Source organism: Prescottella sp. R16 (assembly GCF_030656875.1).
Classification (GTDB): domain Bacteria; phylum Actinomycetota; class Actinomycetes; order Mycobacteriales; family Mycobacteriaceae; genus Prescottella.
Window position 1 is genome coordinate 1 of the sequence record NZ_CP130943.1, and the last position, 461,373, is coordinate 461,373.

The following is a 461,373-nucleotide window of genomic DNA, read 5'->3' on the forward strand; positions in this document are numbered from 1 at the left end:
GGCGGCATATTCGTGGCCCGGACACGGGTCCCGGACACACCCGGAACCCATACCGATATACACGTAGACACGGGCCGGACCGGCCCGGGGAGGACAGACCGTGAGCGACGATCCGAACGCCTTGGCGAATGTCTGGCGCGACGTCGTTGCAGAACTGATCTCCGACACCACCGAGACCCGGCTGACCAAGGCGCAGCGCGCATGGTTGGCGCTGGTCCGGCCCCTGACGTACGCACAGGGTTTCGCGCTGCTGTCGGTGCCGTCACCGCTCGCCCAGGAAGCGATCGAGCGTGATCTGCGCGAGCCGATCCTGCGGGCCCTCAACCGTCACCTCGGGCAGCCCGTCGAAGGGATCGGGGTCCGCATCGCGGCCCCCGAGGACGTCGCCGAGCCGGAACTGCAGCTGACGTTGGGGGAACGCACCAAGGCACCCGTCGAGGCACCCGAACCGAGCACGAACTTCGCGCCGTCACAGGGCGACAGCTTCGAGGGGGACGGCACTCTGCGCCGACGCCAGCGGGTGCGCGCCGCCGCCGAGACCACCACCGACACCGACGTCGAAGAGGTCGACGACGATCGCGACGCCCTGGCCAGCGTGCACGAGTCGTGGCCGTCGTACTTCACGAAGCCGCCGGCCGGACAGTCCGCAGGTGCGGTGAACGGCAACAGCCTCAACGCGAAGTACACGTTCGACACGTTCGTCATCGGCGCGTCCAACCGGTTCGCGCACGCCGCTGCCGTCGCGATCGCCGAGGCACCCGCCCGGGCCTACAACCCACTGTTCATCTGGGGGGCGTCGGGGCTGGGCAAGACGCATCTGCTGCATGCGGCCGGCCACTACGCGCAGCGTCTGTTCCCCGGGCTCCGGGTGAAGTACGTTTCCACCGAGGAGTTCACGAACGACTTCATCAACAGTCTGCGGGACGACCGGAAGGTGGCGTTCAAGCGCCGGTACCGCGACATCGACATCCTGCTCGTCGACGACATCCAGTTCATCGAAGGCAAGGAAGGCATCCAGGAAGAGTTCTTCCACACCTTCAACACACTGCACAACGCGAACAAGCAGATCGTGGTGTCGTCGGATCGGCCGCCGAAACAGCTGGCGACACTCGAGGAGCGGCTGCGCACCCGCTTCGAGTGGGGACTGATCACCGACGTCCAGCCCCCCGAACTCGAGACCCGGATCGCGATCCTGTCGAAGAAGGCACGGATGGACCGGCTGGACGTCCCGTACGACGTCCTCGAGTTGATCGCCAGCCGGATCGAACGCAACATCCGTGAACTCGAGGGGGCGCTGATCCGGGTGACCGCGTTCGCCTCGCTCAACAGGCAGGCGCTCGACCTCAAGCTCGCCGAGGTGGTGCTGCGCGACCTGATGCCCGATTCCGCGGCACTCGAGATCAACGCGTCCACGATCATGGCGGTGACCGCCGAGTACTTCAACACCTCCATCGACGACCTGTGCGGCCCCGGCAAGGCCCGCCCCCTCGCGCAGGCCCGCCAGATCGCGATGTACCTGTGCCGCGAGCTCACCGACCTGTCCCTGCCCAAGATCGGCCAGACGTTCGGCAGGGACCACACCACCGTCATGTACGCGGACAAGAAGATCCGCAAGGAGATGACCGAACGACGCAAGGTGTACGACCAGGTCCAGGAACTCACCGCACGGATCAAGCAACGCTCCAAGAACTGATCGTCCGACCTCGAACGCACACAGATGCCCGCACGGAAGACCGTGCGGGCATCGCCCGTTCCGGGGTGACTCGAGACACGATTCCCAGGCAATTCACACCTGTGGATAGGTGTGTGTATAAGGTGTACAAGCTGTGGAAGAACGGTGGACAACTTCGGGACTACTCGAGGTATCCACAACCCTCCTCGAGTAGTCCTCGAGTTCATCCTCGAGAAGTCCCCAGGCCTCGAGGGGCTCCGGCCAGGGGTTTGGGTGGTTTATCCACAGTTTCCACAGGACCTATTACTATGATTGTTTTTCTCTCGAGAGAAGATCTTTAAAAGCAGGGACTGTGCACAACTCGAGAAGGGGGCCGGCTCACCGCCCCTCTCGAGAGCCCTCGAGGTGCCGGCTCCGCTTTCCAAGACGCAGACGGGCGCATACGGTGGACCTCCTGGCCGCTGTGTCAGACTGCTCATGCAGTCGTGTGACCTTCGCGTGTGACTGCCGACGATCGATGCCGACGAGAGGATTCCCCGAGCGATGGAGCTTGGAAGTATGAAGTTTCGCGTTGCTCGGGAGGACTTCTCGGACTCCGTCGCATGGGTCGCGCGCAGCCTGCCGTCCCGGCCCCCGGTTCCCGTCCTCGGCGGTGTACTGCTCGGAGCCGACGAACAGGGCCTGACCGTTTCCGGGTTCGACTACGAGGTCTCCGCTCAGGTCCGGGTCTCCGCCGAGGTCACCACGACCGGTCAGGTCCTCGTCTCCGGCAAGCTGCTCGCCGACATCACCCGGGCACTGCCCAACAAGCCGGTGGACGTCACCGTCGACGGCACCCGTGTGCTGATCACGTGCGGCAGCGCCAAGTTCTCCCTGCCGACGATGCCGGTCGAGGACTACCCGCAGCTGCCGGCGCTGCCCGAACAGACCGGCTCGGTGCCCGTGGACGTGTTCGCCGAGGCCGTCGGCCAGGTCGCCGTCGCCGCCGGCAAGGACGACACCCTGCCGATGCTCACCGGTATCCGCGTCGAGATCGAGGGCACCGACGTCGTGCTCGCCGCCACCGACCGGTTCCGGCTGGCCGTCCGCAAGCTCGAATGGATGCCGACGGCCGGGGAGACCTCCGCCGCCGTCCTGGTGCCCGCCAAGACCCTGTCCGAGTCGGCAAAGACGTTGGGCGGCAGCCCTCTTGCCCCCGTCGGGCTGGCTCTCGGTTCCGGCTCGTCGGTGGGCACCGACGGCATGCTGGGCATCGTCGCCGACGGCCGACGGACCACCACCCGGCTGCTCGACGCCGAGTTCCCGAAGTTCCGTCAGCTCCTGCCCGCCGAGCACACCGCGATGGCGACGGTCGAGGTGGCGCCGCTGGTCGACGCCATCAAGCGTGTCGCGCTGGTCGCCGAGCGGGGCGCCCAGGTCCGTCTCGAGTTCGGTTCGGAGGGGCTGCTGCTGTCCGCCGGCGGCGACGACGCCGGCCGTGCCGAGGAATTCCTCGACGCCGACTTCCAGGGCGAGCCGCTGATCATCGCGTTCAACCCCGGCTACCTCATCGACGGACTGTCGTCGCTGCACTCGGATCGGGTGTCCTTCGGATTCACCACCCCCAGCCGTCCCGCAGTGCTGCGTCCGGCCGGTGAGGACATCCCCGACCGGGGCGAGTCCGGCACCTTCGCGGCACCCGACAGCGACTACACCTACCTGCTGATGCCGGTCCGCCTGCCCGGCTGATCGACACCGGCTCGCAGCCGGCGGAGGATGGAGCCCAGCGCGAATCGGTACTAGTGGAGGGACATCTCACGATGCAGCTCGGACTGGTCGGACTCGGCAAGATGGGTTTCCCCATGCGTGACCGGCTGCGGGAACGCGGCCACGAGGTCGTCGGCTACGACCCGCGGCCGGAGGTCACCGACGTCGACTCACTCGAGGAACTGGTGTCGGCACTCGAGACGCCGCGGACAGTGTGGGTGATGGTGCCCGCCGGGGAGATCACCCGGGACACGATCGCTGCGCTGGCGTCGGTTCTCGAGTCCGGGGATCTGGTGATCGACGGCGGCAACTCCCGGTACACCGACGATCGCGGGCACGCGGAGCTGCTCGCGGCCTCCGGGATCGGATACCTCGACTGCGGTGTCTCCGGCGGTGTCTGGGGACGCGACGAGGGCTACGGCCTGATGGTCGGCGGATCGGCTGCCGACGTGGCGCGGGCCGAACCGATCTTCGAGGCGCTGCGTCCGGATGGGGAGCGAGCCGGTGGCTTCGTCCACGCCGGCCCGGTCGGTGCGGGTCACTACGCCAAGATGGTGCACAACGGCGTCGAATACGGGCTCATGCAGGCGTACGCCGAGGGCTACGAACTGCTCGCGGCCGAGGAGCTGATCACCGACGTGCCCGGCGTGCTGAGGGCCTGGACGCACGGCACCGTCGTGCGGTCGTGGTTGCTCGAGCTGCTGGTGAAGGCGCTCGACGAGGATCCCGGGTTCGCCGGTATCGGCGGATACGTCGAGGATTCGGGGGAGGGCCGCTGGACGGTCCGGGAGGCTCTCGATCATGCGGTGCCCACCCCCGTCATCTCCGCGGCCCTGTTCGCTCGGTTCTCCTCTCGGCAGTCCGATTCCCCTGCCATGCAGGCAGTTTCGGCGTTGAGGAACCAGTTCGGCGGGCACGCAGTGCACGGTGCAGGACAGACGGGGCCGTAGTGTTCGTTCGCAAGTTCTCGGTCCACGACTTCCGGTCGTGGGACGCCGTCACGGTGGATCTGACGCCCGGTACCACGGTGTTCGTCGGCCGCAATGGGCACGGCAAGACCAATCTGCTCGAAGCGCTCGGCTACCTGTCGACGCTGTCGTCGCACCGGGTGTCGTCGGACGCGCCCCTGATCCGGGCGGGGGCGTCGCAGGCGTTCGCGGGGGCTCTGGTGGTCAACCACGGCCGCGAACTGGGGATCGACATCACGATCAACGACGGAAAAGCCAACCGCGCCAAGATCAATCAGTCCCCGACCCGGCGTCCCCGGGAAATCGTCGGAATTCTGCAGACGGTGCTGTTCGCGCCCGAGGATCTGTCGCTGGTGCGCGGTGACCCGGGGGACCGGCGCCGGTTCCTCGACGAACTCCTCACCACCCGGCGTCCGCGCATGGCTGCGGTGCGGGCCGACTACGACAAGGTCCTGCGTCAGCGGTCGGCGCTGCTCAAGACCGCGGGCGGTGCGCTGCGTCGTGGATCTCGGTCGTCCGACGGAGCGAATGCTCTTGCAACACTTGATGTCTGGGACGGTCATCTGGCGGCGCACGGCGCGCAGCTGCTGGCCGCCCGGCTGCGTCTCGTGCACGACCTGGCGCCGCATCTGGTGTCGTCGTACCGATCGCTGGCGCCGGAGTCGCGACCCGCGTCCGTCCGGTACCGGAGCAGTCTGGGATCATCGCTTCCTGTCGAATTGCTCGATCCGGCAAGGGAATCCGAACCCGACGACGTCGAGTTACTGGAGGCGAGTTTCCTGCACGAGCTGTCGGTGATGCGGCAACGGGAGATCGAACGCGGCGTGTGTCTGGTGGGTCCGCACCGCGACGACCTCGAACTGTTCCTCGGCGATCAGCCGGCGAAAGGCTTTGCCAGCCACGGTGAATCGTGGTCCTATGCGCTGTCGATGCGACTCGGCGCCTTCTTCCTGCTGCGCGACGACGGCAGCGACCCGGTGCTCATGCTCGACGACGTGTTCGCCGAACTCGACCGCAAGCGTCGCACCGCGCTCGCCGGAGTCGCCGCCTCGGCGGAGCAGGTACTCGTCACCGCCGCGGTGCCCGAGGACGTGCCCGACGAGCTGAGGGCCACCCGGTTGGCGGTGACGGCCCACGACGTCGACCGGGGGCGGGTCTCCCGGATCGCGCCGGCCGATGTGGACGTGACGGTGGGAGGCGACCGATGACCGGATCCGAACCGGAACAGCCGGAACAGCCGGAACTGAAGGGCGTCGACCTCGCCCGCCGGGCGCTCGAGGAGGCGCGGGCCGCGGCCAAGGCGAAGGGCAAATCGGTGGGGCAGGGCCGTTCGTCTCCGCGCGGCGGCATCCGGGCGCTGCGGCCCCGGCGCCGGTCGTGGTCGGGGGCAGGACCCGACGAGCGTGATCCGCAGCCGTTCGGTTCGCTGATCGGTGCGGTCGCCGCACAGCGCGGCTGGTCGGCGCAGGTGTCCGAGGGGGCCGTGCTGGGTCGGTGGGCGGACATCGTGGGCCCGGACATCGCCTCGCACGCGGCACCGACCGGGCTGCGGGACGGCGTGCTGAGCGTCTCGGCGGAGTCGACGGCGTGGGCGACGCAGCTGCGGATGATGCAGTCACAGCTTCTCGCGCGGATCGCGGCCGCGGTCGGGGACCGGGTGGTGACGTCGTTGCGGATCACCGGTCCCACCGCGCCGAGCTGGCGAAAGGGCGATCGGCACATCTCGGGGCGGGGCCCGCGGGACACCTACGGCTGAGCCGGGCGACGACCCTGGATATACCTATTACTGCGTGTTACATTTACGGCTCCCCTGTCGAGTGAACCAGGTCACGGCAGCCGTCGCGGTGTGACGGCCGGTGATCCGGGCGAAATAGCCGGGAGCAGTCATGGCAGCCCTCCCCGAGTCCTCGGTGTCCTCCGTCGCACGCACGGACGAACCGGACCACATCCTGTTGCAGGCGCGGAACGTCGAGTTCGACTGGTCGGACCTGCCGATGCACTGGATACCCGGCGATCCGTTCAGCACTCACGTCCTCAACGTCCTGCACATGTTGCTGCCGGCCGGGGAAGAGTGGTTCGTCGCCACGTACAAGGAGGCATTGCCGCTGATCGACGACGACAAGCTACGGGAGGACGTCGTCGGATTCATCGGTCAGGAGGCCGTGCACGCCGGCGCGCACACCGGAGTGCTCGAGCACCTGAAGGCCCGCGGCCTCGATCCGGCGCCGTACACCGACCAGATGCACTGGGCGTTCGAGAAACTGCTCGGGCCCAAGCCGCTCACCGGGCGCCGCGCCCAGAACCACCTGATCGAGCGTCTCGCGATCATCGCCGCCGTCGAGCACATCACGGCCTTCCTCGGTGACTGGGTGCTCAACGCGGACGGCCTCGACCGCGCCGGTATGCATCCGACGATGCTCGATCTGCTGCGCTGGCACGGCGCCGAGGAGGTCGAGCACCGGTGCGTGGCCTACGACGTCATGCGCTACTTCGACAAGCGGGAGTCGCGGCGCATCCGCACCCAGCTGATCGTCACCCCGATGATCGTGTGGCTGTGGGTGCGCGGCACCCGGTTCCTCATGAGCAACGACCCGGAACTGGCGAACTGGTCCGCATCCCGCCGTCGCCCCCACCTGTCCGACTTCGTGGCGGCAGGAAAGCGTGGAACCCTGCCCACCGCAACAGAATTGGGTAAACGCATGGCGACCTACTTCCGTCGGGACTACCACCCCGGCAAGGAAGGGTCGACGGCGCAGGCGGTCGCCTACCTGGCGTCCTCCCCGGCCGCGCAGGCGGCGACGCGGTGAAGCTGCCCCGCGTGCGCGACCTGCTCTCCGGATCCGAGGAACTGACCCGGCCCGCGCCGCCCCCGGATCTGCAGGGCCGGGGCCGGCCCGACCGGGCCATGACGATCGTCGAGGCGGTCGCCGACAAGTACCTGCGGGTACTCACGGCGTACGACTACGACCCCGCCAGCGCCGGTCACAACCCGGACAGTGCGCTGACGCTCGTCGTCACCGACCGCACGATCGTCGCCGAGGACGAGAATGTCGCCGCCCTGACGTTCGCGGCCGTCGACGGCGCCGACCTGCCCGCGTGGCAGCCCGGCTGCCACCTCGACTTCCATCTGCCGTCGGGTCGACGACGGCAGTACTCGCTGTGCGGCGATCCCGCCGACCGCCGGCACTACCGGATCGCGGTGCGTTCGATCCCCGACGGTGGTGGCGGTTCGACCGAGATGCACGGTCTCGCGCCGGGCACGACGGTCACGGTTCGCGGGCCGCGCAACGGCTTCCCGTTCGTGTCCGACGGCAGCGCCCTGTTCGTCGCCGGCGGCATCGGGATCACCCCGATCCTCCCGATGGTCCGTGCCGCTCGCCGCGCCGGAATGGACTGGCGGTTCGTGTACTCCGGACGTTCCCGCGAGTCGATGCCGTTCCTCGACGAGATCGGCACGTGGGAGCCGGACCGCGTGTTCGTCCGCCCCGACGACGAATTCGGTCTGCCCACCGCCACGGACCTCCTGGCCGGCGCGCCGGCCAGGGGAGCGGTGTACTGCTGCGGCCCCACCCCGATGCTCGACGCGGTCCGCGGCGGCTTCGCCGACTCGGGGGCCACCGCGCTGCACTTCGAACGGTTCGGTCCACCGCCGGTTCTCGGAGGTGTCCCGTTCGAGGTGCAGCTGGTGAGCACCGGTGAGGTGCTCGAGGTGCCCGCCGACGACTCGGCACTCGAGGTGATCCGGGAGAGACTGCCCGACGTCGGCTACTCGTGCCGGCAGGGGTTCTGCGGAACCTGCAAGGTGCGGGTGCTGTCCGGCACCCCGGAACACCGGGAGCGCCGACTGTCCCCGCAGGAGCGGCAGGACCACATGCTGATCTGCGTCTCCCGTGCCGACGGCGGCCGGTTGATCCTCGATCTCTGACCCTGTTCGAGAGGAATCGTCATGACCACGTTTCACGTGAAACCACGCTTCGTCACCCGCGGCGACGTCCGGCTCGCCGTGTTCGAGCAGGGCAACCCGGACGGTGAGACCCTGCTGCTGGTGCACGGCTGGCCCGACACCCACGACCTGTGGCAGCACGTGATCCCGCACCTGGCCGAGACGTTCCGGATCGTCTCCTACGACACCCGCGGTGCCGGTGCCAGCTCGACACCGGCCGCGGTGTCGGCGTACGCGCTGCCCGAACTCGCCCGCGACCTCTTTGCAGTGATCGACGCCGTCAGCCCCGACGCCCCGGTACACGTGCTCGCCCACGACTGGGGCTCGGTCGAAACCTGGGAGGCGGTGTGCGAGCCCGGCGCCGAGAAGCGGATCGCGTCGTACACGTCGATCTCCGGACCCAACCTCGACCACCTCGGCACCTGGGTGCGGGAGCGGCTCGCACAGCGGCGCTTCACCGGGCCGCTCGCGCAGGCGGTGGCGTCGTCGTACACGGTGCTGTTCCAGATCCCGGTCGTCGGCACCCTGCCGTTCCGGTTGGGGATGTCCCGGATCTGGCCGACGTTCCTGCGGTTCTTCGACGGAATGGACGCATCGCTCGTCCGTCCCGCACCGACGCTGCGGACGGACATGATCACCGGACTGAAGCGGTACCGGGCCAACATCCGGCCGCGGCTGCGGCACCCGCGGGAGCGGCGCACCGACGTTCCGGTGCAGCTGATCCTGAACCGGCGCGACAGGGCGGTGCGTCCCGTCGGCTACGAGGACACCGGACGGTGGGTGCCGAACCTGCGCCGCCGCGAACTCGACGCCGGGCACTGGTCGCCGATCTCGCACGCCGGGGACGTCGCACGACTCACGGCCGACTTCGTCGGCGACCTCCGCCTCGACACGACGACGGACAGTCGTGGAGGTGGCACTGCGTAGCGTTTCACCCTGCCGGGGCCGTGAAACCGCGCCTGCGGGCTGTTCAGGGGTGTGTTAGGCACCTTTATGTCGGTGCCGACCCGTAAGATGGTCGAGTAACCAGCGGCGAATTCGACACACCGCTCCCGGTGCCTCGTTGTGCGTGGCGGTCACCCGACGGGACCGCCCTCGTGCGAAGCACAGCGCAGCGCCGTGTCGGCACACTACGGAGAAGGAGAGCTACCCACCCGTGGCTGCCCAGAAGTCAGACAAGAGCAACACTTACGGCGCTTCCTCCATCACCGTCCTGGAGGGACTCGAAGCCGTCCGCAAGCGACCCGGCATGTACATCGGTTCCACCGGTGAACGCGGCCTGCACCACCTGATCTGGGAGGTCGTCGACAACTCGGTCGACGAGGCGATGGCCGGCTACGCGAGCAAGGTCGAGGTGACCATCCTCGAGGACGGTGGCATCCAGGTCGTCGACGACGGCCGCGGTATCCCCGTCGCGATGCACGCCTCCGGTGCCCCCACCGTCGAGGTCGTCATGACCCAGCTGCACGCCGGCGGCAAGTTCGATTCCGACGCCTACGCGGTGTCCGGTGGTCTGCACGGTGTCGGTATCTCGGTCGTCAACGCACTCTCGACCAAGGTCGAGGTCGAGATCGCGGTCGACGGTCACCACTGGACACAGACCTACGACCACGCCAAGCCGGGCCCGCTCGTGCAGGGCGCGCCGACGTCGGAGACCGGCACCACCGTCCGGTTCTGGGCCGACCCCGAGATCTTCGAGACCACCACCTACAACTTCGAGACGGTCGCCCGCCGCCTGCAGGAGATGGCGTTCCTCAACAAGGGTCTCACCATCACCTTCACCGACGAGCGCGTCGCGGAGGAAGAGGTCACCGACGACGTCGTCAGCGCCACTGCCGACGCCCCGAAGACCGAGGAAGAAGCCGCCGCGCAGAAGGCCCCCAAGGTCAAGTCGCGGATCTACCACTACCCGGGCGGCCTCGAGGACTACGTGCGGTTCATCAACCGCACCAAGCAGCCGATCCACAACTCGGTCGTCGGATTCACCGCGAAGGGCACCGGCCACGAGCTCGAGATCGCGATGCAGTGGAACTCCGGCTACTCGGAGTCGGTGCACACGTTCGCCAACACCATCAACACCCACGAGGGCGGCACCCACGAGGAAGGCTTCCGTGCGGCGCTCACCAACGTGGTGAAGCGGTACGCCAAGGACAAGAAGCTCGTCAAGGACAAGGATCCGGAGCTGTCCGGCGACGACATCCGCGAGGGCCTGGCCGCGATCATCTCGGTGAAGGTGTCCGAGCCGCAGTTCGAGGGCCAGACCAAGACCAAGCTCGGCAACACCGAGGTCAAGTCGTTCGTGCAGAAGGCGTGCAACGAGCACATCGCGCACTGGTTCGAATCGAACCCGGCCGATGCCAAGACCATCGTCACCAAGGCGGTGTCGTCGGCGCAGGCCCGCAACGCGGCCCGCAAGGCCCGGGAACTGGTGCGCCGCAAGAGCGCCACCGACATCGGCGGCCTGCCCGGCAAGCTCGCCGACTGCCGCTCCAACGATCCGAGCAAGTGCGAGATCTACATCGTGGAGGGCGACTCCGCCGGCGGCTCGGCCAAGTCCGGTCGCGACTCGATGTACCAGGCGATCCTGCCGCTGCGCGGCAAGATCATCAACGTCGAGAAGGCCCGCATCGACCGTGTCCTCAAGAACGCCGAGGTGCAGTCGATCATCACCGCGTTCGGCACCGGCATCCACGACGAGTTCGACATCTCCAAGCTGCGCTACCACAAGATCGTGCTCATGGCCGACGCCGACGTCGACGGCCAGCACATCGCGACGCTGCTGCTGACGCTGCTGTTCCGGTTCATGCGCCCGCTCGTCGAGCAGGGCCACGTCTACCTGGCGCAGCCGCCGCTGTACAAGCTCAAGTGGCAGAAGGGTGCCGCGCCGGAGTTCGCGTACTCCGACCGCGAGCGCGACGGCCTGCTCCAGGCCGGTCTGGCGTCGGGCAAGAAGATCAACACCGACGACGGCATCCAGCGTTACAAGGGCCTCGGCGAGATGAACGCCAAGGAACTGTGGGAGACCACGATGGATCCGAGCGTCCGCGTCCTGCGTCAGGTCACCCTCGACGATGCCGCGGCCGCCGACGAACTGTTCAGCGTGCTCATGGGCGAGGACGTCGAGGCACGTCGCAGCTTCATCACCCGCAACGCCAAGGACGTCCGCTTCCTGGACGTGTAACCGATCGGAGGACGCCCGCGGCCCGGGGCACACCGGGTCGCGGGTGGCCCCGGCGATACCGGTGGCGGGTGTGGGCCGACCGTGGAATTGCCGCATTCGTGCTCCGCTGCCCCCGGGGCGGCCTCTACACTCCGGTATCGCCCGATAGTCGGATTTTTGTGTCCTTGCGCACACCGCGATGGTGGGGGAGGACGGTGCGGTCGGGTAACCGCACCAGCCCGGGTGGAAAGTGAGCGTTGGATAGATGACCGAAACAACACCGCCTGCCCGCAGGCCGTGGAACCTCGAAGGCTGGGGAGTGCGGTGGAAGATCACCGCGGCCGTCGCGATCCCCCTGACCGTCGCGATGGTGCTCGGCGGGCTGCGCGTGCAGAGCGAACTCGCCAACGCCGTGCACTACGGACGGGCCGCCGACCAGGTCGCGGACGTGCCCGCCATCGTCAAGATGGGCACCGATTTCGGTCTTGCGTCCGCCGGCTACTCGGTGAACACCCTGATGCCCGAGGACCTCGAAGGGCTCGCCGGCTCGATCGACGCAGTCCGGGACGTCGTGGCCGACTCCGCGTTGCCGTCCGACGTCGTCGACCGGTTGCGCACCTCGCTCACCACCATCGAAGGCGTACAGCAGGAAATGGTGACCGGGGCCCCGCCGCGCGCCGACCTGGCCGACCAGACCACGGCGATCCGACAGGACCTGACCGAACTCCTCGACGACATCGTCGGCCCGATCGAGGATCCGGCCGTCATCGCCGCGCACACCCACCTGATCGACGCCTGGTCGGCGCAGCGCCGCCTCGCGGACCAGGTCACCGGCGCGATGGCACTCCTCGCGAACCCGAATGCATCGATGACCGACGTGCTCACCGCGTCCGGCGCGGAACTCGCGGTGATCGACTCGCTGATCCGATCGTTCCCGGCCGCGGCCGGGCAGCTCGACACCCTGCGCCAGGCGGTGCACGCCCGGCTCGACATGTTCGACGCCGCCCGCGGCGGCCCCCTGCCGCTGCTCGGACTGCGGGCGTCGCTGGTCGAGAGCGTCGAAACCTACAGCGCGCTCGTCGCGGAGGCGTCGGACGCCATCTCCGCCACCGTCACCGCCCGCGCCGAGGAAACCCGGTCCGCCGCGATCCGCGACGCGCTACTCGTCCTCGTCACCCTGCTCGCGGCACTCGTCCTCGCGCTGCTCGTCTCCCGGTCGCTGATCGGACCGATCCGCCGGCTCCGGCTGGGGGCGCTGCGGGTGGCGCGTGAGGATCTGCCCGACGCGATCGACCGGGTCATGGACGGCGATCTGGACGCGGTCACCCGGTTCGAGCCGGTACCCGTGTACACCACCGAGGAGATCGGGCAGCTGGCCCGCGCCGTCGACGACATCCACGGTCAGGCCCTCCGCCTCGCCGGTGAGCAGGCCGACCTGCGTCTGCAGATCGGGGACATGTTCGAGACCCTCGCCCGCCGCTCGAAGTCGCTCGTCGACCAGCAGCTCGGGCTGATCGAGAACCTGGAGTTCGAGGAGAAGGACCCGAAACGGCTCGAGAGCCTGTTCAAACTCGACCACCTCGCCGCCCGCATGCGCCGCAACGGCGACAACCTGCTGATCCTGTCCGGGCACCGCGTCCACCGCGCCCACTCCGCGCCGGTCCAGCTCGGCGACACCGTGCGCGCCGCGATGTCCGAGGTGGAGGACTATCGGCGGGTGCAGGTCGGCTCCACCCCGAACGGGGCCCTGAGCGGCACCGTCGCCGCCGACGTCGTGCATCTGGTCGCCGAACTGCTCGACAACGCACTGCAGGCGTCCCCGCCGGACAGCAAGGTGCGCATCGCGTTCGCCCGGGCCGTCGACGGTGGTGTGCTGATCGAGATCTCCGACAGCGGAATCGGTGTTCCCCCGGATCGTCTCGCGGCGATCAACGAACGGCTCGGCGCAGGTGGCGAGGTGAGCCCGGAGACCGCCCGCCACATGGGTCTGTTCGTCGTCAGCCGGCTCGCCGCCCGGCACGGGCTCACCGTCCGGCTCCGGCGGACCCACGACACCCGGTCGAATCCGGGGATCACCGCGAGCGTCCACCTTCCCGACACCCTGCTGGTCTCGCCGCTCGAGATGGTGCACACCGGCCCGTTGCCGCGGATGGACACCGACGGGATGCCGGTGGTGACGGTCGTCCCGTCCGGTGCGATGCCGCAGCTGGTCACGACCCCGGCACCGGCCGCCCCGGAATCCGCCCCGTCGCCGGCCGGCACCCTGCCGCAGCGGACACTCGGCGGGACGGCGGGGCTACCGCAGCGGACACCCGGCGCGACGAGCCTCGCCCGCATGCAGGACGCCCCCGCCCCGGGCCCCGTGCCCTCGGCGCCGCCGACCCCACAGCCACAGCAGCCGGTCGCACCGTCGTTGCCGGCGCTGTCGACAGCGGCCTCTCCGGCCCCCGCGGCCGATGCCGTCGACCCGGGCGACGACTCGCCGCCGGCCCGCCGACACCGGTACCGCAGCAACGCCGCGAAGACCGCATCGTTCTTCGGTGCCCGCCCGAATACGAGCACCGTCAGGGACGACACGGACGCCGTGCCCGGCGGCACCCCGATCTTCTCCGACATGGTCACGGACTGGCTCACCGATCCGACCGAGGCGGAGGACATCGGCAGATTCGAGTGGGTGTCGGCCGGCGACGAGGGCTGGGCCGCCGCGCACCGGGTGAGCGAGACCCCGGTCGAGGACCGGACCGAGTCGGGGCTGCCGCAGCGCCGGCCGGGGCATCGGCTGGTGCCCGGCGGCGTCGACACGGGCTCCGGCGGCCACGGGCCGACGACACGTCCACGGCTCCGGGACCCCGAAGCCGTCCGTGAGAACCTGAGCCGCCACCAAAAGGGAACGCGGTTGGGTCGTGCAGCGAGCGCGGCCGAACGCACCAGTATCGGAGGAGACAGATGAGCACCGACCGGGGAATCGTGCCGGACACCGATCAGGGCTCCCGTGACGGGCACCCGCTGGACTGGCTGGTGTCGAACTTCGCCAGGGAGGTCGCGGGCGTCTCGCACGCCGTCCTGGTGTCCGCGGACGGCCTGCTCATGGCGAGCAGTGCGCACCTCCCGATCGATCGCGCGGAGCAGCTCGCCGCGGTCACGTCCGGGCTCGCCAGCCTGTCCGCCGGCGTCTCGAGCATCTTCGACGGGGGCGGTGTCCTGCAGTCGGTTGTCGAGATGCAGCGCGGCTATCTGCTGTTGATGAGCGTCGGCGACGGATCGCACCTGGCCACGCTGACGTCGTCGTCGTGCGACATCGGGCAGGTCGGCTACGAGATGGCGTTGCTCGTCGAGCGGGTCGGCAGTTCGGTGCAGGCCACGCCGCGCGCGACCCTCGGGTCCTGATCCGGGCGGGGCGATGAACGACGAGTACGACAACGTGAGCGGTCGCGGACCGAGCCTGGTCCGCCCGTACTCCTTCACCTCGGGCCGGACGAAACCGGCGGTGGAACTGGCCTTGGAGGCCCTGATCCAGGCGTTGCCGCTCTCGGACCGTCAGCTGCCGGAGCTCGGTGACGTCGAGGCGACGATCGTCGCACTGTGTGCGCAGTCGCCGTCGGTGGCCGAGATCGCCGCCCGGGTGGGGGTACCGATCGGCGTGGCCCGGGTGCTCGTCGCCGACCTCGTCGAATCCGGTCATCTGCGGATTCTGGCAACCCTGCAGGACGACGCGAGCGACAGTGAACGTCGCGAACTTATCGAAAGGGTCCTCGGTGGACTACGCAACCTCTAGTGGCCGGCACCCCCGGGTGACCTCGACCAAGATCGTCATCGCGGGTGGGTTCGGGGTCGGCAAGACCACGCTGGTCGGGGCGGTGTCCGAGATCGTGCCGTTGCGGACCGAGGCGCTGGTCACCAACGCGTCCGACGGTGTGGACAGTCTCACTGCCACCCCGCAGAAGGCCACCACGACGGTCGCGATGGATTTCGGCCGGATCAGCCTGGCCCCGGATCTGGTGCTGTACCTGTTCGGTACGCCGGGGCAGCAACGGTTCTGGTTCATGTGGGACGACCTGATCCGCGGCGCCATCGGTGCGATCGTGCTGATCGACACCCGCAGGCTGGACGAGTCGTTCGCCGCCGTCGACTACTTCGAGGCGCAGGGCCTGCCGTTCGTGGTCGCGGTCAACGAGTTCGACGATGCGCCGCGCTATCCGCTCGAGGAGATCCGGCAGGCGCTGGCGGTACCCGCGCACGTGCCGATCCTGTCGATCGACGCCCGCGTGCAGGAGTCCGCGAAGACGGCACTGGTCGCGATCACCGAGTACGCACTCACCCGGCTCGATCAGCCGGTGGGATAGCACCTACTGCCCGGCCCGCCCGGAGAGCGGGTCCGCGGCGAGTGCTGCGGGATCTGGCTGACCTGCACCTATAGACTTGACGGGTTGTGTGTGCCCGGCATCGGCGCCGCCGAACTCCGATGCTCCGCACGCCCGGGGTCCGCAGGCTCTACCAGGACCGTTTGTCGAGAAGAAGAGGAGCCGATGACCGACACCACGTTGCCCCCCGAGGAACCCACGCACGACCGGATCGAACCGGTCGACATCCAGCAGGAGATGCAGTCCAGCTACATCGATTACGCGATGAGTGTGATCGTGGGCCGTGCGCTACCGGATGTGCGCGACGGCCTCAAGCCCGTCCACCGGCGCGTGCTGTACGCGATGTACGACAACGGTTACCGCCCGGACCGCGGCTACGTGAAGTCCGCGCGCCCGGTCGCCGACACGATGGGTAACTACCACCCGCACGGTGACAGTTCCATCTACGACACCCTCGTGCGCATGGCGCAGCCGTGGTCGCTGCGTTACCCGCTGGTCGACGGCCAGGGCAACTTCGGTTCCCGCGGCAACGACGGCGCCGCCGCGATGCGGTACACCGAGTGCCGGATGACGCCGCTCGCGATGGAGATGGTGCGCGAGATCGACCACGACACAGTCGATTTCGTTCCCAACTACGACGGCAAGACGCAGGAGCCGACGGTGCTGCCGTCGCGTATCCCGAACCTGCTCGTCAACGGCTCCGGCGGTATCGCCGTCGGTATGGCCACCAACATTCCGCCGCACAACCTGCGGGAGGTCGCCGAGGCCGTCTACTGGGCGCTCGACAACCACGAGGCCGACGAGGAAGCCACCCTCGAGGCCGTCATGGACCGGGTCAAGGGTCCGGATTTCCCGACCGCCGGCCTGATCGTCGGTGGCCAGGGCATCCAGGACGCCTACCGCACCGGCCGCGGCTCGGTCCGCATGCGCGGCGTCGTCGAGATCGAGGAATCCGATCGCGGTGCCACCCAGATCGTCATCACCGAGCTGCCTTACCAGGTCAACCCGGACAACCTGATCACCTCGATCGCCGAGCAGGTGCGCGACGGCAAGATCGCCGGCATCTCCAAGATCGAGGACCAGTCGTCCGACCGTGTGGGCATGCGCATCGTCGTCGTCGTCAAGCGGGACGCCGTCGCGAAGGTGGTGCTCAACAACCTCTACAAGCACTCGCAGCTGCAGACGTCGTTCGGTGCGAACATGCTGTCCATCGTCGACGGTGTGCCGCGCACGCTGCGCCTGGACCAGATGATCCGCCTGTACACGGCGCACCAGCTCGAGGTCATCGTCCGGCGCACGAAGTACCTGCTGCGCAAGGCGGAGGAACGGGCCCACATCCTGCGCGGCCTGGTCAAGGCGCTCGACGCGCTCGACGAGGTCATCGCCCTCATCCGGGCGTCGCAGACCGTCGACGTCGCCCGCACCGGGCTGATGCAGCTCCTCGAGGTCGACGAGATCCAGGCGCAGGCCATCCTCGACATGCAGCTGCGGCGGCTCGCCGCCCTCGAACGGCAGAAGATCGTCGACCAGCTCGCCGAGATCGAACGCGAAATCGCTGATTACAAGGACATTCTCGCGAAGCCCGAGCGGCAGCGCGCGATCGTCAAGGACGAGCTCGCCGAGATCGTCGAGAAGTACGGAGACGACCGTCGCACCCGCATCGTCGCGGCCGACGGCGACGTCACCGACGAGGACCTCATCGCCCGCGAGGACGTGGTCGTCACGATCACCGAGACCGGCTACGCCAAGCGCACCCGCACCGACCTGTACCGGTCGCAGAAGCGGGGCGGCAAGGGTGTCAAGGGCGCCGAGCTCAAGCAGGAAGACATCGTCAAGAACTTCTTCGTCTGCTCGACGCACGACTGGCTGCTGTTCTTCACCACCAAGGGCCGCGTCTACCGGGCCAAGGCGTACGAGCTGCCCGAGGCCAACCGGGCCGCCCGCGGCCAGCACGTGGCGAACCTGCTGGCGTTCCAGCCGGAGGAGAAGATCCAGAGCATCATCCACATCAAGTCGTACGAGGACGCGCCGTACCTGGTGCTCGCGACCCGCAACGGCCTGGTGAAGAAGTCGCGGCTCGCCGACTTCGACTCCAACCGCAGCGGCGGCATCGTCGCCATCAACCTGCGCGGCGAGGACGAACTGGTCGGTGCGGTGCTGTGCTCCGCCGACGACGACCTGCTGCTGGTCTCCGCGAAGGGGCAGTCGATCCGATTCGCTGCCACCGACGAGGCGCTGCGCCCCATGGGCCGCGCGACGTCCGGCGTCCAGGGCATGCGGTTCAACCAGGACGACGAACTGCTGTCCCTCAACGTCGTTCGCGACGACACCTACCTGCTCGTCGCCACGTCCGGGGGCTACGCCAAGCGCACCCCCATCGAGGACTACGTGGCGCAGGGACGAGGCGGCAAGGGCGTTCTCACCATCCAGTACGACCCGAAACGTGGCACCCTGGTCGGTGCGGTCATCGTCGACGTCGAGGACGAGCTGTACGCGATCACGTCGAGCGGCGGCGTCATCCGCACCGCGGCCAAGCAGGTCCGCAAGGCCGGCCGGCAGACGAAGGGCGTGCGCTTGATGAACCTCGGGGACGGCGACACGCTGCTCGCGATCGCACGCAATGCCGACGAGCCCGAGGACACTGCAGATGCCGAGGATACGTCCGATGGAGCGAAGGAGTCGTAGTTGAGCACTCCCCGAAAGCCCGGCGAGCAGGGGGACGGCGCCACCCGCGTCGAGCCCGCCGAATCGGCGCCCGAGGCAGCCACCTCGAAGAAACCGGCTCCGAAGGCGGACGAGCCGAAGAAACCGGCTCCGAAGGCCGACGAGCCGAAGAAACCGGCTCCGAAGGCCGACGAGCCGAAGCAGACGACCCCGGAGACCGGCAAGCCCGCAGCGGGGACACCGGTCGACGGCGAGCCGGCTCCGGACACGTCACCGCAGCAGCGGCCGGTCCAGACGCCGCCGTGGCAGCGGGGACAGCAGCAGCGATCCGCCCAGAACTCGGCGACTCCGCAGGTCCGGAAGCCGGTGGCTCCGCCGGCCCCGGCGAAGACGGGCCCGGAGAAGGCGGACCCGAAGCCGCCCGGGCGTGAATCGGCGTCCACCCCGCCGTCCCGTCCGGTCGTCACCGGTACCGCGGCGCCCAAGCAGGGCAAGCCGGTCGTCACCGGGACAGCGGCACCGAAACCGGCCGGTACCGGGACGGCGGCCCCCCAGCAGGGCAAGCCCGTCGTCACCGGGGCGGCCGCACCCGAGCATGGCGGCAGGCCCGTCGTGACGGGCACGGCGGCCCCGGGGGCACGGTCGAAGGCCGCGGCCATCGACGGCCCGACCCGCAGCATCGCCCGCCCCGATCTGGCGAAGGACATGCCGGATCTGTCGGAGGTCAAGCATCCGAGCACCGCCCCGGCTCCGGGCGGTGCCCGGAAAGCGGCCGCGTCGGCGCTCGCCGTGCCGGCCCCGGTCGCGGGTGAGGGGCTGCGGGCGACGGTGCAGTTGCGTCGCATCGACCCGTGGTCGGCGCTCAAGGTGTCGCTGGTGATCTCGGTGGCGCTGTTCTTCGTGTGGATGGTTGCGGTCGGTCTCCTGTACGTCGTGCTCGACGGCATGGGCGTGTGGGATCGGCTCAACAATGCGTTCACCGAGATCATCACCGATTCGAGTACCGGTGGACTGGTGTCGTCCGGTCAGGTGTTCGGCTACTCGGCGCTGATCGGATTGATGAACGTGGTGCTCTTCACCGCGCTCGCCACCATCGGGTCGTTCATCTACAACCTGTGTTCCGATCTGGTCGGCGGCGTGCAGGTCACGCTGGCAGACCCGGACTGACCAGCAGAAACAGTGCCTCGCCGGGGTCGTTTTGGTATCCGGCACTCCGGTGAGGTACTGTTCTGCCTGGTTCGAGGGCCTATAGCTCAGGCGGTTAGAGCGCTTCGCTGATAACGAAGAGGTCGGAGGTTCAAGTCCTCCTAGGCCCACTCCACGTGCCGACGAAGGAGTCGCCACCATGAAGGTTGTCCTGATTGCAGGTGCCGGAGTGCTGGTTGCTCTCGGAATCACCACGCTGCTACGTAATCGTCGTGGCCGGGAAGTCTGGCACGAGGTCACAAATCACTGACACCCTCACGGGCGCAGTGCAGACGGGGCCTTAGCTCAGTTGGTAGAGCGCTGCCTTTGCAAGGCAGATGTCAGGAGTTCGAATCTCCTAGGCTCCACACAAGAAAGACGCCATCCCGGTCGGGACGGCGTCTTTTTCGTATGTCGGCGACCGGAGACCGGCGACGCCGACGGCTCAGAGCTGGACCATGTCCTCGGGCCCCCACACGGCGCGCATGCTGACGATCTTGCCGGTGTCGTCGAACTCCATGACGTCGATGGGGGTGATCTCGCTGATGTTGCCGTCGAACTTCGTGCTGATCCGGAAGTGGAAGGCCGCCGTGTTTCCGGCGATACGCAGCGTCAGGAGCTCGGCTTCCTGCTCGAGCGGTTCGATGATCGCGTAGAACTCGCGGATCGACTCGCGGGTGGTGCGCACCGGGGTGCCGACGGGGTCTTCGACGGTGGCGCCGTCGGCGTACAGCGCGAGCACGTCGTCGGCGGTGCCGGAGGCGACGGCCTTGATGTAGCTCTCGACGGTGCTGCGGATGCTTTCGGGGGACGCGGCCATGATGCTCCTCGGGGACGGGCTCGGGTAGAACGTGTTTCGGTCGCGAGCGTAGCGGAGGGGCCTTCCGAAGCGGCTGAATTCGGACACGAGTGTCGTCGCCTCGGCTTTTGTACTGGAGTTCAATCCGGAGAAACCGGTACACGAACGTCCGTTTGACGGTCCAATGGTGCTGTGAATGTAGGCGAATTGGTGCATCGGCCGTTCCGGGCTGCGTCCCGTGGGCTCGTGTCGGCATGGCAGCGGGCCGGTGCCGCCGTGTACGACCCGATGCTGGCCGACACCGAACGGCGCGGCATGGCGCAGCGCCGACTGCGTCTGCTCGCGGACGCGCACGGCGTCGTCGTCGAGATCGGTGCGGGCACCGGACTGAATCTGCCGCACTACCCGTCCGGTGCGGTGTCCTCGCTGGTGCTGACGGAACCGGTGCCGGCGATGGCGTCGCACCTGCGGGCCAAGGTTCGGGCGTCGAGACCGGACGCCGAGGTCGTCGAGACCACGGGTGACCGGTTGCCCGCGGCGACGGGCACCGTCGACACCGTCGTCGGCACCCTCGTGCTGTGCACGGTCCCCGATCCGGATGCGGTGCTCGCCGAGATCGCCCGGGTGCTGCGGCCCGGGGGACAGTTCCTGTTCTGTGAGCACGTTCGTTCCGACGATCCGGCGGCGGCCCGGTGGCAGGACCGGCTCGCCGGACCGTGGGCGGTGTTCGGTCAGGGCTGCCGATGCAATCGCCGTACGCTGTCGGCGATCGAGCGGACGTTCGGACACGTCGAAGCCGATCGGGGTACATGGCAGGGGATGCCCACCGTGGTCCGCCCACTCGTGACGGGGCGGGCCACACACGCACACGAGGCCCGATAACGGGCCGTGGAACAGGGGGAACACGAGTGACACGCACAGCAGGCACCGACAGGGGTCGTCGAACGAAGCCCGACAAGCGGGCCGAGATCCTGGAGGTGTCGTCGACGTTGTTCGCGGAGAAGGGGTACACGGGCACGTCGATGCGTGACATCGCCGCCGACACGGGAATGTTGGCCGGCAGCCTCTACTACCACTTCGATTCGAAGGATGCGCTGGCCGCGGATCTGGTCCGCGCCCTTCGCGACGACATGACCGAGGCGGCCCAGCGGCCCGGGGTGGCCGGGGACACTCCGGTCGAGGCGATCCGCCGGTTCGCGCGGGCCGTCGCGGACGCGTCCGCCCGCCATCCGGGTGCGCTGCAGGTGTGCCTGGGGGTCCCGGGGACCCGGGACGACGACCTGCAGGAACTGTTGGCGTCGGAGGCGCGCTGGTCGGACCGGAAGTGGCAGACACTGATCCGTGCCGCCGACGACGCCGGGCAGGTGCGGCCCGAGGTGGACGCCCGGGTGCTGCGGGAGGTGCTGCGGGTGGCGGTGTCGTACAGCGCGACGCTGGCGCCGACCGGGTTCTCCGCGCGCAAGGTCGCGGACTGTACGGTCACGATGCTGTTCGACGGCCTCGCCACCAAACCCGCCGACGACGACCTGTCCGATTCACCGGCCGCGCTCGCGGCCCGGGACGTGATCGCGTCGTGGGACAGCGGGGCCGAGACGATCGGGATGTCCGACAAGCAGGAGCGCATCCTCGACGCCGCCCGCTACGCGTTCGCCGAACGCGGTTTCGACGCGACCACCACCCGGGACATCGCCTCCGCGGTCGGGTTCACCCAGGGGAGCCTCTACCACCACTTCGAATCACGGGAAGCGATCCTCGTCGCGATCGTCCGGAACTTCTCGGCGCGGATGCGGGACGCGCACGAGGTGATCGGGGCCGCCGGCGGCACCCCACTCGAAACCCTGGACGCGCTGATCCGGATGCGCACGGCCGCCGGGAAACGGTTCGAACCGGAGGTGACGATTCTCAAGTCGTGGGCGATGCTCGTCGACAGCGGCAACTTCGATTTCCTGTTGCTCGACGGCCGCAAGCTGCTGAAGGTGTGGGAACGTGCCTTCACTGCAGGGGTGCGCGACGGCAGCATCACGATGCCCGGGTCGGCGCGGCTGGTGTTCCAGTGCCTCGGATCGATCCTGTGGTCCACCCACGGTCTGCCACGCGTGTCCGTCGAACGGCTGACCCGCTACAACCTCGAGACGGTGCTGTGGGGGGCGTCGCCGAAATAAGAGGGGACGGGCCGTCAGCTCGGTCGCGGATCCGACAGCGACGGCGGCCGCGGCGCGACCGGCGGCATCTCGGGGCGGCGGGTGGCCGCGATCGCGGCGGCGCCCGCCGCGGCCACCGCGGCACCGATCCCGATCAGAACTCGGCGGGAAGCAGATTTCCTCGTGCGCGTCATATGTCCACTCTCGCACAGGACGTGCACGCCCGGTCGGACGCAATGGCACGATAGGGGGGTGACTTCACAGACTGCTACTGCCACGCTGCACACCAACCGCGGCGACATCGAGATCGCGCTGTTCGGTAACCATGCGCCGAAGACCGTCGAGAACTTCGTCGGGCTCGCGAACGGCACCAAGGAGTACTCCACGCAGAACGCACAGGGCACCGCCACCGGCCCGTTCTACGACGGCGCGGTCTTCCACCGCGTCATCGACGGCTTCATGATCCAGGGCGGCGACCCGACCGGCACCGGTCGTGGTGGCCCGGGCTACAAGTTCGGCGACGAGTTCCACCCCGAGCTGCAGTTCGACCGCGGCTACCTGCTGGCCATGGCGAACGCCGGCCCGGGCACCAACGGCTCGCAGTTCTTCATCACCGTCGGTCCGACGCCGCACCTGAACCGCCGCCACACCATCTTCGGTGAGGTGCTCGACGAGGCGTCGAAGAAGGTCGTCGACGCCATCGCCACCACCGCGACGGACCGTGCCGACCGCCCGGTCGACGACGTCGTGATCAACAGCATCACCATCGCGTAAGGACTCTCGAATGACGAACCCCGGCTGGGGTGGTGCGGCGAGCGAGGGCACCCCGCCACCTCAGCCGAGGTGCGTGCGACACCCCGACCGCCCCACTGCCCTCTCCTGTACCCGCTGTGGCCGCCCGGCCTGCCCGGACTGTCTGCGTTCCGCGTCCGTCGGGCACCAGTGCGTCGATTGTGTCGCCGCCGGACGCCGCGATACGCCGCAGGCTCGCACCGTCGCAGGGGCGCCGTTGCGCTCCGAACTGCCCACTCCGATCGTCACGTATGCGCTGATCGCACTCAATGTGGTGATCTTCGCGGTCACCGCGTTGCAGGCCGGATCCCTCATGGACAACGGTGCCGGCCGGATCAACCTGCGCACCGGGGTCGCCACGTTCGACTCGCCGCTGTTCGGGTGGCTGGTCCTCGACGCGCAGGCCGTCGCGCAGGGCGAATGGTTCCGGGTCCTCGGTAGCGGTTTCCTGCACTTCGGCCTGATCCATCTGGCCGTGAACATGTTCGCGCTGTGGGTCCTCGGCCGCGACACCGAGATCGTGCTCGGTCGCAGCCGCTACCTCGCCGTCTACCTGATCTCCCTGCTCGGCGGGTCCGCGTCGGCCCTGATGTTCGAATCCCCGCACGCCTTCACCGCCGGCGCGTCCGGGGCCATCTTCGGCATCATGGGTGCGCAGGCCGTGCTGTTGTTGCGGATGCGGCGCAGTCCCGGTCCGATCCTCGCCGTCATCGCCCTCAACGTCGTCATCAGCGTCACGGTCCCCGGCATCTCGCTGTGGGGGCATCTCGGTGGTCTCGTCGCCGGTGCGGCGGCCACCGCCGCCCTCGTGTACGCGCCGGTCGGTGACCGCACCCCGGCCTCCGTCGCGCGGGCCCGGCAACTCGGCTGGGCCGGTCTCGGTGCCGTCGCCGTCCTCGTCGTCGGGATCATCGCGCTGCGGGTCGTGGGCCTGCGGGATCAGCTCGGCGTGGTCTGAGCACTCCTCGAGTACTCACCGAGCACTCACTGCGGGGCGAGTCCCCGCACCGCCAGCGCGTCGAACACGATCGTCGGATCGACGCCCAGGTCCCACCGCCCGAAGATCAGCAGCCGTTCGGTGCCGTCGGGGTCCAGGGCGTCGATCTCGAGCATCGGTACCCGCCGGCCCAGCCGCGGATACGCCACGATCCGGACCCGCGTCAGATCTTCACGCCGGTAGACCCGGCGCCCCCGTAACCGGGTCGCCGAGAGCGCCGGGACGCCGTCGACGTCGGTGACCGCGAGCCGCGGCCGCTGCACCGCTCCGAGACCGGCGAGCACCAGCATGGCGACCGCCGCCAGCGCGGCCAGGAACAGGCCGGGGGCGTCGAGCCGCAGCAGCAGCGCGGCCGTGATCATGGCGAGCCCGCCGACGGCCAGCGCGACGACGGCACCCGTCGGTGTCGACCAGTCCGGTGCCTGTTCATCCGCGGGCATGTGCACAACCCGCCGAGTTGTCCACAGGGGTTATCCACACTGGGGATGAATAACATCTGTGTAATTGGACGCGCGGGGCGATACGCACGGAGCGACCGCGGATCATCGACGCGCCGGTCAGCGCCATTTCATGGTCATGACGAGACCGACGACCATGAATCCGAAGCCGATCAGGAAGTTGTACGCACCCAGATCGTTCATCCAGGTGATGTTCTCGGCGGCCAAGTAGTACACGATCAGCCATGCCAGGCCGACGAGCATGAATCCGAGCATCACCGACACGTACAGCGCACTCGACGGACCGGCCTTCACCTTCACCGGGGTGCGGTTCGCGGGATTGATCGTGTAATCGGTCTTCTTCCGGACCTTCGACTTCGGCATGACGTCCTTGTTTCGTGTGGATGTGTCGTACGGGTGGAGCCTGCGCTCGCATACCCGGATCCAACCGGGCGAACAGGGTAGATTCGCTCTACCTGTTGTGCAGTACACGCTAGCCGAAACGAGCGCGACCAGGGACCGGTCGCGCACAGATCGTCCGTGGTGGGAGTGGGGATCGAGGGTGCCGGACGTGGAGCAACGACCACCGGGTGCACGACGACCGCGGTTCGGGTTCTGGTCCGTCGCCGTGCTGGTGGTGTGTCTCGTCGCCGGACTGCTGCTGGCGACCACCCGGGAGGTGTCGCACGGCAACGAGATCCGGGCCGCCGACTCGACCCGCCTGTCCGATCTGGTGCGGCGCGCGCAGGTCGACGTCGACCGGGCCGCGGACGCCCGCGACGATCTCGCCGACCGGGTGCAGCGCCTGCAGGAGGACGCGGCGGGCACCGACAGCCGGGTCGCGGAAGTACTCGCCGAATCCGGTGACCTCGCTGCCGCCGCCGGACTGACCCCGCTCACCGGACCCGGCATCGTCGTCACCCTCACCGACGCGCCCCGCGACGCCGACGGCAAATATCCGTCGGGGGCATCCCCCGACGATCTCGTCGTCCACCAGCAGGACGTGCAGAGCGTCCTCAACGCACTGTGGGCCGGTGGCGCCGAGGCGATCGCGATGCAGGACCAACGGATCGTGAACACGTCCGCCCCCCGGTGCATCGGGAACACGCTGCTGCTGCACGGGCGCACCTACAGCCCGCCGTACGTGGTCACCGCGATCGGGGACCCGGCCCGGCTCGCGGCGACCCTCGCGAACGAGCCCGGCATCAAGATGTTCAAGCAGTACGCGGTCCGGTACGGGCTGGGCTACACGCAGCAGGAATCGGACCGGCTCACCGTGCCCGCCTACACCGGGCAACTGCACACCGAGTACGCACAGCCGGTGGCCTGACGGGCAGGCGCTACCCTGCTCCCATGCGCATCCTCGTCGTCGACAACTACGACAGCTTCGTGTTCAACCTGGTCCAGTACCTGGGTCAGCTCGGAACGCAGGCCGAAGTGTGGCGCAACGACGACCCCCGGCTGACCGGGGCCGACGCGATCGCGTCCGCCGCCGCCGACTTCGACGGCATCCTGCTCAGCCCCGGACCGGGCACCCCGCAGCGGGCCGGGGCGACGATGCCGCTGGTCGACGCGTGCGCGGCCGCCCGGACCCCGCTGCTCGGCGTGTGCCTGGGGCATCAGGCGATCGGCGCCGCGTTCGGTGCCACCGTCGACCGGGCCCCGGAACTGTTGCACGGCAAGACCAGCCTGGTCCACCACAACGACCAGGGTGTCCTGGCCGGGCTGCCCGACCCCTTCACCGCCACCCGCTACCACTCGCTGACCGTCCTCGAGAACACCATCCCCGCGGAACTGGAGGTCACCGCCCACACCGACAGCGGCATCGTCATGGCGATGCGGCACCGGGAACTGCCCATCCACGGCGTGCAGTTCCATCCCGAATCGGTGCTCACGCAGGGCGGCCACCGGATGCTCGCGAACTGGCTCGGGATGTGCGGGCAGGCGCCCGCCGAGACGCTCGTCGCGACCCTCGAGGACGAGGTCGCCCGCTCGCTCGGCGACGCCCTCGCCCGCTAGGCCCTACCGGGGGATACCGAGTTCGCCGACGAGGACCGTCAGCGTCTCGTTCTTCGCGACGTCACTGCCCGGTGACTGCTGCTGCCCGACGATCTTGCCGACCAGGTCGGTGTCCAACGTCGGCTGCTTCTTCTGCGACAGCTGATTCGACGACCCGGTCCAACCGGCCCGACGCAGCGCGTCCACCGCCTGCGCCGGCGTCATCTGCGTCAGATCCGGCATCGTGAACAGCTTGCCGTTCGACACCTGGAGCCGGATCGTGTCGCCCTTCGCGGCGGACGAGCCACCGGTCGGCGTCATCGCGACGACCTGCCCCTCCGGCTTCCCGGAATCGACCTTCTCGACCTCCACCTTGAAGCCGGCGCCCTCGATGTTCGGCTGCGCCACGTCGACGGTCTGACCGACGACGTTCGGGACCCGTACCTGTTCGGGGCCGGAACCGAGGGTGATCGCCACCGTCGAATCCAGATTCACCTTCGCACCGGTCGACGGTTCCTGACCGGTCACCTTGTCGAGCTGGTCCGGATCCGACGGTGCCCGGCCGATCTCGGAGTCGAGCCGCAGACCGACCGCGGCGAGCGCCTGGACGGCGTCGTCCTGGCTCATCCCCGTCAACTTCGGTACCTGCACCTGCTCGGGACCCGACGACACCTGCAGGGTGACCTTGCTGTTCTCGTCGACCGACGTGCCCGCCGACGGATTGGTGCCGATGGCGTTGCCGACCGCGACGACCGCGTCCGGCCGGGACTGGATCGTCGAATCGAGTTTGGCGTCACGCAGCATTGCGACCGCCTCCGCCTGGCTGCGGCCCGCGACGTTCGGCACCGTCACCTTCGCCGGCGTCGACAGCACCGAGAACGCGAACGCGCCGATGATGCCGACCACGATCAGCGCCGCCAGCGAGAGCAGCACGGTGCGGGTGGTGTTCGACTTCTTCGCCGGCTTCGACGGGGTGATCACCTGTGGGGTGGCCGTCACGGTCGCCGTGCGTGCCGACTCCGGGGTGTATCCGGAGCTGGTGTCGTCGTCTGCGGCGGGCCCGAACATCGTGGTTCGTTCCTCGTTGGAGAGCACCATCGGGGCGCTCGGACGCTGCCCGCCGAGTATCCGCACCAGATCGCTGCGCATCTCCGCGGCACTCTGATACCGGTTGGCGGGATTTTTGCTCATCGCCTTGAGGATCACCGAATCCAGCACCGGCGGGATCGCCGGATTCACCAGTGACGGCGTCCTCGGATCCTCCCGCACGTGCTGGTAGGCCACCGCCACCGGCGAATCCCCCGTGAACGGCGGCTCCCCGGTGAGGATCTCGAACAGCACACAGCCGAGCGAGTAGACGTCCGAGCGGGCGTCGACCTGCTCGCCACGAGCCTGCTCCGGCGACAGATACTGTGCGGTGCCGATCACCGCGGCCGTCTGCGTCATCGTGCTCGTGCCGTCGGCGATGGCGCGGGCGATACCGAAATCCATCACCTTCACCGCACCGGCACGGTTGATCATGATGTTGGCGGGCTTGATGTCCCGGTGCACGATGCCGTTGCGGTGACTGAAGTCGAGCGCCGCACACACGTCGGCGACGACCTCCATCGCCCGCCGCGGCGCCATCGGCCCCTCGGCGCGGACGATGTCGCGCAGCGTGTCACCGTCGACGTACTCCATCACGATGTACGGCAGCGGACCGCTGTCCGTCTCCGCCTCACCGGTGTCGTAGACCGCGACGATCGCCGGATGGTTCAGCGCCGCCGCGTTCTGTGCCTCGCGGCGGAACCGCAGGTAGAACGTGGGATCGCGGGCGAGGTCGGCGCGCAGCACCTTCACGGCGACATCCCGGCTCAACCGCAGATCCCGCGCGCGATGCACCTCCGACATGCCACCGAAGCCGAGGGTCTCGCCCAGTTCGTACCGGGAGGAGAGATTACGCGGCGTCGTCATTGCTGTCCTTGCATGGCCGTGGTGGTCTCGGCCGTCGTCGTGGTCTCGGTGGTGGTCCGGGCGATGGTGGTCGTGGTAGTCGTGGTCGTCGGCGGTGGTGTCGTGGTGGTGGTCGTCGGTTCCACCGTGGTGGTCGTGGTCGTCGGCGGTGGTGTCGTGGTGGTCGTCGGCTCCACCGTCGTGGTCGTGGTCGTCGCCCGCGGTGTGGTGGTCGTGGTCCGCGGTGTCGTGGTGGTGGTCGTCGGTTTCGGTGTGGTCGTCGTCGACGTCACCGGTGGCGGTGTCGACGGGCGATCGGAACCGCCCCCGAAGAACAGCAGCCCCAGCGCCACCAGCGCGGCCAGCGACAGCAGCCCGCCACCCGCCCATGCGAGCGCTTTCTGCCCGGGTGTCCACCCGGCCCCGGTGGCGTCGTCGTCCGGTTCCGGAGTCCGACTCTGCTGCTGCGTCGACATCATCGCGGTCGGTGCCGTCGTCGGAACCGGTGGCACGACACGCGTAGCGGCCGTCGGCACCCGGCCGGGAGGCGGCGGCCGGTGCCCGGCGCGGACCGCGGCGACCGCGTCGGCGAACTCGCCGCCGTTCGCGTACCGGTGCGCCGGATCCTTCGTCAGCGTGATGTCGATCAGTTCCCGGATCGGGGCCGGCAGATCGGCCGGCATCGGCTCCGGCGGCTCCTGCACGTGCTTCATCGCGACCGTCAGCGTGCCGCCACCCCCGAACGGGCGCCGCCCCGACAGGGCCTCGTAGCCGACGACGCCGAGCGAGTACACGTCGCTCGCCGCGGTCGCCTCCTGCCCGAGCGCCTGCTCCGGCGCGATGTACTGCGCGGTTCCCATCACCATGCCGGTGCGGGTCACCGGGGATGCGTCCACCGCCTTCGCGATACCGAAATCGGTGATCTTCACCTGCCCCGACGGGGTGATGAGAATGTTCCCGGGCTTGACGTCCCGGTGCACCACACCCGCGGAATGCGCGACCTGCAGCGCCCGCCCGGTCTGCTCGAGCATGTCCAGGGCGTGCGGAATCGACAGGCGGCCCACCCGGGCGAGTACCGCGTTGAGCGGTTCCCCCGACACCAGTTCCATCACCAGGTAGGCGAGGTTGGCGCCGGCCTCGTCGTGGGTCTCGCCGTAGTCGTAGACACCGGCGATACCCGGATGGTTGAGCTGCGCGGTGGTGCGGGCCTCGATGCGGAACCGCTCGACGAACTCCGGATCCGACGAGAACTCGGCTTTGAGGACCTTCACGGCGACCCGGCGGTCGAGTCGGCTGTCGGTGGCCTCCCACACCTGGCCCATACCGCCGGTCGCGATCAGCCGCTGCAGGCGATAGCGGCCGCCGATCACCGATCCGTTGGTCAACGACACTGCCTCATCCCCTCTGCAATCCGGCCGCGATGACGGCACGTCCGATCGGTGCGGCCACCGAGCCGCCGGTCGCGGCGAGCGCGCGGTCGCCACCGTCCTCGACGATGACGGCGATAGCGACGGTCGGATTCTGGGCCGGGGCGAACGCGATGTACCACGCGTGCGGGGGTGTGTTGCGCGGATCGGTACCGTGCTCGGCGGTGCCCGTCTTGGACGCGATCTGCACGCCCGGGATCTTCCCGCCGCCGGCAGTGTTGTTCTCCGACCCGATCATCAGCTGCGTCAGCGTCTCCGCGACCTGCGGTGACACCGCCCGGCCCACCGACTTCGGGTCCGTGGTCGCCAGATCCGACAGGTCGGGTGCCTGCAACTGCGACACCAGATGCGGTTCCATCCGCATGCCGCCGTTGGCGATGGTCGCGGCGATCTCCGCGTTCTGCAGCGGGGTCAGCGCGACGTCCCGCTGCCCGATGCTGGACTGGCCGAGGGCGGCGTCGTCGGGGATGGAGCCGATCGTGCTGTCCGCGACCGGGATCGGGACACCGGGAGTGTTCGGGCCGATCCCGAACGCCTTCGACTGCTCGGCCAGCGCGTCGGCACCCGTCTTGATACCCAGTTCCACGAACGCGGTGTTGCAGGAGCGGGCGAACGCCTCCCGCAGCGACGCCGTCGGCCCGCCGCCGCACGTCGTCCCGTTGTAGTTCTCGAGCGTCGTCGACGTGCCCGGCAGTGTGATGTTCGGTGCCGCCGTGAGCTGCTCGTCCGGGTTCGCGCCGTTCTCCAGGGCCGCCGCCGTGACGACCACCTTGAACGTCGACCCCGGCGGATACGTTGCGGACACCGCCCGGTTGAGCATCGGCTTGTCCGGGTCCGCGTTCAGCTCGTCCCAGGCCTCGGACGTCTGGGCGCCGTCGTGCCCGGACAGCCGGTTGGGGTCGTAGCTGGGGGTGCTGGCCATCGCCAGAATGTTGCCCGTGCTCGGTTCGATCGCGACGACCGAACCGGTGTATCCCTTCGCTGTCAGTTCGTCGTACGCGACCTGCTGCATCACCGGGTCGATGGTGCTGACGACGTTGCCGCCACGCGGATCCCGACCCGACACCAGATCGAAGAACCGCTTGCCGAACAGACGGTTGTCGGAGCCGTTGAGGACCTGATCGGTGGCCTTCTCCAGCCCGGTGCTGCCGTACTGCATCGAGTAGAAGCCGGTGACCGGTGCGTTCGCGAGCGGACTCGACGGCGAAGCCTGGTTCGGCGGATACACGCGCAGATACTTGTAGCGGTCGTCGGTGGGCACCGACGCGGCCAGCACCTGACCGCCGGCCGAGATCTGGCCGCGCTGCCGGGAGTACTCGTCGAGCAGCACCCGCGAGTTCCGCGGATCGTTACGGAGATCGTCGGCCTTGATGACCTGCACGTACGTGGCGTTCGCGAGCAGTGCCACGACCATCACCATGACGGCCAGAGCGACGCGGCGCAGTGGTGTGTTCATCGGCGGTCCAGCATTTCGGTGGGGGCGTCCGCGATGGGGGCGGGCCCCTTCTTCTTCGGTGCCGCGGGGGTGCGGGCGGCGTCGGAAATCTTCATGAGCAGCGCCAACAGCAGATAGTTCGCGAGCAGGGACGATCCACCGTACGACATGAACGGTGTCGTCAGGCCGGTGAGCGGAATGAGTTTCGTGACGCCGCCGACGACGACGAACAACTGGATCGCGATCGTGAACGACAGGCCCGCGGCCAGCAGTTTGCCGAAGCTGTCGCGCACCGCGAGCGCCGTCCGCAGTCCCCGGACCACCAGGATCAGGAACAGCATCAGGATCGCGGCCAGGCCGATCAGGCCCAGTTCCTCACCGATCGCGGCGATGATGAAGTCGGTTTTGGCGAACGGCACCTGTGACGGCCGTCCACTGCCCAGCCCGGTGCCGGCGACACCGCCGGTGGCCAGGCCGAACAGTGACTGTGAGATCTGGTAGCCGGTGTTCTGGTAGTCGCCGAGCGGGTCGATCCACGTGTCCACTCGCACCCGGACGTGCCCGAACATCTGGTACGCGAAGAAGAATCCGACGAGCAGCAGCGCACCGCCGATGAGCAGCCAGCCGACCCGCTCGGTGGCGATGTACAGCATCACCAGCACGGTTCCGAAGATCAGCAGCGACGTGCCCAGGTCCTTCTCGAACACCATGATGCCGACCGAGACGATCCACGCCACCAGGATCGGGCCCAGATCGCGGGCCCGCGGCAGATCCATGCCGAGGAAGTGCCGTCCCGCGGTGGTGAACAGGTCCCGCTTGGCGACCAGGACGGCCGCGAAGAAGATGATCAGCAGGATCTTCGCGAACTCGCCCGGCTGAATGCTGAACCCGGGCAGCTTGATCCAGATCTTGGCGCCGTTGACCTCCGAGAACCGTGACGGCAGCAGCGCCGGGATCGCGAGCAGCACCAGACCGGCCAGACCGACCGTGTACCCGTAGCGGGCCAGGAGCCGATAGTCGCGCAGCAGCACGAGGACGGCGATGAATCCGCCCAGCGCCAGCGCGGTCCACAGCACCTGCTGGTTCGCGTCCGGTGACGGGATCGGCAGGCCCTGGTACACCGCGGAATCGGCGTCGGCGAGATCCAGCCGGTGGATGATCACCAGCCCGAGCCCGTTGAGCAGGGCCACGATGGGCAGCAGCAGCGGATCCGCGTACGGCGCGAACCGGCGCACCGCGAGGTGCGCGACGAGGAACATCACCGCGTACGCGAGACCGTACTTGGCGAGATCCCAGGTGAGTGCCTGCTCCTGGCTGGCCTCGACCAGGATCAGTGACACCGTGGTCACCACGATCGAACAGCACAGCAGGATCAGCTCGGTGTTCCGCCGATTGGAGCGGGCGGGGGCGGCCGCGAAACCGCCGGCGGGGGTCGGGAAGGGTGCGTCGGACATCAGCTACCGATCCTGCAGTTCTGGCCGGGAACCTGCTCGACAGGAGCCGGGGCCGGCACCGTCTCGGCCGGTGCCGGTGCCGGTTCGGCGGGAGCCGGCGGCGCCGGTTCTCCGGGCGGCGGTGGGGGTGCCGGAGTCGGTGGGGGTGCCGGGGTCGGTTCGGGTTCCGGCGGGGTGCACACCGGCAGCAGATCGTTCTCGGCGAGCCGGCGCATCTGATCGGTGGCGTCGGTTTCCGTGCCCGACGGCAGACCGGTCCGCACCTGTTCCCGCGCGGACGGCTGCAGATCGTCGACCATCAGGACTCGGCATCCGTTCGGGAGGACCGCCGGGTCCACGATGGTGAGCGAGCCGTCGTCGGACACGCATCCGACCAGCGCGCTCTTCTGCAGAGAGAAGCCGAGCACGGAGCCGGGGATACCGCGCAGCACCGTCACCCGGTCCTCGGACGCACCGACGTAGTAGTAGCTGCGGATCATGGCCCGTCCCACCACGAGACCGGCGGCGACCAGTGCGATCAGGGTGACGGCGAGCAGTGTCCACCGCAGCTTGTGCGACTTCTTCGGGGTCTCCTCGACCGGGGGAGTCACCCGCTTCGGGGCGGCGCGTGGCGGCCGCATCGCGGCGGCCCGGCCCGCGGCCGTGTTCGGTGGGGGAGCGTCGTCCTCGTCGTCGTCGGAGGCGGCACCCCCGACGATCGGGTGCCGCTGCCCGTACCCGTAGTCGATGACGTCGGCGACGATCACCGTGACGTTGTCGGGGCCACCACTGCGCAGGGCCAGTTCGATGAGCCGGTCGGCGCACTCGTCGTGCGTGCCCTCCCGCAGCGTGGCGGCGATCGTCTCGTCGCTGACCGGGTCGGACAGGCCGTCCGAGCACAGCAGATAGCGGTCACCGGCGCGGGCCTCGCGCATCGTCAGCGTCGGCTCCACCTCGTTGCCGGTGAGCGCTCGCATGATCAGTGACCGCTGCGGATGGGTGTGCGCCTGCTCGGCGGTGATCCGGCCCTCGTCGACGAGGGACTGCACGAACGTGTCGTCGCGGGTGATCTGGGTGAGCTGATCGTCGCGCAGCAGGTAGGCGCGCGAATCACCGATGTGGACCAGGCCCAGCTTGCTGCCCGCGAACAGCATCGCGGTCAGCGTCGTGCCCATGCCCTCGAGCTCGGGATCCTCCTCGACCTGGTCGGCGATCGTCGCGTTGCCCTCCCGGGTCGCGGCGTCGAGTTTGCCGAGCAGATCCTCGCCGGGCTCGTCGTCGTCGAGGGGAGCCAGTGCCGCGATCATCAGCTGCGACGCGACCTCGCCGGCCGCGTGACCACCCATGCCGTCGGCGAGAGCCAGCAGGCGCGCACCCGCGTACACGGAATCTTCGTTGTTGGCCCGGACCAGGCCGCGGTCGCTGCGGGCCGCGTAACGCAGAACCAGGGTCACGGGCGCAGCTCGATCACGGTCTTACCGACGCGCACCGGGGTGCCGAGCGGCACCCGGACGGCCGTCGTGACCTTGGCACGGTCCAGGTAGGTGCCGTTGGTGGAGCCGAGATCCTCGACGTACCAGTCGGTTCCGCGCTGCGACAGGCGGGCGTGGCGGGTGGACGCGTAGTCGTCGGTGAGGACGAGGGTCGAGTCGTCGGCCCGGCCGATCAGCACCGGCTGGCTGCCCAGCGTGATGCGGGTACCGGCCAGCGCGCCCTGCGTGACCACCAGATACTTCGCGACCTTCGGTTTCCCGAGCGACGGCAGGACCGCCGGGCGTCGCGCCGGCCGGGTCGTGACCCGGCCGCCGCCGGAGCCGGCGTAGATGTCGCTGCGGAGGGTGCGGATCACTGCCCACACGAAGAGCCAGAGCAACAGCAGGAAGCCGGCTCGGGTCAGTTGGAGTATCAGTCCCTGCACTGCTCGACACCTCCTTCGGGGGCACGGCCGCGCGGATGCGTGGCCGGGGCATTCTCGGCTGGCTGCATCATATGTGGAACCCACCGACAGTGATCATGATCTTGCGTCGCGCCCGGTGTCCCGGGGCTCGGCGATGTCGGCGGGTGTGCAGCGTCTGCGGTGGTCAGAGGATGCGCACCAGGATCTCGGAGTGGCCTGCGCGGATCACGTCACCGTCCGCGAGCTGCCAGTCCTGAACCTGCGCACCGTTGACACTGGTGCCGTTGGTGGAACCGAGATCCGACAGCATCGCGACCTGGCCGTCCCAACGGATGTCGAGGTGCCGGCGGGAAACACCGGTGTCGGGCAGACGGAACTGCGCGTCCTGACCGCGTCCGACGATGTTGTTGCCCTCGCGCAGCTGGTAGAAGCGTCCGCTGCCGTCCTCGAGCTGCAGGGTCACGGTGAACGTGCGGCCCGCCTCGGGGGCGTACCCGGCCTGGTAACCCTGGTCGTATCCCTGCTGGTAGCCGCCCTGCTGGTCGTATCCCTGCTGGTAATCACCCTGCGGGTACGCCTGGTTGTAGCCGGCCTGCTCGTACTCCTGCTGGTAGCCGCCCTGCTGGTCGTACCCCTGCTGGTCGTACCCCTGCTGGTAGCTGTAGTCGGCGTAGCCCTGCTGGTCGTAGCCGCCCTGATAGTTCGGGTCGTACCCCTGGTCCTGGTACGCCTGTCCCTGGTAACCCTGGTCGTATCCCTGCTGGTAGCCGCCCTGCTGGTAGCCGGGGTACTGGCCCGGATACGGCTGCTGGGCGTCGTAGCCCTGCTGCTGGTAGTCGGCCTGGTAGCCGCCCTGCTGCGGCGCCCCGTAGGCCTGGTCGTAGTGGGCCTGCTGGGGGTCCTGCGGATAGTCCTGGCGGTAGCCCTGTCCCTGATCGGCGCGGGACTGTTCCCGATCCTTCGGGTCGCGTCCGGGCTCGTGTCCGGAGTTCTGCGTCATGGGGCCTGCTCCTGGGGTCGGGGAAACGGGGGATTGTCCCGCTCGGGGATCGGGTCCGGGTGCACCACCGGCGCGGCGCGCGTCCGGATCGACCGACCCCGCCGCGCGGAACTGACCGGTGTGCAGCGTCGAGGACGGCTCGAAACGGACATCGATGTCACCGTACGTCTGCCAGCCCTGTTCGCGGATGTATCCCTCGAGATGTTTGGCGAAAGATTGCACTGTCAGTTCGTGGTCCGACGCCAACTTCTGGTGATCGGACTCGTTGATCGTGATCACGTAGCGGTTGGGGGCCAGGTAGTGGCCGCCGTCGAGTTGCTGGACGTGGTCGGTGGCCTCGCGCTGCAGTGCGGCTTCCACTTCCTGGGGAACGACGCCGCCACCGAAGACGCGTGCGAAGGCGTCGCCGACGGCCCCCTGAAGCTTGCGCTCGAAACGTTGGACGATCCCCACGGCATGAACCTTGCTGTTGTCTGTTCGCGGTCAGTCTGCGTGTCGCGGCAGCAGAAGTCCGTGCCGCTGCCCCTGCATGATATCCGGCCACTCCTTCCCGGTGGTTCCGGTCACGCTCATAAGCGTGATTTTACTGCCCTCACCTGCACGAATCGTGTTTTTCCAAAGAGGCGTGCTACTGTTTTCAGCGTCGCTCGGGCGAGTGGCGGAATGGCAGACGCGCTGGCTTCAGGTGCCAGTGTCCTTCGGGACGTGGGGGTTCAAGTCCCCCTTCGCCCACAACATGCAGTTCCACGAACTGCGACGGACGAGGTCACGAACTCTTAAGAGTTCGTGACCTCGTCCTGTTTCTCGGCTGGGAAGATGATGGCTGTGCCTCGCCGAACCATCCTGAGTACCAACAGGCTGACGATCACTGAATGGCTACCGGGCGACTTCGACGACCTGGTTGCTCTGCACGCCGACCCGCTCACAATGCGATTCATCGGTTATGGACGGCCCGACACCCTCGCAGGGGCTCGGTCGCGACTCGACGGCTACCTCCACGAGCAGTGCACCAGGGGCTGGACCAAATGGCGTGTGGAGAACTTCGACGGCGACATGATCGGCCGCGCTGGGTTCGGTGAGGTCGACTCTTGTCGTGAGTTGGCATATGCCCTGAGCCGGGACGTCTGGGGTCAGGGCCTAGCGACGGAAATCGCCGACGCTCTGGTCAGCTGGCATCTCGAGCATCCGGCGCGTGAACTGTCGTCGAGCGGGCTGTGCGCGCATGTCGAGGTGGGGAATCAGGCAAGCGTGCGCGTGCTCGAAAAGGTTCGCTTCGAGTACGTGGACAGGCGTATGTACGCGGGTGTCGACTGCGACTTCTTTCGGCTTCCTGCCGGGGATGGCGGGTCTGCTTCCGTGGGCTGATCCGCCGAGTGCGGCGTCCACGTTCACGGGCCGTGTCCGCAACCACTCTGGAAAACGCTCCGGAATCCTCTGGATCAACGAAACAGAAACTACCCGTGACCAGGCTTCGCGAACTGCACACAACATGCAGTTCCACGAACTGCAACGGACGAGGCCACAAACTCGAAAGAGGTCGTGGCCTCGTTTTTGGGTCGATCACGCCATGTGAGCTCTGTTCCTGTCTGCGCAGGGACGGGTGTGTACCGTCCCCTGTCCTCGACGTCGTCCGCCTTCGGTGGTCTGCTCGGGCGCCGGATTTCCGGAAGGGCAGATCGGGGATCGCGTCGGTCACGAGGACGGGGAGGGGCTTGTCGGCCCCGGAACCGGCCACGTAGGAGTCGAGGTTCTTCCGGAGCGGTGTCGTCGCGGTAGCGGACGGTTCGGACCTCGTACCCCGATCCCCTAGTCTTGGGCTATGGAGCATCTGCCTACAGTCTGCGCCGCGTTGCTGCGATGAGTGAGCCTCTTCGCGATCGTCCGGGGGCGTTGGCCTCCGCCGGCACGCAGTCGAGACTTACCGGGGACGAACGTCGCCTGCAGATCATCGAATCGGCACGTCAGGTCTTCCAGCGCAGCGGTCTCGCGGGCGCCCGGACGCGTGATATAGCTGCTGCTGCCGGTGTGAACGAGTCGCTGTTGTACCGCCATTTCAGGTCGAAGGAACAGCTGTTCGAGGCCGCAGTTGCTGCGCCGCTGGAAGAGGCGGTGGGCAGGCTGGTCGAGATTTCAGGAAGTCCGCCAGCCGAATTCGACAGTACCGGCGACCTCATGTACGAGAGAACGTACCGGTTCGTGCTCGACCTGATGTCTGCCATGGACGAGATCGGTCCGCTCCTGGGGATCATCCTGTTCGGGCAGGCGGATCAGGCTGCCGAGTACTTCCGGAAGCGTATCGAGCCATCGCTGGATCGGATCCGAAACGTGACCAACGCCAACATGATTGCGTGGACGCATCGAGAGTTCGATTCCGATCTGACGGTGCGCCTCGTACTGGGGATGACCTGGTTTCTCTCGGTTTCGGACAGGCTCGGTGACCGGCAACGTGACCAGTCCGAGACGGCGCACAGCATCACGAAGATGATCCTGAGTGGCTTGGGGCCGCCCCCCGGCCACCCCGCAAGTCGTGAATGATGCGCGATGAGCTTCGATTTCGCGGTAGTGGGGCTGCCCCGGCGCGGTCACCGTCCGGAACGCTGCCGTCGTAGGCCGACTCACGGTTCAGTGTGCCGGACACACGCACGTTCGAGCCGGCGCAGTGTCTCGGGGTCGAGATGGGGGTCGGCCTGTCCTGTTGCGATGATTTCGAGTACGCGTCGGTAGAACGCTGCGGGTGGGACACCGAAGGTGGGATAGACGTATTCGTTACCCGCGTCCCCATAGGTCGCCCACATCAGGGCGAAGATCAGGTGCGTGCGGATGTCGGCAGGCGAGAACTGTCGGCTGCCGGTGCGTCGAGTACGAATGTTGTTCTTACGCATCGGTACGCTGTCAGATGGTTCGCCTGCGGCGCAGGTTCGACACGGCCTCGGGGACCGAGGACGATATCTCGGCCGCCGCTCGATGCTCTCGCCGTGTTGTTCGGTCCTGTGACCACGATCCGGTTGTCTCGGAGATGACCACGGCATCCACCTTTCGGGAAAGTAACGGAGTAGGTACGTCTGGCTGTTGTGCTGGAGACAACGGTGCCGGATCCACGACGCCGAACCCTCCGAGTGCGTTCCGGCGACCGACGCCGGTCGGGGTCACAGTGCGAGATCGCGTCCGATGATTTCCTTCATGATTTCGTTGGATCCGGCCCAGATCTTGGTGACGCGGGCATCCATCCAGGCGCGGGCGACGCGGTATTCCCGCATGTAGCCGTACCCGCCGTGTAGTTGCACGCAGTGGTCGAGCACCTCGTTCTGTACCTGGGCCGACCACCACTTCGCCTTGGCTGCGTCGACCGCGCTCAGGCCGGATGCGGCGTGCTCGGCGACGGCGGCGTCGAGGTACGCCTCCGCGACCTCGATCTTGGTGACCAGTTCGGCGAGCAGGAACTTGTTGTGCTGGAACGATCCGATCGAGTTCCCGAACGCTTTGCGTTCCTTGCAGTACTCGATGGTTTCGAGGAGGATCTGCTTGGCGTGTGCGACGTTGGTGACCGCCGTCCCGATCCGTTCCTGCGGGAGGCGTTCCATCATCGCCACGAATCCCGTACCGGGTTCACCGAGTAGCGTGTCGGCCGGGAGTCGGACGTCGTCGAAGAACAATTCGGCGGTGTCGGCCTCGGGCTGACCGACCTTGTCTAGCTTGCGGCCCCGCTCGAAGCCGGGCAGTGATGCGTCGACGAGGAAGAGACTGATGCCCTTCGAACGTTTCGTCGGGTCGGTGCGGGCAGCTACGACCACGACGTCGGCGGTGTAGCCGTTCGTGATGAATGTCTTGGCGCCATTGAGGATCCAGTCGGATCCGTCTCGAACGGCGGAGGTCTCGAGGCTCGCCAGGTCCGAACCGCCGGACGGTTCGGTCATGCCGATGGCGGCGGTGGCTTCACCGGTGGCCATCCGGGGCAGCCACTGCTGTTTCTGGGTTTCGGAGGCGAGGTCGACGACGTACGGCGCCACGATGTCGAAGTGGATACCGAAGCTCGACGCCAGCGCCATGTTGACCGCGGCCAACTCTTCGGTGGCAACGGCGTTGAACCGGTAGTCGCCCGCTTCGCCTCCGCCGTAGGTCTCGGGGATCTCGAGTCCGAGGATTCCCTGCTCGCCGGCCTTGTGCCACACCTCGCGCGGGATCATCCGATCTTCGGCGTAGGACTCGACGTTCGGCATCACGTCACGCGCCAGGAAGTCCCGGATCGACGCGCGGAACTGTTCGTGATCGTCGGTGAAAATCGCTCGCTTCACTTCATGCCTCTTCTCGGTGCCGACACCTTTACTAAGCGCTTGCTTAGTTTGAGGGTGGGGAGTGTGAATGTCAACGGGTAGGTGCCGGAGCGGCAGAATCGAACCCGGTGTCGTCGATCTTCCGTGCGTCCGACGTGGTCGACGTACACGCCTTGTGCGAGAGCATCATTCGTTGCAGATCGACCCTCCGTGAAGAGCGTCGGGAACTGCTGGGCCCCTGCCGTCGCGGGCTCCGTGAGGGGTGCGATCAGGTGCGGGATCTACATCAGCTCGTTGCTCGAACAACCAGTTCCACTGGAAGGCAAAGCGATTCAACTTCCCTGCCTTGGATCAGGTCGAGTAGTTTCCCGACTGCCGCCGCACCGATCTCGCCGGCGGGAGACCGAACCGTGGTGAGGGGAACGGGCAGCTGGGCCACGATCGGGATGTCGTTGTATCCGACGAGAGCGAGGTCGTCCGGAAGGACCAGCCCGAGATCGCGGGCAACTCCCAGTGCGCCGATGGCGATGGTGTCGGTCACCGCGAATATTGCGCGAGGGCGGTCGGGACGATCGAGCAGTGCCCGGCCCGCGGTGACTCCTCCGTCGACGTCGAAGGTCGATCGCAGTATTCGATCCGGTCGTACGGTGACCGAGGCTTCTGCCATGGCGGCGAGGAATCCGTCGACACGATCGCGGGCTGTGCTGGCGTGGCCGGGGCCGGCGATCACCGCAATGTCGCCGTACCCGCGATCGAGGAGGTGGCGTCCGGCCAGGTACCCGCCGCGCCGGTCGTCACCGCCGACGAACGGCAGGCCGGCATCGGCGTGACGAGTAACCGTCAGAATCGGCATCCGGTCGACCGGCAGCGAATCCACGAAAGAGTGCCCGGGAATGTGCAGGCCGCCGAGGAGTAGACCGTCGACCTGTCTGCCGATGAGGAGCTCGGCGGCCCGATGTTGTGCTTCGAGGTCGTCGGGTGGGCTCGACAGGAGCACCGAGTATCCGGCGTCGGTCGCAGCTTTCTCCATGCCCTGGTACGTAGTGGCGACGACGCCGTCGGTCAGACGTGTCATGATCACGCCGAGGGTGGTCGTCTTGCGGGTGCGTAGGCTCGCCGCCCACAGGTTGGGTTGATAGCCCAGTTCCGCCGCTGCCTCACGCACGCGGAGGGCGGAGGTGGACCATCCGTCGGCGGGTTCCTGCTGGCGGAGCACGCGGGACGCCGTCGAGACGTGTACCCCGGCGCGTGCTGCGATGTCCGTCAGCGTCGGTGCGCGTGGTGGGCGGGGCATGCTTCCGAGTCCTCTTCTGCGGCTGTGCCCGTCCTGGTTGACGGGCCTGTCGGCGTCTCATAGCGTAGACGATGCAATCGTTCTCGCAATCGTTCTCGCGCCCTCCTGCTGCTGTCGGAGCGGTAGCGATTCACTTCTCGCCGGAGGACCTCATGCCCCAGACCCTGAGCCAGTTGTTCGCCCTCGACTCCCTACTGGAGCCGGATGAAATCGAAATCCGCGACACGGTACGGAGATTCGCGGACGATCGGCTTCGCCCACACGTGGCGCAGTGGTTCGACGAGGCGCGGATTCCGGTGCGTGAACTTGCCCGGGAACTGGGGTCTCTCGGGGTCCTCGGCATGCATCTCGACGGTTACGGCTGCGCCGGTATGAGTGCCACCGCTTACGGATTGGCCTGTCTCGAACTGGAAGCGGTCGATTCCGGTATCCGAAGCTTGGTGTCGGTGCAGGGATCGCTGGCCATGTTCTCCATCCACCATTGGGGCAGCGAGGAACAGAAGCAGGAGTGGCTTCCCGGCATGGCCGCGGGCGAAAAGATCGGCTGTTTCGGGCTGACCGAGCCGGATTTCGGATCCAATCCTGCGGGAATGCGTACGCACGCCAGACGCGACGGTGACGACTGGATCCTCGACGGTACGAAGATGTGGATCACCAACGGATCGGTCGCCGATGTGGCGGTGGTGTGGGCTCGGACCGAGGACGGCATCCGCGGTTTTGTCGTTCCGACCGATACGCCCGGGTTCTCCACACTCGAGATCAAGAAGAAGATGTCACTACGTGCTTCGGTGACAGCGGAACTGGTGCTCGACGGGGTTCGGTTGCCGGCCTCGGCGATGCTACCGCTGGCGAAGGGGCTGCGTGGTCCGCTCACCAGTCTCGGTGAGGCCCGATTCGGGATCGTGTTCGGCGCGATCGGCGCCGCCCGGGACTGCCTCGAAACAGCGATCGAGTATGCGCGGGTCCGCGAGGTGTTCGACAAGCCGCTCGCGGCTTACCAACTGACCCAGGCCAAGATTGCGGACATGGCACTCGAGGTGGGCAAGGGTCATCTCCTTGCGTATCAGCTGGGTCGGATCAAGGACCGTGGCGAAGTCACCCCGGAGCAGATCAGCACCGGAAAGCTGAACAATGTGCGCGAGGCCATTGCCGTTGCGCGGGAGTGCCGCACGATTCTCGGCGCCAACGGCATCACCCTCGAGTACCCCGTCATCCGGCACGCCAACAACCTGGAGTCCGTCCTCACCTACGAGGGCACCTCCGAGGTGCACCAGCTGACGATCGGCAACGCCTTGACCGGTGAAGCAGCGTTCCGCTGACCGGTGCCCGACGCACTCTCACATCGTTCCCGAAACGGCGGGGCGCGACCGACTGCATACATAGCTTGCGGATTCGGCCCCGCCGGACGGTGTCCCGATGCGATCAGGCCGAGGACGCGCGCAGCTCGTCGCGGTCGATGGCACGCTTGAGGATCTTTCCTGTCGTGCCCTTCGGAAGTGCATCGACGAACTGAACGATACGCGGAATTTTGTAGGCGGACAGTCGGTTCCGGCTCCATTCGGTCAGTTGTTCGCCGGTGAGGGTGGATCCCGCACGGACCGAGACGACGGCCGCGACCTCTTCGCCGTAGTGGTCGTCGGGAACTCCGACGACCGCCGCCTCGACGATGTCGGGGTGCCGGTAGAGCGTCTCTTCGATCTCGCTGGGATAGACGTTGTAGCCGCCGCGGATGATCAGGTCCTTCAGTCGGTCCACGATCCGCAGATCCTTGTCTTCGTCGAACGTGCCGAGGTCGCCGGTGCGGAACCAGCCGTCACGGCCGAGGACTGCAGCGGTGGCGTCGGGACGATTCCAGTACCCCTTCATGACGGTGGCGCCCCGTACGTACACTTCCCCGACGGTGCCGGTGGCACAGGGGCGACCGTCGGGGTCGCGGATCTCGACCCCGAGTCGAGGCACGACCGAACCGACGGAGCCGACCTTGCCGGCCCGGTCGGTGTCGTTGAAGGTTGCCATGGCGGTGGTCTCGGTGAGGCCGTAGCCCTCCAAGATGGTGCAGCCGAATCTCGCCTCGAACTGGCGGCCGATCTCACCGGGCAGTGACGCGCCACCGGAGACCGCGACACGCAGGTGGGCGAAGTCCGTGGGGCCGGTGTCGCCGGCGGTGTGCAACATGGCATTCCACATCGTCGGCACGCCGCAGACGACTGTCAGGCCGTCGCGCCGCAGCATCTCGACCATGCCCGCCGGCGTGAACCGTTCCAGCAGCGACAGTGAGCCGCCGCCGGCGAAGGCGGCCATCATGACCGATGCTTGTCCGAACACATGGAACAGGGGGAGCCCGGTACCGGTGCGGTCCGCGGCGGTGGAACGACTCACCGCCGTGCCGATCTCGCCCGCAGCCAGTAGGTTTCCCACGGTGAGTTGGGCGCCCTTCGGCTTCCCGGTGGTGCCGGAGGTGTACAGGATCGCGGCGGTGTCGTCGCCGGCCCGGTCGACCGGTTCGGCGATCGGTGCGCAGTCGGTGGGAGCACCCGGGGCGAGGGTCCAGGACGGTATGCCCGCCGCGCCGGCGGCCTCGGCCACCGTGGGTCCGAGTCGGTGCCAGCCGATCGCGAGCTGCGCGCCGGAGTCGGTGAGGAAATAGGTCAACTCCGTGGCGGTGGACATGGTGTTCACCGGCACCACCACGGCACCGATCGCTTGAATTCCCATGTAAGCCACAACGAACTCGGGAACGGACGGGGCAACGAGAAGGACCCGGTCGCCAACTCCGACGCCGGCCTCACGGAGTGCGCTCGCGTATCGCAGGCTGGCGTCGTGCAACTCCGGGTACGTCCGGGGGCCGGTGTCGGTACGCAATGCGACGGCGGTGGGCGAGGCGGCGGCGTGACGGGTGATCGGATCGAGCAGGTTCGGCATCAGCGGCCTTTCCGAATCGGTGGTGAGGTGTGCAACTCGTCCCACCTCTGGTGATGGTGTCTGTCGAGAAGATCTGGGTGGCGATCGTGTGTCAGGCGACGACGTGTGCCGACGGCTCGGCAACCATGACCGGCTCGTCGGGGCCTTCGAGCTCGATCATCCGGTGCGTGGTGATCCGAGTGCTCGGGTGGATTCCTGTGGTCGTGTTCATGGTTCTCCATGGGGAGTGCCGGTCGATGGGGTGTGGTGTTCCAGGCCGGACCATCGAGTTTGGTTTGAATATGACGCCGATTTCAATTATACATGGATCGAGACGTAGATCACGTTCTGACGGCTCACCCCCTCACACCCGATCGACATGAAAGCGGGGCGCTTCAGTGAAGGTTGCAGACAAGGTGGCCATCGTCACCGGCGCCGGAGGCGGCATCGGCGGCGCGATCGCACACGCCCTTGCCCGGGAGGGTGCCCACGTGGTGGTCGCGGACCTCGACGGGGCCGCGGCGAAGGCCACCGCTGACAGGATCGATGCCGAGCATCCTGCCTGCGCGGTGGCCGCCTGTGCGGACACCTCGGGTACGAGCGCGATCCGCGATCTGATTGCTCTGGCCGAGAAGGTATTCGGTCCGGTCGACATGTACTTCGCGAACGCCGGCATCACCGGTGCGCCGGGGCTCGACGCCGACGAGGCCGCCTGGGATCGGTCGCTCGACGTGAACCTCCGATCGCATATCCGCGCCGCCCGGTTGCTGGTACCGGGATGGGTGGAACGCGGCGACGGCTACTTCGTCAGCACGGCGTCCGCCGCAGGCCTGCTCACCCAGATCGGTTCGGCCACCTACTCGGTCACGAAACACGCAGCCGTCGGCTTCGCGGAATGGCTCAGCGTCACCTACGGGGAACAGGGTGTGAAGGTCAGCTGCCTGTGCCCCCAGGGTGTGAAGACCAAGCTGCTGTTCCCGGAGGAGGACGTGGTCGACGAACTGAGCGCCGCGGCCGCGAAAGCGGTCGTCTCCGCGGGTGACGTCCTCGAACCGGCGCAGGTCGCGGCCGACACCCTCGCCGCGATCGAGGAGGAACGGTTCCTGATCCTGCCGCACCCGCAAGTACTGGACATGTACCGGCACAAGGGATCCGACTACGACCGCTGGCTCCGGGGTATGCGTCGGTATCAGAAGTCGCTACTGGAGAACGTGTGATGACGCAGTCTGCTGCATTGGTGCTCTCGGAGGACCGAGGTGCCGTCCGAGTGCTGGTCTTCAACCGACCGGAGCGACTCGACGCCTGGAACGATCAACTCGAGGATCAATACTTCGATCAGCTCGAGGCTGCCGACGATCACCCGTCCGTGCGAGCGATCGTGGTCACGAGCGTCGAGCCCCGAATTTTCCCCCTACCTGTCAGGAGTTCTCATGTCCCTGTTCGACATCTCGGAACGTGCACAGCAGTTACAGAAGGAACTGCTGGACTTCATGGACATGCACGTGTACCCGGCCGAGGCCGTGTACGAGGAACAGATGCGCGCCTCCGGTGACCCGCACTTCCAGCCGCCGATCCTGGAAGAGCTCAAGACCGAGGCAAAGCGGCGGGGTCTGTGGAACCTCTTCCACCCGCACCCCGGAACCGGTGCCGGCCTGACGAACCTCGAGTACGCGCCGCTCGCCGAGATCATGGGCCGCAGCCACATCGCCTCCGAGGCCTGCAACTGTAACGCCCCGGACACCGGCAACATGGAGGTCTTCGAACTCTTCGGCACCGAGGAGCACAAGGAGAAGTACCTGAAGCCGCTGCTGGACGGCACCATGGCTTCCGCGTTCGCGATGACCGAGCCGCGCGTTGCCAGCTCCGACGCCACCAATGTCGAACTGTCCATGGTCAAGGAAGGCGACGAGTACATCCTCAACGGCCGCAAGTGGTTCGCGTCCAACGCTCTGCATCGGAACTGCAAGGTCATGATCGTGATGGGCAAGACCGATCCGACCGCGGCCACACACCGTCAGCAGTCGATGATGGTCGTCCCGATCGATGCTCCCGGTGTAACCGTGATGCGTGGCCTTCCGGTCTTCGGCTACCAGGACCGTGAGGGGCACGCCGAGATCGACTTCACGGATGTGCGGGTTCCGGCCAAGGACATCCTCAAGGGGGAGGGGGAGGGCTTCGCGATCAGCCAGGCCCGTCTCGGACCGGGCCGGATCCATCACTGTATGCGGGCCATCGGTATGGCGGAACGGGCTCTCGAATTGATGTGCCGGCGCGCCCAGTCGCGGATCACCTTCGGTAAGCCGGTCGCCGACAACGCGAACATCCAGGACTGGATCGCGGAGGCGCGCATCGACATCGAGATGATTCGGTTGCTCACCCTCAAGGCCGCCCATCTGATGGACACGGTCGGCAACAAGGAAGCCCAGACCGAGATCGCGGCGATCAAGGTCGCCGCACCCACAATTGCGCTGAAGATCGTCGACCGCGCGATCCAGGTGCACGGCGGTGCCGGTGTCACCGACGACTTCCCGCTTGCGATGGCGTATGCGCACCTGCGCACCCTGCGTCTGGCGGACGGCCCGGACGAGGTGCACAAGCGGGCCCTCGCCCGTCGTGAACTGCGCCGGTACCGAGACCTGCGACCGGAAGGTGTTCCCGCATGAAGACTCTCGATTTGAGCGGCAAGACTGCGATCGTGACGGGTGCCTCGCGAGGCATCGGACTGGCGGCCGCGCAGGCTCTCGCGACCGCGGGCGCAAATGTGGTGCTGACCTCCCGGAAGCAGGAGGCCGCCGACGCGGCCGCGGCCCAGATCTCCGGCAGCGCGATCGGTGTCGGTGCGCACGCTGTGGAAGAGGATCAGGCCCGTCGCTGCATCGACCTGACGCTCGAAAGATTCGGCAGCGTAGACATTCTCGTCAACAATGCCGGTACCAATCCGGCGTTCGGTCCCATGATCGACCAGGATCACGGCCGGTTCGCCAAAACCATGGACGTCAACCTGTGGGCTCCGCTTCTGTGGACCGGCATCGCCACCGAGGCGTGGATGGGCGAGCACGGCGGCTCGGTGATCAACACCGCCTCCATCGGCGGCCTCGGTCACGAAGCCGACATCGGCCTGTACAACGTGTCCAAGGCGGCGCTCATCTATCTCACCAAGCAGTTGGCCCTCGAGTTGTCGCCGAAAGTCCGGGTCAACTCGGTCGCGCCCGGCGTGGTGCGTACCAAGCTCGCCGAGGCGTTGTGGAAGGAGCACGAGGAGCAGGTCGCCGCGGCCACGGCCCTGGCCCGCATCGGTGAGCCGGACGACATCGCTGCTGCCATCGCGTTCCTCGCGTCCGATGCGGCGTCCTGGATCACCGGTGAGACCATGGTGATCGACGGCGGCCAGCGCCTCGGTGACGCGGCGCCGTACCGGAGGGGAGCGTCCATCGGTGTCTGACGCAGTGTCCGAAAGCCGTGTGGTGCAGGACATAGTGGGGATCGACTCGGCTGCGGTCACCCGATGGTTCGATGCTCTCGGCATCGCGGTCGCCGGCCGGTTGACGTTCGACAGGATCGGACTCGGACAGTCGAATCTCACCTACCTCGTACAAGACGAGGACGGTCGTCGATGGGTGCTCCGACGACCCCCTCTCGGCCATCTGCTGGCGTCCGCGCACGATGTCGCGAGGGAGGCACGGATCATGTCCGCGCTCGGCGGCACCGACGTGCCCGTGCCGCGGATCTTCGGTGTCACGCAGGACCACATGATCTCCGACGTGCCACTGGTACTGATGGAGTTCATCGACGGACAGGTCGTCGACACGATGGAGATCGCGGAGTCGCTCTCCCCGCAACGGCGCCGAGAGATGGCGGTGTCGCTGCCGCGCACCCTCGCCAAGATCCACGCAGTGGACTTGGAGGAGGTCGGTCTTTCGGACCTGGCCGGCCACAAGCCGTACGCGGCACGCCAGCTCAAACGGTGGTCCGGGCAGTGGGAGCAGTCGAAGACGCGAGAACTGCCCGAGCTCGACGACCTGACCCGACGCCTGGTGGCCGCAGCACCCGAGCAAACCGAACTCTCGCTCGTGCACGGCGACTTCCACCTGCGCAACGTGATCGTGTCCCGGGACAATGGTGAGGTCGTGGGGGCGTTGGACTGGGAGCTGTCCACTCTCGGAGATCCGTTGGCGGACATGGGGTCCATGCTCGCCTACTGGCCGGAAAAAGGGGAGGACACGGGGGGCGAGTTCGCGCCGTCCACCCTCGACGGATTCCCGAACCGATCCGAGATCTCCCAGATCTACTTGGACGAGACGGGCCGGGACTCCCAGGCGTTGAAGTTCTGGCACACGCTGGGGCTGTGGAAAGTGGCGATCATCGCGGAGGGGGTCATGCGCCGCGCGATGGACACTCCCGCCAACAAGGCGGCAGCGGGCACCCCGACGGTCCCGCGGATCGACGCGCTCGTCCACAAGGCCTGCGAGATCGCGGACGCCGCAGGGATCTGATCTACCGGCCTTGCCGCCGAACACAAGTGCATTTCCGTACAGATATCGAAGACGAACAGTGAGGAAGAGAAACATGATTCAGGAACGTAGGACTGCGATCGTCACCGGTGGGGCGCGGGGTATCGGTGCTGCGGTGGCGGTGCGGCTCGCGTCGGACGGGTGTGCGGTGGCGGTGGTCGATCTCGACGAGTCTGCGTGTGCGGCGACGGTGTCCGCGATCGAGGCTGTCGGTGGTTCGGCGTTGGCGGTGGGTGCGGATGTCGGGGACGAGGTGTCGGTGGGTGTTGCGGTCGAGCGGGTCGCGACGGAGCTCGGTGCGCCGACGGTGTTGGTCAACAATGCGGGTGTCACTCGGGACAATCTGTTGTTCAAGATGACGGTCGAGGATTGGGATGCGGTGATGGACGTGCATCTTCGGGGGTCGTTCCTGATGACCCGGGCGGCCCAGAAGTACATGGTGGAGGCCAGGTTCGGTCGTATCGTGAATCTGTCGAGTGTGTCGGCGTTGGGGAATCGCGGTCAGGTCAATTATTCGGCGGCGAAGGCGGGGGTGCAGGGGTTCACGAAGACCCTTGCGCTCGAGTTGGGTCGGTACGGGGTCACTGCGAACGCGATTGCGCCGGGTTTCATCGAGACCGAGATGACTGCTGCTACTGCTGCCCGGATGGGGGTGGACTTCGAGGAGTTCAAGAAGAGGGCGGCGTCGGAGATTCCGGTCGCGCGTGTGGGTCGGCCGGAGGACATCGCGAACATGGCGTCGTTCTTCGTCGGTGAGGGTGCGGGCTTCGTGTCCGGTCAGGTCGTCTACGTCGCCGGCGGGCCCAGAGGCTGATCGGCGCCGCCTGATTGCGGAGACGCCGCACAACCCGATTTCCACGCTGATCGATTCTCAGCGCTACCGACGAACACCGTCAGGAGAAACCACGATGAAAGCATGGCGTGTCAACGAACTAGGCGAGGGTCGTGACGTCCTGCGGCTCGAAGACGTCGCCGAACCCACGGCCGGTGACGGTCAGGTGCTGGTAAAGGTGCTGGCCGCCCCGGCCAACTTCCCGGACGTTCTGCTCTGCCGCGGCGAGTACCAGATCAAGCCACCGCTGCCGTTCACCCCGGGCGTCGAGCTGTGCGGCGAAGTCGTCGCAGCCGGGGCCGGCGTCACCCGGGCGACGGTCGGTGACCGGGTGGTCGGCACCCCGGTATTGCCCGGGGGCGCGTTCGCCGAGTACGTGGTGATGGATCAGGCCAACGTCTTTCCCGCCCCGAAGGCACTCGACGACGCCGAGGCTGCCGCGCTGTGCATCGGTTACCAGACGGCGTGGTTCGCGTTGCACCGCAGAGTCGAGATCAACGAGGGTGACTACCTGCTCGTGCACGCCGCGGCCGGTGGTGTCGGCAGCGCGGCCGTTCAGCTCGGTAAGGCCGCGGGCGCGACGGTGATCGGTGTGGTCGGTGGCCCCGAGAAGGCCCGGTATGCCGAGGAACTCGGTGCCGACATGGTCGTCGATCGACGCACCGACGACTTCGTGCAGGCGGTGAAGGACTTCACCGGCGGTCACGGTGCCGATATCGTGTTCGACCCGGTCGGCGGCGATGCCTACAACGGTTCCACCAAATGCATTGCGTTCGAAGGCAGGATCGTCGTCATCGGTTTTGCCGGCGGCACGATTCCACAGCCTGCACTGAACCATGCGCTGATCAAGAACTACTCCATCGTCGGGCTGCACTGGGGCCTGTACCAGACGAAGAATCCGGCGATCATCGACGAGTGTCACACCGAACTGACCCGTCTCGCCGACGAAGGCCTGCTCAGACCACTGATCGGGGAGCGGCTCGAGCTCACCGACGTCGCGGACGGTATCGGCCGGCTCGGCGACGGAACCACCGTGGGCCGTCTCGTCTTCCAGCCCTGACACTTGCGTCGCACTACAAGAAACGGAGTTCCCATGAGGGAAGCAGTCATCGTCTCGACCGCCAGGACGCCGATCGGCAAAGCGTACCGCGGCGCGTTCAACGACACCCAGGCCCAAGAGCTGGCCGGGCACGCGATCACGCATGCCGTGCGGCGGGCCGGCCTCGACGGGGGAGAGGTCGAGGACGTTGTTCTCGGGGCCTCACTGCAACAGGGGTCGACCGGCGGCAACGTCGCGCGGCAGGCGCTGCTGCGTGCCGGTCTTCCCGATACGGTCTCCGGTATGAGCATGGACCGGCAGTGTGCGTCCGGTCTGATGGCCATCGCGACCGCCGCCAAACAGATCGTCCACGACGGCATGCAGATTACCGTCGGGGGTGGCGTCGAATCGATCTCGCTGGTGCAGAACGATCACATGAACAGGCACCGCGTCGCCGATCCGTGGCTGGTGGAGAAGATTCCGGCGATCTACATGCCGATGCTGCACACCGCCGAGATCGTTGCCGAACGCTACGGCGTCAGCCGCGAGCGTCAGGATGCACTGGCACTGCTCTCTCAGCAACGGACTGCTGCCGCGCAGGCCGCCGGTAGGTTCGACGACGAGATCGTGCCGTTCACGTCCGTCATGAAGGTGGTCGACAAAGCCACCGGCGAGGTGTCCGAGAAGGAGGTCACTCTCACGCAGGACGAGGGGAACCGTCCCTCCACCACGCTCGAGTCTCTGGCGAGCCTGAATACTGTGCTGCCCGACGGACAGGTCACCGCACATTCGACGGTCACGGCGGGTAACGCGTCACAACTCTCCGACGGCGCCTCGGTATCGGTGCTGATGGAGGCCGGGGAGGCGTCGCGCCGCGGCCTGACCCCGCTGGGTGTCTACCGCGGGATCGCCGTCGCCGGGTGCGCTCCCGAGGAGATGGGTATCGGCCCGGTCTTCGCGATCCCGAAGCTGCTCGAGCAGCACGCCCTGACCGTCGACGACATCGGGTTGTGGGAGTTGAACGAAGCATTCGCGTCGCAGGCGGTGTACTGCCGCGACGAACTGGGAATCGACCCGGAGCGCTACAACGTCGATGGCGGTGGCATCTCCGTGGGGCACCCGTACGGCATGACCGGCGGCCGCCTCGTCGGGCACGCGCTGATCGAAGGCAAGCGTCGCGGTGTTCGCTACGTGGTCGTCACCATGTGCATCGGTGGCGGTATGGGCGCAGCCGGCCTCTTCGAGGTCGCGGCATGAGCGACCTGTTCGACGTCGCGGGCAAGACCGTCGTCGTCACCGGAGGCACACGCGGCATCGGCCTGATGATCGCGAAGGGGATGGCGGAAGCCGGTGCACGGGTGATCATCTCGTCCCGCAAGGCCGATGCCTGCGAGTCGGCCGCGGCGGAACTCTCCACGGTCGGGGACGTCGTCGCGTATCCGGCCGACCTGAGTACCGAGGAGGGTGTGGTCGAGCTCGCGGCGTTCGTGGCCCGCACCTTCGATCGGGTGGACGTGCTCGTCAACAACGCCGGCGCCACCTGGGGGGCGCCGATCGACGAGTTTCCGGCATCGGGCTTCGACAAGGTGCTCGGGCTCAACGTCACATCGGTGTTCGCGTTGACCCAGGCGCTGCTGCCCCAGTTGCGTGCCGCGGCGAGTCCGGACGACCCGGCCCGGGTGATCAACGTCGGGTCGATCGACGGTCTGGTGGTGTCGAAGAGCGAGAACTTCTCGTACGGGGCATCGAAAGCGGCGGTACACATGCTGACCCGGAAGCTGGCCGGATCGTTGGCCGACGAGCACATCACTGTCAATGCTGTTGCGCCGGGGCCGTTCCCGACGAAGATGATGGCGTTCGTGTTGGACGATCCGGAATTGCGGAGCGCGGTCGAGGCCGATGTGCCACTCGGCCGAGTGGGGACGCCGGAGGATATCGCCGGTGCCGCGATCTTCCTGTCGTCCCGGGCGGGCGCGTATCTGACCGGGACCGTGATTCCGGTGGACGGCGGCATCAGCGGCACCCGCTGACCCCTTGTACGCAGTCCGGTGGTGTGTTGCCCTCGGGCGGGTGTGGTTCGATCGCCGGAACCACACCTGCCGCCGGCCCACTCACCCCGGACACGGCTGCCGTCGAGATCCATGTGCTCCCACTCGGATTCGCCCCGGTGGGCGAGAGCGTCGTGTAGGTCAGGGGGACGTCGTCCGAACCGAGAGTGGGGGCGGGCGTAGGAGTTTCCTGTCGAGCCGAGTTTCGAGGTCGGCCCGGCCGACTCGATAGTTGACAAGCGCCTCAACTCTTGTGAGACTTGCCCCGTCCGGTCATCGGTATGACCCAGCTCACGTAATCGTCAGCGATGTGCCGGCTGCATCTTCTCCTCTGCGCATAAGTAGTTGCCGTCCGAAACGGCCGCGAAGGTCGCCTTCCCACATGGGTCGATAGGCCTCGGTGATCCGGAGCGAACCTGTTCTGGCAGTAGCAGTTCGGGCCGCAACCTGGCCGTCCGTGGTGCTACTTGACAGCGTATGACGCAGGTCACACACTAATGAAGTAGCCACTTACTCACTTTGGAGCGAGCAATGCTGATCAAGTCTGGCGACATACAACTCAACGTCGAGATCCGCGGCGAGAACAACGGCGGAACACCGGTGGTGTTCCTGCATTGTGTCGGCGGTGACCTGACGAACTGGAACCCACAGGTCGAGGCGCTTGCCGACCGATACCGAGTGGTGTCCATCGACACCCGTGGACACGGGAAGTCGGAGTTCGCCGGTGAAGGACTCACGCTGGAGGACTACGCCGAAGACGTCCGACAAGTGTTGGACGCGTTGGAGATCGACCGGGCGCACGTCGTCGGCCTCTCCATGGGCGGGATGATCGCCCAGGCGTTCGCGCTCAACGCGCCGGAGCGAGTGGCCGGCCTGGTCCTGGCCGACACCAGCTCCCGTATCGATGAGGCGACGGCCGCTAACCTTGCGCAGGCGGGTGATGCCGCGCTCGGATACGGGATGGGAGCGGTCTCCGACCAGTTCGTCCCGATCTGCTTCGACGCCACCGCGATTCATGAGGATCGGGAATACGTCCAACGGTTCCGGGAGGGATTTTCCAGCCGGGATCCGCGTGCGTTCCACGCCGGCCTGCAAGCCATCGGCGGCCTCGACTTCCTCGACCGCTTGCATCAGGTGGCCGTACCCACCCTGGTGCTCGTGGGGGCTGCGGACCAACTCACGCCGGTCGCGCACTCCGAAGCCATCGCCGGGAAAGTTTCCGGCGCCAGCCTGGTGATCTTCGACGGCGCCGGACACCTTTCGAACCTCGACAGCAAGGACGAGTTCACACGGGAACTCACCCGATTCCTGGAGGAGACAGCATGACGATCCACACCGGCACCGAGCCCGAATCGGTCACACTGGACCCCGCGATCGACAAGGACGCGATCCGTGCGCGTTACGCCGAGGAACGTGACAAGCGCATCCGTCCCGAGGGGATCAATCAGTACCACCGCCTCGAAGGCAAGTTCGCCGAACTCGCCGACGATCCCTGGACGCCTGTGCAAGAACGCGAACCTGTCACCGACCACGTCACCTTCACCTTCATCGGCGGCGGTTTCTCGGGTCTCTGTGCCGGTGCGCAGCTGAAGAAGCGTGGAGTCGACGACGTCCGAATCATCGATACCGCAGGAGGTTTCGGTGGTGTCTGGTACTGGAACCGGTACCCTGGCGCGATGTGCGACACCAAGTCGGTGGTCTACATGCCGCTGTTGGAAGAAACCGGCTATGTGCCGACCGAGTTGTGGGCGCACGGTCCGGAGATCCTCGAGCATGCAGGCCGGATCGGAAAACACTTCGGGCTCTACGACAACGCCCTGTTCCATACCAAGGTCACCAACGCGACGTGGGACGAGACGTCATCGCGCTGGACGGTGGAAACCAACCGTGGCGACCGTTTCACCACGCAGTTCCTGGGCATCGGCCTGGGCCCACTCAGCACTGCGAAGCTGCCCGGCGTCCCGGGGATCGAGGACTTCGCGGGGCAGACGATGCACACCTCGCGGTGGAACTACTCCTACACCGGGGGAGACGCGCTCGGTGCGCCGATGACCGGGCTCGCCGACAAGCGCGTCGGGGTGATCGGCACCGGGGCAACTGCCATCCAGCTGATTCCGGAGCTCGCCAAGTACGCCGAGGAACTGTTCGTCTTCCAGCGCACACCCTCGTCGGTCGCCGAGCGTGGAAACGGCCCCTTGGACGAGGCGACCCTGCAGATACTCAAAGAGCCAGGCGGCCAGGAGAAGCTGCTGGACAGCTTCACCCGCAACTGGGACGGGTTCTTCGGTAAGCCGGAGCCCGGGGTCGTGGTCGAGGATCTGGTCGATGACGCCTGGACCAGCCTCGGACGGCGTATGCGGGCGCAGATGCATTCGGTGCCGCTGGAGCAGATGTCGCCGGAGACGGTGATGGCAGCGGTCGGCGACCTCGACCTGACTCTGATGGAGGAGCGTCGTGCCCGCATCGACAGCATCGTCGAGGACCCGACGACGGCCGAAAACCTCAAGCCCTGGTACGACCTGTTCTGCAAGCGGCCGGGATTCCACGACGACTACCTGCCGGCATTCAACCGGCCGAACGTGCACCTGGTCGATACCGCAGGACAGGGGGTCGAACGAATCACGCCGACCGGTGTCGTCGTCGACGGACAGGAATACCCCGTCGACTGCCTGATCTACGCCTCCGGCTTCGAGTACGGCACCGGTGGCAGTGAGATCGTCAATCGCGCTGGATTCGAGGTTGTCGGTCGAGGTGGTATCGAATTGTCCGAGGCCTGGGCGGACGGTATGGAAACCCTGCACGGAATGCATGTGCACGGATACCCCAACATGTTCATCATTCAGCTGTGGCAGGGCTCGTTCCTCGGTGCCAACGTGACACAGTCGAACAACTATGCGGCCGAGAACATCGCCGCCATCGTCGAGAAGGTCCTCGCCGAAGGCAACGACGAGGTCGAGGTGACCAAGGAAGCCCAAGACGAATGGGTCGAGATGCTGTTGCGCGACGGCGTGCCGTTCGGACGTCCGGACTGCACGCCCGGCTACTACAACGATGACGGCCACACCGAGGGACGTACGTTCAAACTGAACGTCGGTGATCCGCGTGGGTCGTATTCCTTCGTCACGATGATCCAAGAGTGGTGTCGCCGAGGCGAGTTCCCCGAGTTGGCCCGTCGCCGAACCAATTCGATCTGACGCGTGCAGCGGCTCCCGCCGGAATCGAGGTTTCATGTCGAATCGAGAGGATTTCAGGGATGGGTACCGACTGTCGCGATGATCTCGGCGGTCGGCTGACTTTGGTGGATTCGAACGAGGCGAGCCCGGAGCAACTAGACACCGTTGAGTACATAAAGCAACGGCTCCTTCCGGCGCAGCAGGACCCCGGTATCCAGATCGTCGATTCCGAGGGGCATCCGATCGGCCCGTTCAACGCCTTTGTGGTCAGCCCGACGATCGGGAGGCAAGCCATGCAGTACTTCGGCTCCGTATCGGCGAATTCGACACTTCCCGCAGCGGTCCGAGAGGTCGTGATCCTGTCGGTGGGCGGACTGTGGGGAGCCGACTACGAAATCTACGCGCACAAGATTGCGGCGCGCGCGGTAGACGTTCCCGAGAGCGCAATACAGTCGTTGGCCAAAGGGGAAGAACCGGTCGGGCTGACCGGAAACCAGTTGATTGCTGCGCGATTCACGCAGGAGATTGTCCGGACACGTCATGTCGACGATGCGCTCTACCAGGACGCTGTGGGGGCGTTCGGGCAGCGGGGTGTCGTCGACATGGCCCAACTGGCCGGCGCGTATCTCAGCGTGTCGGCGTTGCTGAACGTGTTCGAGGTGCCGGCTCCTCCGTCGACCTGAACGGTAGCCTTCACAGGCGATCCTGGCCTAGTGATCCGGGTTCGGGATGTCTTGGTCCGCAGGAACTTTCAGGCCGTTCATGAGGAGATTCATGACCTGCTCGGCCACCTCTTCACGATTGCGTTTCCGGCCGCTCAGTTTTTCCGAGACGGCCAGGAACCAAGTCAAACCGAACAGTGACTCGACGACCAACTCGGGATCGAAGTCGCGGTGCGGCCACGAAGCATAGTTGGTTTCGATCACCGTCTGAATCTTCGCGAGCGAGGGCTGGATGCGGTCCTTGTAGTAGACCTGTGCCTCTGTTGCGTCGCCGAACAGCACAACCCCGAGCAGCGGCGCGATCTCCTCCATGGCTGCGCAGAGATCGTAGATGAATTGCCGTGTTTGCTGCTGCTGTAGTTCGGCAGTCGCATCGAACTGCGCGGGAGCTACGCCGGCGAACTCGACGCACGCTGCAACCGCGTCTTCGAGAGGTTGCGCCACCGCAGCTTCGAAGAGCTCTTCCTTCGAAGGAAAGTGCCGGTACAACATCGCCTCGTTGATACCTGCCTCTGCGGCGAGGTCGCGGGTGCGAGTACCGGCGAGGCCCGACCTCGAGAACACGACGCGAGCAGCTTCGATGATCTGCTCACGCCGTGCGTCCGCGGTCAGCCTCGTTCGTTTGCCGGCGCCGCGTGGGTCACTCGCCTTGGCGGTCATACGGCCGGTGCCCAGGTAAGTGAATACTTCACACGTTCGATGCTACCGCAGGAGGCTGATCCGACTTGCGTAGAGCGGAGGGGATTTCCGGGGTCGACGTGATGTCCGCGCCAGTAGAGGAGTTGCGGTTTCGGCGGGTCGGTCGTGGTCAGCCTTCTCGATGGAGACGGAGTGCGTTTGCCCAGATCCGGGTGACGGTGTGGACGAGATCGTCGAAGGGGACGGGCTTGCTCGCGCCGTATGTTTCCTCCAGCACGTACACGCTGTACGCGAGACTGCTCACCATTCCGGAAAGGGCCCGGGACGTTGTCAGCGGATCGAGTTCGGGATCGGCGATTCCGCGTTCCTGGAGGTTGGCGATCCCTCGCGCGTTCCGTAGGACGAACGTCTCGGACCGACGGTTGCGGTACTCCCGGAACCAGGGGTCGGCGTGTGCGGCCTGTTCGAGCAGGCCCATCAACTTGGCGTTGCGGGCGTATGCCGCGAGATAAGCGCGGTTGCTCGCCTCGAGCACGAGGTAGGGGTCGTCGGACTCGGGTTCCCGGCCCATGCCGGGATGCAGCATGTCCTCCTTCGCCTCTTCGAGGACCGCCGCACAGATCTCTTCCTTGCTGGCGAAGTAGGTGTAGAACGTTCCCGACGCGCAGTTGCATTCCTTGGTGATGTCGGTAAGCCTCGTGTCGAGGTAGCCGTCACGCTCGAAAACTACTCGCGCGGCTTGTATGAGAGCGGTCCGAGTACGCAGTCCCCGCGGGGTCGATGGCAGGTCGCGCAGCACGAACGGGTCCGGCGCCCCGTCGGAACGGGTGGTCGGGTTGGTTCCCGCTGTGGTCTTCGACATCCCCCAGGTATACCTGAATCTGGCCTCATTTTCGACTTCGGTCCGCGTAACACGGCACCGTGTGCCCACGGCGATCAGGTCGAACGCATCTTAACCGGCCCCCTTCGGCACTTCCGGGACGTGGGCGACCGCATCATGGTGATCGTCTGTGCCGGCGATCGTCCATGACGCGGTCGCCCCACGTCTCTACCTCGTGCATGCCTTCGTTCTGCTCAGAGCTCCGCGCGATCGTGATCGGCGACGGTGGCGGCGAGCAGCCGCACATGGTCGTCGCCACTGCCGAGAGTGTGCTCGATCGCGGTGAGCCGGCTGACGTAGTGGCCGACCGGGTACTCCGCGGTCATGCCGATGCCGCCGTGCATCTGGATGGCCTCCTGGCCGATCTTCCGCGCGGATCGGGAGATCTGCAGCTTGGCGCGTGAGGCGATGACGGGATCGACCACTCCATCGGCCAGCGACATCGTGGCGTACAGGCTCATGCTGTTCGCCAGTTCCAGGAGCACATACATGTCCGCTGCGCGCTGGGTCAGTGTCTGGAACTTCGCCAGCGGCACACCGAACTGCTTGCGGGTCTTGAGGTATTCGGTGGTCAGCCGCAGAGTCTCCTGCATCGCGCCGACTGCCTCGGCGCACAGCAACGCCTGCGTCCGCACGATGGCCGCGCTGATCGCGGCCGACGCGTCACCGCCGTTGCCGAGCGGCTCGGCCTCGACGTTCAGCAGTTCCAGTTGGGCGCCGCGCAGCCCGTCGTGGGTGGTGTATCCGCGCCGGGTCAGCCCCGCGGCGTCGGCGCGGACCAGGAACAGCCCGGTGCCCTCGTCGTGCGGCAGCTGTGCGGTCACGATCATCACGTCCGCACAGTCGCCGTGCGGTACCGGGTTCTTCGAACCGGTCAGGGACCACAGTTCGCCCTCGCGTGCGGCGACCGTGTCCACGTGCCGGTCGGGCCAGCGTCGGCCGGGTTCGGCGTGCGCGAAGGCGAGCAGTGTGGTGCCCTCGGCGACCCCGGGCAGGATCTTGGCCCGCTGGTCCGCGGTACCGACCTCCGCCACCAGCCCGCCGGGGGTGAGGACCGCGTCGAGGAGAGGTTCGGGGGCCAGGCGCCGGCCGACCTCGGTCATCACTGCCATGGTCTCGACCGGGCCTGCGTCCATTCCGCCGTCTTCTTCGGCGAAACCGAGTCCGAGGATCCCGAGTTCGGCCAACTTCTGCCACACCTCGGGACTCCAGCCCCGCTCTGTGGCCGTGACGGCGTTGCGCTTCTCCGCGTCGTAGCTGCGCGCGAGGAGGTCCTTGGTGGTGTCGGCCAGCATCTGCTGTTCGTCGGTGAGCTCGAAGTTCATTGCAGTTCCTCACAATCTCCGGATGCGGGGTCGATCACAGGCCGAGAATCGAGGACGCGATGATGGTGCGTTGCACCTCGCTCGATCCGCTGTAGATGGACACCTTGCGGTAGTTCAGATAGGTGGGCGTGCTGTGCTGGGCCCACAGTGGTGACATTGCGTCGGTGCCCGCGTCGAACGGGAGCGAATCGGGGCCGGCAACGTCCATCAGCAGTTCGCTCGCCGCCTGCTGCAGCTCGGATCCGCGTAGCTTCAACAGCGACGACGCCGGGTTCGGTGCGCCGTTCGCGGAGTCGGCGACCACGCGAAGCTGGGTCAGCTCCAGCGCCAGCAGGTCGTTCTCCAGTTCGGCCACGCGCGCGGCGAACAGCGGATCGTCGAGCAGCGACTTCTCACCGATCTTCGTTTGCGCCGCATAGGTCTTGGCTTGAGCGATGTGCCGCTTCGAGGCGCCGACCCGGGTCACGCCGGTACGTTCGTTGCCCAGCAGGAATTTTGCGTAGCTCCAGCCGGCGTTCTCCTCGCCGACGAGGTTCTCCGCGGGGACGCGCACGTCCTCGAAGAACACCTCGTTGACTTCGTGGCCGCCGTCGATCAGCTTGATCGGCCGCACGGTCACGCCCGGGGTCTTCATGTCGATGAGCAGGAACGAGATACCGGCCTGCCGTTTCGGCGCGTTCGGGTCGGTCCGCACCAGGCAGAAGATCCAGTCGGCGTGCTGCGCGAGCGTCGTCCAGATCTTCTGGCCGTTGACGATGTAGCTGTCGCCGTCGCGTACGGCCCGGGTCTTGAGCGAGGCCAGGTCGGATCCTGCATCGGGCTCGGAAAACCCTTGGCACCACCAGATGTCGAGGTTCGCGGTAGCCGGGAGGAAGCGCTTCTTGAGCTCCTCCGATCCGAACGCCGCGATCACCGGGCCGACCATGGAGGTGTTGAATGCCAGCGGCTCGGGCACCGCCGCGAGTTGCATCTCGTTGAGCCAGATGTCGTGCTGCAGCGGGGTCCAGTCCTTGCCGCCCCACTCGACCGGCCAGCGCGGCACCGCGAGCCCGTGTGCGTTCAGCGTCCGCTGCGTCTCGATCAGGTCCTCGGGCCGGAATTCACCACGGGCGGTGCGCTCACGGATCTCGGCGGGGATCTGGGTGGTGAAGAAGGTTCGCAGCTCGTCTCGGAAGGCGAGTTCCTCGTCGGTCATTCTCAGGTTCATGGTGTGCTTCCGTGTCGGATCGGACAGGCGTCCGGGTCAACCCACCCGGCGCCTCTTCGGATTACGTTCGGACCTAAATCTAAGCGCTTGCTTATATCTACCATCCTGGTCGCTATTGTCAAGGAATCGGCGATGTGGAGGACGAAGATGAGCGACAGGGCGGTCAGTGACCTGCCGACCAAGGAGTCGAAGGCCGCGCGGCGGATTCGGGACGCGGCCGCCGAGGCCTTCGCGGAGAACGGCTACGGCGGCACCACGACCCGCGACATCGCGGCACGGCTGGGACTCAGCCCGGCCGCGATGTATCCGCACTATCGGTCCAAGGAAGAACTGCTCTACGCGATCAGCTACGAGGGGCACCGGAAGTGCGTGGAGCTGTTGACCGACAGCGATCCGGTCACCGCCCCACCGGCGACCAGGCTCAGAACGGTGGTCGGCGCATTCGCGGCCTGGCACGCGGCCAACCACGTGCGCGGACGGGTGATCCAGTACGAGCTGACCGCGTTGTCTCCCGAGCACTACCGCACGATCGTCGAGTTGCGTCGGCAGACCACCCGGATCGTGCGCAGCATCGTCGATGCCGGTATCTCCGCCGGTGTGTTCGAGGTACCCGATGCCGAGGGAGTGACACTCTCGATCATCTCGTTGTGTGTCGACATCTGTCGATGGTTCCCCAGCGGCCGGTACACCGATCCCGACCGGCTTGCCGGGCTCTACAGCGAACTGGCGCTGCGGCTTGCCGGTGCGAACTCGGCCGACGGTGACGACTGAAAATCGTGAATCATTCCTGTTCCCAACAGCTTCGACCATCGTGATTCGCTCGCGACAGGAACGCTCCGAGCGCTGTCATGTCTGGGGCGGCCGTGGTGACGGGATGCAAGATCCACAGATGCATTCGTGTCGCCGTGTTTCGCGGCGGAGGCCTTCTTCGGGCCGTGAGGTTCACGGACGGACGAGACCGGCCACCGCGGAACGTATCTCGTCGGGAACCGGAACCGGCCGCCGGGTCACGACGTCGACGTAGACGTGGACGAAGCATCCGGTCGCAGCAAGCTCGAGGTGGTCACCGCAATCGCGGAAGATGGCGAGCGCGTAGGTGATGGAGCTGGATCCCAGGCGCTCGACGGAGAGCCCGACACGGAGATCGTCCGGGAAGCTCAACTCGCGATGGTAGGTACACGCCGTCTCGGCGACCACACCGATCGCGTGCAGGTCCCGGATGTCGACGCCGGATTCTGCCATCAGGAAGGCATTCACCGCGGTGTCGAAGTACGCGTAGTACGTGACGTTGTTGACGTGACCGTAGTGGTCGTTGTCCGCCCATCGTGTCGGGACCGGCCAGAGCACCGGGAAACTGTCCGCGGTCGGCGCGGGAGTCGTGCAGGCTTCGGTCATGGGTGCACACTCTGCTGCGACTCGTGGTCGAACAGGACGACCTGGCGTATTGCCACACCCGAAGCGAGTTCGTCCATGGCCTTGTTCAGATCGCCCAATCCGATGTAGGACGAGATGAGACTCTCGACGGGCAGCCGGCCGGAACGCCACATTTCCACGAACCGCGGAATGTCACGAGACGGTACCGAGGTACCCAGATAACTACCGACGATCGTCCGGGCTTCCGCTGCGAGTGTCAGTGGCGTGATGTCGACTGTGGCGGTAGGTGCGGGCAGCCCCACCGTCACGGTGGTTCCACCCACCTCGGTGGCTGCGAACGCCGACGTGAACGCGCGTGTGTTACCGGCGCACTCCACGACGTAGCGAGCCTTGATCGCCTTCTCGCTCAATTGCTTCGGTGTGTATGTCTCGTGTGCTCCCAGGCCGCGAGCGATCTCGAGCTTGGGGGCATGGGGGTCGACGGCAATGACCCGTCCGGCTCCTTCGGCCACCGCGGTGATCAGTGCCGCCATACCTACCCCGCCCAGGCCTACGATCATGACGCTGTCGCCCGGTGTGGGCCGGACGGTGTTGATGATCGCGCCGCCGCCCGTCAGTACGGCACATCCCAGAACCGCGGCAACAGCAGGAGGCACGTCGAATCCCACCGGCACCGCGGACGAGGCATCGACGACCGCGTGAGTCGCGAAGCCCGACACACCGAGATGGTGGCGGATCGCCCTGTTCCCCTGACGTATCCGGCTTCCGCCGAGAAGGAGTTCCCCGCGGCCGTTGGCGGCCGTGCCGGCGCTGCAGGGAACGCGGCCCTCGGAGGCGCAGGCATCGCAACGTTCGCAGCGTGGCTGAAACGTCATCACCACTCGCTGTCCCAGCAGGACCGGGTCGACGTCCGCCCCGATCTCCTCGACTGTTCCGGCGGCTTCGTGCCCCAGCAGTAGCGGCATCGTGCGAGGCCGGCTGCCGTCGATCACGCTGAGGTCGGAGTGACAGACACCGGCCGCCTCCATCCGGACCAGGAGCTCGGTCGGCCCGGGTGGGGCGAGATCGAGTTCCGTCATTCGAAGAGGTTGTGTCTTATCGAAAGGTCTACTGTGTCCGGAGCTTTCGAGAACGGCACCGATGATTCTCATGGGTACTCCTACTGGCCGTCATGTGAATCAGGCCCTCACACAGGGACCCTTCGGTTCCGGAAGGTCCTGAACGGCAGATGATAAGTGGGTGAGGCTTCCGTCGGCACATCCGGAAGCCTCACCCACCGTGGACGGGGAGTCGGTGATGCTCGCCTCGAGTGACCCGAGCTCTCACATGGTCGACATGTCGGCGACGAAGCGATAGCGGATGTCGGATGCCAGGACTCGCTCGTAGGCGGCGTTGATCTGATCCATGGATATCACCTCGACCTCCGCGCCGATGCCGTGATTCGCGCAGAAGTCGAGCATCTCCTCGGTGACGGGGATGCCGCCCACCATCGAACCGGCGAGGCTTCGCCGATTGTGTGTCAGGGAGAATGCCCTGACGGCCAGTGGATGCTCGGGGAGACCGAGCTCGACCAGTGTTCCGCCCCTGGTCAACAACGACATGTAGTGATCCAGATCGAGGTTCGCGGAAACCGTGTTGAGGATCAGGTCGAACTTTCCGCGAAGATCTGCAAGTGATGTGGAATCGCGTGTGGATCGGTAATCGGTTGCGCCGAAGCGTAGTCCGTCCTCCATCTTCGACAGGGAGTGGCTCAGCACGGTGACCTCTGCTCCGAGCGCCGCTGCGATCTGAACGCCGACGTGGCCGAGCCCGCCCATACCGATGATCGCTACGCGTGAGTCGGCCCCCACATTCCACTCTCGGAGCGGTGAGTACATCGTCACTCCCGCGCAGAGCAGCGGCGCAGCACGCTCCGACGGCAGCGTGTCCGGGATCCGGACAACGAAGTGCTCGGTGACCACGATGTGGGTCGAATAGCCGCCCTGGGTCATTCCGCCGTAACGGTCGGCAGAGCCGTACGTGTTGGTGACTCCGCGGGGGCCGGTGCAGTACTGCTCGTCGCCGTCGAGACACGAAGCGCATTCGAGGCAGGAATCGACGAAGCATCCAACCCCGACCCGATCGCCGACGCTGTGCTTGGTCACAGCATCGCCGACTGCCACCACCGAACCGACGATCTCGTGTCCGGGAACCACCGGGTATCGGGTCACACCCCAGTCGTTGCGGGCGGTGTGGATGTCGGAATGACAGATACCGACGTGGCTGATCTCGATGAGAACGTCGAACGGACCGGGTTCTCGTCGCTCGATGGTCCGGCGGGTCAGTGGCAGGTCCGGTGCGGTCGCTGCGTAGGCGTCGACCGTGGTCATGCCGGTCCCACCGCACCGAGGGCATCGTAGGTCGCGCGCAGGTATTCATTGCTTCGCGGTGACCCGATGATCCCGGACCCCATCTTGTTCATCATGTAGGTGAACGTCATTCGGCGGTCGAGGTCCATGACGGTCATCGAACCGCCCCAGCCGCCCCAGAAGGCGGTCCGCCCCTCCGGGATCGACGGCATGGTGTCGAGGCGGGGGAGAGCGAATCCGATGCCGCGTCGGAACGGTACGCCGAGCACCAGGTCGGTGTCGTTGTTCTGCTCTGTGAAGATCAGATCGATGGTCTTGTCGGTGAGCAGACGGACGTCGTTGCTCGTGCCGCCGAGCGTGATTGCGGAGAGGATCCGTGCGAGGGATCGGGCGTTGCCGTGGCCGTTGTGTGCACCCATGTCGGCGTGCCGCCATCCGGCGGTGTTGGCTGCCGCCGCGTCGGCGATGGGACCGGTCAGCGTCTTGACGGCCGCGCTGTCGGGATCGAGTGCGGCGAGATCGATGTCCAGCGGTGGGGGAGGGACGATCTCGGCGATCCGGTCCCAGTCGGCTTCGCGGGCACCGATCTGGAAATCCGCGCCGAGAGGTTCGGCGATCTCCTTGGCGACGAACTCCTCGAGATGCAGGCCCGTGATCCGGCGAACGACCTCGCCGATGAGGTGGCCGTAGTTCTGTGCGTGGTAGCCGGCCGCGGTTCCCGGTGTCCACCACGGCGCCTGCGCCGCGAGTCGGGTGACCGCGCCTTCCCAGTCGTACATGTCCTCGAGACGGAACGGCTGCTCCCAGCCGGATACGCCGGAGGTGTGCGAAAGGATGTGCCGGACTTCGATATCCGACTTTCCATTGGCGGCGAAATCGGGCCAGTACCGCGCCACCGGTGCGAAGACGTCGAGTTCGCCGGCATCGACGAGCAGCAGCGCGGCGAGTGCCGTCACCGACTTCGTACTGGACCAGACATTGACGAGGGTGTCCTCGGTCCACGGTGTGGTGCGGGATACGTCCCGGTGTCCTCCCCAGATGTCGACGAGGGTTTCGCCCTCGATGTCGATCACCAGTGAGGCTCCGAGTTCCTCTCCCGATGTCAGGTTCTCCTCGAAAGCGCGGCGCACGCCCTCGAACCGTTCACTGCAGAATCCGTCGACTGGTGACTGTCCCATGGGTTTTCCTCGAGTTCGTCTGTGGATCGGCATGTTTCGACCCCAATGCTGATCCGGAATGGATGTGGAAGCGATCGGTGGTGTGGGGTGGTCAGTCGAAGGTGAGGCCGTCCATCGTTCCGGCGGCACGCCAGTCGTTCATCATCCGGAAGAAGGCCGCTGAACCCTGGGGGTAGCCGACGTTGAGCCGGTCCTTACGTTCGGCGGGCTTGCCCTCGTTGTTGTAGTAGCCGGGTGTGCACTCGGGGTTGCCCAGCGGTCGGCCGTGGTCGAGGAGGAGCTGAACCCAGGCATCCTCGGCCTCCGCGGTCGGCTCCACGGTGTGGAAACCGTTCCGCAGTGTGTGGTCGACCGCCATCTTCACCGTCTTGGCGCCTTCGACGAAGTTGTGCGGGATGTTAGACCCGAGGTTGGAGCCCTGGAGCAGTTGCTGGATGAACAGATTGGGGAAGCCACGCACGAACATGCCCTGCAGGGAGCGCATGCCGTCGGCCCAGTACTGCGACAGCGTCACGCCGTCCCGTCCCGTCACGTCGAATCCGGCACGGTCGGTGAAGTCGGTGCCTAGGAATTCGAAACCCGAGGCGTAGACGATGCAGTCGACCTCGTACTCGACGCCGTCGACGACGACGCCCCCGGCGGTGATACGTTCGACACCCTTGCCGTTCGTGTCGACGAGATGCGTGTTGGGCCGGTTGAACGCGGGCAGGTAGTCGTCGTGGAAGCACGGCCGTTTGCACATCTGACGGAACCAGGCCTTGAGAGACTCTGCCGTATCCGTATCCGTGACGATCTCGTCGACCCGATCCCGGATCCTGCTCGTCGTCACGTCGTCGGCATCTTCGAGGGCACGCTGAACAGCCTCCAGCGAGAAATCTTCGGCAGGAACCGTTTTGACCGCAGCGCGCATTCGCTTCCCGAGGGCCGTCCAGCCGTCCTGGACGAGATCCTCGTGCTCGTTCTCCAACTCGCTCGGGTCACTCAGCACGCCGTCCCAGATCGCGGTGAAACTGTCCAGCCAGCGTTGCTGCCATCCGGGGGTGGCGATCCCGTCGAACCACTGCGGGTCGATCGGGTGGTTGCCACGAACATCCACGGCAGACGGTGTCCGCTGGAACACGAAGAGTTCCTTGCTGTACTTGGCGAGTTCGGGCACACACTGGACGGCTGTGGCGCCGGTGCCGATGACGGCGACTCGTTTGTCGGCGAGCAGGTCCATCGGCGCACCCGTGGGATCGCCGCCGGTGTAGTTGTAGTCCCAACGACTGGTGTGGAACGCCTTGCCCCGGAAGTTCTCGATACCGGGGATACCGGGCAGCTGGGCGACGTGGAGCGGTCCGGTGCCCATACCGACGAACTGGGCTGTGAAGCGGTCTCCCCGGTCGGTGGTGATCAGCCACCTCTTCTCCTGCTCCTGCCAGGCGAGATCGGTGACCTGGGTGTGGAACAGGGCGTCGTCGTAGAGGCCGTAGTGCTTGCCGATGCGCTGGCAGTGTTCGTAGATCTCGGGCCCGTGTGCGTACTTTTCCGTAGGCATGTGGCCGGTCTCCTCGAGGAGGGGCATGTAGACCATCGCCGCGGTATCGCACATTGCGCCCGGGTAGCGGTTCCAATACCAGACACCGCCGAAATCGCCGGCCTTGTCGATGACCCGGACGCTGTCGATCCCGGACTCCCGCAGGCGGGCAGCGGTGAGCAGCCCGGAGAAGCCTCCGCCGATGAAGGCGAAGGTGACATGATCCGTCTTGGGTTCGCGCTCGACGACGGGTGTGTACGGGTCGCGCACGCCGTGATCCACCCGGTCCAACCGGATGTACTGCTTGCTGCCCTCCGGTCGTATCCGCTTGGCACGTTCCTCTGCATACCGTGTTCGAAGTGCTTCTCGGTCAATGCTTGTCGTCATCGGTTCGGGCCTTTCGTGAGTGTCAGTCCGTCGCGATCGCGGTTGCTGACATGTGGGTCGCCTGTCCTCGAAGAGAAGGATGATCCGCTCCGGAGTGATGTACCGGGGATACGGCCGTCGATCGGACAATCGAACGAAATGTGTAGCACAGTTTCCACTCGCATTTCTGACATGTCAATGGCCACAGCAGAATTCGTTGAAAAAGGCGAGAAGAGTCAGTTTCCGTCGAATGAGGAGCAGGCGCGCGGTCCTTCGGTGAGGAAGCGTTGCACCGCACGCTCGAGGTCGGAGGTGGCGAAAAGGGATCCGGAGGTCGCCGGGGTAATCGAGTCGGCGTGCGCAACGCCCCCCGACCGCCACGCAGCGATGATCTGTTTGGTCGCGGCGTGTGCGCGGGTCGGCCCGTTCCCGAGTCGGACGGCCAGGGAATGTGCGGCCTCGGCGACGTCGTCGTGGAGGCTGTTGACCACCCCCCAATCGGCCAGTGTCTGTGCGGAGTAGAGGTCGCCGGTCATCACGAGTTCACGGGCCCGTCCCGAACCGGCACGCTCGGCGAGGCGCTGCGGGCCACCCATCGAGGGCGTCAGCCCCACCACACGCTCCACGAGCCCGAACTTCGCCTCGGGCGCAGCGAGGATGATGTCGCAGGCCAGTGCGATCTCGAACGCTGCGGTCAAGGTCAGGGCGTGAGCAGCGAAAACGGTGGGGCACGGAAGGTTCTCGACGGGGTGGATGATGTCGTCGAACAGGCGCGCCCACATCGCTTCTCCGTCCTCGACGGAGAGCGCGTCGAACACCTGGACATCGACTCCGGCCGACACCGTCTTTCCTTCGGCACGGATGAGCAGGGTCCGAGGCGGATGTGCAACGAGAGTGGACACCGCGTCGGCGACGGTGTCGAGCATGGTGGTGCCGAACAGGTTGAGGTTTCCATCGGCGAAGGTCAGCACCGCGATGTCTGCCCCCTCGTCGGTGTGGCCGCGTGTCAGGGTGGCGGGGGGTGTACTCATGTGGTTCTCCAAAGTTCAGGCGGGGGCCGGAATGTCGAGCAGGGAGGTGAGGCGGTCGCGAATGATCGCGTCCGCGTCCGCGACGATCGTCGACACGAGTTCGGACACGGTCGGGATGTCGTGGATCAGGCCTTGCGAAGTGCCGGCCCACCAGATGCCGGCTTCGGGGTCTCCCGTTTCGTAGACGGTGCGGCCTCGCACGCCAGCTACCAGGTCGCGGACGTCGTCGAATGTCCCACCGTCGTCGAGGATCTCGACGACACGTCGGCTGATCGAGTTGCGCGCGACGCGGGCGGTGTTACGGAGCGGGCGGAAGATCAGGTCTGTTTCCGTCTCGTCCGCGGCGACGATCGCCTCCTTGATCGCGGAATGGATCGGGGCTTCGGCCGTGCACATGAACCGGGTTCCCATGTTGATACCCGCAGCACCGAGGGCGAGGGCCGAGACGAGACCCCGGCCGTCGGCGAAGCCTCCGGAGGCCAGGATCGGAATGGTCAGTGCATCGACGGCAGCGGGGATCAGCACGAGACCGGCGACATCGTCCTCGCCGGGATGGCCGGCGCATTCGAACCCGTCGATGCTCACCGCGTCCACTCCGAGACTCTGAGCCTTCACGGCATGGCGCACCGACGTGCACTTGTGGATGACCCGGATTCCGGCGGCATGCAGGGCCGGCAGGTGAGGTGCGGGGTTCGAACCGGCGGTTTCCACGATGGTGACGCCCGAGTCGATGACGACCTGCCGGTACTCCTCGTACGGGGGCGGGTCGATCGACGGCAGCATCGTGAGGTTCACACCGAACGGTTGATCGGTGAACTCGCGGCATCGCGCGATCTCGGCCGCCAGAGCATCGGGGGTGGGTTGCGTCAGCGCGGACAGGAATCCGAGTGCACCGGCGTTCGCGACGGCGGCGACCAGGTCCGCCGTCGCGACCCACTGCATGCCGCCCTGGACGATGGGGTGCCGGACACCGAAGGTTTCGGTGAAAGCTGTTCTCATGGAGGGGGTTCCTTGTTCGTGTGGTTCCGGTTCGCATCAGCCGGGCGTGGGCGTCCGGAGGTCTGGTTACGACGAGTGATTCGCCGGCTCACGTCCGAGGATCTTGCCGGGGCATCCATCGGCAGGGTGTCCGCGAACTCGATGATCCGCAGATGCTCGTCTGCGGTCACAGGGCTGTCGTTCGGGGCGACGTTCCCGGGTCGATGCCACGGTCCCGCAGGGGGTTTGCGATGTGGATCGTCGAGACATCGAGCTCGTCGCAGTTCGATTGCAGTGTTCCTGCGGCCATTGCGAGCCGATCCGGGAATGCTGCACTGGTGTCCTCGGGAATCCGAGCCGAGTCGGCCAAGATCATTTCCTTACGTGAGGGGCCCGTACCGCGTGGAGTCTGGAGCCGATGCCGCTGGTCGGTTACGCCGAGCCAGCGTCCGAAGGTGCATGTAAGTAAGTGTTCACTTATGAAGATATTGTGTCGACGGTCACACTGTCAACCCCTGTGGGGCGGGCGGCGTGGTACCGCTCGCGAATCGGGGTCGAAGGTTCACGGGCGCCGACCGTCGTCGGCCCGTGGCCGCTCGGATGCTTGTCATATGTCCGAGGGGAACGGTTGATCGTCCGATCCGGAAAGCGTAAAGGTGGAACGACTTTCACTCGAGGCGTCTCCGGACGGGCTCGCCGTCGCCGCCGTCCGGCCGTGGATGAACGTGCTCCGCGTCGCTTCGTGCGCCCGATCTGTCCGTTCCATCTCTGTCGACCCTTTCGCCCCAGTCAAGTCAATGTTGACGTCGGATTCAACTGCGAGTCTAATGGATGAACAGCGGCGTTGTACGGTTTGAGGGAGGGATTCTTGGAATGTACTCGGCAGCAGCAGATTCGGCAGTAGTGGATTCGACACGAACTGCGGTGCTGGTCGACTTCGGTGGCGTGATGACCTCGAGTGTGATCAGGGCATTCGAGGATTTCGGTGCCGAGATCGGGGGTGATCCATCGCTGCCACTGAAGCTGCTTGCCTCCGATCCTGTCTCGCGGAGGCTGCTCTCGGATCACGAGTCCGGTCGGATCGACGTCGACGTATTCGAGCGCGGGTTCGCCGAGCGGCTGAGCACATACGGGCCGAAGGTGAGTGCCGAGGGGCTGAGTGCGCGCATGCAGTCCGGACTGACCAGGGACGAGGACACGATCGCGCTGGTGGCAGGGCTTCGTGATTCCGGGTATCCAGTCGCATTGGTGTCCAATGCATTCGGTCGAGATTGTTATGCCGGATTCGATCTCGACGGTCTGGCGGATCAGGTCGTGATCTCCTCGGAGGTGGGGATCCGCAAGCCGTCCCGTCGGATATACACGATCGCGTGCGAGCGGCTCGGGGTGCTGCCGGAGCAGGCCGTCATGATCGACGATCTACAGCAGAACATCGACGGGGCCGCCCGGCTCGGGATCGCCGGCGTTCTACATACCGAAGCCGGTGACACCCGGCGCCAGCTTGCCGAACGGTTCGGCATCGCGGTCAGATAGTAGCCTCGGCCCGAAAGTGGGCCCCGACTCGCGAGTCGGGGCCCACTTTCGGGGACTCAGCCTTCGTTCATCCGCAGCACGAGTTTTCCGGTGTTCGCTCCGTCGAAGAGCATGGTGAGGGTGCGCCCGAACGCCTCGATCCCACCCGTCTCTACTTGCTCACGAGTCACGATGAGACCGCGTCGGATCCACTCGGACATCGCGGCCATGGCTTCGGGAAAGCGCTCGAGATAATCGAAGACGATGAACCCGGACATGGAAGCTCTGTTGACGAGCAGAGACAGGTAGCGGGACGGCCCGGGCTGGGGGTCCGTTGCGTTGTAGCCGGAGATTGCCCCACACAACACAACCCGAGAACCCCGCCGAAGGCACGCGAGCGCCGAGTTCAGGATCTCGCCACCGACATTGTCGAAGTAGATGTCGATGCCTTCTGGAGCAGCTGCGTGCAGGGCCCGTCCAACGGACTCCGACTTGTAGTCGATTGCGATATCGAATCCGAGTTCGTCGGTGAGCCAGGAGCACTTCTCCGGTCCACCGGCGATGCCGATGACCCGGCATCCGTTCAGCTTGGCGATCTGGCCGACCAAGCTGCCGACGGCTCCGGCTGCACCGGAGACGAGGACGGTCTCGCCCGCCTTCATCCGACCGACATCGAGGAGCCCGAAATAGGCGGTCATTCCGGGGAACCCGAGCGCGCCGAGCCACGCGGGCGCGGGCGCGAGTTCTTCGTCGACGACGAGCACATCGGTGCCATCGGAGACGGCGTAGTCGCATACTCCGAAGTGGCCGGAAACCAACTGCCCCACCGCGTACTTCTCGTTCTTCGACGCGTGAACCCGTCCGACGGCGTGCGCGCGCATCACCTCTCCGATCCCGACCGGAGGTACGTAGGACCGCACGTCGTTGAGCCAGCCACGCATCGCGGGGTCGAGTGATACGTAGTGCACCCGCACAGTGAACTGTCCATCGCCGGGTACGGGGACGGGTTCGGTGGTGATCTCCCACGTGGAGTCGTCGGGCCTGCCCACCGGCCGCTTCGCCAGTCGGACCTGTCGGTTCACGCTCGTCATGTATGCGCCTCTCGGAGTTGGGCGCGGTCGATGGACCGCTTGTGGATCTTTCGAGTCGACCTCTCCGGCTCTCGGCGCGGCCCCGCCGGCCACGATGCGGGAGGCCGGGGCCTTCGAGCTAGGACTGCTCGACGACCCTGGCAACCGACTCGGCGACGACAACCGGCTTGTCCGAGCCTTCGCGTTCGACGACCTGACTCATCGTGATCTGAATACCGCCGGCTAGTTGCTCGGCGGAGGTGATGGTGGCGCGCATACGAATTCGCGACCCGGACGGTACAGGGGCGGGGAACCGCACCTTGTTGTAGCCGTAGTTGAGACTGTGCGCGAATCCGTCGAGCCGTATCAGTTCCGCGGACAGCGCGGGCCCGAGCGAGAGGCTGTACAGGCCGTGCGCGATGGTGCCGCCGAGCGGGCTGGCCGCGGCACGTTCGGTGTCGATATGGATCCACTGGTGGTCGTCGGTGGCGTCGGCGAACGCGTTGACCCGCTCTTGCGTGACGTCGTACCACTCGGTCGGGCCGAGCTCGACGCCGATCAAGTTCGTGAGCTCGGCCAGGCTCGCCGGGCGGACGGGCAGAGTGGTGGTATCGATCATCGATTTCCCTCGATTCGCTGGTCAGTGAGCGTGTACATCCGGATTCGGGGCACGGGAAGAGGCGCAAGTTGAATCCGAATCCGGATTCAACTGTACATGCCGAGACGGCGCGGGGCATGTCGGTCGAGCCGTGTTTCGGGGCGCTCCGCCGGATCGAGTGCTGCGGCCGGGTTCGGTCGGTCCGGTAGTTGACAACCGCCTCAACTCTTGTGAGACTCCTCTCACTCAGCCTCCGTCGTGACTCAGGTCACGTGCATGTCAGTGATGTGCTGGGCTGCCTCCCCATCTCTGCGCAGCGACTCCGGCGCTCACATTCCTTTGGAGGAAGACGATGGTCGACTTATCCCGTGCAACGTCGAGCGCTTTGGCCGAGGTCGTCGCATTCTCTGCCGCGTGGACCGACAGATTTTCGAAAATGGTTGCCCCGCCGACACTTCAGCAGCAGCGGCAGGAGTTCGACGAGGAGCACGGCGCTGTTCCGGTGCCGGACGGCTGCGCTGTCGAGGAAATTGTCGACCCGGACGTTCGTGGCGAGCGGTTGACGCCCCGGGGTGCAAGTCGCTCGCACGCGCTGATCTATCACCACGGGGGCGGCCACACCTTCGGAAGCGTTCGGAGTCACCGTCATCTGGTCGGACGTTTGGCAGAATCGGCCGGTGTCGTCGGGTTCGATATGAGCTACCGACTGGCGCCCGAGAACCCTTATCCGGCAGGGCTGGACGACGCGGTACGTAACTATCGCTACGTGTTGGATCAAGGATTCCTGCCGGAGAACATCGTGGTGGCAGGAGAGTCGGCGGGTGGCAACCTGACTGCCGCCCTCCTGCTCAGGCTTCAGCAGGAAAAACTACCGTTGCCGGCTGGTGGCTACCTGCTCAGCCCCTGGCTCGACATGACACAGAGCGGTGAATCACATACAGCGCGTGCACCGTTCGACCCGATGATCACCGCTGAGGGCTTGGAGCGCTGTGCGCTCGCATACTGCGGCAACGGTACCTCGCGCACCGACCCGTTGGTCTCACCCATCGAGGGAGACTTCGGAAACTTGCCACCGTTGTTGATTCACGTGAGTTCGGACGAAGTACTGCTCAGCGATTCACTGGATTTCACTCGCCGCGCAGCGCTCGTGGGATGTGACGTCACACTGCAGGTATGGCCGGCGACAGTTCACGCGTGGCTGTTGTTCCATCCGGAGCTTCCCACCGTCGCTCACAACACGTTCACACAGGCCGGCCAGTGGATTTCCGCACGGCTACAGGCCAAGGACCGGTCACACGAGCTTCTCGACATGCGCAGTTGATTCGGTCAGGACCACCCCGTCGTGTTCGTACAAACATTGGAGGGTCGAGTGACACACTCGGATGTCTACATCGATGTAGAACAGGTACAACGCTCGTTCATCACAGGTAGTGTCAGCCTCACGGCACTCGGCCCCGTCGACCTGAAGGTCGGTCGCGGCGAATTCGTTGCCATCGTCGGTCCGTCGGGCTGCGGTAAATCCACCCTGCTGCGCATCATCGCCGGCCTCGTCCCGCCGTCCGAAGGCCGCGTCACCATCGAACGTCGACACGTCGACGCACCCCTGGCGGCCATGGTCTTCCAGGAATACGGCATCTTCCCCTGGAAGACGGTCCTCGCGAACGTCCGCTTCCCGCTCGACGTACGCGGAACCCCGCGCCGCGAGGCGAACCAGATCGCTCGGGACTGGATCAAACGCACCGGCGTCGACGGATTCGAGCGCGCCTACCCGGCAGCCTTGTCCGGAGGGATGCGCCAACGCGTCGCTCTCGCCCGTGCTTTCGCTGCCGACCCGGAAATGCTGTTGATGGACGAACCGTTCGCAGCCCTGGACGCGCAGTTACGTCTCGTCCTTCAACAAGAATTGCTCTCGGTCTGGGAAGCGAACCAACGCACTGTGCTGTTCGTGACCCACAGCATCGACGAGGCACTTCTCCTCGCCGACCGCATCATCGTCATGTCCGCGCGGCCCGGCAACATCATCGCGGACATCCGTGTCCCGTTCGAACGGCCCCGTCGATCGGTGCGTTCTCAGGTGGAGTTCGGCCGACTCGAGGAACAAATCTGGAACCTGCTACGTAAGGAGGTGGATGATCGTGGCACCAACAATGACGCGGCCTAGTCCCAACCCGGTACACGTCGTCCAACGCGTTCCCGGCCGCTCCGAGAAGGACCCCGTCGGGCACGCTCGCCGCCGCCGGATCCTTCAACTCACGCTCGCCGTCGGCACCCCGGTTCTGATCTTCACCGTGTGGGAAGTCTTCGCCCGAACCGGCCTCCTCGACACCCGATTCTTCCCCGCACCCAGTACCATCTGGTCGGCCGGCGTCGAGTCTCTCCGCGATGGAGTGATGGTCCAGGCCGTCATCGACACCACCGAGAAAATGGTCCTCGGCTACGTCATCGGCGTCATCGGCGGTGTCCTGGTCGGGCTTCTGCTCGGTATGTCCTGGATCGCCCGCTCAGCTCTGGACACCACCATGGTGGCGCTGTACACATTGCCGAAATTGGCACTGTACCCCGTATTCCTGCTGATCTTCGGCCTCGGTAGCCTGCCTCAGATCGTGCTCGTCGCGGTATCGGTCTTCTTCATCGTGGCGATGTCCACCACTGCCGCCGTCGTCGGTATCGAGCAGGGCTATCTCGACGCCGCCGACGTCTTCGGTGCGAGCAGACTGCAACGAACCCGCCACGTCGTCATCCCCGGCTCGATGCCTGCGATTGGCACTGCGTTGCGCCTCTGCGCCGGGATTGCGATCCTCGTCGTTGTCGGTATCGAAATGATCGGCGGTGGAACAGGATTGGGATATCTCATCTTCCAGCGTTCTCAGGTTTTCGACCCGGCCACCATGTACGCCGGCGTCATCATCGCCGGACTGCTCGGAGTCCTGTTCACCACCATCGTCACCGGCCTGACCCGTCTTGCGCTGCCGCACCTCCGCGCACGGCGGAGGTGAACGACACGTGTACCGAGCATCACTTGTCGGGGACGACCAGAGGAAATCCATGAATCGCGCGTTTCGCCGTCACGTGGTGACCGTGGCGCTGGCTGCTGCGGCACTCGTCACGATCACGGCCTGCAGTGCACCTGCCGAGTCCACGTCGTCGCATGAAGCGGTATCCCAGTTGCCCGACGGGCTGAGCCTTGCAGGTCCTGTCGGAACGCCTGAGGCGAAGCCGCTTTCGTCGCCGACGACGATCAAGGTCGGTCTCCCGGCCAAAAGCGAAACCATTGCGCCACTGCTACTCGCGCATGCTGCCGGTGAGTTCGAGAAGGAGAACCTGACGGTCGAGTACGTTTCCGACACCGCACCGAATCTTCTGACCTTGCTGGGGCAGAAGAAGGTCGACGTCGTGTACAGCGCTCCGACTGCCCTGGTGCTGAACGTAAGCAATCAAGGGGTGGACCTGACATGGGCGGGTGGGCTCGCCTCGTCCTGGACAGACAGTGGCCTGTTCCTCGGTGCGAAGTTCGGCAGCAACGCGGCCGAGTTCGATCCGAAGAAGCTCGAGGGCGCGACGATCGGAGTGTTTCCCGGCGGGCTCACCGCCCCCGTCTCGTATCCGATCTATCAGGCGCTGACGGACGGTGGGTTGACGGGCGACGACGTCACATTGACCACGATCAGCGACCCGACAACCATGCTGCAGGCGTTGAACACCGGTACGATCGACGGCGCTGTCTTCGCCCCTCCGAACTCGGCCGGCGCGATGAGAAACGGCGCCTTCCTTGCGTATCCCTATCGATCTGATATCAGTACCGGCGGGTACTTCGTCGGTAGTCGGCTCATGGTGGAGGACCGAGTTGCCGGGGTCGCATTCTTCCGTGCGATGCTGAGGACCATAAACACGCATCTGACCGGTGATTACCATGCCGACGCCGATGTTGTGGCGAATCTATCGGCAGAAATGGGCCTCGAGCCGGCGGCGATCACAGCTTCGCCCAGCCTCGAGTTCAGTCTCGATGTCCTGCCGAATTCCGTTGAGGCAATACAAGAGATGTACTCGGAGATGGCCCCCGACGCGCTGTCCTACGAGGGAGTCACCTCTCAAGGCGAGATCGTCGACCTCTCACTGGTGATCGACGCTGCCGAGGGTAGGTAGGCGCCAACATTTTTGAAAGACGTTTCTGCGCAATATGATTGGAGTAACGGAATGGACATTCTCGAATACGCCGACAAGGTATGGCGACAGGAGGCCTCGGTTGCCTCCTATTGGTCCGGCGAACTGCGAAAAGATGAGTTGTACAAGGTTGCGGATGGCGTCCACATGTGGCCGGCGGCCGGTAACGTCTATGTTTTCGAGACCGACAACGGTCTCCTGATGTTCGATGCCGGTGGAGCCGACACCGCCATGGATCTGTTCCACGCCACCCGTAGGTTGTCGGCTGCGCCTCTACGACATGCGATCTACTCCCATGGGCATGTCGATCACATCTGGGGTACCACGGGATTCGACGAGGAGGCCGACAAGCTCGGCTGGAACCGGCCGACCGTGATCGCCCACTCCGCGGTCAAGGCCCGGTTCGACCGGTATGTATACACGAACGGCTACAACACCGCCATCAACCGTCGGCAGTTCCAGAATCCGGACCTGGAGTGGCCCAAGGACTACCGCTATCCGGATGTCACCTTCGACGATCGGATGGCCCTCTCGCAAGGTGGTCTGTCCGTTGAACTTTCCCACGGATACGGCGAAACCGATGACGCGGTCGTCGGCTGGTTCCCCGAGAAGAAGATCGTGTGTGTGGGCGACTTCTTCATCTGGATGAGTCCGAACGCGGGCAACCCGCAGAAGGTGCAGCGGTATGCCCGACTATGGGCAGCAAAGCTTCGGGAGATCGCCGGCCTGGGCGCCGAGATTCTGTTGCCGGGTCACGGGCTGCCCATCGTCGGACGTGACCGGATCGTGGAAGCAATGGTAACCACTGCCGAGTATCTGGAGTTCCTGCACGACACCACCCTCGAGTATCTCAACAGTGGCGCACCGCTCGACAGTGCCATCCACGGATTCTCCATGCCGGCACGGTTTCTCGACAAACCCTACCTGCAGCCCAAGTACGACGAACCGGAGTTCGTCGTGCGTAATGCCTGGCGACTCTACGGTGGCTGGTACGACGGTGACCCGTCCAACCTCAAGCCGGCCAAGAGGTCGGCACTCGGCAAAGCGATCACTGAACTTGCCGGCGGTACCGACAAGCTGGCGGCCAAAGCCAAGGAAGAGCTGCAGCGCGGAAACGACCGGGTTGCCGCGAAGTTGATTCAGCATGCAGTCGACGGCAATCCCGACGACCGCAGTCTGCATGCGGTTCGTGCCGAGATCTTCGGAGCCCTGCAGGAACAAGCGACCTCCACGATGTCGCAGGGGGTGTACGCCTGGACCGTATCGGAATCGATAGCACGTATCGAGGGCAAAGACACCCTCGACTTGCTGCGGCAGAGGGCGCGTCCCATGGGCCACCAGCACCTGGAATCGCCGGTCCCGTAGAGCAGGGGATCGCGCGAGCGGCGTCTCCTCGTAGACGGAAGCAATCGATACGTCGACCCGGACGGGCAGTCCGACTACCTCACCGAGGAGACCTGCGTTGTCATCGTCGGACTGCTCGGAGTCCTGGTCACCACCGTCGTCACCGGCCCGACCTGTCCTGCACTGCCGCACCTTCGCGCGCGACGGCGGTGAGCAACGCCATTACCACTCCTTACTCGTCCGGAACCCTCTTGGAGAATCCATGCGTCACTCATGTCACCGCCGCACGGCGACTGCAGTTCTGGCTGCTGCGGCATTGTTCGTGCTCACCGCGTGCAGTACACCCGCCGGGTCCGTGTCCTCATCCGAGGGGGTTTCCCAGCTGCCAGCCGGGCTGAGCCTCACCGGAGCAGCGGGTACCCCGGAGGCGAAACCGGTTCCGTCGCCGACGACGGTCAAGGTCGGACTCCCGGCCAAGACGGAACCCATTGCGCCACTGCTGCTTGCACACGCAGAGGGCGAGTTCGAGAAGGAGAACCTGACGGTCGAGTACGTTTCCGACACCGCCCCGAACCTCCTGACCCTGCTGGGGCAGAACAAAATCGATGTGGTGTTCGGTGCCCCGACCGCCCTGGTACTGAACGCCGGCAAACAAGGAGTGGACTTGAAGTGGGCCGCCGGGCTTGCTTCGACCTGGCCGGACACGGGACTGTACGTCAACTCGAAATTCGGCAGCAACGCAGCCGAGTTCGATCCGAAGAAGATGAAGGGGGCGACGATCGCGGTATATCCGGGCGGGCTCACCGCCCCCGTCTCGTATCCGATCTACCAGACACTGAATGAAGGCGGTTTGACGGTCGATGACGTCACGATCACCACGATCGGCGACCCGGCAACCATGCTGCAGGCTCTGAAAGACGGCACGGTCGATGGCGCAATCCTCACCCCACCGCAGTCGGCTGCCGCAGCGAACAACAATCCCTTCCTCGTGACGCCCTACCCCACGGATATCAGTGTCGGCGGCTACCTCGTCGGCAGCCGGCTCCTCGCCGAGGACAGGGCGGCCGGGACCGCGTTCTTCCGGGCGCTGCTGCGGACCACGAACACATACCTGACCGGCGATTACCATGCCGACACCGATGTCGTGGCGAAGCTTTCCGAAGAAATGGGCGTCAGGCCGGAAATGCTCACTGCGTCCCCCAGCTACGAGTTCAGTCTCGACGTCCTGCCGAACTCCGTCGAGGCGGTGCAGGAGATGTACAGGGAGATGGCCCCCGACGCACTGTCCTACGAGGGGGTCACCCCTCAAAGTGAGATCGTCGATCTCTCGCTGGTGATCGACGCTGCCGAGGGCAGGTAGGTCCCGATTCGGCCGAACAGCCGCGGAACCGGATCCCCGAAACATACCCGTGTCCTGACGGGCTGACCGACACACCGACAACGACGAAAGGTTTGTACCCATGGCACGTCTGGACGGTAAGACAACCCTCATCTCGGGAGGCGCCCGTGGAATAGGGGCGGCACATGCCCGCAGGTTCATCGCCGAAGGCGCCTCGGTGGTGATCGGCGACGTTCTCGACGCCGAAGGCAAGGCATTGGCGAACGAGCTCGGCGACAGGGCGCAGTACGTCCACCTCGACGTGACCCGGCCGGAGGAGTGGACTGCTGCGGTGCAGTTGGCGAGTGCGTCCGGAAAGCTCGACGTCCTGGTCAACAACGCCGGTATCGCCAATGGGGGCATGCTGGCGGATTACTCTCTGCAGGATTGGAACTCGATCATCGCGATCAATCTCACCGGTTCCTTCCTGGGCATGCAGATCGCGGTCCCGGCGATGGGCCGAGGGTCGTCGATCATCAACACCTCATCGGTCCTGGGTCTACGTGGACAGGCTGGACTGCACGGCTACGTCGCGTCGAAGTTCGGCGTTCGCGGTCTGACGAAGTCTGTTGCCATGGAAGTGGCCGGCCTGGGAATTCGGGTCAACTCCGTACATCCCGGTTTCGTCACCACCGCGATGACCGACGGGTCGGATCCTGAGGACTCGAACATCCCCCTCGGGATCCCCGCTTCTCCCGAACAGATCACGAGCATGGTCCTGTACCTGGCGAGTGACGAGTCTGTTCATTCGACCGGGGCCGAGTTCGTGGTGGATGGCGGGATGACGGCGTCTTTGCCTTAGTTGTACAGGTCTGCAATCTGATTCGCTGAACGGCCAGTTGACGAACTGAGAGGTGTCTCCAGTGTCGAGTTTCGATCGAACTGTTCTGCCCGTCCCGGACGAGGTGTTGGGTGGCCGTGCGGGTGCGCCTGCCGGCGCCGGTGTCAATCTGTCCCGACTGCGGGCGCCGGCGGGTGCGCCGAATGTGGTGGTGGTATTGATCGACGATATGGGTTTCGCGGCATCGTCGACTTTCGGTGGACCGTGTCATATGCCGACGGCGGATCGGTTGGCGTCGGGTGGCTTGCGCTACTCCAAGTTTCATACGACGGCGTTGTGTAGTCCTACTCGTCAGGCGTTGATGACCGGGCGTAACCATCACGCGGTCAACATGGGGACGATCACCAACCTTGCCACGCCTGTGCCCGGTTACACCTCGGTGCGGCCGCAGAGTGCGGTGACGTTGGCGGAAGTATTGCGGCTCAACGGTTACAACACCGGTGCTTTCGGGAAGATGCATCAGACCCCGCCGTGGGAAGTCAGTCCTGTCGGGCCTTTCGATCGCTGGCCCACCGGGGAGGGTTTCGAGAAGTTCTACGGGATCGTGTCCGGTGAGACCAATCAGTGGGATCCGTTGCTCTTCGAGGGGACGACTCCGGTCGACTACCCGGGCGAGGGATATCACTTCAGTGAGGACATCGTGTCCAGGTCGATCGAGTGGGTGCAGAGCCAGAAGTCGCTTGCTCCCGAGGATCCGTTCTTCCTCTACCTTTCCTTCGGCGCAACTCATGCCCCGCACCATGTTCCGCAGTCGTGGATCGACAAGTACAAGGGTCGTTTCGACCACGGTTGGGACGCCGAGAGGGAACGTATCGTCGAAGTTCAGCGTCGGCTCGGGCTGGTTTCCGACGACTGCGAGCTCACGGCTCGACACGCGGAGATCCCGGCGTGGGCGGATCTGACCGACGACGAGCGCACCGTTGCGGCCCGTCTGATGGAGGCGTTCGCCGGGTTCGCCGAGCACACCGATGCACAGGTGGGGCGTTTGGTGGATGCGCTCGAAACCATGGACGCCATGGACAATACGATCTTCTTCTACATTCTCGGTGACAACGGCGCCTCGGCCGAGGGCGGGGTGTCGGGTGCGATCAACGAGATAGCAAGTCTCAACGGTGTTCACGATGAGACCGCGAACATTCTGTCGAACATCGATCTCATCGGCGGCCCGCATGCCTACAACCATTATCCGGCGGGCTGGGCGCATGCCACCAACACGCCGTACCAGTGGACCAAGCAGGTGGCCTCGCATTGGGGTGGTACTCGTGTCGGCATGATCACGCACTGGCCGGCCGGTATCGAGAGCCGGGGCGGGATCCGGCATCAGTGGCATCACGTCATCGACATCATGCCGACCGTTCTCGAGGCGGCGTCCCTGCCTCTGCCGGCGGTCGTCAACGGTGTCGAGCAGCAGCGCACCGACGGGCTCAGCATGATGTACACCTTCGACGACGCCGACGCCGAGGACCGTCATCGCACGCAGTACTTCGAGATGTTCGGTAACCGCGGCATCTACCACGAGGGGTGGATGGCGTGCACGAAACATGTTACGCCCTGGGATAATTCACCTAATCAGAGGGCTTTCGCGGAAGATGTCTGGGAGCTGTATGCCCCCGATGACTGGAGTCAGGCACGTAATCTGGCCCACGAGAATCCGGAGAAATTGCGGGAGTTGCAGGAGCGCTTCGAGATCGAGGCCGAGAAGAACAATGTGTTGCCGCTGGACGATCGACGAGTGGAACGATTCAACCCTGACCTCGCGGGTCGTCCCGACCTGCTGAACGGTCGCACGAGTACGACACTGCGTCCCGGAATGAAGCGGCTACCGGAGGCGGCCGTCCCGAACGTCAAGAACAAGTCGCATGCGATCACCGCGCAGGTGGTCCTGCCCGACGAACCCACCGAGGGCGTCATCCTTTCTCAGGGAGGACGTTTCGGGGGATGGGTGCTGTACTTCGTCGACGGCGTCCTGCACTACAGCCACAACTGGCTGGGCCTGGACCGCTACGACGTGGTTGCCGGCGATCGGGTTTCCCCGGGACGCCACGAGATCCGCTACGAGTTCCTGGTCGACGAGATCGAGGGCTACGGACGCGGTGGCGAGGGCCGACTCTATGTCGATTCCGAACTCGTCGGAGTCGGCCGGATCGACCGGACGGTGCCCTTCCACTCCGGATCCTCGGGCAGCACCGACGTCGGCTGCGACACGGCCGCACCCGTCGTCGACGACTACCGGACCCGACGGGGCGAGTTCACCGGCGACATCGCCTCGGTCACGGTCGCCATCGGTGACGAGGTCTCCGACATCCCCGCCCGGGTCAGCTTCGACATCGAAATGAGCATCCAGTGAACACCTTTCGCTCATACCCCGAATCACAGCCGCATCCCGGACCCATCGGCCGGACGACCGCGGACTCGGAACCGGCATGGCCTGTTGCCGCCAAAGCTCCCGCACATGCCAAGAACGTTATCGTCGTGCTGCTCGATGACGTCGGCTTCGCTCAGTTCGGGTGCTTCGGGGGCCTCGGTGGGCGACTCGAAACCCCGAACATCGACCGGCTGGCCGGCAGCGGTACGCGCTTCAACAATTTTCATACGACCCCTCTGTGCTCGCCGACCCGGGCCGCTCTGATGACAGGGAGGAACGCGCACTCGGTCGGAGTCGGAGTCATCATGGAGTACTCCACCGGGTACCCCGGCTATCACTCGAGGATCCCCAAGTCGGCGGCGATGCTGCCCGCGGTGCTCAAGGAGAACGGCTACTCCACCATGGCTCTCGGCAAGTGGCACCTGACCCCGGACTGGGAAAGCGGGCCGTGGGGACCGTTCGACCGCTGGCCGCTGGGGCAGGGCTTCGAGCGCTACTACGGATTCCTGCCGGGGGAGACGTCGCAGTGGGCTCCTGAGCTCGTCGAGGACAATCGATACCTCGAGGGTCGCCCGCTCGACAAGGAGAACTACCACCTCTCAGAGGATCTCGTCGATCACGCGATCGAATGGATTGCCTCGCAGAAGACGATCTCCCCGACGAAACCCTTCTTCACCTACCTCGCGTTCGGTGCAGCACACGCGCCGCACCACGCACCGGCCGAGTGGATCGAGAAGTACCGGGGCTGCTTCGACGAGGGCTGGGACGTCGTCCGCAAGGAAACCCTGGCCCGCCAGATCGAACTCGGCGTCGTTCCCACGGGAACACCGCTGCCCGAACACAATCCAGGCGTACGGAACTGGGACGACATCGACGCCGCAGAGCAGCAACTGCTCGTGCGGCAGATGGAAGTCTTCGCCGGCTTCCTGGGCCACACCGATCACCAGATCGGACGCCTTGTGACGTACCTGGAAGAACACGGTCTTCTCGACGACACCGTGATCCTCGTGCACACCGACAACGGCGCCAGTGCCGAGGGCGGAATGCACGGCATGTTCAATGAGATGAGCTTCTTCAACCGGGTCCCGGAAACCGTCGAAGACATGCGGGAACGTATGGACGAATGGGGCTCGCCGACGAGCCATCCGCATTATGCGACCGGCTGGGCCGAGGTCGGGAACACGCCACAGCGGTGGTACAAGGTCAACACCCACGAGGGCGGAACCCGGGTGCCGATGGTGATGCACTGGCCCGGCCGCGCAGAACCCGGAAGCGTCGCATCGCCGTACGTGCACGTCGTCGATGTCGTGCCGACGCTCCTCGAAGGCTTGGGCATCGAGATGCCCGCGGTCGTGAACGGGTACGAGCAGATGCCCCTGGAGGGCCACAGTTTCCTCGGTGCCATCGACGATCCGTCGCTCGGATCGACGAACCGGTCGCAGCATTTCGAATGTTTCGGGCACCGGGCGGTCTACCGGGACGGCTGGAAGGCCGTGACGACGCACTGGACGACAGCGCAGGCATTCCGGGTCGGAACTCATGATCGGCCCACCCATGACGGTGACTGGAACGCCGACGAGTGGGAGCTCTACCACCTCGACGAGGACTTCAACGAGGTCGACAACCTTGCCGATACACACCCGGAACTGCTCGGTGAACTGGTCGACGAATGGTGGAGCCTGGCCGAGAAGCACAATGTGCTTCCGCTGGACGACACCGGCTCACCGCGGTCACTGCAGCCTCGTCCGAGCGGGTCGGAACAGTCGCCCGTCTACACCTATGACACCCCGATCATCCTGACTCGATCGACGTCCCCGGCCATGTTCCGTCAGCCGTTCGTTCTCACCGCAGACGTCACGACGGGTGTGGACACGCGCGGCGTGATCTTCTCCTTCGGCAATGCCAACGGCGGTGTGTCCTTGTTCCTGGACGAGGGACGTGTCTCCTTCGTCTCGAACTTCTTGGGACGGGAGCACTATCACGGCTCGGCGCAGGAGCCACTGCCGGCGGGACGCCACACGATCCTGGTCGATTTCAAGCAGTCGGACGACGGATCGGCGAGCGCGGCGTGTTCCGTCGACGGGACCACCGAATTCGAGATCCGGATCGATCGGACCAACCCGATCCTGTGGGCGGTGGCCCAGGGGCTCGAGGTCGGCACCGACACGGTGTCGCCCGTCTGGCCCGGGTATGTGAGCCCGGCTCGCTTCACCGGCCGCGTCCATCTGGTCACGGTGCAACTACCGGCAGGCGAGGATGCTCCCGACCTGGAGGCGGAGGATCGAGTTGCCCGCGTACGGCAATGATGCAGGCACCGCCGCGATCCGTCGCTCGGGAGGGATACTCGACCTCGACGCCCATTCCCGGGCGTTCGGTGCGGGATCCCGTCGATCCGGGCGGAGAGTGGGTGCTCAGGCCGACGGTCGCGGCCAGGGACGGCCGTCGAGGCGTTCGATGTCGATGTTGAACCGCTCGAGGTAACCGGCGAATGCGGCGACGTCGTCGACGGTCCAGTCGGCGAGGACCCTGTCGAGGCCGTCGATGGTGCCGGCGCGTTCGGCATCGAGGCGTTCCTGTCCCTCGTCGGTGACGCGGTATTTGCGGGCCATGCCACCGTCGGGATCGGGGATGCGTTCGACGAGTCCGGCGTCGAGGATCGCGGTGGTCTGCCGGTGCAGGGTCGAGGTGTCGAGGCCGAGGGCGTCGCTGAGTTGGCCGATGGACATCGGTCCTTCCATGCTCAGGCGGCTGAGCAGGATGTAGGCGCTGGTGTCGAGGTGTCCGGTGCGGCGTCGGGGTCGGGGGCTGTTGAGGCGCAGGTGGCGGCCGAGCACCATCGTCTCGAATTCGATCAGGTGCGTGGGCTTGTCCATACCGGTCCTCTCGTGGGTGTCCTCCATTCTGCCCGGCGGATTCCGGCAAATCGTACCCGGTTATTGCACGATGCAAAGAAGTTGTACTCTGCAACGAGTTTGCATCATGCAATACCAATGATCGAGAAGGGATCCGCACGTGGAACACCCCGAGCCCGAGGTCCGCTCGGGCGGCATCGTCGCCGTACTGGCGGTGGCCGGCATCGTCGCCGCACTCATGCAGACGCTGGTGGTGCCGCTGATCGGCGATCTGCCCCGCATCCTCGACACGAACGCCTCGAACGCGTCGTGGGTCATCACCGTGACCCTGCTCGTGGGCGCCGTGGCCACGCCGGTCACCGGACGCCTCGGTGACCTGCTCGGCAAGCGCCGGATGCTGCTGTTCTGTGCGTTCCCGCTCGTCGCCGGCTCGGTGCTGTGCGCGCTCGCGTCGTCCCTCGTGCCGATGATCGTCGGTCGCGGCCTGCAGGGTCTCGGCATGGGCATGGTGCCACTGGGTATCAGTGCCCTGCGTGAGCTGGTGCCCCCGCGGAAACTCGGCTCGTCGATCGCGCTCATGAGCGCGACGATGGGTATCGGCGGCGCCCTCGGTCTGCCCATCGCCGCGGCCGTCATCGAGAACACCAGCTGGCGGGCGCTGTTCTGGGGATGCGCGGTGCTCAGTGTGCTCATCGGCCTGCTGATCTGGCGGCTGATCCCGGCCACCCCGGCGATGGCCCCCGAGGGACGATTCGACTTCGTGGGCGCGGCCGGTCTCGGTGTCGGTCTCGTGTGCCTGCTGCTCGCGGTGTCCAAGGGCGGCACCTGGGGCTGGGGCAGCAGCACCACCCTCGGGCTCTTCGCCGCCGCGGTCGTCGTGCTCGTGGCGTGGGGCTGGTGGGAGCTGCGTACTCGGGATCCGCTGGTGAACCTGCGTCTGGCGGCGGGCCGGCAGGTGCTGTTCACGAATGCGGCGTCGGTCGTCGTCGGTTTCTCGATGTACGCGCAGTCGCTGATCGTCCCGCAGTTGATGCAGTTGCCCGAGTCCACGGGTTACGGGCTGGGGCAGTCGATGCTCGCGATGGGTCTGTGGATGGCGCCCGGTGGTTTCGTGATGATGGCCGTCTCGCCGATCGGGGCGAAGCTGTCGGCGGTGCGGGGTCCCAAGGTCACACTGTTCGTCGGTGCACTGATCATCGCGCTCGGTTACGGCTCGTCGATGTTCCTGATGGGCTCGACGTGGGGTCTGATGCTGGTGGTGTGCATCTGCAGCACCGGCACCGGGTTCGCGTACGGCACCATGCCGGCCCTGATCATGAGCGCCGTGCCGCCGTCGGAGACCGGTTCGGCCAACAGCTTCAACACGCTGATGCGGTCGGTCGGTACCTCGGTCGCCGCGGCCGTCGTGGGTGTGGTGCTGGCGCAGATGAGTTTCGACGCCGGTGGCGGTCACACGCTGCCCACCGAGGCCGGTTTCCGTACGGGGCTGCTGATCGGGTGCGGTGTCGCCCTCGTCGCCGCCCTGATCGCGCTGGCGATCCCGGGTCGCTCGCCCGCGACGATCCGGGTCGAGGAGGACGACATCGAAACCGCGCCGGCACGGGTGTGACCAGGGGATTCATGTTCCGGATCGGCAGCTGTGACGAGGTTTCCGGATCCGTGTGAGTCAAACGTTCAACTGATGCTAATCTTCGTCGTGCACTGGCCGCAGCTGTCCACTCGCTGCGGCCAGTAGCTATATTCGCACCCGGTTGTGCCCGGGTTGCTGTTTCACGGGAAACCGTCCGACACCGTCGTGTCACCTCCCCGCTGCCGGACCGTCGACGGATCGTGTCGAGGTCGCAATCGCAGGCTCTCCCGTCGGAGGAATATGCCTCCTAGGCTGTGACGTGGATTGCAGTCGCTCGATCGACGTCTGTAAATCCGCAGGTCATCGGGTGGAAAGGGGAACCTTGCTTGCATTTCCGCCGGGTACGTGAATTAACCTTTTCTCAACACGGTGGACTCATCGACGTATGAAACCCCCTGAGCAACGTCGCCAGGGTGGACGTCAGTCCCGTGCCGAGGCTCAACGAGGAGCCCTTCTCGGTCGGTGCCGCACAGTGTCGTGCAGGTACATGCTCTGCAGTTGTATGACCATCAGCGCTGCTGGTCGTCGGTGCATTTACGCATACGAAGGCAGTAGGTATGAAGCATCTTCCCGGGCCCCAAGGGCTCTACCACCCGGCGAACGAGCACGATGCGTGTGGCGTCGCGTTCGTCGTCGACATGCACGGTCGTCGCAGTCGGGACATCGTCGAAAAGGCGATCACCGCGCTCGTGAACCTCGAGCACCGCGGCGCTGCGGGCTCCGAGCCCAACACGGGTGACGGCGCCGGCATCCTGCTCCAGGTCCCGGATCGCTTCCTGCGTGCTGTCGTCGACTTCGAGCTGCCCGCGGAGGGCGCGTACGCCACGGGTATGGCGTTCCTCCCGCAGGGCGAGGCCGCCGCCGACGAGGCCGCCGCGGGTGTCGAGAAGATCGTCGCCGAGGAGGGCCTGACGGTTCTCGGCTGGCGCGCGGTCCCCACCGACGACTCGTCGCTCGGTTCGCTGGCCCGCGCCGCGATGCCGACGTTCCGTCAGGTGTTCATCGGAAGCACCGGTGCCGCCGCGGACGCGGTCACGGGCATGGACCTGGAGCGCCGCGCGTACGTCATCCGCAAGCGCGTCGAGCACGAACTCGGTACCGCCGGTGCCGGCGAGGACGGTCCGGGCCGCGAGTCGGTGTACTTCCCGAGTCTGTCCGGGCAGACGTTCGTCTACAAGGGCATGCTCACCACGCCGCAGCTCAAGGGCTTCTACCTGGACCTGCAGGACGACCGTGTCGAGAGCGCGCTGGGCCTGGTGCACTCGCGCTTCTCCACCAACACGTTCCCGTCGTGGCCGCTGGCGCACCCGTTCCGCCGCGTCGCCCACAACGGCGAGATCAACACCGTCAGCGGCAACGAGAACTGGATGAGGGCCCGCGAGGCGCTCATCCGCTCCGACGTGTTCGGGGAGGGGGCGCTCGAGAAGATCTTCCCGATCTGCACCCCCGGCGCCTCGGACACCGCCCGGTTCGACGAGGTGCTCGAGTTGCTGCACCTCGGTGGCCGCAGCCTGCCGCACGCCGTGCTGATGATGATCCCGGAGGCCTGGGAGCGGCACGAGAGCATGGACCCGGCCCGCAAGGCGTTCTACGAGTACCACTCGACGCTCATGGAGCCGTGGGACGGCCCGGCGTCGGTGTGCTTCACCGACGGCACCGTCGTCGGCGCAGTCCTCGACCGCAACGGGCTGCGTCCGTCGCGGGTGTGGGTCACCGACGACGGCCTGGTCGTGATGGCGTCCGAGGTCGGTGTCCTCGACATCGCACCGGAGAAGATCGTGCGCCGCATGCGGATGCAGCCGGGACGGATGTTCCTGGTCGACACCGCGCAGGGCCGCATCATCTCCGACGACGAGATCAAGTCGGAACTCGCTGCCGCGCAGCCGTACCAGCAGTGGATCGACGACAGTCTCGTCCACATCGACGACCTGCCCGCGCACGAGTACACGTACATGACGCACGACCGGGTCGTGTTGCGCCAGCAGATCTTCGGGTACACCAACGAAGAGGTGAACCTGCTCGTCAAGCCGATGGCGGCGACCGGTGGCGAGGCGCTCGGTTCGATGGGCACCGACACCCCGATCGCGGTGCTGTCGGCGCGTCCGCGGATGCTGTTCGACTACTTCCAGCAGCTGTTCGCGCAGGTGACGAATCCGCCGCTCGACGCGATCCGCGAGGAGATCGTCACCAGCCTCGGCGGCACTCTCGGCCCCGAGTCCGACGTGCTGAGCCCGTCGGCGCTGTCGTGCCGGCAGATCGCGCTGCCACAGCCGATCCTGCACAACGACGACCTGTCGAAGCTGATCCATCTCAACGACAACGGTGAGTTCCCGCGGTTCCGCAGTGTCGTCGTCCGCGGCGTGTACCCGGTCGCCGAGGGCGGCGAGGGATTGCGTCAGGCGCTGGACACGGTGCGGGACAAGGTGTCCGAGGCCGTCGCCGGTGGTGCGCGCCTGGTGGTGCTGTCCGACCGCGAGTCCAACGAGAAGTACGCGCCGATCCCGTCGCTGCTGCTCACCGCGGCCGTGCACCACCATCTGGTGCGGGAGAAGACCCGCACCAAGGTGGGGCTGATCGTCGAGTCCGGTGACGCCCGCGAGGTGCACCACATGGCGGCGCTGCTCGGTTTCGGTGCGGCCGCGGTCAACCCGTACATGGCGTTCGAGACCATCGACGAGCTGATGCAGTCGGAGCAGCTGCCCGGTCTGACGCTCGACAAGGCGATCACCAACTACATCAAGGCCGCCGGCAAGGGTGTGCTGAAGGTGATGTCGAAGATGGGGATCTCGACGCTCGCGTCGTACACCGGTGCCCAGCTGTTCCAGGTGATCGGCCTGTCGCAGGAGCTCGTCGACGAGTACTTCACCGGTCTGCACTCGAATCTGGGCGGTATCGGTCTGGACGAGATCGCGTCGGATGTTGCGGCACGCCATGCGAATGCGTACCTGGACCGTCCGGAGCTGCGGGCGCACCGCGAACTCGAGGTGGGCGGCGAGTACCAGTGGCGCCGGGAGGGCGAGTACCACCTGTTCAACCCGGACACGGTGTTCAAGCTGCAGCACGCGACCCGCACCGGTCAGTACTCGATCTTCAAGGAGTACACGACGCTGGTCGACGACCAGTCGGAGCGGTTGGCGTCGCTGCGTGGCCTGCTGAAGTTCAAATCCGGTGTGCGTCAGCCTATCTCGATCGACGAGGTCGAGCCCGCCAGCGAGATCGTCAAGCGGTTCTCGACCGGCGCGATGAGCTACGGCTCGATCTCCGCGGAGGCGCACGAGACGCTCGCGATCGCGATGAACCGCCTCGGTGCCCGCTCCAATTCCGGTGAGGGCGGAGAGGATCCGCGTCGTTTCGACGTCGAGGAGAACGGTGACTGGCGCCGGTCGGCGATCAAGCAGGTGGCGTCGGGCCGCTTCGGTGTCACCTCGCACTATCTGACCAACTGCACCGACATCCAGATCAAGATGGCGCAGGGCGCCAAGCCCGGTGAGGGCGGCCAGCTGCCGCCGCACAAGGTGTACCCGTGGGTCGCGGAGGTGCGTGGCTCGACGCCAGGCGTGGGCCTGATCTCGCCGCCGCCGCACCACGACATCTACTCGATCGAGGATCTGGCGCAGCTGATCCACGACCTGAAGAACGCGAATCCGCAGGCGCGGATCCACGTCAAGCTGGTCTCCGAGATCGGTGTGGGTACGGTCGCCGCGGGTGTGTCGAAGGCGCACGCCGACGTCGTCCTCATCTCGGGTCACGACGGTGGCACGGGTGCGTCGCCGCTGACGTCGCTCAAGCACGCCGGCGCCCCGTGGGAGCTCGGCCTGGCCGAGACCCAGCAGACGCTGCTGCTCAACGGTCTGCGTGACCGTATCGTGGTCCAGGTCGACGGCCAGATGAAGACGGGCCGCGACGTGATGGTCGCGACGCTGCTCGGTGGTGAGGAGTTCGGTTTCGCGACCGCGCCGCTGGTCGTGTCGGGCTGCATCATGATGCGCGTGTGCCACCTCGACACCTGTCCGGTGGGGGTGGCGACGCAGAATCCGGTGCTGCGCAAGCGTTTCACCGGCAAGCCCGAGTTCGTGGAGAACTTCTTCCTGTTCATCGCCGAGGAGGTGCGCGAACTGCTCGCCGAGCTGGGCTTCCGCACCCTGCAGGAGGCGGTCGGCCAGGTCGACGTCCTCGACACCACCGCGGCCGTCGAGCACTGGAAGGCGTCGAAGCTGGATCTGTCCCCGATCCTGCACAAGGTCGAGTCCGCGTTCGCGGACCAGGACCTGTACTGCTCGGGCACGCAGGAGCACGGCCTGGAGAAGGCGCTCGACCAGCAGCTGATCGAGCTGGCGCGTCCGGCCCTCGACAAGGGGGAGCCGGTCGCGTTCGCGTCGGAGATCACCAACGTCAACCGCACGGTCGGCACCATGCTCGGTCATGAGGTGACCAAGGTGTACGGCGCGAAGGGGTTGCCGGACAACACGATCGACATCACCTTCACGGGCTCCGCCGGTAACAGCTTCGGCGCGTTCGTGCCCCAGGGCATGACGCTGCGGCTGCACGGCGACGCCAACGACTTCGTCGGTAAGGGCCTGTCGGGTGGACGCATCGTCGTCCGGCCGCCGCTGCGCACCGCCGACGGTTTCACCGCCGAGGAGAACATCATCGGCGGCAACGTGATCCTGTTCGGTGCCACCGCGGGTGAGGTTCTCGTCCGCGGCATCGTCGGTGAGCGTTTCGCAGTCCGCAACTCCGGCGCCACCGCTGTCGTCGAGGGAGTGGGCGATCACGGTTGCGAGTACATGACCGGCGGCAAGGTGGTCGTGCTCGGCAGGACCGGACGCAACTTCGGTGCCGGCATGTCCGGTGGTGTCGCGTTCGTCTACAACCCGGACCGTGATTTCCGGACCAATCTCAACACCGAGTTGGTCGATCTCGAGGACCTCAGTGTCGCGGACTTCGAGTGGCTGAAGGGCGCGATCGAGCGCCACCGTGACGAGACCGGATCCGAGGTTGCGGCCCGGATCCTCGCCGGCTGGTCGCACCAGAAGGCGCATTTCGCGAAGGTCATGCCGCGCGACTACAAGAAGGTCCTCGTCGCGATCGAGACCGCGAAGAAGAACGGAACGAACGTGGACGACGCAATCATGGAGGCAGCTCGTGGGTGATCCGAACGGCTTTCTGAAGCACACGTCGCGGGAACTGCCGCTCCGTCGTCCGGTGCCGCTGCGCCTGATGGACTGGAAAGAGGTCTACGAGGATTTCTCGACGGACACCCTGCGGAAGCAGGCGAGCCGGTGCATGGACTGCGGTGTCCCGTTCTGCCACAACGGTTGCCCGTTGGGGAACCTCATCCCCGAGTGGAACGACCTGATCCACAAGGATCGGTGGCGCGACGGCATCGACCGGCTGCACGCGACCAACAACTTCCCGGAGTTCACCGGCCGGCTGTGCCCGGCACCGTGTGAGGCGTCGTGTGTCCTGGGCATCAACCAGGACCCGGTCACCATCAAGCAGGTCGAGGTCGAGATCATCGACCGCGCCTTCGACGAGGGCTGGGTGCAGGCGGTGCGCGCATCGCACATCACCGGCAAGAAGGTGGCGGTCGTCGGCTCCGGTCCGGCGGGTCTTGCTGCGGCACAGCAGCTCACACGGGCCGGCCACTCGGTGACGGTGTTCGAGCGGGCCGACCGCATCGGTGGCCTGCTGCGGTACGGCATCCCCGAGTTCAAGATGGAGAAGCGGCACATCGACCGCCGGCTGGCGCAGATGGAGGCCGAGGGCACGGTGTTCCGCACCGGCGTGAACGTCGGTGTCGACATCACCGCCGAGCAGCTGCGCGAGCAGTTCGACGCGGTCGTCCTCGCCGGCGGTGCCACCGAGGCGCGTGACCTGCCGATCCCGGGCCGCGAACTCGACGGTATCCACCAGGCGATGGAGTTCCTGCCGATCGCCAACCGCGTCCAGTTGGGCGATCTCGCGGAGCCGACGATCACGGCGCAGGGCAAGAAGGTCGTCATCATCGGCGGCGGCGACACCGGCGCCGACTGCCTCGGCACCAGCCACCGGCAGGGCGCCGAGAGCGTGCACCAGTTCGAGATCATGCCGCGCCCGCCGGAACAGCGGGCCGAGCACACCCCGTGGCCGACGTACCCGCTCATGTACCGCGTGTCGTCCGCCCACGAGGAGGGCGGCGAGCGGGTGTTCTCGGTCAACACCGAGAAATTCGTCGGACGCGACGGTCGCGTGACTGCGCTGAAGGCGCACGAGGTCACGATGGTCGACGGCCGTTTCGAGAAGGTCGAGGGCTCGGACTTCGAGATCGAGGCCGACCTCGTGTTCCTCGCGATGGGCTTCGTCGGACCCGAGAAGCCGGGACTACTCACCGACCTGGGTGTCGATCTCGATGCGCGCGGCAACGTCGCCCGCTCGTCGGACTGGGAGACCAGCGTGCCCGGTGTCTTCGTTGCCGGTGACATGGGTCGCGGACAGTCCCTCATCGTGTGGGCCATCGCCGAGGGCCGCTCGTGCGCGGCCGCCGTCGACACCTTCCTCGAGGGGGCGACGTCGCTGCCGTCGCCGATCCGCACCACCAGCGCACCGCAGCGTTGATCCCCGGCGGGGACCGACGACGTTCCCCGCCACCCGGGCTCGAAGGCCCCGTTCCGTGCATCGCCTCGCACGGGACGGGGCCTTCGTCTGTCCCCGGCCGGTATCCGGTAGTTGCCGCAACTAGTGGATATGCCCAGGACAGGCGGTTTTTCCGAAATCGGCCCGGAAACGCGCGCTGTGGCCCATAGTGGTTCGGATCACACCTGTACGACTGTCCAACAGCAACGGTGTCGGGGGTTGCAGAGGACATCCTTCAAGGAGCATCCATGGCAACTCGCGCGTCCAAGCGACTCGCAGCGCCGTTCGTGGTCCTGATCAGTGCCCTCGCACTGATCTGGGGTATGGCCGGTGCGGCGAGCGCAGATTCACCCCCGCCCTCGTCGTCGGGGGACAAGACGGCCGACAACCTCGGTTGGAACACCGAGGTCTACGCCGTCAACGGTACTGTCGGCGCCGGCAACGTCCTCAACCCGGGAGATACGGTCACGTATCGCTCGAACATCTGGGAGAACTCCAAGGCCGGTGGCTTCCTGAACCTCGGCCGCTACATGACTGCACTGCGTCACAACGCGCCCACTGGGTTCCAATACCTCAATTCGGAGGTATCGATGGGTGCTTCTGTCACCGACGAGGGTGACGACGGCGTCAAAGCAGTCTGCAGTGGAAACGGATGCAGCTCGGTGCCGGTCATCGGCGGAGGTGGATTCTTCGTCAAGGGCAGCACCGTTCTACGGTTCAGCGTCACATACAAGGTGCCGGACAACTTCGTTCCGGGCGATTACAACAGTGGTTTCGTGTTCGATGTCTACTCGTTCACGAATCAGCAGGGCAGCAATTCGGCCGGCGCCTGGGTCCGTGTCGTCGACAACCGCGAGACCACCACGACCACGGTGACCGCTCCCGCGACCGCGGGCCGGGGCAGCGAAGTGCCTCTGACCGCCACGATCTCACCGGCCGGTGCCACGGGCACGGTGCAGTTCTTCGAGGGCGCGAACCCGATCGGTGACCCGGTTGCAGTCAACGGCGGAACTGCCACGCTGGCGCACACTTTCACCGAGATGGGCACGTACGACATCTCCGCGAAGTTCACGGCCACGGGCCTGTTCCACGACTCCGAGGGTGCCGCAACGCAGATCGAGGTCGGCAATGTTGTCACCCAGACGGCTCTGAGTGTCCCGGCCTCCGCCGAGGCGGGTGCGAACGTGACCTTCGAAGCGAACGTCAGCCCGGCCGACGCGCAGGGCACCGTGCAGTTCGTCGTCAACGGCACCAACGTCGGCAACCCGGTGCAGGTCGATGCCGGTAAGGCCACGCTGAACCACCGTTTCGACGATCCGGGTAACTTCGCGGTCACCGCGAACTTCGCCGGCGGCTACGGCTACGCCGACTCCGCTGCCACCGCGCAGCAGGTCGCTGTCGACTACGGCGCCTGGCAGACCACCACGGTCGTCGTCGAGCCGGTGACCGCGGAGGCCGGCAGCCCCACCAACCTGATGGCCACGGTCCGCCCGATCCCGACCGGCGGTGACGTCGTCTTCCGCGTCGACGGCACCGAGGTCGGGCGCGTCGCGGTCGGTACCGCCGACGGTGTCGCGGTTCTCGAGCACACGTTCGCCGACGCCGGCAGCTACCCGGTCGTCGCGGCTTTCGAAGGCACCGAGGGCTTCTCGGCATCGACGTCCGCGGAGTTCACCGCCACGGTCGCCCCGACCGCGCCGGTGCTCACCGCTGTCGACGCGAACCTGAACGTTCAGGGCCTCTCGGTAGTCGGGCAGACGGTCACCCTGACCGCCACCGTGAACCCGGCCGACGCGCAGGGCACCGTCCAGTTCTACCGCGGCACCGAGGCGATCGGCGCGCCGATCGCGGTCGTCGACGGCAAGGCCACCGCCACCACCACCCTCGACTTCGAGGGCACTCAGCTGCTCAGCGCCAAGTTCGTCGGCGGTGACGGCTACCGCGACACCGTCTCGAACACGGTGGTGCTCAACGTGTCCGCGGCTCCCGAGGCCCCCGAGGGTGGCGCCGGCAGCCTCGGATCGCTGCTGGAAGGCCCGCTGGCCGGGCTGTTCGCCGGATCGCTGGGGGGCTGACCCATGAGTGCAGGAGGATCGATGAGTTCCAAGCTGTACCGCACCATCGCGCCGCTCGCGGTGGGGGCGATGGTCGCCTCGGGTGCGGCACTGTTCGTGGCCGCTCCCGCCTCGGCGGAGCCGACCACGACGACGTTCAAGAACGCGTGTCGCGCGTCGCCGTCGTCGAGTCTCGCCGGTGGTCCGCAGGACCAGGTGCAGGAGGCGTCGGTGACGGTCGATGCCCCGACGAGTGTGGCACCGGGGGAGGAGTTCGACGTGTTCATCACGCCGTCCCCGATCTCGGTTCCGAACGATCCGGGATCCGGGGCCAGCATGACCAACGTGTCGCGTCTCAAGATCGACGTCGCGATGCCGGAGAATGCGCAGTTCCTCGGCGGTGAGGTGGTGCCGAACACCAGTTCCGGGCTGTCCGGTGTGGCACCCAACGTGCTCGTCGTCAACGAGCAGGGCAACGTGGATCCGAACGGCACGATCATCCGGTTGTCGGGCGACAACCAGACCATCGGCAACGGCCCGAGTTCGTCGAAGAACTCCGAGGGCGGCATCAAGGTGAACAAGAATGGAGGGGCGAACACGATCTTCCAGCTGCCGCAGGTCAAGGCCCGGCTCAAGGCCGGGGCAACGGGTGAGATCCACATGAAGCTGCGGACGGCGGGGACCGCGGGCAACTTCGCCAACGACGCCAACTTCATGACTTTCCTGCCCCGGGTGAGCGCGCCCCTCGTCGGAACCGTCTGGGCGCCGACGCAGTGCACCCCGCGGGACAGCATCGGCGGTCCGCTCAACGCCGGTGCCGGCCCGCTCGCCACGGTGCAGATCCAGCGCGCCGTCGTCGACACCGTCACCCATCTGGACGGCCCGAGTGCGGTGACCAACGGCGGCGAGTTCACCCTCAACGCGACGGTGGTGCCGACGCCGGACGACGGGCAGGTGCAGTTCACCCGTGACGGGCAGGACGTCGGTGCACCGGTCGATCTGGTGAACGGCAAGGCCTCGCTGACCGAGACGCTCGACGCCGACGGCGACTACGTCTACGAGGCGAAGTTCCTGGGCTCGGAGTTCTCGAACGCGTCGGCGGGTTCGAAGACGGTCAACGTGACGTCGCAGGACATCGCGACCACGACGTCGGTGACGGGTCCGGCACAGGATGCCTACCGGGGTGAGCCGGTGAACCTGACCGCGAAGGTCGAGCCGGGTGTCTCGGGTGGCACGGTGACGTTCGAGGTGGACGGCACGGCGGTCGGTACGGCCGAGGTGAAGGACGACGGCGCCGCGGTGCTGCCGTACACGTTCGACGCGAACGGCACGCATCGGGTGATCGCCCGCTACTCGGGTACCGACGGTGTCTCCCCGTCGGTGTCGGCGCAGTACCCGGTGAGTGTGACCGAGGCACCGGCCGCGGACGTGGCCACCACGGTCACGGTCGATCCGGTTGCGGCGACGGCGAAGGGGCAGCAGGTGACGCTCACGGCGCGGGTGGCCCCGGGTTCGGCCCACGGCACGGTGCAGTTCAAGCTCGGTGACGCGCTGCTCGGCGGACCGGTGCGGGTGGATCAGAACGGGGTCGCGACGGTGACGACGTTCTTCCAGAACCCGGGCGAGTTCGTGGTGTCGGCACAGTTCACGGCCGACGCCGGGTTCATCGACTCGGCCGCCGATCCGGTGGACGTCACCGTGACCGGTGATCCGGACACGATCCCGACTCCCGGTGGCGGGGGCGGGCTGGGCAGTCTCGGGGACCTGTTCGGGGGCTTCGGTTCCTGACGGGCGGTAGCTGCCGAACGCAGTGATGAACACGGGCGGGGCGTCGTCGCGCATGCGGCGACGCCCCGCCCGCGTCGTCCCCGAACGAAGGACCCCACGGCTGCGCATCGCTCCGGTAGCGTGCGTTTACCGGCCGTGCATCGAGTCGCAACGTGGACCTGTCAAGATCTATCCGGCGCGTTCACCGGACACGAATGCGCGCTCGGGGGCGTCAGGACAGGTGGTCACGGGAGTGTGGCCATGCGGAAGTGGATGAGTGGGGTGCGGTGCCGATGGGCGTGAAGAAGTCGCTGGCGGTTCTGGGCGCAAGTGCTGCAACGGTTTTCGGGTCGATTGTCGGTATGGGTACGGGAGTTGCGCAGGCCGCACCCGAATGTCCGAATCTGCAGGTCGTCGCGATCCCCGGTACGTGGGAGACCACCACCGATCCCGGCGAGACCCGTGGTCCGGGCATGCTCGCGGCGGTCACGAACCGCCTGCCGGCGTCGGTCGGTGTCGAGTACGTGCCGTATGCGGCCACCGCGTTCCCGTGGGAGACCGAGGTGTACGGGGCGTCCAAGCGTCAGGCCGTCGACAACGCCCGCGGCGTCATCGCCGACGTGGCACAGCGTTGCGGCAACACCCGGTTCGCGCTCGTCGGCTACAGCCAGGGCGCCGACGCCGCCGGCGATCTCGCCGCCGAGATCGGTACCGGGACCAGTGTGGTGCCGCCGACCCGGCTCGCCGCGGTCGGTCTGCTGTCCGATCCGCGCCGGTCCGAGACCGACATTCTGGTCGGCCCGCCGGTCGTCGGCAACGGTGCCGGGGGTCCCCGCGTCGGCGGTTTCGGATGGGTGACGCCGCAGACGCGCACGTTCTGTGTCGTCGGCGATCTGTACTGCTCCACACCCAAGGACGATTTCGTCACCCGGCTCGCCGGGTTCCTGGCGCAGAACTCGTCGCCGCAGGCCCAGCAGTCCGGACGCTACGTGCAGGAAGCCGTCTCGATCGTGCAGGACCTCATGGCCGCCGGCGGTATGCCGACGTTGCAGGCCGAGTCGTCCGACACGGCCACCGAGGATCGGGCGAAGAAGCTCGACGCGTTCTATCGTTCGCAGGCGCACCAGGACTACGCGAACTACGTCGTCGACCCCTACGGCAACACGGCCACGTCGTGGCTGTCGAACTGGTTGCGGTCGATGGCCTGATACGGGCAGAGTTCCGCCCCGGGTGCCGATGCGGCACCCGGGGCGGTCTCATCTCAGCCCGTGGAAGCGGGCCGTCATCTTCTCGGTGACGGCGCGCGGTACGAGCCTGCGGACGGTGAACACCAGCGGCGCCATGTTGCCGCGCGCGTACAGCGGTTTCGGTTTGTCCGCCTCGATCGCGGTCACCACCAGTTCGGCCACCTTCTCTGCACTGATACCACGGCCCTCGTTGCGCGACATCGCCTTCGACACCGTCTCGTAGTCGCCCGAGTAGGGGGAGCCGGCGTCGATGTACCGGCTGCGGCGGTCGCCGATGCCGGTGGCGATGGTGCCGGGTTCGACGGTGGTGAGCCACACCCCGAACGGGCTCAGTTCCCGGCGGGCGGCGGTGGCGAACCCTTTCAGCGCACATTTGGTGGCGACGTACGACGAGCGGAATGCGAGCGGGAAACTCGCGAGCATCGACCCCACCATCACGACGCGGCCGTAGCCGCGGCTCCGCATCCCGGGCAGCAGCAGCTGCGTCAGCTGGATCGCGCCCAGGACGTTCACCTGGAACAGTCGGTCGATCGCGTCCTGCGGTAGTTCCTCGAGCGGCCCCATCTGGCTCTCCCCGGCATTGTTGACGAGTACGTCCACGTCTCCGACGGTCCGGGCACACGCCTCGATACTCGCCCGGTCCTCGAGATCGAGGGGCACGTATTCGACACCCGGAACGCGGGAATCCTCCTGCAGCGCAGACGGGGTGCGGGATGTCCCGATCACCCGGTAGCCGCGTGCGACGAGCGCCCGGGCCACCTCGCGGCCGATACCGGACGATGCGCCGGTCACGAGTGCGGTGCGGGTCATCGGAGGCTCCGTCCCAGTGCCCGGCCGGCGGCGCGGCCGGAGAAGATGCAGCCGCCGAGGAACGTGCCCTCGAGCGCGTTGTACCCGTGGACGCCGCCGCCACCGAATCCGGCGACCTCACCGGCGGCGTACAGGCCGTCGAAGACGCTGCCGTCGGGGCGGATCACCTGCGAGTCCAGGTCGGTCTCGAGGCCGCCGAGGGTCTTGCGGGTGAGCAGGTTCAACCGGACCGCGATGAGCGGCCCGTGGTCGGGGTCGAGCAGGCGATGCGGTTTGGCGACACGGATCGCCTTGTCGGGTAGGTAGGTTCGGGCGTTGCGGATCGCCATCACCTGCATGTCCTTGGAGAAGGTGTTGTCCATTTCGCGGTCGCGGGCGATCACCTCACGCTCGACCTGCTCGTATGCGAGCGGCGCATCCGGGGTCAGGGCGTTCATATCGTCCACCAGGTCGCGCAGGTTGTCGCGGACCACGAAGTCCACGCCCTTGCGCTTGAACGCCTCGACCGGTCCGGGTGCCCCCTTCTTCACTCGTCCGAGAAGGAGTTTCATGTCCTTGCCGGTGAGGTCGGGGTTCTGTTCGGAGCCCGACAGCGCGAACTCCTTCTCGATGATGGACTGGGTGAGGACGAACCACGTGTGGTCGTGTCCGGTACCGAGGATGTGTTTCAGCGTGGCGAGGGTGTCGAAGCCGGGGAACAGCGGGACCGGCAGGCGCTTGCCGGTGGCGTCGAGCCACAGCGACGACGGGCCGGGGATGATCCGGATGGCGTGGTCGGGCCAGATCGGATCCCAGTTGACGACGCCCTCGGTGTAGTGCCACATGCGGTCCCGGTTGACGATGTTGCCGCCCGCGGACTCGGTGATCTCGAGCATCCGGCCGTCGACGTGCGCGGGCACCCCGGTGATCATTCGTTCGGGGACGCGGCCGAGCCGGTCGACGGGCCAGTTCTTCTTCACCAGGTCGGGATTGCCGCCGATGCCGCCGGAGGTGACGATCACGGCCTGGGCGCGCAGCTCGAATTCGCCTGCGGGCGTGCGGGACGACTTCACGCCGCGGGGTTCGGTGGACGGCTCGAGCACGGTGCCGCGTACACCGACGGCGGCGCCGCCCTCGACGATCAGCTCGTCCACCCGGTGCCGGTGGCGGAAGGTGACCTGCCCGCGCGCTGCGGCGTCGAGCACGGGTTCCCGGAACACCCGCACCACCTCGGGGCCGGTGCCCCACGTGATGTGGAAGCGGGGCACCGAGTTGCCGTGCCCGGTGGCCAGTCCGCCGCCGCGTTCGGCCCAGCCGACGTTCGGCATCACCCGCAGACCCAGGTCGTGCAGGTAGGCGCGTTTCTCGCCGGCCGCGAAGTCGACGTAGGCCTCGGCCCACTGCCGGGGCCAGTGGTCCTCGCGATCACGGTCGAAGCCGGCGCTGCCCAGCCAGTCCTGCAGTGCGAGGTCCCGGGAATCCTTGATGCCCATGCGCCGCTGCTCGGGACTGTCGACGAGGAACAGGCCGCCGAGCGACCAGAAGGCTTGTCCGCCCAGGTTTTCCGCATTCTCCTGGTCGACGACGAGGACGCGTCGTCCGGCCTTCACGAGTTCGTGGGTCGCGACCAGACCCGCCAGTCCTGCTCCGACGACGATGACGTCGGCTTGTTCCGTCACAACTTATCTCCTGTCCGTTGCGGCGCTGTAGTTGTCGATCACGGTGACGAACAGGCGTCGACGTGCCTGCCGGACCGTCTCGTTTCCGGGTTCGAGGAGGATCTGGACGGTGGTGCCGTCGTGGATCGCGACGAGTGCGTGGCCGAGAGCCGTGCGGTCGGTGACGCGGCGTCCGGTGGCGGCGAGGGCGTCCTCGACGATCGGCAGGATCGTGTGGAGGATCGCCTCCTCGCGTGCCGCCACGACCCGTTTGAGTGCGGGGTTGCGCAGCGCGTGCGCGGTGAATTCGGCGGTGATCCGGTACCAGGCGTCGTCGACGGGGATTGCGGCGAGGACCCGGTCGACGGCGTCCTCGACACTGGCGGGGGCCGGACCGGACGGATCGGTGAGGGCGGTGCGGATGGCGTCGAGCATGGCGGCCGACCGCTGCTCCCACAGGGCGAGGAAGAGTTCGTCGAGCGAGGTGAAGTTCGAGTAGAACGCGCCGCGGGTGAATCCGGCACGTTCACACACCTGCTCGACGCTGGAGCGTCCGAAGCCTTCCTCGGCGAACGCCGTGCCGGCGGCGTCGAGGAGACGACGGCGGGTCTCGGCGCGACGCGGGCTGACGGTGGGCATCGCTGCTGGTCATCCCCTTCGTTCGGCACGCCGGTCGATTCGATACAGGACTGTATCCGACAGGGTGGTGTCGTCGGCCCGGAACGGAGCAGATCCGGCTGCACTGCAATTACGGCATGCGGGACCGGGTCCGAGGTACCGTCGGGGTCGCCGTGCACTGTGGCGGCACTCACAGAAGAGGAAGTCGATGTCGAACCTGCATGTCGTAGCCACCCTGCCGGCCAAGTCCGGTTCCGAGAACACGGTGCGCACCGCTCTCGCCGCCCTCGCCGAGGCCAGCCGCAAGGAGGACGGGTGCGTCTCCTACGACCTGTACGAATCTGCTTCGGCCCCAGGGACGTTCGTCGTCGTCGAGGTGTGGCAGGACCAGCACGCGCTCGACGCCCACATGAAATCGGATCACATGCGCGAGGCCGCCGGTGCGTTCGGATCCCACCTCGCCGCGGCCCCGGGAATCCATCCACTGCGCCCTGTGTCCTGATCGTCGCCCCGACACGAGAGGGGCGGTTTGTGCCGTCCCTCTCCGTTCGTCCCCTCGTCTCGTCGTCGGCCCTCGACGTCGTGGTCGAAGTGCGAGCCGGAACGCGTCGGCCGCGGGTAGCCTACGGTCATGGCCGTCCAGGTGAACTTCCGTCGGATGAACGCAGCCGTCCCAGAGACGTCGGCGACCCCAGACGAGCCGGATCGGCTGTGGCGCGACGTCGTCGGCGAGCAGATCAGACGGATTCGTACCGATCGAGGTGAACGACTGTCCGACGTCGCCGAGCGTGCCGGGGTGTCGCCCCAGTACTTGTCGGAAATCGAACGTGGCGTGAAGGATCCGTCGTCCGAGTTGCTGGCCGCTGTCGCCGGAGCGTTGGAGACGACCGTCGGAGGTTTGGCGCGACGCGCCTACCGGATCGCGCCGGTCCGTCCGATCGCCCCGCGTCCCGTCGATGCTCGCCGGACACCGTCGGGACCTGTCTGCCTGGCTGCGTGACCGAACCTCACACCGGAGACCGGTTCTCGACGACCGTGTCGACGATGCCGTAGTCGATCGCGGCGGCGGGTGTGAGAACCAGCTGTCGTTCCAGATCGAGGCGTACCTGTTCGGGGGCACGGCCGGTGCGGTCGGCGAGGATCTGCTCCTGCAGTCCGCGGATGCGTTCGGTCTCCTCCGCCTCGAGAACGAGGTCGGGGATGGCGGCGCGGCCGCCCTCGGTGATCGGCGGGTGGAGCACGACGCGCCCGTGGCGCAGAATCGACCGTCGGCCCGCGGTGCCGCCGGCGAGCAGCAGGGCTGCGCTGCCGACGGCCTCGCCGACACAGGTGGTCTCGATCGGGGACTGCACGAACTGCATCGCGTCGTACACGGCGAGGACGGCCGGGACGGCACCACCCGGCGAGTTGATGTACAGCGAGATCGACCGGTCGGGGCTGTCGCTCTCCAGGTGGAGCAGTTGCGCGATGATCGCGTTCGCGACACCCTCGTCGACCGCGGTGCCGAGGTAGACGATCCGTTCGGCGAGCAGTCGGCTGTAGATGTCGACGGTGCGTTCGCCCGACGACGTCGACAGCGTCACATAGGGAATCGTGTAGGTGCTCACCGGGCCACCCCCAGCCCGAACGAACGGGGCAGCGGACGTGGAACGACGTCGTCGAGAGAGGTCACGACGCGATCGACGAACCCGTAGTCGAGGGCCTCGCCCGCGGTGAACCAGCGGTCCCGTACCGAGTCCCGCGTGATCTGCTCGACGGTCCGCCCGGTGTCCTCGGCGATGCAGGCGAGAACGGTGTCCCGGGTGTGCCGGATCTGGTCCGCCTGGATCGCGACGTCCGGCGCCGAACCACTGACGCCGCCGGACCCCTGGTGCAGCAGTACTTTCGCGTGGGGAAGCGCCACCCGTTTACCTGGGGTGCCGGCGGACAGCAGGAACTGGCCTGCGCTGTACGCCATGCCGAGGTTGACGGTCGCGACGTCGTTGGGCACGGCACGCATGCAGTCGCGGATCGCCAGCATCCCGGGTACGGAACCGCCCGGCGAGTTGATCACCAGGGCGATGTCCGAGTCCGGGTCCTCGGTGGCCAGGACGAGCAGGGCCGTGCAGATGCGGTTGGTGTTGGCCTGCTCGAGGGCATCGCCCAGCAGGATCATGCGCTGCGCGAACAGGCGCTGGTTGAGGTCACGGTCCAGGACCGCGGTGGGGTCGATCGTGTTCTCGGACATGACCTCACCCTGTGCCGCCCGGCGTCTCCGGACAACGGCGCGCTGCTGTGAGCAGATCCGCCGACAGCGAAACGGTCCGGGTCCGGTTCAGGTGGAACCGGGTGCCCCGTGCACGTCCCGCCACGCCCGGCCGTCGAGGAGGGTGGCGGCGACGAGCACCATCCATCCGCTCATCGACAGCAGTTCGACGCGCTGCGCGAACCCGAGCCACGCGTGGCCGCCGGAGGTGTCGTCGACGCCGACCAGCATCCACAGGGTGCCGATCAGGAACAGCACGACGACGGCCAGGCCGCACCACCACATCGCCCGCGGTGCGCGGTGGACGACGATCGCGACGATGAACGCGACCGCCGACACCACCGCGGCCGTCACCGACACGGTGCTCGTCAGCGCGTGCCACTGATGCGTGAGCGGAACCTGCGTCGCCTCACATGCTGCCGTCGAACACCGCAGCGGTAGACGGGAATCGGCGATCGTGCCGGCGCCGAACACGCCGAGCGAGAGCCAGCCGACGGTGGTGAGCAGCCGCCGTGGCGTGAACGCCAGTCCCAGCCCGGCCGCCGCGACCAGCACGATGCCGGTGAGCAGGTCGCCGGTGCGGTAGACGATCCCGTACTGCTGGTCGGTCGCGGCGAGCTGGCTCGCGAACCCCTCGAACGGGTTCGCGTGCGGGGTCAGCACGAACGCCAGCAGCCACGACGAGTACAGCAGTGCGCCCGCGATCAGCAGGGCGGCGACGGTGTACCGGCGTACCGGCATGTCAGTTGCGCGGTTTCGCGAACGGGAACGCCAGCGATTCGCGGATGCTGCCGCCGGTGACGAGCATGACGACACGGTCCACGCCCATACCGAGACCACCGGTGGGTGGCATGGCGTGCTCGAGGGCCTGCAGGAAGTCCTCGTCGAGTTCCATCGCCTCGGCGTCGCCGCCGGCCGCGAGCAGCGACTGCTCGGTGAGCCGCCGACGCTGGTCGATCGGATCGGTCAGTTCGCTGTACGCGGTGCCCAGTTCCATGCCCCACGCCACCAGATCCCACTTCGCGGCCACCCCGGGGATGGTGGGGTGCGGCCGGGTCAGCGGCGACATCGACGTCGGAAAGTTGGTGTAGAACGTCGGGAACTCGGTCTGCCCTTCCACGAGATGCTCGTACAGCTCCTGTGCGACCGCGCCGGCATCCCAGTTCTTCTGGTACTCGATCCCGTTGTCGTCGCACAGTTTCCGTAGTTCGCCGAGCGGTGTTTCGGGGGTCACCTCCACGTCGAGGGCCTCGGCGACCGCGCCGTGCATCGTCTTGACGGGCCACTCGCCGGAGATGTCGACGGCCACGAGTTCGCCGGCCGGACCTGGCCGCATGATCGTCGCGGTGCCGTGCGCGGCGATCGCCGCGTTCTGGATCAGCTCCCGACACAGCACCATCATCTGCCCGTAGTCACTGTGCGCCTCGTACGCCTCGAGGATCGTGAACTCGGGGTTGTGCTTGAAGTCGACACCCTCGTTGCGGAACACCCGTCCGATCTCGAACACCTTCTCCATGCCGGCCACGCACAGCCGTTTGAGGAACAACTCCGGGGCGATCCGCAGGTACAGGTCCAGGTCGTAGGTGTTGATGTGGGTGACGAACGGGGCCGCGTTCGCACCACCGTGGACGCGCTGCAGGATCGGCGTCTCCACCTCGAGGTAGTCGCGGCCGGACAGGGTGTCGCGCAACGACTTCACGATCGCGGTGCGGGCCGCGAGGAGGCGCCGGGCCTCCGGGTCGATCGCGAGATCGACGTACCGCTGCCGCACCTTCGTCTCGGCGTCGGTGAGGCCCTTCCACTTGTCGGGCAGCGGGTGCAGGCACTTGCCGGTCATCCGCCATTCGGCCGCCAGCAGCGACAACTCGCCCTTTCGGCTGCGGCCCACCGTGCCGGTGACCTCGATCAGGTCGCCGAGGTCGAAGTCGGCGGCGAACTCGTCGAGCCGGTCCCCGACGGCGGCGCGGTCGATGAGGATCTGGATGTCGCCCGACCAGTCCCGCAGCACCGCGAACGCGACACCGCCGTACGTGCGGATCCGCAGCAGCCGTCCGGCCACCCGGACCTGTGCGCCCTCCGACGCCGACGCCGCGGCCACCGTGTGCGTCGGCGGTACCGCCACCGGATAGGCGTCGACGCCCGCGTCGGTGAGCCGGGCCAGCTTGTCCATCCGTACCCGTACCTGCTCGGGCCGCCGCGGACCACCGGACTCGACCGCCGCGGACGGAGCCGAACCGGCGGTGGGGGAGACGCCGCGGGGGGCGCTGCCGTCGTCGTGCAGGAGTCCGGTGCCGGCCACCGCGTCGGGGACGGCGGTGTGCCGTCCGGTGTGGGTGGGGGCGTTCGCGGGACGCCGGAACGACGGCAGTGTCAGGAAGCCCTCGGCGACGGCCGACGCGATACCGACGCGGGGCAGATGCCGGTTGTCGTCGAAGCACAGGTAGCGCGGCGCCCACTCCGGCTGATACTTCACGTTGGACCGGTACAGCGCCTCGAGCTGCCACCAGCGGGAGAAGAACAGCAGCAGGCCCCGCCACATCCGCAGCACCGGTCCGGCACCGATACGGGCACCCTCCTCGAACGTGGACCGGAACACCGCGAAGTTCAACGAGATCCGGACGACACCGACCTCGTCGGCGCGCATCGCCAGCTCGGCGACCATCAGTTCGACGATGCCGTTGGGGGCGTGCGGGTTGCGGCGCATCAGGTCGAGGGACACGCCGTTCCGGCCCCACGGCACGAACGACAGCATGCCCAGCACGTCGCCGTCCGGCCCGACCGCTTCGACGAGCAGACAGTCGCCGTCGAGTCCGTCGCCGAGCCGGCCGAGGGCCATCGAGAATCCGCGTTCGGTCTCGGTGTCGCGCCAGCTGTCGGCGCGGGTGATCGCGTCGGCCATCTCCTGGTCGGTGAGGTCGCGGTGCCGTCGCATCCGGACCGTCACCCCCTGCTTGCGGACCCGGTTGACGGCCTGCCGGACCTGCCGCATCTCGCGGCCGCCGAGCGTGAAGTCGTGGGTGTCGAGGATCGCCTCGTCACCGAGTTGCAGCACCGACAGTCCGGCCCGGGCGTAGGCGGTGGCACCGGTTTCGCTCGCCCCCATCACGGCGGGCGCCCACCCGTACTTCGAGCACAGCGCCAGCCAGGCGTCGATCGCGTGCGGCCACGCCTCCGGGTTGCCGATCGGGTCACCGCTGGCCAGGCACACCCCGACCTCGACGCGGTACGTCACGGCGGCCTTGCCGCTCGGCGCGAACACGACCGCCTTGTCGCGGCGGGTCGCGAAGTAGCCGAGGGAGTCGCCGGCCCCGAAGTCGTCGAGCAGGCCGCGCAGAGCGGACTCGTCGCTGCCCGTCAACGCGTTCGACGCCCGCTGCGACCGGAACAGGGTGATCACCGAGGCCAGCAGTGCGAGGGCACCGAACAGGCCCAGGAGCGTGTTGACGAACGCGTGCGGATGCCCGTCGAACTGTTCGTTCTCGATGACGACGAGGGCCGTGACCCGGTTGAGGGCCCAGAAGAAACGCTGCCCGGACGGCAACGATCCCGGGAACAGCTCCACCAGGCCCCAACCGAGCAGCGTGCCGACCGCCAGGCCTGCGACGAGCACCCCGAGCGCCTTCCACCCGGCACCGCGCCGTACCCGGGTGTAGAACTCGCCGCGGGACGCCACCAGAATTCCCACCACCACGATGTGGACGACGAAAGCAACTGCGGCACTGGCATTTCTGTCCACGATCGCCTCGACCGCATTGTCGACCGCGAAGAGGACCAGGTACAGGGTCAGCAGCCACCACGCGATCCGTTTCCGGCTCGCGAGCGCCGCCGCAACCAGCGCGAGCACCAACGCCCACGACAGGCTCGTATCCGGTGCGTCGAAATAGTAGTGCGCGACATAGATGCGTGGAGTGTGGACGAGATACCGCAGCGTCGGAGACAGGCTCCACAACAACACCAGCACCGAGAACACACCGAGAATCAGTCCCGCAATGTGCGGAACCTCCGACAGTCGCCCGCGTTTCGCCCGTGCCGGTACCTCGTGGGGACTGGGCTCGCCGACCGCTCCCGCCGATCTCCCGGTACTCGTGACCATCGCCGTCCCTTCCCCGCATCCTGTGTCACCCCAGTGTGCGGCGTCCGGGCCGGATTCGGATGGAGGAAGATGACGTCATGTCTGAATTCGTGGACGAAGTCCCCATCCGTGACGAGTCGATCCGACTGGGTCAGTTCCTCAAGCTCGCCAACCTCATCGAATCCGGTGCCGAGGCGAAAGAAGTCATCGCCGACGGACTGGTGACCGTCAACGGCGAAACGGACACCCGCCGAGGACGCCAACTACGGGCCGGCGACATCGTCGAAATCGGCGGCGCGAAGGCCCGGGTGGTACAGGAATAGGCGGCTTCGTCGCCCGCGCGCCTTTTCGGTGGCAACTACCACCGAAAAGGCGCACAAGCGCGAAACGTCTAACGCACCACGACGCCGTCGTCGTCGCTGTAGACGGTTTCGCCGGGGTTGAACGTGACACCACCGAAGGAGACGGGCACGTTCTTCTCCCCGGACCCGGTCTGCGTGCTCTTGCGGGGGTTGGTGCCGAGCGCCTTGATACCGATGTCGAGGGTGCGCAGGATCGCGGAGTCGCGGACGGCACCGTTGACGATGACGCCGGCCCAGCCGTTGGAGACACCGCGGCCGGCGATGATGTCGCCGACGAGGGCGGTGTGCACGCTCGCGTCGCCGTCGACGACGAGGACGCCACCGTTGCCGGGCTCGCTGAGGGTCTGCTTGACCAGCAGATTGTCCTGGAAGCACTTGACGGTGGTGATCGGGCCGGAGAATGCGGGCCGGGCGCCGAACTGGATGAACTGGGTGTCGCAGCTGCGGATGTCCGGGCCGATCTCGTCGGCCAGATCGGCGGTCGCCACGGGGTCGCTCATGATTGCCTCCTGTCGTCGGTTAGCCCGACCACGATAGTTGACCGACGGGTAACTTAGGCGCGCCCGTGGCGGCGTTCGTAGTCGTCGCGGACCCGGTCGGCCCGACGCTGCGCCTTCTCCGCGACCAGATCCGGATCGAGACCGTGACTGTGCAGTCGATGCCGGCGATACACCTGCATCAAGGCCACTGCGAAGTACACCAACGGCAGGAACAGCAGTGCCATCATCGCCAACGGCACCCACACCGGACCGGGAATCAGCAGGAACAACAGCAACAACGGGACGACCGGGACCGTGAACCGGATCAGATACCGCACCGACGCGCCCGGCCCCACCAGGTCCCGGCGGACCCAGTCCTGCAGCGAGTCCGGCAACGTCCGGCCGAACTGGTAGCCGACGTACTGCCCGAAGGTGGGTTTGGGGAGTTCCGACATGCCGTTCAGCGTAGGCGCTCCGCACCGGTGCGCCTTTCCGGTAGCTGTCGTTACCGGAAAGGCGCACGGTGGCGCAACCGTCTAGCGCGTCGGCACGGCCGGTGTCTCGGGGGTGTCGAATTTCTGGCCGGATGCGAGTCCGCCGGTGGCGGGGGTGCGGCCGTGTTTCATGGCGAGGGTGACGGCGATGGCGACGACGATTGCTGCGGCGCAGATGAAGTACGAGTAGTGGTAGCCCTGCATCGACGGAATCGGTTGTCCGGTGGTCGGGTTGATCATGAGTACGTAGTTGCCGATGATGACGCCGAGGAAGGCGCTCGAGAGTGCTCCGGCGACCTGTTCGGACGTGAACTTCATCGATCCCGTGACGGCCTGGGTGTCGGCGGGGACCGCTTCGATGAGCAGGTTCTGGCTCGACGCGTAGAAGAAGCCGTTCGCGACACCCATGAAGAAGCCCAGGAGGATCGTGGCTCCGGTCGTGTCGACGAGTCCGAATGCGACGAGCAGTGATCCGATGAATGCGCCGCTCATGCCGATGAGCATCGCCAGTCGCGGTGAGTGCTGTCGTGCGACCCATCCGGCGAGCAGGCCGCAGGCGGCGGCCGCGAGTCCCTGGGGCAGTCCGAACTGCACGGCGTATCCCAGTGCGGACAGTCCCAGCCCGGATTGGTCGTTGCCGGGGATCGACGGTGCCCGCAGCATCTGGGGCAGGAGGGCGCCGTTCGCTCCGTTGAGGACGCCGTAAGCGGCGGCGATCGCGAGGGTCATCCACACTCCCGGCCGGGCGAGCAGCGACATGGAGATCAGTGGTTGGGCGATGCGTCGTTCGGCGAGGACGAAGATCACGATCAGTGCGATGCCGGTGACGAAGGAGACGGTCCGGAGATCCTCGTTGTTCGCGCCGAGGATGAGGGCGCTGGCACCGAGGCCGAGTAGGAGCGCACCGAGGTAGTCGACGCGGTGGGCGATGCGGACGGTCGTTTCGGGGACGAGGAGGGCGATCGCGATGATGACGGCGGCCGAGTAGGCGAACAGGAACCAGAAGGCGCTGCGGAATCCGAACGTGTCGATGAGCCATCCGCCGAGGATGGGGCCGATGAGTGCGGACGCGCCGATGCCGACACCGATACCGCCGACGCCGAGCGGCACCCAGCGTGACGGGATGAGGTCCCGGATCAGTCCGTAGCACACCACCGAAGACGCGAGACCGCACGCCTGCAGGCCGCGGCCGACGAGGAACAGCGGATACGAGGCGACGGTGGCACACAACACCGTGCCGACGAGGAAGGTGGCGCCTGCCGACAGCAGGACCTTCTTCTTGCCGTAGACGTCGGCGAGTTTGCCGACGATGGGGACGACGACACCTCCGACGAGGAGCGGAATCGTCATCACCAGGGTGATGCGCGTGGTCTGGAAGTCGACGGCCATGTCGGTGAGGCCGGGGCTGACGAGGGTGAATTCGAAGGCGACGATCTCGGTCATCAGCGCGACCAGCACGATGATGAGGATCGATTGTTTCTTGGACCGGTTCTCGGTATCCGAGGATTTCTGACCGGGTGTCGATGGAATGAAACCAGCCATGTCGGAAAGGTTCCCATCTGTGCGGAGGTGTTTGCGCTGCCTGAGTGGGGGAGTCGGGTGCGGTCGTGTCGCCGCGTTCATGCATGCGACCGTGATGATGATGTCGACGAAAGATGTTGATAGACAGATGTATTGATTACCCGTGCGTCAACGTCGTGTTGGAGAAGTGGGTGTCGGGCCGATCGATGCGAGGGAGCGTATCAATCGTTTGCTGGGTCCGGAAGGAATCTGTGGCCACGACCCACTCAGCGGGACGTCTACCTCTGACCGCTCGTGTCGCCGAAGGTCATTTCCGGGCGTGACCAGGCGATTCGAGTAGATCGGCAATGGCGTCGACGAGTGCGGTGACGGTCAGGTCGGCGGCGGCAGCATCGGCCTGGCCGGTTTCCAGGCGGTATTCGAGGTCGGCGAGGGTGCGGATGGTGAGTACCTGGACCATCCGTAGTCGTTCCTCGCGGGTGCCGGCATCCACATCCGTGAGCAGCTCCGACATCTGCCGCACCACTTCCCGCGACCCGCTCCCGTGTCGGTCGTCGAACGGTTCGAAATCGCGGCCCCGCCCGAGGTAGCGATCGAGGAAGCGGGCGTAGCACGACGAGCCGCCGCCGGCGACGACGGCGGCAGCCAGCGGCCGGACGTAGGCGTGTGCGAGTTCCAGGGGGCCGGGCGCGTCGAGTTCCTCGAGTATGCGGTGCCGTTCGGCATTGAGGGGCAGTAGCCGTAGGTCGTAGAGCGCCTGGATGAGTCCGCTCTTGTTTCCGAAGTGGTACTGGACTGCCGAGTTGTTCCGCTGACCGGCACGTTCGCCGATCTGGCGCATGGACACATGCTCGACGCCACGCTCGGCGAACAGTTGTTCGGCGGCGAGCAGAATCTTCGTGCGAGCATCCTCGGACATGTGACCCATTGTGCCCGACCATGTCTCAATGCTTGACGAGGGCGGGGCCCGCCCCTAATCTCCGTTAAGACATTCTGCCTTAGAAGGGGGTTCGCGATGTCGACATCCGAACTGCACGTGCAACGGCTGGCCCACGCGCTCGGCGCCGAAGTGGCCGGCATCGATCTGTCACGGCCGCTGGATGCCGACGTGGTGAAAGAGATCCGAGACCTCTTCCACGAGCACCAGGTGCTCTTCTTTCGAGATCAGCACATCGACGATGTGGCGCACCGTGATTTCGCCGTACACTTCGGCCCGTTGCAACGATTCGCGTTTCTGTCGCCGGTATCCGAGTCGGTGCCGGAAGTGCATGCGATCGACATCGATCCGACCAAGCCCAAGACGGCGAACTCGGACATCTGGCATTCCGACGCCACCTTCCTCGCCCGACCACCCCTCGGATCGATGCTGCGCGCGGTGATCCTGCCCGATGTCGGCGGTGACACGTTGTGGGCGTCGATGTACGCGGCCTACGACGCGCTCTCGTCCCGTATGCAGCGACTTCTCGACGGGATGACTGCTGTGCACGACTCGTCGAACTCGGTCTCGCACGCACGAAATGCCGTGAACGCGGACTTCCAGCCGACTTCTCACCCCGTCGTCCGGACCCATCCGGTGACCGGTCGCAAGGCCCTGTTCGTCAACAAGATCTTCACCACCAGGATCGAGGGCCTCACCGACCGCGAGAACGATGCGCTGCTCCCGATGCTGACCGACCACGTCCGGTCGCCGGACTTCCAGGTTCGTTTCCGGTGGGAGCCCGGTTCCATCGCCCTGTGGGACAACAGGTGTACGCAGCACTATGCGGTGGCCGACTATGCCAGTCGACGCCGGATGCACCGGGTCGTGATCGACGGTGACGAACCGGTGTAAACCGTCCCGGTGAGAGCGTCGCAGACCGCACCTATCGAGGGGATCGACAGTGCACACAGTGAGACGGGCGCCGAGACTCGGTGTCGCGGCGGGACTTTTCGGGGTCGGGCTGCTGCTCGCAGCCTGCGGTGGGGGCGGCGGTGCCTCGACCGTTCCGACTGCGTCGGGGGACATCGACCGCACCGCCGTCCTCCGGGTCACCTCGCCGGTTCCGACAGGAAGTCTCGATCCACATCTGCAGCGAACGTTCGGCGAGACAAGCTATCTGACGCCGATATTCGACCGGCTGACCGTGATCGACGGACAGGGCCAGCTGGCCCCCGGCCTGGCGGAGTCGTGGGAGTTCGCACCGGACGGTTCGTACCTGGAGTTGCGTCTCCGAGAGGGCGTGACGTTCCACGACGGTGCCCGGTTCGACGCCGCGGCGGTGGCCGCGAACATCCGGCGTGGACAGACACTCGACGGCAGCACGGTCGCCGGCGCGCTACAGGGCATCACTGCAGTGGATGTCGTGGACGATAATCTCGTGCGTCTGCAACTGGCCCCCGGCACCGGAGTGGAGTTGCCCGGCCTGTTCAGCGCCAACGCGGGGATGATGATATCGCCGCAGGCGATCGAGGCCGGGGCCGATCTGCGAAACGATCCGGGACGCAGTGGCTCGGGTGCCTACCTCGTGACGAAGTACGTTCCCCAGGAATCGGTCTCACTGGTACGTGCGGAGGAAACCAACTGGGATCCGGAAGCCGGCAAACTCGCCGGCATCGAATTCACGTGGATCCCCGATGCCACCACCCGGCTGAACGGGGTGAAGACCGGAGCAACGGATCTGAGCTGGGTGAGCTCCGCCAACGAAGTCGTCGAGGCCGAGGCCCTGTCGAGGAACGGTGCTTTCGCCGTCACCGAAGTGCCGTTCCGGAACGTGCTCGGTCTGTACATGCGACCGCAGGGTGACCTCGCGGTGCCCCAGGTCCGGCAGGCGGTGGCATCGGCGATCGACCCCGACGCGATCAGCGCGCTGTTCTCGGGAACGTGCACCCCGACCCGGCAGTTGCATCCGGTCGGCGACTGGGCATCGGACGAGTCGTACCGGTATCCGTACCCGTTCGACCCGGAGAAGGCGAAGAGCCTGGTGCAGGCTGTCGGCGGCGCGAAGGTCACATTGACGTTCGCGGCCGGTACCAACGCGGAGAAGCCCGCGAACGTTATCCAGTCGGCACTCTCGGAAGTGGGTATCGAGGCCGAACTCGATCCGGTTCCGAACACACAGACCGAGCCCCGCTACATCGCCGGCGACTTCCAGACGAACGTTGCGAATACGTTCGGTGCCAAAGTCGACCCGGCCGAGACCGTGAGCACCTTCGTCACCGGAGCCTACGACCTCGCGAACGGCAGCCCCCAGATCGGGGAACTGGCCGCGAAGGCCGCGAATCCGACCCTGTCACAGGCGGAGCGGGCCCCGCTCTACACCCGGATCTGGGATCTGACGTTGCAGGAAGCGATGTTCGTTCCGATCTGCAACCAGACCAACGCGACCGTCGCGACCGTGAAGGTGATCGGTGCCGACGACATGCCGTGGACGAATCGGGGAGTCTTCGACGTGCGTCATCTAGGAATGCTCGAGTAACGAAATTCGCGAGAGGACTTCATATATGACAATCAACCGTCACTCGATTCCCATCGTCTCCGAGGTTCCGCAGCCGTCGCCTGCGGTCTACATCGAAGATCAGTCGGAGAAGTTCCGTCAGGTGCCCCCGGTCCGGCCGCCGGCAGGAGCACCGAACGTTCTCCTGGTGATGCTCGACGACGTGGGCTTCGGTGCGGCATCCACATTCGGTGGACCGTGCCGGACCTCGACGGCAGACCGGCTGGCGTCGAACGGGTTGAAGTACAGCAGGTTCCATACCACTGCACTGTGCTCGCCGACGCGTGCCGCTACGTTGACCGGCCGCAATCACCACAGCGTCGGGATGGGAAACATCGCCGAGATCTCGACATCTTCGCCGGGCTACAACGGCATGCGCCCTGCGAGCGCGGCCACCGTCGCGCGGGTGCTACAGGGCAACGGCTATGCAACCGCTGCCTTTGGGAAGATGCACCAGACACCGCCGTGGGAGAGCACGGCGGCCGGCCCGTTCGATCACTGGCCGCTGCGTGAGGGCTTCGACAAGTTCTACGGATTTCTGGGGGCAGAGGCGGACCAGTTTGCGCCGGTGCTCCACGACGGCTTCACCATGGTCGATCCGCCCCGGACGGCGGCCGAGGGCTACCACCTCTCCGAGGACCTGGTGGACCAGGCGATCCAGTGGATCGAGGGCGTCGACGCCATGGACCCGGACAAGCCCTGGTTCTGCTACCTGCCGTTCGGTGCGGTCCATGCACCGCTGCAGATCCCGGATTCGTACCAGGGCAAGTACCGGGGCGAGTTCGATCAGGGTTGGGACGCGCTGCGCGAGACCACGCTGGCGCGACAGAAGGAACTCGGCGTGGTCGGAGCCGACACGGTGTTGGCGCCGTGGACTCCCGGGATTCCGCACTGGGACGAACTGACCGACGTGCAACGAGTCGTCGCGGCGCGGTTGATGGAGACTTACGCGGCGTTCCTGGAGCACACCGACGACCAGGTCGGACGTATGATCGGCTATCTCGAGGACCGGGGCGTGCTCGACGACACACTGGTCGTCTACATGATCGGTGACAACGGTGCCTCGACGGAGGGCGGTCTCGACGGGTCGTTCAACTACCTCGCGACGCTCAGCGGATTTCCGCAGTCTCCCGAGGAGATCTTCGAGCGCCTCGACGAGATCGGTACCGAGCACAGCTACGCCCACTATCCGGCAGGCTGGGCGGTCGCTCTCGATACGCCGTACCAGTGGGCCAAGCAGGTCGCGTCGCACTACGGTGGCACGAGGAACGGACTGGTAATCCACTGGCCCAACGGGATCCAAGCCCAAGGTGAGGTTCGGAACCAGTGGCACCACTGTGTCGACATAGCCCCGACCATCCTCGAGGCGGCGGGTATCCCCAGCCCGACGACGGTCGACGGTGTAACGCAACAACCGGTCGAGGGGGTTGCGATGAACTACTCGTTCGACGAGGCCACGGCATCGGATCGGCACGTTACCCAGTACTTCGAGATCTTCGGTAACCGTGGCATCTACGACCACGGCTGGACCGCGGTGGCGATGCATCGGCGGCCGTGGGAGCTGATGGCGCCACCGCCGGACTACGCGGACGACGTGTGGGAACTGTACGACACCTCCGTCGATTGGTCTCAGTCGCAGGACCTTTCGGCACAGTATCCGCAGAAACTGGCCGAGTTGCAGGAGAAGTTCCTGCTCGAGTGCAGTCGCTACCAGGTGTTCCCTCTGGACGATCGTACGAGAACCCGCAATCTCGACCCGCAGACGAGGGCACCCCACGTGCTGCGTGGCCGCACCGGACTCACGCTGTATCCCCACATGGACGGGATCATCGAGAAGGCGGCCCCGCGGGTGTTCAGTAGTTCGTACACGATTACGGCGAAAGTCGAGATCGGCGACTACCTTGCGAACGGTGTACTGATGAGCATCGGTGGCCGATTCGGCGGATTCGCGCTCTACGTTGTCGATTCGGTACCGGTGTTCTGCTACAACTGCTCCGGGCGATCCTCGACGTACGTCCGGTCGCCCCGGACACTCTCCAGCGGAGTGCAGGACGTCACCGTCGACTTCGCGTACGACGGGGGCCGGCCGGGTAGTGGCGGCGTTTTCACTCTGTCGATCGACGGTATTCCGGTTGCGAAGCAGCGGATGTCGGCGACCACGCCGTTCCAATTCAGCCTCAACGAGTGCCTCGACATCGGAGTCAGCCGGGGCACGCCTGTCACCGACGAGATCCCGGTCGGCGGATTCGCTTTCGACGGCAAGCTCCACCACGTTCGGCTGGACGTCGAGGCGACCCGGCCGAGGGAAGAGGCGGGCGAGCTCGAGAGGATCGCGCGAGCGACTCAGTAGAGCATTTTCGTTGCCGACCGCATCGATTATACCGTGCACCACAGCGGTTTTCGGCGAAATTACCATGCAGCGATTTATCCTTCTTCGTGTGGCGATAGGGCGTGCCTACGTAGGGAAACTGATCCCGATGCTTGAGGGGATTAAATACATTGCTGCACATCGACTTTCGATTCACAAACCCGTGAAAAGTGCTTACGGGGAGGGTCGGCAGACGGTATTATTGTGATCTATCTGTACGTGTACAGATAGTGGTGCCCCGCTTCATTGTGTCGGCGGAACTTCTTTCGAAACATCAAGGTAGGCAATATGAAATTGAACAGACGACGGCGGTCCCTGCCGCTGGTTGCGGTCGGGTTGGCCGGTCTGATGACGATCGCCGGATGTGCGTCTGCGGCCTCGGAAGATGTGGGGAACACCCGAGCCGCCGATCGGGAGGTAGGTTTCCTCGGGCTCGAGGAGGCCGGCGAGCCGGTGGACGGGGGTACGCTGACCTTCGGTTCCTACGTGTTACCGAACGCGCTGGATCCGACCAAGACCAGGGCGAACGGTGCGGTGGGCGGAACGGAACTTGCCGCCATCTACGACACCCTCGTCCGGTCCGACTACGAGAGCGGTGGTTTCGAGCCTCAGCTCGCGGAACGGCTGACGAACAACGACGATTACACCCAGTTCACCGTCGAACTGCGGGGCGGCGCCACGTTCAGCGACGGGACGGCGGTCGACTCGGCAGCTGTGAAGTGGAGCATGGAACGGTACCTGGCCGCGAATTTCGACCAGGCAACTACCTTCTCGAGCGTGTTGAGCAGCATCGACACCCCGGACCCTCACACGGTCGTGTTCAACCTCGATCGGTCATGGAGCCGATTCCCTGTGCTGCTGGCGATGGGCCCGGGATACATTGTGGCGCCGAGCTCCGAATCCGGCGGCACGTTCACCCCCATCGGCGCGGGCCCGTTCACCCTGACCAAGTTCGCACCCAACGAGGAAATCGCCCTGACCGCACGGGCGGACTACTACGGGGGGAAGCCGCATCTGGACGGGCTTCGCTTCGTGCCGACCTCCGGCGCACAGCCCCAGCTCGACTCGCTCGAGAGCGGGCAACTCGACATGGCTCACATCGTCCTCGACGAGGTCGTCATCAAGAACACTCTCGATCGCGGGTATCCAGGATTCCTGGATGTTCAAGGCCTCGGCCAGATCTTGCTCATCAATCAGCGTGAGGGGCGCCCCGGGGCCGATCTACGGGTGCGCAAGGCGGTCGCGTACGGCGTCGATCCGGTTATCTTCAATGATCGTGCGCACAATGGTCTGGGCATCGTGGATTCGAACCTGCTGACGGCCAACTCCCGGTGGACCAGCACTGTCGACGGGATCGTGTACGACCCGAAGAAGGCCAAGGAATTCCTCGACGAGGCCAAAGCCGACGGTTACGACGGCAAGCTCCGTCTGCTCACGTCCACCGAGCAGTTCGCGATGCAGGCGGCGTTGGCTGTGCAGGCGTCGCTGAATGCGATCGGATTCGACGTGAGCCTGGACACCGTTGGTGCCGCGGCCGAGAACAATCGACGAGTGTTCGCCGAGCGCGACTTCGACATAGTTCGTAGCGGCTCCGCGTTCCTCGACGACGCCCCGCTGCTCCGACTCCAGGGCAGCATGATGAGTAACTCGAGCAACAACCCGCAGGGATATGCGGACGAGCAGATGGACGAGTTGATACGCGAAGTGCAGACTGCGTCCACCGATGAGGACAAGAACGCCGTCCTGAGCAAGGTACAGCAGCGAATGAACGAGACCATTCCCTACGTTGTGCTCGGCCCGATGTCGACGCTCACCGCCTGGGACGACAACGTCCACGGGGTCGAGCGGACGGCGGACAACATCTGGTTCTTCGACACCGCGTGGTTGTCGAAGAACTGATCTGCGTTTTGTCCGAGAAACAGCGTGAGGTGGACGTCCAGGGCCGTCGCTGTGGACGTCCACCTCTTCGTAGACGCCTGGCCGCTCACGACCGCTGCGCGTACCGCCGGGCCTGTGCGGCAACTCATGCGGCACCGGCGCCGAGTGGACGCCGGTGCCGAGGAGGCTGCTCGTCGGAAGCCCGGCGGATCAGGGGTGCGCTCGAATGCCTTCCAGGAACACCGACACCACCGAGTCGGCGAGCTGGTCGATACCGAAGTCTCGGGTGGGGGTGAACCAGCGCAGCGACAGCCACACGGCGTCGCGGATGAGGCCGTACAGCACCTCGGCGGGCAGGTCTGAGCGGAACTCGCCCGAGGCGATGCCGGATTCGATCACCGTCATCCAGGCATCCTTCGTGGTTCGCGCAGCGTCGCGAATCTTGCGGTGCGACTTCAGCTTGCGCAGATAGGTGCCGTTGTTCTGGTAGATCTCCGACGCGTGCGGGTGCGCCTGGCTGACCCGGAACGATGCCTTCACGAGGTCGTCGAGGCGTTCTCGTGGATCGTTCGACGATACGAGGATCGCCCTGTACTCGTCGACGAGGGCGTCGAGATACCGGGTGACGATCAGTTCGGCTATCGCGTCCTTGGACGGAAAGTAGTGGTACAGACTGCCGGAGAGGATGCCCACACCGTCGGCGATGTCACGCACCTTGGTGCCGGCGATACCCTTCGTAGCGAACAGGGCTGCGGCCTGCTCCATGATCAAGGTGTGGCGCTCCGACCACTCCATACCTACCTCCGAAATCGAGACGGCCCGGTGACCCGGGCGATCGTGTTGTCCGGGTCGACTCTATCGGCAGCAAACATTTGCTACCGATGTGTGGGTCCGCTCCGGGGTTGCCGGACGGAACGGAGGGCTGATCAGAGCCGGCTCGCGTACCGCCAGGCCTGCGCCGCCAGCCGCTCGGCCTGAGCGCCGAAGGATTCCGGTGAGCGGTCGCTCGCGCCCATCGCGCCACGCAGCATGCGCGTGTAGACACCCTCGACGATGCACGCGATCTTCCACCAGTTGTAGGCGATGTAGAAGTCGATGTCGGGCACCGTGTCCGGCCGTACCGCGGCGAGGTACTGCTCCACCAGGTCGTCGCGCGTGGGAAATCCCGGCACGCGGGTGGGTGGGTTCTCGAGGGCGCACACCTCGTCGTCGAGCTGCGCCCAGTACGCGAGCAGTTGGCCGAGATCGGCCAGCGGGTCACCGACGGTCGTGAGCTCCCAGTCGAGGATCCCGCCGATCGTGCCGTCGGGTGCGAAGAGGCAGTTGTCGAGCCGGAAGTCGCCGTGGACGATCCGCGCGGAGCCCTGCCGGGGCAGGCGTTCGAGCAGGCGATCGTGGGCGCGTCCGATGTCGTCGAGGACACGGACGCGGTCCTGGGCCCAGTTCGTCGACCAGCGCCGCAGCTGACGGGCGAGGTAGTCGTCGCGGTCGGCGAGGCCGCCCCAGCCGACGTCGCGCGGGTCCACGGCGTGCAGGGTGGCCAGGGCCCGGACCAGTTCGGCCGCGACGGCGGGGCGTCGATCGACGGGCACCGTGGCCGTCACCGTGTCGGGATCGCGGAGCACGACGCCGTCGAGGTGGTTCATGACGAAGAACGGCGCGCCGGTGACGGCGTCGTCGTCGCAGGTACCGACGATCAGCGGGGTCGGCACCGGAGTGTTCCGCAGACGGTCGAGTACCTCGGCTTCACGGAGCACGTCGTGGGCGCGCGAATGTGCCATGCCCAGGGGTGGTCGTCGCAGGACCCACCGGGCGCTGGGGCCCTGTACCAGGTAGGTCAGGTTGGACCGGCCGCCGGCGATGCGCTCGAAGCGGAACGGCCCCGTCGCGTCGTCGACGTGCTCGGTGAACCACCGGGAGACCGCGTCGTCGCGGATCCCGGTGTCGGTGGTGCTGGCCATCGGCTGCCTTTCCGGTAGGGGCAGAGCCGGCGTTCGGCGTGTGCGAATCGCCGGTACGAGAGGGAGACTATACGGCGCATCAAACATTTGCTACATTGCGTTCGCACCACGATCTCGGCATTGTCACCTGCTCTGCGACAGGAGGATTCGTGCACCACTCTCCCTCGATCACGGATGTGGACCACCGGTCCGCCCTCAGTGTCTGTATTGCGGCGACGGCCGACCGCCCACTCGGGGAATCGCTGGCGATGCTGCGCCGCATCGGCGTGGACCGCTTCGGGCTGTTGGCGGCGACTATGGCCGGTCAGGGCTGGAACGAGTCGATCGAGACGATCCGGGTGTCCGGCCTACAGCCCGAGTTCATCGCCGGTGGGTGCCGTGCCATGCACGACGGCGACGGATGGGAACGCGTGCTGTCCACGCTCGAGCGGGCGATCGACGCCGCGGCGGAGATCGGTGCCCCCACAGTGTGTTTCACCTCGGGTGGATCCGGCCGGCTCTCCTGGGAGGAGGCCGCCGACGCCGCGGCCGAGCGGTTCGCTCCGCTCGTCGCGTACGCGGAGGAGCGGGGGATCGGTCTCGCGCTGGAGAACACCATGTCGATCCGGTCGGCGATGAGCTTCACACACAGTGTCGCGGACATCGCGGAACTGGCCCGCCGGCTCGGTGTCGGACTCATGGTGGATCTGTGTTCGGCGTGGCAGGAGAGGGATTTGATGCAGACGATCGGCGACAATCTGGACTCGATCCGGATCGTGCAGATCGGGGATCGTCACGTCGACGCGACGTCGGTGCCGAACCGTCGGGTCCCGGGGGAGGGGAGCATTCCCCTCGACCGGATGGTGTCCGAGGTGGGCGCACTCGGATACACCGGGCTGATCGATCTCGAGCTGCTCGGTCCGGCGATCGACGAGGAGGGCGCCGAGAGCGCGATGGGACGTGGGCTGGAGTGGATGCGGAAGTACGTGCCGTGATCCCGCGAGAGTATGTAGCAAATGTTTGATACGCGCGGACCCGAAGGGACGAAGACGCGCGGTCGGGACGTAGACGAAGGATGGATCGAATTGTCGGACAAGACGATGTCGGAGAAGGAAGTGGTCAGCCGGCTGAAATCCGGTATGACCATCGGTATCGGTGGGTGGGGTTCGCGGCGCAAGCCCATGTCGCTCGTGCGGGAGATCCTGCGGTCGGACATCGACGATCTCACGGTCGTGTCGTACGGCGGGCCGGACGTGGGCCTGCTGTGCGCGGCGGGCAAGGTGCGCAAGGTCGTCTTCGGGTTCGTGTCGCTGGACTCGATCCCGCTCGACCCGCACTTCCGCGCCGCCCGGCAGGGCGGGCGCGTCGAGGTCGCCGAGTACGACGAGGGAATGCTCCAATGGGGCCTGTACGCCGCCGGTATCCGGCTGCCCTACCTGCCGACTCGTGCGGGTCTCGGCTCGGACGTCATGCGTGTCAACCCCGAGTTGCGCACGGTCACCGACCCGTACGGTGACGAGACCCTCGTCGCGATGCCTGCGATCCCGCTCGATGCGGCGCTGGTCCACATGAACCGTGCCGACGTGCACGGCAATGCCCAGTACCTGGGTCCGGACCTGTACTTCGACGATCTGTTCTGCATGGCCGCCGAACAGGTGTTCGTCTCGTGTGAGCGCATCGTTCCGACCGCGGAACTCACCGCCGCCGCTCATCCGTCGACGATTCGGATCCCGCGTCTACTGGTGTCCGGCGTGGTGCAGGCTCCGGGTGGCGCGCACTTCACGTCGTGCGTGCCGGACTACGACCGCGACGAGGCATTCCAGCGCGAATACGTCTCGGCGGCAAAGGATCCAGAGCAATGGCAGGCGTTCGTCGACCGCTACCTGGCGGTCCCGGAGGCGGAATATCAGCGCGCGGTGCACGGCGAGCGTGAGGAGGCTTCGGCATGAGTGCAGCGACACGGGCGGAAGTATGTGTGGTGGCGTGCGCCGAGGCGTATCGCGGTAACGGTGAGGTGATCGCGAGCGCGTTCGGGACGATCCCTGCGATCGGGGTTCGCCTGGCCCGGCACACGTTCGAACCGGACCTGGTGATCTCGGACGGAGAGGCCAGCGCGGTCCGGGGAACGTGGGCGGTCGGTGGCCCCGCGGAGGGTGACGTCGAGGCGTGGCTGCCGTTCAACCAGATCTTCAGTCTGGTGTGGAACGGCAAGCGCCACATCACGATGATCCCGACCCAGCTCGACACGTACGGCAACTGCAACATATCCGCGATCGGAGACCACGCGCAGCCGAAGGTGCAGTTGCTCGGTGTCCGCGGTGCGCCGAGCAACACCGTCTACCATCCCACCAGCTACTGGGTGCCCAAGCACAGCACGCGGGTGTTCGTGCCCAAGGTCGACATGGTGTCCGGTGTCGGCTACGACAACGCACGCAAGGCCGGGCCGGCGGCGTCCCGCTACCACGAGCTACGCCGGGTCGTCACCGATCTCGCGGTCTTCGACTTCACGCCCGACACCGGCCGGCTCCGCCTCGTGTCGGTGCATCCCGGTGTCACCGTCGACGACGTCGTCGCGGCCACCGGATGCGAGTTGGTGGTCCCGGAGTCGGTGTCGGAGACCCGGATGCCGACCGCCGAGGAACTCGAACTGATCCGCACCGTGATCGACCCGAAGAACCTGCGGGACAAGGAGGTCCAAGCATGACGGCCGTGACCGACGGGAATGCGATCCATCCGGCGCTGCACACCAGGCTGTGCGATCTGTTCGGCGTGCGCTACCCGATCGTGCAGACCGGCATGGGCTACGTCTCCGACGCCCGCCTCACCGCGGCCACCGCCGCGGCGGGTGGGCTCGGGATCATCGCCGGCGGCATGCTCACCTACGACGAACTCGAGCAGGCGATCAACCACGTCAAGGACCACACCGACGCCCCGTTCGGGGTGAACGTGCGCGCCAACCAGGAGGACGTCGACCGGCGCCTCGACCTCATGATCCGGTCCGGGGTGAAGGTGGCGTCGTTCGCGCTGGCCCCCAAACGGGACCTGATCGCGAAACTCAAGGACGCCGGACTGGTGGTGGTGCCGTCGATCGGTGCCCGCCGGCACGCCGAGAAGGTCGCCGAGTGGGGCGTCGACGCCGTCGTCGTGCAGGGCGGGGAGGGTGGCGGCCATACCGGCGCCGTCCCGACCAGCCTGCTGCTGCCGCAGGTCGTCGACGCCGTCGACATCCCGGTGATCGCCGCCGGCGGCTACTTCGACGGCCGTGGGCTGGTGTCCGCGCTCGCGTACGGTGCCGACGGCATCGCGATGGGCACCCGCTTCATGCTCACCAGTGATTCGCCGGTGGCGCAGTCGGTCAAGGACGTCTACCTGTCGAAGTCGGTGAACGACACCGTCGTGACGCTCGAAATCGACGGGGTGCCGCAGCGGGTGCTGCGCGCCGGGACGATCGATCAGCTCGAGTCCACGCGGGGGCCGCAGCGCATGCTGCGCGCCGTCCGTAACGCCGTTGCCTTCCAGAAGCTCTCGGGTGCCTCGTGGAAGGACATGATCCGCGAGGGACTCGAGATGAAGAAGAGTCACGAACTCGGATGGCGTCAGGTCGTCATGGCCGCGAACGCCCCGATGCTGTATCGCTCCGCACTCGTCGACGGCAACGCCGACGTCGGGGTGATGGCCACCGGCCAGGTGGTGGGGCTCATCGACGACGTCCCGAGCTGCGCCGAGCTGATCGACCGGATGGTACGGGAGGCGGAGTCCGTCCTGGGCCGGCTCACTGGCACCGACGAGCGTGTCTAGTGCACAACCGAACTCATACTTCTACGAGGAGACATCAGATGAACCAGCTGAAGGATCGAGTGATCGTGGTGACCGGCGCCGGTCGCGGTATCGGTCGCGAGCACGCGCTGCTGGCCGCCGCCGAGGGGGCCCGGGTGGTCGTCAACGACACCGGCGCCGGTCCGGACGGCAAGGGATCGGATCCGTCACTGGCGGCGCAGGTCGCGGACGAGATCACCGCGGCCGGAGGCATTGCGGTGGTGAACACGGCGGACGTCACGACGATCGAGGGTGCCCAGAGCCTGCTCGACACCGCACTGGGCAGCTTCGGTGAGGTGCACGGGCTCGTGAACAACGCCGGCATCCTGCGAGATCGCATGTTCGTCAACATGAGCGAGGACGAGTGGGACGACGTCATCACCGGGCAACTGCGCGGCACATTCGCGCCGTGCCGGGTGTTCGGCGCGCACTGGCGGGACCGCTCGAAGGCGGGGGATGCGGTGAAGGCGTCGATCGTGAACGTCTCGAGCACGTCCGGGCTGCTCGGCGCCGTCGGGCAGAGCAACTACGGTGCCGCCAAGGCCGGTATCGCGTCGCTCACCGTCATTCTCGCGCAGGAGTTGGAGCGTTACGGGATTCGGGCCAACGCCATCACCCCGGTGGCCCGCACCCGCATGACCGAGAACGTGCCCGGGATCAAGGACATGGTGGCCGAGCCCGCCGACCCGAACGAGTTCGATGTCTACCACCCGGGCAACGTCTCGCCCGTCGTCGCCTACCTCCTCACCGAAGCGTGCCCGGCAAACGGGTCGGTGTTCTACGCCAAGGGTGGCGAGATCCGGCAGTTCCTCGGCTGGCAGTACGGGAAGGTCCTCGACAAGGGCGCCCGCTGGACCGTCGACGAGCTCGTCCAGGAGATGAGCGGACTCGTCTGAGCACGTCCCGAACCACGAGCGCAGGAGAAAACATGGCCAACGCAGCCGCCGTCGGTGTCGAGGGTGTTCCCTTCGATCTCGTCGTCGAACGAGGCAAGATCCGGGAGTTCGCGAAGGCGACCGGATCGTCCGATCCCGACTATCTCGAGCGGGAGGACGCGGTGTCCCCGCCGACGTTCCTCACCACGACCTTGCACTGGCAGCCCCCGGAGGGAAACCCCTGGAAGTCGGTGGAACTCGACCAGAAGCGCGGTTTGCACGCCGAGCAGCAGTACGAGTTCTTCGGGCCGCCGCCCAAGGCCGGCACCCGGCTGCGGTGCACGTCGCGCATCGCCGACGTCTACACCAAGCAGGGCCGTCGTGGTGGCGAGATGACGTTCGCGGTCATGGTCACCGATTTCGTCGACGAGACCGGCACGCTCGTGGCCCGCGCCACCATGACCGGTGTCGAAACCGCCCGCCCCGCAACGGAGGACGCATGACCGTGACACTGCAGGTACCCGCACCCCGGACGGTCGGGCCGGTCACCCGCACCGACTTCGTCCGCTACCAGGGCGCGTCGGGGGACATGAATCCGATCCACCACGACCAGACGTTCGCCGAGGCCGCCGGCTACAAGAGTCCCTTCTCGGTGGGCATGTACCAGGCGGGGCTGCTCGCGAGCTATGCCACCGACTGGCTGGGCGCCGAGAACATCCGGTCGTTCCGGGTCCGGTTCCTCGAGCAGGTGTGGCCCGACGACGTGCTCACCTGCTCGGCGACGGTCCTACGCGAGTACGAGGACGACGGTGTCGCCAAGATCGACCTCGAACTCGACTGCGCCCGCCAGACCGGTGGACTCGCCGTCAAGGCGTGGGCCACCTTCGTGACGGGAGACGCCGCGTGAAGGTCCAGTTGTGCGAGGTGCTCGGCGCACCGGACGTGTTGCGGTGGACCGACATCGACGATCCCGTCGTCGGGCCCGGTGACGTTCTCGTCGAGGTGCATGCGGCCGGGGTGAACTTCCCCGACGGGCTCATCGTGTCCGGCAACTACCAGACCGCACCGGAACTGCCGTTCGTTCCCGGCTCCGAAGCGGCCGGTGTGGTGCGGGCCGTCGGCGTCGACGTCACCGGAATCACGGTGGGGGATCGGGTTCTCGCATTCTGCGGCATGGGCGGCTACGCCGAACTCGTGTCGGTCCCGGAGAGCATGGTGTTCCCCGTCCCGGAGTCCATGTCGTTCGTCGACGCCGCCGGATTCGCGGTCACCTACGGGACGTCGTACCACGGTCTCGTCGACCGGGGCGCCCTGGCGGCGGGGGAGACCCTGCTGGTCCTCGGCGCGTCCGGTGGCGTCGGACTGACGGCCGTCGAGATCGGGAAGGTACTGGGCGCCCGCGTGATCGCCGCCGCCTCCAGCCCGGACAAGTTGGCGCTGTGCCGCGAGCACGGCGCGGACGAGGTGATCGACTACACCGCCGACGACCTGCGCGCCCGGTTGAAGGCCGTGGCCCCGGACGGTGTGAACGTCGTGTACGACCCGGTCGGTGGTGAGCATGCTCAGACAGCTGTTCGCGCATTGAGTTGGGGTGGAAGATATCTCACCGTCGGATATGCGTCCGGTGACATTCCGAAGGTGGGCCTGAACCGGCTGCTCGTCACCGAAGGTTCGGTACACGGCGTGCTGTGGGGTGCGTGGGCTCGGCGGAACCCGGACCGTAACGCCGACAACATGCGCAACCTCTTCGACTGGTACGACCGTGGTGCGCTGCGCCCGCACGTCGACGGCACCTATCCGCTGGCCGACGCGCCGACGGCCCTGGGTGTGGTGATGGGTAGGCGGGCCCGCGGCAAGGTCGTCCTCACGAGCGGAAGGAACTGACGGTGGACCTGTCACCGAGCCCGGAAGCCCGGGACATCATCAAGCGGCTCGAGGCGTTCATGGACGAGTACGTGTACCCGGCCGAGCCGGTGTACGCGGAGCAGCTCGAGGCGTCCGGCCCGCGCAGTCACGTGCTGCCGGCGGTCGTCGAGGATCTCAAGGCCGAGGCCCGCCGGCAGGGCATGTGGAACCTCTTCCTGCCCGCCCTGTCCGGGCTCACCCACCTCGACTACGCGCACATCGCCGAGGTCACCGGCCGCTCGCCGTACATCGCACCGGAGGCGCTCAACTGTTCGGCCCCGTCGACCGGCAACATGGAGATCCTGCACATGTTCGGCACGCCCGAACAGAAGGAGCGGTGGCTCGAACCGCTGCTCGACGGCCGGATCCGGTCCGGCTTCTCCATGACCGAACCGGACGTCGCGTCGTCGGACGCCCGGAACATCTCGACGTCCATCGTGCGCGACGGCGACGAGTACGTGATCAACGGTCGGAAGTGGTGGACCACCGGTGCTGCGGACCCGCGCTGCGAGATCCTCGTGCTGATGGGCAAGACCGATCCCGACGCCGCCCCGCACCGGCAGCAGTCGATGATCCTCGTCCCCGTCGACACCCCGGGCGTCGAGATCATCCGGTCGCTGCCGATCTTCGGCTACCACGACCAGCAGGGGCACGCCGAGATCCAGTTCACCGACGTCCGGGTGCCGGTCACCAACATGCTCGCCGGAGAGGGCGAAGGATTCGCGATCGCCCAGGCACGCCTCGGGCCGGGCCGTATCCATCACGCGATGCGGTGCATCGGCATGGCCGAGCGCGGGCTGGAACTGATGGTGCGGCGCACGATGGCACGCAACGCCTTCGGCGGTCCGATCTCGGATCAGGGTGTGGTTCGCACCTGGATCGCGGAGTCGCGCATGGAGATCGAGCAGGCGCGCCTGCTGGTGCTCAAGACCGCCTGGATGATCGACCGGGTCGGCGCCAAGGGCGCGCAGATCGAGATCGCCGCGGTGAAGGTGATCGGTCCGCGTGTCGCCCGGTCCGTCCTGAACCGGGCCATCCAGTGCCACGGCGGCGGCGGCGTCACCGACGACTATCCGATCGCCCGCATGTGGGCCAGCGCCCGCATCCTCGGCATCGCCGACGGACCCGACGAGGTGCACATCCGCAGTGTGGCGCGGCAGGAGTTGAGGAAGTACCGGTAACGCATCCATGAACTGCCTGTCGGAAGGTGGAGTATGCGGAAGAAGTACGTTGTACGGATCGGAACAATCGCTGCGGCAACGCTTCTCGTAGGAGGATGCTCGGCAGTATCGGAACCTGCCCCCGATACGATCGTCATCGGACTGGACGAGGATTCCACCGGACCGGGTGCCTCGTACAGCGTCATCGTGGGAGACACGGTCCGGGCCGCGGTCGCCGACATCAATGCGAACGGCGGTGTGAACGGCCGGCGCATCGTCCTCGAGGTCGGGAACGACGAGAGCGACCCCACCAAGACGCCGTCGGTGATCCGTCGCATGATCGACAAGGGCGCCAGCGCCGTCGTCCTCGCAACCGGAAGCGGTTCGGTGATGCAGGCGAAGTCGGTGCTGCAGCGCTCCGGAATACCCGGCATCTCACCGAACGTGCTGGTGGACAGCTTCGCCAAGCCCCCGGACGAACAGTACTCGTTCATGGTCGCAAATTCGTTGTCGCAGTACGCCGAGGTCTACTGCGGTGCGTTCACCGCCGAGAAGTACCGCACGATCGCAGTTCTGGCCGATTCCAGCGCCGCGATCGACGGGGTCATGGCGACACTCGCGCCGCCACTGCGCGACTGCGTCGACATCACCACCACCGAGAAGGTCGACGTCGACGCCGCCGACCTGACCGCGCAGGTCTCGCGACTGCTCGAGACGAAGCCGGACGCCGTGCTGGTGGCCAGCGTCGGCGGGCACGTCGAGATCCTCGCCCACGACACCCTGCACAGGCTCTCCCCGGAACTGCCACGGTTCTCGTTGGCGTCCATCGGAAATCAGCCCAAGTCGTGGGCGCTCGCCGACAGCGGGTCACTCGACGGAATGGTGTTCATGGGTAGCCTGACATACGAGAATCCGCGCACCCGTGAGCTCGCGAGCCTGGTGCAGTCGGTGAAAGGACCGGACTACGAGCCCACCGCCTACGACGCCCAGGCCCTCGACACCGTGCGCCTGCTGCAAGCGGCGCTCGAGACGGTGGACGACCCCCACGATCGTGGGGCGGTCCGCGACGCACTCGAGAACGTCCGGGGACTGCCGTCCTCGTTCGGGCAGCCGGCGCTGACCCTGTCGTACGGGCCGGACGACCATCTCGCCGCGGACAGCCTGTGCGGGCTCGTCCTCATGGAGTTCGGGCCGGAGAACACGCCGGCGGGTCCGTGGAGTTCGTACCAGCCGCCGTGTACCGGGGAGGTTCAGTGAGCAACGCACAACTGTGGGTAGCGGCCGTCGAGATCGGCTCCTTCTTCGCGCTCATCGCGCTGGCCATGTATCTCGTCGTCATCGGAACCGACTTCTTCAACTTCGCGATGGGGCCGTACGCGATGGCGGCGGCGATCGCGACCAGCTGGCTCGTCGTCGAGCACGGAACGACGGTGTGGATCGCGGTGGCGGCCGGCGTGGCCCTGGCCGTCGTCCTGTCCCTCGCCACCGAGCTGCTGGTCGTCCGTCCGGTGCAGCATCGGTCCGGACGTGGTGAGCTGCCCGCCCTCGTCGCCGTCACCGCCGTGCTCTTCGCGGTGCAGCAGCTCGCCGGCACCGTGTTCGGACGGACACCGCTCCCCGGTGTCAGCGTGTTCGACATCGGCCCGTTCGAACTGTTCGGGGTGACCGTGAGCGGCACCACCGTCACGCTGGTGGTCGGTGCCGTGATCGTGTTCGTCGCGACGGCCTGGTGGTTACGGGCGTCCTCGACCGGGCGGCTGCTGCGCGCGGTCGGCGACAACCCGGAGGCGGCCCGCATCCTCGGGCTGCCGGTCGCCCGGATCCGGGTGGTGGCGTTCGTCGTCGCCGGTCTGATCGCCGCGGTCGCGGGAATCCTGTTCGCGCCCAAGTCCGGTGTGCAGTTCACCAGTGGCCTGTCGTGGACGCTCACCGCATTCCTGGCACTCGTGATCGGTGGAACCGGCCGAGCCTGGGCACCGCTGGTGGGTGGGCTGCTCCTCGGATTCGCCCAGGTCTTCGCCCCCTACTACTTCGGTGCGAGCGCCGCGCAGACTGCGATTCTCGTCATCGCGCTCGTGTTCTTCGCCTTCCGTCCGGAAGGCCTGATCACCCGAAAGGTGCGTGTGTGATGGCTGTTTCGACGCCCGAGGCCGCGCTCGCGGTCCCGTCCCGGACCCGCCGACCGGTCCGGGGCGCGCGCGGTGTGCAGGAGTTCGGCATCACTGTCGTCGTGGTCGCGGCGGCCCTGCTCTGGGTGGGACCGAGCCTGTACCGTCAGGACCTCGTGTTCCTCGCCGCCATGTACGGGCTGGTGGCGCTAGGCATGTACGTGCCGTTCGTTCTCGCCGGGTCGATGTCCATGGCATACAGCGCCTATGCGGCGATCGGTGCGTACGCGGTGGCCCTCGTCGCCAAGCACACCGGCTGGTCGATGTGGTGGGGGTGGCTCGCCGGCGCGGTCGTCGCGGCACTGGTGGCGCTGCTGCTGGGCCTGGTCACCCAGCGGTTGTCCGGGTTCTATCTCGCGGCCGTCACCCTTCTGTTCAGCCTCGCCTTCAAGTACTGGGTCGTCGACGCCCGATCGATCACCGGCGGTGCCGGCGGCATCACCCGAATTCCACCGGTCTCGGTGTTCGGCTGGGAGCCACCCGGGCTGGTCCTCGTCGCAGCCGCCGTCGTATTCGTGTGCGTCGTAGCGGTTCTCGTCGATCGGTTGCGGAAGTCCGTCTGGGGCATCACGTTGCAGGTGTCACGCGAGAGCGAGGACGCGGTGCGGGTAGCCGGGGTGAAACCGGCACATCTGCGGATGGTCGCGCTCGCGATCGGGGCCGCGATCGCCGCGTTCGGCGGGTCGCTGTTCGTGGGATCGGTACAGGCCGTCACGCCCGAGACACTCACCCTGAACCTCGTGTTCCTGGCGATCTTCATGCCGATCATCGGCGGCCGGGGAACGGCGTGGGGTGCCCCGCTCGGCGCCGTCGTCGTCGTTGCGGTGACCCTGAACATGCCCGGCTACCGGGGCAGCGGCGAGCTGCTCCTGGCGCTGGCGGTCCTGCTCATCATCATCGTCGCTCCCGGCGGCCTGATCGGGTATGCGCAGTGGTGCGGAACCCGGATCCGTTCCCTGTGGTCCGCACGCCGCACGCCGTCCTCCGCGAAAGGAGCCGACCGATGACCGCGCCCACGGCGACAGAGCCGTTGCTCGAGGTCCGGGGACTGTCGAAGTCCTACGGTGGGGTCCGAGCCGTGCGGGACGTCTCGTTCGGTGTCGGCGCCGGTGAGGTCGTGGCCCTCGTCGGACCGAACGGTGCCGGCAAGACGACCCTGATCGACATCGTCTTCGGCACCCAGCGGGCCGATGCCGGCGAGATCCGACTCCTCGGACGCACCGTGACCGGGGCGGCCGAGCACCGGGCGCGGCAGGGACTCGCCAGAACGTTCCAGCACCCGCAGGTCGCACTGGAGTTGACGGCTCTCGAGAACATCGTCCCGGGACTGCACGGACGCGCGATCGGATCGTTCCCGGCGGCGTGGAGGTGGGCGTGGCGAGGACTGTTCCGACACCCCGGTGCCACGATCGATCGGGCGGCCGCGATCGCAGCCCGATACGGCATCGCCGACACGACGGTGCCGTGCGGTGATCTGAGCCTGGGTACGCGGAGACTCGTGGAGGTGGCTCGCGCGATGGCGAGCGAACCGGCGGTCCTGCTCCTCGACGAACCGTTCGCCAGCGGCGATCCGGAGAGCATCGAGGCCGTCGTCGGTGCGGTCCGCACCATCCAGGAGGCCGGCAACGGGGTGGTCCTCGTCGACCACAACGTCGACCTGGTCCGGGAACTCGCGACGCACGTCGTGCTGCTGAATTTCGGCGAGGTCGCCTTCACCGGGCCGCCGGACGCGTGCATGAGCAGCCCGGCGATGCGCGAAGTGTACTTCGGGGAAGGGGCGTGACGGCATGCTGCACGTACAGGACATGACCGTGCGGTACGGCTCGGCCGTCGCGGTGTCCTCGGTGTCGCTCGACACCGAATCGGGCTGTGTGACAGCGGTAGTCGGCCCGAACGGGGCCGGGAAGAGCAGCTTCTTCTCCGGTGTGTACGGGGCGATCCGGTCCACGGGAACCGTCCACCTCGACGGTACGGACATCAGCCGGGAATCCGCGATGGCGCGGGGCCGACGCGGATTCGCCTATGTCCCACAGGGGCGTCAACTGTTCATGAAGATGTCCGTCGTCGAGAACCTCATGGTCGGCGCCGACCTCCTCGGGCTCCCCAAGACCGCGGTCGACGCCTCGCTGGACAGGTTCCCCGTCCTCCGCGAGCGCGCCGGCCGGTTTGCGGGCGTCCTCAGCGGCGGTGAACAACAGATGCTCGTCCTGGCCCGCGCCCTGCTCACCGAACCGAAGGTGCTGCTGCTCGACGAGATGACCACCGGACTCGCCCCGAAGATCGTCGCGGGTCTGCGGGACACGGTGCGCGACCTGGCGGCGTCCGGTGTCGCCGTCCTGATCGCCGAACCGTCGCTCACCGCCCTGAAATCGATCGTGGACCGCGGATACGTGATGCAGCGCGGCCGCATCGTCGCCGAGTGCGCCGATGCCGACGAACTCGACCGGGAGTACCGCCGATCGATGGGTATCACCGAGGCGATCATCGACGCGGCAGCACAGGAATGAGGCGACCATGACAATCGACAGCGACGTGCTCTCCGGCGGACCCGGCTCCGCCGCCCTCGCTCCCGGTGCCTTCGCGACGACGCCGGAACACTACGCGGACGTGTCCGTGAACGATGTCGTGCGCGCGTGGGCGCGGCAGATCCCGGACCGGCCGGCGTTCGTGGACCGGGCCGGCACGACGACGTGGCGTGACTACGACGAACTCGCGGACGTCATAGCGGCCGAAGTGCTCTCGTGTGCAGGAGAATCCGGTGACCGGGTGGCGGTGCTGCTCCCCGACACGGCCGCGATACACGCCACCCTGTGCGGATGCTTCCGTGCCGGGCGGATCGCCGCCGCGATCGGGGCCCGGTCCGGGGTACGGGAGATCGCGCACATCATGCGGCGCACGAACACCGAGGTCCTCGTCACCGCGGACACCGTCCGAGGACGGTCCTGGCGGGACCTCGTCGACGACCTGCACGGGCACGGGGTGCGACCGTCGGATGTCGTGGTCGTCGACGCGCCGCGCGGAACCGCCGTCCGGTATCCCCTGCACGACACGGACCGGAGCGGCGACATCGGCACCTTCACGAGCGCGGACGTCACGCTACTCAACTCGACGTCCGGCACGACGGGGCTACCGAAAGTGGTGGCGCACACCGAACGCAAATGGGTGGAGTTCGCGCGGGAAGCCATGCGCGGTGCGGACATCGGCCCAGGCGACGTCGTGTGCTCGGTAGTGCCGGCACCGTTCGGGTTCGGCCTGTGGTCGGCGCACTTCCTGCCCGCCCTGCTCGGTATCCCGACCGTGGTGACTGCACGCTTCGATGTCGACGAGACGGCGATGCTGATCGAACGGGAACGGGTGACCGTCCTGTGCTGTGTCAGTACCCAGTTCAAGATGCTGCTGCGCTCCGATGCCGCCCGCCGGTACGACCTGTCGAGCCTGCGGGTGCTGTACACCGGCGGCGAACCCGTACCGTACGACGCGGCCCGCGAATTCGAGGACCGCACCGGCGCGAAAGTGCTGCAGTTCTACGGCTCCAACGAGGCGGGCGGCGTGAGCCGGACGACACTGGCCGACGACACCGACACCCGGCTGCGCACGTGCGGGCACCTGCTCGAGTCGATGCGGGTGCGGCTGCTCGACGACACCGGGTCGACGTGTGCGGACGGGCGACGGGGTCGACCCGCGGTGTCCGGGCCGCTGGTGTCCGCCGGTTACTGGGACGATCCGGCCGCGAACGCCGAGCTGTACACCGACGACGGGGCAATGCTGCTCGGTGACGTCGTGGAGATCGACGACCTCGGCCGGCTGCGGGTGGTGGGCCGCACAGCCGACTTCGTCATCCGCGGCGGCAAGAACATCTCGATCGTGGAGATCGAGGACCTCGTCCGCGGGCATCCGCAGGTGTCGGACGTCGCCGCCGTCGGGATCCCCGACGACATCTACGGCGAACGTGTCTGTGCCGTCGTCGTTCTCACGGACGACGGTCACCTCGACACCGGTACGCTCGCCGACTGGCTGCGGTCACGGGGCACCACCGTCGAGTACCTGCCGGAATACGTGGTGACCGTCGACCGGCTCGAACTCGGTCCGGGTGGCAAGACGGACCGCCGGGCCGCGCGGGAGACCGCGATCGGTGCGCTCGGCCGAACGGGACGCGGCGGCACGGATCCGAGGTGAAAGCGTGCCGCCGTGTCCCGTTCGCGGTCTAGCGGAGGTCGCGTCGGTGCAGAGCGGCCAGGCCGGTGGCGATCAGGCCCGCGGCGATCAGCAGCAGCCACACGATCGGGGCCCACCGGAACTCGCCGCCCGGCAGCCGCGGCAGATGCAGGAACGGCACCAGATCGAGCAGCGGTGCCGGCAGATCGGCGACCATCCCGAACACGTACAGCGCCAGCATCGTCCCGAACACCGCCCACACGGCCGCCGCCAGCCGCGGCAACAGCCCGAACACGGTGACCGTGATCCCCGTCAGCAGCCACACCGCCGGCACCTGCACCAGCGCCGCGGCCAGCATGCGCGGCACCTGGCCGCCGACATCGCCGACGGCCGCGCCGTACACGACACCGGTGACCAGCCCGGCCGACGCCAACGCGACCGCCGGACCGGCCAGCGCGAACCCGAGATGGCTCACCGCCCACCGCACCCGCCCGACTGCCGTGGCCAGCATGTTCTCGGCCCGTCCGCTGTCCTCCTCGTCGTGCAGGTGCAGTGTCGCGGAAATCGTGTAGGCGCCGGCTGCGAGCCCGAACAGGGTGAACGCCATCGCGACGAACGAGTCCTCGATCGCGCGGCTGCCACCGAGCCGCTCCAGCGCCTGCGTCACCAGCTCGTTGCCGCCGAGCTGGTCTCCGACGCCGTGTGCGGCACCGCCGATCACGAGCGCGAACAGCACCATGCCGATCGTCCACGCGACCAGCTGTCCCCGCTGCTGCCGCCACGCGAGCCCCACCGGGCCCGACAGCGACGCCGGGGACCGGGCCGGTCCGAGACGTTCCGCGACCAGCCCCGCACCCAGATCACGATGGGCCAGAAGGGCACCCGCGACGGAGACGAGCACGACGGTGGTGACCGCGGGCAGGAGCAGGACCCACCAGCGTTCGTCGGCGAACGGCCGCACCTGCTGCGCCCAGCCGATCGGAGACAGCCACGACAGCACCCCCGACCCGGCATCCCCGACCGTACGTAAAGCGAAAGCCGCTGCCAGGAACGCGAATCCGATACCACGGGCTGCCCGTGCCCCGATGGTCACCTGGGCTGCGACGGCGGCGACACCGATGAACACGGCACCCGCCCCGAACGCGGCCGCCCCGTACGCGACCGAACCGGTGACCCCCGCCCCGAGCGAGATCAGGCCCACAGCACCGAGAATCGATGCACCGGCCACCCCGATCCCCGCGACGAGCAGCGCCGCGACCGGGCCGGCATATCGACCCACGGCCGTCGACCCGAGCAGCTCGGTCCGCCCCGCCTCCTCCTCGGCCCGGGAGTGCCGGACGACGGTGAGGATCGCGGCGACCGCCAGGAACGTGAACAGGTACCCAGCACGCCACGTCGTCAACGCTCCGGTACTGGACCCGAAGATCGGTCCCACCAAAGCGATCTCGGATTTGATCGCCGACGTCGATGTCACGAACGCCGCCCGCTGCGCCTCGGTGGTGTACAGGCCGGCGATGGCTTTGCCGTAGACGAGCGGCAGCAACCCGAGCACGATCGACCACACCGGCAGGATCACCCGGTCGCGGCGCAGATACAACCGCAACAGCAGGCCGGTCCCGGTGAACGGCGACGGGGACACGGTCGCGGTAGGTCGAGCAGACCGTGTCGTCGTGACGGCAGTCATGACCGCACCTCCTCGGTCAACTGGTAGTGCTGCAGGAACAGTTCCTCGAGTGTCGGCGGGGTGCTCACCAGGTTCCGCACCCCGGTGTCACCGAGCGTGCGGATCAATGCACCCAGTGCGTCGGCGTCGACCTGGCAGTGCAGCGTCCGGCCGTCGAAACGCACGTCCTCCACCCCGTCGATCCGGTCGAGGTCCCCCGGATCGGCGGTGAGTTCGGCGGTGATCGACGTCCGGCTCAGATGCCGCATCGACTCGAGCGACCCGCTCTCGACGGCCCGACCCGAACGAATGATGGTGACGTTCTGGCACAACGACTCCACCTCCGACAGGATGTGACTCGACAACAACACCGTCACCCCACGATCGTGTGCCTCCGCAACACAATCCCGGAACACCTTCTCCATCAACGGATCCAGACCCGACGTCGGCTCGTCGAGCAACAGCAGCCGGGCATGTGACGAGAACGCCGACACCACCGCCACCTTCTGCCGATTCCCCTTCGAATACGAACGCGCCTTCTTCCGCGGATCCAGATCGAACCGCTCGACCAGATCCGCGCGGCGCCCCTCGTCCGCCCCGCCCCGCATCCGCGCCAGCAGATCGATGATCTCCCCACCCGTCAACGTCGGCCACAACGTCACATCACCCGGCACATAGGCGATCTCACGATGCAGATCCACCGCGTCCCGCCACACGTCCCGGCCGAACACCGATGCCCGGCCCCCATCCGCACGCAACAGACCCAGCAACACCCGCAACGTCGTCGACTTCCCGGCCCCGTTCGGGCCCAGGAATCCGTGCACCTCGCCCTCCCGGACCGTCAGATCCAAGCCGTCCAACGCCCGCGTCGGACCGAACGACTTCTCCAACTGTGCAACTTCGATGATCGTGGTCATGGTGCCTCCTTGATGGTTGCCCGGTTCGGTCGACGGTCACCCGTTCCAGCTGAAGGGACCCCTTGTCCGCCCACGGGAGCCGAAGGGTCCCTTCAGCTGGAACGGGGGCGGGGACGGGCGTAGGCGTCGAGCAGGGTCGAATCGGTGAACAGACCTTCGGTGAAGAGCTCGAGGGCCGGGAACATGATGTCGTCGGTCATGGTGCGGAGCGTGTGGGCGATGTCGACGGTGCCGTCGGGTTCGCTGTGCATCTGCAGGTAGAGGAGGGTGGAGCCGAGACTGTTCATGGCGAGGTAGCGGGCGCGGGCGGCGGGGTCGCGGCTGGGCCGGATGCGGCCTTCGGAGACGGCGGCGTCGAGGTAGTCCCGGACTCCGGCGACCATGTGTTCGAACAGGGTGGTCGAGAGTTCGCCGCCGGCGCGGAACGATCGGACGAGGTAGGCGACGAGGGGCGCGTAGTGGTCGATCGCGGCGAGGGAGGCGAGCATGGGCCCGGGGCCGGGCGCGGTGAGGACGTTGCGTTTCTCGGTGGTGATGATGCCGAGGACGTGGTCGTCGCAGACGGCGCGCAGTCCTTGTTTGGAGCCGAAGTGGTGGTTGACGAGTCCGATGGAGACTCCGGCGTCGGCGGCGACGGCGCGCACTCCGGCGTCGAAGCCTTGTTGCCCGAAGACGTGGATGGCGGCGTCGCGGATCCGGGCCCGGGTGGTGAGGTCCGAGTCGTGCCGATCCGCCCTCGTTGAACGCATGTTCAAAGCATTGCTCGGTCGTTCAACCCGGGGCAAGGGGTGCGGGCCGGTCCTGACGGAATCTTGACGCACGACGCGGGGACGCCTGTGACGACGGCCACGGACCGGGTAGGTTGGGGACAATTCGAAATCTACTCACCAGTAGGGGTCCGATCATGCCTGCTCCGTCCGCGGCGACCTTCGCCCGCCTCGCTGCCCTCATCGCCGTCCCGGACGCCGCGGACCGGCCCACCCGGCCGGTCGTCGAAGCGTTCACGGGGCGGGAACTCGCCACCGTCCCCGTCTGCACCGAGGCGGACGCGCTCGGCGCGATCGAGCGGGCTCGCGCGGCGCAGCAGGCCTGGGCGCAGCGCACCCCCGCGGAGCGGGCCGAGGTCTTCCTCCGATACCGCGACCTCGTCCTCGAGCACAAGGATGCGCTCATGGACATGGCGCAGGCCGAGACCGGCAAGTCGAGGGCGTCCGCGCAGGAGGAGGTCCTCGACATCGCGATGACGTCCCGCTACTACGCGCGACTGGCCCCGAAGCTGCTGCGGCCCAGTCGGGTCCAGGGCATGTTGCCGGGCCTGACGAAGACCGTCGTCCGGCACCACCCCAAGGGTGTCGTCGGGGTGATCTCGCCGTGGAACTACCCGATGACCCTCGCGGTGTCCGACGCGATCGCCGCCCTGCTCGCCGGCAACGCCGTCGTCATCAAACCGGACAGCCAGACCCCGTACTGTGCGCTCGCGTGCGCGGAACTGCTGTACCAGGCGGGGCTGCCGCGGGCCCTGTTCGCGGTCGTCCCCGGCCCCGGCTCGGTGGTGGGCACCGCGCTGGTCGAGAACACCGACTACCTGATGTTCACCGGCTCCACCGCCACCGGCCGGCTGCTGGCCGAGCAGGCCGGCCGCCGCCTCATCGGCTTCTCCGCCGAACTGGGCGGCAAGAACCCGATGATCGTCACGAAGGGCGCGGACCTGCGGAAGGTCACCGACGCCGCGGTGCGTGCGTGCTTCTCGAACTCCGGACAGCTGTGCATCTCCGTCGAACGCATCTACGTCGAGGAGGAGATCGCCCCCGAGTTCATCCGACTGTTCGGGGAACGGGTGCGGAACATGACCGTCGCACCCGGCTACGAGTTCGGGATCGAGATGGGATCGCTGGTCTCCGAGGCGCAGGTCAAGACCGTGTCCGGGCACATCGACGACGCTGTCGGCAAGGGTGCCACCGTCGTCGCCGGCGGCAAGGCCCGCCCCGACCTCGGTCCGCTGTTCTTCGAGCCGACGGTGCTGACGGGCGTCACCGCGGACATGGAGTGCTACGCCGACGAGACGTTCGGTCCGCTCGTGTCGATCTACCCGGTCGCCGACGTCGAGGAAGCGATCGCCCGCGCCAACGACACCGAGTACGGACTCAACGCGAGCGTGTGGGCCGGTAGCCACGCCGAGGGCGAGGCCATCGCCGCCCGTGTCCTGGCCGGCACCGTCAACGTCGACGAGGGCTACGGCCCGACCTGGGGCAGCACCGCCGCACCGATGGGCGGCATGGGCGTCTCGGGTGTCGGCCGCCGGCACGGGGCCGAGGGTCTGCTCAAGTACACCGAGGCGCAGACTGTCGCGACGACGCGCATCGTGAATCTCGGTGGGCCACGGTGGCTTCCGGCCAAGGTGTGGGCCAAGCTGATGCCCCCGTTCATCAAGGCGATGAAGTACCTGCCCGGGCGTTGACCCGCCCGCCGTCGGGCGAACCGCACGTCGACCGGTCCCACCGGCCGAGTTCAGGCCAGGCCGTGGGCCACGGTTTCGACAGCGTCGATGTTCCCGAGGGTTCCCGGGAACATGTTCGATGCCGGTACTGCGATGAGCCGGTTGGTGTGTACCGCGGTCATCGTCGGGAATGTCGTGCGTAGGTAGTCGATCGTCGCGTCGCGGTGGGCGGCGTCGGACACCGCGAAGACGAGGGCATCCGGGTTTCGTCGGGCCAGTTCCTCCGGGCTGATGGTGGCGGTGAAGAACGAGCCGAACATCTTCTCGTCCGGAGAGAAGACGTTGCGCCCGCCTGCCCGCGCGATGATGTCCGATTCGACACCGGCGCCGATCACCGACAGGCTCGATCCTTCGACGTAGACCTGGGCCACGGATCGGACCGGGCCCGAACCGATGCCCGCGTCGACGGCGTCGAGGCGACGTTGTCCCTGGGTGACGAGTTCGGTGGCGCGGTCGGCGCGGTCGAAGACGGCGCCGAGGGCGGTCAGATCGGTGAAGAGGTCGTCGACCGTCGCCGTGGTGCGCCGGTCGCTGCACCCCCCGGTCGCGATGAACGCGGTGGCCCCGGCCTGCCGCAACTGGTCGATGCTCGCGAACCCCTGCTGGGCGGTGAACTCGTACTCGGTGGGTGCGAAGACGAAGTCCGGTGCAGCGTCGAGCAGCACCTCACGAACGGGGGGCGCGTCGGTACTCAGAACCGGGACATCGCCGAGTCGGGTGACGACGTCGTCGGGCAGGTCCGACAGCCCGGTTTGTGCCTGACCCACCAGTCGATCTGCCACCCCGAGTTCGACGAGCAGCTCGGTCTGCGAGGGACTCAGCCCGATCGCACGTATCGGGACCGTGTCGAACTCGAGGGTGCGACCGCAGTTCTCGATACTGATGACGTTCGGTGATGCCGCGGTGTCGTCGTGTACAGGGGTGCCGCACCCGGTTGTGGCGAGGGTGAGGGCGACGATGCCGGCTGCGGTGAGCGTGGTCTTCACTGGAGTGCGGGTTCCTTTCGATGAATACCGGCGACGAGGAGATGCGTGCGGCCGGTGGTGGGGTGCACCGCGAATGCGGCGTCGATGCCGAAGACGTCCCGTAGGAGAGGTTCGGTGAGTACGTCGGTCGGTTTCCCGTGCGCGCGGAGCGTTCCGTGCGCGAGTACCGCGACCCGGTCGCAGTACTGCACGGCGAGGTCGAGGTCGTGAGTGGCGACTACCGTCGTGACGTCGAGCGAGTCGACAGCCTCCATCACCGCGATCCGTTGCGCAACGTCGAGGTGGTTGGTGGGTTCGTCCAGCACCAGTACCGGGGCCTGCTGGGCGAGTGCCCGCGCAAGCAGCACCCGCTGCTTCTGTCCACCGGACAGCGTGGTGAACGTGCGGGTCACCCAGTCCGAGGCGCCGACGCGGTCGATCGCCGCCGCTGCGATGTCGATGTCACGGCGGGTGTCCGCGCCGGATCCGCCCGTATGGGGTGTGCGCCCGAGCAGCACCATGTCGAGCACCGTCAGGTCGAACTCGCCAGGATTGTCCTGCGTCATCGCCGCTACCGATCTGGCGGCTTCGCGCGCCGGAAGTCGGTGAAGGTCTCTCTCTCCCACCATGATTCGACCTCGTTCCGGTGTGGCGGCGCGGTAGACCGTGCGAAGCAGGGACGATTTCCCACTCCCGTTCGGGCCGACGAGACCGAGCACTGTTCCGGGCTCGACAACGAGATTGACGTCCTGTATCACGGTGTGGTCGCCCCGGCGGATCGTGACGTGGTCGAATGCCAGCCTCATCGCGCGCCTGCCGCTCCGCCGGTGTCGCCCCGATGCAAGAGCCACAGGAAGAACGGGGCGCCGACGGCGGCGGTCACGATGCCGATCGGTACCTCCGTCGGTGCCGAGACGGTCCGGGCGAGCAGATCGGCGGTGGCGAGGAACACCGCGCCGCCGGCCACGCATGCGGGCACCATACGTCGGTGATCGGATCCGGTGACCGTCCGTGCGATGTGTGGCACGACCAGGCCGACGAAACCGATTCCCCCACAGACGGCGACGACGGAGCCGGTGAGCAGGGCCGAGGAGACGAGGGCTTCGACCCGTAGTCGTCGGATGTCGACGCCCATCGAAATGGCCTGATCGTCGCCGGCGAGCAGGGCGTTGAGGGCGCGGACGCGACACCGGGCCCAGAGGGCGACCACGGCCACGGCGAGGGCGGGCAGAACCAGATGTGCGGGTGTCGCCGCCGACACCGAGCCCAGCAGGAAGAACATGACGCCGAACACGTTCTGCGCATCGGTGGAGATCGTGAGGTAGCTGGTCACGGCGCTGAACAGCGAACCCAGTGCCACCCCCGACAGGATCAACCGAGTGGGGACGATCCGGCCGTGCCGGCGTGCGAACAGGTAGACCGCGACCGTCGCGACCACGGCACCGAGGAAGGCTGCGGTACCGATGGTCGGTGCCGCGGCGCCGGCACCGAGCACGATCACCCCCACGGCGCCGAGACCCGCGCCGGCCGAGACCCCCAGGATGTACGGTTCGGCGAGCGGGTTGTGCACGATCGCCTGAACGATGGTGCCGGCGAGCGCGAGCCCGGCCCCCGCCAGTGCGGCCAGGAGCGTGCGGGGCAGCCGGAACTGCCACACGACCTGGTCCTGGAGCGGGGTGTAGCTGCCGTCACTCATCCACGGCATCCCCGGAACCAGATGGCCGACGACGATTTTCAGCGCGTCGACAGGGCCGACGTGGACGGTGCCGGTGGACAGCGAGACGAGCACGACCAGCACGAGCGTGGCGGTGAGCACAGCCGTGAGCCAGGAGGCTCGACGCCGCGCGTGCCGAGCGGCCTTCACGGCCGTCGCCGTTGTGTGAACTGTCGTGGTCATCGCTGGTCTCCTGGTTCGTCGTGCACGGGTGGAACCTGCCCTCGCCGGTGTGATGTCCGGTCGGGGAAAATCCCTGAAGAAGCTGCAGGGGAGGATCTTCGGTCCACATCAGGTTCGAGGTATCCGAGGTGGGGTTCCCGCTCACGCGGACGGCATCGCCCCGGAACTCCTCGGGATACGGCTCCGGTGCAGGGAGAGTCCTTCCGGCAGTGTCTTCCGTCGCCGCAGATCGAGACGGCAGCTCTCCGTGTGGCAGCCCCCGTGGTCGCCGCCGTCCACTTCGGGAACGACGGCGATCCACGGTGCCGGCCGAAGTCGCTACCGGCCCGTCTCCTCAGCGACCGGTGGGGTCGAACACCGCGAGTTGCACGGCGCGAACCAGGCGCCTCGGAACCCGATGGGTCACGCCGTCGACGGTCACCGAAACCAGTTCCGGGGCAGTCGCTTTCCACTGGGAACGGCGGCTGCGGGTGTTCGAGCGGGATGTCCTGCGCTTGGGTACTGCCATTGTTCTTCTGCTCCTCGAGTTCTGGTGGTCCGGGGTGTCGGCGGTCCTGGGTCAGCGCTGTCGTTTACCGAAGCGGCGTTCGAACTTCTCCACTCGGCCCGCGGTGTCCACCACTCGGGCCGCGCCGGTCCAGAACGGGTGCGATTCGCAGGTCACGTCGACCACGACCAGGGGGTAGTTGTTTCCGTCCTCCCAGTCGATGGTCTGGGTGCTGGTCATGGTGGATCGGGTGAGGAAGGTGGATCCGGTGCTCAGGTCCTGGAACACGACCGGGTGGTAGTCGGGGTGGATTCCGGGTTTCATGCGGTGTCCTCTCGATTGATCTCGCTGAACTGTGATGCGGTGTCTTCGTTGTCGCACGGGTCCTCGTGCCACTGACCGAACGGGTCCGACCACGACGGCCACTCGTCCTCGCGGTCGAGTTCCTCGTCGGTGACCAGCGCCCATTGCAGGGCACGTTCGATGTCGGTGGGATCGGCGGCGTGGGCGAGCACCACCAGTGAGGTGTCGCGGTCGCCGAATCGGTCGTCCCAGCGCAACGCGGCCATGGCTCGACGCTCGACCGGAACGGTTTCCTGCTGCTCGGGGCTCATCGCCGCGAGCCAGCGGCCGGCTTCGGCCACCCGCAGCCCGCCACCTGCCGACTCGAGCCACAGCACGTGTTCCGGCGAGGTGGCCGACCACACCCGTCCGCGGGCGGTGACGACGCCGTCGAGGAGCACATCGATCGCCTCGTGCAGTCGCTGCGGGTGGAAGGGGCGGTTTGCCGTGAACTCGACGAGGGTGACACCGCAGTCCGCGGGCAGTGGCGGTTGCCCGCGCAGCAACGGGGAGTGCGCGTCGGTGATCGCGCCGCGCCGGGCTGTTGCCGGCACTCTCGCCAGCAACCGCTCGGCGTCGACCCCGGCGGCGTCGGCCACCCAGTCGATCGGGACACCGGGTGCGAGCCGGACCAGCGCGGCATGCAGCTTGGCTTGCTGCCAACCGTCTTCGGCGCGTCCCGAGACCAGCAGTGCGTCCGCGTAGTCGACCTGCCCGACGACGACCTGCGCGACGGTCCGTTCGTCGTCGTCGGCGATGACAGCTCGATCCGTCAGGGTGTCGTCGCCGGTCGCGTCGTCCAGCCAGGTGTCGGCGTCGATGCACGTGATCACGGCCTCGATTCGTACGTCCCGGGCCGCCGGCCCGTCGATCTGCCCGATCACCCCGGTGACCTCGACATGCTGGACGGCCCAGCACAGCGCCTCGGGTTCGAGGGCGCGGTCCAGGTGCAGCACGATGCGCCGCACCCAGCTGTGTGTGTGCAGTCGGCGCAGCAGCGGCAGGAGGTCCTCGCGCAACGTGCACGAGACGCAGCCGTGCGCGAGCTCGAGGATGCTCACCCGCGGTATGCCGTCGGCGCCGGTGACCGTTCGGTGCACCACGCCCTCGCTCAGACGGCTCGAGTCGTGATGCACCAGCACCGTGCCCTCGCCCAGCAGGGACCGCGCGGCGGCGTCGGTGGCACTCGACCACCCCGCGACCAGTACGAGCGGCGTCCGTTGATCACTCACGACCAGACCCTTTCGACAACGATTGTCATTAAGCCTCGGTGACGCTACAGTCCGAACCGGCCTTTGTCGAAAATGATTGTCATTCCAATATGGGTGACGCAGGAGGGACGCCATGTCTGCGCACTGCCAGGTGACCGGGCGCAAGCCGGGGTTCGGTAAGTCCGTGTCGCACTCACACAGACGCACCAGCCGGCGATGGGACCCGAACATCCAGAAGAAGTCCTACTACCTGCCCAGCGAAGGGCGGCGCATCACGCTGACCGTCTCCGCGAAGGGCATCAAGACCATCGACCGGGACGGCATCGAGGCCGTGGTCGCGAAGATTCGCGCGGCAGGAGGAAAAGTCTGATGGCACGCAACGAGATCCGTCCGATCGTCAAGCTCGCGTCCACCGCGGGCACCGGGTACACCTACGTGACCCGCAAGAATCGCCGCAACGACCCCGACCGCCTGGTGCTCCGCAAGTACGACCCGGTCGTCCGCAAGCACGTCGATTTCCGGGAAGAGCGCTAGAGATGGCCAAGAAGTCCAAGATCGCCAAGAACGAGCAGCGGAAAGCCGTCGTCGCTCGATACGCCTCCCGGAGAGCCGAACTGAAGGAGGCCATCCGCTCGCCCGCGACCTCCCCCGAGGATCGTGCAACTGCCCGAGCAGAACTGCAGCGTCAGCCACGCGACGCCAGTCCGGTACGGATCCGAAACCGTGATGCCGCGGACGGACGCCCGCGTGGGCACCTACGGAAGTTCGGACTGTCCCGCGTGCGCGTTCGAGAGATGGCCCACCGCGGGGAACTGCCCGGTGTCCGCAAGTCCAGCTGGTAAACCGAGCCCGAAAGGCACCCATGGCAGACAAGAGAGCCCCGTCGAAAAAGCCTCGCCGCGTTGAAGAAACGGGACGCAAGCCCAAGAAGAACCCGCTCCTCGCGGCGGAGGTCACCGACGTCGACTACAAGGACGTCAACCTGCTCCGCACCTTCATCTCCGACCGCGGCAAGATCCGCAGCCGCCGTGTCACCGGCCTGACCCCACAGCAGCAACGTCGGGTCGCGATCGCAGTGAGGAACGCCCGCGAGATGGCGCTGCTGCCGTTCACCGGCACGAGTCGGTAGACAGCAGAACCCGAGAAGGCCGCGCACCTCCCGAGAGCTGCGCGGTCTTCCGCCGCTCCGGGCGGATTGCACACCCACACCCCAACGAAAGTCGTACTCACGATGACCTCGACGAAGCTGCCCGTCACCGTTCTGTCCGGATTCCTCGGCGCCGGCAAGACCACCCTGCTCAACCACGTACTGGCCAACCGAGACGGCCTCCGAGTCGCGGTGATCGTCAACGACATGAGCGAGGTGAACATCGACGCAGCCCTCGTCGAAGGCCGAGGCCACCTCGACCGCACCGAGGAAAAGCTCGTCGAGCTCACCAACGGATGCATCTGCTGCACGCTGCGCGAAGACCTGATCGAGGCGGTCGCCGACCTCGCCCGTGCCGGGCGTTTCGACCACCTCGTCATCGAATCCACCGGAATCTCCGAACCGATGCCGGTGGCCGCCACGTTCGACTGGGAGTTCGAGGACGGATTCAGCCTCGGCAGTGTCGCCGTTCTGGACACCATGGTGACCGTGGTCGACGCGTCGACCTTCCTCGGTGAACTGGCCGAGGGACAGCGACTCCACGACCGCGACCTCGAGGCCGGAGAGGGCGACGAACGTTACATCTCCGACCTACTGGTCGATCAGGTCGAATTCGCAGATGTCCTCCTGCTCAACAAGATCGACCTGGTCAGCCGACAGACGGTCGGCGCCGTCGAGGCCACGCTGCGGCGACTCAACCCCACGGCCGAGCTGATCCGGACCAGTCGGGGCATCGTCGAATTGTCCGAGGTGCTCGGCACCGGGCTGTACGACCCCCAGGTAGCTGCGAATGCACCCGGCTGGGCGGAGGAACTCGCGGGCGGGCACACCCCGGAGACAGAGGAGTACGGCATCCGCAGCGTCACCTACCGGTCGGACCGGCCCTTTCACCCTGCCCGGCTCGAATCGGCACTGACCGAACTGAAGGGACTGCTGCGCAGCAAAGGCTTCTGCTGGATCGCCAGCCGGCCCGAGACAGTCGCCATCTGGTCACAGGCTGGGCCGAACCTGGTGATCGAACCAGCACAGCTGTGGATCTCGACGGAGGAAACGCCCGGACAAGAGATCGTGTTCATCGGAGTCGATATCGATGCCGACAGGCTCGAGCACACCCTCGACCGTGCGCTGCTCACCGACGCAGAACTGGCGGCAGGAACGCGCGCCTGGAGGCTCTACGAAGACCCGCTTCCTGCCTGGGCACCCGTGCATCAGCACTGACCACGGCCCCCGGCGAGGAACTCGCTGTACGTGTTCCGGTCGACCGTTCGCCGGCGCGGTCTCGGAGAATCGTCCGAAAGTTGGACATGTCCGGGTCTCCGGGAGATTCACGCGACGAAGTGCCTCGGCTCTGGTGGAATCAGGGTCACGTCGGTACGTGACGCACCACCCGAAGAAAGGTGCACCAATGACTGTGGAATCGTCCGAGAACGAACTGCGGGTGAGTCGCCGGGAATGGTTCGGGCTCGGCGTCCTCGCCGCCGGTCTGTCGCTCATCGTCATCGACGGCACCATCGTCAACGTCTCGCTGCCGGTGATCATCGACGAGCTGGGACTGGATCTCACCGATGCTCAGTGGATCAACAGCATCTACGCGGTGGTGTTCGCCGCGCTGCTGCTCACGGCGGGCCGACTGGGCGACCGATTGGGCCGGCGGGCGCTGTTCATTGCCGGTGTCGGGGTCTTCCTCGTCGGCAGCATCATGGCGGCCGCGTCGGAGAGTTCGACGGCATTGATCGTGGCCCGCGTCGTCCAGGGCGTCGGCGGTGCGCTGGTGCTGCCGTGCACGCTCTCGACCGTCAATGCGACCTTCCGGGGCCGGGACCGGGCGATCGCGTTCGGCGTGTGGGGCGCAGTGATCTCCGGCATGGCCGCGGTCGGGCCGCTGCTCGGTGGCTGGCTCACGACATCGTTCACGTGGCCGTGGATCTTCCTCGTCAACGTTCCGATCGGCATCATCGTCATCATCGGTGCAGTCCTCACCGTCCCCGAGACGCGAGCGAAGATCACGGTGCCCGGACTCGACGTGGTGGGTCTACTGCTGAGCGCAATCGGCTTCGGCGCGTTGATCTTCGGGCTCATCGAGGGCCAGAGCCTGGGCTGGTGGAAGCCGATCGCCGACCTGAACGTGTTCGGCTTGACCTGGCCGGCGACCGCCCCGATCTCGGCGACACCTGTCGTCGCCGCAGTCGGAGTCGTCGCGCTGGCCGGGTTCGTGGTGTGGGAGCGGCACCGGGCCAGGATCGGGTACTCGGCCATCCTCGACCTCGAGCTGTTCCGGTTCCGCACCTTCAGTTGGGGCAACTGCACCGCGATGGCCGTCGCGATCGGCGAGTTCGGTCTGCTCCTGGTGCTGCCGCTGTTCCTCGTCAACGCGTACGGGCTGAGCACCCTCGGCGCCGGGTCCGTGCTCGCTGTGATGGCGCTCGGTGCCTTCGCTTCCGGTGCTGCCGCCCGCCACGTCACCGCCCGCTTCGGCGCCCCGCGCACCGTGATGATCGGTCTGGCACTCGAGGTGATCGGCGTCCTCGCGTTCGCGCTGTACCTGCGGCCGTCGTCCGACACCTGGCTGATGGCGCTGCTCCTGGCGATCTACGGCCTCGGCCTGGGACTGGCGTCGGCGCAGCTCACCGGGACGGTTCTGGTCGACATCCCGACGTCCGAGTCGGGCCAGGGGTCGGCGACGCAGAGCACCGTCCGCCAGCTCGGGTCGGCTCTCGGCACGGCGATCCTCGGCACCGTGCTCTCGCTCGGGCTCGCGCACAGTCTCACCGACCGGCTCGAGCCGGTCGCGCTGCCGCCGCAGGTGGAGACCCGACTCGTCGACAGCACCCGAGACTCGGCGGGCGGCACCATCCCGGCGATCCGCGAGCAGGGCGATCACGGGCGCCTCGGACCGACCGGCCCGGCCACCGCCGACGCCTTGTCGGACGGATTCGCCGACGCGACCCGCTGGTCCCTGTTCGTCGCCGCAGGCTTCCTGGCCGTGGGCTTGCTCGGGGCGACGCAACTGCAACCGCGGCGCCGGGCGGAGGCGTCCTAACGCGTCGGACGGCGGTGCCGGTTCTCCTCCCAGCGGGCCATACCGAGGCTCATCGTGCCGGCGCCGAGCACGAGCGCGACGATGCCGACCGCGATGTTGGACCAGAGCACGCGTGCGGTGGTGTCGACGCCGGAGACCAGCCACGGCGATGCGATCAGCCAGATACCCAGCAGCGGGGCGACGAACGCGATGCCGTGGGTGCGGCCGTACGTGGTGGCATGGCCGACGGCGAGCAGGCTGATCGCGAGTCCGGCGAACACGTTGCACATCGTCAGTGCGGTCTGCCCGCTGAATCCGACGATCCACGGTGACGCTGCCGCGTACAGGCCGGCGAGCACCATCAAGCCTTCGGCGAGCTGCGGGACCGGGCCTTCCCCGAACTCGTCGTAGCGGGCGCGTAGTTCGGCGATGTCGGGGTGGGTTTCCAGGGATCGGTCCGGAGTAACGGACATACCTGATGAAGTCGACATGACGGATCATCTCCTCGGCCAAGTGCGACATCTGTGTACTTCGAGGTTAGGCCCGCGAACGGTCTCCGTACAGAGTCGACCGGGCGGCACCGCTGTCGGTGCCGCCCGGTCGAGTGTTCGTTCGGCGGAACGTCAGTTGGGACGGAACCCGAAATCGGTTCCGGAGACACTGTCCCACCGCGACGTGACGTACTTGGGTCGCGTGTAGAAGCTCCAGGACGCGTTGTTCAGGCCGGTGTCACCGAACGCAGAGTCCTTCCAGCCCTGCACCGCGTACGCGGCCACCGGAACCGGGATCGCGACGTTGACGCCGATCATGCCGGCCGACGCGCGGCGCTCGAACTCGTTGGCGGCGGCCCCGTCCCGCGTGAAGATCGACGCGCCGTTGCCGTAGCGGTGGCGGCGGATCAACTCGATGCCGTCGTCGAGGGTGTCGACGCGCAGCACCACGAGGATCGGACCGAACAGTTCCTCCCGGTAGGCGGGGGAGGACGTGTCGACGTCGGCGAGGATCGTCGGACCGACGAAGTAGCCGCTCTCGAAACCGGGCACGTCCTCGGTGCTGCGGTCGACGACGGCACGGGCGCCGGCCGCGATCGCATCCTTGACGGTGGACCGGATGCGTTCCTGCGACTGCCGGTTGACCACCGGCCCCACCTCGGTGCCCGGCGTGACGCCGGCGCCGAGCTGCACCTGTTCGGCGCGCACCTTCAGCTTCTCGAGCAGCGGCTCGGCGTCGTCACCGACGACGACCGCGACCGAGATCGCCATGCAGCGCTGACCGGCCGCACCGAAGCACGACGACGTGATCTGGTCGGCGACGACGTCCGGGTCGGCGTCCGGCATGACGATCATGTGGTTCTTGGCGCCCCCGAACGCCTGGACCCGCTTGCCGGCCGCAGCGGCCCGCGAGTACACGGCGTGCGCGACGGTGCTGGAGCCGACGAACGCGACGGCCTCGGTGTCCGGGGAGTCGATCAACCGTTCGGCGCAGTCCTGACGGCCGTGGATCACGTTGAGGACACCGTCCGGCAGCCCGGCCTCCCGGAACAGCTCCGCGATCCGCACGCACACGCCGGGGTCCTGCTCGCTGGGCTTCCACACGAACGTGTTGCCCGACGCCAACGCGACGGACACCATCATCATGCCCATCATCGCGGGGAAGTTGAACGGGGTGATGCCGACGCACACGCCGAGCGGGTGCAGCACCGACTTGGTGTCGATGTTGGGTCCGGTCTGCAGCGAGGTACTACCGTGTGCGAGAGCCGGTCCACCACAGGCGAGTTCGACGGAGTCGGCGGCCCTGGAGATCTCACCGGCGGCATCGTCGAGGGTCTTGCCGTGCTCCTCGGTGATGAGGGCGGCGAGTTCGGACCGGTTGGCCAGCAGCAGCTCCCGGAAGCGGTAGAGCACCTGGGCGCGCTTGGACATCGGCGTCGCCGACCAGCCGTCGAACGCGGCGACGGCCGCGGCGATCGCGGCGTCCACGGTGGCGGCGTCGGCCATCGGAACGGTGGCGACCGGACGGTCGGTGGCGGGGTCGAGCACGTCGATCGTGTCGCTGCCGGTGACCGCGGCTCCGTCGATCCAATGGGAAATCGTACGCATGAGTGAACCTTTCAGTATCGGAAGGGAAGTCGGGTCCCCGATGTCACAGGGAGGTGCCGAAGCGGGTGCGGTGTTCGTCGTCGAGGGTCGCCAGCGCCAGGCCCTTCGTCTCCCGCATGAACAGGACGGCGACGATCGAGATCAGGCCGGCGACTGCGACATAGATCGCGATCGGCACCCAGGAGTCGAAGGTGCGCAGCAGCAGCGTGGCGATCACCGGTGCCAGTGACCCGGCGAAGATCGCCGTGACCTGCGCGCCGAGCGAGACGCCGATATAGCGCATGTGCGTGGGGAACATCTCGGACAGCAGCGCCGGCTGCGGCGCATACATGATCGCGTGGATGATCAGGCCGATCGTGATGGCGCACAGGATCAGGGCGTCGGATCGGCTGTCCATCAACGGGAACGCGACGAAGCAGTAGACCGTGCCGAGTGCGGCACCGACGAGGTAGACGGGGCGACGGCCGACCTTGTCGGACATCCACCCGAACACCAGGATCATGCCGGCGTGCACGACGTGCGAGATCAGCATGAGCAGCAGGATCGTCGACGTGTCGATACCCAACTGCACCTTCAGGTACGTCAGCGAGAACGTGACCACCATGTAGTAGAGGATGTTCTCGATGACGCGGGCGCCCATCGCGGTCAGCACCTCGCGGGGTCGGGCCCGGAACACACGCAGGATGGCCTGCCACGTGTTCTCCGCTTGCGGCTGTTCCTGTTTCGCCTCCGCGAAGATCGGGGAGTCCTCGACCTTGGTGCGGATGAACCAGCCGATCAGCACGATGAAGGCGGAGAAGAAGAACGCAAGTCGCCAGCCCCACGACAGGAACGCGGCCTCGGGCAGCGCAAACGACAGCACCAGCAGCACGATCGTGGCCAGGACGTTGCCGAGGGGTGCACCCACCTGCGGGAAGCTCGCCCAGAAGCCGCGTTTGTCGTCGGGGCTCTGCTCGGCGACCAGCAGCACCGCGCCGCCCCATTCGCCGCCGATCGCGATGCCCTGCAGGAACCGCAGCAGCACCAGGATGATCGGGGCCGCATACCCGATCGTCGCGAAGCTCGGGATGGTGCCGATGAGGAACGTCGACACCCCGATCATCAGCAGCGAGACCTGCAGCAGCTTCTTGCGGCCGAACTTGTCGCCGAAGTGCCCGAAGACGATGCCGCCGATCGGACGGGCCACGAAACCGATCGCATACGTGAGCAGGGCGGCGATCACGCCGTCGAGGGGGTTACCGGTCGAGTGGAAGAACACGTCACCGAAAACGAGCGCGGCCGCCATGCCGTACAGGAAGAACTCGTACCATTCGGCGACCGTACCGGCCATCGAGGCGGCGACGATGCGACGGAAACCGGCCGGTGTTCCGCTCTGCCGCTCCGGGCGGGGTGCGGACGGTACCGGGTCGGTGAGCTGCGCGGTCACCGGAGCTCCTCGGATTCCGTCCCGGTCACCGTGCCGTCGACGAGACGGACCAGTGCGGAGAAGTCGAGAAGTCCGAAACCGTTGTCGGCCAGTACATCCAGTCGCCTGGCCACCTCGGTGGTGGCGGCGGCGTCGACGCCGTGTGCGGCGGCCGCGTCGAGGGCGAGCCCGAGATCCTTGCGCATCAGCGTGACGGCGAAACCGCCCGCGAAGTCCCGGCTCGACGGCGCCGACTCGACCGCGCCGCCGATCGGGTAGTACCGGCGCAGCGCCCAGCTGTCACCGGTGGACACGCCGGCGATGTCGATGACGGTCTTCGCCGAGACGCCCAGCCGCTCCGCGAGGACCGCCGCCTCGCACGTGCTCTGCATGTTCATCGCGAGCATCATGTTGTTGAGCATCTTGGCGCTCTGGCCGGCCCCGGTCTCCCCGGCGTGGAAGATGCGTTCCCCCATCGCGTCGAGCAGTGGACGGACCGCGTCGAGATCGACGTCCGTGCCGCCCACCATGAACGTCAGCGTCCCGTTCTGCGCACCAGCGGTGCCGCCGGAGACCGGGGCGTCGAGGAAGCGTCGGCCGGACCCGGTGACGACCGTCGACAGTGCGACGGCGTCGGCGGTACCGATCGTGGAGCAGTCGACCACCACCGCGCCCGGTGCGGTGGCGGCGAGCGCACCCGACTCGAGCAGTGCGGTGCGGACGTGTTCGCCCTTGGGCAGCATCGTGATCAGCACGTCGGCGCCGGTCGCGGCCTCCACCGTGGACTCGGCGGTCGGAACACCCTGTGCCGCTGCGGCTCGCCGGGTGTCGGGGGAGAGGTCGAATGCGGTGACCTCGAAATCTGCACCGCGGCCTGCGCTGTGCAGATTTGCGGCCATCGGCAACCCCATGTTGCCCAGGCCGATCCAACCGATCTTCATGCTGGTGCCCTTCCGTCCGGTGCCGAGCTGTGGATCTGCCGCGGCCATGACGACAAGAGTGACCTGGATTACAGTCTGGGGAAAGCCCTGTTTCGACACATGAGCTGTGCAGAACCGCACAGAGAGAGGGGGTGGCGGTGCGCGCCGACGATCTGGTGGTGCTGCTGGAGATCGCCCGCTGCGGGTCGCTGGTCGGTGCCGCGTCCGCACTCGGCCTCAACCATGCGACGGTGTCCCGGCGGATGTCGGCGCTCGAGGCGGAACTACGCGCCCCCGTCCTGGTGCGCGGCGTGCAGGGGTGTGAGCTGACCGACCTGGGGCACCGGCTGCTGGCGTCGTGCGAGCAGATCGAGTCCGCGCTCACCGACGTCCGGGACCTGGTGAGCACCACTCCACGGGAGCGGCAGCTGTCCGGGCTGGTGCGGATCGCGACCACCGAGGCGTTCGGATCCTGTTTCGTCGCACCGCTGCTCGCAGATCTGCACCGCATCAACTCGGATCTGACGGTGGAGATCGTGACACAGACCCGGCTCAGCGCGTTCGGTGCCGGAGCGGACATCGAGATCGGGGTGGGTGAACCGGTGTCGGGGCGTCCCGGCGCGGAGAAGCTGACCGACTACCGGATGGGCCTGTACGCGTCCGACGACTACCGGGCCGAGCGCGGCCTGCCCACCACGATCGACGAACTGGCCGAGCACTCCCTCGTCTACTACATCGAAAGCCTGCTGCGGGTCGAGGACCTCGACGTTCTCACCGAACTCACCGGCAACCATCGGGTGACGTTCGGGTCGACGAGTGTGCAGGCGCAGACCGCGGCGACCCTCGCCGGCGCCGGAATCGGTCTGCTGCCCGCGTTCGTCGCCGAGCGGGAGCCGACACTCCGGCGGGTGCTGCCGTCGGCTGTGAACGTCACCCTCGAATTCAGTGCCTGCCTCGGCCCCAGACGCCTGCGCCGGCCCGCCGCCGCGACCGTCCTGCAGGCGATCCGGGAAATGGTCGCCGAACGGCAGAACGAACTCATGCCGCAGTGGTGAGAGGCGCCGTGGCGATCGGCGTCAGATGCCGGACGCGAACAGACGGTGTCGGCGGATGTCGGCGCGCTCGACGTCGACGGCGTCGAGGAGCCGGGTGAGCCGGCCGGCGAGTGGCCCGACCCGGCGTGGGCGGCGGGCGATCGCGTCGCACAGCACGTGCCCGCCCTGCTCGGCGGTGAGGGCGGCGACGGTGCGGTACTTCTCGTTGGGGGTGATCATCGCGGTCCGTACCAGCGGCATGTACACGGACGTGAATGTGACGTTCTCGTCGAGGGTTTCGGCCTGGAACGACGTGCACACCTCGTCGAGTGCGGCTTTCGACGCCACGTAGGCGGCGTAGCCGGGGCCGCCGAACAGATTGGCCGCGGACAGCACGTTGACCACGTGGCCGTCGCGACGCTCCCGCATCCCCGGCAGCACCGCGAGCATGAGTCGCACGGCCGCAACATAGTTGAGGGTCATGGTGCGTTCGAAGTCGTGGGTGCGGTCGTACGACCGGTCGAGGGTGCGGCGGATGGACCGGCCCGCATTGTTGACGAGCACGTCGACGCCGGCGTGCTCGTCGAGGACCCGTCGGATCATCGTCTCCGACGCGTCCGCGTCGTTCAGGTCGCACGGGTACGCGAACGCCCGCCCACCACGGGCGGTGATCTCCTCGGCGACCGCACCCAGCTCGGGCTCGCGGCGGGCGACGAGCAGCACCGTCGCCCCGGCCGCACCCAGCTCGATCGCCGCGGCCCGCCCGATCCCCGACGACGCCCCCGTGATCAGCACCCGCCTACCCGACACCACCTCACGCAACGGGCGTCCGCGACGCGGAAACGGGCCGCGCGAATCGAGAGCATGCCTGACCTGGAACCACCAGCTCGTCGAGTCCATGAGGGTCGAGGATAGGGGGATCGGACGGTGGGGCACAGGGTTTCGGTCGTACCGCCGCCCCTCACCCCGTCGTCGCGAGTCCTGCCGCGAGTCCGAATGCGAGTGCCATGGCGGCGGTTTCACCGACGGCGCGGCGCAGGGAGGCGTCGGCGCTCATCCGGTGGGTGGATGCGGGGGTGACCCAGGTGCGGCGCAGCCACCACGCGGCCGCGAGCAGCGCCGCGAGTGCCACGATCTTCGCGAGCACGACCCGCCCGTAACCGGTGGTGACGAGGGGCGCGATGCTGCCGAGCCGGATCGCCGCGTTGGCGACGCCGGTCGCGGCGAGAACCACGACGCACCGCCACGCGATCGTCGAATAGCGGGGCAGCAGATTCGCCCATGTGCCCCGCCCCCGGGCGGTCAGGGCGAGTGCGATCAGCATCCCGAACCAGGTGGCCGCCGCCAGCACGTGCGCGGCGTCGAACAGCGATCCGAGGATCTGCTGCGACATGTGCCCGCTGACCGGGCGGGCGATCAACGCCAGCCCCGACACCGCCAGCACCGGCGCGGCCGGCCACGACAGTGCGCGTCGAAACGCCACCGCCGCAAGCACTGCCACGAGCGTCGTGCATCCGATCGTGGCCGCACCGATCCGTCCGGTGTCCACGATCGTCACGAAATCGACGACCGTGCCCGGCGGCACCGCCCACGGGGAGCGTCCGACCATGTCGGCGGCCTCGAACACCACCAGCGCGATCTCGGCCACCGTCCACGCGCCCGCGACGGCCGCTGTGGTCCGCCATACCGGGCCGGCGTCGAGGGCGGGCCGGCGTTCGTCGCGCAGCAGCCACAACCAGCCGGCCAGACCGAACACCGTCGCCCCGCAGCCCAGCGCGAGGGCCCGCACGGCGGCCGACGGGGAAGGATCGGCCAGCAGCCACGCCACGCCGACCCCGAGAAACGCCGTGAGGACGGCGGACACCAGCCCTGTACGACCGATGCCCACCGTCCTCACGAGTGACGCCCGATCCGTCAGCTGCGCGGCTTGCGTAGCGCGAACCACAGGCCGCCCGCGAACACCACGACACCGACGCCGACGAACACCCAGATCAGCATGCTGCTGTCGGACTCGTCGTCGGAGCTGCTGTCCGACGACTGGCCGCCCGCCTTCGCGCCCGGTGTGCCGGTGCCCTCCTGCGTGAGCGTGAACGTGCGGGTGCCGCTGACGGGGTGGCCGTCGGCGGAGGTGACACGGAACGCGATCGTGTACTCGCCGACCGGGCCGAGACCCTCGAGCGGCACGCTGATCGAATCGCCCGCGACCGTCGGATCACCCTTCGACCACAGGTTGCCGTCCGGGCCGACGACGGTCAGCGACGCGAACTTGTCCTGCAGTGTCTCGTTGAACTGCAGACTCACCCGGTCGGGGGCGGTCGCGATCTCGGTACCGTTCTCGGGGCTGCTGCCGATCACCGCGGAATGCGCGGCTGCCGTTCCGACGCCGAGCATCGTGGCGAGCATCGCCACGAAACCGATCACGACGACGCGCAGGCCGGTGAGAGTGTGTCTGGTCATGAGCGTCGGCTCCTCATCGTTGCGCCCAGGCCCAGTGCGGCGCCCAGTGCACCGAGCACCAGGCCGATGCCGCCGAGCCAGCGGGCAGTGGTGTCGGTGGACTCGGAAGTTGCGGTGGCTGCGTCCGTACTGGCGGCAAGCGTCAGCGACGGGGCCGGCTTGTCCGGTTCGGCGCCGTCCGGTCCGGGCTGCTGATTCCACTGCACGACGGTGCCGTCGCTGTAGGTCTGGGTGGCGGGGAACTCCACCTGCTCCTGCTCGGGCAGCGGCCCGGCGGACAGCACGAACTGCTGGAACTGGCCGGGGCCGACGCTCACGCCGGGATCGGCGGTCCACGTCACCGCCGTCGCGGTCTTCGACGCCTCGTCCTCGACGACGGTCGACGTCCAGCCCGGGATCGGTTCGGTGCGGGCCGACGCCAGATTCGGCAACTGCACCGTCACCGCCGTCGTGCCGGCGGTGTCGGATTCGGTGGGGACCCGGAACGTGAGGACGGAGTAGCCGCCCTGCTCGGCGCCGGGAGCGGCGACCGATACGTGCGCCGAGGCCACACCGGCGGCCAGCAGCATCACGCCACCGGCCGCGCCGGCGGTGGCCAGGACGCGGGAAATCGTTGTCTTCATATGTCTTCCTGTACGGAGATACGGAACGCGAGGTCAGACGACCTGCGGCGGTCCGCGCCGCGACCAGCCGGCCGCGAGGACGGGAAGACGGATCGGATGTGGATCCCAGGGGATCAGGACCTGCGACGGCGTCGGTGGAGCGGGTGTCGGCGGCGCGAACACCGCCCGCAGGACCCGGGTGATCGGCCCGTGCAGGCGTTCCGCGGTGGAGATCAGGAGCGCACAGGCCAGTGCGGCCACGGCGTGCGCGGCGACCATGAGGTACGCGGGCACACCGTCGTGGACGTGGGCGCCGGATGCGACCGTCAACGCGAGGTGCCCGGCCGCCTGCCCGCTCGCGAGCGCCGCGAGCAACGCCCACCGGCTCCGGGTGAACACCGGTGCTCCACCGGTCAGAGCCCCGACCGCGACCGCGACGGCCAGCAGCAGTGTCAGTCCCGTCTCGTCGGGCCACCCGCCGCCACCGGCGCCGTGCGCGGCGACGGCCAGAGTCGCGACCGTCGCCCCGGCCGCGCCACCGCGGAGCGCGGCGGTCGGGGCGGGACGACGGGCAGGCACGGCAGGGGCGGCGTCAGCGGACGCCGAGACGGGCCAGGATGTCGGCTTCGACGCCGTCGAGCTCCGACGAGATCGCGTGATGCGCCTGCTTGCGGCGGGTCGGCGGCATCTGCTCGGCGGCCCGGACCGCAGTGTCCAGATCGGTCAGGCGGGCCCGGACGGCGGACGCGAACTGCTGCGTCTCGGCATCGTTCGGGTGCTTGGTGACGATCTCGGTGATCGACTTGTCGGCACCGGCGATCCGGGCACTGAGCTTGGCTCCGTGCCCGGTGTACTCGCCGAGCTGATCGACGGCGATACCCATGCGCTGCGCCCGCTGGGCGTCGAGCTGGGCACGCAACGCCGTCGCACCGCGGTACGCGATCGGCACCACGACCGGCGCCAACATGCGGGCCACACCGAGGTAACGGCGCAGCTGCGCCACCGACAGACCCTTCTGTGCAGCCTTGTCGGCGGCCTTCTTCTGAGCCTCGAAGGTCGCGATCTGTGCCTTGTCGACCTTCTTCTGGGCCTTCGCGTCGGCCCGATGCTTCTTGCGGTCGTTCTTGGCACCGAGCTTCGCCTCGAGCTTGGCCTTGTGCTTGAGCGCCTTCGCTTCGGCCTTGCGCGTGGCGCGCCGCTTACGTTTCTTGAACAACCCCACGGAAAGGCCCTTCCATCTGGTGCTTCGATCGCCGCTTTCGGCTCAACCCTAGGCGAGCACCTAATCTTGCACATCGTGTGTTCCCCGAACGATCCGCGAGACCCCGCCCCCGTGCTGCTCGAGCCGGGTGCTCTGACGCGGTGTCGGCATCGGGTCCACCTCGATGCAACTTTCCCCGAGCAACTGGCCGGTGTGCCGGAGAACACCGGCGTCACCCAGCGGCAGGAGGCGGCCGCCGCGCAGCGCGAGTCGGTGCGGGCCCGGCTCATGGACGCCGACCCCGACGGCTGGGTGCGGATCGCCCCGGACGGTCCGCTCGGGCAGCGTGCCCGGGACACTCTCGACGCGTGCCGGGCCGGGGCCACGAAGATCTGGGGGGCGGTGCTGCCACACGAACGCGACACCGGACGACGCGGGCGCGTCGAGATCCTGCTGCGCGACGCCGACCGCGGCGGCTACCTCCCCGTCATCGTCGTCAACCACAAGGTCACCGACCCCGGCAGCGGCGCCACCACGTCCGGGCTGCTTCGGTGGGAACCGAGGCTCGACGAGCGTCGCAAGGTGCGCGCCCAACTGCGCGACCAGATCCGCCTCGCCCACGTGTACCGGATGCTCGAACGGCACGGACTGGACAGTCCCTCCCGGCTGGGCGGCGCGATCGGCTACGGCGCCGACTGCATCCTCGTACACGACCTGTCGACCGTCCTCGAGGAATACGACACCCGCTTCGCCGACCGGATCGCCGTCGCCCGCGGCGAGCTCGAGACGGTGCCGTCGCAGATCGGTGAATGCCGTGCCTGCCCGTGGTGGCCGCGCTGCCGCGGCGAACTCGAGCAGACACACGACGTGTCCCTCGTGGCGTCCGGTACCCGCGCCGCCGTGCTGCGCGACCACGGGGTGACCACCGTCGACCAACTCGCGGCGTGGGACGGCGACGCCCCCGCCGACTGGCCGCAGGGCTCCTTCCCCGACACCGTCGTCACCGCGCAGGCCTGGCTCGCCGGGGCGCCGCTGGTCCGACGCCACGACACCGTCACCGTCGCCCGCGCCGACGTCGAGGTGGACGTCGACATGGAGAGCTACCAGGAGCACGGCGCCTACCTGTGGGGGACGCTGCTCAACGTCGCCGGCACGTCGGTGTACCGGCCGTTCGTGACGTGGGATCCGGTGCCCACGGCCGACGAGGGCCGGTCGTTCGCCGAATTCTGGACCTGGCTCATGGCCGAACGTGCCGCCGCCGCAGCTGCCGGGAAAACCTTTGCCGCCTATTGTTATTCGCGCTCCGCGGAGGACAAATGGCTTCTGGCGTCGGCCCGTCGGTTCGCCGGAGCCGACGGCATCCCCACTGTCGCCGAGGTGCGCGAATTCATCGACAGCCCACAGTGGGTCGACATCTACCAGGCTGTCGGCGAGAACTTCGTCTGTCCGAACGGCAAGGGGCTCAAGAAGATTGCGCCCATCGCCGGATTCCACTGGCGTGACGAGGAGGCCGGTGGCGAAGCGTCGATGAGCTGGTATCGCGAGGCCGTCGGCTACGACGGCGCCCCCGACGAGTCCCAGCGACAGCGGCTGCTGGAGTACAACGAGGACGACGTCGTCGCGACGAAAGTGTTGCGCGAGTGGATGTCCGGGCGTGCGCTCGACGAGGTCCCGCATGCTCGGGACCTTCGCCCTTAGTCGGACATAGCGTGCAATTTGGTTAAAAACCAACCGGAAGTTACGGTATTTGGGTCATTGCACGTGACGATCTGAGTTCGGAGGTGAATACGCATGCTTCTCGGTTCTCTCGGAGTTACCCTGGGCGGCCTGGTTACCGGTCTGCTCGGCGGCCTCGGCAGCCTCCTCGGCATCTGAGCCCGTCGGCTCGATCGAGTCGACCCTGAATACGTGAACGCACCCCGGACCCGACGCCCGGGGTGCGTTTCGCGTACTTGTCGCGCACACTTCATGGTGCCGACCGTGTTTCGTGCACCTATCGCGATGGAACGGTCGCGAAATGCGAGGGAAGGACCTACCGCGGCGCCATGCGCAGGGCGCCGTCCATGCGGATCGTCTCGCCGTTGAGGTAGTCGTGTTCGACGAGGAACTGTGCAAGCTGCGCGTACTCGTCGGGTTTGCCGAGGCGTGAGGGGAACGGAATCCCGGCCTCGAGGTTCTTGCGGTATTCGTCGGTGACGCCTGCGAGCATCGGGGTGTCGATGGTGCCGGGGGCGATCGTGTTGACGCGGATGCCGACCTGTGCGAGGTCGCGTGCGGCGGTGATCGTCATGGCGTGCACGCCGCCCTTGGACGCGGTGTACGCGATCTGCCCGACCTGTCCCTCGAAGGCCGCCACCGACGCCGTGTTGACGATGATGCCGCGCTGACCCGCGTCGTCCACCGTCGGGAGATGCTGCATCGCGTTCGCGGCCAGGCGCATCACGTTGAACGTGCCCAGCAGGTTGACGGTGATGACGGTGCGGAACAGTTCCAGATCGTGTGGGCCGTTCTTCGACAGGATCCGGCCCGCCCAGCCGACACCCGCACAGTTGACGACGGTGCGCAGCGGCACCCCCGATTCGCCGATCGTGTCGATCGCGGCCTGGACCTCGGTTTCGCTCGTGACGTCGGTGGGCAGGAACGTCACGCCGGCGGGTGCCTTGTCGCCGGCCCGCTCGATGGACTGCGCCAGATCCAACCCGAACACGGTGGCGCCGGCGTCGGCGAAACGCTTCGCGGTCGCGGCGCCGAGACCGGATGCCGCACCGGTGACCAGTGCCGCGGTTCCCTGGATTTCCACTGCTGTTCCCTTCGCTCCGGGTCGGCTCCTTCGGCCGGCCGTGGTGCTCTGCACCCTAACGCGGGGCCGGGCCGGACGAGGGGCATCCGTGCGCGCCGTCCGGAGCAGTTCTCTCGGCATCGCGGTCCTCTCCGGCCCCGACACCTGCTCGCTCACCGTCACGCGCTCGGTGTGTCGCCCAGCCCGCTGCGCTGCACCCACGCGCCGACGTCGCCGCGTTCGAGAGCGACGGCGAGCAGGTCCGGGAACCGGTCCGGGGTACAGGCGAACGCCGGAACCCCCAGCGCCGCAAGCGCGGCCGCATTGTCGCGGTCGTAGGCCGGGGCGCCGTCGTCGGACAGCGCCAACAGCACCACCACCTGGACGCCCGCGGCCTGCATCGCGGCCACCCGGGACAGCATTTCGGCGCGGATCCCGCCCTCGTACAGGTCGGAGATCAGCACGAACAGCGATTCGGTGGGGCGGGTGATCAGCGACTGGCTGTACGCGATGGCCCGGTTGATGTCGGTCCCGCCCCCGAGCTGGGTGCCGAACAGTACGTCCACCGGGTCGGCCAGCTTGTCGGTCAGATCCACCACCGCGGTGTCGAACACCACCAGCGATGTCCGCAGCGCCCGCATCGACGCGAGGACGGCCCCGAACACGGATGCGTACACCACACTCGACGCCATCGACCCGGACTGGTCGATCGCGAGAACCACGTCCCGCTGCACCGCCTGCGAGCGGCGGCCGTAGCCGATCAGCTTCTCCGGCACCACCGTTCGGTACTCGGGCAGATAGTGCTGCAGGTTGGCGCGGATGGTGCGGTGGAAGTCGAGGTCCCGCAGTTTCGGGTTGGTGGTGCGGGCCGCCCGGTTCAACGCCCCGGTCACCGCGGATCGGGTGGCGCGGGCCAGGCGTTCCTCGAGCTGCCGGACGACGGCCTCCACCACCGTCCGCGCGGTCGCCTTGGTGGCCTCGGGCATCACCCGGTTCAGGCTCAGCAGCGTCCCCACCAGGTGTACGTCCGGTTCGACGGCCTCGAGCAGCTCCGGTTCCAGGAGCAGCTGGGTGAGCCCCAGCCGGTCCATCGCGTCGCGCTGCATCACCTGCACCACCGAGACGGGGAAGTAGGTGCGGATGTCGCCGAGCCAGCGCGCCACCCGCGGCGCCGACCCGCCGAGACCGGCGGAGCGGCCGCTCTTCCCGTCGGCGGTCCCGCGGTCGTCGTACAGTGCGGACAGGGCCGCATCCATCGCGGCGTCCGACGGCGACTCCAGCGTGCCCGTCGATTCCTCGGCGGCGTCCCCGAGCAGCAGCCGCCAGCGGCGCAGCCGCTCGTCGTCGACCGGTGCGCTCATGCGGGGACCCCCAGGATCAGGGCGGTGGCCGCCAGGGCCCGGCCGCCGCGGTCGGTGTCGAGAACAGTGCTGATGTCGACGGATCGGGTTCCACCGCACACGATTTCGCCGAGTGTGCGGCGTTCCACAGGCCCGAACCCGCCGAACGTGCGCCGCAGCGCGGGCAGGGCGTCGACGAACTCGTCGGCGTGCAGACCCGACAGCCACGCGTCGACGAGACCGAGCAGGTCCCGGTCGTGGACGAACAGCAGACCGCTGCCACCGGCGAACCCGTCGATCCAGCGGGCCTTCGCGGCGGCCGCGACACCCGCGGACAGTGCCCGCCCCACCCTTGCCGTGGTGGCGGCGGTGTCGAGACGGCCCACGTCGTGCAGCAACCGCACGGTGCGTCCCGTCAGCGTGCCGTCGACGTCGTCGCGTCCGGACAGGGTGGTGAGCGTGTCGAGCCACCGCTGTGTGGATGCCGGATCGTCGCGCAGGGTGACGGCCGTGTGCACGTCGTCGAGGGCGGTGCGCACCGCGTCCGCGGCGTCGGCGTCGAGGCCCGTGACGGCGGCGGGCAGGCCCGCGCAGATCCGCACCAGCAGGGCATCGACGACGCGGTCGAGCGCGGACAGGTCGGTGCCGCGCACGTCGCCGTAACGCAGGGTGCGCACCAACGGCGGCAGCGCCGCCATCAGATGTGCGACGTCGTGGTCGAGGGCCGCGGCGGCGTCCACGGCACCGAGCAGGTCCGCGACGGTGCCGGACAGGTCCGCGAGCAGGGCCTGCTCGAGCAGGGCGGTGACGTCGCCGAGGGTGACGTCGGGGTGTGCGATCCGTTCCCGGACCACCGTCTCGGCGGCCGTCTCCACGGTGGTGCCCCAGCGGGCCGCCTCGACGACGGCGACCGCGAGTTCCGGCTGCCATTGCAGCGTCCACGTCTCCCGGAACGTGCCGGTCGAACGGACCTCCGATCGCGCCGGCTGCGCCCAACTCACATCGATCAGCCGCAGCCGGTGCAGCAGCTGGGAGCGCTGCCGGTCGAGGTCGGTGCGCAGATCCAGATTCAGTTCCTTCGCCGCAGCGGACCGCTTGAGCCGCAACGACTTCGACCGGGCCTGCAGATCGGTCTCGAGGGGGACGGTCGGCGCGGAGGCGGGGACGTCGCCGAGGGCCTCGCCGACGACGAGCCGACGGGTCACCAGATCGAGCAGCAGGTCGTCGCCGTCGCACAGCACCGCCCGGGTGGCCTCGGTGATCTCCTCGAGACCCGGCAGGGGCCGGTCCCGCAGGGCGGCGAGCGTGTCCGCGAGACGGGTGGCCTCGATGACGTGGGCACTCGAGACCGGCAGATCCTCGTCGCGCAGCACCCGCGCCACCTGCGTGAACCAGCGGGCGGTCGGGTGGTCGCCGGCGGTGAACAGGTGCTCGTACCAGCCGGGGGAGACGATGCCCGCCCCGTAACCGGACGCCACCGACAGCCGGGAATGCGTCCACGGCACCCAGGTGAGCGACGCTTTCACCTTCGGCAGCCCGCGCAGCAGTCGCGCGTCCGGGGCTGCCGGGCCCAGCTTGCCGGTGAGCGCGGGCGCGTGCATCGCCCCGCACACCACCGCGACCTTCAACGCGCCCGCCTTGATCGTCGCCCGCAGCACCTGCCGCATGTGTGCTTCGCGACGCGCGGTGTGCTCGTCGAGGTCGATGCCCTCCCGCAGCGCGGCCATCGCATCGGTGATCGCGTCGAACGCGGCGATCGGATCGGACTCCTCACCCGGGCAACGGGATTCGACGACGGCATCCCACCACTGCTCGAAGTCGTCGTAGCCGGCGGCCGCGGCGAGCCCGGTCAACGGGTCGGGACGGTCGGCGTCGACGGGGCGGTCGGCGGCCAGGGCGAGCGTGGCCGGCAGATCGCAGAAGCGGACGTCGGCGTCGTGGAACACCGCCCACCGCAGGGCCTGCCACTCCGGGGAGAAGGAGGCCAGCGGCCAGAATGCCGCCCGCGCAGGATCGTTCGCGGCATACCCGAGCAGCGCCACCGGAGGGCGCAGGTCGTCGTCCAGGGCGAGCGGGGCGAGGGTGTCGGCGTCGGCCGGGCCTTCGACGAGAACGGTGTCCGGCTCGAACGCGTCGAGCGCCCGCAGCACCGCCCGCGCCGACCCGGGTCCGTGGTGCCGGACACCGAACACCCGGACCTCGGCGCTTCCGGTCACCCGGCCACCTCGCGGCACGCCCGGTAGAAGTCGTCCCAGTCGGGGCGATACCGCACGACGGCCTCGAGGTACTCGGTCCACACCACCTTGTCGGCGACCGGATCCTTGAGCACCGACCCGAGGATGCCGGCGGCGACGTCCCCGGCCCGCAGGGTGCCGTCCCCGAAGTGCGCGGCCAGCGCGAGCCCGTTCGTCACCACCGAGATGGCCTCCGCCGTCGACAGCGTCCCGGACGGCGACTTCACCTTGGTGCGGCCGTCGACGGTCACCCCGTCGCGCAGTTCCCGGAACACGGTGACGACGCGCCGGATCTCCTCTGCGGCTGCCGGCACCGGAGGCAGCTCCAGGGCGGTACCGAGCTGTTCGACGCGGCGCACCACGATCGCGACCTCGTCGTCCGCGGACGCGGGCAGCGGCAGCACGACGGTGTTGAAGCGGCGGCGCAGCGCCGACGACAGCTCGTTGACACCGCGATCCCGGTCGTTGGCGGTGGCGATGACGTTGAACCCCTTCGCCGCCTGCACCTCGGTGCCGAGTTCCGGCACCGGCAGCGTCTTCTCCGACAGGATCGTGATGAGCGCGTCCTGCACGTCGGCCGGCATGCGGGTCAGTTCCTCGATGCGGGCGATCGCACCGTCACGCATCGCGGTCAGCACCGGCGACGGCACCACCGCCGCCTCCGACGGGCCCTCGGCGAGCAGCCGCGCATAGTTCCAGCCGTACCGGACGGACTCCTCCGCAGTGCCGGCCGTGCCCTGCACGAGCCGCGTCGACTCCCCGGAGACCGCCGCCGCCAGGTGCTCGGACACCCACGTCTTCGCGGTGCCCGGCACCCCGAGCAGCAGCAGCGCCCGGTCGGTGGCGAGGGTGGCGACCGCGACCTCCATCAACCGGCGCGGGCCGATGTACTTCGGCGAGATCACGGTGCCGTCGGGCAGCGCCCCACCCAGCAGATACGTCACCACCGCCTGCGGCGACAGCTGCCACGACGGCGGGCGCGGCCGGTCGTCGGCCGCGGCGAGTGCCGCGAGTTCGTGCGCGTACTGCTGCTCGGCGTGCGGGCGCAGCAGGGCGGGCTCGGCGGTGATCGTGTCGGTCACGTCAGCTCCTGGTGAAGGTGTCGGCGGTGGGTGAGGACGTCGGCGGCGGCCGCGAACAGGGCCAGCCGGTCGAGGTTGCCGGCGCGGGTCGCAGCCTCGGACAGGACGGGCTGGAACTCGAACGGGGCCCGATGCCCCAGCAGGTCGATCGGGTGCCGCAGCTCGCCGAGCGGGGCCCGTGCCGCATACACCGCACCGAGGACCGCGGCGGCCACGTCGTGCGGCCACGGCGCCGGCAGCACCTCGAGCAGATTGCCGTCGGGCACCGCCCCGTCCGGGGTGGCGAGCAGTCGGGCGACGACAACATCACGGGGCAGATGCCGGGCGACGGGTGTACTGACGGTGCCGTGGCGGCGCAGCAACGCGAGCGCCCAGTCGGCGTCGCCCTGCAGTGCGACGGCCGACGACCACGCGAATTCGGTTGCGTCGGTGAAGGGTTCCGAGATCGTCACGTACGGCAGTGACTCCGGGGTGACACCGAACTCGGACCACACCGTCAGCGGCGCCGCCTGCACGGCGGCGGTGAGCAGGACGTCCGGTCGGCGGGCGGTCCGGGGGTCGAGACCGTCCCGGCGGGCGGTGTCGTCGAACTCGTCCGGCAGGTCCACGGTCACGACGGTGCCGGAGACGGACACCCAGTCCCGCAGGCGCTGCGCCATGCGCTGCCCGAACGCGGACCCCGGCAGCCGCGTCAACAGTCCGACGGCGGCCTGCCGAACGCGCCCGCCGCGGTCGTCGAGGGCGCGCTCGAGCAGGGGTTCGTCGCCGGGACCGAGTCCGTTCGCGAGCGCCGACACCAGTGCCGCGCGCACGTCCGCCTTCTCGGACGTCCAGGCCGCGGTGAGCAGCGCGGTGGCCGCCTCCGGATCGGTGTCGCGCAGCGCCGCGAACCAGCGCAACCGGATCGCGGGGGAACCGTGCCGCCAGTCCTCGTCGTCCGACGGGTCCGGCAGCCGCAGCGGTGCCCAATCCGGGTTGCGGGCCGCGAGCCACTGCCCGCGGGGTCCGGCGAACTCGACGAGACGGTCACGGTGCGCGGTGCGACGCAGGGCGGCGTCGAGAACCTCCGCCAGCAGCGGCGGTGGGGCACGGAAACCCGTTGCTACGTCGAACCATTCGGGGAGCAGTGAGGAATCGACGACGAGCATCGACCGCAGCCGTTCGACCGCAGCATCGGGCAGGGCCGGACGGGGATCGTCGTCGGCGGGTGCCGGGAGCGCGGTCGTGGTGGGAGTGGCGGCGCCGGCGAGGAACGCCGACTCGAGGGCCGCCGCTGCGAGCAGTGTGGTCGCCGGATCGGCGTCCAGGGTCGTCGCCGTCGCTGCGGTGTGCAGGTCGGACAGCGGCAGCGTTGACCGTGCTGTACCGAGAAGCGCAGCAGCGGTGAGGGATTCGGGGAAGGGGCGGTTCATGTGGAGACCACCGCTGCGGCGTCGAACACGGAAACCGGAATCAGGGCCGTGCCGTCCCAGGTTCCGCACACGGTGACCGGCTGCCCACCGGAGACGGCCAGTAGTCGCCAGCGGGCCGCGTCGTCGCCGCCGACCGGGAGTGCCCGGCCGGCACGATCGACGACGTGCCAGACGCCTCCGGTGACGGTGGGGGTGACGTCGGCGAGCAGCATCGGCCACGACCGCAGCCACGGATCGGCGGCCAGGGCACCCGCATAGCCGTCGAGCGCCGTGTCGAGATCGGTGGCGGGTGGTGTGGGACACGGCTGTGGGGCACCGTGTTGCGTGCCCAGGAGCGCACGCAACGGTGCCGCACCCGGATGGAAGTGCAGGTCGGCGTCGACGATCGTGCCGGGAATCGGTGCCGCCGTGGCGAACTGGGCGCTACCGTGCGCGAAGTCGAGGAGCAGCGCCCAACGGCCGCTGTCGCGTCCGAGGAGCCACGCCCGGCGGGCGAGCAGTCGCCCCTCCTCGGCGGTGCGGACGGCCAGCACCTGCCAGTGATCGCGCACCGAGGGGCGGGCGCGAACGTCGTCGGCACGCACCGGAACACCGAGATGTGTTGCGACGGTGACATTCAGGTCGTCGGGAAGGCGGTCGCGGTCCCGGAACGCACGGATCAGCAGGTGCAGTCGCGCGTACGCGGCCAGCAGCGGAGCCGGCCAGTCCGGGTCGGACGCGACCAGAGCGGGCAGCGATCGCAGGGTGGCGGCGACGCCGGGGGCCTGCGCGTCGACCATGCGGGCGGCGATCGCGTCGTACGTTGCGGTGTCGTGGGTGACCGAGCCGAGCCCGGCGGTGATCCGGTCGGTCAGCCAGCGTTCGAGTTCGCCGAGGCCCGCCGCGATCCGGTCGGTGCGACGCTCCACCGTCGCCGGGTCCGGTGTGGCGTCGACGGCGGGTTTCGCGGTAGCGCGCGCGGCCCGCCCGGCGATCCACTCGGTGACGAACTCGGGGGCCGCACCGGTCGGGATCCGGCCCTCCGACCAGCACAGCAGCAGACCCACCGCGTGCTTGCACGGGAACTTGCGGCTCGGGCACGAACAACGGTAGGCGGGGCCCGTCAGATCGACCGCCGCAAGATACGGCGCCTTCCCGCTGCCCCGGCACGACCCCCACAGGGCGCTGCCGTCACAGCCCAGGTCCGACCACTTCGAGGACAACGACCGCGCCGCCGACAGCGATGCTGCATCGGGTGCTGCGGCCGCGACCTGCGCGGGAGTCCAGGGATCGATCACTCGGCAGAACGTACGGCAGGGGGCCGACAAGTTGCCAAGCGCGCAGGTCGATCGTGGGGATCGTCACGGACGGACGCTACGGTGGACGACGCATGTCCTGGGGAGGAGACGAAATGCGTGGGGGAATTCTGTATCTGCCGATCACCGGCCGGCCCGGTGCGATGGCGCAACTGGAACTGCGGCGGCTGCCGGACGGGCGGCTGGCCCTACCGGCCTACACGACGCTCGATCAGCTCGTGACCTGCTGCGGGCCGCACCAGCCGTGGGCGAGCGTCGACGACACCGGATTGCGTGACGTGGCGCAGACGACCGGATACGACACGGTGCTGCTCGACGCGGAACTACCGGCCGAGGCGCGGCACCGCGAGATGCCGCCGGAGCCGGACGAGTATCGGCCCACGTCGTGGCTGAGCGACGGCTGGGGTGACCGGTGAGCGGCATCGAGGTCGGGAACCTGAACGAGATCGCGCGGGTACTGGCCGACGCAGCACGCGGGTTCGACGAGGCCGGCGCCGACGCCCCCGACGTCCCCGATGCGGGCGCCTCGACGGGCACGATCGCGGAACTGCTGGCCTCGATCGCCGACGCCATGGGCACCGTCACGGCGTCCGCGGCAATGGCAGCCGACGTCGTGCAGGCGAACCTCGGCGACTACCGCGCGGCCGACGAATCCAGCGGACAGCAATACCTGGACGTGTCCGGGCTGATTCCCCGGCCGGAGGGCGAGTAGATGCCGATCGAGGTGTTCGTTCCGGGGGATCCGCGCGCGTGCCGGGACTGCGCCGATCGGCTGGAGGGCCTGGCCGCTGCGGTGGCACGGCAGTCCACGGCGTTCGTCAAGGCCCGCTGGACGTCGGAATCCGAGTGGCAGGGCTCGGCCGGCGACGGGTTCCGGGAGCGGATTTCCGGAATGAACGTCGGTGCGAGTGGGATCGCCGAGTCGGCACGGACAGCAGCAGAACATCTGCGGGTGTTCGCGGACGGACTCGAGACCGCCCGGGCGAGGATGGGGCAGGCCGTGGAAATCGCGGACCGTGCGGGACTGCGCGTGGAATCGGACGGTAGCGGTCCCGTCGTCATCGCGGACCCGGACGAGGCGGTCGGCGACACCATCGATGCCGGGGTGCGGGCCGCGCAGCAGCGCGCCGCATACGACGAGGCCGCCGAGATCGCCGGAGACGGACGTGACGCGGAATCCGCCGCGCACACGGCGCTACAAGGTGTCCTCGGAGAGATCGACACCGCAGTCCAGGACATGCGGGCACAGTGGTACTGGATGGCCGCTGCCGGAGTCACCGGCTACATCGGCACCGCCGCCGGAGAAGTCGTGAAATGGGCCGAAGTCTCCGACATACGACGCGGACAACTCGACAAGTTCCGGACCCTCGCCACCGACGCCGCCCGCAGCGGCGACCCCTACTGGGAGACCACCGCCGCCCGAGCCGTCACCACCTTCGAATCCGCGGCAGACGATGCGGCCAGAGTGGTGTCGCAGAACAATCGGTTGATCGGTGGCCTGGCGGACAACCCCGTGGCGAAGGCACTGTCGACACCGGTCATGAAAGACGGTGCATCCGCGATATCGAAAGTGGGATCGAAGGTTCCCGTTGTCGGTGTCGTCCTTACCGGAACACAGACCTACTTCGATGTCAGAGCGGCCGAAGACGGTGGTGACGCGGCCCTGGCGATCGCGAAGAACACCAGTGGATTCGTGGCGGGCACAGGGGCGACCGCGTTGATTCTGGCCAGCGTGGCGGGAGGACCGGCCACTGTGGTCGCTGTTGGTGTCGGAGCGCTCGTCACCTGGGGTACCGGCTATGCGATTCAAAAGGTGTGGGGGGATTGACCGTGCGAGGTTCGGACGAATACCGACTGCTACCACCGATGCCCGATTCTGTGACGGGCGAACCGCGGCCACCTGTCGCTCCACGGAGCGAGTCCCGAGCGATGGAGACGACACCGGAGGGGCCGGTTCCCGGCTCCCGTCCGCCCGGCCCCGAACACCTGGGGCCGGTCCTGGAGTGGTCGCTTCCAACGAGGAAGCTCCGATGGCAGGCCGGGCTGCTGTTGATCGCTGTCACCGTCGTGTTCCTCACCGTCGCCAACGGCTTCAGCTGGATGACCTACTGGGATGTCTGGCTGTTCGTTCTGGCTGGCGGCTTGTTCATGTACTGGCGCCTCGGCGGGGAGTGGTTCGCTGCCGGTGCCCGATGGGTTCAGGTCAACAGTTCGTGGGTCGACACGTACGAGTTGGTGGAGATCAAGTTTTCGGCCGATGGCGTGAATCGTGTTCTGCGGTTGAAGGATTCGTCGGGTCGGCAGATCTATTCGTTCCGGTTGCGGAATGTGCAGTCGAATCCGCGGATGTGGGATCTGGTGTACAACGGGATTCTGCATTCGGTGGCGTCGGGGGAGTGTCGGGTGACGCCGCGGGCGCGGCAGATCTTGAAGCTGCCGGTGGGGTCGGGGGAGTAGGCCCGCTCGTCGCGTCGGTTTCGTTCAGCGAGCCGACCTCGGGCTATGGTCGGACGAACTCGTTGCTGCCGAACCGTCCGAGGGAGTACTCGATGTCGATGACCGAGGTGTCCGCCGACCACCCGTACAGTCCGGCTTTCGTCGCCGGCGGATTCGTGTTCGTGTCCGGGGCGCTGTCCGTCACCGCCGACGGCATCGCAGTGCCCGGCCGGACAGAGGCACTGGACGCCGCGATCGAGCGGATGGTGGATCGGCTCGCCACGGTCGGCGGTGACCTGAAAGATGTTGTGAAACTCACCTATTTCGTCACCGACCTATCCCTGCGTGAAGAAGCGAACCGGCAGTTCGAGCGGATCTTCGACGTACCTCGCCCCGCTCGCACCTTCGTCGGCGTCAGCGGACTCCCCTACGGCGCGACAGTCGAAATCGACGCCGTCGCCGTCCATCGCTGAACGCCGGTTACCGGCACCGACAAGAGCGCCGATCTCGGGCCGGGGCAAGTTGTCGGTCACCGGGTCTTCCTCGCGCGTGCAGCAGCACCCATGAGAACAGACGCAGCGGTCACATTTCTTGTTCCGTCGTATCGACGAACAAACGTGCCGAAACCCTGGCCGGACCCACCCATGTGAGTGATACTGGTAGTGACATGTATCTGGGGAAGGGTGCGCCCGTGGAGCAGAACACGCAGTACGACGCCGTGATCGTCGGGGCCGGCTTCGGCGGTATGGGTGCGGCGATCGCCCTGGTCCGTCTCGGCCTGACGAACCTGGCCATCCTCGAACGCGAGGACGACCTCGGCGGCACGTGGCACGTCAACCGCTACCCGGGTCTTGCCGTCGACATCGCGTCGGTCACCTATTCGTACTCGTTCGAGCCGAATCCGCACTGGTCGCGGCTGTTCGCGCCCGGTGCCGAGCTCAAGCGATATGCCGAGCACGTCGCCGACAAGTACGACCTGCGCCGGTACATGCGATTCGGCACCGTCGTCACCGGCGCCCGCTGGGACGAGGACGCCCGGCACTGGGTGGTGTCGACCGAGGGCGGCGGCCAGGTCACCGGGCGCTACCTGCTCACCGCGACCGGGTTCCTGTCGCAGCCGCAACTGCCGGCCATCGACGGCATCGACACGTTCGCCGGGCGGGTGCTGCACACCACCGCCTGGGAGGACGGCATCGACCTGGCCGGGTCGCGGTCCGCGATCATCGGTACCGGCGCCACCGCCGTCCAGTTGATCCCCGAGGTCGCCCGCAAGGCACGGGAGCTCACCGTCTACCAGCGCACCCCCATCTGGGTGGTGCCGAAGCTCGACATGCCGATTCCCGCTGTGGTGCAACGACTCTTCTCGCGGGTACCGGTGACGCAGCGCGTGGCCCGGGCGGTCAGCGACGCCATCCTCGAGGGCATCATGGTGAGCGCGGTGCTGCACTATCGGCAGGCGAAGATCCTCAACAAGGGTGCCGCGGCGGCGTCGAAGCTGTTCCTGCGCGCGCAGGTGCGCAACGCCGATCTGCGCCGGCAACTGACGCCGCACTACGACTTCGGCTGCAAACGGCCCACCTTCTCGAACCACTACTACCGGACGTTCACGAAGAAGAACGTGAAGTTGGAGACCACTTCGATCGCGCGCATCGAACCGGACGCCGTCGTCACCACCGACGGCCGGCGCACCGACATCGACACGCTGATCCTGGCGACCGGCTTCAACCTGTGGGACGTGAACTTCCCCGCCATCGAGGTCATCGGGCGCGACGGTCGCAATCTCGGGAAGTGGTGGCGGGACAACCGCTTCCAGGCGTACGAGGGGGTCGCGGTGCCGAAGTTCCCGAACTTCCTCACGCTCGCGAGTCCGTACTCGTACAGCGGGCTGTCGTACTTCACCACCATCGAATCGCAGATGGCGCACATGACCCGGCTGTTCACCGAGATGCGGCGACAAGGCGCCGACGTCTTCGAGGTCACCGAGGACGCCAACACCCGATTCCTCGACCGGATGACCGCGAACCTCGACGACTCGGTCTTCTACGGCGGCAGCTGCGGTTCGGCGCGGTCCTACTACTTCAACCAGCACGGCGAAGCCGCGCTGCTGCGTCCGACGTCGACGGCCAACGCCTTCGCAGAGGCGCGGAGCTTCCCGCTGGGCGACTATCGGATGGAGTCGTCGAGCGTCTGAGGGGAGGGGGCCGCTGGCGCCGAGTCGAGGATCCTCGGCGCAGTATCCTCGGAGGTCGCCCCACGACTCGAGGATCATCCATGCCTGACATCCACCCGGCCGCGACCGACGCCAACTTCAAGCTGCTGCAGACCGACCCGTTCTTCGACGTGGTGGTCGATCTGATCGCCGGCTATCTCGCGTCGGCGTTCGACGACCCGGCCGCGGTCGAGGTGGACGAGTGGACGCTGAGTTGCCTGCCGAGCACGAACAAGACGGCCGAGCGTGAGCGCCTGTTCACCCTCAACATCGGCCCGATGGAAGTGCTCTACGTGGAGCGCTACACGGAGAACGGCGAGACCGTCGACTTCCGTACCGTGCTGTTCGCGTCGCTGTCGGCGCTGCAGCGCAGCACCGGATACAGCCTCGACGGGCTGGCGCTGGCCAACCCGCTGCTGCGTTTGAAGCAGACCGAACACGCGTCCGCGGACGGTGACGGTGTGCTGATCGACTGGTTCCTCTCCGACGAGGGAGCCGACGAGCAGTTCTTCGAACTGCCGCTCGACGAGACGACGATTCGTCCGCTGGCCGAGCTGCTGGTGAGCAAGGGACGCGGTCCGTTCGCGCAGTACCACAACCGTGCGTTCGCGCAGCACGTCCTCGACGTGATGAACGAGGATGCCTGACATGACGATTCGGCTCCCGAAGGTTCTGGCGTCCGGCGACGACGCTGCTGTCGAGGTCCTGCGACGGTACTTCACCGAGCCGCTCGTCAAGACCGGGTATCTGCGCAGCGGAGCCCGTTGGGATACGTGGGACTCGACCGGGACCCGCGAGCGGGACGCCGACGTCTTCACCGCGGACGATCTCGTGGCGGTGACGATGCTGGCAGTGGAAGTCTCTCCGGACGGTGCGCAGATCCTGCTACGGGAGCGCGGTGACGAGTTCACCCAGTTGCTGGCCGCCGTCGGCCCCGATCGGGATCTGGTCGACGAGCCACACGAACTGACGGCCGAGTCGCCGGTGTGCCGGCTCGAGACGGCGCTGTGGACGGTCCCGAGCATCGGCCGGACCGTGGCGTCGAAGCTGATCGCACGGAAACGGCCGCGGCTGTTCCCGATCTACGATCGCGTGATCGGAGAGGTGCTCGACACCAAGCAGGCGCACCTCGAGCCCGTGCGGCAGGCGCTGCGTGCAGACGACGGAAAACTGCATCGACGCCTCGTCTCGCTGCGGGAACAGGCCGGGTTGGACGAGTCGGTTCCGGCCCTGCGGATCCTGACAGTGCTCGCGTGGATGCAGCTCAAGTCCCCGCACTGATCCGGCGCCACTGATCCGGCGCCGATGAGTTTCGCGCCCCCGCCCGGTCGATACCTGTGAGACGACATTCGACGGACGGAGACACTCATGACGACCGAATACGACCTGGGACCGGCGTCGATGCAGGTGGCGCGGGTGGCCGCCGGGGTTCGTGACGAGCACCTGGGGCTCCCGACGCCCTGCACCGACTGGTCGGTGGCCGACCTGCTGCGGCATCTCCTCGAGCTGACGAACGCGTTCGCGGCCGCTGCCCGCAAGACCCCGTTCCCGGGGGACGGGTCGGCACGACCGACGGAACTGCCGGGGGACTGGCGGGAGCGGCTCGAACGCCAACTCGAGGCACTGCCCGCCGCGTGGCGTGAGCCCGGAGCCTGGGAAGGCGACGCGGAGGCGGGCGGCGTGACGATGCCCGCCTCCGTCATGGGCGTGGTGGCGATCGACGAGCTCGTCCTGCACGGCTGGGACCTCGCACGCGCCACCGGTCAGCCCTTCGAATCCGATCCGGCCGACGTCGAGGCGAGCCTGAGCTTCGCCGCCTCGATGTCCGTGCCCGGGGAGGAAGCCGGACGCGAGGGGCTCTACGGGCCGGTGGTCGCGGTCCCGGACGACGCCTCGGAGCTGGATCGGCTCCTCGGCTACGCCGGACGCGATCCGCAGTGGGCGCCGTCCGGTGAGAGGGTGGACGAACAACCGTCGAGGGGCACCGCGGTGTGAACCGGCACAGCGTCGCACTCGTCGCCGGCCGTCGATCGAGAGCGGGTCCAGCGGCGCTCCATGAAATCCCACGGCTTCGGTCTCGGCGCCCGGTTCCGTCGAATGGCCCATCGAGGCGATCGGTGACTCGCGCCACCCTTTTCAAAGATACGATCACGATATATCGTGAGTGTGTCGGTAAACGAAGAGAAGGAGAAACCGATGAGGAACATGAATCACCGGCGAGGGCCGGAACAGATGCACGGACACCCCGCGTGGGGCGAGGAGATGGGCCGGCAGCGCCGCCATCACCGCCCGTTCGACGGCGAGGACCCCCGCATGCGCGGTGGTCGAGGCCGGGGTCGCGGACACGGCGGACCCCGCGGACGCGGTGGCCTGGGTCGAGCAGGTCGCGGCGACGTCCGCGCAGCCGTCCTGCTCCTGCTGAAGGAGGACTCGATGTACGGCTACCAGCTGATGCAGACCATCACCGATCGCACCAACGGCGCCTGGCGTCCCAGCGCCGGCGCGATCTACCCGACGCTCCAGCAGTTGGAGGACGAGGGCCTGGTCCGGACGAGTGCCGAGGGGGGACGCAAGCTCGTCACGCTCACCGACGCCGGACGCGAGTTCGTCGAGCAGAACGCCGACTCCTGGGGTGACCCCTTCGCCTTCGCGGGATCGGGACCCGATCTGCGTGGACCGCTCCACGACCTGCACGGCGCCGCCCGCCAGGTCCAGATGTCCGGAACCGCCGAGCAACTCGCGGCGGCGGAGAAGGTGCTCACCGACGCCCGACGGGCGCTGTACCTGATCCTGGCCGGCGACGAGCAGGACACGAGTACCGGCGACCACGCCACGGAGTCGTGAGCACCGGCGTGACCGGTCGTCCGGTCACGAAAGGCGCTGCGCGCCGAGCGGTTCGAGGTCGGGGTGTGACAGCGTGGGCGTGCCCTGCACGCGGATCGAAGAGTACGAGGACATCGGTCATCGAATCCCGTCCCGCCGCAAGGCGATCGACACCGCGGCGGCCCGCGAGTCGACGCCCAGCTTGGCGTAGATGTGGGCCAGGTGGGTCTTCACGGTCGCCTCGCTGATGAACAGCCGCTTGCCGAGTTCTCGGTTCGTCAGACCCTCCGCGAGGAGACCCAGCAGCTCGGCCTCCCGTGCCGTCAGCGCCTGATCGGGGCGGCGCATCCGATCCAACACGCGCGCCGCCACCGGTGGCGACAGGACACTTCGGCCCGCGACCGCGTCCCGGAGGGCACCGAAAATGTCCTGTGGCGCCGAATCTTTCAACAGATAGCCGATCGCGCCGGCGTCGAGTGCGCGCACCACGTCCGCATCGGTGTCGTACGTGGTGAACACCAGCACCGGCTGGTCGGGCCGCGCCGCCCGGATCTGCCGGATCGCCTCCACGCCGTCGATACCCGTACCGAGCGCCAGATCCATCATCACCACGTCGGGGGAGCGGTCCGCGGCCGCCGCGACCGCGTCCTCACCGGTATCGACCTCGGCGATCACCTCGATGTCGGGCTGCGAATCCAGCAGCGCCCGCAACCCCGCCCGCACCACGAGATGGTCGTCTACCAGCAGCACCGAGATCACGACGCACCCCCGAGCGGGATCTGCGCCGCGACGACGCTGCCTTCCCCGGGAGTGCTCTCCACCGAGAACGTGCCGCCCAGCTCCTCGACGCGCCGGCGCATCGCCGGGAGGCCGAACCCGCTGGTCGCGCCCACCACGAATCCGACACCGTCGTCGAACACGTCCAGGGCGACGGCATCGGGCAGATACGTCAGGGTCACCCCCACAGTGTGCGCGCGGGCGTGCCGTCGAATGTTCGACGCCGCGCTCTGCACGATCCGCAGCAGCGTGTGCTCGACGTCCGCCGGCAGCCCGACCGGTTCGCCGATCACCCGCAGTTGCGCCGACGGCACGTATCCGCGGACCGCGGCGAGCAGGGCGGCGTCGAGCGTCTGCGTCTCGAGATCGGGGGAGCTCAGGTAGTGGACGAGGTTGCGGGTCTCGGCGAGGTTCTCCCGCAGCGAGCGAGTGGCCACCCGCACCTCGTCCCGGGCCTGCGCGCCGCGCTGGTCCCACACCGCGTCGGCTGCCTCGAGGTGCAGCAGCGCGCTGGTGAGGCCCTGGGTGACGGTGTCGTGGATCTCCCGCGCGAGACGTTCCCGCTCGGAGAGCACGCCGGCCTCCCGCTCGGTGTCCGCGAGCCGTGACTTGGCGGCGACGAGTTCGCCGAGGAGGCGTTCACGCTCGGCGCTGTCCCGCTGCACCTGCCCGTACGCGAGCACGATCAGCGCCCCGGTGCACAGCGGCGCCAGCAGCACCGCCCACTCGGTGCGGCCGCTGAACGACGCGAACTCGATGCCCGCGAACACCGCGAGTGCCGCGACGATCAGATACGCCGCCCAGCGTGGGAACGCGCGCGTGCACAGAAAGAAGATCGGGAACGCCGTCCACGCGAAGCTCGGCGCCAGCCACACCAGCGTCACCCACGACGACAGCACCGGCCACACCCACGGCTGCCAGCCGGTGCCGCGGCGGGACAGCACCACGATCACCGCGTACAGCGCGGCGAGCACGACGATCAGCCCGGCGACGACGAGCCACCGTCCGCTCACCCCGTGATATGTCAGGTAGCGGGCCGTCGACGCCGCGAGCAGCACGTAGAACGAGAGGTGGATCGCGACACCGAGCGGTCCACGGAAGGCCGCGTCGTCCCGGTTGTCCTGCATCGGGCCGATCCTACGGACGATGCCGGGCCCGGGGATCGGCCATTCGGATGATCCGGCGGTGGCCGCGCGGCCGATGCCCGACCATCGGTCCCACGGGAGGCTCGAAGTCGTTCGATTCCCCCTCCTGCTCGAAAGGCCCACCATGACCATCTCCCGCCGCCTGCCCCGCGCCCTCGCGATCACCGTCCCCGCCGTCGCGCTGCTCGCCGCGACCGCCTGCGGAACCGGCGACGACGTAGCGGCGTCGTCGACCACCACCGAGGTGAGCCCGGTCGCGATGTCGACGCAGAAGCCGGCCGACGCGGACCAGGGCACCGTCACCGCCAACCGGCTGTCCGTGGCCACCGCCGGCCGCGCCGCTCAGGCCGCGCTCGCCAAGTGCCAGGCCGACGGCCTCGGATATGTCACCGTGTCGGTGGTCGACCGGTTCGGCAACGTGCAGGCGATGCTCCGCGGCGACAACGCGGCCGAGCACACCGTCGAGGCGGCACGCCAGAAGGGCTACACGGCCGCCGCGTTCGGCGCGAACACCAGCGACCTCGCCGGTCGTGTGAAGGGCGACGGCCCGACGATCGCCGACCTGCCCGGCACCCTGTTCCTGCCCGGCGGCGTGAGCGTCAAGGTCGGCAACGCGTCGATCGCCGGTATCGGTGTCGGTGGCGCCCCCGACGGCAACGCCGACCAGGCGTGCGCCGCAGCAGGCCTCGCCGAGATCGCCGGGAGCCTGCGGTGAGAGCCGCCGTCGCACTGGTCGCCCTGACGGTCGTTGCCCTGACGACCGCCGCGTGCGGCAGTGGTGACGCCGTCGAATCTGCGCCCACCCCAGCCGCTTCCGTGCCGCCCACATCCGTGCCGTCCATATCCGTCTCGAGCGTCCCGGAGCCGACAGCATCGAACCCGGACCTGGACCGTCGCCTGATCGCGGCGACCAAGGCCGGTGACGTGGCGGAGGCCCTCACCCTGATCGACGCCGGCGCCGATGTGAACGCGAAGGACGCCGTGCAGGACTCGGCGTTCCTGTATGCCGGGGCGGAGGGGCTGAACGAGATCCTGCTCGCCACCCTGGAACACGGCGCGGACGTCCGCGCCACCAACAGGTTCGGCGGTACCGCCCTGATCCCGGCCGCCGAGCACGGGCACGTCGACACGGTCCGCATCCTGATCCGGGCGGGTGTCCCGGTGAACCACGTCAACGACCCCGGGTGGACGGCGCTGCTCGAGGCGGTCGTCTACGGGGACGGCTCGACGCGTTACGTCGACACCGTCACCCAGTTGCTCGACGCGGGTGCCGACCCGTTGATCCGCGACGCGCACGGGCGCACGGCACTGCAGCATGCGCAGAACCGCGGTCAGCACGACATCGTCGGACTCCTGCGTGCGGCCGAGGAGAACTGAGCCGGACGCCCGGGTTCAGTCCGGGTCCTGGATCCGCGCCCACGGCGACGCCGCCTCCAACTCGTAGGCGAGTTCGAGGAGGGTGCGTTCGTCGCCGTGGTGCGCGGAGAAGTGCATGCCCAGCGGCAGCCCCGTCGACGTGCGGTGCAACGGCAGCGAGATCGCCGGCCCGCCGGACACGTTGTTGAGCGGCGTGAACGCCACATAGGTGGTCAGCCGGTCGAACAGGGTCTCGAAATCCAGTGCCGCGGAGAGATACCCGATCTTCGGGGTGGTGTGCGCGAGGACGGGGGTCAGGATCACGTCGTACTCGGAGAACACGCGGTCCATGGTGCGGGCGGTGCGGTGCAGCCGGTACAGCATGCGCGGCGTCTCGACCATGTGCCGGCGGTACATGGCGGCCAGGCCGCGACTGAGATTGTCGGTCTTCGCGGCGTCGAACGTCGGCCCGAACATCTTCTTGCCGCCGATGAGGAGCGCGAACGACAGGAAACCCCAGTACATCTTGAAGTCGTGCAGGAAGTCGGCTCCGACGGGCAGTGGCACCTCCTCGACCCGATGTCCGAGCGACTCGAGCAGAGCCGCGGTGGCGTACACGGCCTTGCGGGTCTCGTCGTCGGTGGGCACCGCCGTCACCGAGTCGACGATCATCCCGATCCGCAGCCGGGACGATCCCGGACCCTCGACCAGCCGGACGGGCGCCAGTTTCGGGTTGCGGTAGTAGTTTTCGGCTGCCGCATAGAAGCGGGCACTGTCGCGGACCGAACGGGTCACCACGCCCTGCGCGATGATCCGGATCGGCATCGTGTTGTCCGCCGCGTCCGCCACCGTCCGGCCCCGGCTCGGCTTCAACCCGACGAGACCACATGCGGCAGCAGGGATCCGGATCGAGCCGCCACCGTCGTTGGCGTGCGCGAACGGCAGCGCACCCGATGCCACCAGGGCTGCCGCGCCGCCGGACGATGCCCCCGACGAATACTCCGGATTCCACGGGTTGCGGACCGGATCGTCGTCCGGATACTCGGTGGACGCACTGAACCCGAACTCCGGCAATCGGCTCTTGCCGATCGACACCGCCCCCGTCGACAGGAACTGGTCGACGAACGCACTGTTGCGCCGGGCCGGGGCCGGCGTGAACGCGTGACTGCCCTGACCGGTCGGCAGCCCCGCGACGTCGACATTGTCCTTCACGATCGTCGGTACCCCGGAGAACACGCCGGATCGCGGCAGGTCCGCGGACCGCAGTGCCCGCTCGAAGTCCCGCGCTTGGACACCGTTCACCGCGCCCTGCACGGACTCGGTGCGCTCGATCGCGGCCTCCACCACCTCCCGCGCCGACACCTCACCGGACGCGATACGGGCGGCCACACCGGTGGCGTCGAGCTCCCCGAGGGCGTCGTCGCGGAACGCATGGACACGGGCGCTGCGTGGTTCGTCGGCCATTCCCGCGAGTGTAGGAGCTGCGGTCACTCCTGTGTCGGATTCACTCAGATCCCCCACCGCCGACATGAGTTCAAGAATGTGAACTTTTAATTTCGGTTAGCCGAAACCTCGAGCTACGCTCGGTCCATCCGAACCACGGAAGGACGAAAACCCATGGCCGACTACGTGCTGCCCGACCTCGCATACGACTACGGGGCACTCGCACCGGCGATCTCGGGCGAGATCATGGCACTGCATCACGGCGCCCACCACGCCGCCTACGTCGCGGGCGCGAACCGGGCCGTCGAACAACTCCGGGACGCTCGCGAACGCCGTGACGTCACCGCTCTCGCCGGCCTGCAACGGGCACTGGCGTTCAACCTGTCCGGACACGCACTGCACTCGATCTTCTGGACGAACCTGTCACCCGACGGCGGTGACCGCCCCGACGGTGAACTCGGCGCCGCGATCGACGAGCACTTCGGCAGCTTCGACGCGCTGCGGGCCGAACTCACCGCAGCCACCGGCACCGTGCAGGGCTCCGGGTGGGGTGTGCTCGCCTGGGATCCCGTCGGCGACCGGCTCGTCGTCCACCAGGTGCACGACCACCACGCGAACTTCGCCGTCACCGGCACCCCGCTGCTCGTGTTCGACGCGTGGGAGCACGCCTTCTACCTGCAGTACCGCAACGTCAAGGCCGACTACATCGAGCAACTGTGGTCGATCGTCGACTGGGCGGATGTCGGACGCCGGTTCGACGCCGCCCGCAGCGGCGCACCGATCGGACTCGTGGAGGATCGGTGAACGGCAGGGTGATCGACCGCGTCCACGCGATCAACTGGAATCGTCTGCCCGACCCGGAGGACGCCAAGGTGTGGGATCGGCTCACCGGCAACTTCTGGTTGCCCGAGAAGGTCCCGCTGTCGAACGATCTGCCGTCGTGGGAAGCCCTCACTGCCGCGGAACGGCAGCTGACCGTGCGGGTGTTCACCGGACTGACGCTCCTGGACACCGCCCAGGCGACCGTCGGTGCCGTCGCGATGATCGCCGACGCCGCCACCCCGCACGAGGAAGCAGTCCTGACCAACATCGCGTTCATGGAGTCGGTGCACGCGAAGAGTTACAGTTCGATCTTCTCGACACTGTGCTCCACGCGGGAGATCGATGCCGCGTTCGACTGGTCCGAGAACAACCCGTACCTGCAGCGCAAGGCGCAGATCGTCGTCGACTACTACCGCGGCGACGACGCCCTGAAACGCAAAGCCGCATCCGTGATGCTCGAGTCGTTCCTGTTCTACAGCGGCTTCTTTCTGCCGATGCGTTGGGCGAGCCGCGGCACACTCACCAACACCGCCGATCTGATCCGGTTGATCATCCGCGACGAGGCGGTCCACGGGTACTACATCGGCTACAAGTGCCGACAGGCCCTGGACCGGCTCGACGTCGGAGCCCGCGCCGAACATCGGGACTACACGTACGAGCTGCTACAGGCGTTGTACGACAACGAGGTCTGTTACGCCGCCGACCTGTACGACGAGGTCGGCTGGACACCGGAGGTGTTGCCCTACATGAGGTTCAACGCCAACCGGGCCCTCGCCAACCTCGGCTACGATCCGCTCTTCCGGCCGGGCGACTGCGAGGTCGACCCCGCGATCCTGTCCTCGCTCGACCCCGGGGCAGGGGAGAACCACGACTTCTTCTCGGGATCCGGCAGCGCCTACGTCATCGGCAAACAGAAGCCGACCGAGGACGCCGACTGGGACTTCTGAATCCTCAATCCGCGCGGTGCAGTTCGGCGCGCAGGTGATGCGTCATGGGGACGTCGTCGAACGCCATCCACATGTCGTACGTGAGGGTCCGCCCGTCGCCGGAGAGCTCCCAGCGGCGCCGGATCTCGTGGACCGGCTTGGCATTCGGTGACGCCCCCAACGTGTGCTGGGTGAAGTCGAGGACCCCGCCGACGGGCGCACCGCGCTGGATCTCCACGAAACCGGTCGGTTGCGTCACGAGCAGTTCGACGACACCGTCCGCCGACCGCAGATATCCGGTCTCGGTGTGCATCGGTGCCCCGCCACCCGCCTTGCGCGTGCGAGAGCGGTAGAACAGGAACGGTTTTCCGCTCGGCTCGAACTCGATCACCTCGTCGTACGCGAAGTCGTCGATCGTCGGGTAGTGGCCGGTGCCGCTGCCGGCCCACCGTCCGGCGAAGACGGCGAGATCACCGAGGGGGGCGAGCAGGTCGGGCTGCGTCTGATCCATGCGCTCAGTCTAGGAAGAGCGCGGGGTCGGGGCCGGATCGTCCGACACCGCCACCGGGCGGGAACCCCGAACGGACCGCCGGACCAGCGCGGCCACGGCCGACACCGCGAGCACGCCGCCCGCGGCGATCGCCCCGGCCGGGCTGTCCGGGAACACGCCCTCGAGCAGCAGCCAGACACCGAACGCGAAGAACAGCACCGCCGCACCGATCCGGACGAACGCCTCGGGCAGATGCTTGCCGAGCAGGGCGCCGACCACGATCGCGAGCGCATCCGCGGCCACCATGCCGACCGTCGACCCGATCCACACACCCACCCAGTCGTTGTCGGCGGCCAGGGTGACCGTCGCGAGCATCGTCTTGTCGCCGAGCTCGGCGAGGAAGAACGCCGACGCCACCGCCAGGAACGCCGACCCGGTGACCTTGCGGGCCTTCTGCTCCTCCTCGTCGGAGAGCGAATCCCCACGCAGCGTCCACAAACCGAAGATCAGGAACGCGATACCGCCGAGCACGGACATCGCCGTGGTGGGGATCGCCGCCCCCAGGAAATGACCGACCCCGACGGACACCAGATGCACCACGGTCGTGGCAACGGTGATACCGGCGATCACCACCCACCAGCGGTAGCGCAGCGCGAACGTCATCGCCATGAGCTGGGACTTGTCACCCAGCTCGGCGAGGAAGATGACACCGAAACTCAGCAGGACTGCAGCCAGCACGTCGATCGAACCTCCGGATTCGTCGTTCTCGGAGGATGTCGGGAAACTTTCCTCCGGCCCCGAACGCGCGGATGCGTTCACGGCCGAAGGTCTCGCCCACCGGACGACGTCCGGTTCACTGCGCCGGGCGGGCACCCGGGTGAGGCCGGCCAGTATGTCGACGCAGCGATTGGGGGCTACTCCCCTTCGCTTGCGTCGACCATAGTTGCGCTTTTACGAAAGCGCAAAGGGCACAATAAGTTTGGGAAACCGAACTGGTGAAGTTCGGGAAGGCTCACGATTCCGGACGCGCCGCCGGAACCGTCACTCGCACCCGCCGAATCGCGCCGCCGCGCAACCGAAGTGCCTCGTCCGGAACCCATGTGTCGGCCGTGCACACGAACAGATCGCGGCCGTCCACCCCGCCGAGCGCCACCGCATACGGGTGCGGCACCGCGATCCGATCCGTCACCACGCCCGCCGCATCGACCCGGAGCACCAGATCGTTGAACGGCGACGCCACCCACACCCCGGACTCGGCATCCATCGCGATACCGTCCGGCAGCACGGCCGGGTCGTCGAACGCGACGAGCACCCGGCGATCCACCAGGCTGCCGTCCGCCTCGATCCGGAACGTCGACAACCGCCCCGGCGTCGCCCGCGTCTCCGCCACGACCAACGTCGACCCGTCCGGCGTGATCGCCATCCCGTTCGCGAACAACATCTGCTCCGCCACCACGTGCGCGCTGCCGTCCGGCTCGACCATCGCCAGATCCGCCGGCCGAGGCGGCGCCGGGGGAGCGCTGTCGTCGCCGTAGTTCCCCACGTACGCCCGCCCTCGCGCATCGACCGTCATGTCGTTGAGATGCCACGACGCGATCGCGTGCAGATCCGCGTGCACGGCCAGCGACCCGTCGTCCTCGACGCGATACAGCTTCCGCTCGTGCACGGACGCGACCAGCAGACGGCCGTCGGGCAGGAACCCCAGCCCCGCCGGATTCCCGGGCACCTCCGCCACCTGCTCGACGTCGCCCGTCGCGGGATCGAGCCGTAACACCAGACCGCTGTGGATGTCCGAGAACCACAACCGGCCGTCGTGCCACCGTGGGCACTCCGGGAAGACCAGGTCCGACAGGATCGTCTCGACAGCGGTGTCCGTCATGGCGTCGACCGTACCCAGCAGGCGGCGACCCGGCCCACAAATACGCGACGCCGCGCCCGGCATGCGGACGCGGCGTCGACGGATGCTCCTCGCGGAGCGGTGCCCGTGAATCAGGCGGGGACGATCAGGCCGGCGGTCTGGGTGCGGGCCTTGGTGAAGCGGTCGGTGACGTCGGCCCAGTTGACGATGTTCCAGAAGGCCTTGACGTAGTCGCCCTTGACGTTCTGGTAGTCGAGGTAGAAGGCGTGTTCCCACATGTCGAGCATGAGCAGGGGGATCAGGCCGATGCTGATGTTGCCCTGCTGGTCGTAGAGCTGGACGATCTGCAGGCGCTGGCCGATGGAGTCCCAGGCGAGGATGGACCAGCCGGAGCCCTGGATGGAGTTGGCGTTCGCGGAGAAGTGGTCGCGGAAGGCGTCGAAGCTGCCGAAGGCGTCGTCGATCGCGGCGGCGAGTTCGCCTTCGGGCTTGTCGCCGCCCTCGGGGGAGAGGTTGTTCCAGAAGACGGAGTGGTTGGTGTGGCCGCCGAGGTGGAAGGCGAGGTCCTTCTCCAGCTTGGTGGCCTGTGCGGCCATGGTGCCGTTGGCGCGGGCTTCGGCCATCTTCTCGAGGGCGGTGTTGGCGCCGGCGACGTAGGCCGCGTGGTGCTTGTCGTGGTGGAGTTCCATGATCTTGCCGGAGATGTGCGGCTCGAGTGCGGCGTAGTCGTAGGGGAGATCGGGCAGCGTGTAAACAGACACGAGTTTCCCTTCCTCAGGGGCGTGGCGCCCTGACGTGTGTGTTCGATGGGTCGTACTGATGATCAACCCAATCTCATTGGTACACCCTCCGCAACCACACTGCCGACGAGGGAATGCCCTCACAAAAAAGTTCGCCCACCCTGAACATGCTGAGAAACTCGGCTCTCGGACATCGCGGACCCGACACGGAATTGGGCCGGACGATGAACGGAACCTTAAGATTGCGGAGTGCCCCCCGTGACGCCCGTTCCAAATCCGCGGGCCGACCTGGCACCTCGAGTCGAACTGACCGGCGCGAACCTGCTCCGCACGATCGCCGTTCTCGCCGTCCTCTACTCCCACATCTCCTTCTATCTGATCGACGACCTCGGCTCCGGCTGGTGGGGCATCGACGCCGTCTACACCGTCTTCGTCGACGGCCTGAACCTCAACCAGCACCTGTCGTTCGTCGGCGTCGCGATCTTCATGACCCTCACCGGCGCCGTCATCACCCGATCCGCGATGCGGCACCACCCCGGACGGTTCCTCCTCGACCGCGTCGGACGCCTCCTCCCGGCCCTCTGGATCGCCGTCGCCGCCGCGATCCTGCTCGTCCGGCTCGGCATCAACGGCATGTTCAGCGGACAGACCGGTATCTCCAACTCCGAGGCCGCACTGAGCTTCGTCCTCGGCGGCTTCTTCCTCAAACCCGAAGTCGCCGTCCTCGGCGTCACCTGGACCCTCGTCGTCCAGATCCTCTTCTACTTCTACTGCGTCGCCGCCCGCCCGCTCCTGCGTACCCGCCCGATCGTCGTCCCGCTCCTCGGTGCGGCTCTGTGTGCGCTGGTCATCGCCTACAACCTGTTCGTGCCCCAGCCCTACACGGTGCCGATGCTGTCGAAGGTGGCGGCGACCCTGCCCACCGTGTTCCTCGGCCAGCTCATCTACCTCGCACTGTCACGGCTCGTCGACTGGCGCTGGGTCGTCGTCGGCGTTCTCGCCCAGATCGAGGTGGTGCGCCTGGCCACCGAATACCGCGTCTACTGGGCCGGCGACCGCTACCTCTGGACCATCGCCGTCGTCACCGCGCTCGTCCTGGTGCTCGGACGCTACCGAGGGCGCCCCACCCGCTGGGCGATCGTGCGCTGGACCGCGACCCGCAGCTACGCGATCTACCTCGTCCACACCCTGATCCTCTACCGGGTCTACGAGAACACCGTCGACCTGCTCGGCCGCACCGGCGCGATCATCGCCTTCCTGATCGTCACCGCCGCCGTCTCCGACGCGGTCTACCGGTGGATCGAAGTGCCCGCCGCCCGCTGGATCGGGGAACGCACCCGCAACATCGGACGCGACCGCGAACCCGCCGCATCCCCACAGGATCAGCCCCCGGTCGACACCCGGGAGCGCGCGTAGGCTCGTCGTATGTCCTGGTTCGATGACCTGCTCGACGGCCGGATCGCCCGCCCGACGGCCACCATGGTGACGGCCGAACACGCCCTCCCCGGCCGCGACACCCCGATGCCGGTGCCCGCCACCCACTACGTCAACGGACACCCGCTGCAACCGCCGTTCCCGGACGGCATGCAGACCGCGGTGATCGGCATGGGCTGCTTCTGGGGCGTCGAAAAAGAGTTCTGGCAACGCGACGGCGTCTACTCCACCGCCGCCGGATACGCCGGCGGCTACACCCCCAACCCCACCTACGAAGAAGTGTGCTCGGGTCGCACCGGACACACCGAAGCAGTGCTCGTCGTCTTCGACCCCACCGTCGTCACCTACGAGGACCTGCTCACCCAGTTCTGGGAAAACCACGACCCCACCCAGGGCATGCGGCAGGGCAACGACCACGGCACCCAGTACCGATCCGCGATCTACACGAACTCCGAAGAACAGGCCGCCGCCGCCGAGGCCACCGCCGAAGCCTTCGGAAACCGACTCGCCGCGGCCGGCTACGGCACCGTCACCACCGAGATCGCACCCCTCACCACGTTCTACTACGCCGAGGACTACCACCAGCAGTACCTCGCCAAGAACCCCGGCGGTTACTGCCCCGTCCACGCCACCGGCGTTCGCTGCGGGTAGGTGCCGAGCGGCGCAACTGCCTAGATCTGCGGAGCGACCTCCGACGCCACGAGTTCGAGGTGGTCGAGGTCCGCGAGATCGAGGGTCTGCAGGTAGATCCGCTGGGATCCGGCCTCGCGGTAGCGGCCGATCTTGTCGACCAGTTCCGCAGGCGAGCCGGCGAGCCCGTTCTCGCGGAGTTCGGCGACGTCGCGGCCGATCCGGGCGGCGCGGCGTGCGATCTCCTCCTCGGTGCGCCCGCAGCACAGGACGAGGGCACTCGAATACGTCAGCGACTCCGGATCCCGGTCGATCGCCCGGCACGCCTGCCGGACCCGCTCGTACTGCGTCACCGTGTCGTCGACCGACACGAACGGCAGATTGAACTCGTCCGCATACCGGGCCGCCAGGGCCGGGGTGCGCTTCTTGCCCATGCCACCCATCACGATCGGCGGGCGCGGCGACTGCACCGGCTTCGGCAGCGCGGGGGAACCCGAGACCGGGTAGTGGACGCCGTCGTGGTCGAACGTCTGCCCGACCGGGGTCTCCCACAGGCCCGTGATCACCGCGAGCGATTCCTCGAGTCGGTCGAACCGTTCCCCGAGCGACGGGAACGGGATCCCGTACGCGCGGTGCTCCTCCTCGTACCAGCCCGCACCGATACCGAACTCGACGCGGCCGCCGCTCATCGCGTCGACCTGCGCGACTGCGACCGCGAGCGGTCCCGGGTAGCGGAACGTCGCCGACGTCACCAGCGTGCCCAACCGGATCGTCGACGTGTCACGGGCCAGTCCGGCGAGGGTGATCCAGGCGTCGGTGGGGCCGGGCAGTCCGTCGGTGTTCATCGCGAGATAGTGGTCGGACCGGAAGAACGCGTCGTAGCCGAACTGTTCGGCGGCCCGGGCCACCGCGAGAAGATCGTCGTAGGTGGCGCCCTGCTGGGGTTCGGTGAAGATTCTCAGGTCCATGCGGTCCACTGTGCCGCACCGTCGACTGTGACGTACATCCGATCGAGTCGATACCTGCGGGGCCGGGGAACGTTGTGGACAACCGGCGGTGCACAGGTGTCAACGGATCGTCCGGATCAGCGGTCTGACCTGTGCACGAAACCTCATGGAGTTGTTCAGATCTGTGGATGACCCTGTGGATACTGTGGATAACTCTGCTCAAATCGTGACTTGCATCACGATTTGATGACGATTTGGGGATAATGGCCCCTCGATGTCTCGGCCCTGTCTCGGCTGCCGCGGCATCGACTCGGGAGATCGTCTGCCGCCGAACGGGTCCCGTGCCAGAATCGTGTGGTGAGCTCCCCGCACGTCCCCACCGTGTCCGTGACCGACCTTCCGACCGCGCCGACCGAGTCGGTCGTCCTCCTGGACGTGCGCGAGGACGACGAATGGACGCTCGGACACGCGCCCGGCGCCCAGCACATCCCACTCGTCGACATTCCGGCCCGCATCGACGAGGTCGACATCGACGCCGAGGTGTACGTCGTGTGCCGGCAGGGGGGACGCTCGATCCTCGCGGTCGAATACCTCAACAACATCGGCTACGACGCCTACAACGTCTCCGGAGGCATGGTCGCCTGGCAGCAGGCCGGGCTGCCACTGACCTCCGACGACGAATCCGGGACCGCGAAGATCTACTAGAGATGAGCGTCGTCCAGGCCTGCACCCGCTGCACGTCCCGGTGGCCCGTGAACGGGACACCCGCACAGTGGTGCCCGCGCTGCGGGGGCGCACTGCAGGCCCCCACCGACACCGCGCACCGTGCCGCACCCGGACGCCACTTCCGCTGGGTCGCCCGCAGCCCGTACCCGCCGATCGCACAGGCCCGCCCCGCCGCCCGCCGACTCGGTCCCACCCCCCGTTACACGCAGACACCACGATGGGGGCTCCTCGACCCGCCGCCCGCCGAACCCGACGACCGGCTCACCCGCACCGAGGTCGCCGCCGACCTCGCCCCCACCCTGCTCGCCTGCACCGCGATCGTGTTCGCTCTCGCCGCCGTCGCCGAAACGTTCCGGTACGGGCTGCTCCTGGTCAACCGGGTCCGCCTCGTCGACCCCCTCACCCTCGCCGTGTCCGACGCCCTCGTGTGGGCCACCCAACTGTCGGCGCCGCTCGTCGCGATCGCCGCCGCCGTCGCCTCCGTGTGCCGACTCGTCGTCGTCCGCCGCGACGCACTCGCCGCCCGCGGCCTCGCCGACCCCCGCACCCCCCGGTCCCTCGCGATCGGCTCCCTCGTCCCGATCGTCAACCTCGTCATGCCCGGCGTGTACCTCACCGAGATCGCCGACGACCGGCGCACCGTCGTCGCCGTCCGCATCTGGTGGGCCACCTGGGCGGTCAACGGTGTCCTCGTCGCCGCCGGCCTGCTGTGGCGCGGCCGCGACACCCTCCAAGCACAGGCCGACGGTGTCCTCCTCGCCGCGGTCACCGCCGCCGTCGCCGCCGCCACCGCACTGCTCACCCTGCACGTCATCCGCAGATTCGACGACCGTGACCTGTTCGGCCGCAGCCGCCCCGGCCACCGCTGGATCAACGTGCCCCGCAGCGAGGAGGCGACCGTCGCATGAACACTCCACCCCGGGTCGTCGCCCACCGCGGGGCGTCGGCCGCGAAAGCCGAACACACCCTCGCCGCCTACGAACTCGCCCTCGAGGAAGGCGCCGACGGACTCGAATGCGACGTCCGCCTCACCCGGGACGGGCACCTCGTGTGCGTCCACGACCGCAGCGTCGACCGCACCTCCTCCGGCACCGGACTCGTCAGCGAGATGACCCTCGAATCGCTCGGCGAACTCGACTACGGCACCGACGGCGAACCCGCCGGCCTGCTCACCCTGTCCCAGCTGATCGAACTGACCCTCGCCTGGACCTCCCGGCCCACCAAACTGTTCATCGAAACCAAGCATCCGGTCCGCTACGGCGGGCTCGTCGAATCCAAACTGCTCGCCGAACTGGCCCGCTACGGGCTCGCCGCACCCGCCTCCGCCGACCACTCACGCGCCGTCGTCATGTCGTTCGCGGCCTCCGCGGTGTGGCGGATCCGCCGCGCCGCACCACTCCTGCCGACCGTGCTGCTCGGCGACGCGTCCCGCTACCTCGGCGGTGGCGCCGCCACCACCGTCGGCGCCACCGCTATCGGACCGTCCATCAAGACCCTCCGTGACCATCCCGAACTCGTCGACAAGGCCGCCGCCGCCGGACGCGCCACCTACTGCTGGACCGTCGACGACCCCGCCGACGTCGCCCTCTGCCGCGAACTCGGCGTCGGCTGGGTGGCCACCAACCACCCCGGACGCACCAAGAAACTGCTGGGCGGCTGAGACAGTCCGACGAACCACCGGTACGTCCGTGTAGGTTTTGGCCTCGTGGGTAAGAAGAGCAAGAGAAACAGTGGTCCCAAGCCGGGCAGCAACCGCGCCGCGAAACTCGAAGCACGCCGCCTCGAACGCGAAGCCGAATCCGTCGCACCGACCCGCCCCTTCGCGGGCCTGGCCGCCGAATGCGACCTCGTCGCCCTCCGCGAGTTCGTGCCGTCCGCCCTCGTCGAACTGCCCGTCCGCGACACCGATGAGCCCGTCACCGCGGCCACCGTCCTCCCCGGCGCCGTCGCCGCCCTCGTCCGCGACGAGAACGGCGACGCCGGCCGCTACGTGGGACTGCAGGTTCAGGCCCACACCGCCGACCCGGCCGCCGACCTCGGCGCCGCCGTCACCTGGGCCCAGAACGCGGCCCCCGGCACCTCGCTGACCTTCGCCGACCCGCAGGCCGACAGCCCGCGCCTGCACGACGTCCTCGACGCGGACACCCTGCCCGCCATCACCGTCCACCAGAGCTTCGACTGGTGGATCCCCGAAGGTGTCCAGCCCGCCCCCGAGGTCGCCGCCACCGTCGCCCAGGCCAACGCCGCCATCATGCCGTCCGCTCGTCTCACCGCCGACGGTGTCGTCGCCGCCTGGTGGGTCGACGCCGGGGAACGCGCCCACCTGCGCTGGGTCCGCCCCGAAGACGAGGACGCCCTCATGCTCGCCCTCGCCCGCGTCCACGCCGCCGGCGGCCTCCACCTCGGAGAGGGCTCCCGCTTCGCCGGCTCCTTCCGCACCCACGGCCTGCTCGTCCCGGTCTTCGACCTCGACCGCGAAAAGCATCCCGACGAGTGGGCCGCCCCCACCGTCGAACTCGGCAAACGCCTCGACGACGCCCTCACCGTCGACGCCCCCCTCACCGCTGCCGAGACCCGCGCCCGCGACGGTCTCCGCGGCCGGCAGGTCACCCTGCGCTGAGCGCGGTTCGCCTCTCTCTACAGCTGAAGGGACCCTTCGTGCGCTCGCAGCGCACGAAGGGTCCCTTCAGCTGATTCCGGGGGATGACCTCAGATCTTGCCGCCGGCGACGGGGGGTGCGCCGGAGGTGTCGTCGACGCTGCTCATTTCGCGGGCGACGAAGGTTTCGAGGTCGAACATGTTGGAGCCGGCCCGGTCGGCGACGGTGAGCAGGGTGGTCATGCGGGCGACTTCGTCGACCTGTTCCTTGAGGAACCACTGCATGAACTGTTCGCCGAGGTAGTCGCCGTCGTCGCGGGCGGTGCGGGCGAGTTGGACGATCTGTTCGGTGACGGTCTTCTCCTGTGCGAGGGCGAGGGCGATCGGTTCGCGCGCGTTGTCGAAGTGGGATTTCGCGGCGTCCACGCCGGTGAGTTCGACGGCGATGTCGCGGTCCAGGAAGTACTGGATGATCATCATCGCGTGGTTGCGTTCCTCGTTGGCCTGCTTGTAGAAGTGGGACGCCAACTGGGGGAGGTCCGCGTTGTCGAAATACACCGCGGTCGCGAGGTACTGGTGCGACGCGTTGAACTCGTTGCGGATCTGGTCGTGGAGAAGTGCGTGAAATTTCGTCCTGTGCGAATCATCTGCGGCACTCATGTATAGAAGATATCGCCGTAGGGCCGAGATTGTCATCCAAGCGGAACCTCATTGAGGCTAGTGTTCCCTCATTTAGTGCTACCTCAATTAGGGTGGGCTGACCAAAGAATGGTCGTGCCGCAATTGTCGGGAAATCGACAATTGCGGCACGGGGTGTAGGTGGTCAGGCGCCTGCGACGCGGGGTGCGGTCGAATCGACCGCGCCGGTCGAACTCATTTCGCGGGCGACGAAGTCCTCGACGTTGAACAGGTTCTCGCCGGCGCGGTCGACGATGGTGAGCAGCGTCGTCATGCTCGCCACCTCTTCCACCTGTTCCTTGAGGAACCACTGCACGAACTGTTCGCCGAGGTAGTCGCCGGTGTCGCGGGCAGTGCGGGCCAGTCGGGTGATCTGGTCGGTGACCGACTTCTCCTGCGCGACGGCCAGCGCGACGGGTTCACGGACGGAGGTGAACTCGGTGACGACGGCGTCGATGCCGGGGACCTTGATCGGCTGGTCGTTGTCGAGGAGGTATTGGATCATCATCATCGCGTGGTCGCGTTCCTCGGCGGCCTGCTGATAGAACCGGCCCGCGAGTTGGGGCAGGTCCTGGGAATCGAAGTAGACGGCGACGGCGATGTACTGCTGTGAGGCCGTGAATTCGTTGCGGATCTGTTCCTGCAGCAGTCGGTGGAAGTCGCTCGTTTCAGTCATGACGAAAACACTACCGCCACCATTGCGGTGTCCGGGAAGGGAAAGTCTCGGCAGCGACGAGTATCACGGTGTTCCGGTGAGGAGACCCTCGGGAACGGGGCGATCGTGTGCGAGTGCATCGAAGAATGCGCTCGCCTTCTCCCGATCCCACAACAGGACGTCACCGGAGCCGGGAACGTAGTCGAATCCGCCGACCGGAACGGTCGTGGTGACCATTTTTCCGCGCAGCCCCCACGCCAGTCCCGCCAGGTTCCACAGGTGGTCGCCGTCGTCGACCTGTAGGGATCCGGCCGCACGCGACAGCGTCGGCCACAACCGGAGCGGATTGACGAGGGTGAGTGGCGACGACGCCTTCTCCAGCAGTGCGCTCATGAACGCCCGCTGGTTGTTCATCCGGTCCAGGTCGGCGAGGTCGGTCGCGCGGCTGCGGACGAAGCCGAGGGCGTTGCGTCCGTCGAGTTTCTGACAGCCGGCCTGCAGGTCGATGCCGGCGAGCGGGTCGTCGATCGGGTAGGGCACACACATCGTGACCCCGCCGAGGGCGTCGACGATGCCGGCGAACCCGCCGAAGCCGATCTCGGCGTAGTGGTCCATCCGGAGTCCGGTGGCCTCCTCGACGGTCTGCACCAGCAGTGGTGCGCCGCCGATCGCGAAGGCCGCGTTGATCTTGTCCCTGCCGTGGCCGGGGATCGGGACGTACGAGTCGCGGGGGAGTGACACCATCGTCGTCGGGCCGCTCTTCGGGACGTGCACGACGATGATGGTGTCGGTGCGTTGACCGACGTCGTCGCCGCCCGTCGACAGTTCCCGTTCCTGCTCCGGTGTCAGACCCGCCCGACTGTCGGAGCCGACGAGCAGCCAGTTGGTGCCGGGGGTGTCCGCGATGCGGCCCGGGTAGTCGGCGAGGGCGTCGATCCGGCCGAGCTTGGTGTCCAGGTAGAACAGTCCACCGACCGATACGACCAGCAGCACGATCAGGGTCAGCGCGATTCGGCGCAGCCACCGTCCGGGTCGGCGCGGGCCGGATCGTTTCGGCCGTTTCGACGGTTCGGGTGCGGCCGGGGTGGGACGCGGTCCGCGTGGTGGGGCGGGCGGGACCCGGCGTGGTTCGGCGTACGGCTGGGGGCGTTGCGTCGGCGCGTGGCCGCCGGAACCACCGCCGGGGGCCGGGGGCCGTGACCATGCCTGCGGCTCCGGGGGCTGTGACCACGCCTGCTGTGGCGGCGCGGGGGGACGGCCGTCGCGGCGGATGACCTGGGTGCCCTCGGGTCCGGGTGTGTTCGGCGCGTTTCGAGGGGGGTGCTGCCGGGGCGGTGGTCCGCCGCGACGGGGTGGGGGCGGGGCGGGACGCGCCATCGGGGGCCGGCCGCGGGATGGCGGGCCCGGCTGCCGTCGGTCGGGGGTCTCGCCGTTCACGATCACCGAGAATACGCACGAACCCGACAAGGTGGGGTCACGGCAACCACGACAGGTGCCCGCGGAGCAGGGCGTATCCGACGAATGCGACGGAGTCGATGAGGGCGTGTGCGATCACGAGCGGCCACAGTTTCCCGGTGCGCTGCCAGTAGCGTCCGAAGATCAATCCCATCACCACGTTGCCGAGCCCGCCCCCGAAGCCCTGGTAGAGGTGGTAGCTGCCGCGCAGCAGCGCCGACGCCAGCAGCGACGAGTTCTCGCCCCAGCCGAGGCGACGCAACCGCGAGATCAGGTAGGCGACCACCAGGATCTCTTCGGCACCGGAGTTCGCGATCGCCCACAGCACCAGGACCGGCAGCCGCCACCAGTGATCGTCGATGGTGCTCGGCAGGACGGTCAGGTTGGCGTTCAGTGCGACCGCCGCGAGGTAGAACACCAGGCCGGGCAGTCCGATGAGGGCGGCGAGCCCGACGCCGGGCAGGACGCCGTCCCGTATCCGCCCGAGACCGATCCGCCGCGGTCCCAGTCCGGACCGCCACAGCAGGTACAGGCCCAGTGCCGCCCAGGCCGCGAGCTTCACGACGCCCAGCAGTTGCCGGGCCAGGTCGACGAACGACTGCGTCGACCGGGACGGGTTCAGGGCGACGGCCTGATCGGACAGCCCGCCCGGCTGCAGCGCCGACTCGAGCAGGGACAGGACGCTGGAGATCCCGCTCAGCCCGAACGTCACGAGCAGGACGATCGTGATCTCGAACCACAGCGCGCGTCGCTCGCGGGCATCGAGCGGAGGTGGGGCGGGCACGGGTGCGGCAGGCCGGAGCCACGAGTCGACGGTGGTGCGGGTGATCACCTCGCCGACGCTAGACGCTGACGGCGTCAGGTGTGGCGGGCGATCGATTCGGCCCTGGCGCCCAGGGTCGCGAGCCGCAGGTCCGCGAACGGGGTGAGCGCGTTGCCGAGCCGGTTGGTCACGAATGCCACCGACAGTCCGGTGTCGGGGTCGGCGAACGCGCCCGATCCGCCGACACCGTAGTGGCCGAAGGCGCCGGCGTTCTGGGTGCGGGCCGCGACGAGCGCCGCGTGGTAGCCGAGCCGCCAGTTCATGTGGATGCCGAGGACGTAGTCGCGGGCGTGGGTCTGCACCTCGCCGGCCTTCGCGACCGTCTCCGGGTCGAGGAAGCGGATGCCGTCGACGACACCGTCGTTCGCGAACGCCGCATACATGCGGGCGAGGGCGCGGGCGCTGAACACGCCGTTCCAGCCGGGCATCACGTAGTCGTGGATCGACGGGTCGCGGACGAGGGCGTCGAAGCCCTCGGGCATGCCGGCGTCGGCGATGTTCCTGATGTGCGGGACCAGGCCCAGTGCGGTCGACGTGAGTCCCCACGGCATCCCGAACGGGTTGATGCGCGGGAACACCTTCGCGATGCGGTACTTCTCGGAGTCGGGCACCTGGAACCAGAAGGCGGGGATCCCGAGCGGTTCGGCGATCTCGGTGCGCACCAGGTCGGTGAACGACATCCCGGACACGCGTTCGGTGAGTTCCGCGACGAGGGTGCCGTACGTGACGGCGTGGTAGCCGGGCATGCGGGTGCGACGCGGGTCGGGGGCGGCGGCGGCGAGTGCGGCGGCCACCCGGTCGTGGTCGAGCAGCGCGAGGCGTCCGGGTACGAGGCCGCGGATGCGGTGCAGGCCCGCGCGGTGGCTGAGCAGTTCGCGGACGGTGATCGATTCCTTGCCGGATTCCTCGAACTCGGGCCAGTACTCGGCGACCGGGGTGTCGTAGTCGACCAGTCCGCGCTGCGCGAGGCGGTGCAGCACCGTGCTCGCGACGCCCTTGCCGGTCGAGAACGACATCGCGACCGTCCCGGAGTCCCATTTGCGGGTGGGGGACGCCCAGCCCGCCCACACATCGAGGACGGGCTGTCCGTGCAGGTAGACGGCCAGACCGCCGCCGCCGTCGCGGGGACGGCGGAACAGGTGGAAGAACTGGGTGGCGAGTGCCTCGAACCGCGGGTCCACGAGCATCGTCGTGGGCGGTCGATACGCCGCCGGACGACGGGGAACCTCACGCGGGGCACGACGCGGGGCTGCCGCGGTCATGTCGAGCGCGCCTTTCGGATCGGTACGAAACCACCTGATGTGATCTCGATCTCATCCGTACAACGCAGCGGCGACAGGGCTGATTCCGGGCGGACATCCGCCGTCAACGTCGGCGTTGCATCCCGTTGACGAACGGGCAGCCCACGAGGATCCGCAGGGCCCGGTTCAGGCCGAGGGCGTCCTCGACGGGTTCGGCGAAGTCGAGGCGCACGTCCCGGTCGCCGCCGTCGGCCTCGATCCGCAGCCGTATCCCGTACCGGTCGATGCCGAGCGGGCGCACCGGTCCGGTGCGCAGCGACGACGGCAGCCGTCGGGCGAGCAGCGCGACCAGGTCGGCGTGGTCCTCGTCGAGGTGCTGTAGCCACTCGGTCTCGACGTCGCGGAACGGGTCGGGTGCCGCCGCGAGCAGATCGTCGACGGTCACGGCCGCAGCGCCGGTGGTGTCGGCGACGACGGCGGATTCGAGGTGCAGGCGCAGCAGGGCGGCGCCGTGTCCGACGTCGAGCAGCGCCGGGTGCGGGTTCGTGGTGGCGACGGTGTCGGTGAGGAGGCGTTCGTCGTGGCCGGAGACGGCGGTGAGCGAGCCGCGCAGCCACACGAGTGCCCGGACGGGGTCGCGCAGGGCGATGGGGGCGTGATCGGTGATCTCGAGAACGGCGGGCAGTCCGCCGGTTCCGGACTGCCATGCGAGTGCCGCTGCGGCGCAGTCGGTGGGAACCACGACGACGACGGTGCCGTCGTCGTGCAGGTGGTGCAGGGACGTGACGACCGGGTCGCTGCCGGCGACGGCGAGGACGGCGTCCGCCGCCGCGGTGGTGGTGCTGCGCAACTGTTCGGCGGTGGAGGGGCCGGTGGGTGCGGTGGTCGTGGTGCGGGGCATGGCGACTTCCTTCGGGGTGGACGAATACCGAGGGTGTACTTAGGTAAACCTAAGCTAATTTGTGATGGCGGTCGGGGCAACCCCCGACGCGGACGAGGCACCCCGACCCGGTCCGGGCTAACGTGGTGGTGTGTCGATTCCCGTGTCACTGTCGATGCCGACCCTTCCCGCGTCCTCGGATCGGACGCCGCAACCGCTCGTCGCGAGACTGCTCCTCGCACGGCGAGACTCGGCCACCCCCACCGCACCCCGGCCCGCCGTGACGACCGGGCCGTCGATCGTGCCCGCCTCCGTGCTCGTCGCCGCCGGTGGAACCGACGTCGAGGCCGGTGCCGTCGTCGTCGAACTCGACATCGACCCCGACCGTCTCGACGGGGCCGCCGAACACCGGGTGCTGCGCTACCACGTGCATTGCACCGCCGCCGACCTCGACGACGTGATGGCACTGCGCCTGCCCGCACCGATCACCGTGTTCGTCACCCCCGACGACTCCGATTCCGACGCGGGCACGCTCGCCGAGACCGCGCAGGCCCTGGCCGACGCCGGTCACAGCCCCGGGCTGATCGCCGGGCAGTCCGTCGGCGCGGTCGCAGACTTCCTCGCCGTCCTCGCGCACACGTCCGTCGGTTTCGTCGCCCGCGCCCGCGACGGTGCGGAGGTGCTGTCGCTACTGTCCGGAACGGTCGCGGCGCTGCGCGGCGACGACGTCCGGGCCGCGCTCGCGAATCCCGACCCCGCTGCACTCGCGCGGTTGATCCCGGATGCCGCGGAGGCGGTGCGCGACGTCCTGCTCGGGATCGAGGTCGAGGATCCCGCGCAGGTAGAGCAGGTTCTCGCCGACGCCGGACTCCGCTAGCCGATCGCGGCCGGTGTCCGGCAGCGAGTGCGTAACCTCGTAGACGTGCCTCGTATCGCGTACTTCGGACCCACCGGAACCTTCACCGAAATGGCTCTCGCCCAGCTCGAGGAGTCGGGCACGTTCGACGGCACCGTCGAACGTGTCGCCGCCCCGAGCCAGGGTGCCGCGCTCGACATGGTGCGACGCGGTGAGGTCCAGGGGGCGGTGGTGCCCATCGAGAGTTCCGTCGAGGGCTCGATCCGCCCCACCATGGATGCGCTCGCGCTCGGCGACCGTCTGCAGATCATGGCCGAGACGGAACTCGAGGTCGCGTTCACGATCGTCGGCCGCCCCGGCACCAGCCTGGACGACGTCCGTACCGTCCGCGCCTACCCGGTCGCGACAGCGCAGGTGCAGGGCTGGCTGGACACCCACCTGCCGCATGCGCGCGTCGAACCGGCCTCGTCGAATGCCGGTGCGGCAGAAGATGTTGCGGCAGGTCTGGCCGATGCCGGTGTGGCCACGGCCCTCGCCGGAGAGCGGCTGGGGCTGGTCGCGCTCGCGTCGTCGGTCGCCGACTACGAGGGCGCCCGCACCCGGTTCGTCCTGGCCACCCGGCCCGGTCCGGCACCCGCCCGCACCGGAAACGACCGCACCGGCGTCGTGCTGCACCTCGACAACGTGCCGGGTTCCCTGGTCCGGGCGATGACCGAGTTCGCGACCCGCGGCATCGACCTCACCCGCATCGAATCCCGGCCCACCCGTAAGGAATTCGGCACTTACCTGTTCCACCTGGACTGCATCGGCCATATCGACGACGGGCTGGTCGCGGAAGCGCTCAAGGCGCTGCACAGGTTCAGCGACGTCCGATTCCTCGGATCGTGGCCGTCGACCGCCCCCGCCGGCGGTGCCCCGATGCCCGACGCCGACGACGTCGCATGGCTCGAACGACTGCGACGAGGAGAGGAGAACGCATGAGCGGCAGGCTGATCCTGGTCCGACACGGGCAGACGGAGGCCAACGTCGACCGGCGTCTCGACACCCGGCTTCCCGGAGCCCGGCTGACCGAACTCGGACGGACCCAGGCCCGGACGTTGGGGGAGCGGCTCGCGGTGCGGCCGCCGTCGGCGCTGGTGTCGTCGCAGGCGCTGCGCGCCCGGGAGACCGGCGGATTCGTCGAGACGGCGTCGGGTATCGCACTGCAGGTGCGCGAGGGCCTGCACGAGGCACAGGCCGGGGAACTCGAGGACCGCTCCGACCTCGAATCGCACAAGATGTTCGCGAAGGTGTTCCACACGTGGCACGCGGGTGACCTGTCGGCGCGGATGCCGGGCGGAGAATCCGGTGTCGACATCATCGAACGCTATGTGCCGGTGGTGGATTCGCTGCGCGCCGAGTTCCTGGACGGTGGTGCGGACGGGGACGTGGTGGTGGTGAGCCACGGCGCCGCGATCCGGCTCGTCGGTGCCTACCTCGGCGGTGTGCCCGGCGCATTCGCCGCGGACCGGCACCTCGAGAACACGTCCACCGTGGAGCTGGTCCCCACCGACACCGGATGGCGCTGCGTGCGCTGGGGCACCTACGATCCGCCGTTCGACATCACCCCGCAGCGCCCGTGGTTCGAGGCCGACGCGACCGAGGCCACCGACGACCCGATGGGCTGACCCGGCTCAGGCTGCTGCGTCGAGCAGATCGAGCAGCGCCTGACGCAGCCGTCCCGGCGTGCCCGGCGCCAGCGACGTCCACCGCACCCCGTCGGCCGCGGTGCCGGTGGTGCCGACGATCCGTCCGATCGCGGTGTCGAACACCGTCACCGGCCCGTGCGGGTGTGGTGTCCCGCCGTTCCCGTGGGTGAGTCCGACAATTTCGGCGACCGTCGGACGGTCTACGAGGGCCGGTCCGACGACGGCCGCGTCCGCTGTCTTCGCGCCGACGGCGACGAGGGCGTCGACGGTCCGCCGCGGATCGGTGGCGCTGTCGATCGCTGCTACCAGATCTGCTGTGGGGCAGTTGATTCCGCTGAAAGGTAGGGGTGCAGAGATGCCGAGCAGGTGGGCGAGTGGACCCACCGGATCGTCGTCGATGCTGCGGAGGGTGACGGTGTCGTCGCTGCGCGAGGCCAGCACGGTGCCGTCGGCGCCGCGGGCCAGGCAGGCCCGATACACCGCTCCGTTTCCGTGCCGCCGGACCGCGATCTCGCAGTGGGGACGCGCGAGAACGTGCAGCTGCCGGGCCAGGTCGGGGTGCACCGACGTGCCGTCCGATGCGTCGACGAGCCCGGCCCCGCCGAGGCTCGCACGAGCGGCCGCGAACACCGCGTCCCGGTCCGCGGGGAAGTCGAAACGGGGACCGGCGTCGAGGACGACCGGAAGCTCGTCGACGCCGAGGAGTTCGACGAGCAGGTCGAGTTCGTCGATGTGCAGTGTGGTCGGGGGCAGCGTCACCCCGACCGGACCGATGCCCAAGTCGATCACCGCCCGTCCCCGAGCGGATCCCCGCCGATGACCGAGGGGATGACGGTGCGGCCGTCCTCGAAGTGCTCGAAGCTGCGCAGGTAGGCGGGGGTCGCGCGCTCGATCTCGTCGGATTCCGTGGCCCCGCGGTGCGCGCCGGCCGGGGCGCCGCCCACCGGGCCGGCGGCACTGCGGGTCGCAGCGGCGGTGTCGGCGCGGGCGAGCTCCGCCGCCGGGCCCGCCGGTGTCGTGGCACCCGCCCCCGGGCCGGAACCGGCCACCGGACGGGACGCGAGCTCGGACGGTCCGGGCGGTGCCGCTCCCACCCCTGCCCCGGCTCCTCCGCCGATGCCCGCGGCCCGGGCGGCGACAGCCCCCAGCACACCACCCGACGCGGCGACCCGTCCGGGCGTTGCCCGGCCGGCCGGGTGCGCGGCCGGATCCGCCGCCCGCGTACCGCCGCCGAACGTCGGGACGCCTGTCCCGATCCCCCCGAGCGCGGCCCCACCGAGATTCGCGGCCGCCGACGTGGCCTGGCCGACGGCACCTGCGACGGACCCGACCTGCGAGACCGCGGTCGTGACACCGGGATGCTGCGCGAACGCGGCCGCGGCGGCGGCGACGGTGCGAACCGGGTCGCCTCGGAAATCGTTCTCGAGAGTGCGGGCGGTGACCGCGTCACCACCTGCCGTGTCGGCGTCGGTGGCGCCGGTGACGAGCGGCGGTGGCGCCGGGAACGTCGCCGGTACCGCGACGATGTTCGACGCCGCCTCATAGGTCTCCATCACCAGCCCGGCCCGGATGTCGAGGGCCCGATCCGCGGCCTCCGCGGCGGCCGCCGAGCCGTTGAGGGCGCCGCCGGTGGTGTACGCGGCGGTCTTGGCGGTCTTGACCGCAGTGATCTCGGGCAGGCTCGGCATGGTCAGTGCCGCGGTCGTGTACGCGCCGGCCTCGGTGGACGCCTTGACGGCGGTGTCGGCGGCGAGTGTCGCGGTCTGCTGCGCCCACGCCGTGAACGGGGCGATCCGGGTGAGGGCGGCGTCGGCGGCCACCCCCTCCCAACCGGCGCGCAACTCCTCGGTCACCCGGGTCAGGGTCGCGACGGCGTCGGTGAAGGATTCGGCGAGCGTGGCCCAAGCGGGGCTCGCGGCAGTGAGCGGGACGGGCCCGGCCCCTGCCGTCAGGGTGGTCGAGTTGACGGTCGCGCCGCGCGGTAGCCAGACGACGCCGGTGACACCGAGGGTCATGACGATGTTCTCCGTTCGGGTGGGGTGGTCTACATGCCGGCGGCGAGCGCCGCGCCGAGCGTGTGGTCGCCGTCCCGATAGGCGGCGGCCTGGGCCCGCAACGTGGCCGCGGCGGCCGTCAACTCCTCGATCCCGCGGGCCGCGGCCGGCCCGAACGATTCGGCGAGCCGATTGAAATAGCCCGCGGCCAGTACCGATACCTCCTCGGAACCCGACGGCGGCACGGTCAGTGCGGGGGTCGCGGCGGCCACGACCGTCTGCAGACGGACGGCGAGCGCATCCAGTTCTGCAGCGGCCGCCACGAGGACGTCCGGGTCGACGAACACGTGATCCGGCATGACGGTGACTCCTCGCATCGGGGACGACGACACGGAACGCACTACGTTCCTCGAAGGCTTGGACGTCCGGGGAGGCCGGTCGGTTCCACGTGGAACCGACAAATTTCGTCGCGGGTCAGCCCCAGCCGAGCTCGTGCAGCCGGTCCTCTTCGATACCGAAGTAGTGGGCTATCTCGTGGACGACCGTCACCATCACCTCGTGCACCACCTGCTCCTCGGTGTCGCACACGTCGAGCAGGGCGTCCCGGTAGATCGAGATGGTGTCGGGCAGGGCGCCGCCGTAGTGGCTGTCCCGCTCGGTGAGGGCGATGCCCTGGTACAGGCCGAGCAGTGTCGGCTCCTCGTCGTTGCGGGGTTCGACCAGCACGACCACGTTGTCGATCGCTGCCGCGAGCTGCGGCGGAATCAGGTCGAGGGCGTCGGACACCAGTTCCTCGAAGCGGGCGTCCGACATCGTCACCGGCACGTCAGCCGCCGGCCGGGGGCAGGGGAGCGGCGCCCGGTAGCGGCGTCGGCAGTGACCGGCCTTCCGGGGCCGGCGGCGGCGGGACCGGGGCCTGACCGTTGATCAGGATGTCGCCCTTCGCGGAGCCGACGATCGTCGCGAAGCCGTTGCCGTCGACCTCCTTGCCGATCGAACAGTTGATCTTGCGGCTGCCGACGAGCCAGCTGTCGAGATCCAGGTTGTCCCAGAACAGGGTGAGGGTCTTGTCGCGCAGCACGTCGGGGGAGCCGAGATAGCCGTTGCTCGCGTCCGTGCACGCCTTCTCGAGGAACCGGTCCTGATCCTCGACCGACGGCATACCTCCCGGGAACTGGCTGGCCAGGTCGACGACACCGACCACCTCGAACGCGTGCGGTTGCGCGCAGTCCACCGGATCGGACGGCACGTTCTGGTTGATGCCGATGCAGGTACCCACGTCCCACACCTTCGACTGGTCCTGGTCGGCGACCGTCCCCTGGATCGGCAGCAGCGAGCCGGTGACACCGGAGAACTGCAGGCCGCAGCGGATGGTGCGTTCGCCCGCGGACCAGCCGGCCTCACCCGGATTGATCAGGCCGACGCTGAACTTGCCCTTCGGATCGAACCGTCCGGCCAGGTAGGTGTCGACGGCGGGCGCGCACTGTTCGTCGCGCAGTTCGGAGAACCGCAACACCCCGGGGAACTTCGAGCCCGGCCCGAACTCGACGCCCGGATACAGGCTCAGGTCGATGTCGGTGGCCACCTCGAACAGGTGCGGCTGCCCGCAGTCGACCTGCTCGAGATCGCTCGCGTCGGACTTCGTCCAGGTGAGGCAGTCGCCGGTGGTGGCGGTGCCGAACGCCTCGCCGGCGACGGCACCCGTGGGCTGCGGCCCGGCCACGAGACTCGGCGCGGGCAGATTGTCGCCGCGGTCGAACCCGCCCGACAGGAAGATCGTGGCGACGGCGGCCAGCAGCGCCCCGATCGCGACCAGGGCCAGGGCGCGCCTGGTGACCGGCGCGGACAGGTGCCGACTCCGGCCCGGTTGCTGATTCGGTTCGGTAGCTTCCTCGGACATCCCGTCCATAATGCCTGCAATCGGCGCGGATGCCGAAGTTTCCACGTAGGTTCGTGCACCATGAGTGAGGAACATCCCGCTGCGCCCGACGCCGACGTGCAGGAGTTGGCCGGTCGCGTGTTCGACATGGCCCGGGCCGGGGACTCGGTCACATTGGCGAAGTACGTCGACGCCGGAGTGCCGGTGAACCTGACCAACAGCAGCGGCGACACCCTCGTCATGCTCGCCGCCTATCACGGGCACGCCGACGCGGTGCGTGCGCTGGTCGACCGCGGCGCCGACGTGAACCGGCCCAACGACCGCGGTCAGACCCCGCTCGCGGGTGCCGTCTTCAAGGGAGAGGACGCCGTCGTGGCCGCCCTCGTCGACGCCGGAGCGGACCCGTCCGCCGGTCAGCCGTCCGCGATCGACGCCGCACGTATGTTCGGACGCGACGACTACCTGGGCATCCTCGACCCCGGCGCGCACTGAGTCGCGTGGGCGGGGCCGGGCCCACACAGTAGAGTTCCAAGGCGTGATTGACCTCAAGTTCCTTCGCGAGAACCCCGACGTCGTCCGCACCTCGCAGCGCACCCGCGGCGAAGACCCCGGTCTGGTCGACGCGCTGCTCGAGGCCGACGCATCCCGCCGTGCCGCCGTCCTGGCCGGCGACACGCTGCGCGCCGAGCAGAAGGCGTTCGGCAAGAAGGTGGGGCAGGCGTCCCCCGAGGAGCGTCCGGCGCTGCTCGCGGGCTCCAAGGAACTGGCCCAGAAGGTGAAGGACGCGGAAGCCGCGCAGCACGAGGCGCAGGCCCGGCTGGACGAGGCGCACCGCGCGATCTCCAACATCGTGCAGGACGGCGCCCCGGCCGGCGGCGAGGACGACTTCGTCACCCTCGAGACCGTCGGCGAGATCCCCACGTTCGACTTCGAACCCAAGGACCACCTCGAACTCGGTGAGTCGCTCGGCCTGATCGACATGGAACGTGGCGCCAAGGTGTCCGGCTCGCGGTTCTACTTCCTCACCGGCTTCGGCGCGATGCTCCAACTGGGCATGCTGCAGCTCGCCGCGCAGAAGGCCATGGCCAACGGGTTCACCATGATGATCCCGCCCGTGCTGGTGCGTCCCGAGATCATGCAGGGCACCGGCTTCCTCGGCCAGCACGCCGACGAGATCTACCACCTCGCCGACGACGACCTGTACCTCGTCGGCACCTCCGAGGTCCCGCTCGCCGGCTACCACTCCGGCGAGATCCTCGACCTGTCGAACGGCCCCAAGCGGTACGCCGGCTGGTCGTCGTGCTTCCGCCGCGAAGCGGGCAGCTACGGCAAGGACACCCGCGGCATCATCCGCGTCCACCAGTTCGACAAGGTCGAGATGTTCACCTACTGCAAGCCCGAAGACGCGGACGCGGAACACCAGCGTCTCCTCGCCTGGGAACGCGACATGCTCGACGCCATGGAACTCTCGTACCGCGTCATCGACGTCGCCGGCGGCGACCTCGGCTCCTCTGCCGCCCGCAAGTTCGACTGCGAGGCATGGGTTCCCACGCAGCAGGCGTACCGGGAGCTCACCTCGACGTCGAACTGCACTACCTACCAGGCGCGCCGCCTGAGCGTCCGCTACCGCGACGAGAACGGCAAGCCCCAGATCGCCTCCACCCTCAACGGCACCCTCGCCACCACCCGCTGGCTCGTCGCCATCCTCGAAAACCACCAGCAGGCAGACGGATCCGTACGCGTCCCGGCCGCCCTCGTGCCGTTCGTCGGGCGTGAGGTGCTGACGGCGCCGTAGTTTCTCGCTTTCCGTTGTGGCCGAATGTCACATGCGTTCAGTCCAACTGAACGCATGTGACATTCGGCAGACGCGCTTTCGGGGTCAGCGCAGGATCAGGCAGGTGGTCGACGCGGTCGCCAGGAGCCGGTCCTGCTCGTCGCGGACCTCGGCGCGGGCGGTCGCCGTGGTTCGGCCGGTGTGCTCCGAAAAACCGTGCACGCGAATCGGTCCCGCGCCGGCCTTGATGCCGCGGAGGTAGCGGACGGTGATGTCGAGCGTCGTGTAGTGGATGCCGGCGGGCAGCGTGCTCGACACGGAGAAGCCCATCGCGGTGTCGATCATCGTGGCGATGACGCCGCCGTGCACGCTGCCGACGGCGTTGTAGTGCCACTCGGCCGGCTCGGCGGTGATCTCGACGAACCCCTCACGGGCGTCGGTGACGCGGAAACCGAGGGTGCTCGCGGTCGGATGGTGCGGGACGGTGCCGTCGACGAGACCGCGGACGAACTCGAGTCCGCTGAGGTTTCGGTTCGCGTCGGCGATGGGGGCGGGATCGTTCCACGTGTAGGTGCGCTGGCGTTCGTGTGACACGCCCCGGACGGTACCGGGTGGCCGTGTCGGAGACACAGTTCCTGCATGACGGCCGGCCGGGTGTTGTTGCAGATCAGCGCTTCGTTAGTGGCACTAACAGCGCTGGAAAAGTTTCTGGACAGTTGTTCGACTAAAACCGATACACAGATGTGACACCGTCGTTATGGTGTAGCGGCTCGTACGGATTTCCTCCCCCTCATCTGCAACTTCTCACCAGGAAGTGATGCATGCGCAATCCACTACTCCGGCGATATGCCGCGCCTGTCACCGGCGTCGCGCTCGTCGCCGGGACACTGCTGGTCGTCGCGCCGGCGACGGCATCGGCTGCCGATGCCCCGGTCACGACGACGACCGATTTCAAGACCACGTGCAAGGCGAACAACTCGATCAAGCAGGTCGTCAAGACGACCGACTCGTCGGTGACGGTCTCCGCTCCGACGACGGTGGAGCCCGGCGAAACGTTCACCTACCGCATTCAGCTCGGTCCGTCGTCATATCCGAACTCCGACTCCGGTGCCACGACGACCAACATCTCCCGACTCAAGTTCGACTTCATGATTCCGGACAACACGACGTTCGTCGGTGCAACGGTGGCCGGTTCGGGGATCAACCTCGACAATGTGGCCCCGAGTGTCATCCGTATCGACGAGTCCGGCAGCCCTTCCGCGACGGGCCAGATCCTGCGCCTGTCCGGCAACAACGAGGTGACCGGAAACGGACCGTCCGGCAAGACGAGCACCAGTGCCGAGGGCGGTATCCGGGCTCCCAAACTGAAGAAGAACCTCGATGGAACCGCCAACGGTAGTGGTGACAGCTGGTTCCAGCTCCCGGCCGTCGATGTGACCGTCGTCGCCGGAGCTGCCGGTACCCCGATCCAACCGAAGATTCGTACCGGTGGTGCGGCGGGCAACTTCAATGCCTTCGAGAACTTCAACACCACTCTGCCGAAGGCGTCTGCATTCCTGGTCGGCACGCAATGGGCCGACACGCGTTGCAGTCCCCGCGATACGGAAGGTGGCGCTCTCAACGCCGGTGCCGGCCCGTTGGCGACGATCAATGTCGTTGCCGCGCAGGTGTCGACGACGACGGACCTGTCGGCTCCGGCGACGGCGGAGACCGGTGCTCCGGTGGCGTTGACCGCAACCGTGGCTCCGGTCGGGGCGACGGGCTCGGTGCAGTTCAAGGACAACGGCACCGATATCGGTGCGGCTGTTGCCGTGGAGAACGGCACGGCGACGCTGAACCACACGTTCGAGTCGGCCGGTTCGCACAAGATCACCGCAGTGTTCACGGCGACCGGGAACTTCACCGGGTCGACGTCGAGCGAGCGCACTGTGACGGTGTCCGATCCGATTCCCGTCGATGTCGAGACCACGCTCGGGCTGACGGTCCCGCAGGACGCGGAGACCGGTACGGTCGTCGACCTGACTGCGACGGTCACGCCGTCGAACGCGCAGGGCTCCGTGCAGTTCCAGGACAACGGCACCGATATCGGTGGCCCGGTCACCGTGTCGAACGGCTCTGCCACGCTGCAGCATTCGTTCTCGACAGCCGGTGCCCGCAGTATCACCGCAGTCTTCACGGGCAGCCCCGGATTCACCGGATCCGCGGCCGCAGCACAGACGGTGACGGTGGCGGATCCCGAGGTTCCGGCCACCCAGACCGCGACCACACTGTCGGTGCCGGAGAACGCGGACGCGGGTGAGCAGGTGACCCTGTCCGCGACGGTTGCCCCGGCTCCGTCCGGCGGTACCGTCCAGTTCAAGGTTGCCGGTACCCCGGTGGGCGCCCCGATCGTCGTGGACGGCAGCGGCACGGCGAGCATGCCGTACACGTTCAACGCGGCCGGCTCGTTCGGTGTGTCCGCCGTGTACTCGGGTACGGCCGGGTTCACGAGCTCGACGGCTACGGCGCAGACCGTGACGGTGACCGCGCCGACGCCGGTCGACTCCGCCACCACCACGATGCTGAGTGTGCCCGGCAACGCCAAGACCGGTGAGCCGGAACAGCTGTACGCCACCGTCTACGACACCGGAACAGCGGAGACGATCGCGAGTATCGGCACCGTCGAGTTCTTCGACGGCAGCACGTCGATCGGCACTGCCCCGGTGGTCGACGGTGTCGCGACCCTGACGCACACCTTCACCGCGACGGGCAGCCGCACGATCACCGCGACGTTCAGCGGCGGAACCGGATTCACCGGATCGTCCGCCACCGCGAAGCAGGTGCAGGTGACGGCCCCGACCCCGGTGGACGTCCAGACCGCCACGGTCCTCACGGTTCCGGCGACAGCGACGACCGGTGCGGCCGTGGAACTCTCGGCGCAGGTGACGGGTACCGGCAATGCTGCGATCACCGGTACGGTCCAGTTCTTCGACGGTGATAAGCCGATCGGTGACGCGATCACGATCGTCGACGGCAAGGCCGTGCTGAACCACACGTTCACCACCGCAGGTGCTCACGACATCCGTGTCGTGTTCAGCGGCGGCCAGGGTGTCGCGGACTCGACGTCGAGCACCCAGAGCGTTCAGGTGACCGGCGGTGACACGGGTGGCAACCCGGGCGGCTTCGGCAGCCTCGGTGATCTGCTCGGCGGCTTGAACTTCGGGTCGTAAGCAGTACCAGAGTTCCAGGCGGGGTCCCGGCCGGAGTGCCGGGCCCCGCCTGAGGGCCCCGCCGATCACATCGGGGTATTTCGCATTGCTGGGTCGGGGAAGCGCACACCAGAGGGAGAATTCAGTGGGACTGTCAGCCTTACGGCGGCTCGCCACACCCGTCATCGCGGGTATCGCGGCAGCCGGACTCGTGGTCGCGGGAAGCGGCCCAGCATTCGCAGCTGATCCGCCGCCCCCGTCGAGTAACCAGAGCTCGACCGACAACGTGAAGTTCAAGAGAGAAGTGGTCGGCAGCAACGTCGTTCACCGCGGTGACACCGTCACCTACAAGAGCCGGATCTGGATCGACAGCGGAGTCGAACGCTATCTCCCGAAGGTGCGTGACGTCCCGCCGGCAGGCTTCACTCTGGTACCCGGCAGTGCCAAGCTGACCTACCTGAACGCAACGAACAAGGTCACGTTCAGCAACGAGTCCGACGGTGGTGTCAGCGCCAAGTGCAGCGGCAGCGGATGCAACGCCTTCGGCAACGGCTACATCGTCAAGAGCGGGCAAGACGTCACCCTCGAGGTGAGCTACAAGGTGCCCGAGACCTACGCGTTCAGCACGGTCGACAGCGGGCTGCTGTTCGACGTCTGGTCGTTTACCGGTAATCCCAAGGGCTCCAATCCGTTCAACGTCAAGGTGCGCGTCGAGGAGATCGGCACGACGACGACGTTGCAGGCCCCATCCGCCGCGACGACCGGTGACGCGGTGACCCTCACCGCAACGGTGAATCCGGGTGACGCGACGGGACAGGTGCAGTTCAAGGACGGCGGCACCGACATCGGTTCGCCCGTTACTCCGGTGAACGGTGTGGCGACGTTGAGTCACGCTTTTGCCTCATCCGGAACACGCAACCTCACCGCAGAGTTCATTCCCGGCACAGGCTATTTCGGATCAACCTCTGCACCCCACTCCATCTCGGTGGCCGATCCGGTCGTGACCACTGCCCTCGCCGTGTCGGCGCCGGCCACGGCGGTGTCCGGTACCGAGGTCGCGCTCACGGCCGACGTCACCCCGTCGAATGCGGCCGGTACGGTGCAGTTCTCGGACAACGGCACCGCGATCGGCTCACCGGTGACGGTGTCGAACGGTACGGCCGTTCTGCCGCACACCTTCACCGTGTCCGGTGCACACGACATCACCGCAGAGTTCGTCGGTGCCACCGGTTTCACGAACGCGACTGCGTCGGCGCAGACCGTCGACGTGTCGGATCCGGATCAGCAGACGTCGGTGAGTGTCCAGGTTCCGGCGGACGCCACCACCGGTGACGCTGTCACTCTCACCGCGAACGTGACCCCGCAGAACGCGCACGGCACCGTCCAGTTCAAGGTCGACGGCACTGCGGTCGGTAGCCCGGTCACCGTCGTCGACGGTGTCGCCACGGCGCCGCACACGTTCGACGCGGCCGGTGAATTCGCTGTCACCGCCGACTTCGCCGGAGCTACCGGGTTCACGAGCTCGACTGCTGCGGCGCAGAACGTCACCGTCACCGATCCCGATGTGGAGACGTCGCTGTCGCTGACGGTTCCGGCGTCCGCGACCACCGGTGAGTCCACCGACCTGTCGGCGGCGGTCACCCCGTCGTCCGCGCAGGGCACGGTGCAGTTCTCGGTCGGTGGTGTCTCGGTCGGCTCCCCGGTCCCCGTGGTGAACGGTTCCGCGGTTCTGCCGCACACGTTCGACACTGCCGGTGAGTTCGCGGTGTCCGCGGTTTACTCCGGGGCAACGGGTTTCACCGGCTCGACGGCGCAGTCGCAGACCGTCACCGTGACCGATCCGGCTCCGGTCGACGTCGAAACCTCCACTCTCGTCGGTGTTCCCGCAGCAGCGACGACCGGTGTGGACACCACCCTGTCGGTGACCGTGCAGCCCAAGACCGGCACCGAGGTGCCGTCCGGCTCGGTGCAGTTCCGTGACAACGGCAACCCGATCGGGAACCCCGTGACCCTCGACAACGGTTCGGGCTCGCTGATCCACGTCTTCACCGCTACGGGCACGCATCAGATCACCGCCGACTACACCCCGGACGCCGGCTTCGTGGGATCGACGTCGACGCAGCGCCCCGTCGTGGTGTCGGCTCCGAACCTCGCGGACGTCGAGTCGTCGGTCGTGATCACCTCGACGCAGTCGGCCGTCGCCGGTACCGCGTTCACAGTGAAGGCCCAGGTGATCGGCGCGGACACCCTGCCCGGGACGGTGCAGTTCTTCGACGGTGCCGTGGAGATCGGGCAGCCCGTCGCGGTCGTGAACGGTACGGCCGAGCTCGTCCACACCTTCACGACGAGCGGACCGCACCAGATCCACGCGGTCTATTCGGGTGGTGCCGGTGTCACCGGCTCCACCTCACCGGTCCAGATCATCGACGTCGCCGCATCCGGTGACGGTGGTGGCGACGGTGGCGAGACCGGCACCGGTTCGTTGGGCAGCCTGAGCGGACTGCGTTTCGGTTCCTGACGCACACCGAGTTTCGGGGATGTGGCCCCTGCCGACACGGCAGGGGCCACATCCCGCCAATTCGGCACTTCTGTATCGATTTCGTGACGATCCTGGACGTACGTCCTATAGAGTGATGCGCGTTCGACGACCCCGATCGGGCTCTCGAAACATTGCGGTCGACCGGATTTGTCCGGCTCCGCGAGTCCGTGCTCTGAGGGGAGGAAGGGTGGACCGGCCAGTACTCCGGGTCGGCCGGCTCACTGCCGATTCCCGAACCGATCGACGAGCAAACATTCGGATAACAACACCGGATCGGGCGGCGATGTCCTGCTCGACACATCACACATTGCGGCGCCCGTAACCGGACGCTGAGCAGGTTCTCTCCGAGAGGAAATGCATGTCTGACAAGAATATTCGCCGCGTCGTCGGCGGATTGAGTGCGTTCGCGATCGCCGCGGGTTTCGCGGTGACGGCTGGTGTCGGGGCGGCGAATGCTGCGCCGGGCACGGTGGAGTGGAACCAGAACAATCGGCCGATCTCGCGGACGATCAGCAACGTGACGCCCGAGGTAGGCGAGACGATCACGGCAACCTCGGTCATTCGTCGTGAGTGGTCGCTCGAAGTGATCAATGCGGTGAAGGACCTGCATCCGACATGTCTCGAGTACGTGCCCGGATCGGCGAAGGTCAACGGCTCTGCCGTGACCCCGGAGAGCATCGAGTCCGATTTCGTTCGCACCACGGGCAGTTGGACGGTGCAGCCGTACACCGGCCAGAAGACGCTGACGTACGAGGTGTCGTACGTGGTCGGTGAGGGCTGCGATCGCGACACTCCGCTGATGACGACACTGCATGTGTCCGGTGGTCTCGGTGACGGTATCTACCAGGACAAGGGCCCGACCATCTCCGTCGCAAAGAGCGACACGACCACGACGCTCGGTGCCGTGTCCGGTGCGAAGGTCGGTGAGGTGACGAAGCTCAGTGCCACCGTCGCCGGCGGTATCCAGGGTGATCCGGTCGACTTCTATGTCGGCACCGGCAAGGTCGGTTCGGGCACGCTGGACGCGCAGCGCACCGCCACCTTCGATTGGACGCCGTCCACCAAGGGCACCGTCTCGGTGCAGGCGAAGTTCGCGGGCACCGCGAAGTCGAACGCGTCCGAGTCGGCGGCACAGAATGTGACCGTCACGAAGGAGAACGTCGCATCGTCGACCACTCTCGCCGCGGTGACCGGCGCCCAGGTGGGCCGGGCGTCGGCGTTGACGGCCACCGTGAACCCCACGGGCTCGGGTGGCGACGTCACGTTCAAGCACGGCGCCACGATTCTCGGCAAGGCGTCTGTGGACGCCGGCGGCACGGCCACCTACCAGTGGGTTCCCGCCCAGGCCGGCAGCTATACCGTCACGGCGGAGTTCTCCGGTCGTGACGGCGTGAACGCCTCGTCCACCACCGGTACCGTCGAGGTTGCCGAGAAGCCGTCCGAGACCACGGACTCGTCGACGGTCGTCACCGCCGGTAACGGCAAGGCCGGTGTGGCACAGACTCTCTCGGCCAAGGTGACCGGAGCGGCGGGTGGCACCGTGACCTTCAAGGTCGGTGACCTGGTCGTCGGCACCGCGCAGGTCGGCAACGACGGCAACGCCACCCTCTCCTGGACCCCGGCGGCGGCGGGCGAGTTCATCGTCACCGCCCAGTACTCGGGCGCCGGCACCGTCAACGCGTCGTCCGACACCGTCTCGGTCGTCATTGCCTCCGCCGACAACGGTGGCGGTGACAACGGTGGCGACGGCGGCACCGGCAGCCTCGGCTCGCTCGGCAACATTTTCGGATCGCTGACCGGCATCTTCGGCCGGTAACCGATATCGGAACACAGTTTCACCTCGGCCCGAGGGGATGTCGATCCCCTCGGGCCGGTTTCACGCTCGGGGCCGCGAGCAGTGACCCGAGGTGGGATCGGTCAGGGGCCTCGCCTGTCTCCGGGACCGGCTACGCTGCACCCTGTGGAACCCTTCTACCGAACGATCATCGGAGTTGCCCGCGCGATTTTCGCAGGCCAGGGCTTGAAGTTCACCGTTTCCGGGGAACAGCACTTTCCGGCGACGGGCGGTGCGGTGGTGGCGATCAACCACACCGGCTACATGGACTTCACGTATGCGGGTCTGCCGGCCCGCCGCGTCAAGCGGTACATCCGGTTCATGGCGAAGAACGACGTGTTCGTCAACAAGATCTCGGGTCCGATGATGCGCGCCATGAAGCACATTCCGGTCGATCGTGCCGCCGGATCGGATTCGTACCGTGCTGCCGTGCAGGCGTTGCGTGACGGCGAACTGGTGGGGGTGTTCCCGGAGGCGACGATCAGCCGCAGCTTCGAACTCAAGGAGTTCAAGTCCGGGGCGGCCCGCATGTCGATCGAATCGGGCACGCCGGTGATCCCGATGGTGATCTGGGGTTCGCAGCGGGTGTGGACCAAGGGGTTCCCGAAGCGGCTGGGCCGCACCAACACTCCCATCACGATCGCGGTCGGTGAGCCGATCGCCCCGTTCGAGCCGGCGTCGGAGATGACGGCGCTGCTGCACACGCGCATGGAGGAACTGCTGCGCGGTGTGCAGGCGAACTACGAGCATCCGGCCGGCGAGTACTGGGTGCCGGCCCGGCTCGGTGGCGGCGCCCCGACCCTCGAGGAAGCGAACGAGATGGATGTCGCGGAGGCCGCCGAGAAGGCTGCCCGCCGTAGCAGGGAGACCGAAGGGAACTGAAGGCTGTGGACCGCCGCCCCACCTTCGTCGCCAGCGACGTCGACGGCACCCTGATCGACGACGAGGAACGCGTCACCGCACGCACCCGTGCGGCAGTGGCCGCCGTCGTGGCGTCGGGGACCCCGTTCGTCCTCGCCACCGGCCGGCCGCCGCGCTGGCTCGCACCCGTCGTCGACGGGCTCGGTTTCGCGCCGCTCGCGGTGTGCGCCAATGGTGCCGTCCTCTACGACGCCGGAACCGATCGTGTGCTGAGTGCGTCGACGCTGTCGGTCGACACTCTCGCCTGGATCGCCGACCTCGTCGAGTACGAGCTGCCCGGTGCCGGACTGGCCGCCGAGCGCGTCGGTGCCACCGCCCACGACACCGCGACCCCGCAGTTCGTCAGCGCCCCCGGCTACGAGCACGCATGGCTCAACCCGGAGCACACCGAGATGGCGCCGGAGGACATCCTGTCGTCCCCGGCGATCAAGATGCTCGTCCGCATTCCCGGTGCCGACAGTTCCGCCATGGCCGCGGTCCTGCGGCCGCTGGTGGGGGAGCGGGCCGACCTGACCTATTCGACGAACAACGGGTTGATCGAGATCTCCGCTGCCGGCGTCACCAAGGCGTCCGGGTTGCGGGCCGCGGCCACGCATCTCGAGGTCGACGCGTCCGGTGTCGTGGCGTTCGGTGACATGCCCAACGACATCCCCATGCTCGAGATGGCCGAGCGTGGCGTCGCGATGGGGAACGCACATCTCGATGTGAAGGCCGCCGCCGACGAGGTGACGCTCGCCAACACCCGGGACGGCGTCGCCCACGTCCTCGAACGGCTCTGGGCGAATCAGCTGTAGGAACCACGAAAACGATTCGGCCCCTCCACAGAAAGTGGAGGGGCCGAATCGTTTTCGTAGGTGTCAGTTGACCTGGACCGGGGCCTCGGATGCCACGTCGGCCGGTGCCGGGGCGGCAGCGGGAGCCGCCTCGGCAGGAACCTCGGCCGCAGCCGGTGCCGCACCCGGGGTGTTGAGGATCGTGGTGACCTGGCCGGTCGCCTCGTCGAAGATCATCGATCCGCGTTCGAAGTCGCTGCGGAATCCGCCGTCGACCCGGTACTCGTCACTGATCGGCAGGCCGATGTCACTGGCGACCCCGCCGGCCGACTGCCACGTCTGGAAGATCTTGCCGATCACCGTCATCACCCCACCGAGCGGGGACGTGACGAGCGCGCCGTTCTGGAAGAACGCGTACAGCTGGCCGGTCGCCGTGGTCAGCAGGCCGGTGAGGGCGTCACCGAGCATGCCGCGGTTGCCGCCGAGCGCGAGCCACTGGCGCGCAATCGGATTGGAATCCGCCATCGACAGGAGGCCGTTGACGATCTGCGGGATCTGCTGGCTCGGATCGAGCGACCCGGTCCCCGGCTGCGGTGCCGGATTGTTGCCACCGGAACTCGGGTTCGTCGGCGGCGTGCTGCCACCGTTCCCGCCGCTGGGGCCACCGTAGTTGGCGGCCGCGATGTCCCGGATCTGATCCATCTGCGCGTACGCCGCCGCGCCCGGGCACTCGGTGTAGCCGACGTCGCGGTGCGCGAAGATGATCGGCAGCTGAACTGCCTGTCCCAGCGGGTACTTCGTGAACGACGTGCCCTCCGAGTACATCGTCGTCGTGCCCTTCGGGTTCAGGCCCGCGAGCTTCAGACGCCATCCCAGGTACTTGCCGACGGACTGGATCGTCGCGGCCGGGGCCGGCTCGTTGACGAAGTTACCCATCATCGCGATACCGACGGTGTTCTCGTTGAAGCCACCGGCGTGCGCGCCCTGCACCGGACGGTCCAGGCCACCGAAGCGGCCCTCGAAGATCTGTCCGTAGCGGTCGACGAGCACGTTGTAGCCGACGTCGCACCAGCCGAGCGTCTGCGCGTGGTACGCGTAGATGCCGCGCACGATGCCCGCCGACTGCTCCTTGGTGTAGTTGTTGTTCTCCGCGGTGTGGTGCACGGTCGCGCCACCCGTCGAATCGTCGTAGACCGGGGCCTGGCAGCGGATGCTCTCGTCGGCGCCCCACGCGGACCGCGAAATGACGTTGATGCCGTTCACCGACGTCGGCGTCGCAATGTCCTGCAGGTTCGAATCCTGCGGTCCCGTACCGGGGTTGATGAGGACGGCGGAAATGTCGTCGGCGGTGAGAGTGGCGGCGCGCAGCGGCTTCGACGCCGCGGCCGGCACGTACCCGAGCGGCTGCTCGGCCTCCGGCTCGGCAGCGGGAACCGGCTCGGCGGCAGGCGCATCGGCCGCCGGAGCAACCGGAGCGGCAGGAACGTCGCTGGGGGCTGCGGCACCGTTCTCGGTCGGTGTCACCAGGATCTGCACGGTGTTCGTCTCCCCGACGAACACCGGATCGGTGCCCTGCTTGCCGGACGCCGTGGCCATCTCGGCGCTGCCCTGGTCGATGACGTCCGGGCTGAACCATTGGCCCCAGGATCCGTCGGCGAGCTTCGCACGCACCTTCGTGACCGTCGAATCGAGGTTCGCCGCGGTGAGCGCCACCATCGAGAACGGATCGTCGCGGGTGATCTCCTTGACCGTCGCACCGAGCTGCTGCGTCGGATCGGGAACGGCCGCGTCCGGTGCAGGGGTGGCCTCGGCGATGTCGCCGGGCTCGGTGGACTCGCCGGGCTCGGTGGGCGTCGTCAGCTGCGGAAGCTGGAGCGACCCGCCGCCGGGCAGCGGCACCTCGGTGGGGATCGGCAGATCGCGCAACCGGATGTCGGGGAGGTCGAGCCCGGTGAGTTCCTTGACCGGGATCACGATGTCCGGGACGGCCGCGAGCACGATCTCGGAGATCTGTGTGGGGACGACCTGGGTGGCATCGCTGGCGGATCGCACGTCCGACGCGTCGCTGCCGAGTGCCTGGACAGCGAAGGGTGTGGCAACCGCCACTGCGGCCACTGCGGCCAGAACGACGGAGTTCTTGGGTCGACGGTGCGGCAAGGCGAATTCTCCTCGTGTTAGTGCGCGGGGTGTCTTCGTGCGCTGCGAGCGACCTTTCGGCCGATCCGATCCCGGAGGGGTCGGGGTTCGGACTGAATCCTGGGGGCTGCCCCGGGAGGGCGTCCACAGATCACCCGAGGATGTCTGCAACTTGTGATGCTTATGTTACTGACGTGATCGCTGTTACCTGTGTGGCTTGTGTTGCCAACCTCGATCACTGTTGCCACACTAGTCGCAACTTCTCTAACGCTCAACCTTAACTTGAGCCTTTGAGTCCCCGAGTCTCCGCCGTGAACCGAGGAGTGGCGTATGACCGAATCTCGACTCCGCACGATCCTGAACCGTGGTGTCCGCACCCGCCGACGACGGGGACCGTCCCCCGCCGTCGGCCGTGCGGTCGCCCTCGGCCTCGCCCCGGCCCTCGTCGTGGGCGTCGCTGTCGGCGTGATCGCGAACCGCACCGCCGACACCGAGATCGTGCCCGTCGTCGCCGCCGACACCCCCATCACCCTCAACGGTCACGGCTACGGTCACGGCCGCGGCATGGGGCAGTACGGCGCCTACGGCTACGCGAAGAACTTCGGCTGGTCGGCCGAGCAGATCGTCGACCACTACTACGGCAACACGAACCGGGGGCAGCTCAGCGACCCCTGGATCACGGTCCGCCTCCTGGGCCGCGACGACAAGCGCCTCGACGTGTACTCGCAGGCAGGGCTCAACGTCGCCGGCCGATACTTCGGGCCGAACGCATCCGCGCACGTCACCCCCACGCCCGGCGGCGCCGACGTCACCGTCACCGACGGCTGCAACGGCCGCGAACTCTGGCGCGGCTCCACCAGCCACCCCTGGGTCGACCCGGTGAACCTCGACGGCAACCGGCCGCAGAACGAGCACCTGCGCCTGTGCGACGGCAACGTCCCCTACCGCGGCGCGATGGGCGCCGTCCGCGACGGCGGCGGCGCCTGGCGCACCGTCAACCGGGTACAGATGCAGGACTACCTGTACGGCGTCGTACCCGCCGAATCGATTCCGTCGTGGGCCGACTCCGGCGGCATGCAGGCACTGCGCGCCCAGGCCATCGCCGCCCGCTCCTACGCGGCCGCCGAGAACCGCTACGGCTACGCGAAGACCTGCGACACCCAGTCCTGCCAGGTGTACAGCGGCTCGAACCGGGAGGACGGGCGCACCACCGCCGCCGTGAACTCCACGGCCGGCACCGTCGTCATGCGAGGCGGCCAGGTGATCGCCACCGAGTTCTCGTCGTCGTCCGGTGGCTTCACCGCAGGCGGCACGTTCCCGGCCGTCGTCGACGACGGCGACGTCGTCTCACCCAACCGCAACTGGTCGCAGACCGTCACCGCCGGCCGGATCGCGGACGCCTTCGGGGTCGGCGAACTGGTCTCGTTCGACGTGATCGGACGCAACAACCTCGGCGCCGCCGGCGGTCGCGTCACCAAGGTCCGCGTCGTCGGAACGGACCGGACCGTCGAGGCGACCGGCGACGACACCCGCTGGAAACTCGGCCTCAAATCCGACTGGTTCACCGTCGGCGGCGCACCCGCGCCCGGTCTGCCGAACATCCCGGGCCTGCCCTCGCTGCCGGAGTTGCCGCCGGGCTCGCTCGAGTCGATTCCGTTCCCCGACATTCCCCTGCCGCAGATCCCGGGCCTGCCGCCGTTGCCCCCGATCACCGCGGAATCCCTCGAATCGATCCCGCTACCGGAGATTCCCGGCCTGCCGCCGCTGCCGATCGCCGAAGCCGCCGACGTGGCAGCCGGGGACTCCCCGATCGATGCCGCGTACCGGGAACTCGGCGGACCGCAGAGCGCACTGGGGGAGCCGACCGGACCGGAACTGATGCTCGTCGACGAATCCGGCACGTTCCGCTCCTACACGGGCGGCACCATCGTGTGGACGCCGACGCTCGGCGCCCGCGTCGTCGACGACAGCGTCGTCGTACAGCAGGTGCTGCAGGACGCCCCCGCCTGACCCGGCGTCGCACCGTCTTCTCCTCGGTGTCTTGACATTGACGCAGCGTCAACCGACACGCTGGGTCGTACCGACGAGGACCGAGGAGGAGACGGTGTGACGGACCCCGAGAACAGCACGGAATGGCCCATCCAGGAACTGGCCCGGATCACCGGAACCACCAGCCGGACGCTGCGCCACTACGACAGCGTCGGACTGCTCGCCCCCAGCCGTATCGGAGCCAACGGCTACCGGTACTACGACCGGGCCGGGCTGCTGCGCCTGCAGCGGATCCTGCTGCTGCGCGATCTCGGGCTGGGGCTGGCCGCGATCGCCGACGTCCTCGCCGGTGACACCGACACCGTGACCGCCCTCGGCACGCACCTCGACCTGCTCGAACAGGAACAGGAGCGGCTGCGGCGCCGGATCGCGTCGGTGCGCACCACACTGGAGAAGACGAGGAGAGGCGAGCCGCTCATGGCCGACGAAATGTTCGACGGGTTCGATCACACCCGGTACGAGGACGAAGTGATCGAGAAGTGGGGCGAGCAGGCGTACCGCGACAGCGACGCCTGGTACCGGTCCCTGTCCGACGACGACCGCGCCGACTTCGGCCGGCGGCAGCGCGACATCGCCGCCGACTACGGACGCGCCCACGCCGCGGGACTGGCCCCCGACAGCCCCGAGGTGCAGGAGATCACCCGCCGTCACTACGACTGGGTGGCCGCGGGCTGGCAGGGCCGACGCCCCACCGCCGACGCGTTCGCCGGGCTCGGCGACATGTACGTCGCCGACGTGCGATTCACCGCCGTCTACGACCGACACGGCACCGGTACTGCCGCATTTGTCCGTGATGCGATGATCGCTTTCGCGGTCGGCCTGTAGTGCCGTGCGCCTTTCCGGTAATCCCCGCCACCGGAAAGGCGCACAAGCGACGAAGTCGCCTACCCTGTCTGTCGTGACTGCCGCCAGTACTTCCTCGAACGCGTCCCAGTACGACCTCATCGTTGTCGGATCCGGTTTCTTCGGTCTGACCGTCGCCGAGCGTGCGGCAACCCAGCTCGGGAAGCGGGTGCTCGTCGTCGAGCGTCGGCACCACCTGGGCGGCAACGCGTACTCCGAGGCCGAACCCGAGACCGGCATCGAGATCCACAAGTACGGCGCGCACCTGTTCCACACGTCGAACAAGCGGGTGTGGGAGTACGTCAACCAGTTCACCGACTTCACCGGCTACCAGCACCGTGTCTTCGCGATGCACAAGGGGCAGGCCTACCAGTTCCCGATGGGCCTGGGCCTGGTGTCGCAGTTCTTCGGCAAGTACTTCAGCCCCGACGAGGCGCGTGCGCTCATCGCCGAGCAGGCCGCCGAGATCGACACGAAGGACGCCACCAACCTCGAGGAGAAGGCGATCTCCCTGATCGGCCGCCCCCTCTACGAGGCGTTCGTGCGCGACTACACCGCCAAGCAGTGGCAGACCGACCCCAAGAACCTGCCCGCCGGCAACATCGCCCGGCTCCCGGTCCGGTACACGTTCGACAACCGCTACTTCAACGACACGTACGAGGGCCTGCCCGTCGACGGCTACACCGCATGGCTCGAGAACATGGCGAAGGACGAGAAGATCGACGTCCGGCTGGACACCGACTGGTTCGACGTCCGCGACGAGCTGCGGGCCGCGAGCCCCGACGCCCCCGTCGTGTACACCGGCCCGCTGGACCGCTACTTCGACTACGCGGAGGGCGAGCTGGGCTGGCGCACCCTCGACTTCGAGACCGAGGTATTGCGGGATTGCGGGGACTTTCAAGGCACCCCGGTCATGAACTACAACGACGCCGACGTGCCGTTCACCCGTATCCACGAGTTCCGTCACTTCCACCCGGAACGGGACTACCCGACGGACAAGACGGTCATCATGCGTGAGTTCTCCCGGTTCGCGGAGTCCACGGACGAGCCGTACTACCCGATCAACACCCCCGAGGACCGCGCCAAGCTCGAGGCGTACCGGGCGCTCGCCAAGAAGGAAGCCGCCGACGCGAAGGTGCTTTTCGGTGGCCGTCTCGGCACCTACCAGTACCTCGACATGCACATGGCGATCGCGAGCGCCCTGTCGATGTTCGACAACACGCTGCGCCCGCACCTCGAGTCGGACGCGCCGCTCGCCGGGGATCTTGCGTGAGCGCGCTCCTGCAGAGGATTCTGCTGCCGCGCCCCGGTGAACCGCTCGACGTCCGCAGTCTCTACACCGACGAGTCCCCGACGAACTCCCGGCGCGTGCACGCCACGTCGCGCACGTCCGCGACGATCGGCGTCGAGTCCGAGGTGTCGTTCTGCAGCTACTTCAACGCCTTCCCGGCCAGTTACTGGCGGCGTTGGAGCATCCTCGACGCGGTGCTGCTGCGGCTGGAACTGACCGGCCACGGCCGCGTCGACGTCTACCGCTCCAAGGCCGACGGTTCCCGAATCCATGTGGAGGGCAAGGAATTCAGGGACGGTGACGTCGAATTCTCGATCGGCCTGGAGCCGTTCGAGGACGGTGGCTGGCTGTGGTTCGACATCACCACCGACACCGACGTCGAACTGCGCGCCGCCGGCTGGCACGCCCCGATCGACGCCCCCGGCGAGGGACGCGTCGCCGTCGGCATCCCCACGTTCAACCGCCCCACCGACGCGGTCAAGGCGCTCGCCGCGCTGGCGTCGGACCCGCTCGTGTCCGGGGTGATCGACGCCGTCGTCATGCCCGACCAGGGCACCCGCAAGGTGCGCGACGAACCCGGATTCGCCGAGGCCGCCGCCGCGCTCGGCGACAAGCTCGCGATCCACGACCAGGGCAACCTCGGTGGTTCCGGCGGCTACAGCCGCATCATGTACGAGGCGCTGAAGACCACCAGTGCCCCCTACATCCTGTTCATGGACGACGACATCGAGATCGAACCCGATTCGATCCTGCGCGCGCTCGCGATGTCCCGGTTCGCGAAGTCCCCGATCCTCGTCGGCGGGCAGATGCTCAACCTCCAGGAACGCAGTCACCTGCACACGATGGGCGAGGTCGTCGACCGGTCCGTGTTCATGTGGTCGGCGGCCCCCAACGTCGAATACGACCACGACTTCTCGAGCCGCCCGCTCGGCGACCGCGACACCTCCAAGCTGCTGCACCGGCGCATCGACGTCGACTTCAACGGCTGGTGGATGTGCATGATCCCGCGCGTCGTCGCGGAGGAGATCGGTCAGCCGCTGCCACTGTTCATCAAGTGGGACGACGCCGAATACGGTCTGCGCGCCAAGAAGGCCGGCTACCCGACGGTCACCATGCCCGGTGCCGCGATCTGGCACATGGCCTGGTCCGACAAGGACGACGCCATCGACTGGCAGGCGTACTTCCATCTGCGCAACCGGCTCGTCGTCGCCGCCCTGCACATGGACGGCGACGCCCGCGGTCTCGTCCTCGACACGGTCAAGGCCACCGCCAAGCACCTGCTGTGCCTCGAATACTCCACCGTCGCGATCCAGAACCTCGCGATCCAGGACTTCCTGGCCGGACCCGAGCACGTCGCCGACCTGCTGCCGACCGCGCTCGGCACCGTGCACGCCCTCCGCAAGCAGTACCCGGACGCCGTCGTGCTGCCGTCGTCGACGGACCTGCCGATGTCGTCGGGCGCCGACGTCGGCGCGGTGGGGGAGCCGGGCAACCCGCTCGCGAAGATCGTCCGCCTCGGCAAGGGGCTGGTCCACAATCTGCGCAAGACGAACCCGCAGCACCTCGAGACGCCGCAGCTCAACGTCCCGACCCTCGACGCCCGCTGGTTCCTGCTGTCGCAGGTCGACGGGGTCACCGTCACCACCGCCGACGGCCGCGGCGTCGTCTACCGCAAACGGGACCCGCGGATCGCCGCCGCACTGTTCAAGGAATCCCTGCGCCTGCGCCGCGAACTCGCCGACCGGTTCCCGGACCTGCAGCGCGAATACCGGGCCGCCGCACCGGAGCTGACCAGCAAGGAGAGGTGGGAACGTGTCTTCGGCATCTGAGGTGAAGATCCTGCAGGTCGTGCAGGGCACGATCGGCGCGCAGCCCGCGGTCGTCAAAGCGGCCCGGGGTATGTCCCACTTCGGTGAGCACGCCCTCGGCTGGGTCGCTGTCGCCGGCATCGGCGCCGCCCTCGACAAGCCGCGCCGCCGCCGGTGGGCGGGGGTCGCGGTCGGTGCCGTCGGTGCACACGCGGCATCGATCGTCATCAAACGTGTCGTACGCCGGCCCCGTCCGAACGATCCGTCCGTGCAGGTCAACGTGTCGACGCCGAGCAAGCTGAGCTTCCCGTCGTCGCATGCGACGTCCACGACGGCGGCGGCCGTGCTGCTCGGACGCCTCACAGGGCTACCCTTGCCTGCGGTGCTCGTGCCCCCGATGCTGCTGTCGCGGCTCGTGCTGGGCGTGCACTACCCGACCGACGTGCTCGCCGGGTCCGCCCTGGGAGCAGCCTCGGCCGCAGTGGTGCTGCGCGCCGACAAGAAGTGTGGAGAGAGATGAGCGAGCACCCGACCGAGGTCGCCGGACCGCCCAAGTCGCTTCCGGCCGGCATCGTCAAGGCCGTCCGCCCACGCCAGTGGGTCAAGAACGTGCTCGTCCTCGCCGCACCGCTCGCGGCCGGGTCCGTCACCGAAGCCGACGTGCTGCTGCCGGTCGCGCTCGCGTTCGTCGTGTTCTGCATGGCGGCGTCGGGCATCTATCTCGTCAACGACGCGATGGACGTCGAGGCCGACCGTGCGCACCCGACCAAGCGCTTCCGCCCCATCGCGGCCGGTGTGCTGCCGGTCAACCTGGCCTACGGCATGGCGGTCGTGCTGCTGGCCGGCTCGATCCTGCTGTCGTTCGTCGCGAACTGGCAGCTCGCCGTCGTCATGGCCGTGTACATCGCGATCCAGCTGGCGTACTGCTTCGGGCTCAAGCACCAGGCCGTGCTCGACATCTGTATCGTCTCGTCCGGCTTCCTGCTGCGTGCGATCGCCGGTGGCGTCGCCGCCGAGATCCCGCTGTCGCAGTGGTTCCTGCTGATCATGGCGTTCGGATCGCTGTTCATGGCCGCCGGCAAGCGGTACGCCGAACTGCAGCTCGCCGAACGCACCGGCGCGAAGATCCGCAAGTCCCTCGAGTACTACACCGGCACCTATCTGCGGTTCGTGTGGACGCTGTCCGCGACGGCCGTCGTGATCTGCTACGGCCTGTGGGCCTTCGAACAGGACCGCGCGAACGACACCAACCTGTTCGCGATCTCGATGGTGCCGTTCACGATCGCGATCCTGCGTTACGCGGTGGACGTCGACGGTGGCGAGGCGGGGGAGCCGGAAGAAATTGCCCTGGGCGACCGGGTGCTCCAGTTCCTCGCGATTGCCTGGATCGGAGTAGTAGGTGTCGCTGTCTACCTCGTCTGAGCCGACCCGCACAGCCGACGGACCCGCACCGCAGACCAGCCGCCGCACCGCCGGGCTGTCCCGCGGCGTGTTCGTCGGCGGTGTCGTGTTCACGGCCCTGCTGTTCGCGTGGGGTGCCTGGCAGCGGCGCTGGATCGCCGACGACGGGCTGATCGTCCTGCGCACCGTCCGCAACCTGTTCGCCGGAAACGGTCCGGTGTTCAATGCGGGCGAACGGGTGGAGGCCAACACCAGCACCGCGTGGACCTACCTCGTGTACGCGCTGGGCTGGGTGACCCAGGCCCGCCTCGAGTACGTCGTCCTCGGTCTCGCACTCACCCTGTCGGTCGCCGCCGTCGTCCTCGCGATGATCGTCGCGAAACGCCTCTACACCCCGATGCTCGGCACGTCCGGCACGACGCTGCTGCTGCCCGCAGGCATGCTCGTCTACATCGCGATCGCCCCGGCCCGGGACTTCGCGACGTCGGGACTCGAAACCTGCCTGGTCCTGTTCTGGATCGCGCTGCTGGTCCTGCTGCTGCTGCGGTGGGCGCAGGCGGAGCGGCCGTCGACGTCGTCGGTCCTGGTGCTCGCGTTCGTCGCAGGCCTGTCCCCGCTGGTCCGGCCGGAGATGGCGATCCTCGGTGCGGCCGCGCTCGGCATGCTGATCCTCTCGACCGGACTCGACCGCCGGGTGCGGATCGGCATCGTCGCCGCCGCCGGACTCGTACCGGTGGCCTACCAGATCTTCCGGATGGGCTACTACGGCCTGCCCTACCCCAACACCGCGGTGACGAAGGAAGCCGGCGGCGCCAAGTGGAGCCAGGGACTCGACTACCTGTGGAACCTCGCCGGCCCGTACGCGCTGTGGCTACCGCTGCTGCTCCTCGCCGCCGCCGCGGCCGCACTGTGGCGGCTGCGCGGGGACCGTCCCGCCCCGGAACGGTCCGGCGGCGTCGGCGTCTCCCGGATCCTCCGGTTCCGGACGTGGCTGCGCAGCCCGTCCGCCGTCGTGGTGTTCGTGCTCGGTGGCGGATTCGTGCTCGCCGCGTACACGATCCGTGTCGGCGGCGACTTCATGCACGGCCGCACCCTGCTGCCGGCCCTGTTCTGCCTGCTGCTCCCGGTCGCCGTCGTCCCGGTACGGCTGCCGGTCCGGGGCGACCGCCGCGCGACGCTCGTGTCCACGATCTCGCTCGGGACGTGGGCGGTCCTCGTCGGCTGGGCGCTGTGGTCGGCGACCGTGCCCGGCATGCCGAACGGCACCGTCGTCGGCCGCGGCGGCATCGTCGACGAGCGCGCCTTCTACTCCCTCGAGACCGGGCACGCCCACCCCGTCCGCGCCGAGGACTACCTCGACTTCCCTCGGGTGCGGGCCATCGCGAAGGCCGTCGCCGACACCCCCGACGGCGGTCTGATCATCTCCGCCGGCGCCCACGACATGATGTTCGTCGTACCGCCGCCGAATCCGATCCCCGACGGCGGTGTCGGGCACACCGTGTTCTTCCCGATGCTCGGCATGGCGTCCATGAACACGTCGCTCGACGTCCGTGTCCTCGACAACATCGGTCTGTCGAATCCGATCGCGGCACACACCGATCGGCTGCCGAACGGCCGCATCGGCCACGACAAGAACCTGCCGCCGGACTGGATCGTCGCCGACACCGGGATGGTTCCGGTGCACCCGTGGCTGCCGCCGTTCATGGACGAACGGTGGGTGGCCGACGCCCGCACCGCCCTGACGTGTCCGCAGACGCAGGATCTGCTCGCGTCGTACCGGTCGGAGCTGACGTGGGCACGGTTCAAGCAGAACCTGCGCCGCGCGTTCGAGTTCGCCGACTACCGCATCGACCGGGTGCCGGCATACGAGATGCAGCGCTGCGATCTGGGTGAGCCGCAGTCCTGACCGGCGGCCCGTCCCGGGCGTGTCGTGATGGTCTCCTTTGTGTAACGCTCGGCTCCGGTTGTGCGATGAACACCCGGATCGACCGGTGTTCCCGGCGGGTCTTTGTTGTCGTATCGAGGGCATTTGTCTAGATGCACCGTGTGACATAAAGTCCACCGAACGCTGTGTGACCTGAAACAGGATCGTTATCGTCTCCGCTCCGGAGACGACCCCCGGGTCCTCGTTCCCCGACGGAATCCAGTCGGTGTACCCCAGGAGATCCTGGGGTGGCGCCGCAGACGAAGACGAAGAGAGAGCAGTATCCATGCGTTTTGATCGACCGAGGCTGATGCAGCGCCTCAAGCGTCGCCTGCTCGGCGTGTCCGCTGTCGCGCTCGTCCTGCCCGTGGCGGCCGGAGTCGTCGGTGCCTCCGTGGCATCGGCAGCGCCCGTCGCGCACCGGGCACCCGCCGGCGGCTACGAAGAGGTCTTCGTGCCGTCGACGATGGGTCCGATCAAGGTTCAGATCCAGTGGGCGGCCCGCGGCGGCGACGCGGCCCTCTACCTGCTCGACGGCCTGCGTGCCCGCGACGACGCGAACGCGTGGTCGTTCGAGACCAACGCGTTCGACCAGTACCGCAACGACAACGTCAGCCTCGTGATGCCGGTCGGCGGCCAGTCCAGCTTCTACACGGACTGGTACGCGCCGAGCAATTTCAACGGCCAGGAGATCACCTACAAGTGGGAGACGTTCCTGACCGAGGAACTGCCCGCCTACCTGGAGACCCGTGGCGTCTCGCGCCACAACAACGGTGTCCTGGGCCTGTCGATGGGTGGTTCCGCGGCCCTGACGCTCGCGGCGTACCACCGCGACCAGTTCAAGTTCGCCGGCTCGTTCTCCGGCTATCTGCACATCTCGGCGCCCGGCATGCGGGAGGCCATCCGCATCGCGATGCTCGACGCCGGCCGCTACAACGTCGACTCGATGTGGGGCCCGCCGTGGAGCCCGGAGTGGCTGCGCAACGACCCGTTCGTCTTCGCGCCGAAGCTCGAGGGCCTGTCGATGTACATCTCGGCGGCGAGCGGTCTGCCGGGTAAGTACGACAACCCGCAGAAGCCGGTCGAGTACTACAACGCCGCGAACGCGATGGGTCTCGAAGCGCTGTCGCTGATCAACACCCGCGTCTTCCAGCTCAAGCTGAACTCGCTGAACATCCCGGCGACCTACAGCTTCCCGGCCAACGGCACCCACGCGTGGGGTTACTGGTCCGACGAACTGTGGAAGGCCCGTCCGCAGATCCTCGACGCCCTGGGCGCCTGGTGACCACACCTGTGACGTGACTCGAAACGCCTTCCCCCGCGCCCGCTGAGGCCGGGGGGAGGCGTTTCGCGTTCGGGCCGGAATCCGTGTTCCGCCGAGTTCGGCCGTAAAAATTCATCTACTGCCCCCGCGAGGCATCCCCGTTTCGCACCGTTCTCCGTGTAGTAAGGATGCGACGATCTCGGCCCCGCGGAGGGGGCCCGCCACGAAGGAGAGTTGCCCCGATGCGATCAGGTCTCGAGCGGTCGCCGTACCGTGCCGGCACCGGAAACAGGTGGCGCAGGCGGGCGCTCGGCGTCGCCGCGGCCGCGCTCGTCATGCCGATGGCAGTCGGTCTGACGTCCGTCGGGACTGCCGGTGCGCAGTCCATCGGTACTCCGGGTGGCGGCCCGTCGACCGCGCAGGTCGGTGGTGAGCCCACCGTCAGCCGCGTCGACTTCCTCACCGACCGTCGGGTCGCGCTGTGGGTGAACTCGCCGTCGATGGGGGTGCCGATCCAGGTGCAGCTGCTGCTCGCCCGGGACTGGAACATCGCACCGGACAAGAAGTTCCCGGCGGTCTTCATGCTCGACGGCATGCGTGCCCGTGACGACGAGAACGGCTGGACGCTCGACACCGACGCCGAAGCGTTCTTCGCGGACAAGAACGTCAACGTGGTGCTGCCCATCGGCGGCAACTCCAGCTTCTACTCGGACTGGATCGACCAGAACAACGGCCAGAACTACAAGTGGGAGACGTTCCTGACGAAGGAACTCCCGCCGATCCTCGAGGGCCAGTGGCGGACCACGCAGGACCGCGGCGTCGTCGGCCTGTCGATGGGCGGCACGTCCGCGATGTCGCTCACGGCCCGCAACCAGGGCTTCTTCAAGTTCGCGGGCTCGCTGTCGGGCATCCTGACGACCACGACACTCGGTATGCCGCAGGCCATCGCGTACGCGATGCAGGACGCCGGTGGTTTCGACGCCGACGCCATGTGGGGCACCCCCGGCAGCGACGCGTGGGATGCGCACGACCCGTACGTGCTGGCGGACAAGCTCAAGGGTGTCAGCCTGTACATCTCGAGCGGCAGCGGCACGACCGGGCCCTACGATCAGCCGTCCGGCATCCCGGGCATCAGCACCAACTACGCCGGTATGGGTCTCGAGATCCTGTCCCGGCTGACGTCGCAGACGTTCACCACCAAGCTGAACAAGCTGAACATCCCGGCCACCGTCAACTACCGCCCGTCGGGCACGCATTCGTGGCCGTACTGGGAGTTCGAGCTGCATCAGCTGTGGCCGCAGCTCGCGAGCACGCTCGGTGTCGAGGTCGACAAGCCGGCGTGCGGTGTGGGCGGCGCCATCGCGCCGGTCGCGAACGGTGGCAACTGGATCGGTGACTGCCTCACCGGCGAGTACTCGGTGCCGGGCGGTAAGGCCCAGGACTTCCGCTTCGGCCAGATCTTCGCCGGCGGCGACGGCGCCTACGCTGTCGCGGGCCGTGTCGGAGGCGCCTATCAGGGTGCGGGTGGCCCGGGCGGCGAGCTCGGCATGCCGACGACGGGCGAGCTCGGTACTCCGGACGGGCGTGGCCGCTTCAACCACTTCCAGAAGGGCTCGATCTACTGGACGCCGCAGACCGGCGCGCATCCGGTGACCGGTCCGATCAAGGACGAGTGGTCCAAGCAGGGCTGGGAGGGTGGGCCGCTCGGCTACCCGCGGGCCGACCAGACGAAGATCCCCGGCAAGGACGGGGTGATGCAGGGCTTCGAGGGGGGTGCGATGTACTCGAGTTCGAAGACCGGCACCCATGCGGTGCAGGGCCTGATCATGGACAAGTACGGTGCCCTCGGCTACGAGGCGGGATGGCTGGGTCTCCCGTTGACCAGTGAGAACCCGATCCGGGACAACGGCCGGTTCACCCGATTCGAGAACGGCAACATCTACTGGAGCCCCGCGTCCGGTGCCTGGTCGGTCGAGAACGGTCCGATCTTCGACGCCTGGAAGGACGAGAACTACGAGAACGGGCGCCTCGGCTACCCGATCTCCGACAAGTTCGACATTCCGGGCGGAGTCCAGCAGAACTTCCAACACGGCGTGATCACCGTCAAGGACGGCAAGGCCGTCATCGGGTGATCGTGCACTGACCACCTACGGGCGGTGGCCGGATTCACGATCCGGCCACCGCCCGCATGTCATCTGTAGCCTGTTCGACGAGTCGGTCACCTGTCGGTATGTCCGACCCGGCTCGCCACGACTCAGCAACCTCGAGGACTGATATGTCGCACTTCTCCCGTAACCGTTCCGTGCTGGCCCGTACCGTGACGGTCGGCGCATTGAGCCTCGTCGCCGGTGGCCTCCTCGTCGCCTGCGGCAACGACGACTCGTCGGCGACGGGAAGTCCGACCACCACCACCGCGGTGGCGCCGAGTCCGTCGAAGGCGCCGGAGAAGAGCGACTCGCAGCAGCAGTCGGTGGCCCCGGCCCCGGCGGCCACGCCGGAGAAGGAGAGCGAGCCGGCCGAGCAGCCGCAGGCCGTGCCGAGCGATTTCCCCGGTCCCACGTCCCTCCCGATCTCGTCGCGAGGGCAGGGTTTCCTGGACGCGCTGAAGAAGGAAGGCGTCACCCCCGCCGGTGACGGTGCCATCGCCATCTCCACCGCGGACTACATCTGTGCCGCGAAGCAGGCGGGCAGCGCGGAGGACGAGATCACGACGTTCGTCACCGCGGCCGTCGGCAGCGAGGCGAGCGCGTCCGGGCAGGAGATGAGCCAGGACCAGGCGACCTCGGACGCGAAGGTCTACATCCGGGTCGCGCAGGCGTCGTACTGCAACAAGTAGACGAGTGACGGCGAGTGGGCGTGAGTGGTAAAGGGCGGCAGACGGTGAGCGGACGCCGGGGTCGGAAACGGTCGGGACTCGTCGTACTGGCGATTCTGGTCCTGCTCGTCGTGGTGCTGGCGGTCTGGTACCTGCTGGCCGGGCAGGTCCCGAAGCCGGCACCGCCGACGCCACCGGGCCCGACTCCACCGGCCGCGCAGCCGGCGGACTGCCCGGACGTCCAGGTGGTCGCGGTGCCGGGCACGTGGGAGTCGAGCGCCACCGACGATCCGTACGACCCGACGGCGAACCCCGCGTCGCTCATGCTCAACGTCACCCGGCCGTTGCAGGAGCGCTTCGCGCCGCAGCGGGCGGACGTGTACACCGTCCCGTACGTCGCGCAGTTCTCCAATCCGATCGCGCTGCCGCCGGACGGTCAGGAGTCGTACAACAATTCCCGCGCGGCCGGGACGGCGGCCACGCTCGATCTGATCGAGCGCCGGCACGCCGAGTGCCCGCTGACGACGTACGTGCTCACCGGCTTCTCGCAGGGCGCGGTGATCGCCGGTGACGTCGCGGCCCGGATCGGTGCCGGCGACGGCCCGGTCTCGCCGGACCTGGTGCTCGGGGTCGGGCTGATCGCCGACGGTCGACGCGATCCGGCGGCCGCACCGACGATCGGCCCGCCGGTCGCCGGGGTCGGGGCCGAACTGTCCCTCGCCGGGCTGAAGATCCCGGGTATCACCATGACCGGGGCGCGCCCGGGTGGTTTCGGGAAGCTGGCCGACCGGGCCGTCCAGATCTGTGCTCCCAGCGACGGCATCTGTGACGCTCCGGTGGAGGCGCTCAAGCTGGGGAACTGGCTCAGCAGTGCGGCGCGACTCGCCGAGTACCACAACAATCCGGTGCACGCGCAGTACAACTCGTTCGTCGTCGACGAGAACGGGACGACCGCGACCCAGTGGATCACGAACTGGGCGAGTGAGCTGATCGACACGGCCCCGAAGCCCGCGCACGAGTAGGCGGGATTGTCGGGTTCTCCCGTGTCTGCCCGACTCTGCCCGAAGCGGCTACCTGTGAGCCGTATGGGCGGTAGTGTCCGTCCTCGCGGCCCGATGGACGGGTGCGTGGGTTGTGTGCGACGAGGAAGAAGGCATCGATGAGCTCCATCGACGGTACGGGTCCGTAACGTGCAGGCGACGACATCGATGACACAAGTGGGGTTGCTCCCGACTCGGGTGGACGTGTTCGTGCCGGTCATCCCCTCGCTCCGACACGAGTGGGCCGGTGCACGTCTGTAACATGTTTCTGGTTTCGAGTCGATGGGCCTGCTCGTAGGTGGGTCGCCTGCGTTCGGGTTACTGCGAGTTGCTGTAACTGGAAGAAGTGGGGACGAGCAGCGGAAACCGGCAGACGTGCCAGTGTGTACCGACCAGTACGACAACATAGTGACAAGTACCGACAAGTAGTGACCATGCGAATGAATCCGCGCGGCGAAGGAAGTCTGGGGCGCAACCATGTCGATTGACAGTTGTGTGATCGCTTCGACAGGAGAAGGAATGAACGCGATGTTCGACGACTACCTCGACGAACAGGGCCAGATCCGGCTCGAGCCGGATCACACGCTGATCGACTACGTCGACGAGCACACGCGCAACAATGCCAGCGAGCTGGTGTACCGGTACATCGATTACTCGCGTGAGCGTGACGGTGAGGCCCACGAGATCACATGGGGTCAGTTCGGTCTGCGTCTGCGTGCGGTCGCCGCGCGCCTGCAGCAGGTCACCCAGCCCGGTGACCGCGTCGCGATCCTCGCCCCGCAGGGCCTCGACTATGTCGCGTCGTTCTTTGCCGCCATCCACGCCGGACGCATCGCGGTGCCCCTGTTCGATCCGGACGAGCCCGGTCACACCGACCGTCTGCACGCCGTCCTCGGGGACTGCGAGCCCGCCGCGATCCTGACCGCCACGTCGTCCGCCGCCGGCGTGCGCCAGTTCTTCCGGGCGTTGCCCGCTGCGAAGCGTCCCCGCATCATCGCGGTCGACGCGATCCCGGACAGTGTCGGCGAAACGTGGGTGCGCCCCGAGGTCTGCCTCGACGACATCGCGTACCTGCAGTACACGTCCGGCTCCACCCGCACCCCGGCCGGTGTGGAGATCACGCATCGCGGTGTCGCGACCAATGTGCTGCAGATGGCGGACTCGCTCGGCCTGAGCCGTGACTCGCGGGGCGTCACGTGGCTGCCGCTGTACCACGACATGGGCCTGCTGACGGTGATCCTGCCCGCGCTCGGCGGCCAGTACATCACGATCATGAGCCCGCGCGCGTTCGTCCAGCGCCCGTACCGGTGGATCAAGGAACTCGCCGCGGTCGCCGACGGCGCCGGCACCTACGCCGCCGCCCCGAACTTCGCGTTCGAGCACGCCGCGGTCCGCGGTCTGCCGAAGGACGGCGAGCACCTCGACCTGAGCAACGTCCTCGGCCTCATCAACGGCAGCGAGCCGGTGACGGTGGCGTCGATGCGCAAGTTCAACGAGGCGTTCGCGCCGTACGGTCTGCCGAAGACCGCGATCAAGCCGTCGTACGGCATGGCCGAGGCCACGCTGTTCGTCTCCACGACACACCCCGACGACGAGGCCAAGGTCCTGTACGTCGACCGGAACGAACTCAACGCCGGCCGCATGGTGCAGGTCGACCAGGATGCGCCCGGCGCCGTCGCGCAGGTGGCGTGCGGTGCGGTGTCGCGCAGCCAGTGGGCGGCGATCGTGGACACCGAGACGAGCGCCGAGCGCCCCGACGGCCAGGTCGGCGAGATCTGGCTGCACGGCGACAACATCGGCCAGGGCTACTGGGGTCGGGAGCGGGAGACTGCCGAGACATTCCACAACAAGCTGCTGCAGCGGATCCCGGACGGCTCGCACGCCGACGGGACTCCGGAGGACGCCAACTGGCTGCGCACCGGCGACTACGGCGTGTACGTCGACGGCGAGCTGTACATCACCGGACGCGTCAAGGACCTGGTGATCGTCGACGGCCGCAACCACTATCCGCAGGATCTCGAGTACTCGGCGCAGGAGGCCAGTTCCGCGCTGCGTCCCGGGTTCGTCGCCGCGTTCGCGGTGCCCGCGAACCAACTGCCGGCGCAGGTGTTCGAGAACTCGCATTCGGGTCTGCAGTTCGATCAGGACGACGCGTCCGAGCAACTCGTCATCGTCGCCGAACGCGCCCCGGGCGCCGGTAAGGCCGACCCGCAGCCCATCGCTGACGCCGTCCGCGCCGCCGTCTCGTCACGGCACGGTGTGACCGCCCGCGACGTGCTGCTGGTGCCGGCCGGTTCGATCCCACGCACCTCGAGCGGCAAGCTCGCCCGCCGGGCCTGCAAGGCGGCCTACGTCGAGGGGACGCTGCGTGGCGGTCACCTGCAGACCGCCTTCCCGGATGCGATTTCGGAATAGTCCCTTCCTGACGGATACCCTGGTGAGTTGATGGCTGAACACGAGATGACGGTCGCGCAGCTGCGCGAATGGCTGCGCAACTGGATCGCAGAGGCCACCGGGCAACCGGTCGCGGCGATATCCGACGATCGGCCGATGGAGGAGTTCGGTCTCTCCTCCCGCGACGCGGTCGCGTTGTCGGGTGAGATCGAGGATCTCGTGGGCGTGACCCTCTCGGCCACCGTCGCCTACCAGCATCCGACCATCGCGTCGCTCGCCACTCGCATCATCGAGGGAGAGCCCGACGCCCCCGAGGACGCCGATGCGGCGTCCTACTACCGCGGTGGTGTGCCTGCCGGGCAGTCGCACGACATCGCGATCGTCGGTGTGGCGTCCCGGTTCCCGGGCACCGGCCACACGCCGCAGGAGATGTGGCGGCTGCTGATCGAGGGCCGCGACGCGGTCACCGAGCTGCCCGCGGACCGGTGGACCGAATTCACCGCCGACCCGTACGTGGCCGCGGCCGTCGAGAAGGCTGCCACCAAGGGTGGCTACCTCGACGACGTCGCCGGGTTCGACGCCGAGTTCTTCGCGATGTCGCCGCTCGAGGTGCAGAACGTCGATCCGCAGCAGCGGCTCGCGCTCGAACTCACGTGGGAGGCGCTCGAGCACGCGCACATCCCGGCGAACGAGCTCAAGGGCCGAGAGGTCGGTGTCTTCCTCGGTTCGTCGGCCAACGACTACCAGCTGCTGGCGGTGAGCGATCCGGCCTCGTCGCACCCGTACGCGCTGACCGGCACGTCGACCGCGATCGTCGCGAACCGGGTCTCGTACTTCTACGACTTCCGTGGCCCGTCGATCGCGCTGGACACGGCGTGCTCGTCGTCGCTGGTCGCGGTGCACCAGGCGGTCCGCAGCCTGCGCTCCGGTGAATCGGAGATCGCGCTCGCCGGTGGCGTGAACATGCTGCTCGCGCCGCCCGCGACACTCGGCTTCGACGAGGGCGGCGTCCTCACCGAAGACGGCAAGATCAAGGCCTTCTCGTCCGATGCGAGCGGCATCGTCCGCGCCGAGGGCGGCGGTGTCGTCGTCCTCAAGCGGCTCGAGGACGCCGAACGGGACGGCGACACGATCCTCGCGGTCGTCGCCGGATCCGCCGTCAACCAGGACGGACGCTCCAACGGGCTGCTCGCCCCCAACCCGGACGCGCAGGCCGACTGCCTCCGGCACGCCTACCGCGACGCGGGCATCGCCCCGTCCGGTGTCGACTACATCGAGGCGCACGGCACCGGCACGATCCTCGGCGACCCCATCGAGGCGGACGCCCTGGGACGCGTCGTCGGCCGTGGCCGCGACGCCGACAAGCCGGCCCTGCTCGGTTCGGCGAAGACCAACTTCGGCCACCTCGAGGCCGCCGCCGGCGCCGCCGGACTCATCAAGGTCGTCCTCGCGATGCAGGAGGACGTCATCCCGGCGTCCCTCAACTATGCGGGCCCCAACCCGTACATCCCGTTCGACACCGCGCACCTGCAGGTCACCGCAGAGCCGACGGCCTGGCCGCGCTACACCGGCACGGCCGTCGCGGGCGTCTCCGGATTCGGTTTCGGCGGTACCAACGCGCATGTCGTGGTCCGCGAGTACGTGCCCGCGACGGCGTCGGCTACCGAGTCCGCTCCCACCGACCTCGACCACGAGGCCACCACGATCGAGGCCGAAGCCGAGCGGATGCTCACCGAGGCCGCTGCGTCCGTCGGCCTGGACGAGACCACCTCCGAGGTTGCCGAGACCGGCACGACGGCGGTGCTGCTGCCGGTGTCCGCGTCGATGCCGTCGCGTCGCCGCCGCGCCGCCGAGGATCTGGCGAACTGGCTCGAGACCGAGGAGGGCAGCCGCACGCCGCTCGCCGACGTAGCCCGCACCCTCGCCAAGCGCAATCACGGCCGCTCCCGCGCCGTCGTCGTCGCCTCAGATCACGCCGAGGCCGTCACCGGTCTGCGGGCCGTCGCCGCCGGTAAGCCGTCGCCCGGTGTCCTCACCGCCGACGCCCCCGCCACCAAGGGCCCGGTGTGGGTGTTCTCGGGCTACGGCTCGCAGCACCGCAAGATGGCCAAGCAGCTGTACCTGGAGAACCCGGTGTTCGCGGCCGCCGTCGACGAGGTCGACGCGCTGATCGAGGACGAGGCCGGCTACTCCGTGCGGGAGAAGTTCCTCGACGACTCGCTCGACTACGACGTCGAGACGTCGCAGGTCGGCATCTTCACCATCCAGGTCGCGCTCGCGAAGACCCTGCGCCACCACGGCGCCGACGCGTCCGCACTGGTCGGTCATTCGATGGGAGAGGCCGCCGCCGCATACGTGTCGGGTGGTCTGTCGCTCGAGGACGCCGTCCGCGTCATCTGCTCCCGCTCGCGGCTCATGGGCGAGGCCGAGGGCCTGCTCGAGGGCGACGACATCCGCCTCATGGCCCTCGTCGAGTACAGCGCCGCCGAGATCGAGAACGTCCTGCCGGACTTCCCGCACCTCGAGGTGTGCGTCTACGCGGCCCCCACCCACACCGTCATCGGCGGCCCCGAGCCCGAGGTGAACGCGATCGTCGCGCGCGCCGAGGCCGAGGAGAAACTGGCCCGTGTCCTGCAGACCAAGGGCGCGAGCCACACCTCGCAGGTCGATCCGCTGCTCGGTGAGCTGGCGGCCGAACTGGCCGGCATCGAACCGCACACGCTGAAGACCGGTGTCTATTCGTCGGTCGATCAGGACACGTTCTACCCGGCGGGGCACGCCCCGATCCATCCGGTCGAATACTGGACCAAGGGTCTGCGGCACAGCGTGTACTTCACCAACGCCGTCAAGGCCGCCGTCGACGCCGGGCACACCACGTTCGTCGAACTCGCCCCCAACCCGGTGACGCTGATGTCGGTCGCCGCGACCGCGTGGGCGGCCGGTATCGCCGACGTCCAGCTGATCCAGACCCTCAAGCGCAAAGAGGACGAGCCGCTCGGCGTGCTCACCGCTCTCGCTCAGCTGTACGTCCACGGCCACGCCGTCGACCTGCCGTCGCTGCTGCCGTCCGGTGATTTCGCCGACCTGCCGCGCACCGCGTTCCTGCGCAAGCGGCACTGGATCGACGCGCGCGTCTCGTCGTCCGGCAACACCCGGGTTCCGGGCGCGCACGTCGCACTGCCCGACGGCCGGCACGCGTGGGAGGTGCAGGCGTCCGCCGTCACCGACCCGAACGCGCTCGTCGTCGCGGCCGCGTCGCAGCTGTTCTCGGACGTCGCGCTCACCGGTGCCGTCGTGCACGGCGAGGTTCCGGCGTCCGGCACCCTGACCACGACCCTCGTCCCGCACCTCGGGGGCGCGTCGGTGCAGGTGCACGCCAAGGGACAGGCGAGCGGAGCGACGGGGAATGCACACGGCAATGCGTTCACGCTGCTGCTCGACGCCGTCGTGTCGTCCGGTGAGGCGCTGCCCGAACCGGTGCTCGCGGTCGCCGCGAAGCCCACGGTGTCGGACGAGGTCGCGGCCGAGTCCACGGAGACTTTCGGGGACCGCTGGGATCCGGAGAGCTCGCAGACCCTCGAGGATCGGCTGACTCTCATCGTCGCCGAGTCGATGGGCTACGCGCCCGAGGATCTGCCGGGCGAGATCCCGCTGATCGAGCTGGGCCTGGACTCGCTCATGGCCGTCCGGATCAAGAACCGCGTCGAGTACGAGTTCGACATCCCGCAGCTGCAGCTCGCGGCCGTCAAGGATGCGAGCCTGGACGACGTCGCCAAGTACCTGCGGTACGCGGTCGAGAACCGGGACGAGGTCGAGGCGCTCGCCGAGCAGCAGCAGGCCGAGAAGGAGGCCGGGGAGACGGTGTCGGCGCCGGAGCTTCCGGAGTCCGCCGTAACGGCCGACGCTCCTGCCGAGTCCGGCGGGATCGAGGTTCCACCCCGCGACGCCGCCGAACGTCTGACGTTCGCGTCGTGGGCGGTCGTGACCGGCAAGTCGGCGAAGAGCATCTTCGCGCCGCTGCCGGAGCTCGACGACGACACCGTCGCGAAGCTGGCGGCCCGGCTCACCGAGCGTGCCGGCGGCGAGGTCACCGTCGCCGACGTGCGCGGCGCCGGCACGGTCGAACAGCTCGCCGAGAAGGTGCGTCAGCACCTCGAGGACGGCCTCAAGATCGACGGTCTGGTCCGCACACTGCGTCCCCGCCCCGAGGGATCCGACGCCGTCCCGGTGTTCGTGTTCCATCCGGCCGGCGGGTCGACGGTCGCATACGAGCCGCTGCTCAAGCGGCTGCCCGCACACACCCCGATGTACGGGCTCGAGCGGGTCGAGGGCCCGATCGACGAGCGGGCCGCCGCCTATGTGCCGCTGCTGCGCGAGATCCAGGGCGACGGCCCGTACGTGCTGGCCGGCTGGTCCCTCGGCGGCGTCCTCGCCTACGCGGTCGCCCGACAGTTGCGTGACCAGGGCGCCGACGTCCGCATCGTCGGCCTCATCGACACCGTCATGGCCGGCGAGAAGGTCGAGGACACCCCCGACGAGATCAGGGCCCGCTGGGACCGGTACGCGCAGTTCGCGAAGAAGACGTACGGTGTCGACGCGCCGCTGCCGCTCGACCTGCTCGCGCAGGCCGGCAGCGACGAGGAGCAGATCCAGCTCCTGATGGATCTGCTCGAGTTCAGCGGCGCGAAGATTCCCGGTGGCATCATCGAGCACCAGCGCACGTCGTGGCTCGACAACCGGGCCATCCAGACGGCGGACCTGCAGCCGTACGACGGCAACGTCGTGCTGTACATGGCGGACACCTACCACGAGGACGCGATCAATCTCGAGCCCTCGTTCGGGACGCGTCAGCCGGACGGCGGCTGGGGCGAGTCGGCGAAGAACCTGGAGGTCGTCTACATCGGCGGCGACCACATCCAGATCGTCGACGAACCGTACATCGGCAAGGTCGGCGCGGACCTGTCCGACAAGCTCGCCGAGATCGAGAAGCGGAGCAACTGAGTGAGCACCACCACCGCAGCCAAGCTTGCGGAACTGCACGACAAGCTCGAGCAGTCGAAGGCCCCGGGCAATCCGAAGGCGATCCAGAAGCGACAGGACAAGGGCCTGCCGACGCCGCGGGAACGGATCGACATGCTGCTCGATCCGGGCACGTTCGTCGAGACCGGGCAGCTCGCCCGGCAGCCCGGTGACGCGTCCAACCCGTACGGTGACGGCGTCGTCACCGGCCACGGCCTGGTCGACGGGCGTCCGGTTGCGGTGTTCGCACACGACCAGACGGTGTTCGGTGGTGCGGCCGGTGAGATCTTCGGCCGCAAGGTCGCGGCTCTCATGGATTTCGCGGCGAAGATCGGCTGCCCCGTCGTCGGCATCAACGAGTCCGCAGGTGCCCGCATCCAGGACGCCGTCACCTCCCTCGCGTGGTACGCGGAGATGGGACGACGCCAGGAGCCGCTGTCGGGCATGTGCCCGCAGATCTCGATCATCCTCGGCAAGTGCGCCGGCGGTGCCGTGTACGCGCCCATCAACACCGACATCGTGATCGCGACCGAAGAGTCGTACATGTTCGTCACCGGACCGGACGTCATCAAGTCCGTCACCGGTGAGGACGTCAGTCTCGAGGAACTCGGCGGTGCCCGCAACCAGGCGCAGTACGGCAACGTGCACCACGTCGCCGCCGACGAGAAGGCCGCGTTCGAGTACGCCCGCCAGTACCTGAGCTACATGCCGTCGAGCTGCACCGAGCAGCCCCCCATCGTCAATCCGGGTCTCGAACCGGAAATCACCCCCGACGATCTCGAGCTGGACACGTTCATGCCGGACGCCGACAACGCCGGCTACGACATGCACGACATCCTCATCAAGATCTTCGACGACGGCGAATTCCTCGAGGTGCGCGCCGAATCCGCGCAGAACGTCATCACCGGATTCGCCCGCGTCGACGGCCGCCCCGTCGGGGTCGTCGCCAACCAGCCCATGCACCTGTCCGGTGCGCTCGACGCCGCAGCCTCCGACAAGGCCGCCCACTTCGTGCGCATCTGCAACGCCTACGACCTACCGCTGGTGTTCGTCGTCGACACCCCCGGCTTCCTCGTCGGCGTCGAACAGGAAAAGGTCGGCGTCATCAAGCGCGGCGGCCGCTTCCTCTTCGCATACGTCGAAGCGACCGTCCCCAAGGTGACCGTCGTCGTCCGCAAATCCTACGGCGGCGGCTACGCCGTCATGGGCTCCAAGCAGCTCGGCGCCGACATCAACTTCGCGTGGCCCACCGCCCGCATCGCCGTCATGGGCGCCGAAGGTGCCGTCAACATCATCGCCCGACGCCAGATCGAAGCCGCCGGCGACGACGCCCCGGCCGTGCGCGCGCAGCTCATCAACTTCTACAACGAGCACGTCGCCACCCCCTACATCGCGGCCGAACGCGGCTACATCGACGCCGTCATCGAACCGTCCACCACCCGCCTCGAAATCCGCAAGGCCCTGACCCTGCTCCGCGGCAAAACAGTGCACAAGAATCCGCGCAAGCATCACCTGCTGCCGTTCTGACCTACTTTTCAGCTGAAGGGACCCTTTGTGCGCTCGGAACGCACAAAGGGTCCCTTCAGCTGTCGAGGGCATCCCGCTCGGGCCGCATCCGGACCGGTGGCCGCGGCCGGGAGCGTGCCAGTTCGTAGTGAGCACGCAGATCGGACAGAGCACGTTCGGGGGTGTCCCGGAGCTGCCGCGGGATCACGGCCAGGACGATGATTCCGGCGCTCTGCATGCGTGCGCGTCGGGCCACGGTGGCGTCGTATTCGGCGGGGGAGAGATGCCAGTCGAGTGAGTCGACCTCCCAGGCGAGAGCGACGTCGTCGATCCATCCGTCGGGTTGGGCGATGAACTCTCCGGCCTCGGATTCGATCGCCCGATTGAAACGCATGTCCGGCAGGTCGCTGCGCAGCCAGAGCGCGCGAGCGTCGGACTCGGCGACGGAACGAATGCCGGCGCTGACTTCTTTCAAGATCTTGCGTGGCAGCCCGGATCCGCGGTTGCTTCCCGCTTCGAGTTCGCGAGCGAGGATCGCCGGGGTGGTGTCACCGCGCTGCACGACCTCGGCGATCAGAGCGCGTGCCGCTGGAGTGGTGGTGCATCGGCGGGCGGCGTCGAGGACCGCTCGGGACAGTGGACTGCATGCCAGTTTGCCGCGCATCGTCGGTCGAGGCAGGCGAACAGTCCGCTCCACGACAAGGAACCCTGTCGACTGGACGCGTCGGGTATGAGGAATCAGGACGTGGACGTCGGAGATGTGTTCGGAGGTGCGATAGCCGTGTTCGGCGAGTGCTGCCCGGCCCGTCAACATTGCTCCGGCGCCGCAGTAGATCAGCGCCGCAGTTCGTCGCAGCAGTTGAGTGGGAGTCCCGTTGTGGAGCAGAACGAGTCCGGGCAGGATTCGCTGCCACGGCCCTTCGGGTCGGCAGCGAAAGCTGATCGCCGACCCGGATATCCCCGTCGCGAGCAGATCGCGAACGCGCACGATGTCGTGGACGGACAGTTGCCGAAGCGCGTCGATGCTCATGTTCCAGTGCCGGATCCCCATGGCGTCATCATGCTGGCGGGTCGGGCGAGCATTGGCCGCTGAAGGCTGTGTAGAGGCTTCTCTGTGGATGAACGAACAGTTGTGGATAAACAGCTGAAGGGTCCCTTTGTGCGCTCGGAGCGCACAAAGGGACCCTTCAGCTGAGAAGGCGCGCCTCTACGGCTCGTAGACCCGCATGGTGCCGGGCGACCAGAGTCCGGATCGGGTGGTGTCGAGGGTTTCGGTGTCGGCGGGTCGGGCGTCGGGGTAGTGGCGGTCGTAGCGCTCGAGGCTGCCCCAGTCGCGGGCCCAGTCGTTTTCGAGGTAGGTGGGGATGGTGGTGGCGCCGGCGAGCATTTCGGTCCAGCCGAGGGGGCCGCCGTTTTCGAGGGACTGCCAGGTGTCGGTGGAGCTGACGGCGAGGGGCCGGTCGGGCAGGATGCGGTATTCGGGCATTTCGGCGATGCCGTTGAGGTGGTCGAAGGGGCGTTGGCAGGGGAATTGGAGGCCGACGGCCCAGTCGAGGAGGACGGGGTTGTCGTTGCCGACGACGTCGCTCAACGAGTGCAGGGTGGGCACGCGGGGCGGGGTGAAGGCGAGCCATTGGTCGCCGGTGAGGTTGGGGTCGGATGCGTTGATGCGGACGACGTCCGTGTCGGTGGGGAGGGCGTCGAGGGGGATGCGCAGGTTGCGCCAGGAGGGGGCGGGGCCGATGTCGTGGGGCTGGTAGGCGCCCTGGAGTTCGATGGTGCCGTCGGGGAGGCGTTTGCCGTATTCGAGGGTGAGGGATTGGCCGTAGTTGATTTGGCCGGTGATCTGGTCGACGGAGTGGATGCGTCCGGCGGCGGAGATGACGACGAGGGGGGTGTCGTCGGTGCGTTCGGGGATTGCGTACCAGCTGGAGACGACGGATGCGGGTTGCTGGATGCCGTCCTGGTAGCTGCCGAGGACGGGGGTGCGGGCGGGGTCGAGTCCGAAGGGCAGTTTGACGGTGCTGCCGTTGATGCCCTGGGTGCCGAATCCGCCGGTGGTGCCGGAGCCGGCGCCGGTTTGGAAGCTGGAGCCGATGCTCTGGCTGTCGGTGTTGCCCATGCCGGCTTTGACTTCGACGAAGTCGGCGGTGAGGTCGCTGGGTACGCCGTTGGGGGTGAATCCGACGGGTTTGCTGCCGGCGAGGGGGTCGTTCGGGTCGGCGAGCGGATTGTCGGGGTCGGTGACGGGGGTGAGTGCGCCGGCGTTGGGGTCTTGTTCGACGAGGACGTCGTCGGCGAGTCCGCAGGTGCGTCCGGCGACGGCGTCGATGTTGGAGCGGGCCAGCGAGTAGGCGGGGTACTGCGACACGGCGCCCTTGAGCATGGACATGACTTCGAAGAGCACCATGATGCCGGCGACGACGGTCAGGGGGGCGGCCGCGAATTTGCGGATGCGCCGCCCCTTGGGGCTGGACGCTTTTTCGGGTGGTGGTGCGTAGCCTTCGCGCAGGTATTGCCAGGCGACGAGGGCGACGGACAGTCCGAAGAGGACGAGGAACAGGGTGCTGGATTCGCGGCCGTCGAATTGGACGGTCTTGTCGAACCAGGGGACGCCGTAGGAGGAGACGTACCAGTAGCCGTTGATGCCGGAGAAGGAGAGTGCGAGGACGAACAGCAGTCCGGCGAGGAACACGGTGCGGTTGCGTCGAGAGCGTAGGGCGCTGGCGGAGACGACGACGGCGGTGAGCGCGGCGAGGGATCCGGCGATGCCGGCGTAGGCCCCGAAGTGGTGGGTCCACTTGGTGGGGTTGAACATCATGAAGAAGATCGTTCCGAACACGATGCCCATGAGCCGCCAGGACGGTCCGGTGGCGACGCCGGGGATGCGTTTGCGGCGCAGGAACACGAACAGGGTCGTGAACAGGCACAGCAGCATCGTCAGGAATGCGAAGCGTCGGGCGAGGGAGCCGTCGGTGGTTTGGACGAACAGGAAGTAGTAGCGCTGGTAGTCCTGGAACCATTCGAGGCTGGGGCCGATGATGGTGCGGACGCGGGTGGCTTCCATGACGGCGGCCCAGGTCTGGTCGGCGAAGACGACGGTGAGGACGAGGGTGCCGGCCGCGGCGAGCGGCAGGAGTTGGGAGAACGTTCCGATTTCTCGTCGGCGGCGGACGATCAGCCGGGTCAGCGGGCGCACGCCGGCGAGGAGTGCGGCGATGCACATGAGGCCGGTGGGTGCTGCGGCGAGGGTGAAGGCGCCGATGAGGGCGGCGATCGCGGCGGGCAGCAGGCGTCCGGTGGCGATGGCGCGTTCGATGGAGCACCAGGTCAGCAGGGCGCCGACGGCGACGATCGGTTCGGGTCGCAGGCCGTTGTTGTAGGGCAGCCAGAACGCGAGGAACACGAGGCCGCCGGTCCACAGGGCGACGGTGTTGGTGCGGACGGCGCGGCCGAGGCGGGGGACGACTTCGCGGCTGATGACCATCCAGCACACGATGGCGGCGATCAGTGCGGGCAGTCGCATCCAGGGGCTGGCGGTGGAGATCTTCGCCATGGCGGCGAGGACGTCGTAGTACCAGCCGAAGGGAGCCTCGGGGACGCCGAACCAGCGGAAGTAGTTGGCCATGTAGCCGGAGTGCTCGGAGGCGCGGGCCATGGTGAGGAGGTAGCCGTCGTCGGAGGTGTTGGCGCCGAAGAAGTGCCAGCCGACGAGGGTGCCGACCACAACACTGTCGACGGCACCGAACTTCCACCAGCGGGTGGGCAGGAAGCGGCGGGCGCGGCGGCCGTCGACGCTGTCGAGCCGGTGCAGGGCGACGAGGGAGATGGCGGTCGACAGGACCGCGGTGATCATCGCGACGAGTTTGATCGCGGTGGGGGTCGACGAGAAGCGGGAGTCGACGTCCATGGTGAAGTTCAGGCCGGGGACGGTCTGCCCGGTGAGGTCGGAGAAGATGCCGACGACCTGCGGACGGTAGTCGAACGGCATCTCGCCGACGAGGGGGTCGCCGTCGTCGGTGGTGAGGCCGACGAACTGGGCGGTGGTGCCGGTGACGTCGGAGGCGATCGCGATTTCGCTGCACTGGCCGGATTCGACGTCGCTGCGGGGTGCGGAGGCGACGACGACGTTGCGGTTGAGTACGTCGACGGTGTCCTGGGACACGCGGACGAACATGGCGTTGACGGCGGCTTTTTCGCCTTGTGGTGGCGCGGTGGCCAGCAGGATGCCGCCGTCGTCGGGGAGGGCGGCGACGGCCCGGCAGGGGATGGTCGCTTTCAGGGACACCGGCACCTGCGACATCAGGGGTGCCTCGATGTCGGTGATCGCCCCGTTCTGCGGCCAGGACACGGTCGCGGCGGTCTGGGTGACCGGCAGGAACGGGGTGGCCAGGGCCAGGAGAATGCCGATCAGTCCGGTGACGACGGCGATGAGTCGTGCCCGGCGGACGTCCGCGTTCCGGGTCGGTGAAACCGGGGGTGGAGCGCCGGCTTCGGGGTCGGGCGCGGGAGCTGTCACAACGTCGGGCACGGTTGTCGATCGTATGCGAGATCGTTCCGTTACCCGAAAACGGCGGACCCGCTCTCAGCTAGTTCACAGGCTGGTCAGGCGGGTGGTGCGTTCCGGATCGGGCCTGGTGACCACAGTCCGGAACGTCGGATCTGCTCGACGTCGACGGTCGCCGGTCGGGCGGATTCGACGATCGGGGTGAACCGTTCGAGGGAGCCCCAGTCGCGTCGCCAGTCGTCGGCCAGGTAGGTGGGGACGGTCTGGGCGTTCAGGAGCAGGGACGTCCAGCCGAGGGGGCCGCCGCCGATCGCGTCCTGCCAGGCGTTGGTGGCCTGGGCGCCGACCCGGTCGGGCAGGATCCGGTATTCGGGGACTTCGGCGACGCCGTCGTGGTGGTCGAACGGGCGCTGGCAGGGGAAGGCGAGGCCCACGGACCAGTCCAGGAGGACGGGTGCGCTGCTGCCGACGACGGTCTGCAGGGTCTGCATGTGTGGGACGCGGGGTGGGGTGACGGCGAGCCACTGGTCGGGGGCGAGTCCGGTGTCGGAGGCGACGATGCGGACGGTGTTCGCGTCGGCGGGCAGCTGGTCGAGGGGGACGCGCAGGTTCCGCCACGAGGGGGCGGGGCCGATGTCGATGGGGGCGATGCGGCCGAGGACCTCGACGCTGCCGTCGGTGGCCTGTCTGCCGTATTCGATCTCGAGGAGCTGGCCGGGGGTGACGACGCCGTCGGGGTCGACGGAGTGGATGCGGCCGGCGGCGGCGATGCTGAGGATCGGGGTGTCGGCGCTGCGGTCGGGGAGCCCGTACCAGCCGGTGACGAGGTCGGCGGCCTGTTGGGCGCCGTTCTGGTGGCTGCCGAGGACGGGGGTGGTGGCGGGGTCGAGTCCGTAGGGGAGGGTGACGCTGCTGCCGTTGATGCCGGCGGTGCTTTCGGTGCCGCCGCTGGTGCCGGCGCGGGTGCCGGTCCGGTCCTGGTCCTGGGTGTCGGTGCCGGTTCCGGTGTCGACGCTGTTGGCTCCGCCGGTGGCGACGTTCTCCTTGTCGGCGGTGAGGTCGCCGGCGACACCGTTCGGGGTGAAGCCGGTGGATTCGGTGGCCCTGAACGCTGCGGCTCCGGTGGTGTCGGTGGGACGGTTCAGGAGGGTCAGCATGCCGACGTTCGGGTCGTTTTCGACGAGGACGTAGTCGGCGAGTGCGCACGTGTTCCCGGTCAGTGACCGCAGGTTGGATTGTGCGATCGAGTACGACGGGTACTGGGCGACGGCACCCTTGATCAGCGACAGCAGTTCGAAGAGGACGATGGCGGCGGCGGCGAGGGTGAGTGGTGCGGGGGACCAGCGCCGGGTGCGGGCGAGGCGGCCCCCGTTGCCCGGCACGGTCTTCTCGTGTGGTTCGCGGATGTGGAACCACGCGGCGAGGAGGAGTGCGAGCACGGTCAGGCCGAGGAACACGGTGGAGAAGCCCTTGCCGAGGATCATCGGAGGCTTGTCCCACCAGGGGACGCCGTAGCTGGAGACGTACCACCAGCCGTTGGAGCCGGTGAAGGCGAGCGCCAGGATGGCCAGGACGCCGGCGGCGAACAGGGTGCGGTTGCGCTTGGAACGCAGGCTGGCACCGGCGACGGTGACGGCGGCGAGGGCGGCGACGGAGCCGGCGAGGCCGGCGTACACGCCGAAGTGGTGGGTCCATTTGGTGGGCGTGAAGCTCATCAACAGCAGGGACGCGAACACGATGCCGAGGATGCGGCGGGACGGCCCGGCGGAGGTGCCGGGGATGCGGCCGCCGCGGCGCAGCATCATCATCACGCACACGACGAGGCACAGCAGCATGACGAAGACACCGAAGCGGCGGGCGAGGGAGCCGTCGGGGGAGATACCGAGGAGGGCGTCCCAGCGGACGCGTTCGTCGAACCAGGCGACGTTGGGGCCGACGGCGGAGCGAACGCGGGTGGCTTCGAGGACGGATGCGAGGGTCTGGTCGGCGAACACGGCGACGAGGACGACGGTGCCGGCTGCGAGTACGGGTGCGAGTTGGGCGGTGACGCCGACGGTGCGGGCGCGACGGACGAGGACCTGCACGACGGGTCGGGCGCCGGCGATGAGCGCGGCGATCGCGATCAGGCCGGTGGGACCGGCGGCGAGGGAGAACGCGGCGATCAGGACGGCGACGGCGGCGGGCAGCATGCGGCCGGTGGCGATGGCACGTTCGATGGAGCACCAGGTCAGCAGGGCGCCGAGCGCGATGATCGGTTCGGGGCGCAGGCCGTTGTCGAACGGCATCCAGAAGGCCAGGAAGACGAGGCCACCGGTCCATATCGCGACGGTGTCGCGGCGGACGGTCCGGCCGAGCCGCGGCAGCACCTCGCGGCTGATGATCATCCAGCAGAGGATGCCGGCGATCAGTGTGGGCAGCCGCATCCACATGCTGGCGGTGCTCACCTTCGTGAACAGCACCAGTACGTCGTAGTACCAGCCGAAGGGGGCTTCGGGGACGCCGAACCAGCGGAAGTAGTTGGCCATGTAGCCGGCGTGTTCGGACACCCGCGCCATGGTGAGGAGGTAGCCGTCGTCGGAGGTGTTGGCGCCGATGACGTGCCACACGGCCAGTCCGCCGATCACGACACCGTCGACGGCGCCGATCTTCCACCAGCGGGCGGGCAGGAAGCGGCGGGCACGGCGGCCGTCGACGCTGTCGAGCCGGTGCAGCGCGACGAGGGAGACGAGGGTGGCGAGCACCGCGCCGATCATCGCGACGAGTTTGATCGGGGTGGGGCTCGACGAGAACCGGGAGTCCAGGTCGGCGCGCACGTCGAGGCCGGCGGGCGGGGTGCCCTGCAGGTCGGTGAAGATGCCCACCATCTGTGGCCGGATGTCGCCGGTGACGGTGGTGGCCTGTTCGTCGGGCAGTCCGGTGACGGCGGCGGTGGTGCCGGTGGCGTCGGAGGTGACGACGATGTCGGCGCAGCCGTGCATCCGGTCGAGGGGCAGCGACAGCAGGGCGGTGTCGCGCAGGACGGCGCGGAGGCGGGCGGGTTCGGTGTCGGACGCGGCGTCGACCTTGATGACGAGCCCGTCGGCTTCGGCGCGTTCGGCGGGGGTGGGTGCGGTCGCGACGAGGGCGCCGCCGGTGTCGGGGAGTTGTCCGACGGCCGTGCAGGGCACGGTCACGTGCAGGTTCTGGGGCGTGTAGGTCACCAGGGGTGCTTCGACGCTCGTGAGCGCCCCGTTCTGCGGCCAGCTGATCGATGCCGCGTCCTGTTGCACGGGCAGGAACGGGGTGGCGAGGGCGAGGATCGCGCCGAGGACGCCTCCGACGATCGCGACGAGCCGGGCGGTCCGCACATCGCGGGTGGGGGCGGGGGCGGTCGAGGCGTCGGGCACGGTGATCGACTCTAGGTGAGGGACGCTGTCAGGTCAGGTTCCGCAGGTCCCAGACCCAGACGCCGTCGACGCGGGTGCCGTCGACGCCGAGGAGTTGGTTCACGGTGGCGCGGAGGGCGCGTTCGTTCTTGCCGGGTGGCAGTACGACGACGTCGGCGTTCCAGAAGGCCAGGTCGGCGCGGGCGGTGGCGCGGGTGGCGTTGTCGATCGGGGGGACCTGCCCGGTTTCCCGGGCTTTGGTGAGGACGAGGGCGGTGGGGCGGTCGTCGGGGCCGTATTTGCCGTTGTCGTCGGGTCCGGCGGGGCCGACGAAGTAGCCGCCGGCGATGGGGTAGCCGAAGTTCTGCTGCACCTGCCATTGCAGGGCGGTGGCGTCCTCGGGCCGGGGGAGGGGGACGGTGACGACGGATCCGTCGGTGACGTAGGAGCGCCAGGTGCCGTCGGCGAAGAATGCGGGTGCGGGGGTGCGGTGGGCGACGTCGGCGGGGGTCGGGGCGAGGGGCAGGAGTGCGACGGCGAGCCAGCCGAGCCACAGCAGGGTGGTGGAGCGTTGTCCGTCGCGGCCGGCGGCGATCGCCCGGTCGGTGCCGACGGCGAGCAGGATCGCGATGGCGGGGACGGCGCCCATCGCGAAGCGGGATTCGAGGACGGATTCGAGGAGCGGCAGTTTCGCGAACCACGCCCAGGGCAGGGTGATGCCGGTGGCGGTGTGGGCGACGGACAGTTCGACGCCCATGGACAACACTGCCATCACGGCGGCGGTGACGGCGGCGGCCCGGGCGACGGGGATGCGGCGCAGCCAGACGGCGGTCATGGTGGCGAGGAGGATCAGCGGCCAGCCGAAGAAGGCGTTCTCTTCGGTGGCGTTCATGGACAGTCCGGTGGCGGAGCCGGGGTCGCCGCCGAGGGATTGGGTGGGGAAGCGGGTGAAGGCGTTGGCGTCGTTGCCGACGGGGCCGTGCTCGATGGAGTGGTAGCTCTGTGGGCCGAGGAACTGCCACCACAGAGGGAACGCGACGATGACGAGGGCGACGGCGCCGCCGATGCACAGGCCGGGGATTCCGCGTCGGGCTGCGGCGATCGCGTCGCCGGGGCGGGAGGCGCCGTAGGCGAGGCCGAAGACGGCGAAGGCGATGGAGTAGATGAGCAGCGGTTCTTCGCCGAGGAAGATCTGGTAGGCGACGGCGAGGCCGAGGAGGACACCGCTGCGGACGGGGCGTTCGCCGCTGCCGAGGCGGATCACCAGCAGTGCGATGACGGGCAGCAGGAACAGGGCCACGAAGTTGGGGTGGCCGTTGGTGTGCGAGATCATCGCGGGCGCGAATCCGCAGAAGACGCCGCCGACGGCGGCCGCGAACCGGGATGTGACGACGTGCCGGGACAGTAGCCAGTACCAGGCGGTGGCGGTGCCGGACAGGCCGAGTGTGAGGGCGAGGGTGAACGTGACGGTGGGCCCGAACAGCAGGGTGACGGGGGCGAGGGGGATGCTGACGCCGAACATGGCGGTGTTGGCCATGAGGTTCACGCCGAGCGGATAGTTCTGCAGTGTGCTCGACAGTGGATTGTCGAGGTTCGTGATGGAGTGCGCGGTGACCGCGAAGAACCATTCCCACATCGTCTGGTCCTGGCCGCTCGAGGCCAGGTAACCGTCACCGAGGTGACGCCATTGCCGGCCGAGCACGAAGACGGCCAGGGCGAGGAACGAGACTGCGGCGGCAGCGTCGGCGGCGGTGATCCGTCGTCGGGTCCGTTCCGGTGCGGCAGTCGTGCCAGTCGTGTCAGTCGTGACAGTGGTGGGCTGTCCCTCGATCAGGTTCAGGGTCTCGCTCACGCATCGCCCCCCTTCCGGTTCGCGTGACGGTGGGGCGTCATGCCGTGCAACCGTCGGTCGGCCGGACGCGACACTACCGCAGCGAGTCGGGGGCCACCGGTGAGTGGAAACCGGCCCGGGGCAAGGGTCGGACATAGCGGACGCAGTGATCGTGAAAGGGGACGGACGTCGAAAAAGTGCAACCATATGGTTGCGGTCGATCGGCTGTAGTGCAATCCTGTAGTTGCAGGTTGGGTCGAGTCGAAAGGGATGGAACCGATGGACGTGCTGGATCGAATCGAACGGACGATAGAAATCGACGCGCCGGCGTCGCGGGTGTGGACGTTGATCAGCGAACCGGGCTGGTACATCAACGACGAACGGATCGTGGAGCATCGGATCGAGCGTCGCGGCGATCTGGACGTCGTGCACGACCCCGTGCACGGCGAGTTCGCCTTCGCGACCGTGCGACTGGACGAACCCCGGTACGCGGCCTTCCGTTGGCTCGCCGATCCCGGTGCCGCCGACGGCCCGTCGACGCTCGTGGAGTTCACGATCGTGGAGGCGGCCCCCGGGCGGGTGCTGCTGACGGTGGTGGAGACGGGGTTCGCATCGCTGCCGGGTACGGAAATCGAGCGCCGCGAGAGGTACGACGGCAATGCAGCGGGTTGGGCGATCGAGTTGGCGCTCGCGAAGGGGCACGTGGAGGCCGTCGATGCCGTCGGGTGACGCCCCCGCCGCCCCGGTGGTGTTCGCGGCGCTCGCCGACGACACCCGCTGGGACATTCTGTTGCGGCTCGGACGGTCTCCGGCGTCGGCGTCGGCGCTGGCCCGGGAGTTGCCGGTGTCGCGGCAGGCGATTGCGAAGCATCTCGCGGTGTTGCAGGACGTCGGTCTGGTCACCGCCGAGCGGGCGGGTCGGGAGGTGCGGTTCGTCGCGGTCGGTGCGCGGCTGAGCGAGGCGGCTGCGCAACTCGAGCGGATCGCGTCCGGTTGGGACCGTCGTCTCGCCCGGATCAAGATGCGCGCCGAGGCGGACTGACACGGGCGGGTGCCGTGCCGGCCCGGGTCTAGGGTGGCTCGTATGCCTGTTGGATCGTCGATTTCCGACGTGTTGCGTCGTGTCGGGGTGCGCGATGTGCGCGACGACGGGACGACGCGGGCACTGTATTCGTCGGATGCGTCGTTGTATCGGGTGCCGCCGGTGACGGTGGTGTTTCCGCGGGCGGTGGACGAGGTGGCGGCGACGTTGGAGGTGTGCCGTGCGGAGGGGGTTCCGCTCACGGCGCGTGGTGCGGGGACGTCGATCACGGGCAATGCGGTGGGGCCGGGGGTGGTGCTCGATTTCAGCCGGTACCTGAACGCGGTGCTCGACGTCGATCCGGATGCACGGACGGCGGTCGTGGAACCCGGTGTGGTGCAGGCGGTTCTGCAGCGTGCGGCGGCGCCGCACGGTCTGCGGTTCGGGCCGGATCCGTCGTCGCAGAATCGGTGCACGATCGGTGGGATGATCGGCAACAATGCTTGCGGGACACGGGCTCTCGGGTACGGGCGGACGTCGGACAATGTTGTCGGACTGGACGTACTGACCGGGTCGGGTTCGGCGCTGTCCCTGCCGACGGCAGATGCGCCCGTCCTCGACGCGTTGCGTGACGTCACGCGCACCGGGTCGGCCACGATCCGTACGGAGTTCGGCCGGTTCGGTCGACAGGTGTCGGGGTATGCGCTCGAACATCTGTTGCCGGAGAACGGTTTCGACGTCGCTCGGTTCTTCGTCGGTAGCGAGGGCACACTCGGGGTGGTGACGCAGGCGACGGTGCGGCTCGTGCACGATCCGTCGTTCCGGGTGCTGGTGGCGCTCGGCTACGACGACATCGCGGCCGCCGGCGACGACGTCATGGTGGTGCGCGGGTTCGCGCCGACGGCGTGCGAGGGCATCGATTCGCGGTTGGTGGACGTGGTGCGGGAGCGGCGGGGTCCGCAGGCGGTGCCGCCGCTGCCGCGGGGTGCGGCGTGGTTGTTCGTGGAGATCGCGGGTGACGAGCGCGGTGAGGTGCTCGAGCGGGCGGGTGCCCTGGCTCGCGGGTGTGCGGCGGTCGATGCGCTGGTCGTGGAGGATCCGGAGCGTGTCGCGGCTCTGTGGCGGATCCGTGCGGACGGTGCGGGGTTGTCGGCGCGCAGTCCGGCGGGCCGGCCCGCGCACGCCGGCTGGGAGGACGCGGCGGTTCCGCCGGAGCGGATGGGCGACTATCTGCGCGAGTTCGACGCCCTGCTCACCGAGTTCGATGTCACGGGTCTGCCGTACGGGCATTTCGCGGACGGGTGCTTGCACATCCGGATCGATCTGCCGTTGGACCGGCCGGGCGGCACCGACGTGTTCCGACGGTTCCTCACCGCGGCGGCCGAGATGGTCGCCCGGTACGGCGGTTCGTTGTCGGGGGAGCACGGTGACGGCCGGGCCCGTAGTGAACTGTTGCCGCTCATGTATTCGTCGGACGCGTTGCGCCTGTTCGGTGCCGTCAAGCACATCTTCGACCCGGACGATCTCCTCAATCCGGGGGTGTTGGTCGATCCGCGGCCGGTGGACGCGGATCTCCGTATCCCGCAGACGTCGCCGTTGCGCCGGGATCTCGCGCTCGCCTATTCGGGCGACGACGGTGATTTCGCGCAGGCCGTGCACCGCTGCACGGGTGTGGGGAAGTGCCGGGCCGACAACACCGGTGCGGGCGGTGTCATGTGCCCGTCCTATCTGGCGACGCGGGAGGAGAAGGATTCGACGCGCGGCCGGGCTCGGGTGCTGCAGGAGATGGTCAACGGTTCTCTGGTGGACGGCGGCTGGCGGTCCCCGGAGGTGCACGAGGCGCTCGATCTGTGCCTGTCGTGCAAGGGCTGCGCGTCGGACTGTCCGACGGGCGTCGACATGGCGTCCTACAAGTCGGAGGTGCTGCACCAGAGTTATCGGGGTCGGCTGCGTCCCGTCTCGCACTATTCACTCGGGTGGTTGCCGCGGTGGGCGGCCGTCGCCGGTCGGGTGCCGCGGCTGGTGAATGCGGTGACTCGGCTTCCGGGGGTCGCGCCGGCCGCGTTGACGCTGGGTGGGGCGGATCGTCGACGCCACATTCCGCGGTTCGCACCGGTTTCTTTCCGACGCTGGTTCGACGCCACCGCCGCGGACCGTCGCACGACGGGCGACCCGGTGGTGCTGTTCGTCGACACGTTCACCGACCGTTTCGCGCCGGAGATCGGGATGGCGACGGTCCGGGTGCTCGAGGACGCCGGTTTCCGGCCGCGTCTCACGGCACGACGCGAGTGCTGTGGTCTGACGTGGATCACCACCGGTCAGCTCGACGCGGCCCGCCGCATCCTGGGCCGTACCGTGTCCGCCCTCGCCGAGGAGGGTGTTCCGATCGTGGGAATGGAACCGTCGTGCACGGCGGTACTGCGATCCGACGCCGTCGAACTCCTCGGTACCCCGGACGCGCGTGCGGTCGCGGAGGCCACGCGCACGCTCGCGGAACTGCTGACCGACCGGGACGGCTGGTCGCTGCCGGACCTGACGGGGACGAGGGTCGTCGCGCAACCGCACTGCCACCACCATGCGGTGATGGGGTGGAGCGCGGACGCGGCATTGTTGCGTCGGGCGGGCGCGCAGGTGGAGCGGCTCGGCGGCTGCTGCGGGCTGGCCGGCAACTTCGGGGTGGAGAAGGGGCACTACGACGTGTCCGCCACGATCGCCGAACGGCAGTTGGTTCCGGCCGTCGATGCCGCTGCACCGGACGCGGTGGTGCTGGCCGACGGCTACTCGTGCCGCACCCAGATCACCGACCTCACCCGACGTAAGGGCGTTCACCTGGCCGAACTCCTGGACCGTCGGCGCCGCTGAGGCACAATCCAGTCATGCTTTCGACTCCGGTCATCGTCACGATCGTCTCTGTCTGTATCGGCTTCGTTCTGTTCCTTCTGGCGGCGAGTGGTGCGAGAGGGAAGTGGGACAGGCGTGCCGTGATCGGTCTGCTGGTCGCGGCGATTCTGTGCTTGACGGCCGTTCCTCTCTCTGTCGCGTTGAGTGCGGGGGTGGCGGGATGACGGGAACCTGGCCGACGGAGTGGCCTCGTACTGCACGTCTGATCGCCGACGCCACGAACGACGCGATCGCCGCCGCCCGGGCTGCCGAGCGGGAACCACTGACCGAGGCGGTCGACGCGTTGACCGGTCTGCCCTTCGAACAGGTGACGCTCGTGCACGCCGGCATCGTGCGGGCACTCCTCGAGGATCTGCATCCGGACGGCTTCTCCGGTGACGACGTCCAGGACGCGTTGACGCGGGCGGCTCGTGCGGCGGCCACCTGGGTGCCGGGGCTCGACGCCTCCGCCCTCGCTGCCGTTCTCACCGGTTCGTTGGGGCTGACGGAGATGAGTGACGACGCCCAGCGGATCGGGCCGGCCGACTATCTCCGTAGTGCAGTGCTCGTCATGGCGGATCTGCTGACTGTCGCGGACACTTCGCCGGCCTCTTATGTCCGGGCCGCGATCGGCGAAATTGCGCGTGCCGAGACCGTTGAGATGCCCTGAAATCCGGTTCGACGCCGAAAATTTACCGGAAATGCACGTTTTTCCGGCTGTGACCTGGCGATTTGGTGTTCTGTGGTGGGTTCGCGTAACTTATTCCAGGTCAGAGCGACACGGACACCGACCCGGACGCGATCTTCACAGGTCAGCGAGGGAAAACGAGGTTGTACGGGGAGCGCCTGACGCATCCGGAAGTGTGCTTCCCTGCTTCGTGTAGGGTGGTTGTACTGCGTCCGGGTGGCCCGGAAGGGTGACCGAGTTTGCGCTCGGGAGCCGGACGGGATAAGCTGGAACGGTTGCCCCGGAACGAGAAGCCGAGTGTTTCTGGTGATGGTGTGTGCGTGTTCTTTGAGAACTCAACAGTGTGTCGATGAATGTCAGTGCCAATTTTGGTACTCTGCCCCGTCTTTTTCGGATGGGGTGGGTATGTGTCGATTCTTTCATTCTTCCGTCTGGGAGGGTCGACCGAAACAGCTAGTTTGAGTTTATTTGCTAGTGATTTGACTCGATGTCTATGACTGATTGAGGTTTCGGCCTCCAATCGTGAGTCTTCAACGGAGAGTTTGATCCTGGCTCAGGACGAACGCTGGCGGCGTGCTTAACACATGCAAGTCGAGCGGTAAGGCCCTTCGGGGTACACGAGCGGCGAACGGGTGAGTAACACGTGGGTGATCTGCCCTGCACTCTGGGATAAGCTTGGGAAACTGGGTCTAATACCGGATAGGAGCTCCTGCCGCATGGTGGGGGTTGGAAAGGTTTACTGGTGCAGGATGGGCCCGCGGCCTATCAGCTTGTTGGTGGGGTAATGGCCTACCAAGGCGACGACGGGTAGCCGGCCTGAGAGGGCGACCGGCCACACTGGGACTGAGACACGGCCCAGACTCCTACGGGAGGCAGCAGTGGGGAATATTGCACAATGGGCGAAAGCCTGATGCAGCGACGCCGCGTGAGGGATGACGGCCTTCGGGTTGTAAACCTCTTTCAGCAGGGACGAAGCGAGAGTGACGGTACCTGCAGAAGAAGCACCGGCCAACTACGTGCCAGCAGCCGCGGTAATACGTAGGGTGCGAGCGTTGTCCGGAATTACTGGGCGTAAAGAGCTCGTAGGCGGTTTGTCGCGTCGTCCGTGAAAACTTGGGGCTCAACCCCAAGCTTGCGGGCGATACGGGCAGACTTGAGTACTGCAGGGGAGACTGGAATTCCTGGTGTAGCGGTGAAATGCGCAGATATCAGGAGGAACACCGGTGGCGAAGGCGGGTCTCTGGGCAGTAACTGACGCTGAGGAGCGAAAGCGTGGGTAGCGAACAGGATTAGATACCCTGGTAGTCCACGCCGTAAACGGTGGGCGCTAGGTGTGGGTTTCCTTCCACGGGATCCGTGCCGTAGCTAACGCATTAAGCGCCCCGCCTGGGGAGTACGGCCGCAAGGCTAAAACTCAAAGGAATTGACGGGGGCCCGCACAAGCGGCGGAGCATGTGGATTAATTCGATGCAACGCGAAGAACCTTACCTGGGTTTGACATACACCGGAAAGCCGTAGAGATACGGCCCCCCTTGTGGTCGGTGTACAGGTGGTGCATGGCTGTCGTCAGCTCGTGTCGTGAGATGTTGGGTTAAGTCCCGCAACGAGCGCAACCCTTGTCCTGTGTTGCCAGCACGTAATGGTGGGGACTCGCAGGAGACTGCCGGGGTCAACTCGGAGGAAGGTGGGGACGACGTCAAGTCATCATGCCCCTTATGTCCAGGGCTTCACACATGCTACAATGGCCGGTACAGAGGGCTGCGATACCGTGAGGTGGAGCGAATCCCTTAAAGCCGGTCTCAGTTCGGATCGGGGTCTGCAACTCGACCCCGTGAAGTCGGAGTCGCTAGTAATCGCAGATCAGCAACGCTGCGGTGAATACCCCGGGCCTTGTACACACCGCCCGTCACGTCATGAAAGTCGGTAACACCCGAAGCCGGTGGCCTAACCCTTGGGAGGGAGCCGTCGAAGGTGGGATCGGCGATTGGGACGAAGTCGTAACAAGGTAGCCGTACCGGAAGGTGCGGCTGGATCACCTCCTTTCTAAGGAGCATCTCCCCACACCGCCTCGAACAGTCGGGGTCGGGGTGAGGGCAGAGCCATTTCGGATTCACATGTAATCCGGTGGTGCTCATGGGTGGAACACTGACAATCTCGTTCACAGTTCAGCGGGTCACATGGCCGGCTGGTGGACGATATATCGGCGCACTGTTGGGTCCTGAGAGAACACGCAAGTGGTTGTCTCGAAGGAAGAAACGATCCTGTTCGGATGTCAGGCAGACCGCATCGCTTCGGTGGTGGTCATGGTGCTGGCGGGAGTTCGATCAGGGTGTGTTGTTTGAGAACTGCACAGTGGACGCGAGCATCTTTGTTGTAAGTAATGAAGAGCGTACGGTGGATGCCTTGGCACCAGGAGCCGATGAAGGACGTAGGAGGCTGCGATAAGCCTCGGGGAGCTGTCAACCGAGCTGTGATCCGAGGGTGTCCGAATGGGGAAACCCAGCCACAGTGATGTGTGGTTACCCGCGCCTGAATATATAGGGCGTGTGGAGGGAACGTGGGGAAGTGAAACATCTCAGTACCCACAGGAAGAGAAAACAACATGTGATTCCGTGAGTAGTGGCGAGCGAAAGCGGATGAGGCTAAACCATGGGTGTGTGATAGCCGGCAGGCGTTGCATTCGTGGGGTTGTGGGATTCATCTTGTCGATTCTGCCGGATCGGCCGACAGTAAGAAATCATCGTGTTAGTCGAAGTGGTCTGGAACGGCCTGTCGTAGAGGGTGAGAGTCCCGTAGACGAAAACGTGGTGACTGTCGTGATGGACTCCCGAGTAGCAGCGGGCCCGTGAAATCTGCTGTGAATCTGTCGGGACCACCCGATAAGCCTGAATACTACCTGGTGACCGATAGCGGACTAGTACCGTGAGGGAAAGGTGAAAAGTACCCCGGGAGGGGAGTGAAATAGTACCTGAAACCGTGCGCTTACAATCCGTCAGAGCCTGCGCCACTTCGGTGGGTGGGTGATGGCGTGCCTTTTGAAGAATGAGCCTGCGAGTTAGCGGCATGTCGCGAGGTTAACCCGTGTGGGGGAGCCGTAGCGAAAGCGAGTCCGAATAGGGCGGTCGAGTGGCATGTTCTAGACCCGAAGCGGAGTGATCTACCCATGGCCAGGGTGAAGCGACGGTAAGACGTCGTGGAGGCCCGAACCCACTTAGGTTGAAAACTGAGGGGATGAGTTGTGGGTAGGGGTGAAAGGCCAATCAAACTCCGTGATAGCTGGTTCTCCCCGAAATGCATTTAGGTGCAGCGTCGCGTGTTTCACTCTGGAGGTAGAGCTACTGGATGGCCGATGGGCCCCACAAGGTTACTGACGTCAGCCAAACTCCGAATGCCAGAGTGTGAGAGCGCGGCAGTGAGACTGCGGGGGATAAGCTTCGTAGTCGAGAGGGAAACAGCCCAGATCGCCGGCTAAGGCCCCTAAGCGTGTACTAAGTGGAAAAGGATGTGGGGTCGCGAAGACAACCAGGAGGTTGGCTTAGAAGCAGCCACCCTTGAAAGAGTGCGTAATAGCTCACTGGTCAAGTGATCCTGCGCCGACAATGTAGCGGGGCTCAAGTACACCGCCGAAGCCGCGGCATTCACACAACACCCATGCGGTTCTACGGAGCTGTGTGCAGTGGTGTGGATGGGTAGGGGAGCGTCGTGCAGCCAGGGAAGCGCCGGAGTGATCCAGGTGTGGAGGCTGCACGAGTGAGAATGCAGGCATGAGTAGCGAAAGACGAGTGAGAAACTCGTCCGCCGAATGACCAAGGGTTCCTGGGCCAGGTTAATCCGCCCAGGGTGAGTCGGGACCTAAGGCGAGGCCGACAGGCGTAGTCGATGGACAACGGGTTGATATTCCCGTACCCGTGTGGACGCGCCCCTGGTGAATCAGTGATGCTAAGCGCCCTGAAAGCGGGTTTCCTCCTTCGGGAGTTTTCCTGCCGGATGCGCGTGAACCGATCTGGTAGTAGCCAAGCGATGGGGTGACGCAGGAAGGTAGCTGAGCCAGTCAGTGGTAATACTGGTGTAAGCGTGTAGGGCGAGTGGTAGGCAAATCCGCCACTCATACGCCTGAGACGTGATGCGTAGCCGATTGAGGCGAATTCAGTGATCCTATGCTGCCGAGAAAAGCCTCTAGCGAGCTTTCACACGGCCCGTACCCCAAACCGACACAGGTGGTCAGGTAGAGAATACTAAGGCGATCGAGATAACTGTGGTTAAGGAACTCGGCAAAATGCCCCCGTAACTTCGGGAGAAGGGGGGCCTTGTCTGGTGACCGGATTTACTCCGTGAGCTGGGTGGGGCCGCAGAGACCAGAGAGAAGCGACTGTTTACTAAAAACACAGGTCCGTGCGAAGTCGTAAGACGATGTATACGGACTGACGCCTGCCCGGTGCTGGAAGGTTAAGAGGACCGGTTAGCCATTTCGGTGGCGAAGCTGAGAATTTAAGCCCCAGTAAACGGCGGTGGTAACTATAACCATCCTAAGGTAGCGAAATTCCTTGTCGGGTAAGTTCCGACCTGCACGAATGGCGTAACGACTTCTCTGCTGTCTCAACCACAGACTCGGCGAAATTGCATTACGAGTAAAGATGCTCGTTACGCGCGGCAGGACGAAAAGACCCCGGGACCTTCACTATAGCTTGGTATTGGTGTTCGGTTCGGTTTGTGTAGGATAGGTGGGAGACTGTGAAGCATGCACGCCAGTGTGTGTGGAGTCGTTGTTGAAATACCACTCTGATCGTATTGGACATCTAACCTCGGACCATGATCTGGTTCAGGGACAGTGCCTGGTGGGTAGTTTAACTGGGGCGGTTGCCTCCCAAAATGTAACGGAGGCGCCCAAAGGTTCCCTCAGCCTGGTTGGCAATCAGGTGTCGAGTGCAAGTGCACAAGGGAGCTTGACTGTGAGACTGACAGGTCGAGCAGGGACGAAAGTCGGGACTAGTGATCCGGCACCGGCAAGTGGAAGCGGTGTCGCTCAACGGATAAAAGGTACCCCGGGGATAACAGGCTGATCTTCCCCAAGAGTCCATATCGACGGGATGGTTTGGCACCTCGATGTCGGCTCGTCGCATCCTGGGGCTGGAGTAGGTCCCAAGGGTTGGGCTGTTCGCCCATTAAAGCGGCACGCGAGCTGGGTTTAGAACGTCGTGAGACAGTTCGGTCTCTATCCGCCGCGCGCGTTAGAAACTTGAGGAAGGCTGTCCCTAGTACGAGAGGACCGGGACGGACGAACCTCTGGTGTGCCAGTTGTTCCGCCAGGAGCACTGCTGGTTAGCTACGTTCGGAAGGGATAACCGCTGAAAGCATCTAAGCGGGAAGCCTGTTCCAAGATGAGGTTTCTCACCCCCTCGAGGGGGTAAGGCCCCCGGCAGACCACCGGGTTGATAGGCCAGAACTGGAAGTCCGGTAACGGATGGAGGTGACTGGTACTAATAGGCCGAGGACTTACCACAAAGAAGCTACGCGTCCACTGTGCGGTATCTGAAACAACACACAGATACCCATCCGATCCCCACCACACCCCGAGGGTGTGGTCCGGGCGGGGTCGATGGGGTGTGACAGTTTCATAGAGTTACGGCGGCCATAGCGGAGGGGAAACGCCCGGTCCCATTCCGAACCCGGAAGCTAAGCCCTCCAGCGCCGATGGTACTGCACTCGACAGGGTGTGGGAGAGTAGGACACCGCCGAACACCCGTTACCGAAGGCCCCCACCATTCTTGGTGGGGGCCTTCGGCATTTCCGCATGCTGTGGGCCGGTCCGGGCACACCGGACCGGCACCCACCGCAACCGGGAACCGGGGTGAACAGCGCCCGGTCCGGATCAGATCCGGTCGGCGTCGTCGCTGTTCCGGCAGATTCGACGCAACAGGCCGGCGAGCACGGCGCGTTCACCGTCGTCGAGGCCGGCGAGCAGTCGCTGATCCCTCTCGATACGTCGCGGAAGTTCCCGATCGACGAACTCGCGTCCGGCATCCGTGACACGGAGCAGAACCACGCGACCGTCCCGTTCGAAGCGTTCTCGCTCGACGAACCCCACAGCGACCAACCGTTCCACATGCTTGGTGGTGGCAGCCCCACTCACCATCGTCACCGCCGTGACCTCACTCGTCCGCAGCGGGCGATCACTGCGCGCCAACGCGCACAGCACCTCGAACTCGGCCCGCGTCACACTGCTCGGCGCGAGTGCTCGATCGAGCTGATGCAGTGCCTGCGAACTGATCCGGGTGATCCGGCCGACGATTTCGATCGGCGAGGTGTCGATCTCCGGGTACGACCGTCCCCACTCGTCACGAACGATATCGATGAAGTCGGGCTCGGGACGATCGGTCGAATCCACCTGCTCATACTATCCAGCACAAAATTCAGTTCATAACTGTTTTACTAGTGAACTAAAATCCGTACACTGGGTGGAGTGACTGCTCTCCAGACTCCCCGGCCGACGCGCGTCGAACATACGCGTGTCGCACTGGCGCACACCGTCGCGCCGTCCACATGGCGTCGGGCATTCGACGTGCGGGCAGCGGACGCGACGATCGCCCCCGCACTGCGGGTGGGGCTCGCGACCGCGACCGTGCTCGCTGTCGGCGCACTTCTCGGGTACCGGGAGCTGGCCGGTTTCGCGGCGCTGGGTGCGCTCGCGTCGGCCTTCGGACGATACGAGCCCTATCCGCGGCTGGCGGGCAAGCTGGCGCTGGTGGGCGTCGCGCTCGTGGCGTCGATGGCGGTCGGGGGAACGCTCGGTGCGGCAGGACTGCCGACGTGGGCACTGATCGGTGTGCTGTCTCTCGTTGCGGCCGGGGCATCCGCCTACATGAACGCTTTCCAGCTGATCGGGCCGGGGCCGGTGATCTCGGTGTTCGCGGCCACCGGCGCGGCCGGGTATTCGGCCACCTTCGGGGACGTCACCGCGGTGACGGTCGCCGGGGCACTGGGCGTCGTCGTAGGGTGGCTCGCGGCGATGCTGCCGGGAATGATCCTGCCGTTGGGGCCGGCGCGTCTGGCAGCCGCCCGCGCGCTCGACGCCGTCGGATCGCTCGAGCGGGTCGGCGTCGACGGGCTGCCCGGCGCGCGTGCGGCACTGGTCCGGGCGCGGGAGGTGCTCGTGTCCAGTGGGCGGGCGCGAGTGGACCGCGGCCACGGCCGGGATCTGGCGGAGCTTCTCGACGCGGCGGACACGGCGATCGACGAGTGGACGTCGGACGGCGATGCCACTGCGCTGCGGAACATCACCCGGCACGGCGGTGAACTGCGAAAGATCAAGCGGTCCAGCATTCTCGGTGGCGTCGGGGACCGGCCGTCACGGCGGACCGAGCTGCCGGTGCCGCCCGGACTGTTGCGGTCCGCGCGGGTCCGTATCGGGTCGGAGGCGTTGTGGCACACCGCGGTGCGGGTGGCGGTGGCGTCGGCCCTGGCCGGGTGGGTGGCCGCGGCCTGTGGTCTCGACCATCCGCTGTGGGCGTCGATGGGTGCGGTCGCGACTCTCCAGGGACTCACCTACGCGCACACGGTGCAGCGCGGGATCCAGCGTCTCCTCGGCAATGTCGGTGGTGCCGCCGTCGCGGCCGCGTTGCTGACGGTGCCGCTGGGCTTCTGGCAGGCCGTGATCGCCGTCGTGGTCTTCCAGATCGCCGCGGAACTGATGGTGCTCGTCAACTACGGTCTCACGACCCTGGCGGTGACCCCGATGGCACTGCTCATGACGGGGTTCACGGTGCCGGTGACGCCCGAGACCGGCGTCAGCCGCATCGTCGACACCCTCGTCGGTGTCGTGATCGGTGTGGTGGTCGCTGCGGTGACGGTGGGCCGCACGGACCGTCACCACGTCGAGTGAATCAGCCGACGCGCGTGGCGATCACGAACGGCCCCACCTCGTCGATCGTGAAGCGCGGATCGTCGAACAGCTCGGCCGGCAGCGTGACCGTGTACCGGCGGACGTTCGGATCGTTCGGGTACACGTCCTCGGCGAGGCGCAGCACGTAGCCGTCGGCGCTCTTGCGGAAGACGAACACGTCCGGTGCACGCCACGGCAGGGCGTCGAGAGCGGAGATCAACTGGTCCGGTGTCTCGAGATCGCTCCAGCTCTCGATTGCGGCGGAACGCTCCCGGAACTGGGCGAGCGGATTCGCGTAGTGCGACGTCAGCGCCTGGAAACCGTAGTACGGGTAGAAACTCAGGAAACTGGTGTCGGACGTGAGCACGACGGTGTCGTGTCGTTCGCCCGGACGTCGCTCGGTGATGATCCGGTCCACCTCGGCGAAGTATGCGGCCGCCCCGGGCGGTCGCTGGTCGGCGCGCACGCCGTCGCCGTCGGTGTCGGTGTAGGCCACGGTGATGTCGCTGGCGAGGACCTGCGGAATGTTCTGGGAGAACCCGATCAGTCCAGCCGACCCGAGCGCGACGAGGGCGGCCTTCACCCTCGGGTTGTCGCTCGTGGCGAGCACGATCCACCGGCCGAAGTCGAGGAAACCGAACACGCCCGCGGCACCGAGCAGCAGGATCAGGACGGGCTCGAGACGGAACGACAGCAGTGTGCTGCCGACGACGGTGACGGCCATCGACAGCAGCGACCACAGGTAGACCGCGAGCACCCCGATCCCGAGGGACTGCGCGCGCCGGGACGACGACGCACGCCCGACCAGCCAGACCGTACCGACGAGGCACAGCGCCCCGGCCAGGGAGAACTGGAACATCGGAAGCGGCAGGCGCGCACCGGCGTCCGGCAGGTAGTGGGTGGCGGTGCCGCTGTCGGCGACCGAGCCGCGTACGGCGTCGAGCAGGTAGGGCAGCCACACGACGAGTGCGATCGCCCCCGCGATCACGGCGGTGACGGCGAGACGGACGAGGGGGGTGACGGCACCTCGCCAGGACCCCTTCTCACGCACCGCGAGTCCTGCGGCCACCACGGCCATGAGTGTCACCGCGAACGCGGCGAAGCCGAGATACAGGGTGTAGAACGCGGCTGCGACACCGAGGAAGACACCGACACCGACGACGGCTCCCCAACCGCCACGGCCGGTTTCGCCCGGACGGTGCAGTCCGCCCCAGGCCAGTACCAGGACCGGGGGGACGAGGACGGCGATGACCGCCCCGTACGGTTCGGCCGACCCGTACGCGACGACGAGGGCGGCGGTGACGAATCCGACGACGACGGCCCGGTCCGAGCGAATCAGCTTGGACCACAACACCAGCGCGAGTACTGCCGCCACCGCGATCGAGGCGATCGCGTACGGCTTGAACATTTCCCAGCCGTCGAGACCGAACAGGTTCGCGAGGCGTCCGCCGATCCAGAACCAGCCCGCCGGATAGTAGGGCGGTAGATCGACATAGGTCATGTCGTGCAGGGCCGCGGAATCGGTGAGACGGGTGAGGTATTCCGTACGGAACTCCTGGTCCACCGATACGCCGTGCAGGTACAGCTTGGTGGCGCTCAGCGGCATGCCGAGGGTCACGGTCACGAAACCGGACAGTCCCGCCCACGACAGCACCGTCGCCGCCCGCATCCAGCGTCGGGCCCGATACAGCACCACGCACAGTGCGAGGACCGCGATCGTGACGACCTGGCCGACGGTGGTGACCGCCTGCGTGACGTTCGACGACGGGAACGCCGGCCACGACACGCGTCCGAACGCGAACAGGCCCACCGCGGACACGATCGCGGCCACGACGGCCGCGGCGACCATCTCGGCGACGGTTCCCCCGGTCAGGCGGGCGGGACTGGGCGCGGTGCGGGCGGCGGTATCCGATGGCGACACGGACCGAGCTTACTCGAGCGTGGCGCCCGGACCGGGGCACAGTAAGTTGCAGGAATGAGCGACGAGCAGCAGCCCCAATGGTTCCGGGACGCGCTGGCGGCCCCCGTGGAAACCGGCATCGTCACGGTCGAGGGTGCCGGCATCGCGTACCGGGCGTGGGGGACCTCGGGGCGGCCGGGGCTGGTGCTGGTGCACGGCGGCGCGGCGCATTCGCGGTGGTGGGACCACATCGGACCGCAGCTCGCCGCCGGCCGACGCGTCGTAGCACTGGACCTGAGCGGTCACGGCGACAGCGATGTCCGCGAGCACTATTCGCTCGAGACGTGGGCAGCGGAGATCGTGGCGGTGGCGTCGGCGTCGGGCATCGAGGGGTTACCGGTGGTGGTGGGCCACAGCATGGGCGGCATCGTGGCGTTCGTGGCGGCGCATCTGTACGGGGATCGGTTGGCCGGTGTGCAGATCGTGGATTCGCCGATCCGTCAGCGCACTCCCGAGGAAGATGCCGCACGCCGGAAGGCGGCGTTCGGCCCGAAGAAGGTGTATCCGGCGCGGGCGGAGGCGCTCGCCCGGTTCCGGTTCGTGCCACCGCAGGAGGCGGCGGTGCCGTGTGTGCGTGAGCATGTCGCCGAGACGTCGCTGGCGGCCGTCGACGGCGGCTGGTCGTGGAAGTTCGATCCCGCGATGTTCACGCGTACCGGCGGGGACACGCTCGAGGTGGCGCGGCCGCGCTGCCCGATCGCCTACTTCCGCGCACAGCACGGCATCGTCTCCGACGAGCTGATGGCGCAGATGCGGGAGCGGTTCGGCCCGTCGGCGATCGTCACCGAGATCCCCGACGCCGGCCATCACACGATGATCGACCGGCCCCTTGCCCTGGTCACCGGTATCAGGACCGTCCTCGCTGCCTGGGCGACCGTGCCCTGACCGCGTTGTGCGCACTTGTCGCGTCTCCGACGACCGGAATCCGGCGACAAGTGCGCACAATGCGAGATCAGGGGGAGGGCTCGGTGAGCGTGATCGCGCGCGTGAGTGCCGCTGCCGAGAACTGTGTGAACTCGTCGGAGTCGAGGTAGGGCGCCCAGTCGTTGACGATGCTGGCGGCGACGCCCTGCATGCCGGACAGCAGGAAGGGTAGTACCGCGGCCTCCTCGCGCAGGACACGTCCCTCCTTCACCGCGGCCTCGGTGACTGCTTCGAGCACGGCCTCGTCGTAGCGGTTTCCCGAATCGTGTACTGCGCGAAGCGATTCGCGCTCCGTATCCGCGGTCTGCTCGGCGTCGCGCCAGATCTGGGACATGCGGCCGAGTCGACCCCACCGGCGGGCGGACTCGTCGATGATGGCGGCGATCAGCGCGGCCACGCCACGGTCACGGGGCAGCGCGTCGACGGCCCGCGTCGACTCGGCGATGCTCTCTTCGAGGAGGGCCATGAAGATGTCCTGCTTGTCGGCGAAGTACTGGTAGATGAGTCCCGTACTCGTGCCGGCGCGTTGTGCGACGGACCGGATCGTCAGTGCCGAGTAGCCGCCCTCGTCCAGTAGTGCCGCCGCGGCATCCAGCGTCCGGCGGCGCCGGGCTTCCGCATCGCCGTAGATCGACCCTCCGCGCGATTCACTCACCGCAACACCCTAGCCGTGCCCCGGTCTCGCGACCAAGAATGAACAATGTTCGTTTTGGGATTGAACATGGTTCATTCTGTGGCTACAGTCACTCTCATGACTGCTCGTGCCGTGACCCCCATCACTTCCGATCCCGCCTTCCGGACGGAGGTGGATGCGCGATCGGCGGTCGAAATTGCTACGGAGGCAGGAAAACTACTGCTCGGACTGCGCGAGCGTCCGACGGTGCCCGGTGTCGAGGCGGCGGAGATCCGCTCGGCAGGTGACCGGCTGAGTCACGAGTTCATTGCCGGTGCGCTGCAGGAGCGCTTCCCACACGATGCGGTGCTGTCCGAGGAGGGCGCGGACGACCGGACGCGACTCGGGGCGGACCGGGTGTGGATCGTCGACCCGCTCGACGGCACCCGGGAGTTCGGGGAACCCGACCGCGTCGACTGGGCCGTGCACGTCGCCCTCGTCGAACGCGGTGTGCTCACCGTCGGTGCCGTCGCGATGCCGGCCACCGGCGTCACGTACTCGACGCTGGACGGCCCGGTCGACCTGCCGCCGCTGCGCGACGTACCGCGCGTCGTCGTCAGCCGCACCAGACGCCCGGAACCGGTGACGGCGCTGGCTACCGCTCTGGACGCGGAACTGGTCGAGATGGGGTCGGCCGGTGCCAAGGCGATGGCGGTGGTTCGCGGCGACGTCGACATCTACGCCCATGCCGGTGGCCAGTACGAGTGGGATTCGGCGGCGCCGGTCGCCGTCGCACATGCTGCAGGACTTCATGTTTCACGTATCGACGGGTCCGAACTCGTCTACAACCAGGAGAACCCCTGGTTGCCCGATCTACTGATCTGCCGCCCCGAGTGGGCGGGCAGAGCACTGGAGGTACTTGCACGATGACCCGTGCGCTGACCCACCTCGAGAGACTCGAGGCCGAGAGCATCCACATCATGCGCGAGGCCGTCGCGGGGAGCGAGAACCCCGTGATGCTGTACTCGGTCGGCAAGGACAGTGCGGTGATGCTGCACCTTGCCCGCAAGGCGTTCTACCCGTCCCGCCTGCCCTTCCCCTTGCTGCACGTGGACACCACGTGGAAGTTCCGGGACATGTACAAGCTGCGTGACGAGTCCGCCGCCGCAGGCGATTTCGACCTGCTCGTCTACCGGAACCCGGAGTGCGTGGAGAAGGGCATCAACCCCTTCACACACGGCTCGTCGACACACACCGACATGTGGAAGACCGAGGGTCTCAAGCAGGCTCTCGACCTCTACAAGTTCGACGCCGCGTTCGGCGGTGCACGCCGTGACGAGGAGAAGTCCCGCGCGAAGGAACGTGTCTTCTCGGTGCGTTCGGCGGAGCACCGCTGGGATCCCAAACAGCAGCGTCCCGAACTGTGGCGGATGTACAACGTCCGGCGTTCTCCCGGCGAGACCTTGCGGGTGTTCCCGCTGTCGAACTGGACCGAACTCGACGTCTGGGAGTACATCCGGCAGGAGGACATTCCGATCGTCCCGCTCTACTTCGCTGCGAAGCGTCCCGTCGTGGAGCGGGACGGCACCCTCATCATGGTCGACGACGATCGAATGCCGTTGCGCCCCGGTGAAATTCCCGAGATGCGGAGCGTGCGTTTCCGGACGCTCGGCTGCTATCCGCTCACCGGTGCCGTCGAGTCCACCGCAACCACCCTCACCGACGTCATCCAGGAGATGCTGCTCACCACCACCTCGGAACGACAGGGCCGGGTGATCGACCACGACAGCAGCGCCTCGATGGAGAAGAAGAAGCAGGAAGGGTACTTCTGATGGCCCACGCGTCCAACCTCGTCGCCGACGACATCGAGCAGTACCTCGAACGGCACGCGACCAAGTCCATGCTGCGCTTCATCACGTGCGGCAGCGTCGACGACGGCAAGTCCACCCTGATCGGGCGTCTGCTGTACGAGTCCAAGCTGGTGTTCGAGGACCAGTTGAGCGCTCTCGAGAGCGATTCGAAGAAGGTCGGCACGCAAGGTGAGGGACTCGACTTCGCCCTCCTGGTCGACGGGCTCGCCGCCGAGCGTGAGCAGGGCATCACCATCGACGTCGCCTACCGCTACTTCACCACCGAGCGACGCAAATTCGTCGTCGCCGACACGCCCGGGCACGAGCAGTACACCCGCAACATGGTCACCGGTGCCTCGACCGCCGATCTCGCCGTGATCCTGGTCGATGCGCGCAAGGGCGTCCTCACGCAGACCCGCCGACACTCGTACCTGGTGTCGCTGCTCGGAATCCGGCACGTGGTCCTCGCCGTGAACAAGCTCGATCTCGTCGACTATTCGCAGGAGGTGTTCGAGCGCATCGCCGGCGAGTACGCGGAGTTCGCGGCCGAGATCGGGCTCGAGCACGTCGTGCCGATCCCGATGTCGGCGTACGTCGGGGACAACCTCACCGAGCGCAGCCCGAACACTCCGTGGTACACCGGGCCGACGCTGATCGATCACCTCGAGACGGTCGAGATCGAGGACGCGGTGCAGACCGCGCCCTTCCGGATGCCGGTGCAGTGGGTGAACCGTCCGGACCTCGACTTCCGCGGGTTCTCGGGTCAGATCGTGAGCGGTGTCGTGCGTCCCGGGGATCGTGTGCGCGCACTGCCGAGCGGTCGCGAATCCACCGTTCAGCGGATCGTGACGATGGACGGGGACCTCGACGAGGCGGTGGCCGGCCGATCGGTGACCATCACCCTCGCCGACGAGATCGACGTCAGCCGCGGCGACGTCCTCGCCGGTGCCGACGCCCTTCCCGGCGTGGCCGACCAGTTCGAAGCGCAGCTGGTGTGGATGGGCGAGCACGACATGCTGCCCGAACGTCCGTACATGTGTCAGATCGGCACGATGACCGTCCAGGCACGGATCACCCGGCCGAAGTACAAGGTCAACGTCAACACACTCGACCAGACCGCCACGAACACGTTGGCACTCAACGAGATCGGTGTCTGCAACATCAGTTTCGATCGGCCGGTGCCGTTCGACCCCTACGCGGACAACCGTGACACCGGCGGCTTCGTCCTCATCGACCGGTTGACCAACGCCACCGTCGGCGCGGGAATGATCGTGCACTCGCTGCGCCGGTCGGACAACATTCACTGGCAGTCCGTCGACGTGAACGCCGAGGCCCGTTCCTTGCTCAAGGGTCATCGGCCGCAGATCCTCTGGTTCACAGGGTTGTCGGGGTCGGGGAAGTCGACCGTCGCCAACGCACTCGAACGCCGGCTGTACGCCCTCGGATGCCACACCTACCTCCTCGACGGGGACAACGTGAGGCACGGTCTGGGGCGTGACCTCGGCTTCACCGAGGCGGACCGGGTGGAGAACATCCGGCGGGTCACCGAGGTCGCCCGATTGATGGCAGACGCCGGGTTGATCGTGTTGGCGTCGTTCATCTCCCCGTTCCGGGCCGAGCGCGAGGCCGCCCGGGAACTGATCGGGTCCGACCGCTTCTGCGAGGTGTTCGTCGACACACCGATCGAGGTGGCGGAGGAACGTGACCCCAAAGGGCTCTACCGGAAGGCCCGGCGCGGTGAACTCGCCAACTTCACCGGCGTCGACTCGCCCTACGAGGTGCCCACCTCGCCGGACGTCCGGATCGACACCACCGACCTGACAGCGGAACAGGCGGTAGACCGCCTCGTCGAGGTGCTCCGCGAACGCGGCGTCATCTCCTGATCCGGCCCGATTCAGCCCATCACACCCGAGGAGTGTCCCGAAGTGCCTACCCGAGACGAAATATGTTCGGTGATCGATTCGTACGTCAAGCATCTCGGCAATCACGATGTCGACGAACTGGTGGCGTTGTTCGCGGCCGACGCGGTCCAGCATGAGCCGCTGGGCGTCCGGACCTACCGCGGCATCGACGAGATCCGCGAGTTCGACATCGCGAACGCAAAGGTGGCGTTCACGGTGAGCCGTCACTCGCCGATCGTCGTCTCCGGCCGGTATGCCGCGATGCAGTTGCGCGTGCAGCGAGAGGGCATGCCCGACTTCCTTGCCAGCGATCTCTTCGAGTTCGACGACACCGGCAAGATCGTCTCGCTCAGCGTTGTTCTGGATCCCGAGGCGCAGGTATGACACTGGGACTGCAAGCACCGCAGGAGATGCCGGCGCTGCTCGACGGGAAGGTCGTGGTCGTCTCGGGTGTCGGGACGGGGCTCGGGCGCTCGGTGGCGGTCCGCGGCGCGCTGGCCGGCGCCCGGATCGTCCTCGCCGCGCGGACCGAGTCGCGGCTGACCGAGGTCGCCGAGGAGATCCGCGAACTGGGCGGAATCGCGGTGTCCGTGCCGACCGATCTCACCGACGATGCATCGGTGACGAACCTCGTCGACACGGCACTCGCGGAGTTCGGAGCGGTCGACGCGGTGGTGCACAACGCGTTCGTGCAGCCACCCCACGAGCGACTGCTCGACGCCGACTTCGATACGGTGCGGCAGGGTCTGGACATCAACCTGCTGGCAGCGCTCAACCTGACCCGGAAACTGGTGCCCGCGCTGGAGAAGTCGCAGGGGTCGGTCGTGATGATCAACTCGATGGTGCTTCGGAACCAGCTGCCGAACTTCGGGGCCTACCGGGTGCAGAAATCCGGGCTGCTGGCTCTCGCCCGCAGTCTCTCGGTGGAGATGGGCCCGATGGGTGTTCGGGTGAATTCGGTTGCACCGGGTTATATCTGGGCGGAACGGGTCCAGCGGATGGTGGAGAAGCAGGCCGATCAGCGCGGCGTCGAGCCGGCCGAGGTCTACGCCGAGATCGCGGCCGGCACCGATCTGCGGCGGCTGCCCGAACCCGACGACATCGCGAACGCGGTGCTGTTCCTCGCCTCCGACCTCGCTCGCGCGATCACAGGGCAGTGCTTGGACGTCAACTGCGGCCAGGCCCACCACTGATCCACTCTCACAAGGATGTAGGAATGACTCAGGATTACGACGGAATCGGTTCCATCGAGGACCTGCACGCGCAGGCGTGTGAAGAGACCGGTCTGGACGGTTTCGGTGGCGACGAGCATCTCGAGGGTTTGCGGGTTCTGTTGGCCTCGTTCGCGAACGAGGCCGACCTCACCCCGCAAGGGCGAGTGATCGCCCGGAAGATGATCGTGTCGGCGCTCAGAGGCAGGCTGATCAGCGAGGCTGCGTTCGCGCGTCACCCCGGGCATGTCGATGTTGCGATCGAGCGGCCGATCTTCATGTGCGGGCTGACCCGTACGGGCACCACCGCGCTCCATCGCCTCCTCAGCGCAGACCCTGCCAACCAGGGTGTCGAGATGTGGCTGGCCGAGGCGCCGCAGCCGCGTCCCGCCCGCGAGACCTGGTCCGAGAACCCCGATTTCCTCCGCTGCGATGCCTTCTACCGGGCGCGTCAGGCGAACGAGTCGGACCTGATGAAGGTGCACTTCATGGGCGCCGAGGAAGTCGAGGAATGCTGGCGACTGCTCCAGCAGACGATGCTGTCGACCTCGTTCGACACCATCGCGTACGTGCCGTCGTACACGGAATGGCTGGCGAAGCAGGACTGGACCGACACCTATGCCCGGTACAAGAAGAACCTGCAGCTCATCGGTATGAACGATCGTGATCGCCGCTGGGTGCTCAAGAGCCCGAGCCACGTCTTCGCGATCGACGACATCTTGAAGGTCTTCCCGGATGCGTTGTTCGTTCGTACCTTCCGTGACCCGCACACCTCGATGGCGTCGACCTTCAGCCTCGCCGAGCAGGGCGGGCACGGCATGTCGAAGGCCTTCGACCGCAAGACCATCGGACGGACCCAGCTGGATCTGTGGGCGCGGGGCAACGCGAACTTCCAGGAGGCTCGGGCTCGTCACAACCCCGAGCAGTTCATCGACATCGACTACCGGGACTTCGTGGCCGACCCGATCGGGACGGCCGAGAATGTCTACACCCAGTTCGCAATGCCGTTCTCCGACGAGGCGCGCCGGGCGATCGCGGATGCCCACGAGGCCAGCCTCGCCGACCACCGCCGCCCGTCGCACAAGTACTCGCTCGAAGACTTCGGAATCACCGCTGCTGAGGTCGACGCCAAGTTCGCCACCGTCTGACCCTTCACCTGGATAGGAATCCACAATGAACGCCACCTGGGAAAAGTTCTGCACCGACCTGCTCGACGTCGGGAACATTCTGTCGGACCCGATCGTGCCGCAGGATCCGCTGACGCAGGCCGAGGGTGCCCGCTACCTGTCACGCCTGTTGCGCTACTCGACGATCAACTGTGTCGAGTACACCGATCCGCGCTGGCCCCAGTTCACGTCGGCGCCGAACCCGAACATGATGACGAAGATCGGCGCCGACAACCCGGACAACATCTACATGCGCGCCAACATCTCCGGCAAGTACACGTACCGGATCACCGGCACGCGTGGGACCATCCCGCTGATCACGTTCGGTTCCCGCGTCAACCGGTACCACATCGACGGCACCATGCTGCAGACCGGTGACCTCCATATCCATGACCTCGAGATCGACCAGCACGGCCGCTTCGAGTTCATCGCCAGTGCAGACAAGCCGGCCGACGGCACCGCATGGCTGCCACTGGATCCCGAGAGCAACCTGATTTCTGTGCGACAGACCTACGCGGACCGCCGCAACGAGGTGCCCGGTGAGCTGTCGATCGAGTGCCTGAACCCGGACGGTGACTTCGTTCCGCTGACCGAGGAAGAACTCGGCGAACGTTTCGACCGTGCGATCGGCATGCTGAAGGGGTCGGCAGAGACGTTCCTCGAATGGTCGCGTGAGTTCATGCCGCAAGCCAACGAGATCTTCGACCGGGGCCAGGAGCAGTTCCAGAAGGCCGGCGGTGACCCGACGATCTTCTACTTCCACGGCTACTGGAAGCTCGCCGAGGACGAGGCGTGGGTGATCGAGACCGAGGTTCCGAACTGCGAGTACTACAACTTCGTGCTGCAGAACTTCTGGGTGGAATCCCTCGACTACAACCGGTCGAACATCTACATCAACAACCACACCGCCAAGCTCAACGACGACGGGACTCTCACGATCGTCGTCGCGGCCAAGGATCCCGGCTACGGGAACTGGATCAGCACCGACGGCCACGCAGAGGGCACGTGGGCGATGCGCTGGATCAAGGCCGACTCGCACCCGATCCCGACCGCCAAGGTCGTGAAGATCTGAGTCGCAGCGCCTTTCACACGGTCCGCCCGCGCCGCTCGTCGCGGGCGGACCGTGTTCATTCGCCGACCGACCCGAAAACGGAGGACAACGTGCACAATCCGGCCTTCCGGCCCTCTCGACCGCTGTGGGCCGGTATCACCGCGCTCGCCGTTCTGCTCGCCGGGTGCTCGTCCGGGAACTCCGACGCCACGACCGACGGGGCACACCAGCGACAGACGGGTTTCGTCGGCGAACAGACCGACGACGCCGAACCCGTCGCCGGTGGCTCGCTCACCTTCGGTTCCTATTCGCTTCCCACGGTCCTCGATCCCGCACGGACGCAGGCGACCGGATCCACGGGCGGCACCGAGATGGCAGCGGTCTACGACACCCTGGTCCGCCACGACTTCGAGAGCGGAACCTTCGTGCCGCAACTGGCGGAGTCGCTCGAGAGCGACGACAGCCTCGAGACCTACACCGTGACGCTGCGCCCCGGTACCCGGTTCAGCGACGGGAACGTCCTCGACGCCCACGCAGTGAAGTGGAGTATCGAACGGTTCGTTGCGGCGAAAGCCGATGCCTCCCAGACCTGGGCGAACATCGTCGACAGAATCGACACTCCGGACGAGCGGACCGTCGTCTTCTCGTTGAAACGGCCCTGGGGCGATTTCCCGGTGCTCCTCGGTACGGGGGCGGGAATGATCGTCGGAGCCGGATCGGAGAAGGACGGCACGTTCTCGCCGGTGGGGGCCGGGCCGTTCGCGGTGACGAAGTTCGCGCCCCGTGAAGAGTTGCTGCTCTCCGCCCGCTCCGATTACGTGGGCGGGAAGCCGGCGCTGGACACGGTGCGTTTCGTACCGACTGCCGGGGCGCAGGCGCAGTACGAGTCCATGCGCAGCGGCCAGCTCGACATGACGTTCATCCTCCGCGACGAACGAGTCATCGAACAGGCACTGGACGAGGGATACAGCGGCTTTCTCAGCCTCACCGGGCAGAACGGCATCGGTGTGATCAACAGCAGGCCGGGTCGACCGGGCGCGGATGTCCGGGTGCGGCAGGCCATCGCGTACGGCGTCGATCCCGAGGCGATCAACCAGCGCGCGAATGCCGGACTCGGAACGGCGAGTTCGGAACTCGTTCCGGAAGGTTCGCGGTGGTACAGCGGTGCGGAAGGAATCCGGTTCGACCCGGATCGGGCCCGGCAGCTTCTCGATGCAGCGAAGGCGGACGGTTTCGACGGACACATCTCGTATCTGACGACCCACGATCCCAGCCAGCAGGCTACGGCGCTCACCGTGCAGGCTTCGCTCCAGTCGATCGGTTTCGAGGTCACCGTCGACTATGCGACGGACACCACCGATCTGGTTCGGAAGGTGTACCGGGACCACGACTTCGACCTCACCAGAGGCGGCGCGCCGATCGCCGAAGAGGCGCCCTTCCTCAACCTCTACGGCAGCATGGGCAGCGACTCCCGCAACAACGCCACCGGATTCGCCGACCCCGAGATGGACCGTCTGCTGCTCGCAGTGCAGACGGCGCCGACCGACGACGACAAGCGGGACGCGATCGGCGACGTCCAGCGGTACGCGAACGAGACCGTGCCCTACGTCCTCTGGGGGCCGGCGTCGTCCCTGATCGCGTGGGAACCGGCGGTGCACGGCGTCGAACGCACCGTCACCGACATCATGCTGTTCGACACGGCGTGGAAGTCCGGGACATGAGGAACCGGGGGTGGGCGATTCGGCACCCTGGGGTGCCTGGTGACGGTCGCGGATGGACGCCACTGTTGTAGGTGCCCACCCGGACCATCCCGCACAGAAGGACCACTCAGATGATCTCTCGCACCGTAAAGACGCTCGCCGCTTCACTTCTCGTCGCCGGCGGTGTACTCGGCGCCCAGGCCGCCGTGGCCCACGCCGAGATCCGCACCGCCCCCGACGGCACCCAGACGACCGTGTGCGTCTACGACGGCAAGGACTACAGCGTCGGCAGCAAGGTCTACCACCCGGACGGCACCTACCAGACCTGCAAGAGCGACGGCACGTGGCAGCGCATCAAGCCGAACACCGGCAACGACATGCGGCCCGTCGCTCCCGCCCCGCCGCGTGCGGCGATGTAGGGGCGCGACACCCCGGAACGCGAAGCGGCCCACCACAGAACTGTGGTGGGCCGCTTCGCGGATACCGCGCCTAGACCGGCAGCTTGCGGAAGATCGCGCGCGGCACGTGCCGCAGCACCATCATCACGAAGCGGAACGGGCCGGGCGCCCAGACGATTTCCTTGCCCTTGTCGGATGCGGCCACCGCGAGCTCGGCGACGTCCTCCTTGTTCACCGTCAACGGTGCTTCCTTGACGTGGGCGCTGAACTGGGTGCGCACCATGCCCGGACGCACGACGGTGACCTTGGGGCCGAACGGGGCCAGCGCCTCGCCGAGTCCGAGGTAGAAGCCGTCGAGCCCGGCCTTGGTGGAGCCGTAGACGAAGTTGGCGCGCTTGACACGCTCGCCGGCCACCGACGACATCGCGATGATGCGGCCGAAGCCCTGCGCCTTCATCTTCTCGCCGACGAGCACGCCGACCGAGACGGACGCGGTGTAGTTGACGTTCGCGACCAGCACGGCCTTGCGCTGGTTCTGCCACAGTTCCTCGGCGTCGCCGTCGAGTGCGAACGCGACGATCGCGACGTCGACGTCACCCTTCGACCACGCCGCGTCGACGACCTTGGGATGCGACTCGGTGTCGAGGGCGTCGAAGTCGACGACCTCGACCTCGGTGGCGCCCGCCGCCTTCATCTGGGCGACGGCGGCGTCACGCAGCGGATCGTTCGGCAGCGCAGCGAGAATCACGCGCAGCGGCGTCTTCTTCAGGTACTGCTCGCAGATCGCCAGGCCGATCTCGGAGGTGCCGCCGAGCAGCAGCAGGGTCTGGGGGTTGCCCACAGCGTTGATCATCAGTGAAGTTCCAACCTTCTGGACATGTCGGAGGCGAAAACGCCCGTGGGGTCGACGGATCGACGGACCTTGATCCAGTCGTCGATGCGCGGGTACATGGCGTGGAACGTCTCGGCGGTGGTCCGCGAATCCTTCGCGGTGTACAGGCGGCCGCCGAACTCGAGCACCCGCTTGTCGAGTTCGGTGACGAACTCGTTCAGTCCCGGCTTGATCCGGAAGTCGACGCAGATGTTCCAGCCGGCCATCGGGAAGCTCAGCGGCGCCTTGTTGCCCTCACCGAACAGCTTGAACACGTTGAGGAACGAGTGGTGCCCCGACGACTGGATGTCGCGGATGATCTGCTTGAACTCGCCCACCGCCTCCGGCGGCACCACGAACTGGTACTGCAGGAATCCGTTGGATCCGTAGGCGCGGTTCCACTCGCCGAACATGTCGAGCGGGTGGTAGAACTGCGTCAGATTCTGGGCCTTGCCGCGGTAGGTGCCGGACTTGCGGAACCACACCTCGCCGATCGCCGAGAAGTTGAACTTGTTGGCCAGGCCGTTCGGGAAGATGTCCGGCAACGTCAACAGCGTCGGCGCGTCGAACTTCAGCGGATCCTTCTGCAGCTTCTTCGGCAACTGGTCCAGCTTCGCGAGGCTGCCGCGGGAGATCGCGGCACGGCCCAGCTTGGGTTCGGGTGCGATCGCGTCGAACCAGGCGCTCGAGTAGTCGTAGTTGTTCTCGCTGCCGTCGCTGTGCAGTGCGATCGTGTCGTCGAGGGTGTGGGTGACGTCGCCGTCCGCGATGAAGTACGCGGTCTCCGTCGGCGTCATCTCGATCGTGGCCTCGAGGATGATGCCGGTCAGGCCCATGCCGCCGACCGTCGCCCAGAACAGCTTCGAGTTGCGTCCGGCCGGGGTGAGCGTGCGGATCTGCCCGTCCGCGGTGAGCAGCTTCATCGAGCGCACATGGTTGCCGAAGCTGCCCGCGCTGTGATGGTTCTTGCCGTGGATGTCGGACGCGATCGCGCCACCGACCGTCACCTGCCGGGTGCCCGGCAGTACCGGAACCCACAGGCCGAACGGCAGCGCCGCGCGCATCAGCTGGTCCAGGTTCACACCGGCGTCGACCGTCACCAGACGGGTGTTGGAGTCGATGTGGTGGATGCGCTTGAGTGCGTTCATGTCCACGACGAGCCCGCCCGCGTTCTGCGCCGGATCACCGTACGAGCGGCCCAGGCCGCGTGCGATGACGCCGCGTCGCAGGTGCGACGGCTTCGATTCGTTCTGCTCCGCCACCTGGGCGACCGCCTTGGCGATCACCTCGACGTCGGGCGTGGACAGCACCTGGGCGGTGGTGGGCGCGGTGCGTCCCCAGCCGGTGAGGGTGCGGGTCTGCGTGGGGAGCGGCTCGTGAGCCGTCTCTTCTGCTGTCTCGGACATCGGGTACGAGGTTACCTGGCGGTAGTGGACGACCCTCGGAAAGAGTGCGCCGAGCCACACCACCTTCACCCGCGTTTTGCGCACTTGTCGCGCGATTTCCGGGGTCCGGGAGTGCGATAAGTGCGCAAAACGTGGGCGTGGGGGACGGGATCAGGCGGGGACGATCAGGCCGGCGGTCTGGGTGCGGGCCTTGGTGAAGCGGTCGGTGACGTCGGCCCAGTTGACGATGTTCCAGAAGGCCTTGACGTAGTCGCCCTTGACGTTCTGGTAGTCGAGGTAGAAGGCGTGTTCCCACATGTCGAGCATGAGCAGGGGGATCAGGCCGATGCTGATGTTGCCCTGCTGGTCGTAGAGCTGGACGATCTGCAGACGCTGGCCGATGGAGTCCCAGGCGAGGATGGACCAGCCGGAGCCCTGGATGGAGTTGGCGTTCGCGGAGAAGTGGTCGCGGAAGGCGTCGAAGCTGCCGAAGGCGTCGTCGATCGCGGCGGCGAGTTCGCCTTCGGGCTTGTCGCCGCCCTCGGGGGAGAGGTTGTTCCAGAAGACGGAGTGGTTGGTGTGGCCGCCGAGGTGGAAGGCGAGGTCCTTCTCCAGCTTGGTGGCCTGTGCGGCCATGGTGCCGTTGGCGCGGGCTTCGGCCATCTTCTCGAGGGCGGTGTTGGCGCCGGCGACGTAGGCCGCGTGGTGCTTGTCGTGGTGGAGTTCCATGATCTTGCCGGAGATGTGCGGCTCGAGTGCGGCGTAGTCGTAGGGGAGATCGGGCAGCGTGTAAACGGTCATGACGCCGATCCTGCAACTTCGAGTGCACTCGAAGTCCAGTGGGTTGTGCGGGAAGTCACGGCGGTGCGGGTGGGGTGGGTCGCCTAGTCTCGGTGCGTGTCCGGAACCCCTCACACCCACGATCCACACGCGCCGCTGCCGGTCGAGATCCCCGTCACCGACTCCATCGCCGACGAGTCGCTGGATCTGAAGACGCAGATCGTGCGGTTCGTCGTGACGGGCGGACTGTCGGCGGTCGTCGACTACGGCCTGTACGTGCTGTTCATGGCGCTGGGCATCACCCGGGACGTGGCGAAGGGGCTGAGCTTCGTCGCCGGCACCACGACCGCCTACCTGATCAACCGGCGATGGACGTTCAAGGCTGCGCCCAGCCGCCTGCGCTTCGTTGCGGTCGTGATCCTCTACGCCGTGACGTTCGCGGTCCAGGTCGGCATCAACGGGGTGTTGTCCGACAGCCTCGCCGACACGTGGTGGCGGACGCCGCTGGCGTTCGTGATCGCGCAGGGCACCGCGACGGTCATCAACTTCGTCGTGCAGCGTGCGGTGATCTTCAAGATCCGATAACAGTCTGGACACCTGTCTGTAGAGTCTTCCGATCGGGAGTGGAACGGGTTACATTTTCTGGCACCGACCAACCCGGAGGAGCCAGCTCGTGCGCTACGGAATCAGCCTGTTCACCAGTGACCGCGGCATCACGCCCTCCGAGGCCGCCCGCGCCGTCGAGGCCTGCGGATTCGATGCGTTCTACGTGCCCGAGCACACCCACATCCCCGTGAACCGGGCGTCGAACCATCCCGGAACCGGTACCGACGCGCTGCCCGACGACCGCTACCTGCGCACCCTCGACCCGTGGGTCGCGCTCGGCACCGCCGCGTCGGTGACGTCGCGGATCCGGCTGGGCACGTCGGTGGCGCTGCCGCTCGAACACGACCCCATCACGCTCGCCAAGACCATCGCCTCCCTCGACCACCTGTCCGGCGGCCGGGTCACGTTCGGGGTCGGGTTCGGCTGGAACGCCGAGGAGCTCGCCGACCACGGCGTCGACCCGAAGAAGCGGCGGACCGCGCTGCGCGAGTACCTCGAGGCGATGCAGGCGCTGTGGACGCAGGAGGAGGCGTCCTACGACGGGCAGTTCGTGAGCTTCGGCCCCAGCTGGGCGTGGCCGAAGCCGATCCAGCAGCCGCGGCCGCCGGTACTGGTGGGGGCGGGGGCGTCGGAGAAGACGTTCGCCTGGATCGCGCGCTCGGCGGACGGCTGGATCACCACCCCGATCGAACGGGACATCGAGGACAACGTCACGCTGCTCCGCAAGATCTGGGCCGACGCCGGACGCCCCGGGCAGCCGGAGATCGTCGTGCTCGCCGGCAAACCCGACGCCGCCACCCTCGCCCGCTGGCAGGACCTCGGTGTCAGCGAGGCCCTGTTCGGGATGCCCGACGCCGACGAGGGCACGGTGACGGCCTACCTGCAGCGGCTCGCCGGCAAGCTCGGCATCGGCTGACGGGCCGGGGGGGAACGACGAGGCCGGTGCGGCGGGGTCAGCGTGGTGGCCCCTCCTGCAGCACCACCGCTGCGCTGCGCGGTGCACCGGTGGCGTCCGTCCACTGCACATCGACACGGTCGCCGGGGTGCCGCGCGTTCATCCCGATCGTCAGATCCTCCGACGTGCGGATCGCAGCGCCGGCGAATCCGGTGATCACGTCGCCGCGCACGAGCCCGACCTCCTCGGCGGGGCTGCGGTAGCCGACGTGGATCACCTCGGCGCCTGCGGCGTCCCCGATCGTGGTGGAACGCCGGTCCCGCACACTGATCCCGAGCATCGGGGTGGGACCGATATGGGTGGTGGGGGCGGCGCGCCCGGACAGCACCTCGTCGACGAGTCCCAGGGCGGCGTCGATCGGGATCGCGTACGACGTCGGTGCGGGTGCCGCGTCCACCCCGGGTTCGACGGCGTTGCCGGCACTGTTGACGCCCACGACCTGCCCGAACACGTCGACGAGCGGTCCACCGGAGTCGCCGGGGCGGACGTTCGCATCGACCTGGACGAGATCCGACAGTTGGTTGCGGGACCCGTCGGCGGTGTTGCGGGTCGTGATCGTCACCCCCACACGGGTGACCGCGCCCGGGGCTGCGGCGGGAATCCCGCCGCCGTCGGCGTTCCCGACCGCGGTGACGGGGTCGCCGATCCGTGCCGGTCCGGGGGCGATCGGCGCGGCAGGGAGTCTCGCCCCGCCGGGGAGCCGGAGCAGGGCCAGGTCGCGGGAGCTGTCGTAACCGAGGACCACGACGGGGTAGGTGGCCCGGTCCGGGATGCTCGTCGCCGTGATGTCGGTGCCGCCGTCGATCACGTGATGGTTGGTGAGGACCAGCGCGTCGGAGCCGTCGGGGCGGATCACGATCCCGGTGCCCGCGGTGGCCGTGACCCCGGAGATCGACGTGAGCATCACGATCGTCGGGGACACCCGGTCCACGATCTCGGCGGCGGACAGCGGAACCGGGGCCGGGGGAGCGGGTGCGGGTGGTGCGGTGACCGTCGCGACAGGAGCGGCACTGTCCAGTGTGCCGTGTTCGACGGGAACCGCGACGAGCGCGAGACCGACCGCGACCAGCACTGCCAGAGCAGCGCTCACGCGGCGGATCCCCCACGCGCTCATCGGATCACACGTCTCCCTCCCGGTAGCGGGGCAGTAGCCCGGCGTCGCGCGCCTGCTGCAGGGTCGGGGCGGCCAGATCCTTGTCGGACAGCGTCCACTGCAGGGCAGTGCCGTCGCGTCCGACGACCGGCCAGTCGATCGAGATCCCGGGGTCGAGCGGACTCACCTCGTGTTCGCGTTCCGGGGCGTAGCCCGTCGAACACAGGTAGACGACCGTCGACCCGTCCTCGAGCGACAGGAACGCGTGTCCGAGACCCTCGGAGACGAAGACCGCGCGGCGGTCGGTGTCGTCGAGCAGCACCGAATCCCACTGCCCGAACGTCGGCGATCCCACCCGCAGGTCGACGACGACGTCGAGGACGGCGCCCGTGACGCAGGTGATGTACTTGGCCTGCCCGGGCGGGACGTCCGCGAAATGGATACCGCGCAGCACGCCCGCCGCGGAGACCGAACAGTTGGCCTGCTGCAGGTCCAGGTGCCGGCCGATCGCGGCGGAGAAGCCGGGCTCCTTGAACCATTCGAGGAACACCCCGCGGTGATCGCCGAACTGGTGGGGCGTGATCTCCCACGCCCCCGGAACCGTCAACTCCCGATACTTCATGGTCACCATTCTCGGCCGCGCTCGAGCAGACCCAGCAGGTACGTACCGTAACCGGACTTGACCAGCGGCTCGGCCCGCTCACGCAGTTCGTCGTCGGAGATGAAGCCGCGCCGCCACGCCACCTCCTCGGGGACCCCGATCTTGAGGCCCTGCCGCTGCTCGATGGTGCGGACGTAGTTCGACGCGTCGAGCAGCGAATCGAACGTGCCGGTGTCCAGCCACGCCGTGCCGCGGGGGAGTACCTCGACCTGCAGGCGTCCGGCCTCGAGATACGTGCGGTTGACGTCGGTGATCTCGTACTCGCCGCGCGCCGACGGTGTCAGGTCGCGGGCGATGGAGACGACGTCGTTGTCGTAGAAGTACAGTCCCGGCACCGCGTAGTTCGAGCGGGGCGCGACCGGTTTCTCCTCGAGCGAGACCGCGGTGCCGGTGTCGTCGAACTCGATGACGCCGTACGCGCCCGGATCGGACACCCAGTAGCCGAACACCGCGCCGCCCTTCACATCGTGGAAGCGGGTGAGCGTGGTGCCCAGGCCGGGGCCGTAGAAGATGTTGTCGCCCAACACCAATGCGACCGAATCCGATCCGATGTGATCGGCGCCCAACACGAACGCCTGCGCCAGCCCGTTCGGTTCGGGCTGCACCTGGTAGGTGAGCGAGATACCGAAGCGGGAGCCGTCGCCGAGGAGGTTCCGGAACTGGTCGGCGTCGCCGGGCGTGGTGATGATCAGGATGTCGCGGATCCCGGCGAGCATGAGCGTCGACAGCGGGTAGTAGATCATCGGCTTGTCGTAGACCGGCACCAGCTGCTTGCTCACCCCGAGCGTGATGGGGTGCAGACGGCTTCCCGTGCCACCGGCCAGAACGATTCCGCGCATGCTCTGCAGTGTTTCACGTGACGCGTCCCGAGTATGCGAGAGTGCCCCGGACCTGCGTGGATTGCCGGTGTGGCCCGGACTCGGGCGGCGCGCGTCAGCCGCGGCCGCAGCGCACGAGTTCGACGGCCATCTCCCGGCCGCGCAGGATGGGGTCCTCGGAGTGCGTGAACTTCGATCCGGCGAGGGCGCCGTCGTAGATCAACTGGACGCGTGCCGCCAGGGTCGCGGCATCGGGGCAGCCGGCGGCCACCAGGTTCTCGGTGATCCGCTCGAGCACCCAGTTCCGGTGATCCCGGACGGGGGCGAGAACCGACTCCTCGCCGACGGGGAATTCCGTCGCGGCGTTGAGGTACTGGCATCCGCGGAAGTTGCGGACCGGTGCCGATGCGGCCGCGAGATCGAAGAAGGTGTACACGCGATCGAGCGGATCGTCCACGGCGGCGACGGCATCCGCCCACCGTGCCCGGTCCCGCATGTCCAGCCCCTCGAGGTAGGCCCGGACGAGGGCGTCCTTGGAACCGAACGACGAGTACAGGCTCGCCTTCGCGACACCCGACTCCGCGAGGATCCGGTCGATCCCCACCGCCCGGATCCCGTTCGCGGCGAACAGTTCGGTTGCGGTCGCGAGCAGCCGGTCCGCCGGCGAGGCGGTGGCATTTCGCGAAGGATTCCGTAGTTGGCGGGGTTGGGGCACCGGGACAGAGTAGCCAGTGGGCGTGCGGCGCCCGGCATCGAATAGACAGACAGTTCTGTCTATGCCTAGACTGCGGCCCGTGACCCGCAGCTTTCTGACCCGCCGCCTGCACCTGGATCTGGTGCGGGTCGCCGGTGCTGCGTGTTGTCGTTTCACGATGCGCTGATCTCCAGCGACCACCGGACCCGTCTTCCGGAGGCCGGCGTCGGCGTCCACTGGACGTGACGCCTCCCCCGCGCACCCCACCCCACCGCCCCGATCACGTGGCTATCGGTGTGGGCGGACGACGGTGTCCACCACCACTCCCGGAAGGTTGTCCATGTCCTCGAATGCTCTGTACCTGTACGAAATCGTTCCCGGCGCCGAGCGCCGCGACCAGCTCGACCAGCTCATCAAGGAGTTCGACGCCGCCACCGCGAGCGCCGGCGGCGAACTGATCGAGACCCAGGTGACCAAGGGTGGCGAGCGCATCTTCGCGATCACCGAATTCGACGGCTGCGCCGCCCCGGAGATCGCCGCCGACACGCTGCATGCCGCGGAACTCGATGGGCCGCACCAGGTTCGGATCGTCGGAGCCGACATCGAAGAGATCAAGGCGGCTCGTCCCGAGGCCGGTTACCTGGTGGAGTGGGACATCCCGGCCGAGATCGACATGGACACCTACCTGACCCGGAAGAAGGAGAAGTCGCCGCTCTACGCGGACATTCCCGAGGTCAGCTTCCTGCGCACCTACGTGCGTGAGGACACCGCCAAGTGCCTGTGCTTCTACAACGCTCCCGACGAGGACGCCGTCCGCCGCGCCCGCGACATCGTCAGCACCCCCGTCAGCCGGCTCCACGAGCTCGACACCGAACGGTAGAAACCTCCATGACCGCGACCATCAGTACAGCGAAAACCCCTGAGCGGGAACAGGGTCGATCGTTCGTCCGCGACCGCGCCGCCCTCCTCGACCGGGGCGAAACCGATACTCGGGAGGATGTGGCACTGCTCGGCCGGCTCGGGCTGCTCGACCTCGGGTGCGGGGCCGGCCGGCTCACGGACATGGTCGCGGTCGTCGAGGACGTCTCCGCCGAAAGCCTCAGCGCCGGTTTCGCCGTGTGGGCGCACCGGATGTGCCTCGAATACGTCGACCGCGGGCCTGCCGGTGTCCGTGACGCCTTCCGGGACCGGTTGGCGTCCGGCACCACGGTCGGTGTCACAGCGATGGCGGCCGGTCTACGGCAGGCCGCGGGCCTCGGCGACGTCCCACTGATCGCGACGGCCGTCGACGGTGGCATCGAGATCAGCGGCCCGATCCGCTGGGCCTCCAACGTGTTCGAGGACGCCGTGATCGTGCTACCCGCGCGGAGCGAGGACGGGGCCACATTCGTCGCGGTGATCGACGCGAACGCGTCGGGGGTTCGTATCGACCCCGCACCGGCCCTGCTCGCCCTCGGGGCGACGGCGTCGACATCACTGTTCCTCGAGCGGGTCTTCGTTCCGGCCGAGCATCTGGTCAGCCCCGACCTTCTCTCGTTCTGCCGGGACGTACGGCCGACGTTCCTCGCGTTGCAGACCTCGTTCTGCAGTGGCATCGCGGGTGTCTCGCTCGCCGAGGCCGCACGCCTGCTGACCGGTTTGGGAGAGCAGTTCGCCGGTGAACACGCCGACCTCGTCGCCGAGTACGAATCCCTGCGAACCCGCCTGTACGACTTCGCCTCCCGCATCGACGACGTGCCGATCCGGGAGCTGATCCAACTGCGTCTGGACGGTTCGTACGTCGCTGTCTCCGCGACCCGCCTCGAAGCCACCCTGCGGGGTGGTGCCGGATACGCAGCCGCGCACCCGACCAACCGCCGGTTCCGGGAAGCCGCGTTCCTGCCCATCCAGTCCCCGTCGGAAGGACAGCTGCGGTGGGAACTCGCGCAGTCTCGATAGTCCAGGGCTGCAAAAGCTTCGGAGGGCGCCGCCGCCCCGTGCTGGACGGGGTGAACCTCGACGTCGACCACGGGGAGATGCTCGCCGTGGTCGGCGGCAGCGGCAGCGGAAAGTCGACGTTGCTGCGTATCGTCGCCGGTCTCGACCACCTCGACTCGGGCACCGTCACGTGGGACGGGGTGAGCGGCCACGACCGGCCCCGGACCGGCGTCGTCTTCCAGAAGCCACTGCTGATGCCGTGGCTGACCGTCCGCGAGAACGTCCGGATCGGTGACCGGTTCGCCGCCAACCGGGACGTGTTCGACCCCTCGTACGCCGACGGTCTCCTCACCCGCTTCGGGCTCGCCGAGGTCGCGGACTCCTACCCCGACGAGCTGTCCGGCGGACAGGCCCAACGGGTCTCGGTGATCCGGGCGGTGTCCGTCCGTCCGCAACTGCTGCTGCTCGACGAGCCGTTCAGTGCTCTCGACCCGGCGATCCGCGGCGACCTCCAGCACTGGCTGGCCGGTGTCGCCGAGGAACTCGGCTGCACCACCGTGCTCGTCACCCACGACATCGACGAGGCCATCGTCCTGGGCCACCGCATCGTCCTCGTCGGCGAGGGCGGCACCGTCCGGCGCGAATGGAACTGCGCCGAGACCCCGGTCGGTGCCGAGGCAGGCGCCCTCGACGGCCTGCGCGCCGACATCCTGGCCGCCTACCGCACCGCCGCCGTCGTCGGGGCACTCGGCCCGTGACCGGATCCGTCAGCCGTCGCGTCCTGCTCCGCGGGGCGGTCGGTCTCGCAGCCGCCGGAGGCCTGGCCGGCGTCGTCGACCTCGCCCGTACCGCCGGCACCGGACGCGCCGACACCACCGGCGGGCTCCGCGTCGGATACCTCCCCATCACCGACGCCGCGCCCCTGCTCATCGCCCACTCGGCGGGGCTCTACACCGGCACGTCCGTCGCCACCACCCAGCCGGTCCTGTTCCGCAGCTGGTCCAGCCTCGCCGAAGCGTTCCTCAGCCGCCACGTCGACGTCGTCCACCTGTTGATGCCGATGGCCGTGCAACTGCGGTACGCCCTCGGGGGCGCCGCCCGCATCCTCGGCTGGAGTCACACCAACGGTTCCGCACTCACCGTCGCCCCCGACGTCACCGACCTCGGAGAACTCGCCGGGCGGCAGATCGCGATCCCGTTCTGGTGGTCGATCCACAACATCATCGTCCAGAAGATGCTGCGCGAACACGGCCTCCGGCCCGTGGTGCGCGCCGAGCCGTCCCGATCCGCGGGCACCGTCGGACTGGTCGTCATGAGCCCGTCGGACATGCTGCCGGCGCTGGCGAACGGTGCGATCGGTGGCTACACCGTCGCCGACCCGTTCAACGCGGCAGCGGAGATCAAGGGCGTCGGCCGGATCCACCGATTCCTCGGCGACGTGTGGCGCGATCACGCGTGCTGTGCACTACTCGTCCACGAGGACGTGATCGAACGCAACCCGGCGGGTGTCCAGCAACTCACCGACGCCGTCACCACGGCGCAGCTGCGGATCGGCGCCGACCGCGGACGGGCCGCGGAGACGCTGAAGTCCGGTGACTATCTGCCGCAGCCGCTGCCGGCGATCACGAAGGCCCTCACGTACCCGCCGGACGAATACCGGATCACCCACCACGACTGGAACCCGCAGCGTATCGGCTACCAGCCGTTCCCGTTTCCCGGTTTCACCCGGGCCCTCGTGGAGGCGATGCACGAGACGGAGATCGACGGGGACCGCACCTTCCTGTCCCGTCTCGACCCGACCACCGTCCACGCCGACCTGGTCGACGACCGTTTCGTCCGGCAGTCCCTGATCCGGGGCGGTGGCCCCGCCGCGTTCGGGCTGCCGGCCGACCTGACCCGCACCGAGGAAGTGGATCCCACGTGAGCACCCAGTCGTCGACCCGTCCGTCCTGGTGGCCGCCGGCGGCGGCCGTGGCCGTCGCGACAGCCCTGTGGTGGTTCGCCACCACGATCGTGGCGGCCCCGGACTCGCTTCTCCGTGACTTCGCGCCGCAGGAGGTGGTCCCGGCGCTCGTCGGGCTGTTCGAACGGGGTGTACTGCTCCCGGACATGGCGGCGAGCATGTGGCGGCTGCTCGTCGGGTTGCTCGTCGCCGCCGTCGTCGGCATCCCCCTGGGACTGCTGATCGGCCTGAACCCGACCGTCGACCGTGCGGTCCGGCCCGTCACCCAATTCCTGCGCATGATCTCGCCGCTGTCGTGGGCGCCCATCGCCGTCGCCCTGTTCGGTATCGGACACCGCCCGGTGTTCTTTCTCATCGCGGCAGCCGCGGTCTGGCCCATCGTCATCAACACCGCGGCCGGGGTCCACGCGATCGACCCCGGGCACCTTCTCGTCGCACGTTCCATGGGGGCCACCCGCCGGGAACGGTTGACCGTCGTCGTCCTGCCCGCGATCCGCGGCAACCTGCAGACCGGTTTGCGGGTGGCCCTCGGTATCGCATGGGTGGTGCTGGTCCCCGCCGAGATGCTCGGCGTGCGGTCCGGGCTCGGCTACCAGATTCTCAATGCGCGCGACCAGCTCGCGTACGACCAGGTCATGGCGGTCATCCTGGTGATCGGTGTCCTCGGCTACCTGCTCGATTCCGCAGCGCAGCGGCTGCTCACCACCCGCCGCCGACGCCCCGTCGCACCGGCGGTGGGGACGGCGGAGGACGCGCTCCGCGCCGGCTGATCCCGTTCCATAAACCCGCGCGGACCTGCACGGACCGACGGTGTCATGCAGGGTCACGGTTGTCCCGTTAGCGTCGAACGGACCGATGATCGAAGACCTGTCACGCACAGTTCCCCGTCGGAAGGGACCATACGAATGCGGGAATCGACAACGTACGGTCCCGAGAGTCCGACGTCGCGGAACAGCTCCGACGCCGTCGCGGATCCGGGCCGTCGCACCCTGCGCAAGGCCATCGCCGGCTCCGCGATGGGCAACGCCACCGAGTGGTACGACTACGGCGTCTACGCCACCACCGCCACCTACCTGACCCAGAACTTCTTCCCCGGGGATCTCGGCTCGCTCGGCACGATGCTCGGGTTCGCGATCTCGTTCGTGCTCCGGCCCCTCGGCGGCATGATCTGGGGGCCGCTCGGCGACCGGGTCGGCCGCAAAGCCGTTCTCGCGACGACGATTCTGCTGATGTCCGGGGCGACGGCACTGATCGCGCTGATCCCGTCGCACGCGTCGATCGGGATCTTCGCGCCGATCCTGCTGATCCTGCTGCGGGTGGTGCAGGGCTTCTCCACCGGCGGCGAATACGGCGGTGCCGCAACGTTCATGGCCGAATGCGCGCCCGACGACAAACGTGGCCGCTACGGCAGTTTCCTCGAATTCGGCACCCTCGGCGGCTTCGCCGCCGGTACCGCCGTCGTGATGCTGTGCGAACTGCTGCTCACCGACGACGAGATGGCGTCGTGGGGCTGGCGGATCCCGTTCCTCATCGCACTGCCGCTGGGTCTCGTCGGCTGGTATCTCCGCAACCGGCTCGACGACTCCCCGGTGTTCGACGAGATCGACTCGCAAGGCGCAACACCGGATTCGGTTCTGAGCGGGTTGAAGGACCTGATCACCAACTACTGGCGCCCGATCCTGATCCTCACCGGCATGGTCGTCGCCCTGAACGTCGTCAACTACACGCTGCTCACCTACCAGCCCACCTACCTCGAGTCCACGCTCGGGCTGAGCACACAGTCGACCACGATCATCATCCTCGTCGGCGAGGTGGTGATGATGGCGTGCATCCCGTTCTTCGGACGCTGGTCGGACTCGCTCGGACGTAAACCCATGTGGTGGGCGTCGCTGATCGGCCTGTTCGTCGCGGCCGTCCCCATGTACTGGCTGATGGCACAGGGATTCGTGTGGGCCCTCGTCGCCTTCGCGGTCCTCGGTCTGCTCTACCTGCCGCAGCTGGCCACCATCTCCGCGACGTTCCCGGCGATGTTCCCCACCCAGGTCCGGTATGCAGGATTCGCGATCGGCTACAACGTGTCCACCGCCGTGTTCGGTGGCACCGCCCCACTCGTCAACGACGCCGTCATCCACGGCACCGGCTGGAACCTGTTCCCCGCCGTGTACATGATGGGCGCCTGCGTCGTCGGACTCGTCTCCGTCGCCTTCCTCAAGGAGACCGCCGGCGTCTCGCTGCGCGGCACCTCGATCCCGGGGGAGGAGCCGGCCCCGGCGCGGATATGACGGCCAGGCCCGGTCGGTAGTCTCCCGGTATGAGGTTGCTCGTCACCGGGGGCGCCGGGTTCATCGGCGCCAATTTCGTCCACCAGACCGTCGCCGACCGGCCCGACGTGCAGGTGACGGTGCTCGACGCCCTCACCTACGCCGGGAACCGGGCCTCCCTCGCCCCGGTGGCCGACCGCATCGACTTCGTGCACGGTGACGTCACCGACGCCGCCCTCGTCGACCGGCTCGTCGCCGGCTCGGACGCGGTCGTGCACTTCGCCGCCGAGTCCCACAACGACAACTCGCTGACCGATCCGTGGCCGTTCGTGCACACCAACATCGTCGGTACCGTCACCCTGCTGCAGGCCGTCCGCGCCCACGACGTCCGCTACCACCACATCTCCACCGACGAGGTGTACGGCGACCTCGCACTCGACGACCCCGACCGGTTCACCGAAACCACCGCCTACAACCCGTCGAGCCCGTACTCGGCGAGCAAGGCGTCGTCGGACATGCTGGTGCGCGCCTGGGCCCGCTCCTACGGCGTCCGGGCCACCCTGTCGAACTGCTCCAACAACTACGGCCCCTACCAGCACGTCGAGAAGTTCATTCCCCGCCAGATCACCAACCTGCTCGACGGCGTCCGGCCGAAGCTGTACGGGCAGGGCCGCAACGTCCGCGACTGGATCCACGTCGACGACCACAACCGGGCCGTGTGGACGATCCTCGACCGTGGCCGCCTCGGCCAGACCTACCTGATCGGCGCCGACGGCGAGGTCGACAACCGCACCGTCGTCGCCATGCTCCTCGAGATATTCGGCCACGACCCCCAGGACTTCGATTTCGTCGCCGACCGGCCCGGCCACGACCTGCGCTACGCCATCGACTCCACCCTGCTGCGCACCGAACTCGGCTGGCAGCCCACCTACCGCGACTTCCGCACCGGACTCGAGGCGACCGTCGCCTGGTACCGCGACCACGAACACTGGTGGCGCCCCACCAAATCGGCCACCGAAGCCGGATACGCCCGCACCGGACAGTAACCCGATCCCGCACACGGGCGGCGATCCGGCGGTAGCGTCACCAGCATCCGTGTCGGGGGACGTCACTCGGGAACCGAGCCGGGAGGGGCACTCGTATGAGGGTCGCAACACAACACGCAGATCGGCGCGGGCGGACGGTGCGTCGCGCCGTCGTCGTCGCATCGGCGGTCACGACGATCGCCGTCGGCTTCGCAGCAGGGGCCGGAGCAGATCCCGTCACCGACGCCCAGGGCTGCGCCCCGATCCGCGTCGAAGGGGCCCTCGCCGGTGCCGTCGACGCCGTCGCCCCCGGATTCGAACTGCCCGTGCCCTGCCACGACGCCATCGGTGTCGGCTACATCGGACCCGCCGAAGTGCAGGCCGGCGCGATCGGCTCGGCCGTCGCCGCCGGACTCGGCAGCCTCGGACTGCTCGCGGCGAGCAGCATCGACTGGAACAACATCGGCCCCGACAACACCGGCTCCTTCAACCTCGGCTGGGCCAACACCGGCTCCAACAACGTCGGTTCCGCGAACACCGGCTCCGGCAACGTCGGCTCCGCGAACACCGGCTCCGGCAACGTCGGCTCCGCGAACACCGGCTCCGCCAACCTCGGCTCCGCGAACACCGGTTCCCTCACCTACGGGTCGTTCAAGAGCGGAATCGGATCGCTCTCGGCCGGATCGGCGGGGATCGGGACGCTCAGCTGACGTTGCGGCCGATGATCTCCTCGACGAGTGCGGCCGTCGGGAAATCGGCCATCACGACGCCCGTCCGCCCGGTGGAGGCGGTGCGCAGGTAGTCCTCCGCGCGGGTGAGCATCCCCGGGGTGCCGGGGACACCCTTGGCGACGGTGATCGGCACGGTCCCGGTGGCCATGACGGCCGGGGTCGCGCCGGTGGCGCTCAGATGGTTGACGAACAATGTCGTCGGGTCACCGACCGCTGCCCGCTCGAACTGGGTGCGGGCCCTGTCCCACTTGCCTGTGATCGCCGCGAGGTCGGGGAGTTCGAAATCGTCCTGGATATCCGTGCGGGGGCCGGCCCACCGCGGGCCGTACGCGGTGGTGGCGGTGAAGTCCTGCAGCACGACGATCTTGCCGCGGGTCTCGCCGAGCCCCGGGATCCGCCCGTCGTAGCCCACGGGCGGCGTCCACAGGTGCTGGTCGAGTAGGTCGCGGGTGTCGGGGTTCTCGTGGATGTACCAGTCCAGCGTCGCCTGGTAGGAGCGGGTGTTCTCGGCGGCGGTGAACTCTTCCTTCAGTCGCACGAGCACGGACTCGCCCGGATGTGCGCGCAGGAAGTCGGTGACGGTCCGGACGACGTCGGTGAAGTTGGCGTACAGATACTCCGGGCCGTGGTGGATCGGGAACACGTCGCGGAAGTGTCGGGTGCGGATGTCGAGCGCACGTACCCCGGCGCGGAGCTGGGTGGCCAGGTCGAATTCCTGGGTGAGGGTCGGGATCGACGAGTTGTGCGCCATCGTGTCGTGCGTACCCGGCAGTGACAGGGCGGCCAGGCTCGTCGCGTCCGGCAGGGACCGCATCCAATCGGGTGCCGACGTGGTGTCGAGGTCACCGCGACCGAAGCTGCCCGCAGCGAGATCGGCGCTGCCGACGCTCGACTGTGCTGCCGCGACAGGGGCCGGTGCCAGGAGCAGCAGGGGGCTCGCAGCGAGCGCCCGCAGGACGGTACGACGAGTGGGGTGGACGGTGTGGTGCACGGGTTCCTCCGCAGGTTCGGTCGAGTATCCGATTCGTTCCGGTCCGAGAAGATCGCTCAGTATCGCCGGAAACCGCGCCGCGTGGGAGGTTCTCGATCGAATCGGCCGACCCTTAAGCTGGGCCTGCCCGGCGTTTCCGCGGGAAAATTTCACCGGACCGTCGAGGCGTATCGAGGAGAGAGTCGAATGCTGTTGTCCGTCGTGGTGCCGTGCCACAACGAGGAAGACGTCCTCGAGGAACTGGTCCGGCAGGTACTGGGGACACTCGAATCCGCCGATGTCGATGTCGAACTCGTTCTCGTCGACGACGGCAGCCGGGACGGCACGGTGCGGTTGATGCGGGAGATCAACGCGCGCGATCCCCGCTGCCGGTTCGTCAGCTTCAGCCGCAACTTCGGCAAGGAAGCGGCGATGCTCGCCGGGCTGCGGTACGCGCGCGGCGACGCCGTCGTGATCATGGACGCCGATCTGCAGCATCCGCCGCACCTGCTGCTCGACATGCTCCGCCTGCACGGCGAGGGCTACGACCAGGTCGTCGCCCGCCGCACCCGGGAGGGCGACGCATTCGGCCGCACGATGCTGTCGCGGCTGTACTACCACCTCGTCAACGCGCTGGTCGACGTGAACATGCAGGACGGTGCAGGAGACTTCCGGTTACTCAGCCGGCGTGCCGTCGATGCCCTGCTGCAGATGCGCGAGTACAACCGCTTCTCCAAGGGCATGTTCTCGTGGATCGGGTTCCCGACGGCCACGGTGGACTACCACAACGTGGCACGCCAGGGCGGCGGCGAGAGCAAGTGGAGCTTCCGGCGGCTCGTCAACTACGGCATCGACGGCATCATGTCGTTCAACAATGCGCCCTTGAGATTGGCGGTCTATCTCGGGGCGGTGGTGACGGCAGTGTCGTTCGTCTACGTGATCGCTCTCGTGATCGCCGCGCTCGTGCACGGGGTGACCGCCCCCGGCTATGTCACCCTGATCGCCGCGATCACCGGCATGGGCGGTCTGCAGTTGATGTTCCTCGGCGTCATCGGCGAGTACGTCGGACGGATCTACTACGAGACCAAACAGCGGCCGCACTTCCTGGTCGCCGAGACCGAGCCGGGCGGCCGGGGGGCAGAGCACTCGTGATGCGTCACCTGCTGCGGTTCGGGATCGTCGGGGTGATCAACACCGGCGTCTACTACGCGCTCTATCTCGCTTTCAACACCGTCGTGCCATATCTGGCGGCGCATCTGCTGGCGATCGCGATCTCGATGGTCGGGTCGTTCTTCCTCAACTGTTACTGGACGTTCCGGACGACACCGACATGGCGCAAGTTCCTGCTCTTCCCGCTCACGAACGCCACCAACTACATCGTGACGACGGTCGGCATGATCCTGCTCGTCACGTTCCTCGGGGTCGACGACCGGATCGCGCCACTCATCGCCGCGGTTGCTGCGATTCCCGTGACGTTCCTGCTGTCGCGTCGGATCCTGACGCACCGGACGCCGTCGACGGTCGCCGCCGATGCCGGAGGAAGCCGATGAACCCTGACCCCGCCCTTGCCCCGGGGTCGCGGCTCGGCCGGTGGAACGAGCGGCTACCGGACTGGGCCGTCGCGATCGGCGTCGGACTCGTCGTCGCGGCGATCGCCTCCATCGCGCAGTGGCGGGGGAGTTTCTTCTACTACGTCGGTGACCAGCACGAGCAGTTCGCGCCCATGTGGCACATGTTCGGCGACAGTCTGCGGGAACGGCAGTGGCCGGTCATGGACCCGTCGGGCTGGATGGGCGGCAACTTCGCCGCCGAGGGGCTGGACGGGATCTGGAACCCCCTGAACTGGGGAAACTTTCTCGTCGCCTCGATGTTCGACAACCTGTCGATCGCCTCGTTCGTGGTGATGGTCGAGATCCTCGCGATCCTCGGGGCCGGCGTCTATCTGCTGGCCCGCGAATACGGTGCCCGGCGGTGGGCCGCCGTCGTCGTCGCCGTCGCGATCCCGGTGTCCGGGTTCACGCTCTGGTACGAGGCATCGGGCTGGCCGGCCGGACTCATGGCGTTCACGTGGGTCACCCACTTCTGGTGGGCGACCCGCCGATTCTCGCGGGGCGCGACCAATCCGCTCGTCCCGTTCCTGTTCGGGTTCCTCGCGATGACGACCGGCAACCCGTACGCGCCGCTCGGCCTCGTCGTCGTGCTCGCCGCCGTCGCGGTGGAACTGCTGCTCGCCCGCGGCTACGGGCGTCTCGTGCACGTCGTCGTGATGGGCGTGTGTGTCGGCGCCGTCGCACTGCTCGTATTCCTGCCACTGCTCGGCAGCAGCGAGGTGACCACCCGTGACTCGTTGGCGGCGATCGCGAACGACACCTTCCTGGTTCCCGATCTCGGTGACCTCGCGGCGGGCAGTTCCCCGACCTATCTTCCGTCCATGTCGACGTGGGCAGGTGGACGTCTCGAGTCCGGCCCGACCACGTACTTCGCGTGGTTCGTCCTGCCGTTGCTGCCCTGGATCCGCTGGCGTGAACTGCGTGCCCGGCTGACCGGATCGGTGAGCGTCCTCGTCGTCGGCGGCTTCTACCTGGCGGCGACGCTCGCGCCGTCGAACGTGTGGTTGTTCCGGTGGCCGGTGCGTCTCGTCGAGTACCTCTATCTCGCCGGCGCAGTGATCTTTGCGCTCGCGCTGTCGGCGGGACTCGCGCGCGACCGGGTGCGCGGCCGGACGATCACGACTGCCGTGATCGTCGCTGCCGGCGGCTACCTGTCCTGGGCGGTCCGGCCGGACGAGTCGCTCACCCATCTGCTCGGTCTCGTCGTGACGGCAGCGCTCGTCGCGGCGCTGCTCGTCGCCTGTCGGCGGTCCGGGGCTGGGACGTCGATGGTGGTGGCCGTGACCGGTACCGCCGCGGTGCTCTTCCTGCAGACGAGCATGTTCCCGGCTTCGGCACCGAAGCCTGCGGGTACACCGGTGCCGCCCGCCACCTCGGTACCCGCCTACGACCTGCCTCGGATCGCGGCGGGCACCGCCGGATACCGGGGCACCGTCCTCCAGTTGGCAGCATTGGGTCTGACGACGCCGGAAGACGCGCGCAACGGCGAGATCCTGTTCGGGAATCTGCCGAGGGCGGCCGGCGTGCACTCGATCGCCAGCTACACCGGCATGGGGTTCGCCGAGTTCGCCGACGACCTGTGCATGGACTACCGCGGTGCCACGTGCGCCGACGCGTACACACGGTTGTGGGAGCCCGCCGACGCGGACACACCCGCACCGCTGATCGACGTGATGGGAGTGTCGACGCTGGTGATCCAGCGGGCACTGCTGCCGGACGTCGCGGCGGGTCCCTCACCCCCGGGCTGGCACGTCGTCTACGACACCCCGATCCGGGTCGTGTGGGTGCGCGACGAGATCCTGCCCGAGGCGGGCCGGGCCACCTGGTCGTCCCCGGGGGTCGCCGTGACGACCGAGTCGTCGTCGACCGGCCGGGAAGAGATACGGGTCTCCGCCGAGAACGCCGGACGTGTCGTGTTCGCGCGGCTGGCATGGCCCGGATACACCGCGACGATCGACGGCCACGCCGTCGACCTGCCCGACGGACCCGCCGGTCTGCTCGCCGTCGACGTGCCCGCCGGCGAACACACCGTGGTCGTCGAGTACGCGGCGCCGGGTCTGCGACTCGGTTCCGCCGCCGCGCTCGCGGCCTTCGTCGTCGTACTGCTCCAGACGGTCGTGTGGTTCGTGCAGCGTCGGCGCGGACTCTCGTGCCGTGGGGCGACAGCCTCCAATTGATACTCTGCGAAATACGGAAATGGTCGTCTCCCGACCGGAGATTGTCGTGGGGAATCGGTGAGGAGCACTATGAACGAGTCTGCGTCGGTGGCGCCTGTGGAAGGGAGCACGGCAGCTGTTCGTGACGCTCTCCGAGAACATGCGACGTCGGGTCGGCTGGTAGTACAGCGAGGACTGTTCACCGGCCCCACCCCTCGCGTCAAGGACGAGATGTACGCCCGCATCGTGTCGGGCTCCGCGCACCGCGAGCGTTTCGCGGTGCACCTGGACAAGGGCGCGGTCATCGACACGGACACCTACTTCGGACGTTTCGCCGCCAGCTACTACCAGCGGTGGACCACCGTCCGGGACGTACAGATCAGCTTCGCGTACGACGCCGGTGGTGCGTCCCGCGTCCTGCTGCGCGCATCCGATTCGGGTGGCAACGTGCGGACGGTCGCGACCGCAGACCTCGACGGGGCGGGCACCACGACACTCACGGCGACACTCGACGCGTACCTCGACGGCGGATCGCTGTGGCTGGAATTCCGGGCGATCGACGGCCCGCTCGCGGTGCGTGACCTCGAATGGACGGTGCCCGCGCCGGCAGTGGTGCGACCGGCCGCAATCGCGATCTGCACGTTCAACCGTGCCGACGATTGCGCCGAGACCGTCGCCGCCATCGCCGGTGACGAGCAGATGGTGGCCGGCATCGACGCCGTCTACGTCGTCGACCAGGGCACCGATCACGTCTCCGACCGGGACCTGTTCACCACCGTCGCCGCGAAGCTCGGCGACAAGCTGGTGTACCTGCGCCAGCCGAATCTCGGTGGGGCGGGCGGTTTCACCCGCGGCATGTACGAGGTGACGGCGATCAACGAGCACGCCAACGTGCTCCTCATGGACGACGACATCCTGTGCGAACCGGAAACGGTGCTGCGGATGAACGCGTTCGCCAACGTCACGATCGAACCGATGCTCGTGGGTGCACAGATGCTGTACCTGATGAATCCGCAGAACCTGCATGTCAGTGCCGAGGAAGCGGATCTGTCGAAGTTGAAGGCCGGTCGCTGGGCGGCGAACTCGCTGCACGACGCGAACCTGACCAAGAAGCGTCAGGACAAGCGGGTCGACGCGGGATACAACGCGTGGTGGTCGTGCCTGATCCCCGCCGAGGTCGTCTCGCGCATCGGGCTGCCGCTGCCGATGTTCTTCCAGTGGGACGACATCGAGTACGGAATCCGTTCCCGTGCAGCAGGTTTCATTACGGTGACGCTTCCGAATGCGGGTGTGTGGCATGCGGACTTCCATTGGAAGGACCGTGACGACTGGGCGAAGTACTTCAGTGTGCGCAACTCGCTCATCGTGGCCGCCCTGCACAGCGACTTCGACACCAAGGCCCTGAGCGTGACGATGGGCCGTGAACTCGGACAGTTCGTCGTGTCGATGCAGTACGGCCTGGCGCACACGATGCTGCGGGGGATCGAGGACTTCCTCGCCGGCCCGAGCGTCCTCGAGGACGGTGGACAGGCGGTACTCGGGGCGATCCGCAAGGAGCGCAGTCGGTTCCCCGAGACCGTCAAGCATCCGGCGGACGCCATTCCGGGGATCCGCTCGTCGGACCTCGTGACCCGGATCGCGGGACCCGAACCGGACAACAGCCGGATCGACCTGGTGCTGGCCAAGCGGGCCGCAACCCAGTGGCTCGGTCGCACGCAGCACGGCATCGCGAGCATTCCGTCGGCGGACGCACACTGGTGGCACGTCTCCCTCTTCGACCACGCCGTCGTGACCGACGCATCGCAGTCGGGGGTGCGGATCCGTCGCCGCGACAAGGACGTCGCGAAGGAGATCGGCAACTGGATCGCGAAGGTACTCAAGCAGTTCCGCGACGAGGGTCCCGAAGCGCAGCGACGCTTCCGTGAGGCGATGCCCCAGCTCACCAGCCGTGAGAACTGGGCCCGTCTCTACGGAAAGTAGTCCACCGCAAGGTTATTCGCGGATGAGGACGACCACCTGTTCGTGGTCGGCGGTGTAGGCGACGTAGTCGAAGCGAACACCGGTGCGTGCGACGAATTCCATCCACGCCCGGTGTTCGTGGTTCTGCCAGCCCGGATAGTTGAAGTATTCGTCGAACACCAGCACCGATCCGGGGACGAGCCGGTCACCGATGAGGTCGAGGACCGTGCGGGTCGACGAGTACAGGTCGGCGTCGAGGTGCGCGAACGCGACCGGGCCCGGACGGTCGGCGAGGAAACCGGGCAGCGAGTCCTCGAACAGCCCCGACACCAGCCGGGCGCCGGGCACCGCCGGCAGCGACTGCTGCGCGAACTCGCCGGCCGGGAACCCGGTCCGCCACGCCTCCGGCAGACCCGTCCACACATCGAACCCCCACACGTCGTGGCCGGTGGGCTGCAACGCCTCGCTGACGATCCGCAACGTGGTGCCGCTCGCGACCCCGAACTCGAGGGCCAGCCCGTCGACCTTGACGAGTTCGAGACCGTACCGGAGCGTGTCGTGCGGATCCCGGAACGTCGGCACCGTCGGCATGTGCTCGAGCACGAACCGGGCACTCTCGTCGGCGGCCCGAACGTCGAGGGCGTGCGTGATGTCGCGTCGGACCCGCTGCTCGGCGTCGTCGAGCCGCTGCCCGAGTACCGCCACCTGCTCGCGGGCCTCCGCCAGCTCCCGCAGCACCCGCAGCATCTCCCCGTTGTACGCCGTCAACTCCGCGAGAATCTGGTCGTGGCGGTTCTCGTTCTCGATCCGCGCCTTCCGATCGGACTCGCGGACCACCTCGTCGACCGCCCGCTGCACCTTCAGCCTGGCCGACTTCCGGAACCCGTTGAACATGCGTGATACCCCTTCTCACGTGCGAACGTCGAGTTCGTTCCCATGCTGCCAGGGATCGGGGCGGTTTGTTGGGTAGAACCTCCCTGTGGCCGAATGTCACACGCGTTCAGTTGGGCTGAACCCATGTGACATTCGGCCACGTGGGAGGGGTGTCACGACGGTTGCCCGGGGGCGAGCCATGCATCCCCGAACAGCATGATTCCGTCGGAACTGGGAGTGATTCCGTGGGCATTGCTGCTCCACGGGATGAAGTACTTGCCGGCGCTCGCGACGACCATCGGGGCGGTGTCGTCGACGAGGGTCTGGATGTTCTCCAGGACCCGGCGTCGGTCGTCGTCGGTGGTCGCGGTCTGCAGGTCTGTCAGCAGGGCGTCCATCTCCGAGTTCTGGTAGCTGAGGACGTTGGACGTCGACGCACTCGACAGGTTGCCGTACATCCGGGTGAACGGTGACTCGTCGATGACATTGAACCCCGACTCACCGATGTCGTAGTCGTGCTGTGCGTACATCCTCTTGACGAGGTCGTTGATACTCGACGCGTACACGATGTCGACGGTGAACCCGACGGCCTGCAGCATCGACTGGACGGTCAGGGCCCGCTGCTGCGCACCGGGCTCGTTCAGGCCGGCATAGACGAGTTTGCCGTCGTAGCCGTCGGCCTTGGCCTCGTCGAGATACTTCCTCGCCGCGTCCGGGTCGAAGCTCGGGCCGGGCACGTCACCGTGCCACTGCGACCAGTCCTGGAACATGTCGCTGCCGGGCATGCCTTGACCGGCTTCACCGCGTGCGTCGAACACGGCCGGATCGAACGCTGCGACGATCGCCTTGCGGACTCGTACGTCCTCGGACGCGCGTCCGGGACGCTGGTTCAACGCGAACACGCTACCCATGTTGACGGTGTAGACGTAGCCGACGTCGCCTGCGGTGAGCGCATTGTGTACGGGTTCCGCCGCCCGCAGGTACGCGGCCTGGATGTCACCGGCATGCAGGGCGTCGAGCTTGCCCTGCTCACTGACGATCGCCGGGAACCGCAACCTGTCCAGATGCGGCTTCCCACCCCAGTACGACGGATTCGCCGCGAGGACCAGTTCGTCCTGCGACGCGAACCGCTCCACCGTGAACGGACCCGCCCCGACCGGAGCGAACGTGCCCGACGCCATCGACGACGGCGCCACCACCATCCCCGGCCCCGTGGTGAACATGATCGGGAACTCGTTCCACGGCTGCTTCAACGTGAACACCACCGTCGACGCATCCGGGGAAGTCACCTCCGCAACCGACACGTTCCACACCTGCGTGTGCGTGCCCTTCTTCTGCAGATACCGATCGATGCTCCACCGCACCGCATCCGCATCCACCGGGGTGCCGTCACTGAACGTCGCACCGTCCCGCAGCGTCAACGTCCAGACGGTGTTGTCACCGTTGGCCGTCAGAGACTGCGCCAACTGCGGCACATACTCCTTCGCTTCCGGGTCGTACCGCATCAACAGGTCGTAGATCGCCGCCATCTCCGAGCCGCCCGTCGCGCCGCCGTCCTGACGGTCCGCCGGATCCAGGCTGCTCACACCGTTGTACGTCGCATACGACAGGGTGCCGCCGGCCACCGGTTCACCGCCGTCCGGCTGATGGCCCACCAGTCCGGTCATCACGTCCGACGCATCGGTGGGGGTACCGGCGCCGCTGCTCGAACAGCCGGCGAGCAGGATACTCACGGCCGCCAGCGTGGTGAGTGCGGTACTGAGCCGTCGTCGGGAGATCGTCGAAACAGTCACCGCGCCATGACCTTTCCGTCGGCGAACCCGGACGGATCGTGCCGGCCCCGGACCCCGTGCTCGAACATGCCCCACCCCACGGCGCCGGCGCACGTCGCTCGCGCGGTGTGCTCGTTGGTGCCGTTCGGAACTCTCTGGGCGAGTGCAGGATCGGTCAGGTCGTACAGGCTCGACGAACTCCAGCCGCGTCCCCGCCACTGGCCGTGGTTCCATTCCGGGTCGCTGCCGTAGCCGGAGCCGATCTGCAGGGTGATGAACCCGAGCGGCTCGATGTCGACCACCAAGGGCTCTCCGGTCGGGGTGGTGAGATGGATCCGGACATGTTCCGGGGTGCGGGTGCCGCTGCGGTAGGTGATCTCGAACCGCGGCCAGCCGAGCTGTTCGACGCGTCCGTCGGGGAACGTCCGCGTCGCGTGGTTGAGAGTGCGATGCCCGTCGGGGTCCTCCTGCGCGATGATCATCAACGCGAAGTCGTCGAACCGCAGGGGAACGTACGACCACCAGAAACCCTCGACCGGCTCGTCGGTCAGCCGGCCGAGCGGCTCGCGCTCACCGACCGGACGGATACCCCACGACCGGTCCCGGGTCCCGGTCCACACGGCCGGGTCGACGGCGATGTCGGTGCCGTCCACGCTCAGAGTGCCGGACCAGCTGCCGACCTGCGCGAACCGGGTGGCGTCGAGCGACGGCCGGGGACCGGCCATCAGCACGTGGTGTTCCTCGAGAACCGACGGGAATGCACCCTCCCACGTCATGTCCGCAGACAGGTCGGGATGCTCGCAGATCACCCGGACGGTGTGCAACGGCTTGACGACCTCGATTCGGTAGCCGCCTACCTCGGCCTCGATCGAGCGGGCGTCGATGGCGTCGGAGAACCGCACCGACCGCTGGACGGTACCGCGGCGCACGGTGACGAACGCATCGCGCACCCCGAGATTCGGGTAGGCGCCGAACCCGGTGACGAAGAAGATGCCACCTGTGCGGTCGTGGCCGTTGAAATAGGAGCGGTCGTAGAAGTTTCGGTCGCTGCTGTCGACGCGGGCCATGGACAGCGGCGACTGGTGGATAGGGTACTCGTCGAGCGGATCGGGGTTCATTGCGCCTCCCAAGGGTATTCGTCGTCGATCATCTTTCGGAGCATGCGGTGGTGCAGGACGTACTCGTCGGGGTTCTCCGGCGCCGGACTGTCACCGAAATGGATGGAGCGGCGTTTGATCCGGGACATGATGACGCCGTGCCGGATCGCCGCGTACACGAGATAGAAGTCGAGGTCGTGCAGCTCGGTGCCGGACGACTCCCGATATCGGGCAACCACATCGGCGCGCCGGAACAGGTCGGGCAGACCCGGCCGGTCGAACTGTTCGGCCATGTCCTGGAACATCCGGTGGAAGAACACGAACCAGCCGACGTCGAGTTCGCGTGGGGCGACGGTGGCGAGTTCCCAGTCCAGGACGGCGGCCGGGCGGAAATCGTCGTACATGATGTTGCCGATGCGGGAGTCGCCCCAGCACAGTACCGGCTCCGAAGGTTCCCGCGGCCGATGTCGTTCGAGCCACGCGAATCCGTCCTCCAGCACCGGGATCCGGAGGCCGTCCTCGCGCCGGGTCCACTCGTAGTAGCCGCGGGTGGCGTCGACGTGCCGGCACAGCAGTTCGGCGGCGCTCACGTCGCCGGGATCCAACACGTCGGGGATCGGGAGGGCGTGGATCCGGGCCAGCGCATCGATCGAACTGTGCTGCACGGTGTCCCGTTGCGAGGGCGTCGCGTCACACAGCCAGCCGCCGAACACGTAGGGCGGGTTGTCGACCGGCACGACGCCGTCGATGCGGTCCATCACGACGAACGGCCGGCCCAGAACCTCGGGGGACGTCTCGACCCACCGGACGTGCGGCACCGGCACGGCCCCGTGGGACGCGACGTCCCGCATCACCGCGGCCTGGTGTTCGAGATCGTAGTCGGGGAACACCGGCAGCGCCGTCGCCTCCGGGACCAGTCGGGCGACGAGGTCGGCGCGGTGGCCTCGGCCGTCCTCGTGCCAGTCGACGGTGAACAGGACCGAGACGCTGGACATACCCGATTCGGACGGCTTCCGGACCGCGGACACGTGGGCGTGCGGGTCGCCGAGCCGTATCCGGATCCAGTGTTCGAGATCCCGTCGCAGCGAGGTGAGATCGGTGGCCGTCGTGGTGACCGTGGTGTTCACCCCGTGCGGGGGAGCGGAATTGCCTGTCATCGAACTCCTTTCACGAACGTCACGAGGGTCAGAGCTTGACGTCCACCACGCGGGTGTGCAGGAACTCCTCGACTCCGGCGAGGCCGCCCTCGCGTCCGAAGCCGCTGCCCTTCGAGCCGCCGAAGGGCAGCGAGACGTCGAGGGCGTTGTGCTGGTTGATCCACACCGTGCCCGCATCGATGCGGTCGGCGGTGCGGGCCGCGTGGTCGAGGTTCGCGCTCCACACCGAGGCGCCGAGCCCGAACTCCTGATCGTCGAGCGTGCCGAGGACGGTGTCGACGTCGCGGTAACCGACCACCGGGAAGACCGGCCCGAACTGTTCGAGAGCCACCAGATCGGTGGTGTCGTCCACGCCGCGGACCAGGGTGGGCTCGAGGAAGTGGCCGGGTAGATCGGTGCCCGCGCCGCCACCCCGCACGACAGTCGCGCCGCCCGCCACGGCCTTGTCGAGCAGTTGCGTGACGAAGTCGAGTTGCGTCCGAGTGTGCAGCGGCCCGACCGTGGTGGCGGGATCGAGACCGTTGCCGACGACGAGCGAGCCCATCCGGTCGGCGAAAGCGTCGCAGAACGCGTCCAGCATCGGTTCGGGGACGTATGCCCGCTTGGGGGCGATGCACATCTGTCCCGCATTGAAGAAAGCACCATGGGCGAGTGCGGTTGCGGAGCCGTCGATATCGGCATCGTCGAGCAGGATCGCCGGATCGTTGCCGCCGAGTTCGAGGGTGACCGGGGTGACGGTGTCGGCGGCCTGTCGCATGATCTGCCGTCCGACCGCTGTCGACCCGGTGAACGACACCTTGCGCACCTTGCGGTGGGCGATGAGATACCGGCCGGTGTCGGGGCCGCCGGTCACGACGTCGAGGACCCCGTCCGGCAGCACGGACCGGAGGATCTCGACGACCTTCGACACCACGAGAGACACCGATTCGGCCGGTTTGACGACGACAGTGTTCCCGGCTGCGAGAGCCGGCCCGATCTTGGCCGCCATGAGGAAGAGCGGGAAGTTCCACGGTACGATCGCGGCCACTACCCCGAGCGGGCGGTGCTGGACGGTGACACGTCGTCCGGTCAGGTCGGGGCCGGCCGTCTCCTCGGCCCACTCGACCTCGGACGCCCGAGTCAGGCAGTGCGCGGTGAGCCACACCTCGGTTCCGGCGTCCGACAACGGTTTTCCCTGCTCCCTGGTGAGCAGTGGAATGATCTCGGCGGCCCGCGCCGTCAACGCGTCCGCACAGGCGGCCAACAGGGCACGACGTGTCCGGCGATCCCGCTTCCACAACGCGAACGCGTCATGAGCAGCAGCAACTTTCGCATCCACATCGGGCGCGGAAGCGATCGGCGTGCGCCCCACCTCAGCGAGGGTGGCGGGATCGATCGAGATCAGTTCGGCGCTCATAGAATCTCCTGTCGGGGTCACTGGGCTGCGCTGAGGGCGGGCGCGACGAGGGTGCGGAAGACGAAGGCGCCGTAGCCTCCGTCGACGGGCAGATCGACACCGCTGATCCACGCCGATTCAGGGGAGGCGAGGAAGACGATCGCGTCGGCGATCTCTTCCGGGGCAGCGTGCCGTCCGGTCCATGCGGCGGCACCGTCGATGACTGCCGCCCCCATCGTCGCGGTGAAGTCGGGGAGCAGGGGAGTACCCACGGTTCCGGGAGACACGGTGTTGGACCGCAACCCGATCTGCTTGCCCTCGACCGCGAGAGCGCCCGAGTACACGATCGCCGCCTCCTTCGACAACGCGTAGCAGAGCCGGTCGATGTCGGGAAGACCGGCGACCGAGTCCAGTGCCGCATCCCAATCGTCGATCGCGAGGAACGCGTCGGCCCGCGTGAAGTTCCGCTGCCACTGGAACCCGGCCTGCGACGCTGTCGTGACGACCGCTGCGTCCGCACCGAACTTCGGCAGCAACAGCCGGGTCAGGTCCCGAGGCGCAAGAGTATTGACGGACAACACCGTTCGCCACGGCTGAGTCGCCGCGACACCGGCATTGTTGATCAGTACGTCGACCGGACCGTCGACGGCGTCCGCGATCGATCGGACCCCGTCGGACGTCGACAGGTCTCCGACGATTGTGCGTGCCACTGGGGGTGCCGAGTCCGGCACAATCCGGTCGACGCCGATCACGGTCGCACCGCGCGCGGTCAGCGCGGCGGCCGTGGCCGCCCCGATCCCCGACGCATAGCCGGTGACGACCGCGGTCTTACCTGTGAAATCGTGCACGATGGGTCTCCTCACGAAGGTTGGGCCATGGGACAGACGCCGTAGTCGACGGGCAACGCGGTGATGCCGTTCAGCCATGCTGAACGGCTGCGAACAGGTGGACCGAGCGTCGAGATGTCGGGCAGCAGATCGGCGATCGCGTCGAACATCAGGCCGATCTGGAGTCGTGCCAGGTTGGCGCCGATGCAATAGTGGGCGCCGGTCCCGCCGAACCCCACGTGCGGGTTCGGATTCCGCGCGATGTCGAACCGGAGAGGGTCGTCGAACACCGATTCGTCGAAGTTCGCCGACGCGTAGAGCATCACGACGCGGTCACCGGCCGCGATCCGTTGCCCACCGAGGTCGGTGTCGCGGATCGCGGTGCGCTGGAACGACAGGACGGGACTCGCCCACCGGATGATCTCGTCGACGGCCGTGCGAGGACGTTCGTGGCGGTACCGCTCCCACTGGTCGGGGTGGTCGAGGAAGGCCGTCAGCCCGTGGGTGATCGAGTTTCGGGTGGTTTCGCTGCCGGCGACCACGAGCAGGATCACGAAGTACCCGAACTCCTCCGGCGTGAGCGCACCGTCCTCGTCCTGTGCCCGAACGAGTTCGGTGATGATGTCGTTCGCGGGGCAGGCGCGGCGTTCGGTGGCGATACCGTGCGCGTAGCCCATGATCTCGTGCATCGCGACACGTGGATCACCGGGAACGTTCGGATCGTCGCGTCCGGTCATGGTGTTGGACCAGGCGAACAGCCGGTGCCGATCGGCCTGGGGGACGCCGAGCAGGTCGGCGATCGCCTGCAGCGGCAGTTCGCACGCCACCTGTTCGACGAAATCCCCCGACCCGGATGCTGCTGCGGCACCGACGATGTCCTGTGCGCGCTCGGTGAGGGCGGTGCGCAGGGCGCCGACTGCACGAGGGGTGAACCCGCGGGCCACGATGCGGCGCAGCGCGGTGTGCTCGGGTTCGTCCTTGTTGAGCAGGATGGCGCGTCCGGCCTCGATCTCCTCGCGTGGTGCGTCGTCGGCGTAGCGCACCATCGCGGTGTTCTCCCACGACGAGAAGTCCTCGTGCCGCCGCGACACCTCCTGTACGAGCGCGTGGGTCGAGACCGCCCAGAATCCGTCGTCCAGGTAGCCGGCCACACCCTGTTGCTGGGGATTCCACCGGATCGGTGCTGTTCGGCGCAGCTGGGCGAACAGGGCGTGTGGGATGCCGTCCTCGAACGTCGAGGGGTGGGTGACGTCGAATCCTTCGGGCAGGTGCACGAGTGTTCCTTCCGCGCGACAGGGGAAAGGTGATGCAGGGAAAAGTGCAGCGCCGGAACCCCTTCGGCGTGCCGGCCGCAACGTGCTGGTCGAGCGTTCGTTCGAACAGAACCTGTTTAACGAACGTCGTTAAAGTGATGTGGAGCACATTAACCGAGTTTGTTAGCGTGTCAAGCGTGACGGCAAAAATTCCGGTCAGAGAGCGGTTGCTGCGGGCGGGTGAGCACCTCTTCGCCCGCGAGGGCATCGACCGGGTCCGGATCCGGGACCTCAACGCGATGGCCGACGTGCGCAACGACTCGGCAGTGCACTACTACTTCGGTTCCCGCGAGGGCCTGCTCGACGCGATCGTCGTACGGCACATGGCCGACGTGAGCGCCGGGATCGATCACTTCGTGGCACGGCTCGACGTCGACCGGGAGCCGTCCGAGGCGACGCTGCGGGATGCCATCGCGGCACTGGCGGTCCCGCTCGGGGAGAAACTGCTCGACGAACGCGGCCGCGACTTCGTGCAGATCATGGCCGAGGTCTACGACCGCAGGGGCGGACTGCCGGACGCGCAGTACGCGCCGTCGAGTGCCGTCGCGAAAGACCTGGTGCGTCGGTCCATGCCGGGGATGAGTGACGAGCTGCGCGAGGAACGGATCCGGTTGACCACCAATTTCATCGTCTCGGCGATGGCGTCGTGGGCGCGGGCCTACGGTTCGGGTGAGCCCCCGGCCCTGGACCACGAGACGTTCGTCGTCAACCTGATCGAGATGAGCACCGTTGCCGGTCTCGCGCCGATGCCGGTCACCGGTCCAGCAGGCGCAGCTGCCGGGCCCGGGTGACCGCGTCCGCGCCGCTGTGGACGTCGAGTTTCCGATAGATGCTGCGCAGCTGCGTCTTGACGGTGTTGAGGGAGACGAACAGTTCTGTAGCGATCGCCCGCTGACCGTGTCCCGCCTCCAACAGTTCGAGAACCGCGAGTTCCCGTGGGGACAGGCTGACTTCCGACACCGTGTCCGGGAAGACGGACGGCACGGTGCTGTCGGGAGTTGCGGCGCCGTCGAGTGCGGTGAGGGCGGCGACGTAGCGGGCCGGCAGTGCGGTCAGCGCTCTCCGGTTGCCCAGCCGGCCGGCTCCCGCGCAGGCCCGGTTCCACGCCTGCACCGCCAGATCCGGGCGGTCGTCGAGATACGACGCCGCCTCGATCGCCAGTGCCTCGACCTGCGCGCGCAACCATCCGGACCGGGTCCACGACACGTGCGCCAGCTGCTGCCGCGCCGTGTCCGGATGGCCGGTCAGCAACTCGAGCCGGGCCACCGCCACCGCCACCACCGGATGTGTGCTGTCCGTGTCGGCGGTCAGGGCCCGGGCCGCGGTGCTGTTGCCGAGCGCCAGGTGGAGGTCGATCTCGGCGGCCGTGAGCAGCACGTGCGACGCCCCGCCCGGCTGGTGCAGTTCCCGATGCCCGGCGAGAATATGGTGCAGCCGGGTCAGACCGGAGTACGCGTCACCGGTCGCGAGACCGTACTGGGCCACCGCGTAGGCCACGAACCCCCACAGTTCCTCACGGGACTTCGGTGTTCCCAGCACCTCGAGGATCGTGTGTGCGGCCTCGAACTCGAGACGATCCAGGTGCGCCAGCGTCGCTGCCACCCGGCCGCCGACCCGGATCATCTCGTCCCAGTAGCCGACGTTCGTGTCCACCCGCGATTCGGTGGCCAGCCATTCCGCGGTCCGCGGCAGGTCACCGACGAGCGCCCAGTTCAACGCGATGCTGCCGGCCGCGTTGAGCACCACGAAGTCGTAGTTCGCGGCCCACCCGCCCCGGCAGGCGCGGGTGAACAGTGCGGTTGCGGACTCCAGATCACCCGCCAACTGCATCGAGATCGCCCACTGCAACTCCACCGTGGGCAACTGTGACGTCACGTTCTCCGGCTGTGCGGCCAGCATGCTGTCCACCAGCGGGACCAACTGCGTCGCCCGGTTCGCCCCCTCACGGAGGCGGCCGGTCATCCGCAGCCCCACCGACTGCACGGTCCCGATGTGCAGCAGGTCGGCGGCGTCCGGCCGTGCACCGGCCGCCACCGCCTCCTTCGGGGTGGCCGGGATCGGCACGTTCAGCAGTGGGTGCCCGGCCAGCGACTGCACGAACAGTGCCTTGCCCGCGGCCACCGACGAGTTTTCGTCGGCTGTCTCGTCGGGCAGCGTTCGCAGAATGTGGACCAGCAGCTCGAAGTGGCCGGCCACCATGTCGCTCCAGTGGTCCTCGACGATCCGGGCCGCCATAGGCCAGTCCGCCGCATCGGTGGCGTACCCGGCGGCGTCCGCGAACCGGCCCGCCTCCAGACTGCGGTGCGCCAGCTGCGACATCACCGCGTCCACCTGCCCCGGCTGTTCCCGCCGCGACACGGTGAGCAGTGCCTGCCGGATCGCTTCGGGCCACCACCACGAGCGGGACTTGCCGTCGTAGGTGCCCACCACGAGCCCCGCCGCATCCAGCCGCTCGAGCAGTCGCTCCGCCGCGCCGGCGCCGCCATCGACCAGGGCGGCGACCGCGTCCGGCCCCGGGGTCCGGGAGGCCGCCGCCATCGGCGCGAGGTCGCGGCTCCACTCGTCCAGCCCGGCCAGACGGTCGGCGACGTACTCGTCGACGAGACGCGCCGGTACCGGCATCAGATGTCCGTAGCGGTCGACGGCCGGGCCCGGGAAGGTCCCCAGCAGCGACACCGCCGCCGACACCAGCGCCGGAATCCCGCGGAGCGTCGTACACAGGTCCTGGCACTGCGGATCGGTCAGGTCGTTCTCCACGGACCGGCACAACGCCGCAGTCTCGGCGACCGTGAACGCCAGATCCGCGGCGTGCACCGTCACACACCGGATTCCGCCCGTCATCACCGACAGCGGCAGCTCCACCGCACCCCGCACACACATCACCGCTGCCGTCGACGGGTACCGGTCGAGCAGTTGCGCCACCCGGGACATCACCGCCGCGGAGTCGCTCGCCTCCAACGAATCCACCACCAGCAGCGTCGCCGCCGGGGGAGGGACACCGACGACCGAATCCAGCATCTCCGTCACCGGCCGCCCGGACTCCTCGGCGTCGATCCAGCACACGTCACGGCCGTCGGCGCCGCCCGCGTGCAGCCACGACGCCACCAGTGTGGTCTTTCCGAACCCGGACGGGGCCTGGATCACCGTCAGATCCGCCGCCCGGTCGAGCAACTCGAACAGGCGTGGCCGCGGCAACGCCGAAGTGACAGCGCGAGAGGTCGGTACCCCGGTACGGCTGCGAGGAGTGGTCGTCACGGTGTGGTTCCTTCTCGGACTCGGTCGATGCGACCCCCCGACCGCCGCCCTTGACAGATGTCAGCTTGTCCGATTCAGGCCCGGATGCGGTGTCGTACCGGCCTTTTTGTGCCCGGAACCACACACCGGGCACACCACTCAGGGCCGTTCGAAACGTTCCCGGCGTCCGAGCCGCCGCAGCCGCATCCATTCGACGAAACCCTTCGGGTCGCGCCGGTCGACGAGGAAGTACCAGCCGAACCGGGCGTACTCCTGCGGGAGCAGTCGGCGCATACCGGGCTGGGACATGAGATAGCCGCGATTGCGGTACGTGAAGAAACGTTTGGTCTCGTTGTCCGGGTACTGGGTGTGCATCCGGCCGCCGAGGATCGGTTTGAACTCGTCGGCGCCGTCGGGATGCAGATACGCCGTCTGCAGGCACGTGCCGAACCGCAGTCCCGACCGGACGAGCCGACGGTGCACCTCGACCTCGTCGCCGCGGACGAACAGCCGCAGGTCCGGGACCCCGACGGTGTCGATCGCCGCCGCCGTGAACAGGGAGCCGTTGAACAGTGACGCGATGCCCGGCAGCAGATCGTCGTCACCCAGTTCGGAACGCCACCGTTTCCACTCGACACCGCGGCGCAGCGGGAACGCGAGCCGGTCCGGCTGCGCGATGTCGCACACCACGGGCGACACCTCGGCCAGGTCGTGCCGCTGCGCGCAGTCGAGGAGCGTCGCCAGGACGTCGGGGCCCTCGGGGCGGCCGTCGTCGTCGGCGAGCCACACCCGGTCGGCGCCGAGGGACAACGCGTAGAGGATGCCGAGCGCGAACCCGCCCGCACCGCCGAGATTGTGCTTCGACCCCAGATATGTGGTGGGGACGGCCGCGGCTTCGACGAGCGCGCGCACCTCGGGCTCGTCGGCGTTGTCGACGACGACCAGATGGTCGAGCGGCCGGGACTGCCCGGCGAGCACCGTCAGCGACTCGGCGAGCAGTTCCCGACGCTTGTGGGTGACGACGACCCCGACGATCCGTTCGCTCACGATGCGCGGCCCTGTTCTTCCTTCTTCATGTCCGCGACGACCTGCCGGACGTGGTCGGCGGCGTCGTCGCCCTCGTAGGCGCGGACGACATCCTCGATCTCGCCGTGCATGCGGACCTGGCCGTGGTCGATCCACATGGCGCTGTCGCACAGCTGCGCGAGGAACTCGTTGGAGTGGCTGGCGAACACGAGGATGCCGGAGCGTTCCACCAGTTTCTGCAGCCGGATGCGGGCCTTCTTCATGAACTCGGCGTCGACCGCGCCGATGCCCTCGTCGAGCAGCAGGATCTCGGGATCGATCGAGGTGACGACGCCCATCGCGACGCGCACCCGCATGCCCGTCGAGTACGTGCGCAGCGGCATGTTCAGGTATTCGCCGAGTTCGGTGAACTCCGCGATCTCGTCCATTTTCGCGAGCATCTGCTTGCGGGTCTGCCCGAGGAACAGGCCGCGGATGATGATGTTCTCGTAGCCGGAGATCTCCGGGTCCATGCCGACTCCGAGGTCGAACACGGGGGCAACCCGGCCGCGGATCTGGGCACTGCCGCGGGTCGGTTCGTAGATGCCCGACAGCAGTCGCAGCAGCGTCGACTTGCCGGCACCGTTGTGTCCGACCAGGCCGACCCGGTCGCCGTTCTTCAACGACATCGTGATGTCCTTGAGCGCCTCCACGACGACGACGTCGGACTCGTTGCGGCCGATGGAACCGCCGGCCTTACCGAGGAACGCCTTCTTCAGCGACCGCGACTTGGCGTCGAAGATGGGGAAGTCGACGCACGCGCCGTGCGTCTCGATGCTCACATTGTCGGTCAAGCCGGTCTCCTACACCCAGTAGGCCACGCGGGCCCGGTACTTGCGCAGCGCGAAGATCGCCACGGTCCAGCCGACGACGGTGAAGGCCAGCACGATGTACCAGTGGTAGGCCTGCTGGTCCTGGCCGATCATCGGTGCCCGCACGATGTCGAGGAAGTGGTACAGCGGATTCAACTCGGCGATCCGGGCCCTCTCGGCCACGTCGCCGCCCTGCGCCTTGAGTACCTCGGTGGACCAGAAGATCGGGGTGAGCACGAACAGCAGCAGCGTCAGACTGCTCAGGATCGGGGCGATGTCCCGGTAGCGGGTCGCGAAGATGCCGAACACGATCGACACCCACAGCGCGTTGAGCACGATCAGGGCCAGCGCCGGGATCGCGGCCAGCGCCGTCCACGACATGTTCTTCCACACCCCGAACGCGAACAGCATGATCACGTAGATCAGCAGGTTGTGCGCGAAGAACAACAGCTGACGCCACACGAGCCGGTAGATGTGGACGCTCAGCGCCGACGGCAACTGCTTGATCAGGCCCTCGTTGGCGATGAACACCTCGGAGCCCTCGAGGATCGAGGCGCTGATGAGGTTCCACACGATCAAGCCGACCGTGACGTACGGCAGGAACGTCTGCAGCGGCATCCCGAGCAGCGCCGAGTACAGGATGCCCATCGCGGTGGCCTGCACGCCGGTGGCGATCGTGATCCAGAACGGCCCGATCACCGACCGGCGGTACCGCTGCTTGATGTCCTGCCAGCCGAGGTTGAGCCACAGTTCGCGCTGCTCGAAGCCGTCACGCAGATCCTTGAACGCGCGACGGAAGGTCTGCGAATCGGACGCGACGACGTCGCTGTCGGAGGCGGGCACCGACTCGTGATCCAAGGCTGCTGCTGACACGAGTTCCGAGCCTACCGGTCCCGCGGAAATCGCCCACGGGACCGTGGCCCGGAACTCACAGCGGATCTACAGGTACTGACCCGTCCCCGGACCGGCCGCGTTGTCGTCGCGCCCGGACCCGCCGTGCTGAGGCCCGATGCTCATCCCGGGCGGCAGGGCGCCCTGCCGCATCTGTTCGAGCTGCGCCCGGGCCGCCATCTGCTGCGCGAACAGTGCCGTCTGGATGCCGTGGAACAGTCCCTCCAGCCAACCGACGAGCTGCGCCTGCGCGATCCGCAGCTCCGCGTCGGTGGGAACGGAGTCGTCGGTGAACGGCAGGGTCAGCCGTTCGAGCTCCTCCCGCAGCTCCGGCGCCAGCCCCTGCTCGAGCTCCCGCACCGACGACGTGTGGATCTCCTTGAGCCGGTTGCGGCTGGCATCGTCGAGCGGGGCCGCCCGTACCTCCTCGAGCAGCTGCTTGATCATCGTGCCGATCCGCATGACCTTCGCCGGCTGCTCCACCATGTCGGTGAGCGAGTTCTGATCGTCGGCGTCGTCGGCACCGGTGTCGGCGGCCGACGCATCGTCGTCGGCACCGTTCGTGCGGGTGACGGGGACTGGACGGCCGTCGGGGCCGATCACGAGCACGCGTTCGTCGTCAGGTTGCGTCATGCACTCCATCTTGTACGTTCCGGCCGGGATTTGCCGTGGCCCCGTCGGTCGACCGAATTGCAACGTGTTTTACCGCACCGTCCGAAAAGCGGATCTGAATCACACGATGTTGACAGCGGGACTTAGAGTGTCCGTCATGGCTTACGACGTTGCCCGGGTACGGGGACTGATCCCGTCGCTGGGCGACGGATGGGTACACCTCGACCCGCAAGCCGGAATGCAGATCCCCGATGCGGTATCGCGCACCGTCTCCACGGCGTTTCGCGGGGCCGCGTCCTCGTCGACCGGAAGTCACGTGTCGTCGCAGCGCAGCGCCGCGATCGTCGACGCCGCCCGCGCGGCCGTCGCCGACCTGGTCGGCGGTGATCCCGCCGGTGTCGTGCTCGGACCGGACCGGGCGGTGCTGCTGTCGTCGCTCGCCGAGTCCCTCAGCTCCCGGCTCGGGCTCGGCACCGGACTGGTGCTGTCCCGGCTCGACGAGGAAGCGAACGTCGCGCCGTGGCTGCGGGTGGCCCGCCGGTACGGGGCGCAGGTCCGCTGGGCCGAGGTGGAGATCGAGACGTGTGAGCTGCCGAGCTGGCAGTTCGCCGACCTGGTGAAGCCGACGACCCGCCTGGTCGCGCTCACCGCGGCCTCCCCGGTCGCAGGTTCGGCACCCGCCGTGCGTGCCGCCGCGGACCGCATCCACGAGGTCGGCGGCCTCATCGTCGTCGACGCCGTCGGCGCCGCCCCGTACGAGCACCTCGACATCCACGAACTCGGTGCGGACGTCGTCGCGGTCAGCGCCCCGTCGTGGGGTGGCCCGCAGGTCGGTGCGCTCGTGTTCCGGGATCCGTCCCTGCTGGACCGGATTCCGTCGATGGCACTCAACCGGAACGCCCGCGGCCCCGAACGACTCGAGGTGGGCGGCCACCAGTTCGCGCTGCTCGCCGGCCTGACCACGTCGATCGACTTCCTGGCCGGGCTCGAGGACACCGCGACCGGAACCCGGCGGCAGCGCCTCGAGACGTCGATCAGTTCGCTGCAGGCCTACTACGACCAGCTGTTCGAATACCTGATGCGGTCGCTCGACGCGCTGCCACAGGTGACGCTCATCGGCCGTTCGCCGATCCGGGTGCCCACGGTCAGCTTCACCGTCGCCGGGGTGCCCGCCGACAAGGTGGCCGCACATCTCGCGGACAACCGGATCGCCACCGTCAGCGGCCCCGACCACGGCGGCCGCCTGCTCGACGCGCTCGGGGTCACCGACGAGGGCGGCGCGATCACGATCGGTCTCGCGCCGTACACCACCCGTTACGAGATCAACCAGCTCGTCCGACACCTGTCGGCGCTCGGCTGAGGCCTCAGTCCTCGCGCACGGTGAGGACGACCTTGCCGACGACATCGGGTTCGTCGAGCATCCGGTGCGCCGTCGGCGCCTCGGCGATCGGCAGTGCCGCGTGCACGAGAGGCTTCACCTGCCCCGCCTCGATCAGCGGCCACACCTTCTCCCGCACCGCGGCGACGACGGCCGGCTTACCGGACGGACCCTCGTCCGGTCGTCCCCGCAGGCCGGTGGCCAGGACCCGGGCCCGCTTACCGAGCATCTTGCCGATGTTCAGTTCGCCCTTGACACCGCCCTGCATACCGATGATCGCCAGCTGGCCGTCGGGGGCGAGGACGTCGAGGTTGCGGTCCAGATACGACGCCCCCATGTTGTCGAGGACGATGTCGGCGCCGCGGCCGTCGGTCGCTTTCCGCACCTCGGTGACGAAGTCGTCGTCGCGGTAGTTGATCAGGATGTCGGCGCCCAGTTCGGCGCACAGGGCCAGCTTGTCGGCGGTGCCGGCGGTGACCGCGACCCGCGCGCCGAGCGCCCTGCCGACCTGGACGGCATGCGTGCCGATACCGCCACCGCCGCCGTGGACGAGCAGCACCTGGCCGGCGTGCAGGCCGCACTCCATCACCAGGTTCGACCACACGGTGCACGCCACCTCCGGCAATGCGGCCGCGTCCCGCAGATCCAGACCGTCCGGGACCGGCAGCAACTGCCCGGCCGGCACGGCCACCTTCTCGGCGTAACCGCCACCGGCGAGCAGGGCCACGACCCGGTCACCGACCTGCCAGCCGTCCACCCCGGCACCGAGTGCATTGATCACACCGGAGCATTCGAGACCGAGGATGTCGCTCGCTCCCGGCGGCGGCGGGTACAGGCCGCGGCGCTGCAGCAGGTCGGCGCGGTTGACGGCGGTCGCAGCCACATCGAGCAGAACTTCACCAGGACCGGGAGTCGGATCGGGAACCTCGGTCCAGGACATCACGTCGGGGCCGCCGGGTTCGGAGACGGTAATCGCGTACATGGCCTCCGACGGTAGTCCGATCGCGCTAGCGTCACCGCGTGACCTTCTTCGGCAACATGCAGAACGAGATCTATCTGACCGGACTGTCGGGTGCGTGCCCCGAACTGCCGATGACGGCGGCCGGTCTCGAAGCGCGGGCCCGCGACGAACTGAGCGCGGAAGCGTTCGCCTACATCGCGGGCAGCGCGTCCACCGAACGGACCGCGGCCGCGAACCTCGACGCGTTCACCCGCCACGCGCTGGTACCGCGGATGCTGCGCGGGACCAGCGCCCCGGACGGCCGCGACCTGAGCATCGACCTCCTCGGCACCCGGCTGTCCGCGCCGGTCCTCACCGCCCCCGTCGGGGTACTCGGCATGATCCGGGAACACGGCGAGACGATCGTCGGCGAGGTCGCCGCGGAACTCGGTGTCGGATCGGTGCTCTCGACGGCGTCGTCGTCGACCGTCGAGGACGTCGGCGCCGTCTCCGGCGAGAACTGGTGGTACCAGCTGTACTGGCCGGCCGACGACGAACTGGCGCGGTCCCTGGTGCAGCGCGCCGCGAAGGCCGGTGCGAAAGCGATCGTCGTCACCGCCGACACCCCCGGAATGGGTTGGCGGCCACGCGATCTCGAAATGGGTCATCTGCCGTTCCTGCGGGCGCAGGGAATCGCGAACTACCTGTCCGATCCGGTGTTCCGGGCGAAGCTGGCGACCCCGCCCGAGGAGAGCCCCGAGGCCATGCAGATGGCGGTACTCACGTGGGTGTCACTGTTCGGCAACCACACGCTGCGGGCGTCGGACATCGCGAAGATCCGGCAGTGGACCGGCCTGCCGGTGCTGGTGAAGGGGATCCTCCACGAGGACGACGCGCGGGCCGTCGTCGACGCGGGCGCCGACGGGGTCGTCGTCAGCAACCACGGCGGACGCCAGGTGGACGGGGCGATCGCCGCCCTCGACGCGCTCGGGCCGGTCGCCGCCGCGGTAGGGGACCGGTCCACCATCCTACTCGACTCCGGAATCCGTTGCGGTGCAGACGTGTTGATTGCTCTTGCGCTCGGTGCCGACGCCGTCCTGTACGGGCGGCCATGGGTGTACGGGCTGGGTCTCGCCGGCGCGGACGGTGTCCGGCACGCGCTGCGAATCCTGTTGGCGGACATGGACGTAACAATGGGGCTGGCCGGTTTGCCCACCCTCGAAGATATCGATGCGGGCATCCTGCGGACGATCCGGCGTTGACAGGAACTAGGATACTTCCGTGAACGATGCTCGAGTAACCACGAGTGCCGGGGTGGCGTGGCTCGGTGCCGACGAAATGCGCGCGTGGCGCAGTTTCATCGACGGCAGCCAGCGACTCATGGACGTGCTCAACCGCGAACTGGAATCCGAACACGCCCTGTCGCTCGCCGAATACCGGATCCTCGTCATGCTGTCCGAATCGCCCGACGGTTCGCTGCGGATGAGTGAACTCGCCGACGGAGTGCTCTCCTCCCGCAGTCGCCTCACCCACCAGATCCGGCGCATGGAAACCGAGGGCATGGTCGAACGCAGCCAATGCGTCGAAGACGGCCGCGGCGTCCTCGCCGTCGTCACCGACGAAGGCCGCAAGCGACTCGCCGAAGCCGCCCCCACCCACCTCGCAGGCGTCCGCCGCTACCTCGTCGACCTCCTCACCGCCGCCGAACTGAAAACCGTCGCCGACGTCTTCACCAAAGTCGACACCGCCATCGGACAACGCGCCGGTGGCTGATCGGTTTCCTCCCACACCGTTCGAGCGGCTAGGATTCGCCACGGAAGCGTGGCAGAGCGGCCGAATGCACTCGCCTTGAAAGCGAGCGACGTGAAAGCGTCCGGGGGTTCAAATCCCTCCGCTTCCGCCAAAGGCCCTTCACTTGTTTCGGCAGGTGAAGGGCCTTTTTCATGCGCTCCCGGCGTCTCCGTGGGCACGTGGTGGGCACACTCGTCAGCGAGCGGGCGTCCTCGATGGAAGCTCCGACAGCCCCGTGGTCGTCCCGTTCGTTGCAGATCGATTGCCGAGGAGTTCGTCGGCCACACGTTCGTCCAGGGTCTTTTCGGCTGGGTGTCGGTCGATCTGTTGGAGAGGCAGGAACCTTTCCGTCGGAAAGTGGCGCGTCCAACGTGCAGAGCTCTGCACCAAGCTCCGAACCGCGTCCTCGGGACAACGCTCTTGCGTGGTGTGGCGCAGTTGCGGCAAAAACAAGACGAGAGGACTGACAACATTCTCTCGGTGGTCATGGCAGGCCCGGTAATCCATCGCATCGTGTACCGGTACGGATCGAACGCCACACCGGATGCAGGATTCCTGTCCCGAGTGAAATTGGGTTCACTCGAACACTTTTGGGGGAGAATTCGAGGACGCAGGCCTTGGACATTGCAAGCAGTTGTTGCACATCACGTCGAGTCGTCCGTACCGGGCGCCGGTATCGGTGACGAATGCCTCGACATCGGCCTCCTGGCTGATGTCGAGGCATTCGTCACGCGTGCGTTAGGCGGAGCGTGTTCGGAGGCCGCGCTGGGCGTAGAGGGTCTCGCTGCGTGCCTTCAGTGCGACAGCGGTGTCGTCGAAGGCACGCTTCACCCACGCGCCGCTGTCGGCCATGATCTGGTGTGCTTCCTCGCCGAGGAAGGCGTCGGTGGAGTAGTAGCGGCACCGGGTCTCGTCGATCGGTTCGATGACCTGATCGCGTCGGGCGGCCTCCACCGAGAAATCGGTGGGTAGGAGCTCCCACGACAGCAGACGTTCCGGCACCACTGCACAGACGTACTCGGTGTACAGGAAGGTCTCCGTCGCTCCCGAGTAGTCGGCCAGTGTCATCTCCACGGGTGCACCGATTTCCAGTGTCGACTTCACCGCGATGCAGAAGGGGTTCCAGTTCGGGTAGTCGTCGAGGTCGGTGAGAACTTCCCAGACGACACTCGCGGGTGCGTCGATTTCGATCTCGATGGAGCGAACGGTGGTGGCGGAATCGTATTCGGGGATAGAGAGTTCGGTCATCGGACCTCCTGTAGTCAGCGGATGAGGGTTCCCAGGTCGACCGGAATCTGAGCTCCGGTGATGTGACGAGCTTCGTCGGACAGCAGCCAGGCGACGGTGCCGGCGATGTCCTCTGCGTCGGTCGCCGCGTCCGGCAGGGCGTTCATGAAGATCGGACCGAGGGTGTCTGCGTGATCGGCGATCAGTTGCTGCATCTCGGCGGGCTGCATGTCGGTGGTCACCCCGGCGGGGTGAACGGTGTTGACGCGGATGCGGTGCTGTCCAAGTTCGTTGGCGAGGGTCTTGCACAGGCCGACGATTCCGTGCTTGCTGGCCGAGTAGGCGGCGACGAACGGCAACCCGCGCAGGCCCGCCACCGAGCTGGTCATGACGATGGCGCCGCCGCGGCCTTGCTCGAGCAGGATCGGCACGGCCGCCTTGACGGTGTGGAAGACCCCGGTCAGGTTGATGTCGATGGTCTCTTGCCACTGTTCGAGGGCGTGTTCCCAGGTGGTGGCGGCGGTACAGACACCGGCGTTGGCTACGACGACGTCGAGGCCGCCGAGCTCGGCTACGCCGTCGGAGAGTGCCTGTCGGAGTGCGTCGAAATCGCGGACGTCGACTTCACGGGCGACGATGCGCCGGCCGAGTGCTTCGACCTCCTTGACGGTCACTGTCAGGTCGTCGCGGGTGGCCCCAGGATAGGCGGGGTATTCGAGGGGCCTGCAGATGTCGACGGCGATGATGTCGGCGCCTTCGCTCGCCAGCCGGACGGCTTCGGCGCGGCCCTGTCCGCGGGCGGCTCCGGTGATGAACGCGATTTTTCCTTCGAAGCGGCGTGTGCTGGGCATGGTGCTCCGTTCGGAACGGGGGTGGTCGTGGTCGGAATCAGGCGGCGGCCTCGTGTCCACCGGTCAGGACGGCACCGCCGTCGATCGTGACGTCGAAGCGCACTTCGGCGGCCCTGGCCCCGGGGTCGGTCCATCGGGTTACACGGTCGCCGGGGTGAATCTCGGATAGTCGAGGTAGCCCTCGGCGCCCCCGCCGTAGTAGGTGGTCGGGTCCGGTGTCGTCAGCGGCCACCCGTTCTGCAGACGTGCGACGAGGTCGGGATTCGCGATGAACGGTTGTCCGAAGGCGGCAAGGTCGATCAGATCCCGCTCGATCAGTTCCTCGGCGTACTCCGGGGTCATTCCACCGGCGAGGATGGTCGTTCCTCGGAACCGGGAGCGGAAGGACGAGAGGAAGTCGGTGTCGAGACTCCGGCCGCCGGCAGGGCGCTGGTCGATGAGGTGGACGTAGGCGAGATCGCGGCGCGACAACTCCGAGGCCAGGTACAGATAGGTCTCTGCTGCCTCGGGATAGGCAGGCATGTCGAACAGTTCGCTGAACGGCGAGAGCCGGATACCGACGTGGGCGGAGTCGAGTGCGTCGATCACGGCGTCGACCGTCTCGAGCAGGAATCGGGCGCGGTCGGTGAAGGAGCCGCCGTACCGGTCGGATCGGGTGTTGGTCGCGGGGTTGAGGAACTGTTCGAACAAGTAACCGTTGGCTCCGTGCAACTCGACGCCGTCGAAGCCGGCATCCTCGGCATTGGTTGCAGCGCTTGCGAAGTCGGAGATGACACGGACGACTTCCTCGGTACTCAACGGTCGGGGATCACTGACGCCGACGAAGTCGACGTTCCCGTCGTCGTCGAACGCGAAGACCTTGCTCTCCGAGGCCGCCACGGTGCCGGCGCTGACCGGCTGTCGGCTTTCCGGTTGGAGGGAGGCGTGCGATAGGCGGCCGACGTGCCAGAGTTGGGCGAAGATCCGGCCTCCCTCGCTGTGGACGGCGTCCGTGACCGTGCGCCATCCGGCGACCTGCGCCGGCGACCAGATGCCCGGGACGTACACATAGCCCTGCGCTTCCGGGGAAATCGGTGTGCCTTCGGTGACGATCAATCCGGCGGTCGCCCGCTGGCGGTAGTACTCCGCCGTTTCCGCGGTCGGGATGGTCTCGATGCACCGTGCTCGTGTCATGGGTGCCATCACGAGACGATTGTCGAGGACGAGTTCACCGATCCCGTGGGTGTCGAACAACCGAGTCAACGTTGTCTCTTTTCTGGAGGAGGTCTGCGACTCATGTGCACGGCCGCTGCACAGGGCTCGACAGGGCCGCAGTGCCCAGGCATCGAAGTGCGACGAATGATTCGCGAAATATTTTGGAGCTGAACAGTTTCAACCACTGTTTGCCGTGATGGGGGTCACTGTAGCCGTTGGCTTTGGCGGCGTCAATGCATGCGGGTCCGTCGAGTGAACGGCGTCGGAGCTCGATCTCGATGGGGCCCGAATCGGGTCGCGCCTGGCATCCGAGGGCGTGACCTCCGGCGATATCGGACGGACCGAGGATGCCCGACTTCTCCATCAGCACCTTGCCCGAAACCACTGTGCACGCGCAGGATCCGTACTCACCCGACCGGCAGGAGAATGGCACGTCGACACCACGATCCAGCAACACTTCGACGAGAGTGTTGTCGCTCGGCCACTCGAACCGATGCGACTCGCCGTCCGGGTGCACGACCGTCTCGACCGCCGGATCGGGATCGTCGTCGACGATCGGCCGAGGAGCTTCGAAGAGGTCACCCGTGATCGAGATGAACGCTTCCTGATGGAAGTGCTCCACCGGAACACCGGCCGCTCGTACGCCATCGGCCGTACTGTCCATGAACGGTCCTGGGGCACAGGAGAAAACCTCGAACGAGTTGTGGTCCGCCGTCAGAGTTGCGAACCTCTCCCGAGATGGGATGCCGTGCACGTCGTCGAACCAGTAGTGGATCGTCGGACGATCGACTTCGAATCCGAAGTCTCGTCGACGACGCCGACGACGGTCAGTTCGTATCCGACACCGGCGGTCTGCAAGATGCTCACTCTCGGTCGACTACGTTGTGTTCGTGAATTCGACTGTGACGTCCGATGTCTCGGACTCAGGCCAGGCGTACGCGCTGTTTCTTCCCGAATCCCGTGTGCCCCTCGTCCGCGGTGCGGGTGCGCCGGTCGGAACAGCGTTGGAAAACCACCGACGACATCAGTAGTGCCCGCGGCTCGCCGGGGATGTTCGCACCCGTGCTCATCAGCACCGCGCCAGGGGTGTCGAGGACCTGCTGGCGTCGCTCGGGACAGGTGATCGATTCCTCTCCTTGTCCACTGGGAACGAGCGCTCCGGTCGACCGCGACCGAGACTGTGTGCCGTGACTGCGGTCACTACGACTCGGGGAAATGTATCCACCGGCCACGCGGTCGTCGACCGGTAATTGCGAAGTTGTCCGTTCGGGCTCGCCTCGACTCAGAAACTCGACATGTCGTATGGGTACTTGTTGGTGATTCCGCCGTCGACGATCATCACCTGCCCGGTGATCGTTCGAGCGAGGTCGCTTACCAGGAAGGCCAGGGCGCTCGCGACGTCGGCCGGAAGCGTCAACCGCTGCAGCGGAATCTGGATGCGGGTGTTCTCGATCGCCTCGGCGTCGAGGATCGCCGAGATCCGCGGTGTGACGACGAAACCGGGAGCGACCGCATTCACGCGAACACCATACGGCCCCAGTTCGATTGCTGCGGATCTGACCAGTGAACCGAGCGCTGCCTTGTAGACGCCGTAGGCGGCGTGTACTGGAGAGCTGCCGATACCGGAGACCGACGAGACGAACGTGATGGATCCTTCACCGCGATCGCGCAGCCGAGGACCGAAATGCCTGAGTGTGAGCACCGCATGACGCAGGACGATGGACTCCTCCCAACGCCAGTCGTCGTCGCTGATGTCGAGCAGGGGACCGTAGCGTGCCATGCCGATGACGTCGACGACGCCGTCGAGCTCACCTGCCCGCTCGGACAATGCGGCCATGTCGGAGTTGTCGGTGGCATCTGCTTGCTCCGGTGTGGCCGGTGAGCCGATCTCTACGCACACCGCGTCGGCGCGGTCCCGATTCACGTCGACGACGACCACCTCGGCTCCGAGCTGAGCGAGGGCATGAGAGATCTGCCGTCCCGTCCCCTGGCCGCCACCGAGTACGAGGTACCGGCGGTGTGGGAGTTCGAATCGACTGCGGTAGTTGATGATCCGATCATTTTCTGCGGTGTCGTGCGACGGCACAGGGTTCAGGGGCATGAGTACTCCGATCAGGAGGTAGGCGGCCTTCAGGCCGTGGAACCGTAGGCGTGGACCCGATGCGTGCCGACGCACCAGGGCCACGACCGGTGCGTGTCAAACCATCTTCGGGGTCGGTGAGGGCTCTTCGGCCGGATCCATGTCGATGGACTCGGTGTCGCCCGTGACGAGCGCGGCTTCGGGTGCAGCACTGCTGTTGCTGTTCGGCATGGTGGCGATCACCACGATGCCCAGGAGGGCTGCAGCACCGACGACACCGGACGCAGCGTAGGGATTCCCCGTGATTGCAGTGAATTTCCCTGCGAGATAAGGGCCGAGGCCCCCGCCGATCGCCGAACCGAGACCGAATCCGATGGCAGCGCCGGTGTAACGAACTGCAGCAGGAAATGCGGAGGTGAGTGTCGCGTAGACCGGCACGGCGGATGCTCCGGCCAGGCCGACGAGAAGCATATGACCGCCGGCGGTGACGATCAGATTTCCGCCGGTGGCCTTTATGAAGTACATGATCGGGAACATCGTCACCAGGATCGTGCCCAGCCCGATGATCATGGTGTTCCGCCGGCCACTCCTGTCGATCAGGAAGCCGGCCCCGAAGCCGATGAAGATGGCGCAGGTGGATCCGGCGGTGGCGATCCAGGCGGTGGTACCCGGGGCCATATCGACCTGCTGCTGCAGGAACAACGGCATGTAGGCCGGAACCACATATCCGATCGCGAGTACCGAGGTGCTGAGTGCGATCACTCGGAGCAGGGTCAGGGGGTACCGGGTGACGACCGAACGCACGGGGGAGGACTGGATCTTGTGTGCGCCGGCAAGTTCCTGGAAATCGGGCGATTCCTCCAGTCGCTTGCGCAGATACAGCACGTACAGCATCAACGGTAGCGATATGAGGAGCGGAATCCGCCAACCCCAGTCGGCCATCGTCTCTTCAGACGTCAGGGAGGTGGTGAGGGCGACGACCAGGGGAGCGAGGGCGGCACCGAAGGCGAATCCCACCGGTGTCATCGCGCTCAGGATGCCGTAGTTCTTGGCGGAAGCGTGCTCGGTGACGAAGGTGGCCGAACCCATCTGCTCGCCGCCGGCGAAGAATCCTTGCAGCATACGAGTGAGTACGAGCAGGACCGGGGCCATGATTCCGACGGTGGCGTGCGTCGGCAACAGGCCCAGGAGAACAGTGGCCCCGCCCATACCGGAGATCGTGACGATCAGCGCGAAGCGCCGACCGTATCGATCACCGATGCGGCCGAAGACCAGGCCGCCGATGGGGCGTGCGAGGAATCCGGTGCCGAGGACCGCGAGCGAGCTCAGGATTCCGGCCGCAGGGTTGTCGCTGGGAAAGAACAGAGGCGACAGGTAGGCGATGAGGAAGGTGAAGACCATGAAGTCATAGGCTTCGACGGCAGTTCCGAAGAAGCCTGCGAGAGAGGCCCTGCGGGCCAGGTTTCGCGAAGACGCGATCTCGGTCGAGTTCATATCGATCCTGTTCGATTTTGTCCTCCGGCATGCTCACCGGGGAAAGTTCGGTTCCGACTCGTTGCAGGCAGGTCTCGTGAGTGGACCGCGCAGATGTCGAACCTCCGCGGCGGGCGGAGGCAGGTGTCTTTCCGATTCACATTCGACGTGTGCCGGCCCGGCCCGGTCCGCTACCGGGCACGTAGCCGAGCAGGGTCCGGGGTTCCGACATGGATGTGGTGGTGACGCGGTCGGAGATCTGCCACGTGGCAGTCGATCCGGCCCGCGCGTATTCGATGTCGTAGTAGCCGACGAGCCGCTGCGACGGTGATCCTGGAGTGACGAACGAACCGAACCATTCCATGTGAACTCGGCTCGGGGTCCGATTCCCGACGAGGGTGGTCTGCGGGAGATGCATCGGATGGATGCCGGTGAAGGGAGCGTCCTCGCAGAATGCGTGGAGGGATTTCCTGCCCTGAACGGACGTGCCCGTCGACAGTTCCTGACCCACATCGCGTGACCGGTGGATCCGGTCCGGCGTGAACAGGGACGACCACGTCGCTCCGTCACGATCGTCGAAGGAACGCGCGTAGTGGCCCTCCAGCTCCAGGATCGCCGATCGATCCTCCATCGCTCGGATTCTGTACTCGCTGTCCATGGCGCTTCCGCGCAACGTTGTGGGTGGCACTTCAACCTCCTGAACTGGGGGCAACAGCGGCAGCACTCGGAGTCCCGTACGAAACGATCCATGACGAAGGTCGAGACGGGTCGCGGGGTGGCGGACCGGCACGGGATGTCGTCGGAATTCGACAGCCGGCTGTGAGTCTCCCGAGCCGTGGCCGGTGACCGTCGTCACAGTAGCCATTGGCTACGATTGCGTCAATACATGACGGAGTGGGGTTCTGCTCGCGGGACGAGAAGGCGTGGGGGATTCGCAAAGATGCGTGGCCGCACGCGGAACGCCGATCGGCCACCGCCGGTGCCGGCAATCGGATTCGTGACGCGAATCCTGCTGTCGCCGATCATGATAGGGTCTGCCCCATATGGAGCACCTCAGTGAGGCCGCCGCCTTGGCCGACGACGTCTGGACCACGCCGCAGGTGGCGAGTTTTCTGGGTATCAGCCGTCAGGCGATCAACAGGCGTGTCCGCAGCCGGAAGATGCTCGGATATGCGGGCGACGGGGTGACGCTCTTTCCGGTGTGGCAGTTCGACACCGAGAATCACACGGTCCATCCCGAGGTCCCCGAGTTCCTCGCGCTCCTCGACGAGGAGATCGAACCGGCCGCCGTCGCCTTGTGGGCGATCACGAAGGTCGACGGATCGGATCGGTCGCCGGCCGAGCTGTTGCTGGCCCCGGAGACCAAGGACGACGCGCTGAGGCTGGCCGGCGCCTGCACGACCGGCTCGATCGAGAAACATCCTGCGCTACAGGTCGAGGCGGACCCGGAAGTCGCGGCGGAGAAGATCGCCGAGTGGAAGCCGACCCGCCCTGGGGCGTCCGGAGCGCAGGAGGCCATCCTGCGCGCCGCCGCGGATCTCTTCTCGCGCAAGGGCCCGGCGAAGGTGACGTTGCGGGAGATCGCCGCCGAGGCGGATGTGTCGTACGGATTGATCCACCGCTTCTACCGCACCAAGGAGAACCTGCTGGTTGCGGTGATGGAGCTGCTGGTCAGCTATGGCGGCGAGCGCCTGTCCGGGGAGGACGACGCCTACGCTGCGATCGAGAACTCGTTCGGCGCCGATATCGACGCGGGTCAGTTCGGTCGGATGCTGACGTGGTCGATCTTCGAGGGAACTCGACCGGATCGTCTGCTCGGCGGAGTCCGTTCACGTGGCTATCGTTCGCAGATCGACGCACTGTGGGGGAACCCGGTCGAGCCGCAGGTACGGGCCGAGTTCGATTCGAATGTGCTGGCGTCTCTGATCGCGCTCGTCGGCGCGGTGTGGGATCTCTACGAGCCGTATCTCACCGAGCTCGCCGACAATCCGGATCGCAGTCGAGAAGATGTCCGGCAGGAAGTTACAGACATGCTCAAAGTCCTCATTTACGCGACCCGGCCGAACAGATAGGCGGTTCGGCCGGGCCGGAGAAGCCGAAAGCACGCGGAAGGCCCGAGAGGGCTCTGTCCCGCGGGTTTACCAGGCGAACGGGCAAGGCTGATGTCAGGACGGCATCAGCAGGACTCCGCGATCGAGCTTTCCGTTTCGGGCGTCGTCCATGAGGGACTCGAAGTCTTCCAGCTCGTAGGTCTTGGTGACGAGTTCGTCGAGGAGAAGCCGACCGGATCGGTACAGGTCGAGGTACTTGGGGATGTCCGCACCCGGTCGCGACGAGCCGTAGCGGCAGCCCAGCACCGAACGGTCCATGTAGAAGGTGCTGGCCGGGACCGACAGTTTGGCCTCCGGGCCGGCGACTCCGAGCATGATCAGCTGCCCTCCCCAGTCGAGCATCTCCATCGCCTGGCTGGTGATCGCCTCGCCGCCGACGCAGTCGAAGACGTGATGGGCCCCGCCGTCGGTGAGCTCACGGACGGCGGTGACGGTGTCGCCCGCGGTGGCGTCGATGAAATGGCCGGCGCCGAAGAGGCGTGTCTTCGGCGCCTTGTCGGGGTTGGTGTCGATGGCGATGATTGTTGCCGCGCCCGCGACTCGAGCAGCCTGGATGACGTTGAGGCCGATGCCGCCGGCGCCGATGACGACTACCGAGTCTCCGGGGTCGACCCGGGCTCGGTTCAGTACTGCTCCGGCGCCGGTCAATACTCCACAGCCGACCAGGCACGCGGTCGACAGCGGGATGTCCTTCGGGATCGATACCGCCTGCCCGGCCTGGACGACGATTCGTTCGCTGAAGGTCGAGAGCGTCGCGAAGCTGTGGATCGGGGTGCCGTCGAGTTCGAACGGTGTTGCCGTCTTCCCGAACGACTCGCGGCACATCGTGGGATGTCCGGAAGTGCACGAGGCGCACTGGCCGCACGTTGCCAGGGTCGACAGCACCACGTGGTCGCCGACTGCGGGCACGGTGACGCCCGGCCCGACGGCCTCGACGACGCCCGCACCTTCGTGTCCGAGGATCACCGGGACGGGGAACGGGATCTTTCCGTTGATCACACTCAGGTCGCTCTGGCACAGGCCGCTCGCGACGATGCGGACCTGGACTTCACCGGGACCGGGGTCGCGGACGGTGACGCCGTCGACCAGTTTGACATCGGTGCCGTCGAAGACAATTGCTTTCAACCTCTGACCTCGCTGTTCTAGGGGAATCCACGCGCACACTGCGCGAAAGCGCAGAAGAGTGAAGCGGGAAAAGAAGGGTGATGAGGAAAAACCAGGCCGCGCTGCGGCTTTCGTCTCAACGCTGGTGATGCTAGGGGCGCACAGTTCCACCGTCAAGCTTTCCGGAGGCCGGTCGGCGGTGCGCGCTGTGTGCGTTGCCGCAGCGGGGCGGGTGTCCCGCGCGAGTGGGGGACAGCACCGTCGAAAGCTGTTCGACCTGTGACGATGATCGAACGCGTACACTCTTGTTGACGGCAACGTAGCCACTGGCTACAGTGATGGCAGTCACGGTGTGTTGTGGTGATCTGTGGACGTGATCGCGAGTCTTTCGTCCGAGCTCCGGTGGGGTGTCATGTCGGCGCACATCGTCAGTAGCGATCCGTGAAAGCCCTTGTTGCAGATCATCTTCTGCGCACTTTCCGGAAGCGTCGCTGTTGCAACAGTTCAGGAGGATGAAGTGTCACCTATGGCGTTATCGATGAGGCCGACGGGGTGGTTCCAGCTCGGTTGGTCTTCCGACCTCGAAGTGGGCGACGTCAAACCCCTGCACTACTTCGGTCAAGATCTGGTCGCCTACCGCACCGAGGGCGGCCGCCTGGTGGTTCTGAACGCATACTGCGAGCACCTCGGTGCTCATCTGGGGCATGGCGGCACGGTTGCCGGCGACGATATCCAGTGTCCGTTCCACGGATGGCGGTGGAGCCCGGAGGGTCGTAACACCTGCATTCCGTATCAGAAAGCGACGAACCGGGTCCGCAGGATCGGAGTCTGGAACACCGCTGAGCGCGACGGAATCATGTACCTCTGGTACGACGCCAACGGCGGAGACCCGCTCTACGACGTGCCCAGCATCTTCGACATGTTTCCCGGTTCCGGTTCGGCGAGCGAATACCACGAGCTGGGGGAAGCCGGCCGCTTCGAGACTGTTGAGCTGCCGATCCATCCGCAGTACGCCGCTGAGAACGGTGTCGACTTCGCGCATTTCAAGTACGTGCACCGCGCCGACGAGATTCCGACGGTCGTGCACCGCGAATTCGGTGAGTACGACTTCACGACCGAGCTGGCCATGAACTTCAAGCGCCGCGGCGCCGACGGTGCGATCGAGGTTGTCCCTGGCCGTACCAGGGCCTTGCTGCTGGGGCTGGGGCTGGGCTACTCACATGCCGACGGCGTCGGGTCCATCTGCTCACTGACAGCGGTGACGCCCGTCGACGACGAGCGCTCGATCCTGCGGTTCTCCACGTGGGCGAGCAAGGAAGACGGCGAGGACGAATCTCGAGTGGCCAAGCGGCAGCGCAACGCAATCGGACAAGTCAAGGCCGACATCGCAATCTGGGAGCACCAGCGCTACACCGAGCCGCCCGGCCTGGCGACTGCCGAAGCCGCGGGCTTCCGCGACATCCGCAAGTGGGCTCGTCGCTTCTACCCCGAGGGGACCCTCGGCCACGGCGCCGCCGAGCAGACCGCAGGCACCGACGAACTACAGGCGGAAAACGCATAATGAGAACTGCACTGTCACAAGAGCATGAGGCCTGGCGGGCCGAGATCCGGGAGTTCCTCGACGCCGAGCTGTCGGAGGACAACGCTTTCAACCCGGAATTCGACGACGCCCCGGACCAGTGGGCGATCGCCGTCGAGTTCAGCAAGAAGATCGCCGCCAAGGGGTGGATCGGACTGACCTGGCCGAAGGAGTACGGCGGCAAGGGATTGGCGCCGATCGCGAATCAGATCCTTCTGGAGGAGCTGTACGCGGCCGACGCGCCGATGATCAACTCGGTCGGAATCTTCCTCGCCGCGGGCACCATCCTGGTTGGCGGCACCGAGGAACAGAAGAAGCGCCTGCTCCCGGATATCGCGAACATGCGGACCCTGTGGGCCGAAGGTCTCACCGAGCCGGAGGCGGGTTCCGACCTCGGTTCCCTCCGGACGAAGGCGGTCAGAGACGGCGACGAATGGGTCATCACCGGAGAGAAGGCTTTCACGTCGTGGGGGCCGATGTCCGACGTCCTGTACGTGGCCGCCCGCACGGCGACCGACAATGCCGCGCGTGATGCGATCAGCATCTTCGTGGTCGACCTGCGCAGTCCAGGCGTCACCCTGCACCCGATGCGCAACTACGGCGGCGGCGTGCAGTCGAGCACATACCTGGACAAGGTACGTGTGCCGGCGAACGCACTGATCGGCGAAGAGGGCAAGGGCTGGCAGTACATCATGCGCGCCTTCTACGCGTCGGGAACCGTCGAGCCGATCTATGCGATGCAGGAGAGTCGACTGCGTGACCTGCTCACTCACTGCAAGGCTATCCCCGGCAAGCTGGACGATCCGCACGTGCAGGCCGACCTCGCGAAGCTCGCCGAGATGATCCAGACGCAACGACTTCTCGCCTACGAGATCATCGGCGACAACGCCGCAGGGCGGCAGACGCCATGGGCAGGCGGGGCCCAGCAGGTCATCGCCAAGGAGTACGAGCCGGTCTTCGCTCAGATCTTCGACCGCGTCCTCGGACCGACGAGTCAGCTCCGTGGCGGGTCGGCCGACGCGCCGATCAACGGAAAGCCCGAGGCGTGGTATCGGCAGTCGTTCGCGAACCACGCCGGAGGAACGTCCCAGCTCAAGCGGATGGTGCTTGCGACCCGGGGCCTCGGCCTGCCGCGATAGGAGAGATCATGGAACTGACATGGGGCGAGGACTTCGCAGCCCTCACCGATGTAAGCAGGTCGGTCTTCGCGCGTTACTCGCCGCTGGAAGACCGTTCGAACACCGTCGCGTTCGCCGATCAGGTGAGCCAGTTCGCTGAACTGGGCTGGTTGCAGCTCGGCGACGCGAACGGAACCGGCGAGGACACAGCCGGCATCGGAACGATCGCGGCGGTCTTCGTCGAGATGGGCCGGGCACTGGCCGAGACGCCGCTGCTGGACCTCACCGTCGCCCGTGACGCCGCGACCCTGGTCGGTACCGCGGCCGCCACGGAGTTGGCGTCGCGCATCGGTGACGGCGAAGCCGTGGTCATCCCGGCCTTCCTCACGGGAAACTGGGGTTCAGCAGTCGCCGTCGACAACGGTACGGCGAGCGGTCGAGTGCTGGGAGTCGGCTACGCGGACCAGGCGGACAGCTTCCTGGTGCATGCCGTCGAGGCAGGCGAGAGCCTGCTTCTGCACGTCGACGCGGCTGACGCGAAGGCCGAGCCGATGCCGAATGTCGGCGGATATCCGATGTTCAGCGTGACGCTGACCGACGTCACCGTCGTCGATGAGCGGATCCTCGCTCGCGGCGCTGACGCAGACAGCGCGATCGATCGTGCGTCCCAGCGCGGCGCCGTGCTGCGGGCCGCGCAGGTGTACGGCGCCGGTATGCGCCTGCTCGACATGACCGTGCTGTACGCCAAGCAGCGCCATCAGTTCGGCGGTGCCATCGGACGCTTCCAGGCGGTCCAGTACTTGTGCACCGACATCGCCGTGAACGCACACATCACGTCGGCGCACACCCGAGCTGCGGCAGCCGCGCTGGACGCAGGCGACGACGGTCGGCCGTACGTCGATCTGATGCGCAATCAGGCGGCGCTCACTGCCCGCGAGATGGTCCACTGCGCGCACGAGGTCCATGCGGGCATCGGCTACATGGTCGAGTCCGACGTCCACCTGTTCACCAATGCCGCCAAGCGCTGGCAGTACGACTTCGGCGACGCCGCCGAAGTCAATCGCTCGATCGTTTCGGCGATCACCCGAATCTACGAGGGAGCGTGACCATGTCGCTGATCGATTACAAGGTCGAGGACGCAGTCGGTGTCATCACTCTGAACCGTCCGGAGAAGCACAACGCCCAGAACGAGCCGATGCTCGAAGAGCTCGACGCTGCGTGGCGTGCTGCGGCAACCGATGACGCGGTCAAGGTCATCGTCGTGCGAGCCAACGGCGACAACTTCTCAGCCGGGCACGACCTGAAGTCGACGACCTCCGGCTACGAACCGTCGGCAGTCAAGAGCCAGCTGGAGAACGCGTACGGATGGGAGACCGAGTACTACCTCGGCTTCTCGCGTCGGTGGCGCGATGTGCCCAAGCCGTCTATCGCCTCGGTCAAGGGCGCGTGCATCGCAGGCGCACTGAACGTCATCTGGCCGTGCGACCTCATCGTCGCTGCCGACAACACGTTCTTCAGCGATCCGGTCGCCATGTACGGGATCGGCGGAGTCGAATACCACGCGCACACCTGGGAACTCGGCGCTCGCCGGGCGAAGGAGATGCTCTTCACCGCGCGGAGCGTCTCGGCGGAGGAGGCGTTCGCGGCCGGCATGGTCAACCGTGTCGTGCCGGTCGACGAGCTCGACGCCCGGACTATGGATCTCGCCCGTGAGATCGCGCAGATGGACGCCTGGGCCCTGCGGCAGGGCAAGCGCGCCGTCAATCAGACCCTGGACATCATGGGACAGCAGGCAGCACTCCAGTCGGCGTTCGACATGCACTGGCTCGGTCACGCGAATTCCATGCTGACCACCGGCTATCCGCTGCTCACTGCGGATCCACTGCCGGCGGAGTCGAAGAAGGACCGTACGTGAACGCGGCCGATCGGATCAGCGACGCGACGTCGATCTGGTCTCTGCTCACCCGTCGAGTCGATGCGACCCCCGATGCTGTCGCACTGATCGACGAGAACGGTCGAAGCGAGACGTTCGCCAGTGTGCTCGCAGCCGCTGAGCGCACTGCGGCCGGCCTGCTGGCCAAGGGCATCGAGCCGGGCGACGTCGTCAGCTGGCAGCTCCCCACCAGTATCGACGCCGTCATCCTGAGTCTGGCTCTGTCGAGGATCGGCGCCGTACAGAACCCGATCATTCCGCTCTACCGCGCGCGTGAGGTCACGGCCATGGTCGAGCAGTGCGCGTCGCAGTGGCTCGTCACCGTCGGTGAGTTCCGCGGATACGATCACGGTCGGATGGCCGAGGAGGTCCGCGCGGCGGTGTCCGCCCCGCTGCAGGTCATGGTCCTCGCCGACAGGCTGCCCGAGGGCGATCCGGCTGCACTGGCGCCGGCCGAGTCCGGTGTGGACGAGATCCGTTGGATATACACGACGTCCGGAACCACATCGGCTCCGAAGGGTGTCTGCCACACCGACAGCACTCTCGTTGCTGGAGGGCTCGGGATCGCGGACGCCCTCGGGGTGACTCGTGCCGACACCGGAACGATCCTTTTCCCGTACGCGCACATCGGCGGACCCGACATGCTGATCGCATCATTGTCGAGCGGCATGGCGTTGGTCCTGATGGCGGTCTATGAACCGGTGGCTGCGGTCCGGCTGATGCGTCGACACGGCGTCACACTCACCGGCGGATCGACCCCGCACTACTCCCTCCTCCTCCAACAGCAACGGAGGACGCCGGGAGCTCCGGTGGTCCCGACCCTGCGGATGCTCACCGGTGGCGGCGCGCCGATGCCGGAGAAGCTGTTCCACGAGGTCTCCACCGAGATCGGCGTACCGATCCTGCACGGGTACGGGATGACGGAGTCGCCGATGATCGCGTCGGCCCGTCCGTCCGACACCGTCGAACAGCTCGCGACGACCTCCGGGCGTCCTGTCCTGAACTGCGAGATCCAGATCCGGTCCGAGTCCGACGAGGTGCTGCCCGTCGGCGGCACCGGCCGAGTGTGGGTGCGCGGTCCGATTCTGTTCAAGCACTACATCTCCGACGGCGGCGTCGTCCGTCCGTTCGACGCCGACGGTTGGTTCTTCACCGGCGACATCGGCAAGCTTGGACGTGAGGGTCACCTCACGCTCGTCGGTCGCGAGAAGGACCTCATCATCCGCAAGGGCGAATCGATCAGCCCGTCCGAGATCGAAGACGTTCTGGATAAGCACCCCGCAATCGAGGAAGTCGCAGTGATCGGCCTCCCGGACGAAGTCCGCGGGGAACGGATCTGCGCGGTCGTACAGATGATCGACCAGGGACAGAGCCTCGATCTCGACGAACTGAGGGACTACTGCCGAGGGTCGGGCATCTCTCCCGCGAAGTTCCCCGAGCAGCTCGAGTTCGTCACGGAACTGCCCAAGACCCCGACGATGAAGATCCGCAAGCAGAACTTGCGTGAGCGCATTCTCGACCGTCAGGTCGCAGCACACACCGGTGCCTGACATCCGTCTGCCCGCAGTCGTAGGCCGCGCAGACGATCCGCCCCAGAACTCGACAGTGACGCCTATGCGTTCATGCCCAGGGCATGTACAGGAGTGAGAATGAAGCCCCAAATGCCAGACCGTAAGTTTGTGGAACGCGCGGTCGCCGACGCCGATGTGAACGTCCTGCGAATGGCTCTGTTCCAGGCAACCCGCGATCCCGACATCGCCGCAGTGCCCGCCGAGCGTGTCGCGGGACTGGTGTCGGACACCGTGGTGTTCTCCGATGACGATACTGATCTGATCAGGTCGAAGGCCGTCGAGTACCTGATGTCCGGCGATCTCGCCGATGATGATCAGACACCGTCGGACGATGAGATCACCGATCTCATCCTCATGGCGGAGGCCCGACACTTGGCGTCCGACGATCTGCGCATGCGCCGCCGGATCCTGTCCTTTCCCGAGTGGCCCTTCCAACGGGAGCGGACGGGGGAAAAGCGTGTCCCCGCCGGCTACTCGGTCGCGATCATCGGAGCCGGGTTCTCCGGGATCGCCATGGGAGTTCAGCTTGCCCGACTCGACATTCCGTTCACCATCTACGAGCGGCGCTCGGAGATCGGGGGAGTCTGGAGCATCAACACCTATCCTGACGTCCGTGTCGACACGCTCAGTGCGTCGTACGAGTACTCCTTCGAGAAGAAGTACCCGTGGACGGAGTACTTTGCGAGCCAGTCCGAGGTACGCACGTACCTCGACCACGTCGCACGCAAGCACGGCGTGTTCGAGCACATCGTCTTCGACGCGGATGTGACGTCCGCGCGGTTCGACGATGTGGAGAAGACGTGGACCCTGACGGTGGCGGAGGCGGAGCAGCCACCGACCACCGTCGTGGCCAACGTCGTCGTGGCCGCGAGCGGGCTGTTCGCGACCCCGCGCGAACTGCCCGTCGAGGGCGCAGCGGAGTTCGCCGGTCAGATCGTGCACACCACGGAGTGGAACGACTCGATCGACTACGCCGGGAAGAACGTCGCCATCATCGGCAACGGCTCGACCGGTGTCCAGTTGCTGTCGAAGATTGCGAATGAGGCGGCGTCGGTAACGGTCTATCAGCGGACCCCTCAGTGGATCTCGCCGCGCGCGAAGTACGGCGAAGCGATCTCCGACGAGCTGCAGTGGCTTTTTCAGACAATGCCGTTCTACTGGAACTGGAACAAGTACATCGCCGGATTCGCGTCGAACGACCTTCGAGAACTCCTCATCGCGGACGAACAGTGGATCGCCGATGGCGGCGTTGTGAACAAGCGCAACGATGCCATGCGGGAGATGCTGGTCGGGTACATCCGCGACCAGGTGAACGACCGTGAGGACCTGATCGACGAACTGGTTCCGGACTACCCCCCGATGACGCGGCGTCCTGTGGTCGACAATCAGTGGTACGCGTCGCTCACCAGGGACAACGTCGAACTGGTGACGACCCCGATCGAGCGTCTCAGCGACGGAGCCGTGCAGACCTCCGACGGAGCCGTGCGCGACGCCGATCTGATCATCGCCGCAGTCGGTTTCCAGACCGAGAAGTTCCTGTGGCCGACCGAGTACGTCGGTGTGGACGGGGTGAGTCTGGAAGACGTGTGGAAGGTCCAGGGCGCACAGGCACATCTCGGCATGACCGTTCCGGGCTTCCCGAACCTGTTCATGCTCTACGGTCCCAACTCCCAGCCGGTCGCGAGTGGCGCGGGGCTGCCGATCTGGCTGGAGACCTGGTGCGGCTACATCGCCGAGGGGATCCTGACGATGCTCGCCAACGGGCACGCGTCGATGGAAATACGGCGTGAGGCGTTCGACCACTACAACGAACAGCTGCACAAGGAGGCCTGTCGGCTGATCTACCTCTCGCAGACGAGCGCGACGCGAAAGAACTACTACGTCAACAAATGGGGTCGCCTGCAGATCAGCGCTCCGTGGGACGGCGAAGAATACTTCGCGATGTGCGTCCATCCTCGTCTGAGCGATTTCGACTTCGCGAGCGCGGAGTAGGAACGCAGCGACGTACTCGTTCTCGAGCACGCCGTCGCTCGGAGAGGGCCTGTAGTTCACCGTGAAGCGGGTTTCGTCCGGGGATGGGTCGAACCGGCTGTGCATCATGAAATCAACACTGGTGCAAGGAGTTCGGCGGGAAAAGGTCTGATTGAAATTGAGTTCTGACCGCAGGACTCGGCCCGATTTGTCGTGCGACCGTCGCACGCGCTGAAGGAGGTTTGCCGTACATGGGCAATCGAATGCAGGACAAGATCGTCATCGTCACCGGTGCAGCGTCGGGTCTCGGACGAGCCACTGTCGAGCTGATGGTCGCGGAGGGTGCCACCGTGGTCGCCGCCGACGTCGACGTTGAGGCCGGAGCGGCAGCCGCCGCTGCGGCGGGTGCGGAGTTCGTACAGACCGATGTCGCGGACTCGGCTGCGGTGGACAGCCTGGTCAGCGGCGTTGTCGAGCGCTACGGCCGGCTCGACGTGATGGTGAACAACGCGGGAGTGTTCGGCGGCAGCCCGCTGATCGACGCATCCGATGAGGAAGTCGACCGCATGGTCGGTGTGAACATTCTCGGAGCCTTCTACGGCACCCGGGCAGCCGGTCGAGTGATGGCTGCGCAGGGTTCGGGCGCCATCGTGAACACCGCCTCGAACGGCGGCTCGCTGCCGACCGAGGGTATGGCGTTCTACAGCGGCTCCAAGGCCGCCGTGATCGGGATGTCGAAGGCCTGTGCAATCGAGCTTGCCCCCAAAGGGGTGCGCGTCAACACCCTGTCACCGGGCACCATGTTGTCCGGGATGGTCCCGCCAGACCCCGAGTTCATCAAGGTGCTCCACGGGATCCAGCCGATCGGCTACGCCGCAGATCCGGCGCAGATGGCGACCGGCATCCTGTACCTCGCATCCGATGAGGCCAATTACGTGACCGGTCACGACCTGGTCGTGGACGGAGGCGCTACGGCCGGCCGGCCCGCGATCGAGGGTGCGAAGTAGAGGAAAATCCGCAGACGCGAGGCGAGCGAGTCGATCATGCGCTCGTTCACCTTGCGGGCACGGTGTTCCGTGGTCGTGACGACCCGCCGGCCGTGTTGTAGATATGAGGGGCTGGAGCTGCGGCATGAAGTTCACACTGGAGTATCCGAGTGACGTCCCCCAGGCCCACCCGAGCCTGTTCTCGGGCGCGTCGCTCGCCCGGATCAGTCGGCGCGCCGAGATCTGCGGGTTCGATGCGGTGTGTCTCGCGGATCATCCCGCGCCGTCGGCGAAGTGGTATCGCAACGGCGGTCACGACACGTTCGAGCCTGTCGTCGCACTGGCGTTCGCAGCAGCGGCGACGACGTCCTTGACGCTCATGACGAATCTGTTCGTCCTGCCGTTCCGGAACCCGTATCTGGCGGCGAAGCAACTCACCACCCTCGATACCCTCTCCGGAGGCAGGCTGGTCGCAGGCGTAGGGGCCGGTTATCTGCGATCGGAGTTCGCGGCCCTGGGGGTCGATTTCGACCGCCGCGCCGAGCTGTTCGACGAGTCCATCGACGCACTGTGCCGAATCTGGACCGATCCGTCGACCCCGGTCGTAGGCGCCGACTTCGGCGGCACAGGTGAGATGCGGTTGCGCGAACCGGTTCAGCGCCCTCATCCGCCGGTGTGGATCGGCGGGAACAGTGCGGCGGCGCGGCGTCGGGTCACGCAGTTCGGTAGCGGATGGTGTCCGGTCATCGCCGACCCTGGTGTGTCCGACGCGATCAGGACTCCGGCGATCGACGGCGTCGACGCGTTCGGAGCCGCGGTCGACGACCTCGGCGACCAGCTCGAGCGAGCGGGCAGAAGCTTGTCGGAGATCGAGATTCAGGTCGAGGCGCCCGCCGTCGACCTCGACGACGCCGCGTCGGTGGCACGGTGGCATCGCGATGTCGACCGGCTACGAGATGCCGGCGCCACGTCACTGTGCGTGCACGCGGACGCGAGATCGTTGGCGGCTTCCGAAGAGTTCATCGACGGATACCGTCAACTCATGGCCCTGGTGGACACATCCGACGTTCCGGATAGTCGGCCCTGACGAAGAGTTCCGCCATCGATCTCGCTGCACATGGGAATCCCCGTCGATGAAAAGGATTGAGGAATGCGCGCTTTCAGGATAATGGCACCGTTGACTGCACCGACATGGGACGAGGTTCCCGAACCGACACCGGGTCCGGGGGAGGTGGTGCTTCGGGTGTCTGCCGTCGGACTGTGCCGTTCCGATCTCGACATGCAGGAGATGCCTGCGGCCGCGGTCGAACCGGCTGGGTGGAAGTTCCCGTTCAGTCTCGGTCACGAGATCGCCGGAGAGGTCGCCGTACTGGGCGAGGGCGTCGATCATCTGAGAGTGGGCGAGCCCGTCGTGGTCCTGCCTGCGAGCAGTTGCGGACGGTGCTGGTACTGCCTGCGTGGCGCCCCCAACAACTGCAGCAATGCATCCTCCGGCCGCGGGTTCGGCGATGACGGCGGACTCGCCGACTTCGTACTCGTGAAGAATGCACGTGACATCGTTCCACTCGGCGGGCTCGACCCGATCCATGCCGCTCCGCTCGGCGATGCGGGCTCCACCGCCTACCACGGAGTCGACCGCATCCGGGGATCGTTGACGCCTGAGTCGACCGTCGTCGTGTTCGGTGCGGGCGGGCTGGGATCCTTTGCCGTCCAGTTCCTCCGCGCCGTGAGTCCCGCCTTCGTGGTCTCCGTCGACATGTCGACGGAGAAGCTGGCGATGGCGCGAGAACTCGGTGCCCACGAGACGTTCGAGGGCGTGAACGACTCGACTCTCGACCGGATCCGCGAGCTGACCGACGGCCGAGGAGCCGACGCGCTCCTGGACTTCGTCGGGACCGACCAGACCATCGCCACCGGTATCGCCGCCGTGCGGCCCGGCGGCAAGTACGGTCTGATCGGCGCGGGCGGCGGGCGTCTCGCGACGCCCGGTGAGTGGTTCCACCTGCTGCCGCGTGACGGCGAGATATTCACTTATCAGGGATCGACTGTGAGCGATCTCGAATCGGTGATGGTGCTGGCTCGGCGCGGAATGATCCAGAGCCCGGTCGAGGTGTTCTCGCCCGACGAGATCGAGACGGCCTACGACAAGCTCCGAGACGGCTCACTGCGCGGCCGTGCCGTGATCGATTTCGCTCGTTCCTGAATCGGCGGCCGAGCGCGTCGGGCGAGCAGGCCGATGACGACCACCGGGTAGGACGCGGAGCCTGCAGCTATGTCGTCATAGACCAAGTTCACCTGTCAGCCGTTCAACGGTGCACCGAGCCATCACGATGTCCCCACGGCGGCACTGCAACCACACCTTCCGAGTGACGTGGTAGGCGCTCGGTGGGAACCCTGCAGATCGGCTCGACGTCGACATCCTCCTCGTGGCTGTCGATGTGGTCGACGATCACTGGTGCCGGCGGTCGAGCTCCGCCTCGGGGAAGCCGATGCAGACTTCGGAATCGTTTTGGCCTGCTGGAGCTTCGGGTGCGCGCACACGTTGAACACGCATTTGACCTGTCACGCAACGGATTCGGTGACAATCATTGCGAATCCATTCGCCGTGCCGCTTCCGGAATCCGCATCCGGCGGCGAAGGAACTCGCCACCCTCTCCGGAGACAGGTCGGGCGCAGGCGTGGGCGGCATCGTGGCGTCGACCGACCGTGAGAGGCCGGCGCTACGCCGCTGTATGTGTACACAGATGACCGCTGACGGCTGAGGAGGCGTTCATTGACGGATACTGCGAGCTCATAGCCCGGAACGGGTGCGCCTGCCGCCCTTGGCAGTTGGGTTGAACTGCTTCTGTGAGCACTGGTTCACACAACTTGTTGACGAAGTAGTAGCCGCTGGCTACAGTGACTCTGGTCACGGCGACCCCGGTCGAGTGTCCCCGTTCATACCAAAGTCCCGCTGTGCGAGAAGCGTGTGAATGCGCCGACTTCGCCAGGAAACAATCGCCGGGAAAATCGACATGATCGACGGACAAGGAGCCGATGTGAGTGCACGCAAGTCGAACTGGGGGCGATGGGGTGAATCGGATGAAAAGGGTGCGCTCAATCTGCTGACGCAGGAGACCGTGCTGGCGGCTCTGCGAATTCCTCGGACGGGCAAGCGATACAGCCTCGGCATTCCGATCCAGCGGTCCGGTGTTCCGAACATGGAGTACCGCGGCACCCCACAGCGACTGACGATGACCAATCACAGCGACGAGGCCATGGCGCGCGCGAACGGCGGTGTTCCTGGCGTCGGCGCCCACGAGGATCAGCTGATCATGCCGTCGCACACCTCGACTCACATGGACGCGCTGTGTCACGTGTACTCGGAGAACAAGATCTACAACGGCCATCCGCATGACGGGGTCAGCCCGTATTCCGGTGCCGACAAGTGTGGAATCGAGAACGTCGGTCCGATCGTCGGTCGCGGCGTGCTCATCGATGTCGCGGCGTCCAAGGGTGTCGACGTTCTCCCCGCTGGGCATGTGATCACCCGCGAAGAGCTGACGCAGGCACTCGACCAGCAGGGCATCGCCCTGGCCCCGGGCGACCTCGTGCTGATCCGCACCGGATGGCTCGAGGACTTCATGCAGTCGCAGGGCGAGCTGCTTCCCCAGCCGGGGATCGGCATCGATGCGGCCACCTACCTCGCCGAGTGCGACGTCGCGCTGGTGGGGGCGGACAACTCGGCAGTCGAGGCGATCCCGTTCGATCAGGACGTGTACCTCGGCGGACACATCGTGCTGCTCGTCGACAACGGAATCCACCTCGTCGAGAACCTCGACCTCGAGGAACTGGCGGGCGACAAGTGCCACGAGTTCCTGCTCACCATCGGAGCGCTCAACATCACCGGCGGTACCGCAAGCCCCGTCACCCCGGTCGCCGTCGGCTGATCGACGACCACTCACTGATTCGGATCGAGAGGAATTGCCGCAATGACTCAGAATGCAGCTGCCAGTACCTACCGCTCCTCCCACGTCGGCCTCTGTGTGTCGGATCTGGAGCGCGCTCTCCGCTTCTACCGGGACGGTCTCGGCTTCACTGAGATGGCTCACTACGAACTCGACGAGCAGATCCCCGAGGTGGACGCACCGTGCAGCCTCACCGCGACCATTATCGAGAAGGACGGGCTGCGGTTCGAACTGTTGGCGTACAGCAAGCCGGGTGTGATCGGCAAGCCCCACCACCGTCGCAACAATCTCGGACTCACCCATCTGTCGTTCTTCGCGGACGACATCGATGCCGCCGCCGAGGCGATGGTGGAGTTCGGCGGCACGCTCGTGCCCGACACCCGCGTCGGGCTGGACGATCCTCAGTCCGCGCAGTACGTCTTCGTCGCTGATCCCGATGGCAACAGGGTCGAGTTCATGTTCATCCCCGCAGGCACTGCTTGGTGAGCTCGGTCCACGTCGAACGAGACCTCGGCTCCGCTACCACGCACAAAGACTCCCTTTAGGACTCACCCCTATGAATGATCGAAATGTCGGTATCGCCGATCCTCATTCCTTCGTCCCCGCCCGCAAAGTCGATCGGCTGGACTTGTTCCGCGAGAAGTATGCGGCCGAGCGCGACAAGCGACTGACGAAGGAAGGCGCCGACCAGTTCCAGGCGATCGACTTCACCGGCAAGTTCTCGGAGTTCGACGCCGACCCGCACGTCGACGGTCCGCGCGAGGCAGGTCCGATGTCACTTGATCTGGACGTGCTCGTGGTCGGTGCCGGGTTCATGGGGATGACCGCAGGAATCGAACTCGAAAAGATCGGGGTCTCGAACTACAAGATCCTGGACGTCGCCGGCGACTTCGGCGGAACCTGGTATTGGAACCGGTATCCCGGCGTCCGATGCGACGTCGAATCATACATCTACCTGCCGTATTTGGAGGAAACCGGCTACGTTCCCACCGAGCGGTACGTCCGCGGCAGCGAGATCTTCGCGTACTGCCAGTCGTTGGCTCAGAAGTACGGTCTGTACGACCGCGCCCTGTTCCAGACGCGTGTCACCGGCATGGAGTGGGACGAGGACGCTGCTCGTTGGATCGTTCGGACCGACAACGGCGACGAGTTCCGGGCGCGTTTCGTCGCCACCCAGAGCGGTCTGTTCATGCGTCCGCATCTGCCCGGCATCCCCGGAATCGGCACCTTCGCAGGTCACAGCTTCCACACGAGCCGCTGGGACTACGAGTACACAGGTGGCGACGACAGCGGAAACCTCGACCGTCTGCGCGGTAAGAAGGTCGCGATCATCGGCACCGGCGCTACCGGCCTGCAGGTGATCCCACAGCTCGCGGAGTACGCCGACGAGGTCGTCGTCTACCAGCGCACGCCCACACAGGTGATGCCGCGCCAGAACGCGCAGACGGACGTCGATTGGTTCAAATCGCTCGAGCCAGGATGGCAGCGGGAGCGCCGCGCGGCGTTCGACAAGTGCGTGCAGGACCGTGCCACGGTCAGCGACGTCGACGACGGCTGGGTCAAGTTCGCCAAGTACCAGATGGACGCTGTGTACTCGGCCGGCGGGGAGAATCCGACCCTCGAGCAGTACGTCGATGCGTTGGAACGCTCGGACTACGAGTGGAACGAGATGCTCCGCGACCGGGTCGACGCCGTCGTCGAGGACAAGTCGAAGGCCGACAAGCTCAAGACCTACTACCGCACGATGTGCAAGCGTCCGGGCTTCAGTGACGAGTACCTGCCCGCGTTCAACAAGGACTCGGTGGACATCGTCGACACGGCGAGCACACCGATCGAGCGGATCACCGAGACCGGGATCGTTGCGGACGGTCAGGAACGCGAGTTCGACCTGATCGTCTACGCGACCGGCTTCCAGGGCGGACGTACGTGGACGGACAAGGCGGGCTATGACGTGCTCGGCCGCAACGGGAACCGGCTGTCGAAGAAATTCGCTGATGGAATCAGCACGCTGCACGGATTCCTGTCGAAGGACTTCCCGAATCTGTTCCTGCTCGGCTTCACGCAGACCGCGACCATCACGAACATCGCCCACCTGATCGAGGAGCAGGCGGCCCACATGATGTATCTGATCGACCAGTGCGTCTCGTCGGGCGTGCGGACGATCGAGCCGACGGCCGAAGCCGAGGAAGCCTGGGGCAAGGTCATGAGCGATCAGACCGCGACCCGCGCCGACTGGCTGCTCACCTGCACCCCCGGTCTCTACAACAACGAAGGAAAGATTGCCGACGCGCGGAACCCGCTGGTCTCCGGTGTCTACGTGCCGGGCTTCCAGTACTTCGAACTGCTCGAGAACTGGCGTGGGGACGGCAGGCTCGAAGGCCTCGTCACCTCGCACTGAGGCCGTGCTGCCGGCAAGCATTCATTACTGACAAGGAGACAGAAGATGACGGAGGCACCGGTCAAGATCGGCCAGATGCTCTTCACGATGGTCGACCCCACGCGTGGGCACGAAGTCGCCTACAACCGCTGGTACGAGCGGGATCACATCTACGCGGGCTGCATGATCGGCCCCGGCTGGTTCGCCGGGCGCCGTTGGGTCGCGCCGAAGCACCTCAAGGATCTGCGCTTCCCGGAGACGGGTCCGGTCGCGACCAAGACCGAGGACGGCTCGTACCTCGCGACATACTGGGTCCACGAGCCCGAGATGGAAGAGGCCGAGGCGTGGGCCCGCACCCAGGTCGGCGAGCTGTACGCCGCCGGCCGCGGTTTCCCTGAGCGCGAGCATGTGCACACCAGCCAGTATCTGCCGGACTCGACCGTCTCGGCGCAGGCAGACGGAGTGCCCCTCGAACTCGCGCTCGACCACAACTACCGCGGGCTTGTCGCGATGATGATCGAGCCGGCCGAAGGCGTAGACCGCACTGCCGCCATCGAGACCATCAATGGCATACCGGTCAAGGCGCTACTGGGCACCGGTGCTGTCGACCTGGTGAGCAGTTGGCGGATGAAGCCATGGCCTGCCGATCACAACGTGCCGATGAAGATGGGTAACGACGGCGGAACCACCGAGCGCATCATGCAGCTGTGCTTCCTCGAGGGCGACCCCGTCGAGGGCTGGCAGCACATCGTCGACTACGCCGCCGACATCGAGAAGTCCGGTGCCGGGCGAGTCACCTTCGCGTCGCCGTTCGTTCCGACCGAGGTCGGAACAGACAAGTACACCGATCAACTCTGGTGATCATCGCGGATGCGCGGGCGCAGTTGCGCCCGCGCATCTGCACCTGCGCTCACCATCGGGCGCGGCAAATCCGAGACACGACGAGCCGGTACTCGTCCCGTACATCTGTGAGGTCAGTGAAGAATGCTGAGCGGTGAGAAGATCCTGGTGACAGGGGCGGCCGGGCAGATCGCGTTCCCGATCGCGCGCGAGCTGGGCGCAGACAACGAGGTCTGGGGGCTGGCGCGGTTCAGTAAGCCGGAAGACCGGCAGCGGCTCGTCGACGTGGGGATCACCCCGGTGAAGGGCGATGTCGGCAGCGGCGAGTTCGCAGACCTGCCGACGGACTTCACATATGTCGTGCATCTGGCAGCGAATCAGGCTCCGGGCTGGAATTACGACACGGCTCTCCGCGACAACGCCGAAGGCACCGGGCTGCTGCTTCAGCACTGCCGGAATGCACGTGGCGCACTGGTGATGTCGACTCATTCGGTCTACCGCCCGCAGGACGACCCGATGTACGTGTTCACCGAGGAGTCGCCGCTCGGCGAGTGCAACAGCACCCACAGCCCCACCTACTCGGTGTCGAAGATCGGCCAAGAGGCAACCGCGCGCCTCGCCGCGCGGGCTTTCGGAGTGCCGGTGACGATCGCGCGTATGAACGCATCGTACGGACCGAACGGTGGCTTGCCTGCCCTGCACGTCGACGCGATCGCCGCCGGACGGCAGATCACCACGCGTTGGGACCCGTGCATGTACAGCCCGATCTTCGAAGACGACATCAACAGCCAGGTCAGCAGCCTGCTTCAAGCAGCGACGGTCCCTGCAACCATCGTCAACTGGGCCGGCGACGAACCGGTCAGTGTCCAGGAGTGGGCGGCATACGCCGGCGAGTTGATGGGCGTCGATGCGAACGTCGCTGTGGTCCCGATCGAGGGGACACTGCGGGGTTCGATCGCGGACACGAGTCGACGCATGTCCATCACGGGACCGTGCACGGTGAACTGGCGCGAGGGGCTTCGCCGGACAGTCGAAATTCGCCATCCGGACAAGCTCGTCGAGATTGCACGCTCGTGATCATTGATTCCTAAATAGTTGCGGGAGAACACATGTCGACGAAACTATGCGATTTGCTGCCCGCCGAACGGGACGGTACACCGGCGAGCCCGGAGCTGCTGGAACGCCGTGCGAAGTTCGCCGCGACCGAGATCGACACCGCGCTGGGAGTCACGGCGGATGATACGGACTTCGCCGGCGTACCGTGCCGGACCATCCGCGCCGGAGACCGGGCCACCGTCCTCTACCTGCACGGGGGCGGCTACCGCATGGGCAGTCCGGAGGCGTACAACGCCTATGTCGCGACGCTGGCGGCGGGCGCCGAAGCGACGATTGTCGTACCGAGGTATCGGCTCGCGCCGGAGAACCCGTTCCCGGCCGGATTGCGCGATGCCCTTGCAGTCTACGAGGAGATCACGTCGGCGATGTCCGGGCCGATCGTCGTCGCCGGCGATTCGGCGGGTGCCGGTCTGGCCGCAGCGTTGGTCGTCGCCGTGGGCGCCGGCTACGGACGTGCTCCCGACGGGTTGATGCTGCTGTCGCCGTGGCTCGATCTGCGCTGTTCGTCGCCTTTCTACGAAACCGCAACCGACGTCTTCTTCCCGCTGGCAAACGCGGAGTCGGCGCGGGACGACTATCTTCAGGGAGCCCCCACGGGCGACCCGTTGGTCTCACCGTTGCTGGCTGACCACACCGACTTCCCACCCACCTTGATCCAGGTCGGCGGCAACGAGGCGCTCGTCGGTGACGCCCTCGGACTCACTCGGGAACTCGCGACCGCGAACGTCACATGCACGCTGGAAGTGATTGCGGATCAAGGACACACGTGGCCGCTGATCTACCCCGATCACGGCGTGTCCATTGCTTCCATCGAGTCGTGTGCTCGGTTCGTCCGGTCGATCAAATCCGGCAAGGCCGCCGAAAAGCCCTAGTACGGCGGTCGCATTACGGGCCCTGGGGAGCTTCTCGGCCGCGTATCGGTCTCTCTATTTCTTCTTGCCCGCACCTGGTGCGCAACGTGACATCGATGGACAACCTTGCCGTCGTGTTCTCGACACGTGATCACATCCCATATCTCGATCAGTGGCCCGAGGCGGTTCGTGCGGACCGGGCCGCTGGTTCTGCCGAGCTGCCCTGACCAGGGATGCGTCCGGCTCTTGTCACCGTGTCTGCCCGGGCACATCCACAACGCGATTCTCACGAGGTACTTCACCTACGAGTGTAAGGAACATCGATGACACACAGCGCATCAACTGGAGCCTCCGCGCCCCAGCCCCCTGAACAGGGGTGGTCTCTCCGACTGATTTTTTCTCTGATATCGCTGGTCGTACTTCTCGAAGCGCTCACCATGAACGCCAGCATGATCTCGACTGGGCTGCCGGCAATCATGACCCACTTTCACACCGATCAGGGCGGCTGGGTTCAGACCGCATTTCTTCTGATTGCTGCGGTAATCAGTCCCACTTTGGGAAAGATCGCCGATATGGTCGGTAAACGTCGCGTCCTGCTCCTCTGCGTTTTCATCGCGGCCGCCGGTTCGTTTGTCTCCGCAGTGGCCCCGAATTTCGCACTGCTACTCATCGGGCGAGCGATGTCGAGCTTGCTCGTCTCGTGCATGTTCCTCACATACTCGCTCATTCGCGACGTCTATCCGGCGAAGACTGTCGCCATGTCGGTTGCCCTCGCCACCAGCGGCATGGGCATTGTCAGCATCGCTACGCCATTTCTGACAGGTTGGCTCATCGACGGCTACGGATGGCGGTCGCTTTTCTGGTTCTTCACGATCATCCTGGTCGTGGCGGGAATCTGCATCAAGCTCTCGACGGACGAGTCGACGTACCGCCTTCGATCCAAGATCGATCTGATCGGTGCCGCGCTGTTGGGCGGCGCCATCGGAGCTGTCCTGGTCGCGGTAAGTTTTGGAGTGGACTGGGGGTGGGCATCGGGAAAAACGTTGGGCCTGTTCCTCTTCGGCGCTGTTCTGGCTGCTCTCTGGATCTACTCCGCGACGGTCATCAGTGAACCGCTGATCGATCTGCGACTGCTGACTCGCCGGCCCATTGGTCTGACCGCAATCGCCGCAGGTACAGCGTACGGCTCCACCACGGTGAGCTCGACAATCCTTCCGTTGATGTGCATGACATCCGCGTCCTTGGGCCTCGGATACGGCTTCGGCGTCGACGCCCGAGGCTTCGCGCTCATCCAATCGCCGCTGGGTGTCGCGCAAGTCATCGGCGGTGTTCTCGTCGGTGTGATGATCGGCCGTGGACTCACCCCCCGCATCCTCCTTGCATTGGGTGCCACGTTGCTGGCCACGGGCGCGTTCGTCGTCCTTTCAGGGATGGACACCAGATGGGTTGTTCTGGTGGGCGCAATCATCACCGGGTTCGGAACGGGCCTGGCCTACAGCTCCATTCCGAACCTCCAGATGCAGGCCGTGCCGCCGCAACTGCAGGCATCAACGGCAAGCATCGTCGCAACCAGCCAGTCCATGATGGGTGCGATTCTGCCCGTTGCCGTGTTCACCGTCTTGAACTCGAACGTTGCTCGGGTTGCCGACGGTGTTCCCTTGTACTCGGCGACGGGCATGCACCTGGCATGGATCCTGTGTGCCTGTATCGCAATCACCAGCCTCGTCGCAGTATTCCTTGTCCCACGAAATATCGTTCAACTGCCGGTTCCGGCGGCGAAGGTCGACGACGTCGACATCACTGCAGGTCCGCGGGTGCCCGCTACACGCTGACCGAGCCGCACCGCAGAGGCCGTCGACCGCACCGGTCGACGGCCTCTGCTCGTCGGCACTCGCGAGTCTTCGAGATCGCCCGTGACTGGACCCGGACGTGCTGAGAGCAATAGGTGCGGTTGAACCCCTGGATGACGCGAAACCGTCCATCGGTTTCGACTGGGCACCTGACTTGCGGAGCTTCAGTGCCCCGGTAGGCCCAGTGCGGCGAGGACAGCGGCAGAGTCGGGGGCCTGCGGCGGTGTAGGTGGCCGACGAGTCACGATGATTTCCTGCAGCGGACGCAATGTTCGAGCCAGGGCGCGGTCCGAACCTTACGGATACAGGCAGCCACAACCGGCGATCGTACCGACCCATTGGTACCCCAAATCGCTGACTCGCGATTCTATTGCCAACGCAAATATCAACCGGCAGAGGGAATCCCCGGCAACCTGTGCAAGTCAGATGGAGATGTACTTGCGGGATAGTTGGTGCTGGCACTACGAGGGGCACGAGAACCTCCGAGTGGACGTGGGCCTCGGACAAGCCACACCCCACTCGGAGGTTCTCTTCACATCAAGCCGACACGCCCGCTGTCGACGTCTTGGCCGGCTGTACCTAGACGCGGCGGATGAGGGCGGCGAGGGCCTGGCCGCCGCCGATGCACATGGTGACGACACCGAGTTCGAGGTCGCGGCGCACGAGGTCCTTGGCGACGCGGAGGGTCAGGATGGCGCCGGTGGCTCCGACGGGGTGGCCGAGGGCGATGGCGCCGCCGTACGGGTTGGTCTTGGCGGGATCGAGTCCGGCGTCGCGGACGACGGCGACGGCCTGCGCGGCGAACGCCTCGTTGACCTCGAAGGTGCCGATGTCGGCGGGGGTGGTGCCGGTCTGCTCGAACAGCTTGGCGAGCGCGGGGACCGGCGCGTACCCCATGTGGTCGGGTTCGAGGGCGGCGGTGGCGACGGACTCGATGACGGCCAGGCCGGTGAGGCCCTTCTCCCGGATCCCGGACTCGGTGCCCAGGACGACCGCGCCGGCGCCGTCGTTGATGCCGGACGAGTTGCCGGCGGTGACGGTGCCGTCCGGCACGAACGCGGCACGCAGTCGGGCCAGCGTCTCGACGGTGGTGCTCGGCTTGGGGTGCTCGTCGGTGGTGACGGTGACGGGCTTGCGGCCGCCGGTCTCGACGGCGGTGATCTCCTCGGCGAACGCGGCCTGCGCGGCGTCGGTGGCGGCGCGTCGCTGCGACTCGACGGCGAACTCGTCCTGCTGCTCCCGGCTGATGCCGTAGGTGCGGGCGACGTTCTCGGCGGTCACACCCATGTGGATGTTGTGGAACGGGTCGGTGAGCATGCCGACGGTGCCGTCGACGAGGGTGCGGTCGCCGAGCTTGTATCCGGAGCGGGCGCCGAAGTCGTAGAACGGCATGCGCGACATATTCTCGTCACCACCGGCCAGGGCCAGTTCTGCTGCACCCCAACGGATCTGCATGGCCGCCGACCAGATCGCCTGCAGGCCGGACCCACACAGGCGGTTGACGGTGTACGCGGGCACGGACGCCGGGAGGCCGGCGGTGAGCGCGACCCGTCGGGCGTTGTAGGCGTCGGGGCCGACCTGCCCGATGCAGCCCATGACGACCTCGTCGATCTCGTCGCCGGAGATGCCGGAGCGCTCGAGTGCGGCCTTCGCGGCGACGGCACCGAGCTGGTGTGCGGGGGTGTCCTTGAAGACGCCGCCGAAGCTGCCGACAGGGGTGCGGGCGCCGTCGACGATGACGATGCGTTCGGGGTTCACAGTGGAGTCTCCTCGTCCGTGTGGAGTGCAGGGTGCGCTCGGGTGGGTGAGGAACGGATCCGGTGGTGGCCGACTCGACGTCACCGCGGCCGATCCGTTCCTGTCGATGGATCGTAGGCGGTGCCGTGAACCGTGCCGTGTGCGCCGGGGCACACCATAATGTGATGGACAGGGGTCCGATCAGTTGGACGGACTGGGGTCCGCCCGGTGCGAGGAGGGGGAATCGTGGCGCTCGTGTACCGCGCGATCTGGTCGGACCGTGCACCGAATGCGTCCGATACGGCGGCGGTCGCCTTCGCCGGATGGGTGAAGGACAAGAGCTCGGGGGCGATCGACGTGTCGTCGGAGGGGCTCGAGCGGTGCGTCGTGTCGCGGCACGGTGGGCCGGTGGAACTGGAGGCGGCGGTGTCGTCCGCGACCGGTGACGGCGTGGTGTCGAGCGCGTACCGGGCGACGCTCGCGGAGGCGTCGGCATCGGGTGTGCGCTGGCAGACGACGCTCCGTTCGTGGGACGAGAACGGCGACGACGGCACGATCACGTGGTTCTGGGTGGATCTCGAGGTCGTCGGGGACGTCGACGTGCAACGGTTGGCGCCGGCGGCACCCCGGATGGTGCGGGCCCTCGTCGAGGCCGGTGGGACTCCGGCCGTCGGCCCCACCCCGCTGACGGTGACGCCGCGGCGGTACACCGGTGTGCGGGCCGGGACGGAGCTGGCCGAGACGATCAGTGCGTTCGATCGTGTCCTGCCGATCGTCGTGTTCGCCGAGGACGAGGAACGGTTCACGGCCGTCCGGCACGGCTCGTACACGTTCGACGACATCGTCGACCGGGCCGCGAAACGAGCAGCGGGTATCGCGACCGTCGCGGTCGTCGACGACACCGCGGCCGCTGCGCTCACCGAGGCGCTGGGGGACGAGCACGGTGTCCGCAGCGGAGCGTTCCGCATCTACCTCGAGGACGTCGATCCCGCGGTCCGTCACGACGGCTGGCGGCACCGCTACGTCACCGCCGACCGCTATCTGGGTTCCCGCACACTGGCGTCGGCGATCATCGCGAGCCGTCTGGGACCGGTGTCGACGATCGTCCGGCCGCCGACGAGTTTCGGGGCGGCCAAGTCGTTGCTGAAGACGGCGCAGGCCGGTTTCACCTCGGACGACGCCGACCTGCTGCAACTCGCGGAGGACGAGATCGACGAACTGCGGGTGCGGCTGCACGCCGCGGAGGAGGAACTCCTCGGGCACGTCCTCGACTACGAGATCCTGATGCGGGAGAAGGCCGAGATCACGGCCCGCGCCGACGATCTGAAACGCCGACTCGACCATGCGATCGGACAGCTCGACGAGCTGAATCACTATGAGAACTATTGGGGTTCGCCCGAGTTGCAGGACCGGCCGCCGGCGGAGGCGTCCACCCCCAGCGACGCGATCCTCAAGGCGCGCCGGTATCTGTCCGACCGGCTCGTCATCCCCGATGCCGCGCTGCGCGACGTCGAGGACCTCGATTCGGCGGTGACCGCCGGCGCGTGGGGGCAGCGCACGTGGGAAGCCTTGCGCGCCCTGCACGCATACGCCACCGACCTGGCAACCTGTCCGGATACCCGGGACTTCTGGAACTGGTGCCAGTGCTCCGGGAACCCGCTCGTCTGGAACGCGACGTCCGGAAAGCTCGCCATGCAGGAATCGACGGTGGTGTCGACCCGGTCGAAGTTCTACATCGCCCGACTGCTGCCCGTCGCCACCGACGTGCACCCCAGTGGCCGGATCTACATGGGCTCGCACATCAAGATCGCCACCGGCGGCGGAAATCTTGCCCCCCGCATCTACTTTCACGTCGAACACGACGCCGCCCGTGTGCACGTCGGCTTCTTCGGGCCGCACAAGCACATGCCCAACACCCGGACGTGACGGCCGGGAGCTGCACGCCACCGCCTGCGGTTTCACCCGTACGTTCCCAGGAGATTGCCAGACTTCCGGGAAGTTTCTGTGAGGTTCGCCGGGTGTAGTGGTGGCGTTCAACTTGCCGACACCCGTCAGGAGGCCGCACCCGATGAGCGGGTCCTATGCGCAGACCGCCAGCAAACTGCATGCGTTCAACCGGTACGAGATCAAGTACTTCGTGGACGAGCTGCGGGTTCCCGAACTGCGGCATGAACTCGCGGCACGGATGGACACCGACCCGTACTCGCCGCACGGCGGCTACCCGGTGACGTCGCTGTACTACGACACCCCGAGCCTGCGTTTCTACTGGGAGAAGATCGAGGGCCTGAAGTTTCGGCGCAAGCTGCGGTTGCGCCTGTACGGGCAGCCGGCCGACTGCACCGACGACACTCCGGTCCAGGTGGAGATCAAGCAGCGGGTCGACCGGGTGACGCAGAAGCGTCGGATCGCGTTGCCGTACAGCACCGCCCAGCGCTGGCTCAACGATCGAGAGGACATCGTCTGCGCCCCGGCGCAACGACCGTTCGTGAACGAGGTGACCACCCTGATCGGCAACCTCGACCTGCGTCCCACGGTCACTACCGGCTATCTGCGGGAGGCGTTCGTCGGCCGCGACGCCGACCTGGGGCTGCGGGTGACGATCGACCACCGGATCCACGGCCGGGACCGCGACTTCCACTTCGCGTCGGGCGGCGAGAACCGTTTCATCGTCCCCCCGAAGCTGGCGGTGGTGGAACTCAAGGCCAACGAGCGGGTGCCCTACTGGGCGACCGACATGACGGCACGGCTGGACATGTCGGTGATCCGTGTCTCCAAGTACTGCCAGTCGGTGGAGGCGTTCGGGATGGCACCGCGGTCTCGTTCCGGCGCACCGGAACTGGTGCTCCCGGGCGGTGCCACCGAGATGGCTCCCGCCGACATGTTCACGGCAGCCCGCCGACTTTCCCCGTAACAATTCGAACAGGACCGATATGAATTTCGACCTACAGGACCTCAGCGGCACGTTCACCGCGTTCGACATCATCGTCTCACTGGCGCTGTCGTTCGTGCTGTCCGCGATCGTCGGCTGGGTGTACCGGTACACCCACAAGAACGTCTCCTACAGCCAGTCCTACGTGCAGACGCTCGTGATGGTGGGCATGATCGTCTCGCTCATCATGCTGGTGGTCGGCTCCAACATCGCCCGGGCGTTCGCGCTCGTCGGCGCACTGTCGGTGATCCGCTTCCGTAACGCCATCAAGGAAACTCGTGACGTCGGTTTCATCTTCCTGGTGATGGCGATCGGCATGACGACGGGCACCCGGTTCTATCTGCTGGCCATCGCGGCGACCGCCGCGGTCTGCCTGGTGATGCTGATCATGAGCAAGTTCAACTGGTTCGAGCTCGACGTGCAGCGGCAGGTCGTCAAGGTGCAGGTGCCGCCGGAGCAGGAATACGCCGCTCTCGTGGAGGACACCCTGATCCGGTACTGCACCGAGTTCGAGCTGGTGTCCACCGAGGCGGTCCGGGCCGGTGCGCTGCACGAGCTGTACTACACGGCCCAACTGAAGAAGGGACGCAAGCCGGCCGAACTGATCGCCGCCCTCAGCGGGGTCAACGCCGGACAACGGGTCACGGTCCTGACCGGATACGACCAGACGGACATCTGATGACCGCGACGAACCCCGACCGGCCGCCGACGCCGAAACGCAGGCTCCGGCAGCGGATTCCGAAGCCGCTGCGTCAGCACTGGAAGCTGCTGGTGGTGTTCGTCGTCTTCGTGACGACCATGGCGACCGTGTTCGGTGCGGCACGCATCCGCCCGTACATCACCGGTGACGTGTCCGTCATCGCATCTCCGATCACGGAGAACATCGCCGGCACCGTCGACCTGTTCGACACGTCGATCGGGCACGAGCTGTCCCTGGACATTCCGGCAGCCGAACTCGACGACATGCTGTCGACGTACGAGAAGACCGGTGACAAGAAGTGGGTGAACGCCACCGTCACGATCGACGGCACTCTCATCGGCGACGTAGCCGTCCGGTTGAAGGGCAACTCCACCCTCATGGGTCTGCGCGGTGACGGCGCCGGTGGGCCGGGCGGTACGGCCCTGCCGGAGGGCATGGCCGTACCGGAGGGGTTCACCCCGCCGGAGGGGTTCGAGCCGCCCGGCGGGATGGGCGGGGGCATGGCATCGGTGTCCGCGGACGATCCCACGACGCTGCCGCTGCTGCTCAGCTTCGACGAGTACGCCGACGGCCGCGCCTACCAGGGCGTCACGGAACTGTCGGTGCGTCCGGGCACCCCGGTCGTCAACGAGGCGATGGCGTTGTCGCTGACGGCGGCCACCGGTCAACCGACGCAACGCTTCTCGTACTCGGAGTACATGATCAACGGCAGTGCCACAGCCACAAGGCTGCTGCTCGAGCATCCCGACGACGGCTACGCGAACTCGCTGTTCGACTCCGACGGCTACCTGTACAAGGCGAAGGCGAATTCACGGTTCGTGTACGTCGATGACGACCAGTCGTCGTACTCCGACCAGTTCAAGCAGATCAACGCCGTCGACTCCGGAAACCTGCAGCCGATCATCTCGTTCCTGAAATGGCTCGACAGCGCCGACGACGCGGAGTTCGACGCGCACCTGGCCGACTGGGTGGACGTCGACTCGTTCGCCCGCTACCTCGCCACCCAGAACCTCCTCATCAACGGGGACGACATGTCCGGGCCGGGCCAGAACTACTACCTCTGGTACGACCTCGGCACCGGGAAGATCTCGGTCGTGTCGTGGGACCTGAACCTGGCGATGACCGGCGGCACCGAGGCCGGACCGCACGACACGGTCTCGATGGGAATGGGTGCCGCGCCCGGAGGCGGGGGCATGCCGGGTATGCCGCAGACGGGTCGGGGTCGCCCCGGCGTCCCGGGCGGTACCGGTGTGGATCGGGCTGTGCCGCAGGGCATGCCACAGATGCCCGGGGGTGGGATGCCGGGCGGTGGTATGCGGGGCGGGAACACGTTGAAGACGCGATTCCTCGACTCGGACGCGTTCACCGGTGTCTACGAGCAAGCCTATTGGGACCTGTACGAGCAGATGTACGGCAGCGGCCGGGCGGACGGGATCCTCGACGACCTCGCCGCGAGCATCCCGACCAGCGACGGTCTGACCGCCGACGCGCTGCAGGGCAGCATCGACGAGATGCGTTCGTGGATCGGGCAGCGGACGACCGCACTCGAGGCGCAGCGGGACCGGTGACGGCGACAGTTCTCGTCGCACAGGGTGCTGCGCGCAGCCCGTCGGACCGAGGGCCGTTACTGTGCCACGACCGGTAGTCCCGCCAACTCCCGCGCCGGCGCCGCCGTGGCGAACGTGAGGAACGCGTCGTTCTCGTGCGGGTCGCCGATCGTGATCCGTACCCCGTCGGTGCCGTAGGGGCGGATCAGGACGCCGGCCTCGGCGCTGGCCTCACCGTATGCGGCGGAGCGTTCGCGCAGCGGCAGCCACACGAAGTTGGCCTCGGTGACCGGGACGTCGTAGCCGGCGGCGATCAGGGCGTCGCGCATCCGGTCGCGTTCGGCGACGATCGCGTCGGTACGGGCCAGCAGTTCGTCGCGCGCGTCCAGGCACGCGATCGCCGCGGCCTGCGCCACCGCGTTCACACTGAACGTGATGTGCACCTTCGCCAGTGCGGTCACGATCTCCGGGTCGGCCACCGCGTAGCCGACGCGGACACCGGCGAGACCGTACGCCTTGGAGAACGTGCGCAGCACCACCACGTTGCGCCGGCCGCGAGCCAGTTCGATGCCGTCGACCCCGGAACGGTTGTACTCGAAGTACGCCTCGTCCAGTGCGACGACGATGTGCGCCGGAACGGCGTCGAGGAAAAGTTCGAGTTCGTCCCGGCCGAGGGCAGCGCCGGTCGGATTGTTGGGGTTGCACACGAAGATCAACCGGGTGCGGTCGGTGATCGCGGCGAGCATCGCGTCCAGGTCGTGGCCGTGGTCGACGGTGAGGGGAACCGGCACCGGCGTCGCCCCGGCAACCTTCGTCACCACCGGGTACGCCTCGAACGAGCGCCACGCGTAGATCACCTCGTCGCCCACGCCGCACGTGATCTGCACCAGTTCCTGGCACAGGGCCACCGAACCGCAGCCGGCGGCGATGTTCTCCGCGGGCACACCCAGGGCCTGGGACAGGGCGCCGATCAGGGCGGACGCGGTGTTGTCGGGGTAGCGGTTCGCGTTCGCGGCGGCGTCGGCGATGGCCTGCGCGACGCCCGGCAGCGGGCCCTGCGTCGTCTCGTTGCTGGCCAGCTTGATCGCCCCGGGGTAACTGCGGCCCGGCACGTAGGTGGGGATGGAAGCGAGGTCTGCGCGCGTTGCTGGGGTCACAGTGGTCACGATGCGATTATGCGCTCCACGAATGCGTGCGCTGACGCCTCGGTCGTGCCACAGTGGTTTCATGCCGGGCATCCTCCGGGACAGTGCGCCTCTGCGCGCCGACGACGACACCGATCCGCGGTCGCGGGAACGGGTGCCACTGACTGTCGTCGAACCGGAGCGTCGTGCCCGCGGCGGGATCGTCGTCCTGCACGAATCCCGGGTGTTCACCGACGCCCTCCTCGACCTCATGCGGGCGCTCGCCGCCGAGGGGTGGCTCGTGGCGGCGCCGCACCTGTTCCACCGCGAACCCGCGCACAGCGACACCGAAGTGTTCGGCCGGAGCCTCTTCGACGACTTCGACGCCACCGTCGATTGGCTCGTCGGCCGCGGCGTCTACGCCGACTGCATCGGCGTCATCGGATTCGACGACGCCGGCACCGCCGCGATGCTCGTCGCCACCGACCGTCCGGTCGGCGCCGCGATCAGCGTGTCCGCGCGCGGCATCGTCGAACCCCTGGCCGTCGACATTCCCGCACTCCTCGACGCCGCCCCCCGACTCAAGGCGCCGTGGCTCGGCCTGTACGGCACCGACGACCCCCACACCCCCGCCGATCACATCGAGCAACTCCGCGACGCCGTCGCCCGCGCCGACGTCGCCGCGAACATCGTCGACTACCCGGGCCTGGCCCACCGCGCCGACGAACCGCCCGTGCCCCGACCCGACGCCCCCGACGACGATCCCCTCGCCGTCGCGATCCTCGACGCCCGCCGCCGCATCTACAACTGGTTCGACGCCCACCTCCGCTAGGGAACACGACTGTGACCAGCCGTTTTGCGTTTACTGGCGATCCATGTGTAATGTTTCGCCCGGCGGTTCGAGAGAGCCGGCCCCCAAGGAGGCGTGCCAGAGCGGCCGAATGGGACTCACTGCTAATGAGTTGTCCCCCTTACAGGGGACCGGAGGTTCAAATCCTCTCGCCTCCGCCACACTGGTCCTTCGTTGGACTGGTAACAACTCAACATTGTTGAACATGCGCCCGTAGCTCAACGGATAGAGCATCTGACTACGGATCAGAAGGTTAGGGGTTCGAATCCCTTCGGGCGCACAGCGGAAGCCCCCACCAGCAGTAATGCCGGTGGGGGTTTTCTCGTGTCCGGAGTCACCCCTTCCTTCCGGCGTCATTCGCGCGTGCTCGTCGCGAACATCGCGTATCTTCCGAACCGCTGGCAATGCGTGGCACCTGAGTTCCAACCCGATTTGTCTCACATGTGACGAAAAGGAGTTTCCAGCGTGCGTAGATGTGGTGCAGCTTTCCGAATCCTGGTCGTCGCAGTGCTCACCGGCGTGGTTGCGCTGGTCACCACTCCGGCCGTCCTCGCCCAGCCGGCCGCGGCGGGACTCTCGCTCTCGAAGTCGGCGTCACCGGGCGGGGTGTTCACGGCGGGCGACACGGTCACCTACCGGTTCGTGGTGTCCAACACCGGCGGCGTACCGATCGACGGCATCGGCGTGGACGAGACCGCCTTCACCGGATCCGGTTCCGCCCCCGCCGTCACCTGCCCGTCGGGCACACTGCAGCCGGGACGGTCGATCACCTGCACCGCCGGCTACGAGGTGACCGACATCGACGCTGCTGTCTGCTTCGTCGACAACACCGCGGCCGCGACCGGTACGGACCCCCGGCAGCAGGCGGTCCGCTCGGCGCCGTCGTCGGCCCGGATCGTCACCGACTGCGGAAACGATGCCGCGGGCAGCGCGGAACAGGGTTCCCTGGAGGACCTGGGCCTGGACGAACTGCTGGGGTCGGCGGAACTGGGATCGCTGGGGGCGGGGTCCGCGGGCCCGGAGGCCCTCGGATCACTCGGCGCGGGTGCCGTGGGTGCCCTCGGATCCCTGGGGGTGGGGGCCATGGGCTCGCTGGGGGCGGTGGGGGCACTGATCGTCGGCGCGCTCACCACGCCCTACCAGCCGGCCGCCCTGTGCTCGACCGATCTCCTCGCCAACGTGCCGTTCCTGAACCTGCCGTGCCCCGAACGTCCGGGCGGCCCCGCATGACCGTCGTCCCCGTCGCACTCGGACCCGCCCCCGACCCACTGCTGTCCGACGCGATCACCCGCGCCGGCGCCGCAGTGGTGCCGCTGCCGGACGCCCACGCCCTGGTGTGGGCGGGCAACGATCCGGCGGAGTTCCCCGACGAACTGCCCGACGCGGTCCGCTGGGTGCAGTTGCCGTCCGCCGGGGTGGAAGCGTGGTTCGGCGCCGGTGTCGTGCAACGCCGCCCCGACGTGCAGTGGACGTCGGCGGCCGGTGCCTACGCGGCGACGGTCGCCGAACACACCCTCGCCCTGCTGCTCGCCGGGGTGCGGGCGCTGCCCGAACAGGCGTCGGCCACCACGTGGCGGCAGCAGGAGTTCTTCGACCGGGTCGGCACCCTGCGTGGCTCCCGGATCGCGATCCTCGGCGCCGGGGGCATCGGCCGGGCCCTGATCCCGATGCTCACCGCGGTCGGGGCCACGGTCGTCGCCGTGACCCGATCCGGGCGTCCCGTCGACGGGGCCGCCGAGACCGTGCCCGCCGGCCGCACCGACGACGTCCTCGCCCGCGTCGACCACGTCGTCGTCGCGGCCCCGGCGACCGAGGCGACCCGGCACCTGCTCGACCGGGACCGGCTGGCGTTGCTGCACCCGCACTCGTGGGTGATCAACGTGGCGCGCGGTTCCCTCGTCGACACCGATGCCCTTGTGGACGCGTTGCGCGACAAGCGGATCGGCGGTGCCGGCCTCGACGTCACCGATCCCGAACCGCTGCCCGACGGTCATCCGCTGTGGACACTGCCGAACGTGATCGTCACCCCGCACTGTTCCAACCCGCCGTCGCTGCGGGCCCCCGCCTACGCCGATCACGTCGCGGAGAACGTGCGCCGCTTCGTCTCCGGGACGCAACTGCTGGCCCCGATCGATCCCGCCGTCGGATACTGAGCCGGACACGCGAAACCCCCGGCGGGTTCCGCGGGTAACTGCCATACCGGTGCGGGCCGGGGGTTTCTGCTGCGATCACCCGAAAGGAAATGCGCAGGATCAGCGTACAGTCGCGGCCCTACGCGGACGCCATTTCGGTGGCCCACCGGTAGTCGGCCTTGCCGGCCGGGGTGCGCTTGACCTCGTCGACGATCACCACCGAACGCGGAATCTTGTATCCGGCCAACGTCTTCCGGCAGTGCTCCTGCACCTCGTCGAGCGTCGGCTCGGCGGCACCTTCGTAGACGGCGACGACGGCGGCGACCTGCTGACCCATCCGTTCGTCCGGGCGGGGCACGACGAGCGCGTCGGAGATCGCCGGGTGCGCGTGCAGGGCCGCCTCGACCTCCTCGGCGAACACCTTCTCGCCGCCGGTGTTGATGCACTGCGAGCCGCGGCCGAGGAACACGATGGTGCCGTCGGCCTCGATGCGTCCCATGTCGCCGAGGACCGAGATACGGACGCCGTCCGCGCGGACCGGGAACGTGCGGGCCGTCTTCTCCTCGTCCTTGTAGTAGCCGAGGGGGACGTTGCCGATGCGGGCGATGTAGCCGATGTCGCCGGAGCCGGGCGTAATCTCCTCGAGCCGTTCGTCGACGAGCGTCATGTTCGGGGACGGCGCCATCCGCAGGTTGCCGTCCTCGTCGACGGTGAACGCGCCGTCGTTGCCGGACTCCGAGGCGCCGAAGTTGTCGCGCAGCAACAGTTCCGGTTTGACCGCCAGCATGCGTTCGCGCACGCTCACCGACCAGATCGCGCCACCCGACGTGATCGAGAACAGGGAACTGAAGTCGACGTCGTCCTTGCGGCGTTCCATCTCGTCCACCAGCGGCAGGCCCATGCCGTCACCGACGATGAGGATCACCTGGAGGCGTTCCTTCTCGATGCCCTCGACGACCTTCTTCGGGTCGAAGTCGCGCATCAGCACGACGCGGGCGCCGAGGGTGAAGAACGTGAACAGCGAGTACAGGGCCGCGCCGTGCATGAGCGGGGCGGCGATGAGGAACGCCATGTCGGGGAATTCCTCGGCGGCCGCGGCGACCTCTGTGAGATCGGCCCGGCAGCCCTCGCCGTACGGGTTGCCGCCCGACAGGGGCTTGCGGAAGAAGTCGTCGTGCCGCCACATGACGCCCTTCGGGTAGCCCGTGGTGCCGCCGGTGTAGAGGACGTACACGTCGTCGCCGGAGCGGGCCGCGAAGTCGCGGGTGGACGGCTCGTTCTCGGAGTCCGCGAACGGCACCACCGGGATCGACCGGGCTGCCGCGGCGGCAACCAGTTCGTCGACCGGATCACCCACGACGACCACCGTCCGCACCAGTGGGCAGGCGTCGAGCAGCGTCGCGAGCGTGCGCTGATGCTCGGGCAACTCGACGACGACGGCCGCTGCGTCGGAGTTGGTGAAGATGTATTCCAGCTCGGCCGGCGTGTACCGGTAGTTGACGTTGATCGGGACGGCCCGGATCTTCACCAGACCGAGGATCGACGTGACGTGCTCGATGCTGTTCTTCAGGAACAGGGCCACATGATCACCGGTGCCCACCCCGGCTCCGGCAAGGAAATGCGCCACCCGGTTCGATTCGGCGTCCAGGCTCGCGTACGTCAGATTCTGGCCCTCGTACGTCAGCGCGACACGATCCGGGACCGCATCCGCAACGGACTCGAAGATGTCGGCGAGATTGAACTGCATCGTCGTTCCCTTCCGGTACCTCGGCCGACACCGGTGGCGCATCGGCCGTACGAGCCGGACAGTATCGCGAGAACACGTTCCAGGTGTCCGTTTTCGGCCACATCTTCCGCTGAGGGGAACAGGTCAGTCCGACCAGAAGGTTCGATACAGCATGTAGAGCGTGAACCACGCGATGAGCGTGCATACGGAGATCAGCAGGACATCGAAGAGTAGGACCACGGTGGTGACCTTTCTCGGTGGGCGTCGTCGACGCGCAATGCAACACAAGTTGCGATAGATAATGCAACAAGTGTTGCGATAATGCGACGGGTGGGGTCTGGGAGGATGGTGCGACACCCGCGGACCAGAAGGAGTGACCGCATGAAACGCCGTGGGGCGCACGTCACGCAGGCCGTGCACTCGGCCACCCTCGAACTCCTCACCGGCGATCCGGCGGCATTGACCATCGCCGAAGTGAGCAAGCGGGCCGATGTGCACCGGACGTCGATCTACCGGCGATGGGGCACGCTCGATCGGCTCGTCACCGACGCCGTACTGAGTCGCGTCACCGTCGACGTCCCGGTCCCCGATACCGGTTCCGCCCGCGCGGACCTCTCGGCATTCCTTCGGTCGCTGCGTGAATTCCTCCACACCCCGGTCGGCCGGGCACTCGCGCGCTTCGCGGTCGCGCCGACGGCGGGCGCGGATGTCGATGCAGAGCGAAAAGAGCTGTGGACCCATCGATTCTCTGATGCATCCGGGATCATCGAGCGGGGTATCGCGCGCGGTGAGATCTGCCCGACGGTCGATGCGACAGCGGTGATCACGTTGGCGACCGCCCCGATTCACCTCGAAACATTAACGGGGGGAACACAACCGGCCGTGGACATCGATACCGTCGTCGCAGTGTTGTGGAGCGGGATCGAAGCCTGATCAGCGGGAGCCGTCGACCGCCAGCACGGTTCCCTGCGCGACCGCACACAGTCGGCTGCTGCCGTCGTCGGCGATCATCTCCAGGTCACACGCGCACACGGCGCGTCGTCGCCCGGCGTGGACGACGCGGGCGGTGGCACGGAGGGTGCGTCCCCGACCCGGCCGCAGGTACTCGATCGTCACGCCGCCGGTGAGGACGGCCGGCCCCAGCGCGGTGCCCGCAGCGTAGGTGAGGGCATTGTCGGCCGCGTAGGCCAGCAGGCCGCCGTGCAGATAGCCGTTCTGCTGGAGCAGGTCCGGCCGCGAATCGATCTCGAGGACCGTCTGCTCGGGTGTGAAGGCGACCAGCCGGGCACCGAGGAGGACACTGAACGGCTGCGACGCGAGATGGGCGCGGGCCTCCTCGAGCCCCAGCCCGCCGCCGGTCACGGCCGCACCCCGTAGGGTGTCCCGGGCGACCACTGCGCGAGCATCGCCGCGAACGTCTCGCCCGCCGCATCCGACATCCCGTACGGCGCCTCGAGATGCACACTCAGCGGGAAATCCAGTCCCCGAACGCCGTCGACGACGCTCCGATAGAGATCGACGAGTGCGGTGCGCCGCCGGTCCGGGTCCGTGGACGAGAGCACGGCGACCGTCTCCTGCTCGTGGTGGGCGGCGTCGTTGCCGTCGTCGTGGATCAGCCAGTCGATCAAGCCGATCCGCTGCTCGACGCCCGGCACGAACCCGAACGACAGCAGAATCTCCGGCCGCAGGATCGTGCGGGCCGCCACGTCGCGCAGAAACCCCACGATCCGATCCGAGTACAGCAGCTGGGTGAGCGCGAACGTCGCTCCCCGTTCACATTTGGCGACGAACCGGTCGACCTCGCCGCGCCGCGTGGGCATGACGACCACCCCGCGCCGGGCGATCCGGTCGTGGTAGCGGGTGAGGGCGTCGAGCGCGGTGACACCGGACGCCGTCGCCCCGTGCGGTTTGCCGACGAACACGACCCCGTCGACGCCGGTGTCCCGCAGCCGGCGCACCCGCGCATCGAGTCGGGCGGCGTCGTCGAAGACGGTGACCTGCGTGCACAGGCCCGACACGCCGTCGAACACGCCGTCGACGATCTCCCAGAAATCACACACGTCCATGCGCGGTGTCATCGGCACCGGTCGTCCACCGTCCTCGGCGACGAGACCCGGCAGCACGACGTGCCGGACATGTCGATCCAGGCCGTGCCGGGCACACAACTGCGCCGCCGACCGGGCCTCCCGGACGGCGTGGTCCCGACCCGCCGTGAGCTCCGGTGGCACCAGTTCGAGTGCCACCGTGTGCATGGGGCTCAACGTCGTTCGGCCGTCGCGAGCCAGGCCGGTGCGAGCAGGCGGCCGCGCTCGTCGTAGCCGAGCGATGCTGCGATCGCCGCGATCGGAGAATCACCCAGGCCCTCGAAATCGGCGCGGGTCATCGCGGTGGTGTAGGTGGTGCGTTCCAGTCGGCGCACGTGCCAGCCGCCGTCGGTGAGCGTGTCGCGCAGATTGTCCTCACCGATCCGGAACGGGCCCGGGAACCCCTCGGGGACGAGGTCCGAGAAACACAGCACGTGCAGCCGGGACTGCGAGCGTGCCGCCCGGTGCAGTTCGGCCACGTACGCGCCGCGCCGATCCTCCGGGAAACAGTGGTAGAGAGCGCTGTCCACGATCGTGGTGAACCGGTCGGCCCAGTCGGTCAGATCGGTGGCGTCGGCCACCTCGAACTCCACCGAACCGTCGAGCGGACGGCGTCCGGCCCGCTCCCGGGCGATGTCGATAGCGGCCGGTGCCGCGTCCAGCCCCCACACCCGGTATCCGCGTTCCGCGAGGAATATCGTGTTTTCCCCCGGGCCGCAACCGATATCGAGGACATCGTTCTCGATTTCGCCCTCGGCCTCGAGAGCGCGCACCACCGGCTGCGCCTCCTCGATGTCCCACGGCACCCGATCGAACCGGAAGCCGGGCGGACCGGACGGCGGGCCGTCACCGGCGAGGGCGTCGAAGTCGCCGCGGTAGAGGGCATCGAAATCGCCGACGTTCGGCGGGGGAGTCGATTGGGGAACATCGGCATTCATGACATGCTCCTTTCCTGCTCGGGTGTCTCCCGATCGAGTCGGCGCAGAGGTTCGCGCAGAGGCAGGCGGGCCACCGGGCAGCGTGTCCGGATACCCGTCCGGCGGCGGCGCCACGGGCGGACAGTCCGTTACCGATGGTACCGAGAAACCCGACGATGCCTCCGCAGATTTCCTCGACGGAGGCATCGGTTTCGGATCGGCGGGCCTACTTCTTCGCGGCCGCGGCAGGCAACTCCAGGCCGCGCTCGGTGAGGACGGTGCGCAGACGGTCCGGCCGGTCGGTGATGATTCCGTCCACCCCGAGGTCCATCAGCACGTGCATGGTCTCGGGATCGTTGACGGTCCAGGGGACGACATCGATGTCACGGGCATGTGCTGCTTCGACCATCTCCTTTGTCACGTACAGGGTGAAGTCTGAATCGGAGACTTTGCCGCCCTGCGGGTTTCCCTGTACGGGGGAGTATGCGGACGCCCCGAACGTGGCGATCGCCGCGATCGCATCGCCGCCGAAGTCGTCGATGTCGAGTCCGCCCAGCCAGGGCGAGGCGCCGTCCATGCCGACCTGCAGGAAGTCACCATTGGTGAGCGCGACGGTGGGTACCGAGGGCTCGAGATCGCGGGTGAGCATCAATGCGCCCCAGTCGAAGCTCTGGATCGTCACCCGGTCGAGCATGCCGGCGTCACGGATCGTGTCGAGGACGGTGCGGACGAACTGCTCGCGGGGCGCGGTCTCGGACGGTGCGCCGGCCTCCACTTTGGTCTCGATGTTCATCTTCACGTCCGGAGCGTTGTACGACTCGACGAGGGCGAACACCTCGGCCAGCGTCTGGATCTTCGCGCCGGGGACGGTCTGCTGCTCGGGGTGGTCAGCCAGTTGCAGTGAACCGCAGTCCATGGTCTGGATCTGGGCGAGCGTCAGGTCCTTGATGTACTTGCCGACATACGGGAACTCGGGGTCGCCGGCCGTGACGGGCGCGGTGTCCTGGCACTTCTTGTTCGAGATCTTGCGGTCGTGGGTCACGACGGCGATGTTGTCCTCGGTGATCTGAGTGTCGAGTTCGAGTGTGGTGACGCCCATTTCGAGTGCGTTGGCGAATGCTTCGAGGCTGCTCTCGGTGAACAGGCCCAGACCGCCGCGGTGAGCCTGGATGTCGAAGACTGCATCGGCCTGCGAACCGGTGCTACCCAGCGAGCCGTCCCAGTCGAGGCTGCCGGTGGCGGAGGCGGTGGCCGGGGTCAACGCGGCGAGGGGCAGTGCGGTGAGGGAAGTGACGGCGAGGGCGGTCAGTGCCCGACGGAGATTCATGCCGCGAAGGTTAGGCAGGGGCTGTGTCCACCCAGTGGTCATGAGGTAAACGAAAGGTAATGATCTGAGCTGGTGGCCACCGTGAAGGGACGGGGACACGTCTCCAGAGTGGGCGGCAGCCGTCTCGGGGTAGCGCGCACGCCACCCCGAGACGGTCCTGTGGGCTACCGCGCTTCGATGTTGCACGCCGTGAACTGGTGGCATGACAACCGCACCGCACCTTCCGTCGCCCGTCGCCGTCCGCGCCGGGCGCGAACACCACAGGGGCGTCCGCTGGTTCCTCGTTCTCGCATTCGGGGCATCCTGGATTCCGTGGGCGCTCGTCCGGGCGGCCGGATACTCGCTCGACGACCCGATCGTCCAACTCCTCACCGCGGCCTTCGTGCCCGCGTTCGCCGCGATCGTCACGCGCCGCTGGATCACCCGCGAGGGGTTCGCGGACGCGGGACTGCGGCTGCGTCTGCGCCCGGCGTGGTCGTCCTACGTGATCGCCGCATTGCTGCCGATCGGGATTCTCGCGATCGCGCTGGGTGCGGCCGCGGCCACGGGTGTGTGGGACGTGTCCGGGCAGGCGTTCGGACGCACCGACCTGGTCTTCGTCGCGGTCGCGCTGGTGACCCCCGTGGTGGCGGCGCCGATCTTCTGGGGCGAGGAATTCGGTTGGACCGCCTACCTGCGAGACCGGCTCCTGCCCGGCCGGCCGGTCGCGACGACGTTCGCGACCGGCCTGATCTGGGGTGTGTGGCACTGGCCGCTGCCCTGGGTGGGCTACTTCGGCTCCGGGGGCAGTGCTGCGGACGCGGTCGTGGCGATGCTGCTGTGGCTGCCGCTGTCGGTGCTGCTGGAGTTCGTGATCGGCTGGCTGTGGGGCCGCAGCGGATCGGTGTGGCCGCCGGCGATCCTGCACGGCGGCAGCAATCTCGTGGTGGCCGTCGGACTCGAGCGTTTCGTCGGGCCCGACTCCGGTGCCCATGCCGTTACGCTCCTCATGTGTGCCGCCTACGTTCCCGTCGTCGCCTGCATCGTGGGGTCGTCGATGATGCGTGAACGCCGGACCGCAGCGGAGGGGCAGTGACGGGCAGCGTGCCGGAGGCCCTGCGTTCCGGTCCGCGTTATCTCGGCACCGTGTGGCCGTGGCGGTCGCTCGCGTGCGTCGTCGTCGCGGGAGTGCTGTCGTGCGCCACCGTGATCGGCATCGTTCCGGTCGTGCTGCTGGGGTTGACGCGCCGGCTGCGGGCGGCGCTGTGGGAGCCGATGCTGCGTGCACACTGCGCCCGGTTGACGTTGATCGATCCGCGGGTCGCGGCCCGGGCCGACGCCGAGGTGCGCGCGTCCGCGGACGAGCAGCGTCTGCCCACGGTGCGGCACATCGTGTACGTCGTCGGGGCGGCGATCTCGGGTGGGATCGCCGCACTCCTCGCCGTTTTCGGTGTCACCGTCGTCGGGATCCTGCTCGCCGCGCCGGCAATCGTCCGGGACGATCACTTCGATCTCGGCGCGTGGACCGTCGAAACCAGTTCGGGTGCTTGGATTCTGGTCCCCGTCGGTCTGCTGATCGCGGCAGTGCTGCTCGTTCTCGCCGGTGGGTGGGCGTCGCTCGAATCTCTCCTGGCCCGACGGCTTCTCGGGTTCGACGCCGATCCGTGGCGTCGCGAAGCCGCCCGCCTCGAAACCACCCGGACCGGGTTGCTCGACGCCGAGGGCTCCGAACGTGTCCTGCTCGAATCGGAACTGCACGACCGGGTCCAGCACCGGCTGGTCGCCCTGTCGATGAGCCTCGGCCTCGCCGAAGCCGCCGACCCGGACGGCGCGGCGGGCCGGCTCGCCGCCGACGCGCACCGCCAGGTGGACGAGACGCTCGTCGAGTTGCGGGCGGTGCTGCGCGGATACTCGCCGCGGGCGCTCGTCGACCGCGGACTCGACCCGGCACTCACCGATCTGGTGGCCGACTTCCCGCTCGACGTCGAGATCTCGCTCGACGGAGTGTCCGGACCCGAACAGCGGCTGCCGGCACCCGTCGAACACATGTCGTACGTGCTGGTCTCCGAGGCATTGACGAATGCCGTGCGGCACGCACAGGCCCGGCACGTCACGGTCCGCGGCGACCGGCGCGGGGGCACGTGGCGGCTGAGCGTCACCGACGACGGTGTCGGCGGCGCCGTCGTCACCGCCGGCAGCGGACTCGACCGGCTGCGCGGTCGACTCGGCGCCCTCGACGGAACTCTCACCGTGACCAGCCCTCCCGGTGGCCCGACCGTGATCCGGATGGAGTGCCCGGGGTGAGTTCGACGGAACGACCGTTGCGGATCGTGCTGGCCGAGGACAGCCCGCTGCTGCGCGCGGGTGTGGAGAGCGTGCTCGCCTCGGCCGGGCACGACGTGTGTGCCACGGTGGGTGACGCACCGGGTCTGCTGGATGCCTGGGACGCGTACCGGCCGGACCTCGTGGTCACCGACGTCCGGATGCCGCCGACCGGCACGGACGACGGGTTGCAGGCGGCGGCCGAGCTTCGCCGACGGGCACCGAGACTGCCGATCGTGGTGCTGTCCCAATATGTTTCGGTGGCATACCTCGACGAACTGCTCGCCGACTCGGCGGCCGGCGGGGTCGGCTATCTCCTCAAGGAACGCGTCGGGCACGTCCGACGGTTCCTCGACACCGTGGACCGGGTCGTGCACGGTGAGACGATCGTCGACCCCGACGTCGTGCGGGCACTCGTGACCGCGTCGAGGAGTCGTGGTTCGCTCGCGGCGCTCACCCCGCGCGAACTCGACGTCCTCGCACTGGTTGCCGAGGGGCACACCAACTCCGGTATCGCGTCCCGGTTGACGGTGTCCGAGGCCGCGGTGCGCAAGCACATCGGGTCCATCTTCGCGAAGCTGCCGCTCGAGGACGGGGACCGGCGGGTGCAGGCCACCCTGGTGTATCTGCGCTCGCTCGGGTGACGCGGCCGGGCCCGCCGAACCGTCAGTCCGACATGCCCGTCCGCCACGACGAGTACATCGGTGTCCAGCCCCGTCCGCGGGCCGTCGCGTTCGAGGCGCCGCGCCCGTGCCCGCCGTCGAGGCCGGACGGCTCCAGCGCCCCCACCCACCGGCAGAAGGTCGGAACCCAGTCGGCGGGGCCGGCAGGTTCGTCGTCGACGACGTTGACGATGCCGGTGGGCCAGTCGAGGGCGGCGACGGTGGGGGCGACCGCGTCCTCGACGTGCAGGAAACTTTCGATGCCGTTGCCGGTGAACACGCCGTCGCGGGCGGCGCGACCGAAGTCCCCGTCGGGCGAATACCAGGTGCCGGGCCCGTACAGCTTGCCGTAGCGCAGGATCACGTGCCGTTCGATCTCCGACGCTGCCCGTTCCATCGCCACCACGCCCTCCACGGTCCGGGCGCTCGGACCGGACGGCTGCTGCAACGGCACCGACTCGTCGGCGAGACCGTCACCGTCGGCGTACAGCCAGGCGATGGACTGGGCGACCAGGTGTTCGACGCCGAACCGCTGCATCGCGTCGACGAGGTTGCGGGTGCCGACGGTCCGTAGTTCCGCGTTGGCGTCGAGGTCGACGGCGGACAGATCGGTGAGCTGGTGGATCACGGCGTCCGGTCGGGCCTCGGCGATCGCGTGCTCGACGGACGTCCGGTCGAATGCGTCCATCCGCAGCACGGTGGCGCCGGCGTCGGACAGTTCGGGCCGCGTGTCCGGATTGCGTGACGTGCCGACGACGTCGTGTCCCGCGGCGACCAGTGCCCGGGTCAACGGCAGACCGACGACGCCCCCGGCGCCGGCGACGAGGATTCTCATTCTGGTGAGCCTACGAAACCGGCGGTGTCCCTGACGGTTTCGGGACCCATTCGCAACAGATCAGCTGCCGGAGAGGGCCGCCTGTACCCGATCCGCCGCATCCGCCGGATCTTCGTGCTCCCACACCCGCACCACCTGCCAGCCGGCGGCGACGAGCCGGGTGTCGGTGTCCCGGTCCCGGGCGACGTTCCCGGCCAGCTTGTCCGCCCACCACTGTGCGTTGTTCTTCGGGGACGTGGCGTGCTGCGGGCACGAATGCCAGAAACAGCCGTCGACGTACACCGCGACCCGCTTGCGCGGGAACACCAGATCGGCGCGGCGCCGCAGCCCGGGCAGCGGCGCCCGGTCGACGAAGAACCGGGCGCCCCGCCGGTGCAGTTCGCGGCGCAACGCCACCTCCGGTGCGGTGTCGCGGCGCCGCTGCCGACGCATCCGGGCACTGGTCACCGGGTCGGTCGGAGGGGTCGTCCGCGGGGTGGGGGTCATCGCCTCCATCCTCGCACCGGGGTCAGGCTGCGGCCTCCGGGTAGCCGCCCATCCGTTCGAGATGGTTTTCGACGTCGTCGAGGAAGCCGGGCAGGAACCGCAGGCTGCCGGTGCGGGCCCGTTTGAGGAACCCGGCCGTGGCCCGCGCCGACAGCAGCTGGGAATGTTCGAGGAACCCGCTGAGATCCTCGTACGGGTGTTGCACCGGCCAGTGCGACTCGTGCACCCGGAACGCCTGCCGGTTCCGGCCCCAGGCGGCGCTCGGCCACGCGTCGCTCGGCCGCAGCGGGGTCTCGTGGTCGGGGCTGTAGGCGATGCGCTCGGTGAGGCGCCCGCCCACCCACTCGGCCATCCGCACGCTCACCGCGTTGCCGACCAGACGCCACCGGTGCCCGTTGCGGATACCCTTCAACTCGGTGGCGGGGGCCGTCCAGTCCGGGTCGAACCCCTGCAGCCGTTCGGCGTCGATCAACCCGGGCGTGACGATCTCCCCGGACGGCAGGCGCACCGCCGGCGGGGACGCGATCCCCACCGTCGAGCCGCCCTTGAGCGTGGGCACCGCGTTGACGGCCCACCCCAGGCCGCGGACGCCCTCGGTCCAGTAGAAGCCGCACGGGTACTGCGCCGGGTCGCCCTCGTCGGGGACGCCCGCGTCCTGCCCGAACAGCACCTCGCGGGGATCGTCGGTGCGCGACGCCAGCATCAGCACCCGCTGCCGGCGCTGCGGCAACCCGAACGCGCGCGCGTCCACCACCCGGTACGCCCACGTGTAGCCGAGATCCTCGAGGGCGTCAGTGATGTGCCGCATCGCCGCGCCGCGGCCGAGGTTGAGCATGAACGGCACGTTCTCGATCAGCAGCCAGCGCGGGCCCTTCTTGCGCCTGACCAGACGGAACACCTCGTCGACCAGCCCGGACCGGGCCCCGGTGATCCCGGCGGTGCGGCCCGCCTGCGACAGGTCCTGGCACGGGAAACCCGCCGCGACCAACTCGGTGCGGGCCGGCAGCGACCGCAGCTTCGTGACGTCCCCGTGCAGGTCGACACCGTCGAACCGGGTGCGCAGCACCTGCTGTGCACCCGGATCGATCTCGCACAACAGTTCGGTTTCCCAACCGTGGCGGTGGAGACCCGACTCCACCCCGCCGATACCGGCGAACAGCCCCACCATGTTCCCGGTCGACGTCACGGCACCCTTCCTCACGCACAGATACAGGAGCACGTTACTCGAGTCCTCCGACCTGGCCGCGTCACACCGGGCCACGCGAACGCCCCGACCGTGACGACCGGGGCGTTCGGGAGGAGAAGCCGGGCGATCAGGTGTCCGACGACGCCTTCTTCGACTCGGTCGGCAGCGACCCCTCGGCCCCGTTGCGGTGCACGACGCCGAGTTCGAGGCCGCCGTTCGCGGACACCCGGACGATGTCCTCGGGCTCGAGCTCGCCCGACAGCAGCAGCCCGGCCAGCCGGTTGTCGAGCTCCTTCTGGACGGTCCGGCGCAGCGGCCGCGCCCCGAACTCCGGCTCGTAGCCCCGGTCGGCCAGCCAGTCGACGGCCTCCTCGGTGATGTCGAGTTCGACGTTCTGCGCGTGCAGCTGGCGGCGGGTGCCGTCGAGGATCAGCTCGATGATCTGCCGCAGCTCCGTCTGGTCGAGCCGATGGAAGACGATGGTCTCGTCGATCCGGTTGAGGAACTCGGGCCGGAAGTGCGACCGCAGCCGCTCCATCAGCGTCGGCACCAGGTCTTCGACGTCCTCACCCTTCGCGCCGAGGATCAGGTCGGAGCCGATGTTGCTGGTGAGGATCACGATGGTGTTCTTGAAGTCGACGGTGCGGCCCTGCGCGTCGGTGACCCGGCCGTCGTCGAGCAGCTGCAGCAGCACGTTGAACACGTCCGGATGCGCCTTCTCGACCTCGTCGAACAGCACCACCGAGTACGGCTGCCGGCGCACTTTGTCGGTGAGCTGCCCGGCCTCCTCGTAACCGACATAGCCGGGCGGAGCGCCGACCAGCCGGGAGACGGTGTGCTTCTCCTGGAACTCGCTCATGTCGAACCGGACCATCCGGTCCTCGTCCCCGAACACGGCTTCCGCCAACGCCTTCGCGGTCTCCGTCTTGCCGACACCGGTGGGGCCCAGGAACAGGAACGAACCGATGGGGCGGTTCGGGTCCGACAGCCCGGCCCGGGACCGGCGCACCGCCTCCGCGACCGCGGTGACGGCCTCGTTCTGCCCGATCACCCGGGCGTGCAGGACGTCCTCGAGCTTCATCAGCCGCTCGCGTTCCTCGGACGTCAAGTCCGCCACCGGGATTCCCGTCTGTCGCGACACCACGTGCGCGATGTCGAGAACGGTCACCTCGGGGGAGCCCTTGTCGGGAGTCGCGCCCAGTTGTTCCCTGGCCTCCGTGATCTGCTGTTTGAGCGCGGTCGCCTTCTCGTAGTCCTCCTGCCCGACCGCCGAATCCTTCTCCCGTTCGAGCCGCGCGATCTCCTCCTCCGCGGCACGGGTGTCGACGTCCGGGGTGCGGGTACGCAGCCGCACCCGGGCACCGGCCTGGTCGACGAGGTCGATCGCCTTGTCCGGCATGAACCGGTCGGTGATGTACCGGTCGGACAATTCGGCCGCCGCGACGAGGGCCTCGTCGCTGTAGTGCACCTGGTGGTGCGTCTCGTAGCTGTCGACCAGCCCGCGCAGGATCTCGATGGTGTCGTCGACGGACGGCTCCGAGACGAGCACCGGCTGGAACCGCCGCTCCAGCGCGGCATCCTTCTCGATGTGCTTGCGGTATTCGTCGATCGTGGTGGCGCCGATCGCGTGCAGTTCGCCGCGGGCCAGTGCCGGCTTGAGCAGATTGCCGGCATCCATCGCGCCCTCGCCGCCGGCACCCGCACCGACGATCGTGTGCAACTCGTCGATGAACAGCACCAGCTCGTCCGAATGCGTCTTCACCTCGTCGAGGATCTTCGTCAACCGTTCCTCGAACTCGCCGCGGTACTTGGTGCCCGCGACGAGCGACCCGACATCGAGCGCGACGACCCTGCGGTTCGCGAGCGTCGACGGGACGTCGTTGTTGACGATGCGCTGCGCCAGCCCCTCCACGATCGCGGTCTTGCCGACCCCCGGATCCCCGATGAGAACCGGATTGTTCTTGCGGCGGCGGGACAGGATCTCGATGGTCTGCTCCACCTCCTCGGCGCGCCCGACGACCGGATCCACGTTGCCGGCGCGGGCCTGCGCGGTGAGATCGCGGCCGTACTCGTCCAATGTCGGCGTGGAACTCGGTGCCGCCGAAGCCTTTTCACCCTCGATCGCCGCGCCCCGCAACTCCTTCCCGGCCGGGGACTCCGAATTGGCGGCGATACCGATGAGGATGTGCTCGGGGCCGATGAAACTGCTGCCCGATTCGCTCGCCTGCTGCTGCGCCGTCCGCAACGCCAGCTTCGCGGCCGGGCTCAGGTTCGGGGCGGCCGGTGTCGTCTTCGGGGCGCCGTGCCGGTCCAGATGTTCGGCCATCCGGGTGGCCACGGCGTCCGGATCGAGATTGATACTGCTCAGCACACCGCGCGTGGGATCGTTCTGCGCCGCCGCATACAGCAGATGCTCCGGGGTGATCTCACTGTTGCCCCAGTCCACGGCCGCGTCCCGGGCCGTGGCGATCAGCGTCCGGGCGCCGTCGTCGAGCAGCCGCCCGAGATCGACGCGCTGGACCGGTGGTTGGGCGGTGCGCCCCGACCCGAAGAATCTCGCGAAAATATCGTCGAACGGACTGTCCATTCGACCCCAGCCTTCGGTCATGCCCTATCCTCCAAATCTCTGGTGACAGCTATCTGGTTCGGATTCGTCCGCAACACTCAGGTGGAACCACTTCAACCTTGCGGCGGCGGCAGGTGAAAGTAAAGACCCGCGGTGCGCCGCGGAGTGTCGGCCTGTGTCGAAAGGACTTGTGCCCCATGACGACCATCTCCTCGGACCCTGTTCCGTCCGTCGGGCCCCGTCGACCCCGGATGCTGCGGGACGCCCACGCCGATGTCCTGGTCGAGACGTTCGTCGTCATCGGGATCCTGACGATCCTCGTCACCCGCGCCTACCTGCACGCCACCGGCTACCCGCAGATCGGCGGCTCCACCCTGCACATCGCGCACGCCCTGTGGGGCGGGCTGGCCATGGTGATCGCCCTCGTCATCGTCTTCTCGTTCCTCGGTGCCCTGCCGCGGATGGTGGCCGTCGTCGCCGGCGGTATCGGATTCGGGCTGTTCCTCGACGAGGTCGGCAAATTCGTCACCCAGACCAACGACTATTTCTTCCAGCCGTCCGTCGCCATCATGTACGTCGTCGTGGTGGCGCTGCTGCTCCTCAACCGGTGGATCCACGACGCCCGGCGGCGGTCCGGCAGCGAAGACCTCGCCAACGCCGCCGCGACCGCGGCCGACGGACTCGTCCGGGGACTCACCGCCTCCCGCCGGGACCAGGCCCGGCAGCAACTGCGGCGGGCCGCCGCGACCGGCACCGACCCGGGCACCGTCGCCGCCGTCGAAGAACTGCTGGCACACTGCGGAACCCGACCGGCCGGCCGGTTCGACGGCGTCGGCCGGCGACTGCACGACCGGGCGACCGCGGTCCTCGACGCCACCCGGACCCTGTGGATCGCCGCCCTCGCGCTCACCGTGTACTCCACGACCGGCGTGGTCCACGCGCTCGCGACCCTCGCCGAGGACCTCGACGGCGGCACCGGCAGCGACATCGCCACCATCGGGCAACTGTGCGGGTCGCTCGTCGCGTTCGTCCTCTGCTGGGCGGCGATCCTCCGATTGCGCGCCGGTGGGATCCGGCAGGTCCGCATGCTGCGCGCGGCCGCCCTGGTGACGATCCTGCTCACCGAGGTGTTCAACTTCGTCGCCGAAGAATTCGGCGCCCTGATCAACGTCGCGGTCGGACTGCTCGCCCTGGTCGTGTTCTCGCGGCGGATCGCGGCCCTCGAACACGTCACCGAACACGCCGAAATGTCCGAATGACGACGCGTACGAAGCAATCCCGCCCACCGTCCCCTCCCGGACGGCCTCCGTCGCCTACCGTAGAGGCCGTGAGCACCCCGAGCACCGTGTCACCCTGGCCTGCCGTCCTGACGTGGCGCGCGCATTCCGCGCCCCGCATGGAATCGGTACGGGTGCAGCTGAGCGGAAACCGGATCAAGGCGACCGGCCGCGTCGTCGGCGGCGCATGCCCGGAACACCCCGCCTTCAGCGCGTCCTACGACCTCGTCACCGACGAGAACGGCGTGACCCGGCGCCTGTCCCTGCACACCGCCCTCGCGGCCGGGGAACGGCACATGTCGATCAGCCGTGACGAGGACGGCGTGTGGATGGTCGAAACCGGTACCACCCACCTGCGGTCCGGGTTCGCCGGTGCCAAGGACGTCGACGTCGTGCTCAGCCCCTTCTTCAACACCCTGCCCATCCGCCGCTTCGGCCTGCACCACGAATCCGAGGACGTCCAGGTCCCCGTCGTGTACGTCAATCTGCCCGACCTCGCCGTGCGGGAGGCGTCGCTGACCTACAGCAGCGGACCCGACGGTGTCCACGTCCTGTCGCCGGTGTCGTCGTCGTCCGTCACCGTCGACGCCGACGGCTTCGTCCTCGACTATCCGGGGCTCGCGCAGCGGATCTGAACACCCGCCCTCATACCCCTACCCCGTAGCTGTCCCGGTACTGTCGGCGGCATGGCTCGCACCGCGTTCAGGAAGACACTCACGGCCCTCACCGGCGCGCTGGCAGCAGCGACGCTCCTCGTCGGATGTGGGGCGACGGACCCGGGGGAGTCGTCGGCGACCCCGTCCCCGAACCTGCTCGCCCGGTACGACCTCGACGGCCTCGACGCCCGCGAGGTGATCACTCGGCTGGAGACCATGCCTGTCGCCGAGCGCCCCACCGACCTGCTCGCATCGGTCGAGCCGCGCACGGTCGAACTCTCCGACGACAACGGCGCCACGGCCTCCCTGGCGTTGCCCGACGAGCAGTTCTACGTCTCGATCGCGCCCTACGCCGGCCGGACCCACCAGTGCTTCTTCCACAGCCTCACCACGTGTCTCGGTGAGCTGCCGGGCGAGGACATCCGGGTCGAGGTCACCGACCGCTCCACCGGTGCCGTGCTCGTCGACGAGACACTCCGTACCAACGACAACGGCTTCTTCGGGCTGTGGCTGCCGCGTGCCGTCGACGCGACCATCAGCCTCGAGAGCGGTGACCGCTCGGTCACCTCGGAGATATCCACCCACGACGACGACCCGACCTGCGTGACGACGCTCCAGCTCACCTGACCCGGCGGCCGGTCAGCTCACCGCGAGCGCACCCGCCAGCGCGGCGGACTCCGCCGGATGCGAGCCGTGCCCGCCCGCCGTGGTCGGCAATCCGATCACCTGGACCCCGACCGGGATGCCGTCGTCGCCCCGGACTGGCACCGACAGCGCCGGAACCCCGAGCACGTTGAACGGACTGCACATGCGCAGCAACGGGATTCGTGCCACCGACGGATCCGACGAACGAGCCTGCTCCTGCGTCACCGACCGCAGGGGAGTGGTCGCGGTGATCAGCACGTCCAGGCCCAGATCGCCGCGCAGCCGGGAAAGGGCTTGCCGGCGAAGGCGTTCGGCGGCACGGATCGCGTGGATGTAGTCGACGGCCGGACGGTCCCGCTGCGCCGCCAGCAGCGCCGCGGTCGGCGGTTGATACCGCTCGGGGTGCGCCTCGAACCACGGCCGGTGCGTCTCGTACGCCTCCGACCCGGTGACGACCGGATACACCTCCAGAAGCTGGTCCGTCTCCGGGAGTTCCACGTCGACGACGTCGGCGCCGGCATCGGTGAGGTGGCTCTGCGCTGCATTGATGGCGGCCGCGACCACCGGATCCTCGACGTCCCAGTTGCCGCCCCGCAACCGTCCCACCCGCAACCCCGCGACCGGGGTGCGCACGTGCGCGACACCGGGCAGCGCACCCCACGCGAGCGACACGTCGAGAACGTCGGCGGCCAGCAGCCCCACATGATCGAACGACGTCGACAGCGGGAACACCCCCGACGTCGGCAGCGCGCCGAAACTCGGTTTGAACCCGACGACCCCGCACAGGGCGGCGGGGCCCCGGGTGCTGCACCCGGTGTCGGTGCCCACCGCGAGCGGGACGATCCCCTTCGCGACCAGCGCCGCCGACCCCGACGACGAGCCGCCCGCGATCAGATTCGGATCGTGCGGGTGCGCCGCCGGACCGGCCACGTTCACCGCGCCCGTCGGCCCGTACGCGAACTCGTGCAGGTGCGTCTTGGCGACCACGATCGCCCCCGCCTCCCGCAACTGCTGCACGATCCTGGCGTCGGACACCGCCGGCGGCGCATCGGCGAGAACTGCACTGCCGCAGCGTGTCGGCATCCCCGCAACGTCGATGTTGTCCTTGACCGCCACCGCGATCCCGTGCAACGGCCCGATCCAGTCACCCGCCGCGATCGCCTCGTCCGCCCGGGCCGCGGCCGCCACCGCGGCGTCGTCGCACCGGGCCGCCACCAGGTTCTCCCACGGCGTGCCGAGCAGCCCGTCCAGCGCGTCGAGCGTCGCCCGGACCTGCTCGGTGGCCGTCGTCTCGCGTTTGGCCAGCGCCCGTGCCCGGTCGGCGAGCCCCGGCACTCCCGGACCGCTCACGGCCGCAGCACCCCGCCGCGGCGTCCGGCGTCGCGCATCCGCTCGAGCCAGTTCTCCGACCCCGGGACGATGCCCTCGATGGCCCAGCGTTCCCGGTTCTCGTAACGCAGCCGTGCCGCATGTCCGGGCTCGATCAGCCCGGCGAGCGTGCCGTGCCCGGACAACTCGGCACGTGCCTGCGCGAGAACCTCCAGGGTCTCGTCGAGCGCCGTCAGCAGCGCGTCCCGGTTGCCCTCGCACATCGCCCGCACCAGCGACGGCGCACTGCCGGCGACGCGGGTGCCGTCCCGGAACGATCCGGCCGCCAGGCCCAGCGCCAGATCGCCGCCCGCCGCCCCCGACAGGGCCAGTGCCTCGGCGAGCACGTGCGGCAGATGCGAGACCCGGGCCACCGCGGCGTCGTGCTCGGCCGATCCGGCGGGCACCACCACCGCGCCGCAGTCCGATGCCAGCCGCGTCACCTGACCGAAGATGCCCGGGTCGACGCCGTCGTCGGCGCCCACCACCCACACCGCGTCCCGGAACAGGTCGGCGTCTCCGGCCTCCCACCCGGACTGCGACGTGCCCGCCATCGGATGCCCGCCCACGAATCGGTCCTGCAGACCGTGCCGGGCGACGGCCGCCGCCACCTCGGACTTGACGCTGACGACATCGGTGACCGGGCACCCGGGGGCGTGTTCGGCGATCGCGGCGAGCGTGGCGTCGACGGCCGGCATCGGCACCGCCACCACGATCAGGGCGGACGCATCGGCGGCCCGGCGCAACACCGCCACCAGATCGGTGTCGGCGTCGAAACCGTCGAGGCGGGCGGCGTCCACCGCACCCGTCGACCGGTTCCAACCCCACCCGGTCCGGTCGGCGGCGACGGCTGCACGCAGCACCGACCCTCCGATCAGACCCAGGCCGAGAACACAGACGTCAGGTGCGGGAACCGAGAGAGCCACTCGAACAGGTTGGCACATTCACTGCTGGACTTCTTATGGAGGCGCCGGGCGGGCTACCGTTGCCCGCATGGGTGCACAGCGCGCGAACGAGAACAGCGCCTCCACAGGTTCGATCGAGGACCTCGACGGCTTCGGCATGGCCGTGGTTCGAGAGGAAGGACGCTGGACGTGCTCGCCGCTCACCGACGGGGCGCGCACCGACCTGCGGACCGCGGAGAAGGAACTGCTCGAGCTGCGCAGCTCCGGCGCCGTGTTCGGCCTCCTCGACGTCGACGAGGAGTTCTTCGTCATCGTCCGTCCCGCCCCGACCGGCACGCGTCTGCTCCTCTCCGACGCCACCGCCGCCATCGACTACGACATCGCCGCCGACGTCCTCGACGCCCTGAACGTTCCCGTCCCCGACATCGACCCCGACGACCTCGACGACATCGAACCGTGGGAGGAAGGCGACCTCGCGGTGCTGTCCGACCTGGGGCTGCCCGACGCCGTCCTCGGGGTGATCCTCGCCGAGACCGACTTGTATCCCGACGAGCAGCTGAGCATGATCGCGCAACGCTGCGGATTCGAGTCGGAACTGTCGGCGGCGCTCGACAAACTTCCCCGGTGACCCTGCCCTCCCCGACGACCCTGCGCGACGACGAACAGCTGATCCGGGCCGCCCTCGACGCTGCTGCGGCAGCCACCGCCGGAGACGTCCCCGTCGGGGCCGTCGTGTTCGACGCGGACGGTGTGGAGTTGGCGCGGGCCGCGAACGCCCGCGAGGCCACCGGTGACCCCACCGCCCACGCCGAGATCCTCGCGTTGAGGGCCGCGGCCCGTGTTCTCGGCGACGGCTGGCGTCTCGAGGGCGCCACCCTCGCGGTCACCCTCGAACCGTGCACGATGTGCGCCGGCGCCCTCGTCCTCGCCCGCGTGAAACGCGTCGTGTTCGGGGCCTGGGAACCCAAGACCGGGGCCGCCGGGTCCCTGTGGGACGTCGTCCGCGACCGGCGCCTCACCCACCGCCCCGAAGTGCGCGGCGGCATCCTCGAAAACGAGTGCGCCGACGTCCTCGAAAAATTCTTTCGTACCCAGCGCTGACACGTCGACCAGTATCGACACCGAAAATCCTGACACCGGACGGGGCCGGTCGCGTGCACTCTGCGCCGGATCGTGCTGTCGTGGAGGGCAGGTGCTCGACGAGCACCCGAACCGCAAGGTTCCAGTCGGATTCACGGAGGTCACTCGTGGGAATCGCAGACAAAGCCCGGAACAAAGCAGAGGATCTCGGCGGCAAAGCCAAGGAAGCCGCCGGGAACGCCACCGGCGACAAGGACCTCGAGAACGAAGGCAAGGGCGACCAGATCGAATCCGCCGTCAAGGATGCGGGCGAAAAGGTCAAGGATGCCGCCTCCACCATCAAGGACAAACTCACCGGAAACAACGGCTGACCTGCCGATTTCAGGCTGAGCGTCGACTCCGGTACAGTTCTCGGCGGTGGCGTGTCCGAGCGGCCGAAGGTGCAGCACTCGAAATGCTGTGTACGGTAACCCCGTACCGAGGGTTCAAATCCCTCCGCCACCGCCACGAACTCCCCACCTGCGATATGCAGGTGGGGAGTTTTCGTTGTGCAGGCACTGCACACCTGTGCACCTTTTGATAGTGGTTACTACCGAAAAGGCGCACAGGGAGGACCTCGGTATGGCAGTTCGACTGGATTCGGCGGCGGCACGGCTCGCGGCGGATGCGGCGGTGGAAGCGGCGCGGCGGGACGGGAATCGGGTGAGCGTGGCTGTGGTGGATGTGCGGGGCCACGATCTGCTGGTGGTTCGTGACGACGGTGCGGCGTGGTTCACGGCCGGGGTGGCGCGGGCGAAGGCTGCGACGGCTGCGTTGATGGGGATTCCGACGACGGCGTATTCGGGTCTGGCCGACGGGTATCCGGCGTTGGCCGACCTCATCGACGCGCAGACGGCACCGTCGCTGACGACGTTGCCCGGGGGTTTGCCCGTGGTGGTCGACGGTGAGGTCGTGGGCGGGATCGGTGTCAGTGGTGCTCAGCCGGAACAGGATGTCGAGTACGCGAAGGCGGCGGTCGCCGGTGTGGTGACGCGGGCCGCATTGCCTCATCGATGAGACACATCGAATTGTGTGTGGCGTTGTCCCGTAGGCTGCCGTTGCAGCTTGCTGGTGAACCTCGGGAGTGACACGTGGCAGAGAAGGTAATTGTCGAGCTCATCGATGATCTTGATGGTGAGCCCATCGACGTCGGCGGTGAAACGATCAGTTTCGCGGTGAACGGTGTCGAGTACACGATCGATCTGAACGACAAGAACGCCACCGAGTTCCATCGGAAGCTGGATTACTACATCCGCCATGCCGAGAAGGTGGGCGGCCGGAAGCGGCCCGCGAAGCCGGCAACGGACGCGCCGAGCACCCAGGTGATCCGTGAGTGGGCCGCAGGCAACGGTTACGCCGTCTCGACTCGCGGCCGTATCGCGGCCGACATCGTCAAGGCGTACACGGCCGCCCACTGATCATGGCCACCGACAACGACACCGTCGACGAGTCGACCGCAGCCGACGTCCCCTCCGATGCCGTATCGGCCGTTTCCGACGAGGCCGCTTCCGGCGACGTGGCCTCCGACAACACCGGTGCGGAGGTGTCCTTCTCGCACGGCGATCCGATCCGGGTGTTCCTGTACGACATCCCGAACGACGGCGGCGAGTGGACGGCCCGCTACGAGTACGGCATCACTCGCATCCGTGCGAAGAAGGTGAGTCCCGGCGTCTACCTGGATTTGTTGCACCGGGTGTTCCCGAAGCACGAGGTGCTGGTCAAGGGTGAGTTGCTGAGCGTCAAGTCGCGGCCGCACCCGGACGATCCGAAGGTGCTCACCGAGGTGGCGCTGCTGGTGTATCTGGCGACCGAGGTGGCGTTGTTCAAGGCGTTCCTGGACTGGGCCGGCAACGATGTGGCCGCCATCCGGATCACTCCGGAGAAGCTCGACGACGTGGCACGCCGGATCCACAACGACATCTACCGCATCCACCTGTTCAAGCAGCGGCTCGTCGCCGCCGGGATCGAGGATCCGGCCGAGCTCGACGACGACGTGCTGCGTCCGATCGAGGTCGTCAAGAGCGAGATCGACGCGATGCAGGATCTGCGGATCTCCGTCAAGCGGTACCGTGACCGCATCGCGGAAGCCAAGCGGGAACGCGTGATCAAGGAGAGCCAGAACCTCGTCGGCAACATCGAGATGGCGACGTGGGATTCGGTGCAGCGTCGCGAGGAGATGGTCGTGATGCGTGAGTGGGTCGACAATCAGCAGCGGGTCCTGCCGATCGCGAAGGCCGTCAAACTGTCTTGACGGCCGGACCGCAGCGCCGCCCCGGCGAGCCCGGCGCGGTGTCCTGGTCGTAGACGACGACCACCAGTGAGGCGCGGGTCGGTGACACCGAGCGCACCCGGTGTGGGGTGTTGGCGTCGAAGTAGAGGCTGTCGCCCTGGTCCAGGGTGATCACCCGGTCGGGAATGCTCACCTCGACGGTGCCCTCGGTGACGAACACGAACTCCTCGCCGGGGTGTTCCATGAAGTCCGAACCGGATTCCGTCGTCGGATGAACGATGAACGGCTGCATCGATTTTCCGATTATCCGTGCGGCGATCGGGTCGTACACCGCGGCACCCGGTCCGTCGGCCGCCGGTAGCCGCTCGTCGTGGCGCTCCACCGTCATCGTGTCGGTGTCGAGGCCGTCGGAGAACAACTGCCCGACGTCGGCGTCGAGGGCTCGCGCGATCTTCAGGGCGACCGCGATGGACGGCGTGCTGATGCCGCGTTCCACTTTCGACAGGTAGCTCTTGGTGAGCCCGGTGCTCTCCGCAAGGGCTTCCAGGGTCAGTCCGGCACGACGCCGATGTGCCCGGAGGTACGCCACCAACTCTCCGACTCCTCTGTTCTGCCGCGTCCGGGTGGGGCCACCCGGTGTGGCCGGGACGCGGGCTGATCGCGCTCCGGATTCTAGTGGCCGCCGACCCTGGTTGCACATATGACACAAAGTGTCCTATCGTGCTTCTAGTGTCATCAACTGGTGAGGGTCGAAGGGAGACCGGCATGGCAACCACGATGAATCTGGGCAAGACCGAACTTATGGAGACCGCGAAGGCAGCGATGCTCGAGCGTGTCCCGAAGCAGCAGTGGACGGACCGGCAGAAGATCGCGCTGACCTGTCGCGCACTGTTCGACGCGGGCCACGACTCCGGGCTGGCCGGGCAGATCTCGGCGCGCGGCACGACTCCGGGCACCTTCCTGACGCAGCGCCTCGGACTCGGCTTCGACGAGATCACCGAGGGCAACCTGCTGCTCGTGGACGAGGACCTCACGGTTCTGGAGGGTGACGGAATGGCCAACCCCGCCAACCGATTCCACAGCTGGATCTATCGCGCACGGCCCGACGTCAACTGCATCGTCCACACCCATCCGCTGCACGCGGCGGCGTTGTCGATGCTCGAGGTGCCGCTCGAGGTGTCGCAGATGGACATGGCGCCGCTGTACGACGACTGTGCGTTCCTCCCGGACTGGCCGGGCGTTCCGGTCGGCAACGAGGAGGGCGAGATCATCGCCGGCGCGCTGGGCGACAAACGGGCCATCCTGCTGGCGCACCACGGTCAGCTCGTCGTCGGATCGACGATCGAGGAGGCGTGTTCGCTCGCGCACCTCATCGAGCGGGCCGCGCAGTTGCAGTTGCTGGCGATGGCCGCCGGTGAGATCAAGCCGCTGCCGCCGCGGCTGGCAAAGGAAGCACACGACTGGACGCTCACACCGCGCCGGAGCGAGGCCAACTTCGGCTACTACGCGCGCAGGGCGCTGCGGGCGCACCCGGACGCGATCGACCATCCCTGATCCGAAACTTTCCAGGAGTACACACGTGAACAGCTCGATCAACGGCATCGTCGCCTACCCGGTGACCCCCTTCCAGCCCCGGGACGCGGACACGGTCAACGTCGAGGTCCTGCACCTGCTCATCGATCGGATGATCGACGCGGGTGTGGACGCCGTCGCGCCGCTCGGCAGTACCGGGGAGAGCTCGTACCTCGATCACGGCGAGTGGGAAACCGTGGCGGGCGAATCCGTCGGCCACGTCGCCGGCCGCGTGCCGACCGTCGTCGGCGCGAGTGACCTGACCACGGCCGGCGCCGTCCGGCGTGCCCGCATCGCCGAGAGCCTCGGTGCCACCGCGGTGATGGTGCTGCCGACGTCGTACTGGCGGCTGACCGAGACGGAACTGCGGCGGCACTTCACCGCCGTCGCGGACGCGGTGTCGATTCCGGTGATGGTCTACAACAACCCCGCGACCACCGGCATCGACATGACCCCCGAGTTCCTCTTCGAACTGGTCACGACCGTCGAGAACATCACGATGGTCAAGGAGTCGAGCGGGGACATCACCCGGATGCACCGGCTCCGCGAGCTCAGCGGGGGCGAGTTGCCGTTCTTCAACGGGAGCAATCCGCTCGCACAGCAGGCCTTCGAGGCCGGTGCGGCCGGATGGTGCACGGCCGCACCCTGTCTGATCCCGCAGCAGATCGTCGAATTCCGGCGACTCGTCGTCGCAGGGGAGCGCGCGGCGGCCGCCGAGCACTTCGAGCGGATCCGGCCGTTCCTCGACTCGATCGTCAGCCGGGGGCTGCCGACGACGATCAAGTCGGGTCTGCGCAGCATCGGGATCGAGGCCGGCGACCCGCGGCCGCCGCTGCTGCCCCTCGACGAGGCCGATGCCGTGCACCTGCGCCACCTCATCGCCACGGCCTGCGGGTAGGCGGCGTCGTGGAGATCGAACTCGGAATCGACACGACGGCAACACTTCTCGCCTCCGGCATGATCTTCCTGCTCGCGCTGGGGCTGGGGGTCTGGAAATACCGTCAGATGGTGACCTCCGACGACCACCTGGCACACCCCTACGTCGACATCGCGCATCGCTCGGCGCTGCTCTACGCGTTCGCGACGTTGCTCGTCGCGGTGTTCGTCGAACTCAGTGCCTGGCCGACCTGGGTCGATGCGACCGCGGCGGCGGTGCTGGTGTTCTTCTTCCTCGTTGCGATCGTCAGCTACATCGTCCACGGCGCGCTGCGTGACACCACCAACCAGTTCGAGCGCCCCGACCGCGGGATGCACGTCGCTATGGTGGTGCTCATCGCCGGTGAGATGGGCGGGTTCGCAGTACTCCTCGCGGGGTTCGTCGCCGGTCAGCTGTTCTGACTCGAGGGAGGAGTGATGGTGTCCGTAGTGGTGGACGACCTGCTCGTCGGCCGGATCCGCGAACTTCCCGGTGGCGGCGCCACCAGCGGTATCTACAAGCGGCCGGTGGACGGTCCGCTGTGGCTGTCGGAGACCGGGTTCGTCGGCGACGAGCAGGCCGATCTGCGGCATCACGGCGGCCCGGAGAAGGCCGTCCACCACTATCCGGCTGACCACCTGCCGTTCTGGCGCGGTGAACTTCCCGGTGCGGAGCTCGGGCCGGGGGCATTCGGGGAGAACATCTCCACGACCGGGGTGACGGAAGCCGACGTGTGCATCGGCGACACGTTCACCGTCGGGACCGCGACCGTGCAGGTGTCACAGGGCCGGCAGCCGTGCTGGAAACTCGACCGCCGTTTCGAGACCCGCGGGGTGTCGCGGCGCATGCAGGCCGTCCGCAACACCGGCTGGTACTACCGGGTGCTGCAGCCCGGGCACGTGCAGTGCGGCGACCGCCTCGTCCTGATCGACCGCCCCGAACCCGAGTGGCCCGTCGCCCGCGTCCTGCAGTTGCTGTTCGACCGCCGCACCGGCGCAGCCGACGAGTGGGCCGCGGTGAGCGGCCTCGGGACCCTGTCCCCGAGCTGGCGGGAGACGTTCGCCGCCCGGGTCGGCACGGGGACGGTGGAGGACTGGGGCAGCCGGCTCGGCGCGTCGTAGATCGTCTTCGTGGAGACCCGGACCGACACACCACCAGGAGTATGCTTGCCGATAAGCAAATATATGGAGGTGGGTGTTGACGAACCTCTTCGACGACGACGAGGTGTCCCGGCTGCGGATCGCGCTCGGGCGCATTTCGCGGCAGGTCGATCGGCAGACGTCGGGCGGTGAGCTGACCAAGTCGCAGTTCTCGATCCTGACGACGGCAGTGCGGCGCGGACCGATCCGTGCCAGCGAGATGGCCGAGATCGAGACGCTCAACCCGACGATGCTGTCGCGGATGATCGGCAAGATGGAGACTGCGGGTCTGCTGCAACGCTCCCCGCACCCCGACGACCGCCGCGCGGTCATGGTGTCGGCGACGCCCGCGGGGATCGCCCTGCACACCGAACTCCGCGAGAAGCGGACCCGACTGTTCGCCGCGTACCTCGCCCAGCTCCCCGAGACGAAGACCCAGGATCTGCTCGCCGCCCTCCCGGCCCTCGAGGCTCTCGGCGACGAGATGTGTCGAGCCCGGGTCACGGCTCGATCATGACGGCCGCCGGCGCCCTCGGGCGTCAGACCTTCGCGGCACTGGCCAATCGGAACTTCCGGCGCTTCATCAGCGGGCAGGCCGTCTCGCTCGTCGGCACCTGGATGCAGCTCGTCGCGCAGTCCTGGCTGGTCCTCGAGCTCACCGGGTCGGGCACCGCGATCGGCCTGGTCGTCGCCTTGCAGACCCTGCCGGTCCTGCTGCTCGGCCCCTATGGCGGTGTCGTCGCCGACCGCGTCGACAAGCGCAAGCTCATGATCGGGTTGCAGTCGATGATGGGAGTGCAGGCCCTCGTGTTGGGTCTCCTCACGATCACCGGCACCGTGCAGCTCTGGCATGTGTACGTGCTCGCGGTGCTGCTGGGGCTCAACAACTGTTTCGAGAACCCGGCGCGGCAGTCCTTCCTGCTGGAAATGGTCGGTCCGCAAGATCTCCGAAACGCCGTCAGCCTCCAGTCCACACTGGTGAGCGCGTCTCGCATCGTCGGTCCGGCGATCGCGGGTATGACGATCGCCGCGGGTGGACTCGGAATCTGCTTCCTGCTCAACGCCGCCAGTTTCGTCGCGGTGGTGTCGTCGTTGCTGCGGCTGAACGTTGCCGAACTGCACCCGTCGCCGCCGATGGAACGCGCCCGCGGCCAGCTCCGCGAGGGACTGCGCTACGTCCGGAGCAATCGCAATCTCGCTGTGCCGCTGTTGATGATGGCGTTCATCGGTTGTCTCGCATTCGAGTTCCAGGTGGTGCTCCCGATCGTCGCCGAGCAGACCTTCGACGCCGGTTCGGAGGCGTACGGCTTCATGACGGCCGCGATGGGCATCGGAGCGGTGTGCGGCGGACTGCTGGTCGCGACGTGGGGCCGTACCGGCACCCGCGTCCTGATCGTCGCGGCCGCGGCGTTCGGCTTCTCGATGGTCGCGGCGGCCGCTGCGCCCACGCTGGCGGTGGCGCTGATCGCGCTCGTGATCGTCGGCGCCGTCAGCATCGCGTTCAACTCCACCACCAACAGCACCCTGCAGTTGGAGGCCGAACCGCAGATGCGGGGCCGCGTCATGGCGCTGTGGGCGACGGCGTTCCAGGGCTCGACCGCCATCGGCGGCCCGATCGCCGGCTGGGTCAGCCAGCAGTGGGGCGGCCGCGCCGGACTGATGCTGGGCGCGATCACGTGCCTCGTCGTCGCCCTCGTGGCGTGGATCGTGATCGGTCGCGGCAAGAAGATCACCGCGCAGACGGATCCGATCACCGAGGACCCCGAGGAACTCACCGTCGAGAACCCGGCGGTGTCGGAGGATCCCGCGATCACCGAGGCGGACGCGCGCAGCAGAGTGGCTTGACCTTCGACCTGGTCGAGACTTCATGATGGCCGCGTGAGTGCATCCGGAACCGACGACCTCGCCACGATCGGCGCCTTTGCCCGGGCCACCGGCCTGACCCCGAGCGCGCTGCGGTTCTACGACGACAGCGGCCTGCTCGCGCCGGTGTACATCGACCCGGCCACCGGCTACCGGTACTACTCCGGTGCCCAGCGCGAGCGGGCGTCGACGATCCGCCGGCTGCGGTCGATCGACGTGCCGCTGGACGCGGTGACCCGGATCCTGTCCGCCGAGCCCGGAGAGGCGGACCGTCTGCTGGACGAACACGTCCGGTATCTCCGGGACCGTGCCGACGCGGCGGCCGCGGTGGCCGCGTCGATCAAGGCGTCCCGGCCGGTGGGGGAGCCCGGAACCTCGGTGGTCCTGCCGGTCCGGCTGTTCGCGGACGCGGTCCGTCGGGTCCTGCCGGCCGCCGCCACCGACACCGAGTTCCCGATCCTCACCGGCATCCTGATCGAGGTGGGCGACGGTGCGGTGACGTTGACCGCGACCGACCGCTACCGGCTGTCGACCCGCAGTCTGCCCGCAGCGGCCGCCGGCGCGACGTGGTCCGTCGTGGTGTCCGCGGGGGATCTCGCGGAGCTTCTCACGCAGCTGGCCCCCGCCGCGGAGGCGACCGTCCGCGCGGACACGGACGCACTGCTGGTCGGGGTCCAGGGCCGCGAGATCCGGTGCCCGGCGCTGGACGGCGAGTACCCCGACTACCGGACGATGCTCGACGCGCTGCCGCCGTCGCGCACCCGGATCCTGGTCCGGCGCGACGACCTGCTCGCGGCGATCGAAGGCCCGGCCGAGGACACCCTCCGCCTCACCGGGACGGGCGGGACGCTGACCGTCGGTGCGGCCGACGGTCCGTCCGCCCCGCTGATCGCCGACGTCACCGGACCCGAAGTGGCCCTGGCCTTCCGGCGCGGAAACCTGCTGTCCGCGATCGTCACCGCCGTCGGACCCGACCTCATGCTCGACGTCGCCGCCCCCGATCTGCCCGTCGTGATCCGGTCCGCGACCGACGGCACCCTCACCACCCTCGCGATGCCCAGCGCATCGGACACCTAGAGAGACAGGACGATTCCCATGACTGCACCCGATCCGACGATGGACACGATCACCCGCGCGGTGATGCTCGGCCGTGACGGCGACACCGACGCGGCCCGGTCCACGCTGGTGGACCTGTGGGCCGAGATCTCGCCGAGCGGCGATCCGCTCCATCGGTGCACCCTCGCGCACTACCTCGCCGACCTGTACGACGACCCCGCGCAGGCGCTGATGTGGGACGTGCGGGCACTCGACGCCGCGGCCGCGCTCACCGACGACCGGGCACAGCAGCACCACGCGACCCTCACCGTCCGCGGTTTCTACCCGTCGCTGCACCTCAATCTCGCCGACAACCTCCGTCGCCTCGGCTCGTTCGACGCCGCACGCACCCATCTCGATGCCGCCACCGACTGTCTCGACGCGCTCGGTGACGACGCGTACGGGCAGATGATCCGGACGGCACTGGACGGTGTCGCTGCGGACGTCCGGAGCGGGTCCACGGCGCGTCGCGCGTCGGCGCCGCAGTCGTAGGCTGTGGCGCATCCACCGCCTCGCTCCCGGGTGGTGCGGTGAAAGGGGAGGCATGCACATCACGGCGCGCGTGGACTGCGCGGTGCGCGCCCTCGTCGAACTCGCGGCCGCGTCCTCGGAGTCCTCGGATCTGGTCAAGGCGGATGCGGTGTCGGCCGCGCAGTCGCTCCCGTACAAGTTTCTCGAGTCGGTGTTCGCGGATCTGCGTCGTGCCGGTCTGGTGACCAGTCGGCGCGGTCCGGACGGCGGGTTCCGGCTCGCCCGTCCCGCCGACGACATCACGATCGCCGATGTGATCCGCGCAGTCGAGGGCCCGCTGGCGTCGGTGCGGGGGGAGCGACCGGAGGACGTCGCGTACGACGGTGCGGCCGAACCGTTGCAGCGGGTGTGGATCGCGGTCCGTGTCAATCTGCGCGCGGTCCTCGAGGGGGTCACGATTGCAGAGGTGGCGGCCGGTGCGCTGCCGGAGTTCGTGGACGAGTTGACGGCGGATCCGGGGGCCTGGCACCGCCGCCGACCCTGATGTCGGGTGCGCTCGAGCCGCCGGTGTGTCGCATCTCATGATATTGCAGACTTCTGCAACATTGCAGAGTTCTGCATCGTGGGTACCTTCGAAGGAGTGAGTGAACTCCTCGGGCTGCGGGACCGGAAGAAGGCCGCGACGCGCATCGCGCTCAGTGAGGCCGCTGCCCGTCTCGCGCGTGAACGCGGCATCGACGCCGTCACCGCCGACATGATCGCCGCCGAGGCGGGCGTGTCGGTCCGCACGTTCCACAACTACTTCTCCTGCAAGGAGGAGGCCGTTCTGCACCATCTCGAGGCGTCGGTCTACGAGTGGGCGGAATGGCTGCGGGAGCGGCCCGAAACCGAGCCGATCCTCGATTCCCTCGAGTGTGTCGTGATCCGGGCGGTCACCGATCCGGCCCACGACATCGAGGAGATGCAGGCGCTCGCCGAACTCATCGACGCCAGCCCCACCCTGTTGGCGAAGAAACTCGAGATGCATGTGCGGATCACCCCGGTACTCGCGGACGTCATCGCGGAGCGCACCGGGACCGACGGTGCCACCGATCTGTATCCCAACCTGCTGCACATGGTCGTCGGTGCCGCCTGCAAGGCGTCGCTGGACCTGTGGGCGAGCGGCCGAACCTCGGCCGCGAATCCCGAAGAAGTGGTTCGCCAGGCATTCGATCAACTGCGGCACGGCCTCGTCCTGCCCGTCCGCTAGTTCCCACCCGATCAAGAAGGAGCGGCCCATGGCCACCTACCTCTACCGGATCGGTCGATTCGCCTACCGGCGAAAAGGCACGGTCCTGTCCATCTGGCTGGCCATCCTCGTACTGATGGGGGTCGGTGCCGCGACCCTGTCCGGGCCGACGAACGACTCGTTCTCCATCCCCGGCACGCCCGCGCAGGACGCGCAGGACCTGATGGCCGAGCGGTTCCCCGCATCGGCCAAGGACCCGTTCAGTTCCATCTCCGCCCGGTACGTCTTCGCCGCCCCGGACGGCGAGACCCTCGACAGCCCGGAGAACCAGGCTGCGATGGACGCGACCCTCGCGAAGGTCCGCGGCATCGACCTCGTCGACCCGGCCGCCAAGGTCGACCCGGCCACCGCGTCTCCGGAGGAGGCCCAGGGTGCGCTGGTCAACCCGGTGGTCGCCGACGCCGGTCTGACACAGATGGTGACGGCTCAGGCCGAACAGGCAGGCACCCCCGTCGACGTCGCGCTGGCGAACGCCGCGGCCCTGTCCCCACTGAGCCCGGACAAGACCGTCGGCTACGTGGAGGTGCCGTTCAGCGGTGACTTCAAGGACGTCACCACCGAACTGACCGACCAGATCGACGCCGCCGCGCAGGTCGCCCGCGACGCCGGACTGACCGTCAAGCTCAGCGGCAGCGCAGCCCAGGCCCCCGAGATGCCCGGTGGCTCCGCCGAACTGATCGGCCTGGCCGTCGCCGCCGTGGTCCTGCTGCTCACGTTCGGGTCCCTCGTCGCCGCCGGACTGCCGCTGATCGCCGCGATCATCGGTGTCGGCATCGGCAGCCTCGGCATCACCGTCGCCACCGGATTCACCGAACTCGGATCGATGACCCCGACGCTGGCGGTGATGATCGGTCTCGCCGTCGCCATCGACTACTCGCTGTTCATCGTCTCCCGCTTCAAACACGAGGTCAGCGTCAGCGGCAACCGTGAGGAGGCCGCGGGCCGCGCGGTCGGCACCGCCGGTTCGGCGGTCGTCTTCGCCGGCCTGACGGTGATCATCGCGCTCGTCGCGCTCCGCGTCGTCGGCATCAAGTTCCTCAGCGACATGGGGCTGGCAGCGGCGTTCGCGGTGTTCGTCGCGGTGCTCGTCGCGCTCACCTTCCTGCCGGCCTTTCTGGGGCTTCTGGGCCGGAAGGCGTTCGCCGGCAGGATTCCGTTCGTCAAGGCTCCGGATCCGGAGGCCGAGGACACGGTTCCCGGCCCGGCCGCCCGCTACGCCGGCTGGGTCGCCCGCAAGCCCGCGATCCCCCTGATCATCGGCATCGTGGTTCTCGCGGCGCTCGCGCTGCCGGCCACCGGGCTCAAGCTGGCGCTGCCCTCCGAAAGCACCGGCGACCCCGCCACCAGCTCACGGCAGGCCTACGACCTGGTGTCCGACGCGTTCGGCCCGGGCCGCAACTCGCCGCTGCTGGTCGTCGTCGACGCCAAGGACGCCACCGTCCCGGCACCGGAGGCGTTCGGCGAGGTCGTCCGGACCATCTCGGCGCAGGACGACGTCGTCAACGCCCAGATCGTGGCGATGAACCCGGCCGGGGACACCGCGCAGATCATGGTCACCCCGGGCAGCTCACCGACGGACGCGAAGACCATCGACCTGATGCAGTCCATCCGTGACGGTGAGGGCGCGCTCAACGAACAGATCGGCGTCAACTACGGCGTCACCGGTCAGGCCGCGCTCGAGAGCGACATCTCGGACCGTCTGCTCGACGCGCTGGTGCCGTATCTGATCATCGTGGTCGGGCTCGCGTTCATCCTGCTGATGCTCGTGTTCCGCTCGATCCTGGTGCCGTTGACCGCGGCCCTGGGCTTCCTGCTCAGCGTCGCGGCCACGTTCGGCGCCACCGTCGCGATCTTCCAGGAGGGCTGGGGTGGGCTGATCGCCAATCCGCAGCCGCTGGTCAGCTTCATGCCGATCTTCCTGATCGGCGTGGTGTTCGGTCTCGCGATGGACTATCAGGTGTTCCTGGTGACCCGGATGCGGGAGGAGTACGTGCACGGCGCCTCCGCGAAGAAGGCCATGACCATCGGTTTCAACCACGGCGCCCGTGTCGTGACCGCCGCCGCGCTGATCATGATCTCGGTGTTCGGTGCGTTCATGCTCGAACCCAACGCGTTCATCAAGTCGATCGGCTTCGCGCTCGCCGCCGCGGTGTTCTTCGACGCCTTCCTCGTCCGCATGGTGATCATCCCGTCGGTGATGGCGCTCATGGGCGACAAGGCGTGGTGGCTGCCGAAGTGGCTCGACAAGATCCTGCCGAACGTCGACATCGAGGGCGAGAAGTTGGCCCGCACCCTGAAGCAGGAGTCGGACACCCGGCCGGACGCGGACCTGTCCCGAGCCTGACCCGGACACCTGCGTGAACATCACGTGACGAGAGAGAGGTCGAGCCCTGCGAGATGGGCTCGACCTCTCTCTTTTCGCCCTTCGGATTGGTAACCTTCGCAAACCATGCTGATCAGACTTCTCGGCACCTATCTGGGGCCATACAAGCGCGACCTCGTCGGCGTCGTCCTCCTCCAACTCGTCGCGACCGGTGCCGCGCTGTATCTGCCCAGCGTCAACGCTGATCTGATCGACAACGGGGTGGCGGTCGGCGACACCGGCTACATCATGACCGCGGGCGCGAAGATGCTCGCGGTCACCGTCGTGCAGATCATCTGCTCGATCGGCTCCGTGTACTTCGGTGCGCGGGCCGCGATGGGCTTCGGCCGCGACGTGCGCGCCGCCGTCGTCGGTCGGGCGCGGGCGTTCTCGTCCCGCGAGTTCGGCCGGTTCGGGGCCCCGTCGCTCATCACCCGCAGCACCAACGACGTGCAGCAGGTACAGATGATGGTGGTGCTCAGCGCCACCATCCTCGTGATGGCCCCCATCATGTGCATCGGCGGCATCATCATGGCGATCCGGCAGGATGCCGGCCTGTCGTGGGTGCTCGCGGTCAGCGTTCCGCTGCTGGCGCTGACGATGATCGTGCTGATCACGAAACTGGTCCCGGAGTTCCGGACCATGCAGACCCGCATCGACGCCGTCAACCGGGTCCTGCGCGAACAGATCACCGGCATCCGGGTGGTCCGTGCCTTCGTGCGGGAACGGTCCGAGGCCGAACGGTTCGACGACGCCAACGGCTCCCTCACCGACACCGCCCTGCGGGTCGGCCGCATGATGGCGATGATGATCCCGATCGTCATGATGATCGCGAACCTCACCAGCGTTGCGGTGCTGTGGTTCGGCGGTCACCTCATCGACAACGGTGAGATGGGCATCGGCTCGCTGACCGCGATGCTCAGCTACATCATGCAGATCCTCATGGCGGTGCTGATGGCGTCGATGCTCGCGATCCTCGCGCCGCGCGCCGCGGTGTGCGCCGAGCGCATCACCGAGGTCCTCGACACCGAGCCGTCGGTGGTGCCCCCCGGCGCGCCCGTGTCGGTGATGCGTCAGCCCGCCCGCGTCGAACTGCGCGACGCCGAATTCCAGTACCCGGGCGCCGAGGAACCGGTGCTGCGCGGTATCAGCTTCACCGCGGAGCCGGGCATGACCACCGCGATCGTCGGTGCCACCGGTTCCGGCAAGACCACACTGCTCGGCCTGATCCCGCGTCTGATCGACGTCACGGACGGCTCGGTGCAGGTGTCGTTCACCGATGTCCGCGAACTCGACCCGGAAACCCTGCGCTCCCACATCGGACTGGTGCCGCAGAAGCCGTTCCTGTTCTCCGGGACGATCGCGAGCAACCTGCGGTACGGCAAGCCGGACGCCACCGACGACGAACTGTGGCGGGCCCTCGAGATCGCGCAGGCCGCCGACTTCGTCCGCGAGATGCCCGACGGCCTCGAAACCGCTGTCGCGCAGGGCGGCACCACCGTCTCCGGTGGCCAGCGGCAGCGCCTGGCGATCGCCCGGGCTCTCGTGCGGCGCCCGTCGATCTACCTGTTCGACGACTCGTTCTCGGCGCTCGACCTGTCGACCGACGCCCGGCTGCGGGCGGCACTGCGCCCCGAAACCGAGAAGGCGTGCGTGATCATCGTCGCGCAGCGCGTGTCGACGATCGTCGACGCCGACCAGATCGTGGTCCTCGAGGAAGGTGCCATTGTCGGTATCGGCACCCACGAGGAACTCCTCGAGACGTGCCCGACGTACGTCGAGATCGTCGAGTCCCAGCGTTCCGCCCAGGAGGCACTGTGAGCACCACGACCCAGTCCTCCCCGCCGATCCCGGGCGCGCCCGCACCGACGGCGAAGGCCGAGAACTTCGGTGCATCGATGAAGCGTCTGCTCGGACGCCTGAGTCCGCACCGGACCGCGGTGATCGTGGTCCTGCTGCTCGCCACCGCCAGCGTCGTGATGACGGTGATCGGCCCGCGCCTGCTCGGCCACGCCACCAACATCATCTTCGACGGTGTCGTCGGCCGGCAGCTGCCGGAGGGCCTCACCAAGGAACAGGCCGTCGAGGCGCTGCGGGCGGACGGCCAGAACCAGTTCGCCGACATGGTCTCCGGCATGAACGTGGTGCCCGGTGTCGGCATCGACTTCACCGCTGTCGGCCGGGTCCTGGCGCTGGTGCTGGCCCTGTACGTGGTGTCGTCGGTGGTGGCGTGGGCGTCCGCGTACCTGCTCAACATCATCGTGCAGGGGGTGGTGCGCCGGCTGCGCAACGACGTCGAACAGAAGCTCCACCGGCTGCCGCTGCGCTACTTCGACACCAATTCTCGTGGTGACCTGCTCAGCCGTGTCACCAACGACATCGACAACGTGTCGCAGAGCTTGCAGCAGACTCTCAGCCAGCTGCTGACGTCGATCCTCACCGTCATCGGCATCCTCGCGATGATGATCACGATCTCGCCGCTGCTGGCGCTGATCGCGGTGCTCACGGTGCCGGTGTCGGCGTTCGTCGCCGCGAAGATCGCCAAGCGGTCCAAGCCGCACTTCGTGTCGGTGTGGAAGACCACCGGCGAACTCAACGGGCAGATCGAGGAATCCCTCACCGGGCACGAACTCGTCACCGCGTACGGACGTCACCGTGAGGTGCAGGCCGAGTTCCAGGAGAAGAACGAGCAGCTGTACCGGTCCGGGTTCATGGCGCAGTTCATCTCCGGCATGGTGATGCCGGCGGTCATGTTCCTCGGCAACCTCAACTACGTCGCGATCGCCGTGATCGGTGGTATGCGGGTCGCGTCGGGCACCATGACCCTCGGTGACGTGCAGGCGTTCATCCAGTACTCGCGTCAGTTCACGCAGCCGATCACGCAGATCGGGTCGATGGTGAACCTGCTGCAGTCCGGTATCGCATCCGCCGAACGCGTGTTCGCGGTCCTCGACGAGGAGGAACAGAGCCCCGACCCGGAGCCCGCACAGTCCCCGGCCGTCGTCCGGGGCCGGGTCGAGTTCGAGGACGTCCGATTCGGTTACGACGCGGACACCCCGCTCATCGAGGGCTTGTCGCTGACGGCGGAACCCGGCCAGATGGTCGCGATCGTCGGCCCGACGGGTGCCGGCAAGACGACGCTGGTGAACCTCGTCATGCGGTTCTACGAGGTGAACGGCGGCCGGATCACACTCGACGGCACCGACATCGCGCAGATGACCCGCGACGACCTGCGTTCGCGGATCGGCATGGTCCTGCAGGACACGTGGCTGTTCGGTGGCACGATCCGCGACAACATCGCGTACGGGCACCCGAACGCCACCGACGAGCAGGTGTACGAGGCGGCCCGGATGAGTTACGTCGATCGGTTCGTGCACATGCTGCCCGACGGCTACGACACGGTCATCGACGAAGAGGGCAGCAACATCTCGGCCGGTGAGAAGCAGCTGATCACGATTGCGCGGGCGTTCATCGCGCAGCCGTCGATCCTGATCCTCGACGAGGCCACCAGTTCCGTCGACACCCGCACCGAACTGCTGGTGCAGCAGGCGACGGCGGTGCTGCGCAGCGACCGTACGAGCTTCGTGATCGCGCACCGGCTGTCGACGATTCGTGACGCCGATCTGATCGTCGTCATGGACAAGGGCCGTATCGTCGAACAGGGTAGCCACGACGGGCTGCTCGAGCAGCGCGGCGCGTACTACGACCTGTACAACAGTCAGTTCGTGGGAGCAGTGGAGTAGCAGGAGTAGCAATGACCATGAAGCCGTTGGACCTGTTCGGGATCGATGCCCTCCTCACCGACGAGGAACGCGACATTCAGGACACGGTTCGACGGCTGGTGGACGACCGGTTGCGGCCGCGGCTGCCGGACTGGTTCGAGCAGGGGACGCTGCCGCGCGAGATCGCCCGCGAGCTCGGGGACCTCGGTCTGCTCGGCATGCACCTGCAGGACTACGGGTGTGCCGGCACCAACGCCGTCTCCTACGGGCTGGCCTGCCTCGAACTCGAGGCCGGCGACAGCGGCCTGCGCAGTTTCGTGTCGGTGCAGGGATCACTGTCGATGTTCTCGATCCACCGCTTCGGCTCGGAGGAGCAGAAGCAGCAGTGGTTGCCGCGGCTCGCGTCCGGGGAGGCGCTCGGCTGCTTCGGGCTCACCGAACCGGATTTCGGATCCAACCCGTCCGGCATGCGCACCCGCGCCCGCCGCGACGGCAGCGACTGGATCCTCGACGGCACCAAGATGTGGATCACCAACGGTGGTCTCGCCGACGTCGCGACGGTATGGGCGCAGACCGACGACGGTGTGCGAGGCTTCCTCGTCCCCACGGACACACCCGGTTTCACGGCGAACACGGTGACCCACAAGCTGTCGATGCGGGCGTCGGTCACCTCGGAACTGGTGCTCGACGGGGTCCGGGTACCGGCGTCGGCGCAGCTGCCGGAGGCGCGGGGGCTGCGGGCGCCGCTGTCGTGCCTGAACGAGGCCCGGTTCGGGATCGTGTTCGGCGCGCTCGGCGCGGCCCGGGACAGTCTCGAGACGGCCATCGCATACGCCGGGACGCGGGAGGTGTTCGACCGTCCGCTCGCGGGCTACCAGCTGACGCAGGAGAAGCTCGCCGACATGACCCTCGAACTCGGCAAGGGCATGCTGCTGGCGTTGCAGCTGGGCCGGATGAAGGACCGCGGTGAGATCACCCCCGACCAGATCAGCGTCGGGAAACTCAACAACGTGCGCGAGGCCATCGCGATCGCCCGCGAATGCCGAACCATCCTCGGCGCCAACGGCATCACGCTCGAGTACTCGCCGCTGCGGCACGCCAACAACCTCGAGTCGGTGCTCACGTACGAGGGGACCAGCGAGATGCATCTGCTGTCGATCGGTCGGGCGTTGACGGGGCACGCGGCGTTCCGCTGAGGCGGCTGTTCGGTGTGACGGGTGGATGAGCCCCACCCCTCGGGTACCTGGTGTCGGACGGTGTTCCGGCGCACGCTCGAATCATGAGCGAATCACTTGTAGCCAAGGAAGCCGATCGCGCGCTCAAGGTGAAACACCGTGCGGTGTGGGCGTCGGGCGACTACCCGGCCGTCGCGGCCGACATCATCCCCGACCTGGGCGCGGTCCTGACCCGCGCGGCGGGGGTGCACGCCGGGCAACGCGTCCTCGATGTCGGCGCCGGTACCGGCAACGCCGCGATCCCCGCCGCACTCGCAGGTGCCGAGGTGGTGGCGTCGGATCTCACGCCCGAACTGTTCGAGCGTGGCCGCGAACTCGCCGCCGAGCGCGGAGCCCACCTCGAGTGGCAGGAGGCCGACGCCGAAGCGTTGCCGTTCGCGGACGACGAGTTCGACGTCGTGCTGTCGTGCGTCGGTGTCATGTTCGCCCCGCACCACCGAGACAGTGCCGACGAGTTGGTTCGGGTGTGCAGGCCCGGCGGCACGATCGGGCTGCTCAGCTGGACGCCGGAGGGCTTCGTCGGCCGGATGTTCGCGGCGATGAAACCGTACGCGCCGCCGCCCCCGCCCGGTGCGCAGCCGCCTCCGCTGTGGGGCGACGAGACCCACGTGCGGGACCTGCTCGGGGATCGAGTCGCCGACGTCGTCGCGAGCCGGGACGTCGTACGGGTCGACCACTTCGACGGACCCGAGGCGTTCCGGGACTACTTCAAGACCAACTACGGGCCGACGATCGCGGTGTACAAGGCGATATCCGACGATGCCGACAAGGTCGCGTCCCTCGACACCGCCCTCGCCGACCTGGCCCGGCAGTTCGACGTCGGCGACGGATCGTTCGCGATGGACTGGGAGTATCTGCTGTTCACCGCGGTCGAGCGCGCGTAACCCGCCGCTGCGGTACGCGAACCGGTACCGGGGTTCGTGTATCGGACTGGTTTGATGGGCGGATCGTGATCGACGGTGTGTCCGCACCGAGCCTGTAGGGAGAGACCGATTCACTACTTCGAACGACTGACCGAATCGACCTTCCTGGCCACCTCCTACACGGGTGGCGCGTGGAACACCGAGGAACAGCACGTCGCGCCGGCCCTGGGACTGTTGGCCCACGTCGTCGAGACCGACCGGGACGCCCGGCGCGGTGACGGCCTGAGCATCGGCAGGATCTCGTACGACATCCTCGGGACCCTGCCCATCGGTGAGGTCGAGACGTCGGTTCGGGTGCTGCGGGCCGGCCGCACGATCGAGCTGGTGGAGGCCACGCTCAGCCATGGGGGTCGCGCCGCTGTCGTCGCCCGGGCCTGGCTGATGCAGGCCTACGACACCGAGCCGATCGGCGGCACGTCGTTCCCGGGGATCGCCGCGCCCGACGCGATGCCGGCGTGGGATGCGACGACCGTGTGGCCCGGGGGCTTCATCGCGTCGGCGGAGATCCGGCGAGACCAGGTCGAACCCGGTCGCGCCTCGTTCTGGGTACGCACCCCGGTGGCGCTGGTCGGCGGCGAGAAGATCGGCCCGGTCGCCCGGACCGCCGGCCTGCTCGACATCGCCAACGGTATGACGACACGCATCAGCCCCGTGGACGTCGCGTTCCCCAATCTGGACCTCACCCTCCATCTCTTCGCGGAACCGCAGGGCGAATGGGTCGGATTCGACACCACGGTGAGCTTCGGTGCCTCCGGTGTCGGGCTGACCCACAGTGTGGTCAGCGACGAGAAGGGCCCGATCGGCACGTCCTCGCAGATCCTCACCGTGCGCCCGACCGGGAGCCGAGGTGCCGCACCTCGGCTGTGACACCATGTCCAGGTGAGCGATGTTGTGCCGACCCCGTCCGATCCGTTCTTCACGGTGGGCACCCGCCTGCCCGACAAGCTGGGGCGTACCGGCGTCGTCCACACCCCGCACGGGGACATCCGGACGCCCGCGTTCATCGCGGTGGGTACGAAGGCGACCGTGAAGGCGGTGCTGCCGGAGTCGATGAAGGAACTGGGTGCGCAGGCGGTCCTCGCGAACGCGTACCACCTGTATCTGCAGCCGGGGCCGGACATCGTCGACGAGGCCGGCGGCCTGGGCAAGTTCATGAACTGGGACGGGCCCACGTTCACCGACAGCGGCGGTTTCCAGGTGATGTCGCTCGGGGTCGGGTTCAAGAAGGTGCTGGCGATGGAGTCCGTCGGAGTGCAGTCCGACGACGTCATCGCGGCCGGCAAGGAGCGGCTGGCGCATGTCGACGACGACGGGGTGACGTTCAAGTCGCATCTGGACGGGTCGGCGCACCGGTTCACTCCGGAGGTGTCGATGCGGATCCAGCATCAGCTGGGTGCCGACATCATGTTCGCGTTCGACGAGCTCACCACGTTGATGAACACGCGCGGCTATCAGGAGATGTCGGTCGAGCGGACGCAGGCGTGGGCGGTGCGGTGCATCGCCGAGCACGAGAAGTTGACGGCGGAACGCGCGCACCGGCCGTACCAGGCACTGTTCGGGGTGGTGCAGGGCGCGCAGTACGAGGATCTGCGTCGGCAGGCGGCCCGCGGGCTGGAGTCGATCAGGGGGGCGAGCGGCCGCGGTTTCGACGGCTACGGCATCGGTGGCGCGCTCGAGAAGCAGAATCTCGGCACGATCGTGCGCTGGGTCAACGAGGAACTGCCCGAGCACAAGCCGCGGCACATGCTCGGGATCAGCGAGCCGGACGACATGTTCGTGGCGATCGAGAACGGCGCCGACACGTTCGACTGCGTCAACCCGTCACGGGTCGCCCGCAACGCCGCGATCTATCACCCGGACGGCCGTTTCAACATCAACACGGCGCGGTTCCGGCGGGACTTCACCCCGATCGACGACGAGTGCGACTGCTACACGTGCGCGAACTACACGCGCGCCTACATCCACCACCTGTTCAAGGCGAAGGAGATGCTGGCGTCCACGCTGTGCACCATTCACAACGAGCGGTTCACGGTGCGACTCGTCGACCGGATCCGCGACAGCATCGACGGCGGCTACTTCGAGGAGTACAGGGCCGAGATGCTGGGCCGGTTCTACGGGGCGTCCCGCGTCTGATCGGACGGGTGTCCTAGTCTCGGCGCCATGACGACTCACGGGGACGGTCCCGTCGATCCTGCGCAGCAGCCTCCGGCGGGCGGATTCCCGCAGTTTCCGGGCCCGGGGTTCGGGCCCGGCCCCCAGTACGGGCCGCCACCGCAGTTCGGGCAGCCGCAGCAGTTCGGGACGCCCGGGTACGGACAGCCCCAGCCGTACGGGCAGATGCCGCCGTCGTATCCGACGGCACCGTACGGCGGGTATCCGCAGCATCCGGTGCCGGTCGGTACGAACGGTCTCGCGATCGGGTCGCTGATCGCGTCCAGCCTGGGCTTCTTCTACGGGTTTCCCGCGCTCGTCGGGATCGTCCTGGGTGTTCTGGCGCTCGGCCAGATCAAGCGGACCGGTCAGCAGGGACGCGGTCTGGCGATCGCGGGGATCGTGGTGGGCGGCGTGTTCGTCACCCTGTTCCTCGTTTTCCTGATCTTCGTGCTCGTCGCCGTCGCGAACGGGTATTGACGGCCGATCGTCAGGGCAGCCGGCCGTCGGGCAGTGGCGCGTAGCCGGGTTCGTGTTTCTTCACGTACGCGATCACCCGGTACGTCACCGGCATGACGAGGATCTCGACGAGCGTCTTCCACACGAATCCGATGATCACGTAGTTGACGAAGTCCGACCACGTGGAGATGCCGATCGCGCCGGCCGCGATGGAGCAGAAGATGAGGGTGTCGGCGAATTCGCCGACGACGGTGGAGCCGATCAGCCGCGCCCACAGGTGCTTCTCGCGGGTGCGTTCCTTGATGAGGACGAGGACGGCGGAGTTGAGGAGCTGTCCGACGAGGTAGCCGGCGAGCCCGGCGATCAGGATGCGCGGTACGACACCGACGACGGCGTCGAATGCGGCTTCGTTCTCGTAGAAGTCGGCGGCCGGCAACTGCTGGGTGAGCCAGAAGCTGCCGGTGGCCAGCAGCATGGAGCCGAAGCCGATGTAGATGGCGCGGCGGGTGGCCTTGAATCCGTACACCTCGCTGAGGACGTCACCGACGACGTACGCGAGGGGGAACAGGAAGAAGCCGCCGTCGGTGATGATCGGCAGGACCTGGAACGGGCCGACGGTGACGTCGTGTCCGGTGAAGAAGGCGACGCCCTTGGTCGCGCAGATATTGGAGATCAGCAGTGTCACCGCGAACAGGGCCACCAGGGTGGCGTAGTGGCCGCGGCTGACGAGTGCGAAGGCGGCCGGATCGGACGCCGCGGGTGGCCGGGACTGCGGGGATTGCGGGGACTGCACTGACTCTGTCACCGCGCCATCCAAGCACCCGCGGTGGTGTGACGTGACCCGTCCCCCCCGCCCGTGCCCGTTTTGTGCATGTAGCGCGGTCCCGGACCGGGTCCGAGCCGCGCTACATGCACAAAACGGGAGGTACTACTGGTAGACGGGGCCGCCGACGGTGACGCGGTACGCGTACGTGGAGGCGAGGATGGTGACCGGGATGGTCACGAGCAGGCCCACGAAGCACAGCAGGGTGCCGACGATGTTGAGGCCGAACAGCGCGAGCGCGAGCAGCAGCAGAGTGCTCCAGTTCGACGCGATCGCCCCGAAGCTGGACTTGATCGCGGTGATCGCGTCCTGGTCCTGGTCGACGACGAACTCGAGCGTCCACCACGTCAGGAACGCGATGACGAGACCCGGGATGACGAGCAGGACGAAGCCGATACCGGTCATCACGCCCACGAGGAAGCTCGCGAGGATGATCGCGCCGACGTTCTTGAACTCGAAGAACGATGCGAAGCCGGGCGGGCGGCCGTCGGTTTCGTGCAGAGCGCCGCGGATGAGAGCGGCCGAGATCAGGTAGCCGACGACGATCGAGACGATGTTCCCGATGATCTGCCACAGGCTGAACGAGGCCGACAGGTCGGTGAGGTCGTCGGTGTCCCGCCCGATACTCCACGGCAGCGAGACGACGATCGAGATCACCGCGGCGACGACCAGGATGCCGACCCAGACGCCTGCATTGGCCGTGAACTTCTTCCAGCCGTAGGAGATGGCGGCGCCCACGGACAGGCCGCCGGGCGGGGGGCCGACGGGACGCTGCCCGAAACCGGAGTCGAACGCCGGCGGGGGTGGGGGATAGTTCCCGGGCGGCGGCGGGAATCCGCCCTGCGCTCCCGGAGGCGGCGGGAAGCCGCCCGGTGGAGGCGGCGGATAGTTGCCGGACGGGGGCGGCGGATAGTTGCCGGGCGGGGGTGGTGGGTAACTGCCGGGCGGCGGCGGGTAGTTCCCGGGTGGGGGAGTGGCGCCGGGCTGCTGACCGCTGTCACCACCGTCGGGGGTCTGGTTCGGATCGTGTCCACCAGTGGTCATGGCTGTACCTGGTTTTCGTCGTGGATCGGCCAATGTCGGGCGTGCGATCCCACACCCTACGTGGCAATCGGTTGGTTTTGTGGGAGCTACGCCGGGGTCTTCACGACGGAAAGATCCACGGTTCGCGTGGCAGCGTGCGGGGATCCCAGCGGTCGAGAAGTTGTTCGACGGTGACGGTCTCGCCTTCCGCTGCCAGGCCCAGCGACGACGCGAGGACGGAGAGGACGTCGGCGGGGGTGCGGCCGAGGGCCTGCTGGTCGGCGAGGGTGACGGCGCCGTCGCGTTTGGCGAGACGTTTGCCGTCGGAATTGAGGGCGAGCGGGACGTGCGCGTACGTCGGGGCGGGCAGGTCGAGCAGTCCGGCCAGGTAGGCCTGGCGGGGCGCCGACGACAGCAGGTCGTCGCCGCGTACCACCTGGTCGATGCCCTGGGCGGCGTCGTCGACGACGACCGCGAGGTTGTAGGCGGGGATGCCGTCGCCGCGTCGCAGGACGAGGTCGTCGACCGTTCCGGTGTAGTGGCCGTGGAGTTCGTCGTGGACGGTGAAGGTGTCGGTACCGGCCCGCAGGCGGATCGCTGGTGGGCGCCCACCGGCTCGCCGTTCGTCGCGTTCCTCTGGGGTGAGGTTGCGGCACGTGCCCGGGTAGGCGCCGGCGGGTGCGTGGGGTGCAGCCGCCGCTTCGAGGATTTCCTTTCGCGTACAGAAACATTCGTAGGTCAGGCCGGCGCGGTGCAGGCGGGTGATGGCGGCGTCGTACAGGGGGAGCCGTGCGGACTGGTGGACGACGTCGCCGTCCCAGTCGAGGCCGATCGCGGCGAGGTCGTCGAGCTGCCGCTGCTGCGCTCCGGGCCGGACCCGGTCGAGATCCTCGACCCGGACGACGAAGCGGCGTCCGGTGCTGCGGGCGAACAGCCAGGCGAGCAGGGCCGTACGGAGATTGCCGAGATGCAGATCGCCCGACGGACTCGGAGCGAAACGTCCTGTATGCGCTGCATTGTCGGCATTGTTCGGCATCGTTGCAGCCTACCGAGCGGTGCCGGGGCGGTACGCGTGGGAATCCGTAGCCAACCGTCGGGGGAAGGCGTAGCGTCCAGGGTGCTGAGTCCGTGCCGGTTGCGGGCCTGTCCCGAGCGTGCCCGCAGGTCTGGGCCGGCACCGACCTCGAGGGAGCGTGCCCGGAGACGGGCCTGCGAGTTCAGGAGGTCCCGGTGGCGACTGTCTCATCCGAACCTGTTGCGGCCCGGCCCTATCCGCCGAGGCGAGGGCGTAAGGGCGAGTTCGTCTACAAGATGATCACGACCACGGATCCCAAGCAGCTGGGGATCATGTACCTGGTCACGTCGATGGCCTTCTTCATGTTCGGTGGACTGCTGGCGCTGCTGATGCGCATCGAGTTGGCCCGGCCGGGCCTGCAGTTCCTGTCGAACGAGCAGTTCAACCAGCTGTTCACCATGCACGGCACGATCATGCTGCTGCTGTATGCGACGCCGATCGTGTTCGGTTTCGCGAATTACATTCTGCCGCTGCAGATCGGCGCGCCCGATGTGGCGTTCCCGCGGCTGAACGCGTTCAGCTACTGGGCGTACCTGTTCGGTGGACTGATCGCCGTGGCCGGTTTCGTCACTCCCGGTGGTGCCGCCGATTTCGGGTGGACGGGCTACGCGCCACTGTCGGACATCGTGCATTCGCCCGGAGTGGGGGCGAATCTGTGGATCACCGGTCTGGCGGTCGCCGGTCTCGGCACGATCCTCGGTGCGGTCAACATGATCACCACCGTCGTGTGCCTGCGGGCCCCGGGTATGACGATGTTCCGGATGCCGATCTTCACGTGGAACATCTTCATCACGAGCATCCTGATCCTGCTGGTGTTCCCGTTGTTGACCGCGGCCCTGATGGGGCTGTTCGTGGACCGGGTGCTCGGTGCGCACCTGTTCGACCCGGCGACCGGCGGAGCTCTGTTGTGGCAGCATCTGTTCTGGTTCTTCGGCCACCCCGAGGTGTATGTGGTCGCGCTGCCGTTCTTCGGCATCGTGTCGGAGATCTTCCCGGTGTTCTCCCGTAAGCCGATCTTCGGCTACACGGGGCTGGTGTACGCGACGATCGCGATCTCGGCGCTGTCGGTCGCGGTGTGGGCGCACCACATGTACGCCACGGGAGCCGTTCTGCTGCCGTTCTTCTCGTTCATGACATTCCTCATCGCCGTGCCGACCGGCGTGAAGTTCTTCAACTGGATCGGCACCATGTGGCGCGGCCACCTCACGTTCGAGACACCGATGCTGTTCTCGCTGGGGTTCCTGGTGACGTTCCTGTTCGGTGGCCTGTCGGGCGTGCTGCTCGCGTCCCCGCCGCTGGACTTCCACGTCACCGACACCTATTTCGTGGTCGCACACTTCCACTACGTGCTGTTCGGCACCATCGTGTTCGCCACCTACGCGGGCATCTACTTCTGGTTCCCGAAGATGACCGGCCGCCTCATGGACGAACGGTTGGGTAAGTGGCACTTCTGGTTGACGTTCGTCGGCTTCCACACCACGTTCCTGGTGCAGCACTGGCTCGGCAACGAGGGCATGCCGCGCCGCTACGCCGACTACCTGCCCACCGACGGGTTCACCACACTGAACACGGTGTCGTCGATCGGTGCGTTCATCCTCGGGTCCTCGCTGATCCCGTTCGTGTGGAACGTGTTCAAGAGCTACCGGTACGGGCAGGTCGTCACCGTCGACGACCCGTGGGGTTACGGAAACTCCCTCGAGTGGGCGACGAGTTGCCCGCCGCCGCGGCACAACTTCACCGAGCTGCCCCGGATCCGTTCGGAGCGCCCGGCGTTCGAGCTGCACTACCCGCACATGGTCGAGCGGATGCGTGCCGAAGCGCACGTCGGTCCGGGATCCGCGAAACATCAACTGGCGAGCGTCGTCGAGAGCAGCGATCGTGGGGTGGACGGCGACCGCACCCTGCCGCCGGAAGGCGAAGACCGCGCCCGGCCCGGCAGCGACACCTAGCGCCACCGGGCCGGGCGGTTCAGGCGCGACGGCCGAGGAGCGCGAGCAGCCGAGTCTGCCGGTCCGCGTCGGGGGACACCTCGAGTGCCGGTCCGCACACGCCGTCGGAGTGGATGGCGTCACCGAGCTGTGCGATCACCTCGTCGAGCAGATCGAGATCCTGGTCGGGGATCGTCTCGCCGAGGCCCGCCGCCCGGGCGATGTCCCAGCCGTGGACGACCAGATCGAAGCAGTAGAACGTCCGGAACGTGGATGCCAAATCGGTGCGCCCGAAGTGTCCGTCGTACTCGAGTGTCGCCTTCGCGGGGTCGTCGAGGATCGCCTGGACGGCGTCGCGGGTGTGCCGCCATGCGGCGACCGGATCCGTCGTGACGGGCGGGCCGTCCGGGACGGACAGTCCGACGACCCCGACCATCTGCTTCTGGCTGTCGACGACATGGGAGAGCACGTCACGGGTGGTCCAGCCGTCGCACGGGGACGAGGCGTCCCAGCGGTCGGCGGGGACGGCGTCGACGCGGTCGGTGAAGGTGTCGGCGACACGGCGGTACAGGTCTGCGGTGGTCTCGATGGTGGTCATGCCGCCGATTCTTCCGCCGCGCGGACGGTGTCGTCTTGAATCGATCGGACATCGGTGGGCCGGGTGGCGAGGACGGAGGCGCCGCCGTGCCAGTCGGGTGCCTCGCTCGCCAACAGCGCGGTCGGGGTGAGGGAGGCGATGCGCCGGCATTCGCGGGACAGGTGGGCCTGGTCGCTGAAGCCCGCGTCGGAGGCCAGCGCGGCAAGTCCACGTCCGGAACTGCTGCGGGCGAGGTTCATGAACCGTTGCAGCCGCAGGATCGCGCGCAACGTCGACGGCCCGTACCCGAAGGCGTCGTTGCAGCGTCGCCGCAGGTGCCGGCCGGTCATCGACGAGGCGTCCGCGAGCTCCTCGACACTCCACGACCGGGTGAACAGGGCGGTGGTGAGGTGCGCAGGAAGGGGATCGGGGTCGGAGCGGCCGGCCAGGAGACATCGCGCGGTGTTCTGCAGGACGGTCAGCCGGGCGGTGGTGCCGTCGGCGTGCTCGAGGCGGTCGACCAGGGTGCGTTCGGCCGCCGACCCGAGGACGTCCGCGAAGCCGACCCGGATGTCGCGGAGGTCGGCGGCCGACGTTCCCAGCGCATGGGAGGCCTGCCCGGGCCGGAACCGGATACCGAACGACTCGGTGCCCGCCGGCAGCGTGAACGACCAGGCCGCCGTCTCGGGGCCGCAGATCCGGACACCCACACCGGGAATCCACAGGACGTCGACGCAGGCGTCCGGCACCAGCAGATGCTGCCCGGTGGTGCGCGCCGACCACGCGCACACGAGGGCGTCGTGCAGGTCCGGAGCGGTGGGAAGCGGTGTGTACCAGCCCATGCCGCTCAGCCTAGGAGCGAGCCCCGGTGTCGCGCTCGCGGACGGGGTCGGCCGTCAACGCTCGGCCCGCGCCGATCACGTCGACGTCCACCCGGGTGCCGACGGCCGGTGTCCGGGTGCTGGCCTGCCGGACCCGGATCTCGGTACCGGAGTCGAGGGTGATGTCGAGCATCGAAGGCGCACCGAGGAATTCGGTGCGGGTCACCGTGCCGGCGCCGGAGCCGTCCGCCACCTCGGTCGCGACGATCTGTTCGGGCCGCAGCATCAGCCGTGCCGGTCCGTGCATGCTGCTGTCGCGCACCGGGATCCGTCCCAGGATGCACGACGCGACACCGTCCGAGATATCGGCCGGCAACAGCACACATTCGCCGAGGAACCGGGCGGTGAAGTCGTCGACGGGCGAGTGGTAGAGCTGTTCGGGGGTGCCGACCTGGGTGAAGCGGCCGGTACGCATCACCGCGACCTGGCTCGCGAACGTCAGCGCCTCCTCCTGGTCGTGGGTGACGAGCAGGGTCGTCACGCCGGCCGCGCCGAGGGTGGCGGCCACCGATTTACGGGTCGTCACCCGCAGTCCGGCGTCGAGGGCACTGAACGGTTCGTCGAGCAGCATCACTTCCGGATCGCGGGCCAGTGCCCGTGCCAACGCGACCCGCTGCTGCTGGCCGCCGGACAGCTCGTGGGGGCGTCGTCGCCCGTACGACGCGTCGAGCGAGACCATCTCGAGCAGTTCGGCGACCCGGCGTTCGGACGCCTTGCGGCCGCGCCACCGTGCACCGGGCAGTCCGTACGCGATGTTCCCGGCGACGGTCAGATGGGGGAAGAGGGCACCGTCCTGGGCGACGTAGCCGACGCGCCGCCGGTGTGCGGGCACCATCCGGTCCCGGCCGGCGACGACGGCGGAGGCGATGGACACCGTCCCGTCGTCGGGGCGTTCGAATCCGGCGATGATCCGGAGCAGGGTGGTTTTGCCGCAGCCCGACGAGCCGACGACGGCGGTGATGGCGCCGTGTGCGACGTCGAGGCTCACCCCGCGCAGCACGTCGGTGGGTCCGAACGACTTCGACACCTGGTCGACCACGATTTCGCTCATGCGCCGGCCGCCTTCCGGGATTGGCTGAACAACAGGTAGGTCATCGGCAACGAGAGGACGATCATCAGCAGGGCGTACGGGGCCGCGGCCGTGTAGTCGAGTTCGCTGGTGAGCGACCAGAATCGGGTCGACAGGGTGCGGGTGCCGTTGGGGGCGAGCAGCAGGGTCGCGGTCAGTTCCGTCGCGATCGCCATGAACACGAGGGCGGCGCCGACGGCGGCGGCCGGCGCGGTCAGCCGTAGCGTCACCTGCAGGAACGTCTGCCACGGCGGCCTGCCGAGGGCCGCCGACGCTTCCTCCAGGCTCACCGGGACCTGGGCGAGACCGGCGCGCAGCGACACCAGCGCCCGCGGCAGGAACATCAGGACGTACGCGACGATCACCATGATCGTGGTCTGGTACAGCGGGTTCGCGTACCGGATGGTGACGGTGATCAACGCGAGTGCGGTGACGATGCCGGGCAGTGAACTGGTGACGTAGTTGGTGCCCTCGACGATCCTACTGAAGGTGCCGGGACGCCGGATCGCCAGCCAGGCGACGGGGAACGCGAGGGCTGTCGCGACCAGGGCGCCGGCCAGGCCGAAGACGAGGGTCTGGGACAGTGCCGGCCACAGCACCGCGTCCTGCCACACGGCGCTGCCGCCGAGCCGCAGCCACCGCACGATGGTCCACAGCGGTACGCCGAGCGCCAGGACGGTCAGTGCGACGAGTGCGAGCGCGGCGGGCACGGCGCCGAACCGGAGCCGGATCCGCGGTGCGGTGCGGGGCGCGCCGGCGCCGATGCGGGCGTAGCGGGCGGATCCGCGGGCCGCGGATTCGGAGACGAGCAGCACCAGGCAGCACACCACGAGGACGCCGGCGAGCATGCTGCCGGCGACGCCGTTGAACGTGGACTGGAACTGTTCGAGGATCGCGGTGGTGAACGTGTCGAATCGCAGCATCGCGAAGGCGCCGTACTCGGCGAGCAGGTGCAGGCCGATCAGCAGTGCCCCGCCGAGAACGGGTAGCCGCAGCTGCGGGAGGACGACCCGGAAGAACACCGACCACGGCCCGGATCCGAGCGCTCGGGCGGATTCCTCGATTGCGGGGTCGAGGCGTCTCAGTGTCGCTGCGACGGGCAGCGCGACCAGCGGGAAGTAGGAGAGGGTGGCGACGAGGACCCCGGACCACAGTCCGTGCAGGGACGGGATCACGGTCACCCAGGCGTAGCTGTTGACGAATGCGGGAACGGCCAGTGGGGCAGCGAGAACCGGCCCCCACCAACGGAATCCGAACACGGTGGTGCGTTCCACGAGCCAGGCCGCTCCGACGCCGAGCGTGACACAGATCGGGAGGGTGACGGCGACGAGGGAGACCGTGTTCACCATGAGTTCGCCGACGCGGGGGCGGAAGATCAGCGCGGACGCCGTCTCCCACCCGACATCGATCGTGGTGACGACGACGTAGCCGAGGGGGATCAGTGTGACGGCCACGAGGGCCGTCACGATCACAGCGAGGAGCAGCGGGGGGCGGGGTCGAGCCCGCCCCCCGAGCCGGTCAGAGGAGACCGGCATCCGTCATCAGCTGGGTGACCTTCTCGCTGTTGAGCTTCGACGGGTCCACGTCCGGGGACTGCAGGTCCGCGAGCGGGACCAGCTTCGGGTTGGCGGCGACACCGCTGCCGACCGGGTACTCGAACGAGGTGCCGGTCTGCAGGATCTCCTGGCCGGCCTTGCCGGTGATGTACTTCAGGAAGGCCTGCGCGGCGGCCTGGTTCTTGCTGGACTGCAGCACGCCACCACCGGAGATGCTGACGAAGGCGCCCGGATCCTCGTTCTTGAAGTAGTGCAGCTCGGTGTTCTTGCTGTTCTCGCCGGTCTTGGCCTGGTCGCCGAACCAGTAGTAGTTGTAGATGATGCCGCCGTCGATCTCGCCGGCGTTGACGGCCTTCATCACGGTGCCGTTGCCCTTGTAGGGGACCGCGTTCTCCTTCATCCCGGCCAGCCACTGCTTCGTGACGTCCTCGCCCTTCAGCTCGAGCAGGGCACTGACGATGGCCTGGAAGTCGGCGCCGGACGGCGATGCGCCCCAGCGGCCCTTCCACTCCGGGTTCTGCAGGTCCAGCAGCGACTTGGGCAGCTGGTCGGCGGTGAGCTTGTCCTTGTTGTAGACGAACACCGTGGAGCGGGCGGCGATGCCGGTCCACTTGCCGGTGGACGGCCGGAACTGCGTCGGTACCTGTTCGAGGGTCGCGGCGTCGATGTCGGCGAACTGTCCGGCGTTCTCGACGAGAGTCATTGCCGGCGAGTTCTCGGTGAGGAAGACGTCGGCGGGGGAGGCCTTCCCCTCGGCGACGATCTGGTTCGCGAGTTCGGTGTCCTTGCCGTTGCGGAGGGTGACCTCGACGCCCGTCTCCGCGGTGAAGCCGTCGACCCATTCCTGGGTGAGCGACTCGTGCTGCGCGTTGTAGACGGTGATGCTGCCGGACGGTGCGCCGGAGGCGGCGGTGGTCGAGGTATCGGTACCGGAGTCCGAGTCGTTCGAGCATGCGGTGAGCCCCACCAGGGTCGACGCGAGGAACGCCGCACCCATCATCCGCTTCCACGTTCTTGCCATGTCGGGCCTCTCGCTGCATACACCGGCGCTTCCGGTGAGGTATGGCTAGCCAACATACAGGGGAGAAGGTGGCGGCAGTCACCTCGCGGCCGCCGTGGGATGTATGTCCCTTTTCCGGGACGTGGTGCGAGAGTGGGGAATCGGGAAAAGGAAAAGCCCCCGGCGACTGAGTCACCGGGGGCTTCCCGTTGGCGGAGGATAGGGGATTTGAACCCCTGAGGGCGTTAACCCAACCCGCGTTCCAGGCGAGCGCCATAGGCCACTAGGCGAATCCTCCGTGGAGGAGCATACCGGGTCCAGGGTCCGGAATGCCAAACCGGGGGTGCGGAGGGGGCCGCCACAACGACGGTCGTGGGTGCCGCTACACTCGTAAGCGGATCCCGCGCGGCGCGCATCCTGTGAACTCCCCCAGGGCCGGAAGGCAGCAAGGGTCAACGGGCTCTGCCGGGTGCGCGGGGTCCCCTATTTCTTCCCCTCCCCGACCGGTCGTGTCGGTGAAAGGCCGCCCGCATGCCTGTGCAAGCCCAAATCGGGTTGATGAGCCATGAAGAACTTCGAGCCGAACTCGAGCGTCAGAAGGCGAAGTACGAGCAGCTCGAGGCGGAGAAACTGAAACTCGACCTCACGCGCGGCAAGCCGGCGCCGGCTCAGCTCGATCTGTCGAACGGCCTGCTCGCGTTGCCGGGTGCCGACGATTTCCGGGACGGTGACGGCACCGACTGCCGCAACTACGGCGGCCTGACGGGCCTGCCGGAACTGCGCGCGATCTTCGGCGAGCTCCTCGGTATCCCGGTGTCGAACCTGATTGCCGGCGGCAACGCGAGCCTCGAGGTCATGCACGACACGATCGTGTTCTCGCTGCTGCACGGCACCCCGGATTCGGTGCGCCCGTGGTCGCAGGAGCCGGTGGTGAAGTTCCTGTGCCCGGCGCCCGGCTACGACCGCCATTTCGCGATCACCGAATCGTTCGGCATCGAGATGATCGCGATCCCGATGCGCGACGACGGCCCCGACATGGTGAAGGTCGCCGAGCTGGTGGCGTCGGATCCGCAGATCAAGGGCATCTGGTGTGTGCCCACCTACTCGAACCCGACCGGTGCGGTCTACTCCGAGGACGTCACCCGGGCGCTGGCGTCGATGCCGGCTGCCGCCCCCGATTTCCGGGTGTACTGGGACAACGCGTACGCGGTGCATCCGCTGGTCGAGCAGTGTGCGCCCGCTCTCGACGTTCTCGGGGCGGCCGCCGCGGCCGGTAACCCGAACCGGGTGCTGGTGTTCGCGTCCACGTCGAAGATCACGTTCGCCGGATCCGGGGTGAGCTTCTTCGGTGCCTCGGACGCCAACCTGGCGTGGTACCAGCAGCACCTGGGCAAGAAGACGATCGGGCCGGACAAGGTCAACCAGCTGCGGCACCTGCGTTTCTTCGGTGACGCCGCCGGGGTCCGCGCCCACATGGACAAGCACCGCGAGATCCTGGCGCCGAAGTTCGCGAAGGTGCTGGAAATCCTCGAGGATCGCCTCGGTGCGGCCAAGGTCGCGTCGTGGACCGAGCCCGAAGGTGGCTACTTCATCAGCCTCGACGTCGTCGACGGCACCGCGAAGCGTGTCATCGAACTCGCGAAGAACGCCGGGATCGCGCTCACCGCGGCCGGTTCCGCGTTCCCGTACAAGCAGGACCCGGACGACCGGAACATCCGCCTCGCCCCGAGCTTCCCGACGATGGACGAGCTCGCCACGGCGATGGACGGTGTCGCCACGTGTGTGCTGCTGGCCGCGGTGGAGCACGCGCTCACCAAGCACTGATCCGGAAACGACGCGAGAGGCCGGGCACCGATCGGTGCCCGGCCTCTCGCGTCGTGTGTCGGTCAGGTCAGGGCGTCCACGATGCGGTCGACGACGTTGTTGGCGCTGTAGTAGTCCAGGCGGAAGCTGTCGTAGTCGAGCGGGTACACCGCGCCGCGCTGCACCGACGGCACAGCCGCGAGGGTCGGATCGGCTTTCAGCCGGTCGACGCCGGGTTGCCGGGCGTTGACGACGAACGTCGTCGTACCGGTCAGGGCGAGCGGGAGGTTCTCCACGTTGACGCTGACGATGTCGGAGCGGCCCGCGGTGGCGCCGGGGCCGGCGATCGTGTCGGGAAGGTCGGCGACGGTGAGGCCGAGACGGGTGGCGAGGCGGCCCTGCGCCGACTCGTCGGTGAAGATCTTCGAATCCTCGGGCGAGTTGTAGGTGAGGATGTTCACCGGTGCGGCGCCGGCGGCCAGTGCGGGCGCGATCGCCTCCTTCGCCCGGTCGACGGTGGTGTCGAACCCGGCGAGCAGTTCCTTCGCCCGGTCCTCCCTGCCGATCGCGGCGGCCAGTTGGGTGGTGAGGTCCTGCCACGACTTGTCCGAGTAGTCGAACAGCAGAGTCGGGGCGATCTTCGACAGCGTCTCGACCTGCTGCGCGGCGGAGTCGGCACCACTGGTGGACACCACGATCAGGTCCGGGGCGGCGGTGGTGATCTTCTCGATGTTCGGTTGTCCCTGGTAGAGCACCTCGACATCGCGTTCGGCGGCGATGTCGGCCCACTGTGTGAACAGGCCGTCGTCGGTGGTGACGGTGCTCTTGGGCTGTGCGCCGGTGCCGATCAGCGGGGCGTCGAGCGACAGCAGGGAGCCTGTCAGGGTGACGCTCGTGGACACGATGCGCTGGGGTTGTGCGTCGAGGGTGACGGGCCCGCGGGCGGTGTCGACGGTGCGGGGCCACTCGCCCGACGTGCTGCTGGTGGTGGTCGTGTCGGCGGCGGTGTCGCCGGACGAGCAGGCCGCGGTGGTGAGGCCGATGGCGAGTGCGCCGAGTGCGACGGCGACGCGGGTGCCGGCGGAACGTCGGTGGAGGGGAGTTCGGGGCAAGGCGATTCCTTGGACGGTCGGGCAGATACACTCACCGTACTATTAGTTGAGCCTCACCTAAGTAAGGGGTGTCTGGGTGGAACTGTCGGCACAGGCTCTCGCGGAACGTCTGCGCACGGAGGGCGGGCCGCTGATCGACCCGGGTCCGCCCGGCCGGGTGACGGCCACCTTCGTCTGGCGGGCGCCCGAGGATTCGACGGTCTCCCACGTCTATCTCGACGCCAACGGGATCACCGACCGCCGTACACCGGAACGCAATGCACTGCAGCAGGTTCCGGGAACAGACCTGTGGGCGATCGTGCTCGAGATTCCCGAGCGGTGGCGCGGCGGTTACGGATTCCTGCCGCTCGACGCGCCCATCACCGGGCCCGTGGACGGGCAGACGGAGTGGCAGTGGTGGCGTGGCATCCTCGCCGCACTCGTCACCGACCCGGCGAACCCGCGTGCGGTGTTCGGGTCGACGGGACTGCCGAAGCGGTCCGAGGCCGTCATGCCGGCGGCGTCCGAGCAACTGTGGTGGCACGTCGGTCCGCCGCGCGGGACGCTGACCGAGGAGATCCGGTCGCTGGCCGGAGTGCAGCGCAGTATCTGGCTCTACGAGCCGCCCGGTATCGCCGACGTCGACCGGCCCGTTCTCGTCGTGTTCGACGGACGTGTCGCCGCGGTCGAGATCCCACACCCGGCCGGGTTCGACCGGTTCGAGGAACGCGGGTACCGGGTACCGCTCGTCGTGATGATCGACAGCGTTTCCCCGGACCTCCGTTCGGAGGAACTACCTTGTAGCGCAAGCTTTCTCGATGCCCTGACCGGTGATCTGCTGCCGTATCTGCGGGAGCGGTGGTCGGCCACCGCCGATCCGGCGTCGGTGCTCGTCGGCGGCTCCAGTTACGGCGGACTCGCCGCAACGTACGCGGCCCTGTGTGCGCCCGACTCGTTCGGGGGAGCCGTCAGCCTGTCCGGGTCGTTCTGGTGGCCGCGCGACGGGACCGGCCGCTCCGTGCAGTCGCGACTCGATGACCTGACGGCGCACGGCTCCCGTTTCTGGATGGCCGCCGGCACCCTCGAACCCCGTCTGATCGACGAGAACCGCGAGGTTCGGGACCTGCTCCGGGCTGCAGGATTCGACGTCGAATACCGCGAGTTCTGCGGCGGCCACGATTACGCCCACTGGCGGGAACTGCTGATCGAGGGTGCGGCGACGCTGCTGGGTCAGGCCCGCGCGGTGTCGAGTGTCGGGAAATCCGGATAACCCTCGGCGCCACCGCCGTGGAACGTCGAGCAGTGGGCGCGCTGGAGTTCGGAGCCCGGGCCGGGTGGACGTCGTCCTGGATCTGCTTACTGCGGAAGAACCTCGATTCGGGCGCTGACCGGCGGTTTCTGCCATAATCCGGGCACAGTGCCGTGTGGGTGCGGTGGATCCGGAAGTGGTGACAGCGGTGGGTGCTCCGGCAGATGGGGCAGGTGTTCTCGACGTGTTCCTGCTCGCGTTGGACGTTCCGGGAGGGGCGGAGATCGCGGCGCCGGCCGACGGTGCGCGGACTCTGCCGTCGCCGCCGTTCCTGCCCGCGGTGCGGCACGACCTCGCGAGCGTGACGATCGGTGCGAGCCTGTCCGCGGTCCGTGCGATCGCCGACGGGACCGAACTCGATCTCGGAAACGATGCTTCTGCAACCCTTTCCGGGCCGTCGGGAAACTGTCTGTCGTTGTGGACGGTGCCCGGTCAGGGGGCGGTGTTGGTGTGCGAGTCCTGGGCCGCGGAACCGGTCGAGGGCGTCGTCGACTGGAGTCACGGGCAGTTCGGGGCGGCCGTGGACCGCTTCCTCGCACCGTTCGGCCTGTCCGTCGACGACCGGCTGAGTGACGTCTTCCCCGACGTCGGATCGTCGCTGCCCGACGCGCCGTTGGCGGATCTGCTGGCGGACACCGGGCACGAGCGTTCGTGTGCCGGGCTGGCGATCGAGGTGTCCGCGGACGGCGGGCGTCGGGTGCGCAACCGGATCGAGGGCTCCGGCACGGACCCGGACGGATGGAATTGGGAGAGCATCGCATTGGCTGCGTCGCCGGCCCGGGCGGGAGCCGCCGTCGCGATCCGGGAGGACGCCGGGGCGATCGTGTTCGACGTCGAAGCAGTCGCTGCGGATCACGACCACGCGGTCTTCGGGGTGCCCGAGATGATCGGGGCCCTGGTGCCGTGGGTCGCGGTACGGGCCCGGCACGCGATGGACTACCGACTGGTCCTCGACCATCTGCGGGCGCCCGATCCGCTCGACGACGGACGCCTGATCGAGGCGCTCGGTGACGTCGAGGCCGTGCAGGCGCGTCGCATGGAACGGATTCTGCTGACCGCGGAGGCCCGACACGACGGTGTCGCACCGACCCGGATGTCGCCGGGCCAGCTGCGGACCGTGCTGGTGCGTCGCCTGTCGGCGGAGATGGCGACACTCGACGGTGAACTGGGCGAGGGGATCCGAGCCATCGAGCGGGCGTTGCTGCGCAGCGCCGAACAGCGGGGGAACCGGCATTCGCGGCTCGCGCAGGCGTGGTCCGTCGCGGCCGGTGCGATCGCGGTCGTCGCCGTGTTCGCGGCGCTCGCATCGATTCCCGCGGTGGACGAGCCGACGATGTTCGGGCACTGGCTCGAGGCGCTGGTGGCGACGTTGGCGATCACGGTGGGCGTCGTCGTGATCGTGGTGTTGTGGCGTCGGCCGTCCCGGTCGGACTGATGGCAGGATCGGGGCCATGGCACTCACCCTGAATCTCGTCGGTGACCCGGACACGGACGCCCTGCTGGCGTCGGATCCGCTGGCTCTGCTGATCGGCATGCTCCTCGACCAGCAGGTGAAGGTACCATTACAACTATGACTGTGCAACGCCAGTCGCTACGCGCCATCGTTGGCGCCCGCGTGTCGGTAGTTCAAGGGCCTCAAAAGGTCTCGCACCTGGCCCAGCTCGAGACTGCCACCAAGTGGGCGGAAGCCAAGGGGTACGAGATCGTAGGTTCGTTCGAGGATCTCGGCGTGTCGGCTGAGAAGCGCCCGGAGGATCGGCCGGACCTCGGTCCGTGGCTGACCGAGGAGGGCGCTGCCCAGTGGGACGTGATCGTCTGGTCGAAGATGGACCGGGCTTTCCGGTCGACCCGGCACTGTGTCGACTTCGCCCGGTGGGCTGAGGAGCGTCACAAGGTCGTTGCGTTCGCCGACGACGGTCTTGTACTCGACTACCGGCCCGGAGTCGACAAGGGCATCGATTCCATGATGGCCGAGCTGTTCGTGTACCTCGGCTCGTTCTTCGCTCAGCTCGAACTCAACCGGTTCAAGACTCGCGCCCAGGACTCGCACCGGGCGCTGCGGCAGATGGATCGGTGGGCATCGGGGGTGCCCCCTCTCGGGTTCAAGGTGGTCGACCACCCCAGCGGCAAGGGCCGGGGGCTGGCGACCGACCCGGTCGGCAAGGAGTTGCTCCACGAGATGGCGAGCCGCCTGCTCGACGGCTGGTCATACATCCGCATCACAACCTGGTTGAACGAGACCGGAGCACTCACGAACATGGACCGGGCTCGGGTGGCCAGGGGAGTGCCGGCCAATGCCCGACCGTGGACGGTAAACACCGTCAGCGAGGCTTTGACCTCGCTCCGGACGCAGGGTTTGAAGATGACCGGGAAGGGTCCGAGCGCGAGGGTCGTACTCGACGCCGAGGGCGATCCGATCGTGATGGCTCCGCCGACGTTTGACGCTGCCACCTGGAAGCAGATCCAGGAGGCTGCCCAGCTCCGCAAGCTGAACGGTCGGAAGCCGACCCAGACCTCGAACCCGATGCTCGGTGTAGGCGTCTGCGGCTGCTCCGGCTGCCCAGCCTGTGGCGAGGACGGCCCGTGCGGGGCCTCGCTGGCCCAGCAGGTGACCAGGAAGAAGCTGGCCTCAGGAGATGCCACCGAGTACCGGCACTACCGGTGCGGACGGACGCCGCTGCACTGCAAGGGGACGTTTACCCGAGCCGACGACGCTGACGCTGAGATGGAACGGATGTTCCTGGCCAAGTGGGGAGACACCAAGGTCACCCGGCGCGTGTTCGTACAGGGCGAGGACCACGCCGCCGAGCTGGAGCAGGTGAACGCAACCATCAACCGGTTGCGGTCCGAGTCCGACGCTGGCCTGTTGACCACGCCAGCGGACGAGACGCTGTGGCTCGAGCGCATGAAAGCTCAGGTGGCGAAGCGGGACCAGCTCGCTGCGACGCCGTCGCGTGCGTCGGGGTGGGTGACCGAGGAGACCGAGCAGACGTATCGGGAGGTCTGGGAGACCGCCGACCGGCGTCAGCTCCTGATCGACCACGGTGCGCGGTTCGTGGTCGATCCGAAGCAGGAGGGAGGAGGGCTGCGGCGGATGGACATGATGCCGCCGCAGAACATGCCCAAGCTCCCCGAGGATCTGGACCTCGGCGGGTGGCTCAAGCCCGAGTTGGTCTCTATCGAGTTCGAGTGACCGGCACCTGTCAAAAGCAGGCAGGAGCCTCGGGGCAGGAAGTCTGCAGTGTAGAACCCGTACTGCCGCCTGTGCGCCACGCTCAGGCACTTTCTCGCGCCTGACGTATGTTTTATGACCCCAGATGCGTCTCAGGCGAATGCAGAGGTACCCCCATGGATGACGGCGGCATTGTCTACTCGATCGGCTACGTGATCGGGCTCGGTGTGGCCTTCGTCGGATGCGCTCTCATCGGCTGGCTGATCCTCAAGCTCGCCAAGTTCGTCTTGAGCGCCCCCTGGCGGCGGGCCGCACGCCGCCGGCTGGCCGAGGAAATCCGGATGCAAGAGGTCGCAGAGCGTGCTGAACAGCAGAATCGGGCGTACCTGGCCGGCGAATCGCACGGAATTTACGGCGACTTCGAACCTAGTAGTGTGAAGTAGAGCACATTTATGGGTACGCGTTGACAACATACCCGTACTTATATTAGAGGGCCTAAGAGGCTCTCTAAGAGCCGCGTCGGCGGCTCTCCTAGAGAGCGCCCTGAGGCGCTCCATCATCAATAAGACCGGCCTTCGAAGGCCGGTCATCATCTGAACCTGCAACCGCAGGTTCTTCTGCCGCGCCTGAAGCGCGGCTATCAGTCATCGGGCGTCTGCAGACGCCTGACATCCCCCAATCTTGCGAGCTTGAGCCCGACGGCGGTCGGTGCTCGCCGCATCCGGGTGTTCTCCGGGCGCCCGGAGGTCGGTCGGTGTAGTTCTCTCCTCCGCCGACCGCCTGAACTTCCGTGGAGAACCGAAAGATATCCACGAAGCCGCTGGTTCGACAGCGGATAAGGGACGGCTGGTTACCGTCCCGCTCCTGTTGGGGAGTTACTTGATCGAGAGCCCCGGTCTGCTGGTCATGGCAGGCCGGGGTTTTTCTCGGCAACCACTCGATAGCCCTACTCGATCCCGAAGGAGGTGGCAGCCATGCCCGCCCACCGTTGTACCCGCCACATCCACCGTGGCCCCGAGGACTACCGGCCCGATGGCCGGACCTGCATCCACTGCAGCCGCGAGGCTCAGCGGCGTTACCGCGCTCGTTGTCGTGCCGCGTTGCGAACGCTGAAGGCGCAAGCCGAATAGGCCGAGTGCCGGCCAACCAAACACCGTCTGATTTCAACGGAGACGGACGAACACCGCCACCCCCAGGGTGGAAGAGGCACCCCCAGAACCTGAGGGCCTCACGGGCCCTCGCAACGGACCTGCCCAGGTGGCAGGTGACAACCCCACACCCAAGGAGGGTGACAGATGAACGACCGCATGACGATCCACGAGCTGCCCGAATTCTGGCAGCAGAAGGTACGCAGCCTCAAGGCTGAGAACCGGAACCTGCGAGACCGGCTGAAGCTCGCCGGTAGCCCCGGCGACTGGAGTCAGAAGACCCAGAAGCTCGTGAGCGAGAGCCGAGGCCTGCGGACCAGGCTCCGCGCTGCCGAGGAGCGCATCGCCGAGTTGGAGGCTCGCACCGATGCCTGAGACGCTCGCGATCATCCAGTGGGACCAGGCGTACAACCGCAACGGCAACTCCAAGTTGCCCCGTGCCGCGATGAACGCTCTTCGCACCTACATGAACAACCACACCCTGACCGGGTGGGTCTCTCAGGAGACGCTCGCCGAGAACACCGGGCTGACGGTGCGAGGGGTGCGGAAGCAGCTCGACGCCAACGAGGCGGCGGGCTGGCTGGAGATCGTCGAGCAGGGCCGGTCGGCCAGGGCGACCGTCTACAGGCTGGCAATCCCAACCGGAACCACAGTTCCGGTAGAGGTGGCCACGGAGGAGCCAACCGGAACCACAGTTCCGGTAGATACGGGTTCTACCGGAACCACAGTTCCGGGTCTACCGGAACCACAGTTCCGCCCTACTGCTCCTAGAACTTCTCCTCAAGAGAAGTTCTATATGGGAACTACTCCTAGGAGGGGGAACCCTGGTTCCGCCAAGGCGGCACCCGAGATCCCCCACCAGGGGGACCAGGACGAGACCGGCCAGGAGAGCCGGTCTCTTGCGGTTGCGGGTCCAGAGAATCGGCCGGCCAAAAGCAGGCAGGCCGAACATGAACCTGCATCTGCCGGGGCCATCGAGGCCCCGGAGGAGTACCGGCCTGTCGGCCTGCAACCGCTGTCCCGGTCGTCGATCGATGACGACCCGTTCGCCGACGCCCCCGCGTGGCGAGCTGAGGCAGCCGCTCGCGAGAAGCGAGCTGCACGACGGCTCGAACCTGCAACCGCTCCGAGTCCGTTGGACCCGTTCGCCTGACCACAACTTGACACACCCAATCGAGGCCACGACCCCACGTCGTGGCCTTTTTGCTGCCCGGACCAGGGCAGCGACCACACAGAGGAGAGAACACATGGACGCACTGACCGAGGCAGTCGTACACACTGCCGAGTACCGAGGACCGCATCGGGTCTGGAACGTCGGCCCCGAGGCCGTCGTCAGCCTCAGTCCTGGCAAGGGCCATCCGTTCGAGGGCCTGGCCGTCACTCACTGGACGGAGGACTGATGGCCGTCTACCTCGGCTGGATCCTCGCCAACCTCGCTGCAGGCGCTGCCCTGGCGCTGGACGCCCGGAGGCTCGCCCGGTGAACGCACAAGGCCGAGAGGCCGCGTTCCAGCGGCACCTGCAGATGTCCGCGAAGTACATCGAAGCCATCCACGAGGCCGGAGACCTCGCCTGGTTCGAGGACGGGCACCCGCGCCGGTACGTGATCCTCGCCCAGCTCGGGATGGATGACGACATCGAAGAGATCGACCTACGCCGGGCGCTGTTTATGCGCCGATACCGATAGTCCAGAGGAGAGATGAGCACATGCAAGAATCACAGACCCCCGTTCCCGGCCCTGAGAGCAACGCTGACGGAGTTTCTACGGCTTCGGGCACCTCGGTTGCCCCCGACGCCGATAACGGTCCTCAGCGGGCCAGCAAGGAAGCCCGGTACCGAGTCGAACGGAACGCTGCCCGCGAGGAGCTGACCGCTGCCCAGGCCCGCATCGAGCGGATGCAGCGAGCAGAGATCGAGCGACTGGCTGCGGACGCAGGCCTGGCGCACGCGTCCGATGTGTTCACCCTCTCGGGGAACGAGCCGGTCGACTACCTCGACGACGACGGCAACGTCGACCCGGCCCGAGTAGCGGCTGATGTCGACGCCGTCCTCACCGAGCGTCCCGGCCTGCGGAAGAACTCCCCAGCGTTCGATCCCTCGCAGGGCACCGGAGGCAACAAGCCGAAGGCGCCGGCCCTGTCGTGGGGCGCACTGTTCCAGTGACTTCGAACGCTGTGGTCTGTGGCTGACAGCGTTCAACTAAAGGGGCTGTGCCCCAAGGGATTCGGTCCGTAACCGTCTCCTGATTCACCATCCATCAAGGCCTCTGGCAATCGTGCCGGGGCCTTTTTCATGTCCAGGAGGACACACCATGGCAGTTCTGAACAACAACCTCGCCAACGCCTTCACCCCGGAGGACTACGGCAAGCTGATCGATACCGAGGTCGACGCGAAGTCGGTTGCGTTCCAGGCCGCGACCGTCGTCAACACCGACAAGCACCAGGTTCGTTTCCCGGTGCTGCTCTCGGATCCCGAGACCGGCTGGTACGCCGAGAACACCCCGATCACCCTGGTCGACCCGGAGACGAACGAGATCGTCGTGATCCCGTCCAAGGTTGCGGGTCTGACCCAGGTCTCGAACGAGGCTGTCGACGACACCGATCCGGCGGTCGCCGCGATCATCGGCCAGGCGCTGGCTCGTGACATCGGCAAGAAGATCGATGCCGCGTTCTTCGGCAACACCGTCACCAACGGCCCGTCGGGCCTGCTCTCGGTCTCGGGTGTCCAGGTGGTCGACACCGGTGCCGGTTGGACCACGCTCGATTACGTCCACGACGCGAAGTCTCAGGCGATGGCCCACGGTGCCGACCTGACCCACATCGTCCTGGCCCCGGACGTGGCTCTGGCGCTGTCCAAGGCCAAGACCGGCACCGGCTCGAACCAGGGCCTGCTCGAGACCGTGGACGACGGCATCAAGCTCGCTGGCCTGATCGCTCTGGTCTCGCCTGCGGTTTCGGCCGGCAACGCTTGGGCGCTGGATTCCTCGCAGGCCATGGCCGTTCGCCGCAAGGGCACCACGGTCTCGCAGTCGAAGGATGCCGCGTTCGGTTCGGACGCGACCCAGATCCGCGCCGTCTCCCGCGTCGGGTTCGGCTTCGCGAACCCCGCTGGCATCGTCCGTCTGCACGATGCCGCCTGATGTCGACTTGACATCCCCAGGGAATCCGTTCCCTGACAACTGAATACGCCGCTGGGAGGCCTGCCTGTTTTTGGCCGGGCTCCCGGTGGCCCCCAGACCACAGAGGAGAGAAACGAGCCCGCCATGACCACCGCCAACAAGAGTCGTCGCCAGTATTCGTGCCCCCGTGAGGGATGCCCCGGTAAGAGCTTCGACGGGAAGCAGCACTGCAGCTATCTCTGCCAGGCGATCGCGAAGGAGCTGGAGAGCGCCCAGCGGATCTGCGAGTTCTTCGGAGACTCCGAGCTGACCACCGAGATTTGGACCGAGGCAGTCGCCCTCAGCGACGATTGCAGCAGATATTTGGAGCTGGGATATCAGCAGCGAATCAAGGTGCTCGAAGCAGGAATCACCCCGAGGCAGTGGCAGGACATCCGCAAGGGTCGGGCAGTGACCGGCTAGTCCACGAATCCAGCCAGCAGATCGTCCTCGATGACCACGGGCATCGGGAGCATCTCGACCCGCGAGACTCCACACGAGTTCGGGGTATCGAGGATCCCCTCATCCTTGATGAACTGGGCAAACACAGCATCGAGGCCGTCAGGGACCGGTCGAGTCCGGGTGTCTTCGGTCTGCATCGGCACATTGTCACATCACGCGGGCTGGACCAGCACCGCGACACGCAATGGCAGGCCAGTCAAAGACGGCTAGGAGCTGCTCAGTCCGTGCCCGGTCGGTGGTACTTCATCATCCCGAGTCGGACCTCTCGACTACTAGCAGCGAACCGAGTGCTCAGCTCCTCGGCCTCAGCCACGAGGTCGTCGCTGACCTCGATGGTGTCGTCACCGTCGTACTCCTCGATGGAGTACATCGCTTTGCCGATGGTTCCGCCCATCGTCAGGTCATCCTTCCCTGCGAGCAGGAAGACCTCAGGCGACACCTCGACTGCCAGATGTCCCTGGACTCGGTGGGTGGCTCGGATCCTCACCGGTACATCGTCCCAGATCAGGGCCCTGGGTACCCAGGGGGGTTACCCCGTACCCCCGTTCCAGACCGGGTGGTAATGCGCCCGCCATATCCGATGCCGTGGCATCCAGCTGATTTGTCCCTCGCGCTCGCGATGCCGTGCCGCTCCGCCAGCGTTTTTCCGGCACCGATCTTCCCCTGACCTGCACGAACGGCCCTCCGTGGGCCTCTCAAACGACCCATAAAGGAGGCCTGATGGCCGAGAAACCAGAGATTCCGAGGGCGCCAACGGGCCTTTCGGCGCGTGGAAAGCAGCTCTGGAAGGAGCTGCACGTCGTCTACGACTTCGCAGACGCACCGGAGAAGACCGCCATCCTCGAGGAGGCCTGCCGCACCGCCGACGTGGTGAAGCGGCTGCAGGCGATCGTGGACGCCGCCGCCGAACTTCGAGTACGAGGCTCGCAGGGGCAGCCGGTGGCGATGCCGGAGCTGCTGGAGCTGCGGCAGTACCGGGCGCTGATGGTGCAACTGCTCAAGGCGCTCGGGTGTCCCGACGACGAGGACGCCCTGACTCGCTCTGAGCTGGGCAAGCTCGGCGCTGCAGCGCGGTGGGGGAAGTCCTGATGGGACGACCGAAACGACGCAACAGCAAACAGTCCGCCTCGAACCCCGAGGCTCTGGCTGCCCTTCTCCCGGACGAACTCAGGTCTCTGCAGGGTCTAGGTACCCCCAGCGACTACCAGGCGCTGAGAGGCTACGTCGTCGACTGGCTCAACCACGCCGTACCAGGTCAGGGCCAGAATCTGGCCTCTCCCGTGATGGACGCAGCCGGGCTCTCGGCTGCTGAATTCTACCGGATCGCCCTCGGGGCCGGCCAAAAGCAGGCAGGCCCCTCCGCACACAACCAAGGAGCACCACATGCCCTACGCAACCGCTGACGATGTCCAGGCCGTACTCGGTCGGGCGCTGACGCCCGAAGAGGCCGGGATGGTCAACCGGCGACTCGAACAGGTCGAGCGCATGATCATTCGCCGGATCCCGGATCTGGCTGACCAGATCACCTCGGGAGCTATCGACCAGGCCGACGTGGTCGACATCGAGGCCGAGGCCGTCCTCCGGGTGGTCCGCAACCCCGAGGGCCTGTTCTCCGAGACGGATGGAACCTACGGCTACCAGCTCGACCGTGAGACCGCATCCGGCAAGCTGCAGATCCTCCCGGAGGAGTGGCAGACGTTCGGGATCCGCCCGAGCAAGATGCACATGATCGTGCCGAATCTGGTTGCCCCGGCACGCCGCCCGATGTTCGGGGCAGGTGGCTGAAGTGTCACTACTCAACCGTGGAACCGAGACCGTGAAGGTCTTCCCCGAAGAGGTCGTCATCGACGAGGACGGCAACAAGCTCACCCGGCCGAGCAAGGTCGGTGTCCTGGTCAAGGCTGTTGTGCAGCCGATCAACCTGATGGCAGCCAACTTTGAGTCTCAGAACATCGGGTTCGAGACCACGACGAAGTACAAGCTGCGGCTGGTCGGATACCCCGGCCTGCTCGATGCTCAGTCCGCCGTCGAGTGGCGCGGCAAGCGGTACGTCATCGACGGAGAGCCCTCGATCTTCAACGGCTCGCCGCGTACGGCACGAGCCGAGTACGTCATGCTCCGCAAGTAAGGGCAAACTCGACTCATCGACTCATCGACTCATCGACTCATCGACTCATCGACTCATCGACTCATCGACTCATCGACTCATCGACTCATCGACTCATCGACTCATCGAACATGCGAGTAGTCGAGTGACCAGGTAACTGGGTGTCAGTAGGTAGGCTCTGGGCACCGCTTCGACGACCACGTATCGAGCACCTTGGCGGGGTTTGCCGGCGCATCCGATATGGGGGGGGCGAGCGTCTACCCCGGCGGGCCGGACAGCGCCGACGACACCTCTGTCGGCGGCATTCCAGCACTTGCCTGTGGTGAACGCAATGCGAGACCTTCTTACGCCGCTCAACGAGTGTCATGGGTCGCCATGACCGCCTCTGAAGATGCACAGACGAGCTAACTTTCTCACTCCGGCCCTAGGTTACGCAGTTATGGGTGTCGGGCCCACTGGAAGCCGCTGAGGCGGCGGTACGCACGTTTCCCCAGGTGGCCGTAGGTATCGCTGCCCGCGTAGATGAGGGTAGGAGCTTCAGATTTGAGTTGCTTCCTGTCTAACTTTGCGCGATAGTGAGCAGCGTTGCTCTATATAGAACAAGATAGAACAAGGGCCTCGGCCTGTGCTGGTAACACAGACCGAGACCCTTGCAGCGGACTTCTACCGGCGCGGGGAACCCAACCACACCGCCGTCAGAAGCAATCGGGACGCCACCTGGAGCCCAGTGCCCCAGGTGGCGTTGCCGTTCTCAAGCAGGATTGCGCCTGCCATTCGCAGCAACACTCCAGCCGAAGCAAGGTGTCCGAGTAACGCCTGGTACCGCCGTTCCCTCGTATTGAGCGAACGCACACTGGGGGGCTCCACGTATGGAACTCCTCTCCCTTAAGGTCCGGCCCTGTATGGGTCCGGGACAGAGGAGAGGGGTGCTCACGCTCCCCAATGGGAGGGAGAGGCGAGTTCCTTGATAGTGCTTTCTCAGTGCCATGTAGACACTACATCCTGTGGCCGACGGATACCTACAACGCGAGATCTTGTGAGTCACATCGATGAAATCCCCCAGCATCCATCCCCATCTGGGGGATGTTTAAGGCGTGTCGCGCACCACCGCCCGGCCCGTGACAGAGTCGATTGACCTACTGCGTAGGACGCCGGCCTGGCCGAGTTCTGTCGGGTACCAGTCGACGCTGGCTCTCTCGCGCTTCGTACGTGACGAACTTGCAGAACTTGTTGTCGAAGTACTCCAGCGAGGTGTAGTTCCTCCTCTGATCGAGTCGCCCCTCGGTGGAACCTAGACATCCCGGCCTACGTCTAACCCCCACGTGGACGACGAGGAACGCGCTGTCGTGCGAGACGAGGGTTTCGACCCGGACGATCTAGAAGTGGTCGCCGCGCTCGACTTCGTGAGGTGGGAACTGTCGATGTACAGATTCCGCATCCTTATGGATGCCCCTCCTGGGCACTGTTCCTGACCGTAAGGGCGCCCCTCCGGGGCGACTAGACCTGTGGCCCTCTCCGTCTCCCCCCAGCCCTTCGGGCAGCCCCAACGAGACCCACGAACCAAGCCCTTATCGTGTCAGGCCAGCACTCGTGGCCCCGCCCTGGATCAGGGCGTGGCTGGGCTGGACCCCGATGGAGGTGCCGGCCCCTCACACCGAAGTGCCGCCCCGCGAGCTGGACGGACTGTGCTACTCGCGCCCCGTTGGTTATCGTCGGACTGAGGAGAGTAACGACGAAGAGGTTTGCATCGCATGTACACCTCTCAGCAGGTGCCGATGGAGACGGCGTTCGCGGGACCGAAGAAACTCCACGACCGGCTCGGCGGGCTGGACGTGCACGCGATCGCGGCCACGAATCCGGACGACTTCGTCGCGGTGTGTGCGCAACCTCCTGCCGTGCACCGGTTTCCGAAATCAATGGGCGGACGCATCCAGGCGCTGTGCGGGTATCTCGTCGACCACTACGACGGCGACACCGCCGCGATCTGGACGTCCGGGGAGCCGTCCGGCAAGGAAGTCCTGAAGCGGTTGAAGGCGCTGCCCGGATACGGGGATCAGAAGGCACGCATTTTTCTCGCACTCCTCGGCAAGCAGATCGGGGTGCGCCCGGACGGCTGGCGGGAAGCCGCCGGGGCCTACGGCGACGACGGATCGCGCCGCTCCATTGCCGACGTCGTCGACAGGCAGAGCCTGCTCGAGGTGCGCGAGTTCAAGCAGGCCGCGAAGGCGGCGGCGAAGGCGGGGAAGTAGCAGCGCCGTCAGGCCTCGTCCTCGTCGGCGCGCTGACGGGGACGTTCGGGTTCCCGGCCGAACAGCCCGGGCTGGGTGCCGTGGGCGAGGACGGCGTGCTCGTAGGCGGATTCGGCGTGCAGGGCGAGGTCGATGCCGGTCGTCTCTTGATCGGCGGTGATGCGGAAGCCGATCCAGCGGTCGAGGATCTTGCCGAGCCCGTACGTGACACCGAAGGCGTAGAGGCCGACGACGGCGACCGCGAGGGTCTGCTTGCCGAGCTGGGCGACACCGCCGCCGTACAGCAGCCCCTCGACGCCGCCGGTCATGACCTCGGCGGCGAGCAGACCGATGAGCAGGGTGCCGACGATGCCACCGACGAGGTGGACGCCGACGACATCGAGGGAGTCGTCGTAGCCGAAACGGAACTTCCAGCCCACCGCGAACGAGCAGACGGCGCCCGCGACGACACCGACGACCGCGGCGCCGAGCATGCTCACCCAGCCACACGACGGGGTGATCGCGACCAGGCCGGCGACGACACCCGACGCGGCACCGAACGTGGTGGGGTGGCCGTCACGCTTCTGTTCGACGAACAGCCAGCCGAGCAGCCCGGTGCAGCCGGCGACCAGGGTGTTGAGGAACACCGCGGCGGCACGGCCGTCGGCGGCCATCGCGGAGCCGGCGTTGAAGCCGAACCAGCCGAACCACAGCAGGCCCACCCCGAGCAGCACCATCGGCAGATTGTGCGGGCGCATCGGCTCGCTGCGGAACCCGATCCGCGGCCCCAGTACCAGCGCCAACGCCAGCGCCGACGCCCCCGACACGATCTCCACGACGAGTCCGCCCGCGAAATCGAGGGCGCCGAGCTTCGCGATCCAGCCGTCCGGCCCCCACACCCAGTGCGCGACCGGCACGTACACCGCCAGCGCCCATACCGGCACGAACACCATCCACGACGAGAACTTCGCCCGGTCGGCGATCGCCCCGCTGATCAGGGCGGCGGTGAGGATCGCGAACGTCAGCTGGAACGTCGCGAACAGGAACTCGGGTATCCCGGACCGGGTGGTGTCCGGGGTGATGCCGGCCATGCCGAGATGTTCGAGCCCGCCCAGGAGACCACCACCGATGTCGTCGCCGAACGCCAGGCTGTAGCCGGCCACCAGCCACACCACCGTCACCAGTGCGATCGACACGAAACTCATCATGATCATGTTGAGGACGCCCTTCGACCGCACCATGCCGCCGTAGAACAGGGCGAGGCCCGGCGTCATCAACAACACCAGCGCCGTACTCACCAACAGCCACGCCGTCGTCGCGGGATCGATCGTGTCGAGCATGTGTGCATCTCCTCACCGGCGGACGTCACCGCACGCGAGAAACGACGATCGCGCCCCACAGTTTCCGGAACGGGGCCGTGGTGTTGCTTCTGTGTTTCGGAAAGCTCTCGGCGGCGGGTGCTACGCCTGCGCTGCGCTGTCGGCATCCGCCGGTAGTCTTTCGCCGTGGCCCTGTACCGGAAGTATCGACCAGCTTCGTTCGCTGAGGTGGTGGGTCAGGAGCACGTCACCGAGCCCCTGAGCACCGCCCTGGATGCCGGACGCATCAATCACGCCTACCTGTTCTCGGGTCCGCGTGGCTGCGGTAAGACGTCGTCGGCGCGTATTTTGGCGCGGTCGCTGAACTGTGTGCAGGGGCCGACGTCGACGCCGTGCGGGGAGTGCTCGTCGTGTGTGGCGCTCGGTCCGGGCGGGACGGGCAATCTCGATGTGATCGAGTTGGACGCGGCCAGTCACGGTGGTGTGGACGACACGCGTGAGCTGCGGGACCGGGCGTTCTATGCGCCCGCCGAGTCGCGGTACCGGATCTTCATCATCGACGAGGCCCACATGGTCACCAACGCAGGTTTCAATGCCCTGCTGAAGATCGTGGAGGAGCCGCCGGAGCATCTGATCTTCGTGTTCGCGACGACGGAGCCGGAGAAGGTGCTGCCGACGATCCGGTCGCGGACACACCACTATCCGTTCCGGTTGCTGGCACCGACGGCGATGCGCGGACTGTTGGAGAAGATCTGCACGCAGGAGCATGTGCAGGTCGAGGACGCCGTGTATCCGCTGGTGATTCGGGCCGGTGGTGGTTCGCCGCGTGACTCGCTCAGCGTGCTCGACCAATTGTTGGCCGGTGCCGGCGACGACGGGGTGACGTATCCGCGGGCGCTCGCGCTGCTCGGTGTCACCGATGTGGCGCTCATCGACGAGGCCGTCGACGCTCTCGCCGCGAACGACGGCGCGGCCCTGTTCGGGACCGTCGACAAGGTGATGGACGCCGGGCACGACCCGCGCCGGTTCGCCGTCGACCTGCTCGAGCGGCTGCGCGACCTGATCCTCATGCGGGCCGTGCCGGACGCCGGGGAGCGGGGTCTGGTCGATGCACCCGGCGACGTGCTGGACCGGATGCGGGAGGAAGCCGAACGGATCGGCCCTGCCACCCTGGCCCGCTACGCCGAACTCGTCCACGAAGGACTCGGGGAGATGCGCGGCGCGACCGCGCCACGGCTGCTCCTCGAGGTGGTGTGCGCCCGCATGCTGCTGCCGTCCGCGTCGGACGCGGAATCGGCTGTGCTGCAACGACTCGAACGAATCGAACAGGGCGTGGTGATCCCGGCTGCTACCGCGGCCGCCGCGACGGCGCCACCCCGGCCGGCCGTCGAACAACCCTCCGGACCGCCGCCGTCGGGGCCCGTCTACCAGCGGCCGTCGCAGCGACGCGCTGCCGACGCCGCACCGCAGCCGCAGCCGACGCCGCCTGCCCCGACGCCGCCTGCCCCGACGCCGCCTGCCCCGACGCCGCCTGCCCCGACGCCGCCTGCGCCGACGGCGCCGCCCGTACAGCGGGCTCCGGAACCCGAGCCTGCCCCGGTTCCGGAACCCGAGCCTGCCCCGGAACCCGAGCCTGCCCCGGCTCCGGAAGCCGCCCCGGCTCCCGAGCCCCGGCCCGAACCGGCTCCGGCTCCCGAACCGGCTCCGGCTCCCGAACCGGCTCCGGAACCGGTGGCGTCGGGCCGTCCCGATGCGGCCGCGATCCGGGCGGTGTGGTCGGAGGTGCGGGCGAAGGTGCGGGACCGTAGCCGCACCGTCGAGGTGATGCTGTCGGGTGCGACGGTGCGTTCGGTGGACGGTGCGCGGGTGGTGCTGGGGCACGATTCGGCGCCGCTCGCGAAGCGTCTCGTCGAACCCCGCAACAGCGACGTGATCCGTGCGGCCCTGCACGACGTGTTCGGTGGCGACTGGGAGGTGACGTGTGAGCACGGGGCCGCACCGGCCGCTGCCGCCCCGTCCCGGTCGGCGCCGCAGCAGGCGAAAGCTCCGGCCGCGCCGAGGTTTTCACGCCCCAGCCAGGGGCGTGCCGCGCAGCCTCCCGCCCCGCGCCGGTCTGCGTCGCCCGTCGACGACATTCCGCCGCCCGAGGCGCCCGACTACCCGGACGATCCGGGTCCGCCGCCCGCCGACTACGACTACGACGCTCCGCCGCCGCCCTCCACCCCGGAGGACGAGGAGGAGATGATGGCGGAGGCTGCGCAGCCGTCCACGCAGACCGAACGCCGCGACCCCGACGAGGTGGCCGGGGAACTGCTCACCGACATCCTCGGAGCCCGGAAGCTCGACGGCTAGTCGGTGGCCTCGGCCCGGTGCACTGATCGGGAGCGGTTTTCGACTGTGGGCCAGAATGCTTCGAACAGCCGCCGGTCCCGGTCCGCCATGTCGCCGAGCCGTGCCCGCTCGGCGACGTAGGCGCCGACGATCGCGTCGACGAGGATGTCGTTGTCCAGGTCGGCCCGGAAGTCGCCGGCGTTCTTCGCGTCGTCGATCACTGCGGAGACCTGCCGGCGGTAGCTCGCGAGAATGGATCGGAACAACCGGCTGAACTCGACGTCCTCGTCGGTGAGGAGGGCCGCCATACCGCCGAAGCCGATACCGTGTTCGACCGACGCGATGGCCTGTTCGATGACCCAGTGCAGGCGCTGCCTGGCGTCGGGCGCCGGGGGAGCCTGCAGTGGGGTCGCCAGCGGCGCCAACGCGGCCGTCAGCATTTCGCGGCGATCCGCGTACCGCCGATAGATCGTCGTCTTGGCGACCCCGGACAGAGTCGCAACCGATTCGACCGTGACTGCACCCGGGCCTCGGGACCGCAGAAGGTCCAGCACTGCTGTGACGATCCGGGCATCGGCGTCTGCGGAAAGAACCATCGCACTCCTCGGGTTCGCTTCGGATTTTCGGAGTCACGATTCTTGCACGTGCTACGCTGACCGTAGCGATACGATTCGCGTAGCGTATCGGAAAGGGTATTGACGTGCAGAGTGTTCGTCGAATCGGGCGGGTCGTCTCGTTCCCGTCCGTGGCATACGGGGTAGGACTTCTCGGCTTCATATGCTTGGGCGGATTCGTGGCCGCGCTCGCCGGAGGCCATTCGTTCGCCCCGGCGGTGGGTATCGCCGCTGCTGTTGCCTTCGTCCTGATGATTCTGTTCTTCCGCATGGCGTCCATGGCGGGCACGGACGAGAACGGAATCGCACTCAGTTCGGATCTGCTGGTCGGCACGGAGGATCCGGGAACGGACGAGCGCTATCTCGCGAGGTACCGCTCCGCGGAGTGATCGCCGGAACCCGCGAGCGGATGTCGCGGGCCGGAGGGCTCGGGGCCGCAGAGGCTCGATCGGTGTCGCAGGGCGGATCGGTATCGAACGGTCCTGCGACACCTCGGTTCGTTCTGCGGCCGCACTCCGGCCTCGTCGGTAGCGCCGCCGCGGCCGCCGCGTCCGGGATCGCGGCCCTGCGGTAGATCCGCCCGGTTCGAAGTTTCTTCGGATCACCCCCTTTCCATTCATCACAACAGTTGTTATGTTCTCCGCGGCGGTGAATGAGAGCCGCGTCACAACGAGTGGTGGAGGGAACGAATGGCGATTTCTTCTGTGTGGCGAAGGTTGGCGGCGGTTGCTCTCGTGGGCGCGGTCGCGACGACTGCCGGCTGCGCCGAGGGTGATGCGTCGGCGGGCAGCAGCCTGGGCCTGGATTCGGCCGCGATCGCGGTCAACGCGGTCGCCGACCCGGGCGAGTCCGGTGACGGCGGGGTCCTCACCGTCGCGGAGTATTCCGAGCCGGGCAGCCTCGACCCGCTCGATACCGTCGCGACGGGCGTGTCCGGCGGTAGTGCGCTGGCCGCGCTCTACGACGTCCTCGTCCGGTACAACGCCGAGTCGGGGGAGTACGAGCCGTGGCTGGCCAGGGATCTCGTTGCGTCGGAAGACTTCTCGACGTGGACGCTCACCCTGCGTCCCGGTGTGACCTTCTCCGACGGGACACCGCTCGACGCCGCTGCAGTGGTTGCGAGTGTGCAGCGTTATCTGACCGGTGGTTCCGATGCCGCGGTCATCTCGGGCAGTCTCGAATCGGTGGACGTGGTCGATCCCGCGACGGTGCAGTTCCGGCTCACTCATCCGTGGGCGACGTTCCCGCACATGCTGGCGATGGGTGCCGGCATGATCGTCGCCCCGGCGGCGACAGCCGGTGACACGTTCACGCCGATCGGGGCGGGTCCGTTCACGTTCTCCGAGTACCGGCCCGGTGAGAAGCTGCGGCTCACGGCGCGGGACGACTACTGGGGCGGCGCCCCGCACGTCGACGGTCTCGAGTTCGTGTGGATCGGCTCCGGTACGGCGGCGCTCGAATCTCTGGACAACGGCAACGTCGACATGGCGACCGTCCGCAACGTCGAGCAGGTGCGCGACGGTCTCGCGTCCGGCTACGAGGGCTATCTCGAACCGGTGGCGCTGGGATCGACGATGTGGATCAATCACCGGGACGGCCGTCCGGGTGCGGACGTCCGGGTGCGGGAGGCGATCGCGCTGGCCGTCGACCCGTCGGCGGTGGCGGACCGTGCATACGACGGGGACACCGAACTGGCCGGGAAGTCGATCTTCCATCCGGAGTCGCCGTGGTACACCGGCGTCGAGCCGATCGCGGCCGACCCCGATGCGGCCCGGGCGCTGCTCGATCAGGCGGCCGCCGACGGCTACGACCGGCGGCTGACGCTGCTCGTCGGCACCGACCCGGTCGCGCAGCAGCAGGCACTCGCGTTGCAGGCCCAGCTGCAGAACGTCGGCTTCCGGGTGGAACTCGACGCCGATCCGTCGGTCACCAGCCGGATCACGAAGCTGTATGTGAAGAACGCATTCGATCTGGCCATCGGCTCGTCCGCGGTGGTGGCGTCCGATCCGTTCCACCAGTTGAACGACACGGTGTCGAGCACCGCGGCCTACAACCTCACCGGGTATGCGTCGCCGGAGATGGATGCGGCGCTCGTCGCACTGCAGGAGGCCCCCGACGACGACGCCGAACGGGCGGCTCTCGCGGACATCGAGCGGCTGTGGAACCGCGACGTCGTCTCGGTCAACCTGAGCACCGCCGTCAACGCCGAGTTCTGGCGCGACACGGTGCACGGTGTGGTGCCCGCCTCGGACTTCATGATGTTGTTCGGTGACGTCTGGAAGAACTGACGTCCGTCGAGACGAGGAGTGCGAGATGACGACACGGGTACCGACCGAGGATCCGAAGATGCTGGTGGCGCAGGCCGCGTGTGATCTGGTCGCCGAGGGCGGCCTGGAGAACGCGACGCTGCGGAAGGTCGCGGCCCGGCTCGGGACCACCACCGGTTACATCTCGCACTACTTCGCCGGCAAGGAGGAGCTGCTCGAGGCGGCGTTGACGGCGGCGCTCGAGGAGGTGTCGGGGAAGGTCGCCCGTCGCACGGCGTCGGCGACGCTCGACGAGTGGCTGGAGATGATCGAGCAGGCGTTGCCGCACGACGCGGAGTCGCAGCGGTTCTGGCGGGTACTGGTGGCGTTCCATGCGTTCAGCCTGAACAGCAGCAGGCTTCAGACGGTGCTGCAGAGCTATGCCGCCGACGGTGAGCGGCGCATGGCCGAGATGTTGGAAACCACTCTGCCCGATGATGTTCCGGTGGAAGACGTGCAGAGTTTGGCCCGCGCGGTGTGGGTGCTCGTCGACGGTATCGGTACGACGGCGGTGACCAATCCCGGTGCACTGTCGCGAGAACAACAGTCCGTCGTGATCCGGGCGTCGGTGGACGCGTTGATCGACCGGACGGTGAACAGAAAGGTGGAGTGAATGAGCAGGTCGGGGACGGCTGGGAGTGACCGTGTCCTGGTGATCGGGGCGGGACCGCAGGGTGCGGCGACCGCACGGCATCTCGCGGAGGCGGGGTGTGCGGTGACGATCGTGGGGCCGGAGGAGCCGCAGACGCACGTGGGTCACGAGGGCACCTGGTCGGGGCACTACGACCAGGGCCGGATCGCGGCCACCGATCCGCTGTTCGTGCCGACGGCCGTGGGGTTGCGGGCGATGGCACGGTACGCGGACATCGAGGAGGCGTCGGGGATTTCGTTCACGACGGTACATCCGCAGCTGGTGCTGTTCGCGGATCCGGAAACGGTTGGATCGGAAGAGGTCTCGGAGTCCGGCCGGGAACTGGACGCACTGCTGGGCAACTGTCGCGACTTCGGGACCTCGGGGGACGTCCTCGACGGTGGGCAGGTGAGCGAACGGTTCCCGGGACTGCGGATTCCCGCGGGACAGATCGGGGTGTGCCAGGACGACGCGATCATCGTCAACCCGCGACTGCTGGTGCGTGCGGAACTGGTGCTCGCCGAGACGGCGGGAGCGAAGCGGGTCGTCGACGAGGTCGTGTCGCTGGCGTCGGAGCGGGACGAGGTGGTGGCGCGCACGGCGTCCGGTGCGGAGTTCCGTGCGGACCGGGCGGTGGTCGCCACCGGTGCCGCCACCAATGCGATCGGCCTGCTGCCGCGGCAGATGCAGACCCGGGTGTTCGGTGCGACGATGGTGCTGTTCGAGGTGGAACCTGCTGCGGTACCGAATTTTCCGACGCTCATGTACATTTCCGACCACTTCGGTGGCGGCATCGTGATCCCGCCCGTGCAGTACCCGGACGGCCGGTGGTACATCAAGTGCGCCAGCGGTGAGCTGATGGCGCACCCATTGCAGACGCGGGACGACATCGCGGCCTGGGCGTCGTCGGGCGGCACCGTGAGCGAGGTCGACTACTTCCGCGGGCTGGTGCCGCAGTTCCTCCCGGACGTGGAACTCGGTGCGGCGATCGTCAAACCGTGCCTGGTCGGCATGAACGTCGACGGCAACCCGTACGTCGACCGGGTCGACGACCGGACCGTCGTCGTCACCGAAGGGCACCGCGGGGTGATGATGGCCGACGAGCTCGGCCGGTTGGCCGCCGACCTGGTCCGTACGGGCCGGTGGTCGGATGCGTTGCCGCGGGAACTGTTCCGCGTGCACTGGCACTGATCTCCGCTGCTCTCCACGACACTCTTTTCCCCGATACAGCAGAAGGCGGACCTCATGAAACTCGTCGTTCTCGGTGCCGGTTCGATCGCCGGCTCGGTGGCCCGCCTCGTCGCGGCCGGCGGCGGCTACGACGAACTCGTCGTCGCCGACCTCGATCCCCCCCCGCGAAGGCGACCGCGGTCGCCGACGAATTGGGCGGCAAGGCAGTGCAGTTCGACGCGTCCGACCCGGCGAGTATCCGGTCGGCGATCACCGGAGCCGACATCGTCTTCAACGCGGTGGGCCCGTTCTTCAAGTTCGGTATGCCGATCATCCGCGCGGCGATCGAGTGCGGGGTGAACTACGTCGACGTGTGCGACGAGTTCGATGTCGCCGAACAACTGGTCCGGGCAACCGATCTGGACGTTGCGGCGAAGGCCGCGGGGGTGAGTGTGCTGTTCGGCATGGGCTTCGCCCCGGGTGTCACGAGCCTGCTGGGGCGGTGGGCCGTCGACTCGCTGGACTCCGCGCACAGCGTCGACGTCGTGATGGTGGTGCCCTACGTCGTGAACATGGGCCCCACGATCAACGAGCACATGCTGCACTCGATGTCCGGGGACGTCGTGCAGTTCGTCGACGGCGAGATGACGCGGCTACCGGCGTGGGGTGCGCCGCGGTCGTACACGTTCGGTGCCCCGTTCGACGCCACCGTCGAGGCCGGGTACATGGGGCACCCGGAGGGCATCACGCTGGGGACGTACGTGCCGGGCCTGCGCAATGCGACGGTGCGGTTCGCGTGGTTCGAGGAGGCCGGCAACCGGCTCTGGCAGCAGTTCGAGCAGTGGGGGCTGACCGATCCGACCCGAGTCGACGGCCTGCCCCTGGCGTCGCGGGAATTCCTGGCCCGGTTCATGGCGACCGACGCCGGGCAGCGCGGACTGGCAGTGGAACGGGACGACCGGCCGGGCACGGTCGTACAGGTCGCCGCGGACGGTGAGATCGGCGGCGAGGCCGCCCGCGTCGAGTTCGAGGCACACGTGGTGTACACGGACGGGGCGAGTGGGGATCCGACACCGCACGCCGCGGCCGCCGCGGTCCGGGAGATGCTCGCGGGCCGGATCACCCGCACCGGCGTCTTCTCTCCGGAAGCGTGCATCGATCCCGAACCGTTCGTCACGAACGTGCTCGCGGCGTCGAACGTGCGTCTCTACAAGAAGGTGAGCACCGGCACCGTCGTGGGCTGACCGGCCGAACGCCGCGATCCGGCGGGTGGGGTACGTGGTCGCAGAGTCACTGTCGGCGTCGCAGGGCGAATCGGTGTCGACTCGCCCTGCGGCACCGTGCATCGTCCTGCGATGGTTCGGGTCGGGGGGCCGGAACCGTCGACGGGTGGGCTCGGATCAGATCACGCTCGTCGACAGCGTCGGCACGAACCGGTGCCCGAAGCCGACGTCGGTGGTGTTGGTGGGGTGCGGGCCGGCGCCCGGTGCGGTGACCTGCACCCGGGGCACGTCGCGGGGGGCGGCGGCGATCTCGGGGGCGGTGAGCCAGTCGGGGCGGGCATGCTGGATCTCGAGGGTGATCTCGATGAGAGTCGTTTCGTCCCAGGGGCGTCCGCCGATCTGCACGCCGAACGGCAGTCCGGTCGCGGCGGACCGCCCGGCGGGGGTGGTGACGACGGGGGCGCCGGCGGTGTTGGCCCAGCCGACGGTGCCGGTGACCCCGTCGAACACGGAGATGCCGGCGAACTCGAAACGCTCGCAGCCGTCGATCTTGGCGCCGGGGACGAGGACGGCGTCGATGCCGGTGTCGGCGAACATGCGGTTGTACTCGTGCTGGAACCGCAGCCGGTTGCCCTCGGTGGTGAGGTAGTCGATGGCGGGGGCGGCGAGCGAGGCGACGGCCTTCGTCACCGAGATCGCGTTCTCGGGCCGGTAGGAGCCGATCCGGTCCGTGAACTGCCGGTGGAAGCTGCCCATCTCGACACGGTCGCCGACGATCATGTCCGCCGGCATGACCGGCATCGTGATGTCGACGACGTCGCCGCCGAGGCGCCGGATCTCGTCGACGAATGCGGCGAACAGGGTGCCCAGGGCGTCGGGCAACCCGTCGACGGCCTTGCGGTACAGGCCGAACCGTTTGCCGGACAACGGCGTCGTCCCGCCCTTCGCGGCGATCGGGTAGCCGCCCGCGGGTACGTCGGGGCCGACGGTGGTGGTGGGGTCGTCGACGTCGGCGCCCGCCATGTGGCTCAGCAGCAGGGACGCGTCGGCGATCGTGCGGGCCATCGGCCCGGTGTGGTCGCGGGTCCAGGTGAGCGGGATGACGCCGTGCGTGCTGCACCGGCCGAACGTCGGTTTGATCGACGTGATGCCGCACGCGCTGGCCGGCAGTCGCAGTGAGCCGCCGGTGTCGGTGCCGGTGGCGAGCGGCACGAAGCGGGCCGCGACGACGGCCGCGCTGCCGCCGGACGAGCCGCCGGGGGAGTAGTCGGTGTTCCACGGGTTGCCGACCTGTTCGGTGGCCACCCCGATCGCGAACTCGTCGGTGTGCGCGTGCCCGACGAGGACCGTGCCGGCGTCCCGGAGCCGACGCCACACCGTGGAGTCGCCGGCCGCGATGTTGCCGTCGAGGACGTGACTCGACGCGGTGAGCGGCAGCCCGGCCACCGCGAACAGGTCCTTGAGGGCCAGCGGGAGCCCGCACAGCAGCGGGGCGTCCCCGGATCCGGTGAGCCGCTGCGCGGCGGCGTCCGCGGCCTCGTACGCGAGTTCCGGGTAGATCCGTACCCAGCCGCCGATGTCGCCGTCGTGGCCGGCGGTGCGGGTCAGGCATGCGTCGAGCAGTTCCCTCGGGTGCAGGCGGCGGGACTGCAGCAGGCTCGCGGCCTGCACCGCGGTCAGCAGCGCCGGGTCGGTGACGGTGATCGACGACGCGGCCGGCAGCGCGGACGCCGGACCGGTGCGGCGGGCGGGGCGGGCCGAGGCCGGTGCGGTGGACAGCGCGGTCACCCCGGCGACCCCGGCGACCCCGGCGGCCCCGAAGAAGCCGCGTCGGGTCAGTCCCGGCCGTGTCGTGTTCTCCGCCGCCGTCATGCCGGTCCCTTCGTCGTGTCCGTTCCGCCTCTCGGAGCGTAGGCGGAAACGGGTGTTCTCGACATACCTCCGATCGGCTCGGTCACGGACCCGGATCGCTTCGGTCCTTCCCGTCGATTGGAACACGTTCTAAGGTGATGCGAGCCGAGGTCTGTGCTGCTCGTCACTCGATGCGGCCGCACGGACGAGAACAGGAAGGAAGATCGTGACCACAGAGGCATTCATTTATGAAGCCATCCGCACCCCTCGGGGTAAGGGCAAGGCAACCGGATCGCTCCATTCGGTGAAGCCGATCGACCTGGTCACCGGCCTGATCGCCGAGCTGCGCACCCGGTTCCCGAACCTCGACGAGGACCGCATCTCCGACGTGATCCTCGGTGTGGTCTCCCCGCTCGGGGACCAGGGCGCCGACATCGCCCGCACCGCGGTCACCGTCGCCGGGCTGCCCGACACGGTCGGTGGCGTGCAGATCAACCGGTTCTGCGCGTCCGGCCTCGAGGCCGTGAACATGGCGGCGCAGAAGGTGCGGTCGGGCTGGGACGAGCTGGTCATCGCCGGTGGCGTCGAATCGATGTCGCGCGTGAAGATGGGCTCCGACGGTGGCCCGTGGATGCTGGATCCGGCCACCAACTTCGACACCTACCTGGTGCCGCAGGGGATCGGTGCCGACCTCATCGCCACCATGGAGGGCTTCTCCCGCGAGGACGTCGACGCGTACGCGGTCCGCTCGCAGGAGCTGGCGGCGAAGGCCTGGGCGGGCGGCTACTTCGCCAAGTCCGTCGTCCCGGTCAAGGACATCAACGGCATCACCGTCCTCGAGCAGGACGAGCACATGCGTCCGGGCACCACGGTGGAGGCTCTGGCCGCTCTCTCGCCTTCGTTCGCAGGCATCGGCGAGATGGGCGGCTTCGACGCCGTCGCGCTGCAGAAGTACCACTGGGTGGAGAAGATCAACCACGTCCACCACGGCGGCAACAGCTCCGGCATCGTCGACGGCGCCGCGCTCGTGCTCGTCGGCAGCGAGAACGCCGGTAAGGAGATGGGTCTGACGCCGCGGGCCCGCGTCGTCGCGACCGCCACCTCCGGCGCCGATTCGACGATCATGCTCACCGGCCCCACCCCGGCCGCGCACAAGGTCCTCGCGCAGGCGGGTCTGACCGTCGACGACATCGACCTGTTCGAGATCAACGAGGCGTTCGCGTCGGTCGCGATGAAGTTCCAGAAGGATCTGAACATCCCCACCGAGAAGCTCAACGTCGTCGGCGGCGCCATCGCGATGGGTCACCCGCTCGGCGCGACCGGCGCCATGATCACCGGCACCATGGTCGACGAGCTCGAGCGCCGCGGCGCGAAGCGGGCCCTGGTGACGCTGTGCATCGGCGGCGGCATGGGCGTGGCCACCATCATCGAGCGCGTCTGACGCTCACGGACTGATTCAGGAGAGACGAAAAGTGAGCGAGCAGAACATCATTGCGTGGGAGCAGGACGCCGACGGCATCGTCGTGCTCACCATCGACGACCCCAACCAGGGCGCGAACACCATGAACGACCGGTACATCTCGTCGATGCGCGAGACGGTGGACCGGCTGTACGCGGAGAAGGACACCGTCACCGGTGTCGTGCTCACGTCCGGCAAGAAGACGTTCTTCGCCGGCGGTGACCTCAAGAACCTTCTCGCGGTCCAGCCGGATCAGGCGGAGCAGATCTACAACCACAGCCTGAACCTCAAGGCCGATCTGCGTCGCCTCGAGACGCTCGGCAAGCCGGTCGTCACGTGCATCAACGGTGCCGCGCTCGGCGGTGGCCTGGAGATCGCGCTGGCCACCCACCACCGCATTGCCGCGGACGTCAAGGGCGTCAAGATCGGCCTGCCCGAGGTCACCCTCGGCCTGCTGCCGGGCGGCGGCGGCATCGTCCGGACGGTCCGCAAGTTCGGCATCATGACCGCCCTGACACAGCACCTGATGCAGGGCCAGCAGCGGGGCCCGCAGCAGGCCCTCGAGGCCGGCGTGATCGACGAAGTCGTCTCCTCCGTGGAGGAGCTGGTGCCGGCCGCGAAGGCGTGGATCAAGGCCAATCCCGAGTCCGGTGTCCAGCCGTGGGACGTCAAGGGCTACAAGATCCCCGGCGGCACCCCGGCCACCCCGGCGTTCGCCGCGAACCTGCCCGCGATCCCCGCGAACGTGCGTAAGCAGATCAAGGGCGCCAACATGCCGGCACCGCGCGCGATCCTCGCCGCGGCCGTCGAGGGCAGCCAGGTCGACGTCGACAACGCCCTGAAGATCGAGTCCCGCTACTTCACGTCGCTCGTCACCGGGCACGTCGCGAAGAACATGATCCAGGCGTTCTTCTTCGACCTGCAGGCCATCGGCTCGGGTGCGTCGCGTCCCAAGGACATCCCGAAGCGGGAGATCAAGAAGGTCGGTGTCCTCGGTGCCGGCATGATGGGCGCGGGTATCGCGTACGTGTGCGCGAAGGCCGGAATCCCGGTGGTACTCAAGGACGTCGAGCTCGCCGCCGCCGAGAAGGGCAAGGCGTACTCGGAGAAGATCGAGGCCAAGGCGCTCTCGCGCGGCAAGACCACCGAGGCGAAGTCGAAGGCTCTCCTCGACCTCATCACCCCGACCGCCGACCCGGCCGACTTCGCGGGCGTCGACTTCGTCGTCGAGGCCGTCTTCGAGTCGCCCGACCTGAAGAAGAAGGTGTTCCAGGAGATCGAGGACATCGTCGACGCCGACGCCCTCCTCGGCTCCAACACCTCGACGCTGCCGATCACCGACCTGGCGACCGGCGTCAAGCGTCCCGAGGACTTCATCGGTATCCACTTCTTCTCCCCGGTCGACAAGATGCCGCTCGTGGAGATCATCCGCGGCGAGAAGACCTCGGACGAGACCCTCGCCCGCGTCTTCGATTTCGTGCAGGCGATCCGCAAGACCCCGATCGTCGTCAACGATTCGCGCGGCTTCTTCACCTCGCGTGTCATCGGCACGTTCGTCAACGAGGCCATCGGCATGGTCGCCGAGGGCATCGAGCCGGCCACCATCGAGCAGGCGGGCATGCAGGCCGGTTACCCGGCGGCACCGCTGCAGCTGTCCGACGAGCTGAACCTGACGCTCATGCAGAAGATCCGCGCCGAGTCGAAGGCCGCCGCGCTCGCGGAGGGCAAGGAACTGCCCGCCGACCCGGCCGGCGACGTCATCAACTACCTCGTCGAGGGCAACGACCGCAAGGGACGCCTCGGCGGTGCCGGGTTCTACGACTACACGGACGGCAAGCGCACCGGCCTGTGGCAGGGGCTGCGCGACCACTTCAAGTCCGGTTCGGCCACTCCGCCGATCCAGGATCTGATCGACCGCATGCTGTTCATCGAAGCCATCGAGACCGTCAAGTGCTTCGACGAGGGCGTCATCACGTCCTCCGCCGACGCCAACATCGGCTCCATCATGGGCATCGGCTACCCGGCCTGGACCGGCGGTGTCAGCCAGTTCATCACCGGCTACCCCGGTGGCAAGGACGGCTTCGTCGCCCGCGCCGAGGAACTCGCCGCGAAGTACGGCGAGCGCTTCACCCCGCCGGCGTCGCTGAAGGGCTAGTTCCACAGATCCAGCCGCGACACCCCCCGCCCGGTTCTCCGGACGGGGGTGTCGTGCATTCGGGCGCTTCGAAGTGCGTACCGTGCACGAGGTTTCGTGCCCGTGCAGTGGGAAGGGTGCAGACAGCGACCGATCGGGGCGCCTAGATTTCGGTGTGACGTAGGACATAGGAGAGTGAGGGCATCTTGGCGAACTGGACGCACCACCGCGCACGAATCAACGGGCTCGACATGCACTACGTGACGGAGGGGGAGGGCCCGCTCGTCGTGCTTCTGCACGGCTTCCCCACACGTGGTTCAGTTGGCGTCATCAGATCGGTGCGCTGGCCGACGCGGGCTACCGGGTGGTGGCGCCGGACCTGCGCGGTATGGGGCAGACCGATGTTCCCGACCGGCTCGAGGACTACCGCGTCGACAACGTCGTCGCCGACATCTGCGGCCTGCTCGACCACCTCGGTCACGACAGCGCAGTGTTCTCCGGGCTGGACTACGGCCAGTTCATCGCGTACGACATCGCGATCGAGCGCCCGGAGCGGGTGCGGGGCGTGATCGGCCTGCAGAATCCGTTCTACGCCGCCTACGACCGGCTTCCCAGCGAGATCGAACGCGAGCGCGGTCGTGAGCACTTCAACCACATGTCGTACTACCTCGACGACCCGGACGGGGCGCGCGCCGACCTCGACGGGAACCCCCGCGGGATCCTCACGAAGATCTTCCACATCCTCTCCGGCGACGGCGATTTCATGCAGGTGTGGCAGCATCCGCCGGGCACCACGTATCGGCAGGCGTTGCCGCAGCCGCCGGCCCTGCCGTGGCCATGGCTGTCGGAATGGGAGTTGGAGACCTACGTCTCGGAGTACTCGCGCAGCGGTTTCGGTGGCGGGATCAACTGGTACCTCGCCGCGGACATGAACTGGACGTACCGGAAATCGCGTGCCGACAACATCACCCGCGTGCCCTTCTACTTCCTGTGCAGTGCGTCGGACGTCGACCTCCTGAACTGGCACGGCGACGACCCGATCGACAAACTGAAGGAGCATCACGCCGACGTTCGTACGGTCCGCACCGTCTCGGGTGGCGGGCATCTGCTCGCGATGGAGAACCCGGCCGAGGTCAACAAGGTTCTGCTCGAGTTCCTCGCCGATCTGGACGGGAGCTGACGGGTCACGCCGGGGCAGCCGACGTCGGGGCCGTGCACACCGGAATCGGTGTGCACGGCCCCGCTCGACGTGCGCCTACCGGCCGAGGAAACGCTCGGTGTAGTTCGAGACCCGCTCGTCGAGTTGCGTCGCCCGCTGGGCCGGCGTCACTCGCGTAGTCCCCTCCGGCAGCACCGAATCCAGATCGGCGAGGTCGACCAGACGGACCGACCGCACCGTCCGTGACGGGTCGACGTCCGCGGGTACGGACTGCCAGCGGATCGCATACATTCCACTGTCGATCCCGTCCGTGTCCAACCAGTTCCAGGTTCCCGGATCCTCGGCGGAGACGACGTAGGTGATCGTGCCGTCCGCGTTGGCACGTGCCTGCGCCTGGTTCAGGCTGCCCGATCGGTGGGTGTACTCCCGCGCGACACCCCACAGGTCGGTCAGCTGGAATCCGAGGTAGCGGGCACCGACCGGATCCAGGGTGACCACCAGCGCCTGGCCCGCACCCAGAGCGAAGTGCCCGCTCGTCGCGAATCCGAAGCCGGAGCCGCGGGGTGCCGTAGGCGCGATGATGTCGTTGGCCGCCTTCGTGTAGATGAAGGTGTTGTCCCAGTCGAGCCAGTACCGGCCGATCGTGCGCAGGAGGTCGGCGGTCTGCGTCGCCAGCTGTTCCGGGGTGCGGGGACCAGGCGCTTCGGGGCCGGCCGTGCGTTCGATCTCCAGATACGACGGCCCTTCTTTCGCCCAGTCGTTCAACGAGTCCCGCGCGATGAGGAGCCGGGCGGTATCCGTGGTGCGGATGTGGTTCGGGCGGCCGTCGGCGGGCTCCGGGTCGACGGTGATCGTGAACGATCCGTCGGGGTCGATCTGCATACGATCCGTGGTGAGGGCTGCCAACACCGGGGCGCCCTCCTTCGTCACCGCACCGGTACCGGGCAGTTCACCGTAGAGCACGAAGGACAGTTGGGCGGGCCGCCGTTCCGGCATGCGCCCCCGGATCACGAAGGACGACCGGCCGTCGACGGCAGTGTGCCGGTACACGTTGTCGGGGTTGTCGATTCCGTAACCCGATCGGGCCACCTCGATCCCGTGCCAGCAGTGGGGAGCCGTCACGACCCAGTTGAAGTGCGGGTCGAAGGGATCGTCGGTGACGACGGTCTGGGCCGCAGCCGTCGCGATCGACTCGACCGCCGCATCCAACGTGGTCAGGCCGGAACGGGTGGCGCCCTGCGGATCGGCTCGGTACATCGCGGCGACGTCGTTCTTCGCGGCGCGCACCAGGGGGTGCGCGGTCATCTCCGTGACCGTCTTCTCGAAGTCCAGCTGGTGTCGGGAATCGAGTGCGCCGCCGGGAGCGAAGCCGCGATCGCACCCGCTGTCGGAGCCTTCCCCGTCGAGGCTTCCCGTCGGTATGGAACCCAGCGGCCCTGCCCCCGACATGGTGGGCAGCAGGACGGTGACGGCGGTGGCCATCAGTCCGGCGGCCAGAATTCGTCTACGTACGGACACGGCGTCTCCTCGGATCGCTCACCTCGGGAGGCGAGTCGGAAGTGAATTGTTCGCGGATACGGTGGAATCGACTACGACGGCGTCGGTGCTCGGCCGTCGACGCGCGCGTCGCGCCTGGCGATGTTGTCCTGGACTTCCGCCCGCCACTTGACGTTCGGTGCAGTCGTGTCGATCTCGAACTCGAATCGGTTCGTCATCTCCGGCCGCACGTCCGCAGCGTCGACATAGAACTGTTCGTACCAGCGTCGCAGCTGGTAGACCGGGCCGTCCTCCTCGCACAGGAGCGGATTGTCGATTCGGGTCTTGTTCTTCCAGATCACTACGTCCTGCTCGAAGCCGAGGCGGACGAAGTCGCCGATCTTCCGGGCCAGGGCCGTGGACTCGGCGTCCTCCCTGCCCGGGAACTTCTTGACGATGACGCCGTACTGCAGCTCGAACGAGTTGGCGTCGATCGGATAGTGGCAGTTGATCAGCACGATCGGCAGGTCCGCCTCGTCGTAGTGGTACACGAGATCGTCGATCATGAAGGACGGCCCGTGGTATGCCGCCACGGAGGTGTTTCCGCGGGAGACCGGCACTCCCGGAACGGGTTTGCGAGGAGCGACGTCCTCACGCCCGACACCGGTCATGTACTGCGTGGCGGTGTGCCCCTCGAAGATCGTCTTGAAGTACGTCGGGAAGGCGAGATGAATGTAGAAGAAGTGGGCCATGTCGACGACGTTGTCGATGACCTCGCGGCAGTTCACGCCCTCGATCGTCGTCGAATACCAGATCCAGTCGGTGTATTCGGGATCGCCGTAACCGGCGATGCGCGGGATCGTCACGTCCGCGGGCGGCGGGTTGCCCTCGGGGTCGTTCCAGACGAACAGCAGGCCGTCCTGCACCATCGTCGGCCAGGTCGCGGTGCGGGCGATCGGCGGGACACGGCGGGCGTACGGAATGTTCTTGCACCGCCCGTCGCCGCCCCAGCGCCAGTCGTGGAAGGGGCAGGCGATCTCGTTCCCCTTCACGGTGCCCTGTGAGAGGTCGCCGCCCATGTGCCGGCAGTACGCGTCGAGCACGTTGATCTTCTCGTCCTGTCCGGCGAAAACCACCAGCTTCCGCCCGAAGGCGTTGATCTGATGAGGTTTTCCGTCGCGGAACGTGCGTTCCAGGCCCAGGCAGTGCCATCCGCGTGCGAACCGTGTCGGTAGCGCCTGCGCTGTGATCTCACGAACCGGTGCGTCGTGGTCGCTCATTCTTTCCTCCGTGCTGCGGGTCGCGTTCTCGGGGATCCCTGTGCGGCGGATGCCCGGAAGCAGGCTGTGTACGAACGGGTTCGGGCTTCCTGGCGGAACTGCGACCGGTGGCTGTCCGGACGCAGGATCGGCATCTCGTTGTGGTTGATTGCACAGTAGACGACCGTCTACTGTCAAGGGGTGAGTGAAGTCGAGACGGCCGACAAAGCCTGGGGCAGAGACGAAGTACGCAGAGCCGTGCGGCTGGCGGCGCGCACGCTGCTCGCCGAGAAAGGATTGTCCTTCAGCATGCGCGAGCTCGCGGCGAATGCCGGCGTCAACCTGGGGCTGATCCACAAGCATCTCGGCAACAAGGACGACGTGGTGCGGGCGGTCCTCGCGCGGAGTCACGAGAGGTCGGCGGCGATCGTCGGAGGTGTCGACTCGCTTCCGGAGGCCGTGCGGGCGCTGTTCATGGTGGGAGTCGCCGACCCGGAGTACGTGCGGATCGTGGCATGGCTGAATCTGCACGGGCGATCCGACCTGATTCCGAACGAGGACATGGATGCCCTCGGCGCGATCACCGGTTCGTCGCACACCACCGTCGACGACCGAGTTCGGCATATGGCTGTGCTCTCGGCGATATCCGGGTGGTCGTTGTTCGGCAGCGGAATCCTGCAGTCGGCCGAGGTCGCGGAGTCCGAGCGGGAGTTCTACGAGGCGCGTGTCGCAGATCTGCTGGCGTCGATCGTGAACGGGGAGAACACCTCACCCGTCGACGCGGGTCCCGAGTAGGACGTTCGGGTGCGTGATCCTGCGCGGTCTCGGCACCCTCCGAACACGCTCTGAACACGCTTCGGGCGGTTACTGCGACAACGGCCGGGAGCCGATCGCAGTAACCGCCCGCAGGACGATCTCTACCCCTGCCACCACGGGCGCAGCGGCACGTGCGCTTCGCCGTCGGGGCCGAGTTTGACGGCCAATACCTGGTGGAGCTGAACGACGTTGCGTTCGAAGCCGAGTCGGGAGCCGGCCATGTAGAGGCCCCAGACCTTGGCGGTGCCCTCGCCGACTTCGGCGACGCAGGCGTCCCAGTTGTCGACGAGGTTGCGGCACCAGCCGGCTAGGGTGAGTGCGTAGTGCTCGCGCAGGTTTTCCTCGTGGCGGACCTCGAGGCCGAGGTTCTGGATTTCGCTGATGATGCGCCCGGAGCCGGTGAGTTCGCCGTCGGGGAAGATGTAGCGGTCGATGAAGTAGCCGGCTTTGGCGCTGCTGCGGTTGCCGGGCCGGGTGATGCAGTGGTTGAGGAGCCGACCGCCCTCGCGGAGTTTGTCCTTCATGAACCCGAAGTAGGACGGGTAGTTGTCGACGCCGATGTGTTCGGTGAGACCGATGGAGGAGATGGCGTCGAAACCGGTTTCGGCGATGTCCCGGTAGTCGGAGAATCGGACTTCGGCGAGGTCGGAGAGGCCTTCGTCGGCGATGGCCTTCTGCGCCCATTCGGCCTGCTCCCTCGACAGGGTGGCGCCGATGACCTTGACGCCGCGGCGGGCGGCGTAGCGGACCATGCCGCCCCAGCCGCAGCCGATGTCGAGGAGTCGGTCGCCTTCCTGTAGTCCGAGTTTCTCGAACACGAGGCGGTACTTGTTCTCCTGCGCGGCCTCGAGGGTCTGGTCCTCGGATTCGTAGGCGGCGCACGTGTACGTCATGGACGGGCCGAGGACGTATTCGTAGAACGTGTTGGACACGTCGTAGTGGTGGTGGATGGCTTCGGCGTCGCGAGTCTTGGAGTGCCGCAGCCCTTCCGCGAATCGGCGCCACCGCGGCAGGTGTTCCTGCGGGGGCGGCGCGATGATGCGCAGCTTGTCCCAGCCGATGGAGCGGGTGATGGTGGCGAGTTCCTTCGGGGACGGCCGCTCGAAGTGCAGGGCCGTCATCGCCTTCAGGATTTCGTACGGGTCGCCGGGGTGGACGCCGACGGCCTCGAGGTCGCCGGAGACGTAGGCGCGGGCCATACCGAGGTCGCCGGGTGCGGTGGCCAGGTAGGTGGTGCCGCGCTCGGAGTTCAGGTGCAGGCCGTACGGTGCGTCCTCCGGGCCGGTCGCGCTGCCGTCGTATGCTGTGAAGCGCAGCGGAATATCGCCGTCGGACACGGTTTCGACAATCTCGGCAAGACTGAGTTTGCGTACCGTGTCGGACTTGGGCCTGAGAATCGTCACTTTCTTTGCACCGCCTTCGAATAGAGGTCGAGGAGACGTGAATCTGGGTCGTAGCGTTTCTTGATCTGGGTGTAGTGCTCGCCGCCGTAGAGCAGCGCGAATTCGTCCTCGCTGTAGAACGATTCGGAGTACAGGGATTTGTGGCCGTCGAGTTCGGCGACCTTCTTCTCGATGAGCCGGTTCGCGGCGCCGACGGGCTCGCCGGGCACGATCGGCACCGACGACCAGAAGCCGACGTTGACGTAGGCGCGGCCGGGCTCGAGCGGGTACAGGGGCCACGGCCGGTGCGTGTCCAGCGACGGATGTGCCGGCTCACGAAGCTTCAACGGGCACAACCAGAGCGGTTCGATGGGGATCTCGTCGAGGAACCAGTGCAGGAAGGCGGACGTGTTCTCGAGAGGGACCTCGATGTCCTGCACGACGCGTTCGCGGGGCGGCAGTCCCTTACGGGCTTCGAGGCGGTCGCCGATGTCGTACTTCTGGTCGAGGCCGATGAGTTTCCAGTAGAAGCTGCTGCGTAGGTAGCGTTTCGGCCAGAAGCGGCGGATCTTGGGGTTCTGGGTGCCGAAGGCGCGGGAGCACCAGAACCAGTCGGTGTCCCAGCGCCACAGGTAGTCGTGGATGGTGAGCCGGTCGGTTCGGGGGTGATTGATCGACTCGTGCTGGATGGACCGGTAGTAGATGTCCATGCCGGTGTAGTCGCTGACCGGTCCGGGCTCGTCGGTCTGCGTACCGAGCGTGAGGTAGGCCTCGGTGGGGGTGAACACGACGCCGTCGAGGTAGTCGACGGCGGTCCCGTCCCACGATCGCTCCGTGGCGATCCGCTCCATCGTCTCCTGCAGCCGGGTCAGGTCGGTGAAGCGCAGGTGCCGCAGCGCGACGTACTTCTTCACGGGCTCGAGTTCGATGCGGATGCGCGTCGAATAGCCGAGGGTGCCATAGGAGTTGGGGAAGGAGCGGAACAGGTCGGCGTGTTCGTTGTCCGGGGTGGCGGTGAGGATGTCGCCGCTGCCGGTGAGGATGTCGATCTCGAGGACGGACTCGTGCGGCAGGCCGTTGCGGAACGACGTGGACTCGATGCCGAGGCCGGTGACGGCGCCGCCGAGGGTGATGGTCTTGAGCTGCGGCACCACGAGCGGCGCGAGCCCGTACGGCAGGGTGGCGTCGACGAGGTTCTCGTACGTGCACATGCCCTGGACGTCGGCGGTGCGGGCCACGGGATCCACCGAGACGACGCCACCGAGACCGGAGACGTCCAGTCCGGGGGCGTTGCTGTGGGCCCGTGCCCGGAACAGGTTGGACGTCTTCTTGGCGAGGCGCACGTTGGCGTCGGGCGGGATGGCCCGATAGCTGGACAGCAGACGCTGGACCCCGGCGCGATGCGCGGCGGGCCCGATTTCGCGGATACCACTCTTGGAGTCGACCACCCCTCGACGCTATCGCTAGTAGGGTCGGTCGGCTATCGATATCCCGGCGAGTCGGAATTCTGTAGCTGTGCTAAATACCGGACTGCCCCGGCACGCGGGTGCGTGCCGGGGCAGTCCAGGTCGTGATCGGGTGGGTACTACTGCCCGACCCACGTCTCGTCGAACAGGATGATGTTGTCCGCGCTGCGCTTGACGCCGTGGACGTTGTTGTCCCATGCGGTGAACACCTTGGAGGCGCCCCACACCGCGTAGGGGACGGTCTCGTTGGCGCGGGCCTGCACCTGGGCGATGGCGTCCTTCTTGGCGTCGGCGGTGGTCGCGGACTTCACCGCGGCGAGCAGCGTGTCCATCTGCGGGTCCGCGTAGCCGGCCGCATTGTTGCGCGAGTCGCTGCCCAGGCCGCCGTACAGGCGCAGGTACGGTGCTTCGTCCATGAACGCGAAGGCGCCGCGGGTCATGTCGAAGTCGTGCTCCGCGTACATCTTCCGCACCAGGTCGGAGACGCTGTTGACGTAGTCGATCCGCACGTCGAAGCCGATCGAGTTCAGCGACGCCTGGGTCGTGAGAGCGGCGGCCTCGTTGGTCTTCTCACTGGTGGCCAGATATGTGAGCTTGCCGTCGTAGCCGTCGGCCTTGGCCTCGTCCAGGAGCTGCTTGGCCTTCTCCGGATCGAACGGGACGCCCTCGGCGCCGCTGTTCCACACGGAGGTCTCCGGGACGATCGTCGAGCTGGCGATGCCGAGGCCGTCGTTGGCGCGGTTGTTGATCGCCTCCGGGTCGACGCCGTACGCGATGGCCTGACGCACTCGCACGTCGGCGCCGGGACGGCCCTCGCGGGTGTTGATCATGCCGAGCGAGCCGAGGCCCTGGATGTCGAGGTAGCCGCTGTAGTTCGCGGCGAGGGCGTCACGGATCGAGGCCTCGTCACGGAGGAGGTAGGCCGCGTTCAGCTGGCCGGACTGCAGCGATTCGAGCTGGCCGCGGGCGCCGTTCGTCGGGACGAACCGGAGCTTGTCGAGGTTGGGGCGGCCGTTCCAGTAGTCCTCGCGCGGGGTGAGGATGATCTCCTCGTTCGGCGCGAAGCGGGAGAGCGTGAACGGTCCGGCGCCGATCGGGGTGAACTGGCCCCCGGCCTGCGAGGTCTCGGAGACGACCATGCCCGGGCCCAACGCCAGCATCACGGGGAAGCGGTCCCACGGTCCGGTGAGCGTGAACGTCACGGTCTCGGCGTCGGGGGTGGCGATCGAGGCGACGGAGTTCACCCACACCTGTGCGATGTCGGCGCCGGCCGCGACGAAGCGGTCGATGCTCCACTTGACGGCCTCGGCGTCGACGGGGGTGCCGTCGCTGAACGTGGCACCGTCACGCAGTTTCAGCGTGAACTCCGTGTAGTCGGCGTTGTGTTCGAGCGACTCCGCGAGCTGCGGCTCGAACTCTCCGGTCTCGGGGTCGGTGCGGATCAGCGTGTCGTAGATCGCGGCCATTTCGGTGCCGCCGTTGGAGCCTGCGGCCTGCGTCTTGGTCGGGTCGAGGGCGTTGGGGAACGAGTACGACCCGAACGTCACGGTGCCGCCGCGGACCGCGGTGCCGGCGTCGGATGCGACGTTGACCAGGCCGGTGGTGGCGGCTGCGCTGTCGCTGGACTCGCTGTTGGCGGACGCGCATCCGCCGACGAGCAGGGCTGCGGCCGCGCCGAACGCCGCCAGTCGGAGGCCCGACCTGTGCCACGTGTTCTTCAAAGCTCACCTCACAGTTTCTTCGTGCTTCACGGCGGAGAGTAAGAGGCGCTCTTAAACGGTGTGATGCAAGTCCCAGTGAGTGGAATGTGGTGTCGCCTGTCACTCGGAAGGGGGTGGCTGATCTCCCGATGCCCCCGGCAGGATGGAGGAACGTTCCCCGATCGAGGAGGCCCCGTGGCACAGGTCAGCGCCAGCAGTTCCGTCACCACCACCGCAAGCCCGGAGCAGGCGCTCGCGGCGCTGTCCGACTACGAGACCGTCCGGCCGCGGATCCTGCCCGCGCAGTACCGCGACTACGCGGTCCTCGAGGGCGGCCAGGGCAACGGCACCGTCGCGCAGTGGACGCTGCAGGCCACCGAGAAGCGGTCCCGCAACGTGAAGGCGTCGGTCACCGTGTCGGGCACCACCGTCACCGAGCACGATGCGAACTCGTCGATGGTCACGACGTGGGAGGTGGCGCCGTCGGGCACAGGGTCGACGGTCACCACGACGACGCGGTGGCAGGGTGCCGGCGGTATCGGCGGTTTCTTCGAGCGCACGTTCGCGCCGATCGGGCTGCGCAAGATTCAGGAGGCGACGCTCGCCAATCTCGTTCGCGAGCTGGGCTGACGGACCCGGCGGTTACGCTGGCGAACCGATACCGGCGACACGACGAACTTTAAGGACACGACAGTGCAACCAGGTGGACAGCCCGACATGCAGCAGCTCATCGCGCAGGCCCAGCAGATGCAGCAGCAACTGATGGCGGCGCAGGCGGAGATGGCGCAGGCCGAGGTGACCGGTCAGGCCGGTGGCGGTCTGGTGACCGCGACGGTCAAGGGCACCGGTGAGGTCGTCGGACTGGCGATCGACCCGAAGGTCGTCGACCCCGAGGACATCGAGACGCTGCAGGACCTCGTGATCGGGGCGATCGCGGACGCGTCGAACAAGGCGCAGGAGATCGCGGCGAGCAAGCTGGGCCCGCTCGCCGGCGGCCTGCCCGGTCTTCCCTTCTAGAGGCGCGCCTTGTACGAAGGCCCCGTCCAGGATCTGATCGACGAGCTGGGCAAGCTGCCCGGTATCGGGCCCAAGAGTGCGCAGCGCATCGCGTTCCATCTGTTGACGGTGGAGCCGCCGGAGATCGACCGGTTGCAAGCGGTGCTGCAGAAGGTGCGCGACGGCGTCCAGTTCTGCGTCGTGTGCGGCACGGTCTCCGAGGAGGAGAAGTGCCGGATCTGTGCGGACCCGCGACGGGATCGGACGATGGTGTGTGTCGTCGAGGAACCCAAGGACGTGCAGGCCATCGAGCGGACCCGGGAGTTCCGGGGCCGCTACCACGTGCTCGGGGGTGCGCTCGATCCGCTGAGCGGCGTCGGCCCGGACCAGCTGCGGATCAGGGAGCTGCTCACCCGGATCGGCAACCAGGAGGACGGCGTCGACGTGTCCGAGGTGATCATCGCGACCGACCCCAATACCGAGGGGGAGGCCACCGCGACGTATCTGGTGCGGATGCTGCGGGACTTCCCGGGGCTGACGGTGTCGCGGCTGGCGTCGGGGCTGCCGATGGGCGGCGACCTCGAGTTCGCGGACGAGCTCACGCTCGGGCGTGCTCTCTCGGGTCGGCGAACGCTGTAACTATCCGGTGGGTGTGCCCCCGGCCTGCTCCTGCGGGGCCGGGGGCACACTGCTGTGCGGGGGCGCACTGCTGTGCGGGGGCGCACTGCCCTCCCCGGCCACCGTCTGCTGCAGCGACCGGAGCAGGCTCGCCATACCGGGTACTTCGGTGGCGCCGGCCCGGACGATGCCGCTCACCGGTACCCGCAGCCGGTTGTTGCGTTCGCGCATGAGGCACAGGCTGGGGCGGGGGACGTCGGTGACGGTGCCGGCGTAGAGGACGGTCCAGGCGCGCGGGTTGGTGATGACGTCGAGGATCGCGGTGTGGTCGCGGGCGACGGGCGGGCCGAGCCGGAAGCGACGTCCGACATCGACGAACGCGTTCTCGACGACCGTGTGGATGAGGATCTGATCGTGCCGCGGCGGCAGCAGCAGCGGGTAGGGCGCGAGTTCGCCGAGTTCGACGGTGGAGAACGCGGACACCGGATGTTGGTTGGACGTCGCGATCATGAGGTCCTCGACGCCGAGTTCGACGGTCTCGAGTCCGGGCCGGTCCACGCGGCCGCGGATGAGGGCGATGTCGGCGTCGCCGGACGAGACGGCCTCGATGCGGTCGGTGAAGTTCTTGATGACGAATTCGACGTCGAGTCGGGGGTGTTTTTCGCGGACGCGGGTGATCGCGGTGAGGCATTGCGGCGCGAAGCTCATGGATGCGGTGATGCGGATGCGGTTGCGGGGTTCCTTGGCGACGGCGAACGCTTTGGCCTCGAGGCTCAGTACTTCCTGCGCGATGGGGACCAGTCGCGTCCCGGCGGGGCTCAGCTGTACGGAGCGGGTGGAGCGGTCGAACAGGGTGGCGCCGAGTTCCTGCTCGAGTTTGCCTATCTGGTGGCTGATCGCGGACTGGGAGATGAAGCAGCGTTTGGCGGCCTTGCTGAAGCTCAGCTCCTCGCTGACGGCGAGGAAGTAGCGCAGCTGCCGGAAGTCCATCCACCCATACTACTTATGAGCAAACCAGATAACTGTTTTCCGAATATCCCTGTTTGGTGGCGAAAAAGTTATGAGCACTCCTACGGTGTTTCTCATAGGTCTCAACGAGGAGGTAGCCGTGGGCACGAAGGGTGCAGCAACCGTGGATCGGACCGAAGTGGTCATCGTCGGATCCGGATTCGGTGCCCTCGCCGCGGCGAAGAAGCTGGCCAAGGCCGGCAAGCCGTTCGTGTTGATCTCGGAGACCACCGAGCATCTGTTCCAGCCGCTGCTCTACCAGGTGGCGACGGGTGTTCTCGCGGCCGGTGAGATCGCGCCGTCGATCCGCGCGATCCTCGCCGAATACCCCAACGCGGACGTCCGTCTGGGCCGTGTCGTCGACGTCGACCCGGACGCGAAGGAACTCGTCTACGAGGCCGCCGGCCAGCGCCACACCATCGGCTACGACTCGCTCGTCGCCGCGACCGGCGCCCGGCAGAGCTACTTCGGCCGCGACGAGTTCGCGAAGGTCACGTACGCGCTCAAGACCGTCGACGACGCCGAACGCCTGCGCGCCCAGATCGTGCGCTGCTTCGAGGAAGCCCACACCACCAGCGATCTCGAGCGCCGCAAGAACCTGCTCAGCTTCATCGTCATCGGCGCCGGCGCGACGGGTATCGAGCTCGCCGGGCAGATCAAGGAGCTCGCGGGCCGCTACTTCGAGCAGGCCATCCGCGGTATCACCGCCGACGACGTCACCGTCACCCTCGTCGAGGGCGCGGGTGTCGCGATGCCCGCGTACGGCGGCAAGCTCAGCGAGTACATGTTGGAGTCGCTGGAGAAGTCGGGTGTCGAGGTCGTCCTCAACACGCTCGTCACCGACATCGACGCGCACGGCGCCACCCTCAAGGCACACGGCAGCGACGCCGGGGTGCGCCGTACCGCGGAAACCATCATCTGGTCGGCGGGTGTGCAGGCCAACGATTTCGCGGCCGTGCTCGCCGAGCGCACCGGTTGCGACACCGACCGTGCCGGACGTCTCCTCGTCAACCCCGATCTCACCGTCGGCGGCCGCGCCGACATCTTCGCGGTCGGTGACATGACGTCGCTGAACAACCTGCCCGGCCAGTCGCCCGTCGCGATGCAGGGCGGACGTCACGTCGCGGCCACCATCCTCGGCAAGACCAAGCGCGGCACGCCTTTCAAGTTCCGCGACAAGGGCTCGATGGCGATCATCAACCGCTTCCGTGCCGTCACCAAGGTCAAGGGCATCGAACTCACCGGTTTCGTCGCGTGGGTGCTGTGGCTCGCGGTGCACATGGTGTACCTGGTGGGCTTCCGTAACCGGTACGTCGCGGTGATGTCGTGGTTCGGGTCGTTCCTCGGCCACCGGCGCCCGCACTTCTACTACGCGCAGAAGCTGGGACCGGTCGAGGCACCCGATGCCCGGATGTCGGACGACGAGCCCGTCAAGGCTGCCGCATAACTGTCGACAGTTCGACGAGGGCGGTTACTGCACCATCGGCCGAGAGGCCGGCGCAGTAACCGCCCTCGTCACACGTCGGCGCCCGCGTCGCGCAGCTTCTTGCGCACCCGGTGCACCAGGGCAGCGGGCCGCCGGTACAGCAGCTGCGCGTCGACCCTCACGATCGTCCAGCCCAGTTCCTCGATCTGCTCGGCTCGTTCGATGTCCCACGACCGCTGCGCCCCGTCGAGCCAGTGGTGGGAGCCGTCGTACTCCACCAGCAGATGCCACCTGCGCCAGCCCATGTCGGAGCGGGCGAACTCCCGGCCGTGCTTCACGTGCACGATCTGCGTTTCCGGCCGCGGCAGTCCGGCGTCGACGATCGCGAGGCGGGTGTGGGTCTCCGGTGGCGACTCGGCACCGGGGTCCACGAACGGCAGCCGGTCGAGCAGATCCCGCATGCCGGGCGTGTGCGGATGACACTTGGCGACCACCGCGATGTCCTCCACCGAGATACCGGTCGTGCGGCACAGGTCGTCGAGCGCGGCGATCGCGTCCCGGCGAGGGAGACGCCTGCCCAGGTCGAACGCGGCCCGTGCGGCCGTCACCACCTGCATGCCGTCGACCGTGCACACCTCGTCGGGCCGCAGTGCGCAGTTGTGGACGAGCATTCCGGGCGGCGCACGGTGGTGTCCGGGCCGGATCACCTCCGCCGGTGCGTCCGCGTCCACCCACGTCGCGCCGTACAGCGCGGCCGCCGACCAGCCGGTGAGGACGGCGTTCGGGCCGGCGAACAACCACGCCGCCCGCGCCCGGAGCGCCGGGGTGATCACCGTGCGCCGCGGCACGTACACGTCGCGGTAGACGCGGGTGAAGTCGTGGCGCAGACGGTGGACGGTCATGGTGCCGGCGGCGACGGCGTCGGATCCTCGGAACGGGTGCACGAGTGCAGAATCCACGAGGGTCCGGCGCGAGGGAACGGCCGAACGTGATCTGTGGACAATCGAATTCGTTGTCCACAGCTCACCTCGAGGGGTTGCGGAACGTGACGCGGGCGGTTACTGCGCCAACGCCCGAGTGCCCTCCGCAGCAACGTCCCGCGTCGGCTCGGTGGTTCGGGGCCTCGACGCGACGAACCAGGCCGTGCCGACGACGATCGCGCAGCCGGTGAGCTGCAGGGCGGTGGGGCGTTCGCCGAGCATGAGCACGGCGGCGCCGATAGCGAGGACCGGCTGGAGCAGCAGCAGGGTGGCGCCGACCTCGGGGGCGAGGCGGGGCAGGGAGCGGCCGAGGAGGATCCAGCCGACGAACTGCGCCGAGAAGGCGAGTGCGGCGAGCCAGCCGAACGCGGTCCAGCCGGGGGCGAGATCGATGGGACCCCACCATGATCCGATGGCGGAGCCGACGATGCCGGCGGCCGCGGTGGAGACGAGGACCTGGGTGCCGGCGGTGTCGGCGGATCCGCTGCCGCCGACGACGAAGATGTAGCCCGCGTACGCGACGCCGGACAGCAGCGCGAGGACGGTGCCCCACAGCAGGTTCGGTCCGGCGGCGGCGCCGCTGCCGATGCCGCCGGTGAGGGCGATGCCCGCGAACAGGACGGGCACGACGCCGAGGAAGCGGCGCGGGATGCGGGTGCCGAACACCAGGAACGCCAGCAGGGGCACGACGACCACCTGGATGTTCACGAGCACGGTGGAGATGCCGGCACCGATGAGCATGATCGACTGCGACCACAGGGCGAAGTCGACGCCGAGGAGAGCGCCGGCGACGAGATACCGGGTGAGGTCCTGCCGGGTGACGCGGCGATTGCGGCGGTGTTCCCACCATGCGAGCAGGGCCAGCGGCGGGAGCGCGAGCAGGCACCGGAAGAACACCGACGTGGCGGGGGAGACGTCCGAGGCGCGGATGAAGACCGCGGTCAGGGAGATGGCGAGGGCGCCTGAGACGGCGAGCACGCGCGGGTCGGCGCTGCGGTTTTCGGTGGTCTGCACTTGACCGATTATCGGTTCTCACCTGCGGAAACAACAAGTAAGAAATCTTTCTCATCATTCGGTAGTATTTCTACCGTGTTGAACCTGGATCGCGTAGGAGCACTGTGCGCCGTGGCGCAGACCGGATCGGTGGCCGCCGCCGCCCGGCTGCTGCACGTCACCCCGTCCGGCGTCTCCCAGCAACTCGCCAAGCTCGAGCGGGAGATGGGCACGGCACTCCTCGAGCCCGCCGGCCGGGGACTGCGGCTGACCCCGGCCGGGGAACTGCTCGCCCGCCGCGGCGTCGAACTGCTGTCGCACGCGTCGGGCATCGCCGCCGAGATCGCGGCCATGCGCAGCGAGGTGGTGGGCCCCATCCGGTTCGGGGCGTTCGTGACGGCGTCACGGGTCGTGCTGCCGAGTGCCGTGCGGTCGCTGCTGTCCCGGTATCCCGTCCACGTGACGGTGACCGAGGCCGAAACCGAGGTGACGTTGAAGTCGGTGGCGCGGCGCCGCATCGACATCGGGGTGGTGGACAGCTGGGAGTCGGCGCCGATCGACATCCCGGTGGATCTGCAGTCCCGGCCGATCCACCGCGATACCGCGGATGTGGCTCTGGCCGTGGATCATCCGCTCGCGCAGGCGTCCACCGTGCCGCTGTCCGCGCTGGCGACGACGCCGTGGGTGGCCTGGGGTGCCGGGGCGGCGTTCCACGACTGGCTGGTGCGGACGCTGCGGCGTCAGGGCTTCGAGCCGCGGGTCGACTTCGAGGCGTCGGACGTCTCGACGCATCTGGCGTTCGCGGCGGCCGGGCTCGCCGCGGCGCTGGTGTCGCGGCTGGCGGTGGACGAGCCGCCCGCCGGGGTGGTGCTGCGGCCCACCGAGCCGCGTCTGCACCGCGACATCTACGCGGTGTGGCGCGCCGACAATGCCGGCCCCGCCATTCGCGCCGGTATCGACGCCGTCGAGGAGGCGTTCGCGAGCACGGCTCAGTGAGCGCCGGCGCTGTCGACGCCGAGGTCGCTCGGCCGGTAGCCGACGGGATAGCCCGGGTAGGTGCGGTTGTTCGGGTCGCTGTCGCCGCGGGACGTCCGACGCTTGGGAAGGTGCCGCACCACCGCGGAGCGGGCCCGTAGCCCGGCTTCGGCGACGGACCGCACCCGCGGCGACCCCGGCGGGAATCCGAACGCCGTCGACATGCGGTCGTCGACGAGGGCGTACACGGCGGACGCGACGGGCCGGGCCACGGCGCGCGGATACCACGACTGGAGCAGTTGCAGCGTGTAGGTGCCGATGCGGTGGTTGGTGTCGCTGTAGACGAACCGGTCCCGCTCGTAGTCCATCTTGAACGTGTGGAAATCCTGGTAGGAGTCGGGAATGTCCTTGACTCCCATGCGGATTCCGACCTGCCGGTAGAAGTGGTACGACGCCAGCCGCTCGTGCGGGTGCAGCCGACGCCATCCGTACCGGTCGATCCAGTCGACGGGGTCGTACGCGAACGTCGACAGCACGTACAGCATGTCGTCGTTCGCTATCGTGTACCGGCCGTGCATGCGGTTGACGTTGCGCAGCGATTCGCGTCCGCGCTCGGAGTCGTAGCCGTGCTCGACGAGCTCGCCCATGAGCAGGGCGGTGTCGTCGTAGCGTTTCTGCGGACGGTGCTCGAATTCGCCGGTGCGGGCGAGCAGTTCGGAGATCGACGGCACACAGTACGTGCGGAACAGAGCGAACTCGAGGGACCGCTGGTAGTCCCACGGGAACTCGTAGCCGGCGGTGATGCGGAGGATGTCCTGGTGCCGGGTCTCCGGGTCGAGGCCGTCGATCACGTGCACCCAGCCCAGCCGGCCCGGTCCGGGTCGCGGATTCGGGTCGGGGGCGGGGAAGTGCTGGGCACGGCGGGTGGGAGTGAGGGTCATGCCGGTCACCGCCCGTGTCGGGCCCGGAGCATCCACGCCGAGATTCTCATGTCGCGGGCGGACCGCTCGAGGGTGAGCAGATTCAGTGGGGCCGAGAACCTCTGGACCGTGACGGCCTTGGCACGGCTGAACTCGCGCAGGCCGTCGGCGCCGTGGATACGGCCGAAACCGGACTCGCCGACGCCACCGAACGGCAGCGACGGGACACCGGCGAACCCGAGCACCGAGTTGACCGACACCATGCCGGTGCGCAGTCGGTCGGCGATCGCCCGGCCGCGGGCCTTGTCGCGGGTGAACACCGATGCGCCGAGCCCGTACGACGTCGCGTTGGCCCGCTCGACGCCCTCGTCGAGGTCGCGGACCTTGTTGACGACGACCGTCGGACCGAACGTTTCCTCGCGCACCGCCGACGAGTTCTCCGGGACGTCGGTGAGGATCACCGGGTCGACGAAACGTTCGTGAACGGAACCGATTCCACCGATCACGGCCCGAGCGCCCTTGTCGAGGGCGTCGGCGATGTGGTCGCGGACGACGTCGACCTGCCGGGGCAGCGTCATCGGGCCGTAGGTGTCGGCGTCGGTGCCGCCGGCGCGGATCTTCTCGACGGCGGTGGTGAGCTTGTCGAGGAACTGCCGGTACACCGGTTCGGCGACGTAGACGCGTTCGACGCCGGCGCACGTCTGCCCGGCGTTGCCGAACGCGCCGAACGCCGCGAATTCGACGGCCTTGTCGAGGTCGGCGTCCTCCGCGACGAGCATGGCGTCCTTGCCGCCGCATTCGGCGACGATCGGGGTGAGGGTTTCGGCGCACACGGCCATGACCTTGCGGGCGGTGGGCCCGGACCCGGTGAACGCGATCTTGTCGACGCCGGCGCGGCACAGGGCGGTGCCGGTGGCGCCGAACCCGGTGATCACCTGTAGCACGGGCTGGCTGGGGGCGAGGTCGTTCCATTTGTCCGCCAGCCACTTTCCGACGCCCGGCGTGAGCTCGCTGGGCTTGAAGACGATCGCGTTGCCGGCGGCGAGTGCGTACGAGATCGATCCCATCGGCGTGTACACCGGATAGTTCCACGGGCCGATCACCCCGACCACGCCGAGTGGCTGGTAGCCGAGTGTGGCGGACTGGTTGGCGCTCACCGGACCGGACGGTACCCGCCGCGGTTTCAGGATCTTCTTCGCGTTGCGGGCCGCCCAGTCGAGGTGTTCGACGGCGAGCATGATCTCGAGCAGCGCGTCGCCGTGCGGCTTGCCGGTCTCGGCGGACATGACACGCGCGAGTCCGTCGGCGTCGGACGCGATGGCCTTCTTGAACTCGAGCAGCCAGTCGCGTCGTCCGCGGAAACCCTGTGCGTCCCACCAGCGTGCGGCACTGCGGGCCCGCGCGACGGCCGCGGCGGCGTCGGCGTCGGAGGCCACCGGGTACTCGGCGAGGACGGTGCCGGTGCGCGGGTCGCGGCTGGGGAAGGTGGTGGCGGTGTCGGCGTCGGAACTCAACTCTCGGGTCACTCGAAGTGCCTCCGCTCGAGGGGTCGCATCACATATATTTGATGTGATTCACTGTGGTGACGCTCACACTAGGCCGCTCGGCGCGCACGGACAACCGATTCCGGAATCTCGTAGGCAGGAGCCCCTCATGATGGCCGACTTCACTTCTGAGCAGCGCGATTTCGCGTCCGCGGTGGCCGCGTTCTGTCGCAAGGAATGTGGCACGCGGGAGCAGCGGGACGCGCTCACCGGCCACGGTGCCCACAACCACAATCAGGACCTCTACGAGAAGATGGCCGATCTCGGGTGGCTCGGCATCACGGTCCCGGAGGAGTACGGCGGCTCGGCCGGCACGGCCGTCGACATGTGCATTCTCCTCGAGGAATCCGCCCGCGGTATGGCACCGATCGGCGGCATCGGACCCACCCTCATCACGGGCGCTGCCTACGCCAGATTCGGTACGGAACAACAGAAACGGGATGTGCTCGGCGGGATCGTGCGGGGTGCCTCGGAGTCGATCTCGATGTCCGAACCGGAGGCCGGGTCCGACGTCGGCAACCTGAGCTGCCGGGCCGAGAAGGTGTCCGGCGGCTGGCTGCTCAACGGGCAGAAGACGTGGTGCTCCAATGCCCACTTCGCGGAGAACATCCTGTTGGTGGCGCGCACCGATCGCAGCGGCTCCAAACACGAGGGCCTGACGATGTTCCATCTACCGGCCGACACGCCGGGACTGAAGATCAGCGGCATCGACACGATGGGTGGCCGCGAGGTCAACGACCTGTATCTCACCGACGTCCACCTGCCCGACGATGCCGTGGTCGGTGCGGTCGGCGGCGGCTGGGCGCAGCTCATGACGGGCCTCAACACCGAGCGGCTCATCCTGGGCGCCATGATGCTCGGTACCGCGCAGCGGGCATTCGACGACGCCCTCGGATTCGTCACGCAACGTAAGCAGTTCGGCCGA

409 protein-coding genes, 8 tRNA genes, 3 rRNA genes, 1 other RNA gene and 2 pseudogenes (1 of these 423 only partly in view) are annotated in these 461,373 nt (G+C 67.5%); 261 read left to right on the forward strand and 162 right to left on the reverse strand.

Annotated elements, in window-relative coordinates; all coding sequences use genetic code 11:
• Positions 1 to 100 precede the first annotated feature (100 nt).
• The 17 genes from dnaA to Q5696_RS00085 all read left to right on the forward strand — a co-directional run bounded on the left by dnaA (position 101) and on the right by Q5696_RS00085 (position 20,067).
• Positions 101 to 1,693 (forward strand): chromosomal replication initiator protein DnaA, encoded by a 1,593-nt coding sequence (dnaA, locus tag Q5696_RS00005; protein ID WP_305093210.1) that lies wholly within the window; start codon positions 101 to 103, stop codon positions 1,691 to 1,693.
• Between the two features lie 522 nt (positions 1,694 to 2,215).
• The gene (dnaN, locus tag Q5696_RS00010; RefSeq protein ID WP_305093211.1) at positions 2,216 to 3,400 is read left to right on the forward strand and encodes a DNA polymerase III subunit beta; all 1,185 of its coding nucleotides are present in this window, start codon (positions 2,216 to 2,218) and stop codon (positions 3,398 to 3,400) included.
• Between the two features lie 71 nt (positions 3,401 to 3,471).
• The gene (gene gnd / locus Q5696_RS00015; RefSeq protein WP_305093212.1) at positions 3,472 to 4,368 is read left to right on the forward strand and encodes a phosphogluconate dehydrogenase (NAD(+)-dependent, decarboxylating); all 897 of its coding nucleotides are present in this window, start codon (positions 3,472 to 3,474) and stop codon (positions 4,366 to 4,368) included.
• The gene (gene recF / locus Q5696_RS00020) at positions 4,368 to 5,594 is read left to right on the forward strand and encodes a DNA replication/repair protein RecF (protein ID WP_305093213.1); all 1,227 of its coding nucleotides are present in this window, start codon (positions 4,368 to 4,370) and stop codon (positions 5,592 to 5,594) included. Before gnd ends, recF begins: the two co-directional genes overlap by 1 nt.
• Positions 5,591 to 6,142, forward strand: coding sequence for a DUF721 family protein (locus tag Q5696_RS00025; protein ID WP_305093214.1), 552 nt, complete (start codon positions 5,591 to 5,593; stop codon positions 6,140 to 6,142). The genes recF and Q5696_RS00025 overlap by 4 nt, the downstream gene beginning before the upstream one ends.
• 130 nt (positions 6,143 to 6,272) lie before the next feature.
• The gene (locus tag Q5696_RS00030; protein ID WP_305093215.1) at positions 6,273 to 7,193 is read left to right on the forward strand and encodes a metal-dependent hydrolase; all 921 of its coding nucleotides are present in this window, start codon (positions 6,273 to 6,275) and stop codon (positions 7,191 to 7,193) included.
• Positions 7,190 to 8,311: a PDR/VanB family oxidoreductase gene (locus Q5696_RS00035; protein ID WP_305093216.1), complete on the forward strand. Its 1,122-nt coding sequence runs from the start codon at positions 7,190 to 7,192 to the stop codon at positions 8,309 to 8,311. The genes Q5696_RS00030 and Q5696_RS00035 overlap by 4 nt, the downstream gene beginning before the upstream one ends.
• Before the next feature lie 21 nt (positions 8,312 to 8,332).
• Positions 8,333 to 9,256 carry an alpha/beta fold hydrolase gene (locus tag Q5696_RS00040; RefSeq protein ID WP_305093217.1) on the forward strand — a complete coding sequence of 308 codons (924 nt, stop codon included), beginning with the start codon at positions 8,333 to 8,335 and terminating at the stop codon, positions 9,254 to 9,256.
• A 229-nt stretch (positions 9,257 to 9,485) separates the two neighbouring features.
• A complete protein-coding gene (gene gyrB, locus Q5696_RS00045) occupies positions 9,486 to 11,510 on the forward strand; it encodes a DNA topoisomerase (ATP-hydrolyzing) subunit B (protein WP_305093218.1) in 2,025 nt (674 codons plus the stop codon).
• 244 nt (positions 11,511 to 11,754) lie between these two features.
• Positions 11,755 to 14,439: a sensor histidine kinase gene (locus Q5696_RS00050; protein WP_305093219.1), complete on the forward strand. Its 2,685-nt coding sequence runs from the start codon at positions 11,755 to 11,757 to the stop codon at positions 14,437 to 14,439.
• A complete protein-coding gene (locus Q5696_RS00055; RefSeq protein WP_305093220.1) occupies positions 14,436 to 14,876 on the forward strand; it encodes a roadblock/LC7 domain-containing protein in 441 nt (146 codons plus the stop codon). Before Q5696_RS00050 ends, Q5696_RS00055 begins: the two co-directional genes overlap by 4 nt.
• A gap of 13 nt (positions 14,877 to 14,889) precedes the next feature.
• The gene (locus tag Q5696_RS00060; protein ID WP_305093221.1) at positions 14,890 to 15,264 is read left to right on the forward strand and encodes a DUF742 domain-containing protein; all 375 of its coding nucleotides are present in this window, start codon (positions 14,890 to 14,892) and stop codon (positions 15,262 to 15,264) included.
• A gap of 16 nt (positions 15,265 to 15,280) precedes the next feature.
• Positions 15,281 to 15,832 (forward strand): GTP-binding protein, encoded by a 552-nt coding sequence (locus tag Q5696_RS00065; protein ID WP_305093222.1) that lies wholly within the window; start codon positions 15,281 to 15,283, stop codon positions 15,830 to 15,832.
• A 183-nt stretch (positions 15,833 to 16,015) separates the two neighbouring features.
• The gene (gene gyrA / locus Q5696_RS00070; protein WP_305093223.1) at positions 16,016 to 18,535 is read left to right on the forward strand and encodes a DNA gyrase subunit A; all 2,520 of its coding nucleotides are present in this window, start codon (positions 16,016 to 16,018) and stop codon (positions 18,533 to 18,535) included.
• Complete coding sequence (locus Q5696_RS00075; protein WP_305093224.1) at positions 18,536 to 19,681, forward strand: DUF3566 domain-containing protein; 1,146 nt, start codon at positions 18,536 to 18,538, stop codon at positions 19,679 to 19,681.
• A 75-nt stretch (positions 19,682 to 19,756) separates the two neighbouring features.
• A tRNA-Ile gene (locus Q5696_RS00080) sits at positions 19,757 to 19,830 on the forward strand.
• A 164-nt stretch (positions 19,831 to 19,994) separates the two neighbouring features.
• Positions 19,995 to 20,067 (forward strand) — tRNA-Ala (locus tag Q5696_RS00085).
• Between the two features lie 77 nt (positions 20,068 to 20,144).
• Here Q5696_RS00085 and Q5696_RS00090 read toward each other — a convergent pair.
• On the reverse strand, positions 20,145 to 20,519 hold the full coding sequence (locus Q5696_RS00090) for a nuclear transport factor 2 family protein (RefSeq protein ID WP_305093225.1): 375 nt from the start codon (positions 20,517 to 20,519) through the stop codon (positions 20,145 to 20,147).
• Positions 20,520 to 20,744: 225 nt separating this feature from the next.
• Between Q5696_RS00090 and Q5696_RS00095 the strand changes: the two genes are divergently transcribed.
• Both Q5696_RS00095 and Q5696_RS00100 read left to right on the forward strand, forming a co-directional pair.
• Positions 20,745 to 21,380, forward strand: a complete 636-nt coding sequence (locus Q5696_RS00095) for a class I SAM-dependent methyltransferase (RefSeq protein ID WP_305093226.1) — start codon at positions 20,745 to 20,747, stop codon at positions 21,378 to 21,380.
• 26 nt (positions 21,381 to 21,406) lie between these two features.
• The gene (locus tag Q5696_RS00100) at positions 21,407 to 22,660 is read left to right on the forward strand and encodes a TetR/AcrR family transcriptional regulator (RefSeq protein ID WP_305093227.1); all 1,254 of its coding nucleotides are present in this window, start codon (positions 21,407 to 21,409) and stop codon (positions 22,658 to 22,660) included.
• A gap of 14 nt (positions 22,661 to 22,674) precedes the next feature.
• Here Q5696_RS00100 and Q5696_RS00105 read toward each other — a convergent pair whose 3' ends face one another.
• The gene (locus Q5696_RS00105) at positions 22,675 to 22,833 is read right to left on the reverse strand and encodes a hypothetical protein (protein ID WP_305093228.1); all 159 of its coding nucleotides are present in this window, start codon (positions 22,831 to 22,833) and stop codon (positions 22,675 to 22,677) included.
• A 58-nt stretch (positions 22,834 to 22,891) separates the two neighbouring features.
• On the opposite strand from Q5696_RS00105, the gene Q5696_RS00110 reads away from it, so the two are divergent.
• Both Q5696_RS00110 and Q5696_RS00115 read left to right on the forward strand, forming a co-directional pair.
• Entirely contained in the window at positions 22,892 to 23,413 is a 522-nt protein-coding gene (locus tag Q5696_RS00110; RefSeq protein WP_305093229.1) for a peptidylprolyl isomerase, read from the forward strand.
• Positions 23,414 to 23,423: 10 nt separating this feature from the next.
• On the forward strand, positions 23,424 to 24,389 hold the full coding sequence (locus Q5696_RS00115) for a rhomboid family intramembrane serine protease (RefSeq protein WP_305093230.1): 966 nt from the start codon (positions 23,424 to 23,426) through the stop codon (positions 24,387 to 24,389).
• A gap of 26 nt (positions 24,390 to 24,415) precedes the next feature.
• Here Q5696_RS00115 and Q5696_RS00120 read toward each other — a convergent pair whose 3' ends face one another.
• Complete coding sequence (locus tag Q5696_RS00120) at positions 24,416 to 24,868, reverse strand: PH domain-containing protein (RefSeq protein WP_305093231.1); 453 nt, start codon at positions 24,866 to 24,868, stop codon at positions 24,416 to 24,418.
• Positions 24,869 to 24,985: 117 nt separating this feature from the next.
• Positions 24,986 to 25,249 carry a cell division protein CrgA gene (crgA, locus tag Q5696_RS00125; protein ID WP_305093232.1) on the reverse strand — a complete coding sequence of 88 codons (264 nt, stop codon included), beginning with the start codon at positions 25,247 to 25,249 and terminating at the stop codon, positions 24,986 to 24,988.
• Between the two features lie 187 nt (positions 25,250 to 25,436).
• Between crgA and Q5696_RS00130 the strand changes: the two genes are divergently transcribed.
• Positions 25,437 to 26,195 carry a DUF881 domain-containing protein gene (locus tag Q5696_RS00130; RefSeq protein ID WP_305093233.1) on the forward strand — a complete coding sequence of 253 codons (759 nt, stop codon included), beginning with the start codon at positions 25,437 to 25,439 and terminating at the stop codon, positions 26,193 to 26,195.
• A 23-nt stretch (positions 26,196 to 26,218) separates the two neighbouring features.
• A complete protein-coding gene (locus Q5696_RS00135) occupies positions 26,219 to 26,884 on the forward strand; it encodes an aminodeoxychorismate/anthranilate synthase component II (RefSeq protein WP_305093234.1) in 666 nt (221 codons plus the stop codon).
• A 3-nt stretch (positions 26,885 to 26,887) separates the two neighbouring features.
• Here the strand turns inward: Q5696_RS00135 and pknB are convergent, their stop codons facing one another.
• The 7 genes from pknB to Q5696_RS00170 form a co-directional block, all read right to left on the reverse strand.
• Positions 26,888 to 28,816: a Stk1 family PASTA domain-containing Ser/Thr kinase gene (pknB, locus tag Q5696_RS00140; protein WP_305093235.1), complete on the reverse strand. Its 1,929-nt coding sequence runs from the start codon at positions 28,814 to 28,816 to the stop codon at positions 26,888 to 26,890.
• Positions 28,813 to 30,186, reverse strand: coding sequence for a serine/threonine-protein kinase (locus tag Q5696_RS00145; protein WP_305093236.1), 1,374 nt, complete (start codon positions 30,184 to 30,186; stop codon positions 28,813 to 28,815). Before Q5696_RS00145 ends, pknB begins: the two co-directional genes overlap by 4 nt.
• A gap of 4 nt (positions 30,187 to 30,190) precedes the next feature.
• Complete coding sequence (locus Q5696_RS00150) at positions 30,191 to 31,678, reverse strand: peptidoglycan D,D-transpeptidase FtsI family protein (protein WP_305093237.1); 1,488 nt, start codon at positions 31,676 to 31,678, stop codon at positions 30,191 to 30,193.
• Positions 31,675 to 33,111, reverse strand: a complete 1,437-nt coding sequence (locus Q5696_RS00155; protein WP_305093238.1) for an FtsW/RodA/SpoVE family cell cycle protein — start codon at positions 33,109 to 33,111, stop codon at positions 31,675 to 31,677. Before Q5696_RS00155 ends, Q5696_RS00150 begins: the two co-directional genes overlap by 4 nt.
• Positions 33,111 to 34,544 carry a PP2C family protein-serine/threonine phosphatase gene (locus Q5696_RS00160; RefSeq protein WP_305093239.1) on the reverse strand — a complete coding sequence of 478 codons (1,434 nt, stop codon included), beginning with the start codon at positions 34,542 to 34,544 and terminating at the stop codon, positions 33,111 to 33,113. Before Q5696_RS00160 ends, Q5696_RS00155 begins: the two co-directional genes overlap by 1 nt.
• Positions 34,541 to 35,008 carry an FHA domain-containing protein FhaB/FipA gene (locus tag Q5696_RS00165; protein WP_305093240.1) on the reverse strand — a complete coding sequence of 156 codons (468 nt, stop codon included), beginning with the start codon at positions 35,006 to 35,008 and terminating at the stop codon, positions 34,541 to 34,543. Before Q5696_RS00165 ends, Q5696_RS00160 begins: the two co-directional genes overlap by 4 nt.
• Before the next feature lie 163 nt (positions 35,009 to 35,171).
• Positions 35,172 to 36,440, reverse strand: a complete 1,269-nt coding sequence (locus Q5696_RS00170; RefSeq protein ID WP_305093241.1) for an FHA domain-containing protein — start codon at positions 36,438 to 36,440, stop codon at positions 35,172 to 35,174.
• Between the two features lie 196 nt (positions 36,441 to 36,636).
• Between Q5696_RS00170 and Q5696_RS00175 the strand changes: the two genes are divergently transcribed.
• The 3 genes from Q5696_RS00175 (at position 36,637) to Q5696_RS00185 (ending at position 38,522) form a co-directional block, all read left to right on the forward strand.
• Positions 36,637 to 36,719: transfer RNA gene (locus tag Q5696_RS00175), tRNA-Leu, on the forward strand.
• A gap of 84 nt (positions 36,720 to 36,803) precedes the next feature.
• The gene (locus Q5696_RS00180) at positions 36,804 to 37,352 is read left to right on the forward strand and encodes a GNAT family N-acetyltransferase (RefSeq protein WP_305093242.1); all 549 of its coding nucleotides are present in this window, start codon (positions 36,804 to 36,806) and stop codon (positions 37,350 to 37,352) included.
• Positions 37,353 to 37,844: 492 nt separating this feature from the next.
• Positions 37,845 to 38,522, forward strand: coding sequence for a TetR/AcrR family transcriptional regulator (locus Q5696_RS00185; protein ID WP_305093243.1), 678 nt, complete (start codon positions 37,845 to 37,847; stop codon positions 38,520 to 38,522).
• Between the two features lie 611 nt (positions 38,523 to 39,133).
• Here the strand turns inward: Q5696_RS00185 and Q5696_RS00190 are convergent.
• A complete protein-coding gene (locus tag Q5696_RS00190; protein WP_305093244.1) occupies positions 39,134 to 40,279 on the reverse strand; it encodes an acyl-CoA dehydrogenase family protein in 1,146 nt (381 codons plus the stop codon).
• Positions 40,280 to 40,544: 265 nt separating this feature from the next.
• Positions 40,545 to 41,552: a LacI family DNA-binding transcriptional regulator gene (locus tag Q5696_RS00195; protein ID WP_305093245.1), complete on the reverse strand. Its 1,008-nt coding sequence runs from the start codon at positions 41,550 to 41,552 to the stop codon at positions 40,545 to 40,547.
• 152 nt (positions 41,553 to 41,704) lie between these two features.
• Between Q5696_RS00195 and Q5696_RS00200 the strand changes: the two genes are divergently transcribed.
• Positions 41,705 to 42,871 (forward strand): acyl-CoA dehydrogenase family protein, encoded by a 1,167-nt coding sequence (locus Q5696_RS00200; RefSeq protein ID WP_305095400.1) that lies wholly within the window; start codon positions 41,705 to 41,707, stop codon positions 42,869 to 42,871.
• A 103-nt stretch (positions 42,872 to 42,974) separates the two neighbouring features.
• On the opposite strand, the gene Q5696_RS00205 is transcribed toward Q5696_RS00200, so the two are convergent.
• Positions 42,975 to 44,474, reverse strand: a complete 1,500-nt coding sequence (locus Q5696_RS00205) for an AMP-binding protein (protein ID WP_305095401.1) — start codon at positions 44,472 to 44,474, stop codon at positions 42,975 to 42,977.
• A 377-nt stretch (positions 44,475 to 44,851) separates the two neighbouring features.
• On the opposite strand from Q5696_RS00205, the gene Q5696_RS00210 reads away from it, so the two are divergent.
• The 11 genes from Q5696_RS00210 (at position 44,852) to Q5696_RS00260 (ending at position 56,739) form a co-directional block, all read left to right on the forward strand.
• Complete coding sequence (locus tag Q5696_RS00210; protein WP_305093246.1) at positions 44,852 to 45,670, forward strand: SDR family oxidoreductase; 819 nt, start codon at positions 44,852 to 44,854, stop codon at positions 45,668 to 45,670.
• A 213-nt stretch (positions 45,671 to 45,883) separates the two neighbouring features.
• On the forward strand, positions 45,884 to 47,116 hold the full coding sequence (locus Q5696_RS00215) for an acyl-CoA dehydrogenase family protein (protein ID WP_305093247.1): 1,233 nt from the start codon (positions 45,884 to 45,886) through the stop codon (positions 47,114 to 47,116).
• Positions 47,113 to 47,895, forward strand: coding sequence for an SDR family oxidoreductase (locus tag Q5696_RS00220; RefSeq protein ID WP_305093248.1), 783 nt, complete (start codon positions 47,113 to 47,115; stop codon positions 47,893 to 47,895). The genes Q5696_RS00215 and Q5696_RS00220 overlap by 4 nt, the downstream gene beginning before the upstream one ends.
• Positions 47,896 to 47,914: 19 nt before the next feature.
• Positions 47,915 to 48,946, forward strand: a complete 1,032-nt coding sequence (locus Q5696_RS00225) for a phosphotransferase family protein (RefSeq protein ID WP_305095402.1) — start codon at positions 47,915 to 47,917, stop codon at positions 48,944 to 48,946.
• A 73-nt stretch (positions 48,947 to 49,019) separates the two neighbouring features.
• Positions 49,020 to 49,778, forward strand: a complete 759-nt coding sequence (gene fabG / locus Q5696_RS00230) for a 3-oxoacyl-ACP reductase FabG (protein ID WP_305093249.1) — start codon at positions 49,020 to 49,022, stop codon at positions 49,776 to 49,778.
• Between the two features lie 94 nt (positions 49,779 to 49,872).
• Positions 49,873 to 50,856 carry an NADPH:quinone oxidoreductase family protein gene (locus Q5696_RS00235; protein ID WP_305093250.1) on the forward strand — a complete coding sequence of 328 codons (984 nt, stop codon included), beginning with the start codon at positions 49,873 to 49,875 and terminating at the stop codon, positions 50,854 to 50,856.
• A gap of 33 nt (positions 50,857 to 50,889) precedes the next feature.
• Complete coding sequence (locus Q5696_RS00240) at positions 50,890 to 52,092, forward strand: acetyl-CoA C-acyltransferase (RefSeq protein ID WP_305093251.1); 1,203 nt, start codon at positions 50,890 to 50,892, stop codon at positions 52,090 to 52,092.
• Positions 52,089 to 52,865 (forward strand): glucose 1-dehydrogenase, encoded by a 777-nt coding sequence (locus Q5696_RS00245; RefSeq protein WP_305093252.1) that lies wholly within the window; start codon positions 52,089 to 52,091, stop codon positions 52,863 to 52,865. The genes Q5696_RS00240 and Q5696_RS00245 overlap by 4 nt, the downstream gene beginning before the upstream one ends.
• A gap of 549 nt (positions 52,866 to 53,414) precedes the next feature.
• Positions 53,415 to 54,209, forward strand: a complete 795-nt coding sequence (locus Q5696_RS00250; protein WP_305093253.1) for an alpha/beta fold hydrolase — start codon at positions 53,415 to 53,417, stop codon at positions 54,207 to 54,209.
• Entirely contained in the window at positions 54,206 to 56,077 is a 1,872-nt protein-coding gene (locus tag Q5696_RS00255) for a flavin-containing monooxygenase (protein WP_305093254.1), read from the forward strand. Before Q5696_RS00250 ends, Q5696_RS00255 begins: the two co-directional genes overlap by 4 nt.
• A 59-nt stretch (positions 56,078 to 56,136) precedes the next feature.
• The gene (locus Q5696_RS00260) at positions 56,137 to 56,739 is read left to right on the forward strand and encodes a carboxymuconolactone decarboxylase family protein (RefSeq protein WP_305093255.1); all 603 of its coding nucleotides are present in this window, start codon (positions 56,137 to 56,139) and stop codon (positions 56,737 to 56,739) included.
• Between the two features lie 27 nt (positions 56,740 to 56,766).
• Here Q5696_RS00260 and Q5696_RS00265 read toward each other — a convergent pair whose 3' ends face one another.
• The 4 genes from Q5696_RS00265 to Q5696_RS00280 form a co-directional block, all read right to left on the reverse strand.
• The gene (locus tag Q5696_RS00265; RefSeq protein WP_305093256.1) at positions 56,767 to 57,438 is read right to left on the reverse strand and encodes a TetR/AcrR family transcriptional regulator; all 672 of its coding nucleotides are present in this window, start codon (positions 57,436 to 57,438) and stop codon (positions 56,767 to 56,769) included.
• A 148-nt stretch (positions 57,439 to 57,586) separates the two neighbouring features.
• Positions 57,587 to 58,279: a TetR/AcrR family transcriptional regulator gene (locus Q5696_RS00270; protein WP_305093257.1), complete on the reverse strand. Its 693-nt coding sequence runs from the start codon at positions 58,277 to 58,279 to the stop codon at positions 57,587 to 57,589.
• A gap of 212 nt (positions 58,280 to 58,491) precedes the next feature.
• Positions 58,492 to 59,622 (reverse strand): acyl-CoA dehydrogenase family protein, encoded by a 1,131-nt coding sequence (locus Q5696_RS00275; RefSeq protein WP_305093258.1) that lies wholly within the window; start codon positions 59,620 to 59,622, stop codon positions 58,492 to 58,494.
• 34 nt (positions 59,623 to 59,656) lie between these two features.
• Positions 59,657 to 60,829 carry an acyl-CoA dehydrogenase family protein gene (locus tag Q5696_RS00280; RefSeq protein ID WP_305093259.1) on the reverse strand — a complete coding sequence of 391 codons (1,173 nt, stop codon included), beginning with the start codon at positions 60,827 to 60,829 and terminating at the stop codon, positions 59,657 to 59,659.
• Between the two features lie 147 nt (positions 60,830 to 60,976).
• On the opposite strand from Q5696_RS00280, the gene Q5696_RS00285 reads away from it, so the two are divergent.
• The gene (locus Q5696_RS00285) at positions 60,977 to 61,600 is read left to right on the forward strand and encodes a TetR/AcrR family transcriptional regulator (protein WP_305093260.1); all 624 of its coding nucleotides are present in this window, start codon (positions 60,977 to 60,979) and stop codon (positions 61,598 to 61,600) included.
• 171 nt (positions 61,601 to 61,771) lie between these two features.
• Here the strand turns inward: Q5696_RS00285 and Q5696_RS00290 are convergent, their stop codons facing one another.
• The 7 genes from Q5696_RS00290 to Q5696_RS00320 form a co-directional block, all read right to left on the reverse strand.
• The gene (locus Q5696_RS00290) at positions 61,772 to 62,224 is read right to left on the reverse strand and encodes an acyl-CoA thioesterase (protein WP_305093261.1); all 453 of its coding nucleotides are present in this window, start codon (positions 62,222 to 62,224) and stop codon (positions 61,772 to 61,774) included.
• Positions 62,221 to 63,354 carry an alcohol dehydrogenase catalytic domain-containing protein gene (locus tag Q5696_RS00295; protein WP_305093262.1) on the reverse strand — a complete coding sequence of 378 codons (1,134 nt, stop codon included), beginning with the start codon at positions 63,352 to 63,354 and terminating at the stop codon, positions 62,221 to 62,223. Before Q5696_RS00295 ends, Q5696_RS00290 begins: the two co-directional genes overlap by 4 nt.
• A gap of 171 nt (positions 63,355 to 63,525) precedes the next feature.
• Positions 63,526 to 64,572 (reverse strand): NAD(P)-dependent alcohol dehydrogenase, encoded by a 1,047-nt coding sequence (locus tag Q5696_RS00300; protein ID WP_305093263.1) that lies wholly within the window; start codon positions 64,570 to 64,572, stop codon positions 63,526 to 63,528.
• A complete protein-coding gene (locus Q5696_RS00305; protein ID WP_305093264.1) occupies positions 64,569 to 65,729 on the reverse strand; it encodes a serine hydrolase domain-containing protein in 1,161 nt (386 codons plus the stop codon). Before Q5696_RS00305 ends, Q5696_RS00300 begins: the two co-directional genes overlap by 4 nt.
• 91 nt (positions 65,730 to 65,820) lie before the next feature.
• Entirely contained in the window at positions 65,821 to 67,515 is a 1,695-nt protein-coding gene (locus tag Q5696_RS00310; protein ID WP_305093265.1) for a flavin-containing monooxygenase, read from the reverse strand.
• Positions 67,516 to 67,847: 332 nt separating this feature from the next.
• Positions 67,848 to 68,642 carry an enoyl-CoA hydratase/isomerase family protein gene (locus Q5696_RS00315; protein ID WP_305093266.1) on the reverse strand — a complete coding sequence of 265 codons (795 nt, stop codon included), beginning with the start codon at positions 68,640 to 68,642 and terminating at the stop codon, positions 67,848 to 67,850.
• A gap of 15 nt (positions 68,643 to 68,657) precedes the next feature.
• Entirely contained in the window at positions 68,658 to 69,641 is a 984-nt protein-coding gene (locus Q5696_RS00320; protein WP_305093267.1) for an NAD(P)H-dependent flavin oxidoreductase, read from the reverse strand.
• Between the two features lie 852 nt (positions 69,642 to 70,493).
• Here Q5696_RS00320 and Q5696_RS00325 point away from each other — a divergent pair.
• Positions 70,494 to 71,153 (forward strand): HAD family hydrolase, encoded by a 660-nt coding sequence (locus tag Q5696_RS00325; RefSeq protein WP_305093268.1) that lies wholly within the window; start codon positions 70,494 to 70,496, stop codon positions 71,151 to 71,153.
• A 56-nt stretch (positions 71,154 to 71,209) separates the two neighbouring features.
• On the opposite strand, the gene Q5696_RS00330 is transcribed toward Q5696_RS00325, so the two are convergent.
• Together Q5696_RS00330 and Q5696_RS00335 are read right to left on the reverse strand one after the other, a co-directional pair.
• Positions 71,210 to 72,223 carry an NADP-dependent oxidoreductase gene (locus tag Q5696_RS00330; RefSeq protein WP_305095403.1) on the reverse strand — a complete coding sequence of 338 codons (1,014 nt, stop codon included), beginning with the start codon at positions 72,221 to 72,223 and terminating at the stop codon, positions 71,210 to 71,212.
• 118 nt (positions 72,224 to 72,341) lie between these two features.
• Positions 72,342 to 72,821 carry a MaoC family dehydratase gene (locus Q5696_RS00335; RefSeq protein ID WP_305093269.1) on the reverse strand — a complete coding sequence of 160 codons (480 nt, stop codon included), beginning with the start codon at positions 72,819 to 72,821 and terminating at the stop codon, positions 72,342 to 72,344.
• A gap of 331 nt (positions 72,822 to 73,152) precedes the next feature.
• Between Q5696_RS00335 and Q5696_RS00340 the strand changes: the two genes are divergently transcribed.
• The 9 genes from Q5696_RS00340 (at position 73,153) to Q5696_RS00380 (ending at position 85,195) form a co-directional block, all read left to right on the forward strand.
• The gene (locus Q5696_RS00340) at positions 73,153 to 74,121 is read left to right on the forward strand and encodes an alpha/beta hydrolase (protein ID WP_305093270.1); all 969 of its coding nucleotides are present in this window, start codon (positions 73,153 to 73,155) and stop codon (positions 74,119 to 74,121) included.
• A 48-nt stretch (positions 74,122 to 74,169) separates the two neighbouring features.
• Positions 74,170 to 74,961, forward strand: a complete 792-nt coding sequence (locus Q5696_RS00345) for an ABC transporter ATP-binding protein (RefSeq protein WP_305093271.1) — start codon at positions 74,170 to 74,172, stop codon at positions 74,959 to 74,961.
• Positions 74,930 to 75,796 carry an ABC transporter permease gene (locus Q5696_RS00350; protein WP_305093272.1) on the forward strand — a complete coding sequence of 289 codons (867 nt, stop codon included), beginning with the start codon at positions 74,930 to 74,932 and terminating at the stop codon, positions 75,794 to 75,796. The genes Q5696_RS00345 and Q5696_RS00350 overlap by 32 nt, the downstream gene beginning before the upstream one ends.
• Positions 75,797 to 75,845: 49 nt before the next feature.
• Positions 75,846 to 76,943 carry an ABC transporter substrate-binding protein gene (locus tag Q5696_RS00355; protein WP_305093273.1) on the forward strand — a complete coding sequence of 366 codons (1,098 nt, stop codon included), beginning with the start codon at positions 75,846 to 75,848 and terminating at the stop codon, positions 76,941 to 76,943.
• 51 nt (positions 76,944 to 76,994) lie between these two features.
• Positions 76,995 to 78,326, forward strand: coding sequence for an alkyl sulfatase dimerization domain-containing protein (locus tag Q5696_RS00360; protein WP_305093274.1), 1,332 nt, complete (start codon positions 76,995 to 76,997; stop codon positions 78,324 to 78,326).
• A 334-nt stretch (positions 78,327 to 78,660) separates the two neighbouring features.
• On the forward strand, positions 78,661 to 79,665 hold the full coding sequence (locus tag Q5696_RS00365) for an ABC transporter substrate-binding protein (protein WP_305093275.1): 1,005 nt from the start codon (positions 78,661 to 78,663) through the stop codon (positions 79,663 to 79,665).
• Positions 79,666 to 79,765: 100 nt separating this feature from the next.
• Positions 79,766 to 80,485, forward strand: a complete 720-nt coding sequence (locus tag Q5696_RS00370) for an SDR family oxidoreductase (protein WP_305093276.1) — start codon at positions 79,766 to 79,768, stop codon at positions 80,483 to 80,485.
• A gap of 103 nt (positions 80,486 to 80,588) precedes the next feature.
• Positions 80,589 to 82,871 (forward strand): arylsulfatase, encoded by a 2,283-nt coding sequence (locus Q5696_RS00375; RefSeq protein ID WP_370654956.1) that lies wholly within the window; start codon positions 80,589 to 80,591, stop codon positions 82,869 to 82,871.
• Positions 82,868 to 85,195, forward strand: coding sequence for an arylsulfatase (locus tag Q5696_RS00380; RefSeq protein ID WP_305093277.1), 2,328 nt, complete (start codon positions 82,868 to 82,870; stop codon positions 85,193 to 85,195). Before Q5696_RS00375 ends, Q5696_RS00380 begins: the two co-directional genes overlap by 4 nt.
• A 105-nt stretch (positions 85,196 to 85,300) precedes the next feature.
• Here Q5696_RS00380 and Q5696_RS00385 read toward each other — a convergent pair whose 3' ends face one another.
• On the reverse strand, positions 85,301 to 85,762 hold the full coding sequence (locus Q5696_RS00385; protein ID WP_305093278.1) for a MarR family winged helix-turn-helix transcriptional regulator: 462 nt from the start codon (positions 85,760 to 85,762) through the stop codon (positions 85,301 to 85,303).
• Between the two features lie 139 nt (positions 85,763 to 85,901).
• On the opposite strand from Q5696_RS00385, the gene Q5696_RS00390 reads away from it, so the two are divergent.
• The 6 genes from Q5696_RS00390 to Q5696_RS00415 all read left to right on the forward strand — a co-directional run bounded on the left by Q5696_RS00390 (position 85,902) and on the right by Q5696_RS00415 (position 99,015).
• A complete protein-coding gene (locus Q5696_RS00390) occupies positions 85,902 to 87,350 on the forward strand; it encodes an MFS transporter (protein WP_305093279.1) in 1,449 nt (482 codons plus the stop codon).
• Positions 87,351 to 87,928: 578 nt separating this feature from the next.
• The gene (gltB, locus tag Q5696_RS00395; RefSeq protein ID WP_305093280.1) at positions 87,929 to 92,524 is read left to right on the forward strand and encodes a glutamate synthase large subunit; all 4,596 of its coding nucleotides are present in this window, start codon (positions 87,929 to 87,931) and stop codon (positions 92,522 to 92,524) included.
• Positions 92,517 to 93,968: a glutamate synthase subunit beta gene (locus Q5696_RS00400; RefSeq protein WP_305093281.1), complete on the forward strand. Its 1,452-nt coding sequence runs from the start codon at positions 92,517 to 92,519 to the stop codon at positions 93,966 to 93,968. The genes gltB and Q5696_RS00400 overlap by 8 nt, the downstream gene beginning before the upstream one ends.
• A gap of 266 nt (positions 93,969 to 94,234) precedes the next feature.
• A complete protein-coding gene (locus Q5696_RS00405; protein ID WP_305093282.1) occupies positions 94,235 to 96,061 on the forward strand; it encodes an Ig-like domain-containing protein in 1,827 nt (608 codons plus the stop codon).
• A gap of 21 nt (positions 96,062 to 96,082) precedes the next feature.
• Positions 96,083 to 97,828 (forward strand): Ig-like domain-containing protein, encoded by a 1,746-nt coding sequence (locus Q5696_RS00410; protein WP_305093283.1) that lies wholly within the window; start codon positions 96,083 to 96,085, stop codon positions 97,826 to 97,828.
• Between the two features lie 272 nt (positions 97,829 to 98,100).
• Positions 98,101 to 99,015: a cutinase family protein gene (locus Q5696_RS00415; protein WP_370654836.1), complete on the forward strand. Its 915-nt coding sequence runs from the start codon at positions 98,101 to 98,103 to the stop codon at positions 99,013 to 99,015.
• Between the two features lie 48 nt (positions 99,016 to 99,063).
• On the opposite strand, the gene Q5696_RS00420 is transcribed toward Q5696_RS00415, so the two are convergent.
• From Q5696_RS00420 to Q5696_RS00430, 3 genes are read right to left on the reverse strand one after another with little or no spacing between them, the layout of a single operon-like run.
• Positions 99,064 to 99,864: an SDR family oxidoreductase gene (locus Q5696_RS00420; RefSeq protein WP_305093285.1), complete on the reverse strand. Its 801-nt coding sequence runs from the start codon at positions 99,862 to 99,864 to the stop codon at positions 99,064 to 99,066.
• Positions 99,861 to 101,522, reverse strand: coding sequence for an FAD-binding dehydrogenase (locus tag Q5696_RS00425; RefSeq protein WP_305093286.1), 1,662 nt, complete (start codon positions 101,520 to 101,522; stop codon positions 99,861 to 99,863). Before Q5696_RS00425 ends, Q5696_RS00420 begins: the two co-directional genes overlap by 4 nt.
• A gap of 3 nt (positions 101,523 to 101,525) precedes the next feature.
• Positions 101,526 to 102,140 (reverse strand): TetR/AcrR family transcriptional regulator, encoded by a 615-nt coding sequence (locus Q5696_RS00430; RefSeq protein ID WP_305093287.1) that lies wholly within the window; start codon positions 102,138 to 102,140, stop codon positions 101,526 to 101,528.
• Positions 102,141 to 102,327: 187 nt separating this feature from the next.
• On the opposite strand from Q5696_RS00430, the gene Q5696_RS00435 reads away from it, so the two are divergent.
• Positions 102,328 to 102,621 (forward strand): putative quinol monooxygenase, encoded by a 294-nt coding sequence (locus tag Q5696_RS00435; RefSeq protein WP_305093288.1) that lies wholly within the window; start codon positions 102,328 to 102,330, stop codon positions 102,619 to 102,621.
• 129 nt (positions 102,622 to 102,750) lie between these two features.
• A complete protein-coding gene (locus Q5696_RS00440) occupies positions 102,751 to 103,119 on the forward strand; it encodes a helix-turn-helix domain-containing protein (protein ID WP_370654837.1) in 369 nt (122 codons plus the stop codon).
• Positions 103,120 to 103,126: 7 nt separating this feature from the next.
• Here Q5696_RS00440 and Q5696_RS00445 read toward each other — a convergent pair whose 3' ends face one another.
• From Q5696_RS00445 to lysX, 4 genes are all read right to left on the reverse strand, one after another.
• Positions 103,127 to 103,726: a ClpP family protease gene (locus tag Q5696_RS00445; protein WP_305093289.1), complete on the reverse strand. Its 600-nt coding sequence runs from the start codon at positions 103,724 to 103,726 to the stop codon at positions 103,127 to 103,129.
• Positions 103,723 to 104,346: a ClpP family protease gene (locus tag Q5696_RS00450; protein WP_305093290.1), complete on the reverse strand. Its 624-nt coding sequence runs from the start codon at positions 104,344 to 104,346 to the stop codon at positions 103,723 to 103,725. The genes Q5696_RS00445 and Q5696_RS00450 overlap by 4 nt, the downstream gene beginning before the upstream one ends.
• An 87-nt stretch (positions 104,347 to 104,433) precedes the next feature.
• On the reverse strand, positions 104,434 to 105,105 hold the full coding sequence (locus Q5696_RS00455; RefSeq protein ID WP_305093291.1) for a DUF998 domain-containing protein: 672 nt from the start codon (positions 105,103 to 105,105) through the stop codon (positions 104,434 to 104,436).
• Position 105,106: 1 nt separating this feature from the next.
• The gene (gene lysX / locus Q5696_RS00460) at positions 105,107 to 108,457 is read right to left on the reverse strand and encodes a bifunctional lysylphosphatidylglycerol synthetase/lysine--tRNA ligase LysX (protein WP_305093292.1); all 3,351 of its coding nucleotides are present in this window, start codon (positions 108,455 to 108,457) and stop codon (positions 105,107 to 105,109) included.
• Between the two features lie 77 nt (positions 108,458 to 108,534).
• Here lysX and Q5696_RS00465 point away from each other — a divergent pair, with 77 nt between their 5' ends.
• Complete coding sequence (locus Q5696_RS00465) at positions 108,535 to 108,759, forward strand: RNA-binding S4 domain-containing protein (protein ID WP_305093293.1); 225 nt, start codon at positions 108,535 to 108,537, stop codon at positions 108,757 to 108,759.
• Between the two features lie 68 nt (positions 108,760 to 108,827).
• On the opposite strand, the gene rraA is transcribed toward Q5696_RS00465, so the two are convergent.
• From rraA to Q5696_RS00485, 4 genes are all read right to left on the reverse strand, one after another.
• A complete protein-coding gene (gene rraA / locus Q5696_RS00470) occupies positions 108,828 to 109,298 on the reverse strand; it encodes a ribonuclease E activity regulator RraA (RefSeq protein ID WP_305093294.1) in 471 nt (156 codons plus the stop codon).
• A 53-nt stretch (positions 109,299 to 109,351) separates the two neighbouring features.
• On the reverse strand, positions 109,352 to 109,732 hold the full coding sequence (locus Q5696_RS00475) for a DUF5313 family protein (RefSeq protein WP_305093295.1): 381 nt from the start codon (positions 109,730 to 109,732) through the stop codon (positions 109,352 to 109,354).
• Positions 109,733 to 109,813: 81 nt separating this feature from the next.
• Positions 109,814 to 111,313, reverse strand: a complete 1,500-nt coding sequence (locus tag Q5696_RS00480) for an MFS transporter (RefSeq protein WP_305093296.1) — start codon at positions 111,311 to 111,313, stop codon at positions 109,814 to 109,816.
• Positions 111,314 to 111,599: 286 nt separating this feature from the next.
• Positions 111,600 to 112,211 (reverse strand): TetR/AcrR family transcriptional regulator, encoded by a 612-nt coding sequence (locus Q5696_RS00485; protein WP_305093297.1) that lies wholly within the window; start codon positions 112,209 to 112,211, stop codon positions 111,600 to 111,602.
• Between the two features lie 96 nt (positions 112,212 to 112,307).
• Here Q5696_RS00485 and Q5696_RS00490 point away from each other — a divergent pair, with 96 nt between their 5' ends.
• The 4 genes from Q5696_RS00490 to Q5696_RS00505 all read left to right on the forward strand — a co-directional run bounded on the left by Q5696_RS00490 (position 112,308) and on the right by Q5696_RS00505 (position 119,032).
• Positions 112,308 to 113,123, forward strand: a complete 816-nt coding sequence (locus Q5696_RS00490; RefSeq protein ID WP_305093298.1) for a TauD/TfdA dioxygenase family protein — start codon at positions 112,308 to 112,310, stop codon at positions 113,121 to 113,123.
• Positions 113,124 to 113,172: 49 nt separating this feature from the next.
• Complete coding sequence (locus tag Q5696_RS00495; protein ID WP_305093299.1) at positions 113,173 to 114,747, forward strand: ABC transporter substrate-binding protein; 1,575 nt, start codon at positions 113,173 to 113,175, stop codon at positions 114,745 to 114,747.
• A gap of 31 nt (positions 114,748 to 114,778) precedes the next feature.
• Positions 114,779 to 117,115, forward strand: a complete 2,337-nt coding sequence (locus Q5696_RS00500; RefSeq protein WP_305095406.1) for an arylsulfatase — start codon at positions 114,779 to 114,781, stop codon at positions 117,113 to 117,115.
• Between the two features lie 306 nt (positions 117,116 to 117,421).
• Positions 117,422 to 119,032: an ABC transporter substrate-binding protein gene (locus tag Q5696_RS00505; protein WP_305093300.1), complete on the forward strand. Its 1,611-nt coding sequence runs from the start codon at positions 117,422 to 117,424 to the stop codon at positions 119,030 to 119,032.
• Between the two features lie 189 nt (positions 119,033 to 119,221).
• Here Q5696_RS00505 and Q5696_RS00510 read toward each other — a convergent pair whose 3' ends face one another.
• Both Q5696_RS00510 and Q5696_RS00515 read right to left on the reverse strand, forming a co-directional pair.
• Positions 119,222 to 119,806, reverse strand: coding sequence for a TetR/AcrR family transcriptional regulator (locus tag Q5696_RS00510; RefSeq protein WP_305093301.1), 585 nt, complete (start codon positions 119,804 to 119,806; stop codon positions 119,222 to 119,224).
• Positions 119,807 to 119,937: 131 nt separating this feature from the next.
• Positions 119,938 to 120,972 (reverse strand): phosphotransferase family protein, encoded by a 1,035-nt coding sequence (locus tag Q5696_RS00515; protein WP_305093302.1) that lies wholly within the window; start codon positions 120,970 to 120,972, stop codon positions 119,938 to 119,940.
• A gap of 248 nt (positions 120,973 to 121,220) precedes the next feature.
• Between Q5696_RS00515 and Q5696_RS00520 the strand changes: the two genes are divergently transcribed.
• The 15 genes from Q5696_RS00520 to Q5696_RS00590 all read left to right on the forward strand — a co-directional run bounded on the left by Q5696_RS00520 (position 121,221) and on the right by Q5696_RS00590 (position 135,051).
• Positions 121,221 to 121,946, forward strand: a complete 726-nt coding sequence (locus Q5696_RS00520) for a sugar phosphate isomerase/epimerase family protein (protein WP_305093303.1) — start codon at positions 121,221 to 121,223, stop codon at positions 121,944 to 121,946.
• Between the two features lie 90 nt (positions 121,947 to 122,036).
• Positions 122,037 to 122,900: a CoA transferase subunit A gene (locus Q5696_RS00525; protein WP_370654838.1), complete on the forward strand. Its 864-nt coding sequence runs from the start codon at positions 122,037 to 122,039 to the stop codon at positions 122,898 to 122,900.
• Entirely contained in the window at positions 122,897 to 123,655 is a 759-nt protein-coding gene (locus Q5696_RS00530; RefSeq protein ID WP_305093304.1) for a CoA-transferase subunit beta, read from the forward strand. The genes Q5696_RS00525 and Q5696_RS00530 overlap by 4 nt, the downstream gene beginning before the upstream one ends.
• Positions 123,652 to 124,749 (forward strand): NAD(P)H-dependent flavin oxidoreductase, encoded by a 1,098-nt coding sequence (locus tag Q5696_RS00535; protein ID WP_305093305.1) that lies wholly within the window; start codon positions 123,652 to 123,654, stop codon positions 124,747 to 124,749. The genes Q5696_RS00530 and Q5696_RS00535 overlap by 4 nt, the downstream gene beginning before the upstream one ends.
• 38 nt (positions 124,750 to 124,787) lie before the next feature.
• Entirely contained in the window at positions 124,788 to 125,663 is an 876-nt protein-coding gene (locus Q5696_RS00540) for an SDR family oxidoreductase (protein ID WP_305093306.1), read from the forward strand.
• Between the two features lie 32 nt (positions 125,664 to 125,695).
• Positions 125,696 to 126,145, forward strand: a complete 450-nt coding sequence (locus tag Q5696_RS00545) for an FAS1-like dehydratase domain-containing protein (RefSeq protein ID WP_305093307.1) — start codon at positions 125,696 to 125,698, stop codon at positions 126,143 to 126,145.
• Positions 126,142 to 126,549, forward strand: a complete 408-nt coding sequence (locus tag Q5696_RS00550; protein WP_305093308.1) for a MaoC/PaaZ C-terminal domain-containing protein — start codon at positions 126,142 to 126,144, stop codon at positions 126,547 to 126,549. The genes Q5696_RS00545 and Q5696_RS00550 overlap by 4 nt, the downstream gene beginning before the upstream one ends.
• Positions 126,546 to 127,526, forward strand: coding sequence for an NADPH:quinone oxidoreductase family protein (locus Q5696_RS00555; protein WP_305093309.1), 981 nt, complete (start codon positions 126,546 to 126,548; stop codon positions 127,524 to 127,526). Before Q5696_RS00550 ends, Q5696_RS00555 begins: the two co-directional genes overlap by 4 nt.
• A gap of 2 nt (positions 127,527 to 127,528) precedes the next feature.
• Positions 127,529 to 128,728 carry an acyl-CoA dehydrogenase family protein gene (locus Q5696_RS00560; RefSeq protein ID WP_305093310.1) on the forward strand — a complete coding sequence of 400 codons (1,200 nt, stop codon included), beginning with the start codon at positions 127,529 to 127,531 and terminating at the stop codon, positions 128,726 to 128,728.
• A gap of 33 nt (positions 128,729 to 128,761) precedes the next feature.
• Positions 128,762 to 129,964, forward strand: coding sequence for an ABC transporter substrate-binding protein (locus tag Q5696_RS00565; protein ID WP_305093311.1), 1,203 nt, complete (start codon positions 128,762 to 128,764; stop codon positions 129,962 to 129,964).
• Positions 129,961 to 130,836 carry a branched-chain amino acid ABC transporter permease gene (locus Q5696_RS00570; protein WP_305093312.1) on the forward strand — a complete coding sequence of 292 codons (876 nt, stop codon included), beginning with the start codon at positions 129,961 to 129,963 and terminating at the stop codon, positions 130,834 to 130,836. The genes Q5696_RS00565 and Q5696_RS00570 overlap by 4 nt, the downstream gene beginning before the upstream one ends.
• The gene (locus tag Q5696_RS00575; protein WP_305093313.1) at positions 130,836 to 131,882 is read left to right on the forward strand and encodes a branched-chain amino acid ABC transporter permease; all 1,047 of its coding nucleotides are present in this window, start codon (positions 130,836 to 130,838) and stop codon (positions 131,880 to 131,882) included. Before Q5696_RS00570 ends, Q5696_RS00575 begins: the two co-directional genes overlap by 1 nt.
• On the forward strand, positions 131,879 to 132,658 hold the full coding sequence (locus tag Q5696_RS00580; protein ID WP_305093314.1) for an ABC transporter ATP-binding protein: 780 nt from the start codon (positions 131,879 to 131,881) through the stop codon (positions 132,656 to 132,658). The genes Q5696_RS00575 and Q5696_RS00580 overlap by 4 nt, the downstream gene beginning before the upstream one ends.
• Before the next feature lie 4 nt (positions 132,659 to 132,662).
• Positions 132,663 to 133,382 (forward strand): ABC transporter ATP-binding protein, encoded by a 720-nt coding sequence (locus Q5696_RS00585; RefSeq protein WP_305093315.1) that lies wholly within the window; start codon positions 132,663 to 132,665, stop codon positions 133,380 to 133,382.
• A 7-nt stretch (positions 133,383 to 133,389) separates the two neighbouring features.
• Complete coding sequence (locus Q5696_RS00590; RefSeq protein WP_305093316.1) at positions 133,390 to 135,051, forward strand: class I adenylate-forming enzyme family protein; 1,662 nt, start codon at positions 133,390 to 133,392, stop codon at positions 135,049 to 135,051.
• Between the two features lie 28 nt (positions 135,052 to 135,079).
• Here the strand turns inward: Q5696_RS00590 and Q5696_RS00595 are convergent, their stop codons facing one another.
• The 3 genes from Q5696_RS00595 to Q5696_RS00605 form a co-directional block, all read right to left on the reverse strand.
• Positions 135,080 to 136,714 (reverse strand): ABC transporter permease, encoded by a 1,635-nt coding sequence (locus tag Q5696_RS00595; RefSeq protein WP_305093317.1) that lies wholly within the window; start codon positions 136,712 to 136,714, stop codon positions 135,080 to 135,082.
• Entirely contained in the window at positions 136,711 to 137,610 is a 900-nt protein-coding gene (locus Q5696_RS00600; RefSeq protein ID WP_305093318.1) for an ABC transporter ATP-binding protein, read from the reverse strand. Before Q5696_RS00600 ends, Q5696_RS00595 begins: the two co-directional genes overlap by 4 nt.
• 92 nt (positions 137,611 to 137,702) lie before the next feature.
• On the reverse strand, positions 137,703 to 138,359 hold the full coding sequence (locus tag Q5696_RS00605) for a TetR/AcrR family transcriptional regulator (protein WP_305093319.1): 657 nt from the start codon (positions 138,357 to 138,359) through the stop codon (positions 137,703 to 137,705).
• A gap of 155 nt (positions 138,360 to 138,514) precedes the next feature.
• Between Q5696_RS00605 and Q5696_RS00610 the strand changes: the two genes are divergently transcribed.
• Complete coding sequence (locus Q5696_RS00610) at positions 138,515 to 140,068, forward strand: succinic semialdehyde dehydrogenase (RefSeq protein ID WP_305093320.1); 1,554 nt, start codon at positions 138,515 to 138,517, stop codon at positions 140,066 to 140,068.
• Between the two features lie 50 nt (positions 140,069 to 140,118).
• On the opposite strand, the gene Q5696_RS00615 is transcribed toward Q5696_RS00610, so the two are convergent.
• From Q5696_RS00615 to mrf, 6 genes are all read right to left on the reverse strand, one after another.
• Complete coding sequence (locus tag Q5696_RS00615; protein ID WP_305093321.1) at positions 140,119 to 141,093, reverse strand: ABC transporter substrate-binding protein; 975 nt, start codon at positions 141,091 to 141,093, stop codon at positions 140,119 to 140,121.
• The gene (locus Q5696_RS00620) at positions 141,090 to 141,878 is read right to left on the reverse strand and encodes an ABC transporter ATP-binding protein (RefSeq protein ID WP_305093322.1); all 789 of its coding nucleotides are present in this window, start codon (positions 141,876 to 141,878) and stop codon (positions 141,090 to 141,092) included. Before Q5696_RS00620 ends, Q5696_RS00615 begins: the two co-directional genes overlap by 4 nt.
• Positions 141,875 to 142,969 carry a FecCD family ABC transporter permease gene (locus Q5696_RS00625; RefSeq protein ID WP_305093323.1) on the reverse strand — a complete coding sequence of 365 codons (1,095 nt, stop codon included), beginning with the start codon at positions 142,967 to 142,969 and terminating at the stop codon, positions 141,875 to 141,877. The genes Q5696_RS00620 and Q5696_RS00625 overlap by 4 nt, the downstream gene beginning before the upstream one ends.
• A 334-nt stretch (positions 142,970 to 143,303) precedes the next feature.
• The gene (gene rpmF, locus Q5696_RS00630; protein WP_305093324.1) at positions 143,304 to 143,477 is read right to left on the reverse strand and encodes a 50S ribosomal protein L32; all 174 of its coding nucleotides are present in this window, start codon (positions 143,475 to 143,477) and stop codon (positions 143,304 to 143,306) included.
• A gap of 51 nt (positions 143,478 to 143,528) precedes the next feature.
• Entirely contained in the window at positions 143,529 to 143,780 is a 252-nt protein-coding gene (locus Q5696_RS00635; RefSeq protein WP_305093325.1) for a type B 50S ribosomal protein L31, read from the reverse strand.
• Positions 143,777 to 145,030 (reverse strand): ribosome hibernation factor-recruiting GTPase MRF, encoded by a 1,254-nt coding sequence (gene mrf, locus Q5696_RS00640; protein WP_370654839.1) that lies wholly within the window; start codon positions 145,028 to 145,030, stop codon positions 143,777 to 143,779. The genes Q5696_RS00635 and mrf overlap by 4 nt, the downstream gene beginning before the upstream one ends.
• A 112-nt stretch (positions 145,031 to 145,142) precedes the next feature.
• On the opposite strand from mrf, the gene rpmB reads away from it, so the two are divergent.
• The 6 genes from rpmB (at position 145,143) to Q5696_RS00670 (ending at position 149,196) form a co-directional block, all read left to right on the forward strand.
• Positions 145,143 to 145,379: a 50S ribosomal protein L28 gene (gene rpmB, locus Q5696_RS00645; RefSeq protein ID WP_305093326.1), complete on the forward strand. Its 237-nt coding sequence runs from the start codon at positions 145,143 to 145,145 to the stop codon at positions 145,377 to 145,379.
• On the forward strand, positions 145,379 to 145,543 hold the full coding sequence (rpmG, locus tag Q5696_RS00650; RefSeq protein WP_305093327.1) for a 50S ribosomal protein L33: 165 nt from the start codon (positions 145,379 to 145,381) through the stop codon (positions 145,541 to 145,543). Before rpmB ends, rpmG begins: the two co-directional genes overlap by 1 nt.
• A 2-nt stretch (positions 145,544 to 145,545) precedes the next feature.
• Positions 145,546 to 145,851: a 30S ribosomal protein S14 gene (rpsN, locus tag Q5696_RS00655; RefSeq protein WP_305093328.1), complete on the forward strand. Its 306-nt coding sequence runs from the start codon at positions 145,546 to 145,548 to the stop codon at positions 145,849 to 145,851.
• 20 nt (positions 145,852 to 145,871) lie between these two features.
• Positions 145,872 to 146,138 carry a 30S ribosomal protein S18 gene (rpsR, locus tag Q5696_RS00660; RefSeq protein WP_305093329.1) on the forward strand — a complete coding sequence of 89 codons (267 nt, stop codon included), beginning with the start codon at positions 145,872 to 145,874 and terminating at the stop codon, positions 146,136 to 146,138.
• A 102-nt stretch (positions 146,139 to 146,240) separates the two neighbouring features.
• The gene (locus tag Q5696_RS00665; protein ID WP_305093330.1) at positions 146,241 to 147,374 is read left to right on the forward strand and encodes a GTP-binding protein; all 1,134 of its coding nucleotides are present in this window, start codon (positions 146,241 to 146,243) and stop codon (positions 147,372 to 147,374) included.
• Between the two features lie 187 nt (positions 147,375 to 147,561).
• A complete protein-coding gene (locus Q5696_RS00670) occupies positions 147,562 to 149,196 on the forward strand; it encodes a DHA2 family efflux MFS transporter permease subunit (protein ID WP_305093331.1) in 1,635 nt (544 codons plus the stop codon).
• On the opposite strand, the gene Q5696_RS00675 is transcribed toward Q5696_RS00670, so the two are convergent.
• The 4 genes from Q5696_RS00675 to mmsB all read right to left on the reverse strand — a co-directional run bounded on the left by Q5696_RS00675 (position 149,193) and on the right by mmsB (position 153,668).
• Positions 149,193 to 149,648, reverse strand: coding sequence for an SPW repeat protein (locus tag Q5696_RS00675; RefSeq protein ID WP_305095409.1), 456 nt, complete (start codon positions 149,646 to 149,648; stop codon positions 149,193 to 149,195). The genes Q5696_RS00670 and Q5696_RS00675 overlap by 4 nt on opposite strands.
• 150 nt (positions 149,649 to 149,798) lie before the next feature.
• Positions 149,799 to 151,274 carry a CoA-acylating methylmalonate-semialdehyde dehydrogenase gene (mmsA, locus tag Q5696_RS00680; protein WP_305093332.1) on the reverse strand — a complete coding sequence of 492 codons (1,476 nt, stop codon included), beginning with the start codon at positions 151,272 to 151,274 and terminating at the stop codon, positions 149,799 to 149,801.
• Between the two features lie 43 nt (positions 151,275 to 151,317).
• Positions 151,318 to 152,700, reverse strand: a complete 1,383-nt coding sequence (locus Q5696_RS00685; RefSeq protein WP_305093333.1) for an MFS transporter — start codon at positions 152,698 to 152,700, stop codon at positions 151,318 to 151,320.
• A complete protein-coding gene (gene mmsB / locus Q5696_RS00690; protein ID WP_305093334.1) occupies positions 152,697 to 153,668 on the reverse strand; it encodes a 3-hydroxyisobutyrate dehydrogenase in 972 nt (323 codons plus the stop codon). The genes Q5696_RS00685 and mmsB overlap by 4 nt, the downstream gene beginning before the upstream one ends.
• An 89-nt stretch (positions 153,669 to 153,757) precedes the next feature.
• Here mmsB and Q5696_RS00695 point away from each other — a divergent pair, with 89 nt between their 5' ends.
• Positions 153,758 to 154,654 (forward strand): LysR family transcriptional regulator, encoded by an 897-nt coding sequence (locus tag Q5696_RS00695; protein WP_305093335.1) that lies wholly within the window; start codon positions 153,758 to 153,760, stop codon positions 154,652 to 154,654.
• Between the two features lie 21 nt (positions 154,655 to 154,675).
• Here the strand turns inward: Q5696_RS00695 and Q5696_RS00700 are convergent, their stop codons facing one another.
• From Q5696_RS00700 to Q5696_RS00725, 6 genes are all read right to left on the reverse strand, one after another.
• On the reverse strand, positions 154,676 to 155,533 hold the full coding sequence (locus Q5696_RS00700) for an SDR family NAD(P)-dependent oxidoreductase (RefSeq protein WP_305093336.1): 858 nt from the start codon (positions 155,531 to 155,533) through the stop codon (positions 154,676 to 154,678).
• Between the two features lie 61 nt (positions 155,534 to 155,594).
• Entirely contained in the window at positions 155,595 to 156,530 is a 936-nt protein-coding gene (locus Q5696_RS00705) for a CopD family protein (protein WP_305093337.1), read from the reverse strand.
• 17 nt (positions 156,531 to 156,547) lie between these two features.
• The gene (locus Q5696_RS00710) at positions 156,548 to 157,090 is read right to left on the reverse strand and encodes a copper resistance CopC family protein (RefSeq protein ID WP_305093338.1); all 543 of its coding nucleotides are present in this window, start codon (positions 157,088 to 157,090) and stop codon (positions 156,548 to 156,550) included.
• On the reverse strand, positions 157,087 to 157,713 hold the full coding sequence (locus Q5696_RS00715; RefSeq protein ID WP_305093339.1) for a YcnI family copper-binding membrane protein: 627 nt from the start codon (positions 157,711 to 157,713) through the stop codon (positions 157,087 to 157,089). The genes Q5696_RS00710 and Q5696_RS00715 overlap by 4 nt, the downstream gene beginning before the upstream one ends.
• A 33-nt stretch (positions 157,714 to 157,746) precedes the next feature.
• Positions 157,747 to 158,271 carry a hypothetical protein gene (locus Q5696_RS00720; protein WP_305093340.1) on the reverse strand — a complete coding sequence of 175 codons (525 nt, stop codon included), beginning with the start codon at positions 158,269 to 158,271 and terminating at the stop codon, positions 157,747 to 157,749.
• Between the two features lie 13 nt (positions 158,272 to 158,284).
• Positions 158,285 to 158,914, reverse strand: a complete 630-nt coding sequence (locus tag Q5696_RS00725) for a DUF6474 family protein (RefSeq protein ID WP_305093341.1) — start codon at positions 158,912 to 158,914, stop codon at positions 158,285 to 158,287.
• A gap of 75 nt (positions 158,915 to 158,989) precedes the next feature.
• On the opposite strand from Q5696_RS00725, the gene Q5696_RS00730 reads away from it, so the two are divergent.
• On the forward strand, positions 158,990 to 160,591 hold the full coding sequence (locus Q5696_RS00730) for a TM0106 family RecB-like putative nuclease (RefSeq protein ID WP_305093342.1): 1,602 nt from the start codon (positions 158,990 to 158,992) through the stop codon (positions 160,589 to 160,591).
• 334 nt (positions 160,592 to 160,925) lie between these two features.
• On the opposite strand, the gene Q5696_RS00735 is transcribed toward Q5696_RS00730, so the two are convergent.
• The 6 genes from Q5696_RS00735 to Q5696_RS00760 all read right to left on the reverse strand — a co-directional run bounded on the left by Q5696_RS00735 (position 160,926) and on the right by Q5696_RS00760 (position 169,017).
• Entirely contained in the window at positions 160,926 to 161,693 is a 768-nt protein-coding gene (locus Q5696_RS00735) for an SDR family NAD(P)-dependent oxidoreductase (RefSeq protein WP_305093343.1), read from the reverse strand.
• Positions 161,694 to 161,851: 158 nt separating this feature from the next.
• Complete coding sequence (locus Q5696_RS00740) at positions 161,852 to 163,033, reverse strand: VWA domain-containing protein (protein WP_305093344.1); 1,182 nt, start codon at positions 163,031 to 163,033, stop codon at positions 161,852 to 161,854.
• Positions 163,030 to 165,246 carry a DUF5682 family protein gene (locus Q5696_RS00745; RefSeq protein WP_305093345.1) on the reverse strand — a complete coding sequence of 739 codons (2,217 nt, stop codon included), beginning with the start codon at positions 165,244 to 165,246 and terminating at the stop codon, positions 163,030 to 163,032. Before Q5696_RS00745 ends, Q5696_RS00740 begins: the two co-directional genes overlap by 4 nt.
• The gene (locus tag Q5696_RS00750) at positions 165,225 to 166,328 is read right to left on the reverse strand and encodes an ATP-binding protein (RefSeq protein WP_305093346.1); all 1,104 of its coding nucleotides are present in this window, start codon (positions 166,326 to 166,328) and stop codon (positions 165,225 to 165,227) included. The genes Q5696_RS00745 and Q5696_RS00750 overlap by 22 nt, the downstream gene beginning before the upstream one ends.
• Positions 166,325 to 167,740 (reverse strand): DUF5691 domain-containing protein, encoded by a 1,416-nt coding sequence (locus Q5696_RS00755; RefSeq protein ID WP_305093347.1) that lies wholly within the window; start codon positions 167,738 to 167,740, stop codon positions 166,325 to 166,327. Before Q5696_RS00755 ends, Q5696_RS00750 begins: the two co-directional genes overlap by 4 nt.
• Positions 167,737 to 169,017 carry an SWIM zinc finger family protein gene (locus Q5696_RS00760; RefSeq protein WP_305093348.1) on the reverse strand — a complete coding sequence of 427 codons (1,281 nt, stop codon included), beginning with the start codon at positions 169,015 to 169,017 and terminating at the stop codon, positions 167,737 to 167,739. The genes Q5696_RS00755 and Q5696_RS00760 overlap by 4 nt, the downstream gene beginning before the upstream one ends.
• 113 nt (positions 169,018 to 169,130) lie before the next feature.
• On the opposite strand from Q5696_RS00760, the gene Q5696_RS00765 reads away from it, so the two are divergent.
• The 10 genes from Q5696_RS00765 (at position 169,131) to Q5696_RS00810 (ending at position 176,524) form a co-directional block, all read left to right on the forward strand.
• Positions 169,131 to 169,451, forward strand: coding sequence for an SAV_915 family protein (locus Q5696_RS00765; RefSeq protein ID WP_305093349.1), 321 nt, complete (start codon positions 169,131 to 169,133; stop codon positions 169,449 to 169,451).
• Positions 169,448 to 169,747 carry a hypothetical protein gene (locus Q5696_RS00770; RefSeq protein WP_305093350.1) on the forward strand — a complete coding sequence of 100 codons (300 nt, stop codon included), beginning with the start codon at positions 169,448 to 169,450 and terminating at the stop codon, positions 169,745 to 169,747. Before Q5696_RS00765 ends, Q5696_RS00770 begins: the two co-directional genes overlap by 4 nt.
• Positions 169,748 to 170,863, forward strand: a complete 1,116-nt coding sequence (locus tag Q5696_RS00775; protein ID WP_305093351.1) for a WXG100-like domain-containing protein — start codon at positions 169,748 to 169,750, stop codon at positions 170,861 to 170,863.
• 101 nt (positions 170,864 to 170,964) lie between these two features.
• Entirely contained in the window at positions 170,965 to 171,492 is a 528-nt protein-coding gene (locus Q5696_RS00780; protein ID WP_305093352.1) for a hypothetical protein, read from the forward strand.
• 92 nt (positions 171,493 to 171,584) lie between these two features.
• Complete coding sequence (locus Q5696_RS00785) at positions 171,585 to 171,944, forward strand: RidA family protein (RefSeq protein WP_305093353.1); 360 nt, start codon at positions 171,585 to 171,587, stop codon at positions 171,942 to 171,944.
• A 194-nt stretch (positions 171,945 to 172,138) separates the two neighbouring features.
• Positions 172,139 to 173,662: a flavin-containing monooxygenase gene (locus Q5696_RS00790; RefSeq protein WP_305095410.1), complete on the forward strand. Its 1,524-nt coding sequence runs from the start codon at positions 172,139 to 172,141 to the stop codon at positions 173,660 to 173,662.
• An 80-nt stretch (positions 173,663 to 173,742) separates the two neighbouring features.
• The gene (locus Q5696_RS00795) at positions 173,743 to 174,327 is read left to right on the forward strand and encodes a hypothetical protein (protein ID WP_305093354.1); all 585 of its coding nucleotides are present in this window, start codon (positions 173,743 to 173,745) and stop codon (positions 174,325 to 174,327) included.
• A gap of 1 nt (position 174,328) precedes the next feature.
• The gene (locus tag Q5696_RS00800; protein ID WP_305093355.1) at positions 174,329 to 174,961 is read left to right on the forward strand and encodes a DUF6308 family protein; all 633 of its coding nucleotides are present in this window, start codon (positions 174,329 to 174,331) and stop codon (positions 174,959 to 174,961) included.
• Between the two features lie 87 nt (positions 174,962 to 175,048).
• Positions 175,049 to 175,675 (forward strand): TIGR03086 family metal-binding protein, encoded by a 627-nt coding sequence (locus Q5696_RS00805; RefSeq protein ID WP_305093356.1) that lies wholly within the window; start codon positions 175,049 to 175,051, stop codon positions 175,673 to 175,675.
• Between the two features lie 201 nt (positions 175,676 to 175,876).
• Entirely contained in the window at positions 175,877 to 176,524 is a 648-nt protein-coding gene (locus Q5696_RS00810) for a PadR family transcriptional regulator (RefSeq protein WP_305093357.1), read from the forward strand.
• A 117-nt stretch (positions 176,525 to 176,641) separates the two neighbouring features.
• Here Q5696_RS00810 and Q5696_RS00815 read toward each other — a convergent pair whose 3' ends face one another.
• On the reverse strand, positions 176,642 to 177,262 hold the full coding sequence (locus tag Q5696_RS00815) for a response regulator (RefSeq protein ID WP_305093358.1): 621 nt from the start codon (positions 177,260 to 177,262) through the stop codon (positions 176,642 to 176,644).
• A complete protein-coding gene (locus Q5696_RS00820) occupies positions 177,259 to 178,407 on the reverse strand; it encodes a sensor histidine kinase (RefSeq protein WP_305093359.1) in 1,149 nt (382 codons plus the stop codon). The genes Q5696_RS00815 and Q5696_RS00820 overlap by 4 nt, the downstream gene beginning before the upstream one ends.
• A gap of 142 nt (positions 178,408 to 178,549) precedes the next feature.
• On the opposite strand from Q5696_RS00820, the gene Q5696_RS00825 reads away from it, so the two are divergent.
• Entirely contained in the window at positions 178,550 to 179,140 is a 591-nt protein-coding gene (locus Q5696_RS00825) for a GlcG/HbpS family heme-binding protein (protein WP_305093360.1), read from the forward strand.
• Positions 179,137 to 179,802: an ankyrin repeat domain-containing protein gene (locus tag Q5696_RS00830; RefSeq protein ID WP_305093361.1), complete on the forward strand. Its 666-nt coding sequence runs from the start codon at positions 179,137 to 179,139 to the stop codon at positions 179,800 to 179,802. Before Q5696_RS00825 ends, Q5696_RS00830 begins: the two co-directional genes overlap by 4 nt.
• Before the next feature lie 15 nt (positions 179,803 to 179,817).
• Here the strand turns inward: Q5696_RS00830 and Q5696_RS00835 are convergent, their stop codons facing one another.
• On the reverse strand, positions 179,818 to 181,245 hold the full coding sequence (locus Q5696_RS00835; RefSeq protein WP_305093362.1) for an amidase: 1,428 nt from the start codon (positions 181,243 to 181,245) through the stop codon (positions 179,818 to 179,820).
• A 153-nt stretch (positions 181,246 to 181,398) separates the two neighbouring features.
• Between Q5696_RS00835 and Q5696_RS00840 the strand changes: the two genes are divergently transcribed.
• Both Q5696_RS00840 and nrdF read left to right on the forward strand, forming a co-directional pair.
• Positions 181,399 to 182,028 (forward strand): superoxide dismutase, encoded by a 630-nt coding sequence (locus Q5696_RS00840; protein ID WP_305093363.1) that lies wholly within the window; start codon positions 181,399 to 181,401, stop codon positions 182,026 to 182,028.
• Positions 182,025 to 182,993, forward strand: coding sequence for a class 1b ribonucleoside-diphosphate reductase subunit beta (gene nrdF / locus Q5696_RS00845; protein WP_305093364.1), 969 nt, complete (start codon positions 182,025 to 182,027; stop codon positions 182,991 to 182,993). The genes Q5696_RS00840 and nrdF overlap by 4 nt, the downstream gene beginning before the upstream one ends.
• Before the next feature lie 4 nt (positions 182,994 to 182,997).
• On the opposite strand, the gene Q5696_RS00850 is transcribed toward nrdF, so the two are convergent.
• The 4 genes from Q5696_RS00850 to Q5696_RS00865 all read right to left on the reverse strand — a co-directional run bounded on the left by Q5696_RS00850 (position 182,998) and on the right by Q5696_RS00865 (position 186,081).
• Positions 182,998 to 183,483 carry a heme-binding beta-barrel domain-containing protein gene (locus tag Q5696_RS00850; RefSeq protein ID WP_305093365.1) on the reverse strand — a complete coding sequence of 162 codons (486 nt, stop codon included), beginning with the start codon at positions 183,481 to 183,483 and terminating at the stop codon, positions 182,998 to 183,000.
• A 9-nt stretch (positions 183,484 to 183,492) separates the two neighbouring features.
• Positions 183,493 to 184,200 (reverse strand): TMEM165/GDT1 family protein, encoded by a 708-nt coding sequence (locus Q5696_RS00855; protein ID WP_305093366.1) that lies wholly within the window; start codon positions 184,198 to 184,200, stop codon positions 183,493 to 183,495.
• Positions 184,201 to 184,474: 274 nt separating this feature from the next.
• Complete coding sequence (locus tag Q5696_RS00860) at positions 184,475 to 185,341, reverse strand: SMP-30/gluconolactonase/LRE family protein (protein WP_305093367.1); 867 nt, start codon at positions 185,339 to 185,341, stop codon at positions 184,475 to 184,477.
• A gap of 110 nt (positions 185,342 to 185,451) precedes the next feature.
• Positions 185,452 to 186,081 carry a superoxide dismutase gene (locus Q5696_RS00865; RefSeq protein WP_305093368.1) on the reverse strand — a complete coding sequence of 210 codons (630 nt, stop codon included), beginning with the start codon at positions 186,079 to 186,081 and terminating at the stop codon, positions 185,452 to 185,454.
• A gap of 237 nt (positions 186,082 to 186,318) precedes the next feature.
• Here Q5696_RS00865 and Q5696_RS00870 point away from each other — a divergent pair, with 237 nt between their 5' ends.
• Entirely contained in the window at positions 186,319 to 187,476 is a 1,158-nt protein-coding gene (locus Q5696_RS00870; RefSeq protein WP_370654840.1) for an acyltransferase family protein, read from the forward strand.
• A gap of 9 nt (positions 187,477 to 187,485) precedes the next feature.
• Positions 187,486 to 188,145, forward strand: coding sequence for a peptide-methionine (S)-S-oxide reductase MsrA (gene msrA, locus Q5696_RS00875; RefSeq protein WP_305093370.1), 660 nt, complete (start codon positions 187,486 to 187,488; stop codon positions 188,143 to 188,145).
• A 20-nt stretch (positions 188,146 to 188,165) separates the two neighbouring features.
• Here msrA and Q5696_RS00880 read toward each other — a convergent pair whose 3' ends face one another.
• Entirely contained in the window at positions 188,166 to 189,092 is a 927-nt protein-coding gene (locus Q5696_RS00880) for an LLM class F420-dependent oxidoreductase (protein ID WP_305093371.1), read from the reverse strand.
• A gap of 336 nt (positions 189,093 to 189,428) precedes the next feature.
• Here Q5696_RS00880 and Q5696_RS00885 point away from each other — a divergent pair, with 336 nt between their 5' ends.
• Genes Q5696_RS00885 through Q5696_RS00900 form a run of 4 tightly spaced genes read left to right on the forward strand, consistent with a single transcriptional unit; the run spans position 189,429 to position 192,417 of the window.
• Complete coding sequence (locus Q5696_RS00885; protein WP_305093372.1) at positions 189,429 to 189,776, forward strand: rhodanese-like domain-containing protein; 348 nt, start codon at positions 189,429 to 189,431, stop codon at positions 189,774 to 189,776.
• Between the two features lie 2 nt (positions 189,777 to 189,778).
• The gene (locus tag Q5696_RS00890) at positions 189,779 to 190,705 is read left to right on the forward strand and encodes a DUF4328 domain-containing protein (protein WP_305093373.1); all 927 of its coding nucleotides are present in this window, start codon (positions 189,779 to 189,781) and stop codon (positions 190,703 to 190,705) included.
• Positions 190,702 to 191,457: a glycerophosphodiester phosphodiesterase gene (locus Q5696_RS00895; protein ID WP_305093374.1), complete on the forward strand. Its 756-nt coding sequence runs from the start codon at positions 190,702 to 190,704 to the stop codon at positions 191,455 to 191,457. Before Q5696_RS00890 ends, Q5696_RS00895 begins: the two co-directional genes overlap by 4 nt.
• Before the next feature lie 45 nt (positions 191,458 to 191,502).
• Entirely contained in the window at positions 191,503 to 192,417 is a 915-nt protein-coding gene (locus Q5696_RS00900) for a DUF5926 family protein (RefSeq protein WP_305093375.1), read from the forward strand.
• A gap of 89 nt (positions 192,418 to 192,506) precedes the next feature.
• Here Q5696_RS00900 and Q5696_RS00905 read toward each other — a convergent pair whose 3' ends face one another.
• The 6 genes from Q5696_RS00905 to Q5696_RS00930 form a co-directional block, all read right to left on the reverse strand.
• Positions 192,507 to 193,055: a ferritin gene (locus tag Q5696_RS00905; RefSeq protein ID WP_305093376.1), complete on the reverse strand. Its 549-nt coding sequence runs from the start codon at positions 193,053 to 193,055 to the stop codon at positions 192,507 to 192,509.
• Between the two features lie 163 nt (positions 193,056 to 193,218).
• Positions 193,219 to 193,749 (reverse strand): ferritin, encoded by a 531-nt coding sequence (locus tag Q5696_RS00910; RefSeq protein ID WP_305093377.1) that lies wholly within the window; start codon positions 193,747 to 193,749, stop codon positions 193,219 to 193,221.
• A 63-nt stretch (positions 193,750 to 193,812) separates the two neighbouring features.
• Positions 193,813 to 195,105: an LCP family protein gene (locus Q5696_RS00915; RefSeq protein WP_370654957.1), complete on the reverse strand. Its 1,293-nt coding sequence runs from the start codon at positions 195,103 to 195,105 to the stop codon at positions 193,813 to 193,815.
• Between the two features lie 97 nt (positions 195,106 to 195,202).
• On the reverse strand, positions 195,203 to 196,015 hold the full coding sequence (locus Q5696_RS00920; protein WP_305093379.1) for a CPBP family intramembrane glutamic endopeptidase: 813 nt from the start codon (positions 196,013 to 196,015) through the stop codon (positions 195,203 to 195,205).
• A gap of 26 nt (positions 196,016 to 196,041) precedes the next feature.
• Positions 196,042 to 197,268 carry a serine hydrolase domain-containing protein gene (locus Q5696_RS00925; protein ID WP_305093380.1) on the reverse strand — a complete coding sequence of 409 codons (1,227 nt, stop codon included), beginning with the start codon at positions 197,266 to 197,268 and terminating at the stop codon, positions 196,042 to 196,044.
• 103 nt (positions 197,269 to 197,371) lie between these two features.
• Positions 197,372 to 198,148, reverse strand: coding sequence for a DUF2470 domain-containing protein (locus tag Q5696_RS00930; protein WP_305093381.1), 777 nt, complete (start codon positions 198,146 to 198,148; stop codon positions 197,372 to 197,374).
• Positions 198,149 to 198,278: 130 nt separating this feature from the next.
• Between Q5696_RS00930 and Q5696_RS00935 the strand changes: the two genes are divergently transcribed.
• From Q5696_RS00935 to Q5696_RS00945, 3 genes are read left to right on the forward strand one after another with little or no spacing between them, the layout of a single operon-like run.
• A complete protein-coding gene (locus tag Q5696_RS00935) occupies positions 198,279 to 199,004 on the forward strand; it encodes a hypothetical protein (RefSeq protein ID WP_305093382.1) in 726 nt (241 codons plus the stop codon).
• A 45-nt stretch (positions 199,005 to 199,049) separates the two neighbouring features.
• A complete protein-coding gene (gene pheA / locus Q5696_RS00940) occupies positions 199,050 to 199,964 on the forward strand; it encodes a prephenate dehydratase (RefSeq protein ID WP_305093383.1) in 915 nt (304 codons plus the stop codon).
• The gene (locus tag Q5696_RS00945) at positions 199,961 to 200,650 is read left to right on the forward strand and encodes a histidine phosphatase family protein (protein WP_305093384.1); all 690 of its coding nucleotides are present in this window, start codon (positions 199,961 to 199,963) and stop codon (positions 200,648 to 200,650) included. The genes pheA and Q5696_RS00945 overlap by 4 nt, the downstream gene beginning before the upstream one ends.
• 6 nt (positions 200,651 to 200,656) lie before the next feature.
• Here Q5696_RS00945 and Q5696_RS00950 read toward each other — a convergent pair whose 3' ends face one another.
• From Q5696_RS00950 to Q5696_RS00970, 5 genes are all read right to left on the reverse strand, one after another.
• Positions 200,657 to 201,460 (reverse strand): ESX secretion-associated protein EspG, encoded by an 804-nt coding sequence (locus tag Q5696_RS00950; RefSeq protein ID WP_305093385.1) that lies wholly within the window; start codon positions 201,458 to 201,460, stop codon positions 200,657 to 200,659.
• On the reverse strand, positions 201,457 to 202,686 hold the full coding sequence (locus Q5696_RS00955; protein ID WP_305093386.1) for a PPE domain-containing protein: 1,230 nt from the start codon (positions 202,684 to 202,686) through the stop codon (positions 201,457 to 201,459). The genes Q5696_RS00950 and Q5696_RS00955 overlap by 4 nt, the downstream gene beginning before the upstream one ends.
• 29 nt (positions 202,687 to 202,715) lie before the next feature.
• Positions 202,716 to 203,024 carry a PE domain-containing protein gene (locus tag Q5696_RS00960; protein WP_305093387.1) on the reverse strand — a complete coding sequence of 103 codons (309 nt, stop codon included), beginning with the start codon at positions 203,022 to 203,024 and terminating at the stop codon, positions 202,716 to 202,718.
• A gap of 115 nt (positions 203,025 to 203,139) precedes the next feature.
• Entirely contained in the window at positions 203,140 to 203,478 is a 339-nt protein-coding gene (locus tag Q5696_RS00965) for a metallopeptidase family protein (RefSeq protein WP_370654958.1), read from the reverse strand.
• Positions 203,479 to 203,491: 13 nt separating this feature from the next.
• A complete protein-coding gene (locus tag Q5696_RS00970) occupies positions 203,492 to 204,565 on the reverse strand; it encodes a septum formation family protein (RefSeq protein WP_305093389.1) in 1,074 nt (357 codons plus the stop codon).
• 60 nt (positions 204,566 to 204,625) lie between these two features.
• On the opposite strand from Q5696_RS00970, the gene Q5696_RS00975 reads away from it, so the two are divergent.
• A complete protein-coding gene (locus Q5696_RS00975; RefSeq protein ID WP_305093390.1) occupies positions 204,626 to 205,036 on the forward strand; it encodes an ankyrin repeat domain-containing protein in 411 nt (136 codons plus the stop codon).
• A gap of 43 nt (positions 205,037 to 205,079) precedes the next feature.
• Positions 205,080 to 206,339 (forward strand): serine--tRNA ligase, encoded by a 1,260-nt coding sequence (serS, locus tag Q5696_RS00980; RefSeq protein WP_305093391.1) that lies wholly within the window; start codon positions 205,080 to 205,082, stop codon positions 206,337 to 206,339.
• Positions 206,340 to 206,423: 84 nt separating this feature from the next.
• Here the strand turns inward: serS and Q5696_RS00985 are convergent, their stop codons facing one another.
• Complete coding sequence (locus Q5696_RS00985) at positions 206,424 to 206,912, reverse strand: PaaI family thioesterase (protein WP_305093392.1); 489 nt, start codon at positions 206,910 to 206,912, stop codon at positions 206,424 to 206,426.
• 227 nt (positions 206,913 to 207,139) lie between these two features.
• On the opposite strand from Q5696_RS00985, the gene Q5696_RS00990 reads away from it, so the two are divergent.
• The 5 genes from Q5696_RS00990 (at position 207,140) to Q5696_RS01010 (ending at position 215,594) form a co-directional block, all read left to right on the forward strand.
• Positions 207,140 to 209,527: an Ig-like domain-containing protein gene (locus Q5696_RS00990; protein ID WP_305093393.1), complete on the forward strand. Its 2,388-nt coding sequence runs from the start codon at positions 207,140 to 207,142 to the stop codon at positions 209,525 to 209,527.
• Between the two features lie 265 nt (positions 209,528 to 209,792).
• Positions 209,793 to 212,024, forward strand: coding sequence for an Ig-like domain-containing protein (locus tag Q5696_RS00995; RefSeq protein WP_305093394.1), 2,232 nt, complete (start codon positions 209,793 to 209,795; stop codon positions 212,022 to 212,024).
• A 379-nt stretch (positions 212,025 to 212,403) separates the two neighbouring features.
• Complete coding sequence (locus Q5696_RS01000) at positions 212,404 to 213,861, forward strand: Ig-like domain-containing protein (RefSeq protein ID WP_305093395.1); 1,458 nt, start codon at positions 212,404 to 212,406, stop codon at positions 213,859 to 213,861.
• A 144-nt stretch (positions 213,862 to 214,005) separates the two neighbouring features.
• Positions 214,006 to 214,761, forward strand: a complete 756-nt coding sequence (locus Q5696_RS01005; RefSeq protein ID WP_305093396.1) for a lysophospholipid acyltransferase family protein — start codon at positions 214,006 to 214,008, stop codon at positions 214,759 to 214,761.
• 5 nt (positions 214,762 to 214,766) lie between these two features.
• A complete protein-coding gene (locus Q5696_RS01010) occupies positions 214,767 to 215,594 on the forward strand; it encodes an HAD family hydrolase (protein ID WP_305093397.1) in 828 nt (275 codons plus the stop codon).
• Between the two features lie 63 nt (positions 215,595 to 215,657).
• On the opposite strand, the gene Q5696_RS01015 is transcribed toward Q5696_RS01010, so the two are convergent.
• Entirely contained in the window at positions 215,658 to 217,730 is a 2,073-nt protein-coding gene (locus Q5696_RS01015) for an N-acetylmuramoyl-L-alanine amidase (RefSeq protein ID WP_305093398.1), read from the reverse strand.
• A 309-nt stretch (positions 217,731 to 218,039) separates the two neighbouring features.
• On the opposite strand from Q5696_RS01015, the gene Q5696_RS01020 reads away from it, so the two are divergent.
• The 14 genes from Q5696_RS01020 (at position 218,040) to Q5696_RS01085 (ending at position 241,084) form a co-directional block, all read left to right on the forward strand.
• Positions 218,040 to 219,719, forward strand: a complete 1,680-nt coding sequence (locus tag Q5696_RS01020; protein WP_305093399.1) for a SpoIID/LytB domain-containing protein — start codon at positions 218,040 to 218,042, stop codon at positions 219,717 to 219,719.
• A 96-nt stretch (positions 219,720 to 219,815) separates the two neighbouring features.
• Complete coding sequence (locus Q5696_RS01025; RefSeq protein ID WP_305093400.1) at positions 219,816 to 220,583, forward strand: MerR family transcriptional regulator; 768 nt, start codon at positions 219,816 to 219,818, stop codon at positions 220,581 to 220,583.
• Between the two features lie 73 nt (positions 220,584 to 220,656).
• Complete coding sequence (gene glf, locus Q5696_RS01030) at positions 220,657 to 221,874, forward strand: UDP-galactopyranose mutase (protein ID WP_305093401.1); 1,218 nt, start codon at positions 220,657 to 220,659, stop codon at positions 221,872 to 221,874.
• Positions 221,871 to 223,721: a glycosyltransferase gene (locus Q5696_RS01035; RefSeq protein ID WP_305093402.1), complete on the forward strand. Its 1,851-nt coding sequence runs from the start codon at positions 221,871 to 221,873 to the stop codon at positions 223,719 to 223,721. Before glf ends, Q5696_RS01035 begins: the two co-directional genes overlap by 4 nt.
• Positions 223,705 to 224,220 (forward strand): phosphatase PAP2 family protein, encoded by a 516-nt coding sequence (locus Q5696_RS01040; protein ID WP_305093403.1) that lies wholly within the window; start codon positions 223,705 to 223,707, stop codon positions 224,218 to 224,220. Before Q5696_RS01035 ends, Q5696_RS01040 begins: the two co-directional genes overlap by 17 nt.
• A complete protein-coding gene (locus Q5696_RS01045; RefSeq protein WP_305093404.1) occupies positions 224,217 to 225,122 on the forward strand; it encodes a decaprenyl-phosphate phosphoribosyltransferase in 906 nt (301 codons plus the stop codon). Before Q5696_RS01040 ends, Q5696_RS01045 begins: the two co-directional genes overlap by 4 nt.
• On the forward strand, positions 225,100 to 227,007 hold the full coding sequence (locus Q5696_RS01050; RefSeq protein WP_305093405.1) for an arabinofuranosyltransferase AftB family protein: 1,908 nt from the start codon (positions 225,100 to 225,102) through the stop codon (positions 227,005 to 227,007). The genes Q5696_RS01045 and Q5696_RS01050 overlap by 23 nt, the downstream gene beginning before the upstream one ends.
• 304 nt (positions 227,008 to 227,311) lie before the next feature.
• A complete protein-coding gene (locus tag Q5696_RS01055; RefSeq protein WP_305093406.1) occupies positions 227,312 to 228,310 on the forward strand; it encodes an alpha/beta hydrolase in 999 nt (332 codons plus the stop codon).
• Between the two features lie 221 nt (positions 228,311 to 228,531).
• Positions 228,532 to 230,421 carry an alpha/beta hydrolase-fold protein gene (locus Q5696_RS01060; RefSeq protein ID WP_305093407.1) on the forward strand — a complete coding sequence of 630 codons (1,890 nt, stop codon included), beginning with the start codon at positions 228,532 to 228,534 and terminating at the stop codon, positions 230,419 to 230,421.
• A gap of 143 nt (positions 230,422 to 230,564) precedes the next feature.
• Positions 230,565 to 231,125, forward strand: a complete 561-nt coding sequence (locus Q5696_RS01065) for a DUF732 domain-containing protein (protein ID WP_305093408.1) — start codon at positions 230,565 to 230,567, stop codon at positions 231,123 to 231,125.
• A 44-nt stretch (positions 231,126 to 231,169) separates the two neighbouring features.
• A complete protein-coding gene (locus Q5696_RS01070) occupies positions 231,170 to 232,126 on the forward strand; it encodes a cutinase family protein (RefSeq protein WP_305093409.1) in 957 nt (318 codons plus the stop codon).
• Between the two features lie 537 nt (positions 232,127 to 232,663).
• Entirely contained in the window at positions 232,664 to 234,559 is a 1,896-nt protein-coding gene (gene fadD32 / locus Q5696_RS01075; RefSeq protein ID WP_305093410.1) for a long-chain-fatty-acid--AMP ligase FadD32, read from the forward strand.
• A 45-nt stretch (positions 234,560 to 234,604) separates the two neighbouring features.
• Positions 234,605 to 239,539: a polyketide synthase Pks13 gene (gene pks13 / locus Q5696_RS01080; RefSeq protein WP_370654959.1), complete on the forward strand. Its 4,935-nt coding sequence runs from the start codon at positions 234,605 to 234,607 to the stop codon at positions 239,537 to 239,539.
• A complete protein-coding gene (locus Q5696_RS01085) occupies positions 239,540 to 241,084 on the forward strand; it encodes an acyl-CoA carboxylase subunit beta (protein WP_305093412.1) in 1,545 nt (514 codons plus the stop codon). It abuts the gene before it with no gap.
• Between the two features lie 55 nt (positions 241,085 to 241,139).
• On the opposite strand, the gene Q5696_RS01090 is transcribed toward Q5696_RS01085, so the two are convergent.
• The 4 genes from Q5696_RS01090 to Q5696_RS01105 form a co-directional block, all read right to left on the reverse strand.
• Positions 241,140 to 242,114: a hypothetical protein gene (locus Q5696_RS01090; protein ID WP_305093413.1), complete on the reverse strand. Its 975-nt coding sequence runs from the start codon at positions 242,112 to 242,114 to the stop codon at positions 241,140 to 241,142.
• Positions 242,115 to 242,270: 156 nt separating this feature from the next.
• Positions 242,271 to 245,594, reverse strand: a complete 3,324-nt coding sequence (locus Q5696_RS01095; RefSeq protein WP_305093414.1) for an arabinosyltransferase domain-containing protein — start codon at positions 245,592 to 245,594, stop codon at positions 242,271 to 242,273.
• Positions 245,595 to 245,668: 74 nt separating this feature from the next.
• Entirely contained in the window at positions 245,669 to 248,956 is a 3,288-nt protein-coding gene (locus Q5696_RS01100; RefSeq protein WP_305093415.1) for an arabinosyltransferase domain-containing protein, read from the reverse strand.
• A gap of 28 nt (positions 248,957 to 248,984) precedes the next feature.
• Positions 248,985 to 250,787: a glycosyltransferase family protein gene (locus Q5696_RS01105; protein ID WP_305093416.1), complete on the reverse strand. Its 1,803-nt coding sequence runs from the start codon at positions 250,785 to 250,787 to the stop codon at positions 248,985 to 248,987.
• 258 nt (positions 250,788 to 251,045) lie between these two features.
• On the opposite strand from Q5696_RS01105, the gene Q5696_RS01110 reads away from it, so the two are divergent.
• The 7 genes from Q5696_RS01110 to rrf all read left to right on the forward strand — a co-directional run bounded on the left by Q5696_RS01110 (position 251,046) and on the right by rrf (position 261,093).
• Positions 251,046 to 251,495 carry an SRPBCC family protein gene (locus Q5696_RS01110; RefSeq protein ID WP_305093417.1) on the forward strand — a complete coding sequence of 150 codons (450 nt, stop codon included), beginning with the start codon at positions 251,046 to 251,048 and terminating at the stop codon, positions 251,493 to 251,495.
• Complete coding sequence (locus Q5696_RS01115; RefSeq protein ID WP_305093418.1) at positions 251,482 to 251,808, forward strand: ArsR/SmtB family transcription factor; 327 nt, start codon at positions 251,482 to 251,484, stop codon at positions 251,806 to 251,808. The genes Q5696_RS01110 and Q5696_RS01115 overlap by 14 nt, the downstream gene beginning before the upstream one ends.
• A 42-nt stretch (positions 251,809 to 251,850) precedes the next feature.
• Positions 251,851 to 254,649, forward strand: coding sequence for an FAD-binding and (Fe-S)-binding domain-containing protein (locus Q5696_RS01120; RefSeq protein ID WP_305093419.1), 2,799 nt, complete (start codon positions 251,851 to 251,853; stop codon positions 254,647 to 254,649).
• Positions 254,650 to 254,848: 199 nt separating this feature from the next.
• The gene (locus Q5696_RS01125) at positions 254,849 to 255,337 is read left to right on the forward strand and encodes a hypothetical protein (protein WP_305093420.1); all 489 of its coding nucleotides are present in this window, start codon (positions 254,849 to 254,851) and stop codon (positions 255,335 to 255,337) included.
• A gap of 548 nt (positions 255,338 to 255,885) precedes the next feature.
• Positions 255,886 to 257,398 (forward strand): 16S ribosomal RNA (locus tag Q5696_RS01130).
• 328 nt (positions 257,399 to 257,726) lie between these two features.
• Positions 257,727 to 260,856, forward strand: a 23S ribosomal RNA gene (locus tag Q5696_RS01135).
• 120 nt (positions 260,857 to 260,976) lie between these two features.
• A 5S ribosomal RNA gene (gene rrf / locus Q5696_RS01140) occupies positions 260,977 to 261,093 on the forward strand.
• Together the 16S, 23S and 5S rRNA genes form the textbook arrangement of a ribosomal RNA operon.
• A gap of 131 nt (positions 261,094 to 261,224) precedes the next feature.
• On the opposite strand, the gene Q5696_RS01145 is transcribed toward rrf, so the two are convergent.
• Entirely contained in the window at positions 261,225 to 261,740 is a 516-nt protein-coding gene (locus tag Q5696_RS01145; RefSeq protein WP_305093421.1) for a MarR family winged helix-turn-helix transcriptional regulator, read from the reverse strand.
• A gap of 75 nt (positions 261,741 to 261,815) precedes the next feature.
• On the opposite strand from Q5696_RS01145, the gene Q5696_RS01150 reads away from it, so the two are divergent.
• On the forward strand, positions 261,816 to 263,234 hold the full coding sequence (locus tag Q5696_RS01150) for an FUSC family protein (protein WP_305093422.1): 1,419 nt from the start codon (positions 261,816 to 261,818) through the stop codon (positions 263,232 to 263,234).
• A 1-nt stretch (position 263,235) separates the two neighbouring features.
• On the opposite strand, the gene Q5696_RS01155 is transcribed toward Q5696_RS01150, so the two are convergent.
• Positions 263,236 to 265,083, reverse strand: a complete 1,848-nt coding sequence (locus Q5696_RS01155; protein ID WP_305095093.1) for a galactan 5-O-arabinofuranosyltransferase — start codon at positions 265,081 to 265,083, stop codon at positions 263,236 to 263,238.
• A 126-nt stretch (positions 265,084 to 265,209) separates the two neighbouring features.
• Between Q5696_RS01155 and Q5696_RS01160 the strand changes: the two genes are divergently transcribed.
• On the forward strand, positions 265,210 to 266,079 hold the full coding sequence (locus Q5696_RS01160) for an alpha/beta fold hydrolase (protein ID WP_305093423.1): 870 nt from the start codon (positions 265,210 to 265,212) through the stop codon (positions 266,077 to 266,079).
• Between the two features lie 67 nt (positions 266,080 to 266,146).
• Here Q5696_RS01160 and Q5696_RS01165 read toward each other — a convergent pair whose 3' ends face one another.
• The gene (locus tag Q5696_RS01165; RefSeq protein ID WP_305093424.1) at positions 266,147 to 266,773 is read right to left on the reverse strand and encodes a TetR/AcrR family transcriptional regulator; all 627 of its coding nucleotides are present in this window, start codon (positions 266,771 to 266,773) and stop codon (positions 266,147 to 266,149) included.
• Between the two features lie 96 nt (positions 266,774 to 266,869).
• On the opposite strand from Q5696_RS01165, the gene Q5696_RS01170 reads away from it, so the two are divergent.
• From Q5696_RS01170 to Q5696_RS01210, 9 genes are all read left to right on the forward strand, one after another.
• Positions 266,870 to 267,661 carry a 3'(2'),5'-bisphosphate nucleotidase CysQ gene (locus Q5696_RS01170; RefSeq protein WP_305093425.1) on the forward strand — a complete coding sequence of 264 codons (792 nt, stop codon included), beginning with the start codon at positions 266,870 to 266,872 and terminating at the stop codon, positions 267,659 to 267,661.
• Positions 267,658 to 268,563: a sulfate adenylyltransferase subunit CysD gene (cysD, locus tag Q5696_RS01175; RefSeq protein WP_305093426.1), complete on the forward strand. Its 906-nt coding sequence runs from the start codon at positions 267,658 to 267,660 to the stop codon at positions 268,561 to 268,563. Before Q5696_RS01170 ends, cysD begins: the two co-directional genes overlap by 4 nt.
• Positions 268,563 to 270,464, forward strand: a complete 1,902-nt coding sequence (cysN, locus tag Q5696_RS01180; protein WP_305093427.1) for a sulfate adenylyltransferase subunit CysN — start codon at positions 268,563 to 268,565, stop codon at positions 270,462 to 270,464. The genes cysD and cysN overlap by 1 nt, the downstream gene beginning before the upstream one ends.
• Before the next feature lie 42 nt (positions 270,465 to 270,506).
• The gene (locus Q5696_RS01185) at positions 270,507 to 270,866 is read left to right on the forward strand and encodes a nuclear transport factor 2 family protein (RefSeq protein WP_225024219.1); all 360 of its coding nucleotides are present in this window, start codon (positions 270,507 to 270,509) and stop codon (positions 270,864 to 270,866) included.
• A complete protein-coding gene (locus Q5696_RS01190) occupies positions 270,863 to 271,675 on the forward strand; it encodes an SDR family oxidoreductase (RefSeq protein WP_305093428.1) in 813 nt (270 codons plus the stop codon). The genes Q5696_RS01185 and Q5696_RS01190 overlap by 4 nt, the downstream gene beginning before the upstream one ends.
• Positions 271,676 to 271,698: 23 nt before the next feature.
• On the forward strand, positions 271,699 to 272,841 hold the full coding sequence (locus tag Q5696_RS01195) for a sulfotransferase family protein (RefSeq protein ID WP_305093429.1): 1,143 nt from the start codon (positions 271,699 to 271,701) through the stop codon (positions 272,839 to 272,841).
• Between the two features lie 25 nt (positions 272,842 to 272,866).
• Positions 272,867 to 273,931, forward strand: coding sequence for a DUF1214 domain-containing protein (locus tag Q5696_RS01200; protein ID WP_305093430.1), 1,065 nt, complete (start codon positions 272,867 to 272,869; stop codon positions 273,929 to 273,931).
• A gap of 89 nt (positions 273,932 to 274,020) precedes the next feature.
• The gene (locus tag Q5696_RS01205; RefSeq protein WP_305093431.1) at positions 274,021 to 275,631 is read left to right on the forward strand and encodes an ABC transporter substrate-binding protein; all 1,611 of its coding nucleotides are present in this window, start codon (positions 274,021 to 274,023) and stop codon (positions 275,629 to 275,631) included.
• Between the two features lie 110 nt (positions 275,632 to 275,741).
• Positions 275,742 to 276,029 (forward strand): hypothetical protein, encoded by a 288-nt coding sequence (locus tag Q5696_RS01210; protein ID WP_305093432.1) that lies wholly within the window; start codon positions 275,742 to 275,744, stop codon positions 276,027 to 276,029.
• Between the two features lie 70 nt (positions 276,030 to 276,099).
• Here the strand turns inward: Q5696_RS01210 and dprE2 are convergent, their stop codons facing one another.
• The 3 genes from dprE2 to Q5696_RS01225 form a co-directional block, all read right to left on the reverse strand.
• Positions 276,100 to 276,861: a decaprenylphospho-beta-D-erythro-pentofuranosid-2-ulose 2-reductase gene (gene dprE2, locus Q5696_RS01215; protein ID WP_305093433.1), complete on the reverse strand. Its 762-nt coding sequence runs from the start codon at positions 276,859 to 276,861 to the stop codon at positions 276,100 to 276,102.
• The gene (gene dprE1, locus Q5696_RS01220) at positions 276,861 to 278,285 is read right to left on the reverse strand and encodes a decaprenylphosphoryl-beta-D-ribose oxidase (protein WP_305093434.1); all 1,425 of its coding nucleotides are present in this window, start codon (positions 278,283 to 278,285) and stop codon (positions 276,861 to 276,863) included. The genes dprE2 and dprE1 overlap by 1 nt, the downstream gene beginning before the upstream one ends.
• Before the next feature lie 150 nt (positions 278,286 to 278,435).
• The gene (locus Q5696_RS01225; protein ID WP_305093435.1) at positions 278,436 to 279,065 is read right to left on the reverse strand and encodes a superoxide dismutase; all 630 of its coding nucleotides are present in this window, start codon (positions 279,063 to 279,065) and stop codon (positions 278,436 to 278,438) included.
• Positions 279,066 to 279,161: 96 nt separating this feature from the next.
• On the opposite strand from Q5696_RS01225, the gene Q5696_RS01230 reads away from it, so the two are divergent.
• Together Q5696_RS01230 and Q5696_RS01235 are read left to right on the forward strand one after the other, a co-directional pair.
• Entirely contained in the window at positions 279,162 to 279,629 is a 468-nt protein-coding gene (locus tag Q5696_RS01230) for a GtrA family protein (RefSeq protein ID WP_305093436.1), read from the forward strand.
• A gap of 88 nt (positions 279,630 to 279,717) precedes the next feature.
• Positions 279,718 to 280,566: an LLM class F420-dependent oxidoreductase gene (locus Q5696_RS01235; protein ID WP_305093437.1), complete on the forward strand. Its 849-nt coding sequence runs from the start codon at positions 279,718 to 279,720 to the stop codon at positions 280,564 to 280,566.
• Between the two features lie 37 nt (positions 280,567 to 280,603).
• Here the strand turns inward: Q5696_RS01235 and Q5696_RS01240 are convergent, their stop codons facing one another.
• From Q5696_RS01240 to Q5696_RS01255, 4 genes are all read right to left on the reverse strand, one after another.
• Positions 280,604 to 281,719 carry a S1C family serine protease gene (locus tag Q5696_RS01240; protein ID WP_370654841.1) on the reverse strand — a complete coding sequence of 372 codons (1,116 nt, stop codon included), beginning with the start codon at positions 281,717 to 281,719 and terminating at the stop codon, positions 280,604 to 280,606.
• A gap of 4 nt (positions 281,720 to 281,723) precedes the next feature.
• The gene (locus tag Q5696_RS01245; RefSeq protein WP_305093439.1) at positions 281,724 to 282,320 is read right to left on the reverse strand and encodes a dTDP-4-dehydrorhamnose 3,5-epimerase family protein; all 597 of its coding nucleotides are present in this window, start codon (positions 282,318 to 282,320) and stop codon (positions 281,724 to 281,726) included.
• A 2-nt stretch (positions 282,321 to 282,322) separates the two neighbouring features.
• On the reverse strand, positions 282,323 to 283,198 hold the full coding sequence (gene rfbA, locus Q5696_RS01250) for a glucose-1-phosphate thymidylyltransferase RfbA (RefSeq protein ID WP_305093440.1): 876 nt from the start codon (positions 283,196 to 283,198) through the stop codon (positions 282,323 to 282,325).
• Between the two features lie 94 nt (positions 283,199 to 283,292).
• The gene (locus tag Q5696_RS01255) at positions 283,293 to 283,892 is read right to left on the reverse strand and encodes a TetR/AcrR family transcriptional regulator (RefSeq protein WP_305093441.1); all 600 of its coding nucleotides are present in this window, start codon (positions 283,890 to 283,892) and stop codon (positions 283,293 to 283,295) included.
• A gap of 61 nt (positions 283,893 to 283,953) precedes the next feature.
• Between Q5696_RS01255 and Q5696_RS21395 the strand changes: the two genes are divergently transcribed.
• The 9 genes from Q5696_RS21395 (at position 283,954) to Q5696_RS01295 (ending at position 291,747) form a co-directional block, all read left to right on the forward strand.
• Positions 283,954 to 284,058, forward strand: coding sequence for a putative leader peptide (locus Q5696_RS21395; protein WP_370654842.1), 105 nt, complete (start codon positions 283,954 to 283,956; stop codon positions 284,056 to 284,058).
• 153 nt (positions 284,059 to 284,211) lie between these two features.
• Positions 284,212 to 284,751, forward strand: coding sequence for a DUF4242 domain-containing protein (locus tag Q5696_RS01260; RefSeq protein WP_305093442.1), 540 nt, complete (start codon positions 284,212 to 284,214; stop codon positions 284,749 to 284,751).
• 8 nt (positions 284,752 to 284,759) lie between these two features.
• A complete protein-coding gene (locus Q5696_RS01265) occupies positions 284,760 to 285,809 on the forward strand; it encodes an acyl-CoA dehydrogenase family protein (RefSeq protein WP_305093443.1) in 1,050 nt (349 codons plus the stop codon).
• On the forward strand, positions 285,785 to 286,546 hold the full coding sequence (locus Q5696_RS01270; protein ID WP_305093444.1) for an ABC transporter ATP-binding protein: 762 nt from the start codon (positions 285,785 to 285,787) through the stop codon (positions 286,544 to 286,546). Before Q5696_RS01265 ends, Q5696_RS01270 begins: the two co-directional genes overlap by 25 nt.
• Positions 286,543 to 287,712 (forward strand): ABC transporter substrate-binding protein, encoded by a 1,170-nt coding sequence (locus tag Q5696_RS01275; RefSeq protein ID WP_305093445.1) that lies wholly within the window; start codon positions 286,543 to 286,545, stop codon positions 287,710 to 287,712. The genes Q5696_RS01270 and Q5696_RS01275 overlap by 4 nt, the downstream gene beginning before the upstream one ends.
• Positions 287,709 to 288,521 carry an ABC transporter permease gene (locus Q5696_RS01280; RefSeq protein ID WP_305093446.1) on the forward strand — a complete coding sequence of 271 codons (813 nt, stop codon included), beginning with the start codon at positions 287,709 to 287,711 and terminating at the stop codon, positions 288,519 to 288,521. The genes Q5696_RS01275 and Q5696_RS01280 overlap by 4 nt, the downstream gene beginning before the upstream one ends.
• Positions 288,522 to 288,656: 135 nt before the next feature.
• Entirely contained in the window at positions 288,657 to 290,033 is a 1,377-nt protein-coding gene (locus Q5696_RS01285) for an MFS transporter (protein WP_305093447.1), read from the forward strand.
• Positions 290,034 to 290,062: 29 nt separating this feature from the next.
• Positions 290,063 to 291,058 carry a dTDP-glucose 4,6-dehydratase gene (gene rfbB, locus Q5696_RS01290; RefSeq protein ID WP_305093448.1) on the forward strand — a complete coding sequence of 332 codons (996 nt, stop codon included), beginning with the start codon at positions 290,063 to 290,065 and terminating at the stop codon, positions 291,056 to 291,058.
• A gap of 95 nt (positions 291,059 to 291,153) precedes the next feature.
• Positions 291,154 to 291,747, forward strand: a complete 594-nt coding sequence (locus tag Q5696_RS01295; protein ID WP_305093449.1) for a pentapeptide repeat-containing protein — start codon at positions 291,154 to 291,156, stop codon at positions 291,745 to 291,747.
• Here the strand turns inward: Q5696_RS01295 and Q5696_RS01300 are convergent.
• A complete protein-coding gene (locus Q5696_RS01300; RefSeq protein ID WP_305093450.1) occupies positions 291,740 to 292,759 on the reverse strand; it encodes a phosphatidylinositol-specific phospholipase C in 1,020 nt (339 codons plus the stop codon). The two genes, Q5696_RS01295 and Q5696_RS01300, sit on opposite strands and share 8 nt — an antisense overlap.
• A gap of 186 nt (positions 292,760 to 292,945) precedes the next feature.
• Here Q5696_RS01300 and Q5696_RS01305 point away from each other — a divergent pair, with 186 nt between their 5' ends.
• The 4 genes from Q5696_RS01305 (at position 292,946) to Q5696_RS01320 (ending at position 298,484) form a co-directional block, all read left to right on the forward strand.
• A complete protein-coding gene (locus tag Q5696_RS01305) occupies positions 292,946 to 293,890 on the forward strand; it encodes a glycosyltransferase family 2 protein (protein ID WP_305093451.1) in 945 nt (314 codons plus the stop codon).
• Complete coding sequence (locus Q5696_RS01310; protein WP_305095094.1) at positions 293,890 to 294,288, forward strand: GtrA family protein; 399 nt, start codon at positions 293,890 to 293,892, stop codon at positions 294,286 to 294,288. The genes Q5696_RS01305 and Q5696_RS01310 overlap by 1 nt, the downstream gene beginning before the upstream one ends.
• Complete coding sequence (locus tag Q5696_RS01315) at positions 294,285 to 296,525, forward strand: hypothetical protein (RefSeq protein ID WP_305093452.1); 2,241 nt, start codon at positions 294,285 to 294,287, stop codon at positions 296,523 to 296,525. Before Q5696_RS01310 ends, Q5696_RS01315 begins: the two co-directional genes overlap by 4 nt.
• Positions 296,526 to 296,594: 69 nt before the next feature.
• Complete coding sequence (locus Q5696_RS01320) at positions 296,595 to 298,484, forward strand: glycosyltransferase (RefSeq protein WP_305093453.1); 1,890 nt, start codon at positions 296,595 to 296,597, stop codon at positions 298,482 to 298,484.
• A gap of 12 nt (positions 298,485 to 298,496) precedes the next feature.
• On the opposite strand, the gene Q5696_RS01325 is transcribed toward Q5696_RS01320, so the two are convergent.
• The 7 genes from Q5696_RS01325 to Q5696_RS01355 form a co-directional block, all read right to left on the reverse strand.
• A complete protein-coding gene (locus Q5696_RS01325; RefSeq protein WP_305093454.1) occupies positions 298,497 to 299,357 on the reverse strand; it encodes a class I SAM-dependent methyltransferase in 861 nt (286 codons plus the stop codon).
• A 152-nt stretch (positions 299,358 to 299,509) separates the two neighbouring features.
• Positions 299,510 to 301,129, reverse strand: a complete 1,620-nt coding sequence (locus Q5696_RS01330; RefSeq protein WP_305093455.1) for an ABC transporter substrate-binding protein — start codon at positions 301,127 to 301,129, stop codon at positions 299,510 to 299,512.
• Positions 301,126 to 302,226, reverse strand: a complete 1,101-nt coding sequence (locus Q5696_RS01335; protein ID WP_305093456.1) for an Rv3169 family protein — start codon at positions 302,224 to 302,226, stop codon at positions 301,126 to 301,128. The genes Q5696_RS01330 and Q5696_RS01335 overlap by 4 nt, the downstream gene beginning before the upstream one ends.
• Positions 302,223 to 303,362, reverse strand: a complete 1,140-nt coding sequence (locus tag Q5696_RS01340) for a phosphotransferase family protein (RefSeq protein WP_305093457.1) — start codon at positions 303,360 to 303,362, stop codon at positions 302,223 to 302,225. The genes Q5696_RS01335 and Q5696_RS01340 overlap by 4 nt, the downstream gene beginning before the upstream one ends.
• Before the next feature lie 28 nt (positions 303,363 to 303,390).
• Positions 303,391 to 304,758 (reverse strand): aldehyde dehydrogenase family protein, encoded by a 1,368-nt coding sequence (locus Q5696_RS01345; RefSeq protein WP_305093458.1) that lies wholly within the window; start codon positions 304,756 to 304,758, stop codon positions 303,391 to 303,393.
• A gap of 17 nt (positions 304,759 to 304,775) precedes the next feature.
• Positions 304,776 to 305,585 (reverse strand): SDR family oxidoreductase, encoded by an 810-nt coding sequence (locus Q5696_RS01350; protein ID WP_305093459.1) that lies wholly within the window; start codon positions 305,583 to 305,585, stop codon positions 304,776 to 304,778.
• An 11-nt stretch (positions 305,586 to 305,596) separates the two neighbouring features.
• Entirely contained in the window at positions 305,597 to 306,838 is a 1,242-nt protein-coding gene (locus Q5696_RS01355; RefSeq protein WP_305093460.1) for a cytochrome P450, read from the reverse strand.
• A gap of 176 nt (positions 306,839 to 307,014) precedes the next feature.
• Between Q5696_RS01355 and Q5696_RS01360 the strand changes: the two genes are divergently transcribed.
• Complete coding sequence (locus tag Q5696_RS01360; protein ID WP_305093461.1) at positions 307,015 to 307,668, forward strand: TetR/AcrR family transcriptional regulator; 654 nt, start codon at positions 307,015 to 307,017, stop codon at positions 307,666 to 307,668.
• Here the strand turns inward: Q5696_RS01360 and Q5696_RS01365 are convergent.
• From Q5696_RS01365 to Q5696_RS01385, 5 genes are all read right to left on the reverse strand, one after another.
• Positions 307,631 to 310,132, reverse strand: coding sequence for a helix-turn-helix transcriptional regulator (locus Q5696_RS01365; RefSeq protein WP_305093462.1), 2,502 nt, complete (start codon positions 310,130 to 310,132; stop codon positions 307,631 to 307,633). The genes Q5696_RS01360 and Q5696_RS01365 overlap by 38 nt on opposite strands.
• Positions 310,133 to 310,270: 138 nt before the next feature.
• Positions 310,271 to 311,161, reverse strand: coding sequence for a galactofuranosyltransferase GlfT1 (gene glfT1, locus Q5696_RS01370; protein WP_370654896.1), 891 nt, complete (start codon positions 311,159 to 311,161; stop codon positions 310,271 to 310,273).
• The gene (wzt, locus tag Q5696_RS01375; protein ID WP_305093464.1) at positions 311,155 to 311,970 is read right to left on the reverse strand and encodes a galactan export ABC transporter ATP-binding subunit Wzt/RfbE; all 816 of its coding nucleotides are present in this window, start codon (positions 311,968 to 311,970) and stop codon (positions 311,155 to 311,157) included. The genes glfT1 and wzt overlap by 7 nt, the downstream gene beginning before the upstream one ends.
• 9 nt (positions 311,971 to 311,979) lie before the next feature.
• Positions 311,980 to 312,861 carry a galactan export ABC transporter permease subunit Wzm/RfbD gene (wzm, locus tag Q5696_RS01380; RefSeq protein WP_305093465.1) on the reverse strand — a complete coding sequence of 294 codons (882 nt, stop codon included), beginning with the start codon at positions 312,859 to 312,861 and terminating at the stop codon, positions 311,980 to 311,982.
• A gap of 66 nt (positions 312,862 to 312,927) precedes the next feature.
• Entirely contained in the window at positions 312,928 to 313,512 is a 585-nt protein-coding gene (locus Q5696_RS01385; protein ID WP_305093466.1) for a bacterial proteasome activator family protein, read from the reverse strand.
• A gap of 136 nt (positions 313,513 to 313,648) precedes the next feature.
• Here Q5696_RS01385 and Q5696_RS01390 point away from each other — a divergent pair, with 136 nt between their 5' ends.
• Entirely contained in the window at positions 313,649 to 314,851 is a 1,203-nt protein-coding gene (locus Q5696_RS01390) for a cysteine desulfurase-like protein (protein WP_305093467.1), read from the forward strand.
• 4 nt (positions 314,852 to 314,855) lie between these two features.
• On the opposite strand, the gene Q5696_RS01395 is transcribed toward Q5696_RS01390, so the two are convergent.
• Entirely contained in the window at positions 314,856 to 315,851 is a 996-nt protein-coding gene (locus Q5696_RS01395) for an NAD(P)H-quinone oxidoreductase (protein WP_305093468.1), read from the reverse strand.
• A gap of 56 nt (positions 315,852 to 315,907) precedes the next feature.
• On the opposite strand from Q5696_RS01395, the gene Q5696_RS01400 reads away from it, so the two are divergent.
• The 3 genes from Q5696_RS01400 (at position 315,908) to Q5696_RS01410 (ending at position 317,712) form a co-directional block, all read left to right on the forward strand.
• Positions 315,908 to 317,071, forward strand: coding sequence for an alpha-hydroxy-acid oxidizing protein (locus Q5696_RS01400; RefSeq protein WP_305095095.1), 1,164 nt, complete (start codon positions 315,908 to 315,910; stop codon positions 317,069 to 317,071).
• A 76-nt stretch (positions 317,072 to 317,147) separates the two neighbouring features.
• Positions 317,148 to 317,582 (forward strand): MarR family winged helix-turn-helix transcriptional regulator, encoded by a 435-nt coding sequence (locus Q5696_RS01405; protein ID WP_305095096.1) that lies wholly within the window; start codon positions 317,148 to 317,150, stop codon positions 317,580 to 317,582.
• A 42-nt stretch (positions 317,583 to 317,624) separates the two neighbouring features.
• Positions 317,625 to 317,712: transfer RNA gene (locus Q5696_RS01410), tRNA-Ser, on the forward strand.
• Positions 317,713 to 318,338: 626 nt separating this feature from the next.
• On the opposite strand, the gene Q5696_RS01415 is transcribed toward Q5696_RS01410, so the two are convergent.
• The 7 genes from Q5696_RS01415 to Q5696_RS01445 all read right to left on the reverse strand — a co-directional run bounded on the left by Q5696_RS01415 (position 318,339) and on the right by Q5696_RS01445 (position 325,056).
• Complete coding sequence (locus tag Q5696_RS01415; protein WP_305093469.1) at positions 318,339 to 318,848, reverse strand: SRPBCC domain-containing protein; 510 nt, start codon at positions 318,846 to 318,848, stop codon at positions 318,339 to 318,341.
• Positions 318,849 to 318,862: 14 nt separating this feature from the next.
• Complete coding sequence (locus tag Q5696_RS01420; protein ID WP_305093470.1) at positions 318,863 to 319,678, reverse strand: mycofactocin-coupled SDR family oxidoreductase; 816 nt, start codon at positions 319,676 to 319,678, stop codon at positions 318,863 to 318,865.
• A gap of 138 nt (positions 319,679 to 319,816) precedes the next feature.
• On the reverse strand, positions 319,817 to 320,920 hold the full coding sequence (locus Q5696_RS01425; protein WP_305093471.1) for an alkene reductase: 1,104 nt from the start codon (positions 320,918 to 320,920) through the stop codon (positions 319,817 to 319,819).
• Positions 320,921 to 320,951: 31 nt separating this feature from the next.
• The gene (locus Q5696_RS01430; RefSeq protein ID WP_305093472.1) at positions 320,952 to 321,536 is read right to left on the reverse strand and encodes a 2Fe-2S iron-sulfur cluster-binding protein; all 585 of its coding nucleotides are present in this window, start codon (positions 321,534 to 321,536) and stop codon (positions 320,952 to 320,954) included.
• Between the two features lie 618 nt (positions 321,537 to 322,154).
• Positions 322,155 to 322,973: an SDR family NAD(P)-dependent oxidoreductase gene (locus Q5696_RS01435; protein WP_305093473.1), complete on the reverse strand. Its 819-nt coding sequence runs from the start codon at positions 322,971 to 322,973 to the stop codon at positions 322,155 to 322,157.
• 96 nt (positions 322,974 to 323,069) lie between these two features.
• A complete protein-coding gene (locus Q5696_RS01440; RefSeq protein WP_305093474.1) occupies positions 323,070 to 324,446 on the reverse strand; it encodes an MFS transporter in 1,377 nt (458 codons plus the stop codon).
• 136 nt (positions 324,447 to 324,582) lie between these two features.
• Positions 324,583 to 325,056, reverse strand: coding sequence for a nuclear transport factor 2 family protein (locus tag Q5696_RS01445; RefSeq protein WP_305093475.1), 474 nt, complete (start codon positions 325,054 to 325,056; stop codon positions 324,583 to 324,585).
• Positions 325,057 to 325,468: 412 nt separating this feature from the next.
• On the opposite strand from Q5696_RS01445, the gene Q5696_RS01450 reads away from it, so the two are divergent.
• On the forward strand, positions 325,469 to 326,497 hold the full coding sequence (locus tag Q5696_RS01450) for a TetR/AcrR family transcriptional regulator (protein ID WP_305093476.1): 1,029 nt from the start codon (positions 325,469 to 325,471) through the stop codon (positions 326,495 to 326,497).
• 93 nt (positions 326,498 to 326,590) lie between these two features.
• On the opposite strand, the gene Q5696_RS01455 is transcribed toward Q5696_RS01450, so the two are convergent.
• Complete coding sequence (locus Q5696_RS01455; protein ID WP_305095097.1) at positions 326,591 to 327,811, reverse strand: Zn-dependent alcohol dehydrogenase; 1,221 nt, start codon at positions 327,809 to 327,811, stop codon at positions 326,591 to 326,593.
• Positions 327,812 to 328,091: 280 nt separating this feature from the next.
• On the opposite strand from Q5696_RS01455, the gene Q5696_RS01460 reads away from it, so the two are divergent.
• The 16 genes from Q5696_RS01460 (at position 328,092) to Q5696_RS01540 (ending at position 347,761) form a co-directional block, all read left to right on the forward strand.
• A complete protein-coding gene (locus Q5696_RS01460; RefSeq protein WP_305093477.1) occupies positions 328,092 to 329,201 on the forward strand; it encodes an aromatic ring-hydroxylating dioxygenase subunit alpha in 1,110 nt (369 codons plus the stop codon).
• A complete protein-coding gene (locus Q5696_RS01465; protein ID WP_305093478.1) occupies positions 329,201 to 330,358 on the forward strand; it encodes an acyl-CoA dehydrogenase family protein in 1,158 nt (385 codons plus the stop codon). Before Q5696_RS01460 ends, Q5696_RS01465 begins: the two co-directional genes overlap by 1 nt.
• Before the next feature lie 8 nt (positions 330,359 to 330,366).
• The gene (locus tag Q5696_RS01470) at positions 330,367 to 331,443 is read left to right on the forward strand and encodes an acyl-CoA dehydrogenase family protein (RefSeq protein WP_305093479.1); all 1,077 of its coding nucleotides are present in this window, start codon (positions 330,367 to 330,369) and stop codon (positions 331,441 to 331,443) included.
• A 2-nt stretch (positions 331,444 to 331,445) separates the two neighbouring features.
• Complete coding sequence (locus Q5696_RS01475) at positions 331,446 to 332,252, forward strand: enoyl-CoA hydratase (protein WP_305093480.1); 807 nt, start codon at positions 331,446 to 331,448, stop codon at positions 332,250 to 332,252.
• Positions 332,249 to 333,820, forward strand: coding sequence for a class I adenylate-forming enzyme family protein (locus tag Q5696_RS01480; protein WP_305093481.1), 1,572 nt, complete (start codon positions 332,249 to 332,251; stop codon positions 333,818 to 333,820). The genes Q5696_RS01475 and Q5696_RS01480 overlap by 4 nt, the downstream gene beginning before the upstream one ends.
• 171 nt (positions 333,821 to 333,991) lie before the next feature.
• Positions 333,992 to 335,833: a flavin-containing monooxygenase gene (locus tag Q5696_RS01485; RefSeq protein ID WP_305093482.1), complete on the forward strand. Its 1,842-nt coding sequence runs from the start codon at positions 333,992 to 333,994 to the stop codon at positions 335,831 to 335,833.
• Between the two features lie 242 nt (positions 335,834 to 336,075).
• Positions 336,076 to 336,819, forward strand: a complete 744-nt coding sequence (locus Q5696_RS01490; RefSeq protein ID WP_305095098.1) for an SDR family NAD(P)-dependent oxidoreductase — start codon at positions 336,076 to 336,078, stop codon at positions 336,817 to 336,819.
• A 124-nt stretch (positions 336,820 to 336,943) separates the two neighbouring features.
• Positions 336,944 to 337,885: a TIGR03619 family F420-dependent LLM class oxidoreductase gene (locus Q5696_RS01495; protein WP_305093483.1), complete on the forward strand. Its 942-nt coding sequence runs from the start codon at positions 336,944 to 336,946 to the stop codon at positions 337,883 to 337,885.
• A 90-nt stretch (positions 337,886 to 337,975) separates the two neighbouring features.
• Positions 337,976 to 339,001, forward strand: coding sequence for an alcohol dehydrogenase catalytic domain-containing protein (locus Q5696_RS01500; RefSeq protein WP_305093484.1), 1,026 nt, complete (start codon positions 337,976 to 337,978; stop codon positions 338,999 to 339,001).
• An 835-nt stretch (positions 339,002 to 339,836) separates the two neighbouring features.
• Complete coding sequence (locus Q5696_RS01510; RefSeq protein ID WP_305093485.1) at positions 339,837 to 340,727, forward strand: cyclase family protein; 891 nt, start codon at positions 339,837 to 339,839, stop codon at positions 340,725 to 340,727.
• A gap of 42 nt (positions 340,728 to 340,769) precedes the next feature.
• A complete protein-coding gene (locus Q5696_RS01515; protein ID WP_305093486.1) occupies positions 340,770 to 341,231 on the forward strand; it encodes a VOC family protein in 462 nt (153 codons plus the stop codon).
• Between the two features lie 70 nt (positions 341,232 to 341,301).
• The gene (locus Q5696_RS01520; RefSeq protein WP_305093487.1) at positions 341,302 to 343,143 is read left to right on the forward strand and encodes a flavin-containing monooxygenase; all 1,842 of its coding nucleotides are present in this window, start codon (positions 341,302 to 341,304) and stop codon (positions 343,141 to 343,143) included.
• 45 nt (positions 343,144 to 343,188) lie between these two features.
• Entirely contained in the window at positions 343,189 to 343,983 is a 795-nt protein-coding gene (locus tag Q5696_RS01525) for a hypothetical protein (RefSeq protein ID WP_305093488.1), read from the forward strand.
• Between the two features lie 123 nt (positions 343,984 to 344,106).
• A complete protein-coding gene (locus Q5696_RS01530) occupies positions 344,107 to 345,039 on the forward strand; it encodes an NAD-dependent epimerase/dehydratase family protein (RefSeq protein ID WP_305093489.1) in 933 nt (310 codons plus the stop codon).
• 32 nt (positions 345,040 to 345,071) lie between these two features.
• The gene (locus Q5696_RS01535) at positions 345,072 to 345,950 is read left to right on the forward strand and encodes an alpha/beta hydrolase fold domain-containing protein (protein WP_305093490.1); all 879 of its coding nucleotides are present in this window, start codon (positions 345,072 to 345,074) and stop codon (positions 345,948 to 345,950) included.
• Between the two features lie 302 nt (positions 345,951 to 346,252).
• Positions 346,253 to 347,761, forward strand: a complete 1,509-nt coding sequence (locus tag Q5696_RS01540) for an MFS transporter (RefSeq protein WP_305093491.1) — start codon at positions 346,253 to 346,255, stop codon at positions 347,759 to 347,761.
• Between the two features lie 597 nt (positions 347,762 to 348,358).
• On the opposite strand, the gene Q5696_RS01545 is transcribed toward Q5696_RS01540, so the two are convergent.
• Positions 348,359 to 349,537: a thiolase family protein gene (locus tag Q5696_RS01545; RefSeq protein WP_305093492.1), complete on the reverse strand. Its 1,179-nt coding sequence runs from the start codon at positions 349,535 to 349,537 to the stop codon at positions 348,359 to 348,361.
• 225 nt (positions 349,538 to 349,762) lie between these two features.
• Here Q5696_RS01545 and Q5696_RS01550 point away from each other — a divergent pair, with 225 nt between their 5' ends.
• The 4 genes from Q5696_RS01550 to Q5696_RS01565 all read left to right on the forward strand — a co-directional run bounded on the left by Q5696_RS01550 (position 349,763) and on the right by Q5696_RS01565 (position 354,713).
• Entirely contained in the window at positions 349,763 to 351,442 is a 1,680-nt protein-coding gene (locus Q5696_RS01550; protein WP_305093493.1) for a hypothetical protein, read from the forward strand.
• A 142-nt stretch (positions 351,443 to 351,584) separates the two neighbouring features.
• The gene (locus Q5696_RS01555) at positions 351,585 to 352,427 is read left to right on the forward strand and encodes a polyphosphate polymerase domain-containing protein (RefSeq protein WP_305093494.1); all 843 of its coding nucleotides are present in this window, start codon (positions 351,585 to 351,587) and stop codon (positions 352,425 to 352,427) included.
• 19 nt (positions 352,428 to 352,446) lie between these two features.
• Positions 352,447 to 353,124, forward strand: coding sequence for a DUF4956 domain-containing protein (locus tag Q5696_RS01560; RefSeq protein WP_305093495.1), 678 nt, complete (start codon positions 352,447 to 352,449; stop codon positions 353,122 to 353,124).
• The gene (locus tag Q5696_RS01565) at positions 353,124 to 354,713 is read left to right on the forward strand and encodes a CotH kinase family protein (protein WP_305093496.1); all 1,590 of its coding nucleotides are present in this window, start codon (positions 353,124 to 353,126) and stop codon (positions 354,711 to 354,713) included. The genes Q5696_RS01560 and Q5696_RS01565 overlap by 1 nt, the downstream gene beginning before the upstream one ends.
• Before the next feature lie 56 nt (positions 354,714 to 354,769).
• Here the strand turns inward: Q5696_RS01565 and hisC are convergent, their stop codons facing one another.
• Positions 354,770 to 355,849 carry a histidinol-phosphate transaminase gene (gene hisC, locus Q5696_RS01570; protein ID WP_305093497.1) on the reverse strand — a complete coding sequence of 360 codons (1,080 nt, stop codon included), beginning with the start codon at positions 355,847 to 355,849 and terminating at the stop codon, positions 354,770 to 354,772.
• A gap of 70 nt (positions 355,850 to 355,919) precedes the next feature.
• Here hisC and Q5696_RS01575 point away from each other — a divergent pair, with 70 nt between their 5' ends.
• From Q5696_RS01575 to Q5696_RS01595, 5 genes are all read left to right on the forward strand, one after another.
• Positions 355,920 to 356,648 carry a dienelactone hydrolase family protein gene (locus Q5696_RS01575; protein WP_305093498.1) on the forward strand — a complete coding sequence of 243 codons (729 nt, stop codon included), beginning with the start codon at positions 355,920 to 355,922 and terminating at the stop codon, positions 356,646 to 356,648.
• Positions 356,649 to 356,735: 87 nt separating this feature from the next.
• Positions 356,736 to 356,827 (forward strand) — tRNA-Ser (locus Q5696_RS01580).
• 46 nt (positions 356,828 to 356,873) lie between these two features.
• Positions 356,874 to 356,946 (forward strand) — tRNA-Arg (locus Q5696_RS01585).
• A 185-nt stretch (positions 356,947 to 357,131) separates the two neighbouring features.
• Positions 357,132 to 357,896 carry a CLIPPER-2 domain-containing protein gene (locus Q5696_RS01590; protein ID WP_305093499.1) on the forward strand — a complete coding sequence of 255 codons (765 nt, stop codon included), beginning with the start codon at positions 357,132 to 357,134 and terminating at the stop codon, positions 357,894 to 357,896.
• On the forward strand, positions 357,893 to 358,819 hold the full coding sequence (locus Q5696_RS01595) for a D-isomer specific 2-hydroxyacid dehydrogenase family protein (protein WP_305093500.1): 927 nt from the start codon (positions 357,893 to 357,895) through the stop codon (positions 358,817 to 358,819). Before Q5696_RS01590 ends, Q5696_RS01595 begins: the two co-directional genes overlap by 4 nt.
• Before the next feature lie 118 nt (positions 358,820 to 358,937).
• On the opposite strand, the gene Q5696_RS01600 is transcribed toward Q5696_RS01595, so the two are convergent.
• Positions 358,938 to 360,545, reverse strand: a complete 1,608-nt coding sequence (locus Q5696_RS01600) for an acyl-CoA synthetase (RefSeq protein WP_305093501.1) — start codon at positions 360,543 to 360,545, stop codon at positions 358,938 to 358,940.
• A gap of 360 nt (positions 360,546 to 360,905) precedes the next feature.
• On the opposite strand from Q5696_RS01600, the gene Q5696_RS01605 reads away from it, so the two are divergent.
• Entirely contained in the window at positions 360,906 to 361,457 is a 552-nt protein-coding gene (locus tag Q5696_RS01605) for a TetR-like C-terminal domain-containing protein (RefSeq protein WP_305093502.1), read from the forward strand.
• Here Q5696_RS01605 and Q5696_RS01610 read toward each other — a convergent pair whose 3' ends face one another.
• From Q5696_RS01610 to Q5696_RS01625, 4 genes are all read right to left on the reverse strand, one after another.
• Positions 361,458 to 361,886, reverse strand: coding sequence for a PaaI family thioesterase (locus tag Q5696_RS01610; protein WP_305093503.1), 429 nt, complete (start codon positions 361,884 to 361,886; stop codon positions 361,458 to 361,460).
• Positions 361,883 to 362,776, reverse strand: coding sequence for a mycobacterial-type methylenetetrahydrofolate reductase (locus Q5696_RS01615; protein WP_305093504.1), 894 nt, complete (start codon positions 362,774 to 362,776; stop codon positions 361,883 to 361,885). The genes Q5696_RS01610 and Q5696_RS01615 overlap by 4 nt, the downstream gene beginning before the upstream one ends.
• Before the next feature lie 5 nt (positions 362,777 to 362,781).
• Positions 362,782 to 363,546, reverse strand: a complete 765-nt coding sequence (locus tag Q5696_RS01620) for an SAM-dependent methyltransferase (RefSeq protein WP_305093505.1) — start codon at positions 363,544 to 363,546, stop codon at positions 362,782 to 362,784.
• A 205-nt stretch (positions 363,547 to 363,751) separates the two neighbouring features.
• On the reverse strand, positions 363,752 to 364,852 hold the full coding sequence (locus Q5696_RS01625) for a glycerophosphodiester phosphodiesterase family protein (RefSeq protein WP_305093506.1): 1,101 nt from the start codon (positions 364,850 to 364,852) through the stop codon (positions 363,752 to 363,754).
• A 202-nt stretch (positions 364,853 to 365,054) separates the two neighbouring features.
• Between Q5696_RS01625 and Q5696_RS01630 the strand changes: the two genes are divergently transcribed.
• Genes Q5696_RS01630 through Q5696_RS01640 form a run of 3 tightly spaced genes read left to right on the forward strand, consistent with a single transcriptional unit; the run spans position 365,055 to position 367,797 of the window.
• Complete coding sequence (locus Q5696_RS01630; RefSeq protein WP_305093507.1) at positions 365,055 to 365,927, forward strand: CPBP family intramembrane glutamic endopeptidase; 873 nt, start codon at positions 365,055 to 365,057, stop codon at positions 365,925 to 365,927.
• The gene (locus Q5696_RS01635; RefSeq protein ID WP_305093508.1) at positions 365,924 to 367,135 is read left to right on the forward strand and encodes a sensor histidine kinase; all 1,212 of its coding nucleotides are present in this window, start codon (positions 365,924 to 365,926) and stop codon (positions 367,133 to 367,135) included. Before Q5696_RS01630 ends, Q5696_RS01635 begins: the two co-directional genes overlap by 4 nt.
• The gene (locus Q5696_RS01640) at positions 367,132 to 367,797 is read left to right on the forward strand and encodes a response regulator transcription factor (protein WP_305093509.1); all 666 of its coding nucleotides are present in this window, start codon (positions 367,132 to 367,134) and stop codon (positions 367,795 to 367,797) included. Before Q5696_RS01635 ends, Q5696_RS01640 begins: the two co-directional genes overlap by 4 nt.
• A 22-nt stretch (positions 367,798 to 367,819) precedes the next feature.
• Here Q5696_RS01640 and Q5696_RS01645 read toward each other — a convergent pair whose 3' ends face one another.
• The 4 genes from Q5696_RS01645 to Q5696_RS01660 all read right to left on the reverse strand — a co-directional run bounded on the left by Q5696_RS01645 (position 367,820) and on the right by Q5696_RS01660 (position 372,930).
• A complete protein-coding gene (locus tag Q5696_RS01645; protein WP_305093510.1) occupies positions 367,820 to 368,650 on the reverse strand; it encodes an NAD-dependent epimerase/dehydratase family protein in 831 nt (276 codons plus the stop codon).
• A 60-nt stretch (positions 368,651 to 368,710) separates the two neighbouring features.
• The gene (locus Q5696_RS01650) at positions 368,711 to 369,136 is read right to left on the reverse strand and encodes a very short patch repair endonuclease (protein ID WP_305093511.1); all 426 of its coding nucleotides are present in this window, start codon (positions 369,134 to 369,136) and stop codon (positions 368,711 to 368,713) included.
• Between the two features lie 22 nt (positions 369,137 to 369,158).
• Positions 369,159 to 370,322 carry a DNA cytosine methyltransferase gene (locus Q5696_RS01655; RefSeq protein ID WP_305093512.1) on the reverse strand — a complete coding sequence of 388 codons (1,164 nt, stop codon included), beginning with the start codon at positions 370,320 to 370,322 and terminating at the stop codon, positions 369,159 to 369,161.
• 127 nt (positions 370,323 to 370,449) lie between these two features.
• Positions 370,450 to 372,930: an ATP-dependent Clp protease ATP-binding subunit gene (locus tag Q5696_RS01660; protein WP_305093513.1), complete on the reverse strand. Its 2,481-nt coding sequence runs from the start codon at positions 372,928 to 372,930 to the stop codon at positions 370,450 to 370,452.
• A 155-nt stretch (positions 372,931 to 373,085) separates the two neighbouring features.
• Between Q5696_RS01660 and Q5696_RS01665 the strand changes: the two genes are divergently transcribed.
• The 3 genes from Q5696_RS01665 to Q5696_RS01675 all read left to right on the forward strand — a co-directional run bounded on the left by Q5696_RS01665 (position 373,086) and on the right by Q5696_RS01675 (position 375,448).
• Positions 373,086 to 374,147 carry a hypothetical protein gene (locus Q5696_RS01665; RefSeq protein WP_305093514.1) on the forward strand — a complete coding sequence of 354 codons (1,062 nt, stop codon included), beginning with the start codon at positions 373,086 to 373,088 and terminating at the stop codon, positions 374,145 to 374,147.
• 68 nt (positions 374,148 to 374,215) lie between these two features.
• Entirely contained in the window at positions 374,216 to 374,800 is a 585-nt protein-coding gene (locus Q5696_RS01670) for a putative glycolipid-binding domain-containing protein (protein WP_305093515.1), read from the forward strand.
• A 51-nt stretch (positions 374,801 to 374,851) separates the two neighbouring features.
• Entirely contained in the window at positions 374,852 to 375,448 is a 597-nt protein-coding gene (locus Q5696_RS01675) for a CueP family metal-binding protein (protein ID WP_305093516.1), read from the forward strand.
• 12 nt (positions 375,449 to 375,460) lie between these two features.
• Here Q5696_RS01675 and Q5696_RS01680 read toward each other — a convergent pair whose 3' ends face one another.
• Entirely contained in the window at positions 375,461 to 376,816 is a 1,356-nt protein-coding gene (locus Q5696_RS01680) for an amidase (RefSeq protein WP_305093517.1), read from the reverse strand.
• A complete protein-coding gene (locus Q5696_RS01685) occupies positions 376,813 to 377,778 on the reverse strand; it encodes a prephenate dehydrogenase (RefSeq protein WP_305093518.1) in 966 nt (321 codons plus the stop codon). Before Q5696_RS01685 ends, Q5696_RS01680 begins: the two co-directional genes overlap by 4 nt.
• A 49-nt stretch (positions 377,779 to 377,827) precedes the next feature.
• On the opposite strand from Q5696_RS01685, the gene Q5696_RS01690 reads away from it, so the two are divergent.
• From Q5696_RS01690 to Q5696_RS01720, 7 genes are all read left to right on the forward strand, one after another.
• Positions 377,828 to 378,367 (forward strand): tRNA adenosine deaminase-associated protein, encoded by a 540-nt coding sequence (locus Q5696_RS01690; RefSeq protein ID WP_305093519.1) that lies wholly within the window; start codon positions 377,828 to 377,830, stop codon positions 378,365 to 378,367.
• A 2-nt stretch (positions 378,368 to 378,369) separates the two neighbouring features.
• Positions 378,370 to 378,840: a nucleoside deaminase gene (locus Q5696_RS01695; protein ID WP_305095099.1), complete on the forward strand. Its 471-nt coding sequence runs from the start codon at positions 378,370 to 378,372 to the stop codon at positions 378,838 to 378,840.
• 146 nt (positions 378,841 to 378,986) lie between these two features.
• Positions 378,987 to 379,190 (forward strand): CsbD family protein, encoded by a 204-nt coding sequence (locus Q5696_RS01700; RefSeq protein ID WP_305093520.1) that lies wholly within the window; start codon positions 378,987 to 378,989, stop codon positions 379,188 to 379,190.
• A gap of 45 nt (positions 379,191 to 379,235) precedes the next feature.
• Positions 379,236 to 379,326, forward strand: a tRNA-Ser gene (locus tag Q5696_RS01705).
• A 114-nt stretch (positions 379,327 to 379,440) separates the two neighbouring features.
• Positions 379,441 to 379,875, forward strand: coding sequence for a heme-binding protein (locus Q5696_RS01710; protein ID WP_305093521.1), 435 nt, complete (start codon positions 379,441 to 379,443; stop codon positions 379,873 to 379,875).
• A 74-nt stretch (positions 379,876 to 379,949) separates the two neighbouring features.
• Positions 379,950 to 380,276 carry a histone-like nucleoid-structuring protein Lsr2 gene (locus tag Q5696_RS01715; RefSeq protein WP_305093522.1) on the forward strand — a complete coding sequence of 109 codons (327 nt, stop codon included), beginning with the start codon at positions 379,950 to 379,952 and terminating at the stop codon, positions 380,274 to 380,276.
• 2 nt (positions 380,277 to 380,278) lie between these two features.
• The gene (locus tag Q5696_RS01720) at positions 380,279 to 381,109 is read left to right on the forward strand and encodes a hypothetical protein (protein ID WP_305093523.1); all 831 of its coding nucleotides are present in this window, start codon (positions 380,279 to 380,281) and stop codon (positions 381,107 to 381,109) included.
• Here Q5696_RS01720 and Q5696_RS01725 read toward each other — a convergent pair.
• A complete protein-coding gene (locus Q5696_RS01725; protein ID WP_305093524.1) occupies positions 381,096 to 381,680 on the reverse strand; it encodes a helix-turn-helix domain-containing protein in 585 nt (194 codons plus the stop codon). The genes Q5696_RS01720 and Q5696_RS01725 overlap by 14 nt on opposite strands.
• 173 nt (positions 381,681 to 381,853) lie before the next feature.
• On the opposite strand from Q5696_RS01725, the gene Q5696_RS01730 reads away from it, so the two are divergent.
• The 18 genes from Q5696_RS01730 to Q5696_RS01815 all read left to right on the forward strand — a co-directional run bounded on the left by Q5696_RS01730 (position 381,854) and on the right by Q5696_RS01815 (position 400,305).
• Complete coding sequence (locus tag Q5696_RS01730; protein ID WP_305093525.1) at positions 381,854 to 382,642, forward strand: aldolase; 789 nt, start codon at positions 381,854 to 381,856, stop codon at positions 382,640 to 382,642.
• Between the two features lie 25 nt (positions 382,643 to 382,667).
• Positions 382,668 to 383,558, forward strand: a complete 891-nt coding sequence (locus tag Q5696_RS01735) for a dihydrodipicolinate synthase family protein (RefSeq protein WP_305093526.1) — start codon at positions 382,668 to 382,670, stop codon at positions 383,556 to 383,558.
• A gap of 59 nt (positions 383,559 to 383,617) precedes the next feature.
• Positions 383,618 to 383,998, forward strand: a complete 381-nt coding sequence (locus tag Q5696_RS01740) for a hypothetical protein (RefSeq protein WP_305095100.1) — start codon at positions 383,618 to 383,620, stop codon at positions 383,996 to 383,998.
• 18 nt (positions 383,999 to 384,016) lie between these two features.
• Positions 384,017 to 384,697 carry an MOSC domain-containing protein gene (locus Q5696_RS01745; RefSeq protein ID WP_305093527.1) on the forward strand — a complete coding sequence of 227 codons (681 nt, stop codon included), beginning with the start codon at positions 384,017 to 384,019 and terminating at the stop codon, positions 384,695 to 384,697.
• Between the two features lie 73 nt (positions 384,698 to 384,770).
• Positions 384,771 to 385,232: a MarR family winged helix-turn-helix transcriptional regulator gene (locus Q5696_RS01750; protein ID WP_370654843.1), complete on the forward strand. Its 462-nt coding sequence runs from the start codon at positions 384,771 to 384,773 to the stop codon at positions 385,230 to 385,232.
• Positions 385,229 to 386,560 carry an MFS transporter gene (locus Q5696_RS01755; protein WP_305093529.1) on the forward strand — a complete coding sequence of 444 codons (1,332 nt, stop codon included), beginning with the start codon at positions 385,229 to 385,231 and terminating at the stop codon, positions 386,558 to 386,560. Before Q5696_RS01750 ends, Q5696_RS01755 begins: the two co-directional genes overlap by 4 nt.
• Positions 386,561 to 386,593: 33 nt before the next feature.
• A complete protein-coding gene (locus Q5696_RS01760; protein ID WP_305093530.1) occupies positions 386,594 to 387,655 on the forward strand; it encodes a DNA polymerase III subunit beta family protein in 1,062 nt (353 codons plus the stop codon).
• 18 nt (positions 387,656 to 387,673) lie between these two features.
• Positions 387,674 to 388,165: a hypothetical protein gene (locus tag Q5696_RS01765; RefSeq protein ID WP_305093531.1), complete on the forward strand. Its 492-nt coding sequence runs from the start codon at positions 387,674 to 387,676 to the stop codon at positions 388,163 to 388,165.
• A gap of 52 nt (positions 388,166 to 388,217) precedes the next feature.
• The gene (locus tag Q5696_RS01770) at positions 388,218 to 388,688 is read left to right on the forward strand and encodes an RrF2 family transcriptional regulator (protein ID WP_305093532.1); all 471 of its coding nucleotides are present in this window, start codon (positions 388,218 to 388,220) and stop codon (positions 388,686 to 388,688) included.
• Positions 388,689 to 388,784: 96 nt separating this feature from the next.
• A complete protein-coding gene (locus Q5696_RS01775; RefSeq protein WP_305093533.1) occupies positions 388,785 to 389,393 on the forward strand; it encodes a TetR/AcrR family transcriptional regulator in 609 nt (202 codons plus the stop codon).
• Positions 389,394 to 389,421: 28 nt separating this feature from the next.
• Positions 389,422 to 391,776: an MMPL family transporter gene (locus Q5696_RS01780; RefSeq protein ID WP_305093534.1), complete on the forward strand. Its 2,355-nt coding sequence runs from the start codon at positions 389,422 to 389,424 to the stop codon at positions 391,774 to 391,776.
• A 105-nt stretch (positions 391,777 to 391,881) separates the two neighbouring features.
• Positions 391,882 to 393,615: an ABC transporter ATP-binding protein gene (locus Q5696_RS01785; RefSeq protein ID WP_305093535.1), complete on the forward strand. Its 1,734-nt coding sequence runs from the start codon at positions 391,882 to 391,884 to the stop codon at positions 393,613 to 393,615.
• Positions 393,612 to 395,537 (forward strand): ABC transporter ATP-binding protein, encoded by a 1,926-nt coding sequence (locus tag Q5696_RS01790; RefSeq protein ID WP_370654844.1) that lies wholly within the window; start codon positions 393,612 to 393,614, stop codon positions 395,535 to 395,537. The genes Q5696_RS01785 and Q5696_RS01790 overlap by 4 nt, the downstream gene beginning before the upstream one ends.
• 11 nt (positions 395,538 to 395,548) lie before the next feature.
• Entirely contained in the window at positions 395,549 to 396,712 is a 1,164-nt protein-coding gene (locus Q5696_RS01795; RefSeq protein WP_305093536.1) for an acyl-CoA dehydrogenase family protein, read from the forward strand.
• Between the two features lie 83 nt (positions 396,713 to 396,795).
• Complete coding sequence (locus Q5696_RS01800) at positions 396,796 to 397,635, forward strand: class I SAM-dependent methyltransferase (protein WP_305093537.1); 840 nt, start codon at positions 396,796 to 396,798, stop codon at positions 397,633 to 397,635.
• 108 nt (positions 397,636 to 397,743) lie between these two features.
• Positions 397,744 to 398,541, forward strand: coding sequence for a thioesterase family protein (locus tag Q5696_RS01805; RefSeq protein WP_305095102.1), 798 nt, complete (start codon positions 397,744 to 397,746; stop codon positions 398,539 to 398,541).
• 12 nt (positions 398,542 to 398,553) lie between these two features.
• Positions 398,554 to 399,807 carry a tRNA guanosine(34) transglycosylase Tgt gene (tgt, locus tag Q5696_RS01810; RefSeq protein ID WP_305093538.1) on the forward strand — a complete coding sequence of 418 codons (1,254 nt, stop codon included), beginning with the start codon at positions 398,554 to 398,556 and terminating at the stop codon, positions 399,805 to 399,807.
• Between the two features lie 27 nt (positions 399,808 to 399,834).
• Complete coding sequence (locus Q5696_RS01815; protein WP_305093539.1) at positions 399,835 to 400,305, forward strand: DUF4190 domain-containing protein; 471 nt, start codon at positions 399,835 to 399,837, stop codon at positions 400,303 to 400,305.
• Positions 400,306 to 400,315: 10 nt separating this feature from the next.
• Here the strand turns inward: Q5696_RS01815 and Q5696_RS01820 are convergent, their stop codons facing one another.
• The 3 genes from Q5696_RS01820 to gluQRS form a co-directional block, all read right to left on the reverse strand.
• Positions 400,316 to 401,077, reverse strand: coding sequence for a queuosine precursor transporter (locus Q5696_RS01820; protein ID WP_305095103.1), 762 nt, complete (start codon positions 401,075 to 401,077; stop codon positions 400,316 to 400,318).
• A 135-nt stretch (positions 401,078 to 401,212) separates the two neighbouring features.
• Positions 401,213 to 402,151, reverse strand: coding sequence for a DUF2189 domain-containing protein (locus Q5696_RS01825; protein WP_305093540.1), 939 nt, complete (start codon positions 402,149 to 402,151; stop codon positions 401,213 to 401,215).
• A gap of 100 nt (positions 402,152 to 402,251) precedes the next feature.
• Positions 402,252 to 403,166 (reverse strand): tRNA glutamyl-Q(34) synthetase GluQRS, encoded by a 915-nt coding sequence (gene gluQRS / locus Q5696_RS01830; protein WP_305093541.1) that lies wholly within the window; start codon positions 403,164 to 403,166, stop codon positions 402,252 to 402,254.
• A gap of 194 nt (positions 403,167 to 403,360) precedes the next feature.
• On the opposite strand from gluQRS, the gene ctaD reads away from it, so the two are divergent.
• Positions 403,361 to 405,154, forward strand: coding sequence for an aa3-type cytochrome oxidase subunit I (gene ctaD / locus Q5696_RS01835; protein ID WP_305093542.1), 1,794 nt, complete (start codon positions 403,361 to 403,363; stop codon positions 405,152 to 405,154).
• A gap of 19 nt (positions 405,155 to 405,173) precedes the next feature.
• On the opposite strand, the gene Q5696_RS01840 is transcribed toward ctaD, so the two are convergent.
• From Q5696_RS01840 to Q5696_RS01865, 6 genes are all read right to left on the reverse strand, one after another.
• Complete coding sequence (locus Q5696_RS01840; RefSeq protein ID WP_305093543.1) at positions 405,174 to 405,731, reverse strand: TIGR03086 family metal-binding protein; 558 nt, start codon at positions 405,729 to 405,731, stop codon at positions 405,174 to 405,176.
• Entirely contained in the window at positions 405,728 to 406,552 is an 825-nt protein-coding gene (locus Q5696_RS01845) for a helix-turn-helix domain-containing protein (protein WP_305093544.1), read from the reverse strand. Before Q5696_RS01845 ends, Q5696_RS01840 begins: the two co-directional genes overlap by 4 nt.
• Positions 406,553 to 406,562: 10 nt before the next feature.
• Positions 406,563 to 407,642, reverse strand: coding sequence for an ABC transporter ATP-binding protein (locus tag Q5696_RS01850; RefSeq protein WP_305093545.1), 1,080 nt, complete (start codon positions 407,640 to 407,642; stop codon positions 406,563 to 406,565).
• Positions 407,639 to 409,195, reverse strand: a complete 1,557-nt coding sequence (locus Q5696_RS01855; RefSeq protein ID WP_305093546.1) for an ABC transporter permease — start codon at positions 409,193 to 409,195, stop codon at positions 407,639 to 407,641. Before Q5696_RS01855 ends, Q5696_RS01850 begins: the two co-directional genes overlap by 4 nt.
• Positions 409,179 to 410,216, reverse strand: coding sequence for an iron ABC transporter substrate-binding protein (locus Q5696_RS01860; protein ID WP_370654897.1), 1,038 nt, complete (start codon positions 410,214 to 410,216; stop codon positions 409,179 to 409,181). The genes Q5696_RS01855 and Q5696_RS01860 overlap by 17 nt, the downstream gene beginning before the upstream one ends.
• 210 nt (positions 410,217 to 410,426) lie before the next feature.
• Positions 410,427 to 410,514: transfer RNA gene (locus tag Q5696_RS01865), tRNA-Ser, on the reverse strand.
• A gap of 95 nt (positions 410,515 to 410,609) precedes the next feature.
• Here Q5696_RS01865 and ffs point away from each other — a divergent pair.
• Together ffs and Q5696_RS01875 are read left to right on the forward strand one after the other, a co-directional pair.
• Positions 410,610 to 410,704: signal recognition particle sRNA small type (ffs, locus tag Q5696_RS01870), an RNA gene on the forward strand.
• 43 nt (positions 410,705 to 410,747) lie between these two features.
• Positions 410,748 to 412,040, forward strand: a complete 1,293-nt coding sequence (locus tag Q5696_RS01875) for an aspartate aminotransferase type Ic (protein ID WP_305093548.1) — start codon at positions 410,748 to 410,750, stop codon at positions 412,038 to 412,040.
• Positions 412,041 to 412,102: 62 nt separating this feature from the next.
• Here the strand turns inward: Q5696_RS01875 and fepB are convergent, their stop codons facing one another.
• Complete coding sequence (fepB, locus tag Q5696_RS01880) at positions 412,103 to 413,131, reverse strand: Fe2+-enterobactin ABC transporter substrate-binding protein (protein WP_305093549.1); 1,029 nt, start codon at positions 413,129 to 413,131, stop codon at positions 412,103 to 412,105.
• A gap of 76 nt (positions 413,132 to 413,207) precedes the next feature.
• Between fepB and fes the strand changes: the two genes are divergently transcribed.
• The 12 genes and pseudogenes from fes (at position 413,208) to Q5696_RS01940 (ending at position 422,318) form a co-directional block, all read left to right on the forward strand.
• Positions 413,208 to 414,380, forward strand: coding sequence for an enterochelin esterase (gene fes, locus Q5696_RS01885; RefSeq protein WP_305093550.1), 1,173 nt, complete (start codon positions 413,208 to 413,210; stop codon positions 414,378 to 414,380).
• A 187-nt stretch (positions 414,381 to 414,567) separates the two neighbouring features.
• Positions 414,568 to 415,854 carry a hypothetical protein gene (locus Q5696_RS01890; RefSeq protein WP_305093551.1) on the forward strand — a complete coding sequence of 429 codons (1,287 nt, stop codon included), beginning with the start codon at positions 414,568 to 414,570 and terminating at the stop codon, positions 415,852 to 415,854.
• A gap of 16 nt (positions 415,855 to 415,870) precedes the next feature.
• A pseudogene (locus tag Q5696_RS01895) lies at positions 415,871 to 415,972 on the forward strand (HhH-GPD-type base excision DNA repair protein); the annotation flags it as partial.
• Positions 415,973 to 415,989: 17 nt separating this feature from the next.
• Positions 415,990 to 417,612, forward strand: coding sequence for a recombinase family protein (locus Q5696_RS01900; RefSeq protein ID WP_305093552.1), 1,623 nt, complete (start codon positions 415,990 to 415,992; stop codon positions 417,610 to 417,612).
• A 155-nt stretch (positions 417,613 to 417,767) separates the two neighbouring features.
• Positions 417,768 to 418,034, forward strand: a complete 267-nt coding sequence (locus Q5696_RS01905) for a hypothetical protein (protein WP_305093553.1) — start codon at positions 417,768 to 417,770, stop codon at positions 418,032 to 418,034.
• Between the two features lie 852 nt (positions 418,035 to 418,886).
• The gene (locus Q5696_RS01910) at positions 418,887 to 419,114 is read left to right on the forward strand and encodes a hypothetical protein (RefSeq protein WP_305093554.1); all 228 of its coding nucleotides are present in this window, start codon (positions 418,887 to 418,889) and stop codon (positions 419,112 to 419,114) included.
• Positions 419,107 to 419,892 (forward strand): helix-turn-helix domain-containing protein, encoded by a 786-nt coding sequence (locus Q5696_RS01915; protein WP_305093555.1) that lies wholly within the window; start codon positions 419,107 to 419,109, stop codon positions 419,890 to 419,892. The genes Q5696_RS01910 and Q5696_RS01915 overlap by 8 nt, the downstream gene beginning before the upstream one ends.
• A 94-nt stretch (positions 419,893 to 419,986) precedes the next feature.
• The gene (locus Q5696_RS01920) at positions 419,987 to 420,139 is read left to right on the forward strand and encodes a hypothetical protein (protein ID WP_305093556.1); all 153 of its coding nucleotides are present in this window, start codon (positions 419,987 to 419,989) and stop codon (positions 420,137 to 420,139) included.
• A 79-nt stretch (positions 420,140 to 420,218) separates the two neighbouring features.
• Positions 420,219 to 420,425 (forward strand): hypothetical protein, encoded by a 207-nt coding sequence (locus Q5696_RS01925; RefSeq protein ID WP_305093557.1) that lies wholly within the window; start codon positions 420,219 to 420,221, stop codon positions 420,423 to 420,425.
• A 209-nt stretch (positions 420,426 to 420,634) separates the two neighbouring features.
• Complete coding sequence (locus Q5696_RS01930; protein ID WP_305093558.1) at positions 420,635 to 420,901, forward strand: hypothetical protein; 267 nt, start codon at positions 420,635 to 420,637, stop codon at positions 420,899 to 420,901.
• Positions 420,902 to 421,049: 148 nt separating this feature from the next.
• Positions 421,050 to 421,877: a phage major capsid protein gene (locus Q5696_RS01935; RefSeq protein WP_305093559.1), complete on the forward strand. Its 828-nt coding sequence runs from the start codon at positions 421,050 to 421,052 to the stop codon at positions 421,875 to 421,877.
• Positions 421,878 to 422,000: 123 nt separating this feature from the next.
• A complete protein-coding gene (locus Q5696_RS01940; RefSeq protein ID WP_305093560.1) occupies positions 422,001 to 422,318 on the forward strand; it encodes a hypothetical protein in 318 nt (105 codons plus the stop codon).
• Here the strand turns inward: Q5696_RS01940 and Q5696_RS01945 are convergent.
• Both Q5696_RS01945 and Q5696_RS01950 read right to left on the reverse strand, forming a co-directional pair.
• Entirely contained in the window at positions 422,315 to 422,494 is a 180-nt protein-coding gene (locus tag Q5696_RS01945; RefSeq protein ID WP_305093561.1) for a hypothetical protein, read from the reverse strand. The genes Q5696_RS01940 and Q5696_RS01945 overlap by 4 nt on opposite strands.
• Before the next feature lie 80 nt (positions 422,495 to 422,574).
• Positions 422,575 to 422,844: a hypothetical protein gene (locus Q5696_RS01950; RefSeq protein ID WP_305093562.1), complete on the reverse strand. Its 270-nt coding sequence runs from the start codon at positions 422,842 to 422,844 to the stop codon at positions 422,575 to 422,577.
• A 233-nt stretch (positions 422,845 to 423,077) separates the two neighbouring features.
• Here Q5696_RS01950 and Q5696_RS01955 point away from each other — a divergent pair, with 233 nt between their 5' ends.
• From Q5696_RS01955 to Q5696_RS01970, 4 genes and pseudogenes are all read left to right on the forward strand, one after another.
• Positions 423,078 to 423,446 carry a hypothetical protein gene (locus Q5696_RS01955; RefSeq protein ID WP_305093563.1) on the forward strand — a complete coding sequence of 123 codons (369 nt, stop codon included), beginning with the start codon at positions 423,078 to 423,080 and terminating at the stop codon, positions 423,444 to 423,446.
• Positions 423,447 to 423,740: 294 nt separating this feature from the next.
• Positions 423,741 to 424,142 carry a Gp19/Gp15/Gp42 family protein gene (locus Q5696_RS01960; RefSeq protein ID WP_305093564.1) on the forward strand — a complete coding sequence of 134 codons (402 nt, stop codon included), beginning with the start codon at positions 423,741 to 423,743 and terminating at the stop codon, positions 424,140 to 424,142.
• 1 nt (position 424,143) lies between these two features.
• The gene (locus Q5696_RS01965; protein WP_305093565.1) at positions 424,144 to 424,485 is read left to right on the forward strand and encodes a hypothetical protein; all 342 of its coding nucleotides are present in this window, start codon (positions 424,144 to 424,146) and stop codon (positions 424,483 to 424,485) included.
• 1,730 nt (positions 424,486 to 426,215) lie between these two features.
• Positions 426,216 to 426,713: pseudogene (locus tag Q5696_RS01970) on the forward strand (HhH-GPD-type base excision DNA repair protein); the annotation flags it as partial.
• A gap of 8 nt (positions 426,714 to 426,721) precedes the next feature.
• On the opposite strand, the gene Q5696_RS01975 reads toward Q5696_RS01970, so the two are convergent.
• The gene (locus Q5696_RS01975) at positions 426,722 to 428,032 is read right to left on the reverse strand and encodes an ammonium transporter (protein ID WP_305093567.1); all 1,311 of its coding nucleotides are present in this window, start codon (positions 428,030 to 428,032) and stop codon (positions 426,722 to 426,724) included.
• A gap of 165 nt (positions 428,033 to 428,197) precedes the next feature.
• Between Q5696_RS01975 and Q5696_RS01980 the strand changes: the two genes are divergently transcribed.
• Positions 428,198 to 430,363, forward strand: a complete 2,166-nt coding sequence (locus Q5696_RS01980; RefSeq protein ID WP_305093568.1) for a DNA polymerase III subunit gamma and tau — start codon at positions 428,198 to 428,200, stop codon at positions 430,361 to 430,363.
• Here the strand turns inward: Q5696_RS01980 and Q5696_RS01985 are convergent.
• The gene (locus Q5696_RS01985; protein WP_305093569.1) at positions 430,360 to 430,938 is read right to left on the reverse strand and encodes a TetR/AcrR family transcriptional regulator; all 579 of its coding nucleotides are present in this window, start codon (positions 430,936 to 430,938) and stop codon (positions 430,360 to 430,362) included. The two genes, Q5696_RS01980 and Q5696_RS01985, sit on opposite strands and share 4 nt — an antisense overlap.
• 197 nt (positions 430,939 to 431,135) lie before the next feature.
• Between Q5696_RS01985 and Q5696_RS01990 the strand changes: the two genes are divergently transcribed.
• The 5 genes from Q5696_RS01990 (at position 431,136) to Q5696_RS02010 (ending at position 436,307) form a co-directional block, all read left to right on the forward strand.
• Positions 431,136 to 431,345, forward strand: a complete 210-nt coding sequence (locus Q5696_RS01990) for a hypothetical protein (protein ID WP_305093570.1) — start codon at positions 431,136 to 431,138, stop codon at positions 431,343 to 431,345.
• A 300-nt stretch (positions 431,346 to 431,645) separates the two neighbouring features.
• Complete coding sequence (locus Q5696_RS01995; protein WP_305093571.1) at positions 431,646 to 433,244, forward strand: ABC transporter substrate-binding protein; 1,599 nt, start codon at positions 431,646 to 431,648, stop codon at positions 433,242 to 433,244.
• 25 nt (positions 433,245 to 433,269) lie between these two features.
• Positions 433,270 to 433,875, forward strand: a complete 606-nt coding sequence (locus Q5696_RS02000) for a TetR/AcrR family transcriptional regulator (RefSeq protein WP_305093572.1) — start codon at positions 433,270 to 433,272, stop codon at positions 433,873 to 433,875.
• Entirely contained in the window at positions 433,876 to 435,084 is a 1,209-nt protein-coding gene (locus Q5696_RS02005; RefSeq protein WP_305093573.1) for an NAD(P)/FAD-dependent oxidoreductase, read from the forward strand. It abuts the gene before it with no gap.
• Entirely contained in the window at positions 435,036 to 436,307 is a 1,272-nt protein-coding gene (locus tag Q5696_RS02010; RefSeq protein ID WP_305093574.1) for a saccharopine dehydrogenase family protein, read from the forward strand. Before Q5696_RS02005 ends, Q5696_RS02010 begins: the two co-directional genes overlap by 49 nt.
• Positions 436,308 to 436,463: 156 nt before the next feature.
• Here the strand turns inward: Q5696_RS02010 and Q5696_RS02015 are convergent, their stop codons facing one another.
• Positions 436,464 to 438,158 (reverse strand): amidase, encoded by a 1,695-nt coding sequence (locus tag Q5696_RS02015; RefSeq protein ID WP_305093575.1) that lies wholly within the window; start codon positions 438,156 to 438,158, stop codon positions 436,464 to 436,466.
• Between the two features lie 205 nt (positions 438,159 to 438,363).
• On the opposite strand from Q5696_RS02015, the gene Q5696_RS02020 reads away from it, so the two are divergent.
• The 3 genes from Q5696_RS02020 (at position 438,364) to Q5696_RS02030 (ending at position 442,910) form a co-directional block, all read left to right on the forward strand.
• On the forward strand, positions 438,364 to 439,578 hold the full coding sequence (locus tag Q5696_RS02020) for an acetyl-CoA C-acetyltransferase (protein ID WP_305093576.1): 1,215 nt from the start codon (positions 438,364 to 438,366) through the stop codon (positions 439,576 to 439,578).
• A gap of 31 nt (positions 439,579 to 439,609) precedes the next feature.
• Positions 439,610 to 441,751 carry a 3-hydroxyacyl-CoA dehydrogenase NAD-binding domain-containing protein gene (locus Q5696_RS02025; RefSeq protein WP_305093577.1) on the forward strand — a complete coding sequence of 714 codons (2,142 nt, stop codon included), beginning with the start codon at positions 439,610 to 439,612 and terminating at the stop codon, positions 441,749 to 441,751.
• Between the two features lie 343 nt (positions 441,752 to 442,094).
• Entirely contained in the window at positions 442,095 to 442,910 is an 816-nt protein-coding gene (locus tag Q5696_RS02030; protein WP_305093578.1) for an alpha/beta fold hydrolase, read from the forward strand.
• A 75-nt stretch (positions 442,911 to 442,985) separates the two neighbouring features.
• Here the strand turns inward: Q5696_RS02030 and Q5696_RS02035 are convergent, their stop codons facing one another.
• Both Q5696_RS02035 and Q5696_RS02040 read right to left on the reverse strand, forming a co-directional pair.
• Positions 442,986 to 444,407: a hypothetical protein gene (locus Q5696_RS02035; protein ID WP_305093579.1), complete on the reverse strand. Its 1,422-nt coding sequence runs from the start codon at positions 444,405 to 444,407 to the stop codon at positions 442,986 to 442,988.
• Between the two features lie 71 nt (positions 444,408 to 444,478).
• Positions 444,479 to 445,645 carry a 3-ketosteroid-9-alpha-monooxygenase, oxygenase component gene (locus Q5696_RS02040; protein ID WP_305093580.1) on the reverse strand — a complete coding sequence of 389 codons (1,167 nt, stop codon included), beginning with the start codon at positions 445,643 to 445,645 and terminating at the stop codon, positions 444,479 to 444,481.
• Between the two features lie 180 nt (positions 445,646 to 445,825).
• Between Q5696_RS02040 and Q5696_RS02045 the strand changes: the two genes are divergently transcribed.
• Positions 445,826 to 446,419 (forward strand): TetR/AcrR family transcriptional regulator, encoded by a 594-nt coding sequence (locus Q5696_RS02045; protein ID WP_305093581.1) that lies wholly within the window; start codon positions 445,826 to 445,828, stop codon positions 446,417 to 446,419.
• Positions 446,420 to 446,541: 122 nt separating this feature from the next.
• Here the strand turns inward: Q5696_RS02045 and Q5696_RS02050 are convergent, their stop codons facing one another.
• From Q5696_RS02050 to Q5696_RS02060, 3 genes are all read right to left on the reverse strand, one after another.
• Positions 446,542 to 447,843, reverse strand: coding sequence for a class I SAM-dependent methyltransferase (locus Q5696_RS02050; protein ID WP_305093582.1), 1,302 nt, complete (start codon positions 447,841 to 447,843; stop codon positions 446,542 to 446,544).
• On the reverse strand, positions 447,840 to 449,270 hold the full coding sequence (locus tag Q5696_RS02055; protein ID WP_305093583.1) for an FAD-binding oxidoreductase: 1,431 nt from the start codon (positions 449,268 to 449,270) through the stop codon (positions 447,840 to 447,842). Before Q5696_RS02055 ends, Q5696_RS02050 begins: the two co-directional genes overlap by 4 nt.
• A gap of 137 nt (positions 449,271 to 449,407) precedes the next feature.
• A complete protein-coding gene (locus Q5696_RS02060) occupies positions 449,408 to 451,009 on the reverse strand; it encodes an ABC transporter substrate-binding protein (protein ID WP_305093584.1) in 1,602 nt (533 codons plus the stop codon).
• 174 nt (positions 451,010 to 451,183) lie between these two features.
• On the opposite strand from Q5696_RS02060, the gene Q5696_RS02065 reads away from it, so the two are divergent.
• The 3 genes from Q5696_RS02065 (at position 451,184) to recR (ending at position 452,623) form a co-directional block, all read left to right on the forward strand.
• Positions 451,184 to 451,618 (forward strand): SRPBCC family protein, encoded by a 435-nt coding sequence (locus Q5696_RS02065; protein WP_305093585.1) that lies wholly within the window; start codon positions 451,184 to 451,186, stop codon positions 451,616 to 451,618.
• 87 nt (positions 451,619 to 451,705) lie between these two features.
• The gene (locus Q5696_RS02070; protein ID WP_305093586.1) at positions 451,706 to 452,005 is read left to right on the forward strand and encodes a YbaB/EbfC family nucleoid-associated protein; all 300 of its coding nucleotides are present in this window, start codon (positions 451,706 to 451,708) and stop codon (positions 452,003 to 452,005) included.
• Positions 452,006 to 452,014: 9 nt separating this feature from the next.
• Positions 452,015 to 452,623, forward strand: coding sequence for a recombination mediator RecR (gene recR / locus Q5696_RS02075; protein ID WP_137726300.1), 609 nt, complete (start codon positions 452,015 to 452,017; stop codon positions 452,621 to 452,623).
• On the opposite strand, the gene Q5696_RS02080 is transcribed toward recR, so the two are convergent.
• The gene (locus tag Q5696_RS02080) at positions 452,624 to 453,592 is read right to left on the reverse strand and encodes a LysR family transcriptional regulator (RefSeq protein WP_305093587.1); all 969 of its coding nucleotides are present in this window, start codon (positions 453,590 to 453,592) and stop codon (positions 452,624 to 452,626) included.
• A 142-nt stretch (positions 453,593 to 453,734) separates the two neighbouring features.
• Here Q5696_RS02080 and Q5696_RS02085 point away from each other — a divergent pair, with 142 nt between their 5' ends.
• Positions 453,735 to 455,057 carry an NAD(P)/FAD-dependent oxidoreductase gene (locus Q5696_RS02085; RefSeq protein ID WP_305095104.1) on the forward strand — a complete coding sequence of 441 codons (1,323 nt, stop codon included), beginning with the start codon at positions 453,735 to 453,737 and terminating at the stop codon, positions 455,055 to 455,057.
• A 68-nt stretch (positions 455,058 to 455,125) separates the two neighbouring features.
• On the opposite strand, the gene Q5696_RS02090 is transcribed toward Q5696_RS02085, so the two are convergent.
• Together Q5696_RS02090 and Q5696_RS02095 are read right to left on the reverse strand one after the other, a co-directional pair.
• Positions 455,126 to 455,995 (reverse strand): hypothetical protein, encoded by an 870-nt coding sequence (locus Q5696_RS02090; protein WP_305093588.1) that lies wholly within the window; start codon positions 455,993 to 455,995, stop codon positions 455,126 to 455,128.
• 99 nt (positions 455,996 to 456,094) lie between these two features.
• Entirely contained in the window at positions 456,095 to 457,030 is a 936-nt protein-coding gene (locus Q5696_RS02095; protein WP_305093589.1) for a DMT family transporter, read from the reverse strand.
• A 75-nt stretch (positions 457,031 to 457,105) separates the two neighbouring features.
• Between Q5696_RS02095 and Q5696_RS02100 the strand changes: the two genes are divergently transcribed.
• Positions 457,106 to 458,005, forward strand: coding sequence for a LysR family transcriptional regulator (locus tag Q5696_RS02100; protein ID WP_305093590.1), 900 nt, complete (start codon positions 457,106 to 457,108; stop codon positions 458,003 to 458,005).
• On the opposite strand, the gene Q5696_RS02105 is transcribed toward Q5696_RS02100, so the two are convergent.
• Complete coding sequence (locus Q5696_RS02105) at positions 457,999 to 458,925, reverse strand: oxygenase MpaB family protein (protein WP_305093591.1); 927 nt, start codon at positions 458,923 to 458,925, stop codon at positions 457,999 to 458,001. The genes Q5696_RS02100 and Q5696_RS02105 overlap by 7 nt on opposite strands.
• A gap of 5 nt (positions 458,926 to 458,930) precedes the next feature.
• Entirely contained in the window at positions 458,931 to 460,430 is a 1,500-nt protein-coding gene (locus Q5696_RS02110; RefSeq protein WP_305093592.1) for an aldehyde dehydrogenase family protein, read from the reverse strand.
• Positions 460,431 to 460,557: 127 nt separating this feature from the next.
• Here Q5696_RS02110 and Q5696_RS02115 point away from each other — a divergent pair, with 127 nt between their 5' ends.
• Positions 460,558 to 461,373 carry the 5' portion of an acyl-CoA dehydrogenase family protein gene (locus Q5696_RS02115; protein WP_305093593.1) on the forward strand. The gene runs 327 nt beyond the window's last position, so only the first 816 of its 1,143 coding nucleotides appear in the window; the start codon lies at positions 460,558 to 460,560; its stop codon lies beyond the right edge, outside the window.

What these genes read in the sequence shown, in the direction of transcription:
- Q5696_RS00415 (WP_370654836.1), top strand. Translation starts at nt 98,101, where the DNA reads ATGGGCGTGAAGAAGTCGCTGGCGGTTCTGGGCGCAAGTGCTGCAACG.
- Q5696_RS00710 (WP_305093338.1), bottom strand. Translation starts at nt 157,090, where the DNA reads ATGACCAGACACACTCTCACCGGCCTGCGCGTCGTCGTGATCGGTTTC.
- Q5696_RS01860 (WP_370654897.1), bottom strand. Translation starts at nt 410,216, where the DNA reads ATGATGGGTGCGGCGTTCCTCGCGTCGACCCTGGTGGGGCTCACCGCA.
- Q5696_RS00245 (WP_305093252.1), top strand. Translation starts at nt 52,089, where the DNA reads ATGAGCGACCTGTTCGACGTCGCGGGCAAGACCGTCGTCGTCACCGGA.
- Q5696_RS00215 (WP_305093247.1), top strand. Translation starts at nt 45,884, where the DNA reads ATGTCCCTGTTCGACATCTCGGAACGTGCACAGCAGTTACAGAAGGAA.
- rfbA (WP_305093440.1), bottom strand. Translation starts at nt 283,198, where the DNA reads ATGCGCGGAATCGTTCTGGCCGGTGGCACGGGAAGCCGTCTGCACCCC.
- Q5696_RS01960 (WP_305093564.1), top strand. Translation starts at nt 423,741, where the DNA reads ATGCCCTACGCAACCGCTGACGATGTCCAGGCCGTACTCGGTCGGGCG.
- Q5696_RS01090 (WP_305093413.1), bottom strand. Translation starts at nt 242,114, where the DNA reads ATGGGGATCCGGCACTGGAACATGAGCATCGACGCGCTTCGGCAACTG.
- Q5696_RS01520 (WP_305093487.1), top strand. Translation starts at nt 341,302, where the DNA reads ATGAATGATCGAAATGTCGGTATCGCCGATCCTCATTCCTTCGTCCCC.
- gluQRS (WP_305093541.1), bottom strand. Translation starts at nt 403,166, where the DNA reads ATGCCGAACAATGCCGACAATGCAGCGCATACAGGACGTTTCGCTCCG.
- Q5696_RS01190 (WP_305093428.1), top strand. Translation starts at nt 270,863, where the DNA reads ATGACACTGGGACTGCAAGCACCGCAGGAGATGCCGGCGCTGCTCGAC.
- Q5696_RS00480 (WP_305093296.1), bottom strand. Translation starts at nt 111,313, where the DNA reads ATGGCTGGTTTCATTCCATCGACACCCGGTCAGAAATCCTCGGATACC.
- Q5696_RS00955 (WP_305093386.1), bottom strand. Translation starts at nt 202,686, where the DNA reads ATGACCCTCGGTGTCACCGGCGTCGTCTGGCTACCGCGCGGCGCGACC.
- Q5696_RS00475 (WP_305093295.1), bottom strand. Translation starts at nt 109,732, where the DNA reads ATGTCGGAACTCCCCAAACCCACCTTCGGGCAGTACGTCGGCTACCAG.
- Q5696_RS00030 (WP_305093215.1), top strand. Translation starts at nt 6,273, where the DNA reads ATGGCAGCCCTCCCCGAGTCCTCGGTGTCCTCCGTCGCACGCACGGAC.
- Q5696_RS00535 (WP_305093305.1), top strand. Translation starts at nt 123,652, where the DNA reads ATGACGGCCGTGACCGACGGGAATGCGATCCATCCGGCGCTGCACACC.
- Q5696_RS01800 (WP_305093537.1), top strand. Translation starts at nt 396,796, where the DNA reads ATGAGCGAATCACTTGTAGCCAAGGAAGCCGATCGCGCGCTCAAGGTG.
- Q5696_RS00975 (WP_305093390.1), top strand. Translation starts at nt 204,626, where the DNA reads ATGAGTGAGGAACATCCCGCTGCGCCCGACGCCGACGTGCAGGAGTTG.
- Q5696_RS00700 (WP_305093336.1), bottom strand. Translation starts at nt 155,533, where the DNA reads ATGGACTCGACGAGCTGGTGGTTCCAGGTCAGGCATGCTCTCGATTCG.
- lysX (WP_305093292.1), bottom strand. Translation starts at nt 108,457, where the DNA reads ATGGTCACGAGTACCGGGAGATCGGCGGGAGCGGTCGGCGAGCCCAGT.
- rpmF (WP_305093324.1), bottom strand. Translation starts at nt 143,477, where the DNA reads ATGGCAGTACCCAAGCGCAGGACATCCCGCTCGAACACCCGCAGCCGC.
- Q5696_RS00025 (WP_305093214.1), top strand. Translation starts at nt 5,591, where the DNA reads ATGACCGGATCCGAACCGGAACAGCCGGAACAGCCGGAACTGAAGGGC.
- Q5696_RS00505 (WP_305093300.1), top strand. Translation starts at nt 117,422, where the DNA reads ATGAAATTGAACAGACGACGGCGGTCCCTGCCGCTGGTTGCGGTCGGG.
- Q5696_RS00930 (WP_305093381.1), bottom strand. Translation starts at nt 198,148, where the DNA reads ATGCCCCGCACCACGACCACCGCACCCACCGGCCCCTCCACCGCCGAA.
- Q5696_RS00715 (WP_305093339.1), bottom strand. Translation starts at nt 157,713, where the DNA reads ATGAAGACAACGATTTCCCGCGTCCTGGCCACCGCCGGCGCGGCCGGT.
- Q5696_RS01540 (WP_305093491.1), top strand. Translation starts at nt 346,253, where the DNA reads ATGACACACAGCGCATCAACTGGAGCCTCCGCGCCCCAGCCCCCTGAA.
- gyrA (WP_305093223.1), top strand. Translation starts at nt 16,016, where the DNA reads ATGACCGACACCACGTTGCCCCCCGAGGAACCCACGCACGACCGGATC.
- Q5696_RS01405 (WP_305095096.1), top strand. Translation starts at nt 317,148, where the DNA reads ATGCGCGCGTGGCGCAGTTTCATCGACGGCAGCCAGCGACTCATGGAC.
- Q5696_RS01755 (WP_305093529.1), top strand. Translation starts at nt 385,229, where the DNA reads ATGACGGCCGCCGGCGCCCTCGGGCGTCAGACCTTCGCGGCACTGGCC.
- Q5696_RS01915 (WP_305093555.1), top strand. Translation starts at nt 419,107, where the DNA reads ATGCCTGAGACGCTCGCGATCATCCAGTGGGACCAGGCGTACAACCGC.
- Q5696_RS01780 (WP_305093534.1), top strand. Translation starts at nt 389,422, where the DNA reads ATGGCCACCTACCTCTACCGGATCGGTCGATTCGCCTACCGGCGAAAA.
- mmsA (WP_305093332.1), bottom strand. Translation starts at nt 151,274, where the DNA reads ATGCGTACGATTTCCCATTGGATCGACGGAGCCGCGGTCACCGGCAGC.
- Q5696_RS01125 (WP_305093420.1), top strand. Translation starts at nt 254,849, where the DNA reads ATGACGGGAACCTGGCCGACGGAGTGGCCTCGTACTGCACGTCTGATC.
- Q5696_RS01490 (WP_305095098.1), top strand. Translation starts at nt 336,076, where the DNA reads ATGCAGGACAAGATCGTCATCGTCACCGGTGCAGCGTCGGGTCTCGGA.
- Q5696_RS01855 (WP_305093546.1), bottom strand. Translation starts at nt 409,195, where the DNA reads ATGCCGGTCTCCTCTGACCGGCTCGGGGGGCGGGCTCGACCCCGCCCC.
- Q5696_RS00860 (WP_305093367.1), bottom strand. Translation starts at nt 185,341, where the DNA reads ATGACGGACACCGCTGTCGAGACGATCCTGTCGGACCTGGTCTTCCCG.
- Q5696_RS01945 (WP_305093561.1), bottom strand. Translation starts at nt 422,494, where the DNA reads ATGCAGACCGAAGACACCCGGACTCGACCGGTCCCTGACGGCCTCGAT.
- dprE1 (WP_305093434.1), bottom strand. Translation starts at nt 278,285, where the DNA reads ATGTCCGAGACAGCAGAAGAGACGGCTCACGAGCCGCTCCCCACGCAG.
- rpsR (WP_305093329.1), top strand. Translation starts at nt 145,872, where the DNA reads ATGGCAGACAAGAGAGCCCCGTCGAAAAAGCCTCGCCGCGTTGAAGAA.
- Q5696_RS00755 (WP_305093347.1), bottom strand. Translation starts at nt 167,740, where the DNA reads ATGAACCGCCCCTTCCCCGAATCCCTCACCGCTGCTGCGCTTCTCGGT.
- Q5696_RS00545 (WP_305093307.1), top strand. Translation starts at nt 125,696, where the DNA reads ATGGCCAACGCAGCCGCCGTCGGTGTCGAGGGTGTTCCCTTCGATCTC.
- Q5696_RS02005 (WP_305093573.1), top strand. Translation starts at nt 433,876, where the DNA reads ATGAGCAGGTCGGGGACGGCTGGGAGTGACCGTGTCCTGGTGATCGGG.
- Q5696_RS00575 (WP_305093313.1), top strand. Translation starts at nt 130,836, where the DNA reads ATGGCTGTTTCGACGCCCGAGGCCGCGCTCGCGGTCCCGTCCCGGACC.
- Q5696_RS00580 (WP_305093314.1), top strand. Translation starts at nt 131,879, where the DNA reads ATGACCGCGCCCACGGCGACAGAGCCGTTGCTCGAGGTCCGGGGACTG.
- Q5696_RS00150 (WP_305093237.1), bottom strand. Translation starts at nt 31,678, where the DNA reads ATGAACACACCACTGCGCCGCGTCGCTCTGGCCGTCATGGTGATGGTC.
- Q5696_RS01475 (WP_305093480.1), top strand. Translation starts at nt 331,446, where the DNA reads ATGTCGCTGATCGATTACAAGGTCGAGGACGCAGTCGGTGTCATCACT.
- Q5696_RS00155 (WP_305093238.1), bottom strand. Translation starts at nt 33,111, where the DNA reads ATGTCCGACGCACCCTTCCCGACCCCCGCCGGCGGTTTCGCGGCCGCC.
- Q5696_RS00990 (WP_305093393.1), top strand. Translation starts at nt 207,140, where the DNA reads ATGCGCAATCCACTACTCCGGCGATATGCCGCGCCTGTCACCGGCGTC.
- Q5696_RS01320 (WP_305093453.1), top strand. Translation starts at nt 296,595, where the DNA reads ATGAACGAGTCTGCGTCGGTGGCGCCTGTGGAAGGGAGCACGGCAGCT.
- Q5696_RS01675 (WP_305093516.1), top strand. Translation starts at nt 374,852, where the DNA reads ATGGCTCGCACCGCGTTCAGGAAGACACTCACGGCCCTCACCGGCGCG.
- mmsB (WP_305093334.1), bottom strand. Translation starts at nt 153,668, where the DNA reads ATGGCCGCGGCAGATCCACAGCTCGGCACCGGACGGAAGGGCACCAGC.
- Q5696_RS01940 (WP_305093560.1), top strand. Translation starts at nt 422,001, where the DNA reads ATGACCACCGCCAACAAGAGTCGTCGCCAGTATTCGTGCCCCCGTGAG.
- Q5696_RS00895 (WP_305093374.1), top strand. Translation starts at nt 190,702, where the DNA reads ATGAACACTCCACCCCGGGTCGTCGCCCACCGCGGGGCGTCGGCCGCG.
- Q5696_RS01840 (WP_305093543.1), bottom strand. Translation starts at nt 405,731, where the DNA reads ATGACCACCATCGAGACCACCGCAGACCTGTACCGCCGTGTCGCCGAC.
- Q5696_RS00280 (WP_305093259.1), bottom strand. Translation starts at nt 60,829, where the DNA reads ATGAACCTGAGAATGACCGACGAGGAACTCGCCTTCCGAGACGAGCTG.
- Q5696_RS01400 (WP_305095095.1), top strand. Translation starts at nt 315,908, where the DNA reads ATGCAGAACGAGATCTATCTGACCGGACTGTCGGGTGCGTGCCCCGAA.
- Q5696_RS01650 (WP_305093511.1), bottom strand. Translation starts at nt 369,136, where the DNA reads ATGACCCCCACCCCGCGGACGACCCCTCCGACCGACCCGGTGACCAGT.
- Q5696_RS01390 (WP_305093467.1), top strand. Translation starts at nt 313,649, where the DNA reads ATGGCTTACGACGTTGCCCGGGTACGGGGACTGATCCCGTCGCTGGGC.
- Q5696_RS00330 (WP_305095403.1), bottom strand. Translation starts at nt 72,223, where the DNA reads ATGACGAGCGTGAACCGACAGGTCCGACTGGCGAAGCGGCCGGTGGGC.
- Q5696_RS01485 (WP_305093482.1), top strand. Translation starts at nt 333,992, where the DNA reads ATGGCTCTGTTCCAGGCAACCCGCGATCCCGACATCGCCGCAGTGCCC.
- Q5696_RS01975 (WP_305093567.1), bottom strand. Translation starts at nt 428,032, where the DNA reads ATGCTCGACACGATCGATCCCGCGACGACGGCGTGGCTGTTGGTGAGT.
- Q5696_RS01615 (WP_305093504.1), bottom strand. Translation starts at nt 362,776, where the DNA reads ATGCACACGGTGGCACTCGAACTGGTGCCACCGGAGCTCACGGCGGGT.
- rpsN (WP_305093328.1), top strand. Translation starts at nt 145,546, where the DNA reads ATGGCCAAGAAGTCCAAGATCGCCAAGAACGAGCAGCGGAAAGCCGTC.
- Q5696_RS01785 (WP_305093535.1), top strand. Translation starts at nt 391,882, where the DNA reads ATGCTGATCAGACTTCTCGGCACCTATCTGGGGCCATACAAGCGCGAC.
- Q5696_RS00405 (WP_305093282.1), top strand. Translation starts at nt 94,235, where the DNA reads ATGGCAACTCGCGCGTCCAAGCGACTCGCAGCGCCGTTCGTGGTCCTG.
- Q5696_RS01565 (WP_305093496.1), top strand. Translation starts at nt 353,124, where the DNA reads ATGACCGCGACGAACCCCGACCGGCCGCCGACGCCGAAACGCAGGCTC.
- Q5696_RS00490 (WP_305093298.1), top strand. Translation starts at nt 112,308, where the DNA reads ATGTCGACATCCGAACTGCACGTGCAACGGCTGGCCCACGCGCTCGGC.
- Q5696_RS01020 (WP_305093399.1), top strand. Translation starts at nt 218,040, where the DNA reads ATGACCGAATCTCGACTCCGCACGATCCTGAACCGTGGTGTCCGCACC.
- Q5696_RS01435 (WP_305093473.1), bottom strand. Translation starts at nt 322,973, where the DNA reads ATGCCCCTGAACCCTGTGCCGTCGCACGACACCGCAGAAAATGATCGG.
- Q5696_RS01985 (WP_305093569.1), bottom strand. Translation starts at nt 430,938, where the DNA reads ATGGTTCTTTCCGCAGACGCCGATGCCCGGATCGTCACAGCAGTGCTG.
- msrA (WP_305093370.1), top strand. Translation starts at nt 187,486, where the DNA reads ATGTCCTGGTTCGATGACCTGCTCGACGGCCGGATCGCCCGCCCGACG.
- dprE2 (WP_305093433.1), bottom strand. Translation starts at nt 276,861, where the DNA reads ATGATCAACGCTGTGGGCAACCCCCAGACCCTGCTGCTGCTCGGCGGC.
- Q5696_RS01285 (WP_305093447.1), top strand. Translation starts at nt 288,657, where the DNA reads ATGCGGGAATCGACAACGTACGGTCCCGAGAGTCCGACGTCGCGGAAC.
- Q5696_RS00970 (WP_305093389.1), bottom strand. Translation starts at nt 204,565, where the DNA reads ATGTCCGAGGAAGCTACCGAACCGAATCAGCAACCGGGCCGGAGTCGG.
- Q5696_RS01440 (WP_305093474.1), bottom strand. Translation starts at nt 324,446, where the DNA reads ATGAACTCGACCGAGATCGCGTCTTCGCGAAACCTGGCCCGCAGGGCC.
- Q5696_RS00625 (WP_305093323.1), bottom strand. Translation starts at nt 142,969, where the DNA reads ATGACCACGACAGTTCACACAACGGCGACGGCCGTGAAGGCCGCTCGG.
- Q5696_RS01765 (WP_305093531.1), top strand. Translation starts at nt 387,674, where the DNA reads ATGACTGCACCCGATCCGACGATGGACACGATCACCCGCGCGGTGATG.
- Q5696_RS00385 (WP_305093278.1), bottom strand. Translation starts at nt 85,762, where the DNA reads ATGGACAAGCCCACGCACCTGATCGAATTCGAGACGATGGTGCTCGGC.
- Q5696_RS01690 (WP_305093519.1), top strand. Translation starts at nt 377,828, where the DNA reads ATGGGTGCACAGCGCGCGAACGAGAACAGCGCCTCCACAGGTTCGATC.
- Q5696_RS00600 (WP_305093318.1), bottom strand. Translation starts at nt 137,610, where the DNA reads ATGACCACGATCATCGAAGTTGCACAGTTGGAGAAGTCGTTCGGTCCG.
- Q5696_RS00060 (WP_305093221.1), top strand. Translation starts at nt 14,890, where the DNA reads ATGAACGACGAGTACGACAACGTGAGCGGTCGCGGACCGAGCCTGGTC.
- Q5696_RS01815 (WP_305093539.1), top strand. Translation starts at nt 399,835, where the DNA reads ATGACGACTCACGGGGACGGTCCCGTCGATCCTGCGCAGCAGCCTCCG.
- Q5696_RS00620 (WP_305093322.1), bottom strand. Translation starts at nt 141,878, where the DNA reads ATGAGGCTGGCATTCGACCACGTCACGATCCGCCGGGGCGACCACACC.
- Q5696_RS01265 (WP_305093443.1), top strand. Translation starts at nt 284,760, where the DNA reads ATGACCGCGACCATCAGTACAGCGAAAACCCCTGAGCGGGAACAGGGT.
- Q5696_RS01515 (WP_305093486.1), top strand. Translation starts at nt 340,770, where the DNA reads ATGACTCAGAATGCAGCTGCCAGTACCTACCGCTCCTCCCACGTCGGC.
- Q5696_RS01825 (WP_305093540.1), bottom strand. Translation starts at nt 402,151, where the DNA reads ATGACCACTGGTGGACACGATCCGAACCAGACCCCCGACGGTGGTGAC.
- Q5696_RS01200 (WP_305093430.1), top strand. Translation starts at nt 272,867, where the DNA reads ATGAACGCCACCTGGGAAAAGTTCTGCACCGACCTGCTCGACGTCGGG.
- Q5696_RS01060 (WP_305093407.1), top strand. Translation starts at nt 228,532, where the DNA reads ATGCGATCAGGTCTCGAGCGGTCGCCGTACCGTGCCGGCACCGGAAAC.
- crgA (WP_305093232.1), bottom strand. Translation starts at nt 25,249, where the DNA reads ATGCCGAAGTCGAAGGTCCGGAAGAAGACCGATTACACGATCAATCCC.
- cysD (WP_305093426.1), top strand. Translation starts at nt 267,658, where the DNA reads ATGACCCGTGCGCTGACCCACCTCGAGAGACTCGAGGCCGAGAGCATC.
- Q5696_RS00235 (WP_305093250.1), top strand. Translation starts at nt 49,873, where the DNA reads ATGAAAGCATGGCGTGTCAACGAACTAGGCGAGGGTCGTGACGTCCTG.
- Q5696_RS01325 (WP_305093454.1), bottom strand. Translation starts at nt 299,357, where the DNA reads ATGTTCAACGGGTTCCGGAAGTCGGCCAGGCTGAAGGTGCAGCGGGCG.
- Q5696_RS00565 (WP_305093311.1), top strand. Translation starts at nt 128,762, where the DNA reads ATGCGGAAGAAGTACGTTGTACGGATCGGAACAATCGCTGCGGCAACG.
- Q5696_RS00800 (WP_305093355.1), top strand. Translation starts at nt 174,329, where the DNA reads ATGACGATTCGGCTCCCGAAGGTTCTGGCGTCCGGCGACGACGCTGCT.
- Q5696_RS00810 (WP_305093357.1), top strand. Translation starts at nt 175,877, where the DNA reads ATGAGGAACATGAATCACCGGCGAGGGCCGGAACAGATGCACGGACAC.
- Q5696_RS01470 (WP_305093479.1), top strand. Translation starts at nt 330,367, where the DNA reads ATGGAACTGACATGGGGCGAGGACTTCGCAGCCCTCACCGATGTAAGC.
- Q5696_RS01955 (WP_305093563.1), top strand. Translation starts at nt 423,078, where the DNA reads ATGGCCGAGAAACCAGAGATTCCGAGGGCGCCAACGGGCCTTTCGGCG.
- Q5696_RS00805 (WP_305093356.1), top strand. Translation starts at nt 175,049, where the DNA reads ATGACGACCGAATACGACCTGGGACCGGCGTCGATGCAGGTGGCGCGG.
- Q5696_RS00340 (WP_305093270.1), top strand. Translation starts at nt 73,153, where the DNA reads ATGGTCGACTTATCCCGTGCAACGTCGAGCGCTTTGGCCGAGGTCGTC.
- Q5696_RS00105 (WP_305093228.1), bottom strand. Translation starts at nt 22,833, where the DNA reads ATGACGCGCACGAGGAAATCTGCTTCCCGCCGAGTTCTGATCGGGATC.
- Q5696_RS00675 (WP_305095409.1), bottom strand. Translation starts at nt 149,648, where the DNA reads ATGTCCGTTACTCCGGACCGATCCCTGGAAACCCACCCCGACATCGCC.
- Q5696_RS01995 (WP_305093571.1), top strand. Translation starts at nt 431,646, where the DNA reads ATGGCGATTTCTTCTGTGTGGCGAAGGTTGGCGGCGGTTGCTCTCGTG.
- Q5696_RS01465 (WP_305093478.1), top strand. Translation starts at nt 329,201, where the DNA reads ATGAGAACTGCACTGTCACAAGAGCATGAGGCCTGGCGGGCCGAGATC.
- Q5696_RS00965 (WP_370654958.1), bottom strand. Translation starts at nt 203,478, where the DNA reads ATGTCGGACGCCCGCTTCGAGGAACTGGTGTCCGACGCCCTCGACCTG.
- Q5696_RS01295 (WP_305093449.1), top strand. Translation starts at nt 291,154, where the DNA reads ATGAGGGTCGCAACACAACACGCAGATCGGCGCGGGCGGACGGTGCGT.
- Q5696_RS00300 (WP_305093263.1), bottom strand. Translation starts at nt 64,572, where the DNA reads ATGACCACGGTCGACGCCTACGCAGCGACCGCACCGGACCTGCCACTG.
- Q5696_RS00605 (WP_305093319.1), bottom strand. Translation starts at nt 138,359, where the DNA reads ATGCGTTCAACGAGGGCGGATCGGCACGACTCGGACCTCACCACCCGG.
- Q5696_RS00905 (WP_305093376.1), bottom strand. Translation starts at nt 193,055, where the DNA reads ATGAGTGCCGCAGATGATTCGCACAGGACGAAATTTCACGCACTTCTC.
- Q5696_RS00420 (WP_305093285.1), bottom strand. Translation starts at nt 99,864, where the DNA reads ATGACCCGCACCGCACTCGTGACCGGCGCATCGTCCGGTATCGGCCGC.
- Q5696_RS01055 (WP_305093406.1), top strand. Translation starts at nt 227,312, where the DNA reads ATGCGTTTTGATCGACCGAGGCTGATGCAGCGCCTCAAGCGTCGCCTG.
- Q5696_RS00195 (WP_305093245.1), bottom strand. Translation starts at nt 41,552, where the DNA reads ATGCCCCGCCCACCACGCGCACCGACGCTGACGGACATCGCAGCACGC.
- Q5696_RS02080 (WP_305093587.1), bottom strand. Translation starts at nt 453,592, where the DNA reads ATGGACTTCCGGCAGCTGCGCTACTTCCTCGCCGTCAGCGAGGAGCTG.
- Q5696_RS00915 (WP_370654957.1), bottom strand. Translation starts at nt 195,105, where the DNA reads ATGGCGCGTCCCGCCCCGCCCCCACCCCGTCGCGGCGGACCACCGCCC.
- Q5696_RS00850 (WP_305093365.1), bottom strand. Translation starts at nt 183,483, where the DNA reads ATGGATCAGACGCAGCCCGACCTGCTCGCCCCCCTCGGTGATCTCGCC.
- Q5696_RS00440 (WP_370654837.1), top strand. Translation starts at nt 102,751, where the DNA reads ATGGCCGTCCAGGTGAACTTCCGTCGGATGAACGCAGCCGTCCCAGAG.
- Q5696_RS01115 (WP_305093418.1), top strand. Translation starts at nt 251,482, where the DNA reads ATGCCGTCGGGTGACGCCCCCGCCGCCCCGGTGGTGTTCGCGGCGCTC.
- Q5696_RS01770 (WP_305093532.1), top strand. Translation starts at nt 388,218, where the DNA reads ATGCACATCACGGCGCGCGTGGACTGCGCGGTGCGCGCCCTCGTCGAA.
- Q5696_RS00585 (WP_305093315.1), top strand. Translation starts at nt 132,663, where the DNA reads ATGCTGCACGTACAGGACATGACCGTGCGGTACGGCTCGGCCGTCGCG.
- Q5696_RS02040 (WP_305093580.1), bottom strand. Translation starts at nt 445,645, where the DNA reads ATGAGCGACCACGACGCACCGGTTCGTGAGATCACAGCGCAGGCGCTA.
- Q5696_RS00180 (WP_305093242.1), top strand. Translation starts at nt 36,804, where the DNA reads ATGATGGCTGTGCCTCGCCGAACCATCCTGAGTACCAACAGGCTGACG.
- Q5696_RS01160 (WP_305093423.1), top strand. Translation starts at nt 265,210, where the DNA reads ATGAGCGACGAGCAGCAGCCCCAATGGTTCCGGGACGCGCTGGCGGCC.
- Q5696_RS00275 (WP_305093258.1), bottom strand. Translation starts at nt 59,622, where the DNA reads ATGAACTTCGAGCTCACCGACGAACAGCAGATGCTGGCCGACACCACC.
- pknB (WP_305093235.1), bottom strand. Translation starts at nt 28,816, where the DNA reads ATGACGACGCCGCGTAATCTCTCCTCCCGGTACGAACTGGGCGAGACC.
- Q5696_RS00635 (WP_305093325.1), bottom strand. Translation starts at nt 143,780, where the DNA reads ATGAAACCCGGAATCCACCCCGACTACCACCCGGTCGTGTTCCAGGAC.
- Q5696_RS01155 (WP_305095093.1), bottom strand. Translation starts at nt 265,083, where the DNA reads ATGGTCGCCGCGGCCGTCGTGGCCGCGATCGTGTCCGCGGTGGGCCTG.
- Q5696_RS01560 (WP_305093495.1), top strand. Translation starts at nt 352,447, where the DNA reads ATGAATTTCGACCTACAGGACCTCAGCGGCACGTTCACCGCGTTCGAC.
- Q5696_RS00825 (WP_305093360.1), top strand. Translation starts at nt 178,550, where the DNA reads ATGACCATCTCCCGCCGCCTGCCCCGCGCCCTCGCGATCACCGTCCCC.
- Q5696_RS01930 (WP_305093558.1), top strand. Translation starts at nt 420,635, where the DNA reads ATGCAGCGAGCAGAGATCGAGCGACTGGCTGCGGACGCAGGCCTGGCG.
- Q5696_RS01385 (WP_305093466.1), bottom strand. Translation starts at nt 313,512, where the DNA reads ATGACGCAACCTGACGACGAACGCGTGCTCGTGATCGGCCCCGACGGC.
- Q5696_RS00665 (WP_305093330.1), top strand. Translation starts at nt 146,241, where the DNA reads ATGACCTCGACGAAGCTGCCCGTCACCGTTCTGTCCGGATTCCTCGGC.
- Q5696_RS01875 (WP_305093548.1), top strand. Translation starts at nt 410,748, where the DNA reads ATGCCTGTGCAAGCCCAAATCGGGTTGATGAGCCATGAAGAACTTCGA.
- Q5696_RS01170 (WP_305093425.1), top strand. Translation starts at nt 266,870, where the DNA reads ATGACTGCTCGTGCCGTGACCCCCATCACTTCCGATCCCGCCTTCCGG.
- Q5696_RS00185 (WP_305093243.1), top strand. Translation starts at nt 37,845, where the DNA reads ATGAGTGAGCCTCTTCGCGATCGTCCGGGGGCGTTGGCCTCCGCCGGC.
- rraA (WP_305093294.1), bottom strand. Translation starts at nt 109,298, where the DNA reads ATGAGCGACCCCGTGGCGACCGCCGATCTGGCCGACGAGATCGGCCCG.
- Q5696_RS00435 (WP_305093288.1), top strand. Translation starts at nt 102,328, where the DNA reads ATGTCGAACCTGCATGTCGTAGCCACCCTGCCGGCCAAGTCCGGTTCC.
- Q5696_RS01495 (WP_305093483.1), top strand. Translation starts at nt 336,944, where the DNA reads ATGAAGTTCACACTGGAGTATCCGAGTGACGTCCCCCAGGCCCACCCG.
- Q5696_RS00595 (WP_305093317.1), bottom strand. Translation starts at nt 136,714, where the DNA reads ATGACTGCCGTCACGACGACACGGTCTGCTCGACCTACCGCGACCGTG.
- Q5696_RS01625 (WP_305093506.1), bottom strand. Translation starts at nt 364,852, where the DNA reads ATGAATCTCCGTCGGGCACTGACCGCCCTCGCCGTCACTTCCCTCACC.
- Q5696_RS00510 (WP_305093301.1), bottom strand. Translation starts at nt 119,806, where the DNA reads ATGGAGTGGTCGGAGCGCCACACCTTGATCATGGAGCAGGCCGCAGCC.
- Q5696_RS01345 (WP_305093458.1), bottom strand. Translation starts at nt 304,758, where the DNA reads ATGAGCGCCGAACTGATCTCGATCGATCCCGCCACCCTCGCTGAGGTG.
- Q5696_RS00250 (WP_305093253.1), top strand. Translation starts at nt 53,415, where the DNA reads ATGCTGATCAAGTCTGGCGACATACAACTCAACGTCGAGATCCGCGGC.
- Q5696_RS01595 (WP_305093500.1), top strand. Translation starts at nt 357,893, where the DNA reads ATGACCGTCGTCCCCGTCGCACTCGGACCCGCCCCCGACCCACTGCTG.
- dnaN (WP_305093211.1), top strand. Translation starts at nt 2,216, where the DNA reads ATGGAGCTTGGAAGTATGAAGTTTCGCGTTGCTCGGGAGGACTTCTCG.
- Q5696_RS00795 (WP_305093354.1), top strand. Translation starts at nt 173,743, where the DNA reads ATGCCTGACATCCACCCGGCCGCGACCGACGCCAACTTCAAGCTGCTG.
- Q5696_RS01530 (WP_305093489.1), top strand. Translation starts at nt 344,107, where the DNA reads ATGCTGAGCGGTGAGAAGATCCTGGTGACAGGGGCGGCCGGGCAGATC.
- Q5696_RS01905 (WP_305093553.1), top strand. Translation starts at nt 417,768, where the DNA reads ATGGATGACGGCGGCATTGTCTACTCGATCGGCTACGTGATCGGGCTC.
- Q5696_RS00890 (WP_305093373.1), top strand. Translation starts at nt 189,779, where the DNA reads ATGAGCGTCGTCCAGGCCTGCACCCGCTGCACGTCCCGGTGGCCCGTG.
- Q5696_RS01225 (WP_305093435.1), bottom strand. Translation starts at nt 279,065, where the DNA reads ATGACCGTTTACACGCTGCCCGATCTCCCCTACGACTACGCCGCACTC.
- Q5696_RS01620 (WP_305093505.1), bottom strand. Translation starts at nt 363,546, where the DNA reads ATGAATGCCGATGTTCCCCAATCGACTCCCCCGCCGAACGTCGGCGAT.
- Q5696_RS00520 (WP_305093303.1), top strand. Translation starts at nt 121,221, where the DNA reads ATGCTGCGCCGCATCGGCGTGGACCGCTTCGGGCTGTTGGCGGCGACT.
- Q5696_RS01450 (WP_305093476.1), top strand. Translation starts at nt 325,469, where the DNA reads ATGGAGCACCTCAGTGAGGCCGCCGCCTTGGCCGACGACGTCTGGACC.
- Q5696_RS00530 (WP_305093304.1), top strand. Translation starts at nt 122,897, where the DNA reads ATGAGTGCAGCGACACGGGCGGAAGTATGTGTGGTGGCGTGCGCCGAG.
- Q5696_RS00255 (WP_305093254.1), top strand. Translation starts at nt 54,206, where the DNA reads ATGACGATCCACACCGGCACCGAGCCCGAATCGGTCACACTGGACCCC.
- Q5696_RS01600 (WP_305093501.1), bottom strand. Translation starts at nt 360,545, where the DNA reads ATGCAGTTCAATCTCGCCGACATCTTCGAGTCCGTTGCGGATGCGGTC.
- Q5696_RS01110 (WP_305093417.1), top strand. Translation starts at nt 251,046, where the DNA reads ATGGACGTGCTGGATCGAATCGAACGGACGATAGAAATCGACGCGCCG.
- Q5696_RS01740 (WP_305095100.1), top strand. Translation starts at nt 383,618, where the DNA reads ATGATCTTCCTGCTCGCGCTGGGGCTGGGGGTCTGGAAATACCGTCAG.
- Q5696_RS01120 (WP_305093419.1), top strand. Translation starts at nt 251,851, where the DNA reads ATGCCTGTTGGATCGTCGATTTCCGACGTGTTGCGTCGTGTCGGGGTG.
- Q5696_RS01710 (WP_305093521.1), top strand. Translation starts at nt 379,441, where the DNA reads ATGGCAGTTCGACTGGATTCGGCGGCGGCACGGCTCGCGGCGGATGCG.
- gnd (WP_305093212.1), top strand. Translation starts at nt 3,472, where the DNA reads ATGCAGCTCGGACTGGTCGGACTCGGCAAGATGGGTTTCCCCATGCGT.
- Q5696_RS00265 (WP_305093256.1), bottom strand. Translation starts at nt 57,438, where the DNA reads ATGACCGCCAAGGCGAGTGACCCACGCGGCGCCGGCAAACGAACGAGG.
- Q5696_RS01720 (WP_305093523.1), top strand. Translation starts at nt 380,279, where the DNA reads ATGGCCACCGACAACGACACCGTCGACGAGTCGACCGCAGCCGACGTC.
- Q5696_RS00910 (WP_305093377.1), bottom strand. Translation starts at nt 193,749, where the DNA reads ATGACTGAAACGAGCGACTTCCACCGACTGCTGCAGGAACAGATCCGC.
- Q5696_RS00260 (WP_305093255.1), top strand. Translation starts at nt 56,137, where the DNA reads ATGGGTACCGACTGTCGCGATGATCTCGGCGGTCGGCTGACTTTGGTG.
- Q5696_RS00090 (WP_305093225.1), bottom strand. Translation starts at nt 20,519, where the DNA reads ATGGCCGCGTCCCCCGAAAGCATCCGCAGCACCGTCGAGAGCTACATC.
- Q5696_RS00540 (WP_305093306.1), top strand. Translation starts at nt 124,788, where the DNA reads ATGAACCAGCTGAAGGATCGAGTGATCGTGGTGACCGGCGCCGGTCGC.
- Q5696_RS01910 (WP_305093554.1), top strand. Translation starts at nt 418,887, where the DNA reads ATGAACGACCGCATGACGATCCACGAGCTGCCCGAATTCTGGCAGCAG.
- Q5696_RS00370 (WP_305093276.1), top strand. Translation starts at nt 79,766, where the DNA reads ATGGCACGTCTGGACGGTAAGACAACCCTCATCTCGGGAGGCGCCCGT.
- Q5696_RS01525 (WP_305093488.1), top strand. Translation starts at nt 343,189, where the DNA reads ATGACGGAGGCACCGGTCAAGATCGGCCAGATGCTCTTCACGATGGTC.
- Q5696_RS01305 (WP_305093451.1), top strand. Translation starts at nt 292,946, where the DNA reads ATGCTGTTGTCCGTCGTGGTGCCGTGCCACAACGAGGAAGACGTCCTC.
- Q5696_RS01920 (WP_305093556.1), top strand. Translation starts at nt 419,987, where the DNA reads ATGGACGCACTGACCGAGGCAGTCGTACACACTGCCGAGTACCGAGGA.
- Q5696_RS00335 (WP_305093269.1), bottom strand. Translation starts at nt 72,821, where the DNA reads ATGATCGATACCACCACTCTGCCCGTCCGCCCGGCGAGCCTGGCCGAG.
- Q5696_RS01315 (WP_305093452.1), top strand. Translation starts at nt 294,285, where the DNA reads ATGAACCCTGACCCCGCCCTTGCCCCGGGGTCGCGGCTCGGCCGGTGG.
- fabG (WP_305093249.1), top strand. Translation starts at nt 49,020, where the DNA reads ATGATTCAGGAACGTAGGACTGCGATCGTCACCGGTGGGGCGCGGGGT.
- Q5696_RS01065 (WP_305093408.1), top strand. Translation starts at nt 230,565, where the DNA reads ATGTCGCACTTCTCCCGTAACCGTTCCGTGCTGGCCCGTACCGTGACG.
- Q5696_RS00350 (WP_305093272.1), top strand. Translation starts at nt 74,930, where the DNA reads ATGATCGTGGCACCAACAATGACGCGGCCTAGTCCCAACCCGGTACAC.
- pks13 (WP_370654959.1), top strand. Translation starts at nt 234,605, where the DNA reads ATGACGGTCGCGCAGCTGCGCGAATGGCTGCGCAACTGGATCGCAGAG.
- Q5696_RS00765 (WP_305093349.1), top strand. Translation starts at nt 169,131, where the DNA reads ATGCGTGGGGGAATTCTGTATCTGCCGATCACCGGCCGGCCCGGTGCG.
- Q5696_RS00740 (WP_305093344.1), bottom strand. Translation starts at nt 163,033, where the DNA reads ATGAGCGCACCGGTCGACGACGAGCGGCTGCGCCGCTGGCGGCTGCTG.
- Q5696_RS01260 (WP_305093442.1), top strand. Translation starts at nt 284,212, where the DNA reads ATGTCCTCGAATGCTCTGTACCTGTACGAAATCGTTCCCGGCGCCGAG.
- Q5696_RS01630 (WP_305093507.1), top strand. Translation starts at nt 365,055, where the DNA reads ATGACAACCGCACCGCACCTTCCGTCGCCCGTCGCCGTCCGCGCCGGG.
- Q5696_RS01665 (WP_305093514.1), top strand. Translation starts at nt 373,086, where the DNA reads ATGACGACCATCTCCTCGGACCCTGTTCCGTCCGTCGGGCCCCGTCGA.
- Q5696_RS00820 (WP_305093359.1), bottom strand. Translation starts at nt 178,407, where the DNA reads ATGCAGGACAACCGGGACGACGCGGCCTTCCGTGGACCGCTCGGTGTC.
- Q5696_RS00320 (WP_305093267.1), bottom strand. Translation starts at nt 69,641, where the DNA reads ATGAGAACAGCTTTCACCGAAACCTTCGGTGTCCGGCACCCCATCGTC.
- Q5696_RS00355 (WP_305093273.1), top strand. Translation starts at nt 75,846, where the DNA reads ATGAATCGCGCGTTTCGCCGTCACGTGGTGACCGTGGCGCTGGCTGCT.
- Q5696_RS00670 (WP_305093331.1), top strand. Translation starts at nt 147,562, where the DNA reads ATGACTGTGGAATCGTCCGAGAACGAACTGCGGGTGAGTCGCCGGGAA.
- Q5696_RS01730 (WP_305093525.1), top strand. Translation starts at nt 381,854, where the DNA reads ATGGCAACCACGATGAATCTGGGCAAGACCGAACTTATGGAGACCGCG.
- Q5696_RS01555 (WP_305093494.1), top strand. Translation starts at nt 351,585, where the DNA reads ATGAGCGGGTCCTATGCGCAGACCGCCAGCAAACTGCATGCGTTCAAC.
- Q5696_RS00295 (WP_305093262.1), bottom strand. Translation starts at nt 63,354, where the DNA reads ATGAGAATCATCGGTGCCGTTCTCGAAAGCTCCGGACACAGTAGACCT.
- Q5696_RS01575 (WP_305093498.1), top strand. Translation starts at nt 355,920, where the DNA reads ATGCCGGGCATCCTCCGGGACAGTGCGCCTCTGCGCGCCGACGACGAC.
- Q5696_RS00945 (WP_305093384.1), top strand. Translation starts at nt 199,961, where the DNA reads ATGAGCGGCAGGCTGATCCTGGTCCGACACGGGCAGACGGAGGCCAAC.
- cysN (WP_305093427.1), top strand. Translation starts at nt 268,563, where the DNA reads ATGGCCCACGCGTCCAACCTCGTCGCCGACGACATCGAGCAGTACCTC.
- Q5696_RS21395 (WP_370654842.1), top strand. Translation starts at nt 283,954, where the DNA reads ATGCCTAGACTGCGGCCCGTGACCCGCAGCTTTCTGACCCGCCGCCTG.
- Q5696_RS00515 (WP_305093302.1), bottom strand. Translation starts at nt 120,972, where the DNA reads ATGGCCAGCACCACCGACACCGGGATCCGCGACGACGCGGTCTCCCGG.
- Q5696_RS01240 (WP_370654841.1), bottom strand. Translation starts at nt 281,719, where the DNA reads ATGAGCGCGTGGGGGATCCGCCGCGTGAGCGCTGCTCTGGCAGTGCTG.
- Q5696_RS00240 (WP_305093251.1), top strand. Translation starts at nt 50,890, where the DNA reads ATGAGGGAAGCAGTCATCGTCTCGACCGCCAGGACGCCGATCGGCAAA.
- Q5696_RS00835 (WP_305093362.1), bottom strand. Translation starts at nt 181,245, where the DNA reads ATGGCCGACGAACCACGCAGCGCCCGTGTCCATGCGTTCCGCGACGAC.
- Q5696_RS01605 (WP_305093502.1), top strand. Translation starts at nt 360,906, where the DNA reads ATGAAACGCCGTGGGGCGCACGTCACGCAGGCCGTGCACTCGGCCACC.
- Q5696_RS00790 (WP_305095410.1), top strand. Translation starts at nt 172,139, where the DNA reads ATGTATCTGGGGAAGGGTGCGCCCGTGGAGCAGAACACGCAGTACGAC.
- Q5696_RS01000 (WP_305093395.1), top strand. Translation starts at nt 212,404, where the DNA reads ATGTCTGACAAGAATATTCGCCGCGTCGTCGGCGGATTGAGTGCGTTC.
- rpmG (WP_305093327.1), top strand. Translation starts at nt 145,379, where the DNA reads ATGGCACGCAACGAGATCCGTCCGATCGTCAAGCTCGCGTCCACCGCG.
- Q5696_RS01445 (WP_305093475.1), bottom strand. Translation starts at nt 325,056, where the DNA reads ATGGAGGATCGATCGGCGATCCTGGAGCTGGAGGGCCACTACGCGCGT.
- Q5696_RS00840 (WP_305093363.1), top strand. Translation starts at nt 181,399, where the DNA reads ATGGCCGACTACGTGCTGCCCGACCTCGCATACGACTACGGGGCACTC.
- Q5696_RS01850 (WP_305093545.1), bottom strand. Translation starts at nt 407,642, where the DNA reads ATGAGCGAAATCGTGGTCGACCAGGTGTCGAAGTCGTTCGGACCCACC.
- Q5696_RS00450 (WP_305093290.1), bottom strand. Translation starts at nt 104,346, where the DNA reads ATGTCCGAGAACACGATCGACCCCACCGCGGTCCTGGACCGTGACCTC.
- Q5696_RS00455 (WP_305093291.1), bottom strand. Translation starts at nt 105,105, where the DNA reads ATGCCGGTACGCCGGTACACCGTCGCCGCCCTGCTGATCGCGGGCGCA.
- Q5696_RS00325 (WP_305093268.1), top strand. Translation starts at nt 70,494, where the DNA reads ATGTACTCGGCAGCAGCAGATTCGGCAGTAGTGGATTCGACACGAACT.
- Q5696_RS01045 (WP_305093404.1), top strand. Translation starts at nt 224,217, where the DNA reads ATGAGCGAGCACCCGACCGAGGTCGCCGGACCGCCCAAGTCGCTTCCG.
- Q5696_RS01210 (WP_305093432.1), top strand. Translation starts at nt 275,742, where the DNA reads ATGATCTCTCGCACCGTAAAGACGCTCGCCGCTTCACTTCTCGTCGCC.
- Q5696_RS01395 (WP_305093468.1), bottom strand. Translation starts at nt 315,851, where the DNA reads ATGTACGCGATTACCGTCTCCGAACCCGGCGGCCCCGACGTGATGTCC.
- Q5696_RS01310 (WP_305095094.1), top strand. Translation starts at nt 293,890, where the DNA reads ATGCGTCACCTGCTGCGGTTCGGGATCGTCGGGGTGATCAACACCGGC.
- Q5696_RS00590 (WP_305093316.1), top strand. Translation starts at nt 133,390, where the DNA reads ATGACAATCGACAGCGACGTGCTCTCCGGCGGACCCGGCTCCGCCGCC.
- Q5696_RS00430 (WP_305093287.1), bottom strand. Translation starts at nt 102,140, where the DNA reads ATGCCCACCGTCAGCCCGCGTCGCGCCGAGACCCGCCGTCGTCTCCTC.
- Q5696_RS01420 (WP_305093470.1), bottom strand. Translation starts at nt 319,678, where the DNA reads ATGCCCAGCACACGCCGCTTCGAAGGAAAAATCGCGTTCATCACCGGA.
- Q5696_RS02070 (WP_305093586.1), top strand. Translation starts at nt 451,706, where the DNA reads ATGCAGCAGCTCATCGCGCAGGCCCAGCAGATGCAGCAGCAACTGATG.
- Q5696_RS01900 (WP_305093552.1), top strand. Translation starts at nt 415,990, where the DNA reads ATGACTGTGCAACGCCAGTCGCTACGCGCCATCGTTGGCGCCCGCGTG.
- Q5696_RS02105 (WP_305093591.1), bottom strand. Translation starts at nt 458,925, where the DNA reads ATGACCCTCACTCCCACCCGCCGTGCCCAGCACTTCCCCGCCCCCGAC.
- fadD32 (WP_305093410.1), top strand. Translation starts at nt 232,664, where the DNA reads ATGAACGCGATGTTCGACGACTACCTCGACGAACAGGGCCAGATCCGG.
- Q5696_RS01430 (WP_305093472.1), bottom strand. Translation starts at nt 321,536, where the DNA reads ATGGACAGTACGGCCGATGGCGTACGAGCGGCCGGTGTTCCGGTGGAG.
- Q5696_RS01195 (WP_305093429.1), top strand. Translation starts at nt 271,699, where the DNA reads ATGACTCAGGATTACGACGGAATCGGTTCCATCGAGGACCTGCACGCG.
- Q5696_RS00305 (WP_305093264.1), bottom strand. Translation starts at nt 65,729, where the DNA reads ATGGGACAGTCACCAGTCGACGGATTCTGCAGTGAACGGTTCGAGGGC.
- Q5696_RS00290 (WP_305093261.1), bottom strand. Translation starts at nt 62,224, where the DNA reads ATGACCGAAGCCTGCACGACTCCCGCGCCGACCGCGGACAGTTTCCCG.
- Q5696_RS00270 (WP_305093257.1), bottom strand. Translation starts at nt 58,279, where the DNA reads ATGTCGAAGACCACAGCGGGAACCAACCCGACCACCCGTTCCGACGGG.
- Q5696_RS00550 (WP_305093308.1), top strand. Translation starts at nt 126,142, where the DNA reads ATGACCGTGACACTGCAGGTACCCGCACCCCGGACGGTCGGGCCGGTC.
- Q5696_RS01245 (WP_305093439.1), bottom strand. Translation starts at nt 282,320, where the DNA reads ATGAAGTATCGGGAGTTGACGGTTCCGGGGGCGTGGGAGATCACGCCC.
- Q5696_RS00960 (WP_305093387.1), bottom strand. Translation starts at nt 203,024, where the DNA reads ATGCCGGATCACGTGTTCGTCGACCCGGACGTCCTCGTGGCGGCCGCT.
- Q5696_RS00465 (WP_305093293.1), top strand. Translation starts at nt 108,535, where the DNA reads ATGTCTGAATTCGTGGACGAAGTCCCCATCCGTGACGAGTCGATCCGA.
- Q5696_RS00360 (WP_305093274.1), top strand. Translation starts at nt 76,995, where the DNA reads ATGGACATTCTCGAATACGCCGACAAGGTATGGCGACAGGAGGCCTCG.
- gltB (WP_305093280.1), top strand. Translation starts at nt 87,929, where the DNA reads ATGAAGCATCTTCCCGGGCCCCAAGGGCTCTACCACCCGGCGAACGAG.
- Q5696_RS00285 (WP_305093260.1), top strand. Translation starts at nt 60,977, where the DNA reads ATGAGCGACAGGGCGGTCAGTGACCTGCCGACCAAGGAGTCGAAGGCC.
- Q5696_RS00775 (WP_305093351.1), top strand. Translation starts at nt 169,748, where the DNA reads ATGCCGATCGAGGTGTTCGTTCCGGGGGATCCGCGCGCGTGCCGGGAC.
- Q5696_RS01935 (WP_305093559.1), top strand. Translation starts at nt 421,050, where the DNA reads ATGGCAGTTCTGAACAACAACCTCGCCAACGCCTTCACCCCGGAGGAC.
- Q5696_RS01645 (WP_305093510.1), bottom strand. Translation starts at nt 368,650, where the DNA reads ATGAGAATCCTCGTCGCCGGCGCCGGGGGCGTCGTCGGTCTGCCGTTG.
- Q5696_RS01660 (WP_305093513.1), bottom strand. Translation starts at nt 372,930, where the DNA reads ATGACCGAAGGCTGGGGTCGAATGGACAGTCCGTTCGACGATATTTTC.
- rpmB (WP_305093326.1), top strand. Translation starts at nt 145,143, where the DNA reads ATGTCTGCGCACTGCCAGGTGACCGGGCGCAAGCCGGGGTTCGGTAAG.
- Q5696_RS01535 (WP_305093490.1), top strand. Translation starts at nt 345,072, where the DNA reads ATGTCGACGAAACTATGCGATTTGCTGCCCGCCGAACGGGACGGTACA.
- Q5696_RS00780 (WP_305093352.1), top strand. Translation starts at nt 170,965, where the DNA reads ATGGAGACGACACCGGAGGGGCCGGTTCCCGGCTCCCGTCCGCCCGGC.
- Q5696_RS00485 (WP_305093297.1), bottom strand. Translation starts at nt 112,211, where the DNA reads ATGTCCGAGGATGCTCGCACGAAGATTCTGCTCGCCGCCGAACAACTG.
- Q5696_RS01795 (WP_305093536.1), top strand. Translation starts at nt 395,549, where the DNA reads ATGACCATGAAGCCGTTGGACCTGTTCGGGATCGATGCCCTCCTCACC.
- Q5696_RS00315 (WP_305093266.1), bottom strand. Translation starts at nt 68,642, where the DNA reads ATGAGTACACCCCCCGCCACCCTGACACGCGGCCACACCGACGAGGGG.
- Q5696_RS00610 (WP_305093320.1), top strand. Translation starts at nt 138,515, where the DNA reads ATGCCTGCTCCGTCCGCGGCGACCTTCGCCCGCCTCGCTGCCCTCATC.
- Q5696_RS00880 (WP_305093371.1), bottom strand. Translation starts at nt 189,092, where the DNA reads ATGGACCTGAGAATCTTCACCGAACCCCAGCAGGGCGCCACCTACGAC.
- Q5696_RS01685 (WP_305093518.1), bottom strand. Translation starts at nt 377,778, where the DNA reads ATGTGCCAACCTGTTCGAGTGGCTCTCTCGGTTCCCGCACCTGACGTC.
- Q5696_RS00785 (WP_305093353.1), top strand. Translation starts at nt 171,585, where the DNA reads ATGTCGATGACCGAGGTGTCCGCCGACCACCCGTACAGTCCGGCTTTC.
- rfbB (WP_305093448.1), top strand. Translation starts at nt 290,063, where the DNA reads ATGAGGTTGCTCGTCACCGGGGGCGCCGGGTTCATCGGCGCCAATTTC.
- Q5696_RS01340 (WP_305093457.1), bottom strand. Translation starts at nt 303,362, where the DNA reads ATGACAGGCAATTCCGCTCCCCCGCACGGGGTGAACACCACGGTCACC.
- Q5696_RS00135 (WP_305093234.1), top strand. Translation starts at nt 26,219, where the DNA reads ATGCGCATCCTCGTCGTCGACAACTACGACAGCTTCGTGTTCAACCTG.
- Q5696_RS02015 (WP_305093575.1), bottom strand. Translation starts at nt 438,158, where the DNA reads ATGACGGCGGCGGAGAACACGACACGGCCGGGACTGACCCGACGCGGC.
- Q5696_RS00410 (WP_305093283.1), top strand. Translation starts at nt 96,083, where the DNA reads ATGAGTTCCAAGCTGTACCGCACCATCGCGCCGCTCGCGGTGGGGGCG.
- Q5696_RS00925 (WP_305093380.1), bottom strand. Translation starts at nt 197,268, where the DNA reads ATGACCGCGGCAGCCCCGCGTCGTGCCCCGCGTGAGGTTCCCCGTCGT.
- Q5696_RS00055 (WP_305093220.1), top strand. Translation starts at nt 14,436, where the DNA reads ATGAGCACCGACCGGGGAATCGTGCCGGACACCGATCAGGGCTCCCGT.
- Q5696_RS00120 (WP_305093231.1), bottom strand. Translation starts at nt 24,868, where the DNA reads ATGCCCGCGGATGAACAGGCACCGGACTGGTCGACACCGACGGGTGCC.
- Q5696_RS00040 (WP_305093217.1), top strand. Translation starts at nt 8,333, where the DNA reads ATGACCACGTTTCACGTGAAACCACGCTTCGTCACCCGCGGCGACGTC.
- Q5696_RS00050 (WP_305093219.1), top strand. Translation starts at nt 11,755, where the DNA reads ATGACCGAAACAACACCGCCTGCCCGCAGGCCGTGGAACCTCGAAGGC.
- Q5696_RS02000 (WP_305093572.1), top strand. Translation starts at nt 433,270, where the DNA reads ATGACGACACGGGTACCGACCGAGGATCCGAAGATGCTGGTGGCGCAG.
- Q5696_RS01335 (WP_305093456.1), bottom strand. Translation starts at nt 302,226, where the DNA reads ATGAACCCCGATCCGCTCGACGAGTACCCTATCCACCAGTCGCCGCTG.
- Q5696_RS01415 (WP_305093469.1), bottom strand. Translation starts at nt 318,848, where the DNA reads ATGACCGAACTCTCTATCCCCGAATACGATTCCGCCACCACCGTTCGC.
- Q5696_RS01845 (WP_305093544.1), bottom strand. Translation starts at nt 406,552, where the DNA reads ATGGGCTGGTACACACCGCTTCCCACCGCTCCGGACCTGCACGACGCC.
- Q5696_RS00220 (WP_305093248.1), top strand. Translation starts at nt 47,113, where the DNA reads ATGAAGACTCTCGATTTGAGCGGCAAGACTGCGATCGTGACGGGTGCC.
- Q5696_RS00205 (WP_305095401.1), bottom strand. Translation starts at nt 44,474, where the DNA reads ATGCCGAACCTGCTCGATCCGATCACCCGTCACGCCGCCGCCTCGCCC.
- Q5696_RS00115 (WP_305093230.1), top strand. Translation starts at nt 23,424, where the DNA reads ATGACGAACCCCGGCTGGGGTGGTGCGGCGAGCGAGGGCACCCCGCCA.
- Q5696_RS00200 (WP_305095400.1), top strand. Translation starts at nt 41,705, where the DNA reads ATGCCCCAGACCCTGAGCCAGTTGTTCGCCCTCGACTCCCTACTGGAG.